The organism is Enterobacter cloacae complex sp. 302F9 (assembly GCF_050030335.1).
Classification (GTDB): Bacteria; Pseudomonadota; Gammaproteobacteria; order Enterobacterales; family Enterobacteriaceae; genus Enterobacter; species Enterobacter hormaechei_C.
Map to the genome: position 1 here is coordinate 1776597 of NZ_JBLGUC010000001.1, position 445245 is coordinate 2221841.

Annotated in this window: 482 protein-coding genes, 2 tRNA genes, 1 other RNA gene, 18 pseudogenes and 1 other annotated feature (2 of these 504 running past the window's edge); of the genes and pseudogenes, 277 read left to right on the forward strand and 226 right to left on the reverse strand. The window is 54.2% G+C overall.

Features of this window, described 5'->3' with window-relative positions:
- Positions 1-196 carry the 5' end (the start) of a Maf family protein gene (locus ACQG0T_RS08360; protein ID WP_032653209.1) on the reverse strand. It extends 389 nt beyond the left edge of the window, so the window shows 196 of its 585 coding nt (coding positions 1-196); the start codon lies at positions 194-196; its stop codon lies beyond the left edge, outside the window.
- Between the two features lie 140 nt (positions 197-336).
- On the opposite strand from ACQG0T_RS08360, the gene yceD reads away from it, so the two are divergent.
- The 14 genes from yceD (at position 337) to ptsG (ending at position 12664) form a co-directional block, all read left to right on the forward strand.
- A complete protein-coding gene (gene yceD / locus ACQG0T_RS08365; RefSeq protein WP_003857966.1) occupies positions 337-858 on the forward strand; it encodes a 23S rRNA accumulation protein YceD in 522 nt (173 codons plus the stop codon).
- A 16-nt stretch (positions 859-874) separates the two neighbouring features.
- The gene (rpmF, locus tag ACQG0T_RS08370; protein WP_003857964.1) at positions 875-1048 is read left to right on the forward strand and encodes a 50S ribosomal protein L32; all 174 of its coding nucleotides are present in this window, start codon (positions 875-877) and stop codon (positions 1046-1048) included.
- Between the two features lie 81 nt (positions 1049-1129).
- Positions 1130-2164 (forward strand): phosphate acyltransferase PlsX, encoded by a 1035-nt coding sequence (plsX, locus tag ACQG0T_RS08375; RefSeq protein ID WP_017693638.1) that lies wholly within the window; start codon positions 1130-1132, stop codon positions 2162-2164.
- 6 nt (positions 2165-2170) lie between these two features.
- Complete coding sequence (locus ACQG0T_RS08380) at positions 2171-3124, forward strand: beta-ketoacyl-ACP synthase III (protein WP_017384725.1); 954 nt, start codon at positions 2171-2173, stop codon at positions 3122-3124.
- Between the two features lie 15 nt (positions 3125-3139).
- On the forward strand, positions 3140-4069 hold the full coding sequence (gene fabD / locus ACQG0T_RS08385; RefSeq protein WP_271040672.1) for an ACP S-malonyltransferase: 930 nt from the start codon (positions 3140-3142) through the stop codon (positions 4067-4069).
- A 12-nt stretch (positions 4070-4081) separates the two neighbouring features.
- Positions 4082-4816 (forward strand): 3-oxoacyl-ACP reductase FabG, encoded by a 735-nt coding sequence (gene fabG / locus ACQG0T_RS08390; protein WP_003857956.1) that lies wholly within the window; start codon positions 4082-4084, stop codon positions 4814-4816.
- Positions 4817-4970: 154 nt separating this feature from the next.
- Complete coding sequence (acpP, locus tag ACQG0T_RS08395; RefSeq protein ID WP_003857954.1) at positions 4971-5207, forward strand: acyl carrier protein; 237 nt, start codon at positions 4971-4973, stop codon at positions 5205-5207.
- Between the two features lie 91 nt (positions 5208-5298).
- Entirely contained in the window at positions 5299-6540 is a 1242-nt protein-coding gene (gene fabF, locus ACQG0T_RS08400; RefSeq protein ID WP_032104090.1) for a beta-ketoacyl-ACP synthase II, read from the forward strand.
- 121 nt (positions 6541-6661) lie between these two features.
- Entirely contained in the window at positions 6662-7471 is an 810-nt protein-coding gene (gene pabC / locus ACQG0T_RS08405; RefSeq protein WP_023303428.1) for an aminodeoxychorismate lyase, read from the forward strand.
- Positions 7472-7473: 2 nt separating this feature from the next.
- On the forward strand, positions 7474-8496 hold the full coding sequence (gene yceG, locus ACQG0T_RS08410) for a cell division protein YceG (protein WP_032673183.1): 1023 nt from the start codon (positions 7474-7476) through the stop codon (positions 8494-8496).
- On the forward strand, positions 8486-9127 hold the full coding sequence (gene tmk / locus ACQG0T_RS08415; protein WP_015570821.1) for a dTMP kinase: 642 nt from the start codon (positions 8486-8488) through the stop codon (positions 9125-9127). Before yceG ends, tmk begins: the two co-directional genes overlap by 11 nt.
- Positions 9124-10128: a DNA polymerase III subunit delta' gene (gene holB, locus ACQG0T_RS08420; protein WP_032104504.1), complete on the forward strand. Its 1005-nt coding sequence runs from the start codon at positions 9124-9126 to the stop codon at positions 10126-10128. Before tmk ends, holB begins: the two co-directional genes overlap by 4 nt.
- A 10-nt stretch (positions 10129-10138) precedes the next feature.
- Positions 10139-10933: a metal-dependent hydrolase gene (locus ACQG0T_RS08425; protein WP_032104503.1), complete on the forward strand. Its 795-nt coding sequence runs from the start codon at positions 10139-10141 to the stop codon at positions 10931-10933.
- A 297-nt stretch (positions 10934-11230) separates the two neighbouring features.
- Positions 11231-12664 (forward strand): PTS glucose transporter subunit IIBC, encoded by a 1434-nt coding sequence (ptsG, locus tag ACQG0T_RS08430; RefSeq protein WP_006809245.1) that lies wholly within the window; start codon positions 11231-11233, stop codon positions 12662-12664.
- Positions 12665-12805: 141 nt separating this feature from the next.
- Here the strand turns inward: ptsG and fhuE (ACQG0T_RS08435) are convergent, their stop codons facing one another.
- Positions 12806-14995 (reverse strand): ferric-rhodotorulic acid/ferric-coprogen receptor FhuE, encoded by a 2190-nt coding sequence (gene fhuE, locus ACQG0T_RS08435; RefSeq protein WP_426723877.1) that lies wholly within the window; start codon positions 14993-14995, stop codon positions 12806-12808.
- Between the two features lie 353 nt (positions 14996-15348).
- Here fhuE (ACQG0T_RS08435) and hinT point away from each other — a divergent pair, with 353 nt between their 5' ends.
- The 8 genes from hinT to ACQG0T_RS08475 all read left to right on the forward strand — a co-directional run bounded on the left by hinT (position 15349) and on the right by ACQG0T_RS08475 (position 21432).
- Entirely contained in the window at positions 15349-15708 is a 360-nt protein-coding gene (gene hinT / locus ACQG0T_RS08440; protein ID WP_006809243.1) for a purine nucleoside phosphoramidase, read from the forward strand.
- Position 15709: 1 nt separating this feature from the next.
- On the forward strand, positions 15710-16084 hold the full coding sequence (locus ACQG0T_RS08445; RefSeq protein ID WP_003857939.1) for a YcfL family protein: 375 nt from the start codon (positions 15710-15712) through the stop codon (positions 16082-16084).
- A gap of 13 nt (positions 16085-16097) precedes the next feature.
- Complete coding sequence (gene lpoB / locus ACQG0T_RS08450) at positions 16098-16742, forward strand: penicillin-binding protein activator LpoB (protein WP_085939398.1); 645 nt, start codon at positions 16098-16100, stop codon at positions 16740-16742.
- Positions 16723-17547: a thiamine kinase gene (gene thiK / locus ACQG0T_RS08455; RefSeq protein WP_023296311.1), complete on the forward strand. Its 825-nt coding sequence runs from the start codon at positions 16723-16725 to the stop codon at positions 17545-17547. Before lpoB ends, thiK begins: the two co-directional genes overlap by 20 nt.
- Positions 17548-17558: 11 nt before the next feature.
- Positions 17559-18584 (forward strand): beta-N-acetylhexosaminidase, encoded by a 1026-nt coding sequence (gene nagZ, locus ACQG0T_RS08460; protein WP_003857934.1) that lies wholly within the window; start codon positions 17559-17561, stop codon positions 18582-18584.
- Between the two features lie 31 nt (positions 18585-18615).
- Entirely contained in the window at positions 18616-19158 is a 543-nt protein-coding gene (gene ycfP, locus ACQG0T_RS08465) for an alpha/beta hydrolase YcfP (protein ID WP_006809239.1), read from the forward strand.
- Positions 19159-19394: 236 nt separating this feature from the next.
- On the forward strand, positions 19395-20699 hold the full coding sequence (locus tag ACQG0T_RS08470) for an NAD(P)/FAD-dependent oxidoreductase (RefSeq protein WP_017693633.1): 1305 nt from the start codon (positions 19395-19397) through the stop codon (positions 20697-20699).
- A 193-nt stretch (positions 20700-20892) separates the two neighbouring features.
- A complete protein-coding gene (locus ACQG0T_RS08475) occupies positions 20893-21432 on the forward strand; it encodes a glycine zipper 2TM domain-containing protein (RefSeq protein ID WP_017384715.1) in 540 nt (179 codons plus the stop codon).
- Positions 21433-21492: 60 nt separating this feature from the next.
- Here the strand turns inward: ACQG0T_RS08475 and ACQG0T_RS08480 are convergent, their stop codons facing one another.
- A complete protein-coding gene (locus ACQG0T_RS08480; RefSeq protein ID WP_015570813.1) occupies positions 21493-22128 on the reverse strand; it encodes a TetR/AcrR family transcriptional regulator in 636 nt (211 codons plus the stop codon).
- A 245-nt stretch (positions 22129-22373) separates the two neighbouring features.
- On the opposite strand from ACQG0T_RS08480, the gene bhsA reads away from it, so the two are divergent.
- Entirely contained in the window at positions 22374-22631 is a 258-nt protein-coding gene (bhsA, locus tag ACQG0T_RS08485; RefSeq protein WP_006809234.1) for a multiple stress resistance protein BhsA, read from the forward strand.
- Positions 22632-22708: 77 nt separating this feature from the next.
- On the opposite strand, the gene ldtC is transcribed toward bhsA, so the two are convergent.
- From ldtC to ACQG0T_RS08500, 3 genes are all read right to left on the reverse strand, one after another.
- Complete coding sequence (gene ldtC, locus ACQG0T_RS08490; protein WP_023303432.1) at positions 22709-23674, reverse strand: L,D-transpeptidase LdtC; 966 nt, start codon at positions 23672-23674, stop codon at positions 22709-22711.
- A 145-nt stretch (positions 23675-23819) separates the two neighbouring features.
- The gene (mfd, locus tag ACQG0T_RS08495) at positions 23820-27266 is read right to left on the reverse strand and encodes a transcription-repair coupling factor (protein WP_271040673.1); all 3447 of its coding nucleotides are present in this window, start codon (positions 27264-27266) and stop codon (positions 23820-23822) included.
- 145 nt (positions 27267-27411) lie between these two features.
- Complete coding sequence (locus tag ACQG0T_RS08500; RefSeq protein WP_047717647.1) at positions 27412-28485, reverse strand: acyltransferase family protein; 1074 nt, start codon at positions 28483-28485, stop codon at positions 27412-27414.
- Positions 28486-28741: 256 nt separating this feature from the next.
- Between ACQG0T_RS08500 and lolC the strand changes: the two genes are divergently transcribed.
- From lolC to cobB, 5 genes are read left to right on the forward strand one after another with little or no spacing between them, the layout of a single operon-like run.
- The gene (gene lolC / locus ACQG0T_RS08505) at positions 28742-29941 is read left to right on the forward strand and encodes a lipoprotein-releasing ABC transporter permease subunit LolC (RefSeq protein WP_102990582.1); all 1200 of its coding nucleotides are present in this window, start codon (positions 28742-28744) and stop codon (positions 29939-29941) included.
- A complete protein-coding gene (lolD, locus tag ACQG0T_RS08510; protein ID WP_015570809.1) occupies positions 29934-30635 on the forward strand; it encodes a lipoprotein-releasing ABC transporter ATP-binding protein LolD in 702 nt (233 codons plus the stop codon). Before lolC ends, lolD begins: the two co-directional genes overlap by 8 nt.
- Positions 30635-31879, forward strand: a complete 1245-nt coding sequence (gene lolE / locus ACQG0T_RS08515) for a lipoprotein-releasing ABC transporter permease subunit LolE (protein ID WP_017384711.1) — start codon at positions 30635-30637, stop codon at positions 31877-31879. Before lolD ends, lolE begins: the two co-directional genes overlap by 1 nt.
- Positions 31880-31933: 54 nt before the next feature.
- On the forward strand, positions 31934-32845 hold the full coding sequence (gene nagK / locus ACQG0T_RS08520; RefSeq protein WP_023296317.1) for an N-acetylglucosamine kinase: 912 nt from the start codon (positions 31934-31936) through the stop codon (positions 32843-32845).
- Positions 32846-32859: 14 nt separating this feature from the next.
- Positions 32860-33681, forward strand: a complete 822-nt coding sequence (gene cobB, locus ACQG0T_RS08525) for a Sir2 family NAD+-dependent deacetylase (protein WP_006809226.1) — start codon at positions 32860-32862, stop codon at positions 33679-33681.
- A 34-nt stretch (positions 33682-33715) separates the two neighbouring features.
- Here cobB and potD read toward each other — a convergent pair whose 3' ends face one another.
- From potD to potA, 4 genes are read right to left on the reverse strand one after another with little or no spacing between them, the layout of a single operon-like run.
- Positions 33716-34750, reverse strand: a complete 1035-nt coding sequence (potD, locus tag ACQG0T_RS08530; protein WP_271040674.1) for a spermidine/putrescine ABC transporter substrate-binding protein PotD — start codon at positions 34748-34750, stop codon at positions 33716-33718.
- A complete protein-coding gene (gene potC, locus ACQG0T_RS08535) occupies positions 34747-35538 on the reverse strand; it encodes a spermidine/putrescine ABC transporter permease PotC (RefSeq protein WP_015570805.1) in 792 nt (263 codons plus the stop codon). Before potC ends, potD begins: the two co-directional genes overlap by 4 nt.
- Complete coding sequence (gene potB / locus ACQG0T_RS08540; protein WP_015570804.1) at positions 35535-36392, reverse strand: spermidine/putrescine ABC transporter permease PotB; 858 nt, start codon at positions 36390-36392, stop codon at positions 35535-35537. The genes potC and potB overlap by 4 nt, the downstream gene beginning before the upstream one ends.
- Positions 36376-37524, reverse strand: coding sequence for a spermidine/putrescine ABC transporter ATP-binding protein PotA (gene potA / locus ACQG0T_RS08545; protein WP_271040813.1), 1149 nt, complete (start codon positions 37522-37524; stop codon positions 36376-36378). Before potA ends, potB begins: the two co-directional genes overlap by 17 nt.
- Positions 37525-37761: 237 nt before the next feature.
- Between potA and pepT the strand changes: the two genes are divergently transcribed.
- Positions 37762-38985: a peptidase T gene (gene pepT / locus ACQG0T_RS08550; RefSeq protein WP_006809220.1), complete on the forward strand. Its 1224-nt coding sequence runs from the start codon at positions 37762-37764 to the stop codon at positions 38983-38985.
- Positions 38986-39075: 90 nt separating this feature from the next.
- Here the strand turns inward: pepT and ACQG0T_RS08555 are convergent, their stop codons facing one another.
- The 3 genes from ACQG0T_RS08555 to phoP all read right to left on the reverse strand — a co-directional run bounded on the left by ACQG0T_RS08555 (position 39076) and on the right by phoP (position 42424).
- Positions 39076-40197, reverse strand: a complete 1122-nt coding sequence (locus ACQG0T_RS08555; RefSeq protein ID WP_252051429.1) for a cupin domain-containing protein — start codon at positions 40195-40197, stop codon at positions 39076-39078.
- A 91-nt stretch (positions 40198-40288) separates the two neighbouring features.
- Entirely contained in the window at positions 40289-41752 is a 1464-nt protein-coding gene (gene phoQ / locus ACQG0T_RS08560) for a two-component system sensor histidine kinase PhoQ (protein WP_015570801.1), read from the reverse strand.
- Complete coding sequence (phoP, locus tag ACQG0T_RS08565; protein ID WP_026094318.1) at positions 41753-42424, reverse strand: two-component system response regulator PhoP; 672 nt, start codon at positions 42422-42424, stop codon at positions 41753-41755. It lies immediately after the preceding gene.
- Positions 42425-42837: 413 nt separating this feature from the next.
- On the opposite strand from phoP, the gene ACQG0T_RS08570 reads away from it, so the two are divergent.
- On the forward strand, positions 42838-43293 hold the full coding sequence (locus tag ACQG0T_RS08570; RefSeq protein ID WP_426723758.1) for a hypothetical protein: 456 nt from the start codon (positions 42838-42840) through the stop codon (positions 43291-43293).
- An 86-nt stretch (positions 43294-43379) separates the two neighbouring features.
- Here ACQG0T_RS08570 and purB read toward each other — a convergent pair whose 3' ends face one another.
- From purB to rluE, 5 genes are read right to left on the reverse strand one after another with little or no spacing between them, the layout of a single operon-like run.
- A complete protein-coding gene (gene purB, locus ACQG0T_RS08575) occupies positions 43380-44750 on the reverse strand; it encodes an adenylosuccinate lyase (RefSeq protein WP_017693620.1) in 1371 nt (456 codons plus the stop codon).
- Positions 44751-44769: 19 nt separating this feature from the next.
- Entirely contained in the window at positions 44770-45399 is a 630-nt protein-coding gene (gene hflD, locus ACQG0T_RS08580) for a high frequency lysogenization protein HflD (RefSeq protein ID WP_006809213.1), read from the reverse strand.
- Positions 45400-45426: 27 nt separating this feature from the next.
- Positions 45427-46539 carry a tRNA 2-thiouridine(34) synthase MnmA gene (mnmA, locus tag ACQG0T_RS08585; RefSeq protein ID WP_032103856.1) on the reverse strand — a complete coding sequence of 371 codons (1113 nt, stop codon included), beginning with the start codon at positions 46537-46539 and terminating at the stop codon, positions 45427-45429.
- 40 nt (positions 46540-46579) lie between these two features.
- Positions 46580-47053: an NUDIX hydrolase gene (locus ACQG0T_RS08590; protein WP_015570797.1), complete on the reverse strand. Its 474-nt coding sequence runs from the start codon at positions 47051-47053 to the stop codon at positions 46580-46582.
- Positions 47053-47715, reverse strand: a complete 663-nt coding sequence (gene rluE, locus ACQG0T_RS08595; protein WP_148385697.1) for a 23S rRNA pseudouridine(2457) synthase RluE — start codon at positions 47713-47715, stop codon at positions 47053-47055. The genes ACQG0T_RS08590 and rluE overlap by 1 nt, the downstream gene beginning before the upstream one ends.
- Before the next feature lie 117 nt (positions 47716-47832).
- Here rluE and icd point away from each other — a divergent pair, with 117 nt between their 5' ends.
- Positions 47833-49083, forward strand: coding sequence for an NADP-dependent isocitrate dehydrogenase (gene icd, locus ACQG0T_RS08600; RefSeq protein WP_003857898.1), 1251 nt, complete (start codon positions 47833-47835; stop codon positions 49081-49083).
- A 75-nt stretch (positions 49084-49158) separates the two neighbouring features.
- Complete coding sequence (locus ACQG0T_RS08605; RefSeq protein WP_022650806.1) at positions 49159-49404, forward strand: YmjA family protein; 246 nt, start codon at positions 49159-49161, stop codon at positions 49402-49404.
- Positions 49405-49408: 4 nt separating this feature from the next.
- On the opposite strand, the gene ACQG0T_RS08610 is transcribed toward ACQG0T_RS08605, so the two are convergent.
- Entirely contained in the window at positions 49409-50908 is a 1500-nt protein-coding gene (locus ACQG0T_RS08610; RefSeq protein ID WP_023296321.1) for an EAL domain-containing protein, read from the reverse strand.
- Between the two features lie 124 nt (positions 50909-51032).
- Positions 51033-51125: a stress response membrane protein YncL gene (gene yncL / locus ACQG0T_RS08615; protein ID WP_071524166.1), complete on the reverse strand. Its 93-nt coding sequence runs from the start codon at positions 51123-51125 to the stop codon at positions 51033-51035.
- A 369-nt stretch (positions 51126-51494) separates the two neighbouring features.
- On the opposite strand from yncL (ACQG0T_RS08615), the gene ACQG0T_RS08620 reads away from it, so the two are divergent.
- The gene (locus tag ACQG0T_RS08620) at positions 51495-51743 is read left to right on the forward strand and encodes a GlsB/YeaQ/YmgE family stress response membrane protein (protein ID WP_003857896.1); all 249 of its coding nucleotides are present in this window, start codon (positions 51495-51497) and stop codon (positions 51741-51743) included.
- Between the two features lie 53 nt (positions 51744-51796).
- Here ACQG0T_RS08620 and yoaJ read toward each other — a convergent pair whose 3' ends face one another.
- Genes yoaJ through ACQG0T_RS08635 form a run of 3 tightly spaced genes read right to left on the reverse strand, consistent with a single transcriptional unit; the run spans position 51797 to position 53044 of the window.
- Complete coding sequence (gene yoaJ, locus ACQG0T_RS08625; RefSeq protein ID WP_015570794.1) at positions 51797-51871, reverse strand: protein YoaJ; 75 nt, start codon at positions 51869-51871, stop codon at positions 51797-51799.
- Entirely contained in the window at positions 51872-51970 is a 99-nt protein-coding gene (locus tag ACQG0T_RS08630; RefSeq protein ID WP_015570793.1) for a YoaK family small membrane protein, read from the reverse strand.
- 45 nt (positions 51971-52015) lie between these two features.
- Positions 52016-53044, reverse strand: coding sequence for a sensor domain-containing diguanylate cyclase (locus tag ACQG0T_RS08635; protein ID WP_045344202.1), 1029 nt, complete (start codon positions 53042-53044; stop codon positions 52016-52018).
- A 311-nt stretch (positions 53045-53355) separates the two neighbouring features.
- Between ACQG0T_RS08635 and ACQG0T_RS08640 the strand changes: the two genes are divergently transcribed.
- Positions 53356-53610, forward strand: coding sequence for a putative hemolysin (locus ACQG0T_RS08640; RefSeq protein ID WP_015570791.1), 255 nt, complete (start codon positions 53356-53358; stop codon positions 53608-53610).
- Between the two features lie 80 nt (positions 53611-53690).
- Positions 53691-53996 carry a hypothetical protein gene (locus ACQG0T_RS08645; protein ID WP_015570790.1) on the forward strand — a complete coding sequence of 102 codons (306 nt, stop codon included), beginning with the start codon at positions 53691-53693 and terminating at the stop codon, positions 53994-53996.
- On the opposite strand, the gene ACQG0T_RS08650 is transcribed toward ACQG0T_RS08645, so the two are convergent.
- The gene (locus ACQG0T_RS08650) at positions 53997-54341 is read right to left on the reverse strand and encodes a DUF488 domain-containing protein (RefSeq protein WP_015570789.1); all 345 of its coding nucleotides are present in this window, start codon (positions 54339-54341) and stop codon (positions 53997-53999) included.
- 151 nt (positions 54342-54492) lie between these two features.
- Between ACQG0T_RS08650 and ACQG0T_RS08655 the strand changes: the two genes are divergently transcribed.
- Positions 54493-55200: a CTP synthase C-terminal region-related (seleno)protein gene (locus ACQG0T_RS08655; RefSeq protein ID WP_023296323.1), complete on the forward strand. Its 708-nt coding sequence runs from the start codon at positions 54493-54495 to the stop codon at positions 55198-55200.
- A 31-nt stretch (positions 55201-55231) separates the two neighbouring features.
- Here ACQG0T_RS08655 and ACQG0T_RS08660 read toward each other — a convergent pair whose 3' ends face one another.
- Positions 55232-56419, reverse strand: coding sequence for a CynX/NimT family MFS transporter (locus tag ACQG0T_RS08660; RefSeq protein ID WP_023303489.1), 1188 nt, complete (start codon positions 56417-56419; stop codon positions 55232-55234).
- A 99-nt stretch (positions 56420-56518) separates the two neighbouring features.
- Here ACQG0T_RS08660 and ACQG0T_RS08665 point away from each other — a divergent pair, with 99 nt between their 5' ends.
- The gene (locus ACQG0T_RS08665; RefSeq protein WP_017384695.1) at positions 56519-57310 is read left to right on the forward strand and encodes an AraC family transcriptional regulator; all 792 of its coding nucleotides are present in this window, start codon (positions 56519-56521) and stop codon (positions 57308-57310) included.
- Here ACQG0T_RS08665 and ACQG0T_RS08670 read toward each other — a convergent pair.
- The 3 genes from ACQG0T_RS08670 to ACQG0T_RS08680 all read right to left on the reverse strand — a co-directional run bounded on the left by ACQG0T_RS08670 (position 57294) and on the right by ACQG0T_RS08680 (position 61230).
- The gene (locus ACQG0T_RS08670) at positions 57294-57740 is read right to left on the reverse strand and encodes a DUF441 domain-containing protein (RefSeq protein WP_003857881.1); all 447 of its coding nucleotides are present in this window, start codon (positions 57738-57740) and stop codon (positions 57294-57296) included. The two genes, ACQG0T_RS08665 and ACQG0T_RS08670, sit on opposite strands and share 17 nt — an antisense overlap.
- Before the next feature lie 106 nt (positions 57741-57846).
- Complete coding sequence (locus tag ACQG0T_RS08675; RefSeq protein ID WP_023303491.1) at positions 57847-59883, reverse strand: glycoside hydrolase family 31 protein; 2037 nt, start codon at positions 59881-59883, stop codon at positions 57847-57849.
- Positions 59884-59898: 15 nt separating this feature from the next.
- Positions 59899-61230 (reverse strand): glycoside-pentoside-hexuronide (GPH):cation symporter, encoded by a 1332-nt coding sequence (locus ACQG0T_RS08680; RefSeq protein ID WP_015570785.1) that lies wholly within the window; start codon positions 61228-61230, stop codon positions 59899-59901.
- Between the two features lie 286 nt (positions 61231-61516).
- On the opposite strand from ACQG0T_RS08680, the gene yoaI reads away from it, so the two are divergent.
- Positions 61517-61618 carry a small membrane protein YoaI gene (gene yoaI, locus ACQG0T_RS08685; protein WP_017384693.1) on the forward strand — a complete coding sequence of 34 codons (102 nt, stop codon included), beginning with the start codon at positions 61517-61519 and terminating at the stop codon, positions 61616-61618.
- Positions 61619-61638: 20 nt separating this feature from the next.
- Here the strand turns inward: yoaI and ACQG0T_RS08690 are convergent, their stop codons facing one another.
- From ACQG0T_RS08690 to ACQG0T_RS08725, 8 genes and pseudogenes are all read right to left on the reverse strand, one after another.
- Positions 61639-62139 (reverse strand): YbaK/prolyl-tRNA synthetase associated domain-containing protein, encoded by a 501-nt coding sequence (locus ACQG0T_RS08690; protein ID WP_023303492.1) that lies wholly within the window; start codon positions 62137-62139, stop codon positions 61639-61641.
- 219 nt (positions 62140-62358) lie between these two features.
- Positions 62359-63501 (reverse strand): phage integrase Arm DNA-binding domain-containing protein, encoded by a 1143-nt coding sequence (locus tag ACQG0T_RS08695; protein ID WP_047727479.1) that lies wholly within the window; start codon positions 63499-63501, stop codon positions 62359-62361.
- Positions 63476-63739: an excisionase gene (locus ACQG0T_RS08700; RefSeq protein WP_022650818.1), complete on the reverse strand. Its 264-nt coding sequence runs from the start codon at positions 63737-63739 to the stop codon at positions 63476-63478. The genes ACQG0T_RS08695 and ACQG0T_RS08700 overlap by 26 nt, the downstream gene beginning before the upstream one ends.
- A gap of 32 nt (positions 63740-63771) precedes the next feature.
- Positions 63772-64041 carry a hypothetical protein gene (locus ACQG0T_RS08705; RefSeq protein WP_023315860.1) on the reverse strand — a complete coding sequence of 90 codons (270 nt, stop codon included), beginning with the start codon at positions 64039-64041 and terminating at the stop codon, positions 63772-63774.
- A 91-nt stretch (positions 64042-64132) separates the two neighbouring features.
- Positions 64133-64414: pseudogene (locus ACQG0T_RS08710) on the reverse strand (dATP/dGTP pyrophosphohydrolase domain-containing protein); the annotation flags it as partial.
- Positions 64415-64631: 217 nt separating this feature from the next.
- A complete protein-coding gene (locus ACQG0T_RS08715; RefSeq protein ID WP_193362111.1) occupies positions 64632-65003 on the reverse strand; it encodes a hypothetical protein in 372 nt (123 codons plus the stop codon).
- Positions 65000-65827, reverse strand: a complete 828-nt coding sequence (locus tag ACQG0T_RS08720; RefSeq protein WP_045617025.1) for a hypothetical protein — start codon at positions 65825-65827, stop codon at positions 65000-65002. The genes ACQG0T_RS08715 and ACQG0T_RS08720 overlap by 4 nt, the downstream gene beginning before the upstream one ends.
- Positions 65827-66186: a hypothetical protein gene (locus ACQG0T_RS08725; RefSeq protein ID WP_426723759.1), complete on the reverse strand. Its 360-nt coding sequence runs from the start codon at positions 66184-66186 to the stop codon at positions 65827-65829. Before ACQG0T_RS08725 ends, ACQG0T_RS08720 begins: the two co-directional genes overlap by 1 nt.
- A 386-nt stretch (positions 66187-66572) precedes the next feature.
- Here ACQG0T_RS08725 and ACQG0T_RS08730 point away from each other — a divergent pair, with 386 nt between their 5' ends.
- Complete coding sequence (locus ACQG0T_RS08730; protein ID WP_023315865.1) at positions 66573-66752, forward strand: hypothetical protein; 180 nt, start codon at positions 66573-66575, stop codon at positions 66750-66752.
- A gap of 526 nt (positions 66753-67278) precedes the next feature.
- Here the strand turns inward: ACQG0T_RS08730 and ACQG0T_RS08735 are convergent.
- Positions 67279-67998, reverse strand: coding sequence for a LexA family protein (locus ACQG0T_RS08735; RefSeq protein ID WP_040117514.1), 720 nt, complete (start codon positions 67996-67998; stop codon positions 67279-67281).
- 98 nt (positions 67999-68096) lie between these two features.
- Here ACQG0T_RS08735 and ACQG0T_RS08740 point away from each other — a divergent pair, with 98 nt between their 5' ends.
- From ACQG0T_RS08740 to ACQG0T_RS08820, 17 genes are all read left to right on the forward strand, one after another.
- Positions 68097-68315, forward strand: coding sequence for a Cro/CI family transcriptional regulator (locus tag ACQG0T_RS08740; RefSeq protein WP_023305900.1), 219 nt, complete (start codon positions 68097-68099; stop codon positions 68313-68315).
- Between the two features lie 41 nt (positions 68316-68356).
- On the forward strand, positions 68357-68827 hold the full coding sequence (locus ACQG0T_RS08745; RefSeq protein ID WP_032634711.1) for a YmfL family putative regulatory protein: 471 nt from the start codon (positions 68357-68359) through the stop codon (positions 68825-68827).
- A gap of 240 nt (positions 68828-69067) precedes the next feature.
- Positions 69068-69253, forward strand: a complete 186-nt coding sequence (locus tag ACQG0T_RS08750) for a DUF4222 domain-containing protein (protein WP_072044687.1) — start codon at positions 69068-69070, stop codon at positions 69251-69253.
- A complete protein-coding gene (locus tag ACQG0T_RS08755) occupies positions 69237-70190 on the forward strand; it encodes a conserved phage C-terminal domain-containing protein (protein WP_426723760.1) in 954 nt (317 codons plus the stop codon). Before ACQG0T_RS08750 ends, ACQG0T_RS08755 begins: the two co-directional genes overlap by 17 nt.
- Positions 70187-70681, forward strand: coding sequence for a hypothetical protein (locus tag ACQG0T_RS08760; RefSeq protein ID WP_426723761.1), 495 nt, complete (start codon positions 70187-70189; stop codon positions 70679-70681). Before ACQG0T_RS08755 ends, ACQG0T_RS08760 begins: the two co-directional genes overlap by 4 nt.
- Positions 70681-71340, forward strand: a complete 660-nt coding sequence (locus ACQG0T_RS08765; RefSeq protein WP_426723762.1) for an MT-A70 family methyltransferase — start codon at positions 70681-70683, stop codon at positions 71338-71340. Before ACQG0T_RS08760 ends, ACQG0T_RS08765 begins: the two co-directional genes overlap by 1 nt.
- Positions 71337-72368, forward strand: a complete 1032-nt coding sequence (locus tag ACQG0T_RS08770; RefSeq protein WP_426723763.1) for a DNA cytosine methyltransferase — start codon at positions 71337-71339, stop codon at positions 72366-72368. The genes ACQG0T_RS08765 and ACQG0T_RS08770 overlap by 4 nt, the downstream gene beginning before the upstream one ends.
- Entirely contained in the window at positions 72365-72592 is a 228-nt protein-coding gene (locus ACQG0T_RS08775; protein ID WP_032659073.1) for a hypothetical protein, read from the forward strand. Before ACQG0T_RS08770 ends, ACQG0T_RS08775 begins: the two co-directional genes overlap by 4 nt.
- Complete coding sequence (locus tag ACQG0T_RS08780) at positions 72589-72909, forward strand: LexA family transcriptional regulator (RefSeq protein WP_426723764.1); 321 nt, start codon at positions 72589-72591, stop codon at positions 72907-72909. Before ACQG0T_RS08775 ends, ACQG0T_RS08780 begins: the two co-directional genes overlap by 4 nt.
- On the forward strand, positions 72906-73295 hold the full coding sequence (locus ACQG0T_RS08785; RefSeq protein WP_022650833.1) for a RusA family crossover junction endodeoxyribonuclease: 390 nt from the start codon (positions 72906-72908) through the stop codon (positions 73293-73295). The genes ACQG0T_RS08780 and ACQG0T_RS08785 overlap by 4 nt, the downstream gene beginning before the upstream one ends.
- Positions 73292-74281 (forward strand): DUF968 domain-containing protein, encoded by a 990-nt coding sequence (locus tag ACQG0T_RS08790; protein WP_332941969.1) that lies wholly within the window; start codon positions 73292-73294, stop codon positions 74279-74281. Before ACQG0T_RS08785 ends, ACQG0T_RS08790 begins: the two co-directional genes overlap by 4 nt.
- 12 nt (positions 74282-74293) lie before the next feature.
- On the forward strand, positions 74294-74872 hold the full coding sequence (locus tag ACQG0T_RS08795; protein ID WP_044703902.1) for a DUF1133 family protein: 579 nt from the start codon (positions 74294-74296) through the stop codon (positions 74870-74872).
- Between the two features lie 155 nt (positions 74873-75027).
- Entirely contained in the window at positions 75028-75423 is a 396-nt protein-coding gene (locus tag ACQG0T_RS08800; RefSeq protein ID WP_426723765.1) for a phage holin family protein, read from the forward strand.
- Positions 75410-75691, forward strand: a complete 282-nt coding sequence (locus tag ACQG0T_RS08805; protein WP_047731294.1) for a phage holin family protein — start codon at positions 75410-75412, stop codon at positions 75689-75691. The genes ACQG0T_RS08800 and ACQG0T_RS08805 overlap by 14 nt, the downstream gene beginning before the upstream one ends.
- Complete coding sequence (locus tag ACQG0T_RS08810; RefSeq protein WP_426723766.1) at positions 75691-76320, forward strand: glycoside hydrolase family 19 protein; 630 nt, start codon at positions 75691-75693, stop codon at positions 76318-76320. Before ACQG0T_RS08805 ends, ACQG0T_RS08810 begins: the two co-directional genes overlap by 1 nt.
- A 7-nt stretch (positions 76321-76327) precedes the next feature.
- On the forward strand, positions 76328-76597 hold the full coding sequence (locus ACQG0T_RS08815; protein ID WP_032665859.1) for a hypothetical protein: 270 nt from the start codon (positions 76328-76330) through the stop codon (positions 76595-76597).
- 150 nt (positions 76598-76747) lie between these two features.
- Entirely contained in the window at positions 76748-76984 is a 237-nt protein-coding gene (locus ACQG0T_RS08820) for a DUF7681 family protein (protein ID WP_426723878.1), read from the forward strand.
- Positions 76985-77095: 111 nt separating this feature from the next.
- Here ACQG0T_RS08820 and ACQG0T_RS08825 read toward each other — a convergent pair whose 3' ends face one another.
- Positions 77096-77638, reverse strand: coding sequence for a hypothetical protein (locus tag ACQG0T_RS08825; protein WP_214586997.1), 543 nt, complete (start codon positions 77636-77638; stop codon positions 77096-77098).
- Between the two features lie 93 nt (positions 77639-77731).
- On the opposite strand from ACQG0T_RS08825, the gene ACQG0T_RS08830 reads away from it, so the two are divergent.
- On the forward strand, positions 77732-79189 hold the full coding sequence (locus ACQG0T_RS08830; RefSeq protein WP_426723879.1) for a glycosyltransferase family 2 protein: 1458 nt from the start codon (positions 77732-77734) through the stop codon (positions 79187-79189).
- Between the two features lie 128 nt (positions 79190-79317).
- Here ACQG0T_RS08830 and ACQG0T_RS08835 read toward each other — a convergent pair whose 3' ends face one another.
- On the reverse strand, positions 79318-79557 hold the full coding sequence (locus ACQG0T_RS08835) for a hypothetical protein (RefSeq protein WP_044856985.1): 240 nt from the start codon (positions 79555-79557) through the stop codon (positions 79318-79320).
- A 173-nt stretch (positions 79558-79730) separates the two neighbouring features.
- On the opposite strand from ACQG0T_RS08835, the gene ACQG0T_RS08840 reads away from it, so the two are divergent.
- The 26 genes from ACQG0T_RS08840 to ACQG0T_RS08965 all read left to right on the forward strand — a co-directional run bounded on the left by ACQG0T_RS08840 (position 79731) and on the right by ACQG0T_RS08965 (position 101493).
- Positions 79731-80300 (forward strand): HNH endonuclease signature motif containing protein, encoded by a 570-nt coding sequence (locus tag ACQG0T_RS08840; protein WP_049019491.1) that lies wholly within the window; start codon positions 79731-79733, stop codon positions 80298-80300.
- Positions 80297-80875, forward strand: coding sequence for a hypothetical protein (locus tag ACQG0T_RS08845; protein WP_062939402.1), 579 nt, complete (start codon positions 80297-80299; stop codon positions 80873-80875). The genes ACQG0T_RS08840 and ACQG0T_RS08845 overlap by 4 nt, the downstream gene beginning before the upstream one ends.
- The gene (locus ACQG0T_RS08850; RefSeq protein WP_062939403.1) at positions 80868-81236 is read left to right on the forward strand and encodes an HNH endonuclease; all 369 of its coding nucleotides are present in this window, start codon (positions 80868-80870) and stop codon (positions 81234-81236) included. The genes ACQG0T_RS08845 and ACQG0T_RS08850 overlap by 8 nt, the downstream gene beginning before the upstream one ends.
- Before the next feature lie 105 nt (positions 81237-81341).
- Complete coding sequence (locus ACQG0T_RS08855) at positions 81342-81836, forward strand: terminase small subunit (protein WP_032104591.1); 495 nt, start codon at positions 81342-81344, stop codon at positions 81834-81836.
- Complete coding sequence (locus tag ACQG0T_RS08860; protein WP_127353157.1) at positions 81833-83494, forward strand: terminase large subunit; 1662 nt, start codon at positions 81833-81835, stop codon at positions 83492-83494. The genes ACQG0T_RS08855 and ACQG0T_RS08860 overlap by 4 nt, the downstream gene beginning before the upstream one ends.
- A 58-nt stretch (positions 83495-83552) precedes the next feature.
- A complete protein-coding gene (locus ACQG0T_RS08865; protein WP_426723767.1) occupies positions 83553-85487 on the forward strand; it encodes a phage major capsid protein in 1935 nt (644 codons plus the stop codon).
- Between the two features lie 203 nt (positions 85488-85690).
- Positions 85691-87049 carry a phage portal protein gene (locus tag ACQG0T_RS08870; protein WP_426723768.1) on the forward strand — a complete coding sequence of 453 codons (1359 nt, stop codon included), beginning with the start codon at positions 85691-85693 and terminating at the stop codon, positions 87047-87049.
- Positions 87046-87960, forward strand: coding sequence for a phage portal protein (locus tag ACQG0T_RS08875; RefSeq protein WP_032104587.1), 915 nt, complete (start codon positions 87046-87048; stop codon positions 87958-87960). Before ACQG0T_RS08870 ends, ACQG0T_RS08875 begins: the two co-directional genes overlap by 4 nt.
- Entirely contained in the window at positions 87957-88283 is a 327-nt protein-coding gene (locus tag ACQG0T_RS08880) for a head-tail connector protein (protein ID WP_032104585.1), read from the forward strand. Before ACQG0T_RS08875 ends, ACQG0T_RS08880 begins: the two co-directional genes overlap by 4 nt.
- 70 nt (positions 88284-88353) lie before the next feature.
- Positions 88354-88566 (forward strand): hypothetical protein, encoded by a 213-nt coding sequence (locus ACQG0T_RS08885; RefSeq protein WP_032104584.1) that lies wholly within the window; start codon positions 88354-88356, stop codon positions 88564-88566.
- Between the two features lies 1 nt (position 88567).
- Positions 88568-88900: a phage head closure protein gene (locus tag ACQG0T_RS08890; protein WP_032104582.1), complete on the forward strand. Its 333-nt coding sequence runs from the start codon at positions 88568-88570 to the stop codon at positions 88898-88900.
- On the forward strand, positions 88893-89432 hold the full coding sequence (locus tag ACQG0T_RS08895) for an HK97-gp10 family putative phage morphogenesis protein (RefSeq protein WP_032104581.1): 540 nt from the start codon (positions 88893-88895) through the stop codon (positions 89430-89432). The genes ACQG0T_RS08890 and ACQG0T_RS08895 overlap by 8 nt, the downstream gene beginning before the upstream one ends.
- Positions 89429-89794, forward strand: coding sequence for a tail completion protein gp17 (gene gp17 / locus ACQG0T_RS08900; protein ID WP_032104580.1), 366 nt, complete (start codon positions 89429-89431; stop codon positions 89792-89794). The genes ACQG0T_RS08895 and gp17 overlap by 4 nt, the downstream gene beginning before the upstream one ends.
- A 55-nt stretch (positions 89795-89849) precedes the next feature.
- On the forward strand, positions 89850-90341 hold the full coding sequence (locus ACQG0T_RS08905) for a phage tail tube protein (protein WP_032104578.1): 492 nt from the start codon (positions 89850-89852) through the stop codon (positions 90339-90341).
- 53 nt (positions 90342-90394) lie between these two features.
- Positions 90395-90775, forward strand: coding sequence for a phage tail assembly chaperone family protein, TAC (locus tag ACQG0T_RS08910; protein ID WP_079780906.1), 381 nt, complete (start codon positions 90395-90397; stop codon positions 90773-90775).
- Between the two features lie 74 nt (positions 90776-90849).
- On the forward strand, positions 90850-91062 hold the full coding sequence (locus tag ACQG0T_RS08915; protein WP_050595464.1) for a phage tail assembly protein T: 213 nt from the start codon (positions 90850-90852) through the stop codon (positions 91060-91062).
- 53 nt (positions 91063-91115) lie between these two features.
- On the forward strand, positions 91116-91574 hold the full coding sequence (locus ACQG0T_RS08920; RefSeq protein ID WP_426723769.1) for a hypothetical protein: 459 nt from the start codon (positions 91116-91118) through the stop codon (positions 91572-91574).
- A gap of 43 nt (positions 91575-91617) precedes the next feature.
- The gene (locus ACQG0T_RS08925; RefSeq protein ID WP_426723770.1) at positions 91618-94098 is read left to right on the forward strand and encodes a phage tail tape measure protein; all 2481 of its coding nucleotides are present in this window, start codon (positions 91618-91620) and stop codon (positions 94096-94098) included.
- Positions 94099-94114: 16 nt separating this feature from the next.
- A complete protein-coding gene (locus tag ACQG0T_RS08930) occupies positions 94115-94708 on the forward strand; it encodes a hypothetical protein (RefSeq protein ID WP_063843781.1) in 594 nt (197 codons plus the stop codon).
- Complete coding sequence (locus ACQG0T_RS08935; protein WP_426723771.1) at positions 94708-95292, forward strand: hypothetical protein; 585 nt, start codon at positions 94708-94710, stop codon at positions 95290-95292. The genes ACQG0T_RS08930 and ACQG0T_RS08935 overlap by 1 nt, the downstream gene beginning before the upstream one ends.
- A 6-nt stretch (positions 95293-95298) precedes the next feature.
- The gene (locus tag ACQG0T_RS08940; protein ID WP_214606546.1) at positions 95299-95697 is read left to right on the forward strand and encodes a DUF6950 family protein; all 399 of its coding nucleotides are present in this window, start codon (positions 95299-95301) and stop codon (positions 95695-95697) included.
- Positions 95697-98495, forward strand: a complete 2799-nt coding sequence (locus ACQG0T_RS08945) for a phage tail tip fiber protein (protein WP_426723772.1) — start codon at positions 95697-95699, stop codon at positions 98493-98495. The genes ACQG0T_RS08940 and ACQG0T_RS08945 overlap by 1 nt, the downstream gene beginning before the upstream one ends.
- A 3-nt stretch (positions 98496-98498) precedes the next feature.
- Positions 98499-99467, forward strand: a complete 969-nt coding sequence (locus ACQG0T_RS08950; protein ID WP_426723773.1) for a DUF6453 family protein — start codon at positions 98499-98501, stop codon at positions 99465-99467.
- Positions 99468-99528: 61 nt separating this feature from the next.
- On the forward strand, positions 99529-100851 hold the full coding sequence (locus ACQG0T_RS08955) for a phage tail protein (protein WP_426723774.1): 1323 nt from the start codon (positions 99529-99531) through the stop codon (positions 100849-100851).
- 82 nt (positions 100852-100933) lie between these two features.
- Positions 100934-101173, forward strand: coding sequence for a hypothetical protein (locus ACQG0T_RS08960; RefSeq protein ID WP_039268852.1), 240 nt, complete (start codon positions 100934-100936; stop codon positions 101171-101173).
- Positions 101173-101493 (forward strand): hypothetical protein, encoded by a 321-nt coding sequence (locus ACQG0T_RS08965; RefSeq protein ID WP_426723775.1) that lies wholly within the window; start codon positions 101173-101175, stop codon positions 101491-101493. The genes ACQG0T_RS08960 and ACQG0T_RS08965 overlap by 1 nt, the downstream gene beginning before the upstream one ends.
- Positions 101494-101753: 260 nt before the next feature.
- Here ACQG0T_RS08965 and ACQG0T_RS08970 read toward each other — a convergent pair whose 3' ends face one another.
- On the reverse strand, positions 101754-103037 hold the full coding sequence (locus ACQG0T_RS08970) for a YeaH/YhbH family protein (protein WP_023299884.1): 1284 nt from the start codon (positions 103035-103037) through the stop codon (positions 101754-101756).
- Positions 103038-103126: 89 nt separating this feature from the next.
- Entirely contained in the window at positions 103127-105061 is a 1935-nt protein-coding gene (yeaG, locus tag ACQG0T_RS08975) for a protein kinase YeaG (protein ID WP_006809140.1), read from the reverse strand.
- Between the two features lie 432 nt (positions 105062-105493).
- Between yeaG and ACQG0T_RS08980 the strand changes: the two genes are divergently transcribed.
- Positions 105494-106240 (forward strand): MipA/OmpV family protein, encoded by a 747-nt coding sequence (locus ACQG0T_RS08980; RefSeq protein WP_017384691.1) that lies wholly within the window; start codon positions 105494-105496, stop codon positions 106238-106240.
- A gap of 67 nt (positions 106241-106307) precedes the next feature.
- On the opposite strand, the gene ACQG0T_RS08985 is transcribed toward ACQG0T_RS08980, so the two are convergent.
- The gene (locus ACQG0T_RS08985; RefSeq protein ID WP_252051435.1) at positions 106308-107192 is read right to left on the reverse strand and encodes a D-hexose-6-phosphate mutarotase; all 885 of its coding nucleotides are present in this window, start codon (positions 107190-107192) and stop codon (positions 106308-106310) included.
- A gap of 74 nt (positions 107193-107266) precedes the next feature.
- Positions 107267-108262: a glyceraldehyde-3-phosphate dehydrogenase gene (gene gapA / locus ACQG0T_RS08990; RefSeq protein ID WP_006809136.1), complete on the reverse strand. Its 996-nt coding sequence runs from the start codon at positions 108260-108262 to the stop codon at positions 107267-107269.
- Positions 108263-108603: 341 nt separating this feature from the next.
- Here gapA and msrB point away from each other — a divergent pair, with 341 nt between their 5' ends.
- Both msrB and ACQG0T_RS09000 read left to right on the forward strand, forming a co-directional pair.
- Entirely contained in the window at positions 108604-109017 is a 414-nt protein-coding gene (gene msrB, locus ACQG0T_RS08995) for a peptide-methionine (R)-S-oxide reductase MsrB (RefSeq protein WP_017384689.1), read from the forward strand.
- 41 nt (positions 109018-109058) lie between these two features.
- Positions 109059-109331, forward strand: coding sequence for a YeaC family protein (locus ACQG0T_RS09000; RefSeq protein WP_017384688.1), 273 nt, complete (start codon positions 109059-109061; stop codon positions 109329-109331).
- 50 nt (positions 109332-109381) lie between these two features.
- Here ACQG0T_RS09000 and ACQG0T_RS09005 read toward each other — a convergent pair whose 3' ends face one another.
- From ACQG0T_RS09005 to sppA, 4 genes are all read right to left on the reverse strand, one after another.
- Positions 109382-110635, reverse strand: coding sequence for a glycoside hydrolase family 18 protein (locus tag ACQG0T_RS09005; protein WP_017384687.1), 1254 nt, complete (start codon positions 110633-110635; stop codon positions 109382-109384).
- Between the two features lie 219 nt (positions 110636-110854).
- A complete protein-coding gene (pncA, locus tag ACQG0T_RS09010) occupies positions 110855-111496 on the reverse strand; it encodes a bifunctional nicotinamidase/pyrazinamidase (protein ID WP_017384686.1) in 642 nt (213 codons plus the stop codon).
- Positions 111497-111505: 9 nt separating this feature from the next.
- Positions 111506-112522: an asparaginase gene (gene ansA, locus ACQG0T_RS09015; protein WP_023303507.1), complete on the reverse strand. Its 1017-nt coding sequence runs from the start codon at positions 112520-112522 to the stop codon at positions 111506-111508.
- Between the two features lie 62 nt (positions 112523-112584).
- The gene (gene sppA / locus ACQG0T_RS09020; RefSeq protein WP_271040699.1) at positions 112585-114441 is read right to left on the reverse strand and encodes a signal peptide peptidase SppA; all 1857 of its coding nucleotides are present in this window, start codon (positions 114439-114441) and stop codon (positions 112585-112587) included.
- Positions 114442-114608: 167 nt separating this feature from the next.
- Between sppA and ACQG0T_RS09025 the strand changes: the two genes are divergently transcribed.
- The 3 genes from ACQG0T_RS09025 to ACQG0T_RS09035 all read left to right on the forward strand — a co-directional run bounded on the left by ACQG0T_RS09025 (position 114609) and on the right by ACQG0T_RS09035 (position 118247).
- Positions 114609-115160, forward strand: a complete 552-nt coding sequence (locus ACQG0T_RS09025) for an NAD(P)H nitroreductase (protein ID WP_023303509.1) — start codon at positions 114609-114611, stop codon at positions 115158-115160.
- A 116-nt stretch (positions 115161-115276) separates the two neighbouring features.
- On the forward strand, positions 115277-116320 hold the full coding sequence (selD, locus tag ACQG0T_RS09030; RefSeq protein WP_015570773.1) for a selenide, water dikinase SelD: 1044 nt from the start codon (positions 115277-115279) through the stop codon (positions 116318-116320).
- A 4-nt stretch (positions 116321-116324) separates the two neighbouring features.
- The gene (locus ACQG0T_RS09035; protein ID WP_017384681.1) at positions 116325-118247 is read left to right on the forward strand and encodes a DNA topoisomerase III; all 1923 of its coding nucleotides are present in this window, start codon (positions 116325-116327) and stop codon (positions 118245-118247) included.
- Between the two features lie 49 nt (positions 118248-118296).
- Here ACQG0T_RS09035 and pbp4b read toward each other — a convergent pair whose 3' ends face one another.
- From pbp4b to ACQG0T_RS09060, 5 genes are all read right to left on the reverse strand, one after another.
- Entirely contained in the window at positions 118297-119598 is a 1302-nt protein-coding gene (gene pbp4b, locus ACQG0T_RS09040; protein WP_023296332.1) for a penicillin binding protein PBP4B, read from the reverse strand.
- A gap of 10 nt (positions 119599-119608) precedes the next feature.
- Positions 119609-121030: a PTS N-acetylmuramic acid transporter subunit IIBC gene (gene murP, locus ACQG0T_RS09045; RefSeq protein WP_023296333.1), complete on the reverse strand. Its 1422-nt coding sequence runs from the start codon at positions 121028-121030 to the stop codon at positions 119609-119611.
- Positions 121030-121941 (reverse strand): N-acetylmuramic acid 6-phosphate etherase, encoded by a 912-nt coding sequence (gene murQ, locus ACQG0T_RS09050; RefSeq protein ID WP_023296334.1) that lies wholly within the window; start codon positions 121939-121941, stop codon positions 121030-121032. Before murQ ends, murP begins: the two co-directional genes overlap by 1 nt.
- Positions 121942-121950: 9 nt before the next feature.
- On the reverse strand, positions 121951-122508 hold the full coding sequence (locus ACQG0T_RS09055; RefSeq protein WP_023296335.1) for a DUF2057 family protein: 558 nt from the start codon (positions 122506-122508) through the stop codon (positions 121951-121953).
- Positions 122509-122578: 70 nt separating this feature from the next.
- Complete coding sequence (locus ACQG0T_RS09060; protein ID WP_015570768.1) at positions 122579-123664, reverse strand: porin; 1086 nt, start codon at positions 123662-123664, stop codon at positions 122579-122581.
- Positions 123665-123870: 206 nt separating this feature from the next.
- Here ACQG0T_RS09060 and ACQG0T_RS09065 point away from each other — a divergent pair, with 206 nt between their 5' ends.
- The gene (locus ACQG0T_RS09065) at positions 123871-124722 is read left to right on the forward strand and encodes an SIS domain-containing protein (RefSeq protein WP_023296337.1); all 852 of its coding nucleotides are present in this window, start codon (positions 123871-123873) and stop codon (positions 124720-124722) included.
- Between the two features lie 54 nt (positions 124723-124776).
- Here the strand turns inward: ACQG0T_RS09065 and gdhA are convergent, their stop codons facing one another.
- Positions 124777-126120 (reverse strand): NADP-specific glutamate dehydrogenase, encoded by a 1344-nt coding sequence (gene gdhA, locus ACQG0T_RS09070; protein WP_271040700.1) that lies wholly within the window; start codon positions 126118-126120, stop codon positions 124777-124779.
- A gap of 225 nt (positions 126121-126345) precedes the next feature.
- Here gdhA and ACQG0T_RS09075 point away from each other — a divergent pair, with 225 nt between their 5' ends.
- A complete protein-coding gene (locus tag ACQG0T_RS09075) occupies positions 126346-126618 on the forward strand; it encodes a YnjH family protein (RefSeq protein ID WP_047745649.1) in 273 nt (90 codons plus the stop codon).
- Here ACQG0T_RS09075 and ACQG0T_RS09080 read toward each other — a convergent pair.
- Positions 126578-126994 carry a pyrimidine (deoxy)nucleoside triphosphate diphosphatase gene (locus ACQG0T_RS09080; protein ID WP_150325808.1) on the reverse strand — a complete coding sequence of 139 codons (417 nt, stop codon included), beginning with the start codon at positions 126992-126994 and terminating at the stop codon, positions 126578-126580. The genes ACQG0T_RS09075 and ACQG0T_RS09080 overlap by 41 nt on opposite strands.
- A 75-nt stretch (positions 126995-127069) precedes the next feature.
- On the opposite strand from ACQG0T_RS09080, the gene ACQG0T_RS09085 reads away from it, so the two are divergent.
- Both ACQG0T_RS09085 and ACQG0T_RS09090 read left to right on the forward strand, forming a co-directional pair.
- Positions 127070-127642 carry a carboxymuconolactone decarboxylase family protein gene (locus ACQG0T_RS09085; RefSeq protein WP_271040701.1) on the forward strand — a complete coding sequence of 191 codons (573 nt, stop codon included), beginning with the start codon at positions 127070-127072 and terminating at the stop codon, positions 127640-127642.
- A complete protein-coding gene (locus tag ACQG0T_RS09090) occupies positions 127632-128249 on the forward strand; it encodes a CDP-alcohol phosphatidyltransferase family protein (protein ID WP_271040702.1) in 618 nt (205 codons plus the stop codon). Before ACQG0T_RS09085 ends, ACQG0T_RS09090 begins: the two co-directional genes overlap by 11 nt.
- Here ACQG0T_RS09090 and ACQG0T_RS09095 read toward each other — a convergent pair.
- From ACQG0T_RS09095 to xthA, 6 genes are all read right to left on the reverse strand, one after another.
- Positions 128246-129553 carry a sulfurtransferase gene (locus ACQG0T_RS09095; RefSeq protein WP_271040703.1) on the reverse strand — a complete coding sequence of 436 codons (1308 nt, stop codon included), beginning with the start codon at positions 129551-129553 and terminating at the stop codon, positions 128246-128248. The genes ACQG0T_RS09090 and ACQG0T_RS09095 overlap by 4 nt on opposite strands.
- Positions 129554-129626: 73 nt before the next feature.
- Positions 129627-130247: an ATP-binding cassette domain-containing protein gene (locus ACQG0T_RS09100; RefSeq protein WP_015570760.1), complete on the reverse strand. Its 621-nt coding sequence runs from the start codon at positions 130245-130247 to the stop codon at positions 129627-129629.
- A complete protein-coding gene (locus ACQG0T_RS09105) occupies positions 130247-131776 on the reverse strand; it encodes an ABC transporter permease subunit (protein ID WP_023296343.1) in 1530 nt (509 codons plus the stop codon). Before ACQG0T_RS09105 ends, ACQG0T_RS09100 begins: the two co-directional genes overlap by 1 nt.
- Positions 131749-132918 carry an ABC transporter substrate-binding protein gene (locus ACQG0T_RS09110; RefSeq protein ID WP_072204618.1) on the reverse strand — a complete coding sequence of 390 codons (1170 nt, stop codon included), beginning with the start codon at positions 132916-132918 and terminating at the stop codon, positions 131749-131751. The genes ACQG0T_RS09105 and ACQG0T_RS09110 overlap by 28 nt, the downstream gene beginning before the upstream one ends.
- A gap of 6 nt (positions 132919-132924) precedes the next feature.
- Positions 132925-133608, reverse strand: coding sequence for a TVP38/TMEM64 family protein (locus ACQG0T_RS09115; protein WP_062932545.1), 684 nt, complete (start codon positions 133606-133608; stop codon positions 132925-132927).
- Positions 133609-133614: 6 nt separating this feature from the next.
- Entirely contained in the window at positions 133615-134421 is an 807-nt protein-coding gene (gene xthA / locus ACQG0T_RS09120) for an exodeoxyribonuclease III (protein WP_023296346.1), read from the reverse strand.
- Positions 134422-134854: 433 nt separating this feature from the next.
- Between xthA and astC the strand changes: the two genes are divergently transcribed.
- The 7 genes from astC to ves all read left to right on the forward strand — a co-directional run bounded on the left by astC (position 134855) and on the right by ves (position 142434).
- Positions 134855-136075, forward strand: a complete 1221-nt coding sequence (astC, locus tag ACQG0T_RS09125) for a succinylornithine/acetylornithine transaminase (RefSeq protein ID WP_023296347.1) — start codon at positions 134855-134857, stop codon at positions 136073-136075.
- Entirely contained in the window at positions 136072-137106 is a 1035-nt protein-coding gene (gene astA, locus ACQG0T_RS09130) for an arginine N-succinyltransferase (protein ID WP_064489222.1), read from the forward strand. The genes astC and astA overlap by 4 nt, the downstream gene beginning before the upstream one ends.
- Positions 137103-138590 (forward strand): succinylglutamate-semialdehyde dehydrogenase, encoded by a 1488-nt coding sequence (gene astD, locus ACQG0T_RS09135; protein ID WP_017693599.1) that lies wholly within the window; start codon positions 137103-137105, stop codon positions 138588-138590. The genes astA and astD overlap by 4 nt, the downstream gene beginning before the upstream one ends.
- Positions 138577-139902: an N-succinylarginine dihydrolase gene (astB, locus tag ACQG0T_RS09140; protein ID WP_023303517.1), complete on the forward strand. Its 1326-nt coding sequence runs from the start codon at positions 138577-138579 to the stop codon at positions 139900-139902. Before astD ends, astB begins: the two co-directional genes overlap by 14 nt.
- Positions 139903-139911: 9 nt before the next feature.
- Positions 139912-140877 (forward strand): succinylglutamate desuccinylase, encoded by a 966-nt coding sequence (astE, locus tag ACQG0T_RS09145; RefSeq protein WP_252051443.1) that lies wholly within the window; start codon positions 139912-139914, stop codon positions 140875-140877.
- A gap of 337 nt (positions 140878-141214) precedes the next feature.
- A complete protein-coding gene (gene spy, locus ACQG0T_RS09150) occupies positions 141215-141709 on the forward strand; it encodes an ATP-independent periplasmic protein-refolding chaperone Spy (protein WP_015570753.1) in 495 nt (164 codons plus the stop codon).
- Between the two features lie 167 nt (positions 141710-141876).
- A complete protein-coding gene (gene ves, locus ACQG0T_RS09155) occupies positions 141877-142434 on the forward strand; it encodes an environmental stress-induced protein Ves (RefSeq protein ID WP_017384666.1) in 558 nt (185 codons plus the stop codon).
- Here ves and cho read toward each other — a convergent pair.
- Both cho and nadE read right to left on the reverse strand, forming a co-directional pair.
- Positions 142412-143290 (reverse strand): excinuclease Cho, encoded by an 879-nt coding sequence (cho, locus tag ACQG0T_RS09160; RefSeq protein WP_063136382.1) that lies wholly within the window; start codon positions 143288-143290, stop codon positions 142412-142414. The two genes, ves and cho, sit on opposite strands and share 23 nt — an antisense overlap.
- 115 nt (positions 143291-143405) lie before the next feature.
- The gene (gene nadE / locus ACQG0T_RS09165; RefSeq protein WP_003857837.1) at positions 143406-144233 is read right to left on the reverse strand and encodes an ammonia-dependent NAD(+) synthetase; all 828 of its coding nucleotides are present in this window, start codon (positions 144231-144233) and stop codon (positions 143406-143408) included.
- A 231-nt stretch (positions 144234-144464) separates the two neighbouring features.
- Here nadE and osmE point away from each other — a divergent pair, with 231 nt between their 5' ends.
- The 7 genes from osmE (at position 144465) to chbG (ending at position 150316) form a co-directional block, all read left to right on the forward strand.
- The gene (gene osmE, locus ACQG0T_RS09170) at positions 144465-144809 is read left to right on the forward strand and encodes an osmotically-inducible lipoprotein OsmE (protein ID WP_003857836.1); all 345 of its coding nucleotides are present in this window, start codon (positions 144465-144467) and stop codon (positions 144807-144809) included.
- Between the two features lie 281 nt (positions 144810-145090).
- Entirely contained in the window at positions 145091-145408 is a 318-nt protein-coding gene (chbB, locus tag ACQG0T_RS09175) for a PTS N,N'-diacetylchitobiose transporter subunit IIB (RefSeq protein ID WP_015570750.1), read from the forward strand.
- A gap of 80 nt (positions 145409-145488) precedes the next feature.
- Positions 145489-146847, forward strand: a complete 1359-nt coding sequence (chbC, locus tag ACQG0T_RS09180) for a PTS N,N'-diacetylchitobiose transporter subunit IIC (RefSeq protein ID WP_017384664.1) — start codon at positions 145489-145491, stop codon at positions 146845-146847.
- Positions 146848-146894: 47 nt separating this feature from the next.
- Entirely contained in the window at positions 146895-147242 is a 348-nt protein-coding gene (gene chbA, locus ACQG0T_RS09185; protein WP_003857835.1) for a PTS N,N'-diacetylchitobiose transporter subunit IIA, read from the forward strand.
- A gap of 29 nt (positions 147243-147271) precedes the next feature.
- On the forward strand, positions 147272-148090 hold the full coding sequence (chbR, locus tag ACQG0T_RS09190; RefSeq protein ID WP_017384663.1) for a transcriptional regulator ChbR: 819 nt from the start codon (positions 147272-147274) through the stop codon (positions 148088-148090).
- Positions 148091-148199: 109 nt separating this feature from the next.
- Positions 148200-149555 (forward strand): 6-phospho-beta-glucosidase, encoded by a 1356-nt coding sequence (locus ACQG0T_RS09195; RefSeq protein ID WP_039271046.1) that lies wholly within the window; start codon positions 148200-148202, stop codon positions 149553-149555.
- 11 nt (positions 149556-149566) lie between these two features.
- Positions 149567-150316, forward strand: a complete 750-nt coding sequence (gene chbG, locus ACQG0T_RS09200) for a chitin disaccharide deacetylase (protein WP_063933351.1) — start codon at positions 149567-149569, stop codon at positions 150314-150316.
- A gap of 89 nt (positions 150317-150405) precedes the next feature.
- Here chbG and katE read toward each other — a convergent pair whose 3' ends face one another.
- Positions 150406-152655 carry a catalase HPII gene (gene katE / locus ACQG0T_RS09205; protein ID WP_252051445.1) on the reverse strand — a complete coding sequence of 750 codons (2250 nt, stop codon included), beginning with the start codon at positions 152653-152655 and terminating at the stop codon, positions 150406-150408.
- A gap of 187 nt (positions 152656-152842) precedes the next feature.
- Here katE and cedA point away from each other — a divergent pair, with 187 nt between their 5' ends.
- Positions 152843-153097: a cell division activator CedA gene (gene cedA, locus ACQG0T_RS09210; protein ID WP_071524159.1), complete on the forward strand. Its 255-nt coding sequence runs from the start codon at positions 152843-152845 to the stop codon at positions 153095-153097.
- Positions 153098-153145: 48 nt separating this feature from the next.
- Here the strand turns inward: cedA and tcyP are convergent, their stop codons facing one another.
- The 4 genes from tcyP to hxpB form a co-directional block, all read right to left on the reverse strand.
- Positions 153146-154537: a cystine/sulfocysteine:cation symporter gene (gene tcyP, locus ACQG0T_RS09215; RefSeq protein WP_271040705.1), complete on the reverse strand. Its 1392-nt coding sequence runs from the start codon at positions 154535-154537 to the stop codon at positions 153146-153148.
- 127 nt (positions 154538-154664) lie between these two features.
- Positions 154665-155255, reverse strand: a complete 591-nt coding sequence (locus ACQG0T_RS09220; protein ID WP_015570742.1) for a metal-dependent hydrolase — start codon at positions 155253-155255, stop codon at positions 154665-154667.
- Between the two features lie 95 nt (positions 155256-155350).
- Entirely contained in the window at positions 155351-156112 is a 762-nt protein-coding gene (gene kduD, locus ACQG0T_RS09225) for a 2-dehydro-3-deoxy-D-gluconate 5-dehydrogenase KduD (RefSeq protein ID WP_271040706.1), read from the reverse strand.
- Between the two features lie 128 nt (positions 156113-156240).
- Positions 156241-156912: a hexitol phosphatase HxpB gene (hxpB, locus tag ACQG0T_RS09230; RefSeq protein WP_003857825.1), complete on the reverse strand. Its 672-nt coding sequence runs from the start codon at positions 156910-156912 to the stop codon at positions 156241-156243.
- Between the two features lie 141 nt (positions 156913-157053).
- Between hxpB and ACQG0T_RS09235 the strand changes: the two genes are divergently transcribed.
- Positions 157054-157590 (forward strand): YniB family protein, encoded by a 537-nt coding sequence (locus tag ACQG0T_RS09235; RefSeq protein WP_015570741.1) that lies wholly within the window; start codon positions 157054-157056, stop codon positions 157588-157590.
- A gap of 36 nt (positions 157591-157626) precedes the next feature.
- Here ACQG0T_RS09235 and ACQG0T_RS09240 read toward each other — a convergent pair whose 3' ends face one another.
- From ACQG0T_RS09240 to pfkB, 3 genes are all read right to left on the reverse strand, one after another.
- Positions 157627-158487, reverse strand: coding sequence for a fructosamine kinase family protein (locus ACQG0T_RS09240; protein WP_015570740.1), 861 nt, complete (start codon positions 158485-158487; stop codon positions 157627-157629).
- 105 nt (positions 158488-158592) lie between these two features.
- A complete protein-coding gene (gene ghoS / locus ACQG0T_RS09245; RefSeq protein ID WP_003857822.1) occupies positions 158593-158883 on the reverse strand; it encodes a type V toxin-antitoxin system endoribonuclease antitoxin GhoS in 291 nt (96 codons plus the stop codon).
- A 91-nt stretch (positions 158884-158974) separates the two neighbouring features.
- A complete protein-coding gene (gene pfkB / locus ACQG0T_RS09250; RefSeq protein ID WP_017693589.1) occupies positions 158975-159907 on the reverse strand; it encodes a 6-phosphofructokinase II in 933 nt (310 codons plus the stop codon).
- Positions 159908-160203: 296 nt separating this feature from the next.
- On the opposite strand from pfkB, the gene ACQG0T_RS09255 reads away from it, so the two are divergent.
- Together ACQG0T_RS09255 and ACQG0T_RS09260 are read left to right on the forward strand one after the other, a co-directional pair.
- Positions 160204-160962, forward strand: coding sequence for a DUF481 domain-containing protein (locus ACQG0T_RS09255; RefSeq protein WP_026080717.1), 759 nt, complete (start codon positions 160204-160206; stop codon positions 160960-160962).
- Positions 160963-161225: 263 nt separating this feature from the next.
- A complete protein-coding gene (locus ACQG0T_RS09260) occupies positions 161226-161459 on the forward strand; it encodes a hypothetical protein (protein WP_015570736.1) in 234 nt (77 codons plus the stop codon).
- 149 nt (positions 161460-161608) lie between these two features.
- Here ACQG0T_RS09260 and yniD read toward each other — a convergent pair whose 3' ends face one another.
- Positions 161609-161716, reverse strand: a complete 108-nt coding sequence (gene yniD, locus ACQG0T_RS09265) for a small membrane protein YniD (RefSeq protein ID WP_003857815.1) — start codon at positions 161714-161716, stop codon at positions 161609-161611.
- 98 nt (positions 161717-161814) lie between these two features.
- Entirely contained in the window at positions 161815-161907 is a 93-nt protein-coding gene (gene yncL / locus ACQG0T_RS09270) for a stress response membrane protein YncL (RefSeq protein WP_271040707.1), read from the reverse strand.
- A gap of 321 nt (positions 161908-162228) precedes the next feature.
- On the opposite strand from yncL (ACQG0T_RS09270), the gene thrS reads away from it, so the two are divergent.
- The 14 genes from thrS (at position 162229) to selO (ending at position 174871) form a co-directional block, all read left to right on the forward strand.
- Positions 162229-164157, forward strand: a complete 1929-nt coding sequence (gene thrS, locus ACQG0T_RS09275) for a threonine--tRNA ligase (RefSeq protein ID WP_003857814.1) — start codon at positions 162229-162231, stop codon at positions 164155-164157.
- A 3-nt stretch (positions 164158-164160) separates the two neighbouring features.
- On the forward strand, positions 164161-164703 hold the full coding sequence (infC, locus tag ACQG0T_RS09280) for a translation initiation factor IF-3 (protein ID WP_023616141.1): 543 nt from the start codon (positions 164161-164163) through the stop codon (positions 164701-164703).
- A gap of 97 nt (positions 164704-164800) precedes the next feature.
- The gene (rpmI, locus tag ACQG0T_RS09285) at positions 164801-164998 is read left to right on the forward strand and encodes a 50S ribosomal protein L35 (RefSeq protein WP_001124225.1); all 198 of its coding nucleotides are present in this window, start codon (positions 164801-164803) and stop codon (positions 164996-164998) included.
- Between the two features lie 50 nt (positions 164999-165048).
- Positions 165049-165405: a 50S ribosomal protein L20 gene (gene rplT, locus ACQG0T_RS09290; protein WP_000124850.1), complete on the forward strand. Its 357-nt coding sequence runs from the start codon at positions 165049-165051 to the stop codon at positions 165403-165405.
- A gap of 116 nt (positions 165406-165521) precedes the next feature.
- Positions 165522-165646 (forward strand) — a sequence feature (Phe leader region).
- Positions 165527-165571 (forward strand): pheST operon leader peptide PheM, encoded by a 45-nt coding sequence (gene pheM, locus ACQG0T_RS09295; protein WP_001386830.1) that lies wholly within the window; start codon positions 165527-165529, stop codon positions 165569-165571. (Overlaps the previous feature by 45 nt.)
- Before the next feature lie 62 nt (positions 165647-165708).
- Positions 165709-166692: a phenylalanine--tRNA ligase subunit alpha gene (gene pheS, locus ACQG0T_RS09300; protein ID WP_003857809.1), complete on the forward strand. Its 984-nt coding sequence runs from the start codon at positions 165709-165711 to the stop codon at positions 166690-166692.
- Positions 166693-166707: 15 nt separating this feature from the next.
- On the forward strand, positions 166708-169095 hold the full coding sequence (gene pheT / locus ACQG0T_RS09305) for a phenylalanine--tRNA ligase subunit beta (protein WP_271040708.1): 2388 nt from the start codon (positions 166708-166710) through the stop codon (positions 169093-169095).
- A 4-nt stretch (positions 169096-169099) separates the two neighbouring features.
- On the forward strand, positions 169100-169399 hold the full coding sequence (gene ihfA, locus ACQG0T_RS09310) for an integration host factor subunit alpha (protein ID WP_003857805.1): 300 nt from the start codon (positions 169100-169102) through the stop codon (positions 169397-169399).
- A 103-nt stretch (positions 169400-169502) separates the two neighbouring features.
- A complete protein-coding gene (btuC, locus tag ACQG0T_RS09315) occupies positions 169503-170483 on the forward strand; it encodes a vitamin B12 ABC transporter permease BtuC (protein ID WP_017693588.1) in 981 nt (326 codons plus the stop codon).
- Between the two features lie 33 nt (positions 170484-170516).
- A complete protein-coding gene (locus ACQG0T_RS09320) occupies positions 170517-171068 on the forward strand; it encodes a glutathione peroxidase (RefSeq protein ID WP_022650905.1) in 552 nt (183 codons plus the stop codon).
- On the forward strand, positions 171068-171823 hold the full coding sequence (btuD, locus tag ACQG0T_RS09325) for a vitamin B12 ABC transporter ATP-binding protein BtuD (RefSeq protein ID WP_015570731.1): 756 nt from the start codon (positions 171068-171070) through the stop codon (positions 171821-171823). The genes ACQG0T_RS09320 and btuD overlap by 1 nt, the downstream gene beginning before the upstream one ends.
- 72 nt (positions 171824-171895) lie before the next feature.
- Positions 171896-172360: an NlpC/P60 family protein gene (locus ACQG0T_RS09330; protein ID WP_015570730.1), complete on the forward strand. Its 465-nt coding sequence runs from the start codon at positions 171896-171898 to the stop codon at positions 172358-172360.
- Between the two features lie 293 nt (positions 172361-172653).
- A complete protein-coding gene (locus tag ACQG0T_RS09335) occupies positions 172654-173367 on the forward strand; it encodes an EAL domain-containing protein (protein ID WP_023303526.1) in 714 nt (237 codons plus the stop codon).
- Positions 173368-173428: 61 nt separating this feature from the next.
- Positions 173429-174871, forward strand: coding sequence for a protein adenylyltransferase SelO (gene selO, locus ACQG0T_RS09340; protein ID WP_045911640.1), 1443 nt, complete (start codon positions 173429-173431; stop codon positions 174869-174871).
- On the opposite strand, the gene ACQG0T_RS09345 is transcribed toward selO, so the two are convergent.
- From ACQG0T_RS09345 to ppsR, 8 genes are all read right to left on the reverse strand, one after another.
- Positions 174868-175647: a heme ABC transporter ATP-binding protein gene (locus tag ACQG0T_RS09345; protein WP_196277456.1), complete on the reverse strand. Its 780-nt coding sequence runs from the start codon at positions 175645-175647 to the stop codon at positions 174868-174870. The two genes, selO and ACQG0T_RS09345, sit on opposite strands and share 4 nt — an antisense overlap.
- Positions 175640-176632 (reverse strand): FecCD family ABC transporter permease, encoded by a 993-nt coding sequence (locus tag ACQG0T_RS09350; protein ID WP_271040709.1) that lies wholly within the window; start codon positions 176630-176632, stop codon positions 175640-175642. Before ACQG0T_RS09350 ends, ACQG0T_RS09345 begins: the two co-directional genes overlap by 8 nt.
- Positions 176632-177450: a heme/hemin ABC transporter substrate-binding protein gene (locus ACQG0T_RS09355; RefSeq protein ID WP_271040710.1), complete on the reverse strand. Its 819-nt coding sequence runs from the start codon at positions 177448-177450 to the stop codon at positions 176632-176634. The genes ACQG0T_RS09350 and ACQG0T_RS09355 overlap by 1 nt, the downstream gene beginning before the upstream one ends.
- Positions 177447-178475 carry a hematinate-forming heme oxygenase ChuS gene (gene chuS, locus ACQG0T_RS09360; protein WP_063849369.1) on the reverse strand — a complete coding sequence of 343 codons (1029 nt, stop codon included), beginning with the start codon at positions 178473-178475 and terminating at the stop codon, positions 177447-177449. Before chuS ends, ACQG0T_RS09355 begins: the two co-directional genes overlap by 4 nt.
- A 35-nt stretch (positions 178476-178510) precedes the next feature.
- Positions 178511-180493 (reverse strand): TonB-dependent hemoglobin/transferrin/lactoferrin family receptor, encoded by a 1983-nt coding sequence (locus ACQG0T_RS09365; protein WP_271040711.1) that lies wholly within the window; start codon positions 180491-180493, stop codon positions 178511-178513.
- A gap of 76 nt (positions 180494-180569) precedes the next feature.
- Positions 180570-180758 carry a hemin uptake protein HemP gene (gene hemP / locus ACQG0T_RS09370; RefSeq protein ID WP_271040712.1) on the reverse strand — a complete coding sequence of 63 codons (189 nt, stop codon included), beginning with the start codon at positions 180756-180758 and terminating at the stop codon, positions 180570-180572.
- Positions 180759-180967: 209 nt separating this feature from the next.
- Positions 180968-182014: a 3-deoxy-7-phosphoheptulonate synthase AroH gene (aroH, locus tag ACQG0T_RS09375; RefSeq protein ID WP_049134190.1), complete on the reverse strand. Its 1047-nt coding sequence runs from the start codon at positions 182012-182014 to the stop codon at positions 180968-180970.
- A gap of 150 nt (positions 182015-182164) precedes the next feature.
- Positions 182165-182998: a posphoenolpyruvate synthetase regulatory kinase/phosphorylase PpsR gene (gene ppsR, locus ACQG0T_RS09380; RefSeq protein ID WP_017384644.1), complete on the reverse strand. Its 834-nt coding sequence runs from the start codon at positions 182996-182998 to the stop codon at positions 182165-182167.
- Positions 182999-183333: 335 nt separating this feature from the next.
- Here ppsR and ppsA point away from each other — a divergent pair, with 335 nt between their 5' ends.
- The 3 genes from ppsA to ACQG0T_RS09395 all read left to right on the forward strand — a co-directional run bounded on the left by ppsA (position 183334) and on the right by ACQG0T_RS09395 (position 189727).
- Positions 183334-185712 (forward strand): phosphoenolpyruvate synthase, encoded by a 2379-nt coding sequence (gene ppsA, locus ACQG0T_RS09385; protein WP_045338439.1) that lies wholly within the window; start codon positions 183334-183336, stop codon positions 185710-185712.
- A gap of 235 nt (positions 185713-185947) precedes the next feature.
- Positions 185948-187348 carry an MFS transporter gene (locus ACQG0T_RS09390; protein ID WP_047731162.1) on the forward strand — a complete coding sequence of 467 codons (1401 nt, stop codon included), beginning with the start codon at positions 185948-185950 and terminating at the stop codon, positions 187346-187348.
- A gap of 3 nt (positions 187349-187351) precedes the next feature.
- On the forward strand, positions 187352-189727 hold the full coding sequence (locus tag ACQG0T_RS09395; protein WP_271040713.1) for a glycoside hydrolase family 3 N-terminal domain-containing protein: 2376 nt from the start codon (positions 187352-187354) through the stop codon (positions 189725-189727).
- Positions 189728-189732: 5 nt separating this feature from the next.
- Here ACQG0T_RS09395 and rprA read toward each other — a convergent pair.
- Both rprA and ydiK read right to left on the reverse strand, forming a co-directional pair.
- An RNA gene (rprA, locus tag ACQG0T_RS09400) (antisense sRNA RprA) lies at positions 189733-189840 on the reverse strand.
- A 209-nt stretch (positions 189841-190049) separates the two neighbouring features.
- A complete protein-coding gene (ydiK, locus tag ACQG0T_RS09405) occupies positions 190050-191165 on the reverse strand; it encodes an AI-2E family transporter YdiK (RefSeq protein ID WP_015570721.1) in 1116 nt (371 codons plus the stop codon).
- A gap of 199 nt (positions 191166-191364) precedes the next feature.
- Here ydiK and ydiJ point away from each other — a divergent pair, with 199 nt between their 5' ends.
- The 3 genes from ydiJ to ACQG0T_RS09420 all read left to right on the forward strand — a co-directional run bounded on the left by ydiJ (position 191365) and on the right by ACQG0T_RS09420 (position 195108).
- Positions 191365-194421 carry a D-2-hydroxyglutarate dehydrogenase YdiJ gene (gene ydiJ, locus ACQG0T_RS09410; RefSeq protein WP_252051464.1) on the forward strand — a complete coding sequence of 1019 codons (3057 nt, stop codon included), beginning with the start codon at positions 191365-191367 and terminating at the stop codon, positions 194419-194421.
- Positions 194418-194828, forward strand: a complete 411-nt coding sequence (menI, locus tag ACQG0T_RS09415) for a 1,4-dihydroxy-2-naphthoyl-CoA hydrolase (RefSeq protein WP_023296356.1) — start codon at positions 194418-194420, stop codon at positions 194826-194828. The genes ydiJ and menI overlap by 4 nt, the downstream gene beginning before the upstream one ends.
- Before the next feature lie 85 nt (positions 194829-194913).
- Positions 194914-195108: a YdiH family protein gene (locus tag ACQG0T_RS09420; protein WP_003857766.1), complete on the forward strand. Its 195-nt coding sequence runs from the start codon at positions 194914-194916 to the stop codon at positions 195106-195108.
- 46 nt (positions 195109-195154) lie between these two features.
- Here ACQG0T_RS09420 and ACQG0T_RS09425 read toward each other — a convergent pair whose 3' ends face one another.
- The 4 genes and pseudogenes from ACQG0T_RS09425 to ACQG0T_RS09440 form a co-directional block, all read right to left on the reverse strand.
- Positions 195155-195784 (reverse strand): helix-turn-helix domain-containing protein, encoded by a 630-nt coding sequence (locus ACQG0T_RS09425; RefSeq protein ID WP_271040714.1) that lies wholly within the window; start codon positions 195782-195784, stop codon positions 195155-195157.
- A 77-nt stretch (positions 195785-195861) separates the two neighbouring features.
- Positions 195862-196035: pseudogene (locus ACQG0T_RS09430) on the reverse strand (helix-turn-helix domain-containing protein); the annotation flags it as partial.
- Positions 195990-197197, reverse strand: a protein-coding gene (locus ACQG0T_RS09435; RefSeq protein ID WP_087776199.1) for an IS3 family transposase whose coding sequence is annotated in 2 segments (ribosomal slippage) — positions 195990-196876 and positions 196876-197197 — 1209 coding nt in all. Because the reading frame shifts where the segments join, the coding sequence is not laid out codon by codon here. The gene ACQG0T_RS09435 and the pseudogene ACQG0T_RS09430, both read right to left, overlap by 46 nt.
- Before the next feature lie 75 nt (positions 197198-197272).
- Positions 197273-197872, reverse strand: coding sequence for a helix-turn-helix domain-containing protein (locus ACQG0T_RS09440; protein WP_271040715.1), 600 nt, complete (start codon positions 197870-197872; stop codon positions 197273-197275).
- Positions 197873-198226: 354 nt separating this feature from the next.
- On the opposite strand from ACQG0T_RS09440, the gene ACQG0T_RS09445 reads away from it, so the two are divergent.
- From ACQG0T_RS09445 to ACQG0T_RS09470, 6 genes and pseudogenes are all read left to right on the forward strand, one after another.
- Positions 198227-198757, forward strand: a complete 531-nt coding sequence (locus ACQG0T_RS09445) for a fimbrial protein (RefSeq protein WP_015570717.1) — start codon at positions 198227-198229, stop codon at positions 198755-198757.
- A 58-nt stretch (positions 198758-198815) separates the two neighbouring features.
- Positions 198816-199493, forward strand: a complete 678-nt coding sequence (locus tag ACQG0T_RS09450) for a fimbrial biogenesis chaperone (RefSeq protein ID WP_023303536.1) — start codon at positions 198816-198818, stop codon at positions 199491-199493.
- 27 nt (positions 199494-199520) lie between these two features.
- Positions 199521-202064, forward strand: coding sequence for a fimbria/pilus outer membrane usher protein (locus ACQG0T_RS09455; protein ID WP_252051466.1), 2544 nt, complete (start codon positions 199521-199523; stop codon positions 202062-202064).
- A gap of 1 nt (position 202065) precedes the next feature.
- The gene (locus ACQG0T_RS09460; RefSeq protein ID WP_032648084.1) at positions 202066-203013 is read left to right on the forward strand and encodes a fimbrial protein; all 948 of its coding nucleotides are present in this window, start codon (positions 202066-202068) and stop codon (positions 203011-203013) included.
- Between the two features lie 11 nt (positions 203014-203024).
- The gene (locus ACQG0T_RS09465) at positions 203025-203537 is read left to right on the forward strand and encodes a fimbrial protein (RefSeq protein WP_023303539.1); all 513 of its coding nucleotides are present in this window, start codon (positions 203025-203027) and stop codon (positions 203535-203537) included.
- A gap of 41 nt (positions 203538-203578) precedes the next feature.
- Positions 203579-204233, forward strand: a pseudogene (locus tag ACQG0T_RS09470) (helix-turn-helix transcriptional regulator).
- Positions 204234-204285: 52 nt separating this feature from the next.
- Here ACQG0T_RS09470 and fdhF read toward each other — a convergent pair.
- From fdhF to ycgZ, 4 genes are all read right to left on the reverse strand, one after another.
- Positions 204286-206436 (reverse strand): molybdopterin oxidoreductase family protein, encoded by a 2151-nt coding sequence (gene fdhF / locus ACQG0T_RS09475; protein WP_426723776.1) that lies wholly within the window; start codon positions 206434-206436, stop codon positions 204286-204288.
- 188 nt (positions 206437-206624) lie between these two features.
- The gene (locus tag ACQG0T_RS09480) at positions 206625-206903 is read right to left on the reverse strand and encodes a biofilm/acid-resistance regulator YmgB/AriR (protein WP_003857748.1); all 279 of its coding nucleotides are present in this window, start codon (positions 206901-206903) and stop codon (positions 206625-206627) included.
- Between the two features lie 29 nt (positions 206904-206932).
- The gene (locus tag ACQG0T_RS09485; RefSeq protein ID WP_032648090.1) at positions 206933-207253 is read right to left on the reverse strand and encodes a hypothetical protein; all 321 of its coding nucleotides are present in this window, start codon (positions 207251-207253) and stop codon (positions 206933-206935) included.
- A 4-nt stretch (positions 207254-207257) separates the two neighbouring features.
- Positions 207258-207497 (reverse strand): regulatory protein YcgZ, encoded by a 240-nt coding sequence (ycgZ, locus tag ACQG0T_RS09490; RefSeq protein ID WP_017384632.1) that lies wholly within the window; start codon positions 207495-207497, stop codon positions 207258-207260.
- A gap of 339 nt (positions 207498-207836) precedes the next feature.
- On the opposite strand from ycgZ, the gene ACQG0T_RS09495 reads away from it, so the two are divergent.
- Together ACQG0T_RS09495 and ACQG0T_RS09500 are read left to right on the forward strand one after the other, a co-directional pair.
- Positions 207837-209057, forward strand: a complete 1221-nt coding sequence (locus ACQG0T_RS09495) for a diguanylate phosphodiesterase (RefSeq protein WP_015570710.1) — start codon at positions 207837-207839, stop codon at positions 209055-209057.
- 188 nt (positions 209058-209245) lie between these two features.
- The gene (locus ACQG0T_RS09500) at positions 209246-209974 is read left to right on the forward strand and encodes a MerR family transcriptional regulator (RefSeq protein ID WP_015570709.1); all 729 of its coding nucleotides are present in this window, start codon (positions 209246-209248) and stop codon (positions 209972-209974) included.
- Positions 209975-210083: 109 nt separating this feature from the next.
- Here the strand turns inward: ACQG0T_RS09500 and ACQG0T_RS09505 are convergent, their stop codons facing one another.
- Positions 210084-210536, reverse strand: coding sequence for a DUF3828 domain-containing protein (locus ACQG0T_RS09505; RefSeq protein WP_252051471.1), 453 nt, complete (start codon positions 210534-210536; stop codon positions 210084-210086).
- A 633-nt stretch (positions 210537-211169) separates the two neighbouring features.
- On the opposite strand from ACQG0T_RS09505, the gene sufA reads away from it, so the two are divergent.
- From sufA to ldtE, 7 genes are all read left to right on the forward strand, one after another.
- On the forward strand, positions 211170-211538 hold the full coding sequence (gene sufA / locus ACQG0T_RS09510; RefSeq protein ID WP_003857741.1) for a Fe-S cluster assembly scaffold SufA: 369 nt from the start codon (positions 211170-211172) through the stop codon (positions 211536-211538).
- Between the two features lie 8 nt (positions 211539-211546).
- A complete protein-coding gene (sufB, locus tag ACQG0T_RS09515; RefSeq protein ID WP_003857739.1) occupies positions 211547-213037 on the forward strand; it encodes a Fe-S cluster assembly protein SufB in 1491 nt (496 codons plus the stop codon).
- Between the two features lie 9 nt (positions 213038-213046).
- Positions 213047-213793 (forward strand): Fe-S cluster assembly ATPase SufC, encoded by a 747-nt coding sequence (gene sufC, locus ACQG0T_RS09520; protein ID WP_003857736.1) that lies wholly within the window; start codon positions 213047-213049, stop codon positions 213791-213793.
- Positions 213768-215039, forward strand: coding sequence for a Fe-S cluster assembly protein SufD (sufD, locus tag ACQG0T_RS09525; RefSeq protein WP_015570707.1), 1272 nt, complete (start codon positions 213768-213770; stop codon positions 215037-215039). Before sufC ends, sufD begins: the two co-directional genes overlap by 26 nt.
- Positions 215036-216256: a cysteine desulfurase SufS gene (gene sufS / locus ACQG0T_RS09530; protein WP_023296368.1), complete on the forward strand. Its 1221-nt coding sequence runs from the start codon at positions 215036-215038 to the stop codon at positions 216254-216256. Before sufD ends, sufS begins: the two co-directional genes overlap by 4 nt.
- 14 nt (positions 216257-216270) lie before the next feature.
- On the forward strand, positions 216271-216687 hold the full coding sequence (gene sufE, locus ACQG0T_RS09535; protein ID WP_017693566.1) for a cysteine desulfuration protein SufE: 417 nt from the start codon (positions 216271-216273) through the stop codon (positions 216685-216687).
- Between the two features lie 97 nt (positions 216688-216784).
- Positions 216785-217798, forward strand: coding sequence for a L,D-transpeptidase LdtE (ldtE, locus tag ACQG0T_RS09540; protein WP_017693565.1), 1014 nt, complete (start codon positions 216785-216787; stop codon positions 217796-217798).
- A 60-nt stretch (positions 217799-217858) separates the two neighbouring features.
- Here ldtE and lpp read toward each other — a convergent pair whose 3' ends face one another.
- From lpp to ACQG0T_RS09565, 5 genes are all read right to left on the reverse strand, one after another.
- Positions 217859-218095 carry a murein lipoprotein Lpp gene (lpp, locus tag ACQG0T_RS09545; RefSeq protein ID WP_001082307.1) on the reverse strand — a complete coding sequence of 79 codons (237 nt, stop codon included), beginning with the start codon at positions 218093-218095 and terminating at the stop codon, positions 217859-217861.
- A 312-nt stretch (positions 218096-218407) separates the two neighbouring features.
- Complete coding sequence (gene pykF, locus ACQG0T_RS09550) at positions 218408-219829, reverse strand: pyruvate kinase PykF (RefSeq protein WP_015570703.1); 1422 nt, start codon at positions 219827-219829, stop codon at positions 218408-218410.
- Positions 219830-219836: 7 nt separating this feature from the next.
- A complete protein-coding gene (locus ACQG0T_RS09555) occupies positions 219837-220169 on the reverse strand; it encodes a hypothetical protein (RefSeq protein WP_418235933.1) in 333 nt (110 codons plus the stop codon).
- A gap of 36 nt (positions 220170-220205) precedes the next feature.
- Positions 220206-221351, reverse strand: a complete 1146-nt coding sequence (locus ACQG0T_RS09560) for a trans-sulfuration enzyme family protein (RefSeq protein ID WP_426723777.1) — start codon at positions 221349-221351, stop codon at positions 220206-220208.
- Positions 221352-221363: 12 nt separating this feature from the next.
- Positions 221364-222734, reverse strand: coding sequence for a pyridoxal-phosphate dependent enzyme (locus tag ACQG0T_RS09565; RefSeq protein WP_017384623.1), 1371 nt, complete (start codon positions 222732-222734; stop codon positions 221364-221366).
- 399 nt (positions 222735-223133) lie between these two features.
- Here ACQG0T_RS09565 and ACQG0T_RS09570 point away from each other — a divergent pair, with 399 nt between their 5' ends.
- The 4 genes from ACQG0T_RS09570 (at position 223134) to fumD (ending at position 225971) form a co-directional block, all read left to right on the forward strand.
- Entirely contained in the window at positions 223134-224156 is a 1023-nt protein-coding gene (locus ACQG0T_RS09570; RefSeq protein WP_017384622.1) for a methionine ABC transporter ATP-binding protein, read from the forward strand.
- Positions 224149-224817 (forward strand): methionine ABC transporter permease, encoded by a 669-nt coding sequence (locus ACQG0T_RS09575; RefSeq protein WP_017384621.1) that lies wholly within the window; start codon positions 224149-224151, stop codon positions 224815-224817. The genes ACQG0T_RS09570 and ACQG0T_RS09575 overlap by 8 nt, the downstream gene beginning before the upstream one ends.
- A 23-nt stretch (positions 224818-224840) precedes the next feature.
- Complete coding sequence (locus ACQG0T_RS09580) at positions 224841-225653, forward strand: MetQ/NlpA family ABC transporter substrate-binding protein (protein ID WP_003857677.1); 813 nt, start codon at positions 224841-224843, stop codon at positions 225651-225653.
- 108 nt (positions 225654-225761) lie between these two features.
- Entirely contained in the window at positions 225762-225971 is a 210-nt protein-coding gene (gene fumD / locus ACQG0T_RS09585) for a fumarate hydratase FumD (RefSeq protein WP_003857676.1), read from the forward strand.
- Here the strand turns inward: fumD and ACQG0T_RS09590 are convergent.
- From ACQG0T_RS09590 to ACQG0T_RS09605, 4 genes are read right to left on the reverse strand one after another with little or no spacing between them, the layout of a single operon-like run.
- Positions 225952-226638 carry an amino acid ABC transporter permease gene (locus tag ACQG0T_RS09590; protein WP_015570700.1) on the reverse strand — a complete coding sequence of 229 codons (687 nt, stop codon included), beginning with the start codon at positions 226636-226638 and terminating at the stop codon, positions 225952-225954. The genes fumD and ACQG0T_RS09590 overlap by 20 nt on opposite strands.
- A complete protein-coding gene (locus ACQG0T_RS09595; protein WP_023296370.1) occupies positions 226622-227368 on the reverse strand; it encodes an amino acid ABC transporter permease in 747 nt (248 codons plus the stop codon). The genes ACQG0T_RS09590 and ACQG0T_RS09595 overlap by 17 nt, the downstream gene beginning before the upstream one ends.
- Positions 227368-228183, reverse strand: coding sequence for an amino acid ABC transporter ATP-binding protein (locus tag ACQG0T_RS09600; RefSeq protein WP_015570698.1), 816 nt, complete (start codon positions 228181-228183; stop codon positions 227368-227370). Before ACQG0T_RS09600 ends, ACQG0T_RS09595 begins: the two co-directional genes overlap by 1 nt.
- Before the next feature lies 1 nt (position 228184).
- The gene (locus tag ACQG0T_RS09605) at positions 228185-229015 is read right to left on the reverse strand and encodes an ABC transporter substrate-binding protein (protein WP_044488997.1); all 831 of its coding nucleotides are present in this window, start codon (positions 229013-229015) and stop codon (positions 228185-228187) included.
- A gap of 245 nt (positions 229016-229260) precedes the next feature.
- On the opposite strand from ACQG0T_RS09605, the gene ACQG0T_RS09610 reads away from it, so the two are divergent.
- Both ACQG0T_RS09610 and ACQG0T_RS09615 read left to right on the forward strand, forming a co-directional pair.
- Positions 229261-229428, forward strand: coding sequence for a hypothetical protein (locus ACQG0T_RS09610; RefSeq protein ID WP_032653328.1), 168 nt, complete (start codon positions 229261-229263; stop codon positions 229426-229428).
- A 144-nt stretch (positions 229429-229572) separates the two neighbouring features.
- A complete protein-coding gene (locus ACQG0T_RS09615; RefSeq protein ID WP_023296373.1) occupies positions 229573-230979 on the forward strand; it encodes a DUF1996 domain-containing protein in 1407 nt (468 codons plus the stop codon).
- A gap of 58 nt (positions 230980-231037) precedes the next feature.
- On the opposite strand, the gene ACQG0T_RS09620 is transcribed toward ACQG0T_RS09615, so the two are convergent.
- Positions 231038-231178 (reverse strand): hypothetical protein, encoded by a 141-nt coding sequence (locus ACQG0T_RS09620; protein ID WP_003857665.1) that lies wholly within the window; start codon positions 231176-231178, stop codon positions 231038-231040.
- Between the two features lie 125 nt (positions 231179-231303).
- On the opposite strand from ACQG0T_RS09620, the gene ACQG0T_RS09625 reads away from it, so the two are divergent.
- Positions 231304-232086, forward strand: coding sequence for an MBL fold metallo-hydrolase (locus ACQG0T_RS09625; protein ID WP_023296374.1), 783 nt, complete (start codon positions 231304-231306; stop codon positions 232084-232086).
- Positions 232087-232158: 72 nt separating this feature from the next.
- The gene (locus ACQG0T_RS09630) at positions 232159-232794 is read left to right on the forward strand and encodes a carbonic anhydrase (RefSeq protein WP_015570694.1); all 636 of its coding nucleotides are present in this window, start codon (positions 232159-232161) and stop codon (positions 232792-232794) included.
- Positions 232795-232822: 28 nt separating this feature from the next.
- On the opposite strand, the gene ACQG0T_RS09635 is transcribed toward ACQG0T_RS09630, so the two are convergent.
- Positions 232823-234418 (reverse strand): FAD-NAD(P)-binding protein, encoded by a 1596-nt coding sequence (locus ACQG0T_RS09635; protein WP_023296375.1) that lies wholly within the window; start codon positions 234416-234418, stop codon positions 232823-232825.
- Between the two features lie 586 nt (positions 234419-235004).
- Here ACQG0T_RS09635 and tssB point away from each other — a divergent pair.
- The 10 genes and pseudogenes from tssB (at position 235005) to ACQG0T_RS09685 (ending at position 242157) form a co-directional block, all read left to right on the forward strand.
- On the forward strand, positions 235005-235496 hold the full coding sequence (gene tssB, locus ACQG0T_RS09640; protein WP_271040718.1) for a type VI secretion system contractile sheath small subunit: 492 nt from the start codon (positions 235005-235007) through the stop codon (positions 235494-235496).
- Between the two features lie 40 nt (positions 235497-235536).
- On the forward strand, positions 235537-237072 hold the full coding sequence (gene tssC / locus ACQG0T_RS09645; protein WP_023296376.1) for a type VI secretion system contractile sheath large subunit: 1536 nt from the start codon (positions 235537-235539) through the stop codon (positions 237070-237072).
- Positions 237073-237085: 13 nt separating this feature from the next.
- The gene (tssK, locus tag ACQG0T_RS09650) at positions 237086-238426 is read left to right on the forward strand and encodes a type VI secretion system baseplate subunit TssK (RefSeq protein ID WP_271040719.1); all 1341 of its coding nucleotides are present in this window, start codon (positions 237086-237088) and stop codon (positions 238424-238426) included.
- A pseudogene (gene tssL, locus ACQG0T_RS09655) lies at positions 238423-238902 on the forward strand (type VI secretion system protein TssL, short form); the annotation flags it as partial. The gene tssK and the pseudogene tssL, both read left to right, overlap by 4 nt.
- Positions 238899-239372 (forward strand): annotated as a pseudogene (locus tag ACQG0T_RS09660) (type VI secretion system baseplate subunit TssG); the annotation flags it as partial. The pseudogenes tssL and ACQG0T_RS09660, both read left to right, overlap by 4 nt.
- The gene (tssJ, locus tag ACQG0T_RS09665; protein ID WP_172821116.1) at positions 239353-239877 is read left to right on the forward strand and encodes a type VI secretion system lipoprotein TssJ; all 525 of its coding nucleotides are present in this window, start codon (positions 239353-239355) and stop codon (positions 239875-239877) included. The pseudogene ACQG0T_RS09660 and the gene tssJ, both read left to right, overlap by 20 nt.
- On the forward strand, positions 239877-240320 hold the full coding sequence (gene tssE, locus ACQG0T_RS09670; RefSeq protein ID WP_032103561.1) for a type VI secretion system baseplate subunit TssE: 444 nt from the start codon (positions 239877-239879) through the stop codon (positions 240318-240320). Before tssJ ends, tssE begins: the two co-directional genes overlap by 1 nt.
- Positions 240321-240562: 242 nt before the next feature.
- Positions 240563-240958, forward strand: coding sequence for a hypothetical protein (locus tag ACQG0T_RS09675; protein ID WP_072203872.1), 396 nt, complete (start codon positions 240563-240565; stop codon positions 240956-240958).
- A 356-nt stretch (positions 240959-241314) separates the two neighbouring features.
- A complete protein-coding gene (glgS, locus tag ACQG0T_RS09680) occupies positions 241315-241515 on the forward strand; it encodes a cell surface composition regulator GlgS (protein WP_023296382.1) in 201 nt (66 codons plus the stop codon).
- Between the two features lie 171 nt (positions 241516-241686).
- On the forward strand, positions 241687-242157 hold the full coding sequence (locus tag ACQG0T_RS09685) for an Hsp20 family protein (protein WP_026080712.1): 471 nt from the start codon (positions 241687-241689) through the stop codon (positions 242155-242157).
- 178 nt (positions 242158-242335) lie between these two features.
- On the opposite strand, the gene ACQG0T_RS09690 is transcribed toward ACQG0T_RS09685, so the two are convergent.
- The 3 genes from ACQG0T_RS09690 to mdtK all read right to left on the reverse strand — a co-directional run bounded on the left by ACQG0T_RS09690 (position 242336) and on the right by mdtK (position 244020).
- A tRNA-Val gene (locus ACQG0T_RS09690) sits at positions 242336-242412 on the reverse strand.
- Between the two features lie 4 nt (positions 242413-242416).
- A tRNA-Val gene (locus tag ACQG0T_RS09695) sits at positions 242417-242493 on the reverse strand.
- 153 nt (positions 242494-242646) lie between these two features.
- Positions 242647-244020, reverse strand: a complete 1374-nt coding sequence (gene mdtK / locus ACQG0T_RS09700) for an MdtK family multidrug efflux MATE transporter (protein ID WP_017384611.1) — start codon at positions 244018-244020, stop codon at positions 242647-242649.
- Between the two features lie 225 nt (positions 244021-244245).
- Here mdtK and ACQG0T_RS09705 point away from each other — a divergent pair, with 225 nt between their 5' ends.
- Positions 244246-244887 (forward strand): riboflavin synthase, encoded by a 642-nt coding sequence (locus ACQG0T_RS09705; protein ID WP_017384610.1) that lies wholly within the window; start codon positions 244246-244248, stop codon positions 244885-244887.
- A gap of 31 nt (positions 244888-244918) precedes the next feature.
- Here ACQG0T_RS09705 and cfa read toward each other — a convergent pair whose 3' ends face one another.
- Both cfa and punC read right to left on the reverse strand, forming a co-directional pair.
- Positions 244919-246067, reverse strand: coding sequence for a cyclopropane fatty acyl phospholipid synthase (gene cfa / locus ACQG0T_RS09710; RefSeq protein ID WP_017384609.1), 1149 nt, complete (start codon positions 246065-246067; stop codon positions 244919-244921).
- A gap of 298 nt (positions 246068-246365) precedes the next feature.
- A complete protein-coding gene (punC, locus tag ACQG0T_RS09715) occupies positions 246366-247565 on the reverse strand; it encodes a purine nucleoside transporter PunC (RefSeq protein ID WP_023296385.1) in 1200 nt (399 codons plus the stop codon).
- Positions 247566-247676: 111 nt separating this feature from the next.
- Between punC and punR the strand changes: the two genes are divergently transcribed.
- A complete protein-coding gene (gene punR / locus ACQG0T_RS09720) occupies positions 247677-248588 on the forward strand; it encodes a DNA-binding transcriptional activator PunR (RefSeq protein WP_003857638.1) in 912 nt (303 codons plus the stop codon).
- A 17-nt stretch (positions 248589-248605) separates the two neighbouring features.
- On the opposite strand, the gene purR is transcribed toward punR, so the two are convergent.
- On the reverse strand, positions 248606-249631 hold the full coding sequence (gene purR / locus ACQG0T_RS09725; RefSeq protein ID WP_003857634.1) for an HTH-type transcriptional repressor PurR: 1026 nt from the start codon (positions 249629-249631) through the stop codon (positions 248606-248608).
- A 297-nt stretch (positions 249632-249928) separates the two neighbouring features.
- Between purR and ACQG0T_RS09730 the strand changes: the two genes are divergently transcribed.
- Both ACQG0T_RS09730 and ACQG0T_RS09735 read left to right on the forward strand, forming a co-directional pair.
- Positions 249929-250018, forward strand: coding sequence for a YnhF family membrane protein (locus ACQG0T_RS09730; RefSeq protein ID WP_003857632.1), 90 nt, complete (start codon positions 249929-249931; stop codon positions 250016-250018).
- 161 nt (positions 250019-250179) lie between these two features.
- On the forward strand, positions 250180-251346 hold the full coding sequence (locus ACQG0T_RS09735; protein WP_252051481.1) for an MFS transporter: 1167 nt from the start codon (positions 250180-250182) through the stop codon (positions 251344-251346).
- A gap of 37 nt (positions 251347-251383) precedes the next feature.
- On the opposite strand, the gene sodB is transcribed toward ACQG0T_RS09735, so the two are convergent.
- Together sodB and ACQG0T_RS09745 are read right to left on the reverse strand one after the other, a co-directional pair.
- On the reverse strand, positions 251384-251965 hold the full coding sequence (gene sodB, locus ACQG0T_RS09740) for a superoxide dismutase [Fe] (RefSeq protein WP_023296387.1): 582 nt from the start codon (positions 251963-251965) through the stop codon (positions 251384-251386).
- Between the two features lie 122 nt (positions 251966-252087).
- Complete coding sequence (locus tag ACQG0T_RS09745) at positions 252088-252846, reverse strand: C40 family peptidase (RefSeq protein ID WP_023296388.1); 759 nt, start codon at positions 252844-252846, stop codon at positions 252088-252090.
- A 338-nt stretch (positions 252847-253184) separates the two neighbouring features.
- Between ACQG0T_RS09745 and grxD the strand changes: the two genes are divergently transcribed.
- Positions 253185-253532 carry a monothiol glutaredoxin 4 gene (grxD, locus tag ACQG0T_RS09750; RefSeq protein ID WP_003832760.1) on the forward strand — a complete coding sequence of 116 codons (348 nt, stop codon included), beginning with the start codon at positions 253185-253187 and terminating at the stop codon, positions 253530-253532.
- Between the two features lie 78 nt (positions 253533-253610).
- On the opposite strand, the gene rnt is transcribed toward grxD, so the two are convergent.
- The 5 genes from rnt to eptA form a co-directional block, all read right to left on the reverse strand.
- A complete protein-coding gene (gene rnt, locus ACQG0T_RS09755) occupies positions 253611-254270 on the reverse strand; it encodes a ribonuclease T (protein WP_003857625.1) in 660 nt (219 codons plus the stop codon).
- Between the two features lie 96 nt (positions 254271-254366).
- Complete coding sequence (gene gloA, locus ACQG0T_RS09760) at positions 254367-254774, reverse strand: lactoylglutathione lyase (protein ID WP_003857623.1); 408 nt, start codon at positions 254772-254774, stop codon at positions 254367-254369.
- 99 nt (positions 254775-254873) lie between these two features.
- Positions 254874-255971, reverse strand: coding sequence for an alkene reductase (locus tag ACQG0T_RS09765; protein ID WP_015570682.1), 1098 nt, complete (start codon positions 255969-255971; stop codon positions 254874-254876).
- Positions 255972-256024: 53 nt separating this feature from the next.
- On the reverse strand, positions 256025-256624 hold the full coding sequence (locus tag ACQG0T_RS09770; protein ID WP_017384602.1) for a TetR/AcrR family transcriptional regulator: 600 nt from the start codon (positions 256622-256624) through the stop codon (positions 256025-256027).
- A gap of 41 nt (positions 256625-256665) precedes the next feature.
- The gene (gene eptA / locus ACQG0T_RS09775; RefSeq protein WP_271040722.1) at positions 256666-258291 is read right to left on the reverse strand and encodes a phosphoethanolamine transferase EptA; all 1626 of its coding nucleotides are present in this window, start codon (positions 258289-258291) and stop codon (positions 256666-256668) included.
- A gap of 147 nt (positions 258292-258438) precedes the next feature.
- Between eptA and ACQG0T_RS09780 the strand changes: the two genes are divergently transcribed.
- The 3 genes from ACQG0T_RS09780 to sodC all read left to right on the forward strand — a co-directional run bounded on the left by ACQG0T_RS09780 (position 258439) and on the right by sodC (position 260223).
- Positions 258439-258678: a DUF1289 domain-containing protein gene (locus tag ACQG0T_RS09780; protein ID WP_017384600.1), complete on the forward strand. Its 240-nt coding sequence runs from the start codon at positions 258439-258441 to the stop codon at positions 258676-258678.
- A 48-nt stretch (positions 258679-258726) separates the two neighbouring features.
- The gene (locus ACQG0T_RS09785) at positions 258727-259623 is read left to right on the forward strand and encodes an aldo/keto reductase (protein WP_015570678.1); all 897 of its coding nucleotides are present in this window, start codon (positions 258727-258729) and stop codon (positions 259621-259623) included.
- Between the two features lie 81 nt (positions 259624-259704).
- Complete coding sequence (gene sodC / locus ACQG0T_RS09790; RefSeq protein ID WP_023303563.1) at positions 259705-260223, forward strand: superoxide dismutase [Cu-Zn] SodC; 519 nt, start codon at positions 259705-259707, stop codon at positions 260221-260223.
- On the opposite strand, the gene ACQG0T_RS09795 is transcribed toward sodC, so the two are convergent.
- The 3 genes from ACQG0T_RS09795 to ACQG0T_RS09805 are packed head-to-tail and all read right to left on the reverse strand — an operon-like array spanning position 260202 to position 263334.
- Positions 260202-262235: an FUSC family protein gene (locus tag ACQG0T_RS09795; RefSeq protein WP_026080711.1), complete on the reverse strand. Its 2034-nt coding sequence runs from the start codon at positions 262233-262235 to the stop codon at positions 260202-260204. The genes sodC and ACQG0T_RS09795 overlap by 22 nt on opposite strands.
- Positions 262235-263095: an efflux RND transporter periplasmic adaptor subunit gene (locus ACQG0T_RS09800; protein ID WP_026080710.1), complete on the reverse strand. Its 861-nt coding sequence runs from the start codon at positions 263093-263095 to the stop codon at positions 262235-262237. The genes ACQG0T_RS09795 and ACQG0T_RS09800 overlap by 1 nt, the downstream gene beginning before the upstream one ends.
- A 2-nt stretch (positions 263096-263097) precedes the next feature.
- Positions 263098-263334, reverse strand: coding sequence for a DUF1656 domain-containing protein (locus tag ACQG0T_RS09805; RefSeq protein WP_003857607.1), 237 nt, complete (start codon positions 263332-263334; stop codon positions 263098-263100).
- A gap of 187 nt (positions 263335-263521) precedes the next feature.
- Here ACQG0T_RS09805 and slyA point away from each other — a divergent pair, with 187 nt between their 5' ends.
- Positions 263522-263962: a transcriptional regulator SlyA gene (slyA, locus tag ACQG0T_RS09810; protein ID WP_006808997.1), complete on the forward strand. Its 441-nt coding sequence runs from the start codon at positions 263522-263524 to the stop codon at positions 263960-263962.
- Between the two features lie 35 nt (positions 263963-263997).
- Here the strand turns inward: slyA and ACQG0T_RS09815 are convergent, their stop codons facing one another.
- Complete coding sequence (locus ACQG0T_RS09815; RefSeq protein WP_023303565.1) at positions 263998-265362, reverse strand: sensor domain-containing diguanylate cyclase; 1365 nt, start codon at positions 265360-265362, stop codon at positions 263998-264000.
- 192 nt (positions 265363-265554) lie between these two features.
- Positions 265555-266022 (reverse strand): outer membrane lipoprotein SlyB, encoded by a 468-nt coding sequence (gene slyB / locus ACQG0T_RS09820; protein WP_003857604.1) that lies wholly within the window; start codon positions 266020-266022, stop codon positions 265555-265557.
- A 255-nt stretch (positions 266023-266277) separates the two neighbouring features.
- On the opposite strand from slyB, the gene anmK reads away from it, so the two are divergent.
- The 5 genes from anmK to pdxY all read left to right on the forward strand — a co-directional run bounded on the left by anmK (position 266278) and on the right by pdxY (position 270860).
- Entirely contained in the window at positions 266278-267402 is a 1125-nt protein-coding gene (gene anmK, locus ACQG0T_RS09825; RefSeq protein WP_271040723.1) for an anhydro-N-acetylmuramic acid kinase, read from the forward strand.
- A 93-nt stretch (positions 267403-267495) separates the two neighbouring features.
- A complete protein-coding gene (gene mliC, locus ACQG0T_RS09830; protein ID WP_015570672.1) occupies positions 267496-267819 on the forward strand; it encodes a C-type lysozyme inhibitor in 324 nt (107 codons plus the stop codon).
- 57 nt (positions 267820-267876) lie between these two features.
- Positions 267877-268533, forward strand: a complete 657-nt coding sequence (gene pdxH, locus ACQG0T_RS09835; protein WP_252051492.1) for a pyridoxamine 5'-phosphate oxidase — start codon at positions 267877-267879, stop codon at positions 268531-268533.
- Positions 268534-268658: 125 nt separating this feature from the next.
- A complete protein-coding gene (gene tyrS, locus ACQG0T_RS09840; RefSeq protein ID WP_017384594.1) occupies positions 268659-269933 on the forward strand; it encodes a tyrosine--tRNA ligase in 1275 nt (424 codons plus the stop codon).
- A gap of 66 nt (positions 269934-269999) precedes the next feature.
- Entirely contained in the window at positions 270000-270860 is an 861-nt protein-coding gene (gene pdxY, locus ACQG0T_RS09845; RefSeq protein WP_015570669.1) for a pyridoxal kinase PdxY, read from the forward strand.
- Between the two features lie 90 nt (positions 270861-270950).
- Here the strand turns inward: pdxY and gstA are convergent, their stop codons facing one another.
- The 12 genes from gstA to blr form a co-directional block, all read right to left on the reverse strand.
- Entirely contained in the window at positions 270951-271556 is a 606-nt protein-coding gene (gstA, locus tag ACQG0T_RS09850) for a glutathione transferase GstA (protein WP_003857598.1), read from the reverse strand.
- A gap of 105 nt (positions 271557-271661) precedes the next feature.
- On the reverse strand, positions 271662-273170 hold the full coding sequence (gene dtpA, locus ACQG0T_RS09855; RefSeq protein WP_017693548.1) for a dipeptide/tripeptide permease DtpA: 1509 nt from the start codon (positions 273168-273170) through the stop codon (positions 271662-271664).
- Positions 273171-273783: 613 nt separating this feature from the next.
- Positions 273784-274419 (reverse strand): endonuclease III, encoded by a 636-nt coding sequence (nth, locus tag ACQG0T_RS09860; protein ID WP_033487095.1) that lies wholly within the window; start codon positions 274417-274419, stop codon positions 273784-273786.
- Complete coding sequence (locus tag ACQG0T_RS09865; protein ID WP_058685807.1) at positions 274416-275102, reverse strand: electron transport complex subunit E; 687 nt, start codon at positions 275100-275102, stop codon at positions 274416-274418. Before ACQG0T_RS09865 ends, nth begins: the two co-directional genes overlap by 4 nt.
- A 2-nt stretch (positions 275103-275104) precedes the next feature.
- The gene (rsxG, locus tag ACQG0T_RS09870) at positions 275105-275725 is read right to left on the reverse strand and encodes an electron transport complex subunit RsxG (RefSeq protein WP_017384591.1); all 621 of its coding nucleotides are present in this window, start codon (positions 275723-275725) and stop codon (positions 275105-275107) included.
- Between the two features lie 10 nt (positions 275726-275735).
- A complete protein-coding gene (rsxD, locus tag ACQG0T_RS09875) occupies positions 275736-276788 on the reverse strand; it encodes an electron transport complex subunit RsxD (RefSeq protein ID WP_252051496.1) in 1053 nt (350 codons plus the stop codon).
- Positions 276789-278810, reverse strand: coding sequence for an electron transport complex subunit RsxC (rsxC, locus tag ACQG0T_RS09880; RefSeq protein WP_015570665.1), 2022 nt, complete (start codon positions 278808-278810; stop codon positions 276789-276791). It lies immediately after the preceding gene.
- Positions 278803-279381: an electron transport complex subunit RsxB gene (gene rsxB, locus ACQG0T_RS09885; RefSeq protein ID WP_015570664.1), complete on the reverse strand. Its 579-nt coding sequence runs from the start codon at positions 279379-279381 to the stop codon at positions 278803-278805. Before rsxB ends, rsxC begins: the two co-directional genes overlap by 8 nt.
- A complete protein-coding gene (gene rsxA / locus ACQG0T_RS09890) occupies positions 279381-279962 on the reverse strand; it encodes an electron transport complex subunit RsxA (RefSeq protein ID WP_000133206.1) in 582 nt (193 codons plus the stop codon). The genes rsxB and rsxA overlap by 1 nt, the downstream gene beginning before the upstream one ends.
- A 76-nt stretch (positions 279963-280038) precedes the next feature.
- Positions 280039-280479: a DUF2569 domain-containing protein gene (locus ACQG0T_RS09895; RefSeq protein WP_017693547.1), complete on the reverse strand. Its 441-nt coding sequence runs from the start codon at positions 280477-280479 to the stop codon at positions 280039-280041.
- Positions 280480-280564: 85 nt separating this feature from the next.
- On the reverse strand, positions 280565-280780 hold the full coding sequence (gene ydgT, locus ACQG0T_RS09900; RefSeq protein ID WP_000217941.1) for a transcription modulator YdgT: 216 nt from the start codon (positions 280778-280780) through the stop codon (positions 280565-280567).
- Positions 280781-281009: 229 nt separating this feature from the next.
- Positions 281010-281135 (reverse strand): division septum protein Blr, encoded by a 126-nt coding sequence (gene blr, locus ACQG0T_RS09905; protein WP_151884424.1) that lies wholly within the window; start codon positions 281133-281135, stop codon positions 281010-281012.
- 239 nt (positions 281136-281374) lie between these two features.
- Between blr and ACQG0T_RS09910 the strand changes: the two genes are divergently transcribed.
- Complete coding sequence (locus ACQG0T_RS09910) at positions 281375-282415, forward strand: oxidoreductase (RefSeq protein WP_017693546.1); 1041 nt, start codon at positions 281375-281377, stop codon at positions 282413-282415.
- Positions 282416-282471: 56 nt separating this feature from the next.
- Here ACQG0T_RS09910 and add read toward each other — a convergent pair whose 3' ends face one another.
- From add to ACQG0T_RS09960, 10 genes and pseudogenes are all read right to left on the reverse strand, one after another.
- A complete protein-coding gene (gene add / locus ACQG0T_RS09915; RefSeq protein ID WP_015570661.1) occupies positions 282472-283470 on the reverse strand; it encodes an adenosine deaminase in 999 nt (332 codons plus the stop codon).
- Between the two features lie 96 nt (positions 283471-283566).
- Positions 283567-284739: a MalY/PatB family protein gene (locus tag ACQG0T_RS09920; RefSeq protein ID WP_023296393.1), complete on the reverse strand. Its 1173-nt coding sequence runs from the start codon at positions 284737-284739 to the stop codon at positions 283567-283569.
- Between the two features lie 49 nt (positions 284740-284788).
- A pseudogene (gene malX, locus ACQG0T_RS09925) lies at positions 284789-286195 on the reverse strand (maltose/glucose-specific PTS transporter subunit IIBC); the annotation flags it as partial.
- 44 nt (positions 286196-286239) lie between these two features.
- On the reverse strand, positions 286240-287520 hold the full coding sequence (locus ACQG0T_RS09930) for an Arm DNA-binding domain-containing protein (RefSeq protein ID WP_426723778.1): 1281 nt from the start codon (positions 287518-287520) through the stop codon (positions 286240-286242).
- Between the two features lie 32 nt (positions 287521-287552).
- On the reverse strand, positions 287553-287801 hold the full coding sequence (locus ACQG0T_RS09935; protein WP_022650951.1) for an excisionase family protein: 249 nt from the start codon (positions 287799-287801) through the stop codon (positions 287553-287555).
- A 113-nt stretch (positions 287802-287914) separates the two neighbouring features.
- Positions 287915-288187 (reverse strand): annotated as a pseudogene (locus tag ACQG0T_RS09940) (DUF550 domain-containing protein); the annotation flags it as partial.
- Positions 288188-288244: 57 nt separating this feature from the next.
- Positions 288245-288484, reverse strand: a complete 240-nt coding sequence (locus tag ACQG0T_RS09945; RefSeq protein WP_032103556.1) for a DUF4222 domain-containing protein — start codon at positions 288482-288484, stop codon at positions 288245-288247.
- Positions 288462-288830 carry a phage protein NinX family protein gene (locus ACQG0T_RS09950; protein ID WP_426723779.1) on the reverse strand — a complete coding sequence of 123 codons (369 nt, stop codon included), beginning with the start codon at positions 288828-288830 and terminating at the stop codon, positions 288462-288464. The genes ACQG0T_RS09945 and ACQG0T_RS09950 overlap by 23 nt, the downstream gene beginning before the upstream one ends.
- Entirely contained in the window at positions 288830-289048 is a 219-nt protein-coding gene (locus tag ACQG0T_RS09955; RefSeq protein ID WP_252064082.1) for a TraR/DksA family transcriptional regulator, read from the reverse strand. The genes ACQG0T_RS09950 and ACQG0T_RS09955 overlap by 1 nt, the downstream gene beginning before the upstream one ends.
- Positions 289049-289139: 91 nt before the next feature.
- Positions 289140-289331 carry a DUF1382 family protein gene (locus ACQG0T_RS09960; RefSeq protein WP_426723780.1) on the reverse strand — a complete coding sequence of 64 codons (192 nt, stop codon included), beginning with the start codon at positions 289329-289331 and terminating at the stop codon, positions 289140-289142.
- A gap of 295 nt (positions 289332-289626) precedes the next feature.
- Between ACQG0T_RS09960 and ACQG0T_RS09965 the strand changes: the two genes are divergently transcribed.
- Positions 289627-289824, forward strand: coding sequence for a hypothetical protein (locus ACQG0T_RS09965; RefSeq protein ID WP_047721652.1), 198 nt, complete (start codon positions 289627-289629; stop codon positions 289822-289824).
- 137 nt (positions 289825-289961) lie between these two features.
- On the opposite strand, the gene ACQG0T_RS09970 is transcribed toward ACQG0T_RS09965, so the two are convergent.
- The 3 genes from ACQG0T_RS09970 to ACQG0T_RS09980 form a co-directional block, all read right to left on the reverse strand.
- Positions 289962-290513 (reverse strand): hypothetical protein, encoded by a 552-nt coding sequence (locus tag ACQG0T_RS09970; RefSeq protein ID WP_022650970.1) that lies wholly within the window; start codon positions 290511-290513, stop codon positions 289962-289964.
- Between the two features lie 6 nt (positions 290514-290519).
- Positions 290520-290801 (reverse strand): hypothetical protein, encoded by a 282-nt coding sequence (locus ACQG0T_RS09975; protein WP_045345364.1) that lies wholly within the window; start codon positions 290799-290801, stop codon positions 290520-290522.
- A gap of 122 nt (positions 290802-290923) precedes the next feature.
- The gene (locus ACQG0T_RS09980; RefSeq protein ID WP_058663706.1) at positions 290924-291583 is read right to left on the reverse strand and encodes a LexA family protein; all 660 of its coding nucleotides are present in this window, start codon (positions 291581-291583) and stop codon (positions 290924-290926) included.
- A gap of 108 nt (positions 291584-291691) precedes the next feature.
- Between ACQG0T_RS09980 and ACQG0T_RS09985 the strand changes: the two genes are divergently transcribed.
- The 15 genes from ACQG0T_RS09985 (at position 291692) to ACQG0T_RS10055 (ending at position 298920) form a co-directional block, all read left to right on the forward strand.
- Entirely contained in the window at positions 291692-291910 is a 219-nt protein-coding gene (locus ACQG0T_RS09985) for a helix-turn-helix transcriptional regulator (RefSeq protein WP_022650973.1), read from the forward strand.
- A 30-nt stretch (positions 291911-291940) separates the two neighbouring features.
- The gene (locus tag ACQG0T_RS09990; protein WP_214601555.1) at positions 291941-292486 is read left to right on the forward strand and encodes a toxin YdaT family protein; all 546 of its coding nucleotides are present in this window, start codon (positions 291941-291943) and stop codon (positions 292484-292486) included.
- An 85-nt stretch (positions 292487-292571) separates the two neighbouring features.
- Complete coding sequence (locus ACQG0T_RS09995; RefSeq protein ID WP_148369429.1) at positions 292572-293480, forward strand: replication protein; 909 nt, start codon at positions 292572-292574, stop codon at positions 293478-293480.
- Complete coding sequence (locus ACQG0T_RS10000) at positions 293477-294166, forward strand: replication protein P (RefSeq protein WP_426723781.1); 690 nt, start codon at positions 293477-293479, stop codon at positions 294164-294166. Before ACQG0T_RS09995 ends, ACQG0T_RS10000 begins: the two co-directional genes overlap by 4 nt.
- Before the next feature lies 1 nt (position 294167).
- Positions 294168-294512, forward strand: coding sequence for a winged helix-turn-helix transcriptional regulator (locus ACQG0T_RS10005; protein WP_257437892.1), 345 nt, complete (start codon positions 294168-294170; stop codon positions 294510-294512).
- Positions 294509-294937: a hypothetical protein gene (locus ACQG0T_RS10010; RefSeq protein ID WP_074173980.1), complete on the forward strand. Its 429-nt coding sequence runs from the start codon at positions 294509-294511 to the stop codon at positions 294935-294937. The genes ACQG0T_RS10005 and ACQG0T_RS10010 overlap by 4 nt, the downstream gene beginning before the upstream one ends.
- The gene (locus tag ACQG0T_RS10015; RefSeq protein ID WP_053263734.1) at positions 294934-295194 is read left to right on the forward strand and encodes a DUF4752 family protein; all 261 of its coding nucleotides are present in this window, start codon (positions 294934-294936) and stop codon (positions 295192-295194) included. The genes ACQG0T_RS10010 and ACQG0T_RS10015 overlap by 4 nt, the downstream gene beginning before the upstream one ends.
- Positions 295191-295928: a hypothetical protein gene (locus tag ACQG0T_RS10020; protein WP_201745266.1), complete on the forward strand. Its 738-nt coding sequence runs from the start codon at positions 295191-295193 to the stop codon at positions 295926-295928. Before ACQG0T_RS10015 ends, ACQG0T_RS10020 begins: the two co-directional genes overlap by 4 nt.
- Before the next feature lie 58 nt (positions 295929-295986).
- Complete coding sequence (locus ACQG0T_RS10025; RefSeq protein WP_231620436.1) at positions 295987-296235, forward strand: hypothetical protein; 249 nt, start codon at positions 295987-295989, stop codon at positions 296233-296235.
- 42 nt (positions 296236-296277) lie between these two features.
- Entirely contained in the window at positions 296278-296559 is a 282-nt protein-coding gene (locus ACQG0T_RS10030; protein WP_059291148.1) for a hypothetical protein, read from the forward strand.
- 183 nt (positions 296560-296742) lie between these two features.
- On the forward strand, positions 296743-297192 hold the full coding sequence (locus ACQG0T_RS10035) for a recombination protein NinB (protein WP_332950993.1): 450 nt from the start codon (positions 296743-296745) through the stop codon (positions 297190-297192).
- On the forward strand, positions 297185-297355 hold the full coding sequence (locus tag ACQG0T_RS10040) for a NinE family protein (protein WP_332950992.1): 171 nt from the start codon (positions 297185-297187) through the stop codon (positions 297353-297355). Before ACQG0T_RS10035 ends, ACQG0T_RS10040 begins: the two co-directional genes overlap by 8 nt.
- Positions 297348-297989, forward strand: coding sequence for a recombination protein NinG (locus ACQG0T_RS10045; RefSeq protein WP_332950991.1), 642 nt, complete (start codon positions 297348-297350; stop codon positions 297987-297989). Before ACQG0T_RS10040 ends, ACQG0T_RS10045 begins: the two co-directional genes overlap by 8 nt.
- Positions 297986-298108 (forward strand): hypothetical protein, encoded by a 123-nt coding sequence (locus ACQG0T_RS10050; protein ID WP_317457705.1) that lies wholly within the window; start codon positions 297986-297988, stop codon positions 298106-298108. Before ACQG0T_RS10045 ends, ACQG0T_RS10050 begins: the two co-directional genes overlap by 4 nt.
- Entirely contained in the window at positions 298105-298920 is an 816-nt protein-coding gene (locus tag ACQG0T_RS10055) for an antitermination protein (protein ID WP_332950990.1), read from the forward strand. The genes ACQG0T_RS10050 and ACQG0T_RS10055 overlap by 4 nt, the downstream gene beginning before the upstream one ends.
- A gap of 174 nt (positions 298921-299094) precedes the next feature.
- On the opposite strand, the gene ACQG0T_RS10060 is transcribed toward ACQG0T_RS10055, so the two are convergent.
- On the reverse strand, positions 299095-299385 hold the full coding sequence (locus ACQG0T_RS10060; RefSeq protein ID WP_047345198.1) for a hypothetical protein: 291 nt from the start codon (positions 299383-299385) through the stop codon (positions 299095-299097).
- A 37-nt stretch (positions 299386-299422) separates the two neighbouring features.
- Positions 299423-299833: a hypothetical protein gene (locus tag ACQG0T_RS10065; RefSeq protein WP_317457709.1), complete on the reverse strand. Its 411-nt coding sequence runs from the start codon at positions 299831-299833 to the stop codon at positions 299423-299425.
- Between the two features lie 223 nt (positions 299834-300056).
- Here ACQG0T_RS10065 and ACQG0T_RS10070 point away from each other — a divergent pair, with 223 nt between their 5' ends.
- The 6 genes from ACQG0T_RS10070 to ACQG0T_RS10095 all read left to right on the forward strand — a co-directional run bounded on the left by ACQG0T_RS10070 (position 300057) and on the right by ACQG0T_RS10095 (position 302032).
- Positions 300057-300458: a putative holin gene (locus ACQG0T_RS10070; protein WP_001514183.1), complete on the forward strand. Its 402-nt coding sequence runs from the start codon at positions 300057-300059 to the stop codon at positions 300456-300458.
- A complete protein-coding gene (locus ACQG0T_RS10075) occupies positions 300455-300730 on the forward strand; it encodes a phage holin family protein (RefSeq protein ID WP_001514184.1) in 276 nt (91 codons plus the stop codon). The genes ACQG0T_RS10070 and ACQG0T_RS10075 overlap by 4 nt, the downstream gene beginning before the upstream one ends.
- 2 nt (positions 300731-300732) lie before the next feature.
- Positions 300733-301275 (forward strand): glycoside hydrolase family 108 protein, encoded by a 543-nt coding sequence (locus ACQG0T_RS10080; protein WP_063405389.1) that lies wholly within the window; start codon positions 300733-300735, stop codon positions 301273-301275.
- Positions 301272-301550: a hypothetical protein gene (locus ACQG0T_RS10085; RefSeq protein ID WP_193149712.1), complete on the forward strand. Its 279-nt coding sequence runs from the start codon at positions 301272-301274 to the stop codon at positions 301548-301550. Before ACQG0T_RS10080 ends, ACQG0T_RS10085 begins: the two co-directional genes overlap by 4 nt.
- The gene (locus tag ACQG0T_RS10090) at positions 301501-301692 is read left to right on the forward strand and encodes a hypothetical protein (RefSeq protein ID WP_063405385.1); all 192 of its coding nucleotides are present in this window, start codon (positions 301501-301503) and stop codon (positions 301690-301692) included. Before ACQG0T_RS10085 ends, ACQG0T_RS10090 begins: the two co-directional genes overlap by 50 nt.
- A gap of 64 nt (positions 301693-301756) precedes the next feature.
- A complete protein-coding gene (locus ACQG0T_RS10095) occupies positions 301757-302032 on the forward strand; it encodes a hypothetical protein (RefSeq protein WP_025760468.1) in 276 nt (91 codons plus the stop codon).
- A gap of 110 nt (positions 302033-302142) precedes the next feature.
- Here ACQG0T_RS10095 and ACQG0T_RS10100 read toward each other — a convergent pair.
- A protein-coding gene (locus ACQG0T_RS10100) for an IS3-like element ISSen4 family transposase (RefSeq protein WP_096147877.1) occupies positions 302143-303263 on the reverse strand; the annotation gives its coding sequence in 2 pieces (ribosomal slippage) (positions 302143-303005 and positions 303005-303263; 1122 coding nt in all).
- A 209-nt stretch (positions 303264-303472) separates the two neighbouring features.
- Between ACQG0T_RS10100 and ACQG0T_RS10105 the strand changes: the two genes are divergently transcribed.
- The 13 genes from ACQG0T_RS10105 to ACQG0T_RS10165 all read left to right on the forward strand — a co-directional run bounded on the left by ACQG0T_RS10105 (position 303473) and on the right by ACQG0T_RS10165 (position 313876).
- Positions 303473-304045, forward strand: coding sequence for a terminase small subunit (locus tag ACQG0T_RS10105; RefSeq protein WP_059347650.1), 573 nt, complete (start codon positions 303473-303475; stop codon positions 304043-304045).
- Positions 304032-305510, forward strand: coding sequence for a DNA-packaging protein (locus ACQG0T_RS10110; RefSeq protein WP_332950989.1), 1479 nt, complete (start codon positions 304032-304034; stop codon positions 305508-305510). The genes ACQG0T_RS10105 and ACQG0T_RS10110 overlap by 14 nt, the downstream gene beginning before the upstream one ends.
- Before the next feature lie 15 nt (positions 305511-305525).
- Positions 305526-306875: an anti-CBASS protein Acb1 family protein gene (locus ACQG0T_RS10115; RefSeq protein WP_426723782.1), complete on the forward strand. Its 1350-nt coding sequence runs from the start codon at positions 305526-305528 to the stop codon at positions 306873-306875.
- Positions 306835-307761, forward strand: a complete 927-nt coding sequence (locus tag ACQG0T_RS10120) for a phage minor head protein (protein WP_271040755.1) — start codon at positions 306835-306837, stop codon at positions 307759-307761. Before ACQG0T_RS10115 ends, ACQG0T_RS10120 begins: the two co-directional genes overlap by 41 nt.
- Before the next feature lie 2 nt (positions 307762-307763).
- Complete coding sequence (locus tag ACQG0T_RS10125; protein ID WP_310823009.1) at positions 307764-309029, forward strand: hypothetical protein; 1266 nt, start codon at positions 307764-307766, stop codon at positions 309027-309029.
- A gap of 12 nt (positions 309030-309041) precedes the next feature.
- Complete coding sequence (locus ACQG0T_RS10130) at positions 309042-309500, forward strand: phage cement protein (RefSeq protein ID WP_042889540.1); 459 nt, start codon at positions 309042-309044, stop codon at positions 309498-309500.
- Between the two features lie 13 nt (positions 309501-309513).
- Positions 309514-310617 carry a major capsid protein gene (locus ACQG0T_RS10135; protein WP_045345391.1) on the forward strand — a complete coding sequence of 368 codons (1104 nt, stop codon included), beginning with the start codon at positions 309514-309516 and terminating at the stop codon, positions 310615-310617.
- 10 nt (positions 310618-310627) lie between these two features.
- A complete protein-coding gene (locus tag ACQG0T_RS10140; RefSeq protein ID WP_042889542.1) occupies positions 310628-310912 on the forward strand; it encodes a hypothetical protein in 285 nt (94 codons plus the stop codon).
- Between the two features lie 62 nt (positions 310913-310974).
- Entirely contained in the window at positions 310975-311376 is a 402-nt protein-coding gene (locus tag ACQG0T_RS10145) for a DUF7370 family protein (protein WP_426723783.1), read from the forward strand.
- Between the two features lie 228 nt (positions 311377-311604).
- Positions 311605-311838: a phage exclusion lipoprotein Cor gene (gene cor / locus ACQG0T_RS10150; RefSeq protein WP_017382566.1), complete on the forward strand. Its 234-nt coding sequence runs from the start codon at positions 311605-311607 to the stop codon at positions 311836-311838.
- A gap of 58 nt (positions 311839-311896) precedes the next feature.
- A complete protein-coding gene (locus ACQG0T_RS10155) occupies positions 311897-313237 on the forward strand; it encodes a pyocin knob domain-containing protein (RefSeq protein ID WP_426723784.1) in 1341 nt (446 codons plus the stop codon).
- Positions 313238-313319: 82 nt separating this feature from the next.
- Complete coding sequence (locus tag ACQG0T_RS10160; protein ID WP_271040769.1) at positions 313320-313559, forward strand: hypothetical protein; 240 nt, start codon at positions 313320-313322, stop codon at positions 313557-313559.
- Complete coding sequence (locus tag ACQG0T_RS10165) at positions 313559-313876, forward strand: hypothetical protein (RefSeq protein WP_023306078.1); 318 nt, start codon at positions 313559-313561, stop codon at positions 313874-313876. The genes ACQG0T_RS10160 and ACQG0T_RS10165 overlap by 1 nt, the downstream gene beginning before the upstream one ends.
- Before the next feature lie 139 nt (positions 313877-314015).
- Here ACQG0T_RS10165 and ACQG0T_RS10170 read toward each other — a convergent pair.
- A pseudogene (locus tag ACQG0T_RS10170) lies at positions 314016-314210 on the reverse strand (PTS sugar transporter subunit IIBC); the annotation flags it as partial.
- A 179-nt stretch (positions 314211-314389) separates the two neighbouring features.
- Between ACQG0T_RS10170 and ACQG0T_RS10175 the strand changes: the two are divergent.
- Positions 314390-315418 (forward strand): Mal regulon transcriptional regulator MalI, encoded by a 1029-nt coding sequence (locus ACQG0T_RS10175; protein ID WP_022647925.1) that lies wholly within the window; start codon positions 314390-314392, stop codon positions 315416-315418.
- Positions 315419-315518: 100 nt separating this feature from the next.
- Here the strand turns inward: ACQG0T_RS10175 and ACQG0T_RS10180 are convergent, their stop codons facing one another.
- The gene (locus tag ACQG0T_RS10180) at positions 315519-317045 is read right to left on the reverse strand and encodes a YdgA family protein (protein ID WP_023296462.1); all 1527 of its coding nucleotides are present in this window, start codon (positions 317043-317045) and stop codon (positions 315519-315521) included.
- A gap of 99 nt (positions 317046-317144) precedes the next feature.
- Positions 317145-318320: a mannose-6-phosphate isomerase gene (gene manA / locus ACQG0T_RS10185; RefSeq protein ID WP_003857564.1), complete on the reverse strand. Its 1176-nt coding sequence runs from the start codon at positions 318318-318320 to the stop codon at positions 317145-317147.
- A gap of 199 nt (positions 318321-318519) precedes the next feature.
- On the opposite strand from manA, the gene fumA reads away from it, so the two are divergent.
- Positions 318520-320166: a class I fumarate hydratase FumA gene (gene fumA, locus ACQG0T_RS10190; protein WP_015570656.1), complete on the forward strand. Its 1647-nt coding sequence runs from the start codon at positions 318520-318522 to the stop codon at positions 320164-320166.
- A gap of 182 nt (positions 320167-320348) precedes the next feature.
- Positions 320349-321743: a class II fumarate hydratase gene (gene fumC, locus ACQG0T_RS10195; protein ID WP_049012587.1), complete on the forward strand. Its 1395-nt coding sequence runs from the start codon at positions 320349-320351 to the stop codon at positions 321741-321743.
- On the opposite strand, the gene tus is transcribed toward fumC, so the two are convergent.
- The 3 genes from tus to ACQG0T_RS10210 form a co-directional block, all read right to left on the reverse strand.
- Positions 321744-322673, reverse strand: a complete 930-nt coding sequence (tus, locus tag ACQG0T_RS10200; protein WP_023296464.1) for a DNA replication terminus site-binding protein — start codon at positions 322671-322673, stop codon at positions 321744-321746.
- Positions 322674-322747: 74 nt separating this feature from the next.
- Positions 322748-324046: a two-component system sensor histidine kinase RstB gene (gene rstB / locus ACQG0T_RS10205; protein WP_023296465.1), complete on the reverse strand. Its 1299-nt coding sequence runs from the start codon at positions 324044-324046 to the stop codon at positions 322748-322750.
- Between the two features lie 281 nt (positions 324047-324327).
- Positions 324328-324555 carry a hypothetical protein gene (locus ACQG0T_RS10210; protein WP_017384578.1) on the reverse strand — a complete coding sequence of 76 codons (228 nt, stop codon included), beginning with the start codon at positions 324553-324555 and terminating at the stop codon, positions 324328-324330.
- Positions 324556-324706: 151 nt separating this feature from the next.
- Here ACQG0T_RS10210 and ACQG0T_RS10215 point away from each other — a divergent pair, with 151 nt between their 5' ends.
- Positions 324707-324871, forward strand: a complete 165-nt coding sequence (locus tag ACQG0T_RS10215; RefSeq protein ID WP_213083756.1) for a YnfU family zinc-binding protein — start codon at positions 324707-324709, stop codon at positions 324869-324871.
- Between the two features lie 161 nt (positions 324872-325032).
- Here the strand turns inward: ACQG0T_RS10215 and ACQG0T_RS10220 are convergent, their stop codons facing one another.
- The 3 genes from ACQG0T_RS10220 to rstA form a co-directional block, all read right to left on the reverse strand.
- Positions 325033-325251 carry a cold shock domain-containing protein gene (locus tag ACQG0T_RS10220; RefSeq protein ID WP_017384577.1) on the reverse strand — a complete coding sequence of 73 codons (219 nt, stop codon included), beginning with the start codon at positions 325249-325251 and terminating at the stop codon, positions 325033-325035.
- A gap of 387 nt (positions 325252-325638) precedes the next feature.
- Positions 325639-326058 (reverse strand): anti-adapter protein IraM, encoded by a 420-nt coding sequence (gene iraM / locus ACQG0T_RS10225; RefSeq protein WP_015570651.1) that lies wholly within the window; start codon positions 326056-326058, stop codon positions 325639-325641.
- Positions 326059-326448: 390 nt separating this feature from the next.
- On the reverse strand, positions 326449-327165 hold the full coding sequence (rstA, locus tag ACQG0T_RS10230) for a two-component system response regulator RstA (protein WP_040117577.1): 717 nt from the start codon (positions 327163-327165) through the stop codon (positions 326449-326451).
- A 127-nt stretch (positions 327166-327292) separates the two neighbouring features.
- On the opposite strand from rstA, the gene ACQG0T_RS10235 reads away from it, so the two are divergent.
- Positions 327293-327628 carry a GlpM family protein gene (locus ACQG0T_RS10235; RefSeq protein WP_015570648.1) on the forward strand — a complete coding sequence of 112 codons (336 nt, stop codon included), beginning with the start codon at positions 327293-327295 and terminating at the stop codon, positions 327626-327628.
- On the opposite strand, the gene folM is transcribed toward ACQG0T_RS10235, so the two are convergent.
- From folM to ydgH, 3 genes are all read right to left on the reverse strand, one after another.
- Positions 327625-328347, reverse strand: a complete 723-nt coding sequence (gene folM / locus ACQG0T_RS10240) for a dihydromonapterin reductase (protein ID WP_003857550.1) — start codon at positions 328345-328347, stop codon at positions 327625-327627. The genes ACQG0T_RS10235 and folM overlap by 4 nt on opposite strands.
- Positions 328348-328386: 39 nt before the next feature.
- Positions 328387-329769, reverse strand: coding sequence for an amino acid permease (locus ACQG0T_RS10245; RefSeq protein ID WP_003857548.1), 1383 nt, complete (start codon positions 329767-329769; stop codon positions 328387-328389).
- Between the two features lie 185 nt (positions 329770-329954).
- Positions 329955-330899, reverse strand: coding sequence for a DUF1471 family protein YdgH (ydgH, locus tag ACQG0T_RS10250; RefSeq protein ID WP_032648155.1), 945 nt, complete (start codon positions 330897-330899; stop codon positions 329955-329957).
- A gap of 535 nt (positions 330900-331434) precedes the next feature.
- Between ydgH and pntA the strand changes: the two genes are divergently transcribed.
- The 3 genes from pntA (at position 331435) to ACQG0T_RS10265 (ending at position 335580) form a co-directional block, all read left to right on the forward strand.
- On the forward strand, positions 331435-332964 hold the full coding sequence (pntA, locus tag ACQG0T_RS10255) for a Re/Si-specific NAD(P)(+) transhydrogenase subunit alpha (protein WP_017384575.1): 1530 nt from the start codon (positions 331435-331437) through the stop codon (positions 332962-332964).
- 10 nt (positions 332965-332974) lie between these two features.
- Entirely contained in the window at positions 332975-334363 is a 1389-nt protein-coding gene (gene pntB / locus ACQG0T_RS10260; RefSeq protein ID WP_003857541.1) for a Re/Si-specific NAD(P)(+) transhydrogenase subunit beta, read from the forward strand.
- A 107-nt stretch (positions 334364-334470) separates the two neighbouring features.
- On the forward strand, positions 334471-335580 hold the full coding sequence (locus ACQG0T_RS10265; protein ID WP_032619779.1) for a mechanosensitive ion channel family protein: 1110 nt from the start codon (positions 334471-334473) through the stop codon (positions 335578-335580).
- A 40-nt stretch (positions 335581-335620) separates the two neighbouring features.
- Here the strand turns inward: ACQG0T_RS10265 and uspE are convergent, their stop codons facing one another.
- The 6 genes from uspE to ACQG0T_RS10295 form a co-directional block, all read right to left on the reverse strand.
- A complete protein-coding gene (uspE, locus tag ACQG0T_RS10270; protein WP_006808916.1) occupies positions 335621-336571 on the reverse strand; it encodes a universal stress protein UspE in 951 nt (316 codons plus the stop codon).
- A gap of 137 nt (positions 336572-336708) precedes the next feature.
- The gene (fnr, locus tag ACQG0T_RS10275) at positions 336709-337461 is read right to left on the reverse strand and encodes a fumarate/nitrate reduction transcriptional regulator Fnr (protein WP_000611906.1); all 753 of its coding nucleotides are present in this window, start codon (positions 337459-337461) and stop codon (positions 336709-336711) included.
- 183 nt (positions 337462-337644) lie between these two features.
- A complete protein-coding gene (gene ogt, locus ACQG0T_RS10280; RefSeq protein ID WP_045334113.1) occupies positions 337645-338160 on the reverse strand; it encodes a methylated-DNA--[protein]-cysteine S-methyltransferase in 516 nt (171 codons plus the stop codon).
- A gap of 9 nt (positions 338161-338169) precedes the next feature.
- A complete protein-coding gene (gene abgT / locus ACQG0T_RS10285; RefSeq protein WP_032104209.1) occupies positions 338170-339696 on the reverse strand; it encodes a p-aminobenzoyl-glutamate transporter in 1527 nt (508 codons plus the stop codon).
- Between the two features lie 44 nt (positions 339697-339740).
- Positions 339741-341186: a M20 family metallopeptidase gene (locus ACQG0T_RS10290; protein ID WP_271040725.1), complete on the reverse strand. Its 1446-nt coding sequence runs from the start codon at positions 341184-341186 to the stop codon at positions 339741-339743.
- Positions 341186-342496: a M20 family metallo-hydrolase gene (locus ACQG0T_RS10295; RefSeq protein WP_252051011.1), complete on the reverse strand. Its 1311-nt coding sequence runs from the start codon at positions 342494-342496 to the stop codon at positions 341186-341188. Before ACQG0T_RS10295 ends, ACQG0T_RS10290 begins: the two co-directional genes overlap by 1 nt.
- A gap of 175 nt (positions 342497-342671) precedes the next feature.
- Between ACQG0T_RS10295 and ACQG0T_RS10300 the strand changes: the two genes are divergently transcribed.
- Both ACQG0T_RS10300 and smrA read left to right on the forward strand, forming a co-directional pair.
- Positions 342672-343577 (forward strand): LysR family transcriptional regulator, encoded by a 906-nt coding sequence (locus ACQG0T_RS10300; RefSeq protein WP_003857524.1) that lies wholly within the window; start codon positions 342672-342674, stop codon positions 343575-343577.
- A gap of 350 nt (positions 343578-343927) precedes the next feature.
- Positions 343928-344491, forward strand: a complete 564-nt coding sequence (gene smrA / locus ACQG0T_RS10305) for a DNA endonuclease SmrA (RefSeq protein WP_045142526.1) — start codon at positions 343928-343930, stop codon at positions 344489-344491.
- Positions 344492-344523: 32 nt separating this feature from the next.
- On the opposite strand, the gene tcp is transcribed toward smrA, so the two are convergent.
- Positions 344524-346185, reverse strand: coding sequence for a methyl-accepting chemotaxis citrate transducer (gene tcp, locus ACQG0T_RS10310; protein ID WP_017384568.1), 1662 nt, complete (start codon positions 346183-346185; stop codon positions 344524-344526).
- Between the two features lie 145 nt (positions 346186-346330).
- Here tcp and ACQG0T_RS10315 point away from each other — a divergent pair, with 145 nt between their 5' ends.
- Positions 346331-347197, forward strand: a complete 867-nt coding sequence (locus tag ACQG0T_RS10315; protein WP_047062644.1) for an aldo/keto reductase family oxidoreductase — start codon at positions 346331-346333, stop codon at positions 347195-347197.
- A 46-nt stretch (positions 347198-347243) separates the two neighbouring features.
- Here the strand turns inward: ACQG0T_RS10315 and ACQG0T_RS10320 are convergent, their stop codons facing one another.
- A complete protein-coding gene (locus tag ACQG0T_RS10320) occupies positions 347244-347444 on the reverse strand; it encodes a hypothetical protein (RefSeq protein WP_003857516.1) in 201 nt (66 codons plus the stop codon).
- A 324-nt stretch (positions 347445-347768) separates the two neighbouring features.
- Here ACQG0T_RS10320 and ACQG0T_RS10325 point away from each other — a divergent pair, with 324 nt between their 5' ends.
- Positions 347769-348188, forward strand: a complete 420-nt coding sequence (locus ACQG0T_RS10325) for a translesion error-prone DNA polymerase V autoproteolytic subunit (RefSeq protein WP_003857514.1) — start codon at positions 347769-347771, stop codon at positions 348186-348188.
- A 346-nt stretch (positions 348189-348534) separates the two neighbouring features.
- Positions 348535-350964: a glucose/quinate/shikimate family membrane-bound PQQ-dependent dehydrogenase gene (locus ACQG0T_RS10330; RefSeq protein WP_045142523.1), complete on the forward strand. Its 2430-nt coding sequence runs from the start codon at positions 348535-348537 to the stop codon at positions 350962-350964.
- A gap of 86 nt (positions 350965-351050) precedes the next feature.
- Here ACQG0T_RS10330 and pqqF read toward each other — a convergent pair whose 3' ends face one another.
- The 9 genes from pqqF to ACQG0T_RS10375 form a co-directional block, all read right to left on the reverse strand.
- Entirely contained in the window at positions 351051-353327 is a 2277-nt protein-coding gene (pqqF, locus tag ACQG0T_RS10335; RefSeq protein ID WP_214586194.1) for a pyrroloquinoline quinone biosynthesis protein PqqF, read from the reverse strand.
- 5 nt (positions 353328-353332) lie between these two features.
- Positions 353333-354475, reverse strand: coding sequence for a pyrroloquinoline quinone biosynthesis protein PqqE (gene pqqE, locus ACQG0T_RS10340; RefSeq protein WP_023296519.1), 1143 nt, complete (start codon positions 354473-354475; stop codon positions 353333-353335).
- A complete protein-coding gene (gene pqqD, locus ACQG0T_RS10345) occupies positions 354462-354740 on the reverse strand; it encodes a pyrroloquinoline quinone biosynthesis peptide chaperone PqqD (protein ID WP_003857508.1) in 279 nt (92 codons plus the stop codon). Before pqqD ends, pqqE begins: the two co-directional genes overlap by 14 nt.
- 2 nt (positions 354741-354742) lie before the next feature.
- A complete protein-coding gene (gene pqqC, locus ACQG0T_RS10350) occupies positions 354743-355498 on the reverse strand; it encodes a pyrroloquinoline-quinone synthase PqqC (RefSeq protein WP_003857506.1) in 756 nt (251 codons plus the stop codon).
- Between the two features lie 2 nt (positions 355499-355500).
- Complete coding sequence (gene pqqB / locus ACQG0T_RS10355) at positions 355501-356418, reverse strand: pyrroloquinoline quinone biosynthesis protein PqqB (protein WP_017384563.1); 918 nt, start codon at positions 356416-356418, stop codon at positions 355501-355503.
- A 55-nt stretch (positions 356419-356473) separates the two neighbouring features.
- Positions 356474-356545, reverse strand: coding sequence for a pyrroloquinoline quinone precursor peptide PqqA (gene pqqA, locus ACQG0T_RS10360; RefSeq protein WP_002905689.1), 72 nt, complete (start codon positions 356543-356545; stop codon positions 356474-356476).
- Positions 356546-356683: 138 nt separating this feature from the next.
- On the reverse strand, positions 356684-357703 hold the full coding sequence (locus ACQG0T_RS10365; RefSeq protein ID WP_023303647.1) for a dipeptidase: 1020 nt from the start codon (positions 357701-357703) through the stop codon (positions 356684-356686).
- Positions 357704-357807: 104 nt separating this feature from the next.
- Positions 357808-359073: a Y-family DNA polymerase gene (locus tag ACQG0T_RS10370; RefSeq protein WP_017384561.1), complete on the reverse strand. Its 1266-nt coding sequence runs from the start codon at positions 359071-359073 to the stop codon at positions 357808-357810.
- Positions 359074-359178: 105 nt separating this feature from the next.
- Complete coding sequence (locus tag ACQG0T_RS10375; RefSeq protein WP_000343760.1) at positions 359179-360399, reverse strand: ISL3-like element ISKox3 family transposase; 1221 nt, start codon at positions 360397-360399, stop codon at positions 359179-359181.
- A gap of 210 nt (positions 360400-360609) precedes the next feature.
- Between ACQG0T_RS10375 and ACQG0T_RS10380 the strand changes: the two genes are divergently transcribed.
- Positions 360610-361056 (forward strand): hypothetical protein, encoded by a 447-nt coding sequence (locus tag ACQG0T_RS10380; RefSeq protein WP_017384560.1) that lies wholly within the window; start codon positions 360610-360612, stop codon positions 361054-361056.
- A gap of 67 nt (positions 361057-361123) precedes the next feature.
- Here ACQG0T_RS10380 and yajD read toward each other — a convergent pair whose 3' ends face one another.
- Positions 361124-361471: an HNH nuclease YajD gene (gene yajD / locus ACQG0T_RS10385; RefSeq protein ID WP_006808895.1), complete on the reverse strand. Its 348-nt coding sequence runs from the start codon at positions 361469-361471 to the stop codon at positions 361124-361126.
- Between the two features lie 207 nt (positions 361472-361678).
- Between yajD and ACQG0T_RS10390 the strand changes: the two genes are divergently transcribed.
- Positions 361679-362713 carry an LLM class flavin-dependent oxidoreductase gene (locus tag ACQG0T_RS10390; RefSeq protein WP_017384559.1) on the forward strand — a complete coding sequence of 345 codons (1035 nt, stop codon included), beginning with the start codon at positions 361679-361681 and terminating at the stop codon, positions 362711-362713.
- Positions 362706-363653 carry a zinc-dependent alcohol dehydrogenase family protein gene (locus ACQG0T_RS10395; protein ID WP_032104218.1) on the forward strand — a complete coding sequence of 316 codons (948 nt, stop codon included), beginning with the start codon at positions 362706-362708 and terminating at the stop codon, positions 363651-363653. The genes ACQG0T_RS10390 and ACQG0T_RS10395 overlap by 8 nt, the downstream gene beginning before the upstream one ends.
- On the opposite strand, the gene ACQG0T_RS10400 is transcribed toward ACQG0T_RS10395, so the two are convergent.
- Positions 363650-364690, reverse strand: a complete 1041-nt coding sequence (locus ACQG0T_RS10400; RefSeq protein ID WP_015570634.1) for an AI-2E family transporter — start codon at positions 364688-364690, stop codon at positions 363650-363652. The two genes, ACQG0T_RS10395 and ACQG0T_RS10400, sit on opposite strands and share 4 nt — an antisense overlap.
- Before the next feature lie 132 nt (positions 364691-364822).
- Between ACQG0T_RS10400 and ACQG0T_RS10405 the strand changes: the two genes are divergently transcribed.
- The 3 genes from ACQG0T_RS10405 (at position 364823) to mdtI (ending at position 365790) form a co-directional block, all read left to right on the forward strand.
- Complete coding sequence (locus ACQG0T_RS10405) at positions 364823-364993, forward strand: hypothetical protein (protein WP_006808891.1); 171 nt, start codon at positions 364823-364825, stop codon at positions 364991-364993.
- A gap of 118 nt (positions 364994-365111) precedes the next feature.
- Positions 365112-365474: a multidrug/spermidine efflux SMR transporter subunit MdtJ gene (mdtJ, locus tag ACQG0T_RS10410; protein ID WP_015570633.1), complete on the forward strand. Its 363-nt coding sequence runs from the start codon at positions 365112-365114 to the stop codon at positions 365472-365474.
- Positions 365461-365790, forward strand: coding sequence for a multidrug/spermidine efflux SMR transporter subunit MdtI (gene mdtI / locus ACQG0T_RS10415; protein ID WP_003857463.1), 330 nt, complete (start codon positions 365461-365463; stop codon positions 365788-365790). The genes mdtJ and mdtI overlap by 14 nt, the downstream gene beginning before the upstream one ends.
- Before the next feature lie 5 nt (positions 365791-365795).
- Here mdtI and ACQG0T_RS10420 read toward each other — a convergent pair whose 3' ends face one another.
- The 5 genes from ACQG0T_RS10420 to ACQG0T_RS10440 form a co-directional block, all read right to left on the reverse strand.
- The gene (locus ACQG0T_RS10420; protein WP_003857461.1) at positions 365796-366617 is read right to left on the reverse strand and encodes a trypsin-like serine peptidase; all 822 of its coding nucleotides are present in this window, start codon (positions 366615-366617) and stop codon (positions 365796-365798) included.
- A 102-nt stretch (positions 366618-366719) separates the two neighbouring features.
- On the reverse strand, positions 366720-366803 hold the full coding sequence (locus ACQG0T_RS10425) for a hypothetical protein (RefSeq protein WP_057979992.1): 84 nt from the start codon (positions 366801-366803) through the stop codon (positions 366720-366722).
- Positions 366804-366895: 92 nt separating this feature from the next.
- Positions 366896-367201, reverse strand: coding sequence for an acid resistance repetitive basic protein Asr (gene asr / locus ACQG0T_RS10430; RefSeq protein WP_003857459.1), 306 nt, complete (start codon positions 367199-367201; stop codon positions 366896-366898).
- A 149-nt stretch (positions 367202-367350) separates the two neighbouring features.
- Entirely contained in the window at positions 367351-368835 is a 1485-nt protein-coding gene (locus tag ACQG0T_RS10435; RefSeq protein WP_015570631.1) for a carboxypeptidase M32, read from the reverse strand.
- A gap of 74 nt (positions 368836-368909) precedes the next feature.
- Positions 368910-370163, reverse strand: a complete 1254-nt coding sequence (locus ACQG0T_RS10440) for an MFS transporter (protein WP_017384556.1) — start codon at positions 370161-370163, stop codon at positions 368910-368912.
- Between the two features lie 121 nt (positions 370164-370284).
- Between ACQG0T_RS10440 and ACQG0T_RS10445 the strand changes: the two genes are divergently transcribed.
- The 3 genes from ACQG0T_RS10445 (at position 370285) to bioD (ending at position 373357) form a co-directional block, all read left to right on the forward strand.
- Positions 370285-371190, forward strand: coding sequence for a LysR family transcriptional regulator (locus ACQG0T_RS10445; RefSeq protein ID WP_015570629.1), 906 nt, complete (start codon positions 370285-370287; stop codon positions 371188-371190).
- Positions 371191-371311: 121 nt separating this feature from the next.
- Positions 371312-372532, forward strand: a complete 1221-nt coding sequence (gene mlc, locus ACQG0T_RS10450; RefSeq protein ID WP_426723785.1) for a sugar metabolism global transcriptional regulator Mlc — start codon at positions 371312-371314, stop codon at positions 372530-372532.
- Positions 372533-372661: 129 nt separating this feature from the next.
- Entirely contained in the window at positions 372662-373357 is a 696-nt protein-coding gene (gene bioD / locus ACQG0T_RS10455) for a dethiobiotin synthase (RefSeq protein ID WP_015570628.1), read from the forward strand.
- Here bioD and clcB read toward each other — a convergent pair.
- From clcB to ACQG0T_RS10495, 8 genes are all read right to left on the reverse strand, one after another.
- Entirely contained in the window at positions 373292-374602 is a 1311-nt protein-coding gene (gene clcB / locus ACQG0T_RS10460; protein WP_058685815.1) for a voltage-gated ClC-type chloride channel ClcB, read from the reverse strand. The two genes, bioD and clcB, sit on opposite strands and share 66 nt — an antisense overlap.
- A 105-nt stretch (positions 374603-374707) precedes the next feature.
- The gene (osmV, locus tag ACQG0T_RS10465) at positions 374708-375856 is read right to left on the reverse strand and encodes an osmoprotectant ABC transporter ATP-binding protein OsmV (RefSeq protein WP_003857446.1); all 1149 of its coding nucleotides are present in this window, start codon (positions 375854-375856) and stop codon (positions 374708-374710) included.
- Complete coding sequence (gene osmW / locus ACQG0T_RS10470) at positions 375856-376503, reverse strand: osmoprotectant ABC transporter permease OsmW (protein WP_006808875.1); 648 nt, start codon at positions 376501-376503, stop codon at positions 375856-375858. Before osmW ends, osmV begins: the two co-directional genes overlap by 1 nt.
- Before the next feature lie 8 nt (positions 376504-376511).
- Positions 376512-377411: an osmoprotectant ABC transporter substrate-binding protein OsmX gene (gene osmX / locus ACQG0T_RS10475; RefSeq protein ID WP_017384554.1), complete on the reverse strand. Its 900-nt coding sequence runs from the start codon at positions 377409-377411 to the stop codon at positions 376512-376514.
- Between the two features lie 18 nt (positions 377412-377429).
- The gene (gene osmY / locus ACQG0T_RS10480) at positions 377430-378140 is read right to left on the reverse strand and encodes an osmoprotectant ABC transporter permease OsmY (RefSeq protein WP_003857442.1); all 711 of its coding nucleotides are present in this window, start codon (positions 378138-378140) and stop codon (positions 377430-377432) included.
- A 250-nt stretch (positions 378141-378390) separates the two neighbouring features.
- Positions 378391-379140, reverse strand: coding sequence for a YoaK family protein (locus ACQG0T_RS10485; protein ID WP_032104870.1), 750 nt, complete (start codon positions 379138-379140; stop codon positions 378391-378393).
- A 146-nt stretch (positions 379141-379286) separates the two neighbouring features.
- Positions 379287-380471 (reverse strand): MFS transporter, encoded by a 1185-nt coding sequence (locus ACQG0T_RS10490; RefSeq protein WP_426723786.1) that lies wholly within the window; start codon positions 380469-380471, stop codon positions 379287-379289.
- Between the two features lie 55 nt (positions 380472-380526).
- Entirely contained in the window at positions 380527-381654 is a 1128-nt protein-coding gene (locus tag ACQG0T_RS10495; RefSeq protein ID WP_033487064.1) for an alpha/beta hydrolase, read from the reverse strand.
- 114 nt (positions 381655-381768) lie between these two features.
- Here ACQG0T_RS10495 and ACQG0T_RS10500 point away from each other — a divergent pair, with 114 nt between their 5' ends.
- The 3 genes from ACQG0T_RS10500 (at position 381769) to ACQG0T_RS10510 (ending at position 383769) form a co-directional block, all read left to right on the forward strand.
- A complete protein-coding gene (locus ACQG0T_RS10500; protein ID WP_017384550.1) occupies positions 381769-382653 on the forward strand; it encodes a LysR family transcriptional regulator in 885 nt (294 codons plus the stop codon).
- Between the two features lie 85 nt (positions 382654-382738).
- Positions 382739-383416, forward strand: a complete 678-nt coding sequence (gene catA, locus ACQG0T_RS10505; RefSeq protein WP_015570622.1) for a type A chloramphenicol O-acetyltransferase — start codon at positions 382739-382741, stop codon at positions 383414-383416.
- A 38-nt stretch (positions 383417-383454) separates the two neighbouring features.
- On the forward strand, positions 383455-383769 hold the full coding sequence (locus ACQG0T_RS10510) for a hypothetical protein (protein WP_017694081.1): 315 nt from the start codon (positions 383455-383457) through the stop codon (positions 383767-383769).
- A 114-nt stretch (positions 383770-383883) separates the two neighbouring features.
- Here the strand turns inward: ACQG0T_RS10510 and ACQG0T_RS10515 are convergent, their stop codons facing one another.
- The 7 genes from ACQG0T_RS10515 to ACQG0T_RS10545 all read right to left on the reverse strand — a co-directional run bounded on the left by ACQG0T_RS10515 (position 383884) and on the right by ACQG0T_RS10545 (position 390279).
- On the reverse strand, positions 383884-384195 hold the full coding sequence (locus tag ACQG0T_RS10515) for a YebG family protein (RefSeq protein ID WP_017384548.1): 312 nt from the start codon (positions 384193-384195) through the stop codon (positions 383884-383886).
- A 109-nt stretch (positions 384196-384304) separates the two neighbouring features.
- Positions 384305-384919 (reverse strand): Tat proofreading chaperone DmsD, encoded by a 615-nt coding sequence (gene dmsD / locus ACQG0T_RS10520; RefSeq protein WP_017384547.1) that lies wholly within the window; start codon positions 384917-384919, stop codon positions 384305-384307.
- Positions 384920-384963: 44 nt separating this feature from the next.
- Positions 384964-385818, reverse strand: coding sequence for a dimethyl sulfoxide reductase anchor subunit family protein (locus tag ACQG0T_RS10525; protein ID WP_045329309.1), 855 nt, complete (start codon positions 385816-385818; stop codon positions 384964-384966).
- 1 nt (position 385819) lies between these two features.
- Entirely contained in the window at positions 385820-386437 is a 618-nt protein-coding gene (locus ACQG0T_RS10530; protein WP_017384545.1) for a DMSO/selenate family reductase complex B subunit, read from the reverse strand.
- Between the two features lie 10 nt (positions 386438-386447).
- Positions 386448-388886 carry a selenate/tellurate reductase subunit YnfE gene (gene ynfE / locus ACQG0T_RS10535; protein ID WP_271040728.1) on the reverse strand — a complete coding sequence of 813 codons (2439 nt, stop codon included), beginning with the start codon at positions 388884-388886 and terminating at the stop codon, positions 386448-386450.
- A gap of 130 nt (positions 388887-389016) precedes the next feature.
- Positions 389017-389322, reverse strand: a complete 306-nt coding sequence (locus ACQG0T_RS10540; RefSeq protein ID WP_003857424.1) for a DUF1161 domain-containing protein — start codon at positions 389320-389322, stop codon at positions 389017-389019.
- Between the two features lie 102 nt (positions 389323-389424).
- A complete protein-coding gene (locus tag ACQG0T_RS10545; RefSeq protein ID WP_003857421.1) occupies positions 389425-390279 on the reverse strand; it encodes a benzoate transporter in 855 nt (284 codons plus the stop codon).
- 180 nt (positions 390280-390459) lie between these two features.
- On the opposite strand from ACQG0T_RS10545, the gene ACQG0T_RS10550 reads away from it, so the two are divergent.
- Positions 390460-391182, forward strand: a complete 723-nt coding sequence (locus tag ACQG0T_RS10550) for a YnfC family lipoprotein (protein ID WP_032667024.1) — start codon at positions 390460-390462, stop codon at positions 391180-391182.
- 17 nt (positions 391183-391199) lie between these two features.
- Here the strand turns inward: ACQG0T_RS10550 and speG are convergent, their stop codons facing one another.
- Complete coding sequence (speG, locus tag ACQG0T_RS10555; protein WP_003857416.1) at positions 391200-391760, reverse strand: spermidine N1-acetyltransferase; 561 nt, start codon at positions 391758-391760, stop codon at positions 391200-391202.
- Positions 391760-392098 (reverse strand): DUF1283 family protein, encoded by a 339-nt coding sequence (locus ACQG0T_RS10560; protein WP_426723787.1) that lies wholly within the window; start codon positions 392096-392098, stop codon positions 391760-391762. The genes speG and ACQG0T_RS10560 overlap by 1 nt, the downstream gene beginning before the upstream one ends.
- A 150-nt stretch (positions 392099-392248) precedes the next feature.
- Here ACQG0T_RS10560 and ACQG0T_RS10565 point away from each other — a divergent pair, with 150 nt between their 5' ends.
- The 7 genes from ACQG0T_RS10565 (at position 392249) to ACQG0T_RS10595 (ending at position 401050) form a co-directional block, all read left to right on the forward strand.
- Positions 392249-392575: a YnfA family protein gene (locus tag ACQG0T_RS10565; protein ID WP_003857412.1), complete on the forward strand. Its 327-nt coding sequence runs from the start codon at positions 392249-392251 to the stop codon at positions 392573-392575.
- Between the two features lie 111 nt (positions 392576-392686).
- Positions 392687-393901: a D-mannonate dehydratase ManD gene (manD, locus tag ACQG0T_RS10570; protein ID WP_271040730.1), complete on the forward strand. Its 1215-nt coding sequence runs from the start codon at positions 392687-392689 to the stop codon at positions 393899-393901.
- A 14-nt stretch (positions 393902-393915) separates the two neighbouring features.
- On the forward strand, positions 393916-394935 hold the full coding sequence (locus tag ACQG0T_RS10575; protein ID WP_033486750.1) for a Zn-dependent oxidoreductase: 1020 nt from the start codon (positions 393916-393918) through the stop codon (positions 394933-394935).
- Positions 394936-395008: 73 nt separating this feature from the next.
- Positions 395009-396394, forward strand: a complete 1386-nt coding sequence (locus ACQG0T_RS10580; protein WP_040117592.1) for an MFS transporter — start codon at positions 395009-395011, stop codon at positions 396392-396394.
- Positions 396391-397797, forward strand: coding sequence for a glucuronate isomerase (gene uxaC / locus ACQG0T_RS10585; protein ID WP_271040770.1), 1407 nt, complete (start codon positions 396391-396393; stop codon positions 397795-397797). Before ACQG0T_RS10580 ends, uxaC begins: the two co-directional genes overlap by 4 nt.
- 27 nt (positions 397798-397824) lie before the next feature.
- Entirely contained in the window at positions 397825-399363 is a 1539-nt protein-coding gene (locus ACQG0T_RS10590) for an MFS transporter (RefSeq protein WP_271040771.1), read from the forward strand.
- 223 nt (positions 399364-399586) lie between these two features.
- Complete coding sequence (locus ACQG0T_RS10595; protein WP_271040772.1) at positions 399587-401050, forward strand: mannitol dehydrogenase family protein; 1464 nt, start codon at positions 399587-399589, stop codon at positions 401048-401050.
- Between the two features lie 44 nt (positions 401051-401094).
- Here the strand turns inward: ACQG0T_RS10595 and ydfZ are convergent, their stop codons facing one another.
- Positions 401095-401298 carry a putative selenium delivery protein YdfZ gene (gene ydfZ / locus ACQG0T_RS10600; protein ID WP_003857405.1) on the reverse strand — a complete coding sequence of 68 codons (204 nt, stop codon included), beginning with the start codon at positions 401296-401298 and terminating at the stop codon, positions 401095-401097.
- Between the two features lie 287 nt (positions 401299-401585).
- On the opposite strand from ydfZ, the gene ACQG0T_RS10605 reads away from it, so the two are divergent.
- The gene (locus ACQG0T_RS10605; protein WP_015570611.1) at positions 401586-402017 is read left to right on the forward strand and encodes a universal stress protein; all 432 of its coding nucleotides are present in this window, start codon (positions 401586-401588) and stop codon (positions 402015-402017) included.
- Positions 402018-402052: 35 nt separating this feature from the next.
- Here the strand turns inward: ACQG0T_RS10605 and ACQG0T_RS10610 are convergent, their stop codons facing one another.
- Positions 402053-402739 (reverse strand): GntR family transcriptional regulator, encoded by a 687-nt coding sequence (locus ACQG0T_RS10610; RefSeq protein WP_003857403.1) that lies wholly within the window; start codon positions 402737-402739, stop codon positions 402053-402055.
- Between the two features lie 90 nt (positions 402740-402829).
- Positions 402830-403576 carry a bifunctional NADP-dependent 3-hydroxy acid dehydrogenase/3-hydroxypropionate dehydrogenase YdfG gene (gene ydfG, locus ACQG0T_RS10615; protein WP_015570609.1) on the reverse strand — a complete coding sequence of 249 codons (747 nt, stop codon included), beginning with the start codon at positions 403574-403576 and terminating at the stop codon, positions 402830-402832.
- A gap of 143 nt (positions 403577-403719) precedes the next feature.
- On the opposite strand from ydfG, the pseudogene ACQG0T_RS10620 reads away from it, so the two are divergent.
- Positions 403720-404517: pseudogene (locus ACQG0T_RS10620) on the forward strand (dipeptidyl carboxypeptidase II); the annotation flags it as partial.
- Here ACQG0T_RS10620 and ACQG0T_RS10625 read toward each other — a convergent pair.
- The 9 genes and pseudogenes from ACQG0T_RS10625 to ACQG0T_RS10665 form a co-directional block, all read right to left on the reverse strand.
- A pseudogene (locus ACQG0T_RS10625) lies at positions 404507-404695 on the reverse strand (phage integrase Arm DNA-binding domain-containing protein); the annotation flags it as partial. The pseudogenes ACQG0T_RS10620 and ACQG0T_RS10625 overlap by 11 nt on opposite strands.
- Positions 404670-404933 (reverse strand): hypothetical protein, encoded by a 264-nt coding sequence (locus ACQG0T_RS10630; RefSeq protein ID WP_271040773.1) that lies wholly within the window; start codon positions 404931-404933, stop codon positions 404670-404672. The pseudogene ACQG0T_RS10625 and the gene ACQG0T_RS10630, both read right to left, overlap by 26 nt.
- A 30-nt stretch (positions 404934-404963) precedes the next feature.
- Positions 404964-405248, reverse strand: coding sequence for a hypothetical protein (locus ACQG0T_RS10635; protein ID WP_426723788.1), 285 nt, complete (start codon positions 405246-405248; stop codon positions 404964-404966).
- A gap of 57 nt (positions 405249-405305) precedes the next feature.
- Positions 405306-405572 (reverse strand): eaa protein, encoded by a 267-nt coding sequence (locus ACQG0T_RS10640; protein ID WP_271040775.1) that lies wholly within the window; start codon positions 405570-405572, stop codon positions 405306-405308.
- 164 nt (positions 405573-405736) lie between these two features.
- Positions 405737-406246, reverse strand: a pseudogene (locus tag ACQG0T_RS10645) (hypothetical protein); the annotation flags it as partial.
- A gap of 2 nt (positions 406247-406248) precedes the next feature.
- Positions 406249-406689 (reverse strand): ead/Ea22-like family protein, encoded by a 441-nt coding sequence (locus tag ACQG0T_RS10650; RefSeq protein WP_271040776.1) that lies wholly within the window; start codon positions 406687-406689, stop codon positions 406249-406251.
- Positions 406686-406970, reverse strand: a complete 285-nt coding sequence (locus tag ACQG0T_RS10655; RefSeq protein WP_416347466.1) for a DUF551 domain-containing protein — start codon at positions 406968-406970, stop codon at positions 406686-406688. The genes ACQG0T_RS10650 and ACQG0T_RS10655 overlap by 4 nt, the downstream gene beginning before the upstream one ends.
- A gap of 59 nt (positions 406971-407029) precedes the next feature.
- Positions 407030-407347, reverse strand: coding sequence for a hypothetical protein (locus ACQG0T_RS10660; protein ID WP_333780085.1), 318 nt, complete (start codon positions 407345-407347; stop codon positions 407030-407032).
- 91 nt (positions 407348-407438) lie between these two features.
- A complete protein-coding gene (locus tag ACQG0T_RS10665) occupies positions 407439-408086 on the reverse strand; it encodes a hypothetical protein (RefSeq protein ID WP_271040778.1) in 648 nt (215 codons plus the stop codon).
- A 7-nt stretch (positions 408087-408093) separates the two neighbouring features.
- On the opposite strand from ACQG0T_RS10665, the pseudogene ACQG0T_RS10670 reads away from it, so the two are divergent.
- The 3 genes and pseudogenes from ACQG0T_RS10670 to ACQG0T_RS10680 all read left to right on the forward strand — a co-directional run.
- Positions 408094-408618 (forward strand): annotated as a pseudogene (locus ACQG0T_RS10670) (KilA-N domain-containing protein); the annotation flags it as partial.
- Between the two features lie 7 nt (positions 408619-408625).
- A complete protein-coding gene (locus ACQG0T_RS10675) occupies positions 408626-409615 on the forward strand; it encodes a DUF968 domain-containing protein (RefSeq protein WP_271040779.1) in 990 nt (329 codons plus the stop codon).
- Between the two features lie 14 nt (positions 409616-409629).
- Entirely contained in the window at positions 409630-409995 is a 366-nt protein-coding gene (locus tag ACQG0T_RS10680) for an antiterminator Q family protein (protein ID WP_271040780.1), read from the forward strand.
- A 35-nt stretch (positions 409996-410030) separates the two neighbouring features.
- Here ACQG0T_RS10680 and ACQG0T_RS10685 read toward each other — a convergent pair whose 3' ends face one another.
- Positions 410031-410828: a hypothetical protein gene (locus tag ACQG0T_RS10685; RefSeq protein WP_426723789.1), complete on the reverse strand. Its 798-nt coding sequence runs from the start codon at positions 410826-410828 to the stop codon at positions 410031-410033.
- A 229-nt stretch (positions 410829-411057) separates the two neighbouring features.
- Here ACQG0T_RS10685 and ACQG0T_RS10690 point away from each other — a divergent pair, with 229 nt between their 5' ends.
- The 10 genes and pseudogenes from ACQG0T_RS10690 (at position 411058) to ACQG0T_RS10735 (ending at position 417634) form a co-directional block, all read left to right on the forward strand.
- Positions 411058-411453 (forward strand): phage holin family protein, encoded by a 396-nt coding sequence (locus ACQG0T_RS10690; RefSeq protein WP_271040782.1) that lies wholly within the window; start codon positions 411058-411060, stop codon positions 411451-411453.
- Complete coding sequence (locus ACQG0T_RS10695; RefSeq protein ID WP_271040783.1) at positions 411440-411721, forward strand: phage holin family protein; 282 nt, start codon at positions 411440-411442, stop codon at positions 411719-411721. The genes ACQG0T_RS10690 and ACQG0T_RS10695 overlap by 14 nt, the downstream gene beginning before the upstream one ends.
- Positions 411721-412350: a glycoside hydrolase family 19 protein gene (locus ACQG0T_RS10700; RefSeq protein ID WP_271040784.1), complete on the forward strand. Its 630-nt coding sequence runs from the start codon at positions 411721-411723 to the stop codon at positions 412348-412350. Before ACQG0T_RS10695 ends, ACQG0T_RS10700 begins: the two co-directional genes overlap by 1 nt.
- Before the next feature lie 7 nt (positions 412351-412357).
- Positions 412358-412633 carry a hypothetical protein gene (locus ACQG0T_RS10705; protein ID WP_271040785.1) on the forward strand — a complete coding sequence of 92 codons (276 nt, stop codon included), beginning with the start codon at positions 412358-412360 and terminating at the stop codon, positions 412631-412633.
- On the forward strand, positions 412584-412766 hold the full coding sequence (locus tag ACQG0T_RS10710) for a hypothetical protein (RefSeq protein WP_271040815.1): 183 nt from the start codon (positions 412584-412586) through the stop codon (positions 412764-412766). The genes ACQG0T_RS10705 and ACQG0T_RS10710 overlap by 50 nt, the downstream gene beginning before the upstream one ends.
- A 91-nt stretch (positions 412767-412857) precedes the next feature.
- Positions 412858-413490 (forward strand): hypothetical protein, encoded by a 633-nt coding sequence (locus tag ACQG0T_RS10715; protein WP_271040786.1) that lies wholly within the window; start codon positions 412858-412860, stop codon positions 413488-413490.
- Positions 413491-414007: 517 nt separating this feature from the next.
- Entirely contained in the window at positions 414008-414913 is a 906-nt protein-coding gene (locus tag ACQG0T_RS10720; RefSeq protein WP_271040787.1) for a phage tail tip fiber protein, read from the forward strand.
- Positions 414914-415146: 233 nt separating this feature from the next.
- Positions 415147-415635, forward strand: coding sequence for a DUF1441 family protein (locus ACQG0T_RS10725; protein WP_156731048.1), 489 nt, complete (start codon positions 415147-415149; stop codon positions 415633-415635).
- Positions 415635-416918 (forward strand): annotated as a pseudogene (locus ACQG0T_RS10730) (terminase gpA endonuclease subunit); the annotation flags it as partial. The gene ACQG0T_RS10725 and the pseudogene ACQG0T_RS10730, both read left to right, overlap by 1 nt.
- Positions 416919-417019: 101 nt before the next feature.
- Positions 417020-417634, forward strand: a complete 615-nt coding sequence (locus ACQG0T_RS10735) for a pyocin knob domain-containing protein (RefSeq protein WP_271040788.1) — start codon at positions 417020-417022, stop codon at positions 417632-417634.
- A 178-nt stretch (positions 417635-417812) separates the two neighbouring features.
- Here ACQG0T_RS10735 and ACQG0T_RS10740 read toward each other — a convergent pair whose 3' ends face one another.
- From ACQG0T_RS10740 to ACQG0T_RS10750, 3 genes and pseudogenes are all read right to left on the reverse strand, one after another.
- Complete coding sequence (locus ACQG0T_RS10740) at positions 417813-418166, reverse strand: hypothetical protein (protein WP_271040789.1); 354 nt, start codon at positions 418164-418166, stop codon at positions 417813-417815.
- Positions 418167-418389: 223 nt separating this feature from the next.
- Entirely contained in the window at positions 418390-418629 is a 240-nt protein-coding gene (locus tag ACQG0T_RS10745) for a DinI family protein (protein ID WP_271040790.1), read from the reverse strand.
- 98 nt (positions 418630-418727) lie between these two features.
- Positions 418728-419945, reverse strand: a pseudogene (locus ACQG0T_RS10750) (ISL3 family transposase).
- Between the two features lie 105 nt (positions 419946-420050).
- Here ACQG0T_RS10750 and ACQG0T_RS10755 point away from each other — a divergent pair.
- The 3 genes and pseudogenes from ACQG0T_RS10755 (at position 420051) to ACQG0T_RS10765 (ending at position 421889) form a co-directional block, all read left to right on the forward strand.
- Positions 420051-420290 carry a hypothetical protein gene (locus tag ACQG0T_RS10755; protein WP_426723790.1) on the forward strand — a complete coding sequence of 80 codons (240 nt, stop codon included), beginning with the start codon at positions 420051-420053 and terminating at the stop codon, positions 420288-420290.
- Positions 420290-420597: pseudogene (locus ACQG0T_RS10760) on the forward strand (hypothetical protein). Before ACQG0T_RS10755 ends, ACQG0T_RS10760 begins: the two are co-directional and overlap by 1 nt.
- A gap of 88 nt (positions 420598-420685) precedes the next feature.
- A pseudogene (locus ACQG0T_RS10765) lies at positions 420686-421889 on the forward strand (IS3 family transposase).
- Between the two features lie 445 nt (positions 421890-422334).
- On the opposite strand, the gene ACQG0T_RS10770 reads toward ACQG0T_RS10765, so the two are convergent.
- Complete coding sequence (locus tag ACQG0T_RS10770) at positions 422335-423030, reverse strand: DUF4145 domain-containing protein (RefSeq protein ID WP_426723791.1); 696 nt, start codon at positions 423028-423030, stop codon at positions 422335-422337.
- A gap of 527 nt (positions 423031-423557) precedes the next feature.
- Here ACQG0T_RS10770 and ACQG0T_RS10775 point away from each other — a divergent pair.
- Positions 423558-423806: pseudogene (locus ACQG0T_RS10775) on the forward strand (M3 family metallopeptidase); the annotation flags it as partial.
- 260 nt (positions 423807-424066) lie between these two features.
- Here the strand turns inward: ACQG0T_RS10775 and ACQG0T_RS10780 are convergent.
- A complete protein-coding gene (locus tag ACQG0T_RS10780; RefSeq protein WP_040117596.1) occupies positions 424067-425125 on the reverse strand; it encodes a YncE family protein in 1059 nt (352 codons plus the stop codon).
- 164 nt (positions 425126-425289) lie between these two features.
- Between ACQG0T_RS10780 and fhuE (ACQG0T_RS10785) the strand changes: the two genes are divergently transcribed.
- On the forward strand, positions 425290-427458 hold the full coding sequence (gene fhuE / locus ACQG0T_RS10785) for a ferric-rhodotorulic acid/ferric-coprogen receptor FhuE (RefSeq protein ID WP_023296543.1): 2169 nt from the start codon (positions 425290-425292) through the stop codon (positions 427456-427458).
- A gap of 319 nt (positions 427459-427777) precedes the next feature.
- Here the strand turns inward: fhuE (ACQG0T_RS10785) and ACQG0T_RS10790 are convergent, their stop codons facing one another.
- Positions 427778-428281, reverse strand: coding sequence for a DUF1543 domain-containing protein (locus tag ACQG0T_RS10790; RefSeq protein ID WP_023296544.1), 504 nt, complete (start codon positions 428279-428281; stop codon positions 427778-427780).
- 326 nt (positions 428282-428607) lie between these two features.
- Between ACQG0T_RS10790 and ACQG0T_RS10795 the strand changes: the two are divergent.
- Positions 428608-429521, forward strand: a pseudogene (locus ACQG0T_RS10795) (extracellular solute-binding protein).
- 14 nt (positions 429522-429535) lie between these two features.
- Positions 429536-430282 carry a molybdate ABC transporter permease subunit gene (locus tag ACQG0T_RS10800; RefSeq protein WP_017384530.1) on the forward strand — a complete coding sequence of 249 codons (747 nt, stop codon included), beginning with the start codon at positions 429536-429538 and terminating at the stop codon, positions 430280-430282.
- Positions 430283-430602: 320 nt separating this feature from the next.
- Here the strand turns inward: ACQG0T_RS10800 and ACQG0T_RS10805 are convergent, their stop codons facing one another.
- The 3 genes from ACQG0T_RS10805 to ACQG0T_RS10815 form a co-directional block, all read right to left on the reverse strand.
- On the reverse strand, positions 430603-430842 hold the full coding sequence (locus tag ACQG0T_RS10805; RefSeq protein WP_003857390.1) for a DinI family protein: 240 nt from the start codon (positions 430840-430842) through the stop codon (positions 430603-430605).
- A 95-nt stretch (positions 430843-430937) separates the two neighbouring features.
- Positions 430938-432158 (reverse strand): ISL3-like element ISKox3 family transposase, encoded by a 1221-nt coding sequence (locus ACQG0T_RS10810; RefSeq protein WP_000343760.1) that lies wholly within the window; start codon positions 432156-432158, stop codon positions 430938-430940.
- A gap of 95 nt (positions 432159-432253) precedes the next feature.
- Positions 432254-433516 carry an amino acid permease gene (locus tag ACQG0T_RS10815; protein WP_271040816.1) on the reverse strand — a complete coding sequence of 421 codons (1263 nt, stop codon included), beginning with the start codon at positions 433514-433516 and terminating at the stop codon, positions 432254-432256.
- Positions 433517-434148: 632 nt separating this feature from the next.
- Here ACQG0T_RS10815 and ACQG0T_RS10820 point away from each other — a divergent pair.
- The gene (locus ACQG0T_RS10820) at positions 434149-434514 is read left to right on the forward strand and encodes a hypothetical protein (RefSeq protein ID WP_032104048.1); all 366 of its coding nucleotides are present in this window, start codon (positions 434149-434151) and stop codon (positions 434512-434514) included.
- A gap of 10 nt (positions 434515-434524) precedes the next feature.
- Complete coding sequence (locus tag ACQG0T_RS10825; protein WP_271040791.1) at positions 434525-436621, forward strand: pyrroloquinoline quinone-dependent dehydrogenase; 2097 nt, start codon at positions 434525-434527, stop codon at positions 436619-436621.
- 74 nt (positions 436622-436695) lie between these two features.
- Here the strand turns inward: ACQG0T_RS10825 and ACQG0T_RS10830 are convergent, their stop codons facing one another.
- Positions 436696-437286 (reverse strand): DUF4142 domain-containing protein, encoded by a 591-nt coding sequence (locus tag ACQG0T_RS10830; RefSeq protein WP_017694065.1) that lies wholly within the window; start codon positions 437284-437286, stop codon positions 436696-436698.
- A gap of 227 nt (positions 437287-437513) precedes the next feature.
- Here ACQG0T_RS10830 and ACQG0T_RS10835 point away from each other — a divergent pair, with 227 nt between their 5' ends.
- Both ACQG0T_RS10835 and ACQG0T_RS10840 read left to right on the forward strand, forming a co-directional pair.
- On the forward strand, positions 437514-437792 hold the full coding sequence (locus ACQG0T_RS10835; RefSeq protein WP_003857380.1) for a DUF1471 domain-containing protein: 279 nt from the start codon (positions 437514-437516) through the stop codon (positions 437790-437792).
- Between the two features lie 304 nt (positions 437793-438096).
- Positions 438097-438270 (forward strand): GnsA/GnsB family addiction module toxin, encoded by a 174-nt coding sequence (locus ACQG0T_RS10840; RefSeq protein WP_006808842.1) that lies wholly within the window; start codon positions 438097-438099, stop codon positions 438268-438270.
- 179 nt (positions 438271-438449) lie between these two features.
- Here the strand turns inward: ACQG0T_RS10840 and ACQG0T_RS10845 are convergent, their stop codons facing one another.
- A complete protein-coding gene (locus ACQG0T_RS10845) occupies positions 438450-439439 on the reverse strand; it encodes a 2-hydroxyacid dehydrogenase (protein ID WP_045141548.1) in 990 nt (329 codons plus the stop codon).
- A gap of 210 nt (positions 439440-439649) precedes the next feature.
- Between ACQG0T_RS10845 and ACQG0T_RS10850 the strand changes: the two genes are divergently transcribed.
- Genes ACQG0T_RS10850 through ACQG0T_RS10860 form a run of 3 tightly spaced genes read left to right on the forward strand, consistent with a single transcriptional unit; the run spans position 439650 to position 442802 of the window.
- Complete coding sequence (locus ACQG0T_RS10850; protein ID WP_271040792.1) at positions 439650-442289, forward strand: YdbH family protein; 2640 nt, start codon at positions 439650-439652, stop codon at positions 442287-442289.
- The gene (locus tag ACQG0T_RS10855) at positions 442286-442477 is read left to right on the forward strand and encodes a YnbE family lipoprotein (protein WP_003857369.1); all 192 of its coding nucleotides are present in this window, start codon (positions 442286-442288) and stop codon (positions 442475-442477) included. Before ACQG0T_RS10850 ends, ACQG0T_RS10855 begins: the two co-directional genes overlap by 4 nt.
- 7 nt (positions 442478-442484) lie before the next feature.
- Positions 442485-442802: a YdbL family protein gene (locus ACQG0T_RS10860; protein ID WP_006808832.1), complete on the forward strand. Its 318-nt coding sequence runs from the start codon at positions 442485-442487 to the stop codon at positions 442800-442802.
- Here the strand turns inward: ACQG0T_RS10860 and feaR are convergent, their stop codons facing one another.
- Positions 442803-443711 (reverse strand): transcriptional regulator FeaR, encoded by a 909-nt coding sequence (feaR, locus tag ACQG0T_RS10865; RefSeq protein WP_058685988.1) that lies wholly within the window; start codon positions 443709-443711, stop codon positions 442803-442805.
- Between the two features lie 241 nt (positions 443712-443952).
- Here feaR and ACQG0T_RS10870 point away from each other — a divergent pair, with 241 nt between their 5' ends.
- Positions 443953-445245 carry the 5' portion of an aldehyde dehydrogenase family protein gene (locus tag ACQG0T_RS10870; protein WP_271040793.1) on the forward strand. 207 nt of this gene lie beyond the right edge of the window, so only the first 1293 of its 1500 coding nucleotides appear in the window; it begins with the start codon at positions 443953-443955; its stop codon lies beyond the right edge, outside the window.

Sequence of the window (445245 nt, forward strand, 5' to 3'; positions counted from 1 at the left end):
TAATCAGATGAGCGGGGTAACGGACGGCCAGCGACTGTGCTTTCTCTTTCGCGAGACGGGTCACCAGATGACGCGGTGACTCGCCCGGCTGTGGTGTCTCATCCACTTCCGGCGCAGCGCATTCAAACGGGATCCCGAGCTTTTCCAGCAGCATTCGGCGATAAGGTGAAGTGGAAGCAAGGACGAGATTTGGCATATTTTTATCACCAGATATAGCGTATCGATGCCAGCCATTTTAAACTACAGGCCGCAATGTGTGCGAATAATTGGCAAAAGGCAGCTCTGGTTGCCTTTTTCTTTGACTCTATGACGTTACAAAGTTAATATGCGCGCCCTATGCAAAAGGTAAAATTACCCCTGACTCTTGATCCGGTTCGTACGGCTCAAAAACGCCTCGATTACGAAGGAATCTATTCTTCCGATCAGGCTGAGCGTATTGCCGAATCTGTAGTCAGTGTGGACAGTGATGTAGAATGCTCCATGTCGTTCGCTATCGACAACCAGCGCCTCGCCGTGTTAACCGGTGATGCAAAGGTGACGGTAACGCTCGAATGTCAGCGTTGCGGGAAACCGTTTGTACAGCATGTTCACACAACGTATTGTTTTAGTCCGGTTCGTTCTGACGAACAGGCTGAAGCACTCCCGGAAGCGTATGAGCCGATTGAGGTTAACGAATTCGGTGAAATCGATCTTCTGGCGCTGGTTGAAGATGAAGTCATCCTCTCCCTGCCAGTCGTTCCGGTGCATGATTCTGAACACTGTGAAGTGTCCGAGGCGGACATGGTCTTTGGGGAACTGCCTGATGAAGCGCAAAAACCAAACCCATTTGCCGTATTAGCCAGCTTAAAGCGTAAGTAATTGAGGAGTAAGGTCCATGGCCGTACAACAGAATAAACCAACCCGTTCCAAACGTGGCATGCGTCGTTCCCATGACGCACTGACCGCAGTTACCAGCCTGTCTGTAGACAAGACTTCTGGTGAGAAACACCTGCGTCACCACATCACCGCTGACGGTTTCTACCGCGGCCGCAAGGTTATCACTAAGTAATCACGCGTCAGCGTGATTAGGCTTAGTGAGGAACTTCCCCGTGCAAACGGGGAGTTTACCGAACCAGGCTGCGACGATACCTTGACACGTCTAACCCTGGCGTTAGATGTCATGGGGGGAGATTTTGGCCCTACCGTGACAGTGCCTGCAGCATTGCAGGCACTGAATTCTAATTCGCAACTCACACTTCTTTTAGTCGGTAATCCCGACACAATCACGCCATTACTTGCAAAAGCTGACTTTGAACAACGTTCGCGTCTGCAGATTATTCCTGCGCAGTCAGTTATTGCCAGTGATGCCCGGCCATCGCAGGCTATTCGTAATAGCCGTGGCAGCTCTATGCGAATGGCGCTGGAGCTGGTGAAAGAAGGGCGAGCGCAGGCTTGCGTCAGCGCGGGAAATACTGGCGCGCTGATGGGGCTGTCGAAATTATTGCTCAAGCCGATTGAGGGCATTGAGCGTCCGGCGCTGGTGACGGTATTACCGCATCAGCAGAAGGGCAAAACGGTGGTGCTGGATCTGGGCGCTAACGTGGATTGTGATAGTACAATGCTGGCTCAGTTTGCCGTTATGGGGTCGGTGCTGGCTGAAGACGTGGTCGGGATTAACAATCCCCGCGTTGCTTTACTGAATATTGGTGAAGAAGAGACTAAAGGCCTGGACAGTATCCGCGACGCTGCGGAAATACTCAAACAGGTCCCCTCCATCAACTATATTGGTTATCTCGAAGCCAATGAGTTGCTGACGGGCAAAACGGATGTATTAGTGTGTGATGGCTTCACCGGAAACGTGACGTTGAAGACCATGGAAGGGGTCGTACGAATGTTCCTTTCTCTGCTGAAATCGCAGGGAGAAGGTAAAAAAAGGTCCTGGTGGCTGATTTTATTAAAGCGTTGGTTACAAAAAAGCCTGACGCGGCGATTCAGTCACCTCAACCCCGACCAGTATAATGGCGCCTGTCTGTTAGGATTGCGCGGCATCGTGATTAAGAGTCATGGCGCCGCCAATCAGCGAGCATTTACCGTCGCGATTGAACAGGCAGTGCAGGCGGTGCAGCGTCAAGTCCCTCAGAGGATTGCCGCTCGCCTGGGATCTGTATTAGCTAAAAGTGACTGAGCGTACATGTATACGAAGATTTTAGGTACCGGCAGCTACCTGCCAAAACAAGTGCGTACCAACGCCGATCTTGAAAAAATGGTAGATACGTCTGACGAGTGGATTGTCACGCGCACAGGTATCCGTGAACGTCGTATCGCCGCGCCAGACGAAACTGTGTCCACCATGGGCTACGAAGCCGCTCAGCGAGCGCTTGAGATGGCTGGCATTGATAAAGAACAGATCGGGCTTATTGTGGTGGCGACAACCTCTGCCACGCATGCCTTCCCAAGCGCAGCGTGCCAGGTGCAGAACATGCTCGGCATCAAAGGCTGTCCGGCATTTGATGTTGCAGCAGCGTGCGCGGGTTTCACCTATGCGCTGAGCATCGCCGATCAGTATGTAAAATCGGGCGCCGTAAAATATGCGCTGGTGATCGGCGCTGATGTTCTGGCGCGTACCTGCGATCCAACCGATCGCGGCACGATCATTATTTTTGGCGATGGCGCGGGCGCGGTGCTGCTGGGGCAGTCCGAAGAGCCGGGCATCATCTCCACGCACTTGCATGCCGATGGCCGCTACGGCGAGCTGTTAACGCTGCCTAACGCCGATCGCGTTAATCCTGATAACTCCATTTACCTCACCATGGCAGGTAATGAAGTATTCAAGGTGGCGGTGACTGAGCTTGCGCATATTGTCGATGAGACGCTGGAAGCCAATAACCTTGAACGCACCGCACTCGACTGGCTGGTGCCGCATCAGGCGAACCTGCGTATCATCAGCGCGACGGCGAAGAAGCTGGGCATGTCTATGGATAACGTTGTGGTGACGCTTGATCGCCACGGCAACACCTCTGCGGCATCGGTACCGTGCGCATTTGACGAAGCGGTACGCGATGGACGAATTAAACGGGGCCAACTGGTCTTGCTTGAAGCCTTTGGTGGCGGGTTCACCTGGGGTTCCGCGCTGGTTCGTTTCTAGGATAAGGATTAAAAAATGACACAATTTGCTTTTGTGTTCCCGGGACAGGGCTCGCAAACTGTTGGGATGTTGTCTGAAATGGCAGCAAACTATCCGGTTATTGAAGAGACTTTCCGTGAAGCCTCTGACGCGCTGGGTTATGATCTGTGGGCGCTGACCCAACAGGGCCCCGCTGAAGAGCTGAACAAAACCTGGCAGACTCAACCGGCACTGCTGGCAGCCTCCGTCGCATTGTGGCGCGTATGGCAGCAGCAGGGCGGCAAAGCGCCGACGCTGATGGCGGGTCATAGCCTGGGTGAATACTCTGCGCTGGTCTGCGCAGGGGTGATTGCCTTCGCTGACGCGGTACGCCTGGTTGAATTGCGTGGTAAATTCATGCAGGAAGCGGTGCCAGAGGGCACGGGCGGCATGTCTGCCATCATCGGTCTGGATGATGCTTCTATCGCTAAAGCCTGTGAAGAATCTGCTGAAGGTCAGGTCGTTTCTCCGGTAAACTTTAACTCGCCAGGCCAGGTGGTTATCGCGGGTCATAAAGAAGCGGTTGAGCGTGCAGGCGCTGCCTGTAAAGCTGCGGGCGCAAAACGTGCACTGCCCCTGCCGGTGAGCGTGCCGTCTCACTGCGCGCTGATGAAGCCCGCTGCCGATAAGCTGGCGGTTGAGCTGGAAAAAATGACCTTTAACGCACCGACGATTTCCGTTGTGAATAACGTCGATGTGCAGTGCGAAACCGCGCCGGAGGCTATCCGTAACGCGCTGGTTCGCCAGCTCTACAGCCCGGTTCAGTGGACTAAAACCGTTGAATTTATGTCGTCTCAGGGCGTTGAACATCTGTATGAAGTTGGTCCAGGTAAGGTACTTACCGGTCTGACAAAACGTATTGTAGACACCCTGACTGCCTCGGCGATTAACGAGCCGGAAGCCATGAAAGCGGCACTCTCGCAATAAAAGAGGAATACCATGAGTTTTGAAGGAAAAATTGCCCTGGTGACCGGCGCAAGCCGCGGTATTGGGCGCGCTATTGCTGAAACACTGGTTGCGCGCGGCGCGACGGTGATCGGGACTGCGACCAGTGAGAATGGCGCACAGGCCATCAGCGACTATCTGGGTGCGAACGGTAAAGGTCTGGTACTGAATGTGACTGAACCAGCATCTATCGAATCTGTTCTGGAAAATATTCGCGCAGAGTTTGGCGAAGTGGATATTCTGGTCAATAATGCCGGGATCACTCGCGACAACCTGCTGATGCGAATGAAAGACGACGAGTGGAACGATATTATCGAAACCAACCTGTCATCTGTATTCCGTCTGTCAAAAGCGGTAATGCGCGCTATGATGAAAAAGCGTCATGGTCGTATTATCACTGTAGGTTCTGTGGTTGGTACCATGGGAAATGCTGGTCAGGCTAACTACGCTGCGGCGAAAGCAGGTCTGATCGGTTTCAGTAAGTCGCTGGCGCGTGAAGTCGCGTCCCGCGGAATTACTGTAAACGTTGTTGCTCCGGGCTTTATTGAAACGGACATGACGCGTGCGCTGACTGATGAGCAGCGTGCGGGTACGCTGGCGGCAGTTCCGGCGGGTCGTCTTGGCGACCCTAAAGAAATCGCCAGCGCGGTTGCATTTTTAGCCTCTGACGAAGCGGGTTACATCACTGGTGAAACCCTCCACGTCAACGGCGGGATGTACATGGTTTAATCACGATCGAAAATATTTGCGTTATTTGGGCAAATGGCCTCAAAATAACGTAAAATCGTGGTAAGACCTGCCGGGATTTAGTTGCAAATTTTTCAACATTTTATACACTACGAAAACCATCGCGAAAGCGAGTTTTGATAGGAAATTTAAGAGTATGAGCACTATCGAAGAACGCGTTAAGAAAATTATCGGCGAACAGCTGGGCGTTAAGCAGGAAGAAGTTGTGAACTCCGCTTCCTTTGTTGAAGACCTGGGCGCAGATTCTCTTGACACCGTTGAGCTGGTAATGGCTCTGGAAGAAGAGTTTGATACTGAGATTCCGGACGAAGAAGCTGAGAAAATCACCACCGTTCAGGCTGCCATTGATTACATCAACGGTCACCAGGCGTAAGTGAACATCTCCAGGCGGTCATTCGACCGCCTGAGTTTTATCTTTTGTTGTCCCACGAATCTCTTTTTTTATCCCTCCCTGGAGGACAAGCGTGTCTAAGCGTCGTGTAGTTGTGACCGGACTTGGCATGTTGTCTCCTGTCGGCAATACCGTAGAGTCCACCTGGAAAGCTCTCCTTGCCGGTCAGAGCGGCATCAGCCTAATCGACCATTTCGATACTAGCGCCTATGCAACGAAATTTGCTGGCTTAGTAAAGGATTTTAACTGTGAAGAGATCATCTCGCGCAAAGAACAGCGCAAGATGGATGCCTTCATTCAATATGGAATTGTCGCTGGCGTTCAGGCCATGCAGGATTCTGGCCTTGAGATTACGGAAGAGAACGCGACCCGTATCGGCGCCGCTATCGGCTCCGGGATTGGCGGTCTTGGTCTGATTGAAGAAAACCATACATCTCTGATGAATGGCGGCCCGCGTAAAATCAGCCCGTTCTTCGTTCCGTCTACGATTGTCAACATGGTGGCAGGTCACTTGACCATTATGTTCGGCCTGCGTGGCCCAAGCATCTCAATCGCGACAGCCTGTACGTCTGGCGTGCATAACATCGGCCAGGCCGCGCGTATCATTGCGTACGGCGATGCAGATGCTATGGTTGCGGGCGGCGCTGAAAAAGCCAGTACCCCGCTGGGCGTCGGTGGCTTCGGTGCAGCGCGTGCGCTCTCTACCCGAAACGATAATCCGCAGGCGGCGAGCCGTCCGTGGGATAAAGACCGTGACGGTTTCGTACTGGGTGACGGTGCAGGCATGATCGTACTGGAAGAGTACGAACACGCGAAAAAACGTGGCGCGAAAATTTATGCTGAAGTTGTTGGCTTTGGCATGAGCAGCGATGCTTATCACATGACGTCTCCTCCAGAGAACGGCGCAGGCGCTGCGCTGGCGATGGAAAACGCCATCCGCGATGCGGGCATTACGCCGGCACAGATTGGCTACGTTAACGCCCATGGGACGTCTACCCCTGCGGGCGATAAAGCAGAAGCGCAGGCTGTTAAGTCTATCTTCGGCGAATCTGCTGGCCGCGTAATGGTAAGCTCCACGAAATCCATGACCGGTCACCTGCTGGGTGCTGCGGGGGCAGTAGAGTCAATCTACTCTATTCTCGCGCTGCGCGATCAGGCTGTACCGCCAACCATCAACCTGGATAATCCAGATGAAGGTTGCGATCTGGACTTCGTTCCTCACGAAGCGCGCCAGGTTAGCGGTATGGAGTATACCCTGTGTAACTCCTTCGGCTTCGGTGGGACTAACGGCTCTCTGATCTTCAAAAAGGTCTGAGTCTGGTTGGTCGCTGACGATAAAAAAAGGTCCGCTTGCCGGGCCTTTTTTATTAGGCGAAATCCCCTTGTCCGGCTGTCCACATCCTGCCAGACTGAGCCTCCACGCATAAGGAGCCACCATGTTTTTAATTAATGGCCTTGAGCAAGAAACGCTGCCGGCAAGCGACAGGGCGACCCAGTTTGGCGATGGCTGTTTCACGACTGCGCGTATTCTCGACGGTGGCGTGTGTCTGCTCGGGGCCCATATCCTTCGTTTACAAAAAGCCTGCGAAGCATTACTGATCCCCTTCTCGCAGTGGGACATTCTTGAAAGTGAAATGCGTCGGCTGGCGTCAGATAAAGCAAGCGGCGTCCTGAAAGTCATTATTAGCCGCGGGAGCGGTGGCCGGGGCTATAGCGGTTCTGCCTGTCTGCATCCTACGCGGGTCCTTTCCGTTTCAGATTATCCTTCCCATTATGCGCACTGGCGTGAAGAGGGCGTAGCCCTGGCGTTAAGTCCGGTACGTCTGGGGCGAAACCCGATGCTCGCTGGCATAAAACATCTCAACCGCCTTGAACAGGTGCTTATTCGTACTCATCTTGAGCAGACGGAGGCCGGGGAGGCGCTGGTTCTTGACAGCGAAGGGTACATTACGGAATGCTGTGCGGCTAATTTACTCTGGCGGAAGGGCAGTGACGTGTTCACGCCTTCGCTGGAGCAGGCCGGCGTCAACGGCATTATGCGGCAGTTTTGTCTGCACCAGCTGGCACGCGCAGGCTTTCGCGTTGTCGAAGTCAACGCTAAGGAAGAGGCGCTGCTGTCCGCCGATGAAGTCGTAATCTGCAATGCGCTGATGCCCGTTGTCCCCGTTCGCGCTTATGGCCGCAAATGCTGGTCATCCCGCGAGCTGTTCCAGTTTCTGGCCCCGTTATGTGAGCAAACCAGGTAGTCATGAAGAAAATGTTACGCTTTGTCCTCCTTCTTATCGTTGCGTTCGGTATCGCTGGCGGAGCGGGAGTGTGGAAAGTCCGTCAGCTGGCGGAGAGTCAGATCCTGATAAAAGACGAGACGATTTTTACCCTGAAAGCGGGGACCGGGCGGCAGGCGCTTGGTCAGCAGCTGTATGACGACAAAATTATCAATCGCCCACGCGTATTCCAGTGGCTGCTGCGTATTGAACCGGACCTGTCCCATTTCAAGGCCGGCACCTATCGCTTTACCCCTGGCATGACCGTGCGCGAGATGCTGCAACTGCTGGAGAGTGGTAAAGAAGCCCAGTTCCCGCTGCGTTTTGTGGAAGGTATGCGTCTGAGCGATTACCTCAGGCAGCTGCGGGACGCGCCATACATTAAGCATACGCTGAAAGATGACCGCTACCAGACCGTGGCAGACGCCTTAAAATTCCAACATCCCGAGTGGGTGGAAGGCTGGTTCTGGCCCGATACGTGGATGTATACGGCAGGCACGACGGATGTGGCCATTCTGAAGCGCGCGCACAACAAAATGGTCGCGGCGGTAGATGCTGCCTGGAAAGGGCGAGCAGAGGGCCTGCCTTATAAAGATCAAAACCAGTTCATGACGATGGCCTCGATCATCGAGAAAGAGACGGCCGTTGCTGCCGAACGTGACCAGGTTGCCTCGGTGTTTATTAACCGTCTGCGCATAGGCATGCGTTTGCAAACCGATCCTACCGTCATCTACGGCATGGGCGAAAACTACAACGGCAGGATTTCCAGAAAAGATCTGGAGACGCCAACGGCGTATAATACCTACGTGATTAGCGGCCTGCCGCCTGGACCGATCGCGACGCCGAGTGAAGCATCGTTGAAGGCCGCCGCGCACCCGGCCAAAACGCCGTATCTCTATTTTGTGGCTGACGGAAAAGGGGGGCATACGTTTAATACCAACCTGGCCAGCCACAATCGCTCCGTTCAGGACTATCTGAAGGCACTTAAGGAAAAAAATGCGCAGTAAATACATTGTCATTGAGGGACTCGAAGGGGCGGGCAAAACAACTGCCCGTAACGTGGTGGTGGATACGCTTACGTCGCTTGGCGTTGCCGACATGGTCTTTACCCGCGAGCCGGGCGGTACGCAGCTGGCGGAAAAACTGCGCAGCCTGGTTCTGGATATCAAATCCGTTGGCGATGAAGTTATTACCGACAAAGCGGAAGTGCTGATGTTCTATGCTGCGCGCGTTCAGCTGGTGGAGACGGTGATCAAACCCGCTCTGGCAGAAGGGAAATGGGTGATTGGCGATCGCCACGATCTCTCAACCCAGGCGTATCAGGGCGGGGGCCGGGGTATCGATCAGGCCATGCTGGCTACGCTTCGCGACGCGGTTCTGGGCGATTTCCGTCCTGACCTGACGCTGTATCTGGACGTAACTCCTGAGGTGGGCCTGAAGCGCGCCCGTGCCCGCGGCGAACTGGACCGCATTGAACAGGAGTCTTTTGATTTCTTTAACCGCACCCGTGCGCGTTATCTGGAACTGGCCGGGCAGGACAAGACCATTCGTACCATCGATGCGACGCAATCCCTTGAAGACGTTACGCGTGATATTCAGCAGACCGTTACGCAGTGGCTACAGGAGCAGCAGGCATGAAATGGTATCCATGGTTGCGCCCACACTTTGAACAGCTGATCGGCAGCTATCAGGTTGGTCGGGGGCATCATGCGTTACTGATCCAGGCGCTGCCGGGAATGGGTGATGATGCGTTGATTTACGCCATCACCCGCTTTCTGATGTGCCAACAGCCGGAAGGACATAAAAGCTGCGGTAAATGCCGGGGTTGCCAGCTTATGCAGGCGGGCACGCATCCTGACTATTACACCCTCGAACCCGAGAAGGGCAAAAATACGCTCGGTATCGACGCGGTGCGTGAGGTCAGTGAGAAACTGTACGAATATGCGCGTCTGGGGGGGGCGAAAGTGGTGTGGCTGAAAGACGCCGCGCTACTCACGGAAGCCGCAGCCAACGCCCTGTTAAAAACCCTGGAAGAGCCGCCAGAGAATACCTGGTTTTTCCTCTCCTGCCGCGAGCCGGAACGCTTGCTGGCGACGCTGCGCAGTCGCTGCCTTCTTCACCACCTCGCTGTCCCTCAGGAATCCTGGGCGCTCGCCTGGCTTGAGCGAGAAGTGACGGTGTCACAAGATGCGGCGCGCTCGGCGTTGCGCCTGTGCAGCGGTGCGCCTGCGGCTGCGCTGGCCTTATTGCAGCCGGAAGTGTGGTCCCAGCGTGAAACGCTATGTCGTGCGGTTGAATCAGCCCTCGACAGCCATGACTGGCTGAGCGTGCTGCCAGCGCTGAACAGCGATCAGGCACCGGAACGGCTGCACTGGCTGGCCGCACTGCTGCTGGATGCGCTCAAAATCCAGCAGGGGGCGACGCTTCTGACTAACCCTGACGTGTGGGCGCTGGTCACCACGCTGGCGAATCGCCTGTCAGGGCAGTCGCTGCACGCTATCCTTCATGATATCTGCCAGAGTCGTGAACAACTTTTGACGGTAACCGGTCTCAATCGCGAGCTTTTACTGACCGACCAGTTACTGCGTATCGAACACTACCTGCAACCAGGCGTCATACCGCCGGTTTCCCACCTCTGAGAGAGACATTATGTTTTTAGTCGACTCACACTGCCATCTCGATGGCCTGGATTATCAGTCCCTGCATAAAAATGTGGACGACGTGCTGGCGAAAGCCGCCGCGCGCGATGTGAAATTTTGCCTGGCCGTGGCGACCACGTTGCCGGGTTACCGCTCCATGCGTGAACTGGTAGGCGAGCGCGATAATGTCGTCTTCTCCTGCGGCGTGCATCCGCTGAATCAGGATGAAGCGTACAATATTGAGGATTTACGCCGTCTTGCCGCAGAAGAGGGCGTAGTGGCGATGGGCGAGACCGGCCTGGACTATTTCTACACCCCGGAAACGAAACCTCGCCAGCAGGAATCCTTCCGCAACCACATCCGTATTGGCCGTGAACTGAATAAGCCTGTTATCGTTCATACCCGCGATGCGCGCGCCGACACGCTGGCGATCCTGCGGGAAGAAAAGGTGACGGATTGCGGTGGCGTACTACACTGTTTCACTGAAGACAGAGAAACGGCGGGTAAGCTGCTTGATTTAGGCTTTTATATCTCGTTCTCGGGGATTGTAACGTTCCGGAATGCTGAGCAACTGCGTGATGCGGCGCGATATGTTCCGCTGGATCGTATTCTGGTGGAAACCGATTCCCCGTACCTGGCACCGGTGCCTCATCGCGGCAAAGAAAATCAGCCAGCGATGACCCGGGATGTCGCTGAGTATATGGCCGTTCTGAAAGGTGTCAGTATTGAAGAGCTGGCTCGCGTGACAACGGAAAACTTCGCTAGTCTGTTCCATATCGACCCCGCCCACCTGCAATCTGTCTGATACGCCTGTTATTTTTAGGCTCGTAATTAATAAGTAAAACGAGTAAAGTTCACCGCCTCATTTGGGGCGGTGATGGCGTTTTTAGACACATCCAGACATGCTTTATGTAAATATCTGCAAGTTTTTTGGCCGTCTTGAACTGAAACGTGATAGCCGTCAAACAAACTCAGAGGGAATTATTTTACTCTGTGTAATAAATAAAGGGCGCTTAGATGTCCTGTCCACGGCGCGGTACTCCCCCCGGGCCAATGCGTGAAAACGTAAAAAAAGCACAAATACTCAGGAGCACTCTCAATTATGTTTAAGAATGCATTTGCTAACCTGCAAAAGGTCGGTAAATCGCTGATGCTGCCAGTATCCGTACTGCCTATCGCAGGTATCCTGCTGGGTGTCGGTTCTGCAAACTTCAGCTGGCTGCCAGCCGTAGTTTCCCACGTGATGGCCGAAGCAGGCGGTTCTGTTTTTGCTAACATGCCGCTGATCTTCGCTATCGGTGTTGCTCTGGGCTTCACCAATAACGACGGTGTATCCGCGCTGGCGTCCGTTGTTGCTTACGGCATCATGGTGAAAACCATGGCTGTGGTTGCGCCGCTGGTACTGCATTTACCTGCTGAAGAGATTGCCGCTAAGCATCTGGCGGACACCGGTGTTCTCGGTGGTATCATCTCCGGTGCGATTGCAGCGTATATGTTTAACCGCTTCTATCGCATCAAGCTGCCTGAGTATCTGGGCTTCTTCGCGGGTAAACGTTTTGTGCCGATCATTTCTGGTCTGGCCGCGATTTTCACCGGTGTGGTTCTGTCTTTCATCTGGCCACCAATCGGTACGGCAATCCAGACCTTCTCTCAGTGGGCGGCTTACCAGAACCCGGTTGTGGCGTTCGGTATCTACGGCTTCATTGAGCGCTGCCTGGTACCATTTGGTCTGCACCACATCTGGAACGTTCCATTCCAGATGCAGATTGGTGAATACACCAACGCAGCAGGCCAGGTGTTCCACGGCGACATCCCACGCTACATGGCGGGTGACCCAACGGCAGGTAAACTGTCTGGTGGCTTCCTGTTCAAAATGTACGGTCTGCCGGCCGCCGCAATTGCGATCTGGCACTCTGCTAAACCAGAGAACCGTGCAAAAGTGGGCGGTATCATGATCTCCGCAGCGCTGACCTCGTTCCTGACCGGTATCACCGAGCCGATCGAGTTCTCCTTCATGTTCGTTGCGCCGATCCTGTACATCATCCACGCGGTACTGGCAGGTCTGGCATTCCCAATCTGCATCCTGCTGGGTATGCGTGACGGTACGTCCTTCTCTCACGGTCTGATCGACTTCATCGTTCTGTCCGGTAACAGCAGCAAGCTGTGGCTGTTCCCAATTGTGGGTGCGGGCTACGCAGTGGTGTACTACACCGTCTTCCGCGTGCTGATCAAAGCACTGGACCTGAAAACGCCGGGTCGTGAAGATGCAACGGAAGACAGCAAAGCCGGTGTGACCAGCGAAATGGCGCCTGCTCTGGTAGCTGCTTTCGGCGGTAAAGAGAACATCACTAACCTGGACGCGTGTATCACTCGTCTGCGTGTGAGCGTTGCCGACGTTGCGAAAGTAGACCAGCCGGGTCTGAAAAAACTGGGCGCAGCGGGCGTCGTTGTTGCAGGTTCTGGTGTTCAGGCAATCTTCGGTACGAAATCCGATAACCTGAAAACCGAAATGGATGAGTACATCCGCAACAACTAAGCTGTGACCTGGGGAGACTAAGGCAGCCGAATGGCTGCCTTTTTTATTACTGCTGCTTGCGGTGCCGGGTGGAGGCTGCGTCTTACCCGGCCTACGTGATGGGTAGGCCCGGTAAGCGCAGCGCCACCGGGCTTCTGTCACTCAGAAATCGTAGCTCGCGCTCACCGAGACGTTCAGCGGCGCGCCATACACTACATAAGAGCCGACGTAATCGTAATACTCTTTGTCGAACAGGTTGTTGACGTTAGCCTGCACCGCAAAATCTTTGGTGACCTGATAACGGCTGAACAGGTTCACCAGCCCATAGCTGCCTTGCTCCGCGCGGGAACGTCCTGCCGGGCCGCCTTCCACGTCCGTCCACACTTTGTTCTGCCAGTTTACGCCACCGCCCACGGTCAGTTCCGGCAGCATTGGCAACTGATAGCGGGTGAAGAGCTTCATGGTTGTGCGCGGCTGATCGGAGCTGACGGCGTTGCCATTCTTATCTTCTGCGATGTAACGCGTCGCGCCGAAGGTCAGCTGCCAGTTATCGGTCAGGGCACCATTGAGCTCGAACTCGACCCCTTTGCTGACCACCCCGTCCAGCGATTCATAGATCGACTCACCGCTCGGCATGTAGGTATAGGTGTTGCTGGCGACGTTATCCTGCTCAATGCGGAAAATCGCCAGCGAGGTGGTGAGGCGGGTATTAAACCAGTCCGCCTTCACCCCAGCTTCGTAGCTTTTACCCGTGGTAGGGTCAAGATAACGTCCGCTGGCATCGCGCTTATCCTGCGGCTGGAAGATAGAGGTATAGCTGACGTAGGTCGACCAGTCCTCATTGATGTCATACACCAGGCCGGCGTACGGCGTGACATCATCTTTGGTGCTTTCCAGACGGGTATTCGGCGATCCTGCCGGGTTATAACGAATGTTATATTGGGTGTAGCGCGCGCCCAGGATCAGGTGCAGCGGATCGGCCAGCGAGAAACGAGCCGACGAATAGGCTGAAGACTGGCGAATATCATCCTTGCTGTAGAGTTTCCACGGCGTCCACTGGGGATCGGCGATGTTCCCGTTCCAGTTCTTAAAGTTGCCGACATCAACCATGCCGTATACCGCATCCGGCATGGAGTTGTCGTAATGGTTACGCTGACGGCTGAAGCTGCCGCCGAACATCATTTCGTGCTGACGGCCAAAGAGATCGAAGCCGCCGCGCAGGAAGGCGTCAACCGCATCCTGTTTACGTTCCCCACGGTTCCAGCCGCCGTAACCCACCAGGCCCGCACCGGTCTCTTTATCCGGATAGCCGGACATATACATCAGTTTGGAGTCGAAGTTGGTTTCAGCGTGCATACCGTTGATGTGCGCTTCCCTGCCATTATCGAAACGCTGAGTCAGGTTAGCGAAGATGCGGGTGCTGTCTTTATCTGAATAAGCCCAGTCAGGTGCGACGGTCTGGCTACGATTGTAGTGGGTCTTACTTCCGTCGCTGTACCAGGTCGGCAGCCCGCCCCAGGTCGGGTCGGCGGTATGGCTTTCCTGATACTCATACCCTACCGAGAGGGTGGTGCTGTCGGTGACATCCGCGTCCATCACGCCGTAGAGGAATTTCTTCCGGTAGTGGTAGTTATCCACGAAGCTGTCGTTGTCCTGATAACCCGTAATCAGACGGCCCCGTACCTTACCTGACTCTACCAGCGGCGCCTGGAGATCCAGCACGTAGCGCTGCTTGTCCCAGCTGCCGTAACTGGCGGAGACGTTACCTTTAAATTCCGGGCTGTCCGCGTGCTTACGCACCATATTAACGTACGCCGCCGGGTTGCCCGTGCCGGACATCAGGCCGGTGGCGCCGCGAACCACTTCGATGCGGTCATAAATCGCGGTATCCGCGGCGGTATCACCAAAGTTCCACACTTCACTGATGGACGTCGGCAGGTCGTCATAGGCGTAGTTGCTGACGAAAAAGCCGCGTGAGTAAAACACGGTACGGTCGCTGTCCTGCACCTGGGCCGTAATGCCCGTGGTATTCGTCAGCACCTGTCCGATGGATTGCAGATTCTGGTCAGCCATACGTTGCTGGCTGATAACGCTGACGGACTGTGGGATGTCGCGGGGAACCAGCAACAGTTTGGTGCCGGTGGTGGTGGTTTTTACGCTGTAATCCTGATCCTGGCTGGCAGAAAGATCCTGTGTGTTGTCAAAACCCCCGTCTACGACGACGGTATCTTCGGTGGTTGAAGCAGCGAAAGCGGCGGTTGGCGTCAATGCCATAGCAATGCAGGCGGCCAGCAACGAAGGTGTTGCGGCAGGCTGATGTTGCCCATCCCTGGTGTGATTAATGAAAGACATCATCAAACCCTTAGTGAATGGTGAAGGTAATTCGCGACAGTCCCGCTAACACGGGCTGACGTCGTTTTCTATGTTAAAAATGCGCATGAAAATGCAAATGCGAAATATACGCATTGTGATTAACGCTGTAAACAGATGTTTCGGGATGAACTGAAATAAGGTTTCAGAAAAGAAATGTCCTAAAGCGATGCCTCTTCAGCCAGATGGCGGACAATCAGGAAAGAAATCACGGGAGAAGGTTGAAAGGACAGGAGAAACTCGCTCATACTCTTGTCTTGTGTCACGCAGTAAATCAGACAATGTGTGTTAACAACGGACGCACGACGCCAGATTAAACTTAAAAGGAAAAGGTCATGGCTGAAGAAACGATTTTCAGTAAAATTATCCGCCGCGAAATTCCATCGGATATTGTCTATCAGGATGAACTGGTCACGGCTTTCCGCGACATTTCTCCCCAGGCGCCGACGCACATCCTTATTATTCCCAATATTCTGATCCCGACCGTTAATGACGTTAAAACCGAGCATGAAGTGGCGCTGGGCCGTATGCTTACGGTAGCCGCGAAAATCGCAGAGCAGGAAGGGATTGCTGAAGACGGATACCGTCTGATCATGAACTGTAATCGCCATGGCGGCCAGGAAGTCTATCATATTCATATGCATCTGCTGGGTGGACGTCCACTGGGACCGATGCTGGCACATAAAGGTCTTTAATATGTTAACTGGGCGTATTGCAGCGCTGATCGTGACGCTGGTAATGGTTGGGTGCAGCGCGCGTCCCGCCATCCCGGTCAGTGAAGAACAGACGCTGGTGATGGAGTCCTCAGTGCTTGCTGCGGGCATCACGGCGGAGAAGCCTTCGCTGACCATAAGCGAAATCCAGTCTTCAGCCTCCTCTACGCTCTATAACGAAAGGCAAGAGCCAGTGACGGTGCATTATCGCTTCTACTGGTATGACGTGAGAGGTCTTGAGATGCACCCGCTTGAGGCGCCGCGCAGCGTGACCATCCCGGCAAGATCGTCAGTCACGCTCTACGGCAGCGCCAGCTATCTGGGTGCACATAAGGTGAGACTTTATCTTTATTTGTAAGGAGTGAACCTTGATTAAAACAATGAGCCGTTATGCGCTCCTGAGTGCTTTTGCACTCTTTCTGGCGGGTTGTGTGACGCGAACGGAAGAACCAGCACCGGTAGATCAGGCGAAGCCGGGAACGGAACAGCCAACAACGCCAGCGCAGCCTGTTCCAACCGTGCCGTCTGTACCGACCATTCCGGCGCAGCCTGGCCCGATCGAACATCCGGACGACACCGCACAGCCTGCGCCGCGAGTACGCCACTATGACTGGAACGGCGCAATGCAGCCGATGGTGGGCAAAATGTTGCAGGCACAGGGCGTTACGCCCGGCAGCGTGCTGCTGGTGGATAGCGTGAACAACCGTACAAACGGTTCCCTGAATGCGGGAGAAGCGACGGAAACCCTGCGCAACGCGCTGGCAAACAACGGTAAATTTACGCTGGTCTCAGCTCAGCAGCTCGCGGTCGCCAAGCAGCAGCTTGGTCTGTCGCCTCAGGACAGCCTGGGTTCGCGCAGTAAAGCGATGGGTATTGCCCGCAACGTTGGCGCGCAGTATGTCCTTTATTCTAACGCGACAGGCAACGTGAACACGCCGTCGTTGCAGATGCAGTTAATGCTGGTTCAGACCGGCGAAATTATCTGGTCAGGTAAAGGTGCCGTTACGCAACAATAAGCGCACGCGTCATGACGTCCTGACGCGTTATTTCCCTCAGTACCGTGTTATCGCGCCGCAAGCCCCCGCCGGGCTTGGCGGCGCGAGTTGCATTATTGAGCGTGGCGACCATCGGCTGGTTTTACGTCAGCATCACGATGCCGCCGCGCCTGCCTCCCATTTTCATCGCCAGTTCCGCGCCCTGAAGCGCCTGCCCGCCGACCTTGCGCCACAACCTCATCTCTTTATCAGAGACTGGATGGCGGTGGCGTTTATTGCGGGTGAGATCAAAAGCGAGCTTCCCGATACGCCTGCGCTTGCAGCCATGCTGTATCATCTGCATCGCCAGCCGCGTCTGGGCTGGCGGGTAACGTTACTTCCTTTGCTGGATCACTACTGGCAGCAGGCTGCGCCTGGACGACGCACGCCCTACTGGCTGGCGCAGCTTAAGCGGCTACGCAGAGCGGGAGAGCCGCAGGCGTTACGTCTGGCGCCGCTGCATATGGATGTCCACGCGGGTAATATCGTTCATACCACGGCAGGCGAGAAACTTATCGACTGGGAATATGCCGGAGACGGTGACGTGGCGCTCGAACTCGCTGCGGTCTGGATGCCTGATGAGGCGTCGCGCGAGCAGCTGATAACCGCCTATGCCCGAAACGCCAACATCAATGCGCTCACCCTTGCGCGGCAGGTCGCGCGCTGGCGTCCGTGGGTGTTGATGCTGATGGCGGGATGGTTTGAAATGCGCCTTCAGCAGACAGATGACAAACAATTTATTGCGCTGGCAAATGATGCCTGGCGTCAGTTACAAACGAAAGGATAAGAGAGGTAGGTGTGGGTCCAGTAATGTTGGATGTCGAAGGGTTTGAGCTGGATGCGGAAGAGCGCGAAATTCTGGCGCATCCGCTGGTAGGGGGGCTGATTCTTTTCACCCGCAATTATCATGATCCGGAGCAGTTGCGTGAGCTGGTTCGCCAGATCCGTGCGGCGTCGCGCAATCACCTGGTGGTGGCCGTAGACCAGGAAGGTGGGCGTGTGCAGCGTTTCCGCGAAGGGTTTACCCGTTTACCCGCCGCGCAATCTTTTGCTGCGCTGCTGGGGATCGAAGAGGGCGGTCAACTGGCGCAGGACGCCGGCTGGCTGATGGCCAGCGAGATGATCGCCATGGATATCGACATCAGCTTCGCCCCGGTGCTGGACGTAGGACACATTAGCGCGGCAATTGGTGAGCGTTCGTATCATGACGATCCGCGTATTGCGCTGGCAATGGCGACGCGCTTTATTGACGGTATGCATGCTGCGGGCATGAAAACCACCGGCAAACATTTCCCGGGCCACGGGGCGGTGACGGCGGATTCCCATAAAGAAACCCCGCGCGATCCGCGCCCGGAAGCAGACATTCGCGCTAAAGACATGTCGGTTTTCCGCTCGCTGATCGCTGATAACAAGCTGGATGCCATCATGCCTGCGCACGTCATCTACAGTGAGGTCGATCCGCGTCCGGCCAGCGGCTCTCCGCACTGGCTGAAAACCGTGCTGCGTCAGGAATTAGGCTTCAATGGCGTAATTTTCTCTGACGATTTATCCATGGAAGGGGCGGCGATCATGGGAAGCTATGCCGAACGTGGGCAGGCTTCGCTGGATGCGGGTTGCGATATGATCCTCGTCTGCAATAATCGTAAAGGGGCGGTGAGCGTGCTGGATAACCTGTCGCCGATCAATGCTGAACGTGTTACACAATTGTATCATAAAGGTTCATTTAGTCGTCAGGAGCTGATGGACTCGGCGCGCTGGAAAACGGTAAACGCCCGGCTTGAAGCCCTGAACGAGCGCTGGCAGGCACATAAAGCAGCCCTTTAATTCATCCCGGAAGGCGTAGCGTGGTGAGACGATGATCATTTATTTACACGGTTTTGACTCAAACAGTCCTGGTAATCATGAGAAAGTGCTGCAATTGCAGTTTATCGATCCGGATGTCCGGCTGATCAGTTACAGCACACGTCATCCGAAGCATGACATGCAGCATCTGCTTAAAGAAGTGGATAAAATGTTGCAGCTCAATATCGACGATCGCCCGCTGATCTGCGGCGTGGGGTTAGGAGGATACTGGGCAGAGCGCATCGGTTTTTTGTGCGATATCCGTCAGGTCATTTTTAATCCTAACCTCTTTCCGAACGAAAACATGGAAGGCAAAATCGATCGCCCGGAGGAGTACGCCGACATCGCAACTAAATGCGTGAGCAATTTCCGTGAAAAGAACCGCGATCGGTGTCTGGTGATCCTCTCCCGCAACGATGAAGCGCTGAACAGCTCCCGCGCCGCCGAGCTTCTGCACCATTACTACGAAATTGTCTGGGACGAAGAGCAGACCCACAAGTTCAAAAACATTTCCCCGCACTTGCAGCGTATTAAAGCCTTTAAAACGCTGGGCTGATCTCCCTGAACCTGATAAAGGCCCGGTACGTGAAAGCGTACCGGGCCTCTTTTTTGTCAGAGTTGTCTACTTTTAAACCATCAAAACTTGATACATATCAATTTTGGTATGACCAATGCGCCTGACGTGCTATTCTCAATGAATCTGAATGGTTTCAGCGCAGTAACCTGTTGTTAATTAAGGGTTATTTATATAACTTTTAATTAACAATTGGTTAATAATTTGAGGGGGTCACGTTGACTACGCCATTGAAAAAGATAGTGATTGTCGGCGGTGGTGCTGGCGGACTGGAGCTCGCGACACAGCTGGGTAAGAAGCTGGGTCGCGGTAAGAAAGCCAAAATCACGCTGGTGGATCGTAACCACAGTCATCTGTGGAAGCCGTTACTGCACGAAGTGGCGACCGGGTCGCTGGATGAGGGCGTGGATGCGCTGAGCTATCTGGCGCATGCGCGTAACCACCACTTCCAGTTCCAGCTGGGTTCGGTGGTGGATATCAATCGTGAAAACAAAACCATCACGCTGGCTGAGCTGCGTGATGATAAAGGCGAGTTGCTGGTTCCTGAGCGCAAGCTGGCCTATGACACGCTGGTGATGGCCCTGGGCAGTACCTCCAATGATTTCAACACCCCAGGCGTAAAAGAGCACTGCATCTTCCTGGATAACCCGCATCAGGCGCGTCGTTTCCATCAGGAGATGCTTAACCTGTTCCTGAAGTACACCAACAACATGGGTGCTAACGGCAAGGTCAACATTGCTATCGTGGGCGGCGGCGCAACGGGCGTTGAATTATCGGCGGAGTTGCACAATGCGGTCAAACAGCTGCACAGCTACGGCTACAAAGGGCTGACTAACGAAGCGCTGAATGTGACGCTGGTGGAAGCAGGTGAACGTATTCTGCCTGCGCTGCCGCCGCGTATTTCCGGCGCGGCGCACAACGAGCTGACCAAACTTGGCGTGCGCGTGCTGACCCAGACCATGGTGACCAGCGCGGATGAGGGCGGCCTGCATACCAAAGACGGCGAATATATCCAGGCCGACCTGATGGTTTGGGCTGCGGGGATCAAAGCGCCTGATTTCATGAAAGATATCGGTGGGCTGGAGACGAACCGCATTAACCAGCTGGTGACAGAGCCGACGCTGCAAACCACGCGCGATCCGGACATCTTCGCCATTGGCGACTGTGCCTCCTGCGCACGTCCGGAAGGCGGATTTGTACCGCCTCGCGCCCAGGCCGCGCACCAGATGGCAAGCCTCGTGCTGCATAACATCCTGGCGCAGATGAAAGGCAAACCGATGAAAGCCTATGTCTACAAAGACCACGGCTCTCTGGTGTCGCTCTCAAACTTCTCCACCGTGGGCAGCCTGATGGGTAACCTGATGCGCGGCTCCATGATGGTGGAAGGGCGCATCGCCCGCTTCGTGTACATTTCTCTGTACCGTATGCACCAGATTGCGCTGCACGGCTACTTCAAAACCGGCCTGATGATGCTGGTTGGCCGCATCAACCGCGTGATCCGTCCACGCCTGAAGCTGCACTAATTTCTCTCTCCCTCCGGGCCCTCCGGAGGGAATTCTTAGCACATCATGCTGTGCATTTCCCTCCTGACGCTTAAGAGTTCTCTTAAACCCACGTTGTCCCGGTTAACAGCCCTGATTTTGATCCTTTATCTTATTGGCGAAGCGTTTATTGCGCTGCAAAATTGCTACCAATTGCAACAAAGGAGGAAGTCCCGTGAATAAATCAATGTTGGCGGGTATAGGGATTGGCGTCGCAGCTGCGTTAGGTGTGGCTGCCGTTGCCAGTCTGAACGTACTTGATCGTGGCCCGCAGTATGCGCAGGTGGTTTCCGCTACACCGATCAAAGAGACGGTCAAGACGCCTCGTCAGGAGTGCCGTAATGTTTCTGTCACCCACCGTCGTCCGGTTCAGGATGAAAACCGTATCGCTGGCTCCGTGCTGGGCGCGGTTGCTGGTGGGGTGATTGGTCATCAGTTTGGTGGCGGCCGTGGTAAGGATGTCGCGACGGTGGTTGGTGCGCTGGGTGGCGGTTATGCCGGTAACCAGGTACAGGGCGCGATGCAGGAAAATGATACCTACACCACAACGCAGCAGCGCTGTAAAACCGTGTATGACAAGTCTGAAAAAATGTTGGGCTACGACGTAACCTACAAAATTGGCGATCAGCAGGGCAAAATCCGCATGGATAAAGATCCTGGCACGCAGATCCCTCTCGACAGCAACGGTCAGCTGATACTGAATAACAAAGTGTAAAAAAGATGTTCTCTGAACTTAGCTCCTCATGCGCTCAGGCTGAGGAGCTTTTTTTTTGCGTCAGAGTTTAAGAAGTTCAGGCCACAGGCGCAGCGTTGTTTGCGTAATCCCCTGCAATTTTTCCAGCGTCGCGCCTTCACGGGCGCTGATGGACATCCCCTGTAAAATACAGCTCAGATACTGGGAAAGCTCCTGCGGACGGCAATGCGCCGGTATTTCGCCGCGCTGCTGACGCTGAGCCAGAAACGTGCTGAGCGTCTCCTCCTGCATCGCATGTCGCGATTTGACCGTGTTGGCAATCTCTTTAGACGATGCCGCGAGGGTCGCGGAGGTGTTGATCATAAAACAGCCCGCAGGCGTGTCCTTGCTGGTATAGCAGGTCGCGATTGCCGTGAAATAATCCTGCAATGCCTGCTCAACCGTTTTTTCTTCGCAGAACAGCTGGGCTTCATGTTTTGCCGCGAAGCGCGCGATGTATCTGTCCAGAACGGCCCGGAATAAGCCTTCTTTGTTGGTGAACTCTGCGTACAGGGTAGGGGCTTTCGCGCCCGTTGCTTCCACGAGATCGGAAAGCGACGTGGCTTCATACCCATGCTGCCAGAAGAGCGTCATGGCCTTATCGAGCGCCGCATCCCTGTCGAACACTTTTGGTCGGCCACGGCTTTTCTTCGCGCAACGCGTGACATCGGTTGTCATGTGCCGTTGGTCCTCTGTTGTTTTGTTGAATAGTCATTATAAAAATAAACGTCTGCAACGACCAGCGGTGATTTCTGAAAAATAATTTAATTTTATCTTTATGAAATATAAGGCAAATGAAATTAATTTAACGACCATTATAAAAATGGGTTGACGTGTGACCTGGATCACATCTATCATTTACCTATCGATCGTTAACTAAATAACTAACGACCACTACATCATCTGCCTAAAGGTATAAAATCATGAAAAACGTTAAAACCCTCATCGCTGCCGCCGTTCTGAGTTCACTCTCTTTCGCAAGCTTCGCTGCTGTTGAAGTGCAATCCACGCCAGCAGACCAGCAGAAAGTCGGTACCATCTCTGCCACTGCCGGGACTAATCTGGGCTCTCTGGAAGATCAGCTGGCACAAAAAGCTGACGAAATGGGTGCGAAATCATTCCGCATCACCTCTGTGACCGGTCCTAACACCCTGCACGGTACCGCTGTTATCTACAAATAAGCGTAACGCAACCCTCCGTTATGCCACTGCAATAAAAAACGCCCTGCTGATGCAGGGCGTTTGTCGTTATTACTGCTTTACATTGATTGCTGAGCAACCTCATGATGCCGCGTGACATCGGTTGGCATCCCCGAGCGCGCTTCCATCGCCCGCTCCATCACCGCGCCATCGGTATTGGCATTCGTTTTAAAGCTCACCATCGAGGCATTCAGATTAATCGGCAGCGTCTGCGGATCGTCATTGATGTTTTTCGATAGCGGCTGGTGGATCTCAACCAGACGGACGCCACCCGGCTCTTCAGACACTTTAATCGGCGTATTAATGATATTCACTTTCGTGCCAGGGGCGATCACGCGGTAGAGCGTTTTGATATCGTCATCGCGCAGGCGAATGCAGCCGGAGCTGACGCGCATCCCGATCCCGAAATCCGCATTCGTTCCGTGCAGAAGATAAACCCCACCGTATGCCGCCAGGCGAATCGCATGGTGCCCCATCGGATTATCCGGGCCAGCAGGCACCACGGCAGGCAGGTCGATACCTTGAGCTTTATAACGGGCGCGAATGTTTGCCGTCGGGGTCCAGGTTGGATTAGCGCGCTTATCAGAGACGGTGGTGACCATGGTAGGCGTGAGCGTATCGCCCCCCAACTGACCAATACCGATAGGGTAGACGGTCACTTCGTTCTTGCCCGGCGGGTAGTAATACAGACGCAGCTCGGCGAGGTTAATCACAATGCCCTGACGCGGCGCGTCCGGCAGGATGGTTTGCAGCGGAATCGTCAGTACGCTGCCTGCCCGGGGCACGTATGGATCTACGCCCGGGTTGGCCTGCAACAGCGCCAGGAACCCGACGTTATATTTTTTGGCAATCGCTTCCAGCGAACCGCCATCGTTTTCAACCACGTGAAAGCGGTTTTCACCTACGACGTTGCTGCCGGCAGGCGGAAGAGGCCAGGTATTTGCGCGAGCAGGGAGCGCGACGGCAACCGTCGCGGCCAGCGCAAACAGAGTTAACCAGCGGGTAAAACGCGAAGAAATCATCATTATCATAATCCATACAAATGATAAGGTTATTGTTTTTTAAGGCGTTAATGATAATTATGGCGAATGTATAGTCGGGAAGTTCGGGCGAAGTGCAAAGAGTTTGTAAATTGTCCCCCCGCCAGCCGGGCGCTGGCGGGGGATACCGTTATGCGATGGCGTTCTCTTCCAGCTGACGCATAAAGTTACGCACCCAGTCCATGCGGGTTTTACGTTCCGTCAGATCCTGAGTGAATTTCAGACGCGTCGGGCCATCAAGACGGAAATGCTGCGGCTGTTTTTGCAGGAGGCCAATCAGCCACATCGGATCGACGTGGTTCTTCTCGGCAAACTCAATGACGCCGCCTTTCTCATTGCCTTCAAGCTTGCGAATGCCCAGCTTCTGCGCCTGCTGACGCAGGCGGGCAATATCCAGCAGGTTGCGCGCCGCATCGGGCAATATCCCAAAACGGTCAATCAGTTCGACTTTGATCTCTTCCAGCTCGCCTTCGCTTTTCGCGCTGGCAATGCGTTTGTAGAACGACAGACGGGTATTCACGTCAGGAATAAAATCATCCGGCAGCAGAGAAGGCATGCGCAGTTCCACTTCGGTCTGCTGGCTGGTGAGATCTTCCAGAGACGGTTCACGTCCGGCTTTAAGCGCGTCGACGGCATTTTCCAGCAGCTCCATATACAGCGAGAAACCGATGGTTTCCATGGAGCCGCTCTGGTCTTCACCCAGCAGCTCACCGGCGCCGCGGATCTCCAGGTCGTGGGTCGCCAGCGCAAAGCCAGCACCCAGATCTTCCAGCGAGGCGATAGCTTCCAGACGCTTTTGCGCGTCGGTGGTCATCGCCTTCGGATGCGGCGTCAGCAGCCAGGCGTAGGCCTGATGGTGCGAGCGCCCGACGCGCCCGCGCAGCTGGTGCAGCTGGGCCAGGCCGAAGTGATCCGCACGTTCGATAATGATGGTGTTCGCCGTTGGAATGTCGATCCCGGTCTCAATGATGGTGGTACACACCAGCACGTTGAAACGCTGGTGGTGGAAATCGTTCATCACCCGCTCCAGCTCGCGCTCGCGCATCTGTCCGTGACCGATCGCGATGCGCGCTTCCGGTACCAGCTCTGCCAGCCTGTCGGCGGCTTTCTGAATATTTTCAACGTCGTTATACAGGTAATACACCTGGCCGCCGCGCAGCACTTCGCGCAGGATCGCCTCGCGCACCACCAGATTGTCGTACTCGCGAACAAAGGTTTTCACCGCCAGACGGCGCGCCGGTGGGGTGGCGATAATCGACAGATCGCGCATGCCGCTCATCGCCATGTTCAGGGTGCGCGGGATCGGCGTTGCGGTCAGGGTCAGAATGTCGACGTCGGCGCGCATCGCTTTGATGCGCTCTTTATGGCGCACCCCGAAGCGGTGCTCTTCATCCACGATCAGCAGCCCCAGATCTTTCCACTTCACGTCGCTTTGCAGCAGCTTGTGAGTGCCGATCAGAATATCGATTTTGCCTTCGCTTGCCTGTTCCAGGATTTGCGTCTGCTCTTTGGCGCTGCGAAAACGCGACAGCATCTCAATGCGCACCGGCCAGTTGGCGAAGCGGTCGCGGAAGTTGTCGATGTGCTGCTGGGCGAGGAGGGTAGTCGGCACCAGCACCGCCACCTGCTTGTTGTTTTCCACCGCCAGGAAGGCGGCACGCATCGCCACTTCGGTTTTGCCGAAGCCCACGTCACCGCAGACCAGGCGGTCCATGGCCAGCGGCTGGCACATGTCGCTCAGCACGGCGTTAATGGCCTGGGCCTGATCCGGCGTAGTTTCAAACGGGAAGCTGTCGCAGAACAGCTGATACTGCTCTTTATCATGCTTAAACGCATAGCCCTCTTTGGCCGCACGCTGGGCGTAAATATCCAGCAGCTCGGCGGCCACGTCGCGTACTTTTTCCGCCGCCTTCTGGCGCGCGCGCGCCCAGGCATCGCCGCCCAGCTTATGCAGCGGCGCGTTGTCTTCCGCGCCCCCGGCGTAGCGACTGATCAGGTGCAGGGACGACACCGGCACGTACAGTTTGGCGTCGTTGGCGTAGGTCAGCATCAGGTATTCACCTTTGATGCCGCCTGCTTCGAGGGTGGTCATCCCCTGATAGCGACCCACCCCGTGTTCCAGGTGAACGATCGGCTGACCGGGGTGCAGTTCGGCCAGGTTACGGATCAGGGTGTCCGGGTTGATGGTGCGACGGCTGTCCTGACGACGGCGCGCGACGCGCTCGCCCAGCAGGTCGCTTTCACAAATCAACGCCAGGTTATTGAGCGTATCAATGAATCCGTGCTCGGCGGCACCGATCATCAGGTAACGGCCATTTCCGGTCGCTTCGCTCAGGCGAAGAATGCGCTTCGGCGCAACTTTGATCCGTCCCAGCAGTTCGCCCAGCGCTTCACGGCGACCCTCACTTTCAACGGAGAAGACCACCGGCCCGGTGAAGGACTCAAGAAACTTGCGCAGATTATCAAGCGGGGATTTCTGCTGCGCCTGGACGGCCAGATCAGGCAGCGTCCGGAACGCGAGATTGGTGTTCGCCGCCTTCTCGGCAAGCGCGTCGGTTTTGAGCTGCATGCGCGGCCAGCGTTTCAGCTCGGCGTTGAGCTCGTCGGTACGTAGCCACAGCATTTCCGGCGGCAGCAGCGGACGCATCGGGTCAACGCCCCGGTTTTCAAAGCGGGCGCGCGTTTCGCTTTCAAAGCGGCTGGCACTGGCGTCGATATCCCCGGTGTTAACAATCAGCGTATTCGCCGGGAAGTAGCTGAACAGCGCCGGCAGCGGTTCGTTAAAGAACAGGGGCTGCCAGTACTCGATCCCGGCCGGAAGGGTGCCCTTGCTGACTTGCTGGTAGATATGTTCGGCATCGCGCTTCACGTCGAACCTGTCGCGCCACTGGCTGCGGAACAGCTCGATGGCGGTTTTATCCGTCGGGAACTCATGGGCGGGCAGTAGGTTAATGGAGTCCACTTCCTCCAGCGTGCGCTGGGTGTCAGCGTCGAACACGCGCAGGCTGTCGATCTCATCATCAAAGAAATCCAGACGATATGGCCGATCGCTGCCCATCGGATAGAGATCCAGCAGCGCACCGCGCGTCGCATATTCGCCGTGCTCCATCACCTGGTCGACATGTCGATAGCCGGCTCCGTCCAGCTGCACGCGCAGGGCATCGCGCGACAGGCGCTGGCCTTTTTTCATCACCAGCGCATGGCCGTGCAAATAGCTGTGCGGACAGACGCGCTGCATCAGGGTATTCACCGGTACAATCAACACGCCGCGCTGCATGGTGGGAAGCTGATACAGCGTCGACAGGCGCGAAGAGATGATCTCCTGGTGCGGAGAAAAACTGTCGTAGGGAAGCGTTTCCCAGTCGGCCAGGCTGAATACCAGACTGTCGGTGAACTGACGAATTTCGTCGTGCAGGCGCAGGGCGTTTTGCATGTCCGGGGCAACCAGCACCACCGGCCCTGGATGCCGCTCAGCAATTTCCGCCACCAGGGTGGCGCAGGCCGCGCCCGTGAGTTCGCCCAGCTGGCGCTGGTCGCCCGCTTTGACAGGCAAGGAGTAACGATAGTGTTCAGGCATGGCTATGTCAGAGTCTCTTGGGGATATACCAACAGTATTGGGGCATATCACTGATACGCAATGTCTTTATTATCCTCGATCGTTTTACATAAGCAAATCGTAACCGCACAAGAGGGAAAGTGCCCCCGGATGGGGGCCGAGGAGATTAACGGGTAGCAGTCTGTGGCGAAAGCCGCGCGGGAGGGGAGAAGAAAAGATCGCCAAAGAGGGCGGTCGAGAGCTTACGTGCCCCCAGCCCAACCAGCGTGCAGACGAGCAGGCTGATAAACGGGTAGACCAGAATCAGCGTTAACTCCGCCCAGATCGGCCAGTACGCCGCATTCATTTCGCGGATCAGGAGCAGGCTAAACGCCTCAATTAAAATGCGGTGGGTGGTATAAATCGCGATGGTGTTTGAACCGATGACGTTCAGCAGGTTATTGGGATGAACGGCATAACGCTGCTCGAAGCTGTAAAAGAGCTTCATGATAACTACGATTGACAGCAGAGAGAGCGGCAGAGGGACGTTAGCGAACCACAGCACCACAGACACCGCACCAGAGGCGATGAGGATCAGCCAGCTGCGGCGCAAACTCATCCCTTTCATCCACGCCATCAACTGCGCGCCGTACCATGCGCCGAGGCTGTAGTAGACCATGTTGCGCACCACGCTGTTCATTCCCCACCACGGTAACGGCAGGAAGTTGATGGCGATGCTTGCCAGCGCCAGAAGCCCCAGCATCGGCAGTTTCCAGCGGCTCAGCAGCTTACAGAGCGTAAAGTAGACCACTAAGGCGTACAAATACCATAGGCTGGTGCTGGCCGTGAGCATTCCCCGTACAAACCCTGAAACGGAATCGGCGTAGGCCGCATTGGATGCTGTCGCCAGCTCTCGCTCGGGGGCGAGCCAGGCATTCAGATGAGTCAGCGCCTGCCATTGCAGGACGCCCCACAGGGCCAAAACCCAGACAATGCTCCAGATCCGCTTGTCGAGACTGGTGCGCCAGTTCACCTCGTCAATATATCGACGGATCAAATAGCCGGAGATAAAGAAAAACACCGGCATACGGAACGGGGCAAGGTAAAGATTAAAGTAGACCCAGCATTTGGCGAGCAGGCCCGATAACGGATGCTGTAGCTCGTCCAGGTGAGGATAAAAGGTGATCACCGAGTGGTAAATCACCACCAGGCAGATGCACAGACCTTTTATCTGGTTAATCCATAATGCTTTTTGTTTCATTGTGCGTGACGACCTTGTTGCCATAAACGAAAGGACGATTGTTGTAAAATGAAACCCTGATGTAACGGGTAACAGTCTGTATCAGGACGATTTTCGGAAAAGGTGGAGGCTGTCTGGCGGAAGTTCAGTCAGTAGCATGATGATTTATCTGAATTTTTCGGAAAAATGATTACCGAATCTTACGGTTTCAGTCATTTACGCTTAGCGGATTCGCTTATATACTCGTGGGTCTGCTATCAGCAAACAGACGGATTTCATGTATCAACCTGTCGCACTCTTTATAGGCTTACGTTACATGCGTGGGCGCGCCGCGGACCGCTTCGGTCGCTTTGTCTCCTGGCTTTCGACTATTGGCATTACGCTTGGCGTGATGGCACTGGTGACGGTGCTTTCCGTCATGAACGGCTTCGAGCGCGAGCTGCAAAACAATATCCTGGGGCTGATGCCGCAGGCCGTTCTCTCTTCCACTCAGGGTTCCGTTAATCCGCAACAGCTGCCGGAAAGCGCGGTGAAGTTACAGGGTGTCACGCGCGTTGCGCCGCTCACGACGGGCGATGTGGTGCTGCAAAGCGCCCGTAGCGTGGCGGTCGGGGTGATGCTGGGTATCGATCCGGCGCAAAAAGATCCGCTGACGCCGTTCCTGGTCAATGTGAAACAAACCGACCTGGAAGCGGGTAAATACAACGTCATCCTCGGCGAGCAGCTTGCCGGGCAGCTCGGGGTCAACCGTGGCGATCAGCTGCGTGTGATGGTGCCGTCAGCCAGTCAGTTTACGCCGATGGGGCGTCTGCCAAGCCAGCGCCTGTTCAACGTGATTGGCACGTTTGCGGCGAACAGCGAAGTTGATGGTTACCAGATGCTGGTTAACATTCAGGACGCCTCGCGTCTGATGCGCTACCCGGCGGGAAATATCACCGGCTGGCGTCTGTGGCTTGATGCGCCGCTGAAGGTGGATACCCTTAGCCAGCAGACGCTACCGGAAGGGACGAAATGGCAGGACTGGCGCGACCGGAAGGGCGAACTGTTCCAGGCCGTGCGCATGGAGAAAAACATGATGGGGCTGCTGCTGAGCCTGATCGTGGCCGTTGCCGCGTTTAATATCATCACCTCGCTCGGGCTGATGGTGATGGAGAAGCAAGGCGAAGTCGCCATTCTGCAAACTCAGGGGCTGACTCCGCGCCAGATCATGGCGGTATTTATGGTCCAGGGCGCGAGCGCTGGCATCATCGGCGCGCTGCTCGGCGCGGCGCTGGGGGCGCTGCTCGCGAGCCAGCTCAACAATCTCATGCCGATTATCGGCGCGCTGCTTGATGGCGCGTCGCTGCCGGTGGCAATCGAGCCGCTCCAGGTGGTCGGTATTGCGCTGGCCGCGATGGCCATTGCGCTGCTTTCTACGCTTTATCCTTCCTGGCGGGCTGCCGCCACTCAACCCGCTGAGGCTTTACGTTATGAATAAGATCCTGTTGCAGTGCGACAACCTGTCCAAACGCTATCAGGAAGGCACTGTGCAGACCGACGTGTTGCACAATGTGAGTTTTAGCGTGGGCGAAGGCGAGATGATGGCGATTGTCGGTAGCTCTGGCTCCGGTAAAAGTACGTTGCTGCACCTGCTTGGCGGGCTGGACACGCCAACCGAAGGCGATGTGATCTTCTCCGGGCAGCCGCTGAGTAAAATGTCGTCTACGGCGAAAGCCGAGCTGCGTAACCGCGAGCTGGGCTTTATCTATCAGTTCCACCATCTGCTGCCGGACTTTACGGCGCTGGAAAACGTCGCAATGCCGCTGCTGATTGGTAAAAAGAAACCCGCGGAAATTAATGCCCGCGCCAGCGACATGCTAAAAGCGGTAGGGCTGGGTCATCGCGGAAATCACCGTCCGTCTGAGCTTTCCGGCGGTGAGCGTCAGCGTGTGGCCATCGCCCGTGCGCTGGTCAACAACCCGCGCCTGGTGCTGGCGGATGAACCGACAGGTAACCTCGATGCGCGTAACGCAGACAGCATTTTCCAGCTTCTCGGCGAACTGAACGCCGCGCAGGGAACCGCGTTTCTGGTGGTCACCCACGATTTACAACTGGCTAAGCGGATGGGGCGTCAGCTGGAAATGCGCGACGGTCGTCTGAATGCTGAACTGACGCTGATGGGAGCGGAGTAATGGCTTCACCGTTATCGTTACTCATCGGGTTACGCTTTAGCCGCGGTCGTCGCCGGAGCGGGATGGTATCCCTTATCTCCGTGATCTCCACCATCGGTATCGCCCTGGGCGTGGCGGTGTTGATCGTGGGCTTAAGCGCCATGAACGGCTTTGAGCGTGAACTGAATAACCGCATTCTGGCCGTTGTCCCCCACGGTGAAATCGAGCCGGTTAACCAGCCGTGGTCCAGCTGGCGTGATGCCCTTAACAAAGTGGAAAAGGTGCCCGGCATTGCGGCGGCTGCACCTTACATCAACTTTACCGGGCTGGTAGAGAGCGGGGTAAACCTGCGCGCCATTCAGGTGAAAGGGGTAAATCCTCGTCAGGAAGAGCGTCTGAGCGCGCTGCCGCGCTATGTGCAAAATGGCGCATGGGCAAACTTTAAGGCTGGCGAGCAGCAGATCATCATGGGCAAAGGCGTTGCCGATGCGCTGAAGGTGAAGCAGGGCGACTGGGTCTCGATCATGATCCCGAACGCCAGCGCTGATCACAAATTGCAGCAGCCTAAGCGCGTACGTCTGCACGTCACCGGTATTTTGCAACTGAGCGGCCAGCTCGACCACAGCTTCGCGATGGTGCCGCTGGAAGATGCGCGCCAGTATCTGGATATGAGCGACAGCGTGACGGGCATTGCCATTAAGGTTAACGACGTCTTCAACGCCAATAAACTGGTGCGTGACGCTGGCAGCGTGACCAATAACTATGTCTACATCAAAAGCTGGATCGGCACTTACGGGTATATGTACCGTGATATCCAGATGATCCGCGCGATTATGTATCTGGCGATGGTGCTGGTGATTGGGGTGGCGTGTTTTAATATCGTCTCGACGCTGGTCATGGCCGTTAAGGATAAGAGCGGCGACATCGCCGTGCTGCGTACCTTAGGGGCGAAAGACGGTCTTATTCGCGCGATCTTCGTCTGGTACGGTTTGCTGGCGGGGCTGTTTGGCAGCCTCTGCGGCGTGGCGATCGGCGTGGTGGTTTCCCTTCAGCTGACGCCGATTATCAACGGGATTGAAGCGCTTATTGGCCATCAGTTCCTGTCAGGCGATATCTATTTTATTGACTTCCTGCCGTCTGAACTGCACTGGCTGGACGTTATTTATGTGCTGGTTACAGCACTTTTACTGAGTCTGCTGGCAAGCTGGTATCCGGCGCGTCGCGCAAGCCGAATTGATCCGGCGAGGGTATTAAGTGGCCAGTAATTTCGTCATGGTTTAGCGGTCTTTTGGCCGCTGAATCAAACAGAGGAATGCATCATGTATTACGGATTTGATATTGGCGGCACCAAGATTGCGCTCGGCGTGTTCGATAAAGACCTTAAGCTACAATGGGAAACCCGCGTACCCACGCCGCGCGAAAGCTACGATGAATTTTTAACCGCCATTGCCGCGCTGGTGGCGCAAGCGGATGAACGCTTTGGCGTCATAGGCAGCGTCGGCATTGGTATTCCGGGTATGCCCGAAACCGACGATGGCACGCTGTATGCCGCCAACGTTCCTGCCGCCAGCGGCAAACCGCTGCGTGCCGATCTCTCTGCTCTCCTTGAGCGCGACGTGCGCTTAGACAACGATGCCAACTGTTTTGCTCTCTCAGAGGCCTGGGACGACGAGTTTCGTCGCTATCCGCTGGTGATGGGGTTGATCCTCGGAACCGGTGTGGGGGGCGGGATAATCATTAACGGTAAGCCCATTACCGGGCGCAGCTACATTACCGGCGAATTTGGTCATATCCGTCTGTCGGTGGATGCGCTGGATGTTGTCGGACGTGATTTCCCGTTGATCCGCTGCGGTTGTGGTCAGCACGGCTGTATTGAGAGTTACCTTTCAGGCCGTGGGTTTGCATGGCTTTATGAACACTTCTATCATCAGAAACATGACGCCCCCCAAATCATTACCCTGTGGGAACAAGGGGATGCGCAGGCGCGAGAGCACGTTGAACGCTATCTCGACCTGCTGGCCGTGTGCCTGGGGAATATCCTGACCATCGTCGACCCGGATCTGCTGGTGATCGGGGGAGGGCTGTCAAATTTCACTGCGATTACGGAACAGTTGTCCGGGCGTCTGCCCCGACATTTATTGCCGGTCGCCCGCGTGCCGCGCATTGAGCGTGCGCGACACGGGGACGCAGGAGGCATGCGCGGAGCCGCATTCCTTCATCTCACCGATTAGTTTACGAGGTTATTATGCTGTCGCGTCGCCAGGGTCGACTCAGCCGTTTTCGCAAAAATAAACGCCGCTTACGTGAACGCCTGCGTCAGCGGATCTTTTTCAGAGACAGGATGATGCCAGAAGCGATGGATAAACCCAGAGTGGTGGTGTTGACCGGGGCGGGGATCTCCGCCGAATCCGGTATTCAGACCTTCCGCGCGGCGGACGGACTGTGGGAAGAACACCGAGTTGAAGATGTGGCGACGCCGGAAGGTTTCGCCCGCGACCCGGCGCTGGTGCAGGCGTTCTACAACGCCCGCCGTCGCCAGCTTCAGCAGCCGGAGATTGCGCCGAATGCGGCGCACCTGGCGCTGGCAAAGCTGGAGGAAGCGCTGGGGGATCGTTTTCTGCTGGTCACGCAGAACATCGACAATCTTCACGAAAGGGCCGGAAACCACAACATCATTCACATGCACGGCGAACTGCTCAAGGTGCGGTGCGCATGGAGTGGTCAGGTGCTGGACTGGAAAGAGGACGTGCTGGATGAAGACCGCTGCCACTGCTGTCAGTTCCCTTCGCGTCTGCGTCCGCATGTGGTCTGGTTTGGCGAAATGCCGCTGGGAATGGATGAGATCTACAGCGCCCTGGCTATGGCGGACGTCTTTATCGCCATTGGCACTTCGGGACATGTCTATCCGGCGGCAGGATTTGTTCACGAAGCGCGACTGCAAGGTGCCCATACGGTGGAGCTTAATCTGGAGCCAAGCCAGGTCGGGAGCGAGTTTGAAGAGAAACATTACGGTCTGGCGAGCGAGGTGGTGCCAGCCTTTGTGGATAAACTCCTGAAGGGGCTGTAAGAGTAACGGGCGACATTGCGTCGCCCGTTGTGCATTAACGGCCTGCTTTTAGCTTCTGATAATACTCTTCATACAGGCGGCTCGCGTCACCGACGTCGTTCTGCCATTCCCCTTTGCTGATGGTTTCAGCGTCCGGATAAAGCGATTTATCATTTGCCACTTCAGGGCTTAACAGCTTCCGCGCGGCCAGGTTTGGCGTCGGGTAGCCGATGGTTTCCGCCACCTCTTTTGCCACATCCGGGCGCAGCAGGAAATTGATCAGCTTCAGGGCGCCCTCGACGTTTTTCGCATTCGCCGGGATCGCGAGGCTGTCCATCCAGAAGATGCCGCCCTCCTTCGGCCAGACCACCTCCAGCGGCGTCCCGGCCTGACGCGCCACAAACGCAGAGCCGTTCCAGACCATACCCAGATTCACTTCACCTTCCATATACGGGTTAGCCGGGTTATCCGAGTTGAACGCCGCCACGTTTGGCATCAGCTTTTTCAGTTCGTTATACGCCGCTTCGATCTCTTTCGGATCGGTGGTGTTACCGGAATAGCCGAGTTTACGCAGCGCAACCTGGAACACTTCGCGCGCATCGTCGGATAACAGCAGGCTGCTTTTGTATTCCGGCTTCCACAGGTCAGCCCAGGATGAAACCGTTTTTGGATCAATGGCATCGCTGTTGACGCCAATTGCCGTCGCGCCCCAGATGTACGGAATGGAGTAGTCGTTGTTCGGGTCGAACGGCTTGTTTAGCATCTCAGGATCGAGGTTTGAAAAATTGGTTAGCTTCGTTTTGTCGATCTTCTGGATCATGCCTTCTTTGCGCATCTTGTCGACGAAATAGGTCGACGGCACCACCAGGTCATACGCGCCATCTTTATAGGTTTTGAGCTTGGCGTACATGGTTTCATTCGACTCGTAGGTCGAATAGATCACCTTGATGCCCGTCTCTTTGGTGAACTGCTCCAGCAGGCCCGGCGGCACATACTCGGTCCAGTTGTAGAAATAGAGCGTTTTGCTGTCATCAGCATGCGCGGCGCCCATTCCGAGCACCAGTGCCGCAGCGGCAAGCATTTTTTTCATTTCTGTGTCCCCTGAGATTTTGTTTTATCACGAGCAATAACCTGGCTGGCAATTACCAGAACCAGCGATAACACCAACAGAATAGTCGCCAGCGCGTTCACTTCGGGTGAAACACCGACTTTAACCATTGAGTAGATCTTCAACGGCAGAATTTCATAGCTCGGCCCGGTGACGAAGGAGGACACGACCACGTCGTCCATCGACAGGGTAAAACTGAGCAGCCATCCTGCTGCCACGGCGGGCATCGCCAGCGGCAGAATGATTTTGCGCAGAATGGTCATCTCGCTCGCACCCAGATCTTTCGCCGCTTCCAGCATGCGTACGTCGAACCCTTTCAGACGCGCGTAGACGGTTACCACCACAAACGGCAGACAGAAGGTGATATGCGAGAACAGCAGCGACCAGAAACCGAGCTGGACGCCCAGCAGCATAAACAGCACCAGCAGTGAAATGGCCATCACGATATCCGGGGACATCATCACCACAAACAGCATGCCACTGACGAACGGCTTACCGCGAAAACGGTAGCGGTACAGCGCCACGGCGGTCAGTGAGCCAATCAGCGTCGCGAAGGTGGCAGAAAATACCGCCATCGTCAGCGAGTGCTGAGCGGCCTGTAGCAGGCTGTCATTGTTCATCAGCAGGCCATACCATTTGGTGGTAAACCCTTGCCAGTTGATCCCGAAGCGTGAGCTGTTAAAAGAGTTCACGATCAAAATGATTATCGGAATATAGAGATACGCATAAATGGCGGTCATAAAACCGCCGCGAAGCAGTCGACCGATCATTCCAGCTCCACCTTCTTATTCAGCAGGCGTGATGCACGCCAGTAAACCAGCAGCATCAGCCCCATCACCACCGTCAGCGTTATGCTGGTGGCCGAGCCGAACGGCCAGTCGCGGATATTCAGGAACTGGCTCTTAATCACGTTACCGATCAGCAGGTTTTTCGCCCCGCCCATCAGGTCCGATACGTAGAACAGGCCCATCGCAGGCAGCATGACCAGCAGACAGCCGGCGATAATACCCGGCATGGTCAGCGGAATAATGATGCGGACAAAGGTTTGTAACTTACTGGCGCCCAGGTCTTTCGCCGCTTCCAGCAGCGGCTTATCGAGCTTTTCAATGCTGGAGTAGAGCGGCATCACCATAAACGGCAGCAGGATATAGACCAGGCCGACAATTACCGCGCCCGGGGTGAACATGATGCGGATCGGCGTCTCGATCACCCCCAGCCACAGCAGGAACTCGTTCAGATAACCTTTGGTGCTGAGAAAGATTTTCAGCCCGTAGATGCGGATTAACGAGTTGGTCCAGAAGGGTACAATCAGTAAAAACAGCAGCAGCGGCCGCACTTTTTGCGGCAGGCGGGCCAGGAACCAGGCGAATGGATACCCCAGCACCAGACAGGCGAGGGTGGCAATCAGCGCCATATTGAGCGAGTGCAGCAGCACGTCAAAATAGAGCGGATCGAGCAGGCGCGCGTAGTTGTCCAGCGTAAAGACCATCGTCACGAAGTTCGCGTCGTCGCGGGTCAGGAAGCTGGTCACGATGATCATCAGGTTGGGAAGAAAGACAAACAACACAAGCCAACCGACGATCGTGGCAATCACCACATTCTGGAACTTACTTGTGTTCTTCATCAGCCAGTACAACCTCCCAGCTTTCTACCCAGTTGATGACCATTTTCTGATCCAGCGAGTGGTCGAAGTCCGGATCGTCCTCGTTAAAGAACTCGCTGACCATCACCATTTTGCCGTTTTCCCGTTCCACAACGGATTCGAGGGTCATCCCTTTGTAGTTGCGTTCGCGAACGTAACCGATCAGACCTTCGACGTCAGCCGTGTCGTGGATCTCATCAACGCGGAGATCTTCCGGGCGCAGCAGGACGTTGAGCTTTTGACCCTTCTCGACGGCAAAGTTGACGGTAATATTGCATTCGCGGCCTTCCACGTTCGCGCGAACGCGCTGCTCGTCCAGACGCTCGATCACCGTGGCGTTAAAGATATTGATTTCGCCAATAAAGCTGGCGACGAACAGGTTTTTCGGCTCTTCGTAAATTTCACGCGGGGTGCCATCCTGCTCAATCTTGCCGTCGCGCATCACCACGATACGGTCTGACATGGTCAGGGCTTCTTCCTGATCGTGCGTGACAAACACGAACGTGATGCCGAGCTTACGCTGAAGCGCTTTCAGCTCGTTCTGCATCTGCTTGCGCAGCTTGTAGTCCAGCGCAGAGAGGGATTCATCCAGCAGGAGCAGGCGAGGTTTGTTGACCACGGCGCGGGCAATGGCCACACGCTGCTGCTGACCACCGGAAAGTTGATGCGGCTTGCGCTGGGCGAACGCCTCCAGCTGTACCATGCGCAGGGCTTCGGTAACCCGAGGTGGGATCTCGCTGGCCGGTGTTTTTTGCATCCGCAGGCCAAACGCCACGTTCTCAAACACGGTCATGTGCGGGAACAGGGCATAGCTCTGAAAGACGGTATTGACGTGGCGATCTTCGGCTGGAACCTGGGTTATGTCCTGGTTCTCAAGATGGATATGGCCGTTATCGACGCTTTCCAGCCCGGCGATAAGGCGCAGGACGGTGGTTTTGCCGCAGCCGGAGGGGCCGAGCAGCGTGAGAAACTCACCGTCATTGATGGTCAGATTAAGGTCGGAAATGACATCTTTGCCATCGAAACTTTTACGAATTCGTTCCAGTTGCACCAGCGGTGAAAGGGAACGGGGTTGTGTATTCAATTTTCGCGCTGTCCCATATAGACGCCTCAGGCAGCAGACTGAAGCGGGGTTTGTGTGTAACCACCTTGGTGACTCGTAATGAGGGCGGACATTCTACGGCAAACCCATTGAATCGCCAATCCTTCTCACTTATTCATAAGCTACATTTATTAACGCACAACGATATAAACGTAAAAAGTTCTCGTTTGCGGGATAAAAGTGACCTGACGCAATATTTGCGTTTTGCTGCTTAATGATAATGTTGTCACAAAAAGTGAGGGTGACTGCATGGATAAACTACTTGAGCGTTTCTTACATTACGTTTCGCTGGATACCCAATCTAAGCCGGGGGTCCGACAGGTGCCAAGCACCGAAGGCCAGTGGAAGCTGCTAAATCTGCTGAAAGAGCAGCTGGAGGCCATGGGGCTGGTTGATGTCACGCTCAGCGAAAAAGGGACCGTGATGGGAACGCTGCCGGCGAATATTGACGGCGATATCCCGGCAATTGGCTTTATTTCTCATGTCGATACCTCACCTGATTTTAGCGGTAAACACGTAAACCCGCAGATTGTTGAAAACTACCGCGGCGGTGATATTGCGCTGGGCATTGGCGACGAAGTGCTGTCGCCGGTGATGTTCCCGGTACTGCATCAGCTGCTGGGGCAGACGTTAATCACCACTGACGGCAAAACCTTGCTGGGGGCCGATGACAAAGCGGGCATCGCCGAGATCATGACGGCGCTGGCGGTGCTGAAGGGCAAAAATATCCCACATGGCGATATCCGCGTGGCCTTCACGCCGGATGAAGAGGTTGGAAAAGGCGCAAAACACTTTGACGTTGAGGCGTTTAACGCGCAGTGGGCCTACACCGTCGACGGTGGCGGCGTGGGTGAACTGGAGTATGAAAACTTTAACGCGGCATCGGTAACGATCAAAATCGTCGGGAATAACGTGCACCCGGGGTCTGCGAAAGGGGTGATGGTGAATGCGCTGTCGCTGGCTGCGCGTATTCATGCGGAAGTGCCCGCCGAAGAGAGCCCGGAGATGACGGAAGGGTATGAGGGTTTTTATCATCTGACCAGCATCAAGGGGACCGTGGACAGCGCGCAGATGCACTATATTGTCCGCGATTTCGACCGCAAAGCCTTTGAAGCGCGCAAACGTAAGATGATGGAGATCGCGAAAAAGGTCGGCAAGGGGCTGCATCCGGATTGCTATATTGAACTCATCATCGAAGACAGCTATTACAATATGCGCGATAAGGTGATGGAGCATCCGCATATTCTTGATATCGCCCAGCAGGCGATGCGCGATTGTGACATCGAGCCGGTGATGAAACCGATCCGTGGCGGTACCGATGGTTCACAGCTGTCGTTTATGGGCCTGCCGTGCCCGAACCTGTTTACCGGTGGATATAACTACCACGGCAAGCATGAGTTCGTGACGCTGGAAGGGATGGAGAAAGCGGTGCAGGTGATCGTGCGGATAGCGGAGTTAACCGCGAAGCGGTAATGTTTTATGCCGGGTGGCGGCTACGCCTTACCCGGCCTACATTTCGATCGTAGGCCCGGTAAGCGCAGCGTCACCGGGCATTAAAGCGGCTCAGTCCTCAAAAAACCAGTACCCGCTGTTCACCAGCGCGGCCAGCATGGCGAGGAAGGAGGGATCGTCCAGTGCGTCGCCAAAGGTATCCGCAGTCAGCACCATATGGCTGGCAATCGCTTCCAGCGCCGGGCGATGCGGAGAGTCCAGGCGCTCGCCGTTGACGAATACCTCTTCGCCAATGCGTAGTATGCGTAATCCGCCCAGACGAACCAGCTTATCGCCCTGCTGGAGCGCATCATAAATTTCAGCTGCCTGATACGGCGGCTCTGGCGGTGCGACGTCCAGTTCGTGACGCGACTGGCTGATAAACTCGCCAAACCACTGTCTGAAGTGCTCCGGTTCGTTGATCAGATCCAGCATCATCCCGCGCAGCTTATCCAGCTCCTCTGGCAGAATATCCGCCGGGTGCTCACGCGCCGGAACGTCCGGATCGCTGTAACGGTAGCTGCCCAGCTCACGCTGTAAAACATAGTCAGCAAATCCGCTGATCATCTCGCGCCCGCTTGGCGCGCGGAAACCAACCGAATAGTTCAGCGAGTTTTCCAGGGAATAACCTTCATGCGGGAAGCCCGGTGGGATATAAAGAATGTCACCTGGTTCCAGCTCTTCATCAATGATCCCTTCAAACGGATCAACCTGAAGCAGATCCGGGTGCGGGCAGTGCTGCTTCATTGGCACTTTTTCGCCCACGCGCCAGCGACGGCGACCGGTACCCTGAATGATAAACACGTCGTACTGATCCAGATGCGGACCCACGCCGCCACCGGGAACGGAGAAGGAGATCATCAGATCGTCCATTCGCCAGTCTGGCAGGGCGCGGAAGGGACGCATTAAGGCTGCGGTGGGTTCGTGCCAGTTGTTGACCGCCTGCACCAGTAAAGACCAGTTGTTTTCGCCCAGGTCATCGTAGCTTTCAAAGGGACCGTGGCTGACCTGCCATTTCCCGTCCTGGTGGCTCACCAGACGGCTGTCTACCTCGTTTTCCATCGCCAGACCAGCGAGTTCGTCAGGAGAAATAGGGTCGATAAAATTGCTGATCCCGCGTTTAAGAACGACCGGGCGTTTTTGCCAGTAACGTTCAATAAATTCGGGCCAGTTAAGCGTTAATTGATAATCCATATTTTTGTATTCCGCAGGCTCTTACTGAGACGGATTATAACGGAAGCACCGCCCCCTGACTGCGAGATCCGCGTATTTTTCACATTTCGGGTCAACTATCGTTCGATACGGGATGCTGGCGGCCAAAAATGACTTCCATACGGGCACCGCCCAGCAAACTTTCTCCGGTTTCAATCTTGCCCTCGTACTGATCGACGATTTCCCTGGCGACGGATAATCCGACGCCCTGGCCTGGCCGCAGCGTATCGGCGCGCTGGCCGCGATCGAACACCACTTCGCGTTTATTACGGGGAATGCCAGGACCATCATCCTCAACGATAATATGCAGTTCGTTATCCGTTACCCGCGCGGACACCTCGACAAACTCCAGACAATATTTGCAGGCGTTATCGAGCAGGTTTCCCATCACTTCCATAAAGTCATTTTTCTCACCGACAAAGCTAATTTCCGGTGAGATATCCAGACTGATGTTGACCCCTTTACGCTGGTACACCTTGTTCAGCGCAGAGGTGAGGTTATCCAGCAGCGGGGCTACCGGGTGCAGTTCACGGCTCAACAGGGCGCTTCCGGAACGCATGCTCGCGCGGTGCAGGTAATAGCCGATCTGCTGTGAAATACGGCTGATTTGTTCCAGCATCACCGGCTCGGCGTCATCCACGCTCATTTTCGAACTGCGCATGGAACGCAGGGTACTCTGCATCACGGCCAGCGGGGTTTTCAGGCTGTGCGTAAGGTCGGTGAGCGTCGTGCGATACTTGTCGTAGCGTTCACGTTCGCTTTTCAGCAGGCGGTTGAGGTTGCGCACCAGGCTGGTCAGCTCACGCGTGGTCTCCGGGTTTAGCTTCTCGCGGTGATGTTCCTCCAGCTCGCGCACCTCTTTGGCAAGGGATTCAATCGGGCGGAGGCTCCACCACGCAGCAACCCACAGGAGAGGGATCACCAGCAGCAGGTTGGCAGCCAGAACATACACAAACCAGTTCCAGACCATATACGAGCGTTTCAGCTCAACCGGTATGGTATCGATCACCACAATGGTTAACTGCGGCATGTTCAGGGTGGCGGGGTAAAGGTTGATGGCCACAGAGTGGGTCATCTCCGTGTCGTCATCTTCGGCACGGATCTCATTAAGCTTGATCTGTAAGGCGCGATCGTCACGCAGCAGGCTGCTGGTGGAGTTGAGGTCGGCTTCTATTTCATGAAAACCGTTGGTTTTCAGCCATTCCGGACGGATGCGCTTTTTCAACCACGGGACATCGCGCTGGGCCCAAAGCAATTTCCCTTTTTCATCATAGATCAGCGCCAGCGTCGGGCTCTGCTGATTCAGGTTTTCCGGCATCTCGACGGTGATTCGGTTGTTCTCCCACTTCGCCAGGGTATAAAACAGGTTACTTTCGCCGCGAAGCAGGCGGAAGGTGGTTTTATCGAAGCTCACGCTATAACCGACCAACGCCACCATCCCGTAAGAGAGCGACAGCACCAGCACGACGGCGGCGGTTGCCAGCAAAAAGCGAACCCGCAGCGAAAGGGGTAAAATGTGGCGCAATATCCCTTTCATTTAGCGTAATTCGAACAGGTAGCCCTGACCACGCACGGTGGTGATCACGTCATGCGGGTACTGCGCCTGAATTTTTTTACGCAGGCGACCCATCAGTACGTCAATGGTGTGGCTTTCGCGCAGCTCGGCATCCGGATAGAGCTGAAGCATAAGGGAATCTTTGCTCACCACTTTACCGTTGTTACGGATCAGCGTTTCCATGATGGTGTATTCGAATGCGGTCAGCTTGATCACTTCATCATTAATAGAAAATTCGCGGCGAGAGAGGTCCACCTGGAACGGCGGCAGAGAGATAACCTGTGACGCCAGCCCGCTGTTGCGGCGCAGCAGCGCCTGCATACGCGCGGCGACTTCTTCAATATGGAAGGGTTTGGTCACGTAGTCATCCGCGCCAGCGCTCAGGACTTCAACCTTGTCCTGCCAGCCTTCGCGGGCAGTCAGCACCAGCACCGGCAGGGAAACGTCATGGCTACGCCAGCGGCGGATAAGGGACAATCCGTCTTCATCCGGCAGCCCTAAATCGACAATGGCGATGTCCGGCAGGTGTTCATTGAGATAATAATCCGCCTCTTTTGCGTCTTCAGCATCATCCACCTGATGACCCATCTCCTGAAGTTGAACTTTCAGGTGATGACGTAGCAATGCGTTATCCTCAACAACCAGTACGCGCATCATCACTTCTCCCTTTATAAATGGTATGAATAGTTTAACGCTGATTATTCAGGTTGACACCAGCGCAATGAAATTAAATGATTTTTTTCATGCTCCCGAACACAGGGAGGCATTACGCCAGGCACCTGATTATTAAGTATGTTGACCTGAGCCTGGTTCATATCACCCACCCAACTCACGTAAGCCTCATGCGCCCCCAGCAGGCGCGGGTAATATAAACTGACTTGTTTTCGCAAGCTTTCGCAATCCCGATAAAACAGCCATCCGTTTATGAACTGTTGAAGGCGAGTCGCTTTTTGGACAGCACGGGCACGCCAGTTTTGTAAATATTGCCCTTTTTTTTGTAAGGATGTTCTCACTATGCCTGGCTTTGTCTACGCTTATTTTATGGTGCGAAATTAGATTTGCATAAGATGTGCCAGAAAAGCAGCATTTTTACACAACAAAACAGCAATATAGCGAGTAAAGAGGACTTTATGGAATGGAAGGTTGTTGAGACTATTGCGAGCCCGGAAAGCGGAACCATCTTTTGCAAAGTTGAAACACAGTATGGCCTGAATTATATCCTGTGGTTAAAGGGAGATTATTACGTTCGTACAGGTGAAATCATCACCACTTCAAACCAGGGGATCCTGATTAACGATCGGCGGCGTAGAGTATGGATAGCGCAGGCAATGCCCTTTACATCAATAGGCTGGATGGGGTTCAAACAGAAAAACGCGTGTCCAGGCAACCGACAGGAGATGGATCGCCCGTGCACGGCTGAAACCCCGTGCCAGTTCAAACTGTGCCCGTTCGGCTTAAAACGGTATATTCCGGAAAGTTATTTCACGGCAAAAAATAACATTCAGCCTGACGGCAGGCTCTAATCCCGGCAAAACAGATAATGTGACGTGAAATGTCGGCTCGATGATGTAAAGCAGCCCCCTTTCCAGGTGGAAAGGGGGAAGGGCGATTACTTCAGCTCGTCAACCATAGCGATGGCACGGCCAATATAGTTTGCCGGGGTCATCTCTTTCAGGCGCGCTTTTTCTTCTTCTGGCAGCGCCAGACCGTCGATAAACTGTTTCATACCTTCAGCATCAACACGTTTACCGCGGGTCAGCTCTTTGAGTTTCTCGTACGGTTTTTCGATGCCGTAACGACGCATCACGGTCTGAATCGGCTCCGCCAGCACTTCCCAGTTGTGATCCAGCTCGTCCAGCAGACGGTCGCGGTTAACTTCCAGTTTGCTCACACCTTTCAGGGTGGACTGGTAGGCGATCAGCGCGTAGCCAATACCTACGCCCAGGTTACGCAGCACCGTGGAGTCAGTCAGGTCGCGCTGCCAGCGGGAGACCGGCAGCTTGCTCGCCATATGCTGCAACACGGCATTCGCCAGACCCAGGTTACCTTCGGAGTTTTCGAAGTCGATTGGGTTCACTTTGTGCGGCATGGTGGACGAACCGATTTCCCCGGCGATGGTCTTCTGCTTGAAGTGGTTCAGGGCGATGTAACCCCATACATCACGATCGAAGTCGATCAGGATGGTGTTGAAGCGCGCAATGCAGTCAAACAGCTCGGCGATGTAGTCGTGCGGCTCAATTTGGGTGGTGTACGGGTTCCACTGGATCCCCAGAGAGGTCACAAACTCTTCGCTGAACTGGTGCCAGTCCACTTCCGGGTACGCGGCGATGTGGGCGTTGTAGTTACCCACCGCGCCGTTGATTTTGCCGAGGATCTCAACCTGCTCCAGCTGACGATACTGGCGTTCCATGCGGTACGCCACGTTCGCCATCTCTTTACCCATGGTGGATGGGGTTGCTGGCTGGCCGTGAGTACGGGACAGCAGCGGAATGTCGCGGTATTCCACGGACAGCGCTTTCACCGCATCAATGATTTTACGCCAGTAAGGGAGTACTACCTCTTTCCGCGCGGTAGAGAGCATCAGCGCGTGAGACAGGTTGTTAATATCTTCAGACGTACAGGCGAAGTGAATAAATTCAGATACCGCGTGCAGGGCAGGGACGCTTGCCACTTTCTCTTTCAGGAAGTATTCAACCGCTTTCACGTCGTGGTTGGTGGTGCGTTCGATGGTTTTAATGCGCGCGGCATCTTCTTCGCTGAACTCAGCAACGATTTTATCAAGGTAATCGTTTGCCTTTGCGTCAAAAGCAGGAACTTCCTTGATTGCTGTCTGGGCGGCCAGCTTTTGCAGCCAGCGTACTTCAACCTGAACACGGAACTTCAGCAGGCCATATTCGCTGAAGATCCCGCGCAGCGCGCTGACTTTATCGCCGTAGCGTCCATCGACAGGGGATACGGCGGTCAGTGAGGATAATTCCATAATTCGCAACTCCGGGAGGTTAACAATGAGCAAGAATTTGTTTTGCCTGAGTCGTCAGGCGATGACGAGAAAACATTAACTGTAGGCGGCCACCGCCGACCTGTTGCCACAGCACGGCGGCACGGATGCCTGCCAGCAGCGAAGCGCGTACCTTCGCCTGTACCTGTGGGCTTTGCAATACGGCAGGCGAACCGGTGACCTGAATACGCGGGCCGAGCGGGCTAATCACGTCAACGTAGATACCGGCCATCGCGCTGAGCAGGGTCTCAGACTGGAGGTCAAAGTGGTCGAGCTGGCGCTGTAGCCCGGCGATGCGGTCGCCCAGGGTATTCATTGCGCCTTTTGCCGCATTAAGCTTACGTTCCAGCACCATCAGGCTTAAGGTGTAGCGGGTCAGTTCCGCGTTCAACCCCTGACGGTTGCTGGCGTTGAGCACGCCGAGCAGAGTTTCAAGACCGAGACGAAGATTGGTTTCACTGCCGCCAAAGACGCCCAGCGTGGAGCCTGGGTTAAGATCGATAACGCTGTTGAGTGAAACGTGCAGGGCATCAGCGTCGCAATGACCCTGATGCGCCAGCTGTTGCACCAGACGGGCTGACTGGCAAATTCCCGCCAGCGCCAGGGTGATGTCATAATAGTTCTTCGCCACACGGTCTCCTTTATGTGTGCAAACGGTTTAAACAGCAGGCAGCGGCAGGCGCTGTTCAATGATCCCACCGCCGAGGCAAATTTCGCCGCTGTAGAAAACAGCAGACTGGCCAGGGGTAACGGCGGAAACCGGCTCGTCGAAACGCACGTCAATGCGATCGTCATCCAGTGCGGTTACGGTGCAAGGGATGTCCGTCTGGCGGTAGCGCGTTTTCACTGTGCAGCGTAGCGTGCCTTTCAGCGGCTCGCGATCGACCCAGTGCAGCTGTTGCGCGATCAGTCCAACGGACATCAGGCGCGGGTGGTCGTGACCCTGAGCCACAACCAGAATATTGTTTTCGACGTCTTTGTCGACCACGTACCACGGATCTTCGCTGCCCTCTTTGGTGCCGCCGATACCCAGACCTTTACGCTGGCCGAGAGTGTGGTACATCAGCCCCTGGTGCTGACCAATCTCATCGCCGTCAACGGTGACGATTTTGCCCGGCTGTGCAGGCAGGTAGCGCCCCAGGAACTCGCGGAATTTACGCTCGCCGATAAAACAAATACCGGTGGAGTCTTTTTTCTTCGCGGTGATCAGATCCAGATCTTCAGCAATCTTACGCACTTCCGGCTTTTCCAGCTCGCCGACCGGGAACAGGCTCTGGGCAATCTGTTCGTGGCTCAGCGTATAGAGGAAGTAGCTCTGATCTTTGTTGCCGTCCAGGCCGCGCAGCAGCTGGCTTTTGCCATTCACATCCGCGCGACGCACGTAGTGGCCGGTCGCAATGTAGTCTGCGCCCAGGTCTTCCGCGGCGAATTCCAGGAAGGCTTTGAATTTGATCTCTTTGTTGCACAGGATATCCGGGTTTGGCGTGCGGCCCGCTTTGTACTCTTCGAGGAAGAGTTCAAAAACGTTGTCCCAGTATTCTGCGGCAAAGTTAACGGTGTGCAGTTCGATGCCGAGCTTATCGCACACGGCCTGCGCATCGGCGAGATCCGCAGCGGCAGTGCAGTATTCCTCGCCATCGTCTTCCTCCCAGTTCTTCATGAACAGGCCCTCCACCTTATAGCCCTGTTGCTGCAACAGGTAGGCGGAAACGGAGGAATCGACACCGCCGGACATGCCGACGATTACTTTTTTCTGGCTGTTATCTGACATGGAATACTCACGACATTGAACTTCAAGGCGGCGTATTCTATCACGCCCCCCCACCATTGACACCCTCTGTAAACGGCCAGTTAAACTCTGCAATGATATCCAGCGGCAGGCGCGCCGCAGACTGCCAGCAGCGGATGCTTTCCGCCACCAGCGGCGAACGCAGGTTTGGCGCGTTCAGGATCTCCTCGGCAGTCACCCACAGGCAGCGATCGATATCGTCGTCGTGCGGTTCAGTGGCGCACGTTTCGTTAAGTTCAACGGCGAATAAGAAGCGCAGGAAAGGCGTCTGGTCAGGCGCTATCCACTGATGCATACGGATAAAATGCTGCGGTTCGGCGCGGATACCCGTCTCCTCCCACAGCTCACGGGCTGCCGCCTGGCGTAAGGTTTCATTGGCTTCAAGATGCCCGGCAGGCTGGTTCCACAGCGCTTTGCCGTTGATGGTCTCTTCCACCACCAGGAATTTCCCCTGCGCATGGACCACGCAGGCGACCGTAACATGAGGTTTAAACATCAGATCTCCTTAGGGGTAACATCCCGCCATTCCCCGTTTGCCAGCGAGTCCAGCGTGTAGCTGCCCATGGCATAGCGAATGAGTCGCAGGGTAGGGAAGCCCACATGCGCAGTCATGCGCCTGACCTGTCGGTTGCGGCCTTCATAAAGGGTGATTTTAAGCCAGCTGGTGGGAATGGATTTCCGCTCACGAATCGGCGGGTTGCGCGGCCATAGCCACTCGGGTTCATTCACGCGCTCAATACCAGCCGGCAGGGTGGGACCGTCGTTCAGCGTTACGCCGTTACGCAGTTTTGCCAGCGACGCGTCGTCCGGCTCGCCTTCAACCTGCACAAAGTAAATTTTCCCGGTACGCTTGCCCGGCTGAGTGAGCCTGGCCTGGAGCACGCCGTCATTGGTGAGCACCAGCAACCCTTCGCTGTCACGATCCAGACGTCCCGCCGCGTACACTCCCTGAACGGGAATAAAGTCCTTCAGCGTGCTGCGCCCGGCCTCGTCGGTAAACTGTGGCAATACATCGTAGGGTTTATTGAACAGTATGACCCGCGTTGGCTGGGGTTCTGGCGTTCTTCTGGTGGCTTGTCGTGAGCTGAATCGCTCAACCCGGTGTTTTCTAAAAGAAGTTTTCGTCATGGTATTTTCAGGCGTTATCAATTGCCGCATTATAGCCTAATAACGAAGACCTTTCATGGCGTCGGACAATCAGGTACTATCGGAAGGCTCATTACAATTTATTAACATAAGATCAGTAACAACCAGAAGCGCTCGAAGGAGAGGTTAATGGAAAGCAAAGTAGTTGTTCCGGCGGAAGGTAAAAAGATCACCCTGCAAAACGGCAAGATTAACGTTCCTCACAACCCGATTATCCCGTTCATTGAAGGCGACGGTATCGGCGTAGACGTTACCCCGGCAATGCTGAAAGTGGTTGATGCCGCTGTTGAGAAAGCCTACAAAGGCGAGCGTAAAATTTCCTGGATGGAAATTTACACCGGTGAAAAATCGACTCAAGTTTATGGCCAGGACGTCTGGCTGCCAGCCGAAACGCTGGACCTGATCCGCGACTATCGCGTTGCTATCAAAGGCCCTCTGACCACGCCAGTTGGCGGCGGCATTCGCTCCCTGAACGTGGCGCTGCGTCAGGAACTGGATCTATATGTGTGTCTGCGTCCGGTGCGTTACTACCAGGGCACCCCAAGCCCGGTTAAGCACCCGGAACTGACCGACATGGTTATCTTCCGTGAAAACTCAGAAGACATCTACGCCGGTATCGAATGGAAAGCGGACTCTGCTGATGCAGAAAAAGTGATTAAATTCCTGCGCGAAGAGATGGGCGTGAAGAAAATTCGCTTCCCTGAGCATTGCGGCATCGGCATCAAGCCATGCTCCGAAGAAGGGACCAAGCGTCTGGTGCGTGCCGCCATCGAATACGCTATCACCAACGATCGTGACTCTGTGACCCTGGTTCACAAAGGCAACATCATGAAGTTCACCGAAGGCGCGTTCAAAGACTGGGGCTACCAGCTGGCGACCGAAGAGTTCGGCGGTGAACTGATCGACGGCGGCCCATGGCAGAAAATTAAGAACCCGAACACCGGTAAAGAGATCATCATTAAAGATGTGATTGCCGATGCGTTCCTGCAACAGATCCTGCTGCGACCTGCTGAGTATGACGTGATCGCCTGTATGAACCTGAATGGTGACTACATCTCCGATGCGCTGGCCGCGCAAGTGGGTGGTATCGGTATCGCCCCGGGCGCGAACATCGGTGACGAGTGCGCCCTGTTCGAAGCAACTCACGGTACTGCACCTAAATACGCAGGCCAGGACAAAGTCAACCCAGGCTCTATCATTCTGTCCGCAGAGATGATGCTGCGTCATATGGAATGGTTCGAAGCCGCAGACCTGATCGTTAAGGGTATGGAAGGCGCGATTAACGCGAAAACCGTCACCTATGACTTTGAACGTCTGATGGAAGGCGCTAAACTGCTGAAATGCTCAGAGTTTGGCGACGCGATTATCGCGAACATGTAATCCACTCGCTGGGTTAAATGACAACGGGAGCCTGAGGGTTCCCGTTTTTTATGCACACAAGACGGAAACAACGCTATGACCCATGATATCCCGCTCAAGTATTATGACATCGTCGACGAGTATGCGACTGAAACGGCGAAACCGGTAGAAGAGGCAGAGCGTACGCCGCTGGCACACTATTTCCAGCTGCTGCTCACTCGCTTATACAACAATGAGGAAATCAGTGAAGAGGCGCAGCGGGAGATGGCTGTCCAGGCGGAGATAGACGAAGCGCGCATTGACGATATTGCGAACTTCCTGAATCAGTGGGGCAATGAATAACGCGTCATCGCGCTGAGTCTGCCAGCAGCCTGGCGAGGTCGTGCCGGGTTAGCGACTTCGAAAAGTACCAGCCTTGTACGAGGGCATCGGGGTATCTCTGCGCGATGAACTGATATTGCGTTTCGCTTTCAACCCCTTCAAAAACAAGGGTTTTGTGCAGTTTAGCTAGCGCGTCGCTGAAGATCACCAGGATATCCTGTTTATAGTGCTCGCTGATGCCGTCCACTAACGACTTATCCACCTTGATTTCGTCATATTTGAGATTTGATAGCCTGGCCAGATTAGAGTTTTGCACACCAAAATCGTCTATTGAAATTTTGACGCCTGCCGATTTAAGCTCCTCACAAAACTCTTCAAGGATGGCCGCGGTGGAAACGCCATTTTCGGATAACTCAACTTTGATTAACGATAAGGGAATCGCGTTCTCTGAGCATTCATGACGTAATACCGCCAGGAATTTGCCGTCTTCAATTTCCGTCCGGCCAACGTTCAGTGAAATCATTAACTGATGTTCAGCGGCCAGCGCGGCAATTTCCGCCAGGGATTTCTTTATCATGTTCTGATAATAAACGTTATACAGGCCAATTTTTTTAATTAACGGGATAAACAGCTCAGGAGAAACCTCTTTGTGATTGTTATCCTGCCATCTTGATAACACTTCAACCCCGACGATTTTCTTATCAGCAACCCGAATAACAGGCTGAAAATGAACGCTGATGGTATTCGCTTTTACCGCTTTGACCAGCGTTCGTTCCAGAGAACGTCGGTCTTCATAAAGTCGAAGAGAAAACAGCGTCAGGGATACCCAGATAAAGTATAAAAACAAGCACAGAAGCACCATCACTACGTGGGAGAGCGAAGCCAGTCCGGCATCATGGTGTGTGACGGTAACGCACAAATCCCAGCGTGTACTGCACTCTGTCACAGCCAGCGTAAATAACAGAGACTGTAAGCGGCTGAAGTTTTCTGATGGCGGCGTAACGGTGAAAAAGGTGCGGCCGAAATCTTTAGTGGAAGAACGAAGCGAATAGTTGGCGGTAACGGGGGCAAATTTATCGTAGGCTGAACGGGAGGTGAAGATAATAAGGTGGTTATAGATTGTCGCATTGCCGACAAAGAAATCTTTCTGCGAAAACTGCGCCAGGCTGAATCCGTTCTGGGTATTGTGCAGCTCAGAGGGAAGGGCGATGGGATTTGCCAGCTTGCCCCAAAACGCGGTGCAGGTGATTTTCCCCTTTTCAATAAACCCCACATCGGCGAAATAGAGACTTCGCATCTTTAATTTTCGGTAGACGTTCAGACTGGCGCTATCGCATCCCTGCGCGGAGGTATTTTTAAGCGTACTGGCGATATTTTGCGTTAACTCTTCAGAATAGCTTAAGAGCGTGTGGGAGATCTCCCTCTGCCGGTTCTTTTGCTGCTCAGCGATAATGGCGTTAACCGCATACAGCGACAGGACGACCATAAAGGTTGAGATGATAGCAACGGCAATGGCCTTCTTCATTTTCCTGTTGTCCCACCACGTCCTGAGGTGCAGGGATCTTAACACAGGTCATAAAAGCTACAAGTACGAGAGTTGAGGCTGCACGAAATCGAAATGAAAGCCACCATGCCAGGCTCCTTTCATCTCAGAACCACTCAAACCGTGTTGAGAGCAGTAGCAGTAACGTACTGGCAGAAACAAGATTAAGGCAGATGACAAACTTGCTTGATACGTTCATGTTATCAACGTTTTTGTTGTTCAGTAGCCACAGAGAATAGCGTTTCACCTCCACTGAAGAAACGCCAGATTTTGGTGGGTTCGGGCAAAAAAAAGCCCACTCAAGAGTGGGCAAGAAATACTGGAAGCAATGTGAGCAATGTCGTACTGAATACCTGAGTGATTTGCTCAACTATTCAGTAATGAGAAAGATAATCTTTCTCAGTAAAAGATGCAACCCCACGATGAGTGTGGAACGGCATTTTTTTACTGCTCATATTTTAATCAAACGAACCGTGTGATTCTTATCACAAATTTCCTTTCTCAGATCCTGTGCTATCCTTTTCTGTGTCGTTGATTTAATGACAAAAACCATACAGAGAGGAAAGCTATGGGAATTTTATCCTGGATTATCTTTGGGCTGATTGCGGGGATCCTGGCGAAGTGGATTATGCCGGGCAAAGATGGCGGCGGTTTCATCGTCACGATCATTCTGGGGATTGTGGGTGCAGTCGTCGGTGGCTGGATCAGTACCCTGTTCGGCTTTGGCAGAGTTGATGGCTTCAACTTCGGCAGCTTTGTCGTCGCGGTGATTGGCGCGCTGGTTGTTCTGTTTATCTACAGAAAAATCAAAAGCTAAATCTGACCTGTGTTAAAAAAGGCTGCCTGACGGCGGCCTTTTTACTTTGGGCGTTACCACCAGCCTAACTGCGTACCGGCGACGGCCACGATGGCGACAATCAACATGATGATGGTCGTTTTTCTCATTTAAGCCCCCGGCGCGGCGTAACCGCCAAGGAAAAACCAGCCTAAAAACACCACCGCTGTGATAAAAATAACCACCGGAAAGAGGATCCCTATTCTCATGCCATCACCTGTTTGAGTTTGTATAAGGCCGTAGAGTGTACGGTTTTAATCTAACGCGACAAAGCCTGTTTTGCTTTTTCCTTTTTTATCCTGATACATCGCGAGGTCTGCGGTGCGCAGGGCGCTATCTTCATCCGTGCTGTGAGGATCAACAATAACGACGCCAAGGCTTGCGCCGGGATAAAGAATAGTGGCATTGCCTAACCCGTATTCGCCCGCAATAAGACCATTGAGGCGGGTTTTGATTGCGTTGACCTCTGTACTGGCGTCGCCATCATCGCTGTGACTCAGGCTGGCAACCAGAAATTCATCGCCGCCGAGCCGGCCAATAATCTCATCCTGCGTTTGCTCGTGAGTCAGCCGCTTGCCGACCTGTACGAGGAAGCGATCGCCCGCCTCATGCCCGTACTGGTCATTGATTCGCTTGAAATCATCGAGGTCAATAAAAGCCATCATGACGTTGCGGTTAAGATGGCGCGCCAGTGAGAACAGGGTGGTAAGGTTTTCAAAAATGGCGCGACGATTCGGCAGGCCGGTGAGGGCGTCGGTGTAAGAGTGAGCAATGAGCGCCGCATTTGCTTCGCGAAGCTGAAGCACAAGCGACTCTTTCTGAATGTACTGACCAATTAAACCGGCAAAGAGTCTGATCACCTGCTCGCCACGCTCGCTGAACTGTTTCTGTGCGGTGCTGGCAGCGCAAAGCGTGCCATACAGAGAACCGTCAGCCAAGTGAACCGGCACGCTCATATAGGTTGTAATGCCCAGTGCTTTGGCCGCTTCACACTCCGGCCAGCGGTCGGGCACCTCGTTACTGAACAACGTGTCGCTGTCGATGGCGCGCTTACACAGTGTTTCGTCCCAGGGCACGCTGAACCCTTCCGGGATCTGCATTTGCTTGCTGTTACGGGCATATAAAATGTGCTGCAAACGCGCATTGATATCGACTTTCGTCAGGTAGGTTGATTCCATATCCGTCACAATTTCCAGCATTTCCAGTAGCTGACGCACCAGACTGTCGAGAGATTGCTCAGTGGAGAGGGTTTCTGAAACACGGGCAAGAATGATATCTGACATGAGGCAGGATGACTCCCATGCAGAAGACCTCTGTATCTGCATGTTATGCTGAAAATATAGACTCCGGTCATAGTAAAACATGAACAGGATTAATTTTATAGATTCTTCTGAAGGCAGATGAGGGGAAGACTAAAAAAAGCCCCGATGTTGAGATCGGGGCAAAACATCTTGATTACGGAATGATGTTCTCTGGTCAGTGTGAGAACAGGCATCACTATAAGGGGGAATCGTGCAGGTTTAATGGAGAAATCATGGAGAAAACGGCGATGACCCGTTACTCTGACATTTTTACACCCTGAAGGATCATGATAATGAAATATCTTCTCCTGGCGCTGGTTTTACCGCTGGCCGCCTGCTCAACAAAGACAACCCCTCCTGATGCGCCTCAACCGCCGCACGCTATTGGTATGGCAAACCCGGCGTCAGTGTACTGTCTGGAGAAAGGGGGAGAGCAAATCCCTGTTCAAAGCCCGCAGGGCGTACGTACCGAGTGCAAATTGCCCGGCGGGGAAGTGATCGATGAATGGGATCTCTACCGCCGCGATCACCCGCAACCGACCAGATGACAACGGCAATAAAACTGCGATACACTTCTCTTTAGGATTATTCTTAGCCAGTTTCTGGCAGTACTTTTGCGAGAAGAAGTATGTTTCAGTTAAAACCGGGCAGCATGGCGATGATCGTGGGTGCGCGTACGGCGGCAGGCCGTCGAAATATCGGTAAATCCGTCGAGCTGTTTGGACTTTGTCAGCCGGGCCAGCGTTTTGTGAACCCGGTTAACGGCGTCATGACGCAATTACCCGCCACGTCAGCGCGTGCGCTGTGGCTGGTCACCGGTGATGTTTACGCCTTTGATAATCAGCACGGTTTTGCGTTTGTTCGCCCGGAACATCTGATGCCGCTTACTCCCGACGAGATGCCACACAACGTGGATGAGCTGGCGATCGGTTAATCACAGTTTACGCAGCCAGTCCGCCAGTACCTGCGCGTGATTCTGCTCCGTATTTTTCGCCCCATAGAGTAGCGTCACGGTCTGCTGTTTGGCGAGAGCCGCCAGGCGTTTGCCTTCATCCGGATGCTGCGCCAGCTCTTTACGATAGGCTTCACTGAACGCGGTGAAATCTATCGTTTCACTGTGAAAAGCTTTTCGCAGTTCGCTGGACGGCGTTAGCGCTTTACACCACTCGTCACAGGCGAGGTCGGTCTTTTTTATCCCTCGCGGCCAGAGTCTGTCGACCAGGATCCGGTAACCGTCTTTTGAGGTCGCCTGCTCATACACGCGTTTACATTGAATCATGGGTCCTCCTCATTTCCTTACGACGTTCTGCAAGAACACTATAGCACCCGGCTTTTATCCACCCAATTTAAGGTATTGTGATAATTGCAAAAGATCGGTAGTCTGAGGTTCCTTATGTTATCTGAAAATCCTCCGGCATAAGGAATCTCTGATGGAACTCTCCCCGGTTAAAACGACGCTGCGCATTGCGCTGGTTGGTGATTACAATCCCGATGTTATTGCGCACCAGGCGATCCCGCTGGCGATTGACGACGCCGCTGCGGTTCTGGAGCTCACCGCTGATTATGACTGGCTCGCCACGCCTGAGCTGACCAGCCCCGAAGACCTGGTCGGGTACGATGCCATCTGGCTGGTACCGGCAAGCCCGTATAAAAACACCGAGGCGGCGTTTATTGCGGCCCGTTACGCGCGTGAGAACAGCATCCCCTTTCTCGGCACCTGCGGCGGGTTCCAGCATGCGCTGATTGAGTATGCGCGTAATGTACTGGGCTGGCACGATGCAGGCCATGCCGAAACCGACACCGAGGGAAGGATGGTAATTGCGCCGCTGACCTGCTCGCTGGTGGAAAAAACCGACGCGATCGAGCTGCGAAATAACACGCTGATTGCTAAAGCGTATGGCAAGCCGGAAATTCAGGAGGGGTATCACTGCAATTACGGCGTCTCACCTGAGTTTGCCGACCAGCTTGAGCGGGGCGACATGCGCGTAACGGGCTGGGACGAGCAGGGCGAGATCCGCGCGGCAGAGCTGGTAACCCATCCTTTCTTTGTCCTCACCCTGTTCCAGCATGAGCGGGCCGCGCTACAAGGGCGCCCGGTCGTGCTGGTACAGGCCATGATGCGGGCGGCGCAGGGTTAAAAAAAGCAGACCTCCGGGTCTGCCTTGAATGTCAGCGGGGTGTGATCTCCCGGTCACGCCCGGCAAGCATACCGCATAACGCCATCACCACCGCGGCCAGCGCGCAGGCGAGCAGCGGAATGCGCCAGTCTCCGGCGGTATCGTGAATTTTCCCCATCAGCGGTGGGCCACAGGCCGCCAGAAGATAGCCAATCGACTGTGCCATGCCGGAGAGCGCCGCGGCCTGATGGGCCGAGCTGGCGCGCAGCCCGATAAACGTCAGGCCGAGGATCATGGTGGCGCCGGATCCAAACCCAAACACCAGCGTCCAGACGACGGCCAGCCCCGGCGCGAACCAGAACCCGGCCGCGCTGACGGCGCACATCAGGGCGACTAGCCCGGCAATGCCACGCTGATCGTTAAGACGGTGCAGGATCAGCGGAATGGCGAGACCGGGAACCGCGGTTGCCAGCTGGAGAAGCCCGTGCATGGAGCCAGCCTGCGTTTCGCTGTAGCCATGGCTAAGCAAAATCGCGGGTAACCAGCCGATAATGACGTAGTAAATCAGCGAGTTAATGCCCAGAAAAAGCGTCACCTGCCAGGCGAGCGCCGAGCGCCAGATAGCCCGATTGTGCAACGCGCCCGCTCCGGTCAGGGTGGCGGCCGGCTTCTGGCGCCATTGCGGTAACCACAGCAGCAGCGCCACCAGCGGGAAGAACATCAGCATCAACAGCGCCCCGTGCCAGCCACCACTCCCCAGCGACAGCGGGACGATCAGCGCCGACCCTGCGGCAGCAGCGGCTCCCATCGTCAGCGAATAAGCCCCCGTCAGTTTTGCGACCTGGCCCGGAAAATCACGTTTGATTAAGCCAGGTAACAGGACATTGCCCAGCGCAATCCCACAGCCCACGATCGCCGTACCGATAAACAGCAGCGAGGCCGACGGCAGCGAACGTACGCCAATCCCGATGCAAATCAGCAGCAGAGCGATAAAAAGGTTGCGCTCCATGCCCAGGCGCCGGGCGACGCCTGCGGCAAGGGGAGAGATAAAGGCGAAGGCCAGCAGAGGCAGCGTCGTGAGCAGGCCGGTTTGCGCCGTGCTTAAACCATAGTCCTGTCGGATGGTATCGAGCAGGGGGGCGACACCGGTAAAGGTGACGCGCAGCGTCGTGGCAATCATCAGGATGCCTGCAATCAGCAGCGCACCCTGTTTCCCGGAAGGTTGAATAGCAGTAGTCATTATTGTCTCTTACGTTCAGGCGAGCGCATACCATACCGATTTAAGTCGTGGTTGAAATCAGGCTAAAATGACAGTTTATCGCTAATATCGGACAACTTTATGTACGGACTGGGGCTCGATGGCTACGATCCCGATAGCCAGCACGACGCGGCGGTGGCCTTTCGCATCCGCGTGGTGGCACAGGAACAATATATTCCGCTGCATCAGCACCGCAAAGGGCAGCTGATTATGGCGCTGGGGGGAGCGATCACCTGTGAAGTGGAGAACGCGATGCTGATGGTGCCGCCCCAGTATGCGGTGTGGATCCCGGGACAAACGCCGCACAGCAACAAGGCGACGCCCGGCGCGCAGCTCTGTCTGCTGTTTATTGAACCCGGTGCGCTCGAATTGCCGACGCGTACCTGTACGCTGAAAATATCGCCCCTGGTTCGGGAGCTGGTGCTGGCGCTTGCGGACAGGTCACGGGAGGAACTGCCTCTTCCCGCTACCGGAAGGCTGGTTGACGTCCTGTTTGATGAACTGCCCCTGCAACCGCAGGAGCATCTACAGCTGCCGGTATCTCCGCATCCAAAAATTCGCCTGATGAGTGAGACCATGGCAAACGAACCTGCCGCCTGGCAGACGCTGGCGCAGTGGGCCAGCCACTTTGCCATGAGCGAACGCAATCTGGCGCGGCTGGTGGTGAAAGAGACTGGCTTGAGCTTTCGCCGCTGGCGGCACCAGCTCCAGCTGATTGTCGCATTGCAGTTTTTGATCGGCGGAAAGTCGGTTCAGCAGGCGGCGCAGGCGCTGGGGTATGACTCCACCACCGCCTTCATCACCATGTTTAAGAAAGGACTGGGACAGACGCCCGCCCGCTATATCGCCAGCCTGACTACGACTTCCCGATAAACAGCGAAACCAGTCCGGCAGCAATCAGCGGGCCAACCGGCACGCCACGAAACAGCGCCACGCCTAACACGGTGCCCACCAGCAGCCCGGCCACCAGTGAAGGCTGGCTGCTCATCAGCGTCACGCCGCGCCCGCCAAGCCATGAGACAAAAACGCCCACCGCAATCGCCACCAGCGATTTCCAGTTTACAAAGGAGTGCAGCAGCGTTGAGGCCGGTAGCGTTCCGCTGGCAATCGGGGCCATCACGCCGATGGTCAAAATAATGATCCCGATGGTAAGCCCCTGTTTTTCTATCCACGGGAAGAAGGTATTCAATGGTGTGACGCGAACGATGATCAGGACCAGAATGGAAATCGCGACGGTGGTGTTGTGGCTGACAAAACCCAGAGCAGCCAGGGCCAGAAGTATGAGCAGAGTAGGGTCGAACATGACGGGATCCTTGCCAAAAATAGTAAGCCTGCTTACTTTACGCGCAAACGCGACGGCAGGCAGGCTTTACTGAAAAAATTGTCTATTTTTGGTCACTTGCCTGACGTCAGTCCACCAGCTGCTGGATAAGTGGACTTCCTTCGCGGATAAACACCGGGATGGTTTCCAGCGCCGCAGGCACCCGGATATGCTCCCCACCGGCGTAGCGCTCACCGTTGAGAGCGATCCAGCTATTGCCCGTCGGCAGCCAGACATCGCGCTCACGCTGACCGGCCTGCATAACCGGCGCCACCAGAAGATCTTCGCCAAACAGATACTGATCTTCACACGTCCAGCTCTGCTTATCCTGCGGATAGTGCCAGAACAGCGGACGCATGAGAGGGTCTCCGTGCAGATGAGCCTGCTGGTACAACGCGTCAATATAGGGGCGCAGGGTTTCGCGCACGGTAAGCCAGTGCTGCATGATGGCGTAATTCTCTTCTCCGTAACTCCACAGCTCATTAGGCGAACCGCTGTTACACTGAGGAATGCCGTCACGGTAGCGCTCCGGGGGCTGGATCTGCGGTTCGCGATAGCCGTGCATGCGCAGAACCGGTGTAAACACCGCCCACTGGAACCAACGGATCAGCAATTCGTGGAACGCCGGGTCGTTAACGTTCCCTCCCTGGAAGCCACCGATATCGGTTGTCCACCATGGGATCCCCGCCAGCCCCATATTCAGTCCCGCGGCGAGTTGATTGCGAAAAGCATGGAACGAGGAGTGGACATCACCCGACCACGCCAGCACGCCGAAGCGCTGGCTGCCTGCCCAGGCACAGCGTACCAGGTTAACAATGTCGGTTTCACCATTTGCCTGGAGCCCATCGAAAAAGCCCTGCGCAAAGTCACGCGGGTAGCGATTGCCCACTTCCAGCACCGGACCGGCGTGGTAGCGATAGTTGTCAAAATCATAGGCGCGGTATTCCGGCTCCGCTTCGTCCAGCCAGAACAGCTTAATGCCCATGTCGTAGTAATTTTTCTTCACCGTATCCCAGACGAATTTCCGCGCCTCAGGATGGGTCGCATCAAAGAAGGTGGTATTGCCCATAAAATCGAGGTTGACCTGCACGCCACGTTCACTGCTGACCAGCCAGCCTTTGGCTTTCATCAGCGGGTAGAGAGGGCTGCGCGCCTCTACCGTTGGCCACACCGACACCATCAGCGCAATACCCATTTCGCGCAGCTCGTCGACCATCCCTTCAGGATCGGGCCAGTCTACGGGGTCGAAGCACCAGGTGCCCTGATTCGGCCAGTGGAAAAAGTCGATGACCATCACCGACAGCGGCAGATTACGGCGGCGATACTCCCGCGCAACCTCCAGCACCTCCTGCTGGGTGCGGTAGCGTAATTTGCACTGCCACAGCCCGCTGATAAACGCCGGGGCGGAGGGCGGAGTACCGGTGGCTTTCACATACTGGCGGGTGATATCCGCCACCGTATCAGCGGCGGTGATCCAGTAGTCCATTTCTCCCGTCACGCGGGCGCGCCATTCCGTCTGATTTTTTGCAAAGCTGGCTTCACCAATCGCCGGGTTGTTCCAAAGCAGGCCATAGCCAAGGCTGGACTGCATAAAGGGCACGCTGGCCTGGGAGTTGCGCTGCGCCAGTTCCAGCGTACAGCCTTTCAGATCCAGCCACGGCTGTTGATACTGACCCATGCCATAGATGCGTTCATCCGGACGCGATTCAAACCGGACGGTGAGCTGATATTTCCCCCCCATTAGCGGCTTAAATTCGCGGCCATCCAGCTTCAGGGCGCTGACATATTTATCCTGGCTCTTCTCGCTGGCACCGATACCCACCGTTGAACGCTGGCGCCACATCTCTTCCAGCAGCAGTTCGCCGCGCTGATTGTAGAAGGCCAGCTGACCTTTAAGATTCAGCGTCGCGGTAATATTGCCGTTGCGCAGCGTCAGGCTTTCCGCTTCGGCGACAATCTCAGCCTGGCAAGGGGCGGCGGGCAACAGTGCCTGTAAGGCGTCATCAAAAGCCGGGGAGCAGGTGGCCCTGACGCGCAGGCTGTTTTCACCCCACGGTTCAATACGCAGGGTCTGGCGTTCAAAACGCCATTCGATACTGTTGGAATGTTGGATCAGCTCACTCATGGAAAACGCGTCCTTCTAAACAGGGTGTTTGGCAAGATGGATGGATTGCATTGTGCTGTCGTCGAGCTTGTACCAGCGCAGCGTGGCAAACGCGCAGAGTGACAAGACGCCAGGCACGACGGTGAAGAGGGCGATGATGCAGTACATGGCCGTGGTGGTCTGTTCCGGGGCGTTGGCGACATAGCCGCTTAAGCCCAGCGTCCAGCCAACAATCGCGCCGCTGATCGCCATTCCCAGCTTGAGTACGGCGAGGAAGGTGGAGAAGATCACGCCGTCCATGCGTTTCCCCTGTTTCCATTCGCCGTAATCGGCGACGTCCGCCATCATTACCCACATCAGCGTGGTGGTGGCCTGGTAAAGGGTGGAGACGATAAACGTCATGGGCACCAGAATAAGCACTGACTTAGGCGCAAAGAACAGGGCGATGCTGAGTACCCCCGCCAGTACGGAACAGTATCCAAACATCTGCACTTTGCTGACGTTCTGCGTCAGACGTTTGGCCAGCGCACTGCCTGCGGCTTTCCCGAGAATATGCGCCCCGAGCATCCACATAAAATAGCTTGCGCTACCGAGATAATAAGTGACGAAATACATCATTGCGCCAAGGCGAATAACGCCAAAACCAATGTTGGTTAATACCAGGACGGCGACAACCCGCCATTGGTCGTTTCGTAATAAATCCCGCAGTTCCGCAAGATAATTATTGTGGGTAGCGGGAGCCTTAATACGTTCACGCGTATTGGCGAAGCAGATCCAGAACATGATGACCGCGATGGTCGCCATAATGGCCATCGCCCAGCGGTAGCCCAGTAATTTATCATCGCCGCCTAAAAACTCTGCCAGCGGCATCATAAAGAATGTCGACAGCGCGCCACCCAGCGTGGCCAGGAAAAAACGATAGGACTGGAGGGAAATTCGCGCATCGTTGTCGGGCGTGATCACCGCGCCCATGGAGCAATAGGGAATATTGATTGCGGTATACATCAGCATCATCAGGGTATAGCTGACGGTGGCGAAAATCATTTTACCGTGCAGATCGAGCGACGCCGGAACGGCGTAGGTCAGCAGACAACTTGCGCCAAAGGGCAGCGCCAGCCACAGCATCCAGGGGCGGAATTTGCCCCAGCGCGTGCGCGTCCTGTCTGCGATATAGCCCATCGCCGGGTCTATTATGGCATCGGCGGTTCTCGCCAGAAGAAACATGGTGCCCACGAATGCGGCAGGTAGCCCCACCACGTCCGTATAGTAAAACGTCAGAAAAATAATGACGTTATCCAGCCCAATATGGCTCGCCATATCGCCTAACCCATAACTGATCTTTTCTTTACGGGTAATTATTTCGGTCATTGTATTCACCTTGCCAGTGTAAGGTTTATTTTTGAGGTGCTCCGTAAACAGGGTTAACCATGATGAAAAGGTTAACAATTGCGAGATCTGGCATCGGGGTTACGTAAATTTCTTTTCGTGATACCGGTAACAAATAAAGTATTTAAACAGTGACTTTATACGGGGGAGGATAGTCAACAGCGAATCGTTTCAGCGAAAAAATAGTCATTTCACGGACGCGTCATTGTCATTTAACTGTCATTGTGCGGGGGTAAAAAAGAGGCAAACGGGCAAAGCAGAGGGCATCATGAACGATCCTATGTTTGTCGAAACGCTGATTATCTCCTCATCGTTTTTTATTATCGCGATTATTTTGATTGCTTCCGTGCTGCTGCTGGAAAACGGCTGACCGTTAGCCAGCCGCAGTATTTATTGTTTACGGAACGTCACCAGTTCAGGACGGGCGATACGCAGATAGTCCTGGGTGTCCATAATCACCGACTTTTCCAGCAGGCCGGCGTTAAAGGCGATCTCATCGAAGCGCTCAAACAGCAGCGGATCGGCGACCAGCGTCAGATCCGGATGAAAGCTGAAGGGGGGAATGGCGCCGAAGACGCAGCCGGTAAGCGCATCCACTTCAGCCGGACTGGCGAGAGAGGCCTTTAGCCCACCGAAATGACTGGCCAGAAGGCTCAGATCGGCCTGCCGATCGGCGGCGAGGATTGCCAGAATATGTTTCTTAACACCGTTGCCTTTTACCTTGCAGACCAGTGCTTTTGCACCCTGCCGGAGATCGGTCCCGCGAATTTCACTGACCGCTTCGCATTTCCCAACGGCCTCATGCGCCACCACGCGAAAGCGCGCCTCCTGCTCGGTTAATAAGCTGATTAGCCGCTGATGGGGCGTCGTCCCGATCACGTCATCAGACATAACGATTTCACCTGTGATTTGCCAATACGTAGCTTGCTACATTAGCACGGGACGGAGAGGGCTGAAAGAAAACAGCCAGCGGGTGCGCTGGCTGTTGGGTCATGCGTTGCTGGTGGACGACTGTTTCTGGAGCAATTCGCTAAAATCTAAGTGACTGAATTTAATTCGTAAAACTCTTTCCCCAAAACATCCCCAAAATAATTCCCCAAAACTCCCTGTTTAAATCACAACTTTTTTCCATTCTAGACCACGGTCATCTCCATACATTACGCTCATTGCTTCGGTTTTATGCCCTAAAAGAGTTTTGACATCTATACCCTGAGCTTTGTATGTTCTTGATGAAAGAGAGCGCTGTTCATGAAACGGTGGGAGGGCAGTGCAATCCTTAGGCCAGGTAATATTTGCTTTATCTCTTGCCTCCTTAAAATATCTTGATATTGTTTTTTCGGGAACGTGAGATCCCGCTTTACCGTAAGCGTGATGCTTAACATGGTGGATCAGATAAGGGCTCACTACTCTATCGCGACACTTACTAATAACATCAGCCAGAGTCAACCCGATTGCATCGCACCTTAAATTTAAGGGGATAGCTAACTTCATTCCGGTTTTATTTTGGGTAACATGAAGGTGATTATCCCAAATGTCACTAAACTTCATCTCGACTATGTCACCTATCCTTTGCCCGGTGACTAAAGCCAAAAGCATAGAATTTTGAGCGCAAGGCGGCAAAGAACCTGCGCTTTCAAAAATCAATTTCCATTGTTCAATGCTAAGTCTGCTTCGTTTCACTTTGGCTATTGGATTTTTTACAGCTAAGGCTGGGTTGTAGCCAGGGTCAACCTCGCCAGCATGCTGCGCCTCTTTGAACACGTCGTTTAGTACGCTTCTTATCAGTTGGCCCATTCTGTGCTTTCCCTCTGCCTTATATTCATCAATAATTTTTGCAATGAGTCTTGTATCAACATCCTTCAGGCGAAGATTTGGCACTCTATCTGCGAGAATCTGAGAACATAATCGTCTGGATTTTACAGTAGGTTTTTTTATCTCACCGTCACGCAACCTTTCCATCTGAATTTCGATGTATTTTTTAATCCACTCAGAAACACGTATACCTTGATCCTTTTTCCCTGAGCTCTTCATTGCCATATCAATCAGAGCATAAGATTGCTGAGTTTCTTGTTCTGCGGTTATACGGTTCATCTCGATTGCAGCAGCTTTTGCCGCTTCATCATCTGTTCCGAATCCAATAAATGAACCTGTTACAGGGTGGCGATATTGCCAATAAATTTTTGAAGTACGCTTATCTAACTTACAGTAAAGGTTGGGTATTTTGACATTATGTTTTCTGGGGCGAGCTGCCATTTATTGCTTTCTCCACTAACTGGCGGGCCTTGTCTGATAATGATGACGAAATATCAACACTGCCAACCATGCCAACAAAACGAGCATCTTCATCTATAACCCAGCGTCGACCTTGCTTTAAGGCTGGCGGATAAGTCTGTTTGGTCTTTGCTATTTTGTTTAATGCTGAGTTGCTTAATGGATATTTGAATCCATTAGGACCAGATGCCCACTCATGAAGTGTTACTAACTGCCCCATGCGTTTCTCTCCACTTTACCGGCTGCACCCGGCTATCTTTTATAGAAAATGCATGATGAGCACCCACCACGGAGGCCATCATTGCAGGTACGACATCTTTTCGTTTCGTTGTTATAAAGCTGGTTGGCCATCTCCTTTGAAATAATTACTGGCATCGGAACGCGGATAACCAGCCTGCGGAGTTCGGCTATTTCGTCTGCCTGCTCCATGACTCTGGCGTACAGGTCCGATGCTTCACCTTTCCACCAGGCAACATCGGATTTAAGACGGCGCAGGCGCCGCTGTTTGAGTTTGCTCACCATGGCAGCCACCCCATTTGCTGAAGTGCGCCGATTGCCAGCAGCACGAACATCACAAAATCGAATGGGTTAGGCATCACTTCACCTCCTGCTGCGGTGCTGCTTTGATATGCAGTCGCGGCTCGCCGTCTTTCGTCTCTGGCCACTGGCGCGCCATATTCACCTTCAGCTTTTCTTCCATCGCTGCTGTAATTTCACCATCGCTGATACCGGCGCGGCGCTGTGCATCCCATAACAAGAACTGCATGTCAGCCCACTCACTGAGATCATCAGGTTCCTCTGCTGCTTCGAGTGCCTCTTTCGACAGATGCTTGAGCGGGCCGACAGGACCAACATCACCGAACGTGGCCTGTGACCACTCAGCATGGCGCTGACGGATGAGATTACGCAATTGCAAAGATGAACCGGTTTCTTCTGGCAACTTGTTAGTCGTCGTTACAGGTTCGGAACCCTGAAGCATGGCGGCGCGGCGTTGCTGTAGTTCTGCCAGCGCTAGCATTACATCATCAATGACAGGAAGCTCCATTTCATACAATTCAAGAGAATCCCTAGCGACACGGATCAGTGCGCTCAGGCGCTCGTTTGTTAGGTTGTTATTGCTCATTGCTTATCTCCTGAAGCATGGCGGCGCGGCAGGCGTTCCAACCATCGGCGTACGAAACCTCGCAGCAAACACCTCCATGACCATCCATCTCGTCAGGCACAGATACCGACGCTGGCGGGGCGGTGTAAAGCCTGTCTCCGATATGCACCCCGGACTTGGGAGCAGGTCCGTGACCGATGTATCTCAGGGTAAATCCCTCGCAGACCTCAGCCACAGCCTCCGCTTCGAGCGATGCCAGCGCTAACTTCATGGCAGCGAGCGCCTTGGCCGCATCTTCGTTTACGGCGCCGGGGGTTGCATCGCGCTCTTCTTCGAGATCAGCGATTGTCTGATGGAGCCATTCTTTGGTAAGTGTGCTCATGATGCTTCTCCATGACGCTGAACGGCGATAGCTTTGTGCTCGTCGATAATCTCCACGACTTCTGCATGGACCAATCCTTCGAGATAGATAACACCTGTGTCGCTTATACCCGCCAAGCTGATCAGCTCTACAAGGCGACGCGCTTTTTTAACGCTAATTTCTGGCGCTATAACGCTGCGGGTAACTTTCTTCTTACCTTTGGCAGCAGCAGAAGCTTTATCCTTCTGAAGCACCTCACCGGCCTTTTCGCCAAACTCTTTTACTCGGTCTACGGCCACATCTACAGACACGGCTCCGGACTTAACTTCTTTCTGAACGTCGTGATTGGCTGTGCTAAGAAGCAGAAGTTTTTCGACAGTAGGGACAGATTTGTTGACCAGTTTTGCAATCTCGCTGGTGGTCTGGTTGAAGGCGTTATGAAGCTCCTGAATAACAGCTGCCTGTTCCATATCAGATAGCGGGAGCTGGTTGTTACTGGTCATGATGCGCGCCAGGCGCTGAACATCGTTACCGTTGAACGGCATGATATGGATGCGGTCTACTGGCTTACCAGCTTCTGCACAGCGCGCATAGCAGCGACGCCGACGGTGGCCTTCAACAACCCACACTCCACCTTCATCACGGGCGATAACCTCCAGCGGGGGAACGGAGCCACCATTCATCAGAAAGTTGAAGAGGTCATCATCTGCCTGGCGGGTACGCTCATCATCTTCGCGTTTGTTGAAACCTTCCCGCACATGGATTTGGTCAAGGCTGATGAACATCCCAGTATCGGTGCGCTTGATGGTCCCGTCACGGGTCATTTGCTTGAATGAGTTAGCCATCAGAGAGCCACCTCGTTATTTTGGGAAATGACGATGGGTGACAGCTCACGCAATTCTCGCTGAGCTTCCAGCAGGTGCATGTTGGTAGGCGTTTTGGTGTGGCGCTCTTCGATGCGGTCGCACTCTTTGGCCCAACTGGCAACATCCTCACGCAGGATGGCGTTCTGTTCGGCCAGTTCCTTCCGCTGCGCCATCGCTTCACAAAGCGCGACGCTGGTAACATCAAGACGCGTAGCCAGTTCGTTAACCATCCAACCATAAGCGACAGGAAGGAGAGGTGCGGCCTTGCGAGCTGCGTCAATAAGCTGCTCTCTGGTCATACGTGGTTGTAACTCGGTGACATTCTGTGTGTTCGCCATGTATAGTTTCTCCGTGTTATGAGCGCTCTGCACAGCGCTGAATTTTGGTTGCACGAAGCCCTCGCCGGCTGGCGACAAAAAATAGAGTGGGTTCGTTTTAGTAAGCACCCACCCAGGGCACTTAGTGAAACGGGCGGCTGCCACCGCCAGTTAGCTTCTCCACAATTGGGAGCGCGTTCTCCTGAGGTTGAATTAACGACTGAGGCCTCTCAAGGAACCGGCTAAACGCGCTTTCAGTTGTGAAAAGGGGCGGTCGACATTAAGGATATTCACAACTGCCGACCGCTAAGACTACACACAGCAAACAAAACATTGCCTGTCTTTTCACCACGTCAGGCTCAGTGGTATTCTTGGAGTTCTCACACAGCCAAGAAAAGGGAATGCAAATGACTAAAGAAGAAAAAGTTATCTATTTAATGCGTCTCGCGGTAGACACTCACAGTGCTTATCGTTCTGCACAAATCGCATCGGGGAAGGGTATGAACGCAGACCATGACCCAATCGAAGCAATTGAGAAAATTTACAATAAGTACGAAGCACTACTCGACAAAAAACTCGCTGAGTGAGTTAGGCAGAGACTTATCAATAATCTCCATCACTACACGTAAGTTACTTGGAGTGGGCTTAAGTCCTCTGGATAAAAGCTCACTTTTCAAGACAACGAGAATTTGAGAACTTAAGACCAGAAGCTGCTCACCAGTAATAACTGACGCAACAAAATTTTTTTCATCCATTTCCAATCTCTTCTTTTAAATTCAGTTAAGCCAGATTTCCTCGTCTTTTCCGAGGTGTCACACCTGATCGCCACGCTGGTGAAACGTCTCTGGCTGTCGTACACAACTGGCTTGCACATTCCGGCTACCCGCTGGATCTGGATACTTGAAGGAATCCCCGGACCGCTGCGGCACATGTGCCATATACCGTACTGCTAACCTACCGATGGTCTTAAACATCATCACCCCGGCGCATATTGAGTATCACCAATAGTAATTAAATGGTCAACACCTGTAGTGATAAAAATATCATCAGTAGTGTTAACTTTATGATTGTTAAGGTGAAAAAAGATGCAAAAAAAAGGAGCCGGATGGCTCCTTATTCGAAGATATTTTCAGGCCATTGGGCCTTAACAACTTTGCCTATTATCCTGCAATTCTCATTACATTCAATGGCCTGATAGCGAGGGCTGGGGTTTAGAGGTTCAAGCCATGGCTTCCCATCTTCTCGAACATATTTTTTAAAAGTGACCTCTGAATCGTTGAAGATACCTGCAACACAGAAATCACCAGGCTCAACATCCTGTTCTGGATCTATGAGTATAAGCATTCCCTCAGGAAAACTCGGTTTTACTCCTGGCGGGGCAGTCATCGAATGACCTGATACCTCAAGCCAAAAGGCAGAATCACTGGCTTTAACAGTCGTTGAAACCCATTCCTTCGCGTCTCGTTCTGTGTATGTATTAACCGGGCAAAATGAGCCAGCCTGTACTTCGGTTAATAGCGGGTACTCATACACAGAGGAATGATTCCTTCCGTTCGCAATCGCCTCAAACATAGCTGATATCTCAGCTGCAAGGGATGGGCTGAAATCATCGACTTTTACTCCGAGAATTTTAGCGAACTGTGCAGCATGGGTAGCGTTGATAGCATTTGTGCCATTCAGTAGCTGAGCGACACCACTTTGTCCCATACCCATTTGTTCAGCCAAAAGCTCCTGTGAGAGCCCCAGCGCTTTTTTCTTTGACTCAAAGATAGCTTTCAGCCTGTTGGCATCGGCAATTTGTTCGGCGGTCAATGGTTTCTTTTTCATTCTCATAATTTATCACCGCACGGCATAATCACCAATCACCGCTAGTGTTGACATATTTATCACTAACAGTGATACTCCTTATGTGCAAACCACGAGGAAAACCAATGAAGATTATTCCGCTATCTGAATATGTTTTGGAAAACGGTCAGGCCAAAACAGCTGAAGCTCTTGGGGTATACCAAAGTGCCATCAGTAAAGCCCTCAAGCGTAATCGCAGGGTAAACATCCTGGTTAATGAAGACGGGAAAATTGAAGCCGAGGAAGTACGACCATTCCCTAACAAAAACAAACCTGCTGATCCTGACGTTGCAGTAACACCGTAACCCAGCAATCAGCATTTCGTAACTACCAAAGGAAAAACAACATGGTAGAGCCAAGTCTGAAAGAAGTAGTTAAAGCGATGTGCAAAGCGTACCCAGGAGGCCGTGAAGCTATGGCCGGTGCTCTTGGCATGTCAGTAACGCAGTTCAACAACAACCTGTATGAGAAGAATGGTTGCCGGTTCTTCGAAGTGAACGAGCTGGAGGCCATGGAAGACATCTCGAATACGTCCCTCCTGGCGGATTACTTTGCCCGTCGCCGTGGCGCGCTGCTGGTGGACGTTCCTCAACTTGAAGACCTTGATCGTGTCGACCTGTTTGATCGTGCCATGAGAACGTCAGCAGCGCGTGGACGTGTTGATACCGTGATCCAGAGAGCTCTCGAAGATGGAGTAATCGAACGTCATGAAGCTGAAGAAATCAACGAATATCACCGCCGTCATCTGGCAGCGCGTGAAGAAGAGATCCGCGCGATTGTCGCGCTGTTTAGCCGTAAGAAAAGCCAAAAAAAGTGACGCCCGCGAGTGTGCAGCTCCGGGCGTCGTGGCGTGTCGTATTCAGTGGAGAAACTAACGCATGAACAGTTTAAACCGATTGAGACCAGCGAAGCAATTCAGATGCCTTCCACTGGTAGGGAAAGATTCCCCGTTCGGCTATGTGGAGAGATTAAACAACCAGGCGCATGAGAACAACTACCAGCCTGTGAACGCGATGGTAGAGGCATTTGCACTGATGAACGAGAAGGGGCGTGAGGAATGGCTGAAGTTGACCGGCGATTCAGAGACCACAGAGGCATCACCGTCCACGTCATCAGATGGGAGCCCGAGACTCGACGCGTTATATACCTTCGCGAAGGGTACGATCATGAGTGCTTCAGCCCTCTTGAGCAATTCCAGCGTAAATTTACAGAGTTAAAGGACGACCATGAGCAGAATCTTTGACATCGTCCAGTCAATGTCAGGCCAGAAGAACGTCATTGTTCTTCCCAGGCCGTACCTGCTGTTCTTTAAAGAAGACCAGCAGGCTCATGCGCTGGCAGCAGTTCTTAATAACCTCGTTTTCTGGTCAGCATTTGGGGATGAAGACGGTTGGTTCTATAAAACTCACAAGGAGCTTGGAGCTGAGGCGGGCGAATTAACTGAAGACCAGACAGAGCGGCTGGTTAAAAAGCTGGTAAACAAGTATCTGCCTGGCGTGATCGAGACCTGTTCTCGAAAGGTCAATGGTACGCCAACCAAGCATTATCGCATCGACGGCGATGCTCTAATCTCATTAATCTTTCCAGAAAATAACGATTCCGCAAAAGTACGGAATGGAAAACGTGAAGATGCGGAATCAAAACCGCGAAGCTGCGTTTCTCAATCCGCGAATAACAGGAATCTTGGGAGCCGCGAAAGTACGGAATCCTATCTCTATACAGACTTTAATACAGAGTTAAACAAGCAGACTAATAAACCTATTTGTCCGGTTTCGCCGCAACCAGACCGTGATGTGTTGATCACCGATCAGGCTAAACATGTTTTAACCCATCTGAACCAGGTGACCAGTTCGCGTTATCAGGTTTCAACAACCTCGCTGCAAAACATTCGCGCCCGCATCAGGGAGGGCTTCACCGTTGAAGAGCTGTCGCTGGTGGTGGACTACTGCAACGCCAAGTGGAGCGACGATTTAACAATGGCGGCCTACCTGCGCCCGCAGACACTTTTCCAGCCAACGAAGTTTCCAGCTTACCTGAAGTCCGCTACCAACTGGGCGAATGCTGGAAGGCCAGCGCGTGTTAACGGGAAGTGGGAGCGTGAGGATGGAATCTTCAAATCCAGCTTCCAGAATACCGACTACAGCAAAGTCCCGGCGGGCTTCAGAGGAGCGAACTCATGAGCCTTCTGAAAGATATTCAAATTTTCATCGCTGAAAATCCTGGGTTAACTAACAAACAGATCGCAGCTTCAATGCCTCAATACCGCCTTCATGCTGTACAGCGCGGTGTATGCCATCTGGTCAAACTAAATCGCGCAACCCGCCAGCATAACGGCAAGTGCTACCAGTATTTTGCCAAAGCACCGGGTGGTGACGTTAGCGAGGGGCGTTCTGCACTAAAAATTAACCGGGCAGATACACCAGTTGCATCAGAACAGGAAGAAGCGCTGAATCCAGCTGTAAACACGTTGATGGATAAGGCTCATGGCCTTTTTGAAAAAGGGCTCTACCTGCGCGCGGCCACCGTTCTGATGGATGCCTTCAATCGCTCCAAGAACGAAGAGCAGCGGATGAAGATACTGATTGAGCGTCAGCGTTGCCTGAGCATGGCGCCGAAAGTGAAAGCACCCTCTGATGCATGGTGTCTGGCTGGCCGAGCGAGGAATGTCTGATGAAATATTCACTGATTTATGCCGACCCTGCGTGGGAATACGGGAACACCATCAGCAATGGCGCTGCAACCAACCATTACGGCACGATGAAGCTTATCGACATGAAGCGCCTCGCGGTTTGGGACCTGGCTACCGATGATGCAGTTCTGGCTATGTGGTTTACCGGAACCCACACCCGTGAAGCTATCGAACTGGCTGAAGCGTGGGGCTTTAAGGTCTGCACGATGAAGGGCTTTACCTGGGTTAAGTTCAATCCACTGGCAGAGAAGCATATCAACAAAGCACTTCAGGCAGGCCGTGTGGAGGATTTTTACGACTTCCTCGACCTGCTGAACGCACAGACACGCATGAACGGCGGGAACTACACCCGAGCCAATACCGAAGACCTGTTGATCGCCACCAGGGGAAATGGACTGGAACGCAAGTGCGCCAGCATCAAGCAGGTTATCTACAGTCCACTCGGTGAGCACAGCCAGAAGCCAGCAGAGGCGCGTTTCCGTCTGGAAAAACTTTATGGTGACGTTCCGCGCATCGAACTATTCAGCCGTTGCGGTGCGCCTGGCTGGGACCACTGGGGAAATCAATCTGAATCACCAGCTGTTGAGCTTTTACCGGCAGTTGCCGTTCCAATGGGCAAATTCAAGGAGCGTGCAGCATGAAATCCTCGGCTTATTACAACGAAATTGATCCCTATGCAGCTCAGTGGCTGCGTAACCTGATCGCTGGCGGTCATATCGCACCGGGCGAAGTTGATGAAAGGAGTATTGAAGATGTCACACCTGACGATCTGCGAGGATTCACGCAGTGCCACTTCTTCGCCGGAATTGGCGTATGGTCTCATTCCCTGCGGCTCGCCGGATGGCCTGACGATAAACCAGTCTGGACAGGCTCCTGCCCGTGCCAGCCTTTCAGCGCGGCAGGCAAAGGAGATGGGTTTGCTGACGAGCGGCACCTTTGGCCCCACTTCTTCCACCTCATCAGCGAGCGCAGACCTCAGCATGTCTTTGGCGAACAGGTTGCAAGCGGTAACGCAAACACATGGTTCGACCTTGTACAAGCTGACCTGGAAGGAATGGGATACGCCTTCGGGCTTGTGCCGTTTGCGGCAGCGGGCATCGGTGCTCCGCACATCCGAGAGCGGGCCTACTGGGTGGCCCACGCCCACAGCCAGATCGACGACCGGCGCAGGGACGTCCCGGCGAATGGGTGGGATGAACATTCAGACGGCAGTCACCTTAACGGGATGGCCTACTCCAACCACCGAATCTGCGATGAGGGAGAAACGATATGCTCAGGGCGGGATGCCGTTCTCCATGGCAGCAGCATTAACCGGTTGGGTAACACCAACGTCCCGCGACTGGAAGGACTCGTCAGGGATGACAGCTCTGCGGGACGGGAAGGAGCGACTGGACCAGTTGCCGCGCCAGGCGTACACATGCGGCCCCTTGAGGTTAACGGTTTTTGGCGAGATGCGGACTGGCTCTTATGTCGAGATGGCAAATGGCGTCCAGTTGAACCCGGCACATTCCCGCTGGTTGATGGGGCTGCCGCGCGCCTGGGACGAGTCGAGTCCGGGGTGGCAAGAGTGGCAAGCAGCAACCGCGTCGGCAGACTCAAAGGCTACGGTAACGCCATAAACGCACAGGCTGCGGCTGAATTCATCCGGGCTTACTTGGAGGTTGTGTGAAGAAGCTATCAACCGAGCAGGAAAACGCTGTGCGTGATGTAGCCCGTCAATGCAACGATGCCATCAAAAAAGCCCTGAAGCAGAAGCCAAAGCCAAGCTGGAATGTCGTAGTGCCTCCGATCCTGAAGGAGTACCACGAGAAGGTTAAACCGATGGGCGTAAGCCTGGTGATGTTTAACAGCGTAATCGGACGCCTGAACGGGCGTTATGGAGTCGAGTCATGATCGAATTAACGCCGCGTCAGAATGAAGTGTTCGAAGCCATCAAGGTTCATATCGAAAAGGCAGGCTTCCCACCTACGATGCTGGAGCTTGCCGGATTAATTGGCTGCGCATCACCGAACGCTGCTGTTGCGCACGTGAAGTCACTTAAGAAAAAGGGTTACATCACTGTTGCTCCTGGCGCAGCCAGGGGCATTACCGTCGTCAAAATGGAATGGGATACAGATCCAGTGACGATCATCAAAGACCTGCTATCCGGTGGAGATAAGGCCAGAGATAACGCTGTTGAATGGCTGAAAAAACAGGGAGTGACGTTATGAAACTGGTGCTCCCGTTCCCACCGAGCGTAAACACTTACTGGCGAGCCCCAAACAAGGGACCGTTAAAAGGCCGCCATCTTATCAGCGAGAAGGGCAGGGCATACCAGAGCGCGGCATGTGCAGCGATCATTGAGCAACTGCGTTGCTTACCAAAACCATCATCATCACCAGCTGCGGTGGAGATCCTTCTCTTTCCGCCAGATGCCCGCCGCCGCGACATCGACAACTACAACAAGGCTCTGTTTGATGCGCTTACGCATGCTGGCATTTGGGAGGATGACAGCCAGGTGCAGAGAATGCTGGTGGAGTGGGGGCCGAAAGTGCATGGCGGAAGGGTAGAAATATCGATAACCAGGCATCAACCAACAATGGGGGGAATTGGGTGAGAGCCATACTGACGCCTGAAATTGCGCCGATGTCCGGGGTGGTTCTGTTCCGCCCTGGTAATGAACTGCTCTGGCTATTCCGTCAGGGAAGGGTAGTTATTGAGCCACCATCCGAAGCCATCCAGCATCTGCCATCTGGATTAATCCCTGAAGCCCACCAGCCCCTGACTGACGATGCCAACATGCAGGCTATTTTCGTTAACGAGAGGGTCATTCAGCGAGCTGGTGGATTGAGTAGCCTTGATGCCTGGCTGGAGAGAAAATTTGAATGCCAGTGGCCTCACACTGACTGGCATGCCAGTGACTTTACGGTAATGCGCCACGCTCCGGGGAGCATTCGTCTTTGCTGGTCGTGTGATAACCATTTACGTGAGCAAACTACTGAAAGACTGGCAGGAATTGCCATGCAGAACCTGGTAAAATGGCTGCTGGAAAGGGTAAATATTGATTTAGGTTTCAGCCCTGACCACACTCTTTCGCTTCCTGAGTTCTGCTGGTGGATGGTACGTAATGATCTGGCTGACCTTGTTCCTGAATCGGTGGCGAGTAAAGCACTCAGAATCAAGCCAGAACAGCATAGTTCGGTGATGAGGGAAAGCGACATTGTCCCGTCATTACCGGCTACGCAAATCTTTCAGGAGAAGGCAAAAAAGATAGTGGCGGTGAAGGTCGATCCTGAAACGCCGGAATCTTTCATGCTGAGGCCAAAGCGCCGACGCTGGGAAAACGAGAAATACACCCGCTGGGTGAAGTCGCAGCAGTGCAGTTGCTGCAATAACCCGGCAGATGACCCCCACCACCTGATAGGCCACGGGCAGGGTGGAATGGGTACCAAAGCGCATGACCTGTTTGTGATACCGCTGTGCAGAGCGCATCACGACGAGTTACACGCTGATCCCGTGGCATTTGAAGCGAAATACGGCGACCAGTTAACGCTGCTGTTTCGGTTTTTAGATCGTGCGCTGGCAATAGGCGTACTGGCGTAAGTGGAGACGCAAATGATCAATCCTTCAGAAGTAGGCAAATCCGGCGAGTTGGTTCGCCTTCGCACTCTCGAAAGTATCTGGGTACAGGGAAAGCTCCGCATGTGGGGCCGCTGGTCTTATATCGGTGGTGGCTCGGGCGGAAACATGTTTAACCAGCTTCTGGCATCCGGGAAAATAACCAAATCCGCCATCAACGATGCGCTGCGCCGCATGAAGAAATCCGGCATAACCAAACCCGAGCTGGAAGCATACCTGCGTGAAATTCTCGACAGTAAAAACAAAACTGGCCTGGCGTTCTGCTCAGACGAGGAGGGGCTAAAGATTGACGGCGTTATTGCCGCAGTGCTTATGAATGAAGAATACCGAGGGTTGTATGGCGTGATTGTTGATCGTCATCGTCTGCGCAAGAGCAAACTCCAGATGGCTAAAGAGCTTAATTCAAAACACCCCGACTGGACCCTCATCACGTGCCGCCGTCGCATTGATACATGGGTCAGTCTTGCAGAATCGATCCTTTACGCACCACTTTGTGACGCATTCGGCACAAATAGCGACAAATTTAAGTTGCGGAGTGAGCAAGAAAGTGCTTAAATTGTGCTAGGCTCGGGACAGTAAAGCGTACTGAGCAACAAATCAAAACATAAACCCGCCACTGCTGCGGGTTTTTTATTTTAAGGGCTGCCTACGGGCGGCCTTTTTTGTTTCCCCTCGTTCTGAGAGGACTCACGGCAATAAGAGGGGGCTAAATGTCCGATCCTGTTTCTGGCACTACGGTAGCGGCTGGTGGTCTGATGGGGGCCAGCATGTTCGGCCTGGCAACCGGCATTGATTATGGTGTGGTGTTTGGCGCATTCGCTGGTGCAGTGTTCTATGTCGCTACGGCGGTTAATATCAGCCGCCTGAAGCTGGTGGGTTATTTCATCACATCATTCATTTTTGGCGTTCTGGGTGCGCCTCTCCTCGGTTCTTACTTTTCAAAGTGGACGGGGTATAGCGACAGGCCACTTGATGCGCTGGGCGCGGTAATCGTAGCCGCTATTGCGATTAAGCTGCTGACGTTCGTCAACAGTCAGGATTTGGGTAGCCTGTTTGGAATTCTCTCTCGTTTACGTGGAGGAGGGACCAGCAATGGTAACAAGTGATCCGAGTGCAATGGCGAATGCCATCATCTGCGGGGTGATCGTTCTTGCCCTCATGTTCTACCAGCGCGGCGGGGCGAGACATCGTCCTCTGATATCGCTGATGGCTTATTTCACGGTGCTGGTTTATGCCAGCGTCCCTTTCCGTTACCTGTTCGGCCTGTATCACGAATCACACTGGTTTGTGGTGCTGGTGAACGTCCTGATTTGCGCTGCTCTTCTCTGGGCACGGGGAAACATGGCGCGCCTGGTTGATGCACTGAGGCACTAATGAACCAATCACAATTTCAGAAGGCGGCTGGTATCAGCGCCGGGTTAGCTGTGCGCTGGTTTCCGCATATCGACGCCGCTATGAAGGAGCACGGCATCACCGCACCGCTTGATCAGGCCATGTTTATTGCCCAGATGGGGCATGAAAGCACCAGATTTACCCGGCTGGTGGAGAACTTGAATTACGCGGCAGAAAACCTGGTACCTACGTTCGGCAGCCACCGCATCACGCAACAGCAGGCCTACGCACTTGGCAGAACTGCAACGCAACCGGCAAACCAGAAAGCGATCGCCAATCTGGTATACGGTGGAGAGTGGGGAAAAGAACACCTTGGCAATCAGGTTGCCGGTGATGGATGGAAATATCGCGGTCGAGGGCTGAAACAGGTTACCGGCCTGAGCAACTATCGCAGTTGTGGCCACGCGTTGAAACTGGACCTTGTTACCCACCCGGAGCTGCTTGAACAAGATGAATACGCCGCGCGCTCAGCCGCATGGTTCTATGCATCCCGCGGTTGCCTGCTTCATTCCGGCGACGTGGAACGCGTGACGCTTCTTATCAATGGCGGCAGAAACGGGCTGGATAAACGCCGCGCGCTGTTTAACCTGGCGAAATCCGTTCTGGTGTGAGGTGAATGTGGGTATCGAAACGATAATCGGGCTGGCCGCACTGGTCATTTCCGCCATTGCAGGCGCTTTTGGCCTGGGCCATATTCGCGGCACCAGCAAAGCGGAAGCGAAAGCCGACCAGCAGCGCACTGAAGATAACGCAGCGGCAACGGTCGCAGCAGCCGAACGCAGGGTAGAAGCAACGAAAGAGGCCAGCAATGTACAGCAGACTGTTAACCATATGCCTGGCGACGATGTTGATCGCGAGCTGCGGGACAACTGGACCCGTAAGGGTTGAGGTAGTGGACACTGCTTGCGACTGGGTTAAACCCATCTATGGTACGGATCACGACTGGGATGTACTTGATAAGCAGACGAAGCGCGACATCCTGGCACATAACAAAGCGTGGCAGAAGAACTGCCAGAAACCAACCGAGAAGAGAACTCTATGAGTGAAGCAAAACCGCAGGACGGCAGTACCGTAAAAGGTTATCGCACCTTAACACCAGGGGATATTGAGGTGATGAATCGCCTGAAAGATGTAAGTCGACATTTTCTTAATCTCCTGGAAACCTCCAAAGAGACAGGAGCAGACCCACGCTGGGCAGCAATGGCTAAAACTGAAATGCAAAAGGCCTGCATGTTTGCGTGTCGCGCAGTGGCAAAGCCAGACGAAGATTGCTAGCCATTACAAAGCTCACCTGTTGGTGGGCTTAATAATGGCTATCTCCTGTAGCAAACAAGGAGAGTATTTACCCTCCAGAGGATGAACGAGTATTTATACTCAAAGTCATGGCTAACTATTATTGCGTTTAGTCAGGCCGATTGATTCACGCACGCTAACCGCACATCCCCAGTTCTCGTTTGCGCTGAAGGATTTTTGACTGAAATTTAGTTCCATATTTTGTATAAAAAACTCATCAGCATTTTCAGGGGCTAAAAGAACAGAAACCATAAGAGCAAAAATGTAGCTAGTTGGGAAAACCCAGTTACTACCAAACAATAATTCTCTTCTTTCGGTAATCTTGAGTCGAGGGTCTAACTCACCTTCATGGGCTATAGGACATCTGCCATATAAATAAATAGCTTTAGGTACAGTCATATCACCTATATGGATGTTGCGAAGTATGCAACCATCCATAGCTATGTAAGAAAGAAGATCTTCATCTTCTTCAATATACTTACAGATTCTTTCACCCACTTTTGCCTTCGGTCGTCTCTTTTTAGCCGTTTTATCAAGTGCTGGGAATAAATGTATCAAGCAAGTCTCGTAGTCTTTCCGGTTATATGCTGCAAATGCAGCTTCAAGTCTTCTTCCAACAGAACCTTGCTGTCGCATGTAGAACTCCTAAAAGTTATCTGAGTATTGTTTTCGTTTTTTGAGAAATAAGACTTTATACAAAGCAAGGTGAAAATTATAGAGGAATAAATGATGCAGGTGACAATTGATGGTGTCCCGTTTGTGCCTGCCTGCGCTTCAGCGTCACGGATTGGCATTGCCATTACTACCCACAACCGGCCAGACGTTTTAAAGCGCGCCATTGAGCAGCACACCAAACATCTTCCCATCGGTGCGCTGGTGGTGGTTATCGACGATGGCTCTAAACCTGCCGCAGTAGTGCCTGACTGCGTGCAGTTGCTTCGCCATGAAACATCACTCGGCATTGTTGCATCGAAGAACGCCAGTTTAACCGCGCTAATGGACGCCGGGTGTGAGCATATCTTTTTATGGGATGACGATGCTTATCCGATCGCCGATAACTGGCACTTGCCTTACATCGAATCACCCGAGCCACATCTGGCTTATCAGTTTCTCGATCTGGCAGGGATGAATAAGCTGAACGATATAGCGGTTTTGTACCGGGATGATAAGCACATCGCTTACACCGGGCAGCGCGGCGTGATGCTGTATTACCACCGTAGCGCTATCGAGAAGGTTGGCGGTTTCGATCCGGTTTACGGTCGCGGCATGTACGAACACAGCGACCTCGCCCTGCGCATCCATAATGCTGGCCTGACGACATGGGCTTACGGTGATGTGGTCGGTTCAGAAAAGCTGATCCATTCTCTCGATGAGCATGAAGCCGTAGAGCGTTCGGTACCGCGTCCCGACCGACAGGCGCTGGTGGGACGTAACGTGAAGATCCACAACGAACGGCGTGATGCCGGGTTTACTGGTTACGTTGAATACCGCCAGCAGCGCGATGTAGTTATCACAACGCTGCTCACCAGTCAGCCTGACCCGCAGCGCGGCACGAAAATGGCGGCCTCGCCTGACATGCTGGCTAAATGGGCCTCATCACTTCGGAATTGTGGCCGCATAGCGCTGGTGGATGAGCTGCATGCAGCCCCGGCAGATGTTGAGCTATGTCGCGTTCCTGACGTGAAGATGAATGTCTACTTTCGTCGCTGGTTGCATATCTGGCAGCACCTACGTGATCACCCTGAATACCGGTTCGTCTGGTGTACTGATGGTACCGATGTCGAAATGCTACGCGCGCCGTGGGGAGAAATGGGAGCAGGGAAGGTATACGTAGGCTCAGAACCAAAGACCTACGCCGATACCTGGGCAAAGCAGAATCATCCGGAGCGCATCTATCAGGAGTTCATTGAAGAGCACCGCAACGATGTGATGCTAAACGCTGGGCTGCTGGGTGGTACCCGCGCTGATGTAATGGCGTTCGCTCACGGCATCATCCGTCTTTACTACCGGATCGAGAGTTATCGTTTCTGGAAGAAAGAACAGGCTGGCGCCGGGATAGGTGACATGCTGGCGTTCGGTATTGTCGCGCAGTCATTTGCTGACAGGCTGGTCACCGGTCCTCTGGTTCACACGGTATTCAAAACCAACGGTATCGGTAAAGAATTAGCATGGTTCAAACATAAGTAAGAGAGGAAGTTATGGTAAGCAAAACACTAACTAAGGGTAAAAGCGGCAACAATTCTAGTTGCCGCAACCATGAATTTTTCAGCCTGCCTACCGGTAAGATATTTATATCTTCTGCAAGGATTGAAAAATTAATTTGTTTTTACGGAGTCAAGAATCTTCAGTAAAGCTTCCTTTGCATGAGTGTGAGCCTCAACCATCGATGGATCACTAACAGAAGTTGATTTAATAAAGTTTGCAATAACTTCTTTGTTGTTTGAGCCAACAACAAATGCGCTGAATGTCTGAGCAAGAAGTTCTGTCAGCGCGTAATTTTTGCGTAAAACGTCATCAATCCGTTCAAACTGTTCTGAAACGCTATATCCACTCATTTCCTTTCCTTCTTGAGAGGTAATCAGCCATCCCTCTGCGCATGTGTGCGCCAGTGTCCCACCACTGACGGGCTGAATGCTTACCTTACCCAGGGTTAATGAGAAGTAACACCCTGATATTCAGACAGTAGCCGCCATCGTGCGGCTTTTTTTATGGGCGAAGGAAATTATCTATGACTAGATTCTGCAATGTTTCCGGATGCTGCAATAAAGTTTTAGCGCGCAACCTATGCAACAAACACTACATTCGGATGAGGAAATTTGGCGATCCTCTCGCCGGGAAAGACAGGTTTGCCTCACCTGAGGTGAGATTTGAATTTAGTACCGAGATATCAGGTGAGTGCTTACTGTGGACCGGTGCAAAAAACAGCAAAGGATACCCACAACTAAAATCGGAAGGCCGCATCATTTCAGCCCACCGATATGCCTGGGAAAGAGAAAAAGGCCGAATACCTGACGGAATGGAGATTGACCACATTTGCCGCAATAGAGCATGTGTGAATGTAAATCATCTTAGGTTGGCTACTCGCTCTCAGAATATGCAAAATCTTTCACTTGCCGGGAGAGCCGAATCAGGTGTGAGAGGTGTATATAAGGACGGAAATATGTGGCGGGCCACTCTGTTCAACTGTGGCGAAGTGGTGTGGCAAAAATGGTTTAAAAATCTTTCTGACGCAGAAAAAGAAATTATCGCTGCCAGAAAACGAGTTCACACCCACGCACCGACAGAGGCTTACACATGAAATTCGTAGTTTGCGCTCATCATACTCGCTTAGAGCAAGCTCAACGTCTTGCAGCGTTGCTGGATGCTCATCTGCTTATTGATGACGGTAACCACGGCGCTAACTGGAATCATCGCCGTGCGCTTGAATGGGCTGCCTGCCAACCCTGCCGGGTAGTGGTGTGTGAGGACGATGCGCTTCCTGTTGCTAGTTTTACTGAATTGATGGATGAGTGGCTTGCTCGTTTTCCCGAGGCGCTAGTGAGCTTTTATCTCGGTACCGGCCGCCCGCCACAGTATCAAATGCATATAGCCGAACGGCTGATAGTTGCTGATAAGACTCGCACAGACTTCATCACTTTGCCGCGACTGATACACGGGGTTTGCTATAGCGTACCTCCTCAGCATATTGAACGAGTCCTTTCTCGATGGGACAGCAGTAAGCCAGCCGACTATGCAGTCGGGGATGCCTATGGCGGCGCGGTGGTTTATCCGTGTTACTCGCTGGTGGACCATGCAGATGGTGAACCTGTAGAGCGTCACTCTGACTCAGCGCCACGAACAGAACGCCGCCGGGCGTGGAGGTTGCATGTCTAAGCTAACAACGTTAAAGCCACGCCTGAAAGCCATTGATACGCGACGCATAAAGCCGATTTACGGTGAGCAGCGCCGCATAAGTGGAAGTGCAAGGGTAAGTTTGAAGCGCCGTATCTATGCGCGTGACAATGGTCGCTGCTGTATGTGTAATCGGGTTGTTGATTTGACTGACAGTGAACTCGACCACCGTATCGCGCTTCAGTTCGGAGGCGATAACTCGGAGCGCAACCTGTGGACGCTCTGCACTGAATGTCACGCAGGTAAGTCTGCACGTGAAGTTGCCACCGGTCAGCCTGATGAGCAGGCCCTGAAGCATGAGGTGTCTGAAGGCGATCAGGCATCAGGATTTGTAGGGCTTTGAGTCCAGCCAACCCCGGGGGGGTATCATCCAGAATAAACATCGATCGCCCTGGACACCTCGCCCCCTCTCATTCGCAGAAAAAATCCCCCTCTGGAGGGTGTAAACATGTTAACAGCGCAGAAGCGGAAATATGCTCTCGCGCTGATGTCCGGGATGTCTCAGAAGGATGCGGCAATAAAGGCGGGATATTCTGAAAAATCCGCGCGTTCCAAGGGGTCGCAGCTTGCTAAAGACCCGGAGGTCATCGCGTTTATTGAGCGAAAAAAACGAGAAAAAGTTGAGGTGGATGACGAACCTGCGTATCGCAGAAATGTTTATACCCCAGCAGTAAACACGCCTGAAGAAAAACGACCTCCTGCGGCATTGTCCGCCGGTGAGTATGAAGACCCTCTCGACTTCCTGAAATCGGTTATGAACAACGTTGGTTACGAAATCGAAACCAGGAAAGATGCTGCAAAGGCCATGCTGCCTTATATGCATCAGAAGAAAGGTGAGGGCGGTAAGAAGGATGCAAAAGCTGAGGCTGCCAAAAAAGCGGCCAATAAGTTCGCAATTCAGCAGCCGCCGAAACTGGTGGTTAACAATCGCGGGAATACATGATGCCGGAGTGGACAACTGCCTGCCCTGACTGGGCGGATCGCCTGAAGAAAGGACAGTCTATTATTCCTGCACCGATTTACCCGGAGCAGGCTGAAATAGCCCTGAACGTTTTCAGGCAACTGAAAATCGTTGATGCTCCAGGATCGCCAACGTTCGGTGAATCCTGCGCACAGTGGGTTTTCGATCTCGTTGCGGCGCTGTTCGGCTCCTATGATGCCGAAACCGGCCGCAGACACATTACAGAAGTGTTTGTACTGATCCCCAAAAAAAACTCCAAGTCTACGCTGGCCGCCGGGATCATGATGACTGCGTTGCTTCTCAACTGGCGACAGGCTGCCGGGTATACCATCATCGCCCCGACCGTAGAGGTGGCGACAAACGCCTTTAACCCGGCGCGCGACATGGTAAAGCGGGATGAGGATCTGGATGACCTCTGTCAGGTGCAGACACACATCAGGACCATCACCCACAGGGGAACAGACACGACGCTGAAAGTGGTGGCCGCCGACCCCAACACCGTATCGGGGATTAAATCTGTCGGCACGCTCATTGACGAGTTGTGGCTTTTTGGTAAGCAACATAACTCCGAAGATATGCTGCGTGAGGCAGTCGGTGGCATGGCATCACGACCTGAAGGCTTTGTGATGTACACAACCACGCAGTCCAACGAACCGCCAGCTGGCGTGTTTAAGAAAAAGTTACAGTACGCCCGTGACGTTCGCGACGGAAAAATTCACGACCCGCATTTTCTTCCGGTGATATTTGAGCATCCACCGGAAATGGTTGCCAGCGGAGAGCATCTTCTTCTGGACAACCTCGCTATGGTTAACCCCAACCTGGGTTACTCCGTTGACGAGCAGTTTCTTTACCGCGAGTACAACAAAGCGAAAGAGGCCGGGGAAGAAGACTTCCGTGGCTTTATGTCCAAGCACGCCAACGTTGAAATCGGTCTCGCCCTGCGCGCTGACAGATGGGCTGGGGCGGATTTCTGGGAGCAACAGGCAAGGCGCGTCACTTTTGACGATATTCTGCGCCGCTCTGAGGTGGTCACAGTTGGTATTGATGGCGGTGGTCTCGATGACCTTCTTGGCCTGGCCGTTATCGGGCGCGATCGCCAGACTCGCGAATGGTTATGCTGGTGTCATGCATGGGCGCATTCCATCGCCCTGGAAAGGCGAAAGAGCGAAATTTCAAAATTAAAGGATTTTGAGAAGGCCGGTGACCTGACGATCGTTAAGCGTGTAGGTGAGGATGTTGAGCAAGTTGCAGAGTACGTCAGCCGGATTTATGAAGCAGAACTGCTGGACAAAATTGGGATTGACCCCTCTGAGGTCGGGCAAATTCTTGATGCGCTCAGTGAGGCAGGCATTCCTGATGAGGCTGTAACCGGGGTCAGCCAGGGCTGGAAACTCGGCGGCGCCATTAAGACTACCGAGCGAAAGCTGGCTGAGGGTGTTCTGCTTCATGGTGGTCAGCTTCTGATGGCATGGTGCGTAGGCAACGCCCGTGTAGAGCCGAAAGGTAACGCCATACTCATCACCAAACAGGCCAGCGGGAAGGGGAAAATTGACCCTCTTATGGCCACATTCAACGCCGTTACGTTAATGGCTCTTAACCCCGAACCGGTCAAAAAAGACTACCAGGTATTTTTCGTTTAACACACACGTCAGTTAATGGCCCGCACATGCGGGTTTTTTCATTTCTGGAGGCCAGCAAATGACGCTTAAACGCGCCTGCACCCTCATGACGGTGAAGTCGGTAAATGAGGATGAGCGGATTATCACCGGCATCGCCTCAACACCGTCTCCCGATCGTGACGGTGACATTATGGAGCCGGAGGGGGCGAAATTCCGCAGCGATACGCCGTTCCTCTGGCAGCACGACCGCTCTCAGCCTATTGGCACCTGCACGCCAAAAATGGTGAAAGAGGGGTTGCAGATCACAGCAAAGCTCGTGAAACCAACCCCTGACATGCCATCCCAGTTAATCGCACGTCTTGATGAAGCGTGGGCTTCGATTAAGGCGGGGCTGGTACGCGGCCTGTCGATTGGGTTCCGCCCAATTGAGTATTCCTTCCTGGATGAAGGCGGTATTCGCTTTTTGTCTTGGGACCTGCTTGAGGTCTCGGCGGTGACCATTCCGGCCAATGCCGAATGCTCCATCCAGACCGTTAAATCTTTCGATCGCCAGTTTCTCGCCGCGTCAGGCAATGAGAAACCGGTAGTGAAAACCTCTAAAACCGCTGGCGCTACAGCACCCAAAACCAAAAAAGGAAACATTTCGATGAATATCGCAGAACAAATCAAGAGCTTTGAAGCGAAGCGTGCAGCGCTGGCCGCATCACTTGATGAAGTGATGTCAAAGGCGGCTGAAGAGGGACGCACCCTGGACGCTGAAGAAGAAGAGAGCTACGACAACACATCCGCAGAAATTAAATCAGTTGATGCGCACCTCAAACGACTGCGCGACATGGAAAGCAATCTGGCATCGACTGCAAAACCGGTATCTAAAGCTGCTGGTGGCGAATTCACCACCGTGAAGACAAACGCACCGGGGATCATTCGCGTTGAGCAAAATCTGGAGAAAGGTATCGCCTTTGCCCGTTTTGCCAAGGCACTGGCGGCGGCAAACGGCAGCCGTTCTGAAGCGCTGGAAATTGCACGTAAGCAGTACCCGGATGATGCGAAACTTCATCATGTGCTGAAAGCCGCTGTTGGTGCTGGCACAACGACCGATCCTCAGTGGGCTGGCGCGCTGGTGGAGTATCAGGAATATGCAAATGATTTTGTTGAATTCCTCCGCCCGCAGACCATTATCGGTCGTTTCGGTCAGGGTGGTATTCCTGCCCTGCGTCAGGTCCCGTTCAACATTCGCATTCCGGCACAAACTTCCGGCGGATCTGCAAACTGGGTAGGTCAGGGTAAGGCCAAGCCGCTGACCAAATTCGACTTTGAGTCCATCACGTTCAGCTTCGCCAAAGTCGCAGCCATTGCGGTGCTGACCGATGAGCTGATCCGGTTCTCCAATCCGGCAGCTGATGCACTGGTGCGTAATGCGCTGGCAGAAGCGGTCATTGCACGCCTGGATACGGACTTCATTAACCCGGCGAAAGCTGAAGTTGCTAACGTCTCTCCGGCCTCAATTACCAACGGTATTGTGGCTGTTCCATCAACCGGCGATCCGGATGCAGATGCTGAAGCGGCATTCGCTCAGTTTGTCTCCAATAACCTCCAGCCAACTGGCGGCGTGTGGATCATGTCCAGCACCAACGCGCTGGCACTGTCCATGAAGAAAAATGCTCTGGGTCAGAAAATGTATCCGGAAATGACCCTGCTTGGCGGCACATTCCAGGGGCTTCCGGCTATCGTTTCGCAGTACGCCGGAAGCAATCTTACCCTGCTGAACGCGCCGGATATTTATCTGGCTGACGACGGTGGTGTGGCAGTGGATATGTCACGTGAAGCCTCTCTGGAAATGGAAAGCGATCCTACAGGCGACAGCGTCAGCACAACCGGAACGGAGCTGGTTTCCATGTTCCAGACGAACAGCGTAGCTATCCGTGCCGAGCGCTGGATCAACTGGAAGCGTCGCCGCACGGCAGCGGTGGCGGTTATTTCTGGTGTGAACTACGGCTCTAACCAGGGAAGCTAACGCGAAAGGAGGGCGGGGGAAACCCCGCCATATTGCATGGCAAAAATCAGATATCTGCAACGCACACATGACTCTGTTACGGGAGACGTAAAGACCGTGGACGAACGGTGCGCAAGGGTGCTGGTGCTGCTTGGCAAGGCTGAATATTTCACCGAGGTAACTACCAGGGTGAGGAAGAATAAGCGTAAAGCGGAGAACGGCTAATGTGGAATCCTTTCCGAAGAAAAGAGGGGCAAGTCAAAAATCTACAGCAGCCTGTTGTCAACCGCGGGGGCTGGGCGCCGATGTTCAGTTATGTCCACGAACCCTACGCCGGGGCCTGGCAGCAGAATATGGAAATTAAGCCCAAAACGGTTCTCTCCTATTATGCTGTGTTTTCCTGCATATCTCTGATCGCAAGTGACATCGCTAAAATGCCTCCGCGCCTGATGAAACAGGATTCAAATGGCGTTCGGAGGGAAATTAAAACCGGAAAGATAGCCGCGCTGTATTCCAGGCCAAATGCCTTTCAGAACCGCATCCAGTTCTTTGAGCACTGGCTGAATTCCAAGCTGTGCGAAGGTAATACCGTTGCGCTCAAGATCCGGAACAATCGCGGTGAGATAACCGAGCTGAGGCTGCTGGACTGGAACAAGGTTACGCCGCTGGTAGCTGATGATGGCTCTGTCTTCTACCAGATCAATCCGGATAACATGGCCGGTATTGAATCATCTGTGACAGTACCGGCACGAGAGGTTATTCATGATCGGTTCAACTGTCTGTTCCACCCCCTTATTGGTCTTTCCCCGATTTATGCTGCTGGTCTGGCTGCAATGCAGGGTCACCATATTCAGGAAAGCTCAGCGTACTTTTTCCGCAATGGCGGGAAACCCAGCGGTGTTATCGAGGTTCCGGGCTCGATTACGGAAGAGAACGCCAGGAAGATCAAAGAAAACTGGGACACTGGTTATACCGGGGAAAATGCGGGTAAAACCGCCATTCTGAGCAATGGTGCGAAATATGTTCCCCGGACGGTCTCAGCTGCTGATGCGCAAACTGTCGAACAGCTTCGCATGACCGCGCAGATTGTCTGTTCAGTATTTCACGTGCCTGCTTATAAGGTTGGCATTGGTGAACTGCCAACGCATGACAACATCGAGGCGCAGGATCAGCAGTATTACTCACAGTGTCTTCAGTCCCTGATTGAGTCCATCGAATTGCTGCTGGATGAAGCGTTTGAACTTGAGGGTGATACAGGGACTGAGTTTGATGTTAATGCGCTGCTGCGTATGGACAGTGAACGCCGTATCAAATCCCTGGGGGAAGGGGTGAAAAATACTATCCTCACACCAAACGAAGCGAGGAAAAGTGAGAACCTGCCTCCCCTGGCTGGAGGGGACTCTCTTTACCTTCAACAGCAGAACTTCAGCCTTGAGGCGCTGGCGCGCCGTGATGCTTCGGATGATCCGTTTGGTAAAAGCAGTTTGTCCCAACCTTCAGCCTCATCGAATGAAGGAAAGGCTTTAACCGATGCTGAGCAGTCGGCAGCCAAAGCCATGATCAGAGGATTTCTTACAAAATGAATGAGCGCGAACTATCCCTGATAAAGGTGCTGGGCGAGGAATTTGGTCAGGTTCTCGCTGAAATGCGTGACAGTTTCAGCAAAAACCTTCAGGCGCAGCGAGAAGAATATGAAGAAAAGCTATCGAGGCTCGCAAAGCAGGTTGAAGAAATCAGCAATGCGCCCGATCCCGACATTGAGAGCATGGTAAAGGCGGCCATCGCTCATTTACCTGCACCGACAGCACCAGGATTGCCGGATATTGCCGCCATGGTCAGCGATGCGGTAGCTGCAATCCCGGCACCGCGCGACGGTAAAAGCGTCACGCCTGAAGACGTCCAGCCGATGATTCAGGAGATGGTCAGGAATGCCGTGGCAGAAATTCCTACGCCGAAGGATGGTAAGGATTTTGACCCTTCCATGCTTAAGCAGCTCGTTGAGCAGGCCGTAAGCGATGCGGTATCCGCAATGCCAGCCGCTGAACCGGGTAAGGATGGCGCAGATGGCCGGGACGCGCTGACGCTTGAAGTTCTCCCCTTTATTTATGAAGAGAAAAGCTATCCGCGTGGCAGCTATGCAACGCATAACGGCGGCCTGTGGCGCGCTTACGAGAAAACCCATGGCATGCGAGGATGGGAGTGTCTTGTTGATGGCGTGTCGGGCATTGATATACAGCATTCTGAGCAGCGTACCTTCACCCTGACGGTTAACCGCACCAGTGGCACCAGTGAAACTAAATCCTTTGACGTGCCTGTAATGATTTATCAGGGCGTATTCAAATCCGGTCAGGAATATCTGCCTGGCGACACAGTTACATGGGGCGGTTCGCTCTGGCACTGCGACGAGCAGACCCAGGACAAGCCGGGTGAGGCAGGTTCGAAAGGCTGGACCCTGGCTGCCAAGCGTGGCCGCGACGGGAGGGATAAAACGTGATTGAACTTGTGACACTGGAACAGGCCAGAGAACATTTGCGGATAGATGATGATGCCGGTGATGCTGATCTGACTCTAAAGATTCAGTCTGGCAGTGCAGCGCTTCTCTCATACATCCAGGGAAGTCGTGACAGGGTTGTTGATAATAGCGGGAAGCTTATAGAGGGTGAGCCACTGAAACGCATGCAAACAGCTTTACTCGTTCTCCTGGGGTATCTCGATCGAAACCGAAACGGAGAAGAGGAAGAGAAACTCAAACAGGGTGAGCTTCCCTTTTCAGTGACGATGCTGATTTACGATCTCCGGTTACCGACAATTATCTAGGTGGTGCACATGGCTTGCTCAGGGTGCGCCGAACGGCGCGAGTGGATAAAAAAATGGGCGAAAATTGCATATGAACGAGCAACAGGTAAACGAGCTGATAACAGCTCTACGCGAACAGACAGAAGCGCAGAGGGAGCAGACGGACGCGATAAACCGGCTGGCTGAATCCAATATGGCGTTATGCGATGTCATTATCCAGTCACTGGCTGAAGATGATGGGGTTGAAATTACGTCACTTAACGATTTTAAACCTCAGTATCTCAGCCAAAAAGCCAGGGGGTAGAATGCAGGCCGGGAAACTACGTCACCGGGTAACAATCCAGGAGCCGGTGATGGTTCAGAACCCAGAGACTGGAGCTGTAAATAAAACCTGGCGGGATGTGGCTACCGTATGGGCCGAAGTCTCCCCTTTGTCGGCTCGCGAGTTTATTGCAGCCCAGGCATCGCAGGGGGAAATCACTACCCGTATCACAATTCGCTTTCGACCGGGAATTACCCGGATGAATCGCATCCTGTTTCGCGGCGGGATATATAACATCGAGGGCGTGCTTCCTGATCCGAAAAGTGGCCGCGAATATCTCACGCTTCCCTGCTCAGAAGGGGTAAACGATGGCTGATGGTGTTGAAGTAAGTCTTACCGGGCTTGATTCCCTGCTTGGGAAAATGGAGGCAGTATCGGACGTCACCCGTAACAAAGCGGGACGATTTGCGCTTCGTAAAGCCGCGAATTTAATCAGGGACCGTGCCCGGAGTAATGCTGCCCGGGTTGATGACCCACTGACCAAAGAGGCCATCTATAAAAATATCGTTGCCAGCTTTGGTAGTCGTGAATTACGGAGAACGGGTAACCTGACTTTCCGCGTTGGCGTTATGGGCGGTGCGCGACAGTATGCCCAGACAAAAGCCAACGTCAGAAAGGGGCGAGCCGGTGGGACTTACAAAACAGCAGGCGACAAAGGAAATCCCGGCGGCGATACCTGGTACTGGCGAATGCTTGAATTCGGAACAGAGCATGCAGCAGCACGACCTATCATCCGCCCCGCGATGAACGGTATCGATGGCCCTGTCATTAACGTTTTTGCGGAAGAAATGGAAAAAGCTATCGATCGTGCGATCAGGCAGGCCGTGAAAAAGGGGACCAAAGCATGATAGCGCCTGTTTTTAAAGTTTGTGCAGCCAGCCAGGAGGTTCGCTCCCTGCTGGGAGAATCTCCCGTAAGGCTGTACCCCTTCGGCAAGCATTTTGATGAAGTTGTCTATCCCTATGCGGTCTGGCAGAACATTGACGGTGATCCACAAAACTACCTGAAGCAGCGCCCCGATATAGACCGCTTTTCTGTTCAGATTGACGTTTACGCCGACACAGATACAGAAGTCATCACGGTTGCGCGGGCGCTTCGTGATGTGATCGAAGGCAGCGCAATAATCACCAGGTGGGGTACGCAGGAACTGGAACCCAGTACCATGAAGTACCGTTATTCCTTCGACGTCGACTGGCTCGTCAAACGATAAAACAACCTTCCATAACACACCGGCGCCGCCGGTTTTTTTATACCCGGAGATAACTATGTCAGTAGTGACTCAAGGCACACAGTTGTACGTGCTCGCGAATGGTGTCGTGAGCGAAATTGAATGCATCACTGCATTTTCACCAGGTGGAAGCCCGGCAGATCAGATTGATGACACCTGCCTGAGCGAACGTAACACCCGAAAATATAAAAAGGGATTGCGTACACCGGGGCAGGCAACGGCCACGCTTAACGCAGATCCAACTAACGCCAGCCACCTGATGCTCAGCAACATGGCAGAGTCAAATGACCAGAGCGACGTAACGTTTGCTATCGGCTGGTCTGATGGAGAATCAGAGCCGACAGCGGGAACTGGTCCGGGTGCTGTAGATGGCCTGGTGCTTCCTCCCGATCGAACCTGGTACGTATTCAAGGGATACGTTTCCGACTTCCCGTTCGACTTTCAGGGAAACACGGTCGTGCAGACTTCTGCCACTATCCAGCGTTCCGGGCAGGGTGCATGGATTCCGAAAGAGCAGTCTGGCAGCTGATCACTGGCGGGGGCGATCCCCCGCGTATCAACAAACATTATCGGGAAAGATAAATGAAACTGACACTCGACACACTGAAAGAAACGGGAGCGTTTACCGGCCGCCCGGTTGAAAAAGAGATTACCTGGAAATCACAGGATGGTAAGGAACATACAGCCACAACTTATATCCGTCCTCTTGGTTATCACACTGCCACATCAGATGTGCTTGCTGGTCTGGGCCGTATTGATGGGGTTGCTGGGCGTATCGCAGCGTCAATTTGCGATGAAAATGGGCATCAGGTGTTTACGGTTGCCGATGTTACCGGCGAGGCCGATCCAGACCGTGGCGCGCTGGATGGTGGCCTGACGGTGGCGCTGCTGCTGGCTATTCAGGAAGTTAACGATCTGGGAAAGACGGACTCAGCGCAGAAGACGAAATCTGGTGCGAACTAGTCCTTAACGGGATAGGTGGCCGCACTATCGCTGAGGCAAAAGAACGCCTCAGCTTCCGCGAGTTCCAGCAGTGGGTGCAGTACCGGCAGAAGTACGGCAATCTGAACCTGATGATGCGAACGGAGTGGGGTGCGGCACTGGTTTCTTCTGTGCTGGCAAACGTAAACCGTACCAAAAACACCCCTGCCTTCAGCATTGCTGATTTTGCGCCTCACATTGCCGCTGTGGAACGGGAGGCTGCAAACGAGCCGATCAAACTTGAAGATGCTATGCGTACCTGGGGGTGATACATCAATTTCTCATGTTAAACTGTAACTTGAACTTCAAAGGGGAAGTAAACATGAGAAACTTAGGATGGTTGTTATCGTTAGGTGGTGTTGCGTTAGGCGTCTTTGCATTACTCATGGATGTAAGCGTTCCTGTCGGAGATGGTTCACGCGTCAACAACATTGGCCTGATGGCCGAGCGGCAGAATTATTTAATTGTTGCAGCGGTTTTGTTTATTGGTGGAATATTGCTTGCAAATAAAACAAAGACAAATATGCCTAGAAATAATTACAAAGTCTATGACCTATCAACCATAAACAAAGATGATTTCATTAAGGGTGACGGTAGTATTAATTTAGAGGAAGTCCGCAATTTTTCAATCTTCCTGCTTGAAAAACACTCTGGTAAATCGGTATCAGAAATTACTTTCATGAACATGCCTCTTATTGAGCGTATTGCAGGGGAAATGCCTCCCCCTCTTGGGAAAAACTTCAAGAGCGAGCTTGAGCGAAGTCTAAAAGCAAACATATGAAAATCAGCCCGCAATGCGGGCTTTTTTATTTCTGGAGTTAATTATGGCTGGGAAATCACTCGGGACCCTTACACTCGATCTTGTTGCCAAGGTTGGCGGTTTTGTTTCTGGCATGGATAAAGCAGAAAGAGCCTCTCAGCAGTGGGCTAAGCAAGTTCAGAAGGATGCCGCTGAAACTACCAAAGCTTTTGCCTCCATTGGGTCAGCAACAGTTGCTTTAGCTGGCGCTGTTGGTGTTGCTGGTTTTCAGCTTCTAAAATCTACCTCGAAACAAATAGCAGAGACAGACCGTTGGGCTAAATCACTAAATATTTCCACTCAAGAGTTGTTATCGTGGCAGTTCGCTGCCGAAAAGGCCGGTGTGTCGGGCGATCAAATGGCCGATATCTTCAAAGATATTGGTGACAAAATCGGCGATGCGGTCCTGAATAAGTCAGGTGAGGCCGTTGATGCCCTGAATGCTCTTGGATTATCCGCTGAAAAATTATCCAAAGTAAGTCCAGACAAACAACTTCTGGCGATTGGTGAGTCGCTTGGTAAAATCAGCACAAACGCTGAAAAAACAACAGTACTTGAAAGCCTTGGCAATGACCTTTCGAAACTTCTTCCTCTGTTTGATAATAACAATGAGAAGCTTAAGCAGTTTTTAATTCTCGCTAAAGATTTCGGAGTTGCCCCAGACCCTGCATCAATAGACGATCTCGTTAAAGTGAATCAGATATTCGAGGATATTGAAGCACAGGTTCGAGGGTTAAAATTAGAAATTTCAGCTGGACTCGCCAAAGTAGACCTATCTCCTCTTACAGACTCACTTGATCAATTAAGGAAAGTTTTAACAGATCCAAAGGTTCTTCAGGGTATCACTAACTTAGTGTCTGAGGTGGCAGAGCTTACCGGATGGTTGGTAAAATCAGCTGCTGCGGCTGGACAATTAGCAGCAAGCACAGGTAATAGGATAGCCGCCATCGGTGGTAATATTGACCTAAAAAATCTTGATCAGGTAAAAGAACGAATTGACTGGCTCCAAAAAAACATTGATGCAGGCAACTTTCCTGAAACTGAAAGTATTATTGGTAGTGTACTCGATTCAAATATTACTCTGGCAAATGCAAAAAAAGAGTTAGAAGATTTAATAAAATTAAAGGGTCAATTAGTTGCTGGTAGCCCAGCAAAACTGCCAATTCAACCTGCAACAGTAGGTGGGGGCTACGCGCTTGATAAAGACGAAACAAACGGTAAAACGAAGCCTGATTCAACCCTTAAAAAGCTTGAATCTTCGTTTAAATCGATGGAGACAAGTTATCTTCGTCAAATTGCTCTGATCGATACCACCGGAAAGAAAAGCGCAGAAGTCACAGAACAACAAAAGCTTCAGTTTGATATTGCGGACGGCAAACTGGCTGGACTTAATGAAACTCAGAAGACTCGCCTGGAGCAGCTCGCAACTGAGGTTGATCGCCTCAATTCAGTTAAAAAGGCCAATGAGGAAAATATCAGGCTCGCCGAATATGTTGCGAACCTTCAGCGCGAAAATGCTAACGCTGCAAGCTCCCTCGATGCGGATGTTATCGGCGCCGGGTTAGGGGATAAAGCACGCGAACGAATGCGTGAGCAACTCGATATTGAGCGTGAATTTAACGAGAAGCGCGAAGACCTGCAACGCAGATTCCAGAGTGGAGACATTAAGACCTCTACCGAATATGACCGCTATAACCAGGAACTCGATAAGGCACTTGCGGTACGGCTTGAAAAATATCGTTCCCATTATGAGGAGCTGGACAAAATTCAGGGCGACTGGCTCGCTGGTGCACAGGATGGGCTGGCTAACTGGATTGACACTTCCAGCGATTATTACAGTCAGGTATCGGGTCTTGTGGGCAACACCCTGGATGGGTTGGTTGACAACATGGCGGATGCACTCAACGGGAGTAAAGCGGACTGGGCGGACTGGGCTAACAGCGTGCTGAGCGAACTCCAAAAGGTTCTGCTTAGGGCTATCTTGGTGAATAGCCTCAAGTCTGCCGGTGATAGTGGGCTTCTCGGCTCGCTTGGCGGGATGTTTGGCGGCGCGTCTTCTGGTGGCAGTACGCCATCTGGCGCCTACGATTCAGCTGCTTCTGGTTTAACCCTGAACGCAAAAGGCGGGGTTTATGATTCCCCTGATCTGAGCAAATTCCGCAATGGTATTGTGAACAGCCCTACGATGTTCGCCTTCGCTAAAGGTGCTGGCTTGATGGGTGAAGCTGGGCCAGAGGCGATCATGCCGCTAACCAGAACCGCAGACGGCTCTCTCGGCGTGCGAATGGTAGATGATGCTGTCTCCTCCGTTAGCGCGGGAGGGAATAGTATTCAACAGACCATTCAGCAGCATTTCTCCATTTCCGGTAATGGCGATGCCGCGCTTAAGCAGGCGATGGAGGAGGCTGCCGCTAAAGGGGCCAGAGACGGCGCGAAGAAGGCGCGGCAGGACATGCTGAGTGATTTCCAGACCAACGGGCAGGGCAGGCGACTGCTTGGCGTTTAATAAGGAGTGAATAAGTATGGCTGCGCTTGAATGGCCTGCTGATGTATGCCCGTCGTCCCTGACGTGGCGACCGGAAAGTAACACCAAAACATTTCGCTCTCCCTTTAACGGTGCCTCACAGACCGTTCGTTTCCCCGGCACCCGCTGGATCTGCTCCCTGACGTTTAACAACCTTACCGACGATAAATCCCGGCGTATCGATGCGCTGGTGGCCGATCTCGATGGTGAATACGGCAGGGTAAAAATTCGCGACTGGGGACGCGAGGGGAGAACGCCAGCCGGAAATCCGGTGGTGCAGGATGCCAACCAGACGGGTACCCAGCTCAGCAGCAAAGGCTGGACACCCGGCAAGCTCGTGCTGCGTACCGGGGATTACCTTACCGTGAACGACGAGCTGAAGATGGTCACTGCTGATGTGACCAGCACTTCAACTGGTACCGCAATCATTCCGATTGCGCCGATGCTGCGTAACTCGCCGCCGGTTAACGGCAAAATTGAGGTGGCTAACCCCTACGGTATTTTTAAGCTGAAAGATAACCAGCAGGGTGCTGGTAACCGCGTTCCTGGAGTGTTTACCAGCTACACACTGGAATTTGAGGAGGCGTTTTAATGCTGTATTCCCCTTTTTCAGATTCGATGATCACCTGGCTCTCCCGTGACAGGGTTACCGCGGTGCTGGCGGCCAGTGTCCAGTTTGAATCCGGGACCGCTTACGTCCATTCCGGCACCGGCACGCTGGTGCTGGGCGGATATGTCTATTACGGCATGGGAACGATGGGCGCCATTGATGATGTCAATGAAACCAACACGACGAGCCCGACGCAGCTCAGGATGACGCTTTCCGGCCTGGACATGTCCCTGTTTGCCAAAACGCTTAACGAGCGCTGTGTGGGGAAACCGGCGGAACTGTATCTGGTGGCTATGGACGACAACGGCGTTGTTCAGGTTGCTGACCTGATTTTTAAGGGGCGGGTATCCGGTACCGGCGCGACGTCGGGGGAAACCAACGCCCTGCAATACACCGTCAGTAACATTTTTGAAGACTGGCAGCGACCGTTCCCTGACCGCTATACCGACGAATCGCATCAGGCCTCCCAGCCAGGCGATCGCATTTTTCGTTACGTCGCACAGATGGCAGAACGTTCAATTTACTGGGGCAGCAAAAAAGATGCGCCAGGATTTACCTATTCGTGAGGAAGCATGAAGCATCCAGACTGGCATAACAGATTAATCGCCGTGATAAGGGCCGCTGAAAAGCGGCCTTTTTTATGGGGCGAACATGACTGCTGCCTGTTCGCAGCCGACTGCGCTGAAGCGATGACCGGGGATAATTTTGCCGACGGCTGGCGCGGGACGTATGACAGCGAAACGGGTGCGAAAAAAGCGTTGCTGCGCGGTGGTGGCTCGCTGGAGAAAGTTCTGGCGAAGTACCTCGACGAGGTACCTGTGAAGATGGCCCAGCGCGGAGATATCGCGGTTGTCGAGAATGCTGGTACCCGGTGCGCCGGGGTGGTTTACGGCGGCGCCGTGTGGGTGCCGGGGGAGGAAGGGCTGGTTTGCCTGAGGATTAAGCCACTGAGCGCCTGGAGGGTTCGCTGATGCCTGCTGCTATTCCGATTATCGCCACCGTTGCCGCTGGTGCAGCCGCTGCTAATGGCGCTTATGCCGTTGCAATGGCGATCACGATTGCTGCACAGGTGGCAACGCAGATGCTGACGAAGAAGCCCTCTATTGGTGCTTATCGTGATACCTCCGAAAGAAAGCAGGTCCTGCGCGCGGCTGCCAGCCCGAAAACGGTGGTATATGGCAGGACGGTATCAGCAGGTACGCTTTTCTTCTCTGAAGAGGAAAAGGGCGATCAGACTGATGGCGAATGGCTTCATCTTGCGATCACCCTGGCGGGACACCCTCTCTCCGGTGTGGGAACCATCTATCTCGGTGATGACGATATTGGTTCGTACCCTGATAACGCCACCTACGAAGTACATAACGACCGCCAGACCGCCGATCCGTTTATGCTTCAGAACTGCCCGTCCTGGAAAGAGGACATGATCGGCAAGGGCATTTCCTGGCTACGCGTGTCGCTGAAGTTTAACGCTGAAAAATTCCCCTCAGGCATTCCTAACATCAAGGTCGAGAAAACGGGGCGCAAGGTCTATGACCCGCGCACCGGCCGCACTGAATACAGCAACAACCTTGCGCTCTGCGTGCTGGACTATTACCGCAATTACCTGAAGGTGCCGGATGCGGATATCAACTGGGATCAGTTTCAGGAAGCCGCCAACATTTGCGACGAGACGGTAACGAACGGCGACGGAACCACGGAAAAACGTTACACCTTAAACGGTGAGTTCGACCTGAACGAAAACAAAGCCAGCATTCTTGAAGCGATGCTGGCTGCCGGAGCTGGCGAGCCAACGTACATTGCGGGTAAGCACGGCATTCTGGTTGGTGCGTATTATGGCCCTGCAACCGAAGTGATCACCGAAAGTCAGCTGGCCGGCGATATCGAAATCATGCCGGAAGTATCGCAGTCTGAGCGCGTCAACACCATTAACGGTACCTTTATCGATCCTAAGCAGACCTACGCTGAGGCTGATTTCCCGGCGGTGTCTGTCAGCGAATGGGTTGCTGAAGATGGCGTTGAGATTTCACAGGATCTGAAACTTCGCTTTGTCACCAGTGAGTTTCAGGCTCAGCGCCTGGCAGACATCAAACTGAAGCGCACCCGCATTTCACGAACGATGAATCTCACACTGAACCTGAGCGGCTATCGCTACCGTCCCGGCATGTACGTGAAGGTGAATTTCCCGTCGCTCGGAATCATTAATGTCGAAATGCGCGTGACCGACTGGCGGTTCGGTGTGCAGAACGGGGTGCAGATCACCCTGAAACAGGAGACTGCTGATGTCTGGGGTGATGCAATAGGCAAGCCAATTGAGCGGCCGCCGTTCACGCAGCTGCCATCTGGTGGGGTGGCGCAGCCGCAGAACCTGAAATACACCGTCGAGGAGATTGGGCAGGTGGTTCAGGGCGTGCTGTCCTGGCAGAACATCGGCCAGTTTGTTTACAACAAGGTTGTGATCCGCAAGGCGGGTCAGACGGTGCTCTCTGTTCAGGTTCCGGGTTCCTTTACCCGCCTGACAGGACTTGTTCAGTCTACCTACACGGCCCACGTCACTGCGGTAAACCAGATGGGGGCAGAGTCGCCGGAGGCATATCTTGAATTCAGCATTCAGGCACCGCCAGCGCCGTCAAGGGTAGATATTGAGCAAAGCTATTTTGCCATCACGCTATACCCGCGCCTGGCAGCAGTGACGAACGTATCAACGCAGTTTGATTTCTGGACGTCCGGCGAAACCAGGCTACCGAATACCAGCACGTCAACGGTTGAAGGCAGGGCAACGCGTGCCGGGATCGGCACCACCTGGAGCAGCCATAATCTGAAGAACGGGCACACCTATTACTGGTATGTCCGCACGATCAACGCGTTTGGTACGTCTGCGTTTGTTGAAGTGGCCGCGCTGTGCCAGACCGATACTTCGGGCCTGATTGACGTCATTGACGAGTCTGTCAGGAATTCTGACGCCATGAAAAACGTGGAGAAGGGCGTTGATACCAACCTTGAAGGTATTCTGCAAAACGCACTGGCGAATAACGGCACGGTGGAGCGCCAGTTTCAGCAACTGGGGGAAGTAAATGCCGAAATCATGACGGTCAGGACAACGATCGCCACGGTAGACAAGGCGTTAGCCCAGCTCACCACCAGTGTTAAGTCTCAGTTCGAAAGCGTTAACTCGCAAATCCTCGAACAGCAAACGGCCATCAGTGATAACACGAAAGCTATCGCTTCCCTCGATACGTATGTTCAGGCAGAGGTTGGAGACCTGACGACGGCGGTTAACCAGAAAATGAACGCCGAGGTGACGAGCAACGGTACAGGCAAGGCTTCATATACCCTGAACCTTGGCATTATCCGTAACGGCGTGAAGTACAACACCGGCTTTGGTATGTCCATTGAGCCTTCAGGTGGTTCTTACAAATCCACGGTTGTATTCGCTGCTGACCAGTTCGGCATCTACTCAGGAAGCGATCCCGGCAACTATGAGGCCGCCTTCTTTGTCTATAACGGACAGGTCTTTATCCGTGACGCGATGATCCAGGACGGCAGTATCACCAATGCGAAAATCGGCAGTTATATCCGCTCGACAAACTTCGCAGCCGGAGTTCAGGGCTGGAACATCGACAAGAACGGCGACTGTGAATTCCACGGCAAGCTCTACGCAGACAGCGGTAACTTTGCGTTCAACGGGACCAATAACACGGTCGTTATCAACAATAACGGTATTACCGTCAATATCCCCGGCGGTGGCCGTATCGTCGTTGGTTCATGGTGATTTATGCCTTCAGGACTTTTAATCGATCTCAATGATGGCGGTAAACCGATGGAAATTACCGCCGGATTACGTTGCCCTACATATGGCGGGGCGATATCCGGCGGTATCGGTAACGTGAATACTGCGACAGTTGAGGGTTACGTGGCCGGGTCGAATGTCATTTTCATACCGACCCAGACGGTAATCAGCGACGAGGGGATATTCAAGCTGGACAGCGTCACTATCTCCGGCGCGAACGTCACGCAGAACTGGAGCGGGAATTCAAACCCCGGATTTCCCAATCCGCAGCGCGTGGCGTTCTCCGGCACGCTGTGGCAGATCCTGCCCGTAAGCCAGAACTCAAACGTTGGCCTTCTCGTTCAGAACAGCACCGACTTTACGGCGATCACAACGGCGTCAAGGGTCGGGTACTGCATCTATAAAGCCAGGGTAACTGTCGGTACGTCCGGCTGGGTCACGCCGACCATTGCAGGATTTGATCGCAGTAAATACCTGGTCTGCTGTAAGTGGAACAGCCCTTACACCCTGGACTATGACGGAAACCGGCTGCTGTTTCTGAATGATGGATCAAACACGGAAGACCAGCCCATGAGCGGCACAGTTGATGTGATTATTTTTGCGGGTGGCGTTACGCCCGTGGCCGCGAATCCCGGATTCAATATCTATAACGCGGCAGGCCAGTGCACGTTCTCAACGGCGAGAAGGCCATTTGTTTATCTCGGCACTAATTTTGTGCCATCCACATCAGCGCAGACCGTCCCCGGTGGCGGATATGTTCCGGTTGGCCGCTTTGGTCTCAGGGTGCCCAGCTTCGGCGGTGGTCGTATTTATCACTACCACTATGGACTGGTCATGCAGAACGGGACCCTCAGGGTCGGAAGGGGAGTGTATGTCGGCTGGGCAGACAGGCAGTTGGCGAACGCCGGGGTTACGCCTATTTCACTCCCGGTCATTCCCGATATGTACGTTTGACGACTTCTAACTTACTGAACCTCGCTCCGGCGGGGTTTTTTATTGCTTCAAAGGAGCAACTATGTCCGCAGGAACTCTGACTCTGACAAATAATTCAGCCGCGGTAACCGGCAGCGGTACCGCTTTTACCACCGAGCTGGCCGTCGGCGATTTTATTGTTGTGACGGTTGGTGGCATTCCTTATACGCTCGCCATCAAAACGGTGAACAGCAATACTTCCCTGACGCTGGTCAGCAACTATACCGGACCGACGCAGGGCGGCGCTGCATGGTATGCCGTGCCGCGCGTTGCGATGAACCTTGTTACTGCTGCGCTGGTGGCACAAAGCGCAGAAGCCCTGCGCGGCCTGAACTATGACAAACAGAACTGGCAGCGGTTATTCAGTGCGTCGGGAAATATAACCGTTACGCTCCCGGACGGTTCTTCATTCACCGGTCCGTCATGGCAGTACATGGTTAATACGGTTGCCACAAAAACGAACGGAGCTGTTCCTGTCAACCAGGGCGGGACCGGAGCAACGAATGCCGCTGACGCTCGCACATACCTCGGTTTAGGAACATCGGCTGCGAGGGATGAGCAAGTTTCGATGACAGATGCAGCTCCTGACAGAGTCATGATGACAGGGAAAGCATTTGGGATTGGTTCATTAACAGGTATTAACACAGCTATAGGAAGCGCTGGACCAATAGGTTTTTATGGTTCAACTGGTGATAACTGGGGAACGCCAGGTGGTCTGTCTGTTGGTTTTGGTGTGATACAAATGCCGGGTAGCAACGCTGCGTACCGCACACAACTGGCCTTGACCAACTCAGGCAAACGTATGTTTATGAGGGCAACTCAAAATAATATTTTTGATGCCTGGGTAGAGTTTTATTCAACCGGGAACACAACAAAAGCCAGTGATGGAACCTTAAAGGCGGCATCGCCAGTAGCCCGTATTGTTCAGTCTCAGGAAGTAAACCAGCGCACTGATGTGGCAGATGATGGTTTTACGTGGTGTGGCTGCGGCACGGCGAACGCCGAGGCAGAGGGGGTATCCATTTCTCGTCTTGACATAGGGGTTTACGAACTCACCGGTTCGGCAGGACTCGCATCTGAAGGATGGCAGTTACTGCCTCCGATGGACCCTGGCGGCATGGGAGAGCTGGGTGTGGTTGAGGCAGAGCAAGCCGGCAATGGCGAGCTGACAATCCGCCTGTTTAAGCGCAAATACATGCTGAGCGATGACGGTGAGATCATCAAAACCAAAGGGGAACCGATGGACGTGCCGGCTAACAGTTGGATCGATGTACGCCTCGACATGCCTGATGATAGCATTTGGAATACAAGATCTTCTGAAGCTTCTCTGGAACTGACAGAGCAGCCAACAGTCATTCAGCCTTAAAAATTAATAGGCGAACCCAAATTGATCTGCATTCCATTTAAAACTACTGTATATAAACACAGTAATAAAGGGAGTGCAGATTATGCCCCGAAATTCAGATATTCAAGCCGCCTTTATTGCGGCCATAGAGCTTAACCCAAAGGGCTACCGCTACCTGAGAACAGACCGCTTCATACAAAAGTTGCGTGGTTTTAACTGGCACTTTACCCGTGACGATGCAAACAAGTGGATAGAGCGCAACCAACCTGGTTTCGCTGATAAAACGACAGACGGTAGCGAAAACCGTTACTGGATCTTGCGTAACATGGGGAGGGTGCACTGATGGGATTCGCATCACCAGCTGCTGATTATGTTGAGCGTCAACTTTCTCCAGCAATCCTGTGCAACATCGGGGCGGATAGTAGGGTGCTCGAAACTGATATGGGGTTTGCGGTCATAGAGCCAGCAACGAAAAAGACGCCTGGAGATGTGTTGTTAATTTTGTGCGACGGCCACACACAATTTGCAAAACTCATGGGCAAGGCGCTCATTACGGATGATGGTGAAGCGATTGAGGGAGCAGCGCTTGAAGAAGTGGAAGTGCTGGGTAGGGTGACATTCTTCATCAATCGTGCATTAGATGATGATTGCCCTGCAATATAGATGATTTCCCCATGCTTCACTGAAGAATAACCAGCCATAAGCGGCTGGTTTTTTTGTGTAGTTTTGGTCGGCACGATAGGATTTTTCCTCTATCGCATGATGGCCATCCTAAAGCTCACAGGAAGTTTTGCGTAATCACTTCTTCAAAATCGCATTCCCCAAAATAAAAGCTAAGCGAATGAAAAATATAGTGAAAATTAAGGATGGAAATGCAATAAAATCAGCCAGAAAAACATGGTTAACTGGCTGATTAATAACATTTAATTGGATGTTGTAGAACTCTGCTTCTGGAACAGTTCCCGGAAGACCGGGTAGATGTCATCCTGGTCACGAATGTGCTGCATCGCAAAGTTATCGAACATCGCTTGCAGATGCTCATACTCACGCCACAGCGTCTGGTGGGCGCGACGGGTAATTTCAATGTAGCTGTAGTAACGCACCACCGGCAGGATCTTCTTCGCCAGAATTTCATGACACAGCGGCGAGTCATCCGCCCAGTTATCGCCATCCGATGCCTGCGCGGCGTAGATATTCCACTGCGCCGGATCGTAGCGCTCCTTCACCACCTCGTCCATCAGCTTCAGGGCGCTCGACACGATGGTGCCGCCGGTCTCCTGCGAGTAGAAGAACTCATGTTCATCCACCTCTTTCGCCTGAGTGTGATGGCGGATGTAGACCACCTCCACGTTCTTATACGTTCTGCTCAGGAACAGATAGAGCAGAATATAAAAACGCTTAGCCATATCCTTGGTGGCCTGATCCATTGAACCTGACACGTCCATCAGGCAGAACATTACTGCCTGGCTGGAAGGCTCCGGCCGTTTTTCGTAGTTCTTGTAGCGCAGGTCGAACGTGTCGATAAACGGCACCCGGTCGATCTTCGCCCTCAGTTCGGCGATCTCTTTACGCAGGCGCTCCTCTTCCAGCAGTTGTGCGGGTTCCGTGTTTTCCACCACTTTCAGGCTGGTTTCCAGCTCGCGCAGTTCGCGCCGTTTGCCTGCCGTCATCGCCGTGCGTCGCGCCAGTGAGTTTTGCAGTGAACGCACCACGCTGATGTTGGCGGGCACCCCGTTTGCGGTATAACCCGCGCGATGGGTTTTGTATTCGTTGAGCTGACGGTGCTGATTCTTTCTCAGATTCGGCAGGGCCAGATCCTCAAACAGCAGGTCGAGATATTCGTCTTTTGAAATTTGAAAGACGAACTCGTCCTGGCCTTCACCGTCCTGGCTGGCCTGCCCCTGACCGCTGCCAGAACCGCCGCCTCCGCCTTGGGGCCGCTCGATTCTGTCATTCTGGACGAAGTGGTCATTACCTGGGTGCACGCGATGGCGAAGGCCGCCACGCCCCTGATGAAACATCGGTTCGCTGATGTCATCGTTAGGGATGGAGACGGATTCGCCGCTGTCGACGTCGGTCACCGAGCGTTTGTTGATGGCCTCGGAGATCGACTGTTTAATTTGCGCTTTATAACGGCGCAAGAAGCGCTGGCGATTCACCGTGCTCTTGTTTTTGCCGTTAAGACGCCGGTCAATAAACCAGGTCATATATCCCCCGTACTGCATTTGCCAACTTGCAGCGTCCGTAAGTACCGGACATTTTGTTGGCCCGGTAAGCGCGTTACCGGGCACTTGTTTTAAGACGATTTACGCACGCGCAGATACCATTCACAGAGCAGGCGGACCTGTTTGCGGGTATAGCCTTTTTCCATCATACGGTCGACAAAATCGTCGTGCTTTTTCTGCTCGTCGGTTGAGGTTTTGGCGTTGAACGAGATGACCGGCAACAGCTCTTCCGTGTTAGAGAACATTTTCTTCTCTATAACCGTGCGCAGTTTTTCGTAGCTGGTCCAGTTCGGATTGCGGCCGTTGTTATGCGCTCTGGCGCGCAGCACGAAGTTCACAATCTCGTTTCGGAAGTCTTTCGGATTGCTGATCCCGGCTGGTTTCTCGATTTTTTCAAGTTCCGCGTTCAGGGATTCACGGTCAAACAGCTGGCCGGTATCCGGGTCGCGATACTCCTGATCCTGGATCCAGAAGTCAGCGTAGGTGACGTACCGGTCAAAGATGTTCTGGCCGTATTCGGAATAGGATTCCAGGTAGGCGGTCTGGATCTCTTTGCCGATAAACTCGGCGTATTTCGGGATCAGGTAGCCTTTCAGGAACTCCAGGTAGCGTTCAGCCTGCTCCTGTGGGAACTGTTCACGTTCAATTTGCTGTTCCAGCACGTAGAACAGATGTACCGGGTTGGCGGCCACCTCCGCGTGGTCGAAGTTAAAGACGCGGGAGAGGATCTTAAACGCGAAACGCGTCGACAAACCGTTCATCCCTTCATCGACCCCGGCGTAATCGCGGTATTCCTGGTACGATTTCGCTTTCGGGTCGGTATCCTTCAGGCTTTCACCGTCATACACGCGCATTTTTGAGTAGATGCTGGAATTTTCCGGCTCTTTCAGGCGCGACAGGATCGAGAAGCGCGACAGTGTTTCCAGCGTTCCCGGTGCGCAAGGGGCATGAACCAGCTCACTGTGGTTGAGCAGTTTTTCGTAAATCTTGATCTCCTCGGAGATCCGCAGGCAATAAGGCACTTTGACGATGTACACACGGTCAAGGAACGCCTCATTGTTTTTGTTGTTACGGAAGGTCACCCATTCAGATTCGTTAGAGTGGGCAAGGATAATCCCGTTAAACGGCAGGGCGGAAATACCTTCTGTCCCGTTGTAGTTCCCTTCCTGGGTGGCGGTCAGTAGCGGATGCAGCACTTTGATCGGTGCTTTAAACATCTCGACAAATTCCATAATCCCCTGGTTGGCGCGGCACAGCGCACCGGAATAACCGTAGGCATCCGGGTCGTTTTGCGCGTGATGCTCCAGCTTACGGATATCGACTTTACCCACCAGCGCCGAGATATCCTGGTTGTTCTCGTCACCGGGTTCAGTTTTAGCGATGGCGATCTGCTCGAGGATAGACGGCCACACTTTCACGACGCGGAACTTGGTGATGTCCCCGCCAAACTCGTGCAGACGTTTTGCCGCCCACGGCGACATGATCGTACCGAGATAGCGATGCGGAATGCCAAACTCTTTTTCCAGAATTTGCGCATCCTCTTGCGGATTAAACAGGCACAGCGGATGGTCATTGACCGGGCTGCGTTCGCCGTTGGCGCTCAGCACATAGATCGGCACGCGCTGCATCAGCGCTTTCAGCCGTTCAGCCAGGGAGGATTTACCCCCACCGACAGGACCCAGCAGGTAAAGGATCTGTTTCTTCTCTTCCAGCCCCTGAGCGGCATGCTTCAGGTAGGAGACGATCTGCTCAATGGCGTCTTCCATGCCATAGAACTCTTCAAACGCCGGGTATCGGGCGACCACCCGATTCGAAAATAGACGGGAAAGCCGTGGCTCCAGGGCAGTATCAACCATGTTTGGCTCACCAATAGCCATCAATAGCCGTTCTGCCGCATTGGCATAGGCACTGCGATCTTGCCGACAAATGGTAAGAAACTCCTGCAGTGTGAACTCTTCGTCCTTGGCAGCTTCGTAGCGCTGGCGATAGTGATCGAATATATTCATGGCATGCCGTCCTTTCGTTTTTTAGCACAGGATAAGAGCCGTTCGTATGAGTAGTGGAGGCTCCCGGAAGAGAATTTTTCGCACCTCACTGCCAGAGCAGCAACCTGTGTGCCAGGTCGAAGGCTATGAACCGCAGGGTGTTCAGCAAAACCTCTTCTTAAATTAAAGCGTAGATGGCAATTGCAAAACTTGCATACGGATAAAATCTACTTTCAATGACATATCAATAACTCATCCAAAAATTTCCACTGCGGTTATAAGCGAAAAGCGGGTTTTTCATTTATCGGTCACATAAATGAAAGCGGGATGTCATCTGAAAAATGAAAAATAACGGGTTAATCAAACGGATTAGCGCGCAAAAAATTTTGGGATGTACGGGAATGGCGGTTACACTTCACCCGCTGATTATTTGACTACAGGAAAGAATGGATTGTGACCAAACTCAAACTTCTGGCATTGGGCATCCTTGCCGCTACCGCAGCGAGCACCGTACAGGCTGAGAGCCAGTGGACTGTTGGCGCGGGTGCTGGCGTGATTAACAGCCCGTACAAGCAGTATGACCGCGACGTTTATCCTGTCCCCGTTGTCACCTATGAAGGCGATAACTTCTGGTTCCGTGGGTTGGGCGGTGGCTACTATCTGTGGAACGATACGGCCGATAAGCTCTCCATCATGGCCTATTACGATCCAACGCACTTTAAACCAGGCGACAGCGACAGCAATGCGCTTCGTCAGCTGGACAAACGCAGAAGCTCACTGATGGCGGGGCTTTCTTACGTCCATAATACCGAGTATGGCTTCCTGCGCACTGCGCTGGCGGGCGATACCCTGGACAACAGCAACGGCTTCATCTGGGATCTGGCGTGGCTTTATCGCTATACCAACGGCGCAGTGACGCTGACGCCGGGTATCGGTGTGCAGTACAGCAGCGAGAATTACAACGACTACTACTATGGCGTGTCTAAAGCGGAGTCTCGCCGCAGTGGTCTGAAGAGCTACAGCGCGGATGATGGCTGGGATCCGTACCTGGAACTCACCGCCTCGTATAACTTCCTCGGTGACTGGAATGTGTACGGTACTGGCCGTTACATTCGTCTGAGCGATGAAGTGAAAGACAGCCCGATGGTCGACAAGTCCTGGTCTGGCATCTTCTCCGTGGGTGTGACCTACAAGTTCTGACCAGAACGTGATGCATTAAAACGGGGCGCTAGCGCCCCGTTTGTTTTTTTATGATGCCTGAACAATATTAGCGCTTCACAATCTTGATCGTCTGGCCTAAGCGGGACGGTTTTTCTTCGCTGGTTTTCTGCGGCGCGGTCACGCACGCGGTTTCCACACACACGAAGGTCTTGTAACCGTCATCCGGGATATCCGCCATGCTGACGGAAAGGGCAGGGCCCGGGTTCCAGCCCACCACGTTGCTGTGGTGGTGATGAACCACATCAATACCGCGGTTCAGCGCGCTGTCGTGGAGGACGCTACAGGCTTCCGGGTGCAGATACACGCGGTCGGTACGATCCGGGAAAGTCTGCACGCCGTCGTCCAGCTTGCCTTCTTTCGCGTTATCCACTTTGTCGATAAAGGTATCGCCAAGTCCGCTCACCTTAACGGCCTGAATGTCGCCTACGTTGAAATAGGTGTGCAGGGCGGACGTTGTTTCAAATTCGCCGTGCGCTTCCAGTTCAATCTCGCAGGTTTTACCCAGCTTGAAGCGGGCATACAGGGTGAACTCGTGTGGCCACAGGGCACGCGTTTCATCATTCGCCTGGAGTTCAAAGGTCAACACCGCACCGTTTTCATCTTCGTTGTGGGCTTTCAGCGTCCACTGCTGGTTACGGGCGAAACCGTGTGAGGGTAAACCCTGCTGCGCTGACGGGCCAAACCATGGCCAGCAGATCGGTACGCCGCCGCGGATCGCCGCCCCTTTTTTGAACGAGGTGGCCTCGCTCAGCCACAGGCCTTCTTCTTCACCTTCTGGTTTCCAGGAGAGCAGGTGGGCACCATTGAGCGCTACGGAGGCTTTAACGCGCGGATGATCAACGACGATGATATCAGCACCGTCGATCTGACGGCGGGAGAGCACAGGGGTAAGTTGTTCGACTACCGGAAGTGCAAAAATTTTATTAATCATTAAGCAATCCTCTGTCTAAAAACAATAAAAAAGGCGACCGAAGTCGCCTTTTAGGATCAAGCACTCATCTCAACTTATTTGGAGATGTGAGCGATCAGGTCCAGTACTTTGTTAGAGTAGCCAGTTTCGTTGTCGTACCAGGAAACCAGTTTCACGAAGTTGTCGTTCAGTGCGATACCTGCTTTAGCATCGAACACGGAAGTGCACACTTCGCCGTTGAAATCGGTAGATACAACGTCGTCTTCGGTGTAACCCAGAACGCCTTTCATTGGGCCTTCGGAAGCAGCTTTGATTGCTTTCTTAATTTCTTCATAAGAAGCAGCTTTTTCCAGACGAACGGTCAGGTCAACAACGGATACGTTAGGAGTTGGAACGCGGAACGCCATACCAGTCAGTTTGCCATTCAGTTCTGGCAGTACTTTACCTACTGCTTTAGCAGCACCGGTAGAAGATGGGATGATGTTCTGAGCCGCGCCACGGCCGCCGCGCCAGTCTTTGTGAGACGGGCCATCAACGGTTTTCTGAGTAGCGGTGGTTGCGTGAACGGTAGTCATCAGACCTTCGATGATGCCGAAGTTGTCGTTGATAACTTTAGCCAGCGGTGCCAGGCAGTTGGTGGTGCAGGATGCGTTGGAAACGATGTCCTGGCCAGCGTAAGTTTCGAAGTTTGCACCGCGAACGAACATTGGGGTGTTGTCTTTGGAAGGACCAGTCAGAACAACTTTCTTCGCACCCGCAGTGATGTGTTTACGTGCAGTTTCGTCGGTCAGGAAGATACCGGTAGCTTCAGCTACAACGTCAACACCGATTTCGTTCCATTTCAGGTTAGCTGGGTCTTTCTCAGCAGTAACGCGGATGGTTTTGCCATTAACAACCAGGTGGCCGTCTTTCACTTCAACGGTGCCGTCGAAACGACCGTGAGTTGAGTCGTACTTCAGCATGTACGCCATGTATTCAGCGTCCAGGAGATCGTTGATACCAACGATTTCGATGTCAGAACGTTTCTGAGCAGCACGGAAAACAATACGGCCGATACGGCCAAAACCGTTGATACCTACTTTGATAGTCATATATTCCACCAGCTATTTGTTAGTGAATAAAAGGTTGCCTGTAAAATTACAAAAACCTTACGCAGCGTCAAGCGGAATCGTGTCAATCATTGCGACAAATCAATCCTGTGACTAACGTTTGTGCGACTGACTCGCCTCACTTTCCCTTTGAGCTAGCAACCACATGGGGGCTGCGCCCGGAATTTTAAAGGCCTCGCAGGATTAAAATGTGAAATTGATCACAATTGCCTGACCGCCTTTTCGCGACACATAAGTTTAGAACAAAAGTGCACGCGCGGGTGTTAATGTTTTGTTAGAATCTGGGTTAAAAGATGTCTGTTTCAACAGCGAGATGTAAGCATATGTCGAACCAACGTAACCCCGACGATTTGAAAAAAAACCTTACAGAGATGCAGTTTTACGTGACGCAAAATCACGGCACAGAACCGCCGTTTTCCGGGCGTTTGCTGCACAATAAACGGGAAGGCGTCTACCACTGCCTGGTGTGTGATGCACCGCTGTTTAACTCCCAGACGAAGTACGATTCTGGCTGCGGCTGGCCGAGCTTTTACGAGCCTGTCAGCGATGATGCGATCCGCTACCTGACGGACACCTCGCACGGCATGGTGCGCACCGAAATTCGCTGCGGGAACTGTGACGCCCATCTCGGGCATGTCTTCCCGGATGGCCCGCAGCCGACGGGGGAGCGTTTCTGTGTAAATTCGGCTTCCATGAGCTTTACCGATGATGAAAACGGCGACCATACCAAGGGTTGAAAAAACGATTCAGCAAATTATTCCTTTGAAAGGGAGAGATCATGAATATTGATGACATGATTGCAGGTATGACCCCGGAGGTTTATCAGCGTCTGGTAACGGCCGTTGAGCTGGGAAAATGGCCGGACGGTGTGGCGCTCACACCTGAGCAAAAAGAGAACAGTTTGCAGCTGGTGATGCTGTGGCAGGCGCGTCACAATACCGACGCCCAGCACATGACCATCGACACTAACGGTCAGATGGTGATGAAAAGCAAGCGCGAGCTGAAAGAAGAGTTCGGCATCGCGCCGAAGCCGATTGCGACCTTCAAATAAAGCTCCCATGTAGGCCGGGTAAGCGCTAGCGCCACCCGGCACACTACATCTTAGTGCGGGATCCCAAGCGACTCCGCCAGCTGTTTCGCGAGCTGGTTTTCGTCGTCAGCACCGTACTCCCAGAACATGGCGCCAGCCAGACCTTTCTCCTTAATGTAATCCGCTTTGATCGCCACGGAGCGCGGGTTCTCATAGGAAATCGCAAACAGCGCCTTCCCGTCGGCGGATTTCACCGACAGCCACGGCACCTTCGCCTGTTCGTCCCAGTGCTCGGTAAAGCGTTTCTGCGGATCGTTCAGCAGCTTGCGGACGATATCGTTGTATTTCACATAGGTATCTTTGGTCAGATCATAGCCAAGCGATTTGAACAGGCCCAGTTCCTGCGGCCCGAAGTAGGGCTGCGTCACCGGATTGTTCTGCGCGTCCGATTTGCTCCAGTCGATACCCGGTTCAACGGCGCGCTTCGGCACGCGCCCATAGAAACCAATTCCGAGGTTCATCTGCTGCGGCTTCAGCCCGGCGGCCAGATAGTTATTCACCACAAAATCGACGCTGTACTTGTCTGCGGCAGCCACCGTTGGCCAGGCGCTGGAGTCATACAGATTCGCGTTAAAATACTGAGTACCGTACGCCATGTCGTAGGTCATCAGGTTGATGTAATCGAGCAGGGGGGCAATGGCTTTCACATCCACCCAGCTTTTCGGACTTTCCGCATTCGCGCCCACCGCAATCGTGACCAGCTTTTTCTTACCAAACGCGTCACGCATCTCTTTTAACAGCGCGGTGAAATTATCCCGGTCGGCAGGGGTGCTCTCGACCAGTCCCCACGCGCCGTTGACCGGATATTCCCAGTCCAGGTCGATCCCGTCCAGGCCGTATTTACTGACGATCTCCTGCGCGGAGCGAATAAATACCGCGCGACTCTCTTTGGTTGCCGCTGCGCCAGAAAAACCACGCGCGCCCCAGCCGCCAACGGAAAGCAGGACTTTCAGGTTCGGGTTTTGTTTACGAAGCTGAGGAAGTAACGCCAGATCGGATGCCACCTTAGGTGATAACCAGATTTGATGCAGTTTTGCCGGATCTTTCAGCGCGGCGTTGGTTTCGTCTTTCTCGTTGTTATAGACCAGACCAAACGAGTAGTTGAGGTGGGTGATCTGGCGGACGTCGAGTTTATTAATATCGCCACCCGGTCCGGCGGTAACATCGCCACCCCCATTGAAGTAACCCACGGACATCAGGGGCGCGGCGGAAGCCAGTGACGCGCAAAGCAAGGGTAATGCTGCCAGCAAGGGCAAACGTTTCATATAATTTCCTCTTTGACTGAATAAAAATAACCACGCCACAGAAAAGGCGTGGCGAAAAAACAGCCTGAAGAGAATAGCATCGCCGTTTCGCTTGTGATGCGAGGGAGTTCACTTTATGGGGATTGGGGAAGAAATGCCGGGTGGCGCTGACGCTTACCCGGTCTACAAAACCAGAGAAAGTAGGCCGGGTAAGGCTAAGCCGTCACCCGGCTAAAAAGCTTACGCCTGCGTCTCCATCCAGTCAGCCAGCGTATACAGCGTTGCGCCTTCTGCGGCCATATCCATAAACGCCTGAGCGCTGTCATGCGGCTGAATATTCACCCCGCGACAGCCGTCGGTGATGACATTCACGGTATAGCCCAACTGGAGCGCATCCAGCACGGTGAACTTCACGCAGTAATCCGTCGCCAGGCCCAGCACAATCAGCTCGGTGATCTCATGGTGGCGCAACCACGCGTCCAGCGCCGTCTTCTGACGATGACCGTTATCAAAGAACGCGCTGTAGCTGTCGATGGTTGGGTTTTCACCTTTGTGGAACACCGCGTCGATGGCCTTCTGGTTCAGCAGCGGATGCAGCTCAGCGCCTTCCGTCTGCTGCACGCAGTGATCGGGCCAGAAGGTTTGCGCCAGCCCGTCCAGTTCGCCCTGGCTGTAAGGCTCAACGTTGTGCTGGCTGGCAAAGCTGCCGTGGTTTGCCGGATGCCAGTCCTGACTCGCCACCACCGCTTCACCACGAGCTTTACACCACTCAATCAGCGAATTCGCGACGTCTACGGTGCTGTCGCCTTCGGCAACGGCCAGCGCACCGCCCGCACAGAAATCATTTTGCAAATCGACCAGTAACAGGGCGCGTTGCTTCATGGGACCTCCTTATTCGTCCGGCGTCAGTTCACCGCGCAGGTTTTGCATCATGGCGCGGCGAATGGAATCAATATCCAGATCCTGACTCAGTAAATAGTGAAGTTTAGTCAGCGTTGCCTCAACGGTCATATCGAAACCACTGATCACGCCAGCGTGCGCCAGGGCATTACCGGTGGCGTAGCCGCCCATATTGACTTTGCCGGACATACACTGGGTGAGGTTGACCACCACAATCCCGCGATCGCTCGCCTCCTGAAGCTCTTTCAGGAATTCACCGTTCTGCGGGGCGTTACCCACACCATAGGAGCGCAGGATCAGCGCCTTCACCGGCTGGCGCAGGAAGTTGCGCACCACGTCAGCGGAAATACCCGGATAAATCGTCACCACGCCGATCGGCTGCGGGGTGATGGGGTGAACGATCAGCTCGCCTGCGGTATTTGGCGCGGGCGGCGTGCCCAGACGACGGATATGGATCCCCGCTTCCAGCAGCGGTTGCAGGTTAGGTGAGGCAAAAGCGTCAAAGCCATCGGCGTGTGCTTTAGTGGTACGGTTCCCGCGGTACAGCCGGTTGTTGAAGAACAGCGTTACCTCGTTGATCGGGTAATTAGCGGCCACGTACAGGGAGTTAAGCAGGTTGATCTGCCCGTCTGAACGCAGTTCCGCCAGCGGGATCTGCGAGCCGGTCACGATGACGGGCTTGCTCAGGTTCTCCAGCATGAAGGAGAGCGCCGAGGCGGTGAACGCCATGGTGTCGGTGCCGTGCAGGATCACGAAGCCGTCGTACTGGTCGTAATGAGCTTTAATATCGTCCGCAATATGCTGCCAGTCTTCCGGCGTCATGTCGGAGGAGTCCATCAGCGGCTCATATTCGTGGATGGTAAAGTCCGGCATTTCCGGACGGTGGAATTCAGGCATCAGCGCCAGCTGGCGCTGTAAGTGGCCGGAAACCGGGATATAGCCATTTTCTGAGCGCTGCATACCGATGGTGCCGCCGGTATAGGCGACATAAATTGATTTCTTCTGCATGGTAATGAGTTCTTGTTCTTCAAAAGAAAAAATCCCCTCTTCACGGGAAGAGGGGACGGTTTTTAACGCACGTTCGCACAGGTCAGGCAAAACGCGTAGCGGCTTTGTGGATCATTAAAGGCTGCGAGCTTGTCGCTCTCCGCTTTCATGGCTTTCGCCGCGGTCGCCACCGGCGCCGGCAGATAAGCCTGAAGCGCGTCCGGCAGCATGGCACGAACGGAGCCGGACATGCTGTCCACGACCATATCGAAGAACGTTGGTTCGTCCTGATAATAGTCCACGTGCCACTGCTTGAGCTTCGCCAGCTCCGCTGCTTTCTTCACGGCGTCGTCGAAGTCACCCAGACTGTCTACCAGGCCGTTGCTCTTCGCGTCCTGGCCGGTCCAGACGTGGCCCTGAGCGATCTGGTCAATCTGATCGGGCGTCTTTTTACGGGAGTCCGCAACCAGCGTGATGAAACGTTTATAGCCACTCTCAATGCTGAGCTGCATCATCTCAGACACCTCAGGCGGCAGGGATTTGGTAACGGACACGTCCGCCAGCGGCGAGGTGGAGACGCCGTCGGTGTGGACGCCGAGATAATCCAGGCTGTTCTCTACGGTGTTGATCACGCCGAAGATGCCAATCGAGCCGGTCAGCGTGCTTGGGTTAGCCACAATGTAGTTGGCTGGCGTCGAGATCCAGTAGCCCCCGGAAGCCGCCATGCCGCCCATCGAGACCACTACCGGCTTGCCCGCGGCGCGCGCGGCGGCCAGTTCAGCACGGATCACTTCAGAGGCGCTGACGCTGCCTCCAGGGCTGTTCACCCGCAGGACAATCGCCTTCACTTTCGGATCCAGGCGCGCATCGCGGATCTGCGACGCGGTGGTGTCCCCGCCGACGTTCCCCGGCGTTTCTTCGCCATCCATAATGGCCCCGTTAGCAAACACCACGGCGATGCTGTCACCACTGTCGTCCGGCTTTTTCGCGGCGTAGTCATACATGCTGATGGCGCTGTAGTTTTTATCCTCTTTACTCCAGCCGAACTGTTTGGTCAGCGCTTTTTCAATTTCAGCGCTGGAACCCAGCTGATCGACCAGTTTGTTATCAAGCGCGTATTTCGCTGTATCGCCGTCCACCTTGCGCAGGCCGTCCAGCACGCCGCGCGCGCCCGGGAAGACCTGCTCAGCGGTAATCTGACGGTTAGCGGCAATGGTGCCGAGGTAGTTCTGCCACAGCTCGCCAATCCAGCGGCTGTCCGCTTCACGGGCGGCAGGGGACATATCATCGCGGATAAACGGCTCCACGGCGGATTTATAGGTCCCGACGCGGAAGACGTGGGTGGTGACCTTCAGCTTGTCGAGCAGCGATTTGTAGTACAGACCGTTAGTGGCGAAGCCATGCAGAACGACCGTGCCCTGTGGCGAAAGCCAGATCTTATTGGCAAAGCTCGCCAGATAATATTGTCCCTGGGTGTAGCTGTCGCCAATGGCAATAACCGGTTTACCGCTGTCGCGGAATTCGCGCAGCGCTTTGCCGATGTACTGCATTGACGGCTGATCGGCCCCGGCAAAATCTTTCAGGTCCAGCACGATACCGGTAATGTTACGATCGTCTTTGGCCTGACGAATGGTGTCGACAATATCAAACAGGGAGTTTTCCTGAAGACGGTCTGACGTTGCGCCGAACAGCTGGCGGCCAATCACGCCCAGACGGTTGCTGGTCGATGGCTTATCAACAATCACCCCGGTGATATCGAGTAACAGCGCGCCGCGCGTCGAATGCTGCGACTGGTTTGCGTTGCTGATATGCATCCAGATACCTGCGCATACCAGGACCAGGAAGATGAAGAAGATGTTCATCACCAGGTTGCGGACGAAGTTGAGCAGTCGCCACGTCCATTTAAAGAAACCGGCAAAGATTCGCCAAAGGGTTCGCATGTATTCTCCCTAACCAGAAAAGGACTGTTTCCGTCGCCACGGGACGGTAATGTGCGGTTATCGTAATGACCCAACCGCCACTTGTCAGCAGGAATCGCCTGCCGCGCTGTAACAAATTCTGCTGTCGTGTTAATTTTGTGAGTAAATTTCATGAAAGGAGTTAACCAATGGACGCACTTGAACTGCTTGTTAACCGTCGTAGCGCTTCCCGCCTGGCCGAACCGGCACCCGTCGGCGAGCAGCTGGAAAACATTCTGCGTGCCGGAATGCGTGCGCCGGACCATGGCACATTGCAGCCGTGGCACTTCTTTATTATTGAAGGCGAAGGGCGCGACCGCTTCAGCCAGCTGCTGGAGCAGGGGGCTGTTGCCGCAGGCCAGGATGAGAAGGGGATTGATAAAGCCCGCAACGCGCCGTTCCGTGCGCCGATGATCATCGCGGTAGTCGCAAAATGTCAGGCCGATCATAAAGTGCCGGTCTGGGAGCAGGAGATGTCTGCCGGTTGCGCGGTAATGGCAATGCAGATGGCCGCCGTCGCGCAGGGCTTTAACGGCATCTGGCGTACCGGGCCGCTGACCGGGAGCGCCGCCGTGCGGGAAGGTTTCTCCTGCGGCGAACATGATAAAATTGTCGGCTTCCTCTATCTCGGCACCCCGCAGCTTAAAGCCTCCAGCACCATTAGCGTGCCGGACACCACACCTTTCGTCAGCCGTTTTTAATCACCCGCGCTAAACTGTCTGGATTCTGAGCATCCGCCGCAGAATTCAGACAGTCATACTTACCTCTTTATGGAATGAGCGCTACCATAGCGCGATTGAGATGACAGGAGACGTCCATGAGCGAGCAAACCATTCGTTTAACGCAATACAGCCACGGAGCCGGTTGCGGTTGTAAAATTTCCCCGAAAGTGCTGGAGACCATCCTGCACAGTGAACAGGCGAAGTTTGTCGACCCGAACCTGCTTGTCGGTAACGAAACGCGTGACGATGCAGCGGTTTATGACCTGGGTAACGGCACCAGCATTATCAGCACTACTGACTTCTTTATGCCGATTGTCGACAACCCGTTCGACTTCGGGCGCATTGCGGCCACCAACGCCATCAGCGATATCTTTGCGATGGGCGGTAAACCGATTATGGCGATCGCCATTCTGGGCTGGCCGATTAACACCCTCCCGCCGGAGATTGCCCGCGACGTGATCGAAGGCGGACGCTTTGCCTGCCAGCAGGCGGGTATTGCCCTGGCCGGTGGTCACTCTATCGATGCGCCGGAGCCGATCTTCGGCCTGGCCGTCACCGGCGTGGTGCCGACCGAGCGCGTGAAGCGCAACAGCACGGCGCAACCGGGCTGCAAATTGTTCCTCACCAAGCCGCTGGGCATTGGCGTACTGACCACTGCCGAGAAGAAATCCCTGCTGAAGCCCGAGCATATCGGTCTGGCAACGGAAGTGATGTGCCAGATGAACCTCGCCGGTGCGGCATTCGCCAATATCGACGGCGTGAAGGCCATGACCGACGTGACCGGTTTTGGTCTGCTGGGGCACCTCTCTGAAGTCTGTCAGGGCGCGGGCGTGCAGGCGCAGGTCTGGTATCAGGATGTGCCTAAGCTGCCGGGCGTGGAAGAGTACATTGCTCAGGGCGCAGTGCCGGGCGGGACGCAGCGCAACTTCGCCAGCTACGGCCATTTAATGGGCGAAATGCCGGAAGCGTGGCGTAACCTGCTGTGCGATCCGCAAACCTCCGGCGGCCTGCTGCTGGCGGTGACGCCGGAAGCTGAAGCTGACGTTCAGGCGACGGCTGCCGAGTTTGGCATCACCCTGACGGCCATTGGTGAGCTGGTGACCGCCCGCGGTGGTCGACCGATGATTGAGATCCGTTAATTCGATGCGGTTGTTTATTGCCGAAAAGCCGAGTCTGGCGCGTGCCATCGCCGATGTGCTGCCCAGGCCGCATCGCAAAGGCGACGGCTTTATCGAATGCGGTAACGGGCAGGTGGTCACCTGGTGTATCGGTCACCTGCTTGAACAGGCGCAGCCGGATGTCTACGACAGCCGCTACGCCCGCTGGAATCTCAACGATCTACCGATTGTGCCGGAAAAATGGCGTCTCCAACCGCGTCCTTCCGTCACCAAACAGCTCAACGTCATTAAGCGCTTCCTGCATGAGGCGACGGAAGTGGTCCACGCGGGTGACCCGGACAGGGAAGGGCAACTGCTGGTCGATGAAGTGCTGGACTACCTGGAGCTGGCGCCGGAAAAGCGCCAGCAGGTGCAGCGCTGCCTGATCAACGACCTCAACCCTCAGGCGGTAGAGCGGGCCATTTCACGCCTGCGCGCCAACAGCGAATTTATTCCCCTGTGTGTCTCCGCGCTGGCGCGTGCCCGTGCGGACTGGCTGTACGGGATCAACATGACCCGCGCCTACACCATTCTCGGGCGCAACGCGGGTTATCAGGGCGTACTCTCCGTCGGTCGTGTCCAGACACCGGTGCTGGGGCTGGTGGTGCGTCGCGACGAAGAGATCGAAAATTTCGTCGCCAAAGACTTCTTCGAAGTCAAAGCGCATATCGTCACGCCGAAAGACGAACGCTTTACCGCCGTCTGGCAGCCAAGCGATGCCTGTGAGTCATATCAGGACGAAGAGGGACGGCTGCTGCATCGCCCGCTGGCGGAGCACGTGGTCAACCGCATTACCGGCCAGCCCGCAATCGTCACCAGCTATAACGACAAACGGGAAACGGAGCCCGCACCGCTGCCGTTCTCCCTTTCGGCGTTGCAGATTGAGGCGGCTAAGCGCTTTGGTCTTAGCGCACAGAACGTGCTCGATATCTGCCAGAAGCTCTACGAAACCCACAAGCTGATCACCTATCCGCGTTCGGACAGCCGCTATCTGCCGGAAGAACACTTCGCCGGACGCCACTCGGTGATGAATGCCATTGGCGTCCATGCGCCTGATCTGTTGCCGCAACCGGCGGTAAACCCGGATACCCATAACCGCTGCTGGGACGATAAAAAAGTCGATGCTCACCACGCGATAATCCCGACGGCGCGCACCAGCAACGTCAACCTGACCGACAACGAAGCAAAGGTCTATAACCTGATCGCACGTCAGTATCTGATGCAGTTCTGCCCGGACGCGGTGTTCCGCAAGTGCGTTATTGAACTGGAGATTGCCAAAGGCAAATTTATAGCCAAAGCGCGTTTCCTCGCGGAAGCGGGCTGGCGCACGCTGCTCGGCAACAAAGAACGTGACGAAGAGAACGACGGCACGCCGCTGCCGGTCGTGGCCAAAGGCGACGAACTGCTGTGCGAGAAGGGCGAAGTGGTTGAACGACAAACCCAGCCGCCGCGCCATTTCACCGACGCGACGCTGCTGTCGGCCATGACCGGCATCGCCCGCTTTGTGCAGGATAAAGATCTGAAGAAGATCCTGCGCGCCACCGACGGTCTGGGCACGGAAGCGACCCGCGCGGGGATCATCGAACTGCTCTTTAAGCGCGGCTTCCTGGAGAAAAAGGGACGTTACATCCATTCAACAGAACCGGGCCGGGCGCTAATTCATTCGCTGCCGGAGCTGGCCGCCAGGCCGGACATGACCGCGCACTGGGAGTCGGTGCTGACGCAGATCAGCGAAAAGCAATGCCGTTATCAGGACTTTATGCAGCCGCTGGTAGGGACGCTTTATCAGCTGATTGACCAGGCGCGCAGTACGCCAGTGAAGCGATTCCGGGGAATGGTCGCCCCGGGCGGCGGGGCGAAGAAACCGTTCAAAAAGAAGAAAAGCGCAGCCAAAAATACAACCGCTTAAACCGTAGGCCGGGTAAGGCGAAGCCGCCACCCGGCAAGAAGGGTGGCGTTTACTCGTTCAGTGCGCCATAGATCTGATCGACAATCCATCCATATGTTGCCGCAGGTAAGGTCCCGCTGACAAAAACATTCGGATTCATTTTAGGATCAGCGACGGGGGAATGTGGTCGGTTGCCCAGAATGACAATCGCCATACGTTTTACGGGATCAATGGCGGTGAGCGTGCCTGTCCAGCCCGTATGCCCATAGGTTTGAAGGCTTGCCAGTACGCCAAAGGTTGGGGTCATAGAGGAATTACCGTTAACCCTCCAGCCCAGTCCAAAGGTGACATCTGCTGCCGAGCTACGGGTAAACTCATCTACTGTACTCTGATCAAATAACGTTACGTTGCCATAATGCCCCCCGTTAAGCATGGTCTGCATCAGCACGGCAATATCATGTGTATTTGAGAACAGACCTGCGTGACCTGAAACGCCCTCCATGGAATACCATGCCTTTTCATCATGAACCTGGCCCCAGAGGGTAGTGGTTCGAATATTCGGAAAACTGATTACACCATCCCGGGTGTTACCGTTAAGTTCGGTGGCGGCAATTTGCTGTTGCTTAAAGCCTTTTAACAGAGGGTTAAACACCGTGTGCTTCAGGCCGAGCGGCTGGTAAATATGTTTCTCAACATACACATCAAGCGGCATTGCGGTAACGGACTCGATGATAAATCCGAGGATCATGTAATCGACGTCGCTGTAGACATGTTTTGTACCTGGCGAATAATCAAGCGGCGTTCGCTTAATCATCTCCAGCGTGGTCTGTTTATCCTGAGAGTAGAGGCTGCCTGCAACACGCTTGTTTGGATATTGCGGATCGGCCGGGAAGCCGGCGGTATGATGCAAAATATCAATAATTCGCAGGGCATCTTTTCCTTTAATCTTCTCTGTGAGTTGATCTGTGAATCCGGGTATGTATTTCGTGACCCGATCGTTGACATTAATTTTGCCTTCGTAAACCAACTTCTGAAGCGCGAAATTCGTGGCGTACATTTTTGTGTTGGAAGCCAGATCGTACATTGTCTCTGTTGTCGCGCGTAGCGGATTACCCATCAAATGGGAGTCGTCGTATTTTTTTGCATAACCCCAGGCTTTTTGAAAGACGATATGATTGTCTTTTATCACGACGACGTTCATACCCGGATACCCGGCGTTGATCTGATCCTGAATCCAGCTATCCAGTTTTTTCAGTTTATCGATATTAAAGCCCACGCTTTCCGGTTGTGCATTCGTCAGAACCGGATAGTTGTTCGCAAAAACAGAAGCCGATAAAGCAAGTAAAGAGGCAAAAAAAGCATGTCGTTTCATGGTTGATCCCTCAATGTAAATCCACATTCTTGCAACCAAAAAGAAGGGTTATAATAAAACCGCATACCCAGGAAATCACTATACCTACACCATAAACTGCAATAGCTGGAAATATACCTTTTGCTGAGGTCATAAGCGGCAAAGCTACCAGGCCAGATGGCCCGAACGCGCTGTTCAGGCCGACCGGGAGCCCTAACCATGCAATAGTTCCAATGAATAACCCGCCTGCTGCGCCGCCTATACAGGCCGTAATAAAAGGCTTCATCCGTGGTAGGGTAACGCCATAAATAAGCGGCTCACCGACACCCAATATACCAGGGATGATTGCTCCCCGAATTTGTGTACGCAGCGTGGAAGAAACGTCTGCTTTCCAGTATAACGCCAGCGCGGCACCTACTTGTCCAGCTCCAGCCATTGAGAGGATGGGGAAAAGAGAATTAAACCCCTGAGAGTCCATTAACGCGAGATAAACAGGAATAAATCCCTGATGAACGCCAAATACCACAGCAATCAGGAAAACGCCTGCCAGTACAGCGCAGCCCAACGGATTACTGTTAAGGTGTATAAACAGCCAGGACATCCCCTGAAACAGCCAGACACCAATGGGCATGATCACAATATATGTCAATACAGCGGTGAAAATGAGTGTCAGCATCGACGTTAAAATCATGTCCAGCTCATCGGGAATAACGTTTCTTATAACGCGCTCGATCTTCGCTCCGGCCCATGCTGCCAGCAGCACGCCGATGATATTTCCGCGCGGGTCGATAGTGAGACCAAAAAAATCCTGTAGTCCGGAATAATAGCCTACTGTGGCTGACGGGTTATAACCCAGAATAAACAGTGCCGCGATGATTGCACCGTTTACGCCAGTACCGCCGAATGCCTTTTGCGCATTGTATCCCACTAAAATCACAAGAAAGGTGAAGAGTCCTTTACTAAAAATTTTCAAGAAATTTAGCGCATCAGGGAGTGTTCCTTTAGCTTCTGGCGCAATATGCATTAACGTCCCTAACAACGTGGCGATACCGAGCATCAAACCTGACGCGATAAAGCCCGGAATCAGGGGAGTAAAGATAGTGGCAAAGTTTGCCAGGAATTGTTGCAAAGATGATTGCTGCTTACTCTTGAGCTGACTTTTGTTTTCATCGGCTATTGCATGCAAATCTTTTTTGTCTAGCAGATTATTCATGCTATCTGCCGCTCTCTGCGCTTTACCAACGCCAAAAATGACCTGCACTTCGTTGCCGTTTATAACAACACCACTGATACTCTCTGAGAGTTGTTCTTTCACATGGTGTGCTATTAACGTTGTATCCGCCACTTTCAGACGCAAGCGGGTCATGCAATTGCCACAATGCAGAATGTTGTTTTTGCCACCTGCCAGAACAATAATTTTCGCGAGTAGATCGGTGCTAATATGTTTAGACATTATTTCGCTTCCTTAGAAATGGCCGCCCGTATATAACCCCCGTTTTTCGACAGCAACGCTTGGGCGTCATCGGCGGAACACTGACTCAAAATCATTACAATGGCTGATTTACAGTTTCGGTGTGATTGCTTCAACGCATTTTCTGCATCGCGCCGTGAGCAGGCAGTAGCATCGGTAACGATCTTAATTTGCCGTTCAAAGAGCTTTCGGTTAGAAGCGACAACATCAACCATCAAATTGCCATACACTTTTCCCATTTTTATCATTAAACAGGTTGAAAGCATGTTTAGGATCAGCTTTTGCGCGGTCCCGGCTTTCATACGCGAGGATCCCGTTATCACTTCTGAGCCTACAACAGGCGTTATGGCAACACTGGCGTATTCAGCAATTTCACTGCCGGGGTTACATGCTATGGAAATAACATTGCAACCTATTACATTGCGTGCGTGCGCTAGCGCGGACACGACATATGGCGTACGTCCACTTGCAGCAATACCCACGACAGTATCAGCCACAGAGAGGTCAATAGCGGTCAGGTCGTGAATTGCCGCCTGGCGGTTATCTTCAGCCCCCTCTACGGCTTTCAGGATTGCAGTATGACCACCGGCAATAATTCCCTGCACCAGTTCGCTTTTTACGCCATAGGTTGGCGGACATTCACTGGCATCAAGGATCCCTAATCGTCCGGAGGTGCCTGCGCCAACATAGATTAAGCGACCGCCCTTTGCGACGGCTTTAGCGATTAACTCCACAGCGGCTGCAATATCAGGTAAACACTTTTCTACCGCGAGGGCCACTTTTTGATCCTCCGCATTGATCACCCTGCACATTTCAACTGTGCTTAGTCGGTCAATTTCCATAGATGCTGGATTAGCGTTTTCAGTCACCATCTTGCTCAAATCTAAATTCATATTAATCTCTTAATTATTTAACAACCATTTCATGAATGAGAGTTTCTGTTTATCAGGTAAGCCAAGATAGGCCGATTTAACCTGATCAAGGTTATCTGTGCTGTCTTGTTTTATACCGTCGATTTGATTTTTATCCTCAGCGAGGAATGACCTGAAATCAGAAAAAATGTTAATGCTCTCTGGGAAAACTTTTTCCATGGTAAAGGGGATGGTAGTATCATTGGCCCTCAGCATAAATTGTGGATTGCGAGCCTGGTCTATAACCTCCTTTTCATCGATGACCTTCGGGGTGGTAAGTATGAGTTTTTCTCTGCCGCTATAGTTAAATGTAAATATATAAGGTGCTGAGGTCATTCGCCCTTTACCTTGATTGACGGATTCCGGATTGACGGAACTATCGAATTTAATAACAAGCTTTTGCTCGCCGTCTGGTAGAGTCAGACTCTTTGAAAAGAGAGATAGCTTCGAATCTTTAGCGGCCAGAACAACAATGTTTTCACCCAAGTCAAGTGTGACTCTGGCGCATGCAAAGCTCGACATAAAAAATAATAATAGTAATGCTTTCATAGATAACCCCTGTAAATAAGAGTAAACGCTATACCCTTATATAAGGCGACGTAGAGTGCCTGATTAGCATTTAAAATTCATAGCGTAATCCGAGGTGGAAATAGTCATCTGCCGGGTCGCTACCACCAAAAGAAACGTTGTCGCCAGTAACCCTGTTGGTGCCGGCTTCACCATTGCGCCAGGAATACGAGGCATAAACTGAGCTTTTTGCGGTGGCTTTGTACTGAACTTCAAAGGTCGCATCTCGAAGCTTAAGTCCGTCACCGTCATGATTTTCTAAATGACGATAGCCAGTCCGGAGCCACCATTCAGGCGTCAGCGACCAGACAATTGTTGCTTCGTAATCTTTATCAGTGCTGTCCGGACGGCCATCAAGATACTCAACAGTATCTTCGGAATAGAGTAGACCAAACATAAAATCACCCAAATAATAACGAGTACCTACTCCCCACATCTGGTATTTATCAGCATCATCATCGGATTGCGCAGAGGTCTCATCATGGCTGGCCTGCGATTGCTGCACGGCGATAACAGGCTGAAGCTTGCCCGCAAAGCCGAGATCGAGTGTATAACGCAGAGCAGTATTTATGCCGTAATCAAGGTCAGATGAATTATTGCCAATAATCCACGCACTGGATACGTCAAGATTTCCTAACGTATTCTGGTACTGTATGGTGCCATCCTGGCGGAAAACCTGAACAGCGGTGGGATCGATAAAATTTGCCTGGCGGGCCATAGCAACGTCTGACGAGGCAAATACATCACCAATGTCTGTAAACATAATCAGGCCGGATGAAACGCGTCCTGCTGTGATTTTACCGTACTCGGCGAAGTCAACGCCTGCCCAGACATATCGTGCGGTCAAATCGTCTGGGTCCTCCGCTTTGATATTGTTTGCGTATTCGGCTGCATTCACCTGGTATTGTGTAAAACCAATCACGGCAAATTTGTCATCAATCATCTGGCGTGCCGAGAAACCAATTCGACCATCAAAATCGCCTGAAACGTCACCTGTTTTTTTATCTGATACGTTAAAACCAAGGCGCCCGTAAAGGTCAATGTTAGAGCCATCGTTAGCCTGATAAATGACGGCTGCATGGCCTGAAGAAGCAAGTGTAATTAATAACCAGGATAAATGTTTCAGTCCATTTCTCATAAATAAATCCTATTCTTAGTAGAGTGGTATGATGTTTGTTCGCGGGAATTGTTGATCGTTTTAAATTCATTTTAAATGGAATCATAAATTCCTTTTAAATGTTTGTGATGACTGTCAAAATTTATATTCGAGGTTTTGATCGTTATGTGTTGTATTTATCTTTAAGAGAGAATACATTGCTTTTTTAGATGTTATAGGGGTGATTTATGAGTTATTTGAAAAAAATAAGAATGGATTATAATAATTATACTGATACAGAGAAGAAAATTGCTCTATACATCATCAATCATCTTGATGCTTTCAAAGGATGTTCTTCCCACTCAATCGCGCTAGCATTGTGTGTCGCCCAATCATCTATTTCAAAGTTTGCCAAAAAACTCGGTGCTCACGGCTTCGCCGATCTAAAATTGATGCTGATAGAAGAATACAGCAGAGAAAAAAGTGCAAAAGCTGATTATAGCCTTCACAGTACTATTCATAGTTCTGACCCTTTAAATGTAATAGCTGATAAGTTAATTGCAGAAAAAGTTCATGCATTAAGAGAAACGACAGTAAATATGGATTTTGTAAAACTGGAAAAGATAATAGGAATAATAGATAAGGCGAGGCATATACAAATTGTTGGTCTCGGAGGCTCTGCGCTGGCTGCAAAAGATCTCGCTTTTAAATTATTAAAAATTGGCTATCGTGTAACATGTGAGATTGACACACATGTGCAAATATCTGTTGCTCAGGCTTTGAATAAAGATGATATACAAATTTCCTTGTCTTACTCAGGTAAGAAAAAGGAGATATTGATCGCCGCAGAAGCGGCAAAAGAGAAAGGCGCGAAGATCATAGCTATAACATCACTGGCAAATAATCCTTTGCGGGAGAGGGCTGATTATATTCTGGAGACGGTATCGAACGAAGATGAATGGCGCAGCTCATCGATCTCTTCCCGAACTGCCCAAAATTGTATAACAGATTTGTTATTTGTCGGACTGCTACAGCGCAATGACAGGCACTCACTCAACATGATAGAGCGCAGCCGTGAACTTATTAACCGGCTTGAGTAATGACCCGGTAACGCCAGCGCTTACCGGGCCTACAAGGGCGAGAATGCAGCGAAACTAAATCACACCCTGTCCGTTCATCGCATCGGCCACCTTCACGAACCCGGCGATATTCGCCCCGCGCACGTAGTTAGTTTGCGAAGCCTCGCCGCCGTACTCCACGCAGGCGTGATGAATATCGAGCATGATGTGGTGCAGACGGGCATCCACTTTCTCTGCCTTCCAGCCCATTCTCGCGGCGTTTTGCGCCATTTCCAGACCGGATGTTGCCACGCCGCCAGCGTTCGCCGCCTTGCCTGGCGCAAACAGCACGCCCGCGTCCAGGAACAGGTCGGTCGCTTCAATAGTGGTGGGCATATTTGCCCCTTCCGCTACCGCTTTCACGCCATTGCTAATCAGCGTCCGGGCGGCATCCACGTCCAGTTCGTTTTGCGTCGCGCACGGCAGGGCGATATCCACCGGCACGCCCCACGGCTGTTTACCTTCCAGATAGGTCAGGCCAAATTCACGGGCATAATCCGCTACCCGACCGTCACGGCTGGCCTTGATTTCGCACAGACGCGCCAGTTTTTCTGCTGTAAAGCCAGCTTCATCCACCACGGTGCCGCTGGAGTCGGAGGCGGTCACCACGCGCGCGCCAAACGCCATCGCTTCCTCGATAGCGTACTGCGCCACGTTACCGGAGCCGGAGACCGCCACGCGCATCCCCTCGAAGCTCAGCCCGTGACGCTTAAGCATCGCTTCGGTGAAATAGACCAGACCATAACCCGTCGCTTCGGGGCGAATCAGGCTACCGCCAAACGACAGACCTTTGCCGGTAAAGACGCAGGCGCTGTTGTTGGAGAGCTTTTTCATCATCCCGGCCATAAAGCCTACTTCACGCCCCCCCACGCCGATATCCCCGGCAGGAACGTCGGTGTCCGGCCCAAGGTGGCGATAAAGCTCAGTGACCAGCGCCTGGCAGAAGCGCATCACTTCGCCTTCGCTCTTGCCTTTCGGATCGAAATCACTCCCGCCTTTACCGCCGCCCATCGGCAGGGTAGTGAGCGCATTTTTAAAGGTCTGCTCGAAGCCGAGGAATTTCAGAATCGACAGGTTCACCGAGGGGTGGAAGCGCATCCCGCCCTTAAACGGCCCAATGGCGGAGTTAAACTGCACGCGCCACGCGCGGTTGACCTGCACCTGATTGCGGTCGTCCACCCACGCCACGCGGAACTGGATGACGCGCTCCGGCTCTACCAGACGTTCAAGCAGCGCCATCTGACGGTAACGCGGATTTTCCTCAAGGAAGGGCCACAGGGTGGTCATGACTTCACGAACGGCCTGGGCAAACTCGCTTTGGTGCGGGTCGCGCTGCTGAACATGGGCAAGAAAGCTTTCCAGAGAGCGTGTCTGATCCATAGATATAAGAACCTCTTATAATAATTTATGCGTGTGGCGTAGATGTTTTGTGTCGTTTTTTTGACTATACCACCCGCACCGCTTTGAGAGGCAAGCAGAAATTTATGCCGCAAGGGAAATTAATGACAGGGCGCGCGTCATAACCAAAAGCGATGACGAGATAAATTAAAGATCCCGTCCGGATCGACCGTTATAGATATAAATGATGCAAAGGAAATAAAGTCTATGAACCGTTACGCAATGGCCGCGTTATGTTTGATGGTGTCCGCCGGGGCACAGGCTGACCGCATTCGCCCGGATGTCGAGGTCAACGTGCCGCCAGAGGTTTTTAGCGCTGGCGGCCAGCGTACGCAGCCGTGTAATCAGTGCTGTATCTATCAGGATCAAAACTATTCCGAAGGCGCAGTAGTCAGGGCAGATGGCGTGCTGTTGCAGTGCCAGCGTGATGAACGCACCCTCAGTACAAATCCGCTGGTCTGGCGTCGCGTAAAAGAATAAACGCTTCCAGCAGCGGTATATCCGCCGGGGCTAAAGCATACGTGAACGCGTCTTCTGGCGTGCACCATACCAGCGCCGAGTGATAATGCGCCTTCAGCTGACCGCTAAATTCAGGCACATGCCAGGCGTGGAGGTGAATCAGCCGCTGCGACACCTCCCGCTGGTGGCTTGCCACATACCGCGCGGGCACGGCCTCAATGCCGAGCTCTTCACGCAGTTCGCGGATCAGCGCTTCCGGCTGGGTCTCACCGGCTTCAACCTTCCCGCCCGCAAATTCCCACATTCCTGGCTGATCGGCATGTTCGGGACGCTGCGCCAGCAAAATCTTGCCCCCTTTTTCGAGGATGGCCGCAACCACATCGAGTGTTTTCAGCATGTTCGTCAATAATTAATAGTGAAAAACGACATATTATCGTGCCCTTCCAAAGAGTCCAGTCATCAGGAGAATCAGGTGAAAGAGACATCCGCCTGGGTTGCGCCCATGGAAACCCTTCCCGTCAGCCTCAGCCCCATCGCCGCCATGCAGAAAAAACACTTCGGCGCGGTGCTGAACCCCACGCGCTGGTGGGGGCGTATGCCGCGTCTTTTCTGGCTGGTGGCGCTGTTTGTCGGCTATCTGGAGCGGCGCAATGCGCGATTGACCCCGGTTCTGCGATCGCTGCTAACGACGCGGATCTCGCAGATCTGCCACTGCGCATTTTGTATTGATGCCAACAGCCTGCGTCTGGCCGAGCGGAGCGGGGCGCTGGATAAAGTGCAGGCCGTCAGCGACTGGCAAAATTCCACCCTGTTCAGCGAAGAGGAGCGCGCGGCGCTGGCCTATGCGGAAGCGGTCACCGCCACGCCACCTCAGGTGGATGAAAATATCAAAAGTCTGCTGAAGCGCCACTTTACGGAAGAGACCATCACCGAAATGACGGCTCTGATTGCCTTTCAGAATCTTTCCGCCCGCTTTAACGCCGCGCTGGATATTCCGGCTCAGGGGCTGTGCGCCACGTTTAAAGGTAAACCGCATGCTGGATAAACATCTGCACCCCCGACTGAAACCCGGGTTAAATCAGCTGGCCGCCGCGCTGGATAAACCGTTTATCACGCCTGATGGCTTAACGCTCGCCGGGTTTGCGATTGGCGTGCTGGCGTTACCGTTTCTGGCGCTGGGCTGGTATCCGGCGGCGCTGGTCGCCATAGTGCTGAACCGGCTGCTGGACGGGCTGGACGGCGCGCTGGCGCGTCGCCGTGGCCTGACGGATGCGGGAGGGTTTCTTGATATCGCCCTCGACTTCCTGTTTTATGCCCTGGTGCCGTTTGGCTTTGCGCTGGCCGCTCCGGCTGATAACGCGATCGCCGCCGCCTGGCTGCTGTTCGCTTTTATGGGGACGGGCAGCAGTTTTCTTGCCTTTGCCGCGCTGGCGGGGAAGCATGATATCGACAACCCCGGCTATGCGCACAAGTCGCTTTATTACATTGGGGGATTAAGGGAAGGAACGGAGACCATCGCGCTGTTTGCGCTGTGCTGCCTGTTTCCGGCGCATTTCGCGCTGTTTGCCTGGACGTTTGGCGCGTTGTGCTGGCTGACCACCACAACGCGCATCTGGAGCGGTTATATCACGCTGAAATCACTTCCCCGCTAGCGTGCGCTCTCCGGTCCGCGCTCCCCGGTGGAGACCGGGTTCTGCGGATGGCTGCTCCATTCGTACCAGCCGCCGTCGTAGACGGCAACGTTCTGCCAGCCCATGGCGCGGGCATACATAAAGGCTTCAGACGCGCGCCAGCCGGTACCACAGTAAAACGCAACGTGCTGCTCCGGCAGGATATTCCACGTTTTCCACATGGCGGCAATATCATCGGCGCTGCGCATGGTGCCATCCGGATTGTGGAAATCTTCCATGTGGGTCGCGTCGCTGCCCGCATGGCCCCAGCGCGCACCGGCAATTTCACCTTTTGGCTTGATATAGCTGTAGCCGCTGGTTTCACCGATAAACTCTGGCCAGGAACGAATGCTCACCAGCGAGGCGTCCTGACGGTGCAGCATTCCCCGGGCCTGCTCCAAATCCACCATCAGCCGGGGCTGGCCCGGGATCGGCGCGCCAAAATCAGGGGCTGGCTTGACCTTTGCAGGCGTTCCGCGCTCAACGGGCAGGCTGGCGTCGGACCACGCCTTCCAGCCGCCATCCAGAATTCGCACATCCTTCACGCCCGCGTAGAGCATGATCTGCGCCACGCGCGCGGCGGCATACACGTCGCGACCGTACAGAATGACGGTGGTATCGTGACGGATCCCGTGCTTCGCCAGCGTCGCTTTCAGCTTTTCGTCAGAGACCTTATTCCACAGCGGTTCGCTTTCCACTTCATTGGTGTCGATATAGCCCGCACCGGGAATGTGGCTCAGGAGATAAAGCTTCGGCGCACCCCAGCCAGCCTCGATCACCTTCCATTCTCCGGCTGGTGCGGCGGTAACGGGTTTGCCCTGCTGCAACTGGCGGATCCACTGCGGATAAACCAGCTGTTCGAAATGCGCCAGACGTTGCAGACGGTCGGATTGTTGCAGGGCATCGCTCAGGGTGGAGACGTGGGTAAAGCCCGCTTTCTCCAGCCGCGCTTTGACGGTCTGGTTGTCATCATCGTTGCCATAGAGCGCGACCGGCATGTCTGGCGTAAGCCGATGTTGTTTTGCCCAGCCGCTGAGCTGTTCATCGCTCATTGCCCCAAGCCAGCTGGCAGAGAGATTAAGCGCGGCGGGTTCATGCCCGGACGTTCCGCTCAGGGTCTGCGGCCAGCCGTTATAGAACGCACTGACGCGCGTATCAATTACCGCGCCGTTTTGCGCCTGGAGCTGGTCCAGCGTGAGGGAGTGGGGCATATCAGCCGCCGTGGAGGAGAGTGAGGCGAGGCCGCAGAGCAGGGCCAGCGCGGTCAGTTGAGAAACACGTTTCATCGAAAAACCTGACGTCATTAAAAGAGGGGGGCATTGTCGTCTCTCCTGAAGCCAAAAACATTGCGTTAGCACATTATTGCCAGCGAGAAATCTCAATCACCTCGCCGCCGGGCGGAATATCGTCCTCATCATGCGTGACCAGCACCACCGGGATCCTGCGCTGGCGAGTAACTTCGAATACCCACGCCCGGAATGAGGCGCGCAGCGTTTTATCCAGTCGACTGAACGGCTCGTCGAGCAGCAATGCCTGCGGCTGGGCGAGAAGAGCGCGCAACAGGCTGACCCGGGCGCGCTCGCCGCCGGACAGGGTCGCCGGATCGCTGGCGTAGTGGTTTGCCAGCCCGGCAGTGTCCAGGGCCTGTTCTACCGCGTTGCGGCGGGCGCGCCCGACGATGTGCGCCGGCAGCGCCAGCATCAGGTTTTGCCCCACGCTGAAGGCGTCAAACAGCAGGGCATCCTGAAACAGAATGCCGATCCCGCGCGTTTCCACGGGGAGCATATCGCAGCGGCGATCGTTCAGCCACAGCTCGCCGTGCGCCTTAAAATCAGCGGATAACGCCCCCACCATCCAGGCGAAAAGGGTCGATTTCCCGCTCCCGGAGGGCCCCATCAGCGTGACAATCTCCCCCGCCGGGACGCGGAAGTTGACCTCACGGAAGAGTGGCGCAATGGTGAGATTTTTCACGTTCAGCATTAACGTAATCCTTGTCTGTGACGGCCCACGAGCCGGGAGAGCAGCGCGGCAAGGGCAAATACGCTGCTGCTCAACAGCAACAGACCCAGCGCCCGGCTGGCGAGGATCGGAATGCTGCCGCCGCTGCTGAGGGCGACCGCCTCCGTCGTCAGGGTGGTGAAACGTCCCGCTCCCAGCCAGAGGGTCGGCATGTACTGGGCCATGCTCACGGAAAAGCCGGTGGCAAAGGCCAGCAGGGCCGGACGAATCATCAGGGGGCATTTCACCAACCAGAAAATTTTCGTCTGTCGCCAGCCCAGCGTTCTGGCGGTGAGGATAAGCCGGGGATCGAGCCTGCGCCAGGCCGGTTGCAGCACCAGGAGCATCCACGGGAGAACCCAGAGCATATGGCTCCAGAGCACCGCAGCGTACTGGCCGTCGATGCCCAGCCACAGCGCCACGGCATATTGCCCGGACACGAGGGGCAGCGCCGGGAGGGCGAGCGGCAGCCAGACCCACACCGCGCCGCGCTGGGGTCCCCACTCAAGCCAGAGCATGAGGATGGCCAGCGCTGTCAGGCTGGACAGCAGTCCCAGTGAAAGGCTGTCGCTGACGGGGCCGATGTCGTCCCGGCGTGCCAGCATCAGCAGAACCAGCGCACAGAGGACGCCGCACAGCGGCAGTAACCCGCCCAGCGTCCGTGCGGGCAGCGCAGTATGCGAAGCGCGACGAACTCCGGAGGGGTCACGCTGGGCGCGCCGCCATGCCGTCCAGAAGCCGTATCCCACCGCGGCAAGCGCCGCCAGCAGCAGGAGCAACACCAGACACAGCAGCGTTCCCTTTGTTTGCTGTTGTGCATCGCCCTGGGTGAGCCACTGCCAGGCCAGCACCGCCAGCGTCGGCGGGTTGCCCGGCCCGAGCACGATCGCCACATCCACCACGGAAAGCGACCAGGCCAGCACCGCCAGCATGACAGCGCCCAGCGCGGGGGCAATGGCCGGGAGGACGAGCCAGTTGAGCGCCTGCATGCGTCCGTAGCCGAAGGTATGCAGGACAATTTTCTGCTGTGCGAGGCGCTTTTCAGGCAGCGCGGCGTAAATTGCCCACAGAACGAACGCGCTCTCTTTGACCGCAAGCGTCAGGCCAAGCCCGATACCGTAGCGGTCAAGCTGCGGCGAACAGACTGTACAGATCCGGTAAAACTGCCCTCCTTCCGCAAACAGCAGCAGCGCGCTGGTGGCGAAGGCGACGTGCGGCACGGCTAACAGCCACGGCAGACGGGTGCTCAGGCGCTGCCAGCCTTCACCCGGCCAGAGAAGCGCAAGCAGGATCAGGGCGATAAACAGTGAGCCCAGCGTCGCGATAAGCGTGGAAACCAGCGTGGCGGCCAGCGCCCGCGGCAGCTGCGGGTCGGCAAACAGCGTCGCCCAGTTACTGAGTGAAAACGCCGGGGCCAGCAGCATGCCGCTGGCGGGAAGCAGGGGCAGATAGATGACCGCCATTGCCGCCCAGACCAGCCCGCTTAGCGGGTCCCGTAGCGGCGAAGCCATTCCTGCTCCAGGGCGTTAACCCAGGCGGCGTGAGGTTCGGGAAGTACATCAGGCGTGCCTGAGGGGGTAAAGGCGCGAAGCTGTTTTGCCGCTTTCGCAGGCAGTTTTTCGCCATCCAGCACGCTCGGGTCACCCCAGACGGCAGGATTAGCTTTGCGGATCTGCGCCTGCGGTGACAGCAGGAAATTCGCCACCACTTTCGCGCCTGCGCTCGCGCTGGCGTTTGCCGGGATAGCGACAAAATGGACGTTGCCGATCATGCCTTTGAGAAAGCCGAAACTGTAGCTGTCGGCAGGCAGTTCACCGCTCGCCACCTTTTGCATCGCATGGGCGGGGTTAAAGGTGAGCGACAGGTTCAGACTGCCGCTGGCCAGCAGCGTATCCATGCGCGCAGGCGACGGAGGAAAATCGTTCCCTTCGCGCCACAGCAGGGGGTGCAGCGTATCAAGGTAATCCCACAGCGGCGCGGTGACCTGCGCAAAGGTACTGTCCGGCGCGTTTTTTAACGCCTCCGGATGGGCGGTCAGCGCCAGCAGTAGCTGCTCAAGAAACGCCGTGCCGGTAAAATCCGGCGGTCGCGGATAGCTCACCTTGCCAGGGTGCTGTCGGGCGTATACCAGCAGCGCGTGGGGATCTGACGGTGGTGTCGGCGTACTCGCTTTACGGGCGATAAAGGTTAATTGCGCGCCGCCCCACGGGGATTCTGCCCCATCGGTCGGGATGGCAAAATCTTCCGTTACCGGTTTACGGGTATCGACGTAGCGCCAGTTGGGCAGGGTTTTCGCCCAGCCGGTGAGCAGCAGGTTTGCCGCTTTCAGGTTGCGGAAGTTTTCCCCGTTTACCCAGAGCAGATCCACCGACCCGTTACTGCTGCGTCCTGCGGCATGTTCCGTCTGGATCCGCTTCACCGCGTCGGCGGCATCGGCCAGATGAACGATCTTCAGGTTGATGGCGTAGTGCGTTTTCATCTCGCCGCTTACCCAGTCGAGGTAGCGGTTAACGGCCTCGTCACCGCCCCAGGCGTTAAACCAGACGGTCTGCCCGGTGGCCTGTTGCTGAATGGATTGCCAGCTCTCTGCGGCGAAGGCAGAGGTTGCCAGCAGCAGACTCGTCAGAAACGCGCAAAAACGCACCCGGCGCATAATGCCTCACTTTTTAATCGAAGGGATGTAACGGGAAAACAGCCAGCGAGTGACCAGCGGTAATAACCCTAACAGTGTAAAGGCGAACAGCAGTCCCGGCGACAGAATATCGCGCAGCGAGGTGAGTTTCCCCAGCTCGCGTCCGGCGTTCAGATAAATGACGGTGGCAGGCAGCATTGCAAGCTGGCTGACCCACCAGTAGTGACGCACCCTGAGACGGGTTAGCCCCATCAGCAAATTGACCAGAAAGAACGGGAACAACGGCATCAGGCGCAGGGCAAAAAGGTAGCGCGCGCCGTCGCGATCCATCCCCGCATCGATCGTGCTCATCTGTGCGTCAAAGCGCCGCTGCACCCAGTCACGCAGCAGATAACGGCTGACGAGCATGGCAAGCGTGGCGCCGAGCGTCGAGGCAAATGACACCAACAGCGTCGCCTCCCACAGGCTGAAAAGCGCCCCGCCGAGCAGCGTCAGAAGCGCGGCTCCGGGGATCGACAGCGCGGAGAGCAGAACGTAAACCGCAAAATAGATCAGCGCGCTCTGAAGGGGCGCCTGCTCCACACGATCGAGCAACGTTTGCTGGTGCATTTTTAGCGTGTCGAGGGAGAGCATGCCTGGAGGAAGCAAAACAATGGTCAAAACAAATGCGCCCAGAAGGGCGCACAGAAGACTGATTTTTTTAATATTCACTGAAGTTTACAGCTTGAACGTTGCCCATACCGGCGCATGGTCGGATGGCTTTTCCATGCTGCGGATATCATAGTCGATACCGGTTTCGATGCAGCGTTCGGCCAGGGGGGCGCTCGCCAGCAGCAGATCAATACGCAGGCCCCGGTTGTCATCGAAGCCTTTAGAGCGATAGTCAAACCACGAGAAGCGGTCCTGCGTTTCCGGGTTAGCCGTGCGGAAAGTATCCACCAGCCCCCAACCCAGCAGGCGCTCCATCCACTCGCGCTCCTCCGGCAGGAAAGAGCATTTGCCGGTGCGCAGCCAGCGCTTACGGTTCTCTTCGCCAATACCGATATCCAGATCCGTCGGGCTGATATTCATGTCGCCCATGATCAGCACCGGGTTTTCTTTTTTGAGTTCGGTTGTCAGGTAGTTTTGCAGATCCTGATAAAACTTCGCTTTGGCCGGGAATTTGGTTTCATGATCGCGGCTTTCACCCTGCGGGAAATAGCCGTTGATGACGGTCACATTGCCGAGCGCGGAAGGAATTTCCGCCATGATGATGCGGCGTTGCGCCTCTTCATCGTCACCCGGGAAGCCACGACGCACCGACACCGGCGTATCTTTGGTCAGCAGCGCAACGCCGTAGTGGCCTTTCTGACCGTGGTAAAAAACGTTATAGCCCAGCTTCGCTACCTCTTCGAGCGGGAACATATCGTCGTGAACTTTTGTCTCCTGCAAGCCGATCACATCTGGCTGATGTTGCTCAACAATCGCTTCAAGCTGGTGAGGGCGGGCACGCAGGCCGTTGATATTAAAAGAGACAAATTTCATAGTCGCTGCCAATGCAAGGTGAATAGTGCAAGGATGGTAGCAGAATTTACGTCGTCTGTTATCCGCTTCGCCCAATTACTGCGACAGATAATGCCGACGGTGCAATATTTGCACCATTTCGGCGCGTTTTGCCCTCGAACAGGGCATAAAGGACCGATAAATTTCGCGAGCGATCACAATTCCAGAATTATATTTGGCCTCTGCATACTCTTTCTTGTTTTCATGCGGCAAAGCGCCGCTTTTCGTAAAAATATTCACTATTTATGCATTAACAGTGAATAACTCCATATTGTAACTCATTGATATTCTGTTACCTCAACCCGTTTATGCATTTTTATCGCTGGCTGGCACGAACGCTGCAATCTACATTCACAGTGCAAACACTCAATTATTTAACATTTAAACAACCTTTTATTTACCGGATGAGGTCGCTATGTCTCTGTCAGTTACGCGTGAAAATTTCGATGAATGGATGATGCCGGTATACGCTCCGGCGGCTTTTATTCCGGTACGTGGGGAAGGCTCTCGCCTGTGGGATCAGCAGGGCAAAGAGTATATCGACTTTGCGGGTGGGATTGCGGTAAATGCGTTGGGGCATGCAAATCCGGCGCTGCGGCAGGCGCTGAATGACCAGGCGGCGAAATTCTGGCATACCGGCAACGGTTATACCAACGAACCGGCATTGCGTCTGGCGAAGAAGCTGATCGACGCCACTTTCGCAGAAAAAGTCTTTTTCTGTAATTCCGGCGCGGAAGCGAACGAAGCGGCGCTGAAGCTGGCGCGAAAATATGCGCACGATAAATTCGGCGCGCACAAAAGCGGCATCGTAGCCTTTAAAAATGCCTTCCATGGCCGAACGCTGTTTACCGTCAGCGCGGGTGGTCAGCCCTCATATTCTCAGGATTTTGCGCCGCTGCCGCCGGATATCCGGCATGCGGCGTATAACGATTTACACTCTGCCAGCGAGCTGATTGACGACACCACCTGTGCGGTGATTGTCGAGCCCATGCAGGGGGAAGGCGGCGTCATGCCCGCCCAGAAAGCGTTCCTGCAAGGGCTGCGCGAGCTGTGCGATCGGCATAACGCGGTCCTGATTTTTGACGAAGTCCAGACCGGCGTGGGCCGCACGGGTGAGCTGTACGCCTACATGCACTATGGCGTGGCCCCGGATGTGCTCTCAACAGCCAAAGCGCTCGGCGGCGGTTTCCCGGTGGGGGCGATGCTGACCACCGATAAATTCGCCAGCGTGATGACCGTGGGCACCCATGGCACCACATACGGCGGCAACCCGCTGGCAACCGCTGTCGCCGGACAGGTGCTGGATATCATCAACACCCCTGAGGTGCTGAACGGCGTGAAGCAGCGTCACCAGTGGTTTGTTGAGCGCCTTACTGCCATCAATAACCAGACCGGCTTGTTCAAAGAGATCCGCGGTCTGGGGCTGTTAATAGGCTGTGAGCTTGCCCCTGAGTTTGCCGGCAAAGCGAAGCTGATTTCACAGGAAGCGGCAAAGCAGGGCGTAATGGTGCTGATTGCCGGTGCTAACGTGGTGCGGTTTGCCCCTGCGCTGATCGTCAGCGAGGAAGAGGTCAGAACCGGGTTAGATCGTTTTGCGCTGGCCTGCGAACAGGTGAAGTCCGGGGTGTCATCATGATGGTCATCCGTCCCGTTGCGCACGGCGATCTCGCCGGGCTTATGCAGCTTGCCGGTAAGACAGGGGGCGGGCTAACCTCGCTGCCTGCCGATGAAAAAACGCTGTCGGCGCGCATTGAGCGCGCCCTGCAAACCTGGCAGGGAACGTTGCCAAAAAGCGAACAGGGCTATGTGTTCGTGCTGGAAGATACCGGCACGGGAACCGTGGCGGGGATTTGCGCCATCGAGGTGGCCGTCGGGCTTAACGATCCGTGGTACAACTACCGCGTCGGCACGATGGTCCACGCCTCGAAAGAGCTGAACGTTTACAACGCGCTGCCGACGCTCTTCCTCTGTAATGACCATACCGGCGCCAGCGAACTCTGCACCCTGTTTCTCGATCCGGACTGGCGCAAAGAGGGCAACGGTTATCTGCTCTCCAAATCGCGCTTTATGTTTATGGCCGCCTTTCGCGACCGCTTCAACGAAAAAGTGGTCGCGGAGATGCGCGGCGTGATTGATGAGACGGGCTACTCGCCGTTCTGGGAGAGTCTGGGCGAACGCTTCTTCTCCATGGAATTTAGCCGGGCGGATTACCTGTGCGGTACCGGTCAGAAAGCGTTTATCGCCGAGCTGATGCCGAAGCATCCTATTTATACCCATTTCTTAACGCCTGAAGCGCAGGCGGTGATCGGCGAAGTTCACCCGCAAACCGCCCCGGCCCGCGCAGTGCTGGAGAAAGAGGGATTTCGCTACCGTAACTACGTCGACATCTTCGACGGCGGCCCGACGCTGGAATGCGACATTGACCGCGTTCGCGCCATCCGTAAAAGCCGCCTGGTTGAGGTTTCAGAAGGCCAGCCCGCGCCGGGCGAGTGGCCAGCCTGCCTGGTCTCTAACGAGAATTACACCAACTTCCGCGCCATGCTGGTGCGAACCAACCCAACATGCGAGCGTCTGGTACTGACGGCTGCGCAACTGGATGCCCTGAAATGTAACGCTGGCGACACGGTTCGCCTGGTGCGGCTCTGCCCTGAGGAGAAAACAGCATGACTCTATGGATTAACGGTGACTGGGTAACGGGCGAAGGTGACGCGCGGACAAAAACTAACCCGGTCGGCCAGGAGGTGCTCTGGTCGGGGAACGACGCCAGCGCCGGGCAGGTTGAGCAGGCCTGCCAGGCTGCACGCCGCGCGTTTCCGGCATGGGCGAAACGGCCATTCTCCGAGCGCCAGGCGCTGGTTGAGAAATTTGCTGCGCTGCTGGAGGCCAATAAAGCCGAGCTGACCCGCATCATTGCCTGCGAAACCAGCAAGCCGCGCTGGGAGGCAACAACCGAAGTCACGGCGATGATCAACAAAATCGCGATATCGGTGAAGGCGTACCATACCCGCACCGGCGAGCAGCATACCGAGATGCCAGACGGCGCCGCCACGCTGCGCCACCGTCCGCACGGGGTGCTGGCGGTGTTTGGCCCGTATAACTTCCCCGGACATCTGCCGAACGGGCACATTGTGCCTGCGCTTCTGGCGGGGAATACCGTCATCTTCAAGCCGAGTGAGTTAACCCCCTTAACCGGAGAAGCAGTCATAAAACTCTGGGAGCAGGCGGGGCTGCCGCCGGGGGTGCTGAATCTGGTGCAGGGCGGGCGTGAAACAGGTCAGGCGCTGAGTGCGCTGAGCGACATTGACGGTTTGCTGTTCACCGGCAGTGCCGGAACGGGGTATCAGCTGCATCGTCAGCTGGCGGGGCAGCCGGAAAAAATTCTGGCGCTGGAGATGGGCGGCAACAACCCGCTGATTGTGGAAGATCCGGATGATATCGATGCCGCGGTCCATCTGACCATTCAGTCGGCGTTCATTACCGCCGGACAGCGCTGCACCTGCGCCCGCCGCCTGCTGGTTAAACGCGGCGCGCAGGGGGATGCGTTCCTGAAGCGTCTGGTGGAGGTGAGCGCGCGTCTGGTTCCCGCGAAATGGGATGCCGAGCCGCAGCCGTTTATCGGCGGGCTGATCTCCGCGCAGGCGGCGCTGAACGTGCTGAAAGCGTGGCAGGAGCACGTGGCGCGCGGGGCGAAAACCCTGCTGGAGCCGAAGCTGGTTCAGCCGGGCACGTCGCTGCTGACGCCGGGGATTATTGAGATGAGTGCGACGAGCAACGTGCCGGATGAAGAGGTCTTTGGCCCGCTGCTGTGCGTCTGGCGCTATGACGATTTTGAGTCGGCGATCGAGATGGCCAACAACACCCGCTACGGCCTGTCGAGCGGCCTGATATCGCCGCATCGCGAGAAATTCGAACAGCTGCTGCTGGAAGCGCGCGCCGGGATCGTGAACTGGAACAAACCGCTGACCGGTGCGGCGAGCACCGCGCCGTTTGGTGGCGTAGGGGCGTCGGGCAACCATCGCGCCAGCGCCTGGTATGCCGCCGATTACTGCGCGTGGCCGATGGCAAGCCTGGAAACCCCGGCGCTGACGCTGCCGGAGACGCTGAATCCGGGGCTGGATTTTACAGAGGGTGACGCCCATGAAAGCGCGTGAGGTTAACTTTGACGGCCTCGTGGGGCTGACGCACCACTATGCCGGGCTGTCGTTCGGTAATGAAGCCTCGACGAAGCACCGTTTCCAGGTCTCGAACCCGAAGCTGGCGGCGAAGCAGGGTCTGTTGAAAATGAAGGCGCTGTCCGATGCCGGTTTCCCGCAGGCGGTGATCCCGCCTCAGGAGCGACCAAACGTGGCCGTGCTGCGCCAGCTGGGGTTCAGCGGTACGGATGAACAGGTGGTGGAAAAAGCAGGCACGCAGACGCCACACCTGCTTTCGGCGGCCAGTTCAGCCTCCTCGATGTGGGTGGCGAATGCCGCCACCGTTGCGCCGTCGGCGGATACGCTGGACGGCAAAGTGCATCTGACCGTTGCTAACCTGAACAACAAATTCCACCGCGCCAGCGAAGCGGAGACCACCGGGCGCGTGCTGCGCGCCATTTTTAATCATGAAGCGCATTTCGAGGTGCATTCGGCGCTGCCGCAGGTCGCGATGTTTGGCGATGAAGGGGCGGCAAACCACAACCGTCTGGGCGGCGACTATGGCGAGCCGGGTTTGCAGCTGTTTATCTATGGACGGGAAGAGGGCGGCCACGCCGCGCCGGTTCGTTATCCGGCGAGACAAACTTTAGCCGCAAGCCAGGCGGTTGCGCGGCTGAACCAGGTTAATCCTTCTCAGGTGATTTTTGCCCAGCAAAATCCGCAGGTGATCGACCAGGGCGTGTTTCATAACGACGTCATTGCCGTTTCCAACCGTCAGGTGCTGTTCTGCCACGAGCAGGCGTTTGCCCATCAGGAAAAGTTGCTGGCCACGCTGCGCGAACGCGTGCCGGGATTTATGCCGATTCAGGTGCCCACGCAGGCGGTAAGCGTACAGGATGCGGTCGAAACGTATCTGTTCAACAGCCAGCTGCTGAGCCGGGATGATGGCAGCATGATGCTGGTGCTGCCGCAGGAGTCCCGCAACCATCAGGGCGTCTGGCGCTATCTCAGCGAACTGGTGCAGGCGGATAACCCGATTGATGAACTGCGCGTGTTTGATCTGCGGGAAAGTATGGCCAATGGCGGGGGACCGGCGTGCCTGCGACTGCGCGTGGTGTTAACGCCGGAGGAGATGCAGGCCGTGAATCCGGCGGTGATGATGAACGACACGCTGTTCAATACTCTCAATGACTGGGTGGACCGCTATTATCGCGACCGTCTGGTTCAGGCCGATCTGGTTGATCCGCAGCTGCTGCGCGAAGGCCGCGAGGCGCTGGATGCATTATCGACCATCCTGCAACTGGGATCGGTTTATCCGTTCCAGCGCTAAGGAGATGATATGGAAAACTTACTGGCGCTGACGCTGGCCGAAGAGACACCGGAGCGGCAAGAGGGGGAAGGCCCCTCGTTCCACTGGCGATGGCTGGGGCAGGGCGTGCTTGAAATGACGCCGATGGGGGAATATGACCTGTCGCTGCTGCTTTCGACCGGCATTCACGGAAACGAAACCGCGCCCGTGGAGATTGTCGATCTTTTGCTGCGCGCGCTGTTTCGCGCAGAGATCACGCTGCACTGCCGTCTGCTGGTGGTGCTGGGAAATCCGCCTGCGCTGGCGCAAAATAAACGGTATCTCGTGAGCGACATCAACCGCATGTTTGGTGGTCGCTGGGCGCAGTTTCCACAGAGTGATGAGACGACACGCGCGCAATGGCTGGAGAAGGTGGTCACGACGTTTTTTGCCGGGGCGGGGGAAACGCGCTGGCACCTCGATCTGCATACGGCCATTCGCGCCTCGTACCACGTGCGTTTTGGCGTGTTACCGCAGCGTCATCAGCCGTGGGATGAGGCGTTTCTGACCTGGCTTGGCGACGCGGGGCTGGAGGCGCTGGTTTTCCACCAGACGCCAGGCGGCACGTTTACCCACTTCACCTGCGAGAATGTTGGCGCGTTATCCTGCACCCTGGAGCTGGGAAAAGCGCTGCCGTTCGGGCAAAACGACCTGACGCGTTTTGCCCCTACGTATCAGGCGCTTCGGGCGTTGCTCGCCGGGGTTGCGCCGGAACCCTCCCGGGAACCCGTTGTGCGCTATCGGGTCGTGCAGCAGATCACGCGTCAAAGCGAGGCTTTCCAGCTACATATGGCGCCCCATACGCTGAACTTTACGCCGTTTCGCCAGGGCGTCCTGCTGGCGGAAGATGGTGAGACGCGCTATGCGGTACAGAAATCCACGGAATATGTTTTATTTCCTAATCCGTCGGTCGCGTTTGGTTTGCGAGCAGGCCTGATGCTGGAAAAAATGCCCTGATCGTCTCCCCTCGCGCAGACCGGAGGGGAAATGAAGAATAAATTTCTTAGCGTTAAAAGCGCTCTGGTATTGTTTGCGGAATATTCCTGGAGAATTGCTTTATTATTAAACGGCACTTCGCTATACTTCTCCATAATCTCTTTAAAATCATCCTGTTGAATATTTTTGTTTCATCTCTCCACGCTTTTTCCTTAATTTCTCCACAATTGGCGAAAAGTTGTTTTTTACACTTTCATTGTTTTACCGTTGCTCTGACTAATTGACGATAAACCCCGTAAAGTTAATCTCGTCAACACGGCATAGCGCCGAAGAATAACTGAAAGTAAGGAAAGACATTATGCGTAAATTAACTGCACTGTTTGTTGCCTCTACCCTGGCTCTGGGCGCTACCAGCATGGCGTTCGCCGCCGATACCGCGACCACTACCGCCGCGCCGACGGAAGGCAAAATGATGATGCATCATAAAGGCAAGCCGGGTATGCACCATGAGATGATGATGTTTAAAGATCTGAACCTCACCGATGCGCAGAAGCAGCAGATCCGCGACATCATGAAAAGCCAGCGTGACCAGATGAAACGTCCTCCGCTGGAAGAGCGCCGCGCAATGCATGACATCATTGCCAGCGACAGCTTCGATAAAGCAAAAGCGGAAGCGCAGATCGACAAAATGGCCGAGCAGCATAAAGCGCGCATGCTGGCCCACATGGAAACCCAGAACAAGATTTACAACATTCTGACGCCGGAACAGAAAAAGCAATTTAATGCCAATTTTGAGAAGCGTCTGACAGAACGTGCAGCGCCGGAAGGTAAAATGCCTGCACCAACCGAATAATCGGTTCACTCTCTTAAGACCGCCGGGCTCCTGTCTACAAAAGCGAAAACGCTGTGGACAGGACCGGCGGTTTTTCTTTTATCCCATGCCTAAGGTCTGGCCTGACTGCTGCCGATAATACGTCTGTGAAAATGCCCTGGCGCACGGTGCGTCCTTCAGGAGTGGTCATGGAATTCTTTGATATCCGTAAAATGCCGGTCAGTCTCTGGCGTAATGGTGCGGGTGAGACGCGTGAGATTTGCTGTTTTCCTCCCGCGACGCGGGATTTTTTCTGGCGGGCCAGTATTGCCTCCATCGCCAGTAACGGCGAATTTTCCGCGTTCCCGGGCGTTGACCGGGTGATTACGCTGCTGGAGGGCGGCGAGGTGACCCTGGATGCAGGCAGGGCGTTTTGTCATACCCTGAAGCATCATCAGCCTTACCGATTTGCGGGCGATCTGGCGGTGAAAGCCGTGCTCACAGAGGGGCAGATGTCGATGGACTTCAACATCATGACCCGACGGGATTGCTGCCAGGCAAAGGTGCGCGTTGCTACCCGGACGTTCACTACCTTCGCATCACGCGGTGGGGTGGCATTCGTATTAAGCGGCGCCTGGCAACTGGGCGACAAATTACTGACCGCCGATCAGGGCGCCAGCTGGGAAGCGGGCAGTCATACCCTCCGTTTACTGGAAACGAAGGGGTCGCTGCTGTTCAGTGAAATTACCTGGCTGCCGGGTCATTGAGGACGATGATCTCATATTTTCCGGTTAACAGTGGCTTGCAGAGAATTTTGTAACCATCCTGATCGAAACCGGCAGGGGTGCGCAGCAGAGCGGTAGCGTCATCCAGATTTTCAACGGCGCCAAGCCAGAGCCAGTTGCGGATGATGTGATAGTGCGTCATCCCATCGCGGGTTTCTTTCAGCGCCACCGCGCCTTCCCACGGCCAGCAGTTAACGCTGATAGAGGCAAGGCCAGCCATAAACCGGGCATGATGTTCTTCAACGCTCTCTTTTCCACAGCACGCCCCGGCGCAGCGTTTCAGCGCTGAGCGGAAACAGGCGCGACCACGGGTGGTGGCTTCCAGTCCTAACAGGCCGTAACAAAGCTGTAATTCATCAGCCAGGGATTGCAGGGTTTGCAGTGCGGCACGTTTGTTGGCAAACAGACCGTAAAGATTGGGTTCATGCGAAAAATCCACTTCCCGGGCATAAACGACCTGCGGTTTTCCTGCGTTAATCTGCAAGGAACACAGCTGGCGGTTGCGGCGCAGGCGTTTGTTAAACAGCGGCTGCTGTTCCTTGATGAGCCGGGCTTCGAGCAGAAGCGCGCCCAGTTCGCCTGCCGTCTCGATCCAGGTGATCCGCCGGGACTGCCTGAGCATCGATGCTTCATCCGGCGTACGCAGGTGCGACATCACCCGGCTGCGGATATTCACGCTTTTGCCGATATAGAGCGGCATGGTGTCGCTGTCGCCGTGGAAGAAATAGACGCCAGGCTGTTTAGGCAGTGCCTCAAGCCAGGGGCGAAGATGCTCGGGATATTCGTAGATAGCCGCCGCTTCGAACTCAAGACGCGGGGCGGATTGACGCCTGCTCACATACTGCTCCATATACTGTTCAGGCATACAGTGTAGCAGGTGTTTGGTGGTTAAAAAAGAGCCGGGTGGCGGCTACGCCTTACCCGGCCTGCAAAGCGGAGTTACCGTTTTGCTTTTACTTTTTCCAGAAATCATCAAACACCGTAATGGGCGGACGGCGCTTATGCTCGGTTTTCAGATACCAGCCTTCGATAATTTTAGCGGTACCTTCGTCGAGCGTTTTGCCTTCCAGATAATCATCGATGTTGTCATACGTAACGCCCAGCGCCGCTTCATCCGGCAGGGAAGGGCGATCGTCCTCCAGGTCCGCCGTTGGCGCCTTCTTATACAGGTGCTCCGGGCAGCCCAACGCCGCCAGCAGTTGCTTGCCCTGACGCTTGTTCAGGCGGAAGAGGGGGTTGATATCCGTGCCGCCATCGCCGTATTTGGTGAAGAAGCCGGTGATGGCTTCCGCGGCGTGGTCAGTGCCGACGACGACCCCTTTGGTCATCCCTGCGATACTGTACTGCGCTTTCATGCGCTCACGGGCTTTCTCGTTGCCGCGGACAAAATCGCTCAGTTCAATACCGGCTTCACGCAGGGCCTGCTCGCTGGCCAGTACCGAACCTTTGATGTTTACGGTAAGAACACGGTCCGGCTGAATAAACGCAATCGCATCCTGACAGTCCTGCTCGTCGGCCTGCACGCCATACGGCAGACGTACGGCAATAAATTGCAGCGCGGTGTCACCGGTCTCGTCACGCAGCTCGGAGATGGCCATCTGGCTCAGCTTACCGGCCAGAGTGGAATCCTGACCGCCGCTGATGCCCAGCACCAGCGTCTTCAGGAAAGGGTGTGCAGACAGGTAAGCTTTCAAAAAATCAACGCTACGACGGATCTCTTCATTGGCATCAATCGCAGGTTTCGCGCCCAGCGCCTGAATAATTTCTTGTTGCAGAGCCATTACGCCCTCCCTATGCAGAACCAAACAGAAAGTGTGATCTGTTAAAACTAACCCTTTGTCGGGGAAACGACAAGGATCACAGTTTTGAGTGTACTGTTTTACAGCGATTTAGCAGCTTACCGTTGTTTTATTAGAATTTTCCGAAATTCGTCTGGCGTAACTCGCAAAGTTGAACAATAGTAATTTTTATCCCATGCTTAGTTAACACGCTGATAAACAAGAGGACGGAATATGAACAAGAACGTAGCAGGAATTTTAAGCGCAGCGGCGGTACTGACTATGCTGGCAGGGTGTACAGCTTACGATCGCACCAAAGATCAGTTCACACAGCCAGTGGTAAAAGACGTCAAAAAAGGCATGACGCGTTCCCAGGTTGCAGCCATTGCCGGTAAACCTTCTTCAGAAGTCACGATGATCCACGCGCGTGGTACCTGCCAGACCTACATTCTGGGTCAACGTGATGGTAAGGCAGAGACCTACTTTGTCGCCCTGGATGATACAGGTCACGTGATCAATTCTGGTTACCAGACCTGTGCCGAATACGACACCGACCCACAGGCACCTAAGGCACAGTAAGCATGCTTGCCTGAGAGCGTTAACAAACCGGCCTGGAGGCCGGTTTTTTTATGCATACGTAAATCTTATTTCTTGGCGCGAATTATTTGCCTGAAATGTGAAGGTAGTCAACAAGCCAGGTCAATGAGAGACAATTTCAGTCTATCCAGAATTATCCCCTCCCTGTACCATTGCGTATACTCACTTCAACGACAAACAATGTTCAGCACACTGCCCGTCAGCCAGGATAGCGAGTCGAGTGATAGCGAGACGGCGGGTAGCCAAACAAGAGGGAAGTTATCATGGAAAAGAAACATATCTATCTGTTTTGCTCTGCGGGCATGTCCACTTCGCTGCTGGTTTCCAAAATGCGCGCGCAGGCCGAAAAATATGAAGTCCCTGTGGTGATTGAGGCGTTTCCGGAAACGCTGGCGGGCGAGAAGGGCCAGACAGCAGACGTTATTTTACTCGGGCCGCAAATCGCTTATATGCTGCCAGAGATTCAGCGTCTGCTACCCAATAAGCCGGTCGAAGTGATCGATTCCGTTTTATACGGCAAGATTGATGGTTTAGGTGTATTAAAAGCTGCCGTTGCGGCGATTAAAAAAGCTGCTAATTAATTTTTTATTTTTCCCGTCAAAGAGTTATTTCACACACAATACGCCGTAACGGTCGTTGCGGCATTTAAGGGTATTTTCCTATGAGTAAAGTCATCGCTTCACTTGAAAAGGTACTCCTTCCTTTTGCTGTTAAAATAGGAAAGCAGCCTCACGTTAATGCCATTAAGAACGGCTTTATTAAATTAATGCCGTTGACATTAGCCGGGGCAATGTTCGTTTTAATTAACAACGTTTTTCTGAGCTTTGGAGAAGGTTCCTTTTTTTATTCATTAGGAATTAGGTTAGATGCTTCAACTATTGAAACCCTTAATGGTTTAAAAGCCATTGGCGGCAACGTATACAACGGTACGTTGGGTATTATGTCGCTAATGGCGCCTTTCTTTATCGGAATGGCGCTGGCGGAAGAGCGTAAAGTGGATCCGCTGGCGGCAGGCTTACTGTCCATTGCCGCGTTCATGACCGTCACACCGTACAGCGTGGGTGACGCTTACGCCGTTGGCGCCAACTGGCTGGGTGGGGCAAACATCATTTCCGGTATTATTATCGGGCTGGTGGTGGCCGAAATGTTCACCTTCATTATTCGCCGTAACTGGGTTATCCGCTTGCCGGATAGCGTTCCGGCCTCCGTTTCTCGTTCATTTTCCGCGTTGATTCCGGGCTTCATTATTCTCTCCATCATGGGGATTATTGCCTGGGCGCTCTCTCACTGGGGCACAAACTTCCACCAGATCATTATGGACTCTATCTCAACGCCGCTGGCGTCGATGGGTAGCGTGGTCGGTTGGGCGTATGTCATCTTTACCTCCCTGCTGTGGTTCTTCGGCGTGCATGGTTCACTGGCACTGGCGGCGCTGGACAGCGGTATTATGACCCCATGGGCACTGGAAAACGTCGCGCTTTACCAGCAGTACGGCTCCGTCGATGCGGCGCTGGCGGCCGGTAAAACCTTCCATGTGTGGGCGAAGCCGATGCTTGACTCCTATATCTTCCTGGGCGGTACCGGGGCGACGTTGGGTCTGATCATCGCGGTCTTTATTGTCTCTCGCCGCGCCGACCATCGTCAGGTTGCGAAGCTGGCCCTGCCGTCAGGCATCTTCCAGATTAACGAGCCGATCCTGTTTGGTCTGCCAATTATCATGAACCCGGTGATGTTCATTCCCTTCATCCTGGTTCAGCCGCTGCTGGCCGCGATTACGCTGACGGCGTACTACCTGGGCATTATCCCGCCGGTGACCAACATTGCGCCGTGGACGATGCCGGCTGGTCTGGGCGCGTTCTTCAACACCAACGGTAGCGTGGCGGCCTTCCTGCTGGCGATATTCAACCTCGGGATTGCAACCCTGCTCTACATGCCGTTCGTGGCGATTGCGAACAAGGCCGCAACGGTTATCGATGAAGAAGAGAGCGAAGAGGATATCGCCCTCGCACTGAAATTCTAAAATTGCACGGCGCGGGGCAACTCGCGCCAGCGGAAAGGAGCTTAAAGATGTTAGATTTAGAGAGTATCGTTGCCGAAGAAACCGCAGAGAACGATCTGGAAGAGGTGGTGATGGGCCTCATCATCAACTCCGGGCAGGCACGCAGCCTGGCGTATGCGGCGCTTAAGCAGGCTAAGCAGGGCGACTTCGTTGCCGCGAAAACCATGATGGAGCAGTCCCGTACAGCGTTAAACGAAGCGCATCTGGTGCAGACGAAGCTCATCGAAAGCGACCAGGGCGAAGGGAAGATGAAAGTGAGTCTGGTGCTGGTACATGCGCAGGATCATCTGATGACCTCCATGCTGGCACGCGAGCTGGTCGCGGAGCTCATCGAGCTTCACGAGAAGATGCAATAAGTCAGTTGAAGTAGCAGGAGGTCAGCACGATGGAAATCAAAACCGCACATGAGCAACAGCTGTTTAATGGCAAAAATTTTCACGTGGTGATTTACAACAAAACGGAGAGCGCCAGCGGTCTGCACCAGCATGACTACTACGAGTTCACGATTGTTCTGACCGGCCGCTACTATCAGGAGATCAACGGTAAGCGCGTCCTGCTTGAGCGTGGCGATTTCGTCTTCCTGCCAATGGGATCTTATCACCAGAGCTTTTATGAGTTTGGTGCGACACGCATTCTGAACGTAGGGGTGAGCAGGCGTTTCTTCGAGAAGCACTATCTGCCGCTGGTGCCGTTCTGCTTTGTGGCGTCACAGGTGTATCGCGTTAAAAATGAGTTTATGACCTGGATTGAAACGGTTATCGCCTCGCTGAATTTCCGCGACAATGAATTTGATGAATTTATTGAAACCGTGACGTTCTACGTCATGAATCGCCTCCGCCATCACCGTGAAGAACAGCAGGTGGTGGATGATATTCCTCAGTGGCTGCGCAGTACCGTGGAGCTGATGCACGATAAAGGACAGTTCAGCGATAACGCCCTGGAGAATATGGTGGCGCTGTCGGGTAAATCGCAGGAATATTTGACGCGCGCCACGCAGCGTTATTACCGTAAAACGCCTGTGCAAATCATTAATGAAATCCGCATTAACTTTGCCAAAAAACAGCTGGAAATTACTAACTACTCTGTCACCGATATCGCTTACGAATCGGGTTACAGCAGCCCCAGCCTGTTTATTAAAACCTTTAAAAAATTGACTTCATTCACACCGAACAGTTACCGCAAAAATTTAACGGTAATTAATTAACTTTCGGCGGTTTATCCGCCAGGAACAGTGACGTAATGGCTTGCCCAAATAGCGGGAAGAGTACGCTATACCTTGCAGGCGATTAACCTGATACGCTAAGGGAGATATTATGCAACAGAAATTAAAAGTCGTAACCATTGGTGGCGGCAGCAGCTATACCCCGGAATTACTTGAAGGTTTCCTGAAACGGTATCATGAATTACCGGTCAGCGAATTATGGCTGGTGGATGTTGAAGAAGGTCAGGAGAAGCTGAATATTATTTTTGAACTGTGCAAACGCATGGTTGAAAAAGCGGGCGTGCCCTTAACCGTGCATAAAACGCTGGATCGCCGCCTGGCACTGAAAGATGCTGACTTCGTGACCACGCAGCTGCGCGTCGGCCAGCTGAAGGCGCGTGAGCTGGACGAGCGCATTCCGCTGAGCCACGGTTATCTGGGCCAGGAAACCAACGGGGCAGGTGGCCTGTTTAAAGGCCTGCGTACTATTCCGGTCATTTTTGACATCATTAAAGACGTGGAGGAGATCTGCCCGAACGCCTGGGTGATCAACTTTACCAACCCGGCCGGGATGGTCACCGAGGCAGTCTATCGCCACACCGGTTTCAAACGCTTTATCGGCGTCTGCAATATTCCGATTGGCATGAAGATGTTCATCCGCGATGTACTGGAACTGAGCGATAACGATGATCTCTCCATTGATCTGTTCGGCCTGAATCACATGGTCTTTATCAAAGATGTGATAGTGAACGGGCAATCGCGCTTTGCGGAACTGCTCGACGGCGTCGCCTCTGGTCGCCTGACCGCGGCCTCGGTGAAAAACATTTTCGATCTGCCGTTCAGCGAAGGGCTGATCCGCTCCCTGAATCTGCTGCCGTGCTCGTATCTGCTCTACTACTTTAAGCAGAAAGAGATGCTGGCCATTGAAATGGGCGAATACTACAAAGGTGGCGCACGCGCTCAGGTTGTACAGAAAGTAGAGAAGCAGCTTTTTGATTTGTATAGAGATCCGAACCTGAACGTCAAACCGAAAGAGCTGGAGCAGCGCGGCGGGGCATACTATTCGGATGCCGCGTGTGAAGTGATTAACGCCATTTACAATGACAAGCAGGCCGAGCACTATGTGAACGTTCCCCATCATGGGCACATCGACAATATCCCGGCAGACTGGGCCGTTGAGATGACCTGCATTCTTGGGCGCGAGGGTGCAAAACCGCATCCCCGCATTACCCACTTCGATGATAAGGTGATGGGCCTGATTCACACCATCAAAGGCTTTGAAGTGGCGGCGAGCAATGCGGCCCTGAGCGGCGAACTGAATGACGTGCTGCTGGCGCTGAACCTCAGCCCGCTGGTGCATTCTGACCGTGACGCTGAAAAACTCGCGAGTGAGATGATCCTGGCGCATGAAAAATGGCTGCCAAACTTTGCTGCAACGGTTGAGAAACTGAAACTCACACACCGTTAAGAGGAGGCGCGATGGAAAACCTGCTGATCGTCAATGCCGATGATTTTGGCCTGTCAAAAGGGCAGAACTACGGCATTATTGAAGCCTGTCGCCGGGGCGTCGTGACCTCTACAACAGCGCTCATCAACGGTGAGGCGGTGGAACATGCGGCGCAGTTAAGCCGTGAGCTGCCCGAGCTGGGCGTGGGCATGCACTTTGTGCTGACGCTTGGGTTGCCCCTTTCGCCAATGCCGGGCCTGACGCGCGACGGCCAGCTGGGGAAATGGATTTGGGAAATGGCCGAGCAGGACGCTCTGCCGCTCGATGAGATTGCCCGCGAGCTGGATTGCCAGTTTAACCGCTTTGTGGATGTGTTTGGCCGCGAGCCTACCCATATTGACAGCCATCATCATGTGCATATGATCCCGGCGATTTTCCCGCTTGTGGCAGAGTTTGCGCAACGTAGAGGCGTGGCGATGCGCGTGGATCGTGAGGTGCGCGGGCTGCCGGACGTCGCGGTGACGTCAACGGAGGCGTTCAGCAGCGCATTTTATGGCGACGAGATCGACGAAGCGCTGTTCCTGAAGGTGCTGGATGACTCCGCCGCAAAAGGGGAGCGCTCGCTTGAGGTAATGGCGCACCCGGCGTTTGTCGATAACATCGTACGTAAGAGCGCCTACTGCTGGCCGCGTCTGGCAGAACTGGATGTGCTGACGTCGGCGTCGTTGAAGTACGCGATTGCCGAGCGTGGGTATCGTCTGGGGACGTTCAGGGATCTTTGAGTTAAAGCCCGGTGGCGGCTTCGCCTTACCGGGCCTACAAAAGCAATCGAAATGTAGGCCGGGTAAGCGCAGCGCCACCCGGCTTTTTTTTACGCCGGTATCTGGTCGGTCTTGCTGCTGCGCGACCACACACGGTGCGCGGCAAGCAGGTCAAACAACCGGGTCATAAACGCATCGTCAATGTTATCACCTTCGACAATGCCTTCTTCCCCTTGATCCGGTACCTTCAGCAGAGATTTAAACTTCCGCGCATCGCCTGCCAGGGCGATTGGCTTCAGGTGCTTATAGGCTTCCAGCAGATAATAGGCGGCATCACCGTTACCGAGCAGGCTCTCAACGTCGCCGCACGGCATAATCACCGCGTCAACCGTCAGCGACGGTGCCCCGGCGAAGGTCGCGGCAATTGGCAGGACAGAGCCATCGTCGGCTGTCACTTCACCCATGCGGGAGTAAAGCAGTTTGGCATGTACGCCCTGGGTTTTGAGCGCCTTCATGATCCCCAGCACGTCGCTGGCGCGCGGTTTATCATTCAGCAGGATAGCCACTACGCGGCCTTTAATTGACCCGCCAGGTACCGCGTACAGGCTCAGGGACGGATCCTTCTTCAGCCCGTTCACGTCTTTTGGCGGTGCGGCATGGCATTGCTCGTCAGTCAGCGTGATGCCGAGATTATTCGCCACGCCCTGAGCAAGCTGGATATCAATATGCGCCAGATGGTCGACCACGCGCTCGCGAATGTAGGTACGCACCACTTTGCTCAGCTCAAAGCTGAAACCGCCGATAATGTGCTGCTGTTCAATCGGGGTCTGGCTGTTCCAGAACAGGCGAGGCTGAGCGTAATATTCGCCGAATGACGGGCTGCGCTCGCGAATTTTTGTTCCGTCCACGCGCTCCTGATACGACTCAAATCCGCCACGTTTTGGCCCCGGCGGGGTTTCACGCGGCCAGTTATCGTTAATGGAGTTTGGCTCGTAGTTCGCCGGGTTGGTATCGATATCCTGGCGATGCATCCCGTCACGCTGGAAGTTATGGTACGGGCAGGTCGGACGGTTGATAGGAATTTCGTGGAAGTTCGGTCCACCGAGACGGCTGATCTGCGTATCGGTGTAAGAGAACAGACGGCCCTGTAGCAGCGGATCGTTGGTGAAATCCAGCCCCGGCACAATATGGCCCGGGTGGAACGCAGCCTGCTCATTCTCCGCGAAGAAGTTATCCGGGTTGCGGTTAAGCACCATTTTGCCCACCAGCTGAACCGGCACCAGCTCTTCAGGAATAAGCTTGGTTGGGTCGAGCAGGTCGAAGTCGAATCTGAACTCGTCCTCTTCCGGGATCAGCTGTAATCCCAGCTCGTATTCCGGGAAATCACCGGCTTCAATGGATTCCCACAGTTCGCGACGGTGGAAGTCAGGATCGCGCCCGGTCAGCTTCTGTGCTTCATCCCACACCAGGGATGCTTTCCCCGCGACCGGTTTCCAGTGGAAACGCACAAACGTCGCTTTACCTTCAGCGTTAATCAGACGGAAGGTATGAATACCAAACCCTTCCATGGTGCGATAGCTGCGTGGGATCCCCCGGTCAGACATCGCCCACATCACGTTGTGAAGGGTTTCCGGTTGCAGGGAGACGTAGTCCCAGAAGGTGTCATGCGCACTTTGTCCCTGCGGTATGGCCCAGTGTGGCTCTGGTTTTACCGCATGGACAAAGTCAGGGAACTTATGCGCATCCTGAATGAAGAAAACCGGGGTGTTATTCCCGACGAGGTCGAAAATGCCCTCTTCGGTATAGAATTTGGTGGCGAAGCCGCGGATATCACGCACCGTATCGGCCGAACCCGCGCCGCCCTGTACGGTAGAGAAGCGCACAAATACCGGTGTGATTTTGTTCGGATCGGAAAGGAAATCCGCCTTCGTGATCGCCTTCAGGCTCTTGTACGGCTGGAAATAGCCGTGCGCCGCGGAGCCGCGAGCGTGAACGATACGCTCAGGAATACGCTCATGGTCGAAATGGGTGATTTTTTCCCGCAGGATGAAATCTTCCAGCAGCGTCGGGCCGCGCGTTCCGGCGCGCAGGGAGTTCTGGTCATCGGCGATACGCACGCCCTGATTGGTGGTCAGCGCATAGCCTTCACCCCCTTTGCGGTGCGGGTCGAGAGATTTTAACTTCTCGTTATCCGTATCGGGCGACTTCACGCTTCCCGGTGCAGTAGGTTGCTCGCCCGGCGCGGACAGGCCCGGCGACGGTTTATGAGAGCCATCCGCAGGGGCGAGTGAGTCCATTCCCGGTTGAGATTCTTCGGTGCCATGAATAGGGGCTTGATGTGGTTTATCATTGTTCGACATTGCACGATTCTCCTTTGTTCGTTCCTGAAAACCCTATTAAGGATAGAACAATGTGATGAATTAGCAGGCGAACTAAGCGTTTTCAGATAAGTGATTAGCGAAAGGAGCCATCTGCCTCACGTCAGGCGCGACGGGTGGGGGGAGAATCGGCTATGATAGAAATTTCCTGCTTTAAGAATTTGCTTTAGTGAACCCGTCGCTTATGAAACCTCTTCGTCAACAAAACCGCCAGGTTATTAGCTATGTGCCCCGCGTTGAACCCGCGCCGCCTGACCATGCCCTGAAAGTGGATGGTTTTCGCGATGTCTGGATGTTACGGGGTAAATACGTTGCCTTCGTGCTGATTGGCGAGCACTTCCGTCGCTCCCCTGCGTTTACGGTGCCGGAATCGGCGCAGCGATGGGCTGTGCAGACCCGCCAGGATGAAGAGGTTGAAGAATAACAGCCATAAAAAAACCGCCCGCAGGCGGTTTTTTTATTTCAGCCGTGATTAACGATGGGCCAGTTCCGCATCTTCTTCACTGTCGAGAATCGTTTTGTCGGTCTGCTTCAGCCACTGGCTGGTCAGGGTACCGGCGGTCATTGAGCCACTCACGTTCAGGGCGGTACGCCCCATATCGATCAGCGGTTCAACAGAGATCAGCAGGGCAACCAGCGTCACCGGCAGTCCCAGCGCAGGCAGAACGATCAGCGCAGCGAAGGTCGCGCCGCCGCCCACGCCCGCAACACCGGCGGAGCTAATGGTCACGATACCCACCAGCGTCGCAATCCAGACCGGATCCAGCGGGTTAATCCCCACGGTTGGGGCAACCATCACGGCCAGCATCGCCGGGTAGAGACCCGCACAGCCGTTCTGCCCGATGGTGGCGCCAAAGGAGGCCGAGAAGCTGGCGATAGACTCCGGTACGCCCAGACGACGGGTCTGTGCTTCCACGTTCAGCGGGATAGATGCCGCGCTGGAACGGCTGGTGAAGGCGAAGGTCAGCACCGGCCAGACTTTGCGGAAATATTTCAGCGGGCTAACGCCGTTCACGCCCAGCAGGATACCGTGCACCACAAACATAATGCCCAGCCCCAGATAAGAGGCGATCACAAAGCTGCCAAGCTTGATGATGTCTTGCAGGTTAGAGCCTGCCACGACTTTGGTCATCAGCGCCAGGACACCGTACGGCGTCAGCTGCATGACCAGACGCACCAGCTTCATCACCCAGCTTTGCAGGGTATCGATGGCTGTCAGAACGCGCTCGCCTTTCGGCGAATCGTCCTTCAGCAGCTTGAGCGCAGCCACGCCCAGGAATGCCGCGAAGATCACCACGCTGATAATGGAGGTTGGGCTTGCACCGGTCAGGTCAGCGAACGGGTTCTTCGGAATGAAGGAGAGCACCATCTGCGGAACGGTCAGATCGGCCACTTTACCCACGTAGTTGGTCTCAATCGCCGTCAGACGCGCGGTTTCAGCGCTACCCTGCACCAGACCTTCAGCAGTCAGGCCAAACAGATTGGTTACCAGCACACCCACCAGCGCCGCAATCAGCGTGGTGAAGAGCAGGGTACCAATGGTCAGGAAACTGATTTTACCCAGTTGAGAGGCATTATGCAGGCGGGCTACGGCGCTCAGAATAGAGGCGAATACCAGCGGCATAACGATCATTTGCAGCAGCTGTACATAGCCGTTACCGACAATGTTGAACCACTGAATGGAATCTTTCAGTACCGGGCTATCGGAGCCGTAAATGGCGTGTAAGGCCAGGCCAAACACCACGCCCATGACCAGACCGACCAGTACCTTTTTCGCCAGGCTCCACTGTTTGTGGCGAGCCTGGGCGAGAAGCAATAGCAATACGACGAACACAACAATGTTCGCGATGAGTGGAAAATTCATCCCCGTTCTCCTGATTTATTATACGGTCGGTTTTTACCGAACCTGTTGGCGCAAGGTTATCAGAAGTGTGATGTCGCGCTTATATCCATATGGAATGGTTTATGACAAAAGTGATTATATTGTCGGTTTAATGTTCAATCTGGTGATTAATAAAACGATTGAACTGAAATTGTAGCGAGTTGATCATTTGCGATGACCAGCGCACTGCACCATTTTCGGGCAATGTCTGCGGCATCCACACGGCATACGCAAACAGCGCCATACACAGAACGCGCTCCAGCTGGTTGCCTTTTTGCGGCACGAGGATTGGCAGACGGAAACGCCAGCGGCAGGGCCAGAGCAGCGGTACGCCCGCTGGCGTCAGCATATCGGCGAGGATATGGCTTAAGTAGCCGAGCACCATGCCCTGAATGGCATCCGCCGGGACGATCCAGCTCTCCGGAACCTTCAAATAGAAGAGTGTAAGCAGGCCGAATACGGCCAGCAGGCTGTGGGTAAACCCGCGATGACCAAAGGCTCTGGCGATGGGTTTTGAAATCCACTTCAGCCGCTGGCCAAGGAATGACTTTGGATGATCTATGTCCGGCAGCAGGCAGGTCAGCACGGCGGAAGGGACAATATGCCACCAGTCCCCCTGTGCCAGCACAGGGGTCAGTTCAGCGTTTTTGGCAAACACTGCACAGGCAAGTGAAAAAAGCAGGTGGCCTTCCGCCGTCATGATAAAACCCGGTAAACTGTCGATTCATACAGTATAGGGTTTTTATACAGTGTGTGAAAGAGGTGACGGTGTAACTCTTTGTCACAAACGCGCGGTTAGCGCGCCAGCCAGCCACCGTCTACGGCGAGGGTATGGCCGTTAACGTAATCAGAGGCCGATGAGGCCAGGAACACCACCGGACCCTGTAAATCCTCCGGCAGACCCCAGCGACCCGCCGGAATACGGTCGAGGATCGCCTGGCTGCGCTGCTCATCATCGCGAAGCTGCCGGGTGTTATTGGTCGCCATATAACCCGGCGCAATAGCATTCACATTAATGCCCAGCGTTGCCCATTCGTTCGCCAGCAGGCGGGTGAGGCCCAGCACGCCGCTTTTGGACGCCGTATAGGAGGGCACCCGGATGCCGCCCTGGAAGGAGAGCATGGAGGCAATGTTAATAATCTTGCCGCCCTGACCCTGCGCGATAAACTGTTTCGCCACTGCCTGAGAGAGGAAAAAGACCGATTTCAGATTGAGATCGATGACCTCGTCCCAGTCCTTCTCGCTAAATTCCAGCGCATCGGCACGGCGGATGGTGCCGGCATTGTTAACCAGAATATCGATGCGGCCCATCTCAGCGACTGCGGTATCCACCACGCTCTGAATACTCTCCTGCTTGCCAAGATCGGTGCGAATCGCGATAAAGCGTCGTCCCAGCGACGTAACGCGCGCTGCCGTTTCGTCAGGAACCTTGCGGTTAACCCCCACGATATCGCATCCTGCCTGGGCGAGGGCAATGGCCATACCTTGCCCCAGACCGGTATCGCACCCGGTCACCATCGCCACTTTTCCTGCCAGAGTAAAAGCATCCAGTATCATACGCGCCTCAGAAGTCAGGTTATTGTCATTCTGCACGTAAGAATAGGAGTCTGGAATGAGAAAAGCAAATAAAGTAAAACGTTGTTTTGATTTGGCGGGGCAGGCAGCCGAAGCTGCCTGAAAGAGCGTTACTCCCCGCGCAGATGGCGGGCAGTCAATTCTTCAAGAGACGTCAGCCTGACGTCTGCGAGGGCAAAACGGGGATCGTGTCGGCCTTCTTCAGCCGGCACAACGATGGAGCGCATACGTGCGGCTTTGGACGCCACCATGCCGTTAACCGAATCTTCCAGCGCCACACAGGTAAGTGGATCCAGCCCCAGTTTCGCGGCGCAGTCCATATATACCTGCGGATGTGGCTTGCTGTAAGGAAGCTTTTCGGCCGAGGCCAGCGCGTCGAAGCTGTCGCGCAGCCCGAACATCGTCAGCACTTTTTCCAGCATATGCAGCGGTGAGGCGGAGGCCAGCCCCACTTTCAGCCCTTGCGCCTTGCACAGGGCGATAGCGTCGCGTACGCCCGGCAACAGCGGCTTATACTCTTCTACGAGGGAGATAGCGCGGTTGATAATGCGCGCCGTTACTTCGTCGCGATCCGGGCCAACCCATGGCTGGTGGGCATACCAGAGGTCAACCACCATATCGATGCGCAGCCCCAGGGTATCGGGAAGCTCGTTACGACGACTGATATCGACGCCGAGGCTGGCCATCACGTCCAGTTCAGCCCGATCCCACAGGGGTTCGGAATCAATCAGCAATCCATCCATGTCAAAAATAGCGGCAAGTATCTGGCGCGGGGTCGACATTACAACATCTCCTTATCTTGGGGGTAAGACAAACGGTGCTAAGCACAAGCAATTTAGCATATTGCATTCAAAGAGCGGGCGAAAATGACCGACAGCAGGTAGACTTAGGCACAAATAACGCGTCTTTATGAAGAGGAACTAATGACGTATCAACAAGCTGGACGCATCGCGGTCTTAAAACGTATTGCTGGTTGGGTTATTTTCATTCCCGCCCTGATTTCAACGCTGATCTCCGTACTCAAATTTATGTACGATCACAGCGAAAAACAGCCGGGCATCAATGCCGTCATGCTTGATTTTGCGCACGTCATGATTGAGATGATGCGGTTTAACACCCCGTTCCTGAACGTCTTCTGGTTCAACTCGCCCACGCCGGATTTTCACCACCAGCTGAATGTCGGTTTCTGGATAATCTATGCGTTGATATTTATCGCGATGGCGTTGCAGGCCTCCGGCGCGCGCATGAGTCGCCAGACCCGCTTTTTGCGCGAAGGGGTGGAAGACCAGCTGATCCTTGAGAAGGCGAAAGGCCCTGACGGGATGAGCCGCGAGCAGATCGAATCGCGCATTGTCGTTCCGCGGCATACCATTTTTGTGCAGTTTTTCCCGCTCTACATCCTGCCGGTCATTATCATTGTGGCCGGGTATTTCTTCTTTACGCTGCTTGGCTTCCTGTAAATCCTAAGGGAAGGGGCGTGAAGCCGCCCCCTCCCGCTATGCCGCCAGAATGCGGTCCAGCGCCCGCTGGGCATTCACCAGATGACTCCCGCCAAACAAAATAGCCCGGTTTATCAAGGTGTACAGCTGATAAACCGGCTGACGATCAAGGAAACCCGCAGGTAACGGCGAAACAGACTGATAGCCATCATAAATTTGCGGCGGCTGTTCAGGGTGCAACGGCAGCATTGCGAGGTCACATTCTCTGTCGCCCCAATAGCAGGCCGGGTCAAATATATAGGGACCATCAGGCCCAAGTGCACAGTTGTTTGACCATAAATCTCCGTGCAGAAGGGAAGCCTGAGGCTGATGCGAAGCCAGACGCTGCTGAATGTGTTCAACAATCGCGTCGATGTTGCCGAACGCTAATCCCTTTTCAGCGGCCAGCTCCAGCTGCCAGCCGATGCGCTGCTCGGCGAAAAAGGTCGACCAGCGGCGCTGCCATGCGTTTGGCTGTGGGGTAGTGGAGAGATCGTTATCAAAATCGAGCCCGAACTGAGGTTGATCGCTCCACTGGTGCAAACGGGCGATCTGTTGCCCGAGAATAAAGGCGTTGTGCGCATCCAGAGGGCGCGCGGGGAGATAGTTCATCACCAGAAAGCTATAGTCACGATCGCTACCGACGGCTAAAACCTGCGGAACGGTGACTGTTTTACTGCGCGATAACAGCTCAAGCTGATCGGCTTCGGCAGTAAAAATGGGGAGCAATTCACGCTCATCACATTTAACGAAAAGATCGCGCCCGGCGTAACGTAAATGCCATGCGGCATGGATCTCTCCGCCTGGCAGTTCGTTACGCAGTTCAATTTCACCTTCACCCAGCTGCTCACTTAAAAGATGACTGATAGCCTGCCACATGATGTCTCTCCCATGTTGTCTGCCAGATCATAAAGTTAGCGCAAAACGGCTATAAAAAAACAGGAACTAACGCACAACTGAGCGGTTTAATTTTGTACAGGGCACTTATTGTTCTTTTTTATGCCAGTTTTCCCAGCTATCCACATCAATTTCCGTGGCTTTGTCAGTCACGCTTTCCACCAGACTACTGGCCAGCGCCTTCACCTCTTCCTGACTCAGCGGGCTTATCAGGCCAAATGCCAGTGAGCCGAGATCGTGAATATTGCCCTCATCGTCCGTCAGCGTGAGCAGAAAATTGGCGCGCGTGAACGCGTTGTTGAGTTCATTCAGTTCGGTCAGCGACGCCTCATGAATATTCACGGTTACGACGTAGCGGGTGATATCACCACTGCTCATAATTCACCTCGTTGTTATCCTGAAAGTTTTCTTAGCATAGTCGATATGCCCTGTTTAGCGACTTCCCCCTCCATGGGAAGGGGAAGCAGGTTCAGCTTCTCGCCAGGTAATCGACAATTTTCTGGGTATCCGCAAGCGAACACAGACGCGTTCCCTGGTTTATGGTGGCTGCACTCCCTGCCGCGACGCCATAGCGTGCCATCTCCAGAAGCGAAGCGCCCTGCGCTAGCTTCAGCACCATCGCGCCAACCATACTGTCACCGGCACCCACGGTGCTCTGGCTTTTCATCGGCGGTGGCACAACCTGTACAAAGCCCGTCTTGTCGACGGCCAGCGCACCCTGAGGACCGAGAGAGACCACAACGCGATGCGCTTTGCCCGTACGTACCAGCTCTTCTGCGGCAGTACGAACGTCATCAGGCTGGCTGAGTTCTCGATTAACCAGGGCACTGAGCTCTTTCTGGTTAGGTTTAACGAGTTCAAGTTGTCCGGGTTCTAACGCCGCCTTCAGGGCTTCGCCCGAGCTATCGACAATGCAGCGGATGCCGCGCTGGAGCGCCGCCTGAACCAGCGCCGTCAGTTTTTCTGTTTTGACGCCCGGCGGCAGGCTACCGCTGATCACCAGTAATGAGCCGCTTTCAATGGTCAGCACTTTCTCTTCCAGTTGACGAAACTCATCATCGCTTAATTTCGCCCCCGGCATCACAAAACGATATTGCTCGCCGCTGGATTCAACATGGACATGCAGGTTCTGCCGGGTCCAGTCTTTAGCATCGACGGTGTCTACGGCCACCTGTTCATCTGCCAGCAACGCAACCAGATGCTCTCCCGTGGCGCCGCCAGCGGGGAAGATGGCGGTGGCTTTTCCGCCGAGATGGGTAATAGCGCGCGCCACGTTGATGCCGCCGCCGCCCGGCTCAAACACCGGCGCGCTACAGCGCAGCTTACCTTCCGGGTAGATTTGCGGCGTCATGGTCGCGGAGTCGAGGGAAGGGGAGAGTGTCAGCGTATAAATCGAAGCCATCATGACCTCCTTTTATCATGGGTTCTTTTAAGCCTGGCACCGTTTGGCAGGAAGGCAACGTAAATAACAGTATGATTTTAAATATGAATGCTGACAAATAACCTGCGCCGGGCATATAAAATAAAACACGTTTTGGGATCGTTCTTATTCAAAAAATGAAAGAAGAAAATATTGCTATGTTATTTGCGGCTTTTTATAATTTGTTACCTTTCTATGGTCGCCTTGTCATTGATCCGCAAGAAAGTTTCCGAGACCGTGACGGTCTCTTTTTATGTTGTACGGACTCCTTAAATAAAATGAAGCTTTTGAAGACAGTACCCGCAGCACTGATGCTGGCGGGTGGCGTATTTGCGTCACTGAATGCAACCGCCGATGATACCGTTTTTACTGTCATGGACGATCCCTCCACTGCCAAAAAACCCTTTGAAGGTAACGTGAATGCCGGGTATCTGGCGCAATCCGGTAATACGAAAAGCTCCTCCCTGACCGCAGACAGCACCCTGACCTGGTACGGCAACACCACGGCCTGGTCGCTGTGGGGAAATGCCAGCAACACCTCTGCTAACGATCAACGCTCATCGGAGAAATACGCGGTAGGCGGACGTAGCCGATACAACATGACCGATTATGACTACCTGTTCGGGCAGGCGAGTTGGCTGACTGACCGCTACAACGGCTATCGCCAGCGTGATGTCGTGACTGCGGGTTATGGTCGTCAGTTCCTCAATGGGCCGGTGCACAGCCTGCGTTTTGAATTCGGTCCGGGTGTCCGTTACGACGAGTACACCAACGGCGAAGATGAAACCCAGCCGCTGGGTTATGCATCGGGCACCTATGCATGGCAGATGACGGACAACGCAAAATTCACCCAGGGTGTGTCGGTGTTTGGTGCTGAAGATACAACGCTGAACTCAGAAAGTGCGTTGAATGTGGCCATCAACGAACACTTTGGACTCAAGGTGGCGTACAACGTAACCTGGAACTCATCCCCACCTGATTCTGCGCCGGAACATACCGATCGCCGAACCACGATTTCTTTAGGTTATAAAATGTAATATCGTCGGGCCGGGATTATTCTCGGCCCGTTTTTTATTTTCTGAAACTGTGCTTATTTATATTAAACGGCGTTTTAAAATAATGGGTCTGGTTTCATCTTCATAATTTCTCCATAATTAGCCGACCAGGGCTTATTCAGTTTATTTGACACGAATTGATAAATAATTTGACTAGGCAAGAATGTGATCCAGATCTACACTTACGGCACAGGCGAAAAACTCGCCTCAGGCATATCGCATTAAATAAGTATGAGAATAAAATTATGAAAAAAATCAAAACCGCTACAGCAGCGATGGTGCTTTCCGCACTTTCATTTGGCGTATTTGCTGCTGATAATATGACGCAACCTGCCAGTGACGTTAACAGCCCAATCGGGATCGCTAAAGCCTCGGATGTAGAAGCAGGCTCCAACATTGCCCCTGGCTCTCAGTCTACCGGCCAGTCAATGAATGATGCATTTGATGTACACAAGCTGGTGGCGGGTGAGTGGTCCTGATATTTCAACTGCCACGTGTGACGGAATATATACGCTGTCACAGCCTGTCGAAAACCGGATTATGACGTACCGGTTTTGGACCATAAATTATCGTAAAGATAGTTAAGATTTATTCAGTAAATTCATGGCACGTTTTCGCTGACAAAATATTAGCCCCAGATCATTGCGGCCCAGCGCAGCAGCAACATCGCGCCGCAAATAGCAATTAACACCACGACCATTTTCCAGTGCTTCACGGCAAATCTTTTTGTTGGCATAACCTAATCCTTGTCAGTTGATACCCTTAGTCTACCAAAATCTGCGCCAGAAAGCGCTCAACCCTGGACAATAGGTTATGCCGGAACACCGGTTCGGCTTAAAACCAATGGAATCTGTCAGACAGAATCAATACCAGGCAAGCAGCGGAAAGTAGATTCAATATCACAACGGTTCTGCTGGATACATTCATGTGATACCCCTTCGATGTTTAAGGACCAAGTCAAGAATAGCTCAGCACTTTCGGATTGCGAGCCTCCGTCAGCAAAAGTTCATGAATGCAGACAAAAGGATGAACGGTTCAAACGGTCGCAGAAGGTGCATTCGCCCTTTCAATAGTGTTACCATTACCCTGCTTGCCGTAAATTCGCATTTATCTGAATCGGCAGGTGCATGATGACGAACCAATTTGACGATTGTTGGTCAGATGGTTTCGTAATCTACTGTTTAATCACGATTATTTTCTTTGTATATGCTCTTATGTGTGGGGCATCACTGCAAATAAGGATATAAAATGCCTGTAATTACTCTTCCTGATGGCAGCCAACGCCATTTCGACCATGCTGTTAGCCCAATGGATGTTGCCCTGGATATCGGTCCTGGACTTGCAAAAGCAACCATCGCAGGTCGCGTAAACGGTGAGCTGGTAGACGCGTCCGATCTGATTGAAAGCGATGCAACGCTTGCGATCATCACCGCGAAAGACGAAGAAGGTCTGGAGATCATTCGTCACTCCTGTGCGCACCTGTTAGGCCATGCTATTAAGCAGCTGTGGCCAAACACCAAAATGGCGATCGGCCCGGTTATCGACAACGGTTTCTACTACGACGTTGACCTTGACCACACCCTGACTCAGGAAGATATCGACGCGCTCGAGAAACGAATGCACGAGCTCGCCGAAACCAACTATGACGTCATTAAGAAGAAAGTCAGCTGGCACGAAGCGCGTGAAACCTTCGTGAAGCGCGGCGAGAGCTACAAAGTCTCGATTCTTGATGAAAACATCGCTCATGATGACAAGCCTGGCTTGTACCATCACCAGGAATACGTCGACATGTGCCGTGGACCGCACGTGCCGAACATGCGCTTCTGTCATCACTTCAAACTGATGAAAATCGCAGGCGCTTACTGGCGTGGCGACAGCAACAACAAAATGTTGCAGCGTATTTATGGTACCGCGTGGGCCGATAAGAAGGCCCTGAACGCGTACCTGCAACGCCTGGAAGAGGCGGCTAAGCGTGACCACCGTAAAATCGGTAAGCAGCTTGACCTGTATCATATGCAGGAAGAAGCGCCGGGGATGGTGTTCTGGCATAACGACGGCTGGACTATCTTCCGTGAACTGGAAACGTTCGTGCGCTCCAAGCTGAAAGAGTACCAGTACCAGGAAGTGAAAGGCCCGTTCATGATGGACCGTGTGCTGTGGGAAAAAACCGGCCACTGGGACAACTACAAAGATGCGATGTTCACCACTTCGTCTGAGAACCGTGAATACTGCATCAAGCCAATGAACTGCCCGGGCCACGTTCAGATCTTCAACCAGGGTCTGAAATCCTACCGCGATCTGCCGCTGCGTATGGCGGAATTCGGTAGCTGCCACCGTAACGAGCCATCAGGTGCGCTGCACGGTCTGATGCGTGTTCGTGGCTTTACTCAGGATGATGCGCATATCTTCTGTACTGAAGATCAGGTCCGTGAAGAAGTTAACGCCTGTATTCGTATGGTCTACGATATGTACAGCACCTTTGGCTTCGAGAAGATCGTGGTCAAACTCTCAACGCGTCCGGAAAAACGTATCGGCAGCGATGAGACATGGGATCGCGCAGAGGCGGATCTCGCCGTCGCGCTGGAAGAGAACGGTATTCCGTTCGAATACCAGCTGGGCGAGGGCGCATTCTACGGTCCGAAAATTGAATTTACCCTGTATGACTGCCTCGATCGCGCATGGCAGTGCGGAACGGTACAGCTGGACTTCTCCCTGCCGCAGCGTTTAAGCGCCTCTTATGTTGGCGAAGACAACGAGCGTCAGGTGCCGGTTATGATTCACCGTGCGATTCTCGGTTCACTGGAGCGCTTCATCGGCATCCTGACCGAAGAGTTCGCGGGCTTCTTCCCAACCTGGCTTGCGCCAGTGCAGGTAGTGGTGATGAACATTACCGATTCTCAGGCGGATTACGTTAAAGAATTGACGCAGAAACTACAAAATGCGGGCATTCGCGTAAAAGCAGACTTGAGAAATGAGAAGATTGGCTTTAAAATCCGCGAGCACACTTTACGTCGTGTCCCGTATATGTTGGTCTGTGGTGATAAAGAGGTGGAAGCAGGCAAAGTTGCCGTTCGCACCCGCCGTGGTAAAGACCTGGGGAGCCTGGACGTAAGTGAAGTGATTGAGAAGCTGCAACAAGAGATTCGCAGCCGCAGTCTTCAACAACTGGAGGAATAAGGTATTAAAGGCGGAAAACGAGTTCAAACGGCACGTCCGAATCGTATCAATGGCGAGATTCGCGCCCAGGAAGTTCGCTTAACAGGTCTGGAAGGCGAGCAGCTGGGGATTGTGAGTCTGAGAGAAGCGATCGAAAAGGCTGAAGAAGCTGGAGTAGATTTAGTTGAAATCAGCCCTAACGCCGAACCGCCAGTTTGTCGTATCATGGACTACGGCAAGTTCCTTTATGAAAAGAGTAAGTCTTCTAAGGAACAGAAGAAGAAGCAAAAAGTTATCCAGGTTAAGGAAATTAAATTCCGTCCTGGTACCGACGATGGCGATTATCAGGTAAAACTCCGCAGCCTGATTCGCTTTCTGGAAGATGGCGATAAGGCCAAGATCACGCTGCGTTTCCGCGGTCGTGAGATGGCCCACCAACAGATTGGTATGGAAGTGCTTAACCGCGTCCGTGACGATCTGAGTGAACTGGCAGTAGTCGAATCCTTCCCTACGAAGATCGAAGGCCGCCAGATGATCATGGTGCTCGCTCCTAAGAAGAAACAGTAAGGCCTTCAAGCAGCAAAATCTGTGGAGCCTTCGGGCCCCATAGGTTTTGTTCGCCTATGTTTCGTTTATTTAACAATGCGAAGTGGAAGTTATTAAAATGCCAAAAATTAAGACCGTACGCGGTGCTGCTAAGCGCTTCAAAAAAACCGGTAAAGGTGGTTTTAAGCACAAGCACGCTAACCTGCGTCACATTCTGACTAAGAAAGCTACCAAGCGTAAACGTCACCTGCGTCCAAAAGCCATGGTTTCTAAAGGCGATCTGGGCCTGGTCATCGCGTGCCTGCCGTACGCATAAGTCGTTAACGTTTAACTTTTTTAACTTAGAATAGATACAGGAGAGCACACATGGCTCGCGTAAAACGTGGTGTAATTGCACGTGCACGTCACAAGAAAATTTTGAAACAAGCTAAAGGCTACTACGGTGCGCGTTCACGCGTATACCGCGTTGCCTTCCAGGCTGTTATCAAAGCAGGTCAGTACGCTTACCGTGACCGTCGTCAGCGTAAGCGTCAGTTCCGTCAACTGTGGATTGCGCGTATCAACGCAGCAGCACGTCAGAACGGTATTTCTTACAGCAAATTCATCAACGGCCTGAAAAAAGCCTCTGTTGAAATCGACCGTAAGATCCTGGCTGACATCGCAGTATTCGACAAAGTAGCGTTCACCGCTCTGGTCGAAAAAGCGAAAGCAGCACTGGCATAAGCCAGTTGAGAGAGGGGGCTTTGCCTCCTCTTTTCATTTAACACCATCAGAAGATTGACATTTATCCGTGCAGGCTTTTCAATAAGGTCTAACGGTTTTTACCCTACAAGGTAACGCAAGCATGAATGCTGCTATTTTCCGCTTCTTCTTTTACTTTAGCACCTGACTTCAGGAGGCTAGCGCGTGAAAGATGAAACGAAAAACAGCGCCAGATAAGCCTCCCGATGGAGGCTTTTTTTGTGCCTGAAGTTAAGAGAATACGTCCAACAATTCGGTGTCTGCACCGACATAATGAGGAAAACCATGTCACATCTCGCAGAGCTGGTTGCCAGTGCAACGGCCGCCATTAACCAGGCCTCAGATGTTGCCGCGTTAGACAATGTCCGCGTCGAATATCTGGGCAAGAAAGGGCATTTGACCCTTCAGATGACTACCCTGCGTGAACTGCCAGCAGAGGAGCGCCCGGCAGCCGGTGCAGTGATTAACGAAGCCAAAGAGCAGGTACAGCAGGCGCTGAACGCGCGTAAAGCCGAGCTGGAAAGCGCAGTACTGAATGCGCGTCTGGCGGCAGAAACGATTGACGTTTCTCTGCCGGGTCGTCGTATTGAAAACGGCGGTCTGCATCCGGTGACTCGTACTATCGATCGTATTGAAAGTTTCTTCGGTGAGCTCGGCTTTACCGTGGCGACTGGCCCGGAAATTGAAGATGATTACCACAACTTCGATGCCCTGAACATTCCTGGCCATCATCCGGCACGTGCTGACCACGACACTTTCTGGTTTGACGCTACCCGTCTGCTGCGTACTCAGACTTCCGGCGTTCAGATCCGTACCATGAAGGAGCAGGAGCCGCCAATCCGCATCATCGCGCCGGGTCGCGTATACCGTAACGACTACGATCAGACCCACACCCCAATGTTCCACCAGATGGAAGGTCTGATTGTTGATAAAAACATCAGCTTTACCAACCTGAAAGGCACGCTGCACGATTTCCTGAACAACTTCTTTGAGGAAGATTTGCAGGTTCGCTTCCGCCCGTCCTACTTCCCGTTCACCGAACCGTCTGCGGAAGTTGACGTGATGGGTAAAAACGGCAAATGGCTGGAAGTGCTGGGCTGCGGCATGGTGCATCCAAACGTGCTGCGCAACGTGGGTATCGATCCGGAAGTGTATTCCGGCTTTGCGTTCGGTATGGGTATGGAGCGTCTGACCATGCTGCGCTACGGCGTAACCGATTTACGTGCGTTCTTCGAAAACGATCTGCGTTTCCTCAAACAGTTTAAATAAGGGCAGGACAGAACAATGAAATTCAGTGAACTGTGGTTACGCGAATGGGTGAACACCACGCTGGACAGCGACGCGCTTTCCAACCAGATCACCATGGCGGGTCTGGAAGTTGACGGTGTAGAGCCGGTTTCTGGCGCCTTCACCGGCGTGGTCGTGGGCGAAGTGGTTGAATGCGGTCAGCACCCTAACGCTGACAAACTGCGCGTAACAAAAGTCAATGTGGGCGGTGACCGTCTGCTGGATATCGTCTGCGGTGCGCCAAACTGCCGTCAGGGCCTGAAAGTGGCCGTGGCGACCGTCGGTGCGGTGCTGCCGGGCGATTTCAAAATCAAAGCGGCTAAGCTGCGCGGTGAGCCGTCTGAAGGCATGCTGTGCTCCTTCTCCGAACTGGGTATTTCCGACGATCACTCCGGCATTATTGAACTGCCGCAGGATGCGCCAGTTGGTACGGATATCCGCGAATACCTGAAGCTTGATGACAACACCATCGAAATCAGCGTAACGCCAAACCGTGCTGACTGTTTAGGCATCATCGGTGTGGCCCGCGACGTGGCCGTGCTCAACCAGACTGAACTGAACGTGCCGGAGATCGCTCCGGTTGAGGCAACCATCAGTGACGTGCTGCCGATACAGGTAGACGCGCCTGAGGCCTGCCCACGCTACCTCGGTCGTGTGGTGAAAGGTATTAACGTTAAAGCGCCAACCCCGCTGTGGATGAAAGAGAAACTGCGTCGCTGCGGTATCCGTTCTATCGATGCGGTCGTCGACGTCACCAACTATGTTCTGCTGGAGCTGGGCCAGCCAATGCACGCCTTTGATAAAGATCGTATCGAAGGTGGGATCGTCGTGCGCATGGCGAAAGAGGGCGAAACCCTGGTTCTGCTGGACGGCAGCGAAGCGAAACTGAACGCTGACACCCTGGTGATTGCCGATCACAACAAAGCGCTGGCGATGGGCGGGATCTTCGGCGGCGAGCACTCTGGCGTCAACGACGAGACGCAAAACGTCCTGCTGGAATGCGCGTTCTTCAGCCCGCTCTCCATCACCGGCCGCGCACGCCGTCACGGTCTGCACACTGATGCTTCTCACCGCTACGAGCGTGGCGTGGATCCTGCGCTGCAATACAAAGCGATGGAGCGTGCGACTCGCCTGCTGATCGACATCTCCGGCGGCGAAGCGGGTCCGGTTATCGATGTGACCAACGAAGCGACGCTGCCGAAGCGTGCGACCATTACCCTGCGCCGCAGCAAACTGGATCGTCTGATTGGTCACCACGTTGCCGATGCGCAGGTGACCGACATTCTGACGCGTCTGGGCTGCGAAGTTACTGAGGGTCAGGACGAGTGGAAAGCCGTTGCGCCGTCCTGGCGTTTTGACATGGAGATCGAGGAAGATCTGGTGGAAGAAGTGGCCCGCGTTTACGGCTACAACAACATCCCTGACGAGCCGGTGCAGGCGGGTCTGGTGATGGGCAGCCATCGCGAGGCCGATCTGTCTTTGAAGCGTGTGAAAACCATGCTGAACGACAAAGGCTACCAGGAAGTGATCACCTACAGCTTCGTTGATCCTAAGCTGCAACAGCTGATCCACCCGGGTCAGGAAGCGCTGATCCTGCCAAGCCCGATTTCCAGCGAGATGTCAGCGATGCGTCTGTCCCTGTGGACGGGGCTGCTGGGTACTATCGTTTATAACCAGAACCGTCAGCAAAACCGCGTGCGTATTTTCGAAAGCGGTTTGCGCTTTGTACCGGATACTCAGGCGAATTTAGGCATCCGTCAGGATCTCATGCTGGCCGGCGCCATCAGCGGTAACCGCTTTGAAGAGCACTGGGACCTGGCAAAAGGGACGGTTGATTTCTACGATATGAAGGGCGATCTGGAAGCGATTCTCGATCTGACCGGTAAATTATCCGAAATTGAATTCCGCGCAGAAGCGATTCCAGCCCTGCATCCGGGTCAGAGTGCGGCGATCTATTTAGACGGCAAACGTGTTGGTTTCATTGGGGTTGTTCACCCGGAACTGGAACGTAAGCTGGATCTGAATGGCCGTACCATCGTATTCGAACTGGAGTGGAACCCGGTTGCAGACCGCGTCATTCCTCAGGCGCAGGACGTCTCCCGCTTCCCGGCAAACCGCCGTGATATCGCGGTTGTGGTCGCTGAAAATGTGCCCGCAGCAGATATTTTGGCCGAATGTAAGAAAGTTGGCGTAAATCAGGTAGTTGGCGTAAACTTATTTGACGTGTACCGCGGCAAGGGCGTAGCAGAAGGTTTCAAGAGCCTCGCTATTAGCCTTATCCTTCAGGATACCAGCCGTACACTCGAAGAAGAGGAGATTGCCGCTACCGTCGCCAAATGTGTAGAGGCATTAAAAGAGCGATTCCAGGCATCATTGAGGGATTGAACCTATGGCGCTTACAAAAGCTGAAATGTCAGAATATCTGTTTGATAAGCTTGGGCTTAGCAAACGGGATGCCAAAGAGCTGGTAGAGCTGTTTTTCGAAGAGATCCGTCGTGCTCTGGAAAATGGTGAGCAGGTTAAACTCTCCGGTTTTGGCAATTTTGATTTGCGAGACAAAAACCAACGTCCGGGCCGTAACCCGAAGACGGGGGAAGATATTCCCATTACAGCCCGCCGCGTGGTGACCTTCAGACCCGGACAGAAGTTAAAAAGCCGTGTCGAAAACGCAACGCCCAAAGCAGAGTAATATGAACTAACTAAAAAGGCCGCTCACGCGGCCTTTTTTCTTTGCGCTATTTGCTAAACCCGCCGTAAAATCAATGATATCTCAACCGGATAACCTATCGTCTATGCTTGATCTTGCCCGCCGCCAGCACCGCTCCGATCTTCGCCGCCTGTGTCTGCTCGGGGTGCTGTTGATTGTCGCCACCACCGTCAGCCTGTGTGCGGGCGATCGGTGGCTGGGGCCGGAAAGCTGGTTTACGCCTGAAGGACAGCTCTTTGTCTGGCAGATCCGCCTGCCGCGGACGTTGGCTGTCCTTTTAGTCGGCGCTGCGCTGGCGCTGTGCGGCACGATCATGCAGGCATTATTTGAAAACCCTCTGGCGGAACCCGGGCTTCTCGGGGTCTCGAATGGCGCAGGCGTCGGGCTTATCGCCGCCGTGATGCTGGGGGGAGGCGAGCTCTCCGGCTGGGGGATTAGCCTCAGCGCCATCCTTGGCGCGCTGTTGATAACCCTTATCCTTCTGCGCTTTGCCCGCCGCCACTTATCCACCAGTCGGCTGCTGCTTGCCGGGGTAGCGTTGGGGATCATCTGTAGTGCGCTGATGACCTGGGCCGTCTACTTCTCCACCTCCTTCGATCTGCGCCAGCTAATGTACTGGATGATGGGGGGATTTGGGGGTGTTGACTGGCGTCAGGGGTGGCTGATGGTGCTCCTGATCCCGGTCATCCTGTGGACGGCGTTCCAGGCGCAGCCTCTTAATATTCTCGCGCTGGGCGAAACGTCTGCTCGCCAGCTCGGGATGCCGATTGGATTCTGGCGCAACGTGCTGGTTATCGCCATTGGCTGGATGGTAGGCGTAAGCGTGGCGCTGGCGGGGGCGATTGGCTTTATTGGGCTGGTGATCCCGCATATGCTGCGCCTGTGCGGCATTACGGACCACCGAACCCTGCTCCCGGCCTCGGCGGTTGCCGGGGCGGCAACGCTGCTGGTTGCCGATATCATCGCCCGGCTCGCCCTGACGGCCGCTGAGTTGCCCATAGGCGTGGTGACCGCAACGCTGGGCGCGCCGGTCTTTATCTGGCTACTATTAAAAGCTGGACGTTAAAACACAACCTGTAAGTCAACCTGAGGGAATGCTATGCAGTCTGATATTCTGAATACCGAAGTGACGACCATTGACGGCGAGAAAACCACGCTGGAAGGCTACAAGGGCAAGGTGCTGCTCATCGTGAACGTGGCGTCGAAATGTGGCCTTACGCCGCAGTATGAACAGCTGGAAAACATTCATAAAGCCTGGGAAAAAGACGGCTTTACCGTACTCGGCTTCCCGTGCAACCAGTTCCTGGGCCAGGAGCCGGGCAGCGAAGAGGAGATTAAGACCTTTTGCAGCACAACCTATGGCGTGACGTTCCCGATGTTCAGCAAAATTGATGTGAACGGGGAAAATCGTCATCCGCTGTATGCCAAACTGGTGGCCGCGGCGCCGACCGCCGTTGCGCCTGAAGAGAGTGGTTTCTATGAGCGTATGGCAAGTAAAGGCCGCGCGCCGCTCTATCCGGATGATATTCTGTGGAACTTCGAAAAATTCCTGATTGGCCGTGACGGTCAGGTCGTGCAGCGTTTTTCGCCTGACATGACGCCTGAAGATCCTATCGTGATGGAATCAATTAAGCTGGCGCTGGCAAAATAATGACGCTGCTGATGCAGCTCACGGACGTTGCCGGCAAGGGGCGTCTTGAGCCTGTTACCGCCGAAGTCAACGCAGGTGAAATCCTTCACCTGGTTGGGCCAAACGGCGCCGGAAAAAGCACGCTACTGGCGTGCATGGCGGGGCTGACCACCGGGGAAGGAAAGATTACCTTTCTCGGGCAATCGCTCGTCGACTGGCTACCCGCTACACTTGCCTCCCGTCGAAGCTATCTGGTTCAGCAGCAGGTTCCGCCCTTTGCGATGCCCGTCTGGCACTACCTGACGCTGCATCTGCCTGACAAAAATCAGGTGGGATTGCTCAACGAGGTTGCTGCGGCACTCGGGTTAGACGACAAGCTTACCCGGCAGGCAAATCAGCTTTCCGGCGGCGAGTGGCAGCGCGTGCGTCTGGCGGCCGTTATCCTTCAGATCCATCCGGCGGGAAATCCTCACGGGCGGTTGCTGCTGCTGGACGAGCCGATGAGTGGGCTGGACGTTGCCCAACAGGCAGCGCTGGATACCCTGCTCAGCGCGCTGTGTCGCAAGGGGATTGCCATTGTGATGAGCAGCCATGATTTAAACCATACGTTGCGCCACGCGCATCGGGTGTGGTTGCTGGCGCGTGGCAAGCTGATTGCCAGCGGAACGCGCGACAGCGTGCTGACGGCCGCCAATCTTGCGAGCGCTTACCACATGTCGTTCCGGAGGCTGGATATTGAAGGCCACAAGATGCTCATTTCCACGGCGCAGGAATAACCTTTCTTGCACAGCTGCATAGATGCACGCTAAATTACCGAAAGAACAAAAAAAGCAGAGGATTCGTCTGAAATGCGATTCTGGTTTCTCCTTGTTGCGGCGCTCTTTCTTGCAGGATGCAGCAGCCATCGTGCACCTCCGCCCAACCCACGGCTTTCCGATTCCATTACGGTCATTGCCAGCCTGAACGATCAGCTCAGCAACTGGCGCGGCACACCTTATCGCTACGGCGGCATGAGCCGGGGCGGGGTGGATTGCTCGGGATTCGTGCTGATGACCTTCCGCGATAAATTTGACCTCCAGCTTCCGCGTGAAACGCGTATGCAGGCGAAAATCGGCACTGAAATTGATAAAGACGAGCTCCTGCCCGGCGATCTGGTCTTTTTTAAAACGGGCTCCGGTGAAAGCGGCCTTCATGTCGGCATCTATGATACCGATAATCAGTTCATTCATGCCTCGACCAGCCGTGGCGTGATGCGCTCCTCTCTGGATAATGTTTACTGGCGTAAAAATTTCTGGCAGGCCAGACGTATTTAACCGCTGCATAAAAATGCAGTGCGGAGGGCCTGGCGGTGAAAATAGACGTCAGGCTTTTCTTGCGGGTTGATTAAAGTTAAATTTTTTGCCCAATTATTTATGTCCGCATGTGCCTGTTTTATCTAAAACTGGCTATTATTCAATAACCAGGATAAAATTAATTTAGATTCAGGGAAAAATCTGAAAATTAATACGGAAAGAATGAAATTAATCTTATTAAAATCAAGACAGTGGAATTGTGCCTGCAATTGCTCCAGGATGTTCTCTCTCATCTTTAATGCAGGACAAGCGCGATGATTATTACGCTAGATAATGCTTACCAGTCTGAACTTTTACTCCTTCCGGCGCGTGATAGTGCAGGTTTGCTTAAAGGTTTAGAGATTTTGGTTAACTTTACTGGCGTGGGTGCGGACGTACGGATCCCGACTGAACTGGTTATCCCACATCTTTCTCAGGAAGATGAATTAGCGCTGTTTCAGGAGAAACTGCAATTACTCGATACCTGTAAGCTATTTTTTATTCAGCATCAGTTAATTGCATGGATCAATATTACACCTGCAATTGTTGAGTTTTTATTAACTAATGAGAACGCTGTTTCAATCCTCGAGCGTTATCCGTTTCTTGAGTTTACTGTTAATGAGAACTATCCAGGTTTAAATAACGGGAAAGACGATCCCTGTCTGGCAAGAATGGCGATCCATTTCCCCTTAGTACTGGCTAACTTTGGTGCAGGGGCATCTTCCCTTAAACCGGTTTATGATGGTCTGTTCAAACGGGTGATTCTGGATAAAAACTTTATCCAGCAGCGCGCGTCGGCACTCTCGTTTGAGCCTTTTATGCGCGCCATTCTCTGGCAGATCGCGCCGCATTGTCAGTCGGTCATGGTCTCGGGAATTGACGATCACGGCATCTTACAACGCGTGCTGCCCTTCAATTTCGGTGCAATGCAGGGAAGCCTGTGGCCTGCCGTCCCGGCAGAGCGGGTCACGACTCTCGTTCAGCAATAACCCCTTTCTTCGCCCGTGTTTACGTCCAGGGAAACCCTCTACACTTAAAGCAGGAGGACTTATGACCCTGTCTTTTACTGCTCACTGGCACGATGAATTACCCGGCTTTTACACCGCGCTTAAGCCAACGCCATTACAGAACGCGCGTCTTATCTGGCATAACGATGCATTAGCGGATTCGCTGGGCATCCCTTCGACGCTTTTTCAGCCAGAAAAAGGCGCCGGCGTCTGGGGCGGCGAAACGCTGCTCCCGGGCATGAAGCCGCTGGCTCAGGTCTACAGCGGACATCAGTTTGGCGTCTGGGCGGGACAGCTCGGCGATGGCCGCGGCATCCTGCTGGGTGAACAACTTCTGCCGAATGGCGAAACGCTCGACTGGCACCTGAAAGGGGCAGGGCTAACCCCGTACTCACGCATGGGAGATGGCCGCGCGGTGCTGCGTTCAACCATCCGTGAAGGTCTGGCTTCCGAGGCGATGCATGCCCTGGGGATCCCCACCTCACGCGCGCTGTCCATTGTCACCAGCGACACGCCGGTGGCCCGTGAAACGATGGAGCAGGGAGCGATGCTGGTCCGCGTGGCGGAAAGCCATCTGCGTTTCGGTCATTTTGAACACTTCTACTATCGCCGCGAGCCGGATAAGGTCCGCCAGCTTGCCGATTACGCCCTTCGCCGTCACTGGCCGCACCTGCAAAACGAGCCGGACCGCTATGTTCTCTGGTTCCGTGATATTGTCGCGCGCACTGCCGCAATGATTGCCCGCTGGCAGGCCGTCGGCTTTGCCCACGGGGTGATGAATACCGACAACATGTCCCTGTTAGGGCTGACGTTTGACTACGGACCGTACGGCTTCCTTGATGACTATCAGCCGGGTTACATCTGTAACCATTCGGACTATCAGGGGCGTTACCGTTTCGACAACCAGCCTGCGGTGGGGCTGTGGAACCTTCAGCGGCTTGCGCAAAGCCTGTCGCCGTTTATCAATGTCGATGCCCTGAACGATGCGCTGGACAGCTATCAGGAGGTCCTGCTGCGGGAATATGGTGTGTTAATGCGCAACAAGCTGGGGCTGAAGACGCAGGAAAAAGGCGATAACGCGCTGTTGAATGGGCTGTTTGCCATCATGGCGCGTGAAGGCAGCGACTATACCCGAACCTTCCGTATGCTGAGCCAGACCGCGCAGCAGAGCGCCGCGTCACCGCTGCGCGACGAGTTCATCGATCGTCAGGCGTTTGATGACTGGTTTGCCGTTTACCGGACGCGTTTACAGCAGGAACAGATTGATGACGATACCCGCCAGGCGCGGATGAAGGCGGTTAACCCGGCGATGGTGTTGCGCAACTGGCTGGCGCAGCGGGCCATTGAGCAGGCAGAGCAGGGGGATTATACCGAGCTGCATCGGCTGCATATCGCCCTGCGCACGCCGTTTGCCGACCGGGAGGATGACTATGTCAGCCGCCCGCCGGACTGGGGCAAGCGGCTGGAAGTGAGCTGCTCAAGCTAAGGGGCGAGAAAAACCTGCGGTGCGGCGTGCGCCGGATGTCTGCCGACGTGCACCTGCGCACCGTACCAGTGTGCCAGCGCGTCGGCCTGCAAAACCGTCTCCGGTATGCCCTGAGAAACAATCCTGCCGTTGTGTAACAGCAGGATCCGGTCCGACCATAATGCGGCAAGATTGAGATCGTGCAGCACCACGCAGGCGTGAAGATGGCCCTGACGGGTCAGCGATTTCAACAGGCGCAGCAGATGCTGCTGGTGGTAGAGATCCAGCGCTGAAGTGGGTTCGTCGAGAAACAGCCAGCCGCGCGGCGTTCCGTCACGCCACAGCTGCGCCAGCGCGCGGGCGAGCTGGACGCGCTGCTGTTCGCCGCCGGAGAGGGCATGGTAACGCCTGTCGGCCAGCGGCAGGCAACCGGTCAGCTGCAACACCTCACGCACAATCGACGGTTCCGGGTGACGCGTCCAGGGCGCACGCCCCATGCCAACGATCTCCTCCACCTGCCAGTCAAATCCAGGCTGAGACTGCTGGCGCATCACTGCCCGATAGCGGGACAGCGTCTGCGGATGCCATTCATCCAGCGCTTTTCCCGCCAGCGAACAGCCGCCGCTGTCGGGTTTCAGGTAGCCGGTCAGCAGCCGCAGCAGCGTGGATTTCCCCGCGCCGTTGGGGCCGATCAATGTAACCAGCTCTCCCTGCGACAGTGACAGCGAAACGTTATCTGTCAGCGTGCGGCCAGATCGGGTAAAAGTAAGATTTTCAGCCGTATAACGTTCAGCCATGCTGTTCTCCACGACGAAAAATGAGCCATAAGAACCAGGGAGCACCAAGGATACTGGTGAGCAGGCCGACCGGCATTTCTGCCGGAGCGACCAGGGTGCGCGCGACCGTATCCGCCACCAGCAGCAGTAATGCGCCCGCGAGTACCGTGCCGGGGAGGGTTGCCCGGTGATCGGCGCCCAGCCACATGCGCATCAGGTGCGGCACCACGAGTCCGACAAAGCCAATCACGCCGCTGACGGCGACAGCCGCAGCGACCAGCAGGGCGCTGCATAACAGTAAAATTCGCTGTACAAGGGTAACGTCCACGCCAAGGTAATGCGCTTCCTCTTCACCCAGTTGCAGTAAATTTAATGCGCTGGCACAACGCCAGATCGCCAGAACGGCAGGCACCATCAGCGAGGTCACGGCGAGCAGCGTTGACCACTGTGCCTGACCAAGACTTCCCATTCCCCAGAGTGAAAGCTGACGCAGCTGGGCGTCATTGCTGACCCACGAAAGCACACCCACTGCCGCACCGCACAGGGCATTGATGGCGATACCCACCAGCAACAGACGTGACAGAGAGGGGTCACGCTGCTTGCTGAGCAGGAAGATCACGCCAGTGGCTGCCAGCGCCCCAAGAAATGCCGCCAGCATAGGGGCGTAAAGCATCACCAGCGCAGGCAGCGAGAGCGGGAGCACCACCCACAGGGCGACGGCCAGCGCCGCACCGCTGCTGATCCCGAGCAGGCCCGGGTCGGCCAGTGGATTGCGGAACAGCCCCTGCATGACGCAGCCGGCGAGCGCCAGCGATCCGCCAATCACCAGCGCCAGCAGTACGCGGGGCAGACGGATGGTAAGCCAGATCTGGCGTAGTGTCTCATCGCTGCCGCTCCACAGCACGTTCACCGGCAGGCGTAACGCCCCAAAACCGGTGGCCATGAACGTCATGACGGTAAGCAACCCCGCCAGAAGCCATAACGATAACGTGATGCGCCGGGACATCAGGGCAGTTGCTCCGCTCTGGCACGCAGCTGTTGTATGGTTTTCGGCGTGCGGACGCTGAAGCCCAGCAGGGCCATATCATCAATAGCCAGCATCTGCTTGCTTCGTCCCGCTGGCGTTTGCGCCAGGCCGGGCAGTTTCCACAGATTTTCTTCGCCGCCCAGCGCGTTAAGACCGTCCTGCGAAATCACCACCAGATCCGGCTGGCTGGCCATCACCCCCTCCTGGGAAAGCGGCTGATAGCGGGTAAAGCCCTGCATGGCGTTCTGCAACCCGGCGGCGCGTATTGCCGCATCCGCGCCGGTCTGTTGCCCGGCCGCCATTGCGGTCATTCCGCCGTGGCTGAGGATAAACAGCACCCGCTTGTTGAGCGGTGTTGAGGGCAGTGCCGCCAGCGCCTGACGCAGCGAGTTGCGCAGGGTTTCCCCTTGCGCCTCATGATGCGTCGCCTGAGCTATCACCCGTACTTTTTCGTCAATCGCGCGCAGGTCAGGCGTGCCGGGAACGGTAACCACCCGGACGTGGCTCTGTTCAACCTGTTTCAGCGCCAGAGAGGGCTGCGCCTGGTCGCTTGCCAGCACCAGCGTCGGGCGTACGGACAAAATCCCCTCCGCATTCAGCTGGCGAAGATACCCCACGTCAGGCAGCGCGTTTGTCGCCTGCGGCCACTGGCTGGTACTGTCGCGCGCAACCAGAGAAGACTCCGCGCCGAGGGCGTAGACGATCTCCGTCACGTCGCCGCCGAGGGCGACAATTCTCTCCGGCGCGGCGACGGCGACCAGCGGCAGGGCGCAGAGCAGGGCGAACCAGTTTTTCATGCGGCCAGTCCTTCTGGCGTCAGGGCGTCAATCTGGCGGCGCCACTGGCTCTGCTCAGGCTCGCCTTCGGTACGCTGCCCGTAGAGCTGGGCGATCTGAGTTCCGTCCGCAGCAAACAGCTCCAGGCTGGTAACGTGTCCGTCCGCCGTAGGCTTGCGCGTTACCCACGTCTCGGCGATAGTCTCCTCCAGCAGATGCAGGGTAAAGGTTGGGTTGAAGATGTTCAGCCAGCCCTTCATGGGCGTCAGTTTTTCCACCACACCGGTGAAGATCTGCACGCAGCCGCGGTTGCCGACGAAGATCATGATTTCGTTTCCGTCCTGTCGCGCCGTCTCCAGCAGCTGTGCCAGCGCGCTGTTATCCACCTTACAGGCCAGATCGTCACTCACCAGACGAAACGCCTGCTGGCGGCTCAGGTTATGGCGCTTCAGTAAGCTAAAGAACTGATGCACATCGGTCATGGCGCGCCACTCTTTCTCCACCGATCCTGCATCAGCACCGTCGGAATGCGCAGGGGCATCGACAGCCTTCAGTGCCAGAGTGGGGTTATCGGCAATGATAAAACGGGTCAGCACGTCGCCCCAGGCGGCAACGTCGGTGTGATCCGTGGTGTAGACCTTCAGTAAAGCGTCGCCCTGATGATCGAAGAACTGAATGCTCTGACGTTCGCCGCGGGAGGTCGTTTCACTTATGTGAAACGCGCTCGCCCACTGGTTGAGGAACAAACGCAGATCCAGCGCGCGCGGATTCAGCACCAGCCCGGCGTGGCCGCCGAGGTGCTGGTGAGTAAACGCCCCGACCTGCTCGTGAACGGCGTATTCGTTACGGCAGATGCATTTGGTTTCCCCCACCGACTCCAGCGCTGCCAGAATCTCACGGATTTCACCGCGCAGCCGCCAGGCGTCGTGTCCAACGCGCGCAAATGCCAGCTCTGCTTCGCTGATGTGCATTAATCCGGCGATATCACGGGCGTACTTACCCGGATGTTCTTCTTTAAGCTCAAGCCAGCGTGTGTAGTGACCCATAATCTTATCCTTCTGAATCGTTGCCCCGAAGGGAATTACCATTGATAACTGACGAAGATCTTGCCGTTGCGGCCATCCTGCGGGATGCCTTGTGGTGACCAGTAGGCTTTGTCGAAGGCGTTCCCCAGCACGAGGGTGGTGGTGATGCCTTTAAACTGCTGCTGACCTTTATAGCTGACGTAGAAATCATTCACTGCGTAGCCAGGCTGCTCGCTGTAGCTGCTGCTGATGTGCGTTGAACGTTCGACGAAGGTGCCGATCCAGCCCACGGAGAAGCCGCTTTGCGCCACGGGGATATCCAGCTTGCTGGTGACGGTGTCCGGGTTGATGCTGGAGATGTATTCGCCCGTGTCGGTATCTTTCCCGCGCGTGCGGTTGTAGGCCACGTCCAGGTTGAACAGACTGGTCGCGTAGGTCGCCATCATGTCCCAGCCCCAGATTTTGGCATTTGGTACGTTATAGGACATGGTGGTGGCCGCCGCAAAATCGACGGTAGTGGAGATGTAATCTTTCGCTTTGGTGTCGAAGTAGCTGGCTTTGAACTCCAGCGCGTCGTTGGCGAGCAGCAGATCGTCAAAACGTAGCCCAAAACCGAACTCCTGGGTTTCGTTAGTTTCCGGACGCAGGTTCGGGTTCGGCACCCAGTAGTTGGTGTAGAAGCTGCCGATAGAGAAGTGCTTCGAGTCGTTATACATCTCGCCCATCGTTGGCGCGCGGAAGGCCTGGGCGTAAGAGCCGAACAGCATCAGCCAGTCGGCTGGACTCACGGTTAACCCGGCGCGTGATGACCACTTATCCGCATCCACGTCGTCGTAACCGTCGCTGCTGCCGCGGTAGTTGTCGTAACGCGTCCCGCCGAGAAGCGTTACCGGCAGGTCGCGCAGAGTGATCTCATCCTGCAACCAGCCGGAGCTGAAGTCGATTTTCGCGTCCGGGAAGCCGGTGGTCGCGCCGCCAGGGTGTTGCTCCTGACGATAGTATTCCCCGCCGTAGGTCAGCAGGTGCGAGGCGAAGGAGTCGCTGAACAGGCGGGTGCGGTTTTCCACTTTGCCGCCTTTGGTAGTCTGCTTACGGAACTCGCCGCTGGCGTCGACGTTCTGGGCGTTGATCCGCGCTTCGGACCAGTAAATTTTCGCATCGGCGTTCAGCCAGTCGTTTCCGGCTGGCGCAATGCGGTAGCCAAGCTGGGCATCGCGCTGAATGGTGGAACGATCGGTCATCGGGTTACTGCTGCTGGCATCCGTGGTCTGCGGATTTTTCGGCTCCTGCGCGTCGTTGTTGTAGTAGCGCAGAGAGCCGCTCAGCGTCTGCGCCGGATCGATTTTCCAGCTGCCTTTCGCCAGCATATTGTTGATGGATTCGTCGTTTGGCGCCCTCGCGCCGTCACTCTGGCGAATGTCGCCGCGATCGCGGCTGGACCAGGAGACCAGACCGTCCAGGGTATCGGTGCGGCCATAGGCGCTGGCACCCATCCCGATGCTGTGATCGCCCGTTGCACCGGTAGCAAATACGCGATAGCCGCTGTTTTTACCTGCATCCAGCAGATCGTTGGCGTCGACGGTGTCATACGAAATTACGCCGCCCAGCGCGCCGCTGCCGTACAGCAAGGCGGAAGGACCACGTACTACTTCAATACGTTTGATCAGCGCCGGATCGAGGAACGTGCTGTTCAGGTGTCCGGTATCAGTGCCCTGGCGCACGCCATCCACCAGTATCAGCACGCCACGGCGGTCATAGCCCCGGAGGTTAACGTCCTGACCGTTGGTGCGCCCGGTGCCATCCAGCGTCAGACCGGGCACCTTGCGCAGCAGGTCGGCGGCGGAGCTGGCGGTCTGGTTTTCCGGCGCGGTGGCGTCAATCACGCTCACCATCATGGGGGCTTCAAAGGCGCTGCGGGCATTGCCGGTGGCGGTGACGGTGATCTCGTCTGCGGCGGCAAACGTAACGCCCGGCAGGGTGCTGACAATCGCCAGCGCCAGAAGAGACGGGCGTAAAGACGCGGATTGCAGGTGTGGCATAGCAACTCTCCATAAGAATTGAAAAGCGCTGGCTGCCTGGGGATCACCTGGGTGGCTGGCGAATGTGTTGTCTGGTTTATTTAGTCAGGATCAGTTTTCCGGCATTGGTCTGGCGCAGCAGGTAGTGCTGGCCGTCATGCTCGATAATGACCCGTCCCTCCTCACCCAACAGGCTTTTGCTGTCGATTCGGCGATCGGTGGGAGCAGTGGACGGTGCTGTGTGTGTTTTTGTTGGCGTTGCCGCGCTGTTATCGGTAGGTGACATAATGTTTATAAATAACAATCAATGTAACAATGATAATCATCATCAATAAACTGCAAATTCACGGCAAGCGTTTTTGTGAAAATTGTGTGACGGGATCAAATTTGGGGGAGAGGGGCGGTCTGATGCCCTCACCCCGACCCTCTCCCACGGGGAGAGGGAGAAGGGCACGTACCGTAGGCCGGGTAAGCGCAGCGTCACCCGGCAGGATTTTAAAAGCGTGTGTCCACGGCTGAAGCCAGCTTCTCCAGCAGCAGCTCGCTGTCTTCCCAGCTCAGGCACGGGTCGGTGATTGACTGGCCGTAGACCATTTGCTGTCCGGCGACGATTTTCTGCGTGCCTTCTTTGATAAAACTCTCCGCCATAATTCCTGCAATGGCGGTCGAGCCGCTGCGGATCTGCTGGCAAACTTCCTCGCAGACGTCCAGCTGGCGGCGGTGCTGTTTCTGACAGTTGCCGTGGCTGAAATCCACCACCAGATGCTCCGGCAGGTCAAATTCCGCCAGCGTTTCGCAGGCGGCGGCAATATCTTCTGCATGGTAATTCGGTTTTTTACCGCCACGCATAATGATATGTCCGAACGGGTTGCCGCTGGTCTGGTAGATGGTCATCTGGCCGTTTTTATCCGGGGAGAGGAACATATGGCTGGCGCGTGACGCGCGGATGGCATCTACGGCAATTCGGGTATTGCCGTCCGTTCCGTTTTTGAAGCCCACCGGGCAGGAAAGCGCCGACGCCATTTCACGGTGGATCTGGCTTTCGGTGGTACGTGCGCCAATCGCGCCCCAGCTAATGAGGTCGGCAATAAACTGTCCGGTCACCATATCCAGAAATTCGGTGGCAGTTGGCACGCCCAGCTCGTTAACCTGTAACAGCAGCTTGCGCGCCAGCGTAATACCGTGATTCACCCGGTAGCTACCGTTCAGATCGGGATCGGAAATCAATCCTTTCCAGCCCACGACGGTACGCGGCTTTTCAAAGTAGGTACGCATCACGATCTCCAGGCGATCCTGATACGTGCCGCGCAGCGTCTGAAGGCGTTGTGCATAATCCATTGCCGCGTCGAGGTCGTGGATGGAGCAGGGGCCAATCACCACCAGAAGACGTTTGTCTTCACCATTGAGAATTTTTTCGATGCGGCGACGGGAGGCCGTCACATGGTCCGCCACCTCGGCGGATACGGGATGCAGCAGGGCCAGTTCAGCCGGTGTGACCAGGCTATCAATGCGCGCGGTGCGCAGTTCGTCGGTTTTGTTCATGGAATGTCTCAGAAATTTTTTGCTTCATCGGCAGACTACCGGGAAGTGATGGGCATCACCTTAAACCAATCCCTGCTGATTTCAAGTTCGGGGCACGTCGCCCCGAAGATGGCGTGATAATAACTGAAACTGGATTAATGTACTAGCATATTAGTACATGCGGCGATTCAGCCCCATGATATCGAGGATTTTGGTGGCAATTTCTTCTACTGAATAGTTGGTACTGTTCAGCCAGGGAATTTGATTTTTCCGGTACAGCGCTTCGACTTCGGAGACTTCCATTCGGCACTGGCGCATCGAGGCGTAGCGGCTGTTCTCGCGACGTTCTTCGCGGATCGCTGCCAGTCGTTCCGGGTTGATGGTCAGCCCAAACAGCTTATGCTGGAGCGGCTTGAGCGCGGCGGGCAGCACCAGGTTATCCATATCATCGGCAATAAAGGGGTAGTTGGCGGCACGAATGCCAAACTGCATGGCCAGGTAAAGGCTGGTGGGGGTTTTACCGCAGCGCGACACGCCGAGCAAAATCACCTGCGCCTGGTCGAGATTGCGTAGCGAGATCCCGTCGTCGTGCGCCAGGGTGTAGTCAATGGCGGCAATACGCGCATCGTATTTGGTCAGGTTACCGGGGTTCAGCCCGTGGGTACGGTGGGCGATCGGCGTCGGGTCGAGCTTCAGCTCGCTTTGCAAGGGAGCAACCAGCGCCTGCACGATGTCCTGACAGAAGCCCTCGCTTTGCAAAATGATGTTGCGGATCTCAGGGATCACAATGGAATAGAACACCAGCGGACGAACGCCGGTCTGCTGGTAAATGGCGTCGATCTGGTCCTTGACCGCTTTGGCCCGGCTCTCATTTTCCACGAACGGCAACGTGATGCTGTTTATCGATACCGGAAACTGCGACATCACCGCGTGTCCCAGCACCTCGGCGGTTATCGCCGTCCCATCAGAAATATAAAAAACGTGGCGATCGACAGCATTATCCATTTTATCCACCCTGAATAGCGTACGTAATTGCCTGAAAGCATAAATTAAAAAAGTTAATTTCACAGCAAAGAACTTATCTGAATTTAAAATGAAATGGTGTTTTTGATTTTCCTGAAAAGTGGATTTCATTTTTCGAATAGCGGCTTTATTTCTATGGTTTTTGCCGGAATCTATAGGAATCATCGGGTTAGCGAGTGCCGGGAAACTGTCCGAAAAGTTGAAAATTTAAATTGCTTACACGATTCACCGTTTTTTTAGCGGAAATAAATATGCCAGTATAAATACGTAGTCAGGTGTTTCTTACTCCGATCAAATATCACAAAAGGATTGTTTCGATGTCCAACAATGGCTCGTCACCGCTGGTGCTTTGGTATAACCAACTCGGCATGAATGATGTAGACAGAGTTGGGGGCAAAAATGCCTCCCTGGGTGAAATGATTACAAATCTGTCCGGTATGGGTGTCTCCGTACCTAACGGGTTTGCCACAACCGCCGATGCGTTTAACCTGTTTTTAGACCAGAGCGGTGTAAACCAGCGCATTTACGACCTGCTGGATAAAACGGATATTGATGATGTCACCGAGCTTGCCAAAGCCGGCGCGCAAATCCGCCAGTGGATTATCGACACACCTTTCCAGCCGGAACTGGAAAAAGCCATTCACGACGCCTACAACCAGCTCTCCGCTGACGACGCGCAGGCCTCCTTTGCCGTGCGTTCTTCTGCAACCGCAGAAGATATGCCGGATGCCTCTTTCGCCGGGCAGCAGGAAACGTTCCTGAACGTTCAGGGCTATGACGCGGTGCTGGTGGCGGTGAAGCACGTCTTCGCCTCCCTCTTCAACGACCGCGCCATCTCCTATCGCGTGCACCAGGGCTACGACCATCGCGGCGTCGCGCTTTCCGCCGGCGTGCAGCGCATGGTGCGCTCGGACGTAGGCTCTTCCGGCGTGATGTTCTCTATCGACACTGAATCCGGCTTCGACCAGGTGGTGTTTATCACCTCCGCGTGGGGTCTGGGCGAGATGGTGGTGCAGGGGGCGGTAAACCCTGACGAATTCTACGTTCACAAGCCTACGCTGGCGGCTAACCGTCCGGCAGTGGTACGTCGCACCATGGGCTCGAAAAAAATCCGCATGATCTATGCTCCGACGCAAGAGCATGGCAAGCAGGTCACCATTGAAGATGTGCCACAGGAGCAACGGGATCGCTTCTCACTGACCGACGCCGAAGTGGAAGAGCTGGCGAAGCAGGCGGTGCAGATTGAAAAACACTATGGCCGTCCAATGGACATCGAGTGGGCGAAAGACGGACACACCGGCAAGCTGTTTATCGTGCAGGCGCGTCCGGAAACCGTCCGTTCACGTGGTCAGGTCATGGAGCGCTACACCCTGCACGCGCAGGGCAAAATTGTCGCGGAAGGCCGCGCAATTGGTCACCGCATCGGTGCCGGTCCGGTGAAAGTGATCCACGACATCAGCGAGATGAACCGCATTCAGCCTGGCGACGTGCTGGTGACCGATATGACCGACCCGGACTGGGAACCGATCATGAAAAAAGCGGCTGCCATCGTCACCAACCGCGGCGGCCGTACCTGTCACGCGGCTATTATCGCCCGTGAGCTGGGGATCCCAGCGGTAGTCGGCTGCGGTGACGCGACCGAGCGCATGAAGGACGACCAGAAGGTGACGGTCTCCTGCGCTGAAGGCGATACCGGGTACGTGTATGCCGATATCCTCGACTTCAGCGTGAAAAGCTCCAGCGTGGATACCATGCCGGACCTGCCGCTGAAGATCATGATGAACGTCGGTAACCCGGACCGCGCGTTTGACTTCGCCTGCCTGCCGAACGAAGGCGTGGGCCTGGCGCGTCTGGAATTTATTATTAACCGTATGATCGGGGTGCACCCGCGTGCGCTGCTGGAGTTCAACGACCAGGACGCAAAACTGCAAAACGAAATCCGCGAGATGATGAAGGGTTACGACTCGCCGAGAGAGTTCTATGTGGGTCGTCTGACGGAAGGGATCGCCACGCTCGGCGCGGCCTTCTACCCGAAACGCGTGATCGTGCGTCTGTCGGACTTTAAGTCCAACGAATACGCCAACCTGGTGGGCGGCGAACGCTACGAGCCGGAAGAAGAGAACCCGATGCTGGGCTTCCGCGGCGCCGGACGCTACGTGTCGGAAAGCTTCCGCGACTGCTTCGCGCTGGAGTGCGAGGCGGTAAAACGCGTGCGCAATGACATGGGGCTGACCAACGTGGAAATCATGATCCCGTTCGTCCGTACCGTGGATCAGGCGAAAGCGGTGGTGGATGAGCTGGCGCGTCAGGGGCTGAAGCGCGGCGAGAACGGGCTGAAGATCATCATGATGTGTGAAATTCCGTCCAACGCCCTGCTGGCCGAGCAGTTCCTGGAGCACTTCGACGGCTTCTCCATAGGCTCGAATGACATGACGCAGCTGGCGCTCGGCCTGGACCGCGACTCCGGCGTCGTCTCTGAGCTGTTCGATGAGCGTAACGAGGCGGTGAAAGCGCTGCTCTCCATGGCCATCCGCGCGGCGAAGAAACAGGGTAAATATGTCGGGATTTGCGGCCAGGGTCCTTCTGACCATGAAGACTTTGCGGCCTGGCTGATGGATGAGGGGATTGATAGCCTCTCCCTGAACCCGGACACCGTGGTGCAGACCTGGCTGAGCCTGGCAGAGCTGAACAAGTAAAACCTGCACAACCTGAAAAAGGCGAGGATATCTGTCCTCGCCTTTTTTATTTTCCTGCGAATATGCTCACCATCACAAATAAAGCAAAAAAACCAAATATCATAATTTATCTGTTAATTTAGACAATTGTTAGCGGGCAGGGCGTTGCTAATACTTGAGCCTTACCGCGTACATCCGTCGGGATGATGCGCGACTGGTTGAAATACGTTTTAACCTGATAAAAAGGCAAATAACAATGACAATCTCCTCTGTATTACGTACCAAAGATAAAATAGGTTATGGCCTCGGCGATATGGCCAGCGCGCTGGTCTGGCAAACGGCAACGTTATTTCTCGCTTATTTCTATACGGACGTATTCGGTTTGCCTGCGGCCATTATGGGCACCATGTTTTTAGTGGTGCGCGTGGTCGATGCGTTTGTCGACCCGTGCATTGGCGCGCTGGTGGACCGCACTCAGACCCGCCACGGTCGTTTTCGTCCCTGGCTGCTCTGGTTTGCCATTCCGTTTGGCGTGAGCTGCCTGATTACCTTCTACGTACCGGATGCCGGGGCGATGGCAAAAATTGTCTATGCCTGCGTAACCTATGCCATCCTGAGTCTGATCTATTCCGCGATTAACGTCCCTTACTGTGCCATGCCTGGCGCGCTGACGCTCGACCCGCGCGAACGCCACTCGCTGCAATCCTGGCGCTTTGGCCTGTCGTTTATCGGCGGGTTGATTGTAACGGTCATCGCGCTGCCGCTGGTCTCATTATTAGGCCAGGGGAATGTGCAAAAAGGCTATTTCTATGCCATGAGCCTGATGGGGCTGCTGGGTATTGTTTTATTCTTCTGCTGCTTCTTTATGACCCGGGAGCGTTACTCGCCGCGCAATGACACCTCCGGCTCGATGCTGACGGATTTAAAACTGCTGGCCGCCAATAGCCAGTGGCGAATTGTTTTTCTGTTTAATATTTTACTGTTAACCGCCGTCGTGACGCGTGGCTCTGCGACCATGTATTACGTTAACTATGTTCTGTTACGTCCGGAACTGGTTTTTGCCTTTATTGTTTCCGGCATGGTGGCCTCCTTAAGCGGCGCATTATTATCTGAACGCCTGCTGGGCAAATTTGACCGGGTGCGTGCCTATCAGTGGACCATTATTTCTTTCGTTATTTTTGGCGCGCTGATTTTCTTCATTCCGCCTTCGCAGGTGTGGCTGATATTCGGTCTGAATATTGTATTTAGTTTTATTCAGAACCTGACCACGCCGCTGCAATGGACCATGTTCTCCGATGTGGTGGACTACGAAGAACACCGTAGCGGCCGCCGCCTGGACGGGCTGGTCTTTTCTACCGCCCTGTTTGCCATCAAGTTTGGGCTGGCGCTGGGTGGGGCGGTGGTCGGTTGGGTGCTTGGCATGGTGGATTACGCGCCGGGTCAGGCAAACCAGGCGCCTCACGTTCTCGCAACCATCAATGCCCTGTTCACCCTGATCCCCTGCGCGCTGTTCCTCTGCATGGTGGCGCTCCTTGCCATCTACAAACTTAACAGCCGGCTGGTGGACAGCATCGCCCGCGAGCTGGCCAGCAAACGCGATAGTCGAAACGATACGGGGCAGCTCAGCCCGGCAACCCAATCCGCACTACAGGAGTAAACCATGACTGCGATCTACAAGGACGCGGGACGTTCCGTACACGAGCGTGTCGCTGATTTACTGGCGCGTATGACGCCGGAAGAGAAATTTGCCCAGATGCACGCATACTGGCTGATCCTTGATGAACACGGCAACCACCGCGAACGCAGCGATCTGAGCGATGAATTCGCCGGCGTGAGTGAACAGGCGTCCCTCAGCGAAAGGCTGAAGCTGGGCGTCGGGCAGATCACCCGCCCGCTCGGCACGCACATTGTTGATGCAAAAACCGGCGTGCGTGCCGCCAACCGCCTGCAACGCATGATGATGGAGGAGACCCGGCTCGGCATTCCGGCGCTGTTTCATGAAGAATGTCTGGTAGGGCTGCTGTGCAAAGATGCAACGCTGTTCCCGTCGTCGCTGAACTACGGTTCTACCTGGGACCCGGCGCTGGTGCAGCGGGCGGCGGAGCAGATTGGCAAAGAGGCCCGATCCGTCGGGTGCCAGCAGGGGCTGGCCCCGGTGCTGGATGTCTCGCGCGATGTGCGCTGGGGACGGACGGAAGAGACCTTTGGGGAAGATCCGTGGCTGGTAGGGGTGATGGCGACGGCGTACGTGAAGGGGTTGCAGGGCGATAAGCGCGATCTGCTGGCGACCCTGAAACATTACGTCGGCCACTCCTTCAGCGAAGGGGCGCGCAATCATGCGCCGGTCCATCTCGGTTTCAGCGAGCTTAACGATACCTTCCTGCTGCCGTTTGAGATGGCGGTAAAGCTGGCCAACGCCGGTTCGGTGATGCCAGCCTATCACGACATTGATAATCAGCCAGGGCACAGCGACCATTTTCTGCTCACCACCGTGCTGCGTGAACAGTGGGGCTTCGACGGCATTATCGTGGCGGATTACGGCGGCGTCAGCCTGCTGCACCAGCACCACGGGATTTCTCACGATCCAGCACAATCGGCGGCGCTGGCGTTTAACGCCGGGCTGGACGTGGAATTGCCGAAGGATGACTGCGCGCGTCATCTGGCTGAAGCGGTAGAGCGTGGGCTCATCTCAATGGCGAAAGTGGATGAGATTGTGGCGCGCGTGCTCAGTGAAAAATTCCGTCTCGGGCTGTTTGAAAAACCGTACGCCGACGAAGACGGTATCGATTTGCAGAATGAGGCGACCCGGCAGGTGGCGCGCGAGGTGGCAACAAAATCGATCACGCTGCTGGAAAATAACGGCATTTTGCCCCTCGGCGGAAAACCCCGTGTAGCGGTAGTGGGGCCGACGGCGGACGATCCACTGGCGTTACTGAGCGGCTACAGCTTCCCGGTTCACCTGATTATCAGCGATATGGTTGAAGAGACTTCGCAGGTGACCACCCCGCGCGCGGCGCTGGAACAGTACCTTGGTGCATCGCAGATACGTTACGCCAAAGGGTGCCACATTATCGAAAAACGGATGGCGGGCGCGCCGGTGTTCCCGGGCGACAGCGGCGGTAAACCGATGCAGCAATCGCCGGTTTCACAACGCACGGATCTGATCCCCGACGCCGTGAGCGCGGCAAAAGAGAGTCACGTGGTGGTGGCCTGCGTGGGCGACCTCGCCGGACTATTCCAGAGCGGCACCGTGGGGGAAGGTTCGGATACCGATTCGCTGGATCTGCCGGGCGTGCAGCAACAGCTGCTGGAGGCGCTGGTGGCAACCGGTAAGCCGGTGATTGTCGTCATGACGGGTGGGCGTCCTTATAACCTTCAGGGGCTGGAAGAGAAGGTGGCCGCGCTGATGATGGCCTGGGCGCCGGGGCAGGAAGGGGGCTGGGCGATTGCCGATGTCTTAACCGGCCGCGCGGAGCCGCAGGGCAGGCTGGTAGTGAGCGTGCCGAAAAACGCCGGGGCGATGCCGTACTACTATAACCACAAGCTGAAAAGCGGCGGCACGCCGTTTGCGTTCCATTTCGGCGCACTTTACCCGTTCGGTTACGGTCTCGGCTGGACGCAGTTTCGCTGGGGCGCGGCCCGCCTGGCGGAAAGCCGCGTCCCGATCGACGGAGAGGTGGCGTTAAGCGTCGATATCACCAACACCGGCGAGCGCAGCGGCAGCGAAGTGGTACAGGTGTACGTACGCGATAAGGTCGCCACGCAGGTGCGTCCGCTTCAGGAGCTGAAAGCGTTCCTGCGCGTTACGCTTTCACCGGGAGAAACCGCCACGCTGACCTTTACCCTGCCGGTGGAGATGTTTAATTTCACCCGCCGGGACGGGAAGCGGATTGTCGAGCCAGGGGAATTTGAGCTACAGGTTGGCGCGTCCTCGGCGGATATACGCGAGGTGGTGAACGTGCTGGTAACCGGGGAGACGCAGGAGCTGGCGGGGGAATGGCGCATGCTCAGCCGCTGTGACATTACACGGGCGTAAAAAGGATAAAAAAAAGCCCATCGTGGGAGATGGGCAAAGACTACACACAGCAATTCGTTGTTTCACTCAGGGGATTTCCATGCTTATAAATCAAGGTGTTGATTTATAACCGTGTCTTAATAGTAGGCATGCCAGGATTTTGAGTCGATCGGATTCGTCTCAATAGTTAAAGGCAGGTAAAGATTTCTTGAAGAGAATGACGGTCTTAGGCAGGAAAAGGCGGGTCTGACCAGTGCACAGAGAATAAATAGTTTAGCAACGTTTAAGTATTGCTGTGGAGAGTGTAGGCCGGGTAAGCGTTAGCGCCACCCGGCCTACGTTCTTACTGCGCGTTCTTATCTTCCAGTTCTTCAAGTTCGCTTAAGATGACGTCAGGGTCGGTTCCCGGCGGCGGCACTTCATGCACCCAGGCGGAGAAGAGACGCCAGGTTACCGCAAGCAGCACCGGACCGATGAACAGGCCAATCATGCCGAAGGCAATTAACCCCCCGATCACCCCGGACAGGATCAGAATCAGCGGCAGGTCAGCGCCCATGCGGATGAGGAGGGGACGGATCACGTTATCCATGGTGCCCACCACGCAACTCCAGACCAGTAGCACCGTGCCCCAGGTCGTGTCCCCCGTCCAGTAAAGCCAGATAATGCAGGGAACCAGCACCAGCAGCGGACCGAGCTGAGCCAGACAGGTCATCAGCATGACGACGGTGAAAATGGTGGCATAAGGTACGCCGGAAATCGCCAGCCCGATTCCGCCAAGTACAGCCTGCACCAGCGCTGTGACCACCACGCCGAGCGCCACCGCGCGGACGGCCTGGGCTGCCAGCAGCACGGCCGCATCGCCGCGTTTACCTGCCAGTCGGGTGGCGAAATGACGCACCCCCAGCGCAACCTGCTCGCCGCGCCAGTACAGCAGGGCGCTGAAGACCAGCATCAACGTACAGTGCATCATGAAGCGACCAATGTGCGCAGCCTGCCCCACAAACCAGGTGGTGGTTGTGCCGATGTACGGACGCACTTTGGCCATCAGGGCGCTACCGCCCATCTCCAGCAGGCTGTGCCAGCCGCTGTACAGTTTTGCGCCCACAACAGGAATACTGTTCAGCCACGCGAGATCCGGCAGCGTCATATCACCGCTGGTGACCGCGCGAATAACCGGGCCGCTACTGTCAACCAGGCTGTTAACCAGCAGTGCAATGGGAATAATAAACAGCAGGAACAACAGCAGCGTCATCACCAGCACGGCCAGGCCGCGGCGACCAAACAGCAGTTTCTGCAAACGTAAGAGTAAAGGCCAGGTTGCGACGACGACGGTCGCGGCCCAGGCAAATCCGAGCACGAAAGGACGAACAATCCACAGACACGCAATAATCATAATGGCTAAGAACAGCACCGACAGCAGTATCTGCGCGACATCCCTGGGCTGACGAAGATTGACCATAAACGAAACTTTCCTTAAATGAACACCAGCAAGGCTGATGGGAATATAAACCGCATCTCTCTAATCATTAGTGATTTCAGCGATTTTTGACAGGCGGATTTTGCCCGTAATTCTACGAAGCACATAAGAAAAAAATGTGATAAAACTTTCCAGACACAACGCAAACGATTTCACACTATTCTCATTAGGGTCGACAGCAATGATCCCACAGATTTCTCAGGCACCGGGCGTCGTTCAGCTGGTGCTTAATTTTTTGCAGGCACTGGAGCAACAGGGTTTTACAGGTGACACCGCCACCGATTATGCCGACAGGCTGACGATGGCGACCGATAACAGTATTTACCAGCTTCTTCCCGATGCCGTCGTTTTCCCGCGCTCTACCGCCGATGTGGCGCTCATCGCCCGTCTGGCGTCGCAGGAGCGTTTCAGCACCCTGGTCTTTACCCCACGCGGCGGCGGGACGGGTACCAACGGGCAGGCGCTGAACCAGGGCATCATCATTGATATGTCCCGCTATATGAACCGCATCATTGAGATCAACCCGGAAGAGGGGTGGGTGCGAGTGGAAGCGGGGGTGATCAAAGATCAGCTGAATCAGTTTTTGAAACCTTACGGCTATTTTTTTGCGCCAGAGCTTTCCACCAGTAACCGCGCGACCATTGGCGGGATGATCAACACCGATGCCTCGGGGCAGGGCTCGCTGGTCTACGGCAAAACCTCCGATCACGTTATGGGTGTGCGGGCGGTGCTGCTGGGGGGCGATATCCTCGATACCCAACCGATGCCGATCGAGCTGGCCGAAACGCTGGCAAAAGAGAGCACCACCAGCGGACGGATTTATCGTACCGTGCTGGAGCGCTGCCGCGAAAATCGCGAACTGATCCTCAACAAATTCCCGAAGCTTAACCGCTTCCTGACGGGCTACGATCTGCGCCATGTCTTTAATGACGATCTGAGCCAGTTCGATCTTACCCGCGTACTGACCGGGTCAGAAGGGACGCTGGCCTTCATCACCGAAGCGCGTCTGGATATCACCCGGTTGCCAAAGGTGCGCCGTCTGGTGAATGTCAAATACAACTCCTTTGACTCCGCGCTGCGTAATGCACCGTTTATGGTGGAGGCGCGGGCGCTGTCGGTGGAAACCGTCGATTCAAAAGTTCTGAACCTGGCCCGGGAAGATATCGTCTGGCATTCGGTGAGCGAACTGATTACCGACGTGCCGGATAAAGAGATGCTCGGCCTGAACATCGTCGAGTTCGCCGGGGATGACGCAGAGCTGATTGAGAGCCAGGTGAGCACACTCTGCCAGCGTCTGGACGAGCTGATTGCCCAAGGGGAAGGCGGCGTCATTGGCTGGCAGCTGTGTAACGATCTCTCCGGCATCGAGCGAATCTACGCGATGCGTAAAAAAGCGGTGGGGCTGCTCGGCAACGCGAAAGGGGCGGCGAAGCCGATTCCGTTTGCGGAAGATACCTGCGTGCCGCCGGAGCACCTTGCTGATTATATTGTGGAGTTTCGCGCGCTGCTCGACAGCCATGGTCTGAGCTATGGCATGTTCGGGCACGTGGACGCGGGTGTGCTGCACGTGCGCCCGGCGCTGGACATGTGCGACCCGCAGCAGGAGATCCTGATGAAGGAGATCTCCGACGAGGTCGTGGCCCTCACGGCCAAATACGGCGGCTTGTTATGGGGCGAGCACGGCAAAGGATTCCGCGCCGAGTACAGCCCGGCGTTTTTTGGCGAACAACTTTACGCCGAGCTGCGTAAGGTAAAAGCCGCTTTTGATCCCGATAACCGCCTTAACCCGGGAAAAATCTGCCCGCCGGAGGGCATTGATGCGCCGATGTTGCAGGTGGACGCCGTCAAGCGCGGTACCTATGAACGACAAATTCCGATTGCGGTACGCGCTTCATGGCGCGGCGCGATGGAGTGCAACGGCAACGGGCTATGCTTCAACTTCGATGTGAAAAGCCCGATGTGTCCGTCGATGAAAATCACCAGCAACCGCATTCATTCCCCGAAAGGGCGTGCCACGCTGGTGCGCGAATGGCTGCGCCTGCTGGCCGACCGCGGCGTTGACCCGCTCAAGCTGGAACAGGAACTGCCGGAAAAACGCGCCAGCCTGCGCGGGCTTATCGAACGCACCCGCAACAGCTGGCATGCGAACAAAGGTGAATACGATTTCTCGCATGAGGTGAAAGAGGCGATGTCCGGCTGCCTGGCGTGCAAGGCGTGTTCAACCCAGTGCCCGATTAAAATTGACGTACCGGAATTCCGTTCCCGCTTCCTCCAGCTGTACCACACGCGTTATCTGCGCCCGATGCGCGATCATCTGGTGGCGACGGTGGAGAGTTACGCGCCGCTGATGGCCCGTGCGCCAAAAACCTTTAACTTCTTTATCAACCAGCCGCTGGTGCGCAAACTGTCAGAAAAACATATCGGCATGGTGGATCTGCCGCTGCTGTCGGTGCCATCACTCCAGCGTCGGCTGGTGGGGCACCGCTCGGCGAACATGACCCTGGAACAACTGGAAGCATTAAGCCCTGAGCAGAAAGCGAAGGTGGTGCTGGTAGTGCAGGATCCGTTTACCAGCTATTACGATGCGCAGGTGGTGGCCGATTTTGTCCGACTGGCCGAGAAAATCGGCTACCAGCCGGTGGTGCTGCCGTTCTCCCCGAACGGCAAGGCGCAGCACATAAAAGGTTTCCTCACCCGCTTTGCGAAAACCGCGCAGAAAACTTCAGATTTCCTGAATCGCGTGGCGCAGCTCGGCATGCCGATGGTGGGCGTCGATCCGGCGCTGGTGCTCTGTTACCGGGATGAATATAAGCAGACGCTCGGCGATAAGCGCGGTGATTTTCAGGTCTTACTGGTGCACGAGTGGCTGCCTGCGGTGCTGACGCAAACGCCCACTCAGGAGGTGAGTGGAGAAGCCTGGTATCTGTTTGGGCACTGCACCGAAGTGACGGCGCTGCCGACGGCGCCTGCCCAGTGGGCTTCTATCTTTGCCCGGTTTGGCGCGAAGCTGGAAAGCGTTAACGTGGGCTGCTGCGGTATGGCCGGAACCTACGGCCATGAAGTCAAAAACCACGCTAATTCGCTCGGCATTTACGAGCTGTCATGGCATCAGGCGATGCAGCGCCTGCCACGCAACCGCTGTCTGGCGACGGGCTACTCCTGCCGCAGCCAGGTGAAACGGGTGGAAGGTAACGGCGTCCGCCATCCATTGCAGGCTTTACTGGAGATTATCGGATGATCTGGAAACGTGCGGTCACGCTGGAGGCCTTAAATGCCATGGGCGCGGAGAACATGGTCGGTTTGCTGGATATCCAGTTCACGCGCATTGGCGACAACGAACTGGAAGCGACGATGCCGGTAGACAACCGTACTCATCAACCGTTTGGCCTGTTGCACGGCGGCGCGTCCGTCGTGCTGGCCGAAACGCTGGGGTCGGTGGCGGGCTACCTGTGTACGGAAGGAGAGCAGAAGGTGGTGGGTCTGGAGGTCAATGCCAACCACATCCGCTCCGTTCGCAGCGGGCGCGTGCGCGGCGTCTGCCGGGCGCTGCATGCCGGAAGCCGTCATCAGGTGTGGCAGATTGATATTCTGGACGAGCAGGATCGCCTGTGTTGTTCATCCAGGCTGACGACGGCCGTTGTGTAAAGTTTCCGGATGTCTTGTTTTTGGTCAAAAATTAGCCGCCTGATTGTGATATACTGGTCACGTTTTGAACATAAGCGAGGACATCATGGATACTGAAATAACCCCAACACAGCTGGCAATTGAATATTTACGTCGCGATAAAAGCAATCTGTCTCCCGCCCAGTACCTGAAAAAGCTGAAACAGCTTGAGCTGGAATTTACGGATTTGCTGGCGCTCTCTTCAAACGAACTGAAAGAAGAGATCTACTTTGCCTGGCGGTTGGGCGTTCACGTCCATTAAGCAGTGAAGAAAAGGCCGCAAGCGCGGCCTTTTTTGTGTCTGACATTCAGTATCTGGCAGGCAGTTTGTTAATTTTAATCAGCCGGCCTTCTTCCATTTCGATGAACCCTCCCGTTTTCTGATCAGCCAGGATCCGCATTACGCCACTGCGGGAAAGATGGGTTTTATCCCTGATATACCTTTCCGCCGTCACGCTGCGTCGGTAGCTGTCATCTTCCTGCATCAGCAGCACGAGCTGCTGGCGAATCATCTCGTACGCGGTTGGTGCGCCTTTCGGCATGACGTTGTGATAGAGGCGGTTATAGACAAACATCAGATGATTAGAAAGTAGCCCCCACAGCGCCTTCTCTTTGATAATTTGAGCCACCCGATCGGTCGTGAGCACACCAATCAGGCAAGGCGTTACCGTTCGGAGGTAGTCATTAAAATAAATGTCCGTCAGGTTAGCGAGGCCAAACAGGGCGGGACTGCGCGCCGTTGAAAGCATCATGTCGTCGCTTCTTCTGTATATGGCGACCGTGCCATCAAGAATTAAATAACACATGCTCTGCCCGTCAACCTCGAGATCAAGTTGCTCGCCGGGATCGGTTTTATGCGTGGCGCAGTGCGGCTGTAAATGAGAAATCAGTTCCTGAGCATAGGGAGAGCCGCGATGCGATGGTTTGTCAGAAGACATAGCGTTAACCTGGAAAGAGACTGTACTCTCTATAGTGTCGCTCTTCTTTTCCACCTTCTCCAGAGATAAATACAGCCTCAGTACTTACGGGGTAAGTGATGGATCTCTACTAGTACGCCACGCTCCATGGTGATGTATTTCCCCGTCCGCAACTCCGCGAGGATCCGCTGATCTTGACCCGCCATTTCCGGACAGCTTTTGTATCTTAAGTTAACGATGCCCGCTGCCGCCGGTATTCTCTCGGAGAGTGATATCCCAGCGCACTATGCGGGTGATTTTCATTGTAATGCGTGAACGCCGCTGCAAGGTTTCGCAGGGCTGTTCTCACATCCGGTTTCGGCATGAACGCGATATAGTCTTCCTTCATCGTCTTCACGAACCGTTCGGCCATGCCATTGCTCTGCGGGCTGCTCACCGCTGTTGTACATGGCTCCAGATTCAGCTCTTTGGCGAACCTCCGCGTTTCATGCGCGGTATATGCTGAACCGTTGTCCGTCAGCCACTGCACCGCTGTGTCGGGCAGCCTGTCGCCGAAGCGCTTTTCCACCGACCTCAGCATCACATCCTGCACGGTCGAACTGTCATAGCCTCCCGTGCTTGCTGCCCAGTCTATGGCCTCACGGTCGCAGCAGTCCAGCGCGAACGTTACCCGCAGTTTTTCGCCGTTGTCGCAGCCGAACTCGAAGCCATCTGAACACCAGCGCATATCGCTTTCTGCCACCGCTATCTTGCCCTTATGTTCACGCTTCGGTCGCTCTGGTTTGTGATGCAACAACAACAGGTTATGCTCGCTCATTATCCTGTAAAGCCGTTTGGCATTCACAGGTGGCTGTCCCTCTGTGCGACGTTGCTTGCGCAGGATGCCCCACACGCGTCGATAACCATAACTCGGCATATCGCTGATAATGTTGAGGATAGCCGACAGTATTTCTGCGTCTGCTTCTTCATTACGCCGGTTACAGCGCCTGTCCTGCCAGTCGGCAGAACGGTTAATCCGCAGTGACAGTTGCGCACGCGACACGCCCATGGTCCGGCTGACCATGGCTATTCCCCGTCCTTTGGCAACAAGGGCGCGTGCGCTATCCATTTTCGCGACTGACCGTACTCCACGGCTTCTTTCAGGATCTCAACTTCCATCGTCTTCTTGCCCAGAAGGCGCTGAAGCTCCCGGACCTGCTTCAGAGCAGCAGTAAGCTCAGAAGCAGGAACGACTTCCTCTCCAGCCGCAACGGCGGTGAGGCTGCCTTCCTGATATTGCTTCTTCCACTTAAACAGCAGGCTGGGCTGGATACCATGCAGGCGGGCGACATGGGAGACATTCATACCCGGCTCCATCGTCTGCTGGATAATGGCGATCTTCTCCTGAGGAGTTTTACGTTTACGGACTTCTTGCCCTAACAGGATCCCGGTCATCTCAAAATTGGTGTTAGTGTTAGACATATATTCAAGCCTATCTCTTATCTGGAGATACAGCTACTGTCTGGTGTTTCAGGGGGCTACATCATCCGCGAGGATCCGCATAATGCCGCTGCGTGAAAGATAGGTGCGGCTTTTGATATAGGCCGCGGCGGTAATGTTTTGTCTTATGGCTTCCGGCTCCTGCATCAACTCAACCAGTTGAAAGCGGATAATGTCATAAGCCGACATTTGCGATATCTGGGCACAATGTTCGTAGACGCGCGATGCGGTATAGATCAGCAGGTTTGAGAAGTGCTCCCATAAATTCTGTTGTGCGACAACATGATTGAAACACGCCAGCGAAACGCTGGCCACCTCTGAGGTTTCCAGCGCTCTGACGTACAGGTGTTCAGACGATAACTGGCTGCTCACGCCGAGTATAAATGGCGCGGATTCAGAATTTAAGACGATACCGTCCCCGCGACGGTGCAACGCCACGCTGCCATGCAACAGTAAAAAGCATTGACGGGTATCGCCGGAGCAATAATGGATAATTTCTCCTCTGGCAATAATGCTTCTCTCCGCATGCGGCAAAACATTATCGATTATTTTTTCAATGTGCTTAAAAGGCTTAGCGCCGAGCACTGTTGACTTATCAATATCTGACTCAGGCGCGAAACGGGTATTCATGTGAAACCACACTGACTGATGCGATCATTTTTTGATCGGCATAAAGAATTATCTTAAAAACCAGCAGATCAGGGAATGTTTGCGGCGAGTCTAATTATAGACTCGCTTTTTTTTGAGTCTTAATTAATTGAAATTGAAACCTTTTTTATTCAGGTCTAAAAGTAGACTTTGGCCATTATTCTTAAGGTGTTTCCGAGTGAATATGTTTTGTAATTGTTAAAAGAGGGTCTACAGCTAGACCTCAAAATTGATTGTATGCGGAAAAAGAGTTGTATAAATTTTGACTCGTCGGAAGGGCTTTTGTTTCTGCAACTGAATGTCGGTAATAAATAAAGTAATACGGGATATAAAATTATGAATACAAAATTGATGATGGCAATGTTAGCGGCAGGTTCTGTACTCACCATGACCAATGCATTCGCAGCGGCCGGTACCGTTAATTTTAACGGGAATATTCTGGATTCCGCCTGCGACGTTGATGTGGCATCCCAGAATCAGGTGGTGGTATTAGGCGATTATTATAAAACGGAATTCCCGACAACCGGGGCGAGAACGGCTGCGACGCAATTCAATATTATTTTGAAAAACTGTCCGGTAACGGTCACCAATGCAAAAGTCCGTTTTGACGGCACGCCGGATTTAACCAACGCCAGCCTGCTGGCGATTGATACGTCTGTGGCGGGGGCGGCCACCGGGGTGGCGATTAACCTGATGACGGCAGATAAAGCCGATCTGCCGCTGCACGGCAGCAACAGCTATATTTACCCGCTCAGCAGTACGGCTGATAATACGCTGAACTTCTACGCGCAGTATATCTCCACCGCGGCATCCGTGACCGCGGGCCCGGCTAACTCGGTCGCAAACTTCTCAGTGGTATACAACTAAGTCATTGCAGTAATCAGCAGGGGGCCGCCCGGCCCCTTGTTTTATGAGGTAAAAAAAAATGCGTTTTATCACGACAACGGGCCTGGCTATGGCGCTGTTACCGCTGACGTTAACATCCGTCAGTGCAGGAGTAATTATTGGCGGCACCCGTATTATTTTTGATGGGACTAAAAAAGAGGCGTCAATAGGTATTACTAATCCTGATAACGTTCCTTATTTAATCCAGTCGTGGATAGATGTTCAGGATGAACAATCGGGTAAAGCGCCTTTTATTATTACGCCACCACTGTATCGGCTGGACGGCGGGCAAAAAAACCTTGAGCGTATTGTCATGACCGGCTCACTGCCTCAGGGGCAGGAGAGTTTATTCTGGCTGAACATTAAAGCTATTCCTTCAGCCTCAAAGCAGATGAACTCGCTGCAAATTGCCGTCAAAACGCGCATCAAATTAATTTATCGACCAGAGACTCTTCGTGCGTCTACCCCCGAGGAGCAAGCCAATAAATTAACCTGGCGTCGTGCGGGAAATACCCTTCAGGTTAATAACCCTACGCCGTACGTTATCAATTTCAATGAAATTACGTTGGGTAATAAGAAACTTGACGATGTCACGTACGTGATGCCTTCAGGCACAGCCCGTTTTCCGTTACCGAACGGAACCAGTGGCAATACGCTGACGTTTAAAGTCATTAACGATTATGGCAGCCCTGGCGAATTACACCGGGCCAGTTTGTGATCCTTACGCGTTAATCAGGTGTTCGTCATGACAACGGCATTGAATGCAATGCAGCCTGCGCGCCTGGCAATATTTATTGCCCTCGCGCTTGCTGGTGTCTCTCCCATACTGTATGCCAGTGAGACGTTTAATACGGAACTGGTAGAGCTGGATAATCCCGGAATGGGAAAAGCGGATTTATCTGCCTTTGAATCCGGCTCGCAGGCGCCCGGGACATACCACGTTGATATTATTCTTGACGATCGGCTGCTGGAAACGCGGGATATTCGTTTTATGGCAGTGAAGGATGCTAACGGCAGTGAAACGTTGCAGCCTTGCCTGAGTATCGGGCAGTTAAAAGCGTGGGGCGTGAAAACGGCGCTTTTCCCACAGCTTGCCGCCGGGGAAGGTGAATGCGCCGATCTCAGGGCGATCCCACAGGCCAGCGCGGATTTCCAGTTTGGCGCCCAGCGTCTGGCGATTAGCATTCCACAGGCGGCTATAGACCTGCCAGCGAGAGGTTACGTTCCGCCGGATATGTGGGATGAAGGCATTACCGCGGTCATGCTCAACTACAGCCTGAGCGGGGCAAACAGCCGGGCAAGAAGCGGGGCAGGCACCCGCAGCGACAGCCAGTATGCAAACCTGCGGCCGGGGATCAACGTCGGTCCCTGGCGGTTACGCAACTACACCACCTGGTCCCGCGATGCGTCCGGCCAGGATAAGTGGGACAACGTCTATACCTTGATGCAGCGCGCGATTATTCCCCTGCAAGCCCAGCTTACGCTCGGAGACAGTTCCGCGCCTGCCGATGTCTTTGACAGCATGCCGTTTCGCGGCGTCCAGCTGGCGTCCGACGACGATATGCTGCCGGATTCCCTGAAAGGCTATGCGCCGGTGGTGCGCGGTATTGCGCGGACTAACGCGCAGGTCGTGGTGCGTCAGAATGGCTATCAAATCTACCAAAGCTATGTGGCACCGGGCGCGTTTGAGATCGCGGATATGTATCCCACCGGCGGCGCGGGAGACCTTGATGTCACGATCGTCGAAGCTGATGGTAGTGAGCAACATTTCACCCTGCCGTACGCTTCGCTGCCGGTCCTGCAACGGGAGGGGCGCCTGAAATATGGCCTTACCGCCGGGCAGTATCGCTCGTATAACCGTAGCGTGGAGAAAACCCCCTTCGGGCAATTGACCGGAATTTACGGCCTCCCTCACGGTATTACGCTCTATGGCGGCGTCCAGGGGGCAGATAAGTACCAGTCGGCGGCTCTGGGGGTGGGCAAGAATATGGGCGATCTCGGGGCTGTATCCGCAGACGTCACTCAGGGCTGGTCAACGCCGGAGCATGCCGCGAAAACAAACGGTCAGTCGTGGCGGGCCCGATACAGCAAGAATTTTATCAATACCGGGACCAACTTTTCGATTGCCGGGTATCGCTACTCGACCCGCGGCTATTACGGGATGCAGGACGTCCTCGATTCGTACGGCGACAGCAGCGCGCTTCAGGACAGGCGACGTAACCGTGCCGAGCTGACGATGAGCCAGACGCTGGGGGACAACCTGGGCGCGCTTACCCTCAGTGCGGCGCGGGAAGATTACTGGAATGACGGTAAGTCGATGGCTTCGTGGAGCGTCGGCTATAGCAACTACTGGCATAACATCAGCTATGGCCTGACATGGACTTACAGCAAAAATGTCCGCTCAGCGTCAGAAACCCGCGACAGCCAAAAAAACGCTGACCATGACCAGCTTCTGGCGTTCAACGTCAGCATTCCGCTGGATAAATTTTTGCCGCAGACATGGGCTAACTATGGCATGAACGCCAGCGGGAATAACGGGACGACGCATAACGTCGGCCTGAACGGGGTAGCGCTCGAGAACCGTGCCCTGAACTGGAACGTACAGCAGGGATACGGAACAGAGGGTGTGGGCTATACCGGCAATGTTAACGCGGACTACAAAGGCGCCTATGGCGAAGTCACGGCAGGTTATGGTTATGACAAAAACAGTGAACGCCTGAATTACGGGCTGCAAGGCGGCATTCTCGCCCATGCTGATGGCATCACGCTTTCCCAGCCGCTGGGGGAGACCAGCGTCTTAATCAAAGCCCCTGGCGCCCACGACGTGGATATCCGCAATCAGCCCGGTGTACGGACAGATTTTCGCGGATATACGGTCGTGAGCAACCTTTCTGTCTACCGGAAAAACGATCTCACCCTCGACCCGGAAACGATGCCGGACGATGTCGAGCTGGAGATCAACACCCGCACGGTGACGCCGACGCGGGGAGCGGTGGTGAGAGCCGATTATCTGCCGAAGTCAGGACACCGGGTGCTGATGACCTTGACCGACAACGACCGCGCCGTTCCGTTTGGGGCGGTGGTCACCCTTGTGGGTGATGACAGCGGCAGTTTTATTGTCGGCGATCGCGGTCAGGTCTATTTAACCGGGATGCGCGAGCAGGGAACGTTAGTCGCTACATGGGGAAGTCAATCCAGTCAGCAATGCCGCGCTGATTTCACGCTGCCGAATCACTCAACGTACGGTAGGATCGCTGATATGCGCGCCACCTGCCGTCAGGAACGCTAACATGAAATGTCTTAACGCGATGCTGCTGCTCTGTTTGCTCGCGGCGGCAAATATGGCTCGTGCCGGTACCTGCACCACCATCACCCCGCAGCTTTCCACCCTGTCCGTGGGGACGATCAACGTGCAGCGCGATGCGCCTGTCGGCACGGTGGTATTTTCTGGCGCGGCGTCAGCCACAGGCTCCTATCTTACCGGGTGTACTAATCCGCTGATGCTGGGATTTAGCCTGCGCTACAACGGCGCCACGTTGAGCAGCTACGGCAACCATGTTTACAACACGAACGTCAGCGGGATAGGGATACGCTTTTCTTCCAACGGCTATTTTGAAAACCCGAGCAATACGTTCTCGTACAATGCGCAGACCTCCTATGTGGACTGGTACGGCGGGAGGATTGAGCTGGTGGTGACGGGGCCGGTCTCATCGGGGGCATTAACCCCCGGGACGATCGGTGTCGTGACGCTTCAGGGAAGCGATGGCCTCTACCGTGACGGTCTGACCACGCAGCTCACCTCCGGCACCATCAATGCGCTGGCGTGCACGGTGAATACGGCCCAGCTGACGTTTCCGATAGGGGATATTCCCGCCTCGGCGTTCGGCTCCACGGTGGGCACCACGCCAGCGGGAGCACAGAACACGCAAAACCTGGGCCTGACCTGCGCCGCCGGAACCAATATTACGGTCTCGCTCAGTGGAATACAGAACCCGGACAGCGCCAATACCAGCGTGATGGCCTTAACCGGGCAGGGAAATGCCGGCACTGCGAAAGGGGTGGGGGTGCAGCTTATCTATAACGGTGCACCGCTGGTGATGAACAGCCGACTATTCTTGCGGCAGTCTGCCGGGGGGCAAGAGACGTTGCCATTAACGGCCCGGTATTACCAGACGTTAACCCGCGTGGAGTCAGGTTCAGCGAATGCCTCCGCCACCCTTAATGTGACCTACCAGTAGCAGGTAAGAAGATGAAAATAAGATGCAGGACACTGCTGTTACTTGCCTTACTCAGCGGGAAGGTATGCTCCGCTGATAGCGTCAACATCGGTGTGACGGGAAATATCGTTGCGTCGCCGTGCATATTTAATGGCGGCAGCAACAGCCTTGATGTCAACCTGGGCAATATTCAGGCAACCAATATGGCGACGCCGGGCTCAACATCGGATCCGGTGCCTTTCAGTCTGCTGTTTACCCAGTGCCCAACCGGAACGCAGAGTGTGACCGTCGCTTTCACCGGCAGCCCCGATCCCGAGGCGGGTGCGGACTATTTTATGAACAGCGGTTCGGCCACGCATGTGGCGATAGCCATGCGCGATGCCCAAACCGGCGCGCTTAAAGGAACAGGCACCAGTATGACCCAGACCATTGCCGCGGACAGAACCGCGACAATGGCTATGCTGGCCTCGGTAAAATCTATGCCGGGAGGCGCCACGCCGGGGAGCATCAGTGCGGTTGTGGTGATGACGATGCAGTACAACTAAATGCCGGTGATAAGCCTTTTTTAAAGACGTTGGTGTGAACTATGTTAAATATTCTGATTCAGGAAACGGATCTGTTTTTTCAGGCTGGGCTACAGAGCTTTTTCGACGATTTTTTTTAAGCATAACTTTCATCGCTCCATTACATTTCAGCTGGCGTTGACCAATGAAAACGTCAGCCAGGCCGATATTATTGTTCTTTCATTATGTCAGGGGGAAACGCTGACCTGTTTTCCGGAGTTACTGGCCCGGCAAAAAGGAATTGTGATAGGTCTCGTCGACGATGAGCTGCGCTTTTCGGCGCTGCCTTCCTGCTTTCAGGACATCATTTTTCTCCCGCGCCGGGCGTCGCTTGACCGTATTAGCGGCGTTCTGTTTATCGCGTGGTTCAGGACGCAATTACCAGGTTACACGTTGAATAAAAAGACCTGTTTCGACTGCCAGCATAAAGGTTTATCCCGGCAACAGATTCGTATTATGGTCAATTTTTACCGGGGGCTGTCGGTGGTGCAGACCGCGAACGCGTTGAAGATGAGCGAAAAAACGGTCTTTACCCATAAATATATGATGATGCAGAAATTTAATCTGCGAAGCGATTACGAGCTGATCGTACTATTGAGAAGGCTGATGGAGAAAAAGAGCCGTCCGAACCTGCTTCGCGATTACCTGGAAAATAATTATGCACAACAGATAACGTAAAACAGCAGCGGATAGCGGGCCGGGCAGCGATAGCCGCCACCCGGCAATGCATTTAAACGTTAACCGCAGCGATCAACCGCGTCTTCATGGTCTGGTATGCGGAAGCCGCAAAATCCTCCGCCCAGCGCTGGTCCTCGATCGCCTCCAGCTGCACGGCGCAATACTTCGTTTCCGGCGTTCTGGATATCGGGTCGAGATTATCCTGCGTCAGCTCATTACAGGCGCCAATCCACCACTGGTAGGTCATATAGATTGCTCCCGCATTGATGCGCTCGCTGATGCTGGCGCGGGTGATCACTTTACCCCGGCGTGAACGTACCCAGACCAGCTGGCCCTCGGCAATCCCCCGTTCATCCGCATCGGCCGGGTTCATTTGCACCCGGCCCGGCTCGTCGGCCAGGCTTTGCAGCGCCGCGCAGTTCCCGGTCATTGAGCGACAGGAGTAGTGACCCACTTCGCGCACCGTGCACAGTACCAGCGGGTAATCCGCATCCGGTGTCTCCGCCGGGGCGCGCCAGGGGGCGGCAAATAGCTGTCCTTTGCCAGTAGGGGTGTCGAACTGGTTATCCTTGTACAGGTAGGGGGTGCCGGGATGATTGAGGGATGGGCAAGGCCACTGCACATGGCCCATCTCGCCCATTTTTTCGTAGGTCACGCCGTAGAAGAGGGGGCACAGCTCGCGCATTTCGTCCCAGATCTGCTGGTTATCCTCGTAATGCATGGGATAACCCATCTCCGTGGCCAGCAGGCTGATGATCTCCCAGTCGCGCTTCACGTTGCCGCTGGCCTCAATGGCTTTGCCGAAACGCTGGAAGCCGCGATCGGCACAGGTGAACACGCCGGCGTGCTCTCCCCATGAGGTGGCAGGGAGCAGCACGTCAGCCACCTCTGCCGTTTTGGTCATAAAGATGTCCTGAACCACCACAAAATCGAGCGCCTCAAAGCCGCGGCGGACCAGTCCCAGATCGGCTTCTGTCTGAAGCGGATCTTCCCCCATGATGTAATACGCTTTGATCTTTCCTTCCAGCGCGAGATGTGGCACTTCGGTGATACGCGTCCCGACGCGATCGTCCATCCGGTTGACATTGATTTTCCACGCATCGGCAAATTTCAGTCTGACCGCCGGGTCAGTGACGTCCTGGTAGCCGGGGAACATATTGGGCAGAACGCCCATATCGCAGGCACCCTGAACGTTATTTTGCCCGCGAACCGGACCCACGCCGACGGCAGGGCGGCCCAGGTTGCCGGTCAGCAGCGCCAGGCTGGAGAGACCTTTCACCACATCGACCGCCTGACCAAACTGCGTGACGCCCATCCCCCACATCACCGTTGCTGAAGGCGCCGCTGCGAACATGCGCATTGCCTGACGAACATCCCGCGCGCGGATCCCCGTCAGATGTTCAACCTGCTCGGGTGCGTAATCTTTTACCGTCAGCCGGTACGCCTCAAGCCCTTCGGTAAAGCGGGCAACGTAGTTTTTGTCGTACAGTTCCTCTTCCAGCAGGACATAGCCAAAGGCATTGACCAGCGCCATGTTACTGCCATTTTTTAGCTGAAGATGAAGATCGGCAATGCGTGCCGTTTCAATATGACGCGGATCGCAGACGATGATTTTAGCGCCATTTTCACGTGCTTTAAGCACGCGTCGGGCGACGATGGGGTGAGAGTCGGCGCAGTTATAGCCGAATACCAGCAGGCATTTTGAGTTTTCAATATCGTTAATGGAATTGCTCATGGCGCCGTTGCCGAGGGTCTCCTGTAAACCGGCAACGGACGGACCGTGACAGACGCGGGCGCAGCAGTCGACGTTGTTAGTATTCAGCACCGCTCGGGCAAATTTTTGCATCACATATTTGGTCTCATTGCCCGTTCCCCGTGAGGAACCCGTAGTCATAATGGACCGAGGGCCATACTGTTCTTTGATGCTTTTAAGCCTGTGAGCGGTATAGCGAATGGCCTCTTCCCAGGTAACAGGGGTAAAGGCCTCGCCTTTGCTGTAGCGGATCATGGGCTGCGTCAGACGGGGGGTAAGCAGCCGTGTGTCGTTAAGAAAGTCCCAGCCGTAGAACCCTTTCAGGCAAAGCGTGCCCTGATTGGTTACGCCATCAGCGGCTTCGGCACGGATAATCCGGTTATTTTTAACGACGAGGTTTAGTTTGCAGCCTGCACCGCAGTAGGGGCAGACGCTGGCGATTTTTTTCATCAATAACAGACCTGTTAAGAAATGAAGCAATGTTTACTGGAAAGCCCAGTCCCTTAGCGGACTAAGCAGGATCCATGCCACATTCAGCGTTCTTGATTAACAGGGCGTTAGAGGAGAGAGGGTGTGTCATCGTCAGTCTGTTCGTCAGAATTGACGATGACACGCTATCCGTAGGGATGGGGGAGGCGTTAAAGATCGTCCATGGTGTAACCGACGACAATTTCCAGCGTCTTGCGGATCACATCCGCCTTAACGACATCGTCGGTGGATTCCAGCGTCTGGATTAGCCAGAGAATGATCGCTTTGTTGGTCAAATGACCTTCGGAAGCAAGAACACAACGAACCGCAGTCGAAAAAATGGCAGACTCTTCAGCAAAGCGATCGCCTGCGTGACGGAAATACTCCGACAACGCGCTATCTAAAAAGGCGGAGTGGTATTCGGGTTGAAGCTGAATATTTTGTCTCATTTGTTCTCACCGTAGCTGTAAAGTTGTAGTCAATGTATCTTTTTAGGATCGGACGGTTTTCCATTTCCAAATAACGGCACTACATTGTCTCGGTTATTTTTGAGAGATCCCTCTCTCTGTATTCGTCCTTGTGCGGTTCTGCGACCTTTAAAAGCGACCGTGCCAGAGCTGATTTCAGCTATAACTCGCGCTAATGTCTCCCGCCGCTGGGGATCCGTTTCATATGCTTGCATGTTACGCAGACGCTGAACCAATCCCTCGGTCGTCACCGGACCGCGCTCCTTCAAAAGTGAAAGAGCGGCTTCTCCAATAAGCTTGTCGATTAGTCTGTCCGCATCACTGCTGTTCATGACATTAACGTTCGAAGAGCAGGCCAAGAAGCATGTGATAATGATGTTCCTCTTCCGGGCCATTGGCCTTTTCAAGGCGACTCAACAGTTTTGTGCAGAGCGATTTGCGATTCAGATTTCGCCCGTCGCTAAGGATTTCAACAACAACCTGACCCAATGTTTCCTGTTGGGTTGGAAGCGCGGCTTTTTCGAAATACTGCGCAATCGCTGTTGCCGAGTCTGCGAGGTGTCCGTTCTGCTGCATGTTTCGCTCCTGTAAATTTTCGTAATCAGTAACGTTACATTTAAGGTATACATAATTTTCAAATCTGTACATTTAAAATGTACAATTTTTTAAACATTTTATAATATATTTTATAAAATCATTATTTATCAGTTGCTTATTCTTATACGATTTACTGCGGTATTCACAAGATATATTGTACAATCCGAAGCGGCGTCGCAGAGTTGTACAAGCCCGTAAATGACGCAAAAAAGCCGTGTAAATCGTTGAGATGTAAATTATTTGTTGGGCAATTAATGTGCTATAACAGAGTTTTCCCCACGTGTTTTCGTGGTCACCCCCTCAATCTTCAGGATTAGCATGCTCACAACCATCATTTACCGCAGTCATATCTGCGAGGACGTTCCAGTGAAAGCGCTGGAAGACATGGTCGCTGCTGCAAATTGTAGAAATCGCCAGTTCGATGTGACGGGGATTTTGCTGTTTAACGGCACACACTTTTTTCAGTTACTTGAAGGGCCCGCTGATAACGTTAAGGAGATCTATGAGCTCATCTGCCGTGACCCACGGCATCACAACGTGGTCGAATTGTTAAGCGATCACGGGCCTTCAAGACGTTTTGGCAACGTGGGTATGGAGCTCTTTGACCTTCGTCAGTACGATACCGACGAAGTGCTGCAACAGGTACTCGATAAAGGCACAACGCGCTATCAGCTGACCTATAACGATCGCGCCCTGCAATTTTTCCGCACCTTCGTTGAGGCCACTGAAAAAGCCAACTACTTTGAGCTGCCTCCGGCTGACGCCTGGGAGTTTGTCACCGAAAATACGCCGTTATCCTCCCAGCCGACAGTAGTGGCAAAGGGCGCGGACTGTAGTTTCGCATTTCAACCTATCGTCGATCCGTTTATGCAGCAGGTAGTTTCCTGGGAAGCCCTGATCCGCACGCCGTCCGGTGAGTCCCCGGAAAGCTATTTTGCCAACCTGTCGCGTGAGGCGCTGTACGAATCGGATCTGAAGAGTAAACAGGTGGCTTTGTCGATGGCCAGCGCACTGGGCCTACAGACTCAAACGTTGTCCATTAATCTGCTGCCGATGACGCTGGTCAATGTTCCTGGCGCCGTCGATTTTTTACTGACGGCAATTGAGGCGAACGGTTTTGTGCCGGAGCAAATTGTGGTCGAGTTCACCGAGAGCGAGGCGATCTCGCGCTTCGAAGAGTTCACCAGCGCGGTCAGACAGCTTAAAAGCGCCGGGATCAGCGTGGCCATCGATCACTTTGGCGCGGGATTCGCCGGTCTGCAACTGCTGGCCCAGTTTCAGCCGGACAGAATCAAGATCAACCGTGATTTGATTGCCAACGTGCACAAGAGCGGCCCGCGTCAGGCGATCATTCAGTCAATTATTAAATGCTGCGCCTCCCTGGAAATTCTGTTCTGTGCGGTAGGCGTAGAGTTGGCTGAAGAGTGGATGTGGCTGGAATCTGCCGGGATTTCTCAGTTCCAGGGACACCTTTTCGCCAGCCCGCGCCTGGGGGGCATACCGGCGATTGCCTGGCCCGAGAAAAAGTACGATTTATAAAAACCTGTACGTAACTCTTAAAAGTGACCTGTACGTACGGCTAAATTTATACAACAATACATTAACGAGTGAGTGGTTCGTTGAGCCATTCACTTGTCTCAGAACGAGGAGTTAGTTATACAAATGATTTGTACAATCTGATAAGGTTGGTTTGGTTAGGTATGGAAGTATTGTGCGTGAGGGAGTTAATGGCCTATTACAGTATCGGCGAAGTGGCCGAACGATGCGGTATCAACCCCGTTACGCTGCGTGCCTGGCAGCGCCGTTATGGATTGTTGAAGCCGCAGCGAAGCGAAGGGGGTCATCGTCAGTTTGACGATGAAGATATCCTGCGTATCGAAGAGATCAAACGCCTGATGAAAACGGGTGTTTCGGTCGGTAAAGTAAAAGCGCTTCTTGAAAATACAGAAGTAATGACTCAGGGGAACTGGGCATCTTTTCAGGAAGAGATGTTAACCGTTCTGCGCTATGCCAGTCCGGCAAAACTGCGCGCCAAAATCGGCGAGTTCCGCCGTGACCATGCGATGGATGTTCTGATAGATAACATCATCACCCCTGTGCGGCAGCGAATGAACCAGGACCAGAATACGGTGCGTCACATGGCGAGCCTGCTGGACGGTGTCCTGATTGAGTTTGCCGTTGCAAGCCTGGGTGAGTCGCGAAAAAAAGCAGGTAAGGATGCGCTGCTGATTGGGTGGGAGTGCGACGACCGTACGCATTTGTGGCTGGAAGCGGCCCGTCTTGCCTACAAAGGCTGGCATATCGACGTGCTGGCTGAGCCGATTGATTCTCCACGTCCTGAACTCTTCCCCGGGCAAAAAATCTTCGTCTGGACCGGTAAAGCGCCTACGCCTCGTCAACAGGAGCAGCTCGACCACTGGCGTGAACAGGGTTTCGCCGTTTCGTTCCATCACTGATGTTAAGGGGGCCAACGGTAAACCGCCAGTGCGGGATTTTGCCTTCTGGCGATACGACAGGGGTATCCGCGAAGATGCATAGCATCAGTACCCCTGTCATATCGTCGGTTTATTCCATCATCAGGTTGTCTGAAATATTCATACTGGCCACGGATTCAACTTTCCACACGCCATCTTCCTTGACCATGCAGTCAATCACGGTGTGATCCCGCTTTTTGCCGAATGAGATATAAACCTGCATACAGGCGGCATCGTAATCCAGCGCCCGCGCACTGACGATGCCCCAGTCATCTTCATATCCCTGAGCCTTGATGAACATATCGACGTCAGGCACGTCATATTCATCTGGATCCAGCTTATCCATGGCTTTGAGTTCGCTGATAGTTTCGCGGGTTACATATGGCCTCAGCGCTTCATAGTTTTTCAGGGGCTCTTTCCCGATAATAATTTGCGAGATGTACCACTTATTAAACTGAAGGGCAGCGGATACCTCAGGGGGGAACTTCTGTGCAGCGGATGCGAGAGTGGGCAGAAGCAGGATCGCCAGAATTATTTTTTTCATGTCAGTCATGCCTGTAAATTGCATATGCTGTCTTTACTTGCCGGTATTGCTATTAAAGAAAATTCTGCACATCTTTTCTGGCTATACTGACCTGCATGCTGGCGAGCATGAACTGCGGCTTTATAGGTACTCCACATAATTTAATCCCTTATTGAATAAATGGTTAACAAGGGAAACATTACGTCGAAAAGGGATGAGTTTATGTAATTAATCATGATCGGAATTTAACCACTATCAGACTGATAAATAATGGTTAACTTATCCATCAAACGTCTTTATGCGCGCCCAGGTAAGGCAAAAAAGGATTAAAAAGAACCTGGCTTAAGGGGGAGGCATACGTAAAAAATGTATATGGTGCCTGCGCGTACTTTGGCTATCTTAAAAATAGGTATTTCCAATACAATTTTTATCATTGCCCGTCACCTTACCGCCTTTCTTATGAAATGCATTATTTATCAATGCATTGAACAAATCTAACCATCCCATCCGCATCCCGTCACAGGGTCTATGCTTAATGAAAGTAGCCAAAAAGGGCGGTTTAGCCCAAAGCCCCTGCTCGCAGGGGGTTGAAGTGATAATCGTTATCACTAACATGATGTTATGCCCTGGTGGCTTATCAGATGAGGTGGACCTATGGAACTGCATTCAGAAACCTTCAATCCGGCCGATTTTGCCTGGCGTGGCTTAACGCTGACGCCCGCGGCGGCGGCGCATATTCATGAGCTGGTGGCAAAAAATCCCGACATCCTCGGCGTACGCTTAGGCGTTAAGCAGACTGGCTGCGCGGGATTTGGCTACGTGCTGGACACCGTAACCGAACCTGAAAAGGACGATCTGGTCTTTGAAACCGACGGTGCAAAGTTATACGTCGCGCTACAGGCGATGCCGTTTATCGATGGAACCGAAGTCGACTACGTTCGGGAAGGTTTAAACCAGTTATTCAAATTTCATAACCCGAAAGCCCAGAACGAATGCGGCTGCGGCGAAAGCTTTGGGGTATAGGCGGTACTATGTCTCGTAATACTGAAGCAACGAGTGATGTAAACACCTGGAGCGGCGGACACCTCAACTATAAAGAGGGTTTCTTCACGCAGCTGCAAACCGATGAGCTGGCGAAAGGCATCAACGAAGAGGTCGTGCGCGCCATTTCGGCGAAACGTAACGAGCCGGAGTGGATGCTGGAGTTTCGCCTGAGCGCATTCCGCGCGTGGCTGGAGATGGAAGAACCCCACTGGCTGAAAGCGCATTACGATAAGCTGAACTATCAGGACTATAGCTACTACTCCGCGCCCTCCTGCGGCAGCTGTGATGACACCTGCGCCTCGCAACCTGGTGCCGTTCAGCAAACCGGCGCGGAGAACAGCTTCCTGAGTAAAGAGGTGGAAGAGGCGTTTAATCAGCTCGGCGTGCCCGTGCGCGAAGGCAAAGAGGTGGCGGTAGACGCCATTTTTGACTCCGTCTCGGTGGCAACCACCTACCGTGAAAAACTGGCGGAGCAGGGGATCATTTTCTGTTCCTTTGGTGAAGCCATTCACGATCACCCGGAGCTGGTGAAAAAGTACATCGGTACCGTGGTGCCGAGTAACGATAACTTCTTCGCGGCACTGAATGCGGCGGTGGCGTCAGACGGCACCTTTATCTACGTGCCGAAAGGCGTGCGCTGCCCGATGGAGCTCTCGACCTATTTCCGCATCAACGCGGAAAAAACCGGCCAGTTTGAACGCACCATCCTGGTGGCCGATGAAGGCAGCTACGTTAGCTACATCGAAGGGTGCTCCGCTCCTGTGCGCGACAGCTACCAGCTGCACGCGGCGGTGGTAGAGGTGATCATCCATAAAGATGCGGAAGTGAAGTACTCTACGGTACAGAACTGGTTCCCGGGCGACGGCAACACCGGTGGTATTCTGAACTTCGTCACCAAACGCGCGCTGTGCGAAGGCGAAAACAGCAAAATGTCCTGGACGCAGTCAGAAACCGGCTCCGCCATTACCTGGAAATACCCGAGCTGTATTCTGCGCGGCGACAACTCCATCGGTGAGTTTTACTCCGTGGCGCTGACTAGCGGTCATCAGCAGGCCGATACCGGCACCAAGATGATCCACATCGGTAAAAACACCAAATCGACCATCATCTCCAAAGGGATCTCTGCCGGTCACAGCCAGAACAGCTATCGCGGGCTGGTGAAAATCATGCCGACGGCTACCAACGCGCGTAACTTCACCCAGTGTGACTCCATGCTGATTGGCGCGGACTGCGGGGCGCATACCTTCCCGTATGTCGAATGCCGCAATAACAGCGCCCAGCTTGAGCATGAGGCAACTACGTCACGCATTGGTGAAGATCAGCTTTTCTACTGCCTGCAACGCGGGATCAGTGAAGAAGATGCGATTTCAATGATCGTTAACGGCTTCTGTAAGGACGTGTTCTCTGAACTGCCGCTGGAATTTGCCGTTGAAGCCCAGAAACTCCTCGCCATTAGTCTTGAACACAGCGTCGGTTAAGGAAAGCACATGTTAAGCATTAAAGATTTACAGGTTAGCGTGGAAGAGAAAGAGATCCTGCGTGGCCTCAATTTTGACGTCAAACCGGGTGAAGTTCACGCCATCATGGGGCCAAACGGCTCCGGGAAAAGTACGCTTTCAGCGACGCTGGCAGGACGCGAAGATTATGAAGTTACCAGCGGCTCCGTTGAGTTTAACGGCAAAGATCTGCTGGAGATGTCGCCGGAAGAGCGTGCCGGCGAGGGCATCTTTATGGCCTTCCAGTATCCGGTGGAAATTCCGGGCGTCAGCAACCAGTTCTTCCTGCAAACCGCGCTGAACGCGGTGCGCAAGTATCGCGGCCTTGAGGCGCTGGATCGCTTTGACTTCCAGGATCTGATGGAAGAGAAGATCAAGCTGCTGAAAATGCCGGAAGATCTGCTGACCCGCTCGGTAAACGTGGGTTTCTCCGGCGGTGAGAAGAAACGTAACGATATTCTGCAAATGGCGGTTCTGGAACCGGCGCTGTGCATTCTCGATGAGACCGATTCAGGGCTGGATATCGATGCCCTGAAGATCGTTGCCGACGGGGTGAACTCCCTGCGTGACGGCAACCGCTCATTTATCATCGTGACTCACTATCAGCGAATTCTGGATTACATCAAACCGGACTATGTCCACGTGCTTTACCAGGGACGCATTGTGAAATCCGGTGACTTTACGCTGGTTAAACAACTGGAGGAGCAGGGTTATGGCTGGCTTACCGAACAGCAGTAATGCACTTCAGCAGTGGCACCGGCTGTTTGAAGCGCAGGGTGGAGCGCGCTCTGAACAGGCTCAGCACCATCTCCAGCAGATGCTGCGTCTCGGTTTACCGACGCGTAAACATGAGAACTGGAAATATACCCCGCTGGATGGCCTGCTGAACGGCGAGTTTGTCACCCGTCTGGCGCAGGTCAGCCCCGATCAGCGCGACATGCTGGCGCTGAGCGTGGATGCCGTGCGTCTGGTGTTTGTCGACGGTCTGTTCCGTGCGGAGCTGAGCGACAGCGTGCAGGAGAGCGGGTTCGATATCGTCATTAACGATGAACGTCAGTCGCTGAACGCGCCCGTTCAGCCTGAAGTCTTCCTGCACCTGACAGAGAGCCTGTCGCAATCTGTCACCCATATTCGCGTTAAGCGTAATCAGCGTCCGGCTAAGCCGCTGCTGCTGATGCATATCACCCAGGGCGTTGAGGGTGATGAGATTAACACCGCCCACTATCGCCACCATCTTGAGCTGGCAGAAGGGGCAGAGGCGACGGTGATCGAGCATTACGTTAGTCTTAACGACACCCGTCATTTCACCGGTTCGCGTCTGACGATGAACGTGGCGGCCAATGCCCAGCTGCACCACATCAAGCTGGCGTTTGAAAATCCGCTCAGTCACCACTTCGCCCACAACGATATTCTGCTGGGCCAGGATGCCGCGGCGTACAGCCACAGCTTCCTGCTTGGCGGCGCGGTGCTGCGCCACAACACCAGCACCCAGCTGAACGGTGAGAACACTACGCTGCGTATTAACAGCCTGGCGATGCCGGTGAAGTCAGAAGTGTGCGACACGCGCACCTGGCTTGAGCATAACAAAGGCTACTGCAACAGCCGTCAGCTGCACAAAACCATCGTCAGCGACAAAGGACGTGCGGTGTTTAACGGCCTGATAAACGTGGCGCAGCACGCCATCAAAACTGACGGGCAGATGACCAACAACAACCTTTTGCTGGGACGTCTGGCAGAGGTGGACACCAAACCACAGCTGGAAATTTATGCGGACGACGTGAAATGCAGCCACGGCGCGACGGTCGGGCGTATTGACGATGAGCAGATGTTCTACCTGCGCTCGCGCGGGATAGACCAGCAGGCCGCGCAAAAGATGATTATTTACGCCTTTGCGGCTGAGCTGACGGAAGCGCTGCCCGATGGCGGACTTAAACAGCAGGTGCTGGCCCGTATCGGTCAGCGTCTGCCTGGAGGCGAAGCATGACATTTCCCGTAGAGAAAGTCCGGGCAGATTTTCCGGTACTGACCCGTGAAGTGAACGGTCTGCCGCTGGCCTATCTCGACAGTGCGGCCAGCGCGCAAAAACCAAATCAGGTGGTGGATGCGGAAGCCGAGTTTTATCGCCACGGTTATGCGGCGGTACATCGCGGGATCCACACCCTGAGCGCCGAGGCGACCCAGCGCATGGAAAACGTGCGCACGCAGGTTGCGGCCTTCCTCAACGCGCGTTCGCCGGAAGAGCTGGTGTTTGTGCGTGGCACCACCGAAGGGATCAACCTGGTGGCTAACAGCTGGGGCAATGCGCAGGTGCACGCGGGGGATAACATCATCATCACCCAGATGGAGCACCACGCCAACATCGTGCCCTGGCAGATGCTCTGTGAGCGTGTGGGGGCGCAACTGCGGGTGATCCCCCTGAATGAAGACGGCACGCTCCAGCTGGAAAAGCTGGACGCCCTGCTGGACGACAGAACGCGGCTGGTGGCGGTGACCCACGTTTCAAACGTGCTGGGGACGGAAAATCCGGTGGCGCTGATCGTCGACAAAGCCCATCAGGTTGGTGCGAAAGTGTTGATTGATGGCGCCCAGGCGGTGATGCACCATGCGGTTGACGTTCAGGCTCTGGACTGCGATTTCTACGTCTTCTCCGGGCACAAGCTGTATGGCCCGACGGGCATCGGCGTGTTGTATGTGAAAGAGGACATTCTCCAGGCCATGCCGCCGTGGGAAGGGGGCGGGTCAATGATCGCCACCGTCAGCCTGACGGACGGCACAACCTACGCCTGTGCGCCCTGGCGCTTCGAGGCGGGTACGCCCAACACGGGCGGGATCATCGGGCTGGGCGCGGCCATTAGCTACGTCTCTGAAACGGGGCTGGCGGCGATTCAGGAGTACGAACAGCAGCTGATGCATTATGCCTTGCAGGAGCTGGCCAGCGTCCCGGAACTGACCTTATATGGCCCTGCTGACCGTCTGGGTGTGATAGCCTTCAACCTCGGCAAGCATCACGCCTATGATGTGGGCAGTTTCCTTGATAATTACGGCGTCGCCGTACGTACCGGGCATCACTGCGCGATGCCGCTGATGGCGTATTATCAGGTACCGGCTATGTGCCGCGCATCGCTGGTGATGTACAACACAACGGAAGAGGTCGACAGACTGGTGGCGGGACTAAAACGTATTCACCAGCTGCTTGGCTAACGGAGAGGCGAGAGATGGCAGATTTGCCGGACAGAGATAAATTGCTGCGCAACTTTGGGCGTTGCGCGAACTGGGAAGAGAAATACCTTTATATTATCGAGCTGGGCCAGCGCCTGCCGCCGCTCAGCGAAGAGGCGCATAACCCGGACAACATCATTCAGGGCTGCCAGAGCCAGGTCTGGATCCTGATGCAGCAGACGGATGAAGGCGTAATTGAATTACAGGGTGACAGCGATGCCGCCATTGTGAAGGGGCTTATTGCCGTCGTATTTATTCTTTATCACCAGATGTCGGCGCAGGATATTGTCGCCTTTGACGTTCGCCCGTGGTTTGAAAAAATGGCCTTAACTCAACACCTCACCCCGTCCCGATCCCAGGGGCTGGAAGCGATGATCCGCGCCATACGCGCCAAAGCCGCAATCCTTAGCTAAACTGACAGAACAGCATTCATTCTGTTTCGCGGGGTGGTTTCCACCTCGCTGGTTTTTCAGCTTTCTGACGTTTGGTCAGTGAATAAGGAATCTCAGCATGAAGCGCGCGTCTCTAATAACTCTATTACTCCTTGGTTCGCTCAGTGCTGTTAATTCAGCCAGGGCGGTTGATTATCCTTTACCGCCCGCAGGCAGCCGCCTGATTGGGCAAAACCAGACATACACCATTCAGGAAGGTGACAATAAACTTCAGTCTATCGCTCGTCGCTTTAATACCGCCGCACAGCTCATCCTTGAAACCAATAATACCATTGCACCGGTGAACCCTGCGCCAGGAACGGTCATTACCATCCCTTCCCAGATGCTACTGCCGGACACCGAGCGCGAGGGCATTGTGGTGAATCTGGCGGAGCTGCGTCTTTACTTCTATCCGCCAGGCGAAAATATCGTGCAGGTCTATCCGCTGGGTATTGGTCAGCTTGGGCTGGAAACACCGGTCAGCACCACCCGTGTGAGTCAGAAAATCCCTAACCCTACCTGGACCCCCACAGCGGGCATCAGAGCGCGCTCACTGGCCCAGGGCATTAAACTGCCGCCTGTGGTACCCGCAGGGCCAAATAACCCGCTGGGGCGCTTTGCGCTGCGTCTGGGCATCGGGAATGGGGAATATCTTATTCACGGCACCAGCGCGCCGGACAGCGTAGGGCTGCGGGTCAGCTCGGGCTGTATGCGGATGAACGCGCCGGATATCAAAGCGTTGTTTGAGCAAGTGCGCGTCGGCACGCGGGTGCAGATCATCAATGAGCCGGTGAAGTTCTCCGTCGAGCCGGACGGCAAACGTTATATCGAAGTGCACAGGCCGCTGGCGCAGGCTGAGGGTGAAAACCCACAGACGGTGCCGTTCACGCACTCGGCGGCGTTTACCGCCTTTGCAGCGGAATCAGGTAGCGATAAAACGCTTATCGATAAAGCCCTGGCGCGCAGAGCGGGGATCCCGGTGGCCGTTTCAGCAGGCAATGGTTCGTCAGCCAGCAATTCTGTCCTGTCGGTGCAGAACAGTCGTGTCTCAGCGGCGGTGGCGGAAGGCGAGGGAGAGAAAGCGCTTCAGTAGAGGTTTGACGAAGGCAAAAAAAATGGCGCACAATGTGCGCCATTTTATTAACAGGTACTATTACTTACGGTATTTAGTAGCCTGGTTGTCCAGACGCTGGTTAGCGCGAGCTGCGTCGTCTTTAGCAGCCTGAACGTCGGAACGCATTGCGTTCACGTCGTTGCTCAGCTGGTCAACTTTAGCGTTCAGAGTCTGAACGTCAGAAGACAGCTGATCGATTTTAGCGTTGCTGGAGCAACCTGCCAGCAGAGTAGAACCCAGGATTACCGCGCCCAGTACCAGTTTAGTACGATTCATTATTAATACCCTCTAGATTGAGTTAATCTCCATGTAGCGTTACAAGTATTACACAAAGTTTTTTGGGTTGAGAATATTTTTTTGATGGGATTACGCCTATTTTTGATCGTTCGCTCAAAGAAGCAACGAAATCGGCAATTTTGACGAAAAAGCTATGTTAAAAAAGGCATTTTTCATCGGATTCATCTTAGATAAATCGCGATTAAATAGAAAAACCCGATTTGCTTTTTGAATAGTTCTGGTTAAAGGCGGGAATAAAAAAAGCGCCCCGAAGGACGCTTTTTAACAAAACAATAATTTGTTCGTGAAATATTACAGCACGTGGACAGATGCAGTGTTGGTGGTGCCGCTTGGAACCAGCGCGCCAGAAACCATAACCACCACGTCGCCTTTCTGGGCCAGGCCACAATCAACCAGTTCCAGAGCCACTTCTTTACCCAGACGATAGAAATCATCGGTAGAGGCAATCTCTTTCACCAGGTGTGGGATCACGCCTTTGCTCAGCACCAGCTGACGCGCGGTAGTTTCGTTGGTGGTCAGCGCCAGAATGGTCGCATCCGGGAAGTATTTACGCACGGCACGCGCAGATTTACCACCCTGGGTCGCCACGACAATCAGTGGGGCTTCCAGTTTCTCAGCGGTTTCTACCGCACCACGGCACACGGCTTCGGTGATGCGCAGTTTACGGCTGTCGTTGTTGTAATCCAGACGGCTTTTCATCACGCGGTCGGTACGCTCACAGATGGTCGCCATGATGCCGACCGCTTCCAGAGGGTATTTCCCTTTTGCAGATTCGCCAGACAGCATAACGGCATCGGTACCGTCAAGGATGGCGTTTGCTACGTCGCCTGCTTCAGCGCGGGTAGGGCGTGGGTTTTTGATCATGGAGTCCAGCATCTGCGTTGCGGTGATAACCACTTTACGCGCGCGAACACATTTCTCGATCATCATCTTCTGCGCGAAGATCACTTCTTCAACCGGGATTTCAACGCCCAGGTCGCCACGCGCAACCATGATACCGTCAGACGCTTCGAGGATTTCGTCGAAGTTGTTCAGGCCTTCCTGGTTTTCGATCTTGGAGATGATCTGGATGTTCTCGCCGCCGTGCGCTTTCAGGTGCTCACGGATCTCAACCACATCAGAACGTTTACGGATAAAGGAGGCAGCAACGAAGTCCACGCCTTGTTCGCAGCCGAAGATCAGGTCTTGTTTGTCTTTTTCAGCCAGCGCAGGCAGCGCAATGGACACACCCGGCAGGTTAACGCCTTTGTTTTCGCCCAGATCGCCGTTGTTCAGCACTTTACAGATAACCTTGTTGCCTTCGATCGCGGTCACTTCCATGCCGATCAGGCCGTCATCCACCAGCACGGTGTTGCCAACGGACAGATCGCTGGTGAAGCCTTCGTAGGTCACGGCAACGATTTCGTTATTACCTACAACGGATTTGTCGGTGGTGAAGGTGAAGGTCTGGCCCGCTTTCAGGGAAACGTCGTTACCGCCTTCCAGTTTGATGGTGCGGATTTCAGGACCTTTGGTGTCGAGCAGGATTGCCGCTTTTTTCCCGGTCTTGCTCATCACGTTGCGCAAGTTCTGGATACGCTGACCGTGTTCAGCATAGTCGCCGTGGGAGAAGTTCAGACGCATCACGTTCATGCCGGCATCCAGCATTTTGCTCAGCATCTCTTCGGATTCGGTTTTCGGGCCGATAGTACAAACAATTTTCGTCTTTTTCATGACAGTCTTAGTCTTTAAGTTGGGAAGGATATGGAAATCTCGCTCCGGGGGCGCACCGCCGCGGAGTCAAACCTGTGTTGCGAAAGAGTATATGACACGCACTAAGAATAGGTGACATCAAATGAGCGTGCAGAAGAAAGTGTGCCTGAGTGCCAGCCCAACGAAGGAGAGGAGAAGTTGTACGTTGTTTTTTGTATTCCAAGCGCTGAAACCATTCACCAGGGATTTGGCGCGCATTATACGCTGATTTACAGTAAAAAGGAAAATGGAAACAGCGTTTCAAAACAATCTGTGCAGATTCACATAAGTTTGTTATCAAGGCGTTAAGGTCTAATGTCATCTTATGACGGCAGGCGCAACGCCCGCCGTTTTTTGCTCACTTTTCCAGCGCCTGCTGAAGGTCGGCGATCAGATCCTTCGCATCCTCAATCCCCACCGACAGGCGGATAAGCTGCGGCACAATGCCGTTTGCAAGACGCTGCGCCAGTGGTATGGAGGCGTGGGTCATGCTGTAGGGCTGGCTCACCAGACTCTCCACACCGCCCAGACTTTCCGCCAGGGTAAAGAGCGTAAGATGACGGATCACCTCTGTCGCGCGTTGCGCATCGCCTTTAATCACAACGGAGATCATGCCGCCCGCCAGCGCCATTTGTCTGCGGGCCAGTGCATACTGGGGATGTGACGCCAGCCCGGGATAGAACACGCGGTCTACCTGCGGATGCTGCTCCAGCCATTGCGCAATCGCCAGCGCGTTGGCGCTGTGCTTCTCAACGCGCAGTGAGAGGGTGCGAATCCCCCGCAGCGTCAGGAAGCTGCTGAACGGATCCAGAACGCCGCCAACCGCGTTTTGCAGATAGCCCAGACGCTCCGCGAGATCCTTATTTGCCCCGACAACAGCCAGCCCGGCAACCACGTCTGAATGACCGTTGAGATATTTAGTGGCGGAGTGGACCACTATGTCGAACCCCGCCTCCAGCGGCCGGTGAATGACCGGGGAGGCGAAGGTATTATCCGCCACGCTGATTGCATTATGGCGCCGGGCAATGTCCGCGATGGCCTCCAGGTCGGCCAGTTTCAGCAGCGGGTTCGTTGGCGTTTCCACCCAGATCATGCGCGTGTCCGGGCGAATGGCGGCCTCAAGCCCGGCTACATCGTCCGGCTTAATCCAGCTCACCTGTAACCCGGTGCTGCGCTTGCGCACGTTTTCGATCAGGCGATACGTACCGCCATACACGTCGTCAATGGCGACGATATGGCTGTCTTTATCCAGCAGTTCGAGCACGGTGGAAATGGCTGCCAGCCCTGACGCGAAAGCGTACCCGCGCGTGCCGCCTTCCAGTTTGGCGATGGCGGTCTCCAGCGCGTGGCGGGTTGGATTGCCGCTCCGGGAGTATTCGTAGCCGGTATGTTCACCCGGTGCCGGTTGCGCAAACGTCGACGTGGCGTAAATTGGCGGCATCACGGCGCCGTGCGGGTCGTGATACTCACCGCTGTGAACGCTGAGGGTGGCCAGGTTTTTCATCTTTTGCTCCTTTTATTTTGTCAGGCGGTTACGCCAGGCGGTGAGTACATCACTGCGTGTGATCAGACCCAGAAAGCGATCTTCGTCATAAATAATCGCCACCAGGCCACGGTCAAAGATGGCGTACAGGGCGCTCTCCGGGGCCTGCTTATCCAGATATTCGACCTGACGCGTCATGGCCGCCGTCACGGGGAGAGAGAAGCGATCGGCATCTCCCCCGATGTGTCGCAGCAGGTCCCACTCGTCGATGATGCCGACGACCTTGTCGTTATCGAGCACCGGCAGCTGGGAGATGTCGTACAGGCGCATGCGGGCCAGCACGGTGGAAAGCGTGTCGTCCGGGGCGGCAGTCACCGTCGCGCCTTCATCGTGGCGCAGGGCAATATAGTCCGAGAGATCGCCTGCCTGCGGACGCGAAATCAGCCCCTGCTGGCGCATCCAGTCGTCGTTGAACATCTTCGAGAGGTATTTATTGCCGCTGTCGCAGGCGAAGGTGACCACACGTTTTGGCGTAGTCTGCGCCTGGCAATATTTCAGCGCCGCCGCCAGCAGCGTGCCGGTGGAGGAGCCTGCCAGGATCCCTTCCGTTTTTAGCAGATCGCGGGCGGTGGTGAACGCCTCGCGATCGGTAATGCGCCAGGCGCGGTTAACCCCTTCGATGTGCGCCAGCGGAGGGATAAAGTCTTCGCCAATCCCCTCAACCAGCCACGATCCGGCATCGTGATGGCGTCCGTTTTCAACCTGGTCCGCCAGCACCGACCCGGCCGGATCGGCAAGCACAAATTCCGTCTGCGGCGAATGTTCTGCAAACCACGCCTGTAAGCCACCCAGCGTACCGCCGGACCCCACGCCGACGACGATGGCATCGATCTGGCCGTCAAGCTGTTCAAACAGTTCCGGTGCGGTAGTGGTGCGGTGCGCTAGCGGATTGGCCGCGTTATTGAACTGATCAATATAAAACGCGCCTGGCAGTTCGTTCGCCAGCCGCCGGGCATAATCCTGGTAGTAGGCCGGATGCCCTTTATTCACATCTGAACGGGTCAGCACGACCTGCGCCCCTAACGCGCGCAGGTGGAAAATCTTCTCGCGGCTCATTTTGTCCGGCACCACCAGGATCAGCGAGTAGCCCTTCTGCGCCGCAATCAACGCCAGCCCCAGGCCGGTGTTCCCCGCCGTGGCTTCAATAATGGTGCCGCCGGGCCGTAGCTGGCCCGTACGCTCGGCTTCATTAATCATCGACAACGCGACGCGGTCTTTAATCGAGCCGCCGGGATTCTGGTTTTCCAGCTTCAGAAACAGCGAGCAGGGGCCGGTGTCCAGCTTGTGCAGCTGGATGAGCGGCGTACGGCCAATCAGTTCGGTGACGGAGTGGTAAAGCGTCATGGTCATGTCCTGTGAAGAGGTGATGACCGGATGATAGAACCATGAAATTTTCTCAATAAAGAACCTTTCACTGAGTTTTAGAACGGAAAGGAATAATCCTTGTGTTTTCAGATGGAAAGACAGCAAGACGTAAAGTTGTCCGGATGTGAGGATGGCTATATCCGCATAAAGTGCTGCAAAATTAGCCGATTTCGTCGGGTGAGTAAGACCTGATATGCAAATGGCAGATAATTATTGCTGATATTCATCTAAATGCTTTTCACCCGCCAGTTCGCTGCTTATTCCTGAGCATTATAAGAAATTCTTTTTTGGTCATTTAAAAGCTGATAACGGCTGTTTACTATCTTTTGGACATCCATACTGCTAAACCGCTATATGCGAAACGGATAACGAATAAGAATGATTGTACTCAGCAATATTTCGAAGGTTTTTGACAACGGGAAACAGGCGCTGACAGCCGTAGATAACGTCAACCTGACGATAGAGCAGGGACAGATTTACGGGATCATCGGTTACAGCGGGGCCGGGAAAAGTACGCTGATCCGTCTGCTGAACGGTCTGGAAAAGCCCAGCGCCGGCAGCGTCACCATTAACGGTCAGGATATCTCCGCCGCGAAGGGAGAAGCGCTGCGTCAGGCACGCCTGAAAATCAGCATGGTGTTCCAGCACTTTAATCTGCTTTGGTCGCGCACGGTGAAGGAAAACATCGCCTTTTCAATGCAAATTGCCGGTGTGCCAAAAGCGCAAATTCAGGCTCGCGTTGCCGAGCTGGTGGAGCTGGTCGGCCTGAAGGGGCGCGAGAATGCCTACCCATCCCAGCTGAGCGGCGGGCAAAAACAACGTGTGGGCATTGCCCGCGCGCTGGCCAATCATCCGGACGTACTGCTGTGTGACGAAGCCACCTCGGCGCTGGATCCGCAGACCACCGATCAGATCCTCGATCTGCTCCTGGACATTAACCGTCGCTTTAACCTGACCATCGTACTCATTACGCATGAGATGCACGTGGTGCGCAAAATCTGCGACCGCGTGGCGGTGATGGAAAACGGCAAGGTGGTGGAAGAGGGGGACGTGCTGAGCGTGTTTACGCATCCGCAGCAGCCGATCACCCGGCAGTTTGTCCGCCAGGTGAGCCAGTACGCGGAGGAAGAGACCTTCAATACCGAACTGGCAAACGATCTGGAAGGCACGGTGATCAGGCTGACCTTCACCGGGCACAGCACGCACAGGCCGATCGTCGGTGAACTGACCCTGCGCTACGGCCTACCGTTTAACATCCTGCACGGCAAAATGACGCAAACCGCCCACGGTGTTTTCGGGCAGCTCTGGGTGCACGTGGTGGCATCGGACGAACAACTGAACAATATCCTCGCCGACCTGAAGCAAAGCGATATTGAAGGCGAGGTAATCAAGCATGGCTGAAGAACTCTTTCCGCACCTGAAGTGGGATCAGCTTTGGGCTGCAACCCAGGAGACGCTTTACATGACCGCGCTTTCCGGCGTGGCGACGTTTGTCCTGGGGATCGCGCTCGGTCTGGCGCTGTTTTTAACCGCCCGCGGCGGGTTATTCCACAACCGCACGGTCTACAGCGTGATGTCGATTGTGGTGAACGTGTTCCGCTCGATTCCGTTCATCATTCTCATCGTTCTGCTGATCCCGTTCACCAAGACCGTTGTGGGGACCATTCTCGGCGCTAACGCTGCGCTGCCCGCCCTGATTGTGGGCGCGGCGCCGTTCTACGCCCGTCTGGTCGAGATTGCCTTGCGAGAAGTAGACAAAGGAGTCATTGAGGCCACGCGTTCGATGGGCGCGCGGCTGAGCACGTTAGTGTTTCGGGTTTTATTGCCGGAATCTTCACCCGCACTGGTTTCAGGTATGACGGTGACGCTGATTGCGCTGGTGAGCTACAGCGCAATGGCAGGGGTGATAGGTGCCGGCGGTTTGGGAAATCTGGCTTATCTGGAAGGATTCCAGCGCAACCATGGTGACGTCACGCTGGTGGCAACGGTGACCATTCTGATCATCGTGTTCATTATCCAGTTCTGCGGCGATGCCATTACTTCACTGTTAGATAAACGCTAATAAATACACACAGGAACCACATCATGAAAAAGACACTGACACTGATCGCCGCCGCAACCCTGAGTGCCCTGAGCTTTGCCTCCTGGGCGGACACGCTCACCGTGGGGGCGTCCAACACCCCGCACGCGGAAATTCTGGAGCAGGCTAAGCCGATTCTGGCGAAGCAGGGGATCGATCTGGAGATTAAACCATTCCAGGACTACATTCTGCCAAACACGGCGCTGGCGGGGCATGACATTGACGCCAACTATTTCCAGCACATCCCTTACCTGAACAGCGTCCTGAAAGATCATGCGGGCGATAAGGATTATGACTTTGTCAGTGCGGGCGCAATCCACATTGAGCCGATCGGTATCTATTCGAAAAAATACAAATCGCTGAAGGATCTGCCGGAAGGCGGCAAAATCATCATGCGTGATGCGGTTTCCGAGGAAGGGCGTATTCTCTCCATCTTCGAAAAAGAGGGCGTGATCAAGCTGAAGCCAGGCATCGATAAAGTGACCGCGCGCATCAGCGATATCGTGGAGAACCCGAAAAAGCTGCAATTCACCCCTAACGTTGAGGCATCTCTGCTGCCGCAGATGTACAACAACGACGAAGGTGCTGCGGTGGTGATCAACGCCAACTACGCAATTGATGCCGGTCTGGATCCGGTGCACGATCCAATTGCGGTTGAAAGCGGTGAGAATAACCCGTACGCCAACATCATTACCGTTCATCGCGGTGACGAGAAGAAGAAGGATATCGTCGCGCTGGTGAACGTGCTGCACTCCAAAGAGATTCAGGACTGGATCCGCACCAAATACAAAGGCGCAGTCATCCCGGTAAACAACTAATCTCCTGATTTTCCAGACGAAGCCCGGCGAACTACACGCCGGGCTTCTTTTTTGTATCCAGCCGACGAATGATTTAAGCTGACGGTTTAGGGCAACGGAGTGATGGCAATGGGCAATGTGACCAAAGACGAAGCGCTTTACCAGGAGATGTGTCGGGTGGTAGGCAAGGTCGTTCTCGAAATGCGTGATTTAGGGCAGGAGCCGAAACATATTGTCATTGCGGGCGTTCTGCGTACCGCGCTGGCGAACCAGCGCGTTAAGCGCAGTGAGTTGACCACCAAAGCGATGGAAACGGTGGTTAAAGCGCTGGCCGGCTAACTCGCCAGCGCTTCGCGAGCAGCTCAAGCGAGCAGCAGAGCAGGTAATAGATCACACCCGTGAAGATAAAAATGGCCGCCGGGTAAATTTGCACCCGGTTGTTGATCTGTCCCGCCACCGTGGTCAGTTCAGGAACGTTCACGATAAACGCCAGCGACGTATCCTTCAGCAGGCTGATAAAAATCCCCACCAGCGACGGCAGAATATTTCTCAGCGCCTGCGGCAGCAGCACGCGCCACAGCGTTTGCTGCGTACTGAACCCTTGAGAAAGCGCGGCCTCATTCTGGCCCGACGGCAGGGCTCTCAGTCCGGCTAACACCGAATGCATCACCGCAGCCGCGGTAAACCAGGCCAGCGCCAGCGTGACGGTCGTCGCGCCCGGGAGATCCCTGCCGGTTATCAGTGGCAGCAGATACCACATCCAGAATATCACGAAGATCAGGGGGATCCCGCGAATCAACTCTGCCCACGCAAACAGCGCACTGCGCACCACGCCGGGATAGCGCCAGGCGACGCAAGCCAGCACAATCCCGCCGGGCAGGGCAAGCGCGGCGGCGCCTGCGGCCATCAGCAGTGAGAGCAGTACGCCGCCGGGTTCTCCCGCAGCCGCACGTCCCCAAAGCAGATAATCCAGGTTTTCGACAATAACGTTAAATCCGGGGATCATGATATTTCCTCCATGAATGGGGGCCGAGGCGCACCAGCACGCTTCCCGCCACCATCCCGGTAAGCAAGTAGAGCACCGTACCGACGGTGAAGGCTTCCAGTGCATGGGCGTTGTAACTTTCTATCTGGCGGACCTGGTAGGTCAGTTCGGCGAAGCCAATCCCGCTCGCGAGCGAGGAGAGCTTCATCAGGTTAAGGTACTGGCCGACGACGGGCTGCCACGCGTTAGCGAGCCCCTGTGGCAGAAGAATGTAGCGAAACAGACGCCATGAGGAAAATCCCTGAGCGAGCGCCGCCTCCCGTTGCCCGGCAGGTACGGAACGCAGCCCCGATTCCACTTCTTCAATTAAAAACGCCGAGGTAAAGACGCCTAACCCCCAGGCGGAGCATAAAAACTCGGGCGTAAACCACCAGACGTCACCGGGTAAAATGGACCAGCTGTGGTCTGCGTTCACCGCTTCACGCAGCCCCTGCGGCAACCCGTTCCAGGCGGCGAAATACCAGAACAGCAGCTGTACCAGCAGCGGCGTATTGCGAAACAGCGATACCCAGCAGCTGACGATCAATGTCCCGAAACGTCCTCCGGAAAGCCGCAAAAGCATAAAGAACAAGGCGAGCAGGCTGGCCAGCATAATCCCCGTCAGCGTCACCCACAGAGTGGTGAGAAATCCGGAGAGGATCCAGTGCAGGGGCTGTCCGGCCAGCACCCCCTGCCAGTCCAGAGCGGGCATTACAGTTGCTCCTGATGCAGCGGATCCAGCACTTTTTGCAGGAAACGCCTCGCACGGGGATGCGACGGTTGATTGAAAAATTGCGCCGGGGGCGCGGTTTCCAGAATTTTTCCGCCGTCGATAAAGACGATTCGATCGGCAATTTCCCGGGCGAACTGCATCTCATGGGTAACGACAATCATAGTGATCCCGCTGTGGGCGAGGGTTTTCATCACAAACAGCACTTCGCCAATCATTTCCGGGTCGAGTGCCGACGTCGGCTCGTCAAAGAGAATGATTTGCGGCGACGAGGCCAGAGCACGGGCAATCGCCACGCGCTGCTGCTGTCCGCCGGAAAGTTCAGCGGGGAAGCGGTGCGCCTTCTCCAGCATGCCGACCTTCTCCAGCAGCGCCAGCGCGCGCTCCTGGGCGGGCAGGGGTTTCCAGCCGTGAACGTGCTCCAGTGCCAGGGTGATGTTCTGACTGGCGGTAAGGTGGGCATAGAGATTGAACTGCTGGAACACAAACCCGACGCGGCTGCGTAACTGACGTAGCCTGCTGCCGGAAAGCTGTCCGGTCGGCTTGTGGTCGATCAGAATCTCCCCGCCGCTCAGGCTCTCAAGCTGGTTGATAAGCCGAATCAGGGTCGATTTTCCGGAACCCGAAGGGCCGAGAATGGCAACCACTTCACCCGGCATGATGGTGAGGTTAATGTCGGTTAAAACCGGATGGTCGCCGTAGCGTTTGTCCACATGGCGAAACTCAACGCTGGCCTGTTCCAGACGTGAAAAATCCGCGGCATTGGCCGCGGAGCGTGAAAATAAACCTGAGAGCATATTACCGGGCTTCTATTTTAAAGTTACGAGGCTGTGGAGCTGGGGTGCCTGGACCGAACCAGACGTCATAGATTTTTGCCGCCTGGCCGTTTTTCTCCAGGGTTACCAGCTCATCGTTAACGGCTTTCAGCAGCGCCGTTTCACCCTTTTTCACCCCCACGCCAATCTCTTCTTTACTGAGCAGGTCGGGCAGGATTTTGAAGTCGGCTTTATCCGGCGCCTGCGCCAGCAGACCGGCCAGAATGGTGCTGTCCTGGGTAATGGCCTGCACGTTGCCATTGCGCAGTGCCGTCAGCGCCAGCGGAATATCATCATAAGAGAGGACGCGGGACTGCGGAAAACGCTGGTGCAGCGCCTGTTCACCCGTCGTACCTTTTACGGCGCCAATGCGTGCCCGGCTATAGTCATCAAGCTTGTCCGGTGATTTTGCCGGAACCAGGAACTGCTGGCCGGTGACAAAGTAAGGCGTCGAGAAATCAATGACCTGTGCGCGTTCCGGAGTGATCGTGATATCCGCCACGATGAGATCCGCTTTTCCGGACTGTAGCAGCGGTATACGGTTAGCCGGATTGGTGGCGACCAGTTCAAGCTTTACGCCAAGCGATTTCGCCAGCGCTTTGGCGAAGTCCACGTCGTAACCCACTATCTCATGCGTTTTGGCATCAATCGAGCCAAAGGGTGGATTGGCATCAAACGTGGCCACTTTCACCACGCCTGCTGCCTTGATATCCGCCAGCCGATCGGCCTGCGCCTGCGCTGAAACCAGGCCCCAGGCTGCCACTAATCCCAGAACCTGCGCCCGTTTTTTAAACCCTTTCATTTTTGCAGCCATAGTCATACGCCATCCCATTGTTTTTGTTTTACCCCGTTACGCTCCCATAAGGGAAAGCTATCGCCAAATAAGAAATCGTTCTTTGCTATGAGAAAAAAAGCATGAGTGAACAAGGTGTTAAAGAAGAGAGCAGACGGCGGGGCGCTATTTGCAGATCCTGCACATCGACAGTGGATTTTGATATTTCCCCCGGGCGCAATTTGGGTGTTTAACTGAGGACAGGTTAAGCGAGAAGGGTAATGACGATGAAAAAATGGATAAGCACGTTACGGCGGTTTTTTGCGCCCCGACCAGTGAATGCGGAGAACAGCGCGCAACGTGTTCTTGAGTCAATACTGCCTGTCGCCAGCCTGTATGGCGTGGACGTAGCCAACATCGACCCGGAGTGGTTCCATGATAAAACGTCACGCTGAACTGCGCCGGACGCGCGAAATGTACTGGAATGAGCTGTGCGTGGTGTCTGTAAAGCGAGGATGAAGGGAAAAATACCCAGGCAAATCCTCGGTAAATGATGGCCGTTTTGTTACCACTATCTCCTTTCACAGATGGAGATAATAATGAAACGGACAGTATTAACCCCCGCGCTTTCTGCCTCCGCACTTCTGCTTACCATGCAGGCGGTACACGCTGGTCCACAGACGCATGTTGTATGCAGTTATTCCCACACCCTCGGCGATGATGCCATTATGATGTTCGGCATGCCCAATGAGGCTATGCTGCACGATTTTTTTGGTAACGTGCACGCGGATGCTTACTCCAGCCGTGAATCTCTGCGTACCCAGGAAAACACCACCTGCGATAACAAAGCAGACAGCTCGGCCTACTGGGCTCCGTCGCTAAAATTGCCGGACGGAACGGTGGTCAAACCCGCCTATCAAAAAACCTATTATCAGGCATCGAACGTTGACGCCTGGCCGCTTCATCCGTTTCCGCCGGGGCTGTCGCTGCTGGCGGGCGATCATCATGGCACCGCGCCAAATCCGCATATCACCTTTTTATGCGCCAATGGCAAGGGCTACACCACCAGAACGGGGGAAGTCTGCGGCTTACGCAAGGCGAAGGATGCCGTGCAGTTTAATATCGGCATTCAGTTCCCGAACTGCTGGGACGGGGTCAACCTGAAGCCCGCCCACGGCCTGGCTAACGCCACCTACGATACGAAAGGACAGTGTCCGTCCGCCTTCCCGGTGAAGATCCCGACGGTGAACATGAATATTGCGTACGTGCTTCCGACAATTAGCTCTCTGGATACCAGCAAAGTCCAGCTTTCCCTCGACCCCATCATGCATGGCAGTGAGCGTGAAGAGCGGTGGGGGAGCCTGTATACGGCGCATGCTGACTTCATGAACGGCTGGACGGAAGATGCCGCGCGATTTATGACCGACCTGTGCATGAACCGGGGAATGGATTGCGGCACCACCGTGCCGTATGGTTATTCAAAAGCGAAGGCTAACGTCTGGCTCAGCAGCATGGAACCGGCACTTTCACAGCCCGATCCCCAGGTCTTACTGGTGCAGGATAACTGGAAGAACGGTGGACGCACGAAAAACAGCGAAACATTGTCGCTGGTGAAGTTCAACATCCCTCCGCTGCCTGTCGGACAGGATCCTGCCAAGTTTAAATACCGCGTGAGAATTTATGGCGGGAAAGTGGAAACTGACGGCGCGGATCAAATCTTCTTCTATCCGGCGAGTAACGACTGGGAACCGGCCACCGTGAGCTGGCAGTCACGACCGTCCTGCAACTATCGCTCGGATGCGGTGGTGTACCTGAACCAATCCCGCGAATACCGGATGGTGGACGTGGATAAAGCGGTGCGCAAGGCGCTGGCAGAAGGGAAAACCGACATTTCGTGGTATATCGGCGGCGATCGTCAGGGAAATCACTATCAGTTTGAGACGGGGTCATCTCCCCAAAGCCTGATCCTGATGCTGACCGGGTTTAGCAAAACGCCGGAGATCTGATAGCGGGTAGCAAAAGGCATTCATAAAAAAAAGCACCGGGGAGCCCGGTGCTTTTTCTTCAGATCTTGCAGGCATCGCCGCAGTCGTCATCGGCGACAATCGCCTGAGCTTTTTTATCCGCATCGTCGAGACGTTCCGCGTTGCGCTCTTCTGCTTCATCCAGCCCGTTAAAGACTAAGTTATCGAGATCAATTTCCATGTGCCACCTGCGTTATTCAGTTTTTGATACTGGCATAGTATAAGTCAAAAAAAGCGGGCCAGGCACCCCTCAGCACATATGGATAATCCCTGCCATACTCAGTGATTTATTGCTGAGGAAAGCCGATGATTACACTCTGTAAAACCTGCGGTACCGCTTACGATGAACAGCCCAAAAACTGCCCGATTTGCGACGATGAGCGCCAGTATGTCCCGGTGACGGGCCAGACATGGACGGACTTCGACAGCCTTACGACCACGCACACCAACAAATGGCAACAGCTGGAGCCGCAGCTGTTCAGCATCAAAACCGTTCCCGCTTTTGCCATCAACCAGCGGGCGCTTCTGCTGCGTACGCCACAGGGCAATGTTCTGTGGGACTGTATCGCCAATCTTGACCCGGCGACCAGAGCGTTAGTTGACGCGCTCGGGGGGATCAGCGCGATCGCGATTTCGCACCCGCATTACTACACCACCATGCAGGAGTGGGCCGCGGCGTTTAACGCACCGATCTACCTGCACGCCAGCGATCGGCAGTGGGTGATGCGTGACAGCCCGGCGATACGCTTCTGGGAGGAGGACGCCCTGGAGATTATGCCTTTGGTGACTCTGCTGCGGCTGGGCGGGCATTTTGCCGGCGGCACGGTGCTGCACTGGCAGTCAGGCGACGGCGTGCTGCTGGCCGGTGATATTTTGCAGGTTACGCCCGGTAAGGACGCCGTGTCGTTTATGTGGAGTTATCCGAATATGCTGCCGCTGCCTGCCCGCACCGTTGAGTCGGTGATTGGTCGACTGACAGGGAAAACGTACCAGCGCCTGTACGGGGCCTTTGAAGGGCAGAACATCCCGGCGAACGCGGATGAGATCGTGCAGCGGTCGGGCCAGAAATATATTGCTTGTCTCCGCTAAGGTGCGGTGGTTAAATTTTACGAGTGTGATCGCGATCATACCTAAACTAAAACAGATAAAAGAGAAATGGCTATGCAACATATCATTGAAGGTTTTCTCAGCTTTCAAAAAGAGATTTTCCCGCAACGTAAAGAGCTTTTTCGTAGTTTAGCGTCCAGCCAGAATCCCAAAGCGCTGTTCATCTCCTGCTCCGACAGCCGTCTGGTTCCGGAACTGGTTACGCAACAGGAGCCAGGACAGCTCTTTGTCATTCGAAACGCGGGCAACATTGTGCCTCCGTTCGGGCCGGAGCCTGGCGGTGTCTCTGCGACCATCGAATATGCTGTTGTTGCCCTGGGCGTGACCGATATCGTTATTTGCGGCCACTCCAACTGCGGCGCAATGAAGGCGATTGCTGACAACGCCGATCTGGAGCCGATGCCGGCCGTTTCCCACTGGCTGCGCTATTCTGATGCGGCAAAAGCGGTGGTTGAGAAGAAAACATGGGATAAGCCAATCGATAAGGTGAATGCGATGGTGCAGGAGAATGTCTTTGCGCAGCTGAGCAACATCAAGACCCATCCGTCGGTGGCGGTAGGCCTGCGCAACAACGCCATTCGCCTGCACGGCTGGGTATATGACATCGAAAGCGGCAAAATCCTTGCCCTGGACAAGAACACTAAATCGTTCGTGTCGCTGTCGGAAAACCCGGACGTCTTCTTCGAGTAACCCGACCCCGCAGGGCAGGGAAGCTCTGTTAAAATTCCATGAATGGTAACTTCCTTCGCACGCCCGACGCAGGTTTTCCAGCCGCTTTCGCCATCGCTTTACCAATTTCAGCGCACTCAGACAAACCCTGAACAAAGGGATGATCGTGCATCAGCCAGGGGATCGCCCCAAAAGCGATGCGCCCCCGTAGTGATGCAGGCGCCAGCAACGTATAGTCTTCCCCCACGTCCGGGACGTCATCGCCGGTTTCCGCAAGCTGTTTACGCAGGGTGGGGAAGGGAATGTCCTTGTTTCTGAGTGGCTTTTGCCCGCGCGCATCAATAAACACGTCGAAGCGGTAACGCTTTTCTGCCGTGGTGATGACGGTCTGATCGCTGCCGATATCCAGGTCGTAATTATCACCGAGTGCGACCACGCTAATGATCCCTGCCTCGCGCAGCGCCAGTAAACGGCGGATAGACTGCGGTGGAATGGCGGCATAATTATCGATAAACACACGCTCCAGCCCGGATTTAAACCGCTCTCTGTCATGCTCACTGAGTGAAGGGACGATGGCCTGAACCACTTCATGCAGACGAAGCACGGTATAGCGCCAGGCAACGGTGCGTTTTTCGCGCTTGTTGCGCTCCACTTCTTTCAGATTCGCTTCGGCCCAGGTGAAAGGACCATGCTTTTTACGATCCTCAAACCAGACATCACGAAGCGTGTCGGCATTCAGCGTACCGAGCGATATCGCCTGGCACCAGCGCGGATCGGCCAGCTCGAGCTCTTTCACCATCAGCGCAAAGATGCGGTCAAGCAGCCCGTCCGGGCCTTTGGCGATTTCACTTTCCGCCACAGACTCCGTTAACACGGACAGCGGTTCATAAGGGATAGGGCAGTAAAAGTCGGCCTCCGGCAGAACGCCCGTGCGGGACATCAGCGTGATTTTTAGCCCTTCGCTGCCTTTATTGACAACGAACTGCTCCCCGCTAAACCGGCCATGCTGCATCACAACCGCCATTGCAGCGTCCAGGCCGCTGAGGGAAGTACCCATGATCCCCACCTCACAGGCTCGGATCTCCGCGTCCATCAGCCCTGACCATGGGCTTGGGAAATATGCGCGGGTGGTTTCATCTTCATCAGGCCAGACGTGGCCGGTGGCGACTACCGCAAGATCAAACCGCCTTGAGAAAGGGGCATCGTTCACTGAAAGGGCCACGCCGTCTGCATCAGCCTTAATATCCGTGACTTCTGCGTTGGGGTGCACCTCGACATGAAAGCCCGACTTTTTCGCCTCAGCAACGACGGCAAGAAACCGATCGTGAAAATATTCACCCAACAGAATACGCGGCAGGAATTGCCGGTCGTGCAGTTTCTCACTGTCGACGTTATAGCGGGCAAGATGGGCCGCACTCTGCTGTTTGAGCCAGTCGAGGTAGGTAATAAAAATGGGTGGAATTTCGATACTGGCGATGTTCGCCAGCATCAGCCGGGAATTATCCTCGTCGCTGTAGGGCATCCCGACACCGGGTTGGTCTGCCTTTTCGAACACGGTGATCGAAAGCGGCGCTGCGTTGTTAAGAAGTGAGTAAAAGGTGTAAATCCCTGTTGGGCCTGAGCCGATAATAGCGATTTTTTTCATCGAAAGCGTTCCTGCGTTTCTGAACCATAAAACAAGCGTAGCAGGAGAAAGGCTAAGTCATTCAATGAAGGGAGAAATTAAGACGTTTAGAAGAGGGGATGTTGCCCCTCTTCCTGAACTTATGGAAAAGTTAAGTGCAATTGACCCTGGCTGATTAGATATGATTCTGCCTGATTTCTGAAAGGAAAGACTGTTTGGTCCCAGGTTTAACGATTATCTGTATGTAATGGGGGTTAAAAAAGAGATAGGGTATTTAAATATATAGTGGGGCCAATATTATCCTTATTTTTATAACTGTGAGTGATGGAATAATCCAGCATTGGACTAATCCACTCCTTCTGTAAAGTAATAAAATAATAAGGTTTCCAGCCTTTAAAACAACCTTTCTGTCAGGGTCGCGAGGGCGTTTCGGCAGACGCTACGCGGCGTTCTTTTTTTACTCTGCCTGGCATAAAATTCTTAAGAAAAGTCCAATGGTAGATCTTTGATCTGATAAGTTGATTTTGAATGGGCTTTTGCTCTAATATGGTTTTGTAAAGAAACGTCACTCACTTAACATTTATTTCTTTTAAAGAAAGGAACTGCTATGGCCGATTCATTCCAGAATGAGGTGCCCAAGGCACGCATAAACTTAAAGCTGGCTCTGCATACAGGTGGCGCGCAGAAGAAAACCGAACTGCCGCTTAAACTCCTCACCGTCGGTGATTTCAGTAATGGAAAAGAGAATCGCCCATTATCTGAAAGGGAGAAAATTAACGTCAATAAAAATAACTTCAACAGCGTACTTTCGGAATTTAACCCGGAAGTGAATCTGACGGTTCCTAACACAATGGCCGGGGATGGTTCGGAAGAAAGCATAAAACTGAATTTCTCCGATATTAAGGATTTCGAACCTGAACAGGTTGCCCGCCAGATCCCCCAGCTCCGCGCCATGCTGGCCATGCGTAATTTATTACGCGATCTCAAATCCAATCTTCTTGATAACGCCACTTTCAGAAAAGAACTCGAGAAAATTCTTAAAGACCCGGCGCTGTCTCAGGAATTACGCGACGAAATGAGTGCACTGGCCCCGAAATAAGCGGCATGTGTAATTTAATGGATTAACCGGGAATATGCTGATGTCTGTGAATACTGAAACCGCCTCCGCGCAGGGGCAGACCACCGTACTGGAAAAAGAGGGCGTTTACGCCTCCCTGTTTGAAAAAATCAACCTGACCCCGGCCTCCAGCCTGGGGGATATCAATGCGTTTCTGGATGACGCCGCGCTTTCTGACGCTCCGGCGGGTGAACGCCTGACGGCGGCGATGCAGGTGTTTATGGACTGCATCCGCAAATCCGGTCAGCCGGTGGAGAAGCTCGACAAAACGCTGATTGACCACCATATCGCTGAGCTGGATTTCCAGATCAGCCGTCAGCTGGATGCCGTAATGCATCACCAGGAGTTCCAGAAGGTGGAGTCCCTGTGGCGTGGCCTGAAGCAGCTGGTGGACAGCACCGACTACCGCCAGAACGTGAAAACCGAAATTCTGGATGTGTCGAAAGAAGATCTGCGTCAGGACTTTGAAGACGCGCCGGAACTTATCCAGAGCGGCCTCTACTGGCACACCTATACCGCCGAATACGACACCCCGGGCGGCGAGCCGATTGGCTCCGTGATTTCATCCTATGAATTTGACGCCAGCCCGCAGGATGTGGCGCTGCTGCGCAACATCTCTAAAGTGTCAGCTGCCGCACATATGCCGTTTATTGGCTCTGTCGGTCCGAAATTCTTCCTGAAAGACTCCATGGAAGAGGTGGCTGCAATTAAGGATATCGGCAACTACTTCGACCGCGCGGAGTACATCAAGTGGAAATCGTTCCGCGACACCGACGACGCCCGCTACATCGGCCTCGTGATGCCGCGCGTGCTGGGGCGTCTGCCGTATGGCCCGGACACCGTACCTGTACGCAGCTTTAACTACGTTGAGCAGGTGAAAGGCCCGGATCACGAGAAATACCTGTGGACCAGCGCGTCGTTCTCCTTCGCGTCAAACATGGTGAAGAGCTTCATCAATAACGGCTGGTGCGTGCAGATCCGTGGCCCGCAGGCGGGCGGGGCGGTGAAAGACCTGCCTATTCATCTGTACGATCTGGGTACCGGCAACCAGGTGAAAATCCCGTCTGAGGTGATGATCCCGGAGACCCGCGAGTTTGAGTTCGCCAACCTCGGCTTTATCCCGCTCTCGTATTACAAAAACCGCGACTATGCCTGCTTCTTCTCGGCGAACTCCACGCAGAAACCGGCACTGTATGACACTGCGGATGCCACGGCCAACAGCCGCATCAACGCACGTCTGCCGTACATCTTCCTGCTGTCGCGTATTGCGCACTATCTGAAGCTCATCCAGCGCGAGAACATCGGCACCACCAAGGACCGCCGTCTGCTGGAGCTGGAGCTGAATACCTGGGTGCGTAGTCTGGTGACGGAAATGACCGATCCGGGCGATGAGTTGCAGGCATCTCATCCGCTGCGTGACGCGAAGGTGGTGGTGGAAGATATCGAAGACAACCCGGGTTTCTTCCGCGTGAAGCTGTTTGCGGTACCGCACTTCCAGGTGGAAGGCATGGATGTGAACCTGTCTCTGGTGAGCCAGATGCCGAAAGCGAAAGCGTAAGGCGGTAGCAGGGATGAAAATTTATCGTCCGTTATGGGAAGACGGGGCCTTCCTGGCCCCGCAGCAGTTCCAGCAGCAGGCCCGCTGGGATGCACATGTGGCCGACACTGTGGCCCGGATGGCGCTGGCGCACCCGTGGGGTGTGCTGTGCGCGGAGTTCGACGAAGGCGCGCTGGCCCTTTCACGGCTGAATGCCACCCGGCTTTGCGTGCGCTTTGCGGATGGTACGCTGGTGGACACAGATCTGGCGGATAACCTGCCGCCGGTATGTGATTTATCAACGGCGGGGAGTGATGCAGTTGAAGTGCTGCTGTGTCTGCCACTCCTCAGCGCCAACGGCGGTAATCTGGATGACGGGCGGGACAGTGCCCGTCCGCGCCGCTGGCAGTCTGAACGGGTGACGGTGCAGGAACTGGCCGGGCATGAGCGCAGTGAACTGACGGTACTTCGTCATGCTCTGACGCTGCGGCTGTCGACGCAGGAAAACAGCGCCTGGCTTACCTGCCCGGTGGCGAGACTGATGCGAAACGCGCAGGGGCAGTGGGTACTGGAGCGGAGCTTTATTCCGCCGCTGCTCTCTTTGTCTGCCAGCCCGTTACTGCTCAGCGAACTGAGTGATTTGCTGCACCGCCTTGCGGCCCGGCGTAAGCGCCTGATGGCAATGCGCCGTGAAAGCAACGAGCGGATGGCGGACTTCGCGGTGGCCGATGTATCACTGTTCTGGTTGCTGAACGCCCTCAACAGCGTTGAGCCGGTACTGACGGAGCTGCACCAGGCGCCGTCCCGCCATCCGGAACTGCTGTACCGCGAGCTGGCCCGCCTTGCCGGCAGCCTGCTGACCTTTTCACTTGAACATGATGTGGACGCCATTCCCCCCTATCGGCATGACGCGCCGGAAACGGTGTTCCCGCCGCTGTTTACCCTGCTTGATAGTCTCCTTGAAGCCAGCCTGCCGTCGCGCGTGATCGCTATTGAACTGAAACAGGGCGAAGACCGGGAAATCTGGCGCGGGAAGCTGCACGACGCGCGGCTGCGTGAAGGGGCCGATTTCTATCTCTCCGTACGCTCCGCCATGCCAAACCACGAACTTCAGACGCGCTTCCCGCAACTGTGCAAGGCGGGCAGCCACGATGATGTCTCTGAGGTGGTGAATATCGCCCTGAGCGGGATGGTGATTAAACCGCTGAGTCACGTTCCGGCGGCCATCCCGCTGCGCCTGGAAAATCAGTATTTCGCGCTGGATCTGTCCACCGATGCTGCTCGTGCCATGCTGGAAGCCGGGAACTGTACCTTCTATACGCCGGGCTCCCTCGGTGAGGTGAAACTTGAACTGTTTGCGGTGCTGCGCTCATGAACGATGCCGACATTGACCTGATAAACAAAACGTTTTATCCGGGCTGGCTGTTGGTCAGCCAGTTGCGCAGCGGCCAGGAGGTAAAGGACGGCGAAGCGCTGTACCGACGGGCCTGCCGGTGGGTGAACGCCGCGCGTGAATCGCTGAACGAAGCCGGGTTCAGCACCACGTCCTGCGACCATATGCTGTATGCGTACTGCGCCCTGATGGATGAGAGCGTGCTGAACCGGGATAAACAGGATGACGGTTACCGCCAGTGGCGAAAAGACCCACTTCAGGCGCGGTTTTTCCGTACCCTGAATGCAGGGGAAGAGCTATGGGAGCGTATCCGTACGGCCCTGCGCGAACCTGCGCCGGATGTGGCGGTGCTGACCTGCCTGTACCGCACTCTGCAACTGGGCTTCACCGGCCAGTACCGCACGCAGGATGATGAGCGGCGTGAGGATGTGGTGCGCGCGCTCAGTGAGCGCGTACCCGCGCAACGGTGTATCACCACGACCGCTGCCGTATCCCGCTGAAGCAGCCGGTTGCGATGAGTACATGCCAGCCGGTCAGCCTGAAGCACCGTCCGGTGATGGGCACGCATGCCACGGATGTGAACGGCCAGGTGCTGTTGCGCCTGAGCACGGACAACCCGGAAGAGGTCCGGGGCTGGCTGCCGGGCGGCGACCTGCACGCCGACCTGATGGCGCTGCTGCACGTGTGGCTGGGCGCGCACCTGGATGTACGTATGCAGTTATGCGTTGCCCGGCATTTACTGCCGGATGCGCGGCTGTCCTGCAATGCGGAACAGACCGCGCAGGTCGGGCGCACGGCGGTGCTGCGTCCCCTAAATGCGCAACAGAACAGAAACGACATTATCACCATTCACCTTGGACGCTTTCAGAGCGTCCGGGAAAACATTCAGCGAAGGAAGAACGATGAAGATGGCGATTACCGCTGGTAAAGCGCTGGCACTCTCTCTGGCGACCCTGTTAACCGGCTGCGGCCTGACGCAGAAAGTGACGGACGGCACCGTCGCCGTCACGAAGTCCATTTTTTACAGAGAGGTGAAAACCCTTCACCTGGATATTCAGGCGCGCGAAGGGGTGAACAACAACGCGAAGGGGGCATCGCTGGCAACGGTGGTGCGAATTTACCAGCTTAAAGAGCGTAAGGCGTTTGACAGTACTGACTATCCGTCGCTGTTCGCCAGTGACAGTCAGGCCATTAAAGCCGATCTTGTGGCGGAAAAGGATATCCGCCTGCGCCCTGGCGAATCGGTGACCCTGGATATGCCGATGGAAGAGAGCGCGCAGGTTGTGGCGGTGGCGGGGATGTTTATGGCACCGGACCAGGTAAACGATACCTGGCGTATTACCCTGACCCGTGACGACCTTGACCCGGATAAGGCGCGGGTTATCGAAGTCAGTAATAATCGTCTGACGCTGAAACCGCTGGAGGGGGAATGATGCCGCGTCCGTCTCTGTATGACATGCTGTACGGTAACTTCGCCGGCGGGCTTGACCTGCACAGCGTCAGTGAGGAGAACCAGCTGATTTTATCAGTACTCGATAACATGCAGCGCATCCTCAACTGCCGCGCCGGTACGCTGGCCCACCTGCCGGACTACGGCCTGCCGGATATGACAAAAATCCTCCAGGGAATGCCCGGGACAGCCCACCAGCTGATTACCACACTGTCGGCCGTGTTGCTGAAATACGAGCCGCGCCTGAGCCGGATTAACGTGGTGATGCAGGAACAGATTCAGCCCGGTGAACTCCGCTACGCCATTGACGCGGAGCTGAAGGGGGTGGGGCTGGTGCGCTACGGCACAGAATTTATGCCCGAGGGCAGGGTATTAATCCGTCATCTGAAACAACAGCAATACCTCGATGCACGAGCCGCCATCTAGTCATTACTCAGGTTAAAACAGTTATGACAACATGAACGACCAGACATTTATTTTACCCTGATCAGAAAAGGCACATTAAAGATTTACTTTTCAAGGGTTTATTGTAGCACTTATGCTGTAGCGGGTACTGAAATATTAATAGTTGATTTCTTCGCCGCGAGTCATTGCATTTTATCTGGCGAAAAGGTTAATGGCTGAGGGGATATACCCTGAGCATGATGACGTCAATCATGGATACAGATATGAAAATGAGAATTCTCCTTCTTACGGTCAGTGTACTTTTTAACATGCAGGCTGATGCCGCCCGTGGTAGACAGCCCTGCTCGGGCTCAAAAGGTGGCATAGCACACTGTACATCGGATGGTCGTTTTGTCTGCAATGACGGAAGTTTGAGCCAGTCGAAGCGATTCTGTTCAGGTTATGGTGCCTCCGAACCGCCCCCGCAGGTAAAACCCTCCCCCTCCGCCAGGAAAGCGCAGACGAAAAAGAGAATAGCCGTGAAAGGCCAGGAGCAGCGTGTTGTAGAAAACAATGCGCAGTTCGATACACAACCGCGGCAACCTACATGCGCCCCTCTCTATATGGCCAACAAGCCCGGATTCACCCATTTACCCATTTGTTCAGGAAATCAGTATTAATCCGCCAGTGTAAACGTTCTTTGTCTGTTATTCGAACTGATAAGACGCGTGCAGGTGGTAACCCACCTGCACGCGCTGGACGACCTGTAACCGCGTATGGCATTAAAGCATGCCGTTCGCACCTTCCGGCTACATGGCGAACTTACTGCATGGCTGGCGTTTATGCTTTCTGCATGAGTGATAAAAGGGAGGGAAAATCATGACCAGGGCTGAAGAGTTTTGTCGTTCCTGAAATGTGAACACTGGCAGATGGATGCGCACGCATCGCTCAAAAAACGATCTTTTTCAGGCGGATACTGAGATCAGAAAAGCATATGACCTTGAACAGTAATCACAATGACTGGAGGGATATGCTAATGAAGCGACAAGATATAAACGCATTAAAGAATTTTGATTTTCTGGCACGCAGTTTTGCCCGTATGTACGCCCTGGGCCAGCCAGTTGATATCGATGCCGTGACCGGCAATATGAGTTATGAACAGCAGGCATGGTTCCGGGAGCGATATGACCACTACCGAAAGCAGGCTGAGCGGGCGAGAGTGATAGAACTGCGATGATGTAACGAATAACGGGCTTAACGGCCCGTTGCGTTTTTTAGGTTCCAGCTACATTTTGCAGCTCCTGAGGTTGAAATATTGTGCGGTAACCTCATATAGAAAGCGGGTAAGGAATACCTGCCCGTAAGACATGAACTTTTTGAATATTCTTTTTTACTGTTCAGGAGGTACATGATGACTCTGAGAGCTTTTCCCATGTTGAACGATCTCTCCGACTCTCTGTTTGCGGACCGTTTTAACCGTATCGATCGCCTTTTTAGCCAGCTAACCGGCAGTACGCCGTTGCCCTCCACGCCTTCTTACAATATCCGGCGGGTGGGTGATAACCGCTATGAACTGACGCTGAGCGTGCCGGGCTGGAAAGAGAGCGAACTGGAAATTGAAACCGTTGGCGGTCAGCTGAATATCAGCGGTAAACGTGAAGAAGAGAAAACCGAAAACGGCGAAGAAGGGTGGATCCATCGGGGTATCAGCCGCAGCGACTTCCGGGCCAGCTATAGTCTGCCGGAGCATGTGAAAGTAACCGGCGCTTCGCTGGAAAACGGCTTGCTGGCGATTGAATTACACCAGGATATCCCGGAAGAAGAGAAACCGCAGCGCATCGCCATCAACAACAACCCGGCGATTGAACATAAGCCGTAATCATTGATTGACGTTGTTTTCACGCCCGGCAAACGCCGGGCGTTTTGCTAACCTGATGGGGCTTATGCCATTCCGCTTTTCCCGGTACGCGCGGGCTGGAGGTCACTTTCGATGTGCTTAAAAGGTTTGCTGCCTCTGCATGAGGCTGAACGGGAATGAAATGTGCGAGAAAACAGATTGGTGCGTCTGAATGGACTCGAACCATCGACCCCCACCATGTCAAGGTGGTGCTCTAACCAACTGAGCTACAGACGCAGAATGGTGCGTTCAATTGGACTCGAACCAACGACCCCCACCATGTCAAGGTGGTGCTCTAACCAACTGAGCTATGAACGCATTGTGTTGTCGGTGACAACGGGGACGAATATTAGCGGCACAGCCCCAAGGTGGCAAGAGGGAAAATGCATTTTTCTCTCTGATTTCACGCGATTGCTTCATTACCGCGCAAAGTGAAGAGAAAGTAGCCGCCAGGCGGCGGCTACTGTGTTATTAACGTGCAGCGCGCTGCAAAATTACCGCAGACGGCTGACGTTGCAGGAAGCGCATACGCAGCATCATCATAATGGCCGCAGACGTTAAGCCGATGATAAAGCCCATCCAGAATCCGGCTGGCCCCATGCGATCCACCACCAGATCCGTGAGCGCCAGAATGTACCCGCACGGCAGACCCAGCACCCAGTAAGCGATAAAGGTGATAAAGAAGATGGAACGCGTATCTTTATACCCACGCAGCACGCCGCTGCCAATCACCTGGATGGAGTCAGAGATCTGATAAATGGCCGCCAGCAGCATCAGATGCGAGGCCAGGGTCACTACCTCCGGGTTGTCGTTATAGAGCAGGGCAATTTGCTCACGCAACAGCACGGTAAAGAGCGCGGTACAGACTGCCATGCAGACGCCGACGCCGAGGCCGGTGCGGGCTGCCGTTTGCGCGTCCAGCGTCGAGCCTTGCCCCAGACGGAAGCCCACGCGAATCGTCACCGCGGCAGCCAGGGACATCGGCAGGACGAACATCAAAGAGCTGAAGTTCAGGGCGATCTGGTGTCCTGCGACATCAATAATCCCTAACGGCGAGACCAGCAGGGCGACGACGGCAAACAGCGTCACTTCGAAGAACAGCGCCAGCGCAATGGGTAACCCCAGCTGAATGAGACGGGTCATGAGCGTCCAGTCAGGTGCGCTGAACGAGGTGTCGTTACGAATGTCACGCATGGATCGCGCATGTTTAATGTAGGTGAGCATACAGCCGAACATCACCCAGTACACCGCAGCCGTTGCCACGCCGCAGCCCACGCCGCCGAGTTCCGGCATGCCAAAATGACCGTAAATGAAGATATAGTTCACGGGAATGTTCACCAGCAAGCCGATAAAGCCCATCACCATGCCCGGCTTGGTTTTTGCCAGCCCTTCACACTGGTTACGTGCCACCTGGAAGAACAGATAGCCGGGCGCGCCCCAGAGCAGGGCGCGCAGATAACCGACCGCCTTATCCGCCAGCGCCGGGTCGATATTATGCATGGCGCGAATAATATACCCGGCGTTCCACAGGACGATCATAATCAGGACGGAGACACCCCCGGCCAGCCAGAAGCCCTGGCGCACCTGATGGGCCACGCGGTCGCGTCGACCGGAGCCGTTAAGCTGCGCGATAACGGGCGTCAGCGCCAGCAGCAGGCCGTGACCAAAAAGAATGGCCGGAAGCCAGATTGAGGTTCCGATCGCCACGGCGGCCATATCGGTGGCGCTGTAACCACCGGCCATTACCGTATCCACAAATCCCATTGCGGTTTGGGCTACCTGCGCGACGATCACCGGTATGGCCAGTGCCAATAACTGACGCGCTTCGATCATATACTTCTGCACGTGAACACCTTTGTATTGTAGTTATTTGAGAGACTAAAAAGGCCGCCGTTACTGGCAGCAAGAAGAAAAAACAGAGGGATGCCAGCTATTGTAGCGGGGTTTAACTAATTATCTAGTGAAAAAATCGCCAGAAATTGCGCATCACTGGCAACCTGTTTTTTCAACTGTTATTGTGGTGGGATTATACGGTGTCATCGCCGTTCGGAATGAACAGGAGCTGTAAGCATGTTTACTGGTATTGTGCAGGGCACTGCCAAAGTGGTGTCCATTGATGAAAAACCGAATTTCCGCACTCACGTAGTTGAGCTGCCTGAATATATGCTCGACGGCATTGAAACCGGGGCGTCGATAGCGCATAACGGCTGCTGCCTGACGGTGACCGAAATTAACGGTAACCAGATTAGCTTTGATTTAATGAAAGAGACGCTGCGTATCACTAACCTGGGTGAGCTGGTGGTGGGAGATATCGTCAACGTGGAACGCGCGGCGAAATTCAGCGATGAGATTGGCGGGCATCTGATGTCGGGCCATATTATGACCACCGCAGAAGTGGCGAAAATCGTGACCTCGGAAAATAACCGTCAAATCTGGTTTAAGGTGCAGGATCCGTCATTAATGAAATACATCCTTTATAAAGGATTTATTGGCATCGATGGGATTAGTCTGACCGTCGGTGAAGTGACGCCAACGCGTTTTTGCGTGCATTTAATTCCTGAAACGCTGCAACGTACTACGCTTGGCGCAAAAAAACTGGGGCAGCGCGTAAATATCGAAATTGATCCCCAGACCCAGGCGGTCGTGGATACCGTTGAGCGCGTACTGGCGGCGAAAGAGGCGGCGATAATAAAAACCGTGGAAGAAGAATAAAAAATAACCCCGGTTAACCGGGGTTATTTTTTCAGCGAGCCACACGCAAACCGTGCTCAATCCCACGACTAAACACCACCTGCCACAGCTGTATATCCCGCGCACGGAACGCGCCCGCACAGGCATTCAGATAATAGCTAAACATCCGTTTGAATCGTTCCGAATAGTTGTCGGCGATTTCAGGCCATGCAGCCTGGAAACGTTCATGCCAGGCCATCAGGGTGGTGTCGTAATCTGCGCCGAAGTTATGCCAGTCTTCCACAATAAAATGCGGTTCGCTGGCGTTCGCAATCTGGCGAACAGAGGGTAAACAGCCATTCGGGAAGATATATTTGTTGATCCAGGGATCCACATTGTTATCGGTGCGTTTAGAGCCGATGGTGTGTAGCAGGAAAATTCCCTCAGGCTTCAGGTTACGATCGGCGACCTCGAAGTAGGTCTTGTAGTTCTTCGGCCCCACGTGCTCGAACATACCTACGGAAACAATGCGATCGAACTGCTCGTTCAGGTCGCGGTAGTCCTGAAGCCGAATATCAACATCCAGACCCAGACAGCGTTCCTGCGCCATCTTCTGCTGTTCAGCGGAAATCGTGACGCCGACTACGCTGACGCCGTAATTTTTCGCCATAAACCAGGCAAGACCACCCCAGCCACAGCCGATGTCCAGCACACGCATACCGGGCTGTAACTGCAATTTATCGCAGATCAGTTGCAGCTTGTCCTGCTGCGCCTCTTCCAGGGTCGTCGCTTTTTTCCAGTATCCGCAGGAGTACTGCATTAAAGGATCGAGCATACGGCTGAACAGATCGTTGCCCAGGTCGTAATGCTCTTTACCGACGATCCACGCCCGTTTTTTACTTTGCAGATTGAACAGGCGGGCGGAGGCGATACGTAAAGTATCTTTGAAATGACGAGGGAGCTGTTTTTCTAGACCGGCGCGTAATACGCTGGAGAAGAACATATCCAGCCGCTCACACTCCCACCAGCCGTCCATATAGCTTTCACCCAGCCCTAACGATCCCTCCTGTAAGACGCGTTTGAAAAAATCGGGATGCTTAATCTGGGGATCGGAGGGGGATGAGCCATTAATCGTAATGCCCGCACGTCCCAACAGTTCACTGACGATCCGGGACCAGTTATCGTCCGGAACGCTGACTTCTTCTATACACGATGAACTCATAGCTTCTCCATCACCTTGCTGTGATCAAAACCTTAAAACAGCGTAGACGCTTTTTTGGTTTGTGAGAAATCTCACGGTAAATGCCCGCGAGGCTAATATCCGACGTAGAACAGAGGAAGGGAGATAACCCTTGCCGAAATGCCTTCCATGGTAAAACGGGAGCGCTCCGGCTCCCGTTAACACTTAATATTTATCGTATTTAATCGAACCAAATTCAGTATAGGCCGCAAAATTTGGTGATTCAACAGAAAATTGTTAGCAACCTAATCACTGGTTTTTAACATAGTTTCCCACGCAATCAGGCGTGCGACGTTTCTGTCTGCGCGTTTTCACTCTGCTCGCGATGGGCTGAGGACTGCATGCGATAGCCCAATCCCGCCAGCGCAACGGTGACCAGCATCACGCTGGTGGTGGTGAGCAGCGGGGTTGCAATCAACGCCGAGACCACGAGACTTGCCAGGAAGCACAGGCCAAGTTGCAGGGTATTTTGCAGCGCGGCAGCGCGGCCTGTCGCCTGCGGGAATGGACGCAACGCCTGGGCTACAACGATAGGGTAGATAGCCCCGTTAGCGATCGCCATGACGCAGAACGGAATCAAAATTTCTGCAAGCCCGGCGCCGGGTATAAAGCCGACAGCCCAGGTCGCAATCACGCTTAGTGCATACAGCACCAGCAGCCAGGGCAGCATCTGTTGGCCTTCCCATTTTTGCAGCGCGGCGCGACAGCCATAGCCACCCACCAGGAAGGCGATGGTCTGTGGTACATAGCTCAGGCCGATAGCCGCCGGGCTGTAGCCCATGTCATGCAGAATGAACGGCGAACCGGTCAGCCAGGCAAAGAAGCTGGCAGAGCAGGCAGCATAAATCAGCACGTTACCGCGATAGGCTTTCGACCGCAGTAAAGAGGTAAAGGTGATGGGCTTTGCGTCCGGATGCGTCTCTTTTTTATGCGCAGGTTTAAGCCCGAAAGCAGGCAGCATCAGGACCAGCGTAATAGCAAAGAGCGTGGCGAAAATAGCCTGCCAGTCGAAATGCGCGAGGATCCAGCTGCCCAGTAACGGGGCAAGCGCCGGCGACAGGCCGACCAGCGGCATAATAGTGGCGAATATGCGGTTAGTGCGCGAGGCGGGGTAGTAATCGGTCACCAGCGCCTGCCAGGTCACCGCTGCGGCGCAGACGCCGACCGCCTGAATAAAGCGCAGCGCCAGCAGCCAGGCGGCATCGCGGACCCACAGCATGCCCAGACAGCCTACGGCAAAAATCGCCAGCCCCAACAACAGGACGGGCTTACGGCCAAAACGATCCGAGAGCGGCCCCCACAGCAATTGCGCAAAAGCAAAGCCAGCGAGGAACAAACTTAAACTGGCGCTGATGGCGGCGGCAGGGGTTTGCAAATCTTCCTGCATCGCGGCGAACGCGGGCAGATACATATCGGTTGCCAAAAAGCCCAGCACGCTTAAGCCGCCGAGCCAGACTAAAAATCCTTTCCTGGGTTGCACTTTTTTCTCCTGAGGAGGCAGGTGTACGTTGGCGCAGAGTGTAGGGAGTGCAAAGCGGCTTGTGAAACGCTAATATTTGGCGGGTGCGTTCAAAAAATTTGCAGGCTAAAGATGTGGTCAGATTATTCCCTTGAAGTGGTTGATGCCGTGGCGCGTAACGGCAGCTTTACCGGTGCCGCCCAGGAGCTGCATCGCGTTCCCTCGGCTATCAGCTATACGGTGCGCCAGCTGGAAGCGTGGCTGGCGGTCCCGCTGTTCGAGCGGCGCCATCGCGACGTGGAGCTCACGCCTGCCGGAGCGTGGTTTTTGAAGGAAGGGCGGTCTGTTATCAAAAAAATGCAGATCACCCGTGAGCAGTGCCAGCAGATCGCCAACGGCTGGCGCGGGCATCTCGCTATTGCGGTGGATAACATCGTTAAGCCGGAGCGGACCCGGCAGATGATCGTCGATTTCTATCGTCATTTTTCCGACGTCGAACTGCGTGTTTCGCAGGAAGTGTTCAACGGCGTCTGGGATGCGCTGGCGGACGGCAGGGCGGAGATGGCGATTGGTGCGACCCAGGCGATCCCGGTTGGGGGGCGCTACGCGTTTCGCGACATGGGCATGCTGAGCTGGACCTGCGTGGTCGCGCGCGATCACCCGCTGGCGGCGCTGGAAGGTCCGCTGAGCGATGACACCTTACGCAACTGGCCCTCGCTGGTGCTGGAAGATACCTCCCGCTCGCTGCCCAAGCGCATTACCTGGCTGCTGGATAATCAGCGCCGCGTGGTCGCGCCGGACTGGGAGTCGTCGGCCACCTGTCTGAGCGCGGGGCTGTGCGTTGGCATGGTGCCGGTGCATTTTGCGCGCCCGCGCATCGACGCGGGAGAGTGGGTGGCTCTGACGCTGGAAAACCCCTTCCCGGATGCCGCGTGCTGTCTGACCTGGCAGCAAAACGACGTCTCGCCCGCCATGGCCTGGCTGCTGGATTATCTGGGCGACAGCGAAACGCTGAACCGGGAGTGGTTGCGGGAACCAGCATAGCTGGCCCCGTAATGAGATTAACGACGATAGTCGCGGAACGGACCGTCCGCAACGGAACGTCGTTCAATCAGGCGCGGGTGGACTTCAATGGACTGGGACTGTTCACGCTTGTTGACGATCCTGTCCAGCAGCATATTGAAGGCCGTTTCACCGAGCGAATCTTTCGGCTGGTGAATGGTGGTCAGCGCCGGGGTAAAGAAGCGGGCGTTGCGCACGTTGTCATAGCCGATCACCGAGATATCCTGCGGGACGCGCAGGCCGAGTTCATCCGCCGCGCAGAGCGCGCCCATCGCCATGATGTCGCCGCCGCAGAACACCGCAGTAGGGCGATGCGGCTGGGAGACGATCTGCTGCATCGCGCGATAGCCCGACTCCGGCTCGAAGTCGCCCTGAACAATCCAGTTTTCCGGCACGGTGATCAACGCCTCTTCCATCGCTTTCATGAAACCGGCCAGACGGCCAGCCCCGGTGTTACGCTCAAGAGGACCCGGGATCACGCCAATTTCACGATGACCGCGTTCTACCAGATAACGCCCCGCCATGTAGCCGCCTTCAAAGGCGTTATCAATAACGGAGTCGGTAAAGTCTGCGCGCGCTTCGCCCCAGTCCATGACCACCATTGGAATGTGGCGATACTCTTCCAGCATGGAAAGGACCGACTCAGGGTATTCAGAACACATTACCAGCAGGCCGTCGACGCGCTTTTGCGCCATCATTGACAGGTAAGCGCGCTGTTTTTCAATGTTGTTCCACGCGTTGCCCAGAATCAGGGTATAGCCTTTCTGGAAGCAGTTTTTTTCAACGGCTTCGATGATTTCAGCAAAGTAGGCCGCTTCACTGCTGGTGGCCAGCAGGCCAATCGATTTGGTGTGATTAACCTTCAGGCTGCGGGCGACCGCACTTGGCGAGTAGTGCAGTTCTTTGATTGCCGCCCAGACGGCATTACGCGTCTCTTCAGCGACGAAACGCGTTTTGTTAATAACATGTGATACGGTTGTAGTGGAAACGTTTGCGCGTTTTGCTACGTCTTTAATTGTTGCCATTAAATGTCACTCCAGACCATATCCTAAGCTCCTGAATAAATTGAAGGTAAACGTTTGCCTTCTCTCACCCTTATTACGCAAACATGAGTTGCGACACGCCGGGAAAACGACACAGGACGTCAGGAGGGGGTCAGTGGCCGGTACGCTAATAAATTTAGCGTGGAATTTTGTCCTATCTTGATGAAAAGGGGAAGAGGTAAAGTGGATATCCGTTTAAATCCTGGAAGATTTTTGACCTGAACTGTGTAAAAATGAGCAAGCTCACTTTTCGTAGGGTGAATAAAAGGAGAAAAATTGATGAGTACCGATCTGAAGTTTTCGCTGTTTACCACCATTGTTGTTCTTGCTCTGATTGTTGCCGGTGGTTTAACCGCTGCGCTGCACTGATTCTGGCGGAGGGAGAACCTTCTCCCTCCCTTGCCGCTATTGTTCTCTCTCCGGCAAAAATCTTTTGCCAAAATGTTAACTTCTCATTTTTTGTGATTGATGTCATGCTTTTGGCTTCTTAGCTCTGTGTCGGGTTATGGCACGGTATCCGGAGTTCATTCATGAAAATCAATTTCCCCCTGCTGGCCCTGGCGATTGGCGCCTTCGGGATTGGCACCACTGAATTCTCCCCGATGGGGTTATTGCCTGTTATCGCCCGGGGTGTGGACGTCTCTATCCCTGCGGCCGGTATGTTAATTAGCGCCTACGCGATCGGCGTGATGGTGGGCGCGCCGCTGATGACGCTGCTGCTTTCGCACCGCGCTCGCCGCAACGCGCTGATCTTCCTGATGGCAATTTTTACTCTCGGAAATGTGTTTTCCGCGATTTCGCCGGATTACACCACTCTGATGCTTTCGCGCATTTTGACCAGCCTCAATCATGGCGCCTTCTTCGGACTGGGCTCGGTTGTTGCCGCCAGCGTGGTGCCAAAACATAAGCAGGCCAGCGCGGTAGCCACTATGTTTATGGGCCTCACCATCGCTAATATCGGCGGCGTTCCCGCTGCCACCTGGCTGGGAGAAGTCATCGGCTGGCGTATGTCTTTCCTCGCAACTGCCGGACTGGGCGTGGTCGCGATGGTTGCGCTGTTCTTCTCTCTGCCGAAAGGTAGTGCGGGAGAACGTCCGGAAGTACGTAAAGAGCTGGCGGTGCTGATGCGTCCCCAGGTGCTTTCCGCGCTGCTCACCACGGTACTGGGGGCCGGAGCGATGTTTACGCTCTACACCTATATCTCCCCGGTACTGCACGACATTACCCACGCAACGCCACTCTTTGTTACCGCGATGCTGGTGCTGATTGGTGTCGGGTTCTCGATTGGCAACTATCTCGGCGGGAAATTTGCCGACCGCTCCGTCAGCGGGACGCTGAAAGGTTTTTTAACGCTGCTGATTGTTATCATGGTGGCGATCCCGTGGCTGGCGCGTAACGAAGTGGGTGCCGCGATTGCCATGGTGGTGTGGGGCGCCGCAACCTTTGCCGTGGTGCCACCGTTGCAGATGCGCGTAATGCGCGTTGCGCACGAAGCGCCGGGGCTCTCTTCGTCCGTGAATATCGGTGCGTTTAACCTGGGCAATGCGCTGGGGGCCGCAGCGGGTGGGGCGGTGATCTCCGGCGGTCTGGGTTACAGCTTTGTGCCTGTGATGGGGGCGATCATTGCCGCACTCGGTCTGTTGCTGGTGATGATGTCTGGTCGTAAACAGCCTGAAGCGGTGTGTACGGCGGAATAAACAAATACGCAGAAGGGCTGCCCCTTCTGCGTGTCTCTTACGCAGCGAAGTTCTTCGCAACAAATTCCCAGTTAACCAGTGCCCAGAAGTGTTCCAGGTAGTTCGGGCGCGCATTACGGTAATCAATGTAATAGGCGTGTTCCCATACGTCCACGGTCATCAGCGGCGTTGCGCTGGTGGTCAGAGGGGTACCCGCATTAGAGGTGGAAACGATAGCCAGTTTGCCATCAGCCTCTTTGACCAGCCAGGTCCAGCCGGAGCCAAAGTTTTTAACGGCTGCGTCAGTAAACTTCGTTTTAAAATCCGCGAAACTGCCGAACGCGGCGTTAATCGCTGCCGCCAGCTCACCGGTAGGTTCTCCGCCTGCATTGGGGGCCAGGCAGTGCCAGTAGAAGGTGTGGTTCCACACCTGTGCGGCGTTGTTGAATACGCCGCCGTCTGAACTGCGCACGATCTCTTCCAGCGTTTTGCCTTCAAAATCGGTGCCCTTGATCAGATTGTTCAGGTTGGTGACATAGGTCTGGTGATGCTTGCCGTAATGGTACTCCAGGGTTTCCGCGGAAATGTGCGGGGCCAGGGCGTCTTTTGCATACGGTAGTGCAGGTAATTCGAACGACATTGCTTCTCTCCTTATAGTTTTATACGTTGCCAATAACCCTACAGACAACAAGGACAGAATAGCAAATTGAAAGGGTATGCAAAAGAGGAACTTACCCTGCCATGGAGGCGGCACGGCAGGGTTTAGCGAATGGTTTTTGGCGTCATCACGCGGCGCGCACCCACATAGTGGCGCACCCAATAATCTTCGCTGAGAGAGGTGATCTGAATGTCCTGACCGCTGCGCGGTGACTGGATAAATTTACCGTTACCCACATACACCCCAACGTGATCGGCCGTACCGCGTCCCTGGGTGCGGAAGAACACCAGGTCGCCATTTTGCAGTTCGCCACGGTTTACAGGCGCGGCGTCGCGCAGATGGTACATCTCATTGGCGGTGCGTGGAATGCGAAACTTCACCAGATCTTTATAGGCATAATAAACCAGCCCACTACAGTCAAAACCGGTGCGCGGAGAGGTGCCACCCCAGCGATACGGTTTACCTATTTGCCCCATCAGTTTGTTCATCGCCGTTTTTTGCGCTTTCTGCATACGCGCTTTATGCACGTCAGCCAGCTTCGTCACTTTTGCGCATCTCGTTTTATGGCCTTTGCGCACGATGCATTTTTCATTCACCAGGCTGGCGGTCGTGCGGGTGGTTTTGTGCGTGCCGGAACGGAGAGTTTTGGATTTACTGGAGGCGGTCTTTTTGGTCTGAGCGGTGGTTTTCTTCTTTACTGTTTTACTGGTGGTTTTTTTCTTACGTTCTGTGGTTTTTGCCAGATGCGATTTTTGTACAGCAGAATGCCGCGCCTGTTCAGAGGCGTTCGCCGCTGGCGTAAATGAGAGTGTGGTAAACAGTAAAGCACAGAGCGTCATCGAGATTTTAGTTATCCGCGCCACTGGGCAGTCCCCTGATAAATGCAGGCCACAATGCATACCCGCGTGAGATTTACAAAACCTGTCGATTCTAATCCATAAATTCAGAAGAAGTTAATAGCATTTTTCATTCAAAAATTATGTTTCGTTAGCAAGTGCAAAAAAATTCACCATTCTGACGCACTCCTGTTCGCTCCTTAACCAAAACCGCACCCCGTCTGGGGATAAACGACATTAGCAATGCAACTTTATGCGATAAGCGATAAAATAATTAGACGTGACAAAAATGTTATTTTCCGATGTCGGCCTGACCCGCTACAATGTCAGACTGATGCCGTAACAGAAGTTAAAGGAAGCAAGACATGAGCACCACTATTGAAAAAATTCAGCGCCAGATCGCTGAAAACCCGATTCTCCTGTACATGAAAGGTTCTCCGAAGCTGCCAAGCTGCGGCTTCTCCGCGCAAGCGGTTCAGGCGCTGTCCGCCTGTGGTGAGCGTTTTGCTTACGTTGATATCCTGCAAAACCCGGACATTCGCGCTGAACTGCCAAAATACGCCAACTGGCCGACCTTCCCACAGCTGTGGGTTGATGGTGAACTGGTCGGTGGATGCGACATCCTGATTGAAATGTATCAGCGCGGCGAACTGCAACAGCTGATCAAAGAGACTGCGGCGAAGTATAAAACCGAAGAGCCGGACGCAGAGTAAGTTTTCTGCGGATATAAAAAAGCGACCACATTATGTTGGTCGCTTTTTTTTGTCCTGTGGGGCTACTGATTACCCAACCTACGATTGAAGATCGGCCTCGTCGCCCATCGGCAGCGGCCAGCCGCCGAGACGTTTCCAGCGGTTGACGATCTCACAGAACAGCTCCGCCGTACGCTCGGTGTCGTATAACGCGGAATGTGCCTGGGTGCCGTCAAACGCAATACCCGCCGTGATGCAGGCTTTAGAGAGCACGGTTTGCCCCAGCGCCAGGCCGCTCAGCGCGGCGGTGTCGAAGGTCACAAACGGATGGAATGGATTACGCTTGAGCGAGGCACGCTCGGCGGCAGCCATAGTGAAGCTGTGATCAAAGGTGGCATTGTGGGCCACCATGATGGCGCGGCTACAGTCATTCTCTTTCATGCCTTTGCGCACCATTTTGAAAATGGCGTGCAGCGCCTCGTATTCGCTTACCGCCCCGCGCAGCGGGTTTGTCGGATCGATACCGTTAAAGGCCAGCGCCTCTGGCTGTAAGTTTGCCCCTTCAAAGGGTTCAACGTGGAAATGCAGCGTGGTGTCCGGTACAAGCCAGCCCTGTTCATCCATCTTCAGCGTGATGGCGGCAATCTCAAGCAGCGCATCGGTTTTAGCGTTAAATCCGGCTGTTTCAACATCAATGACAACGGGATAAAAACCACGAAAACGGTCGCACAGACCGGTAAATTGAGCGTTATCGGACATCAGGGTCTCTTACAAGGGGGAAAAAGCAGTGCGCATTATGGCAAATTTTGAGAGGGGATGCAGCAAAACAACGGGCGCAAAGTGCGCCCTGCGGGATCAATTGCCCAGGCCGCGACCAGCGTCTTTGGCTTCGATCAGTTCGATTTTATAACCGTCCGGATCTTCCACAAACGCAATTACGGTGGTACCGCCTTTAACCGGACCGGCTTCACGGGTGACGTTACCGCCATTGCTGCGGATACGTTCGCAGGCTTCGGCGGCGTTATCCACTTCCAGCGCGATGTGGCCGTAAGCTGTACCCAGCTCGTAGCTGTCCACGCCCCAGTTGTAGGTCAGCTCGATGACCGCTTCATCAGATTCCGGGCCGTAACCGACAAACGCCAGGGAGTATTTATATTCCGGATTTTCGCTGGTGCGCAGCAGCTTCATGCCCAGAACGTTAGTGTAGAAATCGATGGAACGTTGCAGGTCGCCAACGCGCAGCATGGTGTGAAGTAGGCGCATAATTTCCTCATTAACCAGTGGAATGGATCATCTTTTTGAACAGAAACGATGTTTTAGTATAGCGGCGAAAGGTCGCCGCTATCAATGTACAAAGCGGGATTACAGTGAAGGGTAGTCGGTATAACCTTCCGCGCCGCCGCCATAGAAACTTTCAGGGCGCTGCGGGTTCAGTTCGGCTTTCTTCTGCAAACGGGCAACCAGATCCGGGTTAGCAATGTAGTCACGGCCAAAGGCCACTGCGTCGATCAGGCCTTTACCGATCAAATCCTCGGCTTTCTCTGCCGTATACGCACCCGCCCCGATAATCACGCCGTGGAAGCGCTCGCGCACTTTCTGACGGAAGGCTTCACTGTAAGGCTTGCCACCTGCCCAGTCCGGCTCGGACATGTGCAGATAGGCGATACCGCGTTTCGCCAGCTCTTCAATCAGATACAGCGCGTCTGCTTCTTCGTTCGGACCGTTGTCGACGTTCTGGAAAGTACCGATCGGGGAGACACGAATACCAATGCGGTCTGCGCTCCACTCATTACAAACAGCATCCACCACTTCAAGCACCAGACGCGCGCGGTTTTCAACGCTGCCGCCGTACTGGTCGGTACGCTGGTTGGAAGACGGGGACAGGAACTGATGCAGCAGGTAACCGTGCGCAGAGTGCAGCTCAACCAGGTCGAAGCCCGCTTCACGGGCGTTGGCGACGGCCTGACGGAAATCATTCACGATACCCGGGATCTCGTCCAGCTCCAGCGCGCGTGGCGTAGTGGTGTCGACGCGGATCGCATTACCGTTTTCATCGCGTAGGGAAGTGCGGGTATTGGCGTTCAGGGCAGAGGCAGAAACCGGCGCCTGACCGCCAGGCTGGATGCTGCTGTGTGAGATACGACCGGTGTGCCACAGCTGAACCGCAATACGGCCATCTTCAGCATGAACACCTGCGGTGATTTTTTTCCACGCGGCGATCTGTTCCGGGCTGTGCAGACCCGGTGCACCGGCGTAGCCTTTTGCCTGAGCAGAAATCTGCGTGGCTTCGGAGATAATCAGGCCCGCGCTGGCGCGCTGGCGGTAATACTCACCCATCAATGGCGTTGGGATATCGCCCGGCTCGATGCTGCGCAGACGGGTAAGTGGGGCCATAAACACGCGATTTGGGGCAGTAACGGCACCCACTTTCAGTGGGGTAAACAGCTTTTCAGCGGACATAACGGCTCCTGAGTAGACCAGTCGACTAGTAAAAGGGTAAATAAAAACGCCGGCTACACGCCAGGCGCGGTAATACAGTTTTTCACATGCGCCAGCGCGCTTTCGAGCGGCACGGCGCTGCGAGACATTTTTGCTTGCAGGTTGGCGCCTAACCAGAGGGAATAGAGCACCTGTGCCTGCGTGAGCGGATCGCCGGAGAAGGAGAGCGTTTTTTCATTGCGCCCGCTCTCCAGCGCCTGAGCCAACAGGGCAATAACGCCGCTGGCCCCTTTATCCATTGCGGTGCGCATATCTTCGGAGAGATCGCACACTTCGGCAGACAGTTTTACCGTCAGGCAGCCGCTGATGATGCCCTGCTGACAGAACTGCGTCAGCGTTTCCTGATAGTAGTTCAGAACACGATCCCGGTAGTCACCTTCACCGCTGGCGAAGTGGGTTGCCAGGCGCTGATGGTAGCTGGCGTAGTGCCGCTCCAGCATGGCAACGCCAAACGCCTCTTTGGATCGAAAATAGTGATAAAACGATCCCTTAGGTACTTCAGCGGTTTTTAACAATTCGCTCAGCCCCATACCGGTAAACCCGCGATGCATGCAAAGGCGCTCGCCGGTAGCCAGCAAATGTTCTCGTGTATCGTGTTCAGTGTGTCTGCTCATGCCCTTACTCTAATAGACCGTTCGGTCTAATGCAAGCCCGCTTAGCGACGACATTGCGACAGAATATCCAGCTGCGGTTGATAAACCGCTGATTTCACGTCCATCATGCCCAGAACGGTGGCGAATAAATTGTCCTGTGAAACCGCCTCTTTTGCGGCATGGTCACGCAGGCAATCCGTGTTTACGCCGAAGTTTTTCGCATAATCCGGGGAGAGCCAGAACATAAACGGAATATGCGTTTGCTGCTCCGGGGCCAGCATATACGGCGTACCGTGCAGGTAAATTCCGCTTTCGCCCAGCGATTCACCGTGATCGGAGAGGTAAATCAACGCCGTGTTCATGCTGGCCTGCCGGGCTTTTAGCGCGTCGATGGTTCGGCTGACCACGCTGTCGGTATACAAAATCGAGTTGTCATAGGTATTGATCAGAGACTGATGATCGCAATCCTGAATTTCATTGGTATCGCAGGTTGGGGTGAACTTGCGAAAGCTGTCCGGATAACGGTTGTAGTAGGCCGGACCGTGGCTGCCCATCAGATGAATAACCAGAACCGTATCCTGCTTTATTCCATCCAGTACGTTGTCCAGACGGTAGAGGTTGACGTCGTCGATACAGGATTTGTCCTTACAGAACTGAGCCAGTTTCCACTGGGTCATGTCCGTGTGCGGCACGCGGTCGCAGGCGCCTTTACACCCGCCGTCGTTGTCGCGCCACAGCAGATTGAAACCGGCATGGTTAAGTACATCGAGCAGACCTTCCTGGTGATGGGCGAGGTCCGCGTCATATTTTTTCCGCGTCATGCCGGAGAACATGCAGGGGACGGAAACGGCGGTTTCCGTGCCACAGGAGGAGGCCTGGGGGAAGTTGATGACATCCTGCTTTTTCAGCTCGGGGTTGGTTTCACGCGGGTAACCATTTAACGAGTAGTTGGCGGCGCGGGAGGCTTCGCCCACCACCACAATCAGCACGGTTTTCTTGCGTTGGCTGGAAATCAGCGCGCCTTTATGAGCATCCTCGCCAATGCGGACCAGCGTCTGGTCGCCGGCAAACCAGCGCATTTTGCTGTATTTCACCACGGCGCTCACGTAATTCGCCGGGGTAACCATTTTGACGATGCTTTTGTTATTGCGGAACAGAGAAGCATAGTCTTTATAAAACACCGCCGCGACCAGGATGATCACCAGCAGCGCACCCAGCATAGCGGCGACACGCGTCAGGAGGGCATACCACCATTTTCCGGTGCGAATGCGCGTCAGGGCTAAAATAATCGATGGAACCAGACCCGCAACGACCAGCCACAGGATCATCTGCGGCGTCACCAGGGCAGTCGCTTCCTGGGAATTAGTTTCGAACACGTTCACAATCATGTTCTGATCGATAACCGTGCCATAGGTATACATAAACCAGGTTGCGGCGGCGCATCCCAGGGTCAGGACAATCATGAGCGGCTTGCGAACAAAGGGAATATTCAGCAGGCTGAAGACAATCACCCAGCCGCAGAACAGCACCAGCGGCACGCTGGCAGCAAACAGGAGATCGTGCAGATGTGCAGGCGCAATGATTGACCAGCTGCGCTGGATAAACAATGCATTCAGAACGGTGAAGAAAAGTGCACAGCCCAGAGTAAATTTTATATCGTTACAGTGTAACTTTTTAGTGAACCACATGATGACCAGACCATTCGTTATATCAATGCGGCGAGTATAAGAAGGGAAGATTAGCGAAACCTTAATGCCCTGTATGTGGGGGTCATCCTTGCATGTAAGCCATTTAGGGTCTTCACTGTAGGGAATAATGACGTTCTGGAGGTAGGTGTGGCAGAGCAACTGGAGTTTTTCCCTGTCCAGAGCCCGTGCCGGGGTATTTGCCAGGTAGATGAACGAGGATACTGTCGTGGCTGCATGCGCACGCGCGATGAACGTTTTAACTGGCAAAATTTCAGCGACGCGCAAAAGCAGGAGGTCTTACGGCTCTGTCGACAGCGTCTGCTGCGTAAAATTCGTGCAAACAAAGCGGTTGAAAGCGAAGAACCTCAGCAACCTTCACTGTTTTAGCAGGGTAATTGCGTATACTGGTGACATGACTTCCTTGAGGAAAATGTTATGGTTCAGCGTATTACCCTTGCCCCGCAGGGCCCGGAATTCTCCCGATTTGTTATGGGCTACTGGCGCCTTATGGACTGGAATATGTCTCCGGTCCAGCTGGCGGACTTTATAGAAGAGCATCTCGATCTCGGGATCACCACCGTCGATCACGCTGATATTTATGGCGGCTATCAGTGCGAGGCTGCCTTTGGCGAAGCGCTGAAGCGTGCGCCGGCGCTGCGTGAACGTATGGAGATTGTGACCAAATGCGGTATTGCCACCACAGCAAAACCGGAGCATGCGCTTGGGCATTACATCACTGACAGCGCGCATATCGTTAAAAGCGCCGAGCAGTCACTGATTAACCTGGCCACCGATCGTATCGACCTGCTGCTGATCCACCGACCCGATCCGTTGATGGATGCGGATGAGGTCGCGGAAGCCTTCCTGACGCTTCACCAGAGCGGCAAAGTGCGCCATTTTGGCGTGTCTAACTTCACCCCGGCACAGTTTGCGCTATTGCAGTCTCGCCTGCCGTTTACGCTGGCGACGAATCAGGTGGAGATCTCGCCTGTTCATCAGCCGCTGCTGCTGGATGGCACGCTCGACCAACTGCAACAGCTGCGCATCCGTCCAATGGCATGGTCCTGTCTGGGAGGCGGCCGCCTGTTTAACGATGAGGCATTCCAGCCGCTGCGTAACGAGCTTGAAACGGTGGCGCGCGAACTGAATGCGGAGAGTATCGAGCAGGTGGTTTACGCCTGGATCCTGCGCCTGCCGTCTAAACCGCTGCCAATTATTGGCTCCGGCAAAATTGAGCGCGTCCGCGCTGCGCTTGTGGCTGAGGAGCTGGATATGACGCGTCAGCAGTGGTTCCGCATCCGCAAGGCGGCGCTGGGCTACGACGTACCCTGAGCACGCCTGAACCTGACTTTCCGGTGAAATCTGCGCCGCTGGTATAGACTTAAGGTGCAAAAAATAACCCGTGGAGGTCTTATGAAGCGTTTTGCTCTGGCAATGGTCACGTTGGTTGTTTGTGCAGGTGCGCAGGCAGCCAGCGAGGACGTTGAAATGAATCTCGTCACTTCTCAGGGGGTAGGCCAGTCCATCGGGACGGTGAAAATCACCGAAACCGATAAAGGGCTGGAATTTGCTCCCGATCTCAAGGCTCTTCCACCCGGCGAACATGGTTTTCACGTTCATGCCAAAGGCAGCTGTCAACCCGCAATGAAAGAGGGGAAACCAACAGCTGCGGAAGCCGCAGGGGGGCATCTCGACCCGCACAACTCCGGTAAGCATGAAGGCCCGGAAGGGATGGGGCACCTCGGCGATCTGCCGGTGCTGGTGGTAAATAACGATGGTAAAGCCACCGATCCGGTTGTGGCGCCACGACTCAAAAAGCTTGACGAGGTCAAAGGCAAGGCGCTGATGGTCCACGTGGGCGGCGATAACATGTCCGATCAGCCTAAACCGCTTGGCGGCGGCGGGGCGCGCTATGCCTGCGGGGTGATCTGATCGCCAATCGTTCCGGGTGGCGGCGCCTGTTCAAGCTGTGACAGGGAGCAGTGCAGCCGCCAGATAATGGACGCCAGATCGCGGGCCGCAGGCTGATGATGGTGCGCCAGCGCGTCGCAAATACGCTGAAGCTCGGCGAGCGTGACGCTCAGGGGGCGCTGCTGCACCCCGCGCTCGCTCATCACATCTCGGAGCATGGAAATACAGTTATCACGGACCTGCGACAGCGGATCGGAACGCGTCTCCCAGGCGCGCAGTTGCCACACCACGTGCGAACAGTTTAACAGCACCACGCCCCAGCGCAGCAGCCAGCGACGGGAGAGTGAATCCTGGCTGTTGTTCAGCTGGCTGACATGATGGTAAACCAGCGATTCATACTCGCTTTCGCGCAGATGCGGCCTGCGGCTCAGCTGATCGACAAAACCCCTGCGCAACTCCCGAATATGCCTGCGGCTTTTACGCGCGTCCGAGCCCGGGCGTAGCACAGCGAAAGCCAGCCACGCCAGCCCCACGCCGAGGATCTTCGCCAGGTTGTCGTTGAGAAAATCAGCGTAATCGTAAACCGGTGGATTCGTTACAGAGATAAATGAGCCCATAAAAACAATCAACTGACCCCACAGACCGGCCAGTTTAGGCATTTGCAGTTTGAGCAACTGCATGGTGGTTAATAGCGGGAAGAGAAACAGCAGAAATTGCCAGAGGTCGGTTATCTGCACCATCAAACCAAATTTCACCACGAAGCTGAATAGCGACAGCAGTACCAGCGTACGCAGCAGAAGCGTCAGGGAATTAAAGGGGGAAGCGGCGACAGAATAGAGCACGCAGCTGATTGCCGCAAGCGTCAGGGCCGCACTGCCCGCATCCCATTGGGTGGTGATGGCCCATGCGCCCACGGCCGTTAACGCGCAAAACGTACGAAAACCGCTCCACAGCGCCTCCATTGCGTCGGTATGGCGTGCCAGAGCAGGACTACCGGGAACGGAAAATTCGGTGACGGGGGTGGCATTTTCGACGGCTTTTAACCAGCGGCTGCTACGCAGATACAGGCGGCAGAAATAGTTCAGACGCTGCCAGAAGGCACGGTGCCTGTAGTCATATTCATCCGTTGGGGCGAGCGGCGCGATAATGCGGGCCACGGTATAGATATCGGCATCCGGACGCGCAAGAGCGGCGAGCAGCGCCTCGATAATCTCCCGGGTATGGGCTGGCGGTGCAGGCCAGTTCAGCAACATCCGGCGAAGGCTCGAGATCGCGCTCGTCATCCGCAATTGCTGGTGCAGTAAATAGTTCAGAAGCGTGTTCTGGCGACGAAAACGGTAGTGGCTCCAGAAAGCCTGGATGCGCAACAGGTTCATGGTCAGGATCTGGCCGATGACCTTTTCGTGCGCGAGGCGGATGTCATCGCTGCTGTCAGGCTGCCAGAGCAGGCTGGCATGTTCCAGCAAACGTGCGTGCATCGTTTTAAGGGCGGTGATAAGCGTAGTGCCATCTGAGGTACTGGGCAGGATCATCATCATGACGCCCCCGCACAGAATGCCGACCATCACTTCACACACGCGTGCCTGGGCGATATCCCACAGCTCGGTGGTATCCAGCACGTTGACGACCGGAAAGGCGATAATGGCCGCGGTGTAACCCGCCAGCTGAAACGCATAGGCAACGTTATTGGTAAAATGGGCGCAGGCCCAGGTACACAGCCCCAGCCATGCCGACATGCTTAACAGAAATAGCCAGGGATCGTTCAGGGTATGGCCGGCAAGAAGCAGTGCGGCGGTTGCCCCCAGCAGGCTACCCGCCACTCGCCCGAGGCTTTTACTGATAACGCCCCCGACGGTAGGGAAGCTGACGACCGCCGCAGAGGTCATCGCCCAGTAAGGCTCATCCAGATTCAGATAATAGGCAACCGTAAGCGCAAGGCACATGGCGATGCCGTTGCGCAGCGCGTAACGCCACTGCGGCCGTGTCGCTTTTATCCACGGCGTATTGCGCCAGGAGAAAGCCCCCAGGTTCATCATCGCGATCCGATGGCGACGGTGCAGGTTGTGCCAGAGACCAGGGTAATGTCTTTCGGCAGTTGATCAAACTCGACGCGAACAGGCACCCGCTGAGCCAGGCGCACCCACGGGACGTTGGGTTTGATGTCAGGCACCAGGCCAGAATCGGTTTCCACGCTCTGATCGTATATTGCCCGACCTATGCTGCTAACGTGACCCTGTAACGTTTCTGCGCCGCTGTAAAGCGTGATCCGGGCAGGCGCACCCTCGCGGATATGGCGCAGCTTGGTCTCTTCAAAATAACCTACAACATAGAAAGAGTGGCTATCGACCAGGGCGAAGACCGGCTGGCCTGTGGTGGCGTAATCACCCACTCGGGTAGACAGGCTCGTGATCCATCCATCCACCGGGGCTTTGACCACGGTCTGGGTCAGTTGCCACTCGGCCTGTTTCAGCGTTGCCTCTGCAACCTTCAGGCTGGCCTGCATGGCTTTTACATTGATATTGGCGGTATCGAGATCCTCCGCAGAGATGTAATTTCTCGACAGATGGCGGCGGCGTTCGGCTTCGTTATTGGCTTTTGCCAGATCTGATTGAGCTTTTGCGAGCTGCGCCTGGGCATTAAGCACCGCAATGTGGAAAGGGGTCTCGTCGATGCGGAATAGCACATCGCCCGCATGAACGTACTGGTTGTCCTTCACCAGCAGCGCGCTGATACTGCCGGACACCTGTGGCGTGATGCTGACCTGTTCCGCGCGGATCTTGCCGTCACGCGTCCAGGGCGACTGCATGTAATAATTCCAGAGCCACCAGCCGGCCATCACCGCCAGCGCTAAAACGAAAAGAGTGGAAAAATATTTTAACGTTTTCAATGCTATTCTCACCACACGGTTAACACGGCAAGGCCAAGACAGACGGAGAGGGTAAACAGGGAGAGATCCATTAACATCGGGTGCCAGATTTCACCAGAATACATCCAGTCGCGCAGCAGACGATGCGCAATGAGCCAGATTACAAAACCGACCATCACGGCTTTAAACAGTGGCGGAAAGTAGACCGATGCGCCAACAATCAAATCCTGGAGGGGCAACCCTGCGGAGAAGGAAAACAACGTCACAAGCAGCGATCCTTTGCGGTGGAATGAGGGCCACATTGGCAGATTTCAATGCGATGGCGCATTACCATTCAGTGTAAATCATCCTTTAAGGAATGATGAATACCGTGATTGCATTTGTTTTGGCAATACAAATACTGCAAACTATTCTAAAATCACTAAAATCACTTAGCAAGCTAATTATAAGGAGATGAAATTGGAATCGCCATTAGGTTCTGATCTGGCAAGGTTGGTACGCATCTGGCGTGCTCTGATTGACCATCGCCTGAAACCTCTGGAACTTACGCAGACGCACTGGGTTACGCTGCATAACATTCATCAGCTCCCGCCCGATCAGTCACAGATCCAACTGGCAAAAGCGATTGGAATTGAGCAGCCGTCTCTGGTGCGTACCCTTGACCAGCTGGAAGAGAAGGGACTCATCTCCCGACAAACCTGCGCCAGCGACCGTCGCGCCAAGCGGATCAAATTGACGGAAAAAGCGGCTCCGATTATCACTGAGATGGAAACCGTCATCAGTAAAACGCGAGGGGAGATCCTGGCCGGTATTTCCCCCGCTGAGCTGGAGATGCTGATCGGACTCATCGCCCGTCTTGAACAAAACATCCACGATTTACAGTCGCGCGACTGACGTTATTCACAGGCCTTGCTGGTGCAAGGCCTTTGTCATGTTCTGAACACCACCACCCGGTTGCGGCCCGTCTCTTTTGCCTCGTACATGGCTTTATCCGCGCTTTCCACACAGGTTTCAGCGCTGGTCTCCGGCGAGGTGGCGGTGAATACCCCCATACTGATAGTAATCGGTTCCGGGAGATAACCGCCGCTGCTAACGTTGTCGAAACCGCTCAATTTGAGACGTATGCGTTCGGCAACCTGTTGCGCAAGATCGGAAGGGGTATTTGTCAGCATGAGCACAAATTCTTCGCCGCCGATCCGCGCTGCGATATCCTGCGGTCGCACGGAATCGGTCAACAGGTTTGAGACAAACTGTAAAACCTTATCCCCCTGCAAATGGCCGTAGCAGTCGTTAATGCGTTTGAAACGGTCAAGATCGCTCACGATCACCGATACCGGGTGCGCCAGGGTTGCTGTACTCAGCGCGTGGTTTAATGAATCATAGAAATAGCTACGATTATACAGACGGGTGAGGGGATCGCGGATCGAGTTTTGATAAGACTCCTGATATTTTACATGCGAGTCACGATACAAATTAAATACATCGGAAAGTAAGATGAAGATAATGATTAATGTAGCGACAGTTTCGAATAACCGTGCCCGGTACCATGAAATATCTTCAGCGTGTCCGCCTAACAATAGCATGAGCAGGGTGACGATATAACACACGCATAAAAAATTGCCGCCGACCCAAAACAAATTCCTCACGCGGGTAATGGCCATCAGGGTGATTAACGTTACTACCCACAGGACGATCAAAATGATATTAATCGCCTGACTCCAGAGAACCATAAACTGTCGGGTTTCATTGTCTACCAGGTCCAGTGTGAGCAGGGTTGAATGGCTGGAATAGAACAATGCCAGCCCAAGCATACTGCCCGTAAAGAGCGAGGCGCCGACAACGATACCGATGTGGGTGCTTCGTGAGAGAGCGGACGTACGCAGGGTATACAGCAATGCCGAGATGATTATCAGCACCGCCATTAAAAAGTGGCGGAACATATAGAAAATCATGGCGTCATTATAGTTCGCCACGTTGAACTGATAGAGATCAAGCCAGGCCGGGAAGCTGGACAGAGTCCCCACCATCAATAACGCTGAGCCGGCAAAGGCCAGGGCGATGGGAACAAGATATAATCGCCTTCTGTCGCACCAGTATTTCATTGCCATAAAACAGGCAATAAACAGATGAAACACCAGAAGAAATATCGTCAGCGTAGGGAAAAACAAAGGTGAAAACGAAGGAACCCATTCAACAAGTTTTATAAAAAAAGCTTGTAATACGGCAATGATAACAATGCATCCAAGCGCGAAGGCCACAAAGCGGTTCTTTACAAATCGACAGATCGCAAGCATAGAGAATTTAAAAATTAAAAAAGAAAAGAGATTGCGAAGAGTCTAAGTGAGGGAAATAAAAAATACTTTGCGCACGGACAAGAACAGATGAAATGAATAATTCACCGTGTGAATGTATTGTGCAAATATATTGTTGGAAACGATGATTTTGTTAAATGGATGCGGTCTGAACAGACCACATCCATCAGGATATTAGCGCGGGGAGACGGTAACCTGGCTGCCGTTGCTTGCCAGTACAACACGCTGGCCAGCAGAGAAGCGGGTGTTACCCTGTTTCTGCACAACCATAATGGTGCTGCCATCGTCTTTACGGATTTCCAGCTCAACGCCCTGAGTTTTGTTCATCGCGCCCTGAACGCCCTGACCCGCTACGCCGCCTGCAACTGCGCCCGCTGCGGTAGCCAGAGAACGTCCGGTGCCGCCGCCAATGGTATTACCCAGGAAACCACCCAGCACAGCACCACCGATTGCGCCCACCACGTTCGTGTCATCGCCACCCTGAATCTGAACAGGACGGGCATTAACGATAGTACCGTATGTCACGTTCTGTACCTGTTTAGCTTCAGAAGCACTATATACGTCGCCGGAGAGTGAACTGTCATTCACACAACCCGCCAGTGTTAAACCAATCAGCGAAACGCCCAGTACACGTAAAATCATTTGACTCTCCTGTTCACCAAAAAACGCCCGGTTGGGGCATCCGTTATGGCTAAATTATATGGCATTCCTGACCACAGTTCATATCTTTGCATGCCGAATAGATAAATTTTACTTCAGCAGGGCTTAACGGGACATAAACAAAAACCGTCTGTGCTACAGGTCTGAGATTGTTAAAAAATATTATCACCGCATAGCAAAGCCGCGTTATTTATGATGGAGTGTTTGCACTTAGCCCATGTAACGTAAGGAAAGCGCATGAAATCGGGTCGCTATATCGGTGTGATGTCTGGTACCAGTCTTGACGGTGTGGATGTCGTTCTGGCCGCCATTGATGAAAACATGGTGGCGCAGCAGGCAAGCCTGACCTGGCCTATTCCTGTCTCGTTAAAAGAAGAGATCCTGAACATCTGCCAGGGACAACAGCTGACGCTTTCCCAACTGGGCCAACTGGATGTGCGTCTGGGGGCGCTGTTTGCTGAGGCGGTACTGGCCCTGATGCAGCAGGAAAGACTCCACCCGCGGGATATCGTGGCAATAGGTTGCCATGGGCAGACCGTCTGGCATGAACCTGTCGGCGAGGCGCCGCACACGATGCAAATTGGCGATAACAACCAGATTGTGGCAAAAACCGGCGTGACGGTGGTGGGTGATTTCCGTCGTCGCGACATGGCCCTCGGCGGGCAGGGGGCGCCGCTGGTTCCGGCATTTCATCAGGCGCTGCTGGCGCACCCGGTAGAGCGCAGGATGGTCCTGAACATCGGCGGGATCGCCAACCTGTCGATGCTTATTCCCGGGCAGCCCGTGCGGGGGTACGATACCGGACCCGGTAATATGCTGATGGATGCCTGGATCTGGCGTCAGAGCGGTAAAGCCTACGACAAAGACGCGCAGTGGGCCAGCCAGGGGAAAGTGATCCTTCCCTTGCTGCAAACCCTGTTAAGCGATCCTTTCTTTGCTCTGCCCGCGCCGAAAAGCACGGGGCGGGAATATTTCAACTACGGCTGGCTTGAACGTCAGCTGGCGCGCTTCCCCGGTCTTGCGCCTCAGGATGTGCAGGCTACGCTGACGGAGCTCACCGCGGTGTCGATTTCTGAACAGGTGTTGCTGAGCGGCGGATGTGAGCGCTTGCTGGTATGCGGAGGCGGAAGCCGCAACCCGCTGGTGATGGCACGCCTCGCCGCCTTGCTGCCGGGCACCGAAGTCACGACCACTGATGAAGCCGGGATCAGCGGAGACGATATGGAAGCGCTGGCCTTCGCCTGGCTTGCCTGGCGTACGGTTGCCGGTCTGCCGGGGAATTTACCCTCCGTAACCGGTGCGCGGGAGGCGAGCATCCTTGGGGCCATTTTCCCCGCAAACCCGCGCCATAATCAGAGTTAACTGAAATTCAGCGGGAGGCGTAACCCGTAAAATAGGGAAAAACAGGAGGGCGGTTAGGCCCTCCAGGACCAGGATAGTCTTCGGAATCTGCCCATGAAAAAACTTCTTCTCATTGCTGTACCTTTTCTTATGACCGGATGCAGCGTCTATAACCAGTTCGTTGAGCGTATGCAAACCGATACGCTGGAATATCGTTGTGATGAAAAACCGCTGACGGTGAAGCTGAACAACCCGCATCAGGAAGCCAGCTTTGTTTATGACAATAAGTTGTTAACGCTGAAGCAGGGAATGTCGGCCTCCGGTGCGCGCTACTCAGACGGGATCTACGTCTTCTGGTCGAAAGGCGACAGCGCCACCGTCTACAAGCGTGACCGCATTGTGCTGAACAATTGTCAGCTTGAAAATCCGAAGCGTTGAGATTTTTGAAGGGGGCGCGCACAATAGCGCCACCCAATCTCACTTTCAGCTAACGCCATGGCAGATAACGACGAACTACAGCAAATTGCGCATCTGCGCCGTGAATACACCAAAGGCGGTCTGCGCCGCCAGGATCTTCCCGCCGAACCGCTGGTGCTTTTTGAACGCTGGCTGAAGCAGGCCTGCGAAGCGAAACTGGCTGACCCGACGGCAATGGTCGTTGCCACGGTTGATGAAAATGGTCAGCCGTATCAACGCATCGTTCTTCTCAAGCATTATGACGAGAAAGGGCTGGTGTTCTACACCAACCTTGGCAGTCGTAAAGCGCATCACCTGGAAAATAATCCGCGTATTAGCCTGCTCTTCCCGTGGCATATGCTGGAGCGCCAGGTGATGGTCACCGGCAAGGCGGAGCGCCTCTCTACGCTCGAAGTGGTAAAATATTTCCACAGCCGCCCGCGCGACAGTCAGATCGGCGCCTGGGTCTCTAAACAGTCCAGCCGAATCTCAGCCCGCGGCGTGCTGGAGAGTAAATTCCTCGAACTCAAACAGAAGTTTCAGCAGGGTGAAGTACCGCTGCCGAGTTTCTGGGGCGGGTTCCGCATCCCCATTGAACAGATTGAGTTCTGGCAGGGCGGTGAACACCGTCTCCACGACCGCTTTTTATACCAGCGCGACAACGGTGGCTGGAAAATCGACAGACTGGCCCCGTAATCCCCAAAATTTGTTGATTTAAGCGCTAGCGCACACCGCGCTGGCGCTTTATTCTATGGTCCTTTCGCATCAGGCGAAAAGTCGTGTACCGGCAAAGGTGCAGTCGTTTATACATGGAGAATTTGATGGCAAGCAGTAACTTGATTAAACAATTGCAAGAGCGGGGCCTCGTGGCCCAGGTGACGGACGAGGAAGCGTTAGCAGAGCGACTGGCGCAAGGCCCGATCGCGCTCTATTGCGGCTTCGATCCCACCGCTGACAGCTTGCATTTGGGGCATCTTGTTCCATTGTTATGCCTGAAACGCTTCCAGATGGCCGGCCATAAGCCTGTCGCACTGGTTGGCGGCGCGACCGGTCTGATTGGCGACCCAAGTTTCAAAGCCGCTGAGCGTAAGCTGAATACCGAAGACACCGTGCAGGAGTGGGTGGATAAGATCCGTAAACAGGTTGCACCGTTCCTGGATTTCGACTGCGGTGACAACTCTGCGATTGCGGCGAACAACTACGACTGGTTTGGTGGCATGAACGTGCTGACGTTCCTGCGTGACATCGGCAAACACTTCTCTGTTAACCAGATGATTAACAAAGAAGCAGTGAAGCAGCGTCTTAACCGTGACGATCAGGGTATTTCTTTCACCGAATTCTCCTACAACCTGTTGCAGGGGTATGACTTCGCCTGCCTGAACAAACTGCACGGCGTCTCTCTGCAAATTGGCGGTTCCGACCAGTGGGGTAACATCACCTCCGGTATCGATCTGACCCGTCGCCTCCACCAGAATCAGGTGTTTGGTCTGACCGTGCCGTTGATCACCAAAGCCGACGGTACCAAGTTCGGTAAGACCGAAGGCGGCGCGGTATGGCTGGATCCGAAGAAAACCAGCCCGTACAAGTTCTACCAGTTCTGGATCAACACGGCGGATGCCGACGTTTATCGCTTCCTGAAGTTCTTCACCTTTATGGATATCGAAGAAATCAATGCGCTGGAAGAAGAAGACAAGAACAGCGGTAAAGCACCACGCGCCCAGTACGTGCTGGCGGACGAAGTGACTAAACTGGTTCACGGCGAAGAAGGTCTGGCGGCGGCGAAGCGCATTACGGCTAGCCTGTTCAACGGAACCCTGAGCGATTTAAGCGAAGCGGATTTCGAACAGCTGGCGCAGGATGGCGTGCCGATGGTTGAGATGGAAAAAGGCGCCGATCTGATGCAGGCGCTGGTGGACTCCGAGCTCCAGCCGTCTCGCGGTCAGGCGCGTAAAACCATCGCCTCTAACGCGATCACCATTAATGGCGAAAAACAGGCCGATCCGGAATACACCTTTACCGAGAACGACCGTCTCTATGGTCGCTACACGCTGCTGCGTCGCGGTAAGAAAAATTACTGCCTGGTCTGCTGGAAGTAATTAAAAGTATGCAGGGGCGTGGGAAACCACGCCCCTTTTGTTTTGACAGGGTTTGGTAAGTACAACATGAAGAACATCCTCGCCATTCAGTCCCACGTTGTGTTTGGACATGCTGGCAACAGCGCTGCGGAATTCCCGATGCGCCGCCTCGGCGTTAACGTCTGGCCCCTCAATACCGTCCAGTTCTCGAATCACACCCAGTACGGTAAATGGACCGGCTGCGTAATGCCGCCGTCGCATCTGACGGAAATCGTTCAGGGGATTGCGGATATCGACCAGCTTAAACGCTGCGATGCCGTACTGAGCGGCTATCTGGGTTCGGCGGAGCAGGGGGAACATATCCTCGGCATTGTGCGCCAGGTGAAAGCGGCAAACCCAGCGGCGAAATATTTCTGCGATCCGGTGATGGGACATCCGGAAAAAGGCTGCATCGTAGCGCCGGGCGTTGCGGAGTTTCATGTCCGTCATGCATTGCCCGCCAGCGATATTATTGCCCCCAACCTGATTGAACTTGAGATCCTGTGCGAGCATCCGGTCAACAGCGTAGAAGAGGCTGTAAGCGCCTCTCGCGAGCTGATCGCCCAGGGGCCAGAGATTGTGCTGGTTAAACACCTGGCACGCGCAGGGTTGAGCCAGGACCGTTTTGAAATGCTGCTGGTAACGAAGGATGAAGCCTGGCATATCAGTCGACCGCTGGTGGATTTCGGTGCACGTCAGCCTGTCGGGGTCGGGGATGTGACCAGCGGTTTGCTGCTGGTGAAGCTATTGCAGGGCGCGAGCCTGCGCGATGCGCTGGAGCACGTCACCGCAGCCGTTTATGAAATCATGATTGCGACGAAGACGATGCAGGAATATGAGCTCCAGGTCGTCGCGGCGCAGGATCGCATCGCGAAGCCGGAGCACTATTTTAGCGCAACGCAGCTTTAGAAAACGCCCGGCGGCGCTGCGCTTGCACGGGCCTACGGAATTTATAGGCCGGGTAAGCGTCAGCGCCACCCGGCAATCCAGGCCGCTCGGTTAATTCAACCCTTCCGCTTTCAGCGCCGCTGCCACCGCAGGACGCTCCGCCACGCGCGTCATATACGATGCGACATGGTCTAATCCTTCCATGTTCAGCTTAACCGCGCGCGCCCAGCGCAGAACGGTAAACAGATAGGCATCGGCGATGGTGAAACGCGAGCCACAGATCCACTGGTCGTCTTTCAGCGCGTCGTTAACGTACTGCAACTTTTTCTCCAGCAGCGCGCGCACGGTAGGTTTGTACTCTTCCGGCGTGTCCGGGCGGAACAGGGGCGTAAAGCCTTTGTGCAGTTCGGTGGCAATATAGTTCAGCCACTCCAGCGTTTTATAACGCGCAATGCTGCCGGTGGGGGCAAGGAGCTGACGATCCGGTACGTTGTCCGCCAGGAATTGCATAATCGCCACCCCTTCGGTCAGCAGGGTGCCATCATCCAGCAGCAGGGCCGGAACCTGGCCTTTTGGGTTAATCGCAAAAAAGTCATCCCCGTTTTCCAGACGCTTTTTCATCAGGTCAACGCCGTCCAGCGTGAAATCTTTACCGCTCTCGCGAAGCGTAATATGGGAAGCAAGAGAGCAGGCGCCCGGTTTATAGAACAGTTTCATCGGTAACTCCTTTTTGCTGAGGTTCCAGCTATGTTAGTGCGCGTTCGGATAAAAAAAAAGCCGCTAATCAATTAGCGGCTTCTGTTCAGTCGTTTCCCGATGACATTACGCGTTCGCGGTTTTGATCGCTTTAGCGGATTTGTCGTCGTCCTGGGTCATACGATTCAGTTTAGGTGCGGTCAGCAGCATCAGCACGGCAATCACGGCGGTCGCGATACCAATTTGCATGAACACGGTGCCGTAGACATTCAGGGAAACCAGCGGGTCGGTAACGTTGTCTGGTACCGCCATCAGGTTCGCAATCTTACCTGCGATGATAGCCGCGCCAGCGGTGGTCAGGAACCAGCTACCCATGATGAAGCCCATCAGACGCTGAGGGACCAGCTGCGCAACCATCGCCAGGCCCAGACCGGAGATCATCAGTTCACCGATGGATTGCAGCGCATAGCTCAGGATCAGCCAGTTAACAGACACGATACCCGCGTCGGTCGCGAATTTCGTCCCCAGCGGCAGCACCAGGAACGCGCCAGAGCACAGCACCATACCGATAGCGAACTTGTGCGGCATAGGCAGACGGTCGCCCATCTTGTTATAGATAGCGGCCAGAATCGGGCTACCAATCATGATCCAGAACGGGTTCAGGGCCTGATACTGCTCCGGCTCGAACGCGATACCAAGGATGGAGTGCTCAACGTTGCGGATAGCGAAGAAGTTCAGAGACGTTGGCATCTGGCTGTACAGAACGAAGAAGATGATCGCTTCCAGCATCAGGATGAACGCCACAATCATCTTACGACGTGCCGCACCCTGCATCGCAAAGGCTTCTTTCGCGAAGATAAACACGATACCCAGCGCAACCACGCCCAGTACGGCACGTGCAACGCCCTGGTTGTGCAGCAGCCAGGTGGCGACAGCGGCCAGGATCACGATGCCGACGATGGTTGCCAGCAGTTTGCCCATGTGCACGGGTTCGAAGTCTGGTTTTGAACCGTAGTCTTTAACCCAGCTACGGCAGAACAGGAAGTTCACAACGGTGATCAGCATACCCACGAAGCTCAGCGCAAACGCTACGCTCCAGCCGAATTTTGCGGCCAGCCATGGGGTTGCCAGCATAGAGAAGAAGGAACCGATGTTGATGGACATGTAGTACATGGTAAATGCACCGTCCAGACGTGGGTCATCTTTGCTGTAGCAGGTAGAGAGCAGGGAAGACGGGTTCGCCTTGAAGAGGCCGTTACCTACCGCGATGGTAGCCATGCCCATGTAAACCACACCTGCATCGTGCCCGGACCAGGCAACCAGCCCATAGCCAATCGCCAGAACAACGGCGCCCAGCATAATGACTCGTTTAGTACCGAGGACTTTATCGCCTAACCAGCCGCCGATAGCGACCAGGCCATACACCAGGGCGCTGAAGGAAGAGAACAGCGTGATGGAATCGGCTTCAGACATACCCAGTTGTTTAACCAGGTAAACCGCCATGATCCCTTGCAGGCCGTAGTAGCCAAAACGCTCCCATAATTCGATAGAGAAAATGAGATAGAACGCTTTAGGCTGTTTGAAAGCGTTAAGACTTACGCTCTCATCTGTTGGTTTATTGTTTGCAGTAGACACATATACCTCTTTTTTTACATCCCATATTAACGGGGGTGTTCATAGCGTGATGACCGTAGTCCATCCGCTTTATAGTTATATTGGGAGGGGAAACGGCGGGTAATGTTCACTATCCAGCCCCATCTGGCAATACGTTTGTAATAATCTGTTACATATAACTCTGGCGGTATAATCATCGGTTCATGCAAATGTTATACAGCGTTAAATCTCATCCGTTCAAAATTGATGGTTTTTTTCACTGTAATCGACCCTATCCAACGGCTGTATGGCGATATGTTCTGCTATTTTGGGTGATTGGCAGTGATATAGCCCATATTCTGAAAAATGACTGGTCTTATGTGCGGTATGGGATCGATGAAATCTTGTCTGACAAAGGGGTTGGGCGGGTTTTAACAACAAAAATCCAACATCAGGTTATCAGAGTGATCGCGATCACAGATGTATAGAAATTTTTGGTGATGAAAAAACTATTAACCTGTTTGAGTGTTAAATGACCGAAGAATCGACAATGCGTTAAGGAGAAAGAGAGGGCAATTTATGGTCAATCGGGAAGATATCAGAGCCCTTGTTAATATTAAGGGCTTGAACAGGTAAGAAGTAAGGTGGTTTACGCTCAGGGATAGACTTTTTCTTTGTATTCGCAGAGATCTTCGATAATGCAGGAACCGCAGCGTGGCTTACGAGCAATACAGGTATACCGTCCGTGCAGGATCAGCCAGTGGTGGCAGTCCACCTTAAATTCCGCCGGGACCACTTTTAAAAGCTTCTCTTCCACCTCTTCCACGTTTTTACCCGGCGCGAACCGGGTACGGTTAGAGACGCGAAAGATATGGGTATCCACGGCGATGGTCGGCCAGCCAAACGCCGTGTTCAGCACCACATTTGCCGTTTTACGCCCGACGCCCGGCAACGCTTCCAGCGCAGCGCGGTCTTCCGGGACGTCACCGCCGTGCTGCTCCAGCAGGATCCGGCAGGTCTTAATGACGTTTTCGGCCTTGCTGTTAAACAGGCCAATGGTCTTGATATAGGATTTCACACCTTCAACGCCCAGCTCCAGCATGGCCTGCGGCGTATTGGCGACAGGGTAGAGCAGGGCCGTGGCTTTGTTGACGCTCACGTCCGTCGCCTGTGCAGAGAGCAGCACTGCGATCAACAGTTCAAACGGCGAGTTAAAGTTCAGCTCTGTCGTAGGATGAGGATTCTCATCGCGCAGGCGCGTCAGGATCGCAATGCGTTTCTCTTTATTCATACTGCTTTCTCGGGGATCCCTTCCTGTACGCTGCGCTCAGCGGCGCGGCGTTTACGTTTTTCATCAATCAGGTATTTTATCGCCAGCATCATCCCAAGGCCAATGAAGGCGCCAGGCGGCAGCATGGCCAGCAGGAACGGGGTGTCCGTATGGAACACCTCAATACGCAGCGACTTCGCCCAGCCGCCAAGCAGCGCGTCCGCACCGTCGAAGAGCGTACCGTTGCCCAAAATTTCACGCAGAGAGCCGAGGACGAACATGGCGGCAGTCGCGCCCATGCCGATGGAAAACCCATCCAGCGCGGATATGGCCGGATTGTTTTTCACCGCGAAGGCTTCAGCGCGGCCTACGACAATACAGTTAGTCACGATAAGCGGAATGAAAATCCCGAGCGACTGGTACAGGCCAAATGCGTAGGCGTTAATCAGCATTTGCACCACGCTGACCACCGACGCAATAATCATGACATAGATCGGAATACGGATTTCCGACGGCGTCCAGCGGCGCAAAACAGAAATGGAAAAGTTAGTCAGGGTGAGCACCAGCGTGGTCGCCAGCCCCAGCCCGAGCGCGTTGGTGGCGGTAGACGTCACCGCCAGCAGCGGACACAGCCCCAGCAGCTGTACCAGCGCGGAGTTGTTCTTCCAGAGACCCTGGACGATAACCTCTTTAACCTGGCTCATGGTCACTCCTCACAGGTGGAAAGATGATTGATCTGCGCGGGCAGCGTTTCGGCATACAGCCCGGCGCGCTTGACGGCGTTGACCACCGCGCGCGGGGTAATCGTGGCACCCGTGAACTGGTCAAACTCGCCGCCATCTTTTTTCACCGCGAAAGCAGGATCGTCTTCGCCATGAATCATCTTACCGGCGAAGTGTAAGATCCAGTCGCTTAAGCGTGTTTCAATTTTGTCGCCAAGACCCGGCGTTTCGTGATGTTCCGTCACGCGCGTGCCCAGCACGGTGCCGGAAAAATCGCTGCCAACCAGCAGCTGAATCGCACCGGAGTAACCGTCCGGCGCGGTGGCTTCCATGACGGCACCCACGGGATTATCGCCCTTGCGGGCAATATAAACGCGATGGGGTCCTTTACCGAGCTGCGGAGCCTGTACGACAAAGCAGCTTTTTTGCAGGTCATTATCGTAGAGGTCGGATGGGATCACCTGATCGAACAGCGTCTTTTGCTGCTTCATTGCCTGCTCTGCAATGGTAGTTTTCGTCAGTTCATTCACCAGCGCGGTCAGCCCGGTGAGGGCGGCAGCGAAGATCGCCAGCGTAACGCCGTGTTTTTGCATTGTTTTTAGCATGGCGTGACCCTTAGCGATGACCGTACACGCGTGGCCGCGTATAGTAGTCGATGAGCGGAACGGTGATGTTAGCCAGCAGCACGGCAAATGCCACGCCGTCCGGATAACCGCCAAAGCTGCGAATAAGCCAGACCAGCAAACCCGCCAGCGCGCCGAAAATCAGACGTCCTCGGTTGGTGGTAGAGGCGGTGACCGGATCGGTCAGAATAAAGAATGCCCCGAGCATGGTCGCGCCGGAGAGCAGATGGAGCTGCGGGCTGGCCAGTGACTCAGGTGAGATGACCCAGCCGAGCGTCGAGCAGACGGCCAGCGTCACCAGGAAACTCACCGGAATATGCCAGCGGATTGCCTTCTGTTGCAGCAGGAACGCGCCGCCCAACAAATAGGCCAGATTGACCCACTGCCAGCCAGCACCCGCCAGTACGCCGCTGTAAATAGACGATTTCATCACCTGCTCCACGCTGTGTCCGGCACGCAGGGAGGTTTTGAAGGTATCGAGCGGGGTGGCCTGGCTGATGCCGTCCACGCCCATGCGAAGCGCGTTCATATCTGCGCCCAGCGCGGTGTGGCCGGTAAAGATAACGTGCAGGGCATCCATAAAGCCGGGGACGGTGGCGGCGATCTCATGCGGCGGCAGCCAGCTGGTCATCTGTACCGGGAAGGAGATCAGCAGTACCACGTAGCCAATCATCGCCGGGTTAAACGGGTTATGGCCCAGCCCGCCGTACAGCTGCTTGGCGATGATCACCGCAAACACCGTTCCCAATACCACCATCCACCACGGAGCGAACGGGGGAATGCTGATGGCCAGCAACAGGCCGGTCAACAGGGCGGAGTTATCGCTCAGGATGCGAGTCACTTCCATTTTGCGCAGCTTCAGGATCGCTGCTTCCGCTGCGACGGCACTGGCGCAACCCAGAACTAACTGGAAAAGCGTACCCCAGCCGAAAAACCCACACTGTACGGCAATACCTGGCAGCGCGGCCAGGCACACCAGCATCATAATACGCGATGTCTGGCGCTGGTTATGGGTATAAGGGGAACTTGCAATTCTGAAAACCATTTAATCCTCGTTAACGGCTTGCTGCGCGGCTTTCTTTGCCTGAACGCGCGCAATCGCGGCGGCGACTGCGGCTTTGCGTGGATCGTCGTTGGCGGCCGCAGGCCGTTCGTCCTGCTGTGCCGCTTTTCGTGCTTTGGCACGGGCGATGGCCGCTTCAACGGCGGCTTTACGCGGGTCGACAGGCGCTTCACTCTCTTCGGCAGGCTGAACCTGTGCCGCTTTTCGTGCTTTGGCACGGGCGATAGCGGCTTCAACGGCCGCCTTGCGCGGATCCGTCGCTTCCTGTTCAACCACCACTGTCTGCTGACCGGCCTTACGGGCTTTTGCCCTGGCGATAGCCGCTTCCACCGCCGCTTTACGCGGGTCGATGTCGGCTTCCGGTTTGGCGTGTTGCGCTTTCTCCGCCTGACGCGCGCGAGCTTCGGCTTTACGCGCTTCGCGGGCCGCAATCGCTTCGCTGTTGTCCGGTCTTTCTCCCGGAGCGATCACAACCGTCTGGGCGGCGGTGGCTTTCTTCTCGCGCACGCGGGCCAGGGCTGCGTTAATGGCATCCTGATCTTTCGCCGCAGGCTGGACGGCAGCCTGCTTATGGCGTTCCTGACGGGCTTGTTTCTCGCGCTCCAGTCGCGCCTGACGCGCTTCAAAGCGGGCCTTCGCTTCAGCGGCACGTTTTTCTTCCATGGAGATGGCGTAGATTTCAGCTTTCTCCTGACGGAAGTATTGCACCAGCGGAATATTGCTTGGGCAGACCCAGGCGCAGGCACCGCATTCAATACAGTCAGCCAGGTTATGCGCCTGGGCTTTATCGTGCAGCTGGCCTTTGCTGTACCAGTACAACTGCTGCGGCAGTAAATCTGCCGGGCATGCGTCCGCACAGGCGCTACAGCGTATGCAGCCTTTCTCTTCCTGCGTTTCGCCCATCTCCGTTGGGGAAGGGGCGAGCAGGCAGTTGGTAATCTTCACCACCGGCACATCCAGCCACGGCAGGGTAAAGCCCATCAGCGGGCCACCCATAATGACCAGTTGATCGCTACCCGGGCAGAAGCCAGCCTGTTCCAGCAGATGACGCACCGGCGTACCCAGACGCGCCCAGACGTTGCCGGGACGGGAGACGGACTCACCGGTCAGCGTGACGACGCGCTCGGTCAATGGCTCGCCGTCAATCACCGCACGTTTCACCGCGTAGGCGGTTCCCACGTTTTGCATCAGCACGCCGATGTCGGACGAACGGCCCCCGTGGGGGACCTGTTTGCCGGTCAGGATCTGCGTCAGCTGTTTTGCCCCGCCGGACGGGTATTTGGTCGGGATCACTCGCAGGGCGATATCGTGGCTGTCCGCCAGTACCGCACGCAGCATCGAAATGGCCTGCGGTTTATTGTCCTCAATACCGATCAGCACTTCGCGGGGTTGCAGAATATGCGCAAGAATGCGAATCCCTTCCACCACCTGCGCGGCACAGTCCTGCATCAGACGGTCATCGGCGGTGATGTACGGTTCGCACTCGGCGGCGTTGATGATCAGCGTTTCGATTTTATCGCCGCCGCCGTGAAGCTTAGCGCCGGTCGGGAAGCCTGCGCCTCCCAGACCCGCCACGCCGAACTGATGAATGCGTTCAATCAGCGCTTCACGGCTGTGGGAACGGTAGTCGCTCCAGCCGTCACGATCGATCCAGCGGTCTTCACCATCGGCTTCAATGATCACGCTCAGCTCAGACAACGCCGACGGATGGGCAACGGTATGGGGGGCAACAGCCACCACCTTACCGGAAGTCGGGGCATGTATCGGCAACATCCGTCCGCGACCAAAGGTCAGCGGCTGGCCGCGAAGAACGCTATCGCCTTCTTTCACGCACAGTTCACCTTCCGCGCCGATATGCTGTTTAAGGGGCATAACGTAACGGGTCGCCAGCGGGATCTGGCGCAGCGGCGTGCCGTTAGACTGCGATTTCATCTCAGGCGGATGAATGCCGCCGTCGAAATCCCAGATCTTCTCTTTTCTGAAGGCAGAAAATAACTTAAGCATGTTGTTCCACAGGAATATTGCGAACCGGAATGGTCTGAAGGTCCCACTTCCAGCTTTCAGTAGTCGTTTCAACCGGGCGTAGTTCTATACACTGCGTCGGGCAGGGCGCCACGCAGAGATTACAGCCGGTGCACAGATCCGCCACAACGGTGTGCATCGCGCGCGTTGCGCCCACAATGGCGTCAACAGGACACGCCTGAATACATTTGGTGCAGCCAATGCAGTTGGCTTCGTCGATGACAGCAAGGGCACGAACGGGCTCCTGGGCCTGTTCATCGCCGTCGACAGGCTGGGGATCGACGTTCAGCAGGGCAGCTATTTTAAGCATGACCGCTTCGCCACCCGGTGCGCAGCGGTTGATCTTTTCGCCCTGCACGCCCACCGCCTCAGCGTAAGGGCGGCAGCCAGGGTAGCCGCACTGCCCGCACTGGCTCTGGGGTAAAAGTTCATCAATTTTTTCAACCACCGGATCGTCCTCCACCGCAAACCGGCGGGAGGCATAACCCAGAATGATGCCAAAGACGAGTCCCAGTACGCTGATGGACGCGATGGCAATCCAGATAGCACTCATTACAACTTCACCAGACCACTAAAGCCCATAAAGGCCAGAGACATTAAACCTGCGGTCACCAGAGCGATGGCGTTACCGCGAAACGGCGCGGGAATATCCGCCGCGGCCAGACGCTCGCGAATCGAGGCGAACAGGACCATAACAAAAGAGAAACCGACCGCCGCGGAAAAACCGTACAGCGCCGATTGCAGGAAATTATGCCCAAGGTTGATATTGAGCAGCGCCACGCCCAGCACCGCGCAGTTGGTGGTGATGAGAGGCAGGAAAATGCCCAGCAGGCGATACAGGGCAGGGCTGGTTTTCCGCACCACCATCTCGGTAAATTGCACCACAACCGCAATGACCAGAATAAAGGACAAGGTGCGCAGGTAGAGCATGTCGAGCGGGATCAGGATCCAGGTATCAATCAGCCATGCGCAAATGGAGGCCATCGTCATCACGAAGGTGGTCGCCAGCCCCATGCCCATTGCCGTCTCCAGCTTTTTGGAGACGCCCATAAACGGGCACAGGCCAAGGAACTTCACCAGTACGAAGTTATTAACCAGCACAGTTCCGACAAAGAGCAGTAAGTAATCGGTCATTATTTAGCCTGAAATAAAATAGCCGCCTATTATCGGATAAACGACAACAGGCCACAACAGGTTAACTGTAAGGTTATTACGGGTTGACAAAGGTCTTCTTAACGCGCGTCGAACGCTTGAAATAAGGGACCAGAAGCGCCGTCGCCAGTAGCGGAAACAGTAACTGGCGAACCGCCAGCGCGTCAGACACTGGCGAGAAAGCGAATGCTTTGACAGCCAGCAGCACGGAGACCAGCAGCCAGATAATGTAATGTTTTGGCACGTTTTTGCGGCGTTTGAAGAAGGCGATAGTCAGCCACAGCGTGTAGTACCACATCGCGATCGCGAAAACGAACGACACAAACCACGTTGCAATATTGAGCGCACTCTGGGACATCAGTGTCTGGATAGCATGAGGCGTAACCAGTGCGGTGGTGTATAGCAACAGCGCCAGCGAAGCGCTTAATAATGCCACCAGCAGCCATGCCAGCGGGGCGATTAACCAGCCCCCAATTCTCTCTCCAGGCAATGCGGTCATACGCTCTCCCATAGTCTGCGCGAAATGTTATACAGAAATTTGCAGGGCGGAGAGTATATAACATTTCACGCCGAAGGCTACTTTCTTATACAACGTAACGCCATACGGATTTAGGCACTTCCCCCACATTGAACAGACGACCGCCAGAGACCAGTTCGGCGCGACGATGGTCAGCAGCGCGGTACATATTGATGATGTCCTGATTATCCGACAGCGTGTAGTTCAGATGGTCAAACAGTTTTTCCAGGCTTTCAAGGGAATTGATCTTGCGAAATTTTAATAAATAGTCCTGAACTGTCATATTAATAAGTTTCCATATAAAAGGGTAATACCCATAAAGGTAATGCGTTCGAATAATAAACGGATTAATAAAGACGTAAACTGTCCACTCGGGTAACGCGACGAAATTAGGAGTTTTCTTTGCGAAGATTCAGGCATCAGCAGATGCCTGGAAGAGAAGGGTAACCCCGTTCATTACGGCTGGCAATACGTACCATGACGTAATGTGTCACGCTTTATGACGACACGGCTTACTTTTGTTGTGCGACAGTAACAGGCTCCGGCGGCTGGTAGTTATCGATATGGCTGGCAATGCCGAGCAACACGACTGAAACTCCAAGGACAATCCATCCCGCTAATTCAATGATTCGATTAATTATTGACGACATAATTTGTGTTTGTAATTTATCCATAAATACAGATTACAAATGTTACAGCGCCCTTTTCGCCAGAGCAAGCGCTTTGGGAACGATTCCCCAGCCCCCTATACACACTTTAATGCGAGGTAACAAAAAACGCTGTCGCGAGATGCTATTTTAACTCACAGGGCACATTATTAATCTGTGCGTTAAGCACAAGGCCAGTGATAAATAAGCGCACAGCGAGGGGGCAAACGATGAGTGAAAACATCCGCGTCGGTCTTATTGGCTACGGGTACGCAAGCAAAACCTTTCATGCACCGCTGGTTGCCGGCACGCCGGGAATGGAACTGGCGGCTATCACAAGCAGCGATGAGACTAAGGTCCGCGCCGACTGGCCAGCCGTGCCGGTGGTAACGGAGCCTAAGCATCTGTTTAACGATCCTAATATTGACCTTATTGTCATTCCTACTCCTAACGACACTCATTTCCCCTTGGCGAAAGCGGCGCTGGAGGCAGGGAAACATGTTGTTGTCGATAAGCCCTTCACCGTGACGTTGTCACAGGCGCGCGAGCTGGATGCGCTGGCGCGAAGTCTGGGTCGGTTATTATCGGTCTTTCACAATCGGCGCTGGGACAGCGATTTCCTGACGGTTAAGGCGCTGATAAACGAAGGTACGCTCGGCGAAATTGCCTTTTTTGAGTCGCATTTCGATCGTTATCGTCCGCAGGTGCGAGATCGCTGGCGCGAGCAGGCGGGACCGGGTAGCGGCATCTGGTATGACTTAGCGCCGCATCTTCTCGATCAGGCCGTTCATCTGTTTGGTCTGCCCGTGAGCATGACGGTCGATTTAGCGCAGCTCAGGCCGGGGGCGCAGACCACCGACTACTTCCATGCCATTTTGAGTTATCCGCAGCGGCGCATTGTGCTGCACGGGACAATGCTAGCGGCGGCGGAATCGGCGCGCTATATCATTCACGGGGCGCGCGGCAGCTATGTGAAGTTCGGCCTGGATCCGCAGGAAGAGCGCCTCAAAAATGGCGAACGCTTACCGCAGGAGGACTGGGGCTACGACATGCGCGACGGGGTGGTGACGCGTGCGGAGGGGGAGGTACTGGTTGAAGAGACGGTATTGACCCTGCCGGGGAACTATCCGGCGTATTACGCCGCCATTCGTGACGCGCTGAACGGTTCAGGTGAAAATCCGGTTCCCGCAAGCCAGGCAATCCAGATTATGGAGCTCATCGAGCTCGGGATCGAATCTGCCAAACATCGCGCAACGCTCTGTCTGGCATAAGTGCCAAACGCTTTCGTAGGCCGGGTAAGCGCAGCGCCACCCGGCAGTAAAGAGGACTACTGAGCAACTTTATCGCGCAGCGCCTGTTTCTCTTCAGGCGTCAGGAAGGCGATCTCCAGCCCGTTGATTTGCGCCTGACGGATCTGCTCGCGGCTCAGCCCGGCCTGTGGTGCGGCGATGTTGTATTCGTGAATAATATCCACGCCCTGAACCGCCGGATCGTCCGTGTTCAGCGAAGCCAGCACCCCGTGTTCGAGGAAGGTTTTCAGCGGGTGTTGCGCCAGCGACGCCACTGTACTGGTCTGAATATTGGAGGTCAGGCAGGATTCGATTCCAATACGTTGTTCGGCGAGGAAATCCATCAGCGCGCGATCTTCAATGGCTTTCACGCCATGACCTATACGTTCCGCACCCAGCTCACGAATGGCCTGCCAGATGCTTTCCGGCCCCGCGGCTTCCCCCGCATGAACGGTAATATGCCATCCTGCATCACGTGCGCGGTTGAAATGAGACAGGAACAGACTGCCCGGGAAGCCCAGCTCGTCACCGGCCAGGTCGATGGCGGTGATCTGGTCGCGATGCGCCAGTAATGCTTCCAGCTCCTGAAGACAGGCCGCTTCACCGAAGGTACGGCTCATAATGCCGATCAAACGCGCCTGAACGTCAAAGGTTTTGCAGCCTTCACGCACGCCTTCAATGACCGCTTCAACCACGCCCGCTACGGGGAGGTTGTGGGTCATCGCCATATAGCCCGGGGAGAAACGCAGTTCGACATAGTGCAGGCCGTTACGCGCGGCATCTTCGATGTTTTCAAAGGCGACACGGCGACAGGCATCGACCGAGGCCAGCATCTTCACGCCCCAGTCGAGCTTGCTCAGAAAACTCACCAGATCCGGTTCGTTCGACGTGACCTGAACATGCGGGATCAGGGTTTCAAGCGTTTCGGCAGGGAGGGTTAAATTGAACTGGCGACCAAGATCGAGAATGGTTTGGGCACGAATGTTTCCGTCGAGGTGGCGGTGAATATCAGTTAAAGGCAGGCGTGTATCAATCATGGTCGCACTCTTTGCTGGTTAAAGTGCGCCATATTATAAAAACAAAACGGGGTAAAAAGCTATTTGCGCAAGGGAATATTCCGTTGCGCAAATGATTTACAGCAGAGTGTTGATGCCGGCGATAAGGCGTTGAACGCCCTGTTCAAGCTTACTACGCGGACAGCCGGCGTTCAGACGCACATAGCCTTTACCTTCATCCCCATAGGTATATCCCGGCATGATGGCCACTTTTTGCTGATCAATCAGCACGTTTTGCAGCGTATTGTCATCAATGCCAAGCGGGCTGAGATCGATCCATGCCAGATAGGTGGCCTCGGGCGGTTGCCAGTTGAGTGTCGGAAATGCAGTATTCAGTTCGTCAGCAATGTAGCGCAGGTTTTCTTCGAGATAGGTCCGCAGCGCGTCCAGCCAGGGTTCTCCCTGTCGGTAGGCAGCAATGTGCGCGGTCAGCGCCAGCACGGAAGGGGAAGAGAGTCCGTCCCGACCTTTTAATGCATTCAGATAGGCGCTACGGCTGGCGTCATCGGCGATAAGCCCCCAGGCACCCGTCAGCGCCGGAATGTTGAAGCTTTTGGAACCCGAGGTCAGCAGCGCCCATTTACCGCGCGCAACCTCATTCCACGGGGTATGACGATGCGTGCCCCATACCATGTCCATATGAATTTCGTCGCTGATCACCGCTACGTCATAACGTTCACACAGGGCCGCCATTGTGGTCAGCTCTTCCCGCGTCCAGACTTTGCCGGTCGGGTTTTGCGGGCTACACAGCAGCAGCACCTTGTTTTCCGGTTTTGACAGCGCCGCTTCCAGCCCGGCCATATTGCCCTCCCAGCCATGCGCTGTTTTCTGCATCGGCACGGAAACAACGGTACGCTGGTTGCCTTCGATGGCTTTATAAAAGGCATCGTAAGCCGGGGTATGGACCACCACGCCGTCGCCAGGCGAGGACCAGAGGCGGATCAGCTCCGAGACCATATAAATGACCGACGGCCCATACACCACGGTTTCGGTATCAATCTGACTGTTAAAGCGTTGCCGGAACCAGTGCGCCACGGCGGCCAGAAATTCGTCATTTTTCCAGCGACTGTAGCCAAACACCCCGTGGTTTATTCGCTGGTGCAGCGCATCGGTAATGCAGGGGGCGGTGGCGAAATCCATATCAGAGATGGTGAAGGGCAGCAGGTCGGCAGCGCCAAAACGGTCAGCGACATAATCCCACTGGGTACACCAGGTGCCGTGTCGATCCACGACGGTAGAAAAATCAAACATGACGGTGCTCCGTAAAGTAAAACCCCCTCATGACGAGGGGGGCGAGGCATCAGGCTTCGACGGTTCGCATCAGGGTTGCCAGCTCATCCTTCACTGACTGTACCTGCGGGCCAATGACGACCTGCAAATTGTGTTGATTTAACTGTACCACCCCAATAGCCCGGTTAGCTTTAAGTGCGTTGGTATCCACTTTGGACATGTCCGCCACCGACAAACGCAGGCGGGTGATGCAGTTATCCAGAGAGGTAATGTTATCCGCACCGCCCAGCGCCGCCAGAATAGCCGGCGTGTTATATCCGGATTTCCCAACGGTACCGGCTACCGCCTGTTCAACGCTGGTGGCCGTATCGGTATCGCGGCCAGGCGTTTTCAGGTTAAAGTGGGTGATGGCGAAGCGGAAGATCCCGTAGTAAACCGCGAACCAGATGGCGGCCACAACCGGCACCAGATACCACTTGGTGGACAGGCCGTGCAGGATACCGAAGACCACGAAGTCAATCACGTTACCGTCGGTGTTACCGATGGTCACACCGAGCACAGCCATCACGGTAAAGCCCAGGCCCGTCAGTACGGCGTGGATGAGGTACAGTACCGGCGCTACGAACAGGAACAGGAACTCGATAGGTTCTGTCGTACCGCCCACCACGCAGGCAATAACGCCGGAGATCAGCAGACCTTTAATTTTATGACGATTTTCCGGACGGGCACAGTGGTATATCGCCAGCGCTGCGCCCGGCAGGCCGCCGAGGAAGGCAGGCATTTTACCCTGAGAGAGGAAACGCGTCGCACTTTCAGAGAAGCCGTGAGTGGTCGGGCAGCTCAGCTGGGCCTGGAAGATGGTCAGCGCACCGCTAACGGAATGACCGCAAACGTCCATGGTACCGCCGGCTTCGGTAAAGCGGATCAGGGCAACCAGTATATGCTGTAAACCAAATGGCAGCAGCAGACGTTCACCCGTACCGAAAATCATCGGGCCGAAATCACCCGCGCCGTTGATAATGCGGCCGATACCGGTGATCCCCATGGCAAAAATCGGCCAAATCAGAGGGATGATCAGACCAAACAGACCCATCACAACCAGCGTAATGATTGGCACAAAGCGGGTCCCGCCGAAGAAGGCCAGCGCATCGGGCAGGCGGATGTTGTGGAAGCGCTCGTGCAGCATCCAGATAATCACCCCCGCGATCACGGCTCCAAGGATCCCGGTATCGATGGACTGAATACCAATCACGCTCTGAATGTTATTGGCTTTCAGTACCGCCGCGTCGGTCGTGGGCAGGATCCCTTTGGCAGTCAGCCAGAAGTTAACCGCAAGGTTCATGACCGCATAGCCAACGAAGCCCGCAAACGCCGCCACGCCTTTATTTTCGCGCGCCAGACCCAGAGGAATGGCGATACAGAACATTACCGGCAGGAAGCTAAAGGCAAAAGAGCCGACCTTGCTCATCCAGATGAATCATGATTGAAGTGATATTAATATGTTAAATCAGATAGTTAAGGTTATGCGGTTTTTCTATGGGGCATCAGTGGGGCATTTTGAGTAAATGATGCGTTCAAAATGCCCACCTGGTCATGGTTATTCTCGGTCATCCATTTACCGTAAACCGTGAATAGCATTTGCGCTGACGAATGGCCCATCTGGTGCGCAACGAAATTTGGGTTCGCTCCGGCGACCAGTGCCCAGCACGCATATGTGTTCCTGGTTTCATAAGACCGTCTTTGTCGGACGCCTGCACGACGCAGGGCAGTGCGCCAGGCTGAATTAATGGATCCGGGGACGTAGCACATCGTCTTCTTACCGTTCACTGAAGTAATGGACGGCGAGAATATAAAGGTGCATTCATCGGTTCTCTTTTTTTTGTATTCCCGTAGGCTGACGCTTACCTTGTGGGATGCCATCATTCTGGTCAGTGGCATTTGCGCCTTGAGTGCATCAATTGCTGGCTGGGTCAGCTGTATTGTTCGAATCCCGGCGTTGGTTTTTGGCAGGGTGAAGTTTCCCTTCAGGGAATAGTTCCGTGACACTTTAACAGTCCAGTTGACAGTATCCACATCCTCCCAGGATAACGCGCTTAGTTCGCCATGCCTGACACCTGTATTTACCGCAAAGATAACCATATTCTGAAACTGTAGCGTTGGGCAGGCCGCAACCACTCTCTGATACTCATCAGAAGTAAGAGGATCTGGAATGGGTCTTTCTTTTGCGAGAGGGGTAATACCTGCCATCAGATCGGTTTTCAGGTAGCCACTTTTGAAAGCAAAGCTCAGCATCCCGCCAAGGCATGCCATATAGCTATTGACTGTAGGAACGCTTCTTCCCTTTTTGGGTGGATGATTTAGGCCATGTCTGGTCTTCTGCCAGCCGTTCAGTAGCTCCTTCCTGGCACTAAGGATATCTTCAGTGTTCAGGCTGCCGATATACCTGTGCTCACCAATTGTTTCGATAGTGGTTGTGAGGTGGCAATCGTAACGCCTCAACGTCCCGAGGCTAAGCTCCATCTCTTTAAGCCCAAGCCATTTCGATTTCAGTTCAAGTAGTGAGATTTGCTTTCTGACAGTGCTGAATTTCTCTGCGTTCGATGAATCAGGGAATTGCGAGGCATAATTGAATGTGCCTGTCTTTATCGCAAAGCAGACTGAAGCCCGAAGTTCGCCTGCCATTTTCCTGTTTTTTGGCGTGTCAGGAACGCCGAGATTTTCCCTGACACGCTTCCCCTGATATATGAACCATATGCGTAACGATTCGCCATGAACCTCTACGCCTGTTGGGTATGCTGCCATAATCATTCCTCGTTTGATGTGCCAAAGGACATTTAAGCAGATATTCTCCGGCGTTTCGCTGGGCTTTGGTGCTCGATCCAGTGGTTTATCTCATCGCGGTTATACATGATTGGGCTGTTTTGCTTAGGTGCCATATCAGGGGCAACATGGCGATAATGCTTTCCCTCCATCCAGGTAGACCGGCGGGCATGCTGAATCATGTGCTTTGACATGCCGGTTGTCGCAGTTAAAAGTTCCTCTGTGACCCATTTATTCGGTACCAACTGAATAATGTCGCTCATGGTTTTCTCCAGGCAAAAAGAAGCCGCCCGTAGGCGGCAATAACATCAAGGGATGTGAGGCGGTGCATCGCACCCAATAGCCAGCTCATAACTGGCTATCAGTTGCGTCATGCTTTGATGTGGAGGCGCGGCTCCCCGTCTTTCGGTTCCGGCCACTGGCGCGCCATATTCACCTTCAGCTTTTCTTCCAGCGCCGCGGTGATTTGCTCATCGGTGATACCGGCGCGCCGCTGTGCGTCCCATAGCAGGAACTGCAAATCAGCCCATTCGCTGAGGTCGCCAGGATCGGCGGCAGCTTCCAGCGCTTCTTTCGAAAGGTGTTTCAGCGGTCCGATAGGGCCGACATTACCGAAGGTCTTTTCTGACCATTCAGCGTGGCGCCGCCGGATCAGGTTTCTGGTGAACTGTGATTTCTTCGATTCGTAAGGTTTCACGCTCTCTCCTCATGCCGCACGCTGGGCGCGCAGCTTCTTCAGGTGTTCTGCTGTTTCGATTTCTTCTGCGATCCGCTCAGCCTGTGCTTTAGTCAGCGGTTCAAATTCGTGTTGAAAGCGGCCCATGCTGGCAATGCAGGTGCGGCCGTTGCGGATGTAGTGGATGACTTCGTGGGTAGCGCGGAGGATTTTGCAGGGCGCGCCGTGGGGATCGGCATACCAGGTATTAGGCTGTATTATCCTGAACATTGGCTGACTCCTGCATCATGAGGAAGACAATCATTGCGGCACGAAGTGGGTTATCGTTAAAGCTATATGCATCGTTGGGATGAAAAGCCTCGGCCCCCCAACCGCCTCTTTTGTCCGCTTCGCTCATTGCGTAAATGCTGATTTTATTTGCGGTGATAATCGGCCATGCATCTGCCGGGTCGCTTGTAAATGAAAAACCATATTGCACGCGCTTTGGTGTGCCCTCGTTTATTACGAAACACGCCCTTCCAGAAACGTCATAACAATTCCAATTTTTTATATCTGGATGAATGCAAATGGAAACTCGTTTGTTAATTTCAAAGTCGCTCAACTTGCTGTAATCCATCACATCCCCCTCTGCTTATTCCTCAATTCGATAACACCCTGGCAACTGGCGCACGTCTGGCAGCCGGGAACGGCAGCGCGCCGAGGCTCGGGAATAAGTTCGTCGCATTCTTCACAACGCTCAGCTGATACGGCGTTACGGTCGATGCGGTGAGCGGAAAGGGCAGCGTTACGCTGAAGCTCTTCAATCTCTGCTGCGGTATCGATGATATCGGCCATGGTCAATGCTCCCGGAACAGTCGGTTAATTCGGTTGAAGGTGAACGCCAGCAACAAAAAAGGCCGCTTTAGCGACCTGGTGATTAGTGCCTTCATGCTGCACCTCCATCATTCTTCTCGGCTTCGACTGCCATCTGCTCAAGCCGTTGAGATAGCTCGGCGGCCAGCGTCTGGAATTCTTCCTCGGTCGCCACCGGGATCGGCACAAAGCGAATTCCGATGTGCGCCAGATGGTTGGCTATTTCGAGGCTTTTCCTCAAATCAACTGGAGAGGCTCTGTTCATGCGGCACGCTCCAGTTCTGCGAGCCCACCGCGCACTGCATCAATGATGCGTTCGAGGTACTGATAATGATGGTTCGGCACAGACGGCCATTTTGCGTACCATGGGTCGCCGCTGGCTAACTTCGCTCAGCTGTCGATGTTTCGTTTCGATGGATTGAATATACAAAACGTATTCTTATCATGCAATACGAAATGTATAATTGGTGGGTGGTTTTGTGATAACAAATTGTATTCTAAGGTGATTTATTTTTTTAAATACCAGTGCTACGCTTAAAAAAACAGCAGGAGGGATGTGCATGGTTCTGGATGAAGAGCGTATAAGCATGAAAATTCAGGCGATGGGGCGGGCGGTGATGGAATTGTCACTGGCTGATTTACCCATGACCCAGCAAAACATCATCGACAAGCTGAAGCAGTACCGGAAGGAAACAGGAAACGTGATAGGGAAGGGCGTGAACAGGGATGCGGATGAGATAGTGCGGAAAGGGCAATAAAAAAGCCCGCACGGGCGGGCAGGTAGTGTTGCGATAGTTATTGTTATCAGCTTCAGGCTGAATAGTTATCGGCAGAATGGCGGATAGCTTTATGGGGGGGCAATAAAAAACCCGGCGCGGTGGCCGGATTTGCTAAATTACTGACCTTTCTTAAGGTACAAGTTTAATAGGAAAAATATAGTTGGCATAGCAAGCGAGGCCAAGAGAACCCCGAGCATCCATACTTTTACATCTGCTATCTTGGTTTCCAAAGCGGAAAATTTAGCTTCAAAGTAGTCAACCGATGGTTTCTTAGATAGTGAAGCATCAAAATCCAGGCTCTTCTGTAAAAGTACAGCGGTGTCTCTTTTGGCGTCAGTAGAATCAGAAGATATTTTCCGGGTATCCTCTTTAATTCCTGCCATGCTGCTCTTGATGTGCGCAACTTCAGCTTCAAGAACTGCTAATCGCTTATCCATGTCGTCGCCTCCATCATCACTTGTTGTTTGAATGATCTCAGTATCATCCATCACAACCGATGTGACAATCCGTTTTTCTTTATCTGAAGCAGCAACAGAACAAGCTTTCATCAAGAGCGTTGCTTGGCTTGATGCTACAGAAGAAAATTCCAGCCCTACTGTAGATCCATTCTTATCAGAGTAAGCAATTACTAGCTTTCCCTCATCCAAAGATGATTGAGCTGCATTCATCAGCTTTTATTCCTCGAACATGCTTTTCAAGGACTGATAGAAATCGAAGGCCTTCTGTTTACTTAAAGTCACGGACGCAACCTTAGTGCGTTGCATTCCTGCCACTGCGATTTCGCCATTCATATGGCCGATGACTGGGGTGCTATTGAGAAAAACGAAGTTAAAAACTTCGTAGCCATTGTTATCCGTTCCGATGGTTACAACCCCATCAGCATTAGTTTCAATATAATTTTTGGACTCCAGTACATCATTGATATGTGTTAAGGCAACTTCTTGTTTATCGCTCACTTATGTTCTCCTGAACCAACAAAATAGGTAAAAATCTTTTCAAATTCATTAGATTAATTTGCATAAAATGCACAGGGAAAAGTTGGCTTACCAGCTATGCGTCGACCAGAACACCTTGCCGATCAGACCAGCCGCATCTTCGTCTCTACTGCAACCCCAATAATCCGGCAGTTACCATTAATCGGCACGAGTGGCCATTGCGGGTTAAGGCCCTTCAGGTACTTCTGCCCACCATCGATCACCAGCTTCTTAAATGTTGCCTCGTTCGAATCGGATAGCTTTGCTATTACCAGACTGCCATTTACCGCATCTCTACCTGTGTCGAAAAGTACATAGGTTCCTTCAGGTATGCTCAAGCCAGTAGGGGCTGTCATTGACTCGCCCTCAACGAGCAACCAGAACGCGTCACCCTGAATGTGAGCATTCGACTCAAGCCACAGATCTATATCTTTTAGGGTGTATGGCTCAACCGCTTCGCACCATGAACCAGCCTGGACACTGCTGATTACTGGATACTTGTTACCAGGATTGTAGGGGCCAGCGTACTCCACATCACCCTTAAGCGTGTCGTCAATGATCATACCGCCAGCTCCTACGGAGAAGTTCTTTTTGCCAAGGAACTGCAATATTTTTGCGATCTCGGAAAGGCTTGGCTCACGCCGAGCGTTCAGCCAATGACTTACCGCACCTTTAGTAATACCGAGGTGCTCCGCCAGCTGTTCCTGATTGATGCCCTGACTTTTCATCAGGGTCTTAGCTAAGTCGTACCATTTCATAGTCATACCCGAATGATACAAGTTGTATATATTTGCGCGAGCCACAATTCGTATATTTTACTTGCGAACAAAGAATACAAAACGTATATTTAAGTTGTTTAAAGGAGACCCGACATGAACAATATCCGAAAAATCCGCAGAAACATCGGTTTGACTCAGCGACAGATTGCCGAAGAGCTGAACCTGTCGACAGGTGCGGTTTGCCATTACGAAAAAAATAAACGCAGCTTAAGCCTTGAGCAGTGCCGGGCGATTGTTGCAGCTCTGAATAAGCATGGCGCTTCAGTAAGCGTTGATGACGTTTTTCCACCAATCAGCAACAACGCCGCCTAATTGGCGGCCCTAACCACGAAAGGGAAAGCAATGCATTCACTTGCGTATCAACAAGGTAACAAATTTTCGCCAACGGCGATGATTTACCAGAATCGCCGGGAACCTGATTCCACGGCGTTAAACATCGATGGGATCCGCGCAGCCGTACGCGCCTGGGCAGCTGACTGCCGCAGCCGTGAGTTCGTCGCAGCGCTCATTGTGGAAGAGTGGCGGGCTACCGGCGGCACCGGTCTGGATATCCCCGCTGACTCGCACCGCCAGATGCAGAAGGTATTCCGCTGGATCGACGGCGACACCGAATACGCCGCCAACAACATTCGCCAGCTGGCCCCGGCAATCATGTCCGTCCTGCCGCTGGAGTACCGCAACCGCCTGGCACCCCAGAATGACACGATGTCGCTGATCGCCTCTGCGATGAAAGAGTGTGCCGAAGCTAAGCAGGCCGTGCTGCTGGATGCTCCAGAGCATCAGAAGCTGAAAGAGGTAAGCGAGGGTATAGCGTCGCTGTTCCGCCTCATGCCGGAGCAGGTAGGCCCGCTGATGGCGATGGTCACGTCGATGCTGGGGGTTATGTGAGAGGCACCAGAAAAGAAAAAGCCCTTGAAGCGGTAACTTCAAAGGCCTTCCAAACACTGTGTTACGCCAAGTAACGGGAGTAAGTATGTCAAACACCGCTGAAATAATCAATTTCCCAAATAAAACCGAACAACCGGGAGGTCGTATGGCCGACCTGTCGAACGGGTATACCAAGGTCGCTAACGAGATCCAACAGCTTAAGCCTCGCCTGAGACTGTCAGGCCGGGAATGGCAATGTTTTGAGGCGGTGATCTGGCTTACCTACGGCTGGAACAAGAAACAGGACCGCGTGACAAATACGGTTATTGCTGAGCTTACGGGCCTGAGCGATACGCATGTATCTGACGCGCTTAAGTCTCTCGCAGAACGCAAAATCATCTTTTCACAGAAGCAGGGCATGATGAAAATCGTCGGTGTAAACACTGACCTTTCAGCCTGGATTTTAGACAAACCGGAAACGGGAAGAAAATTCCCGAAAACGGGAAAATCCTTCCCGAAATCAGGAATAACCTTCCCGAAAACGGTAGACACCCAATACAAGAACAAGAACAGTATTAAAAGATCTTCGTCCGAGAATTCTGACGAATCCTCTGACGCACGTCTGAAGAAATTTTTATCAGCTCATCCTGAAGCTGCGGTCTACACGCCATCCGGTGCGAAGTGGGGATCGGCTGAAGACCTCGAGATCGCTAAGTGGATTTCCTCCAGGGTGAGGCTGATTAACCCAACCTGCAAAGCCCCGGACATGACCTCCTGGTCTAACACCGTTCGCCTGATGCGCCAGATAGACAACCGGTCGCACCAGGACATCTGCGCGCTGTACGACTGGGCAAGCAAACACCACTTCTGGCAGACCAACATCCTGAGCCCGGAAAGCCTGCGTAAGCAGTGGGACAAACTGACAATGCAGCGCAATGCGGGTGGCGAGCAGCGCGCCGCTAAGCAGGATCTGGACTTCAACAACACTGACTGGGCCTATGGGGTGATCCGATGAAATCTCTTGCAGAGCAGATGCGTAACCACGATCGCGAGCAGATGAGCCGCATAGCCCATAACCTGCCAGAGCAGTACCAGGAGCGCGCGCCGGTCGAGCAGGTGGCTCAGGTATTCAACAAGCTGTTCAACGAGCTGCGCGCCGCGTTCCCGGCCAGCATGGCGAACTTCCGCAGTCAGGACGACCTGAACGAATTCCGCCGTCAGTGGCTGCTGGCGTTTCAGGAGAACGGGATCCACACCATGGCTCAGGTTGATGCCGGTATGCGCATTGCCCGCCGCCAGGAGCGCCCATTCCTGCCGTCGCCGGGCCAGTTCGTCGCCTGGTGCAAACAGAGTGGCGGGGTGCTGGGCATCACCGTTGACCAGGTGATCGCCGAGTACTGGGACTGGCGAAACCGTTCTTTCGAATTCACCTCCAGCGAGCAATTCCCCTGGTCGCAACCGGTCATGTACCACATCTGCGTTGAACTGCGCCACCGCAGCACAGAGCGCCAGTTAACGCATGGTGAGCTGGCACGCGAGGCGGGCGATCTGCTGGACATGTGGGAGAAGCGCGTCACCGAGGGTAAGCCAGTGCCGCCGGTACGCCGGGCAATTGCAGCACCGGCTGCCGAGCATGGTCCGACGCCGATCCAGCTGCTGCTGGCGAAGTACAACCGCAACAAGTCGAACGGGATGGTGTGACATGACCATAACAATCCGTGAGCAGGTTCTGGCAGCCCTGCGCAACAACCCAGGGCTGAACAACGCCAAGCTGGCAGCGCTTATAGGCATGGATACCAAAAAGATATCCGGCACGGTTAGCACTCTGCTGGCCGACGGCCTGATCAGCTGCGAAGGAAAATATGGCCAGCGCCTGTATAGCCTGACCAGTTACGGCATGCGCTTCGCCCCTGACACGATACCGGGCATGAAGCATGGCAAGTCGAAGTTAATTCAGCGGACAGATACAAACGTGATCTGCCAGGAATGCCGCAACAGCGCGGCTATGAAGAGAGTATTGATGGTTTGGGGGAGGGTAGGGGTATGAGCGTAAAACGTTATGAGTGGGTGGCCTGTGATGAGCATTCGTGCCATTGCGACGTGGTAGAGAGTGTCGATGGCGATATGGTCGATTACGAAGACTATGCCGCACTTGAAGCCAGATGCGCGGCGCTGGCTGCGGAGCTGAGTGCAGTTGAAGTCATTCACAACGAGGCAGTGTTCATCACAGATGAGCACTATGAGAAATGCCCGCCAGAAGTGCAGAAAATGATTCGTTCACTGGCTGTGATGCAGATTCCTGCGTACCAGGCTTTTCTGGCTGAAGTGCGGGCCAGCGCGGTCGATGACGTTTGCCTGAAAATTAGCAATGCAATTATTAATTGCTATCAGGACGAACAAATTGGGCTTGATGCAGCAGCAACTATCTGCGGTGACTTCACCGCCCAGCTTCGCAAAGGAGTGCAGTCATGAGCATTCTGGACATTCTAAACACTGGCCTCGCTCTGATGGGGTGGTTATTCATCATGTTCAAAACAGGCCAGTGGTTTATCTCCATTGCGCTAAAGCAGTGGGATAAGCGTAGAAAGCTATCTCGTAGACAGAAGGCAGTAAACGAATTTTACGATGCGTTTGACCTGTCCAGCATCGAACCAGGAACAACGGTGCGCCTGGCGACTAAAGGCGATCTGACAATCATGATGTATCGCACAGAAGGAGCCGCCCAATGAGCAACATCGACAAACATGCCGTCCAAGCAGTTGCCGATTTGAAAGCTGGTTACACCCTCGGTCACGCTGATGTGGCAATCCTGAACGAGCTGGCGCGTATCGCACTGGCATCGCTCGAAGCGGAGCCTGTGGCTTGGAGACACTTCCAGAAAACACCAACTTATGTCGGTTACTGGATATTAAATGATTACAAGCCCAACTGCTCAGGCGTTGAACCGCTCTACACCGCCCCGCCAGCGCCGGAGAGTGTGCCCGATGGCGTGCTTAAAAGCCTCTTACCGGATGCTGAGAAGTCCGAGTTCTGGTTTGAGCATGATGGAAAAATCTTGTTTGAAGGTGTGAAGTTTAACAATGCAGTGTTTGACGCCTGCCGCGCCGCCATGCTTCAGGGTGCAGATGGTACCCTCACCAATGAAGGTACCATACCAGTCACGCAATTTAAGCCGGTAGCAGACCTGTACGGCTTAACCTCACCAACTGGTGGTGAAACATCGTTCACTTTCGACGCTGTTGAAGCTTGTGATTTCATTGATGGCGGTTGGTCATGCCAGGAGTACGTGGAGCTTGAACGCTTTCAGGAGGCTGTGAGCGGCAACTCTCCGGTGATTCCGGATGGTTGGGTGATGGTGCCATTTGAGCCGACCTATCAGATGTGTAAGGCCATGGGGTTGCCCTGGGAGAGTCCTCGATTCCCGGATCTCTATAAGGCGATGCTCGCCGCCGTTAAAAAATAGTCGTAATTTCTGCTAAAGTTTGGGCAATATAACCAGCACAGTAATTAGGGAGTCATTTATGCACGAACTATTTGTGCTGGTTTTGAGCACCTGTGCCAGCCTCAGCAATATGTCAGGTTGTTCTTTGGAAGTGGTGAACTTGAACACCGAAAAAGAACCGGTGAATGTCTTTTACAGCAGGAAAGACTGTGAAGAGAGCATGAAGGGAATCATGCTAAATCATGCCCTATACCATGAAATATCAGGAAGAGAGCCATTTATGGCTAAATGCGAACAAATATTTATCTCACAAAGTTTAATGAAATAGTAGGTCGAATTAGACGCATGACAAAATTTTAAAGGAGATTAAATGGAAGATTACTTGGTTTTTGGTTTGGGTCATGAAGGGGATATCAAGCACGATGAAGCGGGTCTTGATAAAATAAGCGTGGTAACAAAAGCTGTAATGCGTTCTACCAATTCCAATGAACCAGTGGTCTACCCAATGACTCAGTTCAAAGAATTTAATGTTGTCAGACAGCAAGCGTATGATGGTGAATTCTACAACATAGCATTTGATGTTTTACCATCTCGCGATCGTGTCGATGCTGCAATCCGGAAATTTCACCCAAAGAAATCATCCACGGTTTAGTAACCTTTGATTTTCTGAAATCAACCCGCCATAATCATGTCATCGGAGCCTGAACAACTCCGGTGACTTCTGCGCATTTAAGGGGACTTAAATGCGACCACAATCTGAACTCCTCACCCTGTCACAGATGCTTAACGGCACCTGCGATTTTCTGCATTCTGCGGTTTCCGTTAAGGAGGCCGTATGAAACAGCACTACTGCATCGTTAACGACACCGTTAAAGACAATCTCATCGCGTACATTCGCTCCCTGCCGGTAAACCCTCGCGCGCCGATGGTGGTCGAGGCCCGGGAAGAGACGCGAACCGATAAGCAAAACCGTCTTATGTGGCCGCTGCTGAAGGACCTGTCTGACCAGGTTGTCTGGCACGGCGAAAAGCTGACCCGCGAGGAATGGAAGGACCTCATCACCGTTCTGGTGAATCAGACTCAGGACCAGGAGCAGAAATCCGCGCCGGGCATCAACGGTGGCCGCGTTTATTTCGGCGTCCGCACATCCAAATCCAGCAAGCGCTACATGGTCGACGTGATCGAGGCGATTTACTGGTTCGGAACCGACCGCGGCGTGAAGTTTTCCGAGGCATCCAGTAAGCGCATCGCTTGGGCGCAAGAGTGGAGGGATTCCCGTGGGTAATCCTCTCGCACGCGTCATCACAAACGAAATCTTCCGAGTTCCGGCGCGCCGCAAGCGTAAGGCCGCGGTTAACCCGTCCGACATCCCAACACTGAAGGGCTACACCGCCCGCCTGGTGGATCAGAAATGGCTGCGTCTCGCGGCACGGAGGAATCATGCGTAAACCATCCCGCCGTAAGTGCAAAGTATGCGGTGAATACTTCGTGCCGAAATTCCACGACATCCGGATCCGCTGGTGCTGCCCGGAGCACGGCGCAATCCTCGCGATGGAAGAACGCGAGAAGGAGAAGGTGAAAGCCGCTGCCAAGCGCATTAAGGAGCAGAAAGAGGCAGAGAAGGCCGGGCGCAAACGCCGCAAGGAACGCCTGGCAGAGCTACGGCCTGCCGGGTACTACAAGGCGCAGGCTCAGCAGGCATTCAACGCCTACATCCGCGCGCGTGATGCTGGTTTGCCATGCATCAGCTGCGGCGAGACCAATCCCCCGGATCTGCACGGCGGCCAGTGGGACTGCGGCCACTTCAAAACGGTCGGGGCTAACCCTGAACTGCGCTTTGAAGAGCGCAACGCCCATAAGCAGTGCAAATCCTGCAATGCCGGGGCTGGGAAGTACACCGCCAAAGAGGCTACGGTCACGCAGCAATACGAAGCTGGCCTGGTCGCTCGTTACGGGCAGGAGTATGTCGACTGGCTCAATGGCCCTCACGAAATGACCAACTACCGCCGGGAAGACTTCATCCGGATCCGCGATGAGTACCGCGCCAAGCTCAAAGAACTTAAGCAGCAGGTGGCCGCATGAACCACACCGACTTCCTCCGGTACCAGGCTGAAAGCGTTAAGCGCGCCAGCCTGCAACCAGTAGCAAAGCACAGCCAGAACCAGACTAAGACCAAACAGCCAGAGAGGGCCGCAGCGTGAATCTTGAAAACACCGTGAAATATCACTTCGCCAAATCGACGATGATCAGCGACTCCCCGCGCGCCACTGCATCGGATTCACTCACGGGCACAGATATCATGGCGGCGATGGGGATGACCCAGGAACGCGCCGCCATGGGGTATAGCGCATTTCTCGGAAAGATGGGGATCAGCAATAACGACCGGGAGAGGGCTATCGCGCTGCTGGCTGATTACGCGCTGACCATATGCGACAAGGTTGCTGCGCTGCGCAAGCTGGACGCCGGGATTAAGCCGCTGGTGATGCGCCAGCTCGCCGCCTTCGCCTTCGAGGATTATTCCCGCAGCGCCGCCAGCGTGAAGCAATGCGAATGCTGTAAGGGGCAGGGGTTCATTGAGGCTGACGTTTTTACGATGAAATCGCACTACACCATGAGGCTGCCGCAGTGGGCAAAAGACCTGAAGCAGTCGCCGGGTGATTTCGAGGTTAAGCGCCAGGTGAAAGAGGTGGTACGGGTGCTGTGCTCGACCTGCAACGGTAAGAAGGTTGTCAGCTGTGCCTGTAACGACTGCCGGGGACGCGGGACAGCATTGAACCAGAAGGAAACGAAGAAGCAGGGCGTGCCGGTGTTTGGTTCCTGCAAGCGTTGCAGCGGGCGTGGATATGAGCGTATCCCATCGACTGAAGCATATGCGGCCATTTGCGAGATATCATCCGCCATTACTCTGGACACCTGGAAAAAATCAGTGAAGCCCTTTTACGACCAGTTGATATCAAAATTCGACGTTGAAGAAGCTTGGGCCGAATCACAGCTGAGAGCGATAACACGATAAGGCTAAACAATTGTTCGCTATTTTATCGTGAGCTATTTACTTTTCCCGAATCTGTGTTAATTTTGTTCTAACGATGGGTTAATGCCTTCGTTTAAAGCCCTGCGGTTAACCCCGTGGGGCTTTTTCGTTTGTTTGCCCCAATAAAAACCCCGCATCATCACGGGGTTTGCTTTGCTAAATGTCTTTAATCTTATGATAGATGCTTATGGCACTGTGGTACATCAGCCTCATCTCGCTAAAATTTGACCCCTGAGATGTGTCAGTATTTTCACCCGCGCCGTAGACCGCCTCGATACAGTCTCCGATCTCTCTAATTGTTGCGGCTGGGTCATCTGAGTGTTTGATCATTAAAGCCAAAAGAAATGCCGACTTCTCATTCATTGGACCCATGGCTGAGAGCATCAGGTCAATCTTCTTCTCACGCATTTCTTTGTTGTAATTCTGTGGGTCAAGCATGCTGCTCATAAATACTTCTCCAGAGTTGTGAAAGTTATCATTGGTACTACGGAAGAGTTTTCATCACGTTAGCAATTTCCCTTCCTTCAAATCGTGAAGTCCAGCCGCAGGAGCCGCAATGGTAAGGAAAGTCATCGAACCCGCTACCGACTTGTTTAAGACAGTTGGGACAATAAACCGCGCTGATATACCCACCCGAGGGATTTTTTCTAAAGGCCGCACCCATGTGCTCGACAAACTCATCCTTTGCCCGGTAAGCCGCTACTTCCTTCGTAAGTTCTACGCACTTGGCCTTCGCCTCGGCAAGTTCTTCTATGGTGGCAGCATGGGCTTTTTGAAGTACGTCGATCTGCTCTCCAATGAAAGCGATGCGCTCGCGCAGGACCTCGTTACTCTGCACAGCAGAAAGCGCGCCGATCCCGTTTTTAAGGGACGCGATAAGTAATCCTACATCCATGGTTATTCCCTAATTGTCTGTGGAATAAACAATTTAGCAATTTCCTTTGCCTGTGGAAAGCTGGGAAACCACGCGCCGGGCGTGGATAAAAACCCCGGCATTAAAATTACTTTAGGCTGCCGATTGGCGGCCTTTTTTCTTTTTCAGGCTCCGGGAACCATCCTCGACATGCCTTGTTGTTAAATCGTCCCGAGGGCCTGAACCAACTACACACGGAATAAATATGTCTGAGACCTTCACTATCGTAGGCGTTGGTCTTACATCGTCATCAGTCGGTGTAACCTTTGCCACGCTGTTTCCGGAGGCGACTCCAGCAGTGATGCTCGGATCACTCGCCGGAACTGCGCTATACGTTCTGACCTCAGATCCCCATCAACTCTGGAAGCAGGCTATCTTTGCTCTGATATCGTTTATCAGTGGCGTGTTCTTCTCCGTTCCCATGGCGAAAATCATGGCCGGAATCATCAACACGCCGTTAAGTCTGATGAAGCCACCGGCCAGCATTGAGGTATCGCCAGCTGTCGGTGCAATTGTCACTGCTTCCATTTCCGTGGCAGTCCTGCTGCGTATTCTCCGCAAATCAAAAAGCGGTAAGATGCCTGGGCTGGGGGAGGAAGATAAATGACATGGCAGCTTCTTCTGATGGATGCAAACGCCATAGTTTGCCTGTTAATCATGGTCAGGCTGATGTTTTTCCGGAAAGAGGGAAAGCGTCATCGCCTGAGTGTCGCGGTGCTGGCCTATCTGGTCATCCTTGCCGCCGGATTCAACGCCTTCAATATTCTGCTCGGCCATTACGTACAGGTTAACCTCGGCGATCTGCTGCTTAACTCCGTCATCTGCATGGCGGTGTGGCTGGCGCGCGGGAACCTGGCGAAGGTCGTCATTACGGAATAGCCATGACCAAAGACGATATCTTTAACACCATCCTCGGCAAAGAGGGCGGTTATGTTGATCACCCGAATGATAAGGGCGGACCAACGAACTGGGGAATTACTCAGGCAACTGCCCGCGCGCATGGTTATACCGGGGATATGCGAAACCTTACACGTGAGCAGGCTCTGGCGATCCTTGAGTCTGATTACTGGTATGGCCCGCGCTTTGACCAGGTGGCAGAAGTTTCCCCTTCTATTGCCGCCGAACTTTGCGATACCGGTGTGAACATGGGGCCATCGGTGCAGGTTAAATGGTTCCAGCGCTGGCTGAACGTTTTCAATAACCAGCAGCAGCTCTATCCGGATCTGATCGCCGACGGGCAGATCGGCCCACGTAGTATCAGCGCGCTGAAGTCCTTCCTGGCGAAACGAGGCGGAGAAGGAGAAATCGTATTGCTTCGCGCACTGAACTGTAGCCAGGGCCAGCGTTATCTTGAGATAGCAGAACAGCGTCCGGCTAACGAATCATTCGTTTATGGCTGGATGCGCGAGCGGGTGAGCCTATGACGACACTCAAATCTGTACTGGCGGCAATCGGAGTTGCGATCCTGATGGTGCTTGGTGCGTTTGGTCTGGGCCGTTTTCGCGGGCGTGAACAGGCTGAAGAAAAAGCAGACCAACAACGCACAGAAGAAAAGGCCTCGGCCATTGAGTCAGCAGCCGAACGCCGGGTAGAAGCAACGAAAGAGGCCAGCAATGTACAGCAGAATGTTAACCGCATGCCTGATGACGATGTTGATCGCGAGCTGCGTGACACGTGGAAGCGTCCCGGTGGTGGTTGATACAGCCTGTGACTGGGTAAAGCCAATCTACCTTACTGATCACGACATTGATATTCTTGACCGCCAGACGAAACGCGACATCCTGGCTCATAACAAAGCGTGGCAGGCGAACTGCCAAAAAGAAACCAGAGCTTCGCAATAGCGGGTTTTATATCTTGAAATGTCAATTAGCTGAGATGTAAGATAGATGAAACATCGAGGAGAATATGACTAATCTTAAATGCCCATATTGTGGGAGCACTGATACAATAGTTCGTAAAGCGGGTGAATTAAATAAGCAGCTCAACACTGACCGCTTTACACAACATACGTCCGGAGTGATTTCAGCCGATCAAGTTCTAAAGTTAATCATGGCGATCCTGACGACTGGAATTGCTTTATTCGGATTTCTCAAGGCTAGAGAGAAAAGAAAGGAAGAAGAGGCTAAAAATAACGCCAGTATTCTTTTATGCAAATCATGCAACAAATGGGAAAAAATCTGATTTTTGCTGACTCGTTTTAATGATTCTTAGGTTCATGCCGCCTGAGGGCGGTTTTTGTTGCCACAAACAATGGATATCCCCTGACCTGCCCCCACGATTAGATACAACACTCAGTTAGTAACGTCGGAATCTTCATTCTCAGAATGACCCTTTCTCCAGCCCGCTGCAAATTCAGACGGTGTCTGATAATTCAGCGTGGAGTGCGGGCGGCATTCGTTATAATCCTGCCGCCAGTCATTAATAATTTTCCTGGCATGAACGATATCGCTGAACCAGTGCTCATTCAAACATTCATCGCGAAATCGTCCGTTAAAGCTCTCAATAAATCCGTTCTGCGTTGGCTTGCCCGGCTGGATTAAGCGCAACTCAACACCATGCTCAAAGGCCCATTGATCCAGTGCACGGCAAGTGAACTCCGGCCCCTGGTCAGTTCTTATCGTCGCCGGATAGCCTCGAAACAGTGCAATGCTGTCCAGAATACGCGTGACCTGAACGCCTGAAATCCCAAAGGCAACAGTGACCGTCAGGCATTCCTTTGTGAAATCATCGACGCAGGTAAGACACTTGATCCTGCGACCGGTGGAAAGTGCGTCCATGACGAAATCCATCGACCAGGTCAGATTGGGCGCCGCCGGACGGAGCAGCGGCAGACGTTCTGTTGCCAGCCCTTTACGACGTCTTCTGCGTTTTACGCCCAGGCCACTGAGGTGATAAAGCCGGTACACGCGCTTATGATTAACATGAAGCCCTTCACGGCGCAGCAACTGCCAAATACGACGGTAGCCAAAACGCCTGCGCTCCAGTGCCAGCTCAGTGATGCGCCCTGATAAATGCGCATCAGCAGCCGGACGGTGAGCCTCATAGCGGCAGGTCGACAGGGATAAACCTGTAAGCCTGCAGGCACGACGTTGCGACAGACCGGTCGCATCACACATCAACATCACGGCTTCCCGCTTCTGGTCTGTCGTCAGTACTTTCGCCCAAGAGCCACCTGAAGCGCCTCTTTATCCAGCATGGCTTCGGCAAGCAGCTTCTTGAGTCTGGCGTTCTCTTCCTCAAGCGACTTCAGGCGCTTAACTTCAGGCACCTCCATACCGCCATACTTCTTACGCCAGATGTAAAACGTGGCATCGGAAATGGCATGCTTGCGGCAGAGTTCACGGGCGGGTACCCCAGCTTCGGCTTCGCGGAGAATACTGATGATCTGTTCGTCGGAAAAACGCTTCTTCATGGGGATGTCCTCATGTGGCTTATGAAGACATTACTAACATCGGGGTGTACTAATCAACGGGGAGCAGGTCAGTGCGCCAGTGTCATCGCCTGTGAAGGCAGTAACGATTTCTTCAGAGGTTCTATCCTCAACGATTGGCATAAGGTCGCCGTTAACCAAGCCAGCGTAAATTTTCACGTTCCCCATCAGCACCTCACATAGGTATTAAAATGGCACTCACCGACAAGCAAGAGATGTTTTGTCGCGAGTACCTCATCGATTTAAACGCCACGCAAGCGGCTATTCGGGCGGGGTACAGCGCTAAGACAGCTAACCGCACCGCGTCCGAAAACCTGTCAAAACCTGACATCCAGTCCAGAATTGCCGAACTTAAAGCCCAACGCAATGATCTGGTTGGCATAAATGCGACATACGTCCTAAATCGTCTCGTTGAGATAGACCAGATGGACGTGCTCGACATCCTCAAAGACGACATGAGTCTGAAGCCAGTAAGCGAGTGGCCTTTATCCTGGCGAAGATATTTGAGCGGCTTCGATGTGGCTGAGATGTTTGAAGGCCGTGGGGAGGAGCGTGAGATGGTCGGGCTTCTCAAGAAAATTAAGTGGCCGGATAAAGTCAAAAACCTCGAATTGCTCGGGAAGCACATAGATGTGATGGCTTTCAAAGAGCAGGCCACTCATGAGCATACAGGCAAGAACGGTGGGCCAATCGAAATGGCTACACTGACCAAAGAAGAGTATAAGGCTGCCCGGCGGGAGATGTTGGAGGATGACGACTGCTGAGCAAAAGGCTTACGCCCGCAAGATTGAGTGCGAAGAAGACGGGCTTTACTACGCTCGATACTTCTTTAAGCAGCGCACCGGCGGCAAGATGATTGTCGCGCCTCACCACAAGGTGATTCAGCAAACGCTGGATCGCGTCATTGATGGTGAGATTCAGCGCCTGATCATCAACGTCCCGCCTGGGTACACGAAGACGGAATTGGCGACCATCAATATGATGGGACGAGGGCTGGCGCTGAACTGCCGGGCCCGTTTCATGCACCTGTCCTATTCGCATAACCTGGCGCTGCTGAACTCATCCACAGCGCGCGGCATGATTAAGTCGCAGGCATACCAATCCATGTGGCCGATGGCGCTGCGCGATGACGCTGACAGCAAGGCCATGTGGTGGACTGAGCACGGCGGCGGCGTTTACGCGTCGTCAGCAGCTGGACAGGTTACCGGTTTTCGTGCTGGCCATATGGAACCGGGCTGGCAGGGCGCGCTGATTATCGATGACCCGGTTAAGCCGGACGACGCTTACTCTGAGATCGTCCGCGACGGCGTTAACAACCGCTTTAACGAGACAATCAAATCACGTCTGGCTATTGAGACGACGCCGATGATTGTCATCATGCAGCGCATTCACTACCACGACCTGAGCGGCTATCTGCTGCGGGGCGGTAGTGGTGAGAAATGGCATCACCTGAATCTGCCGGTGATTATCGACAATAGTCAGCCATACGCAGCGCAGTACCCTGAAAACTCACACGCTATACCGATTGACCATGGCTTACCTGACGGCTGGCTGTGGCCTTTTAAGCATAATGAATCGCATCGTGTATCGCTGTTCTCGCACCGGCGCACCGCAGAAGCCCAGTACATGCAAAAGCCTCGCAGGTTTAATGCAGAAGGCGCTCTGTGGACAGAGGCGATGATCAGCGCGGCACGCGAACTGCAAATTCATCACGATAAGGTTCGCACTGTCGTAGCCATTGACCCGCAGGCAACAAACAGCGACGAAAGCGATGAAACAGGTATTGTCGCTGCCAGCTCATATGGTGCTGGTGATAAAAAGCAGTTCTCTGTGGATGGCGATTACAGCGGTAAATTTTCACCTGCTGGATGGGCCAAGAAAGCCATATCGGCTTATGAGCAACACGAAGCTGACGCGATAGTTATTGAGACGAACCAGGGCGGAGATATGGCGGAGGAGACACTACGCAACGCCGGGTTCAAGGGTCGCATCATTCGTGTCCATGCCAGCAAAGGTAAGTATGCCCGCGCGGAGCCGATATCGGCGCTCTACGAACAGGGGCGAGTGGCAAATCACGGCAATCTCTACGTATTGGAGAACCAGCTGATGGAATACATCCCCGCCACCGCGAAGAAATCACCTGACCGCCTCGATGCGATGGTTTACGCACTGACTGAACTGAATGGATCGCAACCTGTGGGGATGATGATTCCGAAACGCCTTCGCTAACCAAACGGACAAACCATGACTGACAAATTAACTCTCGCCGTCAACCATGCGTTGAACGATGCGCGGATGGCGCGCGCCCGTATGGGGCTGTTGGCACCAACGATGGGTCTGGACAACAAGCGCCATTCAGCATGGTGCGAGTATGGCTTCCCTGAGCAGGTAACCTACGAAAACCTTTATGCCCTGTACCGTCGCGGTGGTATCGCTCACGGTGCCGTTGAGAAGCTGGTGGGCAAATGCTGGCAGACTAACCCGGAAATCATCGAGGGTGACGATGCCGACGAGAGCGAAAACGAAACCGCCTGGGAAAACAAGTCAAAGCAGGTATTCAACAACCGGTTCTGGCGCTCATTTGCCGAGGCGGATCGTCGTCGCCTTGTCGGTCGTTATGCAGGCATCCTTCTGCACGTCCGCGATGAAAAAGACTGGAACCTTCCGGTTACTAAAGGGCGCGGGTTGCAGAAGGTTTCCGTGGCGTGGGCCGGATCGCTAACGGTGAGCGAGTGGGACACTGGGCTGAACTCGAAGACTTACGGTCAGCCGAAAATGTGGCAGTACGCCGAACGCTTGCCGAATGGTTCAAGTCGCCGCGTCAATATCCACCCCGATCGCGTTTTCATCCTTGGTGATTACTCAGACGATGCTATTGGCTTCCTTGAGCCAGCTTATAACGCCTTTGTGAGCCTGGAGAAGGTAGAGGGTGGATCCGGCGAGTCATTCCTGAAGAACGCCGCTCGCCAGTTAGCACTTAGTTTCGACAAGGAAATCGACTTTGGCAGCATTGCATCTATGTACGGCGTTAAAGTAGATGAGTTGCAGGATAAGTTTAACGACGCTGCACGCGAGATGAATCGCGGCAATGATGTACTGCTTTCTCTCCAGGGGGCAAGCGTAACATCCTTGGTTTCACCGGTGTCTGACCCTTCGCCGACGTACAACGTAAACCTGCAAACTGCTGCTGCCGGGGTGGATATTCCGACGCGAATCCTGGTCGGAAACCAACAGGCCGAGCGCTCCAGTACTGAAGACCAGAAATATTTCAATGCCCGCTGTCAGTCTCGCAGGGGGGAATTGTCCTTCGAAATAGAGGACTTCTGCGACAAGCTCATTGAGCTACAGGTTATTGATGCAGTGGTCCAGAAGACAGTCACCTGGGATGACCTTAACGAACAGACCGGTACTGAGAAGCTCACTAACGCCAAGACCATGGGCGAGATTAACCAGACCATGCAGGGCAGCGGCGATGAACCCGCGTTCACCCGTGAAGAGATTCGCACGGCTGCGGGCTATGACAATGACGACGAAGAGCCTTTAGGAGAAGAGGATGGCGACGAAGAAGACGAAGCCACCGATTCTGCCGCGTAACTATCAGGATCCGACCGGGGCCGATGCGCTGGAACGCCGGGCAATGAAAGACTTCGCCAGGCGGATGAATAAGATTGGCAAAGCGTACAAATCAGCACTCGACAAAATACCTTCCTCCCTCGCAGTAAACGCCAGATACGAATACCAGCTAAACCCAACGCTACTCTCCATCATCCTGAACGATGCCAGTTACCTGGTTGATCAGGTGCTGCTTGAAGGTGGTGATTACGACCTGTGGTTTTACGAGTACATCGATCTGGCTTCGGAGAAAGGGACCGGGCAGTCGTTCTACAACCTCAGCCAGCAATCCCCGGTGTACTCAGCCGGGCGTGAGTCGCTGGCGTCCATCCTCGCAAGCGACCCGTACCAGCAACGTATGGCGCTGGTGCATGCACGAGTGTTTGAGGAAATGAAGGGGCTGAGCGCTGACGTTAAGCGCGACATGGCGCGCGTGCTGACTGATGGGGTGGGGCGTGGGCTCAATCCGCTGGATATTGCCCGCAACCTCACAGAACAGACCGGCATCGAGAAGCGCCGGGCGAACCGGATAGCGCGCACAGAAGTGACTACCGCGCTGCGCCGGGCCAAGTGGGATGAAGACCAGGAGGCGAATGACCTCTTCGGCCTGAAAACTCTGCTGGTTCACATCTCGGCTCTGTCACCGACAACCCGACATACCCACGCAGTGCGCCATGCCCACCTCTACACCAACGAAGAGGTGCGTGCCTGGTACAGCAAAGATGGCAACTCCATCAACTGCAAATGCAGCCAGCAGTCGGTACTGGTGGATGCGGACGGGAACCCGGAATACCCGGACACCATCACGAAACTCAAACAGGAATATAAATCGATGCAGGCGCGCGGTTACGCCTGGGCGGAGAAATAACTATGCCTATGCAGGTCAACATCACCACGAAGGTGAACAGCCAGTCAATCCGGCGCGAAACGTACAACGGGCGTGAGCACCTGGTGCTGCCGAGCTACACGCTGCCGGCTAACGTCGTAATGAATGGCGGGCTGTACACAGCGGAAGAAATCGACGCCCACTATCAGGGGCTGGAGGGTACCCTGGCACCGCTTGGGCACCCTCAAGTTAACGGCCAGTTCGTGTCTGCATTCTCTCCAGAAGGGCTGTGCACAGGATTCGTTGGGGCGTGGAACCGCAATGTTAAGAAGTCCGGTAATCGCATCTATCTCGAAAAGTGGGTTGATGTGGCCCGCGCCAGCGAGTCTGAAGGTGGCAGGGAGCTACTTGATCGCGTCGCTGCCATTGAGCGCGGTGAAGACGTTCCGCCGATTCATACCAGCGTGGCCGCGTTCCTCGATCAGCTTGAGCCGAACGAACAACAGAGAGCTACGGGCGCCGAGTGGGTGGCGAAGATTCACAGCATGGACCATGACGCCATTCTGCTGCATGAGGTTGGCGCGGCGACACCTGAGCAGGGCGTTGGCCTGATGGTTAACGCTGATCTGGCTCAACCGCTCAAGGCTAACTCGGGCGCGCTGGTTGGCGAATCCTACCGGGAGCGCGAACAGCATCTCGATCGCGCAGCCAAAGCGAAGTTTGCGGCTGGCGCGGATGAATATGCATGGGTTGCTGACTTCACTGACTCGCAAGCGGTAATCATCCGCAACGGCGGCAGCGCTGAGGTGTTTGGCTACAAGTCTGAGGGCGGCGTAATCACCTTCGAAGATACCGGCACCGCAGTAGCGCGCCAGGAGTCGTGGGTCGCAGTCGTCGCTAACAAATTCAAAGCTCTATTCACACCGCAGGAACAGCCTGCACCAAACCACAAAACGGAGGGCGACATGCCTTTAACCAAAGAAGAACTGGAACAAATCGGCAGCATGATCGGCCAGGCTGTTGCGACCAATACTGAAGCGGCTATCAAGCCTCTCGCGGAAAAGGTTGATGCGCTACAGGCAAACCATCAGCAACTGGCAGACACCCTGACCGCCAACTCACGCGCTGAAGAGAAAGCAAAGCGTGAAGCTGTAGCTAAGGTACACGGCGAGGTCGTGGCTAACGCTCTTTCAGGCGAAGCGCTGGATGCGATGTTTAAAACAATCGGTGAATCCGCACCGCTGGGCACCAACTCTGCGCAACAGCAGAAAGAAACCGGTGCGCCGAACCCTGACGAATATTTCAAATAAGGAGCCAGACTAATGGCACGTTATCGTCGCGTTAATATCGACGGTCAGTCTCTGTACAAGACCGAAACCCGTAAAGTGGCAGCCGCGTCATTGCCGGGAACTTTCGTTACCATCAACGGTGACGATGAGTTTGCAGTAGCCGCAGCAACAGTTGGTCGCCTGTATGTTCTCGACCCAGCATTCAGCGAAGGGCTTGGTATTACTGACTCTATCCCTGCTGGTCACTCCACATCTGGTAACTACGTGGAAGAAGGCCGAGAACTGGCAATCCTGTGTCCTGCGGGAACTTACGCCAAAGACACCCCGATCAAGTTGGGCGCAAATGGTCAGGGGGCGATTGCCGACTCTGACACCGACACCGTTCTTGGCTACAGCCAGGACGATGCAACCATCGCTGCCGGCGCTACCGACTTTATCCGCGTGCGCTTCCGCGTAGGTACTGTAGCCCCGGCAACTGGCGGCGGCGAGTAAAAGGAGAATATGAATGTACTTCACTAAAGAAACGCTTGCCACGAATAGCCGCCTGCGCCTTCACTGGAACTCTCTGTGGGCGCAGCGCAACATCTGGGACACCGCGCATAACATCATGGTTAACCAGTACCGTGGCGCGATGGATGCAGAAACGCTGGCGGCCAATGCGCTGGCAGGTGATGGGCTGGGTCGTGAGTTCTGGGCTGAAATTGACCGCGAAACCGTCCAGTCTCGCGATCAGGTGATCGGCATGGAAATTGTCAACGACCTGATGGCTGTGCAGACCGTTCTGCCGATCGGCAAGACTGCCAAACTTTACAACACGATTGGCGATATTGCTGATGATGTCTCTGTGAGTCTTGACGGTCAGGCGCCGTATTCCTTTGACCACACTGATTACGGTAGCGATGGTGACCCAGTTCCGATTTATACCGCTGGCTTCGGTGTTAACTGGCGTCTTGCCGCAGGACTGAACACCGTCGGCATTGATCTGGTTCTGGATTCGCAGACAGCAAAAACCCGTAAGTTCCATAAACGCCGAGTAACTGGTTATCTGGATGGTAATCCGACCATTCAGGTTCAGAACTACCCGGCACAGGGCCTTCGCAACCACCGCAACACCGCCAAAATCAACCTTGGCTCTGGCGCAGGTGGCGCTAACATCAACCTGACCACTGCAACCCCGGCGCAGGCGCTGGCATTCTTCGGTCCAACCGGTGCATTTGGTGTGACTGCCCGCGCCAACCAGGTTACGGCCTATGACGTTTTGTGGCTGTCTCCTGAAATCATGGCGAACCTCTCCAAGCCATACACTATTGAGGTGGGTGACGGTACAAACGCGATCATCAGCGGTTCTGTGCTGGATGCTATTCGCAAGTTTATTCCGGTGAAAGACATCCGCCAGACTTATGCGCTGAGCGGTAATGAGTTCCTGGCTTATGAGCGCCGCAAAGATGTGATCTCCCCGCTTGTTGGCATGGCCGTTGGTGTTGTTCCGCTGCCGCGTCCTATGCCTCAGAGCAACTACAACTTCCAGATCATGTCTGCTGAAGGTTTGCAGATTAAACGTGATGACGAAGGTCGTTCTGGCGTGCTGTACGGCGCGAATTTGGCATAAGGAGAACAGCATGGCTAAATACCAGGTAACCAGGGCGTGGCATGGAGTGAAGGTCGGTGATGTGGTTGAAATTGAGAAACTGCATCCTGCGCTGAAGCCTCATGTTATGAAACTCTCTGACGCTGCGCTAACTCCGGCGACACCAGAGGCTGGCACGGATGTGAAATCCCGAAAAGAGGTTATCCAGGCGCGGCTGACCGAACTGGGTATTGAGTACAAAGGCAATCTGGGTGCTGAAAAGCTTGGCGAGCTGTTGCCGAAAGGCGAGCTTGAAAAGCTCTTCCCTGCTGAATAACAGCCGCCGCTAAGGCGGTTTTTTTATGCCCCGCTCCGGCGGGGTATTTCACGGAGTCGATAATGGTAACTCTCGAACAGGCGAAGGAGTATCTGGAGAGCCAGGGAATTACCATTCCCGATTTTGTTCTTCAGGCTCTCGTCGACCAGGCCAACAGTATTCAGGAGTGTCTCGATGCATATTATCCTGCATCGACCTCGCTGTTGATTCAGCTCTATCTGCTGGCGCTTATGGGGCTCGGTCAGGGTGACAAGTACATCAGTTCTCAGACAGGGCCCAACGGCGCATCACGCTCATTTCGGTACCGCCGGGGTGGATGCCAGCTCAGGATACAACATCAATACAACTCTGGCGGGGAAGTGGGCCTGCATGCCTGCCATGCTGGGACTAATTACCGGGGTTGTATCGGCTGGCGGTCAACCGCAGCCCTACTCGGCCATATACAAGAGCATGGCAAAACTTGAGGGAAGCAATACGCGGATATTCGCCAGGCCGCAGACAACCCCTGGCGGCAACCTTCAGAACGTTACGTATTCGAATCTGAGGAACGTGATTATGGCCATTAACTGCGCCAATTATGATTGATCGTTTTGAACGATCAATTTCGAGTAATTGATCTACCAAATCAATTATATCCCGTTGATTCATATTGTTATTGTGTAGCTTCATGAATGCCCTGGGATATAACCACTATGAAAAATATGATTCTTTGCCTGGCGGTAGCGGTATTGCTCTCCGGTTGCGCTGGCGTTATTGAGAAGCAGCAACCCGTATGCACCGGAACAGCCCTGGTCGGCGGACAGGAAAGCAGCGTCCAGATCTACGGAGTCCGTAAACAAAACAATCAGACGCAGTACCGCGCCGGTTATCCCTTTAACTGGTCATGGGTGAGCGCCAACACGTTCACCAGCACCACCTGCCACTAACCCATTCAGTTTTGAACAAACCCCGCTTCGGCGGGTTTTTTTATTGCCTGGAGAAAACATGATTTATACCACTGGCACTATCGCCATCAGCGGAAACACCCTTACAGGTACCGGCACAAACTTCACTGCTGCTGGTTCTCTTATTCGTAACGGTTGTACCGTTATTGCAATGACCAGCCCTGTGCAGGTATTCCAGATTACTGCTATCGGTGGGGCAACCAGTCTCACCGTGACACCTGCGGCAAGCCCTGCAATCCCTGCGGGAACGAAGTATTCGATTTTGCTGAGCGACAGCCTGAGCGTGGATGGCCTGGCGCAGGACATCGCTGAAACCTTCACTATGTACCAGCGTTACATGAGCGGCTTCGCTGATGTGATGAACGGTACGACAGACGTCACCATCACGATTAACGGCGTGGCCGTCACGGTACCGGGTCAGAAATCGCTGGCGAAGAAAGGGGCAAACAGCGACATCACCGCCCTTTCCGGGCTGACTACCGCGCTCAGCGTTGGCCAGGGTGGCACTGGTGCGAAAACCGCCGCAGACGCTCGCACAAACCTTGGTTTAGGAACATCAGCAGTACGCGATGAGCAGACTTCAATTAATGACGCAACCGCAGACAGAGTAATGACAACCGGCAAAGCGTTTGGGTTGGGTTCTCAGGTTGGTATTCAGACTGCAATAGGGTCAGCTGGCCCGGTTGGCTTCTACGGTTCCTCTGGAACTAACTGGGGAAGTCCAGGTGGGCTGACAGGAGGGTTTGGTGTCATTCAGATGCCAGGCAACAATGCTCTTTACAGGACCCAATTTGCCACCACAGATTCGGGTACCAGAGCATTTCTTCGAGCGATTCAGAACGGAACGTTTGGGTCATGGGTTGAATTCTATACCTCAGGTAACACAACCAAAGCCAGTGACGGCACGCTCAAGGCTGCATCACCTGTTGTGCGTATCGTGAAGTCTCAGGAAGAAAACCAGCGAACTGATGTAGACGAAGACGGATTCTCCTGGTGCGGTTGCGCTACGGCGAATGAGGAGGCCGAGGGGGTTCATATAAGCCGCATCGATGTCGGTGTTTATACGCTGACTGGCTCTGCCGGTCTGGCATCTTCTGGCTGGCAACTTCTGCCGCCGATGGATCCGGGTGGGATGGGTGAGCTCGGTATTGTTGAAGCTGCGAAAGGGGATGATGGGGTTCTGACCATTCGCCTGTTTAAGCGCAAATACATGCTGAGCGATGAAGGGGAGATCGTCAAAACAAAAGGGGCTCCTATGGATGTTCCGGCCAACAGCTGGATCGACGTTCGCCTCGATATGCCAGAGGATAGCATCTGGAAAAAAAGAGCTTCCGAAGCTTCTCTTGAACTGACAGAGCAGCCTGAAGACATTCAGCCTTAAAAATTAATAGGCGAACCCAAATTGATCTGCATTCCATTTGAAACTACTGTATATAAACACAGTAATAAAGGGAGTGCAGATTATGCCCCGAATTTCAGATATTCAGGCCGCCTTTATTGCGGCCATAGAGCTTAACCCAAAGGGCTACCGCTACCTGAGAACAGACAGCTTTATAGAAAAGTTGCGTGGTTTTAACTGGCACTTCACCCGAGCCGACGCCAATGCATGGATAGAGCGCAATCAGCCAGGCTTCGCTGACAAGACGAAAGACGGTAGCGACAACAGGTACTGGATCCTGCGTAGCATGGGGAGGGTGCACTGATGGGATTTCCTTCACCGGCGGCTGATTTCGTAGCACCGCGTTTATCTCCGGAAATTATCTGCGGGATCGGCATGGACAGCCGCATCCTCGAAACCTCGTCTGGCTTTGCGGTTATCGAGCCGTGCACCAGACTGGTACAGAATCAGGTTCTGCTAATCCTCAGCGGCGGACGGACTCAGTTTGCCAGAGTCATGGGCAGGGCGCTGATTTGTGATGATGGTGAAGCGATAGAGGGGGAGGCTGCGGAAGAGGTTGAGGTGATGGGGCGGGTGACGTTCTTCATCAACAGCGTGATGCAGGATGACAGGGTGGTGTGATGGGGCATGGGTGGGGCATAAAGTTACCGCGAAACGACGTTAGTTCATTGCACATGACAAATCGTATCGCGGCAACATAGCTGAAGTTACCGCACATCAATCCAACATCAAGCCACTTCGTTAAAAGACTTAATAGTCTCCAGATGAAGATCGCCTGAAGTACCGGATTTCCGAGGAAAGGGATCAGGGTAATGACGTCGTGGCTGCTTAACGAGCTGCCGATCCCCAGCATGATCCCGCAAAAAGAGAGAAGCGCCACGGGCAGCATAAAGGTTTTACCCAGTTGCTGGAAAAACTCCCACAGCGATATTTTTTGTGCTGCTTTCGTCGTCATAAAACGACTCCTTAAATGGTAGAAAGAGATTTAACGACCTCGATGGGGCGAGAAGATAAAACGTTTTATCAAACTTTAGTGCGCGCTAAATCACATTCTCAGGCTTTTACTGGTAGTATAAAGATAACGTATTGATAAAACGTTTTAGCGATCTCATTATCAAGGAGTCACGCCACCACATGGCTGTAGCGAAAAAGATCACCATCAACGATGTCGCACTGGCGGCGGGGGTTTCCGTCAGCACCGTTTCGCTGGTATTGAGCGGGAAGGGGCGCATCTCTCCTGCAACGGGTCAGCGCGTCAACGAGGCCGTTGAGCAGTTAGGCTTTGTGCGTAATCGCCAGGCGTCGGCGCTGCGCGGTGGGCAAAGCGGGGTGATAGGGCTGATCGTTCGCGACCTCGCGTCGCCGTTTTATGCAGAACTGACCGCCGGGCTTACCGAGGCGCTTGAAGCGCAGGGGCGAATGGTTTTCCTGCTCCACGGTGGGCGCGAACCGGAGCAGCTGCTCTCCAGGCTGGATATGCTGCTGACGCAAGGGGTGGATGGGGTGATCGTGGCCGGCGCGTCCGGCGTGGGCAGTGAATTGTGTGAGCGCGCGGCGCAGAAAGGCGTACCGCTGGTGTTTGCGTCGCGCGCCAGCTATCTCGACGAAGCCGATACCCTTCGGCCAGATAACATGCAGGCCGCGCAAATGCTGACCGAGCATCTTATTCATCGCGGCCATCAGCGCATCGCCTGGCTCGGCGGTAAAAGCTCGTCCCTGACGCGTGCCGAGCGGGTGGGCGGTTACTGCTCCACGCTCATCAAATACGGCCTGCCGTTTCACAGCGAATGGGTGGTGGAGTGTGAATCCAGCCAGAAAAAAGCCGCGGAAGCCATCGGCACGCTGCTTCGCAACAGCCCGACGATCAGCGCGGTGATTTGCTATAACGACGTCATTGCGATGGGGGCGTGGTTCGGTTTGATCCGCGCCGGACGCCAGAGCGGTGAGGGCGGGGTAGAAACGTTCTTCGGCCATCAGGTGGCGCTGGGGGCGTTTGCGGATGTCGGTGAAAATGCGTTAGACGATCTCCCCATCGTCTGGGCGACGACGCCGGCTCGTGAAATGGGGTACACCCTGGCAGACAGGATCATGCAGCGCATTGAAAATACGGACGTGCAGGCCGGGCATCAGATTGTGGCTGCACGGTTAGTGACGGTGAAGTAAACGCTTTGCTTGCACGGGCCTGCAACGACTCAGGATCGGAGGCCGGGTAAGCGTCAGCGCCACCCGGCAATAAAAAACCCCTCATGCGAGGGGTTTTCGTTTACTGCTGCGGTACTGCCGGCGGCGCTGCCGGTTCAGCCGGTGCCGGCATGCCCAGCGTCGGCATACCAAACATACCGACAAACTCTTCCAGCGGCATTTTGTCGCCGTTGAGCGTCACCTGGCCATTAGCATATTGCAGGCTGGTGGAAATGGTGTTGTCTTCCACCTTCGTGATGCGGAACATCTGGCCCATCGCCGCCAGGCCTTTCACCTGCTGGTTTGCCAGTTTGCCTGCATCATCTTCACCATAACCTTCCAGCTTCGCAATCTGCGTCATGAACTCGGTCGCCATATCCATCGGGATAGTCAGCTTGCTGTCGAGCGACTTCACGCTGCGATCAACTTCCTGGGCAAGGGTCTGAGGTTCGCCGGTCGCAGCGGCCGGATCCTTCAGGAACAGCGACAGGTTGAAGTTGGTTTCGCCTTTGCCGTTTTTCCAGCTCAGTGGCGCAACGGTAATCACCGGCTCGCCCTTCAGCAGGATCGGCAGGTTATTAAACAGCACCGTCATCGCCTGCTGCTGGTACGCCTGCGGGTTCTGTTGCAGGGCGGCATCGGTCAGCAGAGCCTGGCTCTCTTTACTGTATTTCTGACTGAATTCATGCCACGCCTGGCCGTCAATGTTGCCGATTTTCAGAGACAGCTTACCGGTACCCAGATCCTGATTCTGTACTTTCAGGCTTTTCAGGCTGTAATCCAGCTGGGTGTTGATGCTTTTACCGTCTTTGGAGACGTCAGACTTACCGTCCAGATCCATGCCTTCCAGCACCGCCATCTCTTTGCCTTCGATCGCAATGGCGATCTTATCGAGGCTCAGTTTCTGGTCGCCGATACGCTCATCAAAATCGGTCATACGGCTATTGCCGCTGGCTTTAAGGTTGTTGAAGGTAAGCTGAACCTTCTGGTTATATTCATTGACTGAATTCACCAGGCCGCTGGCGGCATCGCCGGTCAGGGAGACATTCTTGCCGTCGCGATCGGCATCAAGCTGGAAATTACCGCCGCTGAAGGCGACTTTGTCAGTGCCTTGTTCGTAATTCAGGGCTTTCAGGTCGATGTCGGAATGCGTATCACCGGCATAGCTGATGCGGGTATTGATCTCAAACGGCGACTCATTTTTCGCCATATCGAAAATCGGCTTCGTCACCTCGTTATTCACCAGTACGGTTCTGGCGGATGCCATGGAGGGGATCAGGTTAAACTTTTTCAACTGCGCCAGCGGGAACGGACCGTGGCTGACCACTTCATCCAGCACCACGCTCTGGCCCGGTTTCAGCCAGGCGTTCTGATTACCCGCAACCGGCTTCACCACCACCTGCATATGGCTGGTAAACACGCCACGCTGGTAGTTCTGGTAGCTCAGCTCCAGACCTGCTTCAGGCGCGCTGCGCTTAATCTCGCTGTTTGCCTGCGTCATCATCTCTGCCAGACGGCTTTCCAGCTGTTTCCCGGTATACCAGGAAGCACCCGTCCAGATCACGCCTAAAGCAACAATCACTCCTACCGCTACGACCGATTTTTTCATTGCGATTATCCCTAAAATGAAACCAGGCGGTTAAAACCGCCTGGTGTTACAACGCCTGTTACTAGCTTAGCAAGAGTTGTTAAAAAATTCAGTAAGTCCCTAAAGCTTATTAAAAACACGCGCCAGGCGACCGGTACCGCTCACCCGGACAGGCGACTCGTTGGCCGCGACAAAGGCGGATTCACCCGGTTTAAGCACCAGACGCTCGCTATCTTTATGCAACGTCGCTTCGCCTTCTACACAGAACAGGATCGCTGCGCTCTCCTGTGCAATGGCGGTTTCGTCTGCGCTGAGGTCGTGCAGCGAGAAGGCAAAATCGTCAACCGGAATCGGGAAGTCCAGCTCTGCGCCGTTTTTCACCGGCTGCGTAAGCAGCTCCGCAGCAGGTTTCGCCACGAACTTCACGTTGGCAACCAGCTCAGGGATGTCGATGTATTTTGGCGTCAGGCCCGCGCGCAGTACGTTATCGGAGTTAGCCATCACCTCCAGCGCCACGCCGTTCAGGTAGGCGTGCGGGGTTTCAGCGAACAGGAACATCGCTTCGCCCGGGTTGAGCTTCACCACGTTCAGCAGCAGCGGAGAGAAGAGGCCGCTGTCGTCCGGATAAAACGCGGAAATTACGCGAATGGTGTCCCATGGCTCACCCTGCTGGCTGTTCAGCGCGGCTTTCAGCACCGCCAGCGCGTGGGATTTTTCCTCGCCCTGCATATTCAGCAGGCTGGCAAACAGCTCGCTCAAGGCTTCTGCGTTCGGGTTTTCCAGGAAATGGGCGATCGCGTTGTGAGCCCCGGCGACCGGTTGCAGCAGGGAGATGATCTCGGAAAACTCGCGGAAGGCATTCATCGCCAGGAAAGGGGTAAGGGCGAAAACCAGTTCCGGCTTGTGGTTAGGATCTTTGTAGTTACGCTCTGCGGCGTCTAACGGAATACCGGCGGCATTTTCTTTGGCAAAGCCCAGCTCAGAGGCTTTTTTGTTCGGGTGAACCTGAATGGAGAGCGGCTGGTCGGCGCACAATACCTTGAACAGAAACGGCAGCTCACCAAAACGATTCGCCACTTTATCGCCGAGCAGTGCGGCTTTGTCGGCGTCGATGACGTCACGCAGGCTGCGAACCTGGCCGCTGGCATCTTCAATTTTTGAGCTGCTCTTCGGATGCGCGCCCATCCACAGCTCTGCCATCGGCAGGTTGTCCGGGTTGGCGATACCGTAGAGATCCGTTAACGCAGTTTTACTTCCCCAGGCGTAGTTTTGCACTGAGTTGATGAGTTTTTGCATTATCAAGCCCTGATTCATAGGTGGAATTAACTCCGCGTATTAAAGCAATAAACCGAATGGAAGTAACCTGCGGATGTAAAAAGTCGTACTAGTCTCAGTTTTTGTTAAAAAATTGTGTAGGATAAGCTGACTCGCTTTTAAGCCGGGCAGCGGAACATCTGCCCTGAATAAACAGACCGAAGCAGTAAGTGAGAGAACAATGTCGAATAAACCCTTCCATTATCAGGATCCTTTCCCCCTCAGTCAGGATCAGACCGAGTATTACCTGTTAACCCGCGATTACGTTTCTGTCTCTGAGTTTGAAGGGCAGGAGATCCTCAAAGTTGACCCGCAGGCGCTGACGTTGCTGGCGCAGCAAGCCTTCCATGATGCTTCCTTTATGCTCCGTCCGGCGCATCAGCAGCAGGTTGCTGATATCCTGAGCGACCCGGAAGCCAGTGAGAACGATAAGTACGTTGCCCTGCAATTCCTGCGTAACTCTGATATCGCGGCGAAAGGCATTCTGCCGACCTGCCAGGACACCGGCACGGCGATTATCACCGGTAAAAAAGGCCAGCGCGTCTGGACCGGCGGCGGTGACGAAGCGGCGCTGGCGCGCGGCGTTTACAATACCTACACCGAAGACAACCTGCGCTATTCGCAAAACGCGGCGCTGGATATGTACAAAGAGGTGAACACCGGCACCAACCTGCCTGCGCAGATTGACCTCTACAGCGTCGACGGTGACGAGTACAAATTCCTCTGCATCGCCAAAGGCGGCGGTTCAGCCAACAAAACCTATCTTTACCAGGAAACCAAAGCGCTGCTTACCCCGGGCAAGCTGAAGAATTATCTGGTCGAGAAGATGCGCACCCTCGGCACCGCGGCCTGCCCGCCGTACCATATCGCGTTTGTGATTGGCGGTACGTCTGCCGAAAGCACCCTGAAAACCGTTAAGCTGGCCTCAACCAAATACTACGATGGCCTGCCAACGGAAGGTAACGAACATGGTCAGGCGTTCCGGGACGTGCAGCTTGAGCAGGAACTGCTGGCCGAAGCGCAGAATCTGGGCCTGGGCGCGCAGTTTGGCGGCAAATACTTCGCGCATGACATTCGCGTGATCCGCCTGCCGCGCCACGGTGCTTCCTGTCCGGTGGGCATGGGCGTCTCATGCTCGGCGGATCGCAACATCAAGGCGAAGATCAACCGCGACGGCATCTGGATCGAGAAGCTGGAGAACAACCCGGGCAAATATATTCCTGAAGAACTGCGTAAAGCGGGCGAGGGGGAAGCGGTTCGCGTGGACCTGAATCGTCCGATGAAAGAGATCCTCGCGCAGCTTTCGCAGTATCCGGTTTCAACGCGCCTTTCCCTGAACGGGACGATTATCGTGGGCCGCGACATCGCCCATGCGAAGCTGAAAGAGCGCCTGGACAACGGCGAAGGGCTGCCGCAGTACATTAAAGATCACCCGATCTACTACGCAGGCCCGGCAAAAACGCCTGATGGATATGCTTCCGGCTCGTTAGGCCCAACCACGGCGGGCCGTATGGACTCCTACGTCGACCAGTTGCAGGCCAACGGCGGCAGCATGATCATGCTGGCGAAAGGCAACCGCAGCCAGCAGGTGACGGACGCGTGCCACAAGCACGGCGGCTTCTACCTCGGCAGCATAGGCGGCCCGGCAGCGGTGCTGGCGCAGGGCAGTATCAAGAGCCTGGAGTGCGTGGAGTACCCGGAACTGGGTATGGAAGCGATCTGGAAAATTGAAGTGGAAGACTTCCCGGCGTTCATCCTCGTGGATGACAAAGGTAACGACTTCTTCAAACAGATCCAGTCTTCCCAGTGTTCGGCGTGTGTGAAGTAATTCTGTAAATTGCCGGGTGGCGCTGACGCTTACCCGGCCTGCATTCTCGTAGGTCGGGTAAGGCGCAGCCGCCACCCGACATCAAAAAGAGCGCACAAAGAGCCATAACGTTTCTCAGAAGTTATCAATACTTATCTCTTAAGCATGTGAGCAATCCCATCTTTGTTATCAAGGAGTAAGTAATGACAATGCATCGCCGCGAGAAAGACTCCATGGGCGCCATCGACGTCCCGGCCGACAAGCTATGGGGCGCACAAACCCAGCGTTCGCTGGAGCATTTCCGCATTTCGACAGAGAAAATGCCCGTCTCGCTAATCCAGGCGCTGGCGTTGACCAAACGCGCTGCCGCCAAAGTCAATCAGGATCTGGGCCTGCTGGATGCCGATAAAGCCACCGCCATCATCAATGCCGCCGACGAAGTGCTGGCGGGCAAACATCCCGACGAATTCCCCCTTGCCATCTGGCAGACCGGCTCAGGCACCCAGAGCAACATGAACATGAACGAGGTGCTGGCGAACCGCGCAAGCGAGCTGCTTGGCGGCGTGCGCGGCATGGAGCGCAAGGTCCACCCGAACGATGACGTGAACAAAAGCCAGAGTTCCAACGACGTGTTCCCGACGGCCATGCACGTGGCGGCCGTCATCGCAATCCGCGAGCAGCTTATCCCGCAGCTCAACGTGCTTAAATCTACGCTTAACGAGAAAGCGCAGGCCTTCCGCGACATCGTTAAAATTGGTCGTACGCACCTTCAGGACGCCACGCCGCTGACGCTTGGTCAGGAGATCTCCGGCTGGGTGGCAATGCTGGAGCACAATCTTAAGCATATCGACAACAGCCTGCCGCATCTGGCGGAGCTGGCGCTCGGCGGGACGGCGGTGGGCACTGGCTTAAACACCCATCCCGGGTACGCGGTGCGCGTGGCCGAAGAGCTGGCGAAGATCACCGGGCAGCCGTTTGTTACCGCTCCGAATAAATTCGAAGCGCTGGCGACCTGTGATGCGCTGGTGCATACCCATGGCGCGCTGAAAGGGCTGGCGGCCTCGCTGATGAAAATTGCCAACGACGTGCGCTGGCTGGCCTCCGGCCCGCGCTGCGGCATCGGCGAAATCAGCATTCCGGAAAACGAGCCGGGCAGCTCCATTATGCCGGGTAAAGTGAACCCGACCCAGTGCGAAGCCATGACCATGCTGTGCTGTCAGGTGATGGGTAATGACGTGGCGGTTAACATGGGCGGCGCGTCGGGTAACTTCGAGCTTAACGTCTATCGTCCGATGGTGATCCACAACGTACTGCAATCGATTCGTCTGCTGGCCGATGGCATGGAGAGCTTTAACGAGCACTGCGCGGTGGGCATTGAGCCTAATCGCGAGCGAATCAGCCAGCTGCTGAATGAGTCTCTGATGCTGGTAACGGCGCTGAACACCCATATTGGTTATGACAAAGCGGCCGAAATCGCTAAAAAAGCGCACAAAGAGGGGCTTACCCTGAAAGCCTCTGCGCTGGCGCTGGGCTACCTGACGGACGCCGAGTTTGATGCCTGGGTCCGCCCGGAAGCGATGGTGGGCAGCCTCAGATAATCACTGCGCCACATACAGGTGCAGCCGCGGAATAATCAGCTGTAGCGGCTGCGCCTGGGGTTTATAGCGATGCTGAACGTTTTCAGCATCGTAATTCAGCAGTTCCCCGATATCCGGCACCACCGCACCCTGATCGGCATCGTAGAGCGCAATCAGCGGCGTCGGGCAGGCGTATTGCACCTGCTTTTGTTGTCCGGCGTACCAGACGCGGGCGATAGGCTGTACCTTCACCGGACGCTTTATTTTAAGACGGGTATCAGCTGGCAGGGAGGCAATGCTGTGGTACTCCTGCTCCAGCCGTTCAATCCACTGTTCCCGCGACCACGGGGCGACCGTTCGCGGCGATTTCAGGCTTTTCTCCAGCTGAGCCAGGATCTCATCGCGCGTGAAATTTTTAATGATGTGCTTGTTGGCCCAGCCGAAGCGCAGCGTGGCGGGGTGGCGCAGTACCGTCAGCGTGCGGTAAGCATTCAGGGTGATCAGCCCCGGAAGCTGGCGATGCACCCATTCAAAACGGGCAGCCGGCGCCAGCCCGGACTCAACGGTTACAATCTTCTCAAACGCGGCTTTCAGCGTATTGATATGCGTAATCTGCGCCTCAATTCCTTCACGCGTTGCGGCATCCGTTTGCAGGCAGATGACGCCGGGCAGGCGAACGGCGGCCTTACTGCTGCGATTTTCGGACTGCTGCTGGATGAAAAGGCGACGAAAGTGCTGCAACGTCATTTCCAGCGCCGCCTTGCCAATATGCTGCGTCACCTCAATGGTGTTCAGCGGGTCGTGCTCCGCGCCTTTCGCCACCTCGGGCAGGGAAAAGACGCGGGCGGCCAGCAGGCGGCAGTCCTGAAGTTGCCCCGTGAGGGTCAGTAACGCCTGCTCTATTTCCCGAAATGTGGTGTTAAGCCTTTCGATGAGATCGTAAGTTGCCATGGCAGCCCTTAATTAGTTACAACATACTACTGATATAGCATAACACGCCGGGTCAGGCCAGCGTGCGGTTTAGGTCAGGCAGGTACGGGAAGGGGAAGATTGTGATAGATCGGCCAGCTAAAGACGAACCGGGCTCCACCCAGCTCGCTCGCTTCGCAGCGAACCGAACCGCCCATCGCCTGGGCAATAGAACGGACAATAGCCAGCCCCAGACCACAGCCGCCGGTAGCCCGGTCGCGGCTGGGATCGAGGCGCACAAACGGCTCAAAAACTTTTTCACGCTCCGCCGGCTCAATGCCGGGGCCATCGTCTTCCACACACAGAATCGCCTGGCTTCCCTGCAAATCTAAACCTATGCGCAGCGTCGTTTCGCTGTAGCGCATGGCGTTGTTCATCAGATTATCCAGCACGCGTTCCATCAGGCGCATGTCCAGTGCGCCGTACGCGCCGGGGGTAATGGCTGTCAGCAGTTTTCGCTGAGGGTTAACGCTCTGCACATCGTTAATATGCGTCTGTAGCCAGACGGGGAGATCCGGTGAACTGAGGTGCAACTCCGTCTGAGGCCGATCGAGGCGGGCATAGGTCAGCAGCTCTTCAATCAGCGCTTCAAGCTGGCCAATATCCCGATTGAGCGCCTGCGATTCCGCCCCGGTGAGGTTCTCGCTCATCTCCAGGCGATAACGCAGGCGTACCAGCGGAGTGCGCAGTTCATGCGCAATACCATCGATCAGCTGCTTCTTGCTGGCAATCAGGGCGTTGATGTTATCGGCCATCTGGTTGAAGGCAATACCGAGCCGGTCAAAACTGGAACCGCTGTCGAAATGTATGCGTTCAGTTAAATGACCCTCCCCAAAACGCTGTGCGGCGGATTCCAGTTTCAGCATGTCCTGCCAGTGCGGTCGCATCCAGATGAACACAGGTAAAGCGAGCGAAATGGCAATAAAGCCCAGCAGAGCGAGATCCAGCAGGCGCATCTGGTGCAGGTAATAGAGATAGGGCACTGGCCCGACGGCCAGAACATAATGGCTGCGCGGAATACGCTGAATGAAGGTATATTTCTCGTCCAGTGCGACGATGTCTCCGTCGCGCAGACGCTGCATCGCAGGCGGCGCTAAGTCAAAATCCTTCATGGGTTCGATACGCAAATCAAACGACAGATTCAGATCCAGCTCTTTTAACGTGCGCGCCCAGTCATGAGGAGGAATTTCTCGCAGCTCGCTACGCATCAGATAGAGCGAGCTTTTCATCAGATCGTCCAGGGATTGCCTGCCCGCGCGCTCTGCGGTGAATTTGTAGACCAGCCCGACCAGCATGGTCATCACCAGAAAGCAGACAAACAGCAGGAGATAAAACTGCACAAACAGCTTTTTCATTGGATAGCACCGCTAAATCAATCAATTAAGAACCCGGCTTTACTTCGTCAGCCCTGCGTGGGCATCCATATCACCACAGGAACGAAGAAGGTTGATGATACACTTTCTTCGGAAACAGAGGGAGCAAAGTGAGCAGCACGATTATGCGGAATAGTTAAATTTAAAGGGCAATGTCGTAAAAAAGCCTGCATTTTGCAGGCATTAATAATGATGGATTGTAATTTTTCTCATTCTGAGTGAAATAAATGCTGTGTTGTTAACCGGACTAGTGACAGAAAATATTATAAATATTGTTTGGCAGCATCAGATATTTCCTGAGAGGTAAGTTCCCTGTCTGAAGCAACATAGATAGAATTATGATCTCCCGTCAACGACGGAAAGCTTGCAGTCATGATCTGAAGATTAATTTCTTCACCATCCGGATATGTCTGGCGTACAGACGTTATGCCCTTAAGCACGATAATGACTTTGCTGGGGTTGGCATTAAAAAAAATGATCACCTTTTTCATATATCACTCTATATCTCTTTGTGATTGTGTAAGGTAAGTATGTTCCAGAAGCGTGGCTCCTTTCCATTTTTTGCTCTCTTTGGGAAATAAAAGCAAGCAATATCCTGCCTTAACGTGTATGGTGGCAATCCTTTTCATTCAGGAGCAGCCTATGTCGGGACGTAAAAACTCGCAACTTCGTCGCAATTATTTAGTCAAATGTTCATGTCCAAACTGCGCTAAAGAGTCAGAGCACAGTTTCACTCGCATACAAAAGGGGGCCCAGCTTGTCTGTCCCTACTGTAGCGCTTTGTTTAAATCCTCTCAGCGTCTCTGAAGAAATACTCATACAAGAAGTGGAAGAGACGATGTTTTTCGCGGCCGCCTGACCTCAATAACACTTTACTGATTTACAAGCAGTTAGCATCGGATTGTAGACTGCTTGTGCAGTCCACGAGCCAGAAGCAACATCATCGTCAACGCGGCTGTGTGCTGATATTATTTATCGCAAAGCGTTACATTCGCAGCAGCAGGGCCTTTATCGCCGCTTACGATGATAAATTCGACTTTCTGACCTTCAAAAAGTGTTTTGAAGTTCTCTCCCTGAAGGGCAGAGAAATGCACGAAAACATCTTTGCTGCCATCTACAGGGGAGATAAAACCAAAGCCTTTATCTTCCTTAAACCACTTAACCAGACCTAAAATTTTTGATGACATAAAGACTCCATTTGAACATTTCCGAAGTGATATAAAAGCTAATAAACATATAATGCTAAGGTGTGGACTCAAAAGGAGGGGATATCAGCGATAGCGCCTGGTTATGAGAATTGTCATGCAACTTGTCCAACTATTATTGGATCGGACTAACGAGACCATTAATGCACGGGCAGGGTTAATTAGCAATTTTTATTTTAGCCTTCCGGATGGCTTGCTTAAAATTGCACAATAAAAATTAATTTGGTACAAGAAGCCAGAGTTGCCAGGCGTGACTACAGCCCAAATGTCCCCACAGGAGCATTTGGGCTGTAGTCACGGAGATTTATCCGGACAAAGGCGGTGCAGCAGAAATATTAATTATCTTGATCTCAATATTTCCGATTTTCGCTAATGTCTGGATTTACCTGTGCTGACAATCAGTGGGTTGGTGGCAAACCCATGCGGGCATTTCCGCGCGTTGCAATGCACCGCGTAAGTGCATATCTCCTCGTGCTGGTTTCGATTGTATGGGCAGGCCATCTTGTTTTTAATTTCACTCCACAACATTTCGTTGTAAGGTGATATGTTGTATATCGATATAGGCTTGAAAACACCATTTATGAAGACGCCATTTTTTGTCGGATATATCCTGTCACCGGGGTACAAATAGACATCGCTTTCATACCAAATGATGAGTTTCAAGAACTTGAGTCCCAAGATGCTTGAATAAACGATTCCCGTGTTAGGACAAATTACCGAGCTAATGACTCTCCATGACATTGCTATACCTCTTTCATTAAATAATTGAGAGAGTATAAGGTTTAGCATGAGAATTAGATTTCTGCAAACGCGTAAGCTATTGAAAAAGATCGATATTATTTATATGTTCGCCATTATCCCCTTTGTTTTCATAAGGATAAGATAATGATTAAGTCAATTGTAAAGATCATTTTTAGCCTAATGTGCATTTAAGTGACGGATTTTTGATCGATGATGGTGCCTGCTCTGCTGAATATATATTGTACTATAGCAATCAAATACATTAGCGCTACTTTTGTTTACGCGAAAAATGCACATCGAAATAGAACTGGAGAGAGGAATCAGACCAAGGGATATGTCATAACTGACGATGCATATAATCGATAACTTTCGACGAATATCGATAACAATTCCGATGCATCGTCAGTTATTTTTCGAATATTCCTGTTTGCTCCTTTTTCAGGTTTCCCAGGCGTGCGGTGCAAACAGATAGCCCTTGTTGCGTACGGTTTTGATGCGGTAAGGTTCCGTGGCGTTATCCAACAGTTTTTTACGCAGTCGTGAAATCGCCACATCAACGCTACGATCCATTCCGTCGTAACTTACGCCGCGCAGATTTTTCAGTAATGCATCCCGGTCCATAATTTGTCCGGCATGGGTTGCCAGCTCCCACAGCAGGTCAAAATCTGCGGTTGAGAGCGCAATCAGCTCCCCGGAAAGCATAACCTGTCGGTTGACCGGGTCGATAGAAAGTGTGCCGAAACGCATCGCTTTATGCGGCGTTAAGGAGGGCGCAGGCGCTTCACGCTCAGCGCTGGCACGCTGACGCAGATGGAGGCGTAAACGGGCTAGCAGAACCGCCGGCGGCGTGGTTTTCAGGATGTAGTCGTTTGCGCCCATCTCAAGCGACAGAATATGATTCATATCGCTGTCGAGAGAGGTCAGCAGCACGATCGGGCCGTCCCATTTCGCGCGCAGATCCCGGCAGAGCGTCATACCATCTTTCCCGGGCAGCATGATGTCCAGCAACACCAGATCCGGATTTTCGCGGTTGACGACGTCTTCAGCGCGATCGCCACGAGCCTCGACAACCACTTCCATATCATGTTTACCCAGATAAGCGGCGATTAATTGCCCCACCTCGGGTTCATCTTCAACATAAACAATCTTATTCATACAACGTCTGTCATCGCGAAAAACGTCAACATACACCGCGCAACCTTAACCTTCCATTAATCTTTCAAAATTAGCCGGAGTTCCGTTATCCTGCACGGGAATGTTATTTGATTGTTAAGGGAAAAGAATGGGGCTGGTGATAAAAGCCGCGCTGGGTGCGCTGGTCGTGCTGCTGATTGGGGTGCTGGCTAAAACGAAGAACTACTACATTGCCGGGCTGATCCCGCTGTTTCCCACCTTTGCGTTAATCGCGCACTATATTGTGGCCTCTGAGCGGGGTATTGAGGCGCTGCGCGCCACCATTGTGTTCGGGATGTGGTCGATCATCCCGTATTTTATTTACCTGCTGTCGCTGTGGTACTTCACCGGTTTTCTGCGTCTGCCCATGGCGCTGGGCGGGGCGGTGGTCTGCTGGAGCCTCAGCGCCTGGGTGCTCATCTTCTTCTGGAGCCGCTTTCACTAGCGCAGGGGGCGGCCACCGTCCACGGCAAACGTTCGGCCCGTGACGTAACAGCTGGTCAGCAGATAATCGATCAGGTCGATCACCTCTTTCTCGCCGGGCGCAATTTTCATTAGCGACTTGTTGAGCGCCTGCTGACGATACTCGGCATCATCGCCTTCGTTAAATAAAATCATCGCCGGAGCAATCGCGTTGACCTTTACCTCGGGCGCCAGCTTGCGTGCGAAAGAGCGGGTCATATTATCCAGCGCGGCTTTGCTGGCCGCATAGGCGATGTGTTTGTCGCTTCCTCGCTCCACCACGTAATCGGTGAAATGGATAATGTCTCCTGCGGCATGGCCGTGTCCGCGCAGTAAATCCTGTAGGGCATGGTTGAGCAGATAAGGCGCATTAACGTGGATCTGCATCATGCAGGCGAGCGTTTCGCTGAGTGAATGTCCTGCTTTTTCGGGAAGCCAGGTACTGGCGTTGTGAATAACCGCCCGCAGTCCGTGGGTGGTCGACTTCACTTTGTCCGCGAAGGCGAGAATACCTTCATCTGTGGAGAAATCCGCCTGAATGCAGACTGCTCCGGCATTTCGTAGCCCTTCAATGGAGGGATATTCCGTGCGGTAACTGACGATAACCGGATGGCGAAGATTGAGAAAGTGATGGGCGAGGGCGAGGCCAATGCGACGGCCTGCGCCAGTGATCAATATTGGGCGTTGCTGCGTGTGTCCCATCGTAATCTCCTTTTCAGTTCAACAATGGGACAGGCGGCGCTATCCCATTAACATCCACGTTGCCGGTACGGCAGCGACTAACAGCAAACCTATCAATGCCATTTCGCGGCGCTTAAGGGCATTATCAAGCTGATGTGTACGGCGAGCGTAGATAAACACCAGCAGTCCCGGCGCGTAGAGCACCACGGACAGCAGCAGATGCATCGGTCCGGAAGCATACAACAACCATAGACCGTAAATACAGGCGCCGACGCCTACCGCATAGTGTGCCGGGCGGGTCGCAATTTTTAACAGATATGCGCCCACTAAGAAATAGGGTACCAGAATCATCTCGGAGGCGATGGTCAGCAGCGTGTTATAGTCCGATCCTGTGAGCCAGATCAGCACCAGACAGACCTGCACGCTGATGTTGGTGAGCCACAGAGAGGCCGATGGCGCACTGTTTTTGTTCTGACGGGCAAACAGGCGCGGGAACGCTTTGTGCGTGGCGGCCAGGAACGGGACTTCCGCTGCCATAATGGTCCAGCTCAGATAGGCGCCGCAAACGGAAACAATCAGACCCGCCGCGATAATCACGTCCCCCCAGGGACCCAACATTTTCACCATCAGCCCGGCCATGGACGGGTTACGCATTTCCGCAAGTTCAGGGCGAGCTACCACGCCGAGCGACAGCAGCGTCACCAGCAGATAAACGCCCAGCGCCGCCAGTACGGCCAGCAGCGTGGCGCGTCCCACATCGCGCTTGTTACGCGCGCGGGCAGAGACCACGACGGCACCTTCAACGCCGATGAACACCCACAGGGTGATCAGCATGGTATTTTTCACCTGTTCCCAAACGGGTACGCCCAGCGCAATGCCGCTGAAATCGAGCGTAAAGACATCGAGACGGAAGGCGAGGAAGGCCAGCACGACGAACAGGCCAAGCGGCACCAGCTTGGCCAGCGTCGCCACCAGGTTAATGCTGGCCGCGGTCTGAACGCCACGCAAAATCAGCCAGTGAACTATCCACAGCAGCACCGAGGCGCCGACGATGGACTGCCAGGTATTGCCGTCGCCAAACAGGCGCAGTTCGGGCGTGTCGGTAAAGAAGCTGAGCGCCGAGAAGACGATAACCAGATAGGAGACGTTGGCGATCACCGCGCACAGCCAGTAACCCCAGGCGGAGCAGAAGCCGATCAGCTCGCCGAAACCTTCCCGGGCGTAAGTGAATATTCCGCCGTCCAGATCCGGTCGGATACGGGTCAGCAGCAGCATGGCGAACGCCAGCAGCAAAATCCCGACACCGGTAATGCCCCAGCCAATCAGTAATGCGGCCGGGCTGGCGACGGCCGCCATGTTCTGCGGCAAACTGAATACGCCCGCGCCCAGCATTGAGCTCAATACAAGTGCAGTTAAAGCACTCAGGCCAAGTTTCTTTTCCATTGGCTTCCTGTTATGAAAAGTCCAAATCCAGAATAATTATTTCGCTAAGGCGCATAAAAATGGTGGATCACGCTAAGGCGCGGGATTTTACGGAGTGTGAAGGATGCATGCAATGACGTGTGGCAGAAATCAGAAAAAAAGTAACAAAAAAGGCGGCACTGCGCCGCCTTTATGAAACCGTTTTGTTACTTGTACAGATCGGCGCTGATGGTCAGGTTGTTACCACGTTCCTGCCACTGGCGGGTGATGTGGTAATACTTCGCGCCTTTCTTCGCAGCACGCTTCGCCACCTGATAGGAGATTTCCGTCATGTTGCCATAGTTGCCCGTAAACTTGATGCTGTCGAACGGAACCATCTGCGCGGCAGTGGCTTTGTTCAGCTCTTCAATTTTCGTGCCGTCTGGTAACGTAACGGTATAACGACCGCCTTTGGTGGATTGGGTTTCAAAGAAACGACCCACTTCAGCGCTTGGTGCCGCCGAGGTTGCAACGCCCGGAATTTCCACTTTCTTCGCTTCTTCACCGCCTTTCGCTAACGCGGCACGTCCCGCATCTGAATCCGCTGGAATGGCATCCGGGCTTTGTACTACGCGTTTTTTCGCATCTTGCTTATAGATGAAGGCGGTGATGCGCTGGTTTCCGCCTTGGTTGGCATCAACCTGACGCACGATATAGAACGCGTAAGCGCCTTTTTCTCTCGCGGCTTTGGTGATGGCATCGTTAACTTCAGGCTGGCTGCGGTAGAAGCCCTGAACGGTCACGGTGTCATACGGTTCCAGCTGAACAGCCTGATCTTTCGGCAGTTCAACAATGCCGTTAATCACGCGGTTTTTCTGTTCATCTGCTTTTGGGGCGTTCTCTTTGTACAGCGCAATCGTCACGCGCTGGTTGCCGCTGTTGCCCTGATCGGACTGGTCAACAACGTAAAACGAGGCAGCGCCGTTTTTATCGGCGGCTTTTGATGCGGCGGTGACGGCATCGCCAATAGAGTTATAGCGACCCACAATGACCGTATGGTCAAAAGGTTTTAACGCTGCCGCTTGCTCCGGCGTCAACTCTGTCGCGGCATTCGCAGACAGGGCGGTCGCGGAAAGAAGTGCGGACGCCAGGAGTGTGTTCTTAAGCTTCATAAAAATAATCCTTCGCCTTGCGCAAACCATGTACTGGTGTTGTTGTTAATTTGAGACGGTCCCGATTATGGCATTTAACACCCGTCGCTGTCTGCGGCATTTTTCACAGCCTGTGCTCACCAAAGGACCTGATTCGATAACATTTTGTGATATGTGGAAAAAACAGGCGCTTCACAAGCAAAACTGATTAAGCATATGACTTTTACAAGTTAATTTAATGTTAATAAGTTGTTCTTTTATGGCGCTATATCATGTTTTTACCGCTTCGCTTGCGCGATTTATCGGTCCTGAAGGCGAATTTAAGGTAAATATCTCTGTCAGTGACCCCGATCGCTTATTTTTCACAGATAAAGTAAGAAATAGTGTTTTCTGGCGGTAGATCACGGGCGCTATTTTCAGTAGGTTATAGAAAGTTTGTTACTGTTTTATTTTCCGGGGTTAATCATTCTCCGTCGTTATCTCGATGGTGAAAATTGATACAAACCGTGGGCAATTATCGACAAACCATCATCAAAAACCGATGGAAGGGAAAACTATGCGTATTGGGGTACCAAAAGAACGGTTAGCCAATGAAACCCGCGTAGCGGCAACACCAAAAACGGTGGAGCAACTGCTTAAACTGGGTTTTACCGTCGCGATTGAAAGCGGCGCGGGCAAACTGGCGAGTTTCGATGACGAGGCCTTTACTCAGGCTGGCGCGGACGTAGTGGACGGTGCTGAGGTCTGGCAATCACCCATCATTCTGAAGGTCAACGCACCGGAAGAGAGTGAAATTGAACTGCTGAACGCGGGCACTACGCTTGTGAGCTTTGTCTGGCCAGCCCAAAACCCGGAGCTGATGGAGAAGCTGGCAGCACGTGGTGTCACCGTGATGGCGATGGACTCCGTGCCGCGTATTTCGCGCGCGCAGTCTCTGGATGCGCTGAGCTCCATGGCGAACATTGCCGGCTATCGCGCCATTGTCGAAGCTGCACATGAGTTTGGTCGCTTCTTTACCGGTCAGATTACGGCGGCAGGTAAAGTACCACCCGCGAAGGTGATGGTGATTGGTGCCGGTGTGGCAGGTCTTGCCGCTATCGGGGCCGCAAACAGCCTGGGCGCTATTGTTCGCGCGTTTGATACCCGGCCGGAAGTGAAGGAGCAGGTGCAGAGTATGGGCGCCGAATTCCTTGAGCTGGACTTCAAGGAAGAAGCGGGCAGCGGTGATGGTTACGCGAAGGTCATGTCTGAAGCCTTTATTAAGGCGGAAATGGCGCTCTTTGCGGCGCAGGCAAAAGAGGTGGACATCATTGTCACCACCGCGCTTATTCCGGGTAAACCGGCGCCGAAGCTGATCACCCGTGAGATGGTGGATTCCATGCAGCCGGGCAGCGTTATTGTCGATCTGGCGGCGCAAAACGGCGGTAACTGTGAGTATACCGTGCCAAACCAGGTCACGACGACCGCGAACGGCGTGAAGGTGATCGGTTATACCGACCTGCCAGGGCGTCTGCCAACCCAGTCCTCTCAGCTGTACGGCACGAACCTCGTTAACCTGCTGAAGCTGCTCTGCAAAGAGAAAGACGGCAACATTACCGTTGATTTTGATGATGTGGTGGTGCGTGGCGTTACCGTGGTGCGTGAAGGGGAAATCACCTGGCCTGCACCGCCGATTCAGGTTTCCGCTCAACCTCAGGCTGCGCCGAAAGCGGCGCCAGAGCCCGCGGAGCCAGCAAAACCTGCCTCGCCGTGGCGCAAATACGCCATCATGGCGCTGGTTATTATCCTGTTTGGCTGGCTGGCGGATGTCGCGCCAAAAGAGTTCCTTGGCCACTTCACCGTCTTCGCGCTCTCCTGCGTGGTGGGTTACTACGTCGTGTGGAACGTTTCTCATGCGCTGCATACCCCGCTGATGTCGGTCACCAATGCCATCTCCGGGATTATCGTGGTCGGGGCATTGCTGCAAATTGGTCATGGCGGCTGGATCAGCTTCCTGAGCTTCATTGCGGTGCTGATCGCCAGTATCAATATTTTCGGTGGTTTCACCGTGACTCAGCGCATGCTGAAAATGTTTCGTAAAGGCTAAGGGGTAGCATATGTCTGGAGGATTAGTTACAGCCGCATACATTGTTGCTGCAATCCTGTTTATTTTCAGTCTGGCGGGGCTTTCCAAACACGAAACGTCTCAGCAGGGAAATAACTTTGGTATCGCCGGGATGGCGATTGCGCTGATTGCCACCATCTTTGGGCCGGACACCGGCAACGTGGCGTGGATCCTGGTGGCGATGATCATCGGCGGCGCGATTGGTATTCGTCTGGCGAAACGCGTTGAAATGACCGAGATGCCGGAGCTGGTTGCCATTCTGCACAGCTTCGTGGGTCTGGCGGCGGTGCTGGTGGGCTTCAACAGCTACCTGTACCACGAACCGGGCCTGGAGCCGATTCTGGTGAACATCCACCTGACCGAAGTGTTCCTCGGCATCTTCATCGGTGCGGTGACCTTCACCGGGTCGATTGTGGCGTTCGGCAAGCTGCGCGGGAAGATCTCTTCCAAACCGCTGATGCTGCCTAACCGCCACAAGCTGAACCTGGCGGCGCTGGTCGTTTCCTTTGTGCTGCTGGTGGTCTTCGTGCGTACCGAAAGCGTAGGCTTGCAGGTGCTGGCGTTACTGGTGATGACCATCATCGCGCTGGCCTTCGGCTGGCATCTGGTGGCGTCTATCGGCGGAGCAGATATGCCGGTGGTGGTTTCCATGCTGAACTCCTACTCCGGTTGGGCGGCGGCGGCGGCAGGCTTTATGCTGAGCAACGACCTGCTGATTGTCACCGGTGCGCTGGTCGGTTCTTCCGGTGCGATCCTGTCTTACATCATGTGTAAGGCGATGAACCGTTCGTTTATCAGCGTCATCGCGGGTGGCTTCGGTTCTGACGGCTCATCAACCGGTTCTGATGAGGAAGTGGGTGAACACCGTGAAATCAGCGCGGAAGACACCGCAGAGATGCTGAAAAACTCGCATTCCGTCATCATCACCCCAGGCTATGGCATGGCGGTGGCGCAGGCGCAGTACCCGGTGGCGGAAATCACCGAGAAACTCCGCGCGCGCGGCATCAAGGTCCGCTTTGGTATTCACCCGGTGGCGGGGCGTCTGCCAGGCCACATGAACGTGCTGCTGGCGGAAGCGAAGGTGCCTTACGACATTGTGCTGGAAATGGACGAGATCAACGATGATTTCGCCGACACCGACACCGTGCTGGTGATTGGCGCCAACGACACCGTTAACCCGGCAGCGCAGGACGACCCGCGTAGTCCGATTGCGGGTATGCCTGTTCTCGAAGTGTGGAAGGCGCAGAACGTCATTGTCTTCAAACGCTCTATGAACACCGGCTATGCTGGCGTCCAGAACCCGCTGTTCTTTAAAGATAACACCCACATGCTGTTTGGCGACGCCAAGGCCAGCGTGGATGCGATCCTGAAAGCGCTGTAATTGCGCTTCATCCTGACAAACCGCCCCCTGGGGCGGTTTTCTTATTTCTGCGGCCAGCTTTTCTCCTCTGTCTATACTTTACCCTTTGTGTAATACGAGGAGGTGTAATGCGATTTTTGTCCCGCTTCGACATCATCGAGCTGATGATGACGCCATCTTTCTGGATCGGCGTCGCCACGGTGGTTTTTGTGACTCTGCTGGTGTACTGGCTGCTGACGCGTCTGATTGCCTTCGTTAAGAAAGGGATCACTACCTGGGGCGACAAGCACCCCACCACCAACCGGATGCGTTTTATCCTGACGGATATGCTTAACCGCACCAGCCGCGTCCTGCTTTTTGTCGTGGCGCTGTTATTCAGCCTGCGTTTCGTCGACTTACCGGATCATCTCTTTGGTACCGTGAGCCACGCCTGGTTCCTGGTCTTCGCTATCCAGGTGGCGCTGTGGATGGATCAGGGGGTGGTGTCGTGGCTTCGTCACGTCATGCTGGCGCCGGGAAGCCATAAAAACCCGGTGACGCTGGTGATCACGGGGCTTATCCTCCGTGCCATAGTCTGGTCAGTGATGCTGCTGTCTATTCTTGCTAACGCGGGCGTCAACATCACTGCTCTGGTTGCCAGCCTTGGGGTAGGGGGTATTGCAATCGCCCTCGCGGTGCAAACGATCCTGAGCGACGTGTTTGCATCGCTTTCCATCGGTTTTGATAAGCCGTTCGAAATTGGCGATTTTGTGGTGTTTAACGATGTCGCCGGGACGGTAGAGCACATTGGCCTGAAAACCACCCGTATCCGCAGCCTGAGCGGGGAGCAGATTGTCTGCGGGAACGCCATTCTGCTGCAACAGACGCTGCATAACTACAAACGGATGCAAACGCGCCGGATCGTCTTTACCTTCGGGGTTGCCAGCGACACGGCGCCGGACAAACTGCGTTCAGTGGGTGATATGGTCAAACAGATCATTACCGACGTCGGGGAAACGAAGTTTGACCGCGCCCATTTCCTGGGCTTCGATCGCGATCGCCTGACCTTCGAGGTGGTCCATATCGTTAATACGGCGGACTACAACAAGTACATGGATATTCAGCAGGAGATCAATATCCGTATTCTGGAGGGGCTGAACCAGCAGGAGATCAAGCTGGCGCTGCCGAGCATGGTTCTGCACGCGCCCTGGATGAATGCCGGCGACGAGGCACCGACGCAGCGGTTGAGCGAAGCGTAATAAAAAAGCCCGCCGTTACCGGCGGGCTTTCATTTTGGGGTCAATCGTCTTCCTCATCGTCCAGTTCAACCGGCGTTTGATACTGATCCGGTTTGATGACCAGAAGGTCACAGCGCAGGTGGTCAATCACCTGCTCGGCGGTATTTCCCAGGAACGCGGCAGAGATACCGGTCCGGCCAATGGTGCCCAGCACCACAATCCCGGCCTGCAAATGCTCCGCCAGATCCGGAATAACCTCTTCCGGTAACCCTTTTTCTACGTGCGTCATATTCTCATCGATACTGAATTTCTGGCGCAGCGCTTTCATGGCCAGCAGATGCTGACCGCGAATCGCGTCGTTATACACGCTCGGGTCAAATTCAGGCAACTCGATGGCGATATTGATTGGCGTAACCGGATAGGCGCCCACCAGATGGACTTCGGTGTGGTTAACCTGGTCGGCAAGCTGGATGGTTTCCTTCACCAGCTTCTCGTTCAGCGAATTGTGATAATCCTCTTCGCTGGCCAGATTCACCGCCACGACGGCTTTCCCGCCCTCAGGCCATGGCTGATCTTTCACCATCCATACCGGGCAAGGGCATTTGCGCAGCAGGTGCCAGTCGGTTGGAGTGAAAATCACGGATTCCAGTTTGTCATGCTGGTGCGCCATTTTCAGCAGCAGGTCATGCCCACCGGCCACCACTTCCTGAATAATGGCTTCGAAAGGTCGGTTGTGCCAGACCACTTTGATATCAATCGGTACGCCCGCTTCCAGGTAATATTTCGCCTGCTCGCGGATCCACGCGGTACGCTGGCTGATCACTCCCTGACGCATAGCGGTGCGCTCGTCAGGCGACAGAAGGGTGGTCATCTCGTATGAGAAGTCATAAATCGGCAAAAAGGCTTTAATTTTGCCACCAATCCGTTGATGTAAATACACAGCACGTCGTAATGCCGGCTGATCGTCCTGGTTAGGATCGATAGCCACCAGCATGTTTTGATACTTTGCCATACAGGTCTCCTTACTACTGTCACCACAGTCTGTAAGTAAAAGAGTAACCTATATATCTTGAATGAAACAGGGGGGAAGTTTTTGCCAGATCAATAATCATGAAAATTTATCGACCTGGCATAAGATATCCGGGAGAGTTATGCCACGTTACGTGAGTGACCCGCCAGAATGGCCAGCGCTTCACCGTTTTCGATGGTGATGTACTTACCTTTAACCGCCAGCATTCCGCTCTTCTGGAAGCGACCCAGCAGACGGCTGATGGTTTCCACGGTCAGGCCCAGATAGTTGCCAATATCACCGCGCGTCATGGTCAGACGGAATTCACGCGGGGAGAAGCCACGCTCCGCGAAACGGCGGGAGAGGTTATAGATAAAGGCGGCCAGACGCTCTTCGGCATTCTTTTTGGAAAGCAGCAGGATCATATCCTGATCGCCTTTAATCTCACCGCTCATCAGACGCATCATCTGCTGACGCAGGTTCGGCATCTTACCGGACAGATCGTCCAGCGTCTCAAACGGAATTTCGCAGACCATAGAGGTTTCCAGCGCCTGAGCAAAGCTCGGGTGATGGCCACTGCCGATGGCGTCAAAGCCGACTAAATCGCCTGCCAGATGGAAGCCGGTGATCTGCTCGTCGCCCTGTTCGGTAATGGTGTAGCTTTTGATAGTGCCAGAACGGATAGCATAGAGCGATTTCAGTTCGTCTCCCGCCTTAAACAGCGTCTGCCCTTTCTGAATAGGCTTTTTGCGCTCGATGATATTGTCAAGCTGATCGAGTTCGTGCTCATTCAGAGTAAACGGGATACAGAGCTGGCTGATGCTGCAATCCTGGCAATGGATAGCACAACCGCCAGACTGAATGCGTCGTATAATTCGCTTTTCCGGGATCATAGGTTTGCTCAAGCCTTAATTGATATTGGTCAATTTTAACATCTTTTTGGTAAGGACGTAAGTCTGGCAAACCCCCAATAAAGACAAGAGACGGCAGCGTGTTGCCATCTCCTTGAAATTCCACAGAATGATTAAGGATTATGAACCTAACAGGAAGAAAATTAAGCACAAAAAGCCTGGGAATTACAGCAGAAAATACCCTTCGTGACGCAGCAGCCACTCTTTGCGCTGTACGCCCCCGGCATAGCCGGTGAGGGTGCCGTTGCGCCCGATCACGCGATGGCAAGGCACCACAATGCTGACGGGGTTAGAGCCATTTGCCGCACCGACCGCGCGCGCCGCGCCGGCACGGCCAAGCTGTTCTGCCAACTGACCGTAGTGCATCACCTGCCCGCAGGGAATATTACGCAGCGCCTGCCACACCTCGCGCTGGAAAGGGGTGCCCGCCGTGGCGGTTGGCAGGGTATTAATAATGCTGAGATCGCCCTCGAAGTAGGCCGTCAGTTTATCGCTCAGCCCGCCAGGATTACGGGCAGTAATACGCTCGTAACCCTCGGCGCGATAATGGATGTTGAGCAGCTCAACCATCCGGTCGCTGTGCTCTTCCCATTCAACCGCGCGCAGATTGAACGCTTCATCCGCGATAACCCACAGCGGCCCCAGCGGCGTCGCAATATTATCTTCGAGTAATCTCAGCATCAGTACTCCTTAGTTCAGCCTCGGGTAAACACCCGGTCCAATCGGCAGGCCGACAAGATACCACGCCACCAGCATCACCAGCCATACCCCTAAGAAGATAAGCGGATAGGGCAGAACCAGCGAATAGTAGGTACCCAGCTTAGCCTCCGGTCTGTAGCGTTGCAGGAAGCCTAAAAACAGCGGAACGAAGGGTGACACGGGCGCCAGCGGGATCACCGAGGAATCGGCGACACGGAAAAGGATCTGGGCGAACGCAGGATGGAAGCCGAGCATCATAAACATGGGGACAAAGATGGGCGCCAGAATCGACCAGATGGCCGACCCGCTGGCAATAAACATGCACAGCAGGGACGACAGCAGCGCCAGGCCGACAAATGCCGGAACACCGCTCAACCCCGCCGCCTCCAGCGCGTCCGTCAGGCTCACGGCCATAAACTTGCCCATATTGCTCCAGTTAAACATGGCGACAAACTGCGCCAGCGGGAACACCATCACGATAAAACCCGCCATCTCCTTCATCGGCTCGATCATCAGGTGCGGCAGATCTCCCTGACGGCGGATTTTGCCGGTGGCGATGCCGAACGCGAGCGAAACGACGAAGAAGAAGAGAATTATCAGCGGCACAATGCCCTGAATAAACGGCGAGGGCAGTACGGTGTGTTTGATCGGATCGCGCAGCACGCCATTTTCCGGCACCACCATCAGCGCCACCACCGCAATGAACGCCAGCGAGACGATCCCGGCTACGCGCAGGCCGAACTGCTGCTCTTTGCTCAGCGTCTCCAGCTTTTCATCGCTCCGGCCTTCCCATTTACCCAGGCGCGGCTCAATGATCTTATCGGTAATCAGCCCCCCGACAATCGTCAGGACAATCACCGAACTGGCCATAAAGTACCAGTTGTCGATCACGCTGACGTGCATAGTCGCATCGATGGTGCTGGCTGCCTCCGTACTGATGCCGGAGAGCAGCACATCGGTGGTCACGATAAGCAGGTTAGCGGTAAACCCACAGCCGACGCCCGCAATCGCCGACAGCAGGCCCGCAACAGGATGACGGCCAACGGCGAGGAAAATCAGCGCCCCCATCGGCGGCATGATCACCAGCGCCGCGTCGGACGAGATATGGCTGAAGAAGGCAATAAACAGCACCATATAGCTGGCATAACGCGCGCTGACGTGCGAGGCCATTTTCACCATCAGCGCGGGCAGCAGACCCACGCGTTCGGCCAGTCCCGCGCCTAACACCAGCGCCAGGATGGCGCCCAGCGGCGCAAAACCGCTGAAGTTTTTAATCACGTTCGGCAAAAACCAGTGCAACCCTTCAACGCTGAGCAGGTTTTTCACTGCTACCATACTGCCGTCGGCCGGGCTGCGCACGCTCACCTCAAAGGCGGACAGCACGGCCGTCGCGACCATCAGGATGACAATTAAATAGATAAAAAGCAGGAAAGGGTGCGGCACTTTATTGCCGATCCTTTCAACCCAGCCATAGAGCTTACCGGATGGGGAATGCGAAGGTATGGAAGACATACTCATGGGCGTTCCTCGGGACTGTTGTTGTGTTGTTGTGTTGTGTTTTTTTATTTTAAAGGTGACGGTGTCACGCCCTGCGGGATCGGACACTCGTACGGTTTTTCTGTTATGTGTTGTTCGAACTCTTCCCGGCATTTTCGCAACAGGTCGGCATCCTGAAGCAGATGCAGCGCGGTCGCGCCCATCACTTTTCCGGCCAGCAACATGCCTTTATGGGCAATTGAGGTACGCCCCTGCGCCACTAATTGCCAGGTATGCAGTGGGGTGCCGACGGTAAAACAGGGGCTAAAGCACTGTGCGACAGGCATCTTCCAGCTGACATCCCCCACATCGGTGGAGCCTGCCAGCACGTTATCGGTGATGGCGTAAGGGGCAACTTCATCCACCAGCAGCGTCTCCTGATGGCGTCGGGCAAACGCTTTTCCCTCTTCGGCCCCCGTTGCGGCAATGTTTTTCAGGCTGTTTTGCAGGTCGTTTGCCGTGAGCGTGGCGCGGATTTCACGGGCAAATTCGCGTTCCTCTTCCGTCCAGGCCGGCGTGCCATAATGCTGCAATGCGCGGTACATCGCCGCTTCGAGCGTACGGTTCGGCAGATAGCTGGAGCAGGCTTTATCAAAGCGGCACTCGACGGTGGTTTCGGTCATCATCGCCGCACCCTGGGCGATTTTCTCGATGCGCGCGTAGATCTGCTGCGCATCGGCCATCTCCGGGGCGCGGATCAGGTACAGCACCTCGGCCTGGGCCTGTACCACGTTGGGCGAAATCCCGCCGGTATCGGTGATGGCGTAATGAACGCGCGCTTTTTCAATGATGTGTTCGTTGAGGAAGTTTGTACCGGTGGTCATCAGCGTCACGGCATCCAGCGCGCTGCGCCCCAGATGTGGGGAGTTTGCGGCATGAGCGGCGATCCCCTTAAACCGCCAGGCGGCCTGAAGATTGGCCAGCGTGCTGACGTTAAACATCCCGGCAAAGGCCTCCGGGTGCCATGTCACGGCAGCGTCCACGTCGTCAAACAGCCCTTCACGTACCATAAAGGTTTTACCGGAGCCGCCTTCCTCGCCGGGGCAGCCGTAAAATCGTACCGTTCCGCTGCCGCCGTGTTGTTCCAGCCAGCTTTTCACCGCCACCGCCCCGGCGAAGGCAGCAGTGCCTAACAGGTTATGCCCGCAGCCGTGGCCGTTCGCCCCCGGGGTGGCGGATTGCGCCGTCGCGCAGTGCGCCTGCTGGCTTAGCCCGGCCAGGGCATCGTATTCGCCCAGAAGGGCGATAACGGGCTTGCCGCTGCCGTAGCTGGCAATAAAGGCATTGGGAATGCCTCCGGCTTCCCGCGTCAGGGCAAAGCCCTCGGCTTCCAGCGCACTGGCGAGCCGTTCGGCGGACCAGAACTCTTCGAAGCGCGTTTCGGGATGATCCCAGATGTCGTCGGCAATATCGGTAAACGTCTGACATCGCGTGTCGATGGCATCGGCGATAAAAGCGTAGTTCTCCTGCATTACACACCTCGCGTCCACGGGAAATTAAGCGCAGTTCGCGCCAGCGTTTCGATGGCAACGTTCATCACCTGCTCATCAAAATCGAATTTTTCGTTGTGATGTCCGGCGCTCAGCTCGGTGCCGAAGACCATATACGAGGCCATGCCGCCGTTCTGCTGTACGCGGGCCATCATTAGCGTGGCATCTTCGGAGCCCGCAGGCGCTTTGACCTTATCAATGGCATGAGTCACGCCGGGCACCTGGCTTGCCTGTTCGCGCAGATAATCGACCCAGGCCGGGGAAGGGGCGCTGGAGGTCGCCGCCCCCATCAGGTTTACCCCGGCTGTTACGCCGTAGAGCGCCGCCGCGCCGGTAATTACCGCCTGTGCGCGCTCAAAGACATACTGATTAATAGCCTCGCTTTCGCCGCGGGTTTCAACCTTAAGCAACGCATCAGCCGGAACCACGTTGCGTCCGCTGCCCGCCTGCATGACCCCGACGTTAACCCGGGACGCGCCTTCGCTGTGTGGTGCGATGCCATGCAGCGCGATGGCGGCCTGGGCAGCCGCGAGCAGGGCGTTACGGCCCTCTTCTGGTTTACCGCCAGCGTGTGCGGCGACCCCGGTAAAGCGCACGTCAAATTTGGTGGTCGCCATGAAGTTATCGCTGCCGCAGATCACCGTCCCTTTCGGCACGCCGGTCCCGATATGAATGGCGGTAAAGTAGTCCACGCCGTCCAGCGCGCCTGCGGCGACCATAGCCCGCGCGCCGCGCGTACCCTCTTCGGCAGGCTGGAAGATCAGTTTGATGGTGCCGTTGAGCTGCGCTTCATGCTGCTTAAGCACCTGCGCAAGCCCCAGACCAATGGTGGTATGCCCGTCGTGGCCACAGGCGTGCATCATGCCCGGGTTGCAGGAGGCAAAACCGTCGCGGAAGGGGCGATGACTTTCGTCAAGCGCTTCGCTTAAATCAAGTGCATCCATGTCTACCCGAAACGCCAGCGTTGGGCCCGGACGTCCGGTATTCAGGGTCGCCACAATGCCGGTAAATCCGCCCTCAAACGGCGCCAGCCATTTCTCCGGCGCACCCTGCGCCCGGGAGCGGGCAAACTCTCGCGAAAGGGTGGCGTCATCGGGCAGTCCCATACGGCTTTCGGCATCGACCACGTCGCGCCCCATCGCCAGTTCGTAGCCCAGCGAGTCGAGGATCTCCGCGACTTTCGCAGCTGTTCGAAACTCTACCCAGCCGGATTCCGCAAAATGGTGGAAATCGCGACGCCATGCGCTCAGTTGTGGAGCTAATGTCTGAATGTACTGCGCCAGTGCGTTCATATCTTTTCCTGTCATCATTAAAATATGTGAACTGCTTCACGCTGTGATAGTTTTTACTTATCACTAATCGTTTTTTCACAGTTTTAACCGTTCAGGAATTACCCTCGCACATCCGTTTCCATTAAAGTAGATGACAGTTTCTTTACTCTGATAAACAACGGTTATCGGTCTCGTTATGTCATTTCAGATTAAATTTCATCAAATCAGGGCGTTTGTCGAAGTGGCGCGTCAGGGCAGCATTCGCGGCGCCAGCCGGACGCTTAATCTTTCGCAGCCCGCGCTGACCAAATCCATTAAAGAGCTGGAGGAGGGTATGGCGGCCCAGCTGTTTGTGCGCCGGAGTAAAGGCGTCGCGCTGACCGAGTGCGGGGAAGGGTTTTATCACCGCGCTAATTTGATTCTGGAAGAGCTGCGTGCAGCGCAGGATGACATCCGCCAGCGACAGGGCGAGCTTGCCGGGCAGATCAATATTGGGATGGGAGCCAGCATTTCACGCAGCCTGATGCCGGCCGTCATTACGCGTTTTCATGCGCAGCATCCTCAGGTCAACGTCCGGATTATGGAAGGCCAGCTGGTGTCGATGATTAATGAATTACGTCAGGGTGAGCTGGACTTTACCATCAATACCTATTATCAGGGGCCATACGATCACGAATTTACGTTTGAAAAGCTGTTCGAAAAGCCTTTTGCTGTATTTTGTCGGGCAGGGCATCCGGCGACAGGGGCGACCTCAATTAATGAGCTTCTGCAATATAACTGGACGATGCCTACGCCCCGGGGAAGTTATTATAAGCAGTTGCAGGATACTTTTAACCATCGCTCTCAAATACCGCGAATTGGCGTTGTCTGTGAGACCTTTTCCTCCTGTATTAGCCTCGTCGCACAAAGCGATTTCATCAGCATTTTACCGCAGGAGCTGGGCTGCGATCCGCTTCTGGCGCACCGTCTGATAATGCTGCCGGTTGTCGAAACCCTGCCTAAAGCAGCATATTATTTAATTCAGCGTCGTGATTCTCGCCAGACACCGCTTGCCGAATCATTAATCACGCAGTTTCGAAGGGAAGCCAGGAAATTAATTTAATCAAAATAACAACAATAAAAAAATAGAGTCTGCCCGACATCAGACAGACTCCACAGTACACACAGTCGTGCATCCTTTCGCGGATCCTACATGCATTATCCGTTGGGCAGGTTTATTAAGTTATAACAGCTTTTTCTTAAAAGAGAAGGACGTTGAGTGATTGATTTCACGATTTTTTAACGTAAATTATTTAATTAATTACGGCTGAAATTTAAGTTAAGGTTAGATTAAATTTATTGCGTCTGCGATTATCTGTTCCTTAAGCCATTATTTGAACCCGTGCCTGGATGATTGAGACCCGCAACGGGCGCAGGTATAGTACATCACTCAGATGTAGCCGGAGGATTTCCATGAACCCTGACGACAAATCCCTTTTTCTTGACGCCATGGAGGATGTCCAGCCGCTCAAACGCTGCGCGGATATTCACTGGCAGCAGAGCCGCAACACGCGGGCGCGTCAGGAAATAGATACTGAGCAGCTCGATAACTTTCTGACGCTGGGGTTTCTGGAACTGTTGCCCCTTGCCGAGCCGCTCATGTACCAGCGCGAAGGGGTACAGCAGGGGGTATTTGATAAGCTGCGTTCCGGCAAATATTCCCGTCAGGCCAGCTTAACGCTGTTACGCCAGCCTGCGGAGCACTGCCGCCAGCTGGTCTATTCCTTTATTCGCCAGGCCGGACGTGACGGGCTACGCAACCTGATCATCGTGCATGGTAAAGGGCGTGAACAGCAGTCGCATCCTAACGTGGTGCGCAGCTATCTTGCGCGCTGGCTGACCGAGTTCGACGAAGTACAGGCCTTTTGCGAAGCGCAGCCGCATCACGGCGGCAGCGGAGCATGCTATGTCTCGTTGCGTAAGTCAGAGGATGCGAAGCGAGATAACTGGGAGCGCCACGCCAAGCGCAGCCGCTAATCAGGAAGGCGGGCGAGATGCCCGCCTGTCACTCAGAAGGTTTCCCAGTTCGCGTCAGCTGTATTCGCGCCTGCCGCTGACGGGCGCAGCAGTACGGGCGTTTTCACGTTTTTAGGGCGAGCCGCCAGCGATGCCTGAGCGTTCAGCCGGAATGCCGCCACGGCCTGACGCAGCTGTTCAGACTGATCTTCCAGCGCCGCCGCCGCCGTTGCCGACTCCTGTACCAGCGCGGCGTTTTGCTGCGTGACGCTGTCCATCTGCGAGACCGCCAGGCTGACCTGCTCTATACCGCGGCTCTGCTCGTCAGACGCCGAGGAAATCTCAGCCATAATATCGGTTACGCGCGTCACGGCCGCGACGATCTCTTTCATGGTCGCACCCGCCTCGCTCACCTGTTCCGAGCCGGTATTCACCCGGCTGACAGAGTTCTCGATAAGCCCTTTGATCTCTTTTGCCGCCTGCGCGCTGCGGCTGGCCAGCGTCCGTACTTCACCTGCCACGACCGCAAAGCCGCGACCTTGTTCCCCGGCACGGGCGGCTTCAACCGCCGCGTTGAGCGCCAGAATGTTGGTCTGGAAGGCAATGCTATCGATAACGCCGGTGATATGCGCAATTTGCTGAGAACTGTCGGCAATGTCATTCATGGTACGCACCACGTTATCCACCACCTGACCGCCGCGTGCGGCGGTTTCAGACGCATTCTTCGCCAGCAGCGTCGCCTGACGGGCGTTATCCGAGTTCTGTTTCACCGTGGCAGTCAGCTCTTCCATGCTGGCGGCGGTCTCTTCCAGCGAGGCTGCCTGCTGCTCGGTTCGCGCGGAAAGGTCGTTACTCCCGGCGGCAATTTCTCCTGCGCCCGTGTAGATAGAATCGGTGCTGCCGCGCACGGCGCTGACGGTGCTCACCAGCGACTGCTGCATCTCGTGCAGACCAGCAGCCAGCTGGCCCATCTCGTTGCGCCCGGTAATCGCGACGTTTTGCGTCAGATCGCCGCTCGCGATGGTGCGAATATGGTTCATGATGGCGTTGAGCGGTTTCAGGAGCAGGTGCTGTAAACCCTGCCAGATCACCACCAGCACGGCGATCACAGTCAGGAAGATCGCCGCCAGCGTCCACTGCATCTGGGTAAAGCTGCTCTGATTCTCTTCGGCGGCGGCTTTCAGCAGCACGTTGTTTTCAGCGCGCCAGCGGGTATAGACCGCCTCCATCTCATCCTGCGCCTGCTGGGCGTCCAGGTCGCCATAGGCCTGATAGTTATCGGCGCGCAGATACTCAATGGACAAGCGCATCACCTCGTGCATTTGCTTCCAGGCTTTCTGCATCTCTTCGGTGAGCGCGGCATTCTGGCCCTTCACCTGCGAAATCGCCTGCCAGTTTTTGTAATAGTCTTCGGCTTTGGTCAGCGAACCGTTCGCGGTGCCCAACAACGTGTTGATTGCTGCGAGAGAGGCCGGATCGCGCTGGTTTTTCAGGTAGCGGATCGCCACGCGGGTGACGGTAACGCGCGTTTTCACCAGCGTGTTAACGCTGTCGCTCAGGCTCTCCTGTTGGGCATTGAGTAACCCGGAGTTCTGAAAGTTGTGACGATCGTTGTTAACGGCAGAGTAGAACAACCCTCCCGTGACAACTTGCAGCAGACAGAATATGGTGAGGGCAAAGATAATACCGGTAATCACGTGCAGATTTTTCAGCATGGCGGTCATCCGTAAGAGAAGAGGCAGGGTTACATCAATACTATCGTCGTAGCGAATTTAAACTTTAATTTTACTATTGCTTAACTAATGGTTTCGTTGCGGAACCTGTTGTAAATCCGGATCATTTTTTATGAGGAAGGTCAGCATGAGCAGCATAGATAAAAGCGGAACGTTCACGCTCGGAACGCGTACGGTTAAACGATTTGGCTATGGCGCGATGCAGCTTGCCGGGCCTGGCGTTTTTGGTCCGCCAAAAGACAAAAATGCGGCGCTGGCGGTGCTGCGTGAAGCGGTGGCGTCGGGTGTGAATCACATTGATACCAGCGATTTTTACGGACCTCATGTGACCAACCAGCTTATCTGCGAGGCGCTTCATCCGTACCGGGACGACCTTACGATTGTGACCAAGATCGGAGCCCGACGCGGCGAGGATGCCTCCTGGCTGCCGGCGTTTTCCGCGCAGGAGCTGACGCAGGCGGTGCATGACAACCTGCGTAACCTGAAGCGGGATGTGCTGGACGTGGTTAACCTGCGGATCATGTTTAGCACCCACGGACCGGCGGAAGGCTCGATTGCCGCGCCGCTGAGTACCCTTGCGGAGCTGCAACAGCAGGGGCTGGTTCGCCATATTGGGCTGAGCAACGTCACCGCTTTGCAAGTCGCTGAAGCGCAGAAGATAGTTTCCGTGGTGTGTGTACAGAACATGTACAACGTTGTGAATCGCGGTGACGATGCGCTGGTCGATTCGCTGGCGCAGCAGGGGATTGCCTGGGTGCCGTTCTTCCCGCTGGGAGGTTTCACGCCACTGCAATCTTCCGGACTACAGGCGGTGGCGGATTCACTGGGCGCGACGCCGATGCAGGTGGCGCTGGCATGGCTGCTGCAACGCTCGCCAAATATCCTCTTGATCCCGGGAACCTCGTCGGTGGCGCATCTGCGTGAAAACCTGGCGGCAGCCGATCTGGTATTGCCGCCTGAGGCGCTGGAGACGTTAAATTCGCTGGTGGGGTAATCCCGATGGCAGCAAAAGCCCGGAGGATTTTTCGGGCTTTTGCTGTTTATGATCCAATCTGACTTCTTTGGCGGTGAAGCGCTAATGCTTCCGCCACGATTTCCTGCTTACTTTTCCGTGTTTCATACGCAGTAATGCGGATGTACTCCATCAGCGCAGGATCGATGCGCGCGCTTAACATCCTGAGTTCGGCCTCCTTTGCGACACCGCGAGCAACACGCTTATCGGGATAATCACGGGCGGGCATAGAAAACGTCCTCCAAAAATTGTCTTGTTAATTTGTGCTGTAAAATATGCGCCAGTCTAAATAGAAAGTCAATGGATAGTGATTGTGCAGTGAAGCTAAGTTGTGTTTTGTGTATTTAGAAGTCATTGGTAAGTGATTTAATAGTTATGTTTTATGACGCGTTAAGCTTGCCCATACGTAAAAATTTACAAAGCAAATAATCTTCATTGCTATAGGGGGCTATAAGCGAAGCGGTTAAGGCGTAGCCAGCCGCTTACGCTGACATGGCTTGATCGATACCTCAGTTAAAACTACTGTATATAAAAACAGTATGAGGTATTTATCATGATCTTTTTCAGACCCGCAGAGTTGCGTGAAATCGTTGCTATTCCACTTTTCAGCGACTTAGTACAGTGCGGCTTCCCCAGCCCGGCAGCGGATTATGTAGAGCGGCGTATCGATTTAAACGAGTTATTAGTCGCCCATCCCAGCTCCACTTACTTTGTCAAAGCCGCCGGTGACTCGATGATAGAAGGGGGGATCAATAACGGTGATTTGCTGGTGGTGGACAGTTCCCGCAAGCCTGAGCATGGCGATATCGTGATTGCGGCGGTAGAGGGCGAATTTACCGTGAAGCGCCTCCAGTTGCGTCCCAATATTCAACTCAACCCCATGAACAGCGCCTATTCACCGATTATTGTCGGCAGCGACGATACGCTCGATATCTTTGGTGTAGTGACGTATATCGTGAAATCCGCGAGCTGATCGTGTTTGTGAAGCTTAATTAATAGGCAATAAGTTAATTCTCATCATGCAAAAATCTTACGTTATCGGGGCTGTCTTGTCGGCAAACCTGATATTCATCGCATAAGCCGGAACTGACTGGTCAAATATTCTGGTATTGGCGAATTACAGAGTGATATCCCATTTTTTTATTTTGTTATGTTCCTGCACTTTAGTGAGTTTTCTTTTCTTCCGACAGAATACATTTTGTCTACATTATAATTTTAATTTATGATTCGCACACGAACAATTGATGTTAGGCAGGGTTTTAGCATCGTGGCAGTCAATAAAACCCTGCTGTTATAAAGTAATCAGGAGATTCATTTTTATGTCAGACAATAATCCCCGCCCATCCGGCTGGTTAGGCCCGTGGTGCCTGCTGGTGGGTGTGATACTTCTTGTAACGGGGCTCTTTTTTGCCATCGGCGGTTTTAAACTGGTTTCCCTGGGGGGGAGTTGGTATTTTCTCATCGCCGGGGTTATCACTCTGCTCTCTGCGATTCAGTTCTTCCGCCGCAAGTCCTCTGCCGTGGGGCTGTTTGCCCTGGTGTTTCTTGGCACCCTGATTTGGGCATTTTTCGATGCCGGGCTCGACTTCTGGCCGCTGGTTTCCCGTTTAATGGTACCCGCCGGGCTGATGGTGCTGGCAGCCGCCACCTGGCCTGCATTGCGTAAACGTGAAGGAAAACCGTCCTGCGCAAAAGGGGCCGTGGGGGTCTGCGCGGTCCTTATTATCGCCATGGGCGTCACCTTTGTTCAGATGTTTCAACCCCATCCGACCGTGCCGTTTAGCGGTGAAAAACGCCCGCTGGTGCCGGTAAAAGATGATGCGAAACAGCAGAACTGGGATCACTACGGTAATACGGCTGGCGGTAGTCGCTTTGTGGCGCTGGACCAGATAACCCGTGACAACGTGAAAAACCTGAAACCGGTCTGGACCTACCATACCGGTGACGTACCGGAAAGTCCGGACGGCAATGGCGCAGAAGATCAGCAAACGCCGCTACAGGTTGGCGATCGTGTCTTCCTCTGTACGCCGCATAACAACGTGATCGCCGTGGATGCCGATAGCGGGAAAGAGATCTGGAAAGCGGAAATCAACGCCAAGTCTGCAATCTGGATGCGCTGTCGTGGTCTGGCGTACTTCGATGCCACCAAACCGCTGGCGCAGCCAACGGTAGCTGGCTCCACGCCGGTTCTGCCAGCGCAGGTCGCACCGGGCGCTGCATGCCAGCGCCGTATCCTGATGAATACCATCGACGGTAAGCTGATCGCGTTAGACGCCGATAACGGCAAGTTCTGCCCGGACTTCGGCACTAACGGCAGCGTTAACCTGCATGAAGGGATGGGCGACGCGTCAGATCCCACCTACGTGCTGACGTCGGCCCCGACGCTGGCGGGTACGACGGTTGTCGTTGGCGGCCGCGTTGCGGATAACGTCAGCACCGATATGCCGGGAGGCGTTATACGTGGTTATGACGTGATCACCGGCCAGCTGCGCTGGGCGTTCGACCCGCGTAATCCGGATCCGAACTATGTTCTGAAGCCGGGCGAACACTACAAACGTAGCTCTGCAAACTCCTGGGCCCCTATGTCCTGGGATGCGTCGATGAATACCGTGTTTATCCCGATGGGAAGTTCCTCTGTCGACCTGTGGGGCGCTGACCGTATTCCGGAAGATCACAAATACGCCACCTCAATCCTCGCGCTGGATGCGACTACCGGGAAAGAGAAGTGGGTATACCAGACCGTGCATAACGACCTCTGGGATTTCGATATCCCGATGCAGCCGAGCCTGGTTGATTTCCCGACGAAAGAGGGCAACAAGCCCGCGGTGGTGGTGGGCACCAAAGCGGGGCAAATTTATGTTCTTGATCGCCTGACGGGTAAACCGCTCACTGAAGTGAAAGAGGTTCCGGTAAAACCAGCGGATATTCCACGTGAACAGTACCCGGCAACGCAGCCGCGTTCTGTGGGAATGCCGCAGATTGGCGCGGAAACCCTGAAAGAATCGGATATGTGGGGGGCGACGCCGTTTGACCAGCTGGCCTGCCGTATCAGCTTCAAATCAATGCGTTATGACGGTCTGTACACGATGCCGGGAACCGATATTTCCCTGAGCTTCCCGGGCTCGCTGGGGGGAATGAACTGGGGTAGTCTGTCCACCGATCCGAACAACCAGTACATCTTCGTCAACGACATGCGTCTGGGTCTGTGGGTCCAGCTGATTAAACAAGATCCGCAGAGCGCGGTGGCAAACACAGGCGGTGAAGCCGTGAACGCCGGGATGGGCGCCGTTCCGATGAAAGGAACGCCGTATTCGGTCAACAAAAACCGTTTCATGTCACCGCTGGGCATTCCGTGCCAGAAACCACCGTTTGGTTCCCTCTCCGCCATTGACCTGAAAACGCAGAAAATCGTCTGGCAGGTGCCGGTCGGTACCGTTCAGGATACCGGTCCGTTTGGGGTAAAAATGCGTATGCAGATGCCTGTCGGTATGCCGACGCTGGGCGGTACGCTGGCCACGCAGGGCGGTCTGGTCTTCATTGCGGGAACCCAGGATTACTACCTGCGCGCCTTTGATTCTTCTACGGGGGAAGAAGTGTGGAAAGCGCGTCTCCCGGTGGGTAGCCAGGGCGGACCTGTCAGCTATGTATCACCGAAAACCGGCAAACAGTACATTCTGATCTCTGCCGGCGGTGCACGCCAGTCGCCGGATCGTGGTGACTACGTGATTGCCTACGCGCTGGATAAATAACAGCGAAATAAGCAGCCCGGCCCCGTCTTAGTACGGGGCTTTTTTTTGACTAAAAACCACGCACAGGAAGAAAGCAGTGGTTCTGGTCAGCCCGTGAAAAGCACCCGCCAGCGTCGGCGACGGCGAGTCATCTCTCGCCATAGCGCGACTATCTCGTCAGGTTGCAGGGCATCAATAGCCTGCGGCGTTAACACCGGCAAACCATAGCGCTGGCGCAGGGCGGCCACTGCCGTGGCGCTGGCATCCATCGGTGAGCGGATCTGCGTCGCCAGCTGCTGTCGCAACACGCTGAACGCTGCCTCATCGCACGGCGTCAGCTCACGCAAAAATCGTTTGCAGCAACCCAACAGGTTCACGGGAGAACGGTCAGGCGACTGTAACGCCAGCAGCAGGCCATCGCGATCGGCAATACGCTGATAACGACAGCTGACCACGTAGCCAATCTGCTGTTCCACGCGCAGGCGCTGGAAAAATTGCGGTTCGCAGCATAACGCCAGCAGCCGCAGCGCGGCGAGCGACGCGCCCGGCGGCAGGGGAATAAACACCAGCAGCGCCGAATCCGCGCTGGCGTGCGGGATGTGTTCGATCCCGCCGGGACAACCGCTTAACGGCAACGGCTTAGCGTTAACCGGCACCCGGAGCAGGCCAAGCTGCCGGGCTAACCCGTGCGCGTGTCCGGCGCTGCCGCCAACTAACGCCGCCAGCCAGCCGTCCCGTGGCGGGTCCGATGCCAGACGTTCAGGCAATTGCTGAAGCAGCTCACGGATGGCAATGCCTTCTGGCGCTGGCGTAATAGCAGGTGCGGGGTGGGAGAGGCGATCGATTATCGCCCCGATGATGGGTTCCGCCGTCACCATGGCGTCAGGAAGCCGCAGGGTGAGCTGCCAGCTACCGTCAACCGTTTGCCACTCGCCGCTGCCGTCGATATGGCGCAGTTCAGCAAGAAGAGGGCGTAACTGTTTGCCCATCGCCACCCCCTGTGACCTGTCCACGCGCGAATAAAAAGGCCTGCGCAGGATCAGCGTCGGCGGTTGTGTCTGCGCCGACAAATGCAGCAGTGGAGCGGCTTCTGACGTCGGGGCTGGCGCAGCATACCTGGCAGTCTGCGGGTAGAAGGAAAACGCGATGGGGCTATCATCTGCAACCGGCTGGCGACGCCAATGGCTAAGCGGCAGGGCAAAACCCTGGCTGGCAATAATTTCAGCGGTTTCCATTTTTTTGCAGGCCAGATACGAGACTGGCGCCGCCAGTAAGTCAGCACAGAAGGCGGAAAAACCTACGGGCGCCGCGCCGGGCGCAAAACCAAATGCCCGCTGGCGCAGCTGCTCCAGCGTCGGCAGGGCGCTGAAACGCTGCTGTGCCAGCCGATAATAATGCCGCTGCTGCTCATCCGTCGTTTGCTGTAGCGCCCGTAGCCAGTGGGTAATATGCGGGTCAATGTCCTCGGGCCGTTCGCTATCAACCGTCAGCGCCAGCCAGCCGTAATCGTCATCCTGATAAAGCCAGTTCAGGGCGACTTCTTCTGCCAATCCGCGCGCCCGTAGCCCGGCAATCAGGCTTCCGGGGGCGTCGTCCAGTAAAAACTCCCGAAATAAAGTGACGTTGTCACTTTTTCGGATTAACGGACAACGCCACAGTGCGGGTCGCTCCGTCACCGCCAGCTGATAATCTGCTTCAGCGCTAAGACGCAACGGGGGAGCGGTTTCAGGCATGCCTCCTGACGCAAAACCTGACGCAAACGTATGGGCAAGCTCGGCCAGCACATCCAGCGTTTGCGGCCCTTGCAGCCACAATTGCAGGTGTCCTGCCACATAATAGCGACGATGAAAGTCGCGCAACGCGGTTTGCAGCGATACCGGGTCCTGCCCGAGAGACTCCTTGCTACCCACCTGAAAACGGCGAAAAACCGCGGGTTCTTCCATCGCGTGGCGCGCCGCCGCTTCGCGCCTGGCGGAATCATGTTGCTGGATGAGCCGGTTTTCCGCATCAATGACCGCCACTTCGCGCTGTATGTCATGCGGTGAAAGCAGCGGCGCCAGCAACATATCCCGCAGCCGCGCGACGCCGTCGGACAGGTTATCGGCGGCAACGTCGAAGAAAAAAGCGCTGTGGCGAGCCAGCGTGGTGGCATTGACGCTGCCGCCCTGGCGCTGGACCCAGGCCATGAGTCGATCATCGCCCTGATAGCGCTGGCTACCGCGGAACAGCAGGTGCTCAAGCAAATGCGCAAGACCGGCGAAGCGCGGTGGTTCGTGATGGCTTCCGGCACTCACGCGCGCCAGCGCCGCCGCGCGTGTCGCCTGCGGCTGATGCACCAGCGTTGCGCGCAAACCGCCTGCCAGTTCCACGATGCGGGTGGTCATTATCGTTACAGTTCCCGGGTTTTATAGATAAGCTGAGAACGGGTACGGTTGCGGAACTGAAGCTGACCGATCTTCATATCACTACAGGCTGCTTCGCGGCGCGCCTCGAGGATTTTATGATGATGCGGCGATTTGCTGCACACCGGATCGGCGTTATCAGCATTCCCGGTGAGCATAAAGGCCTGGCAGCGGCAGCCGCCGAAGTCCTTCTCCTTTTCATCGCAGGAGCGGCACGGCTCTGGCATCCAGTCAAACCCGCGATAGCGGTTGAAGCCGAAAGAGTCATACCAGATGGATTCCAGACTCTGCTCAAGCACCGACGGGAAATCCACCGGCAGCTGGCGCGCGCTGTGGCAGGGCAGCGCCGTGCCTTCCGGGGTCACGCTGAGGAAAATCGACCCCCAGCCGCCCATACAACCTTTTGGCCGCTCTTCGTAATAATCGGGGGTGACGAACAGCAGGTTGGTCAGATTGCCGCTGGCGGCCATTTTTTGCCGATATTCGGCAACCACGCGTTCCGCGCGGGCGATCTGTTCCCGCGTCGGCAGAAGCCCCTGACGATTAAGGAACGCCCAACCGTAGAACTGGCAGGTGGCAAGTTCGACGTCGTCGGCGTCCAGTTCGATGCACAGCTCGATGATTTTATCGATCTGATCGATATTATGCCGGTGCAGGACGAAATTCAGCACCATTGGGTAATCGCGGGCTTTGACCGCTCTGGCCATGGCCAGCTTCTGCTGGAAGGCTTTTTTATTCCCCGCCAGCGCAGCGTTGAGCACTTCATCGCTGGCCTGGAAGCTAATCTGGATATGGTCCAGACCGGCCTCGCTGAACGCGTCGAGCTTGCTTTCCGTCAGGCCAATTCCCGAGGTGATCAGGTTGGTATAAAAACCGAGATCGCGGGCGGCGCGGATCAGCTCCGGCAGATCTTTACGCGTCAACGGTTCGCCGCCGGAAAAGCCTATCTGCACGCTGCCCATCGCCCGCGCCTGGCGGAAAACCTCAATCCACTGTTCGGTGGTCAGCTCCTGATCCTGCCGGGCAAAGTCCAGCGGGTTAGAGCAGTAAGGACACTGTAGCGGACAGCGATAGGTCAGCTCCGCCAGCAGCCACAGCGGTGGATTGACGGCGGGTTTATTCTGGCTCACGGAAAATAATCCACTTCTGTTGATAAGCGATTTGCAGGAATTCTACGACGTCGTCATCCACGCCGCCGGCTTCCGGGAACCGTTCGTTGAGTATGGCAATGATGGCCGCCGCGTCGCGTTGGCCATCGACCAGTTCGAGGATCGCGGCCGCGGTCTCATTGAGTTTAGCCATGCCTTCCGGATAGAGGATGACATGGCTGTCTTGAGCGGCTTCCCATTGCAGGCGATAGCCGCGACGAAAGGCGACGATGGAGTTTTTTTGCATGCTTATACCAGTCGGGTTGTGTGCCAGGCCGCTTTGTCGGTGACCGTGTGATAAGGCGGACGCTGTAGCGCGTAGGCCATGGTCATCGCGTCGAGCATCGACCACAGGATATCGAGTTTGAACTGAAGGATCTCCAGCATCCGATTCTGCTTTTCCGCGCTATCGCAGTAACGCTTCGCCAGCTCCAGGCCGTGTTCAACGTCGCGGCTGGCCTGGCTGAGGCGGCTGCGGAAATAAAAATAGCCTTCCTCTTTGATCCACGGGTAGTGCTGTGGCCAGCTGTCGAGACGCGACTGATGGATTTGCGGGGCGAACAGTTCGGTGAGCGAGCTGCATGCCGCCTCCTGCCAGTTGGCGCGGCGGGCGAAGTTAACGTAAGCGTCGACGGCGAAACGGACGCCGGGCAGCACGTGGCGTTCGCTGATTAAGTCCTCGCGGCTGAGCCCCACGGCTTCGCCCAGCTGTAGCCAGGCTTCGATACCGCCGTCATGACCGTTGCTACCGTCGTGATCGAGGATCCGCTGCACCCATTTGCGACGCGTGTGCGGATCCGGGCAGTTCGCCATAATTGCCGCGTCTTTCAGCGGGATCGTCGTCTGGTAGTAAAACCGGTTCGCCACCCAGCCCTGGATCTGCTCGCGGCTGGCCTCGCCGTTATGCATCGCGATATGGTACGGATGGTGAATATGATAGTAGGCGCCTTTCGCCCGAAGGGCGTGCTCAAACTCTTGCGGCGAGAGCGTTTCGCGAATGTGCATAGTTAGTCCTGAAGCGTGATGTTCATCCCGTCCCAGCTCACTTCTATTCCCTGCTGCGCAAGGGCGTGACGCTGCGGCGACTGCTCGTTAAGGATCGGGTTGGTGTTATTAATGTGGATCAGAATCTTGCGCTTTGCCGGCAGCGAGGCCAGCAGCGCCATCATGCCGTGTTCATCGCCGAGCGCCAGATGGCCCATGTCGCGGCCGGTATTGCGCCCGACGCCGGTGGCCTGGAGTTCATCGTCCTGCCAGACGGTGCCGTCAATCAGCAGACAGTCCGCTTTTTTAAGCCACGGCAGGATGGTGTCATCGGGTTCACCGAGACCCGGTGCGTAGAACAGCGTCTGACCGTTGCGGCGGTTTTCGATAAACAGCGCCACGTTATGCCCCGGCAGCGGGCGGTCGCGCCACGGCGAATAGGGCGGTGCGTTACTGGCGATGGGGACAGCGGTAAACTGCAAATCAGGGCAGGCTTCCACGCTAAAGGCGGTGAGCGGCGCGATCGGGTGATGAATCAGGCCGCCGTTCCAGTGCCGGAGCATGGTAAAAATCGGGAATCCGCTGGAAAGATCTTCATGCACCTCCGGCGTACACCATACCTGATGCGGGCACCCTTCGCGCAGGCTGAGCAGCCCGGTGGTGTGGTCAATCTGGCTATCGGTGAGAATAATGCCGCCAATATGCGTGCCGCGCAGAACCTCTTTCTTATTCAGTTCTGGCGTATGGGCAATCTGCTGGCTGATATCGGGGGAGGCGTTACACAGCACCCACTCTTTGCCGTTATCGCTGACGATGATCGACGACTGGGTGCGAGGGGTCGCCTGAAGGGTACCGTCGCGCAAACCCTGACAGTTGGCGCAGTTACAGTTCCACTGGGGGAAACCACCGCCAGCGGCGGAACCGAGGACTTTTATAAACATGAAGATGGGCCAGGTAGTCAAACAAAAATGCCCGCACGGATGGCGGGCAGAGCGATTAGCGGTTGGAAATGTACAGGGTCACTTCCAGGCCAAGACGTAAATCAATAAAAGCAGGTTTCTTCCACATCGTTTTTTCCTCTTTAAAAATGCAGCACTAACGCCATTGTTTGTGCCAGTTTTGTGATGGTCATCAAATAATGCGTCACAGGAGGGCAAAGCTCAACCCGAAAGATGTAAGGAATTAACTTAATGTTTACAACGTAACCTATTGTTGCCAAACATTTTGCAATACCTTTTGCCAGTTGCCCCACAGCAGCTTATTCAGCACAAATTGATCATAGCCGCTGTCACGCAACGCGCTGATTAGCCGCGGTAAACCACTCACATCGTGTAAGTCATCAGGCAACGTAATGCCGTCAAAATCGGAGCCCAGCGCGACATGATCGTCACCCATGATGTTAATAAGATAGTCGATATGGCGAACAATCGTACTCAGCGGGGTATCGCTATCGCGTTTACCGTCGGCGCGCAGAAACGCGTTGCCGAAATTGACGCCTGCCACGCCGCCGCTGTCGCGGATAGCCAGCAGCTGCCGATCGGTCAGATTGCGCGGTTGCGGGCACAGCGTATGGGCGTTGGAATGGGTGGCGACCAGCGGTGAAGAGGAATGACGAGCGGTATCCCAGAACGCTTTTTCATTCATATGCGAAACGTCAATCAGCATGTTCAGGGCGTTAGCGTGCTTAATGAGGGCGATACCCTCAGCGGTAAGCCCTGGGCCGCTGTCCGGGCTGCCGGGAAACGCCCCGTTAACGCCGGTGCCAAAACGGTTAGCAATGTTCCAGAAAGGCCCAATGCTGCGCACCCCGGCGGCATAGAAAGCCTGTAGATCGCCTCCCTCGCCGTCAAAACCGCCCGCGCCCTCAATATGCGCCACCATCGCCAGCACTTTATCCTGACGGCAGCGTTCGATATCCGCCGCGCTCAGGCACAATCGCGCCCGGCCATCGGAGTGGGCGACAAGCTGCTTAAGGATCGTCAGCTGCTGCCAGAGAATGTCGACCGGCTGCCACGGCTCGCTGGCGTATTGTGGCGCCATGCGGGCGATATACTCCTGCGGCGGCACGAACAGCGCGAACAGCCCGCCGGAAAATCCGCCTTGCTGCATGCGCGGATAATCGAGGTGTCCGTTCTCAATGCCGGAGAAGAAGGCCGTTACCGGATCCTGGCGATGGTGAAGCCATAAATTAAGCAACAGGTCATTGTGACCATCAAAAATCGCCATAGCGCATCCCACTGTCTTTTATTGCTGCGAAAGTTGCCTGGCACGATAACCGATTTGTCCGGTCCGGCAAGGGGAAAATTACAACTTAGCAGCAATTGTTAATATCACTTAACAGTGAGGAGATCCTCAAAGCGGGTGGTGTAGCGGGGTGAAAGCATTTCCCGTTTCATCTGCCACGGCTGCTGAATACCCTGTCCCGCGAAGTAAAGCGTGCCACGGCCATTTTCAGCATTCAGATGGTCTAATACATCCATTAACTTTTGGCTGTTTTTCCTGGGTGCGTTGTCGTCAAACAGATTAAGTTGCGCGACGCCCTGGCTATAAAAATCTCCCAGCATCACTCCGGCTTTCTGGTACCGATGGCCGTTCTTCCAGACCGCATCCAGACAACGAACTGATGCGCCGATAATATCCCGGCTATCCTGGGTTGGGGTGAGCAGTTTTACCGACGCGCTATTGCCATAATATGGCTCGTTAAGCGCGAAGGGCGAGGTTTTAACAAATACGGAGATAAAGCGGCAATGCTGATGCTCATTGCGAAGTTTTTCTGCTGCCCGGGCGGCATAACTACAGATGGCCTGGCGTACATCGTCATATTCGGTGAGGCGTTCGCCAAACGAGCGCGAACAGACGATTTCTTGCTTTACCGGGGCAAACTCTTCCAGTTCAAGACACGGTTCCCCCCGTAATTCACGCACCGTTCTCTCCAGCACGACATTGAAATGTTTTCTTATGAACCGGATATCGGTGTCTGCCAGTTGCAGGACGGTCTTAATCCCCATCATCTCAAGCTTCTTCGCTATGCGACGTCCTACACCCCAAACGTCTTCGACGGGTAGCGCCGCCATCAGCTTTCTCTGACGATCCACATTGGATAAATCAACAACGCCTCCCGTCTGGCGCTGCCAGCGTTTCGCCGCGTGATTTGCCAGTTTCGCCAGCGTCTTTGTGGGTGCGATGCCCACTCCGACGGTCAGATGGGTGCGTTGCAGTACGGTCGCTCTCATTTCATGCCCAAAGTCGGAAAGATCGCGACAATTACGCACGCCGGTAAGATCGCAAAAGATCTCATCAATTGAGTATATTTCGCTACGAGGCGACATCTCTTCAAGCGTGTTCATTACCCGGTTGGACATATCCGCGTAAAGTTCATAATTACTGCTGAAACAAACCACGCCATGATGCCTGAAGAGATCTTTCTGTTTGAAGTACGGTTCACCCATTTTCACAAAGGGTTTGGCTTCAGCGGAGCGAGAGATGACGCACCCATCGTTATTGGATAACACGACCACCGGTCGTCCCTTCAGGTCCGGGCGAAAAACCGTTTCACAGGAAGCATAGAAAGCGTTCACATCACACAGTGCAAACATGGTCAGCTCGCTCTGGTATCGCCAGGTGGGGTGAAAAACTGCATTATGATCACCGTTAATCAATACTGTATTTATATGGGTCTTCCCCGATCATGGTGGGAAGGCTCAGAACGCCATATTCAGCTTTCCGTAGTGGAACATCACCCCCAGTTTAAAGCGCTCCCGGTTTCGGTATCCCCTGGCTTTTATCCTCAGCAGCCTGATCTTGCTGTTAAGTGCCTCCGCATTTCCGTTTGAGACACTGTGTCGCATCGCATTCAGGATCCCGTACAGCCTTTTTCCTATCGTTTTCGCGGCATTTTTCATCATGGGAACGTCACTGTTAGCCGCCAGCGCCAACCATCTCTGCCAGTCACTCCGTCTTTCCTCGCTCCATGGCCTGTTCCAGATATCCTTTGCCAGCTCTTTCAGCGCCCAGCACTGGCTCGTCAGCTTCATCTGTGCACGCAGCCACATCAGCTTTTCCTGCCGGGATTCGGTCATCCACTTATCGCTGTACTGCCACAGGAAGCGGGTTCCTTTTGCCTGGTGTCGGCTTTCAACAGGGAGGTGCGGATGTTCATTCTGACGGGTTTTATCAACTACCTCGCCCAGTTGCTTCGCCACATGGAAGCGGTCAAAGGCGATTTTCTCAACCGCACTGGGTAAGTGGATACGCGCTGCTCTTATATAGCCCGCGTTCATGTCCATTGAGAGCGTTTTGATAGCCAGCAACTGCCCATCAGTGAGCGTGCGAAGATAGCCGGCAAGACTCTCTGTGCCGCGATCATCCGTTAAGGCCAGCGCCCGACCATCGCGATCGGAGATCACCGTTATGTAACGATGTCCTTTTTTAAAGGCGACCTCATCCACATTCATATGACGGGCGGATAATGGCTTTTTTATCCGGGCAAGACCTCGCTTAACTGCCCGGGTCATAATGCCGTCAACCGCATTCCAACTGAGCTTAAGTTGCTTCCTGACAGCATCAACGGTGCTGATTTTCAGCCATGAGAGAACGAACGATTCGAATAGCAACGTATACCGGCTTCCGGGGCCAGCCCACGGAACAGGCAACGTCAGGCAGCCATGCTCCGGACACATAATTCGTGGAACATCGGCTTCAACAATAGTGGTGAACTGGCAGGTATCAAGATGGCGCCATTTACGATGACGGTGATCGTGAACAGAACAGGATTTACCGCAGGTCGGACAGGCTAGCCGGGTGTTTTCAGCGATCTCAATAGTGACAGTAACAGAACCGGCATTTTCATCGAGAGAAAGGGACTTTACCTGCCACGGATCGGACAGGTTGAGAATATGAGCGTAGAGGGACTTTTCATCCATGGCGGTGACCTCTGGCGATTAAATACACCATTATCATGCCTTCAGCCACCACAACAAGGGAAGACCCATTTATATACAGTATTGTATATTGATAGCAAAGATCAAGGGTAACAAGGCATCATGGCGTACGGGCGTAGAAGGGTAATTATCACGACCAGACTATTTGGGTATACTTCTTCACTTATAACTATGCATGTCAGGTAACGAAATATGCGGGAGAGCATTAACGTTCTTTTTGTGGTGCTGTCTTTTGTGGCACTGATTATGCTGATACGCTTTTTCGTCAGGCGTATTCGGCATCCAACGCGCATCGTTGCCGATAGCCGGGGAATGAAAAAAATCTCAACCCATCCTGTCTGGTTTGGCGGCTCGTCAGGTAAAACCTACTTTTATGATGAGCAGTATTTATACGAGGTTATAAAGAGCAGCACCCGTAAAATTGAGCTGGCGACTATCATAAAAATTAAACCAGGCTCGATAGTGATAAATAACAGGCGGATCTGGTCTGTGACTTATCTTGAGGGAACCCGTGAAAAACAGGTGCAATTTTATAATAATCTGACGGTGTTTAATCAAAACTTCGCTGCGTTTTTAGAGGCAGTAAAACGCGTGAACCCTGAGGCAGATATTAAAGCCGTGTCATTGTTCAACCTGTGACTGGAATACAACATATGTGGCTTTCTGACTGCCCATACGACAGGTATGGGCAGTGAAGCCGTCGATATTACTTCTTCTTGTTCATCATCGCCTTGAGATCGGCAAAGGGGTTAAACGTGGCGACACCCACGTCTTTTTGCGCATCCTCACCCGCGACAACGGTGGTGCCATACTGATCCGCTTCGGTGTACTTTGAGTGTTCGTGATCGTGACAAAACAGGCACAACAGCTCCCAGTTACTGCCATCTTCCGGGTTATTGGTGTGATCGTGGTCGATATGGTGAACCGTGAGTTCACGAAGATTTGAATAAACAAACTCACGCGAGCAGCGTCCACAAACCCAGGGGTAGATTTTTAGCGCTTTTTCACGGTAGCCGCTTTCCAGCCGTGCGTAGTTTTTGGGGATCAGAGCCATTGCTGATGTTACCTGTTAAAAAGAGAATAGTTCACACTATATCCCATTATGAGATGTCAGGAGAATGCCTCCTCTTCGGGAAGGCAGCGTGCGATTTGCGTATTTCTGTCAGTTTATTTGAAGCATTCCGTTAAATAATCACCATTTATTCTCATCCGTTAATGCGTAGAGTAGGGATAACGCAATGCTTTATCAGGATACTCCACTATGAAAAAGATCGGATTTTTGTCGTTTGGTCACTGGACGCCGTCACCCCAGTCCGGCACGCGAACCGCGGCTGACACGCTGCTACAGTCCATCGATCTGGCGGTCGCCGCCGAAGAGCTGGGCGCGGACGGGGCTTATTTCCGTGTGCATCACTTTGCCCGCCAGCTCAGTTCGCCATTCCCCTTGCTGGCGGCAATAGGCGCGAAAACCAAACGCATTGAAATCGGGACGGGCGTGATCGACATGCGGTATGAAAATCCGCTGTATATGGCGGAAGATGCTGGCGCGGCAGATCTCATCTCCGGCGGGCGATTACAGCTTGGTATCAGCCGGGGTTCCCCGGAGCAGGTGATTGATGGCTGGCGTTATTTTGGTTACGTGCCGCAGGAAGGGGAAAACGAATCTGATATGGCGCGCCGCCACACAGAGGTACTGCTTGATGTATTACGCGGTGAAGGGTTTGCGAAGCCTAACCCACAGCCGATGTTCCCAAACCCGCCGGGATTGTTGCGTCTGGAGCCGCATTCAGAAGGCTTACGCGATCGTATCTGGTGGGGGGCTGGCTCTAATGCAACGGCAGTATGGGCGGCAACACTGGGGATGAACCTGCAAAGCTCAACGCTGAAAGATGATGAAACCGGCGAGCCGTTCCATATTCAGCAGGCAAAACAGATCCGTGCCTACCGACAGGCCTGGGCTGAGGCAGGGCATACCCGTCAGCCACGCGTTTCGGTCAGCCGCAGTATTTTTGCCCTGATGGACGATCGCGACCGGATGTATTTCGGTTCAAGCCGCAATGAAAGCGACAGCGTGGGCTATCTGGATGAGAAAACGCGGGCCATTTTCGGACGCAGCTATGCCGCAGAGCCAGACAAGCTGATTGAACAGTTGAAAAAGGATGAAGCGATCGCGGAAGCGGATACGCTGTTACTTACCGTGCCGAATCAGCTGGGCGTGGAATACAACGCACATGTGATCGAGTCCATCCTGAAACATGTCGCACCGGAAATGGGATGGCGCGATCGCAATGCTTAATCTGGCTCTCTGGTATCGCCGGTTTGGTGAGCCTGAATCGGTACTGCAAGCGGAAACTACACCATTGTCGCCGCGACAGCCGGGAGAGATACGTGTGCGCATGCTTTTTTCCCCGGTGAACGCCTCCGATCTCATCCCCATCACCGGAGCATATCGCCATCGCACGCCGCTGCCTGCGATAGCCGGTTATGAAGGGGTCGGAATAGTGACCGAAACGCCCGCCGCTTATCCGGCGCTACTGGGCAAGCGGGTCCTGCCGTTACGGGGGCAGGGAACCTGGCAGCGCTATGTCGACTGCCCGGCGGCGTATGCGGTTCCCGTCCCGGACGACGTCGACTCGCTACTTGCCGCGCGGGCGTATATCAACCCGCTTGCCGCACAGATAATGCTGGACCGCTATCCTCCGGTCGGGAAAACGGTGCTGCTCACCGCTGCCGGTTCTGACTGCGCCGTTCTGCTCGGGCAATGGGCACGCCAGGCGGGCGCAGAGGCGGTTTACGGGATCCATCGCTCGCCCGTGCACGCTCAACGTCTGGCTGAAATGGGGATCGTCCCGATTGCGCAACATGATACGGCCGCCGTCAACGCTGCCGCCGCGCAAGCGGAGGTGGTGTACGACGCCACGGGCGGCAGTCTGGCGGAGACGATCCTGAGCGTGATGCCCGAAACCGGCACCTTTGTCTGCTACGGGCTACTCTCCGGGCAGACCTTCCGGCAGCAGCGGCCGTTGCCGCGCGTGGCGTGGTTTCACATTCGTAACTATCTGGACGCGCTGAGCGCTGAGGCGTGGCAGGCGGAGTTTCGGCGCATCTGGCCTAAACTGCGCGCCAGCCAGTGCAGCGATGTCACCCTCTACCCGCTGTCGGAATGGCAGCGGGCAGTGGGCAACTATCGCGAAGCGGGAAGAACGGGTAAGCCCATGCTGTCGATGGACAATTAATCGGCCTTATGGCTCATGTCGCTCAGCAGTACAGCGATACTTTGTCCACCGGCGGTCTGCTCCAGGCCAATTTTGACAATAATTGTCAGCGGAACGGAGAGCAGCATGCCGACAGGCCCGAGCAGCCAGCCCCAGAAAATCAGGGACAGGAACACAACAAGGGTTGAAAGCCCCAGCCCGCGTCCCATTATCCGTGGTTCGAGAATGTTCCCGAAGACAAGGTTAATCACCAGATAGCCTGCCAGCAGAATCAGGGCATCATACAAACCGCTGAAAACCAGCACCTGAAGGATAGGGGGGATCGCCGCCAGCACGGAGCCGATGTTAGGAATATAGTTGAGCGCAAAGGCCAGCAGCCCCCAGACAAAGGCAAAACGCACATCCAGCGCGGCGAGCATCCCCCAGACCACTAATCCCGTCACCAGGCTGATGGCCGTTTTCAGCACCAGATAGCGTGAAACGCTGTCGAGCGCGCGCTGAATGGCGCCCATTCCCTCTACCGGACGCACCATGATGTGCTGGAGCTTTGCAGGCAGCTGTGGAACTTCCAGCAGCATAAACACAACCGTCAGGAACAGCAGGAAAATCGAGGTCATGGCGTTGGAGAGTTGTGCCAGCAGGCTGGTGACAATCGTCATGGCGGCATTCGGATCGATGTATTTAAGCAGTTCCTCAACCGAGACTTCGATACCCGCGCGTTGCAGCCAGGGTTCAATTTGCAGCAGCGGGGTCGCCAGGGAAGAGCGGTATGTCGGTAGCGTCCGCGCCAGCTCGTTCAGGGAGGTTCCCAGATAGGCGACTAACAGCACCATCGCAACGATAATAATACTGATAAGCAGGCTTATCGCCAGCACACGCGGGATGCGCAGCCGCACCATTCGCTGCACCAGCGGATTGAGGATCACCGCGATAAAAAGCGCCAGGATAAAAGGCACGATGATATCGGCCGCAAAACGAACGCCGGTCAGAATGATCATCAGCATGCCCAGCATGATGACGATCTTAAGCCCGTTGAGGGTGATAATAGGTTTGGCCATGGACGTTCCTGAACAGTTTTTTATTTATAATAGAGGGGAAAGCGGATTAAAAAAACTAACCAAAATCAAACAGACTGGGTAAAGAAATGAAAAGGCTTTGAGTAAATTCCTGGCTTATGATACAAATCAGGCGTGTTCAACTACCGAGGACAATTTTCATCCGCAAAGACGAGAAGCAACACCGCGGATAATTGTAATTTTATGGACAATTTGTTCAGGACGTATTTTTCAAACAACTCTGCTCTGTTTTCAACCTCCCTCTGCCTGCTTTCTGGTGAGCAACACTGGCGTTCCGCGCTATAGTCACGTCTTCTGCCTGAGCTAGCGCTATGCGCTTAGCTAACTGATTTAATTCCCAATTTTTTGGTTTGCTGTCCGCAGCGAGCCTCGATGGATTATATTCTCAAGCAGGAGAAAAAACATGTTTTACTGGATTTTATTAGCTCTGGCGATCGTCGCTGAAATTACCGGCACCTTGTCGATGAAATGGGCAAGCGTGAGTGATGGCAGCACCGGTTTTATTTTGATGCTGGTCATGATTACGCTTTCCTATATTTTCCTCTCTTTTGCGGTTAAAAAAATCGCGCTGGGCGTGGCATACGCATTGTGGGAAGGTATTGGTATTTTATTGATTACGCTGTTTAGCGTCATGTTATTTGATGAAACCCTGACGACAATGAAAATTGCCGGGCTGACGACCCTGGTCGCAGGTATCGTGCTGATTAAATCGGGTACACGCAAACCGGCAAAACAGCAGAAGGAGCAGACCCATGCAGCAGTTTGAATGGATCCACGCGGCCTGGCTGGCTTTCGCCATCGTTCTGGAAATTATTGCCAACGTCTTTCTGAAGTTCTCCGACGGTTTTCGTCGTAAAGCCTACGGCCTGTTATCGATTGCCGCGGTTCTGGGGGCGTTTAGCGCCCTGTCACAGGCGGTGAAAGGCATCGATCTGTCCGTGGCCTATGCGCTGTGGGGGGGCTTCGGTATTGCCGCCACCCTGGCGGCAGGCTGGATTATGTTCGGGCAGCGTTTAAACAATAAAGGCTGGATAGGGCTGGTATTACTGCTCGCCGGCATGATCATGATTAAACTGGCCTGAGTGACCTACTGCTGCGCCAGGGCTTCCAGCCGGTCGCGAAAACCGGTCACCGACAACGCCCGGTTATCGGCGCGCCAGCGGTCTTTCGCCGCTGGCGCAGAACTCTGAACGCCAATCAGCTGCCAGCCGTTATCGGTTTTTAACATCAGGGGCGATCCGCTATCACCCGGTAGCGTATCGCACTGATGCGACAGTACGCTGTTTTGCGCCCAACCCGTCACCACGCAGTCCGTATGGGTGTACAGCGAATCGAGGTGATCAACAGGATAACCTGATTGCGTCACTTTTCGATCGGCGGCTTTCAGGGCGGCGGTGAGCGCGGCCTTATCGCCATCAAAGAGCGGCAGCGGGGTGATCCCGGACGGCGGATAACGTAAAACGATCAGCCCGAAATCCCAGGAGGCCGCCCCGGGCGGCACAATCCAGCCATCGCCATCCGGTTTCAGGCGTTTGCCAAGCGACGGATCCACTCGCCCCTCAATACCGTGAATTTCGTAGCGCCATATTCCTTTTTGCGACACAAAGCGCAGGGCGATCGCTTTATCCGGTTTGCCTTCAGGCGGCATTAACAGGCAATGACCCGCCGTCAGCGCAAGGCGTGGCGTAATGAGGGTTGCGGTACATAAATTGCCGCTGGCGGTTTCCAGTTGCCCGATGGCATCCCAGGGCGATTCGGTAGGATCGGTGACACGCGTACGATCGTCATGACCAAAAAACAGCGTCTTTACCTCTTTGGCGCTAATGGCGTCATCGTCGCCATCATCCGCATGTGAAAAGCCAGCAAAAAGGCTAAACGTTCCCAGTAACAACACAACAGATTTACGCATATCACACTCTGGTGGGGGTAATTATGATTATTAAAAGTGAACCCTATGAAAATACTATAGACGCGACGGCGAGAAAGTGGGAGTAAAATCAGCGTGCTACATTCAGGAAAGATAAAAGTGGCTGGCGATGAGCGCGCATAAAATTAGCAGGATAAGAATGAACTCAAACCGATAGCGCCGCAGCATACGCCCTCCGGATAAAAAAACGGCGCTGACCGCAAACCCGTTCAGCGCCGGTTTACCAACGTGCCCCGAAGGGCACGGTTAAGCTTGTACTCTTACGCTGCTGGCTGTGCAGCAGGTTTAGCCGCTTCGTGTTTTGCCGCTTTTTTGTGATGTTTTTTAGCCGCCTGGGCTTTCTGCTCTACCGCAGGTTTTGCCGCTTTTTTATGGTGCTTTTTCGCGGCCTGCGCTTTTTGTTCTGCCGCTGGTTTAGCCGCTTTGTGATGTTTTTTATGGTGAACCGTTTTGGCCGGAGCAGCGGTGGATGCCGCAGGCGCTGCGGTGGCGGTAGTTTCAGCCGCGAATGCAGCGGAAGACAGACCCATAGCAGCGGCAACAACCAGAGCTAATACTTTTTTCATTTTCATACCCTCGAATTTGGTTTCTCATTTAACCCCACTGCGGGGCCGTTGAAATAACTATATCCCTGTAAATTCGGGGTTTCCGTGAGTGATTGGTATCGGCGTGTAACCATATGTACAACGCCAGGGTGGACCCCCGGCGCGTTCGGTTACAGGTAGCGGGACGTCAGGTGTTCGCGGAAGTAGCGGATATTCAGATCTTCACCCGTGGCCTGGGTGATGAGCTGCGACGTGCTGAAACGGCTGCCGTGCTGCCAGATATTCTGACGCAGCCAGTCAAACAGCGCCGAGAAATCGCCCCCGGCAATGGATGCCTGCAACCCGGGCAGCGCAGTTTTGGCGGCATGGAACAGCTGTGCCGCATACATTGCCCCCAGCGTGTAAGACGGGAAGTAGCCAAAACCGCCGTCGGTCCAGTGGATATCCTGCATACAGCCGTTGCGGTAGTTATCTTTGGTGGATAACCCAAGCCAGGCCTGCATTTTCTCATCCCATAACGCGGGAATATCATCGACTTCAATTTCGCCATTGATTAGCGCGCGCTCGATCTCATAGCGCAGCACCACATGCGCCGGATAGCTCACTTCATCCGCATCAACGCGGATGTAGCCCGGCTTCACGCGCTGGTTCCAGGCAATAAAATTCTCTTCGCTGAATGCCGCCTGGCTACCGAAACGGGCATGAACCGCCGGAAGCAGATGCTTCAGGAAAGCGTCGCTGCGGCCCAGCTGCATTTCAAAGAACAAGCTCTGGGATTCATGGATCGCCGTAGAACGCGCCAGCGCAACGGGCTGGCCGGCCCACGCTCGCGGAAGGTTTTGCTCGTAGCGGGCATGTCCGGTTTCGTGGATCACGCCGAAAAGCGCGCTGAGCAGTTCATCTTCATCGTAACGCGTGGTGATACGCACATCTTCCGGCACGCCGCCGCAGAACGGGTGGGCGCTAACGTCCAGACGACCGCCGTTAAAATCGAAGCCAAGCATTTTCATCGCTTCCAGGCCCAGCTCGCGCTGCGTGGCGGTCGGGAAGGGACCCTGTGGCGGAACGAACGATCGTTGAGCCTGTTTTTCCACAACCTTTGCCAGCAGCTCCGGCAGCCAGGACTTCAGATCGCCGAACAGCACATCCAGGCGAGCGCTGGTCATGTCGGGTTCAAAGATATCCAGCAGCGCGTCGTAAGGCGTGCAGCCTTTAGCCTCAGCGCGCAGGCGGGCCTCTTCACGACTGAGTTTCACCACCTCTTTCAGGTTGGCTGAAAAGCCCTGCCAGTCGTTGGCCGGACGCTGAGTGCGCCACGCGTGTTCACACCTGCTGCCCGCCAGCGATTTGGCCTCCACCAGCGATTCCGGCAGTAAAGTGGCCTGCTGGTAGTGGCGTGTCATTTCACGCAGGTTGGCTTGCTCAACGTCGTTCAGATCTTCGTCTGCCGCCGCCGCCAGCCATTCACCCACTTTTTTATCGGTCAGGATCTGATGTTGCAGGACGCTCATCTCCGCCAGCGCTTCACCGCGCGCGGCGCTGCCGCCTGGCGGCATCATGGTGAACATGTCCCAGCTGGCGATGGAGGAGAGGTGCGAGAAGCGGGAGAGGCGCTGGAAGGTGCGGGTGAGTTGTTGATAATTATTGTTTTTCATGAAGTCCTCGTGTCTGAATCAGCCGATGACAAAAATTAGCATCGGCTCGATTTAAACACGAAGAGGGCTGAATGTTAATGCAGTCGTTTATGCAGGCTCGCGCCCACCAGCAGCGCAGCGCACAGCATCAGCGCGATAAATCCGCCCACGCCGTTCCAGCCGTAGTTGTGCCAGAACACCCCGCCGAGCGTACCGGCTATGCTGGAACCAAGATAGTAACTGAACAGATACAGTGACGAAGCCTGACCTTTGGCGCGGCGCGCGCGCGGGCCAATCCAGCTGCTGGCAACGGAATGCGCGGCAAAGAAGCCCGCAGAGAAGAGCAGCATTCCGGCAAAAATCAGCCACAGGGAAGAGAAAAGCGTCATCAGCAGTCCGAACAGCATTACGGCGGTGGAAACCAGCATCACCGGACCACGGCCGAAGCGCGCGGTCATGGCGCCCGCTTTTGGCGAACTCCATGTCCCGGTGAGATACGCCACCGAGAGCAAACCCACCAATGCCTGGCTAAGATGCCACGGTGAAAGCATCAGACGATAGCCAATGTAGTTGAACAGCGTCACGAACGAGCCCATCAGCAGGAAACCGGTCAGGAACAAACGGGGCAGCCCTTGATCGCGCCAGTGCAGACGAAAGTTGATAAATAACGTTTTCGGACGCAGGGAGGTCGGGCGGAAATGGCGCGATTCCGGCAGGATTTTCCAGAACATCAGCGCCGAAGCGAGGGCGAAGCAGCCGATAACGGCCAGCGCAATGCGCCAGTTAAAGAAATCAGTAAACACACCGCTGAGCAGGCGTCCGCTCATCCCGCCGATAGAGTTCCCGCTAATGTACAGCCCCATGGAGAAGGCCACGAAGCTCGGGTGGATCTCCTCGCTGAGATAGGTCATCCCGACCGCCGCAACGCCGCTCAGGGATAACCCAATCAGCGCGCGCATGACCAGAATGCCGTGCCAGCTGGTCATCATGGTGGACAGCAAGGTACACACGGAGGCCAGCATTAACGCCGTTACCATGACCTGCTTACGCCCGATGGCATCCGAAAGTGGCCCAGTGAACAGCAGACCGATCGCCAGCATCCCGGTGGAAATGGAGAGCGAAATACTGCTGCTGGCTGGCGACACGCCAAATTCATGCGACAGGACCGGCAGGATCGGCTGAACGCAGTAGAGCAGGGCAAAAGTGGCGAGACCCGCTGAGAAGAGCGCCAGCGTGACGCGCATAAACTGGGGGGTACCACGTTTAATAAACTGAACCGGCTGCGGTGCTGCGGGTAAATCATCAATGTCGCTGGCCGGCGCGATATCAACGGTCGTTGTACGGCTCACACATAATCCTTGCTTAAACATCCCCGTGGTTTCTGGTGACGGGTATGACCACAAGATTAGGGTAGGAAAATGTAAATATTCTGTCTAATATATTAATAATCTCAAATGATACTTTAAAAATATGAATATCGAGCTGCGCCATCTGCGCTATTTTGTCGCCGTCGCCGAAGAGCTGCATTTTGGTCGTGCGGCGGCAAGGCTGAATATCTCTCAGCCACCGCTAAGCCAGCAGATCCAGATCCTGGAGCAGCAGGTCGGGGCGCGTCTGCTGGCGCGAACCAACCGCAGCGTGAGCCTGACGGCGGCGGGAAAACAGTTTCTCGCCGATAGCCGGCAGATCCTGAGTATGGTGGAGGACGCCGCCGCCAGAGCGGAACGGCTTTATCTTGGGGAGACGGGGGAGCTGCGCATCGGGTTTACCTCATCGGCCCCCTTTATCAGCGCTGTTTCACAAACGCTATCCTCGTTTCGCCGTAACTTTCCGGATGTGCATATTCAGACGCGCGAAATAAATACCCGGGAGCAGATATCGCCGCTTAACGAAGGATCGCTCGACCTGGGGCTGATGCGTAACACGCAGTTGCCTGATACCCTGGCGTGGCAGGTGATCCTCCGCGAACCGCTGATGGCGATGATCCCCCGGGATCATCCGCTCGCCGCGCAGCACAGCGTCTCGCTGGCTGAACTGGCGAAAGAGCCGTTTGTCTTTTTTGACCCACAGGTGGGTACCGGGTTGTATGACGATATTCTTGGTCTGATGCGGCGATATGGCCTTGTCCCGACTATCGCGCAGGAGGTGGGGGAAGCCATGACGATCATTGGTCTCGTTGCCGCAGGGCTTGGCGTGTCGATTCTCCCGGCCTCATTTAAACGGGTACAACTGGCGGAAATGCGCTGGGTGAAGATAGCCGAGCAGGATGCAGTCTCAGAGATGTGGCTGGTGTGGTCTAAACATCATGAACAGAGCCATGCGGCACAGCGTTTCAAAGAACAATTAATTACCGCTTCTCGCGGGCATTATTTATAGGGAAAAGTGGGCGAAAATGTGCAGTAAATCACATGGCTAAGTAAAAATTTGACGTCAGCCATTGAAGTGCTTCACCATAGCCCTCAGTTTATTTCGAAGCTCGAAAATAAGGGAGTACGAGGTGGTTGCTGATAGTCAGCCAGGGCATATCGATCAGATCAAGCAGACCAACGCGGGTGCCGTTTATCGCCTGATTGATCAGCTTGGTCCGGTTTCGCGTATCGATCTTTCGCGCCTGGCACAACTGGCACCCGCCAGTATTACCAAGATTGTCCGCGAAATGCTGGAAGCCCATCTGGTTCAGGAAACAGAAATTCAGGAGCCGGGCAGCCGTGGCCGTCCGGCGGTAGGGCTGGTGGTGGAAACGGAAGCCTGGCACTACCTGTCGCTGCGGATTAGCCGCGGGGAAATCTTCCTCGCGCTGCGCGACCTCAGCAGCAAGCTGGTGGTGGAGGACCGGCTGGAACTCCCGCTTAATGCAGAGCAACCACTTCTCGATGCCATTCTGACCCACATCGACCAGTTCTTTATTCGTCACCAGCAGCGTCTTGAACGTTTAACGGCGATTGCGATCACCCTGCCGGGAATTATTGATACCGAAAATGGCATTGTTCACCGCATGCCGTTTTATGAAAACGTCAAAGAGATGCCGCTGGGCGACGTGCTGGAAAACCACACCGGTGTGCCGGTCTACATTCAGCATGATATCAGCGCCTGGACGATGGCGGAGGCATTGTTTGGTGCCTCCCGGGGCGCACGCGACGTAATTCAGGTGGTGATTGATCATAACGTTGGCGCAGGTGTGATCACCGACGGGCGTCTGTTGCATGCTGGCAGCAGTAGCCTGGTGGAGATCGGCCATACGCAGGTCGATCCGTACGGAAAACGCTGCTACTGCGGTAACCATGGCTGTCTGGAGACGATTGCCAGCGTCGAAAGCGTGCTGGAGCTGGCGCAGGTGCGGCTCAGCCAGTCGATGAGCTCCACGCTGCACGGTCAACCGTTAAGCGTCGAGGCACTGTGCGCTGCGGCAAGGCAGGGCGATCTGCTGGCGAAGGACATTATTACCGGCGTGGGCAATAATGTCGGGCGCATTCTGGCCATTATGGTGAACCTGTTTAACCCGCAAAAAATACTGATCGGCTCCCCGCTCAGCCAGGCGGCGGATATCCTCTTTCCGGCGATTTCCTCCTGCATCAATCAGCAGGCGCTTCCCGCGTACAGTAAAAACATCGTGGTCGAAAGTACGCAATTTTCCAACCAGGGTACGATGGCCGGCGCCGCGCTGGTAAAAGATGCGATGTACAACGGCTCGTTACTGATTCGTTTGCTACAGGGCTAACTCTTTTCCAGAGATGTACGAAAAATTGCGCTATCTCAAGCCCGGTAGCGCACGCATCCCGTAGACTTTCCCCACTGAATTATTTACCTGGTTTATATTTTGAAGCATACCCAAGAGGTGGAATGAGTCATGCTTAAGCGTTTCTTTATTACTGGTACGGATACGTCTGTCGGGAAGACAGTCGTATCCCGCGCGTTACTTCAGGCCCTGGCGGCAAGCGGTAAACGCGTTGCAGGATACAAGCCGGTTGCAAAAGGCAGTAAAGAGACGCCAGAAGGGCTGCGCAATAAGGATGCCCTGGTTCTGCAAAGCGTCTCGTCTCTGGAACTGCCTTATGATGCCGTTAATCCTATCGCCTTAAGCGAAGAGGAAAGCAGCGTCGCTCACAGTGGGCTTATCAACTACAGCCTGCTTTCTGATGGCCTGGCAAATCTGAGTGAAAAGGTTGACCACGTTGTCGTTGAAGGGACCGGCGGCTGGCGCAGCCTGATGAACGATTTACGTCCCCTTTCCGAATGGGTGGTGCAGGAGCAGTTGCCGGTGATTATGGTCGTGGGCATTCAGGAAGGATGCATCAACCATGCCTTGCTGACGGCGCAGGCTATCGCTAATGACGGCCTGCCGCTGATTGGTTGGGTGGCGAACCGTATTAACCCGGGTCTTGCGCACTACGCTGAAATCATCGATGTGCTGAGCAAAAAGCTGCCTGGCCCGCTGGTGGGCGAACTGCCTTATCTGCCCCGCGCCGAGCAGCGCGAATTAGCGCACTACATCGATCTCTCGGCTTTCGGCGGTATGCTGGCCGTAGATCGAGTCGTGGCGTAGCGTTCTCGACAATACCGACGCCACAACACAGGCAACCAGCAAACCGGGAAGTAAAAAATACTGCCCGGTCATCTCACATACCATCAAGGCCGACATGATTGGCGCATGCGTTGTGGCGGCGAGCAGCGTCGCCATACCCGCCAGTCCGAGCAGGATCGCCGTCTCAGAGCCAGGAAACCACAGCGCAAAGATCTGCGCAAACAGCATTCCCGTTGCCATACCGACGAACAAGGTTGGCGTGAACACGCCTCCCGGCGCGCCGGACCCGCTGCTTGCCAGCACCGCCAGCAGCTTGCAAATAAAGACGCCAGCAATCACCGACAGCAGCGGCGGCGACTGCAAAAACGCCTGAACCACGCTATAGCCATTCCCCCATACCTTCGGCGTCAGCAGCGACAGCAGCCCTACGATCAGACCACCCAGCGCCAGCTGCCACGGCGGTGAAAGTTTGAGACGCAGAAACAGCCTGTGGCTGGCCGCCATCAGCCACATCAGCAGCGGGCCGCAAACGCCAGCCAGCAGACCCACGCCAACGATCAGGAAATAATCCATCGCCGTAAGCATCTCGCTGAGATGGACATCATATAGCGTATTCGCGCCGGGACTTAACAGGCGCGTGGTCAGCAGGGCCACTACAGCAGCAATCACCACCGGGCCGAGGGAGGCCAGCATCAGCGTGCCAAACAGGATCTCTGCGATAAACAGGCTGCCCGCCAGCGGCGCATGATAGGCGCTGGCCATCCCGGCGGCGGCACCGCAGGCGATCCACAGTTTCCATTCGGATTTCGGCGTACAACGTTGTGCAAAAAAGGAGGCGGCGAGGGCAGCAAGCAGGATCATGGCGCCTTCACGGCCGATGGCGCTGCCGCTGGCGACCACCAGCAACGACGCGAGGGATTTCACCAGGCTGGCGCCGTAATCAAACTGGCCGTCACCCGTCTCAAGCGCTTCCATATAATCGGTGGGGGCGTGGGGACGTTGTGCCGTCATGCGCTGCCATCCCCACAGTAGCATTCCCGCGGCCAGACCACCCAGCGCAGGCGTCAGCGCCCGCCGCCAGGGTGATAACGCGGCTGCGGCGTTCACCAGACTTCCGCTTTCGTTGCTGAGAAATAGCCACTCCAGCAGATACATGCTGTGGCGGAACACCGCAACGGCCAGCGCCGCCAGCACGCCGGTGACGGTAGCAATCAGGAGACGACGAAACATCGCGCGGATGTCGGGGTAAGCGTGAAGACGTTGCATGAAGTCGTGATTTAACGGGGACGATACAATATTGTGGCGGTAAATCGGGAGGTTAGCAAAAGGTATGCGTGCGGAAAAAGGCCGGGCAGTACCCGGCCTGAATGCTTAACTCTCGCTATGAATATTCAACGCCCGGCGCGTACGCCCTGAGCTCAAATACTCCGCAATATAATCCTGGGATATTTCGCCGTTATAGCGTCCGTCCTCGTCCACAATCGGCATCCAGCTGGTGTTGCTCTCATACAGGCGAGAAAGCACCACGCGCAGGTTATCCTCGGCCTTACCGGTCATGCGGAACGGATGCAGAATATCCCCGCAGCTGCCGCTGGCGTTACGCGCTTCGCGGCGCTTCACAAAGCCGAGCGGTTTGCCGTGCTCATCAACCACGGTAATGGCGCGAATATCGTTGTCATCCATGGTGGCGAAGGCCTCCGGCAGCGGCGTCGATTCGCGTACCGTAATGGTAGGCTGCTGGTCGGTGACGTCGCCCGCCGATACCAGCAGCAGGCGTTTCAACGTCCGGTCCTGACCAACAAACGAGCCAACAAACTCATTCGCGGGTTTCGCCAGCAGCTCGTCCGGGCTGGCGCACTGCACGATACGTCCCTGACGGAAGACGGCAATACGGTCGCCCAGCTTCAGCGCTTCGTCAATATCGTGGCTCACCAGCATCACGGTCTTTTTCAGCTTGCGCTGCATCTCCAGGAACTGGTTCTGGATCACCTCACGGTTAATCGGGTCGACCGCGCCGAACGGTTCATCCATCAGCAGGACCGGAGGATCCGCTGCCAGCGCGCGGATGACGCCGATACGCTGCTGCTGACCGCCGGACATTTCGCGCGGATAGCGGTGAAGGAATTTATGCGGATCCATTGCCACCATATCCATCAGCTCTTCGGCACGGGATTTACAGCGCGCTTTATCCCAGCCCAGCATGCGCGGCACGACGGTAATGTTCTCTTCGATGGTCATGTTGGGGAACAGGCCAATTTGCTGGATCACGTAGCCAATGTTGCGACGCAGGGTCACGGTGTCCATTCCGCTGGTGTCTTCGCCGTTAATCAGGATCGTCCCGCTGCTTGGCGTAATGAGACGGTTGATCATCTTCAGGGTAGTGGTTTTCCCGCAGCCGGACGGGCCGAGCAGCACGCACATTTCCCCTTCAGGCACGTTCAGGTTGACGTTGTCGACGGCCTTAAACGTCTGGCCGTGTTTCTGTGAAAATTGTTTGGTGAGGTTTTCCAGTTTTATCATTATCGAATCCCCTTCGGAGTCAGTACCACCTGCAAACGGTGCAGCAACCAGTCGAGCACAATCGCTAAAAGACAAATCATCAGCGCGCCCGCAATCAACATACGAATATCACTCCCGCCAATACCGTTAAGCAGCAGCAGGCCCAGCCCGCCCGCGCCGATCACGGCGGCAATCGCCATGACGCCGATGTTCATCACCACGGCGGTGCGGATGCCGCCAAAAATCACCGGCAACGCCATCGGGATTTCCACCCAGCGCAGACGCTGCCAGAAGGTCATGCCGATGCCGCGTCCCGCTTCACGCAGGCCCGGCGGCAGGCTGTCGAGCGCCGTGTGGGTGTTACGCACAATCGGCAGCAGCGAATAGAGGAACACTGCCGTAATCGCGGGCAGGGCGCCAATGCCCTGACCGATCAGCGAAAAGAGCGGGATCATCAGGCCGAAAAGCGCAATTGACGGGATGGTGAGCACAATGGTGGCAATCCCCAGCACCGGCGTTGCCAGCCATTTATGGCGGACAATTAAAATGCCCAGCGGCACGCCAATAATAATCGCCAGGCCCACGGCGAGCGCCACCAGCCACAAGTGTTGCAGCGTCAGGGTTAAGAGATAGTCCCAGTTGTCGAGAATATAGTGAATCGTCTCCATAGCGCCTCCTACAGCAACTGTTTGCTACGCAGGAAATCACGGGCGACCTGCTGCGGTGACTGATGGTCGATATCCACCTTCTTATTCAGTTCGGTGATAACGTCGTTATTGAGCTGGGCTGATAGGGTGTTCAGCGCCTCCTCCAGCCCCGGATTAGCCTCCAGCGTGTCTTTTCGAACAACTGGCGTCACGGCGTAACTCGGGAAGAAGCCTCTATCATCTTCCAGCACTTTAAGATCGAAGCCCTTTACGCGCCCGTCGGTGGTGTAGATCAGCCCCGCATCGACAAACCCGTCGCGCACCGCGTTATAGACCAGGCCCGGATCCATCTGGCGGATCTGCGGGCGGTCCAGCTCCATGTTGTAGGCTGCCTGCAACGGTTTCATCCCGTCGCTGCGCCCGGCAAATTCCAGGTCAAGGCCCAGCAGCCAGTTGTTATCCGGATCGGTTTTACGGATCTGCTCAATCTTTGCCACCATCTCAGACATGGTATTGATATGTTCAGCCTCGGCGCGCTTGCGCTGCATGGCAAAGGCATAGGTATTGTTCATATCGGCAGGTTTAAGCCACACCAGACCGTGCTTCGCATCGAGGCGTTTCACCGTCTCGTACGATTCCTGCGGCGACATGCGTTTGTTGATGTGGTTGAAGATGATCAGCGAGGTGCCGGTATACTCCCAGGTCATATCAATCTGCTTGTTGATCATCGCGTTACGGGAAATCACCGTTGCAATATTGGTCTGAGGCTGTACCTGAAACCCTTTCTTTTGCAGATACTGCACGGTCATGGCCGAGAGAATGTGCTGCTCGGTAAAGCTCTTGGTTGCCAGGATCAGCGGCGCGGCAAGCGCCTGGCTGGTGAAGAGCGCGGCGGCGCATAGCGCCGTCAGCCCGGAAAACAGTCTCATAGAAGCTCCTTGTTATAATTATCGCGCGAGATGCGGGCTCAGTAATCGGCCCAGTGCCGCCAGCAGCGTATCCAGAATCAGGGCGAACAGGGCGGTGGCCGCCGCGCCCAGGATCAGCGTCGGAAAATCATTCAGATAGATCCCAGGGAAAATCAGCTCGCCGTAGCTGCTGGCGCCAATCAGGAATGCCAGCGGTGCGGTACCGACGTTAATCGCAGTGGCAATGCGAATACCAGAAAGCATCACCGGCCACGCGTTAGGGATCTCAACCTGACGCAGGCGCTGCCATTTGGTCATGCCGATACCGTTTGCCGCTTCCAGCAACGACGCGGGAACAGAGCACAGCCCGGCATAGGTGTTACGCACAATCGGCAGCAGAGAGGCCAGAAAGAGGGCGATAATGGCCGGTTTATCACCGATGCCAATCACCACCATCGCCAGTGCCAGAACGGCCAGCGGCGGCAGGGTGTTGCCCACGTTAAAGATTTGCATCACATATTCGGCGATACCACGCGCGGCCGGACGGCTCAGCAGAATACCGCTTGGAATGCCCACCAGCAGGGCAAAGAACATGGATGAAAAGACCAGAATCAGGTGCTGTTGCCCGAGGTAAATCAGGTCAACCTGGCGCGCCTTAATCGTTTCCAGTCCTATTCCCCAGGTGAGGAGAGCGAGAACCACGATAATCGCGCCGACAAAAAGCAGCGAACGTTTAAGTAATGGGTGCATTGCGGTGTGTCTCCCTGTGCGCATGCGTTATAGCAACCACCGGTTGCCTGTTGTTATGCCATGTTTCGGCAGGGGTACTTCACCTATAGCAAGCGAAACGGAAGGGTTCCAGCGAAGGGGGTAAATCAGTAACCCTATGAAATTAGTGACAACCTGAGTGAAGCCTTATGGCATAAGGGCTGTCAGTGGGCAGGCAGAATAGTCTTAAAGAAGTACGCCTTACGTGACAACGTCACATAAAGCGTGCTGATTATGCCTGTCGACTGAGCGCGGCGCGCACCTTGCGTACGCGCCACGAGATGCGGACGATAGAGAAGGCGGCGACGATTACCAGCAACAGGCCCAGCGCCAGCATCGCGTGGAATCCAAACTCTCTGAACAGGATCAGCCCCGCGATCCCGCCGCTGATAAAGGAGAAAAGGGTAGTTAAATGGGTTTTGAGCTGACTCTTTTGCGCGGCCGTATCTTTGGAGTAATCCCGGCGCAGCATGGCGACCATAACGGAGGCCAGCGAAATGCCCGCATCGGTCAGCGTGCCGGTGATGTGCGTGGATCTCACCCGACCGCCGGATAGTTGAGTGGAGGTGGAATTATGAATTCCCATCAACCCGCACAGGAAAATAATAATCTCCTGATTCGTGGCGAAGGAGTGAAAATACATTTCGTACAGGGATACCCCGGCCAATAATAGCCCTTCAACAAACAGAACCTGGCTGAATACCAGCCTGACGTTATGGATAATCCCCCAGATAACAATAATCCGCGCAGCGATGGCTCCTGAGACAAACGAAAGAATAATGGCACCAAAGAAAAGAATATCGCTGAGATCGGTGGAGGAAACTTCGCTGGATAGCTGCGAGGTATTGCCCGTCATATGCGAGGGAAAAAAACCGAACGCGCCCAGCGCAATGGCATTCAGCAGTCCCGCGGAGGTCGCCAGCCAGAGGGCAAGACGACGATCCTCCTGATGCGTTCGTTCTTTCTTTAATTTAATCAGCAAAGAATACCTCCGGTTTGAGCTTTGCCTGAATGCTCAAGCTAACAAAGCGATGTCGCTGGCTGACCAGGATATTGCTTAATTATTATTTCTACGGGAGGTGAGCGAGGTTTTGTAATTAAATAAAACAACCCTGTTAATATAAAGCCTTATTTCCGATGGCGCGACGTCGTAAAAGTCAGCACCCCTGCACTCAGGAGTAATATGCTGCTTAAAGCGAAGGTGCTCTGCCAGCCAAAGGTATCAAACACCACGCCACCCGCCGTTGAGCCAAGCGCAATGGAGAGTTGGATCACCGCGACCATTAGCCCGCCGCCAGCCTCGGCATCTTCCGGTAACGTACGGGCGATCCACGTCCACCAGCCCGTAGGGGCCGCAGTTGCCAGCATTCCCCAGAAACCTAACAGCAGGGCCACGATCCACAGGCTGTCCCCGGTGAGCATTAATACCCCTGCAATCAGCGCCATAAGCAGCGGTATGGCCATTAAGGTGAGGTAAAACGCGGCATTCAGGACCAGCGCGACGATCAGCGTGCCGATGAAACCTGCGATACCGATAGTGAGCAGGATCAGCGATAAGCCGGAAGGACTGACGTGGGTGACGGTTTCGAGGAAGGGGCGCACATAGGTAAATAACGCAAACTGTCCCATGAAGAACAGGCCGCACGCCATCAGACCCACCGAAACCGCAGGCTGGTGGAGCAGGCGAAATACGCTTTTACGTGGCGACGGCCGCTGGTTCCCGCCCATGTTGGGCAGGCTAAAATATTGCCAGATGAACGCCACAATCGCCACGGGAACCAGGCAAAGAAACGCGCCGCGCCAGCCAATGGTCGAGCCGAGATAACTGCCCAGCGGGGCGGCGACCACCGTCGCCAGCGCGTTGCCGCCGTTAAAAATCGCCAGCGCACGAGAGACCTGATGCTGAGGCACCAGCCGAATGGCGGTGGCCGCAGACATCGACCAGAAACCGCCGATGGCGATGCCGATCAGCGCCCGGCCTGCCATATACATCAAAGCGTTTGAGGCGAAGGCGATAATGATCCCTGACAGCGCCATCAGGACGGTCATGCCTGAAAGAAGATGTTTGCGATTCATATTCCCGGCAAGCCGGGAAAGAAAAAGGCTGGTCAGGACAGCCAGCGCACCAGAGAGGGCGATCCCCTGGCCAGCCGTCCCCTCTGTCACCCCTAAATCTCTGGCGAGGGGCGTGAGCAGACTGACGGGCATAAATTCCGAGGCAATGAGGACAAAAACGCACAGGGTCATGGCAAAAATACCGCCCCAGTGTGCACGCTCAGCATCACGGGATGAGGTTTGATTCAGTGTGGACATTGGTGTAATTCACGGCGAAGAGAAGATAAGCCCCTGATTGCCGGGGCTAAGAGAATTAATTCAGACTGGTTTTGAAGAACTGCCCGAACTGCGCGAACGGGATTTTCCCTGCGACGTTATCGTAGAGATCAACATGATTCGCACCGGGAACAATCACCAGTTCCTTCTGTTTGCTGCCGACAGCTTTAAACGCATCTTCCGCAAAATAACGTGAGTGCGCGTTTTCACCGGTCACAATCAGCGTTGGGATGGTGATCTCCCCGGCATAGCTCAGCAGCGGCATATTCATAAAGGACAACGGCATGGTCGCGGTCCATGCGCCGGTGGAGTTTACGGAACGGGCATGGAAGCCGCGCGGCATACGGTAGTAATCATAGAACTCTTTCAGTACCGGATGCGGATCGGCGGGCAATGCTTCCGGCAGAATACGCCCGGCCGCCGTTACCTTACCGTTTTCATCGACATAAATATCGTGGCCGCCATGGGCGAAGGTGCCGCTTTCAGCATCTTTCCAGCGTTGCGCGTTCAGATACTGCAACACGGCCCGGCGATCGGCCGCTGAATAACGATCTCTCCCGTCGCCCACGCCGTGACCCATCGCGCGGCTCATATCGTACATTACGCTGGTGGCGACCGCCTTCACGCGGGTATCCATGGATGCCGCGTTCAGCGCCATACCACCCCAGCCGCAGATCCCGAGAATGCCGATACGGTTACGGTCGACTTCTTTCTGTAATCCGAGGAAATCCACTGCGGCGCTAAAGTCTTCGGTGTTGATGTCAGGGGAGGCAACGTTACGCGGCTGGCCGCCGCTTTCACCCGTGTAGGATGGGTCGAAGGCCAGGGTCACGAACCCCTGTTCAGCCAGAGTCTGGGCGTAAAGACCACTGGATTGTTCTTTTACCGCACCGAACGGTCCACTGACGGCAATCGCCGCCAGCTTCTGGTCGCCGCTGTTCCTGGGAATGTACAGATCGCCGACCAGGGTGATCCCGTATCGGTTCTCGAACGTCACCTTGCGGTGGTCGACTTTATTGCTCTCGGCGAAGGTCTTATCCCAGGTTGTCACCATCGAAACGGGGGCGGCAGGATTTCGTGTTTCTGCATAACTCATTGTTGTCACTCCACTTAATGATGCGCATAGCAGCAGCGCAACGGACAGTTTTTGGGTGAATGTTTGCATAAGAGGTACCGTGTGTTGTTGTAATGCGGTCATTATAGTTAGCAGAAATAGTGCTGATTAGAGGCCAAAGGCTGCTAGGATTAATATCATATTGTTATGAATTGATGAGGCATGATGGCGAAGCGGGAAAACTACAATGAGCTGTATCTGTTTATCCAGGTGGTGCGGGAGGGAAGCTTCACGGCAGCCGCGCAACGGCTCGGGCTGGCACAATCCGGGATCAGTCGATCGGTTCGCGAGCTGGAAGAGCGGCTGGGCGTTCGGCTTCTGGTGCGTACAACGCGCAAACTGTCGCTGACCCACGCCGGGGAGCAACTTTACCAGACCGCTGGTTCAGCCTTTGATGCGCTCGATACCGGGCTGACCAGACTGGCGCATTACCGCCAGACGCCATCCGGCACGGTGCGTATTAATGCCAGCCAGCACGCCATCGAAAAATGCCTGCTGCCAAAGCTCGCTATCTTCAAACAGCGTTACCCGGATATCCGTCTGGAATTGATGAATGAGAGCCGGTTCGTGGATATCATTGCCGAGCGATTCGACGCGGGCGTCCGGCTTGGGCCGGAGGTGGGACAAGGAATGATTGCCGTGCGCATCACGCCCGATATGGAGATGGCTGTGGTTGCCGCTCCGGCGCATTTTCGGCGCTATGGTTTCCCGCAGACGCCCGCCGATCTGGATGCTCATCCCTGCATTGCCTACCAGTTTGCCGACGGTAACCACTATCAATGGGAGCTTGTTCAGGACGGGAAGCATGTTACTCACCGCCCGGAGGGGCAATGGGCCTTTTCCGACAGCTACATGGAGGCCGAAGCGGCCCGGCTGGGACTCGGGCTGGCCTATGTCCCGGTTGAGCTGGTGGCTGACGATCTGGAGCGTGGCACGCTTATACGCGTCTTACAGCGCTACAGCCTGCGGATGGACGGACTGTACCTCTATTATCCACACCGCAACGTATCCCCGGCGCTGAGAGCGGTGATTGATACGCTGAAAATTTAGGGTGCCTCTTCGCTACGGTCTATACAGCCCCTACGTTTGTGATACGCTACTATTTTATATAGCGCAGCTCAACTAAGGCTCTGAAATGACAAAAATAATGCCAGAATATACGGTAGTTGACTTATCACGTTGGGCAAGAAAGGAACACTTTGAAGTATTTCAGGGCTTTGCTCAATCTACATTTAACCAAACGGTTCAGCTGGACATTACCGTGCTGCTAAAGCATATCAAAGAGGTTGGCTGGAAATTTTATCCTGCGATTATTTCCCTTATTTCTGACGTCGTAAACCGGCATCCGGAATTCCGTATGGCCATGAAGGATGATGAGCTTGTAATATGGAATGAGGTTCATCCAAGCTATACCCTTTTCCATAAAGAAACGGAGACATTTTCATCGTTATGGAGTCATTACGATGGAAATATTCACCATTTTCAGCGCGTTTATGCAGAAGATGTTGCCCGCTATGGCAATATCCTTGCTTACTGGCCTAAAGAAGAGTCCCGGGAGAATATATTCTTCATATCGGATATTCCGTGGGTCAGCTTTAGCAGTTTCAACGTCAACGTCGCTAACATGCGGAATTTTTTTGCGCCCATGTTCACGTTTGGAAAATACTATAACCAGGATGGAAAGGTCTTGTTGCCTTTCGCCGTTCAGGTCCATCATTCTGTCTGTGACGGTTTCCATGTGGCCAGGCTGATCAACGAGTTACAAGAGTTGTGTGATAATTTACCGCACCATTCAGAGGCGCTCAACGTGTGATTCACGTGTTTTTAACATACGCCTGACGAGGGGAAATAATGGAACCGAATTTTACGCCAGAACAGATTGAAATGATTAACCGCATTGTTTTCGAGCAGATCGAGATCATGCATGAGAAAGTAGCTGAAATAATCGCAGATACAGAGACGGTGGCGCATCAGCGCCTGAAGGATAACGGGATCACTACGACAGATTTCTATCCTGCAAATAAAAACTTCCTGATGATGACCCTTGTACAGGATCTGATAGATAAAGTGCACGGGGGCGATAAGGACCTGGCCAAAACAATGATAACCATGGAAGCAAAAAGGCTGAATATCAGCGTAAACGTTGAGGCGGACAAATCAAGATAACAGGACGTATTTTCAGGGTTACGGTTGATGAATATAAGGTTCAGCCGACCTTAATAAAGCCGCGAGCCGTTTCCGGCCCGCGGCGGCAGGACAGGTGATGAGACGTTCTGACGATCAGGCGGCTTTGACGGCCCGGATTTTTTTACTGCTGTCCGCATCTGATGCTGTTTTATCCGTTTCAGCATTGAGCTCGGGAAGCTTGCTGGTACGCAGGATATGCTGCACGGACTCTTTCTGCTCGGCGAGATAAAGACCAAGGTTCTCCGCCTGCGTTTCATCCATCTGCATTCCGCTTTGCAACAGCCAGTCGGTAAACGCTTCTGCCATATCGAGCAGCTTGTCGTGAGCGTCAGCCTCTTTCTTACTGGCAAATGTCATTTTTTCTTCACCTTTTCTTACGACAACAAATTTTGTTTCAACAGCCATTGTGCACCCCCGTATACTGTAATTATATACAGTATAGCAGTTGTGACGTTGTGTTGCAGCAAAAATGTGCGAGCCTGGCCTGCACAACGGGTGGACAAGCCAGGTGCTGTTATCGGTACAGCGTTTTTTCGACAATCGGGATCAGCAAAGTGGACTGCCATTCCGCCAGCGTCAGCTGGGCAAGTTTACCCAGCGCGGTGTAGAACGGATGGGCCGCGTTTTCAACGAATACGCTAAGGAAACGCGTGCTCCATGGCAGCAGATGCCAGGCAAGAAGCTGGTCGCGTTCTGTTTCGCGACCGTTCTCGGCAAGCCATGCCGCCAGCATCAGCAACGTTCCGAAATGATCTTCGGGCTCATTCTGCTGCATCTCAAAGGCGATATGGTTTTCACGCATCCACTGACGCAACGCGAGGGTCGAATCGCCAAACAGCACGGACTCGCGATCAAGCCAGACCGAGCCCCACGGGGGGGCGGGCAGGGCATACGGGCCAATAAACAGACGCTGCCAGGCGTCTTTCAACGCTTCATCCGATGGGGTCTTAAACATACTGGCGACAGGCAGCAGATTTTCCTCCGCCAGCGGCCAGTCCTGAACCCAGTCACCTGCGGTCAGGGCACTCACCAGCGGCGCGGTCTGCTCGCTGTCTGGAGCGAAATAAAACAGCGCGCCCAGTACCCGGGCGCTGAACGCGAACGATTCGCGGTGTGAGACGTCATTCATTACAACTTTCCTTACTTGCGCGCGGGTAGCCCCGCGCACCTGTGTTAACCTGCAATTGCTAACCCTGCGGTCATATGCAGACCATAAAATAGCCCACGGCCAATCAGTTCACCCAGCGCCACCAGCGCGACACCTGCAAACAGGCCGAGCGTTTTTGGCTCCTGACGACGAATCAGCGGGCAGATCCAGCAGCCTAAACCCGCCGCCAGCAACGCGATGCGCCATACCTGAAGCGAACCATAATCCGGAAGCAGGGCGTTAGCCTGCTGGATGGAACTCTGTATAGTCCCCAGCGTATTGCTTTGCAACACGACGACCGCCACGCAGACGATAAGTGCCAGTACGCTGACTGACGCAGCAAGAGTACCTTTGAATGTCACGTTTGCGACGCGCAGCAGCAGCGCGGCCAGCAGAGGACCAGCCAGAACCATCGTCAGGAAGAAGCTCAGCGTGGTGTAACCCGTATACCAGGTCGGGACAGTCTCAATCTGATAGACCCGGGTCATCGCCCAGACAAAAACGATGCCCAGGATCTGGCTGACAACCAGCCAGATTTTGCCCAAAGCTGGGGGCATTTTACCGATAACCGACACCAGCCACCAGAAACCGCCCACGGCAAAGAAGATCGAACCCGCCGCGATCTCATTACTCAGCGCTGACGCGCCCACGCGGTTAAGCGAGTTGAAGGCACGCAGCGGGGAGCCAAGATGCAGTACCGAGGCCATAAACCCAATACCCATTACCAGCCAGAGAAAAAACAGGCTGCGCACGATGCGCATGCTGGCCTTGTCATCATTTTCCTTAAGCCAGACGAAGCCCATCACGATTAACGCGCCGGCCACGCACTGCCCGAAAACGGTGAAGATCACCAGCGGCCATTCATGCCATCCACTTCCCATCTCACACCTCCTTCGGGTTTGCCAGGTAGCCGGTGGTGTCACCCGTCGGACGGCTGTTGGCGTTAGGTTTAATCACAATACTCGGCTTCGTGAAGTGCGCAGACGGCAGCGGCGCGACGGCAGCAAGCTGACCGTGTTTTTTGCGCAGCTCCTCAATCGGGCCAAAGTCCAGCGCGCGCAGCGGGCAGGATTCGACGCAGATGGGCTTTTTACCGTCCGCCACGCGGCTGTGGCAGCCGTCGCACTTGGTCATGTGGCCTTTGGCGGCATTGTACTGCGGCGCGCCGTACGGGCAGGCCATGTGGCAGTAGCGACAGCCGATGCAGACATCCTCGTCCACCACCACAAAACCGTCGTCGCGCTTGTGCATTGCCCCGCTCGGGCAGACCTTGGTGCATGCCGGATCTTCGCAGTGGTTGCAGGCAATCGACAGGTAATAGGCGAAGACATTCTGATGCCAGACGCCGTTGTCCTCCTGCCAGTCGCCGCCCGCATATTCATAAATACGCCGGAAGCTGACGTCCGGGGTCAGGTCTTTGTAATCCTTGCAGGCCAGCTCGCAGGTTTTACACCCGGTGCAGCGGCTGGAATCAATAAAAAATCCATACTGGGTAGTCATCGGTTAATCCTTATGCCTTCTCGATCTGCACCAGGTTCGTGTGCTGCGGGTTGCCTTTCGCCAGCGGTGACGGGCGGTGTGTGGTCAGGGTATTGATGCAGGAGCCGTGATCGACACGATCGCCGTTCATGTTGGCGTCATGCCAGGCGCCCTGGCCCATCGCGCTTACGCCGGGCATGATGCGCGGGGTGACTTTCGCGGCAATACGCACTTCGCCGCGGTCGTTGAAGACGCGCACCATATCCCCGTTTTTGATTCCACGTTGCTCCGCATCCACAGGGTTAAGCCACACCTCCTGGCGACAGGCGGCCTGGAGCACATCCACGTTGCCGTAGCTGGAGTGGGTACGGGCTTTAAAGTGGAAACCGAACAGTTGCAGCGGGAATTTGCTGCGCTCGGGCGCGTCCCAGCCTTCAAAGGTTGAGGTATAGACCGGCAGCGGGGTGATGGTTTCGTCTTTTTGCAGTTCCCAGGTTGCCGCAATATCCGCCAGCTTGCTGGAGTAGATCTCGATTTTGCCCGACGGGGTTTTCAGCGGATTGGCATCCGGATCGTCACGGAATTTTTTATAGGCCACAAAATGTCCGTTAGGATCTTTGCGCTTATAAATACCCATTTTTTTCAGCGCATCGTAGGATGGCAGCAGCGGATCTTTGGCGACCATTTTGGCGTACAGGTAGCGCAGCCACTGCTCCTGCGTACGGCCTTCGGTGAATTTCTGATGGATATCCGGTCCGAGGCGTTTCGCCACTTCACTCATGATCCAGTAGATGGGCTTGCGCTCGAACTTCGGGGCGGTAACCGGCTGGAGAAAAATCAGGTATCCCATGTTGCCGGCGTAATCGTTGGGGATGATATCTTCCTGCTCGACGGTCATCAGGTCCGGCAGAACAATATCGGCATACTTCGCGGACGAGGTCATAAAGTTGTCGATGACGACGATCGTTTCGCACTTGTTCTCATCCTGCAAAATGTCGTGAGTTTTGTTGATATCGTAATGCTGGTTGATGATGGTATTACCCGCGTAGTTCCAGATGAACTTGATCGGCACATCGAGCTTATCTTTGCCGCGTACGCCGTCGCGCAGGGCGGTCATCTCCGGTCCACGGGCAATGGCATCCGTCCAGCTGAAGCAGGAAATTTGCGTTTTCACCGGATTTTCCGGCAGCGGCATGCGTTCGATGGTGATGGTGTAGGTCGATTCGCGCGCGCCGCTGTTGCCGCCGTTAATGCCGACGTTGCCGGTCAGGATCGGCAGCATGGCGATGGCGCGGGACGTTTGCTCCCCGTTAGCCTGACGCTGCGGGCCCCAGCCCTGGCAAATGTAGGCCGGTTTCGCCGAACCGATTTCACGGGCCAGCTTAATGATGCGATCGGCAGGGATGCCCGTTATTCGAGACGCCCACTCAGGCGTTTTCGCGGTTTTGTCATCACCCTGGCCGAGAATATAGGCTTTGTAATGACCATTAGCCGGTGCGCCTTCCGGCAGGGTTTTTTCGTCATAACCCACGCAGTATTTATCGAGGAAAGGTTGATCGACCAGATTTTCATTAATCAGCACCCACGCAATACCAGCCACCAGCGCGGCATCGGTGCCCGGACGAATTGGGATCCACTCGTCTTCACGCCCTGCGGCAGTGTCGGTATAGCGTGGATCGATAACGATCATCCGCGCGTTTGACCGTTCGCGCGCCTGCTCGAGGTAGTAAGTGATCCCGCCGCCGCTCATGCGCGTTTCCGCCGGATTATTGCCGAACATCACGACCAGTTTGGTGTTTTCGATATCCGATGTGCTGTTGCCGTCGTTGCTGCCGTAGGTGTAGGGCATTGCGCAGGCGATCTGCGCGGTGCTGTAGGTGCCGTAGTGGCTGAGGAAGCCGCCGTAGCAGTTCATCAGGCGCGCGACCAGCGAGGCATAAGGGGAGGAGCGGGTGATGTTGCCGCCTACAATTCCGGAGGAGTAGTTAATGTAGACCGCTTCGTTGCCGTATTTTTCGACCACGCTTTTCAGGCTCGCGGCGATGGTGTCCAGCGCTTCTTCCCAGGTGATACGCTCAAACTTGCCTTCTCCGCGTTTGCCCACGCGTTTCATCGGATAATTCAGACGGTCTGGGTGATTAATGCGACGGCGAATTGAACGGCCTCGCAGGCAGGCGCGAACCTGATGGTTGCCGTAGATATCCTCGCCGGTATTATCCGTTTCAACCCAGTAGACTTCGTCATCGCGAACGTGCAGACGCAGCGCGCAGCGGCTACCGCAGTTTACCGAGCAGGCGCCCCAGACGACTTTATCTTCTGCGGGCTGAATAGCGGACTGCACAGCGGCGGCGGCGCTTTTCAGACCAAAAGGTAATGCGATCCCACCGGCGGCAAGCGCCAGGGATCCTATGGCAGTAGATTTAACCAGAGTTCGACGGCTTAAACCGCCGTGATGTTCAACTTCGGACATAACTCACCCCATCATTGTTAATAATTATTTTCACCCGTGACTACAACCGGGCTAATGATGGGGGGAGTGTTACTTATTTAGAGGTATTAAATATTAATCCTCGTCAAATCAGGGGAATTGAGTGGGAAAATCATTGCGGCTCAGCGGGCGCATTCTCTTGCGTACCTGCGCCGCTCACCGGGTAGTTGCCGCTACTGGTGCGGGTGTACAAAATTTTGAAAGTATCGTTGGCACAATGCCCAACGACCTGCGCATCCGGCTGATCGGCCTGATCGTTCGGGACGATGTTCAGGGTAAAGCCAGACTCCGGTACGCCGTTGTTGATAATCTTCTGCTGAATGTCGCTTTTCACGCGCTCGCAGGAGTCCGGGGCCGCAAGAAGAGCGGGTGAAGCACTCATTAACAGCAGGGCGGTAATCCAGGGTAACCGTTTCATCTGTAGCTCCTTTTCACTGTGTAGACTGTAAGCATAGCAGGGTTAGGGTAAGCTTTTGTTTTTGGACCTGTCTTTCTGAATTGTCCTGGAGCCCTGCCTGCGTCATAAAATAAATTGCGAGTAATGGTGCTGATTGTCTACCAGATAAGAAGGCAGGGTGCGTTTTGATACCTCTTGCCTGACCAGTTTTCGGTCTCGTCCCCAGATATCTTCGGCGTTGGTAATAACCTTCATAATATGTTCCGGGTTATTAAATTCCGGCAGATCGTATTCGGTATGAGAAATGGTAGACATTTTTTCGGAAATTCTTTCTGGAGTCATTACCCATGAGAAATGCCAGCCGCCATCTTTCACAATTTTATTATTGATTTTTAGCCAGTTCCATTTAAACCATGACCAGTTTTTATCTTTGCGCGCACGCTTCCAGTTTCTGAAAGATTCAGGCTCACCGTGGAAGAAATGCTTAAGGTTGTAATAGGACGTCGCGCGGGGCAAGGTACATTTTCTCGGCGTACCATCCGTGTTGTGAACCTGAAGATTAAACTGATAGTTGAACACGTTTTGATGAATAGTCGTGCAGAGCGCGCGCGGATTAATGGCCCTGACCGTGTCGGGAGAGAAGATTTCGTCAACGTCTGACACCAGAATCAGATCGTCGTCAGCCGCGTCTTTTAACCCGTTCATAATGGAGTTGCGAAGCGCTGCTTCATTTGCCCAGGCATCAACCTGGTTATTATCCGCACGGTTTAAAATAGGCTGCGCGTCAAAAGGCACGTAAATGATTTTGTCTTTGAATTTGGCAAACTTTGTAATATCGAAATGCAATTCTCTCGGTATGCCCGTAAAAGAGTGTGTTGCTTCTACAATGACAAAACGGTCAACGACATCAGCGAGAGTATGTAATCTGATGTCGAGCAACATATCTTCGTCATAGTATAAAAAACAGTCGTAAATCATGATGTTAACCCGAAAATTTAAGAATCTAATTTTATAATAGTGTGGAATCTTCCGCGCCCAAAGTAGCCACTTTGGCAGGTCTCGTCAATGCAAACGACGGATTTATACAGCGCAAAGAGTCAAATGAAGTGCTGTTATGTAAGTTGCTGTATTTGCTAATATGATTGTATCTCTCTTTGAATGGTAAATGATGTGAATAAATACGCAGCGATAACGCTACTGGCAACGGTACTGGTGGGATGCGACAACAACACCGCGCCGCTGTCATTTACGCCGGAGATGGCGAGTTTTTCGAACGAGTTTGACTTTGATCCTCTGCGCGGGCCGGTGAAGGATTTTACCCAGACGCTGTTCAACGATAAGGGTGAAGTCTCTAAACGTGTGACCGGCACGATGTCAACGGAAGGATGTTTCGATACGCTTGAACTGCACGATCTCGACGCTAATACGGGCGTTGCGCTGGTGCTGGATGCTAACTACTACGTCGATGCGGAAACCCAGCAGCAGAAGGTAAAGTTGCAGGGGAAATGTCAGCTGGCGGAACTGCCGTCTGCCGGCCTGACGTGGGACACCGACGATAACGGGTTTGTGGTTGCCGCGCACAGCAAAGAGATGGAAGTGAAGTACCAGTATGACGCCGACGGCTACCCGCTGGGTAAAACTACGGTTTCCGGCGACAAGCGTTTATCGGTCAAGTCGGTGCCGTCGAAAGATCTGCGCAAGCGCATGGATTATACGGCGGTAAGCCTGTTGAACGATAAACCGATGGGCAATGTAAAGCAGAGCTGTGATTACGATCGCCACAATAACCCGGTGAGCTGTGAGCTGGTGATCACCGATGACAGCGTCAAACCTGCCGTTGAGCACAAGTACACCATCAAAAACAGCATTGAATATTATTGAGAATAAAACCGCGCAGGTTACTGCGCGGTGGGTTTAAGCAGGCTGGCGGAGGAGGACTTATGCCCGGCCAGATGCTGATGCTGGAAAATGCACATGCGGATGGTGTTACGGTATTCGCCGTTAATAAAGAACTCATGGATCAGTTCACCTTCCACCATAAAGCCCAGCTTACGGTAGATATGAATCGCTTTTTCGTTCTCTTTGTCGACGATAAGGTAAAGCTTGTAGAGATTCAGGACGTTAAACCCGTAATCCATCGCCAGCTTTGCCGCCCGCGACGCAAGACCTTTCCCCTGGTGCTCCGGTGAAATAATGATCTGAAATTCCGCCCGACGGTGAACGTGGTTGATCTCAACCAGTTCAACCAGCCCGGCTTTCTCACCTTCGCACTCCACCACAAACCGGCGTTCACTCTGATCGTGGATATGCTTGTCGTAGAGATCGGACAGCTCGACAAACGCCTCATAAGGCTCTTCAAACCAGTAGCGCATCACGCTGGCATTGTTGTCGAGCTGGTGAACAAAGCGTAAATCTTCGCGCTCCAGCGGACGGAGCTTAACGTCACACGGCGTCGACATTACGGTGCTACCGTGCGGCCAGTGCGACGATCCAGACAGCGCAGGGTGTTAGGCTCCCAATAGGCGTTGACGTTGGCACTTTGCTGGCATTTGTCGCGGGCATCAAACGCGACGTCTTCTTTATCCCACTCTTTTTCCACACGCTTATTCACTTTCTGACGCAGGCTGCGGGTGTCATTCCATTGTTCTTTGTCCATGGCGGCGTTCTGACGGCTTTGCGCGCTGTCACCAGACTCAATGATGAGTTTGCTGGTTTCGGCTGATGCCGTTGCGGCGAAGGCGAACGATGACAGCGCCAGTACGGCTGTCAGACAAAGGCGTTTGCTTAATGTAGCCATAGCGTTTCCTTTAAACGGGTGCAGACAATCGGATTACCCCGTTGGATTCTACACCAATCCGAAAGGGTGTCATACCCGCGCGGCAGGTATGGGAACGATGTGAACATTATCGCGTATGATGTCTAAATCAATCCTCACGAAACGAGAAAAATGTTCAAAACGACGCTGCTTTTTTTCGCGACCGCGCTGTGCGAAATCATCGGATGCTTTTTGCCGTGGCTCTGGCTAAAGCGGGGCGCTTCCGCGCTGCTGCTGATCCCGGCGGGTGTGTCCCTGGCCCTTTTTGTCTGGCTGCTCACCCTGCATCCGGCCGCCAGCGGGAGGGTATATGCGGCCTACGGCGGAGTGTACGTCTGTACCGCGCTGCTGTGGCTGCGCGTTGTCGATGGCGTCAGGCTAAGCCTGTATGACTGGGCAGGCGCGCTGATTGCCCTGTGCGGCATGTTGATCATCGTGGCCGGTTGGGGACGCGCATAAGCGTCCTTATAGTGTGATCGCCCGCTGATTTTACGATCATTATACTTGTATGGTAGTAGTGTAGTTGCGTAAATTTCCTGCATCACAACGAGCGATGTAAGGAAATGGATTATGAAGATTGTCGGGGCTGAAGTATTTGTCACCTGCCCGGGGCGTAACTTTGTCACCCTTAAAATCACCACCGATGAGGGCATTGTCGGCCTGGGTGATGCCACGCTGAACGGACGTGAACTTTCCGTTGCCTCCTACCTGAAAGATCACCTGTGCCCTCAGTTGATTGGCCGCGATGCGCACCGCATCGAAGATATCTGGCAGTTCTTGTATAAAGGCGCTTACTGGCGTCGTGGTCCGGTCACCATGTCAGCGATTTCTGCCGTGGATATGGCGCTGTGGGACATTAAGGCGAAAGCCGCGAACATGCCGCTCTATCAGCTTCTGGGCGGAGCCTCCCGGGAAGGGGTGATGGTTTATTGTCACACCACCGGGCACACCATTGACGACGTGCTGGAAGATTATGCCCGTCATAAAGAGATGGGCTTCAAGGCAATTCGCGTGCAGTGCGGCGTGCCGGGAATGAAAACCACCTACGGCATGGCAAAAGGAAAAGGGCTGGCGTATGAGCCAGCGACCAAGGGCGCCTGGCCGGAAGAGCAGCTGTGGTCCACTGAAAAATACCTCGACTTCACGCCGAAACTGTTCGACGCAGTGCGCAGTCAGTTCGGCTTCAATGAACATCTCCTTCACGACATGCACCACCGTCTGACGCCCATCGAAGCGGCGCGATTCGGCAAAAGCATTGAAGAGTACCGTCTGTTCTGGATGGAAGATCCGACTCCCGCTGAAAACCAGGAGTGTTTCCGCCTGATCCGCCAGCACACCGTCACGCCAATTGCGGTGGGGGAAGTGTTCAACAGCATCTGGGACTGCAAGCAGCTGATTGAAGAGCAGCTCATTGACTATATCCGCGCCACCATAACCCATGCGGGCGGCATCACCGGGATGCGTCGCATTGCGGACTTTGCCTCACTTTATCAGGTGCGTACCGGCTCACACGGCCCGTCGGATCTGTCGCCGATTTGCCACGCCGCGGCGCTGCATTTTGACCTGTGGGTACCGAACTTTGGCGTGCAAGAGTATATGGGGTATTCGGAGCAGATGCTGGAAGTGTTCCCGCACAGCTGGCGCTTCGATAACGGCTATATGCACCCGGGCGACAAGCCAGGGCTGGGCATTGAGTTTGATGAGAAGCTGGCGGCGAAATACCCGTACGATCCGGCTTATCTGCCGGTGGCTCGTCTGGAAGACGGCACCCTCTGGAACTGGTAAACGAGGAGCGAATGATGAAAAGCGTAGTGATCCAACAGCCGGATGTGCTGGTGATTGAAGAGCGTCCTCTCCCGTTGCCGGGCGCAGGCGACGTCCGCGTCAAAATTAAGCTCGCCGGTATTTGCGGTTCAGACAGCCATATCTATCGCGGGCATAACCCGTTTGCGAAATACCCGCGGGTAATCGGTCACGAGTTCTTTGGCGAAATAGACGCGGTTGGCGAAGGCGTGGAGGGCACCCGACTGGGCCAGCGCGTTTCGGTTGATCCGGTGATCAGCTGCGGGCACTGCTACCCGTGTTCCGTTGGAAAACCGAACGTTTGTACTTCGCTGGTGGTGCTGGGCGTCCACCGTGACGGCGGCTTCAGCGAATACGCCGTGGTGCCGGCGAAAAATGCCTGGCGCATTCCGGATGCGATCCCTGACCACCACGCGGTGATGGTTGAGCCATTCACCATTGCTGCCAACGTGACGGGGCAGGCGAAACCCACCGAACAGGATGTGGCGCTGATTTACGGCGCAGGCCCGATGGGGCTGGTCACCGTGCAGGCGCTGAAGGGCGTTTACAAGGTGAAGCAGGTCATCGTGGTGGATCGCATTGATGAGCGGCTGGAGATGGCGCAACGCAGCGGCGCAGACTGGGTCTTCAACAACGGCGAGCAGTCCTTACAGACCGCGCTGGATGAAAAAGGCATCAAGCCGACGTTAATCATCGATGCTGCCTGTCATCCGTCCATTTTACAGGAAGCGATTACGCTGGCGTCTCCGGCGGCGCGCATCGTGCTGATGGGCTTCTCCAGCGACCCGAGCCAGATTGTGCAGCAGGGGATCACCGGCAAAGAGCTGTCGATCTTCTCTTCGCGCCTGAATGCCAACAAATTCCCGGTGGTCATTGACTGGCTGGAAAAAGGGCTGATCGACCCTGAAAAACTGGTCACCCATACATTTGACTATCACCACGTTACAGACGCCATCGAACTGTTTGAAAAAGACCAGCGGCAGTGCTGCAAAGTCTTGCTCACGTTCGACCAATAATAATTCACGCGGTTAAGAGCCTGCGAAGACAGGCTCTCAGTGGTACGCATCTTACCTTGCAGAGATAGCCATTATGACTCAAGCACAACCTCAAAGAAGTACGTCAGATCTGGTGAAAGCCGCCGTATCTGGCTGGCTGGGCACCGCCCTGGAGTTTATGGATTTCCAGCTCTACTCCCTTGGCGCCGCGCTGGTGTTTCATGAAATTTTCTTCCCTGAGCAGTCCGCGGCCATGGCGCTGATCCTGGCGATGGGCACCTACGGCGCAGGCTACATCGCGCGTATTGTCGGGGCATTTATCTTCGGCAGAATGGGCGACAGAATTGGCCGTAAAAAAGTGCTGTTTATCACCATCACCATGATGGGGATCTGCACCACCTTAATCGGCGTCCTGCCAACCTACGCGCAGATCGGGATTTTCGCACCGGTGCTGCTGGTGACGCTGCGTATTATTCAGGGGCTGGGCGCGGGGGCTGAAATCTCCGGCGCAGGCACCATGCTGGCCGAATACGCCCCGCAGGGTAAACGCGGCATCATCTCCTCGCTGGTGGCCATGGGCACCAACTGCGGGACGCTGAGCGCCACGGCGATCTGGGCCGTGATGTTCTTTGCCCTCGATCGTGAAGAACTTATTGCCTGGGGCTGGCGCGTGCCGTTCCTCGCCAGCGTGGTGGTGATGATCTTCGCCATCTGGCTGCGTATGAACCTTAAAGAGAGCCCGGTGTTTGAGAAGGTAAACGATGCCGAAGCCGTTGCGCCGGTTGCTGTGCAGGATACCTCGGTCGGCGCGATGTTTAAGAGCAAATCGTTCTGGCTGGCGACGGGGCTGCGCTTTGGTCAGGCCGGTAACTCTGGGCTTATCCAGACCTTCCTTGCCGGGTACTTGGTCCAGACGCTGTTATTTGATAAGGCGATCCCAACCGATGCGCTGATGATCAGCTCGATTCTTGGCTTCGTCTCCATCCCGCTGCTGGGCTGGCTGTCCGATAAAGTGGGGCGCCGTCTGCCATATATCATCCTTAACATTTCAGCCATTATTCTGGCTTACCCGATGCTGTCGATTATCGTCGATAAGAGTTACGCGCCGGGCGTGATTATGCTCTCTATCATCGTTATTCATAACTTTGCGGTGCTCGGGCTGTTTGCGCTGGAAAACATCACCATGGCGGAGATGTTTGGTTCGCGAAACCGCTTTACCCGCATGGCGATCTCCAAAGAGGCGGGCGGTCTCGTGGCGGTAGGCTTTGGTCCGGTGCTGGCGGGGATCTTCTGCAATATGACCGGGTCCTGGTGGCCGATTGTGGCGATGCTGGTGGCGTACTCGCTGATTGGGCTGGTCTCCGCTTTGCTGATGCCAGAAGTGCGCGACCGCGATTTGAGCCTGGTGGAAGATGCAGCTGAACCCCTGCGCCAGAGCGATACCGCAGCGAAGCAGCGGAAATATGGAGCCCTGTCATGAGTTTTATTAACGATAACTTCATGATTGGCAATGCGAGAGGTGTTGAACTTTATCGTAACGTCGCGAAAGCGCTGCCAATTATTGATTATCACTGTCACCTGGACGCGAAAGATATCTTCGAGAATAAAAATCTCGATAATATTACCGAACTCTGGCTGGCTGGCGATCATTATAAATGGCGCGCCATGCGCGCCAACGGTATTGACGAAAAATACATTACGGGCGATGCCCCGGCGGAGGATAAATTTGCGGCATGGGCTGAAACGGTCGAAGCGAGCTATGGAAATCCGCTCTATCACTGGACTCATTTAGAACTTCACCACTATTTTAACTGTGACGAACCGCTGGGCAGGCATAACTGGTGTGAAATAATGGAGCGCTGTAATCTGCTATTGCAGCAGCCTGATTTTACGCCGAGGGAACTCATTAAACGCTCCAGGGTAGAAGTTATTTGCACGACAGATGCTCCGCTTGATGATTTACGCTACCATCAATTATTGCGTGATGACGCGACGTTCAACGTTAAGGTATTACCGACCTTTCGTCCGGACGATGTTTTTGCGCAAAACGCGGAACAGTTTGCCGACTTTATCGATCGATTAGGTGAGACGACAGGATCTAAAATCCAGACATTCAGCGATTTTGTTAAGGGAATGAGCCAGCGTATTGCCTGGTTCCACGAAATGGGGTGCCGAATTTCCGATCACGGACCCGTGGAGATCCATTTTCAGTCAGCAGATGAAAGTCAGGTTGAATCCGTGTTTGCCCGAAAGCGCCGGGGTGAAAATCTGGACGCCCGTAATAATGCGATTCTTGACAGTGCCATTTTTATTATGCTGGCGCATAATTACAGGCAGCATAACTGGGCAATGCAGATACACTTCGGTGCGATTCGCAATAATAATTCCCGCATGTACCGTTCTTTGGGTAGTAATACTGGTTTTGACTCGCTGACCGATCAGTCGAATCTTGCGGCCAATCTCAACCAACTCCTGGATGCAATGGCGCAGGCTGAAGCTTTGCCCAAAACCATTTTATATAACCTCAACGCCAGCTATAACGATATTGTCGCGACGACTATCGCTAATTTTCAGACTGCGGAATTGGGCGTTAAATCGCCGATACAGTTTGGCTCCGGATGGTGGTTTAACGACACTCAACGCGGAATGGAAAACCAGCTACATAGCCTTGCGGATCAGGGGCTATTAATGAATTTTGTCGGTATGTTAACCGATTCCCGTAGTCTGGTTTCGTATACTCGCCACGATTATTTCCGTCGTATTTTGTGCAATATCATTGGTGGCTGGGTGGAGCGTGGTGAAGTTCCGGATAATAACGCCATCCTAACGAAGATGGTTAAAAATATTTGCCATGATAATGCTGAAAACTATTTCAGATTCTAAATTCTACTCACTGAGTGGGGATGGAACATGTCTCGTACTGCAAAAAAAATTACTATTCCGGTTAGTATCGGCTACGGACTAACGGATATTATGGGCGGCGGTGCCTTTACCGTTATCGGCGCCTGGTTATTATTCTTCTATACGACATTTGTTGGGTTGTCACCGGTTGAAGCGGCGTCTATTGTTGCTATAGCGCGCATTGTCGATGCTATCGTTAGTTTGTTTATGGGAAGTTTCACTGACCATTTTTACAAAAACTATTTTGGTAAAAAATTTGGTCGCCGACGTTTCTTTTTGCTGATCGGTGCACCGTTGATGCTGGTCTATGCATTGCTGTGGCTTGATGGCATGACATACGGTTTTTATCTCGCCGTCTATCTAGCATTTGAAATTATTGCTGCAATGGTACTGATCCCGTGGGAAACGTTACCGTCAGAAATGACAAAAGACTTTAACCAGCGGACCAAACTCTCTACCTGTCGCATGTTTCTTTCAGCGTCCGGGACGTTTCTGGCGACATTTATTCCCGGATTACTGATCGGCTATTTCGGGGAAAACAGCGCCCATGCCTACCTCATAAACGGCGTTATTTTTGCTGTACTGTTTATGGTATGTGTATTCATCTCGTGGAAAGTGACCTGGGAACGCGAGTTGACGCCGGAAATGCTCTCCGGGTTGGAAAAAAACACACGCCCACAAACAGCAGGAGAGAAGCTGGCTGCCTTTGGACGACTTTTTAAGGAGTATGGTTCCACCCTGAAAATCCGGGCCTTCAGGAAACATCTCGCCATCTATCTGCTGTCGTTTACCGGCAAAGATGTCTACAACACGGTATTTGTATTTTTCTGCGTGTACTGTCTGAATGTCTCTTCCTCACTGGCAGGCACGCTGCTGTCGATGAGTATTGTGGGGCTGCCCGTCACGTTAATTGCGGGTATAGGGATCATCAGATATGGGCCATCAAAGCTATATGTATTTGCCTATTCACTGATGTTGCTCTGTTTGGGGGGCTTCTTTGCCGTGTACCAGATCCCTGCGCTGAATACCGTCGCGACGCTGGTCATTCTGGCCGGGGTGTATCAGGTGGGGCGCTGCGTCCTTGAGTTTACACCGTGGAACGTGTTCCCGTTAATTCCAGATATCGATGAAATGGTCAGCCGTCAGCGTCGTGAGGGACTGTTTGCTGCGGTAATGACATTCTCCCGAAAAACCACGGTCGCTATTGCCACCTTTATTGTGGGTCTCCTGTTACAAAGCGGCGGATTTGTAAAAGGGAGCCAGACGCAGCCAACCGAAGCCATCCACACCATCGCAATGCTGATGTTCATCGGCACTGCTGCCTTGCTTATCCTGGCCCTGTGGCAGGCTCTGACATTCAACCTGAACAAGCGTACGCACAAAATCTTTGTGGATGAGCTGGATCGCCTGAAAGCCAACGGCTCTCCCCAACGCGTATCCGCCGAAGCTCGCCGGGTCGTGGAAGATTTAACAGGCTATTCCTACGACAGGTTGTGGCGTGAGCCGACGGTCCGGTCCGGCGAGCAGACGGTGCGCACCCCTGTATGATCTGGTTTATATCTTTTGCCAGATGTCACACAACTTGATTTTTATATCACACCACTTGGCCGAAAGTTAATGTAAATCAATGTTCATGGCAGCATAACCAGTATTGTGATCGGCAGGATAAAGTAATGACACTGCCATTCTAGTTGGTTTAGTCAACCGGCGCAGCCGCACTGTCACCAGAGCGGCTGCGGATCTCAGCGTTCATAATTAACGAGTCTCAATCATGGAAAACCGTTTATTACAGGCGAAGGCAACGCGTCCTCAGTACGATCGCGACAGCCTCAAGGCACGCATTGTTCATTTAGGGTTTGGCGCGTTTCACCGTGCGCACCAGGCGGTGTACACCGATATACTCGCCGCAGAACAGGGCAGCGACTGGGGTTACTGCGAAGTTAACCTGATTGGCGGCGAACAGCAGATCGCCGATCTGAAGGCACAGGATAATCTTTATACCGTAGCAGAGATGTCTGCCGATGCGTGGACGGCGCGCGTGGTCGGCGTCGTCAAAAATGCGCTGCATGCGCAGGTCGACGGCCTTGAAACCGTGCTGGCGGCGCTGTGCGATCCGCAGGTCGCCATTGTTTCCCTGACCATCACCGAGAAAGGGTATTGCCACTCCCCGGCAACCGGACAACTGATGTTCGATCATCCGTTAATCGTTGCCGACCTGCAAAACCCCCATCAGCCGAAATCTGCGCCAGGCGTAGTGGTTGAAGCGCTGGCGCGGCGTAAGGCGGCGGGGCTGCCAGCATTCAGCGTGATGTCATGCGATAACATGCCGGAAAACGGCCACGTGATGCGCAATGTCACCTGCGCCTACGCGCGCGCTGTTGATGGCGAACTGGCCGACTGGATTGAAGCGAACGTCACCTTCCCGTCAACCATGGTGGACCGTATTGTGCCCGCCGTCACGGCTGAAACGCTGGATAAAATTGAACAGCTGACCGGCGTACGCGATCCGGCAGGTGTCGCCTGCGAGCCGTTCCGCCAGTGGGTGGTAGAAGATAATTTCGTCGCCGGACGTCCACAGTGGGAAAAGGCCGGTGCGGAACTGGTTTCTGATGTCATTCCGTTTGAAGAGATGAAGCTGCGTATGCTTAACGGCAGCCACTCGTTCCTGGCCTATCTCGGCTACCTGGCCGGTTATCAGCACATTAACGACTGCATGGAAGATGAACATTATCGCGCAGCCGCGCATGCGCTGATGATGAAAGAGCAGGCGCCGACGCTAAAAGTGAAGGGGGTGGATTTAGCTCACTATGCCGACCAGCTGATCGCACGTTACAGCAATCCGGCCCTGCGTCACCGCACCTGGCAAATCGCCATGGACGGTAGCCAGAAATTGCCGCAGCGGATGCTCGATTCCGTTCGCTGGCACCTTGTCCACCAGAAACCCTTCCCGCTGCTGGCCTTGGGTGTGGCGGGCTGGATGCGTTATGTCGGCGGTGTGGATGAGCAGGGTAACGCGATTGAGGTGAGCGATCCGCAGCTGGCGGTGATTCAGGCGGCGGTAAACGGTAGCGCTGAAGGCGAAAGCCGCGTTAGCGCGCTGTTGGGCATTGAGGCTATTTTCGGTAACGAGCTGCCGAAGGACGCGGTGTTTGTGGCTGCGGTCATGCAGGCCTATCAAACGTTGCTGCAAAAAGGCGCGAAGGCCACGGTTGCTGAGTACGCCTCCCGGCTTTAACGCGATGACATGCCGCCGTCCGCGGCGGCATGTCGGGGCGCAGCTTAGTGCATCCCCAGGCGAATCAGCTCAATCGGTTCGAACTTACCTTCGCATCCCTCGACTTCAACCGTTTTACCACGGCGCACCTGCTCGGCATTAAGGCCGTCGCTGTGGATCGCTTTAATCACGCCGAACTGGCCTGTGCCGCTAATCATGACGCGGCTGCCAGTGGTGATTGCATTTCGGTTACGGTCGTATGTCATCATGGTATTTTCTCCTCTCGTACTTATCCGTTACGGCGCTAATTCAACGGCTGCCGTTCACGGGGCACTATTAATACGCCTCTCTTTAACGAAATTATTTGCTTTTGATCAAGCTCACACTTTTTTCTTATTTCATGCAGGCGTTGACGGTTCAGGACACCACTTTACAAAGCGGACAGTTATTTTCCTTAATTGATAGTTTCCGGGTGCAAGTGTTTAGGCTTTGTTTATATCCACAATGTCATTCTGGAGGCAGAAAATAACCCTTCATCGGAAAAGGAGTCAGGCTTATGTATAAGAAAATTTTGATGCCTGTTGATGTGTTTGAAATGGATTTGAGCGATAAAGCGGTACGCCACGCGGTCAACCTCGCGAAGGCGGAAGGCGCGACGATCACCCTGGTCAACATTCTCCCTAACAGCAGCCGTTCGTTACTGCGGGGGTTCAATGCCGATATTAAGAAGTTCGAAGAGTATATGACCGCCGAGTCTGATAAGAAGATGAAGGCGCTGAAACGGCTCTTTGATATGTCCCCGGACAATATTGACTGTGAAGTTCGCTTCGGCAACGTACGCGATGAAATCATCAAGCTCAGCAAAGAGGGGAAATACGACGTTATTGTTATCGGATCAAAAAATCCGAGCATTACAACCCATCTGCTGGGTTCGAATGCTGAAACTATCCTGCGCTACGCCACTATTCCGGTATTAGTGGTCCGCTAATTACTTCGCCGCAACCGAAAGGGGGCGGCGAGGTTTTATTCTTCGCTGAACCACTCGCGGTTTTCCTGGCGAATTAACTGAACTGACTCACTAATTTCCTGAAGGTGAAGCGTCATCGCTTTATCTACGGCTTCCACGTCGCGTTTTTCCAGCGCGCTGAAAATATCATGATGCTGGCGCAGCAACATCTCTGGCGGAGAAACATGGTCGAGGCTCATGTAGCGCACGCGGTCGATGGTAGCTTTGATGTTTTCGACGGTATCCCACGCGAGCTGGCACTCGGCGATCTGCGCCAGTTTCTGGTGGAACTCGTCGTCCAGCTGGAAAAAGTCGTTTAACTGTTTGCGGTCGATGGCGATTCGTTGCTGATGCAGGTTTTGCTCCAGCAGGTAGCACTGGTTATCGTTGATGAGCGACGCGGCGCGACGCACCACGGCGCACTCGATGGCCTGGCGAACAAAACAGCCATTCCGTACCTGCGAAAGCGAAATTTTATTTACATAGCTGCCGCGCTGAGGGCGGATCTGAATAAGGCCGTTTTCTGCGAGCTTAATAAACGCCTCACGTACGGGCTGACGGGAAACGTCAAAACGTACCGAAACCTCTTTTTCTGAGAGTGGCGTTCCCGGTGGGATCAGGCAGCGAACAATATCACGGCGTAAGATGCGATATATTTGCTGATTAACGGGCTGGGTAGGATTAAGTTGCGATTCAGCGGCCATGGGTTGTGATTTCTCAGAGAGTTAACCTGAACATACTACCATTCTTTTCCCTGCCATCACATACCCGGCCCGCAGGCCGGGCAGGGTAAATTAACCGCGATGCACGCTGAGTCCGGCATAGGTCTGGCTGACGGGCATCATCTCAACCGTATTGATGTTGACATGCTTCGGCAGATTCGCGACCCACCAGACGGTTTCGGTGATATCTTCCGGCGTCAGCGCATTCGCGTTTTCATAGGTTTTATCCGCTTTCGCGTCGTCGCCTTTGAAACGCACGTTGGAGAATTCAGTTCCGCCTACCAGACCCGGTTCAACATCGGTCACGCGGATCGCGGTTCCGTGCAGGTCGGTGCGCAGGTTCAGGCTGAACTGGCGGACAAAGGCTTTGGTCGCGCCATAGACGTTGCCGCCCGCGTAAGGCCAGCTTCCGGCGGTGGAACCGATGTTAATGATATGGCCACGGTTACGTTCAACCATGCCCGGCAGCACGGCGCGGGTCATGTACACCAGCCCTTTGTTGTTGGTGTCGATCATGTTTTCCCAGTCTTCCACGCTGGCTTTGTGGGCAGGCTCCATGCCCAGTGCCAGGCCAGCGTTATTGACCAGCACGTCAATTTCACGCCATTCGGCAGGCAGGTTGGCAATCATCTCTTCGATGGCGGCGCGGTTGCGCACGTCCAGCTGCGCGGTCAGAATGCTGTCACCCAGCTCGTCTTTTAGCTCCTGCAAACGCTCCTGACGGCGCCCTGTTGCAATCACTTTGTGTCCGTTGGCGACGAAGCGACGCGTGATGCTTTCACCAAAACCCGCTGTCGCCCCGGTAACTAAAATAATCATCTCACTGTTCCTCAACGCTTTTTGTGTTGTACTAACATAGCACGCTCTCCGGCACGTCGTTAAGGCAACATTTGTATGACGCCATTGCAGGCCGGCGCAGGCTGGCCTACTCTGGGGAGAAATACCGTGCTCAGGAGTAAACGATGTCGGTCAACAATCCTTTTTTTGAAATTAGCCTGTTGCCTTATCAGGCGCCACGTTTTGATGCGATTAACGACAGCCATTATCGTCCGGCATTTGATGAAGCAATGCGCCTGAAGCGTGCAGACATTGACGCGATTATCGCGCAGCGCGCCGCGCCGGACTTCGACAATACCGTGCTGGCGCTGGAAAAGAGCGGGGCCATGCTGTCACGCGTGAGCAGCGTGTTCTTCGCCATGACGTCCGCACACACCAACGATGATCTTCAGGCACTGGACGAGCAGTTCTCCACCGAACTGGCCGGGCTGGCGAACGATATCTGGCTAAACGATACGCTTTTCGCCCGCGTGGAAGCCGTCTGGCAGGATCGCGAGGCGCTGGATGCCGAATCCCGACGACTGACGGAGGAGATGTATCAGCACTTTGTTCTTGCTGGCGCGCGTCTGAATGCCGATGAAAAAGCCGAGCTGAAAGCCCTGAATACCGAAGCCGCCACCCTGACCAGCCAGTTCAACCAGCGCCTGCTGGCGGCGAACAAGGCGGGAGGGCTGGTGGTGGACGATGTTCACCAGCTTGACGGGCTCAGTGCGGAGGAGGTGGCTGCCGCGGCTCACGCTGCCGCAGAAAAAGGGCTGACGGATCGCTGGCTGATCCCGCTTTTGAATACCACGCAACAGCCCGCGCTGGCGGCGCTGTCGTTGCGCGAGACCCGTAAAAAGTTGTTCAGCGCGGGCTGGGAACGCACTCAGAAAGGCGACGAAAACGATACGCGCGAGCTGATCCGTCGGCTTCCTGCTGTGCCAGAAGACGATTTAATTCAGTTGCGGCCAGCTTAGCTGCATCCGCATCGGTACCAAATCCGATAAACTGACCGGTTAATGGGTGTCGGTATTGCCAGTAAACTTTCTGTGTTCTCTTGTCTAATTTGGAATACAAGTTGGGTACGTTGATATTATGCTTTCTTGGGCGAGCAGCCATTTAATGCTTTCTCCATTAACAGGCGGGCTGTATCAGATATTCCAGACGGAACATCGACTTTCCCGACCATACCGATAAAACGAGCATCTTCATCCACTACCCAACGACGACCCTGCTTAATTGCTGGTGGATAGGTCTGTTTTGTCTTGGCGATTTTATGTAAAGCCACTCGACTGATTGGCTCTTTAAAACCGTTTGGACCTGATGCCCAATCGCTTATTTTTACAAGCTGCCCCATAGTTAGCTCTCCGCTACCGGCTGCACCCGGCTATCGAACGTTGTAAGCGCAAGCGGAGCAACCGCCGCGAGCGCCGTCACTGCATTTAATGCACATCACATGATCGACACGTCTGGCCTTCATGTTTTCCACTATTGCTGGTGGCACCATCATTGGCATCACTACATGAATCACCTGGCTACGCAGACGATCAACTTCTGCGGCGCTGTCCATCGCTACCTGCTTCCAGTCCTGCGTTTCAGCTTTCCACCAGGCCGCATCTGCTTTAAGGCGGCGCAAGCGCCGCTGTTTGAGTTTGCTCACCATGTCAGCCATCCCATTTGCTGAAGTGCTCCGATTGCCAGCAGAACGAACATCAACACGTCGAATGGGTTAGGCATCACGCACCTCAAGCTTCCATACTGCCTGCCCAATCCGGCTACGGTAGGTATCCTTGGATACTTGACCTTCCAGTGCCAGCTCGGCAAGAACCTTACGTAATTCTGCCGACTTCCATTCCTCGTCAGGAAATGCTGCTTCCATAGCTAACCTGAGGTTCCATGTCGCCATTGTGAAAGCGTATCTACCTCCTAGCACCTTTTCTTCCTGGGCGGCGCGAGCACGCATCACCTGCAAAATCTTCGCTTTGACGTCCATCACTTCACCTCCTGCTGCGGTGCTGCCGGCTGGAAAGGCTTTCTTTCTTTTACCCAGGTAACCAGTGCCTGAATGTGCTTCTCAAGGGTTGCAGCCAGCATTTCATCTGACTCCGGAGCTGCTATTCCAGCGTTGCTTAGAGCCAAGCGAAGACCATCCGGAATCACCGCAGCGCTTCCTTCTGGTTTATTGACTATCACGCTGTCATAAATTTCATTGAGGTGGCCACGTAAATCCATTCTGCGGAGCGCGCTAAACATGTAATTGCATTCGGCCTGTTTGTTGGCCCTAAACGGCTTGCTATCTCGGTTAACCAAAAGTCCGTTGCCTGGCCATCCGTGTACCTTCTTAACCCGACCTTTGATTACGTGAAGCAAGCCCCAACCGGAAGGAAGGTCTTCAACATTCACAATTCCCGGCTCGCTAATCATAAAGCGCCAATCTCCCATGCCTTTCTCTGGTTCAATCCGGAACGGTTTCTTACGGTCTGCCAGAAGGTCAGAACGAGAACATTTGGCCTCAATCAGGCAGCTAGCACCGTTGCGAAATCCGATTGCGTCAGCTTGCTCGCCATATGGCGTCCATGCACGGAATCGGTCATGGAAGGCAACCTTAAATCCATTGTTTTGCAGGAACCGACAAGCTATCAGGCAAAGTTCGTCGTGAGTTAAAGCCACGCTCACTCTCCTTTACCGGTATCAGAGGCTGACTTCACTTCAACAATGAACGGCAGTACATCGCTGTGAGTCAGCTTTGTCTGAGAAAGGTTATCAAGCGCTTTACTGACAGCCTCAGACGTTTCAAAAACACCAGCGGCATCTGCTAGCGCACTGACCACCTGATAAGACTCGGCGCAGATTGTTTCCAACTCAGCAATCCGCTTCTCTGCGGATTCCAGCTCATCCAGCAGCTCCAGCACGACGGCGGGGTTAGCTGCGGCGATGAAGTCAGCGAGAGGACTTTCCCCGTCAACTGATTCGCAGCTAGCGACGAGGTCATAGCAAACGCTGTCACCAACATCGTAGCGACCGCCGTAAACGCTGTTTCCTTCAGCGTGCCAATCGTCGCCATCTAACGCTGTGGCTAAATACCGTAATGCGTGTTTGTCGATGTTGCTCATTGGGCGGCCTCCGGCTCTTCTGGCATTGGAGCCCAGTGAGTGATAACAACATCGTCGATATTGATATCACCGTTCTGGAAAGTCCATTGCCAACTTCCAGTCTCTTTCTGCCCGAAGGTCATCCACATTGAACGCCAACCAATCAGCCATCCCTCACCGGTTGAATCGAAAAGCAGAACCGTGTCATTGGGTGATGGAAGGCATTGATGCACGGAGAATGCTTTTTCTTCCAGCGCATCGCTCCATGAGACAGCCGCGAGCTTTCCGCCAAAGATTGTCATACCAGCGTTTACTGCTGGCTCTTTACCATCCTCAAACTCAACAACGAAAGTTACCTTGCTCATGACTGCACTCCTTTGCGAAGCTGGGCTGCGAACTCTTCGAGAGACTTTTCTGCGTACTCACCAGATAATCCGTCAGCAGCCGGAATAGGGTCATTTGCAAGGTCTTCTTTCGCAGTCAGAATCATACGCACCACGTCGAATACTTCAGCCAGCGGCTTATCCACGAAACCGTGGTTGAATGCAGCGGCGAGGCGACTGGCGGCATAGTTGATGCCTTCATTTCGAGCCTGAGCCCGCACTTCAGCCAGCGCCGCAGCATCATTGCGAACCTTACGCAGTTCCAGAACAGCAACCTGAACTGCATAAGCGAACATAGCGGAAGGGCGATCATCTGCTTTTTCACTATCGCGCTGCATGTTGACTGCAACAGTCATCAGTTCATCCAGCTGTTCGCTGGTCATTGGTTTATTGGCTGTCATGATTATTTTCCTGCTGCAGTTTGTGCTGCTTAACGAAGTGGGCCACAGCCTTTGACTGGCTGGTGACGATCCCATTGATGGTGACGTTCTTACCGCGATATATTTGTGCGGTGCCGATCTCAATCCCTTCCAGTTTCACGTAAAGCGTTTTTCCTACCACCTCTATTTCAGGTACTGGCTGTGAAAGACGGTACGTTTCACGCGCTTCTGCAATCGCTTTGTGCTCGTCCATAATGGCCAGCGCTTCGGCCAAAGCAGCACCTTCAAGAGTGAAGACGCCTTCATAACTGATCGAGGCCTGAGCCATCAACTCAACGAAACGGCGAGCGTTCTTTACGCTGAGCTCAGGCGCGATAGAACTGCGGGTAACTTTTGTTTTTCCCTGAGCAGCCGCGACAGCCTTATCGTGCTGGAGAACTTTTCCGGCCTGCTCGCCATACTCCATAACGCGCTCAACCGCGACATCGACAGACACTGCACCGGATTTAACTTCCTGCTGAACGTCATGGTTCGCCGTGCTCAGGAGAAGCAGTTTCTCTACTGTCGCCACAGACTTGTTGACCAGTTTTGCTATCTCGCTGGTGGTCTGGTTGAAGGCGTTATGCAGCTCCTGAATAACTGCAGCCTGTTCCATATCGGATAGCCCCTCGTTCAACCTCAAAGTAATACGAACTTTTGATGCGGTTCAAAATGCCGCCTCACACATGCAAACCTCAGACAGAGTTCAGGCGGGAATATTGCTGCTTGAATCCGCAGCCAGAACCCTGAACCTTTCCAACTCTTCGAAACTTGGTGCTTATCAAAAACTCCAGCAGGTAGCGGGTCTTCCAGATCTGATGCCGCATTACGCCATCGATGCACCTTCCGGTGCGCAGGATGGATCCAGCCGTCCTACTCAATCACTCAGCGCTTTGCTTAAAGCAAAAAACATCCGCATCACCGCCAATCAGGTTTATCACATGATGTCCCACTTTGGGATTGTGGAACAAAAAGAGCGAAACAGTCGTTCTGGTGTGAATGGTGTTAAAAAGTTCTGGTCACTTACTGCCAAAGGCTGCATGTATGGCAAGAACATCACCAGCCCTGCAAACCCACGAGAAACTCAGCCTCATTTCTTTGAGTCGAAGTTTGCGGAGCTTCTTAAAATAATCGACATCGTAGCCTGAGGTAACAGTGAGAGCATTACTGACACCTGAAGTTGCACCAATGTCCGGGGTGGTTCTGTTCCGCCCTGGCAATGAACTGCTCTGGCTGTTTCGTCAGGGAAGGGTGGTTATTGAGACGCCATCAGAAGCAATCCAGCATTTGCCATCAGGTCTTATCCCGGAAGCACATCAACCACTGACAGATGATGGCAGTATGCAGGCTATTTTTGAAAATGAGAGGGTTATTCAGCGTGCTGGTGGCCTGAATGGGCTTGATAGCTGGCTGGAACGAAAATTTGAATGCCAGTGGGAGATCAACGACTGGCACGCACGTGACTTCACGCTCATGCGCCATGCCCCTGGCAGCATCCGCCTTTGTTGGGGCTGTGATAATCAATTACGTGAGCAAACCACTGAAAGGCTGGCAGGAATTGCCAGACAGAACCTGGTACAATGGATACTCGAAAGGGTGAATATTGAGTTAGGTTTTAACTCTGACCACACCCTGACGCTTCCAGAGTTCTGCTGGTGGATGGTACGCAATGATCTTGCTGACCTTATTCCTGAATCGGTGGCGACTAAAGCCCTCAGGATGAAGCCTGAATCGTTCAGCTCGGTAATGCGGGAAAGCGATATCACTCCCACATTACCGGCAACTGAAATCCTCCAGGAGAAAGCAAAGAAGATAGTGGCAGTGAAGGTAGACCCCGAAACGCCAGAGTCTTTTATGCTGAGGCCAAAGCGCCGCCGCTGGGTGAATGAGAAGTACACCCGCTGGGTAAAGTCACAGCAGTGCAGTTGCTGTAACAACCCGGCAGACGACCCCCATCACCTGATAGGCCACGGGCAGGGTGGAATGGGAACAAAAACGCACGACCTGTTTGTGATACCGCTGTGCAGAGCGCATCACGATGAGTTGCACGCTGATCCTGTGGCATTTGAAGCGAAGCACGGCGACCAGTTAACGCTGTTGTTTCGGTTTTTAGATCGTGCGCTGGCAATCGGCGTATTAGCATGAACAGTGGAGAAAATATGCGTGATATCAAGATGGTTTTAGATCGTTGGGGCGGATGGGCTGCGAGCGATAGTTCTGGAGTAGATTACTCACCCATAGCAGCTGGCTTCAAAGGACTTCTGCCTCAAACAGGCAAGTCCCGCCTTTCTTGCACTGACGACGACGCTTTGATTATTGAGGGGTGTTTGGCTCGGCTCCAAAAAAGAAAACCTTATGAACATTCACTTTTAGTTGCACACTATCTCTATGGCATCTCGAAGCGGAAGATAGCAAAAGCACGAAAAAAAGATGAGAAGCTAATACGTATAGAGATCCAGATGGCAGAGGGGTTTATAGAAGGTTGCCTATCTATTATTGATGCCAAATTGGATTTGGATTGGTAACATGCAACCCCAACTTTATTATGTTGGGGTTTATTCTATTTCTTAATAATATTCGATGTTCTTGGTGCCGTAATTATTAAATATTTTACTTTAGGGGTGAGGGTTCCTTTGCTTGTATAGAAGTCTATCAGTAGTCTAAATTCTTTTTCATGCGAATAAGTACGTGGTTTTGTGAATGGTATGTTTTTGTGTATTGAGTAGATGAATTTTGGATCTATGTAAAAATCACGGTTGTTGAACCTCCCAATGCGATCTCGGTATATGACTTCTTTTAACTCAACGTTTATGCCAAGGTCATCTATATCAAAGTTCTCATCGAAAATTTCCTCTCCATTCATTATCCTTTTTTTAATATCAGCATAGAAATCCTCACCTATGCATTTTATAGCCCTCTGGATGTCATTTCTAGTAATGACCCATTTGTCATCATATGATTTAAATATTCGATTTGATTCTTCGATGTGATCAAGCCCGGATAAACAAAAAATGAATCTATTCTTATGAGTCCATTCAAACTGTACATTTAAAATTTCCATGTAAATCATTTTTTCTGAAAGAAAACTTTTCTTCTCAATGCTTTTTCTTTCTAAATGCGCGTTGAGGATGTTATTTGGGTTGTTGATGAGGTATGCCAAAAAATTTTTGTTTAAATGAACATGTTCTAATTCTAAACTCATAAAATAATGCCCTTCACGGGCATCAGCAACTTGCAGATCAATGGTGTCTCGATACTCTTGTAGCGTTCCCATCTTAAGCGTTTGAGAATGCGTTACATTATCTTTCTTATAACAACTTTTAACAAAATATGGCGGAAGGTATGTCAATCTTCGCATTAAGAATTCCTTCTTTTTCAACTTTAACCACGATTTGAACCACAATTTGCAATTGAAAAAAAACTTATCGCGGTCCGCGAAACTTGTTGTAATGTGATAAGGGTTGTTACTTCGTTACTCATCTTAAACGTATTTCACGTTACTCAAAAAACAAAAAACCAATCAACCCGCAATCTTGCGGTTCTTTCCCCTCGTTCTGAGAGGACTCACGGCAATAAGAGGGGGCTAAATGTCCGATCCTGTTTCTGGCACTACGTTAACGGCTGGTGGTCTTATGGGTGCCAGTATGTTCGGCATTTTTACCGGCATTGATTACGGTGTGGTGTTTGGTGCGTTTGCTGGCGCGGTGTTTTACGTAGCCACGGCAGTAAACATCAGTCGTCTTAAGCTGGTGGGCTACTTCATCACGTCATTCATCTTTGGCGTTATCGGTGCGCCTCTGCTCGGTTCTTACATCTCAAAATGGACGGGTTATAGCGACAGGCCACTTGATGCTCTGGGGGCGGTAATCGTTGCGGCAGTGGCCATTAAGCTGCTGACGTTCGTTAATAGTCAGGATTTGGGTAGCCTGTTCGGAATTCTCTCTCGCTTACGTGGAGGAGGGGCCAGCAATGGTAACAAGTGATCCGAGTGCAATGGTGAACGCCGTTATTTGCGGTGTCATCGTCCTTGTCCTGATGTTCTACCAGCGCGGCGGCGCGAGACATCGCCCACTGATATCGCTGATGGCTTATTTCACGGTGCTGGTTTACGCCAGCGTCCCTTTCCGTTACCTGTTCGGCCTGTATCACGAATCACACTGGTTTGTGGTGCTGGTGAACGTCCTGATTTGCGCTGCCGTGCTCTGGGCTCGTGGAAACGTGGCGCGCCTTATTGATGCACTGAGGCACTAATGAACCAATCACAATTTCAAAAGGCGGCTGGGTTAAGCGCCGGGTTAGCTGCACGCTGGTTTGCGCGTATCGATGCTGCAATGAAGGAGTTCGGCATCACAGCTCCGCTCGATCAGGCCATGTTTATCGCTCAGATGGGGCATGAGTCAGGCGGGTACACCCGGCTGGTGGAAAGCCTGAACTATGCGGCGGAAAACCTGGTCCCCAACTTCGGCAGCCACCGCATTACCAACCAGCAGGCCGCCGCACTCGGCAGAACGGCAACACAACCGGCAAATCAGAAGGCGATAGCCAATCTGGTGTATGGCGGTGAGTGGGGCAAAAAGAACCTGGGCAACCAGGTTGCTGGTGATGGCTGGAAATATCGCGGTCGCGGCCTGAAGCAAATCACCGGTCTGAGCAATTACCGCAGTTGTGGACAGGCTCTGAAACTGGACCTTGTCACCCAGCCCGAGTTACTGGAGCGTGACGAGTACGCTGCACGCTCCGCTGCATGGTTCTATGTCTCTCATGGTTGCCTTCTTCATTCCGGCGATATTGAGCGCGTGACACTGCTTATCAATGGCGGTCACAACGGACTGGATAAACGCCGTGTGCTGTTTAACCTGGCAAAATCAGTGCTGGTGTGAGGTGAGCATGGGTATTGAAATGATTATCGGTATGGCTGTTGCTGTTCTTGGGGCCATCGCCGCAGCTTTCGGTTTTGGTCATGCCTCTGGAACGACTAAAACAGAAGCAAAATTCCAGAAGCAAAACACCGAAGAGAAAGCCGCTGCGACTGAAGCAGTAGCCGAACGCCGGGTAGAAGCAACGAAAGAGGCAAGCAATGTACAGCAGACTGTTAACCGTATGCCTGATGACGATGTTGATCGCGAGCTGCGTGACACGTGGAAGCGTCCCGGTGGTGGTTGATACTGCCTGTGACTGGGTAAAGCCAATCTACCTGACCGATCACGACATCGACGTTATGAACCGCCAGACGAAGAAAGACATACTGGTGCACAACAAGGCGTGGTCAAAAAACTGTGCTCATAATCATATGTGATATGCATCAAAGTGGCGTACGTTAAGTATTGCTGGCAAATCTATTCCATGAAGAATGAAGCATTGAATGGTTTCGTGAGGATGGGCCCTATATGCAGCAGTACTTGGAATCAATGAGAAAAGCAGTCACGGATGAAAACTGGTTTGCAGCGCTTTTTCTGGCGTTAGCAATGCCAGATATATGTGCAAAGTTAGAAACTCCCGATATGGCTAATGGAGAGATAGGGAAATTTTACAAGAGTTGGTTCAATCGATACCTAAGAAAGATTTATGCGCCAGAAAATCTCTACGAACTTTATAGTGTGATTTCGCCATGGGAACTAGAGCCACCTCAGAGAACTCCTGGACTGCCTTATATTGAAATGACAAAGGAGCAAAGAACTAGGCAATTGAAAGAATTCCCGGTCAACTTTGGGCCAAGATTTACGGCACAAGATTGTTGGAAGATGCGGTGTTCATGTCTCCATGCTGGAAATCTCAACGGGATGAAAAACAAATGGTATTTCACACCTCCAATTCCTGGCATCGATATTCATATGCATTCTGACGAATATGGAACTCAACTGCAAATTGATACCTTCGTTAATGATGTCTACCGGGCTGTGGAGGAGTGGCTTTTAGATGTAGATGGTGATGTAAAAATTCAGGAGCGAATATCTGAACTGCTTACTATTAAAAAAGAAAACTTGACGCCTCACGTCTCGATAACTTACTCCGGTCTTTAACACCGTTTCGCCACTCCGTCGTAAGTTGAGTTATTGGTTATCCCTTCCAAGGGATAAAGTACTGAATATCCCTTCCAAGGGATAAAGTACTGAATATCCCTTAGAAGGGATAGGTATTACAGCAGGTATTCAATGAGTGCCTGTGATAATGCTAAGTTACCCTCATTATCGGTGAGTGGATTCGGAGGCATGATGAAATATTGTCCAGAATGTGGGTCTAATGATGTTGTAAGGGATAAGCAAAGGGGCGGTTGGACTGCGGATTATATTTGTGAGAGCTGTGGGTTTAATAATGATCCTAGCGAATTCTTGTCAGAAACAGAGTACAAGATGAGAAAGAGAGCCGAGAGTTTACCCAGCGATCGTAAGAAGGAATGACCAAACCCGCTTCGGCGGGTTTTTTTTATGCGCATCGCACGCGCACATCAAAGAAAGTCTTTCAGCTGTGAGCCTGGGCAAACCGTTAACTTTCGGCGGCTTTGCCGTGCGACAGGCTCACGTCTAAAAGGAAAAAATCATGGCAGAGAAAATCATTAATTTAACCGGCCGAGCGACAGATGTTTTGTATGCGCTGTTTTTCCGTGGTGCGCTGCAAAGTGGCGAGCTGCCATCTAAATCTGGTGCAGCACAGCTTCGCGAGCTGGGGTTGGCTGAAACCCGACACACAGCAACAGCCTATGGGAAGGTAAATCATTTTACGTTTCTGACTGCTGAAGGGCAGGAGTTTGCTATTAAGCACCTGGTCAATACGCGCTTTGGTGAGACGGTGAAGCAGGAATACTACTCCCCGCTCGGGGTTGAGCTTGAATGCGCTCAAAAGGCGCTCGATGAAATTTGTGAAGAGATTCGCAGCAGCAAAGCATTTGAAAAGTTGATAAACGGAACGCCGATTCACTGTCAGGTGCATATTACCGATACGATGATTGGTGATGCCGCAGTGTCTGCCAACTATAGCGTAAAGATGAACGTGAACCACGGCGGCAAACTGCACGTTGCTTGCATGGCCGTCTGCATTGAAGGTGACCAGCGCAAGGTCGTGTTTGTGGCTGACCGCTTTAAGGTGAATGAAGCCGCTCAATCAGCCAGCAATAATGAAGAGACGGCCTTCAATGGTGGTCTGGCTTTTGGTGGTTTCCCTGGGGCAATTAGTCATGATGGATCTAATCCCGCTGATGGCAATAATGCCACCGCTGAACCAATCAGTTCAATTGCTTCAGCGACAGGCACAGCCACCAAGACGCGGCTAACCGACGAGATGCAAGAACTGGTTCTCAAGGCTGTACGTGAAAGTGATCTGTTCACATCCCTTCAGGCAGCATCAGCCTCTGACCTGCAACAGGCAGTGGATGACGCAGTGGGCAAGGCTCTCCGCAACGCGATGAGGCCGGGAGGCGCTATCTGGTCAGTCATCTCACATCGATAATGAATGGACGTTTAGACGTCTAAATGGCTTGGATTGAATGCGAAATGACGCAAGTGATAACCATTATCATTTGTGGGTCCTCCCGGAGGGGTGGCCTGCCACGGGGCGGCCGGTGCGCGGAAAACGCATAGTTTTTGCGATCTAGGGTCATCATCATCATTTTATGCAGGTCTTTGATTTAATTAGAGGCCATTTTCAAAAGATGTCGAATCGTTTAAAAAGTGTTCACCATCATGGACCAGGAAATCGCTTCTTTTAAGCTGAACATAAATCAGCTGGCCGGAATAACAGGTGTTCACCGGCAGACAGTCGCCGCCAGGCTGAAAAATGTTGAGCCGGCACCAGGCAGTAACGCCAAATTAAAACTGTTCCAGATAACAGACATTCTCACCGAACTGATGGTACCGACTGTCTCAGGAGAGCTCGAAGAGATGACTCCGTCTGACCGCCTGGCCCACTGGAAAGCGGAGAATGAACGGATAAAGTTCGAGCAGGAAACCGGGCAACTCATCCCGGCAGATGAAGTTGCTCGTGAATTTTCTCTGATGGCAAAGGCCATTGTCATGGTGCTTGAAACCCTTCCTGATGTACTTGAACGCGACTGCGCACTTACGCCCGCAGCAGTTAGCCGTGTACAGAGCGTGATAGATGATTTACGAGATCAGATGGCCCAGAAAGTACTGGATGCCGAAGAAGAGGAGGACGACCAGGAGGAGGACTGATGGCAAAGCGGGCATCAGCCAGGGGCATTCGTCGTGATGTTTCCGGTATATTACGCGCTCCACGTCGAATGTTAGTTGCCGACGCGGTGAAAGATTACATGCGAGTACCAATGGGAGCGGGGAACTCCGTTCCGTGGGACCCGAACCTGGCACCTTACGTTATTGAGCCAATGAACTGCCTGGCATCACGCGAATATGATGCGGTTGTGTTTGTTGGTCCGGCGCGAACCGGTAAAACCATTGGCCTGATTGATGGCTGGATTGTCTACAATATCGTTTGCGATCCCGCCGATATGCTCGTTATTCAGGTATCCGAAGAGAAGGCGCGCGAGCATTCCAAAAAACGCCTTGATCGTACCTTCCGCTCCAGCCCAGAAGTAAAAACCCGACTCAGCCCCCGGCGTAATGACAACAACGTTTATGATCGGACTTTCCGCGCCGGCAACTATCTCAAACTGGGCTGGCCATCAGTAAATATCATGTCCTCTTCCGACTATAAAAGCGTTGCGCTGACGGATTATGACCGTTTCCCGGAGGACATCGACGGGGAAGGGGACGCTTACTCACTGGCTTCAAAACGAACCACCACATTTATGTCATCTGGCATGACGCTGGTGGAGAGTTCTCCTGGCCGGGATATCAGGGATACCAAATGGCGCCGGACTACGCCACATGAAGCACCGCCGACCACGGGTATTTTATCGCTGTACAACCGGGGCGATCGCCGCCGGCTTTACTGGCCCTGCCCACATTGCGGCGAATACTTCCAGCCGGAAATGGACAATATGGCTGGCTACCGCGATAGCAATGATCCGGTTCTGGCGAGTGAAGCGGCATACCTCCAGTGCCCTGCATGTAAAGGCCGGGTCACCCCGGACATGAAGCGCGCCCTGAACATGAAGGGCGTCTGGTTACGTGATGGCCAGCATATTGACAGCAGCGGCAATATTCAGGGTGATGGTCGCCGCTCACGTATTGCTTCGTTCTGGATGGAAGGCCCGGCAGCTGCTTACCAGACCTGGGCTCAGCTTATCTACAAATTCCTGACAGCAGAGCAGGAATATGAAACCACCCGCAGTGAGGAAACCCTGAAGACGGTTATCAATACCGACTTTGGCCGACCTTATTTACCCCGCGCCAGCATAGAGCAACGCAAAAGTGAGTTGCTGGAGCAACGTGCTGAAGACGTGCCAAAACGCTCGGTCCCGGACGGCGTGCTGTTCCTTACAGCAACCGTGGACGTTCAGGCGGGCCGCAACAGGCGGTTTGTTGTCCAGATATCCAGACTGCAATAGGATCAGCTGGCGCGGTTGGCTTCTACGGTTCCTCTGGAACTAACTGGGGAAGTCCGGGAGGGTTGACTGGAGGGTTTGGTGTCATTCAGATGCCCGGAAACAATGCTCTTTACCGGACCCAATTTGCCACCACAGATTCGGGTACCAGAGCATTTCTTCGAGCGATTCAAAACGGAACGTTTGGGTCATGGGTTGAATTCTATACCTCAGGTAACACAACCAAAGCCAGTGACGGCACGCTTAAGGCTGCATCACCTGTCGTGCGTATTGTGAAGTCCCAGGAAGAAAATCAGCGAACTGATGTAGCCGAAGACGGTTTCTCCTGGTGTGGTTGCGCCACGGCGAACGAAGAGGCTGAGGGTATTGTCGTAAGCCGCATCGATGTCGGTGTTTATACGTTGACTGGCTCTGCTGGACTTGCATCATCTGGCTGGCAACTTCTACCGCCGATGGACCCGGGAGGGATGGGGGAGCTCGGTATTGTCGAAGCCGCGAAAGGGGATGATGGGATTCTGACCATTCGCCTGTTTAAGCGCAAATATATCTTAAGCGAAGATGGAGAAATGGTGAAAACGAAGGGCGTTCCAATCGATGTTCCGCTGAACAGCTGGATCGATGTGCGCCTTGATATGCCTGAGGACAGCATCTGGAAAACAAAAGTGTCGGCAGCCTCAATTGATAATCCTGATTCACAACCAGAATAACGGCCATTAATTATTTGCCGCAGGCTGTAACGTTGCCTGGCAGTCTGCGGCAACTTTTATCACTACAAGTGCTGTGATTCTGGTCCCTGAAGGGACCAGTGTTGATGCTATGGTTATGCTTTGACTAAAAGAACCGAACATATTTTGGCTCGAGAGGTATGAGCGCTCACCTTGGTATTTAATTACCTGCGCGATTTTTATTAACTGCTGGATAAAGAAGGAATAATGGGGCTGATAATAATATGCAAAACATATATACAAAAATAAACGCACCCCAAGATGGGCTATCTGCACCGAAATAATTGTCCCAAGTTTCCTTTTTCATTATCTTTAATGCTAATTTTTCTGAAACATAAAAAGCAAAAGGGAGGATCACTGCGCCTATGGCTAGGTAGGAAGCAATGTAAGGCATATAAGGTGCGTAAGCAGGGAAAATTTTCCCATCACGTAAGTCTGTTAAAATTACGTAAACAAGATAACCACAGCCAACTAAACCCCAAAGGCAATATTTTAAATAATATTTTAAAGTCATTTTTTATGGTTGAATGAGAAAGTGTATTTGAGTGTATCTGACAAAATCGCTGGGGGCAATGGAGAGTATTTAGATATTGATGACCTCTCCCCTTCAACCTGAAGTATACCCGTTCCACCACCTGCGCCGTCTTTAAGTTACAGGGGCGTGCTTCCTGAGGATTTTGCTGAGTGTCCTACAAACAGAAAGCAGGTGGCTGGTATTGAAGGTCATCGAATGAAGACTAAACTTCGAGCCACATATCAGCTTCTTCAAACATCTCCTGCACGACCCTGCTGATCTGCTCTTTCTCATGTTTGCTGGCATCAGTATTGATTGCCGGCAGCGTCATCATCGGTTTAACCCGAACCTCTGCATCTGGAAAAATACGGTGCACTCTTTTGCTTAATTCGCCATGAATGATGTCTTTGGCACCAGGCAAACCATCAAAATTTCTTTTGTCATAAACGAGTTCAACAAACATAACTTTTCCTTAGAACGTGAAAATAGCCTTGGCTTGATCTGTGGTCTCAAAAATACTACTGTATATGCATGGGTCTTCCCCGATCATGGTGGGAAGGCTCAGAACGCCATATTCAGCTTTCCGTAGTGGAACATCACCCCCAGTTTAAAGCGCTCCCGGTTCAGTTGCCTGGCTTTCTCCTCAGCAGCCTGATCTTGCTGTTAAGTGCCTCCGCATTTCGTCTTTTGACGCTGTCTCATCGCATTCAGGATCCCGTACAGCCTTTTTCCTATCGTTTTCGCGGCATTTTTCATCATGGGAACGTCACTGTTAGCCGCCAGCGCCAACCATCTCTGCCAGTCACTCCGTCTTTCCTCGCTCCATGGCCTGTTCCAGATATCCTTTGCCAGCTCTTTCAGCGCCCAGCACTGGTTCCGTCAGCTTCATCTGTGCACGCAGCCACATCAGCTTTTCCTGCCGGGATTCGGTCATCCACTTATCGCTGTACTGCCACAGGAAGCGGGTTCCTTTTGCCTGGTGTCGGCTTTCAACAGGGAGGTGCGGATGTTCATTCTGACGGGTTTTATCAACTACCTCGCCCAGTTGCTTCGCCACATGGAAGCGGTCAAAGGCGATTTTCTCAACCGCACTGGGTAAGTGGATACGCGCTGCTCTTATATAGCCCGCGTTCATGTCCATTGAGAGCGTTTTGATAGCCAGCAACTGCCCATCAGTGAGCGTGCGAAGATAGCCGGCAAGACTCTCTGTGCCGCGATCATCCGTTAAGGCCAGCGCCCGACCATCGCGATCGGAGATCACCGTTATGTAACGATGTCCTTTTTTAAAGGCGACCTCATCCACATTCATATGACGGGCGGATAATGGCTTTTTTATCCGGGCGAGACTCCTCGCTTAACTGCCCGGGTCATAATGCCGTCAACCGCATTCCAACTGAGCTTAAGTTGCTTCCTGACAGCATCAACGGTGCTGATTTTCAGCCATGAGAGAACGAACGATTCGAATAGCAACGTATACCGGCTTCCGGGGCCAGCCCACGGAACAGGCAACGTCAGGCAGCCATGCTCCGGACACATAATTCGTGGAACATCGGCTTCAACAATAGTGGTGAACTGGCAGGTATCAAGATGGCGCCATTTACGATGACGGTGATCGTGAACAGAACAGGATTTACCGCAGGTCGGACAGGCTAGCCGGGTGTTTTCAGCGATCTCAATAGTGACAGTAACAGAACCGGCATTTTCATCGAGAGAAAGGGACTTTACCTGCCACGGATCGGACAGGTTGAGAATATGAGCGTAGAGGGACTTTTCATCCATGGCGGTGACCTCTGGCGATTAAATACACCATTATCATGCCTTCAGCCACCACAACAAGGGAAGACCCATATGCATACAGTCAATAACTGAATGAGGGTGCAACTCATGCAGCGTAAATATGAGATACGGGCCGCATTCATTGAGGCCATACAGCTAAATCCCAAGGGTTACCGCTATCTCAGAACAGACAGCTTCATCGCGAAGTTGCGCGAAAAGAATTGGCACTTTACCCAGACCGATGCAAACCAGTGGATTGAGAGTTATCAGCCAGACTTCGCTGATAAGACTACTGACGAAAGTGAAAACCGTTACTGGATCTTACGTAACATGGGGAGGGTCTTCTGATGGGGTTTGTTTCGCCAGCTACTGACTTTGTTGAAGAACGACTGACTATCGATTCTGTGTGTGGCATTGACGGCAACTGCCGGGTGATAGAAACGTCGTGTGGGTGGGCCGTCATTAACGTTGCCATAAGAGCGGGAAATGGCGACACGCTGCTGGTACCATGGATGGCAGAAATCAGTTCGTGAAACTGCATGGTGCAGCTCTGATAACCGAAGATGGCGATGCGATAGAGGGGGAGGCTCTGGACGATGTAACAGTACATGGAGTTCTGACACATACGCTGAACAGGACAAGCAATGACAGGTGATGTAGCCCCCTGAAACACCAGACAGTAGCTGTATCTCCAGATAAGAGATAGGCTTGAATATATGTCTAACACTAACACCAATTTTGAGATGACCGGGATCCTGTTAGGGCAAGAAGTCCGTAAACGTAAAACTCCTCAGGAGAAGATCGCCATTATCCAGCAGACGATGGAGCCGGGTATGAATGTGTCCCCCGTGTCGCGCACCTGCATGGTATCCAGCCCAGCCTGCTGTTTAAGTGGAAGAAGCAATATCAGGAAGGCAGCCTCACCGCCGTTGCGGCTGGAGAGGAAGTCGTTCCTGCTTGACTGCTGCTCTGAAGCAGGTCCGGGAGCTTCAGCGCCTTCTGGGCAAGAAGACGATGGAAGTTGAGATCCTGAAAGAAGCCGTGGAGTACGGTCAGTCGCGAAAATGGATAGCGCACGCGCCCTTGTTGCCAAAAGGACGGGGAATAGCCATGGTCAGCCGGACCATGGGCGTGTCGCGTGCGCAACTGTCACTGCGGATTAACCGTTCTGCCGACTGGCAGGACAGGCGCTGTAACCGGCGTAATGAAGAAGCAGACGCAGAAATACTGTCGGCTATCCTCAACATTATCAGCGATATGCCGAGTTATGGTTATCGACGCGTGTGGGGCATCCTGCGCAAGCAACGTCGCACAGAGGGACAGCCACCTGTGAATGCCAAACGGCTTTACAGGATAATGAGCGAGCATAACCTGTTGTTGTTGCATCACAAACCAGAGCGACCGAAGCGTGAACATAAGGGCAAGATAGCGGTGGCAGAAAGCGATATGCGCTGGTGTTCAGATGGCTTCGAGTTCGGCTGCGACAACGGCGAAAAACTGCGGGTAACGTTCGCGCTGGACTGCTGCGACCGTGAGGCCATAGACTGGGCAGCAAGCACGGGAGGCTATGACAGTTCGACCGTGCAGGATGTGATGCTGAGGTCGGTGGAAAAGCGCTTCGGCGACAGGCTGCCCGACACAGCGGTGCAGTGGCTGACGGACAACGGTTCAGCATATACCGCGCATGAAACGCGGAGGTTCGCCAAAGAGCTGAATCTGGAGCCATGTACAACAGCGGTGAGCAGCCCGCAGAGCAATGGCATCGCCGGAAACGGTCGTGAAGACGATGAAGGAAGACTATATCGCGTTCATGCCGAAACCGGATGTGAGAACAGCCCTGCGAAACCTTGCAGCGGCGTTCACGCATTACAATGAAAATCACCCGCATAGTGCGCTGGGATATCACTCTAGAGAGAATACCGGCGGCAGCGGGCATCGTTAACTTAAGATACAAAAGCTGTCCGGAAATGGCGGGTCAAGATCAACAAGCAATGACAGGGAAATTGTTTGATGTGGCATGGTTGAGACATAAAAAAACCCGCATCAGCGGGCTTTTTTATCGCTTAGGAGCCGCGGCTCCTTTACGTATCCTTTTTTGTCCCCTCACCGTCTGGTCGGTGTCCTGCTGAGACTGCTAACTTCCTGTTATTGCTAGTGATGTCCTATCACTGTCCAATCATGATTGGTGGAGCTGGCGGGAGTTGAACCCCACGTCATTTTCCCGTTAAAAAATGGCAAAAATATCGGTAGTTATTCCCCCATTATTCCCCAACTCTTCCCCGTACAAATTTCAGGCACAAAAAAACCAGCCACAAGAGGCTGGTTTCATTGAATTTATTGGTCGGCACGAGAGGATTTGAACCTCCGACCCCCGACACCCCATGACGGAGCGTTATTTTTTTGGTCTTTTCACGCGAGGAGGTATCCTCTCAACGATATGTGTAGTTGTTTTAACACTTAAGACTGTTCGTTGAACAAACTGTTCGATCGAGTTTAGCAATTCATCGAATTCCCTTTTCATAGGGCTCCAACCTCGATGAGCCGCGGCATTACCTGCATCAACTACAGTCGACAAAATACTGGCTTCAGTATCCCCAATAAAACCTTCACCCTTGAGTTGTTTTATTTTTTCGTCAAGGTACAAACCAGGATGAATTTGAAGGATTTCTGTCGTCCGGTCAAAAATTGTCCTAAGTCCGATAGAAGCAAGTATTAGATGGCCAGACTTATAAGCAGAATACATTTCGTTGAAAATCTGAAATAGCTGAAAATCTACTGATTCGAGTTTTGGCACCCATGAAGGAGTTGGTATGTGATCAAAAGCTGGGTAGGTAGTGATCATGTCTATAGGCGTCTCTTTGATTTCACCATTTATGTAGTCATGAGTAGTATGTTCACTAAAGTGTTCATTCAAATGGTAAAATACGGTAGAGCATCCGTTACATTGAAGTAAGTGATGATCATATGTTCCGTATACAGGATGAACATCATCTTCCCATGCAACGAGGAGATGTCCATGCACAGTGCAATTTCGTTGCCCGCCACATGTCGGACAAAGTCCTTTTATCATAGTAACTTCACTGCTCAAAAATCACCCCATTAAACATGTATGATTATTTGCCAAAAATGATACAAGGAAAATTGTTCAACCGTATGATTTTTTCTTTAATTTCCTTCGCCATTATGGCTTTTTGATACGCGTAAGTTGTTGATTCATATAATCTAAAAATTATGATTTAATGGCGAAAAATAAATGTATGTATTTGATTGTTATAGATAACACGCGTGATTTAAAACCCCTTGTGTAGTTATAAAAAACATTCCCCCAAAGCCAAACACATCTTTTCACATGCGCGAAATTGTACCGGACAATCGACTCCAGACTGTTCGTTCTGATCAGCCATAAAGATCATATATCCTTCACTTTTTTGTGCGAAATTTGTTCATTTTTATCAAGTAGGAATGCATTTCAGATGGGAGTTCCTCCCCAAAATGATATGCAACTTACTGAATATTATGAGATTACATTTATGGTTTAAACAGGCGAAATTGTAGCGAAAATAGGTGTGTAACTATATGTTTATACTGAATAAACATATTAATTGAATAATATGCTTCGCCCATATCTTCGGCGGCGGCTACGCGGCGGGGTATTACGCCTATCTCTGGACGCAGATGCTGGCGGACGATGGCTATCAGTGGTTTGTCGAACAGGGCGGTTTGACGCGCGAAAACGGACAGAAATTCCGCGAGGCGATTTTGTCCCGCGGCAACAGCACTGATTTAGCTGAACTTTACCGGAACTGGCGCGGGCACGATCCGAAGATCGAACCGATGCTGGAGAATCGCGGATTGAGTGCGTAAGGCTTTTTAGTGTGGGAACAGAACCGGGCGCGAGGCCCGGTTTTTTCTTTCCCAAAATGAATCCTTAATTCTGCGAAATTTGCAGGAGGATAGGGGCCAGCTTCACGTAGCTACACCTTTACTTTTACCCAGTAAGGATCCCCGCGACTTTAGAACATCTGGCGCTTTAACCCGGCTTTATCCGTTGGCCGGACTAAATATACTGCTTCAGCGTCCACCTTTATAAGTCAGCCATCCCTCACAGGATGGCTGTATATTGTTTAATTTAATGAAATACGAACCACACTATCCGGGCCTTTCGTCGTGTTGTCGTCATTGAAGTCCTGCTTCACGGTTACGTATAACGTTTTACCGTCCGGTGTTACCAGAAGACTGTTGGGATGGCTGGTGAACGTCCAGCTGTTTTTCACAGCATAGCTCCCGGCGTCAAGCTGCAACACCTTCCTGGATTCGCGCTGAGTGATGAAAATTTCGTTGCGCTCAGCGTTAAACTTAATTCCCAGCGCATCGCCTTTAAGACGCTTGATAACTTTCCCGCTGCGCTCATCAAATACCAGTGTGGTTTTGGCTTTTGAATCATCAGTCACGAACAGGCGCCCGGTGGCCGGATCTTCTGCCATATTCAGGAACAAATACGCTTTTTTATCTCCCGGCGTCCAGCGCTGTTCGATTTTATACGTCTCCGGGTTAATCACCAGAATTTCACCGCCGCCATTGGCGGCATAAAGGCGGTCTGTCAGCGGCGAATAAATAATCCCCGTCACCCATTTCCCGGCATTTTCGATTCGGGCTTTTAGCGTCATGGTGTTGGCATCAACCACGGAGATAAACCCAGGGTCGGCAACGCCGCCGATAAACAGTTGTCCCTTGTGGAAGAGGATTTCACGCGCACCAACCGGGTCGCCATCCTTGTCTTTGCCTTCAAACATCAGGCGCTGTAGCACCTTGCCGCTTTGCACGTCCACTTTCGATACCCCGCCATCAAGGGTGTTGGTGGTGTAGTAGACCTTGCCATTATCGTCCGCTGCCATGCCGAAGTTTTTCAGGTCGGTGTGGGTTTCACCTTGCGTGGCAAGCGTTGTGGGATCCAGTTTAAAGAGCACCCCGCCATTGACGTTTTTGAAACTCTGTGCGCTCGCAACGTACAACGCGTTTGCCGTTGGGGAGTAAACCATCTCATACAGACCGTCAGCGAGTTCGCGCTGCTTGAGCTCAGCCGAACCCGGGAGGGCTGCTGACGCCGTTGCGCTCAGGGTTAACGCCGCGGTAAGAATGCTTAAGCCCCATGTCTTTCCTTTTAGCCAATGGAATGTGTTCATTTTTTGTTCCTGTCATGCGCGAGCCGCGCTGATTTTGATAAATATACATTTATTTACATTTAACTTACAAAATTACCTATGCATAATAAAGCAAATAATTATCATTTCCATTCTTATTTGGGTGAATGATTTGCACATAACGACAACAACAGACAGGTAACATGATGATTTTTAAAGGCAGGGCTAATCGCGCGAAAGCGCCCGCAGGGTTAATTCCTGCTTCCTTCTCACTTTCACTGCTTGCGCTGGCAATGTCCGCCGTCATGCACCCGGCACAGGCGGATGAAAATACGCAAGAACAAGAGATGGTTGTCTACGGTGACGGGAACGGGAGCGCCGACTCGCAGCAGGATTATGCGGTAAAAACCACGCGTTCAGGCACCAAAATGCTGCTGACCCCGCGCGATATCCCCCAGTCAGTCAGCGTCGTGACGCGCCAGCGTATGCAGGATCAAGACCTGCAAACCATTGACCAGGTACTTACCAATGCCACCGGCGTTTCGTCGCAGCAGGTTGATAGCGAGCGTTCCAGCTACTTTTCCCGCGGCTTTGAAATCACCAATTTCGCCTACGATGAGATCCCCACATCAATGGGCGACGCGTGGAATTTTGGCGATGCGCAGGAAGATACTGCCATTTATGATCGTATAGAGATAGTGCGTGGCGCAAACGGCCTGATGACCGGCGCTGGCGATCCGGGAGCAACGGTGAACATGGTGCGTAAACGTGCCGACAGTAAAACCTTCAGGGGCAACGTCAGCGCAAGTTACGGAAGCTGGAACAAACAGCGTTATGTGGGCGACATCTCCGCGCCCCTCAATTCCGACGGCAGCCTGCGTGGGCGCGTCGTGGCAGGTTATCAGGATCAGGACAGCTGGCTTGACAGATATGGCAAGCGCAAGAAATTTCTCTATGGCGTCATTGAAGGCGATGTAACGGAACACACGACGGCCTCGCTGGGCTGGGACTATCAGCAAACAAACACAGCCAACCCGACCTGGGGCGGATTACCCAGCCTGTACAGTAACGGCAGCCGTACCCATTACGATCGCAACGTCAATACCTCGGCAGACTGGACGGGATACTCCGTTGAGTCGCGTAAAGTTTTTGCTAACCTCACCCACAACTGGGATAACGGCTGGTCGGTGCGTTTCAATGGAACCCACGGCGAGCAAACGTTCAATGATACCCTGCTTTATGTGATGGGCAATCCGGACGCCACCACCGGAGAAGGCGCATCAGGCTGGGGTAGTAAGGATCGCGGCAAGCGCACTCTGGACGCCTTTGATGCCTACGCCAGTGGGCCTTTTGAACTTCTCGGGCGTCAACATCAGCTGATGGCCGGAGCCAACTATAGCCGACAGCACAATGCTACCTTCAGCAAAGACGGGCCAATGGACAGTGCTCAGATTGGCATCTTCAACAACAGCTGGGACGGCAGCGTGGCCGAGCCGGAGTGGGGCGACTGGTATCAAAATGCGGATGATATCGTGCGGCAAAAATCGGCGTATACGGCGGCACGCCTGTCGCTGGCGGATCCGTTGTCGCTAATCGTTGGCGCACGTTATACCCAGTACAGCTCAGATGGCAGCAGCGGCGATATGCGTAAATACAACACCACCCCTTACGGCGGGCTGGTGTATGACATCAACGACAGCCTTTCCGCTTACGCCAGCTATACCTCAATTTTTGCCCCGCAAACCAAACGCACGAAAGAGGGTGCATGGCTCTCTCCCATCACCGGTAAAAATTATGAAACCGGCCTGAAGGCAGACTGGATGGACGGTCGACTGACCACCAACGTTGCCGTATTCCGCATAGAACAGGAGAACGCGGGGGAGGAAATCAGCGGGGTATTCGTTAATGGATCCAGCGAACAAGCTTATCGCGCAACCAAAGGCGCAGTGAGCAAAGGGGCGGAATTTGAGGTGAACGGTGCCGTTACCGACAATCTACAGCTTACCTTCAGCGCGACCCGCTATGTTGCCCGTGATTCAGATGGCCGCTTCAACAGCTTTGCGCCGCAGACGCAGCTTAAGGTGTTCAGCCGTTACCGCGTCCCGGCGCTTCCGGATCTGACCGTAGGCGGCGGCGTGAACTGGCAGAATCAGGTGTACAAAGATGTCACCGGTCCGGACGGCGAGACGCAGCGCCTCTATCAGGGCAGCTATCCGCTCGTCGACTTGTTCGCGCAGTATCAGCTGACGAAACAGCTGGCGGTGCAGGCAAACGTTCGTAACCTGTTCGACCGCGAATACTACTCATACCTTGATGACTCTGCCGTCTATGGCGAACCGCGTAGCGTCTCGGTAAGCATGAGTTACACATTCTGATCTAATCAGCTTATCGCTATCCTGGCCATCACCTGTTCCGAAATGCGCTTCGGCCCCACCAGCGGCAACGACACGGCGATGGCCGCCATGCCATTGCCATCCTGGTAATGAATAATGTGCCGGTTTGAACGGGGGACGAGCCTGGTGCCGGAAACATTGGGCCAGTTAAAGAAGACGTATGTTGGATATGCAGTAAAACAGCCAGACGCAAAAGCGTAAATATTCAATGAACAGGACGCCCTCAGACTCGAGGGGCATCCTGAGCAATACTAAAAGGGGACCTGTTTCATCCTGAAGCAATGCGTCTCTTTTTGCAGTTTCATGCGCCTATCGGTAAATATCCCTGCCACTCTGGAAGATCGCGATGCCCTGTATCGCAGGGTGTCAGATGAATAAACAACCCTCCAACCTTTTCAAGCAACAGGCAATCATCAACCTCTTTTAAATTATCCTTATGTTGTTGATCGACACCGCAAAGTAGCGTTAGTAATGCTTTCTCCTTAGCCTGCCGGGCATTTTCGGCGACGAACAGATCATATTCGTGCAGTTCTGCAAGCGTATCCGGCCTGTAACCACCCGCATTGACGAAAAATAATCTCTTCGTAGACTGGGGCGGCTCCGGGGAAAGCGTGACAGAGTATCCGTCGGCCCACGTGATACGGCTATAGCCGTCTATATGAATTTTATCACTATCACCAAACCATGCTTCACGCAGTGCAGGCCAGGCATCATTGGGCTTACGTGCCGCCACAAACTGGATGTCGTGGACCTCAATATTGGATTTACCGGCATTTCCGCCGACATAAAACATATACAAATTCATACAACCCTCAGAAGTTATTTTAATCGCTATATATTTAACTATATAGCGAGTTGGGCTACAACTGTGCAAAAGACATTGATGACAATGAGTTCAAGATTCTTCTACGCAACGCCACGAGGAGTTTACGCAGCATGTTTCATGAACTATTGCCCACAATTGGATGACAACATCTGACTAAGTCGACCATGCACCACCCAGACCGATTTCCTTTTATTCAACCTTGCATCAACGGCGCGCTTGAGGAGGTTGTCATTGCGGTGATTTTTCTGGAAAATTCGATATATAAAAGAATACATAACGAGAGGGTGTTTATGGCTAGGAAACGAATGCAGGTTGTGCTGGTGGCGGTTGCGCTGCTGCAAATGCCATCCATGGCGCTGGCAAAGGATATCAGGGTGACTTATGCCGGTTCCATGGGCAAAGTAATGGACCAGGGGTTAGGTCCGGCTTTTTCCAGAGCAAATAACGACGGCTATCAGGGGCAGGGCCAGGGTGCATACGGGTTGGCACGCCTGCTTGCAAGCCACAAAATTGAGGCCGATGTGTTTGTCTCCATCACCCCGGGGCCGATGCAAATTCTCAAAGACGCCGGGCTGATAGATGAGGCGGTCCCTGTCGCCAGTACCAGCATGGTGGTCGCTTACAGTCCTGAGGGTAAACATGCAGCGCAGTTTGAACAGGCCAACAGAAAGAAAGACGGCTCGTGGCTGACTCTGCTGACGCAGAAAGATGTTTTATTTGGCCGCACCGATCCTTATGTCGACCCAAAAGGCCAGAATATTGTGTTTAGCCTGATGCTGGCGGAAAAGTATTACAACATGCCGGGCATCACCGATAAAATTTTAGGCTCGCTGCAAAACCCACAGCAGACTCATCAGGAAGGAGGGCTGCTGGCGCGTCTGGAAAGCGGTCAGGTGGATGCAGCAGCGGGATACGAGAGTGAAGTTCGCTCAGCGCATTTGCCGTATGTCGCGCTGCCGGATGAAATAAACCTCAGCAACCCGGCGATGACGAAACAGTGGTATGACACCGTCAGTTTTACCATTAAAGACAGCAAAGGCCAGGATCAAATTCTGCACACTCAACCAATGGTGTTCTATGCGGCGGTGCTGAAAAACGCGCCGAATGGTGTAGAACAGGGACAAAAGTTCGTATCGTTCATGCAGGCGCCGAGGGGCAGAAATTGTTCAAAGCGTTTGGCTACGCCGAACCTAAAGGAGACGGCTTATACGTCCGCTAAGAAAACCGGGCTGGGTGGCGGGGTGGTTATCTCTGCCCGCTATCCTGCTGTTAAGTATCCCCTTTATCACGCTGATTAGCGTCACGCCCTGGCATCATCTGAAGCTGGCCTGGCGCGACGACAGCGCCATTGCCGTCTCTATGGGACTGGGTGTGCTGGCACTCGGAATTATCATTCTTATCGGCATGCCGGTGGCATGGTGGCTGTCACAAGCCACGGGTCGAAAACGATTGATCGGTGAACTGCTGGTGATGATCCCTCTGCTGACGCCACCGCTGGCAATGGGGATTTTGCTGGTTTCGGCTTTCGGGCCTTATGGAGTGATTGGCCGCTGGCTTTCACTGTTGGGAGCTACGCTGGTAAATAATCCGGCGGCGTTTGTGCTGGCTCAGGTTTACGGCGCTTTGCCTTATTTTATCGTGGTGTCGCGTTCGGCGTTTGCCACTGTTCCCAAAAATATTCTTGAAGCGGGACAAACGTTGGGAGCTTCTCCCTGGAACCGCTTTCGTTTTCTTACATTACCCCTGGCATTGCCTGGGCTGGCTTCTGCCGTAACACTCGCCTGGGTTCGCGCGGTAGGCGAGTTCGGGATCGTGATGATCTTTGCTTATTTCCCGCAGGGTATACCGGTAAAGCTGTATACCAATCTGCAAAATGACGGGGTGGACACAGTATATACTTTGCTATGGATGCTGCTGGTAGTGACGCTTCCCCTGCCAATGGTCTGCTTTGCTCTTGGCAAACGAATGGCCAGGAAATGAACACCCCTTAGATCGTCCGTTCCTCGTTCATAGCGGATGAGCTTGCTCACGTTTCCTTTTCAGCGGGCTACCTCGAATAACCCCAAACCGGATTCTTCATAAAAGGCCACACACAGAAACCTCCAGTCAGTCAGACTGAAAGTACAGGGCAGGAAGAAAATGTGGCGCGCGCTGTATATGTCTTACAATCGGATCGGTGGGATTATGCTGGGGGAACCATGGAGGCGTAAATCGGCACGTCGCGATAGCGGAAGAAATTACGCAAAGTTAACGTTATATGCTATTTATCTCCCGAAGCCAGAACCGGGCTTTGCGCCCGGTTACTCTTGTATTAACCACATGTCCGACTCTTCGAACATCTCCTCAAGCATGCGGTTGAGCTTTTCACGGTCGCTTTTGCTGGCGTCGCTGTTCAGGCCGTTCGCTTGCATTGGCTTAACCGTCACGCTGGCATCAGGAAAAATCCGGTGCACGCGTTTTGTCAGTTCGGCCAGAATGATTTCCCTGGCTCCCTCCAGCCCCTGTACGTTTCGCTTGTCATAAACCAGTTCCACAAACATGATTGTTTACCTTATGGATATTACGCATGTGATTCAGCCTGAACGTAAAATACTACTGTATATGGGTGGGTCTTCCCCGATCATGGTGGGAAGGCTCAGAACGCCATATTCAGCTTTCCGTAGTGGAACATCACCCCCAGTTTAAAGCGCTCCCGGTTTCGGTATCCCCTGGCTTTTATCCTCAGCAGCCTGATCTTGCTGTTAAGTGCCTCCGCATTTCCGTTTGAGACACTGTGTCGCATCGCATTCAGGATCCCGTACAGCCTTTTTCCTATCGTTTTCGCGGCATTTTTCATCATGGGAACGTCACTGTTAGCCGCCAGCGCCAACCATCTCTGCCAGTCACTCCGTCTTTCCTCGCTCCATGGCCTGTTCCAGATATCCTTTGCCAGCTCTTTCAGCGCCCAGCACTGGCTCGTCAGCTTCATCTGTGCACGCAGCCACATCAGCTTTTCCTGCCGGGATTCGGTCATCCACTTATCGCTGTACTGCCACAGGAAGCGGGTTCCTTTTGCCTGGTGTCGGCTTTCAACAGGGAGGTGCGGATGTTCATTCTGACGGGTTTTATCAACTACCTCGCCCAGTTGCTTCGCCACATGGAAGCGGTCAAAGGCGATTTTCTCAACCGCACTGGGTAAGTGGATACGCGCTGCTCTTATATAGCCCGCGTTCATGTCCATTGAGAGCGTTTTGATAGCCAGCAACTGCCCATCAGTGAGCGTGCGAAGATAGCCGGCAAGACTCTCTGTGCCGCGATCATCCGTTAAGGCCAGCGCCCGACCATCGCGATCGGAGATCACCGTTATGTAACGATGTCCTTTTTTAAAGGCGACCTCATCCACATTCATATGACGGGCGGATAATGGCTTTTTTATCCGGGCAAGACCTCGCTTAACTGCCCGGGTCATAATGCCGTCAACCGCATTCCAACTGAGCTTAAGTTGCTTCCTGACAGCATCAACGGTGCTGATTTTCAGCCATGAGAGAACGAACGATTCGAATAGCAACGTATACCGGCTTCCGGGGCCAGCCCACGGAACAGGCAACGTCAGGCAGCCATGCTCCGGACACATAATTCGTGGAACATCGGCTTCAACAATAGTGGTGAACTGGCAGGTATCAAGATGGCGCCATTTACGATGACGGTGATCGTGAACAGAACAGGATTTACCGCAGGTCGGACAGGCTAGCCGGGTGTTTTCAGCGATCTCAATAGTGACAGTAACAGAACCGGCATTTTCATCGAGAGAAAGGGACTTTACCTGCCACGGATCGGACAGGTTGAGAATATGAGCGTAGAGGGACTTTTCATCCATGGCGGTGACCTCTGGCGATTAAATACACCATTATCATGCCTTCAGCCACCACAACAAGGGAAGACCCATATGGGTACAGTCAAACGGCGTTCAGACTAAAGCATTGTCCAGAGCAATGCAGACAGCGTTGCCAGCCCCCCCAATACGACCAAAAACACCGTCACGCCGCGAAGCTCTGCCAGCGAGGGGCGGGTGTATATGAGGTACGCCGGGATAAGGAACAGGATCACCGCGATCAGTGGTCCGCAGAACATTTCAATCAGGCTGAGCACATCCGGATTGGCATAAACAATGCCATAGGTCAGCAGGAACAGCGCCAGAGAGGCCAGCCGCTTGCTGGCGTTGGCCTTTTTGCCGGATACGCTGGCAGCCAACTGACCAAACGTTTGTGCGACCGACAGACCTACGCCGAGGAAGGATTTCGTCATACCGATGATAGCGATGAGCGGGGCAATGTGGTAAATCAGGCTGAAATCACCGTTTCCCTTCATCACCGACAGCACATTCAGGTTTTCCGCCTTCGCTCGCACAAAGTTGTCATGGGGGATCCCCAGCACGCAGCTCAGCACGAAAAAGAGGATACTGGCGAAGATAGCTAAGTAGGCGATACGGATCACGAACAGTGCCTTTTTCTCACCCTCCGCTTTCCTCTCCCGGTAGTAAGAGCTCAGCGGGGAGACCATAGGCGCACAGCAAAACGAGAAGGTAATAAGCGGCAGCGTCAGCCAGATATTTTTCAGCGTTACCGGCAGCGGCGTGGCGTTCATTTCAGCGGCCGTATCGGTCAGGTTAGACAGATGCCATCCCGGGATAAGTGATACGGCGATCAGCAGTACAGATGCCGCGAACGGCAGCGCCAGTGCGCTCATAATGGCCACGACTCTGTCCCGGCCCTTGCTAAGCACCACATACAGCGCAGCAACCACGATAAACGACAATGGCCCACGGCTGAGGGCGGTAATATGCAGATGCTCCACCAGTAAATTACTCAGCGCATTAATCAGCGCCACCCCGTAAACCAGGGTTACCGGGAAGAAGGTCACACAATAGAACAGGGTGATCAGCTTTTCACCCCTTCCGCTGAAGAAGGAGCCGAAGATCGGCAACGTGCCGTTTTCAGTCTTCTCTTTACGCATATATACACGACAAAGGAGTAAATGGGGGATCAGGGATAACGGCAGCCCCAGCAGGAGCATAACCAGAAAAATAACCGGACCACGGGTGCCGATTTCCACGGGAAGGAACAGTGTTCCCGCTCCGACGGCTGTACCATAAAGGCCCAGCGTCCAGATATTATCCTGCCAGTGCCAGTTAGAGCGTGTTGTAATATCAGCTGAGAGAGTTGTGGCTTTATTCATCATATTTTACCGCGTTGTTAGAGGGGCGACGACTTATTTAGTTTTTATCTGTCTGTAGTCGTCGCTGTGCCATTACGTCACGGGTGGGAGGGGTTTGATGTTGCATACCGAAAACCTTATGTGTATGCCTGCAATAACTATCGTTATTCTTTGACGATGCTTTAACAGGCGGTTAATTAAGAAAGGGATTTGTTAAATTAACGAACAAATAACGACTGACTTTCCCTGCCTGCACGTCTGTTAATTAAAGAATAAACACCCTGTTTTATTAAGTACCATAAGGCGCCATCATATTGAAGGGGGGCTTATTTAATTATTTTATTGGGCGTGAAATTATCCCGTTATGCCTGAAATTAAAAAACAGAATGTAGACAATCGTGTAACCCGCTCGTAGCTTTCGAACCGTCTTGTAACATAACGCTCTCTTTATGGTGGCGAAGGGGTTAAGGACGTCGTATGCCTGGTATTAAACGCCCCATAAGAAAATCCTCTTCTATACTCAGTTACGTTTAGTGAAATATGCCGCCGCTCCACACGTCGCGTTCCCTTAATAGCGGCGGGCAGCAGGGGTATACATTCACGAAAACGCCTTAATAATGGTCAATTTTGCATTTTAGAGGGGGGTTCCTGGTATGTTGCATTCTCAATCCTCGCGGGTCGGTAGCATTTTGCTGCTGCTGACCGCGATAATAGCCTTCGCGGTGGCGCTATATGCCTGGTGGACGCCGCTTACCGGCGTCACTGGCACCATTGGCGCACTGGGCGTGGTCATTGCCAGCGTAGTGCTGGCGATCCTGACCTTTATGTTACGTGCGGCATCGCGTCGCGGGGCGCGCGTTTTTCTGATTATTGTCACCCTGGTGGTGTTGGCGGGTATTGCTTTCGCCGCCGCGCTGCTGCACCAGTACATCATAACGGCAGCCATGGTGGTCGGCCTGATTGGTCTGATTATGCTGAGCAGCCATTCCGCTCGTTACAACCATCCCGTCAGAAGCTGAGGAGCCGCCCGTGCACAACGATAAGCATTATCCCTTCATAAAAGTCAGCATGACGGCGCTGGCGCTGCTGGTCGCTCCGCTCGCGCTACAGGCGCAGGATAAGGCCGCTGAAGCCTCTCAGGGGACACAGGAATCACTGAACATTGATGCGGCCGATCAGCAGGCGCCCGGAACCACAAAAACCACCGACGATGCCTCAACCGGCAGCGGTGATGGAAAGAAAGTCGCCTCGGCCAGCCAGCCAGCGACGCCGCTGGTGCCCGGCACCGCCACCTGGGACAGCTTCCACGGCCAGCTTAACGCGCAGAAATACAGTCCCCTGACCCAAATTACGGCGGATAACGTCGGGAAATTAACGAAAGTCTGGGAGTTCCATACCGGCGACGTCTCGGATGGTAAAGGCGATACGCCAGCTACCGTCTGGTCCGCAACGCCCATTTTCGCCAACGATACGCTCTACATCGGCACGCCATTCGATCGCCTGATTGCGCTGGATCCGGGGACGGGTAAAGAGAAGTGGCACTATGACACCAAATCGTCGCGCAAGGCGCTGACCCAGCCGGTGCTGAAAAATCGCGGCGTTTCCTACTGGCAGGCCAAAAATCCGGTGACGGGTGAGGCATGCCAGAAGATGGTCTATATGGGCACCGTTGACGGCAAGCTCTTTGCGCTGGACGCCGAGTCAGGCAAACCGTGCAGCGGCTTTGCGAACAACGGCGTGCTGGATCTGAACCAGTGGAACACCGTTAACGCGAAGTATCCGCTCTCTGTCCTGCAACCGCCAACCGTTGTCGGCAACCATCTGCTGGTGGGCTGGGCCGGGAAGGACTGGGCCTATGCCGAAGCCCCTCCGGGCACCGTATTTTCAGTCAACGCTCAGACCGGTAAGCTTGAGTGGACCTTTGAGGCGATCCCGGCAGAGATCCGCAAGCGTACCGGTACCGCCAACGTCTGGACGCACATGTCCGCCGACGAGGCTAACGGGCTGGTCTATCTCCCGGTCTCATCGCCGTCTCCCAACTATTGGGGCGGCAACCGCGTAGACGCTATTCCGCTTGGCACCTCGACCACCGCCCTGGACATCAACACCGGTAAAGTGGTCTGGTCACGTCAGTGGGTACACCACGACGTCTGGGATTACGATATCAACTCCGCCCCGACGCTGATGGACATCACCGTAGACGGCAAGCAGATCCCGGCGCTGGTGCAGGCCACCAAGCAGGGTTTCCTGTTTGTGGTTAACCGCCTGACGGGGGAGGACGTATGGCCAATCGAAGAACGTCCGGTTCCGCAGGGTGATGGTTCGGTCCAGGGCGAAGTTCTCTCGCCCACGCAGCCATTCCCGACCAAACCCGCGCCGCTGCTCGACCAGTCGAAAAAACCGGAAATCTGGAAGCTGGCGGATATCGTCGGTGGCGGCCAGTGCTCCCGTCTGTGGGATAACCTGACCTATGAAGGAATGTATACCCCGCCGACCACCAAAGGCGAAGGCACGCTCACCTATCCCGATAGCGCCGGCGGCGTCCAGTGGGGTGGGGTGGCGTTCGATCCGCAAAAACAGATCGCCATCGTCAACACCTCGCATATCGTCCAGTACGTGAAGCTGTACAGCCGTGAGGATTACGATAACGCAGACAAAGACTCCGGCAACGAAAGCGGCTTTGCCCCACAGGAAGGCGCCCCGTACGGTATGCGTCTGCTGGTGGCGAGCAACTGGCTGGGCATGCCGTGCTGGCAACCGCCGTTTGGTGAAATCGTGGCGCTGGACATGCACACGGGCGATGTGAAATGGCGTCGTCCGGTTGGCGCCTCCCAGCAGTATGGCTTCTTCATGCCGGAAAGCTGGGGTTCGCCTACCATTGGTGGTCCGGCAGTGACGGCGGGCGGCGTGATCTTCATCGGTGCTTCAATGGATGCCAAAGTGCGTGCCTACTCGGTAGAGAGCGGTGAAGAGCTGTGGTCCGATCAGGCCGAAGCTCCGGCGGTAGCGAACCCGTCCGTCTATGAATATAAAGGTCGCCAGTATGTGGCCTTCGTGGCAGGCGGGAATACGATCCTGAAGGATCAGGTGGGCGATCAGGTGGTGGTCTACGCCTTGCCGGAATAATTCAGCAGGAAGGGGAAATAAACGTGGGGCCTGCGGGCCCCACTTTATTTTGCAGTAGTCGTTTTACCGACGCGTTATTTATCGGCTGATGCGCCAGCACGCGTTGACATCTGCTCGGCGGACTTCAGATGCTGCTCAACGACCGGAGTGTGCTCGTTGGCCAGAGCCTTCACATCCGGATCGTCGATTTTACTGGCGTCGCTCTTAAGCTTCGACAGCACCTTCTCGTGGTCCTTCACGCCAGCATATTCCATATACATTTTGTCAAAAGCGTCACCGCGCTGGTTTTCCAGCCTTGAGTTCAGGGCTTTATGCGCGGCGTCTGGTTCGGTCGGCAGCTCCACGCCCTTTTTCTGGGCAACGGTCTTGACTTTGGTCAGCGCGGCGCCGTGATCGTCGACCATTTTCTGGGCGAATGTTTTCACTTCACTGGTTTGGGCCTTGTCGAGGGCGAGCCTGGCGGCGGCAACTTCGTTGATATTGGCCTGCGCCATGTCCTTCAATGCTTTCTCGTCGCCGGAGCTGAGTCTGGCGTCCGGTTGAGCCTGGCCCGCAGTTTGAGTTTGCGCGGCGCTGGTTGTCTGGGCTTGTACGCCAACGGTGCTGAACATTGCTGCAACTGCTGATACGGCTAGCAGCCTTTTCAGGGTTTTACTCGTGTGCATATTGTTCTCCTGATGGTCATGGTACAGGTAAGTTTCGGTTGCTTCAGGCGCAACCGGCAGATAAATGACGACTGCACAGGTCAGTATAGTAGATGAACCTGCTGTACCCGCTGTTCAGGTCAGTAATGGCTGGTCGTGATGCTCAATCCTTCTACAATATTGATACGGATCATTTACATATTTGCTGCTAATGTTAAATATATAGATTCATCAACAGGAGGAATGATATGAAAAAAGCACTATTAGGGAGTGTATTGGCTTTAACAGTAGCAAGCTTCGGCGCGTCTGCGGCAGATATGATTTCCAAGGATGAAGCGCACCACTTCAAGCTTGAATACCTTGGTAATGTATCTGTAGGGGCTTCAGGTGGACAAATTTCTTCACCTTCAGATCTTCATCAAAAACTCTCAAAACTGGCAGACGAGAAGGGCGGGAAATACTACGTCATCATTGCTGCCCGCGAGCATGGCCCTAACTTCCAGGCCGTTGCAGAAGTCTTTAAATAATTTTCTCGAATAACACAAAAACCCGCTAATGGCGGGTTTTTGCTTACAAACAGCCAAAAAAATGCCCCTGATGCGGGGCGAGTGTGAGTCAAAGCTTTTCTTATATTTATCTTTTTTGTGCTCTAAGGCTTTGGGACAATAACACCTTGTTTAAATAATGCAATCTAAATGCATATTTAAATGCGACGGCAGCATACGTTACACAGATAGTCTACTCTTTACATACAGTTATGGTTAAAGGCAGTTAATCGTTAGCTGTCGCCTGCTGGAGAATGGAAACAGTAAACGGTTGCAAGAGGTAAACATGAACGTTGACGCACTGACGCAAAAGGCAGAAGAAGAAATTTCAGCGCTTATAACCAAAAAAATTTCAGAGTTACGTAAAAAAACAGGGCAGGAAGTGTCTGAAATTGAGTTTATCGCTCGTGAAGCCATGACAGGCCTCGAGGGGTATGAGGTAAAAATCAAACTTATTTAAGCGAAATTATTACCTGTTTTCGGGTTACTGGATAAAACAGAGCGGCAAACGTCAGCTAAGACTATCCTGCGCGTGGCAGGATTGAAGCCTAAAAGCCCGGTGACGCTGCGCTTACCGGGCCTACAATTAACGCAATCCACAGGCCGGGCAGGGCGTAGCCGCCACCCGGCTTACCAGGCTTACACTATCGCGTTCGGGCACGCTTCGCCCTTTTCGAGTTGACGCAAATTCCCCAGCGTGGTTTCCGAAATGCTGATCAGCGCTTCGGCGGTCAGGAACGCCTGGTGCCCTGTGAACAACACGTTGTGACAGGCAGACAGGCGACGGAACACGTCGTCCTGGATCACGTCATTAGATTTATCCTCAAAGAACAGATCGCGTTCGTTCTCGTACACATCCATACCCAACGCGCCGATTTTTTGCGTTTTCAACGCTTCGATAGCCGCCTGAGAGTCGATCAGCCCGCCGCGGCTGGTATTGATGATCATCACGCCGTCTTTCATCTGATCGAACGCCGACTGGTTAAGCAGATGATAGTTCTCCGGGGTCAGCGGACAGTGCAGGGAGATAACGTCAGACTGCGAGAAGAGCGTTTTAAGATCGACATACTCCACGCCAAGCTCCAGCGCAGCGGCGCTTGGGTACGGATCAAACGCCAGCAGGCGCATGCCAAATCCTTTCAGGATGCGAAGGGCGGCCACGCCAATTTTGCCGGTACCGATGACGCCTGCGGTTTTACCGTACATGGTAAAGCCGGTCAGCCCTTCCAGAGAGAAGTTAGCATCACGGGTTCGCTGATAGGCACGGTGAATACGACGGTTGAGCGACATCATCATCCCGACCGCATGTTCTGCCACGGCTTCCGGAGAATAGGCCGGGACGCGAACGACCTTCAGACCCAGCTCTTTGGCGGCATCGAGATCGACGTTGTTAAAGCCCGCGCAGCGCAGGGCAATGTATTTCACGCCCTGTTTTTTTAACTCTTCCAGCACCGGTCGGCTACCGTCGTCGTTAACGAAGATACACACGCCTTCGCAGCCGTGGGCGGTTTTAGCCGTCTTTTCAGTTAGCAGAAAGTCGAAAAAATCAAGATCGAAACCGTACGTCTCGTTAACATGTTGCAGATACTTTTTGTCGTACTGCTTTGTGCTATATACCGCGAGTTTCATAAGACTTTCTCCAGTGATTTTGGAACCACGTTAGCATGTTTAAAATTATCTTACAATTTTTCAAAATTCATTGAAATCAATAAGTTCTATGAATTATTGTAGAGCATCTACTCTTAAAAATGGCATTACCTTCAACTGACTGGCTAAACATGCGACAATGAGCGGCAAGAACGGCTTATTTTTTTCGCAAAATCAGGATATTAACTGCCCATGAAGGGTAAATACAAAGCCGCAATCGCGCTATTACTGCTGCTATTTCTTGTGCCGCTGACGCTGCTGATGACGCTCGCCCAGTGGGTACCCACGCTCGCCGGGATCTGGCTCCCCGTTGGAACGCGTATCGCGTTTGAAAAAAGCCCACGGCTCACACGTCACGCCCTGATCATCCCCGATCTCCGCTATCTGGTAGAAGAGTGTGAAATTGCCCGCGTGGAAAACGTGACTCTGTCACATCCCAGCCGCTGGGATCTGGATATTGGCGCACTTACACTTAACTCTGTCTGCCTGAGCAAATTACCGCAGTCAGCGCCCTCAACGGTGGCGCCGAAAACGCTGGCGCAGTGGCAGGCCATCCTGCCCAACACCTGGCTGACCATCCATCGCTTTACCCTTTTTCCCTGGCAGCAGTGGGAGGGTGAGCTGCATGCTTCACTGACGCCAGCCCGCCAGGACATCACCTATAAAGGCGAGCAGGTGAGCATTAAGGGGCAGTTACGCGGCCAGACCCTTTCCATCAGCCAGTTCGATGTGCAACTGCCGGATCAGCCGCAGCCCGTGAAGCTGGTCGGTGAATTTACCCTGCCGCTGGTGCCGGACGGCGTGCCGGTGAAAGGGCATACGGTCGCGACCTTTAACGTGCCACAGTTATCCTCGCTGGTCGATGCCGAACTGGACTGGGAGGACAATCAGGGCCAGCTGGTGGTCATGGCGCGGGACAACCCCGATCCGCTGCTCGATTTACCGTGGCAGATCACCGCTCAGCAGTTGACCATCAGCGACGGACGCTGGAACTGGTTAGCCTCCGGCGTGCCAATGAGCGGACGCGTCGGGCTGAAAGTGGATAACTGGCAGCAGGGGCTGGAGAAAGCCACCTTCACGGGGCGGCTCAACGTGCTGACCCAGGGGGATGCGGGTAAGGGCAACGCGGTGCTGAATATCGGTCCCGGCTCGCTCAGTATGGATAACAGCGCTATGCCGCTGCACCTGAGCGGGGAAGCCAAGCAAAACGATCTGATCCTGTATGCCAGGCTCCCGGCGATGCTGACCGGCAGCCTTTACGATCCGCAGCTTACGTTTGAACCCGGCGCTTTATTGCGCTCGCGCGGGCGCATCATCGACTCGCTGGATATCGATGAGATCCGCTGGCCGCTGGCGGGCGTGAAGCTCACGCAGAAGGGCGTGGACGGCCGCCTGCAAGCCATTCTGCGGGCGCATGAAAACGAGATGGGCGATTTTGAGCTGCATCTGGACGGCCAGGCTAACGACTTTTTACCGGACAACGGTTTGTGGCAGTGGCGCTACTGGGGTAAAGGGAATTTCACGCCAATGAACGCGCGCTGGGATGTCCGGGGAACCGGGGAGTGGCGCGACAACGTTATCGAACTGACCGATCTTTCCACGGGGTTCGACAAATTGCAGTACGGTACGATGCTGGTCAGCAAGCCGCGCCTGGTGCTGGATCACCCGGTGCGCTGGTCGCGGGACCCGGATAACCCCACCTTTAGCGGCGCGCTCGCGCTTAACGCCGGGCAAACAAGCTTTTCAGGCGGAAGCGTGCTGCCGCCGTCCGTTTTGACCTTCAGTGTTGACGGGACAGACCCGACGGTGTTCCAGTTTAAAGGGAACCTGCATGCGGACGACATCGGCCCGGTCCAGGTGAATGGACGCTGGGACGGCGAACGCCTTCGCGGTCAGGCCTGGTGGCCAAAACAGTCTCTTACGGTGTTTCAGCCGCTGATCCCGCCAGACTGGAAAATGACCCTGCGCGGCGGCGAAATGTACGCGCAGGTGGCTTTCTCCGCGGCCCCCGATCAGGGGTTTGAGGCCGGGGGGCACGGGGTGCTGAAAGCGGGCAGCGCGTGGATGCCGGATAACGAGATCAACGGCGTGGATTTTGTTCTTCCGTTCCGCTTAAGCCAGGGTACCTGGTCGCTGGGCACGCGCGGGCCGGTAACGTTACGAATCGACGAGGTGAAAAACCTGGTCACAGCCCGAAATATCACCGCGGATCTCCAGGGCGATTATCCCTGGACCGAAGCGAACCCGCTCCTGCTCACCAACGTGAAGGTGGAAGCGCTCGGCGGGAAAATCACCATGCAGCAGTTGAGAATGCCGCAGCACGATCCGGCTTTACTGCGCGTGGGTAATATTTCCTCCAGCGAACTGATAAGCGCGGTGAATCCGAAGCAGTTTGCCATGTCCGGCCCGGTGAGCGGCGCACTGCCGTTCTGGCTGGGCAATGAAAAATGGATCATTAAAGATGGCTGGCTGACCAACCCGGGGCCGATGACGCTGCGCATCGACCAGGACACGGCGGATGCCATTGTGAAAGACAACATGGTTGCCGGGGCGGCGATCAACTGGCTCCGCTATATGGAAATTTCGCAGTCGTGGACAAAACTCAATGTGGATAATCTGGGTGTGTTAACCATGCAGGCGGCCATCAAAGGCACCAGCCGCGTCGAAGGTAAAAGCAGTTTCGTAAACCTGAATTACACCCATGAAGAGAACATTTTTACCCTCTGGCGCAGCCTGCGCTTTGGGGACAATCTGCAAACATGGTTTGAGCAACATGCGGCGATACCCCTTCTCCGCGGTTCGACAGGCAAGGAAAGTGAGGAACAACAATGAAAAAGAGGGCTGGTGTACTCACCGTGGCCGTCGTCGCGCTGCTGTCAGGCTGCACGCCGCGCATTGAAGTGGCGGCGCCCAAAGAGCCGATCACCATCAACATGAACGTGAAAATCGAGCATGAAATCCATATCAAGGTGGATAAAGACGTTGAAGCCCTGCTGAAATCCCGCAGCGATCTGTTCTGAGGATGTCATGAAACGATTAGCTCTGATGTTACTGGCGCTGGGGATGAACGTTCACGCCGCCACGCTTACGCTCAACGATGCGCGTGCCCAGGGGCGCGTAGGGGAAACCCTGAGCGGCTATCTTGCGCCCGTTCAGCACGACGCTGAAACCCTGGCGCTGGTGAACCGTATCAACGCCGCACGCACGGAAAGTTACCAGCAGCTGGCTGACAGTAATAATTTACCCGTCGACGAGGTGGCGAAAATGGCGGGACAAAAGCTGGTGGCCCGCGCGCAGCCGGGTGAGTACGTGAAGGGAATTAACGGCAAGTGGCTGAAAAAATAGCTAGCGATAACGCCTGCGGTATTCGCCCGGCGAAACCCCGAAACGCTGCTTAAAGGCGGTGGAAAAATGGCTATGGTCGGTGAAACCCCAGCTGTAGCCAATCCCCGCCAGCTTTTCGTCATCGCTGATGGAACGCAGCGCCTGAGCGCATAAATCGAGGCGACGGTTCTTAATATACTGCGCTACCACCAGCCCTTTCCCGGCAAACATGCGGTACAAGCTACGCACGGACATGCCGCTCTCTGAAGCTATCCACTCCGGTCTTAACGCCTCCGACTGAATATGATCATCAATCAGGGACAGAACGTGGCGGAACTGACGCTCCTTGCGCGGCAGCACCTCGTCACGCTGCTGGAAGGCCGGACGCAGCAGACACACCATCGCCTCAAGCGCCGCTTCGCTTTCACTGGCGCTGAGATCGGCATTGCCCATGCTCTCCTGTAGCAGTCGGTAGCTCAGCTGTACGGTAGGCAGACTGCGGGAGAGGGGCAGCGCGCATCTCACTTCCTGAAAACGCGCGTGTTGCTCAATGATTTGTCGCGGGAGCAGCAGCGAAATCTGGCGGGAACGCTCCTGCCAGTAAATGGAGCACGGGCGGGAGGCGTCAATCAGCGTGATATCCCCGGCTTTCAGCATCGCGCGCTGGTCGTCCTGTTCGATTCCGGCGCTGCCTTCCAGCTGAAACACGGTGTAGAACCAGGCGTCGTTGCCGTTTTTGATCTCCTGACGGGTGCGAAACAGGTTAACGCCTGCGGAGGTCACCGTGCTCAGCTTCAGACTTTGGGTGTAGCTGGTTTCCAGCTCGCCGAGAAACGCCCCCTCTAACGGACGTGCCGCAAAGCGCCCACAAACCTGGTTAATTTGCGCCAGCCACTGCTGAAAATTGTCCTGTTCGCTTGCACACGCCATTGTTGTTCTCGCTGCACCGTCACTGTTTTCGCATTGTTGCATTTATGTTGCATTTTGTCAGGGCTACGAGGCTGACTATAGGAAAGAACACTCAACGGATACAGCGATATAAGCGGGAATTATCACGATTTGCGGACCCTGTCACAGCTGGCAAAGCGAATGTCACACAGACAAAAGCAGGAATGCGAATCCCCTCTTAGACTGCATACACACCCTGCGAAGCATAACGAAGGAGTATTCTATGTCCGAATCACATGTCGCCATCCTGCCGGGCGTGCAGCAGTTTTTAGATCGCCAGCACGGCCTGTGGATCGAAGGGCGTCAGGCGGCATCCGATAGCGAAAAGCGTCTGAACGTCTACAACCCGGCTACCGGAGAGGTTATTGCCTCTACCGCCGATGCCAGCGTCGATGATGTCGATCGTGCGGTGATGTCTGGCTGGCGCGCCTTTGTCGCCCGAAGCTGGGCCGGACGGCTGCCGGCAGAGCGGGAACGCATCCTGCTGCGGTTTGCGGATCTGGTGGAACAGCATGGCGAAGAGCTGGCACAGCTCGAAACCCTGGAGCAGGGGAAATCGATTAACATTTCCCGCGCCTTCGAGGTGGGCTGCACCCTGAACTGGATGCGCTACACGGCAGGGCTGACCACCAAAATTGCCGGTAAAACCCTCGATCTCTCGATTCCACTGCCGCAGGGCGCGCGTTATCAGGCGTGGACGTGTAAAGAGCCGGTGGGAGTCGTGGCGGGGATTGTGCCGTGGAACTTCCCGCTGATGATTGGCATGTGGAAAGTGATGCCCGCGCTGGCGGCAGGTTGCTCCATCGTGATCAAACCGTCGGAAACCACGCCGCTCACCCTGTTACGGGTGGCGGAACTGGCGAGCGAGGCGGGGATCCCGGAGGGTGTGTTCAACGTGGTGACCGGCAGTGGCGCCGTCTGTGGCGCGGCGCTGACCTCGCACCCGCGCATTGCCAAAGTGAGCTTTACCGGTTCGACGGCGACGGGCAAGCAGATTGCCCGCGCGGCGGCGGACACGCTAACGGGCGTGACGCTGGAGCTGGGCGGCAAAAACCCGGCCATCGTGCTGAAAGATGCCGATCCGGCGTGGGTGATTGAAGGGCTGATGACCGGCAGCTTCCTGAACCAGGGGCAGGTCTGCGCGGCCAGCTCGCGCATTTATATTGAGGCTCCGCTGTTCGATACGCTGGTCAGCGGGTTTGAACAGGCCGTGAAATCCCTCAGCGTCGGGCCGGGCATGTCGCCGGAGGCGTTTATCAACCCGCTGGTGTCGCGCGCCCACTGCGATAAGGTTCAGGCGTTCCTGGATGAGGCGAAGGCGCACAATGCGGAGCTGATCGCCGGGAACCGGGGGCCAGACGGCAAAGGCTATTACGTTTCGCCAACGCTGGTGGTCAACCCGGATAATCATCTGCGACTGACGCGTGAAGAGGTCTTCGGGCCGGTGGTGAACCTGGTTCGTGTGGCCGATGGGGAAGAGGCGCTTCAGCTGGCGAATGACACTGAATATGGCTTA

Bases quoted from the DNA above. Each gene is read 5' to 3' on its own strand.
- yceD (WP_003857966.1), top strand. From the start codon at position 337: ATGCAAAAGGTAAAATTACCCCTGACTCTTGATCCGGTTCGTACGGCT.
- rpmF (WP_003857964.1), top strand. From the start codon at position 875: ATGGCCGTACAACAGAATAAACCAACCCGTTCCAAACGTGGCATGCGT.
- ACQG0T_RS08380 (WP_017384725.1), top strand. From the start codon at position 2,171: ATGTATACGAAGATTTTAGGTACCGGCAGCTACCTGCCAAAACAAGTG.
- fabD (WP_271040672.1), top strand. From the start codon at position 3,140: ATGACACAATTTGCTTTTGTGTTCCCGGGACAGGGCTCGCAAACTGTT.
- fabG (WP_003857956.1), top strand. From the start codon at position 4,082: ATGAGTTTTGAAGGAAAAATTGCCCTGGTGACCGGCGCAAGCCGCGGT.
- acpP (WP_003857954.1), top strand. From the start codon at position 4,971: ATGAGCACTATCGAAGAACGCGTTAAGAAAATTATCGGCGAACAGCTG.
- pabC (WP_023303428.1), top strand. From the start codon at position 6,662: ATGTTTTTAATTAATGGCCTTGAGCAAGAAACGCTGCCGGCAAGCGAC.
- yceG (WP_032673183.1), top strand. From the start codon at position 7,474: ATGAAGAAAATGTTACGCTTTGTCCTCCTTCTTATCGTTGCGTTCGGT.
- tmk (WP_015570821.1), top strand. From the start codon at position 8,486: ATGCGCAGTAAATACATTGTCATTGAGGGACTCGAAGGGGCGGGCAAA.
- holB (WP_032104504.1), top strand. From the start codon at position 9,124: ATGAAATGGTATCCATGGTTGCGCCCACACTTTGAACAGCTGATCGGC.
- ACQG0T_RS08425 (WP_032104503.1), top strand. From the start codon at position 10,139: ATGTTTTTAGTCGACTCACACTGCCATCTCGATGGCCTGGATTATCAG.
- ptsG (WP_006809245.1), top strand. From the start codon at position 11,231: ATGTTTAAGAATGCATTTGCTAACCTGCAAAAGGTCGGTAAATCGCTG.
- fhuE (WP_426723877.1), bottom strand. From the start codon at position 14,995: ATGTCTTTCATTAATCACACCAGGGATGGGCAACATCAGCCTGCCGCA.
- hinT (WP_006809243.1), top strand. From the start codon at position 15,349: ATGGCTGAAGAAACGATTTTCAGTAAAATTATCCGCCGCGAAATTCCA.
- ACQG0T_RS08445 (WP_003857939.1), top strand. From the start codon at position 15,710: ATGTTAACTGGGCGTATTGCAGCGCTGATCGTGACGCTGGTAATGGTT.
- ycfP (WP_006809239.1), top strand. From the start codon at position 18,616: ATGATCATTTATTTACACGGTTTTGACTCAAACAGTCCTGGTAATCAT.
- ACQG0T_RS08480 (WP_015570813.1), bottom strand. From the start codon at position 22,128: ATGACAACCGATGTCACGCGTTGCGCGAAGAAAAGCCGTGGCCGACCA.
- bhsA (WP_006809234.1), top strand. From the start codon at position 22,374: ATGAAAAACGTTAAAACCCTCATCGCTGCCGCCGTTCTGAGTTCACTC.
- ldtC (WP_023303432.1), bottom strand. From the start codon at position 23,674: ATGATGATTTCTTCGCGTTTTACCCGCTGGTTAACTCTGTTTGCGCTG.
- mfd (WP_271040673.1), bottom strand. From the start codon at position 27,266: ATGCCTGAACACTATCGTTACTCCTTGCCTGTCAAAGCGGGCGACCAG.
- ACQG0T_RS08500 (WP_047717647.1), bottom strand. From the start codon at position 28,485: ATGAAACAAAAAGCATTATGGATTAACCAGATAAAAGGTCTGTGCATC.
- lolC (WP_102990582.1), top strand. From the start codon at position 28,742: ATGTATCAACCTGTCGCACTCTTTATAGGCTTACGTTACATGCGTGGG.
- lolD (WP_015570809.1), top strand. From the start codon at position 29,934: ATGAATAAGATCCTGTTGCAGTGCGACAACCTGTCCAAACGCTATCAG.
- lolE (WP_017384711.1), top strand. From the start codon at position 30,635: ATGGCTTCACCGTTATCGTTACTCATCGGGTTACGCTTTAGCCGCGGT.
- nagK (WP_023296317.1), top strand. From the start codon at position 31,934: ATGTATTACGGATTTGATATTGGCGGCACCAAGATTGCGCTCGGCGTG.
- cobB (WP_006809226.1), top strand. From the start codon at position 32,860: ATGCTGTCGCGTCGCCAGGGTCGACTCAGCCGTTTTCGCAAAAATAAA.
- potD (WP_271040674.1), bottom strand. From the start codon at position 34,750: ATGAAAAAAATGCTTGCCGCTGCGGCACTGGTGCTCGGAATGGGCGCC.
- potC (WP_015570805.1), bottom strand. From the start codon at position 35,538: ATGATCGGTCGACTGCTTCGCGGCGGTTTTATGACCGCCATTTATGCG.
- potB (WP_015570804.1), bottom strand. From the start codon at position 36,392: ATGAAGAACACAAGTAAGTTCCAGAATGTGGTGATTGCCACGATCGTC.
- pepT (WP_006809220.1), top strand. From the start codon at position 37,762: ATGGATAAACTACTTGAGCGTTTCTTACATTACGTTTCGCTGGATACC.
- ACQG0T_RS08555 (WP_252051429.1), bottom strand. From the start codon at position 40,197: ATGGATTATCAATTAACGCTTAACTGGCCCGAATTTATTGAACGTTAC.
- phoQ (WP_015570801.1), bottom strand. From the start codon at position 41,752: ATGAAAGGGATATTGCGCCACATTTTACCCCTTTCGCTGCGGGTTCGC.
- phoP (WP_026094318.1), bottom strand. From the start codon at position 42,424: ATGCGCGTACTGGTTGTTGAGGATAACGCATTGCTACGTCATCACCTG.
- ACQG0T_RS08570 (WP_426723758.1), top strand. From the start codon at position 42,838: ATGTGCCAGAAAAGCAGCATTTTTACACAACAAAACAGCAATATAGCG.
- purB (WP_017693620.1), bottom strand. From the start codon at position 44,750: ATGGAATTATCCTCACTGACCGCCGTATCCCCTGTCGATGGACGCTAC.
- mnmA (WP_032103856.1), bottom strand. From the start codon at position 46,539: ATGTCAGATAACAGCCAGAAAAAAGTAATCGTCGGCATGTCCGGCGGT.
- ACQG0T_RS08590 (WP_015570797.1), bottom strand. From the start codon at position 47,053: ATGTTTAAACCTCATGTTACGGTCGCCTGCGTGGTCCATGCGCAGGGG.
- rluE (WP_148385697.1), bottom strand. From the start codon at position 47,715: ATGCGGCAATTGATAACGCCTGAAAATACCATGACGAAAACTTCTTTT.
- icd (WP_003857898.1), top strand. From the start codon at position 47,833: ATGGAAAGCAAAGTAGTTGTTCCGGCGGAAGGTAAAAAGATCACCCTG.
- ACQG0T_RS08605 (WP_022650806.1), top strand. From the start codon at position 49,159: ATGACCCATGATATCCCGCTCAAGTATTATGACATCGTCGACGAGTAT.
- ACQG0T_RS08610 (WP_023296321.1), bottom strand. From the start codon at position 50,908: ATGAAGAAGGCCATTGCCGTTGCTATCATCTCAACCTTTATGGTCGTC.
- yncL (WP_071524166.1), bottom strand. From the start codon at position 51,125: ATGAACGTATCAAGCAAGTTTGTCATCTGCCTTAATCTTGTTTCTGCC.
- ACQG0T_RS08620 (WP_003857896.1), top strand. From the start codon at position 51,495: ATGGGAATTTTATCCTGGATTATCTTTGGGCTGATTGCGGGGATCCTG.
- ACQG0T_RS08630 (WP_015570793.1), bottom strand. From the start codon at position 51,970: ATGAGAATAGGGATCCTCTTTCCGGTGGTTATTTTTATCACAGCGGTG.
- ACQG0T_RS08635 (WP_045344202.1), bottom strand. From the start codon at position 53,044: ATGTCAGATATCATTCTTGCCCGTGTTTCAGAAACCCTCTCCACTGAG.
- ACQG0T_RS08640 (WP_015570791.1), top strand. From the start codon at position 53,356: ATGAAATATCTTCTCCTGGCGCTGGTTTTACCGCTGGCCGCCTGCTCA.
- ACQG0T_RS08645 (WP_015570790.1), top strand. From the start codon at position 53,691: ATGTTTCAGTTAAAACCGGGCAGCATGGCGATGATCGTGGGTGCGCGT.
- ACQG0T_RS08650 (WP_015570789.1), bottom strand. From the start codon at position 54,341: ATGATTCAATGTAAACGCGTGTATGAGCAGGCGACCTCAAAAGACGGT.
- ACQG0T_RS08655 (WP_023296323.1), top strand. From the start codon at position 54,493: ATGGAACTCTCCCCGGTTAAAACGACGCTGCGCATTGCGCTGGTTGGT.
- ACQG0T_RS08660 (WP_023303489.1), bottom strand. From the start codon at position 56,419: ATGACTACTGCTATTCAACCTTCCGGGAAACAGGGTGCGCTGCTGATT.
- ACQG0T_RS08665 (WP_017384695.1), top strand. From the start codon at position 56,519: ATGTACGGACTGGGGCTCGATGGCTACGATCCCGATAGCCAGCACGAC.
- ACQG0T_RS08670 (WP_003857881.1), bottom strand. From the start codon at position 57,740: ATGTTCGACCCTACTCTGCTCATACTTCTGGCCCTGGCTGCTCTGGGT.
- ACQG0T_RS08675 (WP_023303491.1), bottom strand. From the start codon at position 59,883: ATGAGTGAGCTGATCCAACATTCCAACAGTATCGAATGGCGTTTTGAA.
- ACQG0T_RS08680 (WP_015570785.1), bottom strand. From the start codon at position 61,230: ATGACCGAAATAATTACCCGTAAAGAAAAGATCAGTTATGGGTTAGGC.
- yoaI (WP_017384693.1), top strand. From the start codon at position 61,517: ATGAACGATCCTATGTTTGTCGAAACGCTGATTATCTCCTCATCGTTT.
- ACQG0T_RS08690 (WP_023303492.1), bottom strand. From the start codon at position 62,139: ATGTCTGATGACGTGATCGGGACGACGCCCCATCAGCGGCTAATCAGC.
- ACQG0T_RS08695 (WP_047727479.1), bottom strand. From the start codon at position 63,501: ATGGCAGCTCGCCCCAGAAAACATAATGTCAAAATACCCAACCTTTAC.
- ACQG0T_RS08700 (WP_022650818.1), bottom strand. From the start codon at position 63,739: ATGGGGCAGTTAGTAACACTTCATGAGTGGGCATCTGGTCCTAATGGA.
- ACQG0T_RS08705 (WP_023315860.1), bottom strand. From the start codon at position 64,041: ATGGTGAGCAAACTCAAACAGCGGCGCCTGCGCCGTCTTAAATCCGAT.
- ACQG0T_RS08715 (WP_193362111.1), bottom strand. From the start codon at position 65,003: ATGAGCACACTTACCAAAGAATGGCTCCATCAGACAATCGCTGATCTC.
- ACQG0T_RS08720 (WP_045617025.1), bottom strand. From the start codon at position 65,827: ATGGCTAACTCATTCAAGCAAATGACCCGTGACGGGACCATCAAGCGC.
- ACQG0T_RS08725 (WP_426723759.1), bottom strand. From the start codon at position 66,186: ATGGCGAACACACAGAATGTCACCGAGTTACAACCACGTATGACCAGA.
- ACQG0T_RS08730 (WP_023315865.1), top strand. From the start codon at position 66,573: ATGACTAAAGAAGAAAAAGTTATCTATTTAATGCGTCTCGCGGTAGAC.
- ACQG0T_RS08735 (WP_040117514.1), bottom strand. From the start codon at position 67,998: ATGAGAATGAAAAAGAAACCATTGACCGCCGAACAAATTGCCGATGCC.
- ACQG0T_RS08740 (WP_023305900.1), top strand. From the start codon at position 68,097: ATGAAGATTATTCCGCTATCTGAATATGTTTTGGAAAACGGTCAGGCC.
- ACQG0T_RS08745 (WP_032634711.1), top strand. From the start codon at position 68,357: ATGGTAGAGCCAAGTCTGAAAGAAGTAGTTAAAGCGATGTGCAAAGCG.
- ACQG0T_RS08750 (WP_072044687.1), top strand. From the start codon at position 69,068: ATGGCTGAAGTTGACCGGCGATTCAGAGACCACAGAGGCATCACCGTC.
- ACQG0T_RS08755 (WP_426723760.1), top strand. From the start codon at position 69,237: ATGAGCAGAATCTTTGACATCGTCCAGTCAATGTCAGGCCAGAAGAAC.
- ACQG0T_RS08760 (WP_426723761.1), top strand. From the start codon at position 70,187: ATGAGCCTTCTGAAAGATATTCAAATTTTCATCGCTGAAAATCCTGGG.
- ACQG0T_RS08765 (WP_426723762.1), top strand. From the start codon at position 70,681: ATGAAATATTCACTGATTTATGCCGACCCTGCGTGGGAATACGGGAAC.
- ACQG0T_RS08770 (WP_426723763.1), top strand. From the start codon at position 71,337: ATGAAATCCTCGGCTTATTACAACGAAATTGATCCCTATGCAGCTCAG.
- ACQG0T_RS08780 (WP_426723764.1), top strand. From the start codon at position 72,589: ATGATCGAATTAACGCCGCGTCAGAATGAAGTGTTCGAAGCCATCAAG.
- ACQG0T_RS08785 (WP_022650833.1), top strand. From the start codon at position 72,906: ATGAAACTGGTGCTCCCGTTCCCACCGAGCGTAAACACTTACTGGCGA.
- ACQG0T_RS08795 (WP_044703902.1), top strand. From the start codon at position 74,294: ATGATCAATCCTTCAGAAGTAGGCAAATCCGGCGAGTTGGTTCGCCTT.
- ACQG0T_RS08800 (WP_426723765.1), top strand. From the start codon at position 75,028: ATGTCCGATCCTGTTTCTGGCACTACGGTAGCGGCTGGTGGTCTGATG.
- ACQG0T_RS08805 (WP_047731294.1), top strand. From the start codon at position 75,410: ATGGTAACAAGTGATCCGAGTGCAATGGCGAATGCCATCATCTGCGGG.
- ACQG0T_RS08810 (WP_426723766.1), top strand. From the start codon at position 75,691: ATGAACCAATCACAATTTCAGAAGGCGGCTGGTATCAGCGCCGGGTTA.
- ACQG0T_RS08820 (WP_426723878.1), top strand. From the start codon at position 76,748: ATGAGTGAAGCAAAACCGCAGGACGGCAGTACCGTAAAAGGTTATCGC.
- ACQG0T_RS08825 (WP_214586997.1), bottom strand. From the start codon at position 77,638: ATGCGACAGCAAGGTTCTGTTGGAAGAAGACTTGAAGCTGCATTTGCA.
- ACQG0T_RS08830 (WP_426723879.1), top strand. From the start codon at position 77,732: ATGCAGGTGACAATTGATGGTGTCCCGTTTGTGCCTGCCTGCGCTTCA.
- ACQG0T_RS08835 (WP_044856985.1), bottom strand. From the start codon at position 79,557: ATGAGTGGATATAGCGTTTCAGAACAGTTTGAACGGATTGATGACGTT.
- ACQG0T_RS08840 (WP_049019491.1), top strand. From the start codon at position 79,731: ATGACTAGATTCTGCAATGTTTCCGGATGCTGCAATAAAGTTTTAGCG.
- ACQG0T_RS08845 (WP_062939402.1), top strand. From the start codon at position 80,297: ATGAAATTCGTAGTTTGCGCTCATCATACTCGCTTAGAGCAAGCTCAA.
- ACQG0T_RS08850 (WP_062939403.1), top strand. From the start codon at position 80,868: ATGTCTAAGCTAACAACGTTAAAGCCACGCCTGAAAGCCATTGATACG.
- ACQG0T_RS08855 (WP_032104591.1), top strand. From the start codon at position 81,342: ATGTTAACAGCGCAGAAGCGGAAATATGCTCTCGCGCTGATGTCCGGG.
- ACQG0T_RS08860 (WP_127353157.1), top strand. From the start codon at position 81,833: ATGATGCCGGAGTGGACAACTGCCTGCCCTGACTGGGCGGATCGCCTG.
- ACQG0T_RS08865 (WP_426723767.1), top strand. From the start codon at position 83,553: ATGACGCTTAAACGCGCCTGCACCCTCATGACGGTGAAGTCGGTAAAT.
- ACQG0T_RS08870 (WP_426723768.1), top strand. From the start codon at position 85,691: ATGTGGAATCCTTTCCGAAGAAAAGAGGGGCAAGTCAAAAATCTACAG.
- ACQG0T_RS08875 (WP_032104587.1), top strand. From the start codon at position 87,046: ATGAATGAGCGCGAACTATCCCTGATAAAGGTGCTGGGCGAGGAATTT.
- ACQG0T_RS08885 (WP_032104584.1), top strand. From the start codon at position 88,354: ATGAACGAGCAACAGGTAAACGAGCTGATAACAGCTCTACGCGAACAG.
- ACQG0T_RS08890 (WP_032104582.1), top strand. From the start codon at position 88,568: ATGCAGGCCGGGAAACTACGTCACCGGGTAACAATCCAGGAGCCGGTG.
- ACQG0T_RS08895 (WP_032104581.1), top strand. From the start codon at position 88,893: ATGGCTGATGGTGTTGAAGTAAGTCTTACCGGGCTTGATTCCCTGCTT.
- gp17 (WP_032104580.1), top strand. From the start codon at position 89,429: ATGATAGCGCCTGTTTTTAAAGTTTGTGCAGCCAGCCAGGAGGTTCGC.
- ACQG0T_RS08905 (WP_032104578.1), top strand. From the start codon at position 89,850: ATGTCAGTAGTGACTCAAGGCACACAGTTGTACGTGCTCGCGAATGGT.
- ACQG0T_RS08910 (WP_079780906.1), top strand. From the start codon at position 90,395: ATGAAACTGACACTCGACACACTGAAAGAAACGGGAGCGTTTACCGGC.
- ACQG0T_RS08920 (WP_426723769.1), top strand. From the start codon at position 91,116: ATGAGAAACTTAGGATGGTTGTTATCGTTAGGTGGTGTTGCGTTAGGC.
- ACQG0T_RS08925 (WP_426723770.1), top strand. From the start codon at position 91,618: ATGGCTGGGAAATCACTCGGGACCCTTACACTCGATCTTGTTGCCAAG.
- ACQG0T_RS08930 (WP_063843781.1), top strand. From the start codon at position 94,115: ATGGCTGCGCTTGAATGGCCTGCTGATGTATGCCCGTCGTCCCTGACG.
- ACQG0T_RS08935 (WP_426723771.1), top strand. From the start codon at position 94,708: ATGCTGTATTCCCCTTTTTCAGATTCGATGATCACCTGGCTCTCCCGT.
- ACQG0T_RS08940 (WP_214606546.1), top strand. From the start codon at position 95,299: ATGAAGCATCCAGACTGGCATAACAGATTAATCGCCGTGATAAGGGCC.
- ACQG0T_RS08945 (WP_426723772.1), top strand. From the start codon at position 95,697: ATGCCTGCTGCTATTCCGATTATCGCCACCGTTGCCGCTGGTGCAGCC.
- ACQG0T_RS08950 (WP_426723773.1), top strand. From the start codon at position 98,499: ATGCCTTCAGGACTTTTAATCGATCTCAATGATGGCGGTAAACCGATG.
- ACQG0T_RS08955 (WP_426723774.1), top strand. From the start codon at position 99,529: ATGTCCGCAGGAACTCTGACTCTGACAAATAATTCAGCCGCGGTAACC.
- ACQG0T_RS08960 (WP_039268852.1), top strand. From the start codon at position 100,934: ATGCCCCGAAATTCAGATATTCAAGCCGCCTTTATTGCGGCCATAGAG.
- ACQG0T_RS08965 (WP_426723775.1), top strand. From the start codon at position 101,173: ATGGGATTCGCATCACCAGCTGCTGATTATGTTGAGCGTCAACTTTCT.
- ACQG0T_RS08970 (WP_023299884.1), bottom strand. From the start codon at position 103,037: ATGACCTGGTTTATTGACCGGCGTCTTAACGGCAAAAACAAGAGCACG.
- yeaG (WP_006809140.1), bottom strand. From the start codon at position 105,061: ATGAATATATTCGATCACTATCGCCAGCGCTACGAAGCTGCCAAGGAC.
- ACQG0T_RS08985 (WP_252051435.1), bottom strand. From the start codon at position 107,192: ATGATTAATAAAATTTTTGCACTTCCGGTAGTCGAACAACTTACCCCT.
- gapA (WP_006809136.1), bottom strand. From the start codon at position 108,262: ATGACTATCAAAGTAGGTATCAACGGTTTTGGCCGTATCGGCCGTATT.
- msrB (WP_017384689.1), top strand. From the start codon at position 108,604: ATGTCGAACCAACGTAACCCCGACGATTTGAAAAAAAACCTTACAGAG.
- ACQG0T_RS09000 (WP_017384688.1), top strand. From the start codon at position 109,059: ATGAATATTGATGACATGATTGCAGGTATGACCCCGGAGGTTTATCAG.
- ACQG0T_RS09005 (WP_017384687.1), bottom strand. From the start codon at position 110,635: ATGAAACGTTTGCCCTTGCTGGCAGCATTACCCTTGCTTTGCGCGTCA.
- pncA (WP_017384686.1), bottom strand. From the start codon at position 111,496: ATGAAGCAACGCGCCCTGTTACTGGTCGATTTGCAAAATGATTTCTGT.
- ansA (WP_023303507.1), bottom strand. From the start codon at position 112,522: ATGCAGAAGAAATCAATTTATGTCGCCTATACCGGCGGCACCATCGGT.
- sppA (WP_271040699.1), bottom strand. From the start codon at position 114,441: ATGCGAACCCTTTGGCGAATCTTTGCCGGTTTCTTTAAATGGACGTGG.
- ACQG0T_RS09025 (WP_023303509.1), top strand. From the start codon at position 114,609: ATGGACGCACTTGAACTGCTTGTTAACCGTCGTAGCGCTTCCCGCCTG.
- selD (WP_015570773.1), top strand. From the start codon at position 115,277: ATGAGCGAGCAAACCATTCGTTTAACGCAATACAGCCACGGAGCCGGT.
- ACQG0T_RS09035 (WP_017384681.1), top strand. From the start codon at position 116,325: ATGCGGTTGTTTATTGCCGAAAAGCCGAGTCTGGCGCGTGCCATCGCC.
- pbp4b (WP_023296332.1), bottom strand. From the start codon at position 119,598: ATGAAACGACATGCTTTTTTTGCCTCTTTACTTGCTTTATCGGCTTCT.
- murP (WP_023296333.1), bottom strand. From the start codon at position 121,030: ATGTCTAAACATATTAGCACCGATCTACTCGCGAAAATTATTGTTCTG.
- murQ (WP_023296334.1), bottom strand. From the start codon at position 121,941: ATGAATTTAGATTTGAGCAAGATGGTGACTGAAAACGCTAATCCAGCA.
- ACQG0T_RS09055 (WP_023296335.1), bottom strand. From the start codon at position 122,508: ATGAAAGCATTACTATTATTATTTTTTATGTCGAGCTTTGCATGCGCC.
- ACQG0T_RS09060 (WP_015570768.1), bottom strand. From the start codon at position 123,664: ATGAGAAATGGACTGAAACATTTATCCTGGTTATTAATTACACTTGCT.
- ACQG0T_RS09065 (WP_023296337.1), top strand. From the start codon at position 123,871: ATGAGTTATTTGAAAAAAATAAGAATGGATTATAATAATTATACTGAT.
- gdhA (WP_271040700.1), bottom strand. From the start codon at position 126,120: ATGGATCAGACACGCTCTCTGGAAAGCTTTCTTGCCCATGTTCAGCAG.
- ACQG0T_RS09075 (WP_047745649.1), top strand. From the start codon at position 126,346: ATGAACCGTTACGCAATGGCCGCGTTATGTTTGATGGTGTCCGCCGGG.
- ACQG0T_RS09080 (WP_150325808.1), bottom strand. From the start codon at position 126,994: ATGCTGAAAACACTCGATGTGGTTGCGGCCATCCTCGAAAAAGGGGGC.
- ACQG0T_RS09090 (WP_271040702.1), top strand. From the start codon at position 127,632: ATGCTGGATAAACATCTGCACCCCCGACTGAAACCCGGGTTAAATCAG.
- ACQG0T_RS09095 (WP_271040703.1), bottom strand. From the start codon at position 129,553: ATGAAACGTGTTTCTCAACTGACCGCGCTGGCCCTGCTCTGCGGCCTC.
- ACQG0T_RS09100 (WP_015570760.1), bottom strand. From the start codon at position 130,247: ATGCTGAACGTGAAAAATCTCACCATTGCGCCACTCTTCCGTGAGGTC.
- ACQG0T_RS09105 (WP_023296343.1), bottom strand. From the start codon at position 131,776: ATGGCTTCGCCGCTACGGGACCCGCTAAGCGGGCTGGTCTGGGCGGCA.
- ACQG0T_RS09110 (WP_072204618.1), bottom strand. From the start codon at position 132,918: ATGCGCCGGGTGCGTTTTTGCGCGTTTCTGACGAGTCTGCTGCTGGCA.
- xthA (WP_023296346.1), bottom strand. From the start codon at position 134,421: ATGAAATTTGTCTCTTTTAATATCAACGGCCTGCGTGCCCGCCCTCAC.
- astC (WP_023296347.1), top strand. From the start codon at position 134,855: ATGTCTCTGTCAGTTACGCGTGAAAATTTCGATGAATGGATGATGCCG.
- astA (WP_064489222.1), top strand. From the start codon at position 136,072: ATGATGGTCATCCGTCCCGTTGCGCACGGCGATCTCGCCGGGCTTATG.
- astD (WP_017693599.1), top strand. From the start codon at position 137,103: ATGACTCTATGGATTAACGGTGACTGGGTAACGGGCGAAGGTGACGCG.
- astB (WP_023303517.1), top strand. From the start codon at position 138,577: ATGAAAGCGCGTGAGGTTAACTTTGACGGCCTCGTGGGGCTGACGCAC.
- astE (WP_252051443.1), top strand. From the start codon at position 139,912: ATGGAAAACTTACTGGCGCTGACGCTGGCCGAAGAGACACCGGAGCGG.
- spy (WP_015570753.1), top strand. From the start codon at position 141,215: ATGCGTAAATTAACTGCACTGTTTGTTGCCTCTACCCTGGCTCTGGGC.
- ves (WP_017384666.1), top strand. From the start codon at position 141,877: ATGGAATTCTTTGATATCCGTAAAATGCCGGTCAGTCTCTGGCGTAAT.
- nadE (WP_003857837.1), bottom strand. From the start codon at position 144,233: ATGGCTCTGCAACAAGAAATTATTCAGGCGCTGGGCGCGAAACCTGCG.
- osmE (WP_003857836.1), top strand. From the start codon at position 144,465: ATGAACAAGAACGTAGCAGGAATTTTAAGCGCAGCGGCGGTACTGACT.
- chbB (WP_015570750.1), top strand. From the start codon at position 145,091: ATGGAAAAGAAACATATCTATCTGTTTTGCTCTGCGGGCATGTCCACT.
- chbC (WP_017384664.1), top strand. From the start codon at position 145,489: ATGAGTAAAGTCATCGCTTCACTTGAAAAGGTACTCCTTCCTTTTGCT.
- chbA (WP_003857835.1), top strand. From the start codon at position 146,895: ATGTTAGATTTAGAGAGTATCGTTGCCGAAGAAACCGCAGAGAACGAT.
- chbR (WP_017384663.1), top strand. From the start codon at position 147,272: ATGGAAATCAAAACCGCACATGAGCAACAGCTGTTTAATGGCAAAAAT.
- ACQG0T_RS09195 (WP_039271046.1), top strand. From the start codon at position 148,200: ATGCAACAGAAATTAAAAGTCGTAACCATTGGTGGCGGCAGCAGCTAT.
- chbG (WP_063933351.1), top strand. From the start codon at position 149,567: ATGGAAAACCTGCTGATCGTCAATGCCGATGATTTTGGCCTGTCAAAA.
- katE (WP_252051445.1), bottom strand. From the start codon at position 152,655: ATGTCGAACAATGATAAACCACATCAAGCCCCTATTCATGGCACCGAA.
- tcyP (WP_271040705.1), bottom strand. From the start codon at position 154,537: ATGAATTTTCCACTCATCGCGAACATTGTTGTGTTCGTCGTATTGCTA.
- ACQG0T_RS09220 (WP_015570742.1), bottom strand. From the start codon at position 155,255: ATGACGGCGGAAGGCCACCTGCTTTTTTCACTTGCCTGTGCAGTGTTT.
- kduD (WP_271040706.1), bottom strand. From the start codon at position 156,112: ATGATACTGGATGCTTTTACTCTGGCAGGAAAAGTGGCGATGGTGACC.
- hxpB (WP_003857825.1), bottom strand. From the start codon at position 156,912: ATGTCGACCCCGCGCCAGATACTTGCCGCTATTTTTGACATGGATGGA.
- ACQG0T_RS09235 (WP_015570741.1), top strand. From the start codon at position 157,054: ATGACGTATCAACAAGCTGGACGCATCGCGGTCTTAAAACGTATTGCT.
- ACQG0T_RS09240 (WP_015570740.1), bottom strand. From the start codon at position 158,487: ATGTGGCAGGCTATCAGTCATCTTTTAAGTGAGCAGCTGGGTGAAGGT.
- ghoS (WP_003857822.1), bottom strand. From the start codon at position 158,883: ATGAGCAGTGGTGATATCACCCGCTACGTCGTAACCGTGAATATTCAT.
- pfkB (WP_017693589.1), bottom strand. From the start codon at position 159,907: ATGGCTTCGATTTATACGCTGACACTCTCCCCTTCCCTCGACTCCGCG.
- ACQG0T_RS09255 (WP_026080717.1), top strand. From the start codon at position 160,204: ATGAAGCTTTTGAAGACAGTACCCGCAGCACTGATGCTGGCGGGTGGC.
- ACQG0T_RS09260 (WP_015570736.1), top strand. From the start codon at position 161,226: ATGAAAAAAATCAAAACCGCTACAGCAGCGATGGTGCTTTCCGCACTT.
- yniD (WP_003857815.1), bottom strand. From the start codon at position 161,716: ATGCCAACAAAAAGATTTGCCGTGAAGCACTGGAAAATGGTCGTGGTG.
- yncL (WP_271040707.1), bottom strand. From the start codon at position 161,907: ATGAATGTATCCAGCAGAACCGTTGTGATATTGAATCTACTTTCCGCT.
- thrS (WP_003857814.1), top strand. From the start codon at position 162,229: ATGCCTGTAATTACTCTTCCTGATGGCAGCCAACGCCATTTCGACCAT.
- rpmI (WP_001124225.1), top strand. From the start codon at position 164,801: ATGCCAAAAATTAAGACCGTACGCGGTGCTGCTAAGCGCTTCAAAAAA.
- rplT (WP_000124850.1), top strand. From the start codon at position 165,049: ATGGCTCGCGTAAAACGTGGTGTAATTGCACGTGCACGTCACAAGAAA.
- pheS (WP_003857809.1), top strand. From the start codon at position 165,709: ATGTCACATCTCGCAGAGCTGGTTGCCAGTGCAACGGCCGCCATTAAC.
- pheT (WP_271040708.1), top strand. From the start codon at position 166,708: ATGAAATTCAGTGAACTGTGGTTACGCGAATGGGTGAACACCACGCTG.
- ihfA (WP_003857805.1), top strand. From the start codon at position 169,100: ATGGCGCTTACAAAAGCTGAAATGTCAGAATATCTGTTTGATAAGCTT.
- btuC (WP_017693588.1), top strand. From the start codon at position 169,503: ATGCTTGATCTTGCCCGCCGCCAGCACCGCTCCGATCTTCGCCGCCTG.
- ACQG0T_RS09320 (WP_022650905.1), top strand. From the start codon at position 170,517: ATGCAGTCTGATATTCTGAATACCGAAGTGACGACCATTGACGGCGAG.
- btuD (WP_015570731.1), top strand. From the start codon at position 171,068: ATGACGCTGCTGATGCAGCTCACGGACGTTGCCGGCAAGGGGCGTCTT.
- ACQG0T_RS09330 (WP_015570730.1), top strand. From the start codon at position 171,896: ATGCGATTCTGGTTTCTCCTTGTTGCGGCGCTCTTTCTTGCAGGATGC.
- ACQG0T_RS09335 (WP_023303526.1), top strand. From the start codon at position 172,654: ATGATTATTACGCTAGATAATGCTTACCAGTCTGAACTTTTACTCCTT.
- selO (WP_045911640.1), top strand. From the start codon at position 173,429: ATGACCCTGTCTTTTACTGCTCACTGGCACGATGAATTACCCGGCTTT.
- ACQG0T_RS09345 (WP_196277456.1), bottom strand. From the start codon at position 175,647: ATGGCTGAACGTTATACGGCTGAAAATCTTACTTTTACCCGATCTGGC.
- ACQG0T_RS09350 (WP_271040709.1), bottom strand. From the start codon at position 176,632: ATGTCCCGGCGCATCACGTTATCGTTATGGCTTCTGGCGGGGTTGCTT.
- ACQG0T_RS09355 (WP_271040710.1), bottom strand. From the start codon at position 177,450: ATGAAAAACTGGTTCGCCCTGCTCTGCGCCCTGCCGCTGGTCGCCGTC.
- chuS (WP_063849369.1), bottom strand. From the start codon at position 178,475: ATGGGTCACTACACACGCTGGCTTGAGCTTAAAGAAGAACATCCGGGT.
- ACQG0T_RS09365 (WP_271040711.1), bottom strand. From the start codon at position 180,493: ATGCCACACCTGCAATCCGCGTCTTTACGCCCGTCTCTTCTGGCGCTG.
- hemP (WP_271040712.1), bottom strand. From the start codon at position 180,758: ATGTCACCTACCGATAACAGCGCGGCAACGCCAACAAAAACACACACA.
- aroH (WP_049134190.1), bottom strand. From the start codon at position 182,014: ATGAACAAAACCGACGAACTGCGCACCGCGCGCATTGATAGCCTGGTC.
- ppsR (WP_017384644.1), bottom strand. From the start codon at position 182,998: ATGGATAATGCTGTCGATCGCCACGTTTTTTATATTTCTGATGGGACG.
- ppsA (WP_045338439.1), top strand. From the start codon at position 183,334: ATGTCCAACAATGGCTCGTCACCGCTGGTGCTTTGGTATAACCAACTC.
- ACQG0T_RS09390 (WP_047731162.1), top strand. From the start codon at position 185,948: ATGACAATCTCCTCTGTATTACGTACCAAAGATAAAATAGGTTATGGC.
- ACQG0T_RS09395 (WP_271040713.1), top strand. From the start codon at position 187,352: ATGACTGCGATCTACAAGGACGCGGGACGTTCCGTACACGAGCGTGTC.
- ydiK (WP_015570721.1), bottom strand. From the start codon at position 191,165: ATGGTCAATCTTCGTCAGCCCAGGGATGTCGCGCAGATACTGCTGTCG.
- ydiJ (WP_252051464.1), top strand. From the start codon at position 191,365: ATGATCCCACAGATTTCTCAGGCACCGGGCGTCGTTCAGCTGGTGCTT.
- menI (WP_023296356.1), top strand. From the start codon at position 194,418: ATGATCTGGAAACGTGCGGTCACGCTGGAGGCCTTAAATGCCATGGGC.
- ACQG0T_RS09420 (WP_003857766.1), top strand. From the start codon at position 194,914: ATGGATACTGAAATAACCCCAACACAGCTGGCAATTGAATATTTACGT.
- ACQG0T_RS09425 (WP_271040714.1), bottom strand. From the start codon at position 195,784: ATGTCTTCTGACAAACCATCGCATCGCGGCTCTCCCTATGCTCAGGAA.
- ACQG0T_RS09440 (WP_271040715.1), bottom strand. From the start codon at position 197,872: ATGAATACCCGTTTCGCGCCTGAGTCAGATATTGATAAGTCAACAGTG.
- ACQG0T_RS09445 (WP_015570717.1), top strand. From the start codon at position 198,227: ATGAATACAAAATTGATGATGGCAATGTTAGCGGCAGGTTCTGTACTC.
- ACQG0T_RS09450 (WP_023303536.1), top strand. From the start codon at position 198,816: ATGCGTTTTATCACGACAACGGGCCTGGCTATGGCGCTGTTACCGCTG.
- ACQG0T_RS09455 (WP_252051466.1), top strand. From the start codon at position 199,521: ATGACAACGGCATTGAATGCAATGCAGCCTGCGCGCCTGGCAATATTT.
- ACQG0T_RS09460 (WP_032648084.1), top strand. From the start codon at position 202,066: ATGAAATGTCTTAACGCGATGCTGCTGCTCTGTTTGCTCGCGGCGGCA.
- ACQG0T_RS09465 (WP_023303539.1), top strand. From the start codon at position 203,025: ATGAAAATAAGATGCAGGACACTGCTGTTACTTGCCTTACTCAGCGGG.
- fdhF (WP_426723776.1), bottom strand. From the start codon at position 206,436: ATGAAAAAAATCGCCAGCGTCTGCCCCTACTGCGGTGCAGGCTGCAAA.
- ACQG0T_RS09480 (WP_003857748.1), bottom strand. From the start codon at position 206,903: ATGAGACAAAATATTCAGCTTCAACCCGAATACCACTCCGCCTTTTTA.
- ACQG0T_RS09485 (WP_032648090.1), bottom strand. From the start codon at position 207,253: ATGAACAGCAGTGATGCGGACAGACTAATCGACAAGCTTATTGGAGAA.
- ycgZ (WP_017384632.1), bottom strand. From the start codon at position 207,497: ATGCAGCAGAACGGACACCTCGCAGACTCGGCAACAGCGATTGCGCAG.
- ACQG0T_RS09495 (WP_015570710.1), top strand. From the start codon at position 207,837: ATGCTCACAACCATCATTTACCGCAGTCATATCTGCGAGGACGTTCCA.
- ACQG0T_RS09500 (WP_015570709.1), top strand. From the start codon at position 209,246: ATGGCCTATTACAGTATCGGCGAAGTGGCCGAACGATGCGGTATCAAC.
- ACQG0T_RS09505 (WP_252051471.1), bottom strand. From the start codon at position 210,536: ATGAAAAAAATAATTCTGGCGATCCTGCTTCTGCCCACTCTCGCATCC.
- sufA (WP_003857741.1), top strand. From the start codon at position 211,170: ATGGAACTGCATTCAGAAACCTTCAATCCGGCCGATTTTGCCTGGCGT.
- sufB (WP_003857739.1), top strand. From the start codon at position 211,547: ATGTCTCGTAATACTGAAGCAACGAGTGATGTAAACACCTGGAGCGGC.
- sufC (WP_003857736.1), top strand. From the start codon at position 213,047: ATGTTAAGCATTAAAGATTTACAGGTTAGCGTGGAAGAGAAAGAGATC.
- sufD (WP_015570707.1), top strand. From the start codon at position 213,768: ATGGCTGGCTTACCGAACAGCAGTAATGCACTTCAGCAGTGGCACCGG.
- sufS (WP_023296368.1), top strand. From the start codon at position 215,036: ATGACATTTCCCGTAGAGAAAGTCCGGGCAGATTTTCCGGTACTGACC.
- sufE (WP_017693566.1), top strand. From the start codon at position 216,271: ATGGCAGATTTGCCGGACAGAGATAAATTGCTGCGCAACTTTGGGCGT.
- ldtE (WP_017693565.1), top strand. From the start codon at position 216,785: ATGAAGCGCGCGTCTCTAATAACTCTATTACTCCTTGGTTCGCTCAGT.
- lpp (WP_001082307.1), bottom strand. From the start codon at position 218,095: ATGAATCGTACTAAACTGGTACTGGGCGCGGTAATCCTGGGTTCTACT.
- pykF (WP_015570703.1), bottom strand. From the start codon at position 219,829: ATGAAAAAGACGAAAATTGTTTGTACTATCGGCCCGAAAACCGAATCC.
- ACQG0T_RS09555 (WP_418235933.1), bottom strand. From the start codon at position 220,169: ATGACATTAGACCTTAACGCCTTGATAACAAACTTATGTGAATCTGCA.
- ACQG0T_RS09560 (WP_426723777.1), bottom strand. From the start codon at position 221,351: ATGAAAAACCTGGCCACCCTCAGCGTTCACAGCGGTGAGTATCACGAC.
- ACQG0T_RS09565 (WP_017384623.1), bottom strand. From the start codon at position 222,734: ATGACGCTTTACCACTCCGTCACCGAACTGATTGGCCGTACGCCGCTC.
- ACQG0T_RS09570 (WP_017384622.1), top strand. From the start codon at position 223,134: ATGATTGTACTCAGCAATATTTCGAAGGTTTTTGACAACGGGAAACAG.
- ACQG0T_RS09575 (WP_017384621.1), top strand. From the start codon at position 224,149: ATGGCTGAAGAACTCTTTCCGCACCTGAAGTGGGATCAGCTTTGGGCT.
- ACQG0T_RS09580 (WP_003857677.1), top strand. From the start codon at position 224,841: ATGAAAAAGACACTGACACTGATCGCCGCCGCAACCCTGAGTGCCCTG.
- fumD (WP_003857676.1), top strand. From the start codon at position 225,762: ATGGGCAATGTGACCAAAGACGAAGCGCTTTACCAGGAGATGTGTCGG.
- ACQG0T_RS09590 (WP_015570700.1), bottom strand. From the start codon at position 226,638: ATGATCCCCGGATTTAACGTTATTGTCGAAAACCTGGATTATCTGCTT.
- ACQG0T_RS09595 (WP_023296370.1), bottom strand. From the start codon at position 227,368: ATGCCCGCTCTGGACTGGCAGGGGGTGCTGGCCGGACAGCCCCTGCAC.
- ACQG0T_RS09600 (WP_015570698.1), bottom strand. From the start codon at position 228,183: ATGCTCTCAGGTTTATTTTCACGCTCCGCGGCCAATGCCGCGGATTTT.
- ACQG0T_RS09605 (WP_044488997.1), bottom strand. From the start codon at position 229,015: ATGGCTGCAAAAATGAAAGGGTTTAAAAAACGGGCGCAGGTTCTGGGA.
- ACQG0T_RS09610 (WP_032653328.1), top strand. From the start codon at position 229,261: ATGAAAAAATGGATAAGCACGTTACGGCGGTTTTTTGCGCCCCGACCA.
- ACQG0T_RS09615 (WP_023296373.1), top strand. From the start codon at position 229,573: ATGAAACGGACAGTATTAACCCCCGCGCTTTCTGCCTCCGCACTTCTG.
- ACQG0T_RS09620 (WP_003857665.1), bottom strand. From the start codon at position 231,178: ATGGAAATTGATCTCGATAACTTAGTCTTTAACGGGCTGGATGAAGCA.
- ACQG0T_RS09625 (WP_023296374.1), top strand. From the start codon at position 231,304: ATGATTACACTCTGTAAAACCTGCGGTACCGCTTACGATGAACAGCCC.
- ACQG0T_RS09630 (WP_015570694.1), top strand. From the start codon at position 232,159: ATGCAACATATCATTGAAGGTTTTCTCAGCTTTCAAAAAGAGATTTTC.
- ACQG0T_RS09635 (WP_023296375.1), bottom strand. From the start codon at position 234,418: ATGAAAAAAATCGCTATTATCGGCTCAGGCCCAACAGGGATTTACACC.
- tssB (WP_271040718.1), top strand. From the start codon at position 235,005: ATGGCCGATTCATTCCAGAATGAGGTGCCCAAGGCACGCATAAACTTA.
- tssC (WP_023296376.1), top strand. From the start codon at position 235,537: ATGTCTGTGAATACTGAAACCGCCTCCGCGCAGGGGCAGACCACCGTA.
- tssK (WP_271040719.1), top strand. From the start codon at position 237,086: ATGAAAATTTATCGTCCGTTATGGGAAGACGGGGCCTTCCTGGCCCCG.
- tssJ (WP_172821116.1), top strand. From the start codon at position 239,353: ATGGCGATTACCGCTGGTAAAGCGCTGGCACTCTCTCTGGCGACCCTG.
- tssE (WP_032103561.1), top strand. From the start codon at position 239,877: ATGCCGCGTCCGTCTCTGTATGACATGCTGTACGGTAACTTCGCCGGC.
- ACQG0T_RS09675 (WP_072203872.1), top strand. From the start codon at position 240,563: ATGAAAATGAGAATTCTCCTTCTTACGGTCAGTGTACTTTTTAACATG.
- glgS (WP_023296382.1), top strand. From the start codon at position 241,315: ATGAAGCGACAAGATATAAACGCATTAAAGAATTTTGATTTTCTGGCA.
- ACQG0T_RS09685 (WP_026080712.1), top strand. From the start codon at position 241,687: ATGATGACTCTGAGAGCTTTTCCCATGTTGAACGATCTCTCCGACTCT.
- ACQG0T_RS09705 (WP_017384610.1), top strand. From the start codon at position 244,246: ATGTTTACTGGTATTGTGCAGGGCACTGCCAAAGTGGTGTCCATTGAT.
- cfa (WP_017384609.1), bottom strand. From the start codon at position 246,067: ATGAGTTCATCGTGTATAGAAGAAGTCAGCGTTCCGGACGATAACTGG.
- punR (WP_003857638.1), top strand. From the start codon at position 247,677: ATGTGGTCAGATTATTCCCTTGAAGTGGTTGATGCCGTGGCGCGTAAC.
- purR (WP_003857634.1), bottom strand. From the start codon at position 249,631: ATGGCAACAATTAAAGACGTAGCAAAACGCGCAAACGTTTCCACTACA.
- ACQG0T_RS09730 (WP_003857632.1), top strand. From the start codon at position 249,929: ATGAGTACCGATCTGAAGTTTTCGCTGTTTACCACCATTGTTGTTCTT.
- ACQG0T_RS09735 (WP_252051481.1), top strand. From the start codon at position 250,180: ATGAAAATCAATTTCCCCCTGCTGGCCCTGGCGATTGGCGCCTTCGGG.
- sodB (WP_023296387.1), bottom strand. From the start codon at position 251,965: ATGTCGTTCGAATTACCTGCACTACCGTATGCAAAAGACGCCCTGGCC.
- grxD (WP_003832760.1), top strand. From the start codon at position 253,185: ATGAGCACCACTATTGAAAAAATTCAGCGCCAGATCGCTGAAAACCCG.
- rnt (WP_003857625.1), bottom strand. From the start codon at position 254,270: ATGTCCGATAACGCTCAATTTACCGGTCTGTGCGACCGTTTTCGTGGT.
- gloA (WP_003857623.1), bottom strand. From the start codon at position 254,774: ATGCGCCTACTTCACACCATGCTGCGCGTTGGCGACCTGCAACGTTCC.
- ACQG0T_RS09765 (WP_015570682.1), bottom strand. From the start codon at position 255,971: ATGTCCGCTGAAAAGCTGTTTACCCCACTGAAAGTGGGTGCCGTTACT.
- ACQG0T_RS09770 (WP_017384602.1), bottom strand. From the start codon at position 256,624: ATGAGCAGACACACTGAACACGATACACGAGAACATTTGCTGGCTACC.
- eptA (WP_271040722.1), bottom strand. From the start codon at position 258,291: ATGTGGTTCACTAAAAAGTTACACTGTAACGATATAAAATTTACTCTG.
- ACQG0T_RS09785 (WP_015570678.1), top strand. From the start codon at position 258,727: ATGGTTCAGCGTATTACCCTTGCCCCGCAGGGCCCGGAATTCTCCCGA.
- sodC (WP_023303563.1), top strand. From the start codon at position 259,705: ATGAAGCGTTTTGCTCTGGCAATGGTCACGTTGGTTGTTTGTGCAGGT.
- ACQG0T_RS09795 (WP_026080711.1), bottom strand. From the start codon at position 262,235: ATGAACCTGGGGGCTTTCTCCTGGCGCAATACGCCGTGGATAAAAGCG.
- slyA (WP_006808997.1), top strand. From the start codon at position 263,522: ATGAAATTGGAATCGCCATTAGGTTCTGATCTGGCAAGGTTGGTACGC.
- ACQG0T_RS09815 (WP_023303565.1), bottom strand. From the start codon at position 265,362: ATGCTTGCGATCTGTCGATTTGTAAAGAACCGCTTTGTGGCCTTCGCG.
- slyB (WP_003857604.1), bottom strand. From the start codon at position 266,022: ATGATTTTACGTGTACTGGGCGTTTCGCTGATTGGTTTAACACTGGCG.
- anmK (WP_271040723.1), top strand. From the start codon at position 266,278: ATGAAATCGGGTCGCTATATCGGTGTGATGTCTGGTACCAGTCTTGAC.
- mliC (WP_015570672.1), top strand. From the start codon at position 267,496: ATGAAAAAACTTCTTCTCATTGCTGTACCTTTTCTTATGACCGGATGC.
- pdxH (WP_252051492.1), top strand. From the start codon at position 267,877: ATGGCAGATAACGACGAACTACAGCAAATTGCGCATCTGCGCCGTGAA.
- tyrS (WP_017384594.1), top strand. From the start codon at position 268,659: ATGGCAAGCAGTAACTTGATTAAACAATTGCAAGAGCGGGGCCTCGTG.
- pdxY (WP_015570669.1), top strand. From the start codon at position 270,000: ATGAAGAACATCCTCGCCATTCAGTCCCACGTTGTGTTTGGACATGCT.
- gstA (WP_003857598.1), bottom strand. From the start codon at position 271,556: ATGAAACTGTTCTATAAACCGGGCGCCTGCTCTCTTGCTTCCCATATT.
- nth (WP_033487095.1), bottom strand. From the start codon at position 274,419: ATGAATAAAGAGAAACGCATTGCGATCCTGACGCGCCTGCGCGATGAG.
- ACQG0T_RS09865 (WP_058685807.1), bottom strand. From the start codon at position 275,102: ATGAGCCAGGTTAAAGAGGTTATCGTCCAGGGTCTCTGGAAGAACAAC.
- rsxG (WP_017384591.1), bottom strand. From the start codon at position 275,725: ATGCTAAAAACAATGCAAAAACACGGCGTTACGCTGGCGATCTTCGCT.
- rsxD (WP_252051496.1), bottom strand. From the start codon at position 276,788: ATGGTTTTCAGAATTGCAAGTTCCCCTTATACCCATAACCAGCGCCAG.
- rsxC (WP_015570665.1), bottom strand. From the start codon at position 278,810: ATGCTTAAGTTATTTTCTGCCTTCAGAAAAGAGAAGATCTGGGATTTC.
- rsxB (WP_015570664.1), bottom strand. From the start codon at position 279,381: ATGAGTGCTATCTGGATTGCCATCGCGTCCATCAGCGTACTGGGACTC.
- rsxA (WP_000133206.1), bottom strand. From the start codon at position 279,962: ATGACCGATTACTTACTGCTCTTTGTCGGAACTGTGCTGGTTAATAAC.
- ACQG0T_RS09895 (WP_017693547.1), bottom strand. From the start codon at position 280,479: ATGACCGCATTGCCTGGAGAGAGAATTGGGGGCTGGTTAATCGCCCCG.
- ydgT (WP_000217941.1), bottom strand. From the start codon at position 280,780: ATGACAGTTCAGGACTATTTATTAAAATTTCGCAAGATCAATTCCCTT.
- ACQG0T_RS09910 (WP_017693546.1), top strand. From the start codon at position 281,375: ATGAGTGAAAACATCCGCGTCGGTCTTATTGGCTACGGGTACGCAAGC.
- add (WP_015570661.1), bottom strand. From the start codon at position 283,470: ATGATTGATACACGCCTGCCTTTAACTGATATTCACCGCCACCTCGAC.
- ACQG0T_RS09920 (WP_023296393.1), bottom strand. From the start codon at position 284,739: ATGTTTGATTTTTCTACCGTCGTGGATCGACACGGCACCTGGTGTACC.
- ACQG0T_RS09930 (WP_426723778.1), bottom strand. From the start codon at position 287,520: ATGGCAGCATACCCAACAGGCGTAGAGGTTCATGGCGAATCGTTACGC.
- ACQG0T_RS09935 (WP_022650951.1), bottom strand. From the start codon at position 287,801: ATGAGCGACATTATTCAGTTGGTACCGAATAAATGGGTCACAGAGGAA.
- ACQG0T_RS09945 (WP_032103556.1), bottom strand. From the start codon at position 288,484: ATGTTCAGGATAATACAGCCTAATACCTGGTATGCCGATCCCCACGGC.
- ACQG0T_RS09950 (WP_426723779.1), bottom strand. From the start codon at position 288,830: ATGGATTACAGCAAGTTGAGCGACTTTGAAATTAACAAACGAGTTTCC.
- ACQG0T_RS09955 (WP_252064082.1), bottom strand. From the start codon at position 289,048: ATGGCCGATATCATCGATACCGCAGCAGAGATTGAAGAGCTTCAGCGT.
- ACQG0T_RS09960 (WP_426723780.1), bottom strand. From the start codon at position 289,331: ATGAACAGAGCCTCTCCAGTTGATTTGAGGAAAAGCCTCGAAATAGCC.
- ACQG0T_RS09965 (WP_047721652.1), top strand. From the start codon at position 289,627: ATGGTTCTGGATGAAGAGCGTATAAGCATGAAAATTCAGGCGATGGGG.
- ACQG0T_RS09970 (WP_022650970.1), bottom strand. From the start codon at position 290,513: ATGAATGCAGCTCAATCATCTTTGGATGAGGGAAAGCTAGTAATTGCT.
- ACQG0T_RS09980 (WP_058663706.1), bottom strand. From the start codon at position 291,583: ATGACTATGAAATGGTACGACTTAGCTAAGACCCTGATGAAAAGTCAG.
- ACQG0T_RS09985 (WP_022650973.1), top strand. From the start codon at position 291,692: ATGAACAATATCCGAAAAATCCGCAGAAACATCGGTTTGACTCAGCGA.
- ACQG0T_RS09990 (WP_214601555.1), top strand. From the start codon at position 291,941: ATGCATTCACTTGCGTATCAACAAGGTAACAAATTTTCGCCAACGGCG.
- ACQG0T_RS09995 (WP_148369429.1), top strand. From the start codon at position 292,572: ATGTCAAACACCGCTGAAATAATCAATTTCCCAAATAAAACCGAACAA.
- ACQG0T_RS10000 (WP_426723781.1), top strand. From the start codon at position 293,477: ATGAAATCTCTTGCAGAGCAGATGCGTAACCACGATCGCGAGCAGATG.
- ACQG0T_RS10005 (WP_257437892.1), top strand. From the start codon at position 294,168: ATGACCATAACAATCCGTGAGCAGGTTCTGGCAGCCCTGCGCAACAAC.
- ACQG0T_RS10010 (WP_074173980.1), top strand. From the start codon at position 294,509: ATGAGCGTAAAACGTTATGAGTGGGTGGCCTGTGATGAGCATTCGTGC.
- ACQG0T_RS10015 (WP_053263734.1), top strand. From the start codon at position 294,934: ATGAGCATTCTGGACATTCTAAACACTGGCCTCGCTCTGATGGGGTGG.
- ACQG0T_RS10020 (WP_201745266.1), top strand. From the start codon at position 295,191: ATGAGCAACATCGACAAACATGCCGTCCAAGCAGTTGCCGATTTGAAA.
- ACQG0T_RS10025 (WP_231620436.1), top strand. From the start codon at position 295,987: ATGCACGAACTATTTGTGCTGGTTTTGAGCACCTGTGCCAGCCTCAGC.
- ACQG0T_RS10030 (WP_059291148.1), top strand. From the start codon at position 296,278: ATGGAAGATTACTTGGTTTTTGGTTTGGGTCATGAAGGGGATATCAAG.
- ACQG0T_RS10035 (WP_332950993.1), top strand. From the start codon at position 296,743: ATGAAACAGCACTACTGCATCGTTAACGACACCGTTAAAGACAATCTC.
- ACQG0T_RS10045 (WP_332950991.1), top strand. From the start codon at position 297,348: ATGCGTAAACCATCCCGCCGTAAGTGCAAAGTATGCGGTGAATACTTC.
- ACQG0T_RS10050 (WP_317457705.1), top strand. From the start codon at position 297,986: ATGAACCACACCGACTTCCTCCGGTACCAGGCTGAAAGCGTTAAGCGC.
- ACQG0T_RS10060 (WP_047345198.1), bottom strand. From the start codon at position 299,385: ATGAGCAGCATGCTTGACCCACAGAATTACAACAAAGAAATGCGTGAG.
- ACQG0T_RS10065 (WP_317457709.1), bottom strand. From the start codon at position 299,833: ATGGATGTAGGATTACTTATCGCGTCCCTTAAAAACGGGATCGGCGCG.
- ACQG0T_RS10070 (WP_001514183.1), top strand. From the start codon at position 300,057: ATGTCTGAGACCTTCACTATCGTAGGCGTTGGTCTTACATCGTCATCA.
- ACQG0T_RS10075 (WP_001514184.1), top strand. From the start codon at position 300,455: ATGACATGGCAGCTTCTTCTGATGGATGCAAACGCCATAGTTTGCCTG.
- ACQG0T_RS10080 (WP_063405389.1), top strand. From the start codon at position 300,733: ATGACCAAAGACGATATCTTTAACACCATCCTCGGCAAAGAGGGCGGT.
- ACQG0T_RS10085 (WP_193149712.1), top strand. From the start codon at position 301,272: ATGACGACACTCAAATCTGTACTGGCGGCAATCGGAGTTGCGATCCTG.
- ACQG0T_RS10090 (WP_063405385.1), top strand. From the start codon at position 301,501: ATGTTGATCGCGAGCTGCGTGACACGTGGAAGCGTCCCGGTGGTGGTT.
- ACQG0T_RS10095 (WP_025760468.1), top strand. From the start codon at position 301,757: ATGACTAATCTTAAATGCCCATATTGTGGGAGCACTGATACAATAGTT.
- ACQG0T_RS10105 (WP_059347650.1), top strand. From the start codon at position 303,473: ATGGCACTCACCGACAAGCAAGAGATGTTTTGTCGCGAGTACCTCATC.
- ACQG0T_RS10110 (WP_332950989.1), top strand. From the start codon at position 304,032: ATGACGACTGCTGAGCAAAAGGCTTACGCCCGCAAGATTGAGTGCGAA.
- ACQG0T_RS10115 (WP_426723782.1), top strand. From the start codon at position 305,526: ATGACTGACAAATTAACTCTCGCCGTCAACCATGCGTTGAACGATGCG.
- ACQG0T_RS10120 (WP_271040755.1), top strand. From the start codon at position 306,835: ATGGCGACGAAGAAGACGAAGCCACCGATTCTGCCGCGTAACTATCAG.
- ACQG0T_RS10125 (WP_310823009.1), top strand. From the start codon at position 307,764: ATGCCTATGCAGGTCAACATCACCACGAAGGTGAACAGCCAGTCAATC.
- ACQG0T_RS10130 (WP_042889540.1), top strand. From the start codon at position 309,042: ATGGCACGTTATCGTCGCGTTAATATCGACGGTCAGTCTCTGTACAAG.
- ACQG0T_RS10135 (WP_045345391.1), top strand. From the start codon at position 309,514: ATGTACTTCACTAAAGAAACGCTTGCCACGAATAGCCGCCTGCGCCTT.
- ACQG0T_RS10140 (WP_042889542.1), top strand. From the start codon at position 310,628: ATGGCTAAATACCAGGTAACCAGGGCGTGGCATGGAGTGAAGGTCGGT.
- ACQG0T_RS10145 (WP_426723783.1), top strand. From the start codon at position 310,975: ATGGTAACTCTCGAACAGGCGAAGGAGTATCTGGAGAGCCAGGGAATT.
- cor (WP_017382566.1), top strand. From the start codon at position 311,605: ATGAAAAATATGATTCTTTGCCTGGCGGTAGCGGTATTGCTCTCCGGT.
- ACQG0T_RS10155 (WP_426723784.1), top strand. From the start codon at position 311,897: ATGATTTATACCACTGGCACTATCGCCATCAGCGGAAACACCCTTACA.
- ACQG0T_RS10160 (WP_271040769.1), top strand. From the start codon at position 313,320: ATGCCCCGAATTTCAGATATTCAGGCCGCCTTTATTGCGGCCATAGAG.
- ACQG0T_RS10165 (WP_023306078.1), top strand. From the start codon at position 313,559: ATGGGATTTCCTTCACCGGCGGCTGATTTCGTAGCACCGCGTTTATCT.
- ACQG0T_RS10175 (WP_022647925.1), top strand. From the start codon at position 314,390: ATGGCTGTAGCGAAAAAGATCACCATCAACGATGTCGCACTGGCGGCG.
- ACQG0T_RS10180 (WP_023296462.1), bottom strand. From the start codon at position 317,045: ATGAAAAAATCGGTCGTAGCGGTAGGAGTGATTGTTGCTTTAGGCGTG.
- manA (WP_003857564.1), bottom strand. From the start codon at position 318,320: ATGCAAAAACTCATCAACTCAGTGCAAAACTACGCCTGGGGAAGTAAA.
- fumA (WP_015570656.1), top strand. From the start codon at position 318,520: ATGTCGAATAAACCCTTCCATTATCAGGATCCTTTCCCCCTCAGTCAG.
- fumC (WP_049012587.1), top strand. From the start codon at position 320,349: ATGACAATGCATCGCCGCGAGAAAGACTCCATGGGCGCCATCGACGTC.
- tus (WP_023296464.1), bottom strand. From the start codon at position 322,673: ATGGCAACTTACGATCTCATCGAAAGGCTTAACACCACATTTCGGGAA.
- rstB (WP_023296465.1), bottom strand. From the start codon at position 324,046: ATGAAAAAGCTGTTTGTGCAGTTTTATCTCCTGCTGTTTGTCTGCTTT.
- ACQG0T_RS10210 (WP_017384578.1), bottom strand. From the start codon at position 324,555: ATGAAAAAGGTGATCATTTTTTTTAATGCCAACCCCAGCAAAGTCATT.
- ACQG0T_RS10215 (WP_213083756.1), top strand. From the start codon at position 324,707: ATGTCGGGACGTAAAAACTCGCAACTTCGTCGCAATTATTTAGTCAAA.
- ACQG0T_RS10220 (WP_017384577.1), bottom strand. From the start codon at position 325,251: ATGTCATCAAAAATTTTAGGTCTGGTTAAGTGGTTTAAGGAAGATAAA.
- iraM (WP_015570651.1), bottom strand. From the start codon at position 326,058: ATGCTAAACCTTATACTCTCTCAATTATTTAATGAAAGAGGTATAGCA.
- rstA (WP_040117577.1), bottom strand. From the start codon at position 327,165: ATGAATAAGATTGTTTATGTTGAAGATGAACCCGAGGTGGGGCAATTA.
- ACQG0T_RS10235 (WP_015570648.1), top strand. From the start codon at position 327,293: ATGGGGCTGGTGATAAAAGCCGCGCTGGGTGCGCTGGTCGTGCTGCTG.
- folM (WP_003857550.1), bottom strand. From the start codon at position 328,347: ATGGGACACACGCAGCAACGCCCAATATTGATCACTGGCGCAGGCCGT.
- ACQG0T_RS10245 (WP_003857548.1), bottom strand. From the start codon at position 329,769: ATGGAAAAGAAACTTGGCCTGAGTGCTTTAACTGCACTTGTATTGAGC.
- ydgH (WP_032648155.1), bottom strand. From the start codon at position 330,899: ATGAAGCTTAAGAACACACTCCTGGCGTCCGCACTTCTTTCCGCGACC.
- pntA (WP_017384575.1), top strand. From the start codon at position 331,435: ATGCGTATTGGGGTACCAAAAGAACGGTTAGCCAATGAAACCCGCGTA.
- pntB (WP_003857541.1), top strand. From the start codon at position 332,975: ATGTCTGGAGGATTAGTTACAGCCGCATACATTGTTGCTGCAATCCTG.
- ACQG0T_RS10265 (WP_032619779.1), top strand. From the start codon at position 334,471: ATGCGATTTTTGTCCCGCTTCGACATCATCGAGCTGATGATGACGCCA.
- uspE (WP_006808916.1), bottom strand. From the start codon at position 336,571: ATGGCAAAGTATCAAAACATGCTGGTGGCTATCGATCCTAACCAGGAC.
- fnr (WP_000611906.1), bottom strand. From the start codon at position 337,461: ATGATCCCGGAAAAGCGAATTATACGACGCATTCAGTCTGGCGGTTGT.
- ogt (WP_045334113.1), bottom strand. From the start codon at position 338,160: ATGCTGAGATTACTCGAAGATAATATTGCGACGCCGCTGGGGCCGCTG.
- abgT (WP_032104209.1), bottom strand. From the start codon at position 339,696: ATGAGTATGTCTTCCATACCTTCGCATTCCCCATCCGGTAAGCTCTAT.
- ACQG0T_RS10290 (WP_271040725.1), bottom strand. From the start codon at position 341,186: ATGCAGGAGAACTACGCTTTTATCGCCGATGCCATCGACACGCGATGT.
- ACQG0T_RS10295 (WP_252051011.1), bottom strand. From the start codon at position 342,496: ATGAACGCACTGGCGCAGTACATTCAGACATTAGCTCCACAACTGAGC.
- ACQG0T_RS10300 (WP_003857524.1), top strand. From the start codon at position 342,672: ATGTCATTTCAGATTAAATTTCATCAAATCAGGGCGTTTGTCGAAGTG.
- smrA (WP_045142526.1), top strand. From the start codon at position 343,928: ATGAACCCTGACGACAAATCCCTTTTTCTTGACGCCATGGAGGATGTC.
- tcp (WP_017384568.1), bottom strand. From the start codon at position 346,185: ATGCTGAAAAATCTGCACGTGATTACCGGTATTATCTTTGCCCTCACC.
- ACQG0T_RS10315 (WP_047062644.1), top strand. From the start codon at position 346,331: ATGAGCAGCATAGATAAAAGCGGAACGTTCACGCTCGGAACGCGTACG.
- ACQG0T_RS10320 (WP_003857516.1), bottom strand. From the start codon at position 347,444: ATGCCCGCCCGTGATTATCCCGATAAGCGTGTTGCTCGCGGTGTCGCA.
- ACQG0T_RS10325 (WP_003857514.1), top strand. From the start codon at position 347,769: ATGATCTTTTTCAGACCCGCAGAGTTGCGTGAAATCGTTGCTATTCCA.
- ACQG0T_RS10330 (WP_045142523.1), top strand. From the start codon at position 348,535: ATGTCAGACAATAATCCCCGCCCATCCGGCTGGTTAGGCCCGTGGTGC.
- pqqF (WP_214586194.1), bottom strand. From the start codon at position 353,327: ATGACCACCCGCATCGTGGAACTGGCAGGCGGTTTGCGCGCAACGCTG.
- pqqD (WP_003857508.1), bottom strand. From the start codon at position 354,740: ATGCAAAAAAACTCCATCGTCGCCTTTCGTCGCGGCTATCGCCTGCAA.
- pqqC (WP_003857506.1), bottom strand. From the start codon at position 355,498: ATGCACATTCGCGAAACGCTCTCGCCGCAAGAGTTTGAGCACGCCCTT.
- pqqB (WP_017384563.1), bottom strand. From the start codon at position 356,418: ATGTTTATAAAAGTCCTCGGTTCCGCCGCTGGCGGTGGTTTCCCCCAG.
- ACQG0T_RS10365 (WP_023303647.1), bottom strand. From the start codon at position 357,703: ATGGCGATTTTTGATGGTCACAATGACCTGTTGCTTAATTTATGGCTT.
- ACQG0T_RS10370 (WP_017384561.1), bottom strand. From the start codon at position 359,073: ATGTTTGCACTGTGTGATGTGAACGCTTTCTATGCTTCCTGTGAAACG.
- ACQG0T_RS10375 (WP_000343760.1), bottom strand. From the start codon at position 360,399: ATGGATGAAAAGTCCCTCTACGCTCATATTCTCAACCTGTCCGATCCG.
- ACQG0T_RS10380 (WP_017384560.1), top strand. From the start codon at position 360,610: ATGCGGGAGAGCATTAACGTTCTTTTTGTGGTGCTGTCTTTTGTGGCA.
- yajD (WP_006808895.1), bottom strand. From the start codon at position 361,471: ATGGCTCTGATCCCCAAAAACTACGCACGGCTGGAAAGCGGCTACCGT.
- ACQG0T_RS10390 (WP_017384559.1), top strand. From the start codon at position 361,679: ATGAAAAAGATCGGATTTTTGTCGTTTGGTCACTGGACGCCGTCACCC.
- ACQG0T_RS10395 (WP_032104218.1), top strand. From the start codon at position 362,706: ATGCTTAATCTGGCTCTCTGGTATCGCCGGTTTGGTGAGCCTGAATCG.
- ACQG0T_RS10400 (WP_015570634.1), bottom strand. From the start codon at position 364,690: ATGGCCAAACCTATTATCACCCTCAACGGGCTTAAGATCGTCATCATG.
- mdtJ (WP_015570633.1), top strand. From the start codon at position 365,112: ATGTTTTACTGGATTTTATTAGCTCTGGCGATCGTCGCTGAAATTACC.
- mdtI (WP_003857463.1), top strand. From the start codon at position 365,461: ATGCAGCAGTTTGAATGGATCCACGCGGCCTGGCTGGCTTTCGCCATC.
- ACQG0T_RS10420 (WP_003857461.1), bottom strand. From the start codon at position 366,617: ATGCGTAAATCTGTTGTGTTGTTACTGGGAACGTTTAGCCTTTTTGCT.
- ACQG0T_RS10425 (WP_057979992.1), bottom strand. From the start codon at position 366,803: ATGCTGCGGCGCTATCGGTTTGAGTTCATTCTTATCCTGCTAATTTTA.
- asr (WP_003857459.1), bottom strand. From the start codon at position 367,201: ATGAAAAAAGTATTAGCTCTGGTTGTTGCCGCTGCTATGGGTCTGTCT.
- ACQG0T_RS10435 (WP_015570631.1), bottom strand. From the start codon at position 368,835: ATGAAAAACAATAATTATCAACAACTCACCCGCACCTTCCAGCGCCTC.
- ACQG0T_RS10445 (WP_015570629.1), top strand. From the start codon at position 370,285: ATGAATATCGAGCTGCGCCATCTGCGCTATTTTGTCGCCGTCGCCGAA.
- bioD (WP_015570628.1), top strand. From the start codon at position 372,662: ATGCTTAAGCGTTTCTTTATTACTGGTACGGATACGTCTGTCGGGAAG.
- clcB (WP_058685815.1), bottom strand. From the start codon at position 374,602: ATGCAACGTCTTCACGCTTACCCCGACATCCGCGCGATGTTTCGTCGT.
- osmV (WP_003857446.1), bottom strand. From the start codon at position 375,856: ATGATAAAACTGGAAAACCTCACCAAACAATTTTCACAGAAACACGGC.
- osmW (WP_006808875.1), bottom strand. From the start codon at position 376,503: ATGGAGACGATTCACTATATTCTCGACAACTGGGACTATCTCTTAACC.
- osmX (WP_017384554.1), bottom strand. From the start codon at position 377,411: ATGAGACTGTTTTCCGGGCTGACGGCGCTATGCGCCGCCGCGCTCTTC.
- osmY (WP_003857442.1), bottom strand. From the start codon at position 378,140: ATGCACCCATTACTTAAACGTTCGCTGCTTTTTGTCGGCGCGATTATC.
- ACQG0T_RS10490 (WP_426723786.1), bottom strand. From the start codon at position 380,471: ATGTCCACACTGAATCAAACCTCATCCCGTGATGCTGAGCGTGCACAC.
- ACQG0T_RS10495 (WP_033487064.1), bottom strand. From the start codon at position 381,654: ATGCAAACATTCACCCAAAAACTGTCCGTTGCGCTGCTGCTATGCGCA.
- ACQG0T_RS10500 (WP_017384550.1), top strand. From the start codon at position 381,769: ATGGCGAAGCGGGAAAACTACAATGAGCTGTATCTGTTTATCCAGGTG.
- catA (WP_015570622.1), top strand. From the start codon at position 382,739: ATGACAAAAATAATGCCAGAATATACGGTAGTTGACTTATCACGTTGG.
- ACQG0T_RS10510 (WP_017694081.1), top strand. From the start codon at position 383,455: ATGGAACCGAATTTTACGCCAGAACAGATTGAAATGATTAACCGCATT.
- ACQG0T_RS10515 (WP_017384548.1), bottom strand. From the start codon at position 384,195: ATGGCTGTTGAAACAAAATTTGTTGTCGTAAGAAAAGGTGAAGAAAAA.
- dmsD (WP_017384547.1), bottom strand. From the start codon at position 384,919: ATGAATGACGTCTCACACCGCGAATCGTTCGCGTTCAGCGCCCGGGTA.
- ACQG0T_RS10525 (WP_045329309.1), bottom strand. From the start codon at position 385,818: ATGGGAAGTGGATGGCATGAATGGCCGCTGGTGATCTTCACCGTTTTC.
- ACQG0T_RS10530 (WP_017384545.1), bottom strand. From the start codon at position 386,437: ATGACTACCCAGTATGGATTTTTTATTGATTCCAGCCGCTGCACCGGG.
- ynfE (WP_271040728.1), bottom strand. From the start codon at position 388,886: ATGTCCGAAGTTGAACATCACGGCGGTTTAAGCCGTCGAACTCTGGTT.
- ACQG0T_RS10540 (WP_003857424.1), bottom strand. From the start codon at position 389,322: ATGAAACGGTTACCCTGGATTACCGCCCTGCTGTTAATGAGTGCTTCA.
- ACQG0T_RS10545 (WP_003857421.1), bottom strand. From the start codon at position 390,279: ATGATTTACGACTGTTTTTTATACTATGACGAAGATATGTTGCTCGAC.
- ACQG0T_RS10550 (WP_032667024.1), top strand. From the start codon at position 390,460: ATGGTAAATGATGTGAATAAATACGCAGCGATAACGCTACTGGCAACG.
- speG (WP_003857416.1), bottom strand. From the start codon at position 391,760: ATGTCGACGCCGTGTGACGTTAAGCTCCGTCCGCTGGAGCGCGAAGAT.
- ACQG0T_RS10560 (WP_426723787.1), bottom strand. From the start codon at position 392,098: ATGGCTACATTAAGCAAACGCCTTTGTCTGACAGCCGTACTGGCGCTG.
- ACQG0T_RS10565 (WP_003857412.1), top strand. From the start codon at position 392,249: ATGTTCAAAACGACGCTGCTTTTTTTCGCGACCGCGCTGTGCGAAATC.
- manD (WP_271040730.1), top strand. From the start codon at position 392,687: ATGAAGATTGTCGGGGCTGAAGTATTTGTCACCTGCCCGGGGCGTAAC.
- ACQG0T_RS10575 (WP_033486750.1), top strand. From the start codon at position 393,916: ATGAAAAGCGTAGTGATCCAACAGCCGGATGTGCTGGTGATTGAAGAG.
- ACQG0T_RS10580 (WP_040117592.1), top strand. From the start codon at position 395,009: ATGACTCAAGCACAACCTCAAAGAAGTACGTCAGATCTGGTGAAAGCC.
- uxaC (WP_271040770.1), top strand. From the start codon at position 396,391: ATGAGTTTTATTAACGATAACTTCATGATTGGCAATGCGAGAGGTGTT.
- ACQG0T_RS10590 (WP_271040771.1), top strand. From the start codon at position 397,825: ATGTCTCGTACTGCAAAAAAAATTACTATTCCGGTTAGTATCGGCTAC.
- ACQG0T_RS10595 (WP_271040772.1), top strand. From the start codon at position 399,587: ATGGAAAACCGTTTATTACAGGCGAAGGCAACGCGTCCTCAGTACGAT.
- ydfZ (WP_003857405.1), bottom strand. From the start codon at position 401,298: ATGATGACATACGACCGTAACCGAAATGCAATCACCACTGGCAGCCGC.
- ACQG0T_RS10605 (WP_015570611.1), top strand. From the start codon at position 401,586: ATGTATAAGAAAATTTTGATGCCTGTTGATGTGTTTGAAATGGATTTG.
- ACQG0T_RS10610 (WP_003857403.1), bottom strand. From the start codon at position 402,739: ATGGCCGCTGAATCGCAACTTAATCCTACCCAGCCCGTTAATCAGCAA.
- ydfG (WP_015570609.1), bottom strand. From the start codon at position 403,576: ATGATTATTTTAGTTACCGGGGCGACAGCGGGTTTTGGTGAAAGCATC.
- ACQG0T_RS10630 (WP_271040773.1), bottom strand. From the start codon at position 404,933: ATGGGGCAGCTTGTAAAAATAAGCGATTGGGCATCAGGTCCAAACGGT.
- ACQG0T_RS10635 (WP_426723788.1), bottom strand. From the start codon at position 405,248: ATGGCTGACATGGTGAGCAAACTCAAACAGCGGCGCTTGCGCCGCCTT.
- ACQG0T_RS10650 (WP_271040776.1), bottom strand. From the start codon at position 406,689: ATGAGCAACATCGACAAACACGCATTACGGTATTTAGCCACAGCGTTA.
- ACQG0T_RS10655 (WP_416347466.1), bottom strand. From the start codon at position 406,970: ATGACAATCTTTGGCGGAAAGCTCGCGGCTGTCTCATGGAGCGATGCG.
- ACQG0T_RS10660 (WP_333780085.1), bottom strand. From the start codon at position 407,347: ATGTTCGCTTATGCAGTTCAGGTTGCTGTTCTGGAACTGCGTAAGGTT.
- ACQG0T_RS10665 (WP_271040778.1), bottom strand. From the start codon at position 408,086: ATGGAACAGGCTGCAGTTATTCAGGAGCTGCATAACGCCTTCAACCAG.
- ACQG0T_RS10680 (WP_271040780.1), top strand. From the start codon at position 409,630: ATGCGTGATATCAAGATGGTTTTAGATCGTTGGGGCGGATGGGCTGCG.
- ACQG0T_RS10685 (WP_426723789.1), bottom strand. From the start codon at position 410,828: ATGCGAAGATTGACATACCTTCCGCCATATTTTGTTAAAAGTTGTTAT.
- ACQG0T_RS10690 (WP_271040782.1), top strand. From the start codon at position 411,058: ATGTCCGATCCTGTTTCTGGCACTACGTTAACGGCTGGTGGTCTTATG.
- ACQG0T_RS10695 (WP_271040783.1), top strand. From the start codon at position 411,440: ATGGTAACAAGTGATCCGAGTGCAATGGTGAACGCCGTTATTTGCGGT.
- ACQG0T_RS10700 (WP_271040784.1), top strand. From the start codon at position 411,721: ATGAACCAATCACAATTTCAAAAGGCGGCTGGGTTAAGCGCCGGGTTA.
- ACQG0T_RS10705 (WP_271040785.1), top strand. From the start codon at position 412,358: ATGGGTATTGAAATGATTATCGGTATGGCTGTTGCTGTTCTTGGGGCC.
- ACQG0T_RS10710 (WP_271040815.1), top strand. From the start codon at position 412,584: ATGTTGATCGCGAGCTGCGTGACACGTGGAAGCGTCCCGGTGGTGGTT.
- ACQG0T_RS10715 (WP_271040786.1), top strand. From the start codon at position 412,858: ATGCAGCAGTACTTGGAATCAATGAGAAAAGCAGTCACGGATGAAAAC.
- ACQG0T_RS10720 (WP_271040787.1), top strand. From the start codon at position 414,008: ATGGCAGAGAAAATCATTAATTTAACCGGCCGAGCGACAGATGTTTTG.
- ACQG0T_RS10725 (WP_156731048.1), top strand. From the start codon at position 415,147: ATGGACCAGGAAATCGCTTCTTTTAAGCTGAACATAAATCAGCTGGCC.
- ACQG0T_RS10735 (WP_271040788.1), top strand. From the start codon at position 417,020: ATGCCCGGAAACAATGCTCTTTACCGGACCCAATTTGCCACCACAGAT.
- ACQG0T_RS10740 (WP_271040789.1), bottom strand. From the start codon at position 418,166: ATGACTTTAAAATATTATTTAAAATATTGCCTTTGGGGTTTAGTTGGC.
- ACQG0T_RS10745 (WP_271040790.1), bottom strand. From the start codon at position 418,629: ATGTTTGTTGAACTCGTTTATGACAAAAGAAATTTTGATGGTTTGCCT.
- ACQG0T_RS10755 (WP_426723790.1), top strand. From the start codon at position 420,051: ATGCAGCGTAAATATGAGATACGGGCCGCATTCATTGAGGCCATACAG.
- ACQG0T_RS10780 (WP_040117596.1), bottom strand. From the start codon at position 425,125: ATGAACACATTCCATTGGCTAAAAGGAAAGACATGGGGCTTAAGCATT.
- fhuE (WP_023296543.1), top strand. From the start codon at position 425,290: ATGATTTTTAAAGGCAGGGCTAATCGCGCGAAAGCGCCCGCAGGGTTA.
- ACQG0T_RS10790 (WP_023296544.1), bottom strand. From the start codon at position 428,281: ATGAATTTGTATATGTTTTATGTCGGCGGAAATGCCGGTAAATCCAAT.
- ACQG0T_RS10805 (WP_003857390.1), bottom strand. From the start codon at position 430,842: ATGTTTGTGGAACTGGTTTATGACAAGCGAAACGTACAGGGGCTGGAG.
- ACQG0T_RS10810 (WP_000343760.1), bottom strand. From the start codon at position 432,158: ATGGATGAAAAGTCCCTCTACGCTCATATTCTCAACCTGTCCGATCCG.
- ACQG0T_RS10815 (WP_271040816.1), bottom strand. From the start codon at position 433,516: ATGAATAAAGCCACAACTCTCTCAGCTGATATTACAACACGCTCTAAC.
- ACQG0T_RS10820 (WP_032104048.1), top strand. From the start codon at position 434,149: ATGTTGCATTCTCAATCCTCGCGGGTCGGTAGCATTTTGCTGCTGCTG.
- ACQG0T_RS10830 (WP_017694065.1), bottom strand. From the start codon at position 437,286: ATGCACACGAGTAAAACCCTGAAAAGGCTGCTAGCCGTATCAGCAGTT.
- ACQG0T_RS10835 (WP_003857380.1), top strand. From the start codon at position 437,514: ATGAAAAAAGCACTATTAGGGAGTGTATTGGCTTTAACAGTAGCAAGC.
- ACQG0T_RS10840 (WP_006808842.1), top strand. From the start codon at position 438,097: ATGAACGTTGACGCACTGACGCAAAAGGCAGAAGAAGAAATTTCAGCG.
- ACQG0T_RS10845 (WP_045141548.1), bottom strand. From the start codon at position 439,439: ATGAAACTCGCGGTATATAGCACAAAGCAGTACGACAAAAAGTATCTG.
- ACQG0T_RS10850 (WP_271040792.1), top strand. From the start codon at position 439,650: ATGAAGGGTAAATACAAAGCCGCAATCGCGCTATTACTGCTGCTATTT.
- ACQG0T_RS10855 (WP_003857369.1), top strand. From the start codon at position 442,286: ATGAAAAAGAGGGCTGGTGTACTCACCGTGGCCGTCGTCGCGCTGCTG.
- ACQG0T_RS10860 (WP_006808832.1), top strand. From the start codon at position 442,485: ATGAAACGATTAGCTCTGATGTTACTGGCGCTGGGGATGAACGTTCAC.
- feaR (WP_058685988.1), bottom strand. From the start codon at position 443,711: ATGGCGTGTGCAAGCGAACAGGACAATTTTCAGCAGTGGCTGGCGCAA.